Annotated in this window: 435 protein-coding genes, 3 tRNA genes, 2 pseudogenes and 1 other annotated feature (1 of these 441 only partly in view); of the genes and pseudogenes, 219 read left to right on the top strand and 221 right to left on the bottom strand. The window is 54.4% G+C overall.

What is annotated here, in order from left to right; genetic code table 11:
- A protein-coding gene (locus NR302_RS09385) for an ABC transporter ATP-binding protein (RefSeq protein WP_258145090.1) crosses the window boundary here: on the top strand, positions 1 to 841 show its 3' portion. Its footprint begins 767 nt before the window's first position; 841 of the gene's 1608 nt are visible here — the last part of the coding sequence; the start codon falls outside the window, past its left edge; the stop codon is at positions 839 to 841.
- Here NR302_RS09385 and NR302_RS09390 read toward each other — a convergent pair.
- The 7 genes from NR302_RS09390 to NR302_RS09420 are packed head-to-tail and all read right to left on the bottom strand — an operon-like array spanning position 827 to position 8279.
- Positions 827 to 1645, bottom strand: coding sequence for a sulfurtransferase (locus NR302_RS09390; protein ID WP_258145091.1), 819 nt, complete (start codon positions 1643 to 1645; stop codon positions 827 to 829). The two genes, NR302_RS09385 and NR302_RS09390, sit on opposite strands and share 15 nt — an antisense overlap.
- Entirely contained in the window at positions 1635 to 2618 is a 984-nt protein-coding gene (locus NR302_RS09395; protein ID WP_258145092.1) for an ornithine cyclodeaminase, read from the bottom strand. The genes NR302_RS09390 and NR302_RS09395 overlap by 11 nt, the downstream gene beginning before the upstream one ends.
- Positions 2618 to 3616 carry a 1-aminocyclopropane-1-carboxylate deaminase/D-cysteine desulfhydrase gene (locus tag NR302_RS09400; RefSeq protein ID WP_258145093.1) on the bottom strand — a complete coding sequence of 333 codons (999 nt, stop codon included), beginning with the start codon at positions 3614 to 3616 and terminating at the stop codon, positions 2618 to 2620. Before NR302_RS09400 ends, NR302_RS09395 begins: the two co-directional genes overlap by 1 nt.
- Positions 3616 to 5019, bottom strand: a complete 1404-nt coding sequence (locus NR302_RS09405) for a M20 family metallopeptidase (RefSeq protein WP_258145094.1) — start codon at positions 5017 to 5019, stop codon at positions 3616 to 3618. The genes NR302_RS09400 and NR302_RS09405 overlap by 1 nt, the downstream gene beginning before the upstream one ends.
- Positions 5016 to 5930, bottom strand: a complete 915-nt coding sequence (locus NR302_RS09410) for an ABC transporter permease (RefSeq protein ID WP_008104058.1) — start codon at positions 5928 to 5930, stop codon at positions 5016 to 5018. Before NR302_RS09410 ends, NR302_RS09405 begins: the two co-directional genes overlap by 4 nt.
- A gap of 1 nt (position 5931) precedes the next feature.
- Positions 5932 to 6792 carry an ABC transporter permease gene (locus NR302_RS09415; protein ID WP_258145095.1) on the bottom strand — a complete coding sequence of 287 codons (861 nt, stop codon included), beginning with the start codon at positions 6790 to 6792 and terminating at the stop codon, positions 5932 to 5934.
- The gene (locus tag NR302_RS09420) at positions 6789 to 8279 is read right to left on the bottom strand and encodes an ABC transporter substrate-binding protein (protein WP_258145096.1); all 1491 of its coding nucleotides are present in this window, start codon (positions 8277 to 8279) and stop codon (positions 6789 to 6791) included. The genes NR302_RS09415 and NR302_RS09420 overlap by 4 nt, the downstream gene beginning before the upstream one ends.
- A gap of 168 nt (positions 8280 to 8447) precedes the next feature.
- Between NR302_RS09420 and NR302_RS09425 the strand changes: the two genes are divergently transcribed.
- From NR302_RS09425 to NR302_RS09450, 6 genes are all read left to right on the top strand, one after another.
- Positions 8448 to 9110 carry an FCD domain-containing protein gene (locus NR302_RS09425; RefSeq protein WP_258145097.1) on the top strand — a complete coding sequence of 221 codons (663 nt, stop codon included), beginning with the start codon at positions 8448 to 8450 and terminating at the stop codon, positions 9108 to 9110.
- A gap of 178 nt (positions 9111 to 9288) precedes the next feature.
- Positions 9289 to 10389: an ABC transporter ATP-binding protein gene (locus NR302_RS09430; protein WP_258145098.1), complete on the top strand. Its 1101-nt coding sequence runs from the start codon at positions 9289 to 9291 to the stop codon at positions 10387 to 10389.
- 27 nt (positions 10390 to 10416) lie between these two features.
- A complete protein-coding gene (locus NR302_RS09435) occupies positions 10417 to 11691 on the top strand; it encodes an ABC transporter substrate-binding protein (RefSeq protein WP_258145099.1) in 1275 nt (424 codons plus the stop codon).
- A gap of 2 nt (positions 11692 to 11693) precedes the next feature.
- On the top strand, positions 11694 to 12605 hold the full coding sequence (locus NR302_RS09440; protein ID WP_258145100.1) for a carbohydrate ABC transporter permease: 912 nt from the start codon (positions 11694 to 11696) through the stop codon (positions 12603 to 12605).
- Positions 12602 to 13420, top strand: coding sequence for a carbohydrate ABC transporter permease (locus NR302_RS09445; RefSeq protein ID WP_008104071.1), 819 nt, complete (start codon positions 12602 to 12604; stop codon positions 13418 to 13420). The genes NR302_RS09440 and NR302_RS09445 overlap by 4 nt, the downstream gene beginning before the upstream one ends.
- 12 nt (positions 13421 to 13432) lie before the next feature.
- Positions 13433 to 14374, top strand: coding sequence for a metallophosphoesterase (locus tag NR302_RS09450; RefSeq protein ID WP_258145101.1), 942 nt, complete (start codon positions 13433 to 13435; stop codon positions 14372 to 14374).
- On the opposite strand, the gene NR302_RS09455 is transcribed toward NR302_RS09450, so the two are convergent.
- On the bottom strand, positions 14344 to 15081 hold the full coding sequence (locus NR302_RS09455; protein WP_258145102.1) for an HPP family protein: 738 nt from the start codon (positions 15079 to 15081) through the stop codon (positions 14344 to 14346). The two genes, NR302_RS09450 and NR302_RS09455, sit on opposite strands and share 31 nt — an antisense overlap.
- Before the next feature lie 179 nt (positions 15082 to 15260).
- Here NR302_RS09455 and rluF point away from each other — a divergent pair, with 179 nt between their 5' ends.
- A complete protein-coding gene (rluF, locus tag NR302_RS09460; RefSeq protein ID WP_154156096.1) occupies positions 15261 to 16139 on the top strand; it encodes a 23S rRNA pseudouridine(2604) synthase RluF in 879 nt (292 codons plus the stop codon).
- A gap of 38 nt (positions 16140 to 16177) precedes the next feature.
- Here rluF and NR302_RS09465 read toward each other — a convergent pair whose 3' ends face one another.
- The 3 genes from NR302_RS09465 to NR302_RS09475 form a co-directional block, all read right to left on the bottom strand.
- Positions 16178 to 16918: a nitroreductase family protein gene (locus NR302_RS09465; RefSeq protein WP_154156098.1), complete on the bottom strand. Its 741-nt coding sequence runs from the start codon at positions 16916 to 16918 to the stop codon at positions 16178 to 16180.
- A gap of 141 nt (positions 16919 to 17059) precedes the next feature.
- Positions 17060 to 17824: a hypothetical protein gene (locus NR302_RS09470; protein WP_258145103.1), complete on the bottom strand. Its 765-nt coding sequence runs from the start codon at positions 17822 to 17824 to the stop codon at positions 17060 to 17062.
- Positions 17825 to 17966: 142 nt separating this feature from the next.
- Positions 17967 to 18992 carry an NADP-dependent oxidoreductase gene (locus tag NR302_RS09475; RefSeq protein WP_154156102.1) on the bottom strand — a complete coding sequence of 342 codons (1026 nt, stop codon included), beginning with the start codon at positions 18990 to 18992 and terminating at the stop codon, positions 17967 to 17969.
- 308 nt (positions 18993 to 19300) lie between these two features.
- Between NR302_RS09475 and NR302_RS09480 the strand changes: the two genes are divergently transcribed.
- The 3 genes from NR302_RS09480 to NR302_RS09490 are packed head-to-tail and all read left to right on the top strand — an operon-like array spanning position 19301 to position 23102.
- On the top strand, positions 19301 to 20653 hold the full coding sequence (locus tag NR302_RS09480) for an MFS transporter (protein WP_258145104.1): 1353 nt from the start codon (positions 19301 to 19303) through the stop codon (positions 20651 to 20653).
- Entirely contained in the window at positions 20631 to 21974 is a 1344-nt protein-coding gene (locus NR302_RS09485) for an enolase C-terminal domain-like protein (RefSeq protein WP_258145105.1), read from the top strand. The genes NR302_RS09480 and NR302_RS09485 overlap by 23 nt, the downstream gene beginning before the upstream one ends.
- Before the next feature lie 9 nt (positions 21975 to 21983).
- Complete coding sequence (locus tag NR302_RS09490) at positions 21984 to 23102, top strand: lactonase family protein (RefSeq protein WP_258145106.1); 1119 nt, start codon at positions 21984 to 21986, stop codon at positions 23100 to 23102.
- Positions 23103 to 23148: 46 nt separating this feature from the next.
- On the opposite strand, the gene NR302_RS09495 is transcribed toward NR302_RS09490, so the two are convergent.
- The 4 genes from NR302_RS09495 to NR302_RS09510 form a co-directional block, all read right to left on the bottom strand.
- The gene (locus tag NR302_RS09495) at positions 23149 to 23553 is read right to left on the bottom strand and encodes a cupin domain-containing protein (RefSeq protein WP_154156110.1); all 405 of its coding nucleotides are present in this window, start codon (positions 23551 to 23553) and stop codon (positions 23149 to 23151) included.
- Positions 23554 to 23676: 123 nt separating this feature from the next.
- A complete protein-coding gene (locus NR302_RS09500; RefSeq protein WP_258145107.1) occupies positions 23677 to 25104 on the bottom strand; it encodes a cytosine permease in 1428 nt (475 codons plus the stop codon).
- 217 nt (positions 25105 to 25321) lie between these two features.
- Positions 25322 to 25789, bottom strand: coding sequence for a DoxX family protein (locus tag NR302_RS09505; protein ID WP_258145108.1), 468 nt, complete (start codon positions 25787 to 25789; stop codon positions 25322 to 25324).
- A gap of 163 nt (positions 25790 to 25952) precedes the next feature.
- Complete coding sequence (locus NR302_RS09510; RefSeq protein WP_154193413.1) at positions 25953 to 26234, bottom strand: VF530 family DNA-binding protein; 282 nt, start codon at positions 26232 to 26234, stop codon at positions 25953 to 25955.
- Between the two features lie 125 nt (positions 26235 to 26359).
- Here NR302_RS09510 and NR302_RS09515 point away from each other — a divergent pair, with 125 nt between their 5' ends.
- Positions 26360 to 26668, top strand: a complete 309-nt coding sequence (locus NR302_RS09515; RefSeq protein ID WP_154193416.1) for a hypothetical protein — start codon at positions 26360 to 26362, stop codon at positions 26666 to 26668.
- 198 nt (positions 26669 to 26866) lie between these two features.
- On the opposite strand, the gene NR302_RS09520 is transcribed toward NR302_RS09515, so the two are convergent.
- Both NR302_RS09520 and NR302_RS09525 read right to left on the bottom strand, forming a co-directional pair.
- A complete protein-coding gene (locus tag NR302_RS09520) occupies positions 26867 to 28120 on the bottom strand; it encodes an enolase C-terminal domain-like protein (protein WP_008104104.1) in 1254 nt (417 codons plus the stop codon).
- Positions 28121 to 28208: 88 nt separating this feature from the next.
- The gene (locus NR302_RS09525) at positions 28209 to 28910 is read right to left on the bottom strand and encodes a FadR/GntR family transcriptional regulator (RefSeq protein ID WP_008104106.1); all 702 of its coding nucleotides are present in this window, start codon (positions 28908 to 28910) and stop codon (positions 28209 to 28211) included.
- Between the two features lie 286 nt (positions 28911 to 29196).
- Between NR302_RS09525 and NR302_RS09530 the strand changes: the two genes are divergently transcribed.
- The 4 genes from NR302_RS09530 to idnD all read left to right on the top strand — a co-directional run bounded on the left by NR302_RS09530 (position 29197) and on the right by idnD (position 33745).
- A complete protein-coding gene (locus NR302_RS09530; protein ID WP_258145109.1) occupies positions 29197 to 29964 on the top strand; it encodes an SDR family oxidoreductase in 768 nt (255 codons plus the stop codon).
- Positions 29965 to 30027: 63 nt separating this feature from the next.
- On the top strand, positions 30028 to 31317 hold the full coding sequence (locus tag NR302_RS09535) for an MFS transporter (RefSeq protein WP_008104110.1): 1290 nt from the start codon (positions 30028 to 30030) through the stop codon (positions 31315 to 31317).
- Positions 31318 to 31337: 20 nt separating this feature from the next.
- Positions 31338 to 32693 (top strand): MFS transporter, encoded by a 1356-nt coding sequence (locus tag NR302_RS09540; RefSeq protein ID WP_258145181.1) that lies wholly within the window; start codon positions 31338 to 31340, stop codon positions 32691 to 32693.
- An 11-nt stretch (positions 32694 to 32704) separates the two neighbouring features.
- A complete protein-coding gene (idnD, locus tag NR302_RS09545; RefSeq protein ID WP_258145110.1) occupies positions 32705 to 33745 on the top strand; it encodes an L-idonate 5-dehydrogenase in 1041 nt (346 codons plus the stop codon).
- Positions 33746 to 34050: 305 nt separating this feature from the next.
- Here the strand turns inward: idnD and NR302_RS09550 are convergent, their stop codons facing one another.
- From NR302_RS09550 to NR302_RS09580, 7 genes are all read right to left on the bottom strand, one after another.
- Positions 34051 to 34260 carry a glycine zipper 2TM domain-containing protein gene (locus NR302_RS09550; protein WP_061718879.1) on the bottom strand — a complete coding sequence of 70 codons (210 nt, stop codon included), beginning with the start codon at positions 34258 to 34260 and terminating at the stop codon, positions 34051 to 34053.
- Between the two features lie 191 nt (positions 34261 to 34451).
- Entirely contained in the window at positions 34452 to 35183 is a 732-nt protein-coding gene (locus NR302_RS09555) for a YoaK family protein (RefSeq protein ID WP_061718878.1), read from the bottom strand.
- A gap of 200 nt (positions 35184 to 35383) precedes the next feature.
- Entirely contained in the window at positions 35384 to 36244 is an 861-nt protein-coding gene (locus NR302_RS09560) for a DeoR/GlpR family DNA-binding transcription regulator (RefSeq protein ID WP_258145111.1), read from the bottom strand.
- Between the two features lie 152 nt (positions 36245 to 36396).
- Complete coding sequence (locus tag NR302_RS09565; protein WP_007888383.1) at positions 36397 to 37344, bottom strand: D-ribose ABC transporter substrate-binding protein; 948 nt, start codon at positions 37342 to 37344, stop codon at positions 36397 to 36399.
- 73 nt (positions 37345 to 37417) lie between these two features.
- Entirely contained in the window at positions 37418 to 38473 is a 1056-nt protein-coding gene (locus NR302_RS09570; protein WP_008104141.1) for an ABC transporter permease, read from the bottom strand.
- A 22-nt stretch (positions 38474 to 38495) separates the two neighbouring features.
- A complete protein-coding gene (locus NR302_RS09575; RefSeq protein ID WP_258145112.1) occupies positions 38496 to 40034 on the bottom strand; it encodes a sugar ABC transporter ATP-binding protein in 1539 nt (512 codons plus the stop codon).
- A complete protein-coding gene (locus NR302_RS09580) occupies positions 40031 to 40684 on the bottom strand; it encodes a DUF2291 domain-containing protein (RefSeq protein WP_258145113.1) in 654 nt (217 codons plus the stop codon). Before NR302_RS09580 ends, NR302_RS09575 begins: the two co-directional genes overlap by 4 nt.
- 424 nt (positions 40685 to 41108) lie before the next feature.
- On the opposite strand from NR302_RS09580, the gene NR302_RS09585 reads away from it, so the two are divergent.
- The 6 genes from NR302_RS09585 (at position 41109) to NR302_RS09610 (ending at position 47861) form a co-directional block, all read left to right on the top strand.
- Positions 41109 to 42656 (top strand): FGGY-family carbohydrate kinase, encoded by a 1548-nt coding sequence (locus NR302_RS09585; protein ID WP_258145114.1) that lies wholly within the window; start codon positions 41109 to 41111, stop codon positions 42654 to 42656.
- A 10-nt stretch (positions 42657 to 42666) separates the two neighbouring features.
- Positions 42667 to 44193, top strand: a complete 1527-nt coding sequence (locus NR302_RS09590; protein WP_258145115.1) for a glycerol-3-phosphate dehydrogenase — start codon at positions 42667 to 42669, stop codon at positions 44191 to 44193.
- Between the two features lie 10 nt (positions 44194 to 44203).
- On the top strand, positions 44204 to 45142 hold the full coding sequence (locus tag NR302_RS09595; protein WP_258145116.1) for a sugar phosphate isomerase/epimerase: 939 nt from the start codon (positions 44204 to 44206) through the stop codon (positions 45140 to 45142).
- A 15-nt stretch (positions 45143 to 45157) separates the two neighbouring features.
- On the top strand, positions 45158 to 46111 hold the full coding sequence (locus tag NR302_RS09600; RefSeq protein ID WP_258145117.1) for a sugar-binding transcriptional regulator: 954 nt from the start codon (positions 45158 to 45160) through the stop codon (positions 46109 to 46111).
- 153 nt (positions 46112 to 46264) lie between these two features.
- Positions 46265 to 46624 carry a helix-turn-helix domain-containing protein gene (locus NR302_RS09605; RefSeq protein ID WP_154193467.1) on the top strand — a complete coding sequence of 120 codons (360 nt, stop codon included), beginning with the start codon at positions 46265 to 46267 and terminating at the stop codon, positions 46622 to 46624.
- Positions 46614 to 47861, top strand: coding sequence for a type II toxin-antitoxin system HipA family toxin (locus NR302_RS09610; protein ID WP_258145118.1), 1248 nt, complete (start codon positions 46614 to 46616; stop codon positions 47859 to 47861). The genes NR302_RS09605 and NR302_RS09610 overlap by 11 nt, the downstream gene beginning before the upstream one ends.
- A 13-nt stretch (positions 47862 to 47874) precedes the next feature.
- Here NR302_RS09610 and NR302_RS09615 read toward each other — a convergent pair whose 3' ends face one another.
- From NR302_RS09615 to NR302_RS09630, 4 genes are all read right to left on the bottom strand, one after another.
- The gene (locus tag NR302_RS09615; protein ID WP_258145119.1) at positions 47875 to 48615 is read right to left on the bottom strand and encodes a DNA-binding transcriptional regulator YciT; all 741 of its coding nucleotides are present in this window, start codon (positions 48613 to 48615) and stop codon (positions 47875 to 47877) included.
- Positions 48616 to 48657: 42 nt separating this feature from the next.
- Positions 48658 to 49920 (bottom strand): DUF1479 domain-containing protein, encoded by a 1263-nt coding sequence (locus NR302_RS09620; RefSeq protein WP_258145120.1) that lies wholly within the window; start codon positions 49918 to 49920, stop codon positions 48658 to 48660.
- Positions 49921 to 50097: 177 nt separating this feature from the next.
- Positions 50098 to 50610, bottom strand: coding sequence for an AAA family ATPase (locus tag NR302_RS09625; RefSeq protein ID WP_258145121.1), 513 nt, complete (start codon positions 50608 to 50610; stop codon positions 50098 to 50100).
- Between the two features lie 32 nt (positions 50611 to 50642).
- Positions 50643 to 51038 carry a VOC family protein gene (locus tag NR302_RS09630; RefSeq protein ID WP_179450816.1) on the bottom strand — a complete coding sequence of 132 codons (396 nt, stop codon included), beginning with the start codon at positions 51036 to 51038 and terminating at the stop codon, positions 50643 to 50645.
- A gap of 217 nt (positions 51039 to 51255) precedes the next feature.
- Here NR302_RS09630 and NR302_RS09635 point away from each other — a divergent pair, with 217 nt between their 5' ends.
- The 6 genes from NR302_RS09635 to NR302_RS09660 all read left to right on the top strand — a co-directional run bounded on the left by NR302_RS09635 (position 51256) and on the right by NR302_RS09660 (position 56859).
- Positions 51256 to 53010, top strand: a complete 1755-nt coding sequence (locus NR302_RS09635; RefSeq protein WP_258145122.1) for a glycerol-3-phosphate dehydrogenase/oxidase — start codon at positions 51256 to 51258, stop codon at positions 53008 to 53010.
- Positions 52994 to 53833 (top strand): class I fructose-bisphosphate aldolase, encoded by an 840-nt coding sequence (locus NR302_RS09640; protein ID WP_258145123.1) that lies wholly within the window; start codon positions 52994 to 52996, stop codon positions 53831 to 53833. The genes NR302_RS09635 and NR302_RS09640 overlap by 17 nt, the downstream gene beginning before the upstream one ends.
- 60 nt (positions 53834 to 53893) lie before the next feature.
- Positions 53894 to 55378 (top strand): FGGY-family carbohydrate kinase, encoded by a 1485-nt coding sequence (locus tag NR302_RS09645; protein ID WP_258145124.1) that lies wholly within the window; start codon positions 53894 to 53896, stop codon positions 55376 to 55378.
- A gap of 65 nt (positions 55379 to 55443) precedes the next feature.
- On the top strand, positions 55444 to 55773 hold the full coding sequence (locus tag NR302_RS09650) for a DHCW motif cupin fold protein (RefSeq protein WP_008104172.1): 330 nt from the start codon (positions 55444 to 55446) through the stop codon (positions 55771 to 55773).
- 103 nt (positions 55774 to 55876) lie between these two features.
- Positions 55877 to 56359 carry an antitoxin Xre/MbcA/ParS toxin-binding domain-containing protein gene (locus tag NR302_RS09655; protein ID WP_008104173.1) on the top strand — a complete coding sequence of 161 codons (483 nt, stop codon included), beginning with the start codon at positions 55877 to 55879 and terminating at the stop codon, positions 56357 to 56359.
- Complete coding sequence (locus NR302_RS09660) at positions 56359 to 56859, top strand: RES family NAD+ phosphorylase (protein ID WP_154156171.1); 501 nt, start codon at positions 56359 to 56361, stop codon at positions 56857 to 56859. Before NR302_RS09655 ends, NR302_RS09660 begins: the two co-directional genes overlap by 1 nt.
- Positions 56860 to 56915: 56 nt before the next feature.
- Here the strand turns inward: NR302_RS09660 and NR302_RS09665 are convergent, their stop codons facing one another.
- Both NR302_RS09665 and NR302_RS09670 read right to left on the bottom strand, forming a co-directional pair.
- Entirely contained in the window at positions 56916 to 58178 is a 1263-nt protein-coding gene (locus NR302_RS09665; protein ID WP_258145125.1) for a phosphatase PAP2 family protein, read from the bottom strand.
- Between the two features lie 75 nt (positions 58179 to 58253).
- Entirely contained in the window at positions 58254 to 58493 is a 240-nt protein-coding gene (locus NR302_RS09670) for a hypothetical protein (protein ID WP_154156175.1), read from the bottom strand.
- A 250-nt stretch (positions 58494 to 58743) separates the two neighbouring features.
- On the opposite strand from NR302_RS09670, the gene hpxO reads away from it, so the two are divergent.
- Entirely contained in the window at positions 58744 to 59901 is a 1158-nt protein-coding gene (gene hpxO / locus NR302_RS09675) for an FAD-dependent urate hydroxylase HpxO (RefSeq protein ID WP_258145126.1), read from the top strand.
- Between the two features lie 24 nt (positions 59902 to 59925).
- On the opposite strand, the gene dcp is transcribed toward hpxO, so the two are convergent.
- From dcp to guaD, 5 genes are all read right to left on the bottom strand, one after another.
- The gene (dcp, locus tag NR302_RS09680; protein WP_258145127.1) at positions 59926 to 61974 is read right to left on the bottom strand and encodes a peptidyl-dipeptidase Dcp; all 2049 of its coding nucleotides are present in this window, start codon (positions 61972 to 61974) and stop codon (positions 59926 to 59928) included.
- Positions 61975 to 62046: 72 nt separating this feature from the next.
- Positions 62047 to 62829, bottom strand: coding sequence for a xanthine dehydrogenase accessory protein XdhC (gene xdhC, locus NR302_RS09685; protein WP_258145128.1), 783 nt, complete (start codon positions 62827 to 62829; stop codon positions 62047 to 62049).
- A complete protein-coding gene (gene xdhB / locus NR302_RS09690; RefSeq protein ID WP_258145129.1) occupies positions 62816 to 65182 on the bottom strand; it encodes a xanthine dehydrogenase molybdopterin binding subunit in 2367 nt (788 codons plus the stop codon). The genes xdhC and xdhB overlap by 14 nt, the downstream gene beginning before the upstream one ends.
- Positions 65172 to 66614 carry a xanthine dehydrogenase small subunit gene (gene xdhA, locus NR302_RS09695; protein WP_258145130.1) on the bottom strand — a complete coding sequence of 481 codons (1443 nt, stop codon included), beginning with the start codon at positions 66612 to 66614 and terminating at the stop codon, positions 65172 to 65174. The genes xdhB and xdhA overlap by 11 nt, the downstream gene beginning before the upstream one ends.
- On the bottom strand, positions 66611 to 67939 hold the full coding sequence (gene guaD / locus NR302_RS09700; RefSeq protein WP_154156187.1) for a guanine deaminase: 1329 nt from the start codon (positions 67937 to 67939) through the stop codon (positions 66611 to 66613). The genes xdhA and guaD overlap by 4 nt, the downstream gene beginning before the upstream one ends.
- Positions 67940 to 68324: 385 nt before the next feature.
- On the opposite strand from guaD, the gene ydfG reads away from it, so the two are divergent.
- A complete protein-coding gene (gene ydfG / locus NR302_RS09705) occupies positions 68325 to 69071 on the top strand; it encodes a bifunctional NADP-dependent 3-hydroxy acid dehydrogenase/3-hydroxypropionate dehydrogenase YdfG (RefSeq protein ID WP_008104194.1) in 747 nt (248 codons plus the stop codon).
- Between the two features lie 82 nt (positions 69072 to 69153).
- On the opposite strand, the gene NR302_RS09710 is transcribed toward ydfG, so the two are convergent.
- On the bottom strand, positions 69154 to 69480 hold the full coding sequence (locus tag NR302_RS09710; protein ID WP_036649651.1) for a YnfA family protein: 327 nt from the start codon (positions 69478 to 69480) through the stop codon (positions 69154 to 69156).
- 133 nt (positions 69481 to 69613) lie between these two features.
- Between NR302_RS09710 and NR302_RS09715 the strand changes: the two genes are divergently transcribed.
- Complete coding sequence (locus tag NR302_RS09715) at positions 69614 to 69949, top strand: DUF1283 family protein (protein WP_008108914.1); 336 nt, start codon at positions 69614 to 69616, stop codon at positions 69947 to 69949.
- Between the two features lie 52 nt (positions 69950 to 70001).
- A complete protein-coding gene (locus NR302_RS09720) occupies positions 70002 to 70298 on the top strand; it encodes a DUF1161 domain-containing protein (protein ID WP_258145182.1) in 297 nt (98 codons plus the stop codon).
- Positions 70299 to 70329: 31 nt separating this feature from the next.
- On the opposite strand, the gene NR302_RS09725 is transcribed toward NR302_RS09720, so the two are convergent.
- A complete protein-coding gene (locus NR302_RS09725) occupies positions 70330 to 71790 on the bottom strand; it encodes an MDR family MFS transporter (RefSeq protein ID WP_179450797.1) in 1461 nt (486 codons plus the stop codon).
- Positions 71791 to 72176: 386 nt separating this feature from the next.
- On the opposite strand from NR302_RS09725, the gene NR302_RS09730 reads away from it, so the two are divergent.
- From NR302_RS09730 to osmV, 4 genes are read left to right on the top strand one after another with little or no spacing between them, the layout of a single operon-like run.
- A complete protein-coding gene (locus NR302_RS09730; RefSeq protein WP_258145131.1) occupies positions 72177 to 72893 on the top strand; it encodes an ABC transporter permease in 717 nt (238 codons plus the stop codon).
- Positions 72894 to 72909: 16 nt separating this feature from the next.
- Positions 72910 to 73836 (top strand): glycine betaine ABC transporter substrate-binding protein, encoded by a 927-nt coding sequence (locus tag NR302_RS09735; protein ID WP_258145132.1) that lies wholly within the window; start codon positions 72910 to 72912, stop codon positions 73834 to 73836.
- 9 nt (positions 73837 to 73845) lie between these two features.
- Positions 73846 to 74493 carry an osmoprotectant ABC transporter permease OsmW gene (gene osmW / locus NR302_RS09740; protein ID WP_008108902.1) on the top strand — a complete coding sequence of 216 codons (648 nt, stop codon included), beginning with the start codon at positions 73846 to 73848 and terminating at the stop codon, positions 74491 to 74493.
- On the top strand, positions 74493 to 75629 hold the full coding sequence (gene osmV / locus NR302_RS09745; protein ID WP_061718847.1) for an osmoprotectant ABC transporter ATP-binding protein OsmV: 1137 nt from the start codon (positions 74493 to 74495) through the stop codon (positions 75627 to 75629). The genes osmW and osmV overlap by 1 nt, the downstream gene beginning before the upstream one ends.
- A 141-nt stretch (positions 75630 to 75770) precedes the next feature.
- Here osmV and NR302_RS09750 read toward each other — a convergent pair whose 3' ends face one another.
- The 4 genes from NR302_RS09750 to NR302_RS09765 all read right to left on the bottom strand — a co-directional run bounded on the left by NR302_RS09750 (position 75771) and on the right by NR302_RS09765 (position 80379).
- A complete protein-coding gene (locus NR302_RS09750) occupies positions 75771 to 77144 on the bottom strand; it encodes a nucleobase:cation symporter-2 family protein (RefSeq protein WP_258145133.1) in 1374 nt (457 codons plus the stop codon).
- A gap of 179 nt (positions 77145 to 77323) precedes the next feature.
- Positions 77324 to 78028: a dethiobiotin synthase gene (gene bioD, locus NR302_RS09755; RefSeq protein WP_258145134.1), complete on the bottom strand. Its 705-nt coding sequence runs from the start codon at positions 78026 to 78028 to the stop codon at positions 77324 to 77326.
- A 102-nt stretch (positions 78029 to 78130) separates the two neighbouring features.
- The gene (locus NR302_RS09760; protein ID WP_258145135.1) at positions 78131 to 79348 is read right to left on the bottom strand and encodes an ROK family protein; all 1218 of its coding nucleotides are present in this window, start codon (positions 79346 to 79348) and stop codon (positions 78131 to 78133) included.
- 134 nt (positions 79349 to 79482) lie between these two features.
- Positions 79483 to 80379, bottom strand: a complete 897-nt coding sequence (locus NR302_RS09765) for a LysR family transcriptional regulator (protein ID WP_154193500.1) — start codon at positions 80377 to 80379, stop codon at positions 79483 to 79485.
- A gap of 94 nt (positions 80380 to 80473) precedes the next feature.
- Between NR302_RS09765 and NR302_RS09770 the strand changes: the two genes are divergently transcribed.
- The 3 genes from NR302_RS09770 to NR302_RS09780 all read left to right on the top strand — a co-directional run bounded on the left by NR302_RS09770 (position 80474) and on the right by NR302_RS09780 (position 83706).
- A complete protein-coding gene (locus tag NR302_RS09770; RefSeq protein ID WP_258145136.1) occupies positions 80474 to 81730 on the top strand; it encodes an MFS transporter in 1257 nt (418 codons plus the stop codon).
- Between the two features lie 168 nt (positions 81731 to 81898).
- Entirely contained in the window at positions 81899 to 82156 is a 258-nt protein-coding gene (locus NR302_RS09775; protein ID WP_154156201.1) for a hypothetical protein, read from the top strand.
- Between the two features lie 365 nt (positions 82157 to 82521).
- Complete coding sequence (locus NR302_RS09780) at positions 82522 to 83706, top strand: sugar transporter (RefSeq protein WP_258145137.1); 1185 nt, start codon at positions 82522 to 82524, stop codon at positions 83704 to 83706.
- An 83-nt stretch (positions 83707 to 83789) separates the two neighbouring features.
- Here NR302_RS09780 and NR302_RS09785 read toward each other — a convergent pair whose 3' ends face one another.
- Positions 83790 to 84047 carry a YdgH/BhsA/McbA-like domain containing protein gene (locus NR302_RS09785; protein WP_179450790.1) on the bottom strand — a complete coding sequence of 86 codons (258 nt, stop codon included), beginning with the start codon at positions 84045 to 84047 and terminating at the stop codon, positions 83790 to 83792.
- Between the two features lie 295 nt (positions 84048 to 84342).
- Between NR302_RS09785 and NR302_RS09790 the strand changes: the two genes are divergently transcribed.
- Entirely contained in the window at positions 84343 to 84996 is a 654-nt protein-coding gene (locus NR302_RS09790; protein ID WP_258145138.1) for a TetR/AcrR family transcriptional regulator, read from the top strand.
- A gap of 67 nt (positions 84997 to 85063) precedes the next feature.
- Here NR302_RS09790 and rhaM read toward each other — a convergent pair whose 3' ends face one another.
- The 4 genes from rhaM to rhaB are packed head-to-tail and all read right to left on the bottom strand — an operon-like array spanning position 85064 to position 88942.
- Positions 85064 to 85378 (bottom strand): L-rhamnose mutarotase, encoded by a 315-nt coding sequence (rhaM, locus tag NR302_RS09795; RefSeq protein ID WP_258145139.1) that lies wholly within the window; start codon positions 85376 to 85378, stop codon positions 85064 to 85066.
- The gene (rhaD, locus tag NR302_RS09800) at positions 85368 to 86210 is read right to left on the bottom strand and encodes a rhamnulose-1-phosphate aldolase (protein ID WP_154193504.1); all 843 of its coding nucleotides are present in this window, start codon (positions 86208 to 86210) and stop codon (positions 85368 to 85370) included. The genes rhaM and rhaD overlap by 11 nt, the downstream gene beginning before the upstream one ends.
- A 10-nt stretch (positions 86211 to 86220) precedes the next feature.
- A complete protein-coding gene (locus NR302_RS09805; RefSeq protein ID WP_008108874.1) occupies positions 86221 to 87477 on the bottom strand; it encodes an L-rhamnose isomerase in 1257 nt (418 codons plus the stop codon).
- Positions 87470 to 88942 (bottom strand): rhamnulokinase, encoded by a 1473-nt coding sequence (rhaB, locus tag NR302_RS09810; RefSeq protein ID WP_258145140.1) that lies wholly within the window; start codon positions 88940 to 88942, stop codon positions 87470 to 87472. The genes NR302_RS09805 and rhaB overlap by 8 nt, the downstream gene beginning before the upstream one ends.
- Positions 88943 to 89232: 290 nt before the next feature.
- Here rhaB and rhaS point away from each other — a divergent pair, with 290 nt between their 5' ends.
- Positions 89233 to 90054, top strand: a complete 822-nt coding sequence (rhaS, locus tag NR302_RS09815; RefSeq protein ID WP_008108870.1) for an HTH-type transcriptional activator RhaS — start codon at positions 89233 to 89235, stop codon at positions 90052 to 90054.
- 15 nt (positions 90055 to 90069) lie between these two features.
- Positions 90070 to 90936: an HTH-type transcriptional activator RhaR gene (gene rhaR / locus NR302_RS09820; RefSeq protein WP_258145141.1), complete on the top strand. Its 867-nt coding sequence runs from the start codon at positions 90070 to 90072 to the stop codon at positions 90934 to 90936.
- 25 nt (positions 90937 to 90961) lie between these two features.
- On the opposite strand, the gene rhaT is transcribed toward rhaR, so the two are convergent.
- Entirely contained in the window at positions 90962 to 91996 is a 1035-nt protein-coding gene (rhaT, locus tag NR302_RS09825; RefSeq protein ID WP_008108866.1) for an L-rhamnose/proton symporter RhaT, read from the bottom strand.
- 366 nt (positions 91997 to 92362) lie between these two features.
- Between rhaT and NR302_RS09830 the strand changes: the two genes are divergently transcribed.
- From NR302_RS09830 to aldA, 3 genes are all read left to right on the top strand, one after another.
- A complete protein-coding gene (locus NR302_RS09830) occupies positions 92363 to 92686 on the top strand; it encodes a hypothetical protein (RefSeq protein WP_008108864.1) in 324 nt (107 codons plus the stop codon).
- Between the two features lie 14 nt (positions 92687 to 92700).
- The gene (locus NR302_RS09835) at positions 92701 to 92799 is read left to right on the top strand and encodes a YoaK family small membrane protein (RefSeq protein ID WP_008108862.1); all 99 of its coding nucleotides are present in this window, start codon (positions 92701 to 92703) and stop codon (positions 92797 to 92799) included.
- Between the two features lie 202 nt (positions 92800 to 93001).
- Positions 93002 to 94438, top strand: a complete 1437-nt coding sequence (gene aldA, locus NR302_RS09840) for an aldehyde dehydrogenase (RefSeq protein WP_258145142.1) — start codon at positions 93002 to 93004, stop codon at positions 94436 to 94438.
- A 154-nt stretch (positions 94439 to 94592) separates the two neighbouring features.
- On the opposite strand, the gene NR302_RS09845 is transcribed toward aldA, so the two are convergent.
- Together NR302_RS09845 and NR302_RS09850 are read right to left on the bottom strand one after the other, a co-directional pair.
- Positions 94593 to 95867, bottom strand: coding sequence for an MFS transporter (locus NR302_RS09845; protein ID WP_179450777.1), 1275 nt, complete (start codon positions 95865 to 95867; stop codon positions 94593 to 94595).
- Positions 95864 to 97285 (bottom strand): M20 family metallopeptidase, encoded by a 1422-nt coding sequence (locus NR302_RS09850; RefSeq protein ID WP_258145143.1) that lies wholly within the window; start codon positions 97283 to 97285, stop codon positions 95864 to 95866. Before NR302_RS09850 ends, NR302_RS09845 begins: the two co-directional genes overlap by 4 nt.
- A 148-nt stretch (positions 97286 to 97433) precedes the next feature.
- On the opposite strand from NR302_RS09850, the gene NR302_RS09855 reads away from it, so the two are divergent.
- A complete protein-coding gene (locus NR302_RS09855; RefSeq protein ID WP_008108854.1) occupies positions 97434 to 98360 on the top strand; it encodes a LysR family transcriptional regulator in 927 nt (308 codons plus the stop codon).
- A 1-nt stretch (position 98361) separates the two neighbouring features.
- Here the strand turns inward: NR302_RS09855 and NR302_RS09860 are convergent, their stop codons facing one another.
- Positions 98362 to 99957, bottom strand: coding sequence for an ABC transporter substrate-binding protein (locus NR302_RS09860; protein ID WP_258145183.1), 1596 nt, complete (start codon positions 99955 to 99957; stop codon positions 98362 to 98364).
- Between the two features lie 126 nt (positions 99958 to 100083).
- Between NR302_RS09860 and pepT the strand changes: the two genes are divergently transcribed.
- Positions 100084 to 101310 carry a peptidase T gene (pepT, locus tag NR302_RS09865; protein WP_154156221.1) on the top strand — a complete coding sequence of 409 codons (1227 nt, stop codon included), beginning with the start codon at positions 100084 to 100086 and terminating at the stop codon, positions 101308 to 101310.
- A 73-nt stretch (positions 101311 to 101383) separates the two neighbouring features.
- Here the strand turns inward: pepT and NR302_RS09870 are convergent, their stop codons facing one another.
- Together NR302_RS09870 and NR302_RS09875 are read right to left on the bottom strand one after the other, a co-directional pair.
- Positions 101384 to 102163 carry a transporter substrate-binding domain-containing protein gene (locus NR302_RS09870; protein ID WP_258145144.1) on the bottom strand — a complete coding sequence of 260 codons (780 nt, stop codon included), beginning with the start codon at positions 102161 to 102163 and terminating at the stop codon, positions 101384 to 101386.
- Positions 102164 to 102179: 16 nt separating this feature from the next.
- Positions 102180 to 103346, bottom strand: a complete 1167-nt coding sequence (locus NR302_RS09875) for a methionine aminotransferase (RefSeq protein WP_258145145.1) — start codon at positions 103344 to 103346, stop codon at positions 102180 to 102182.
- A gap of 126 nt (positions 103347 to 103472) precedes the next feature.
- Here NR302_RS09875 and NR302_RS09880 point away from each other — a divergent pair, with 126 nt between their 5' ends.
- Positions 103473 to 104315, top strand: a complete 843-nt coding sequence (locus NR302_RS09880) for a LysR substrate-binding domain-containing protein (RefSeq protein ID WP_258143371.1) — start codon at positions 103473 to 103475, stop codon at positions 104313 to 104315.
- Here the strand turns inward: NR302_RS09880 and NR302_RS09885 are convergent.
- Positions 104312 to 105979, bottom strand: coding sequence for a methyl-accepting chemotaxis protein (locus NR302_RS09885; RefSeq protein WP_258143372.1), 1668 nt, complete (start codon positions 105977 to 105979; stop codon positions 104312 to 104314). The two genes, NR302_RS09880 and NR302_RS09885, sit on opposite strands and share 4 nt — an antisense overlap.
- 213 nt (positions 105980 to 106192) lie before the next feature.
- Positions 106193 to 107710 (bottom strand): carboxylesterase/lipase family protein, encoded by a 1518-nt coding sequence (locus NR302_RS09890; protein ID WP_258143373.1) that lies wholly within the window; start codon positions 107708 to 107710, stop codon positions 106193 to 106195.
- Positions 107711 to 107902: 192 nt separating this feature from the next.
- Here NR302_RS09890 and NR302_RS09895 point away from each other — a divergent pair, with 192 nt between their 5' ends.
- Positions 107903 to 108337, top strand: coding sequence for a DoxX family protein (locus NR302_RS09895; RefSeq protein WP_258143374.1), 435 nt, complete (start codon positions 107903 to 107905; stop codon positions 108335 to 108337).
- 51 nt (positions 108338 to 108388) lie between these two features.
- On the opposite strand, the gene NR302_RS09900 is transcribed toward NR302_RS09895, so the two are convergent.
- A complete protein-coding gene (locus NR302_RS09900) occupies positions 108389 to 109726 on the bottom strand; it encodes a VOC family protein (RefSeq protein ID WP_258143375.1) in 1338 nt (445 codons plus the stop codon).
- A gap of 88 nt (positions 109727 to 109814) precedes the next feature.
- Complete coding sequence (locus NR302_RS09905) at positions 109815 to 111149, bottom strand: aromatic acid/H+ symport family MFS transporter (protein WP_008106385.1); 1335 nt, start codon at positions 111147 to 111149, stop codon at positions 109815 to 109817.
- Between the two features lie 321 nt (positions 111150 to 111470).
- Here NR302_RS09905 and NR302_RS09910 point away from each other — a divergent pair, with 321 nt between their 5' ends.
- On the top strand, positions 111471 to 112391 hold the full coding sequence (locus NR302_RS09910) for a LysR substrate-binding domain-containing protein (protein WP_008106387.1): 921 nt from the start codon (positions 111471 to 111473) through the stop codon (positions 112389 to 112391).
- Here the strand turns inward: NR302_RS09910 and smrA are convergent.
- Complete coding sequence (smrA, locus tag NR302_RS09915) at positions 112388 to 112954, bottom strand: DNA endonuclease SmrA (protein WP_154193520.1); 567 nt, start codon at positions 112952 to 112954, stop codon at positions 112388 to 112390. The genes NR302_RS09910 and smrA overlap by 4 nt on opposite strands.
- A gap of 296 nt (positions 112955 to 113250) precedes the next feature.
- Here smrA and NR302_RS09920 point away from each other — a divergent pair, with 296 nt between their 5' ends.
- Complete coding sequence (locus NR302_RS09920) at positions 113251 to 114003, top strand: FNR family transcription factor (protein WP_008106391.1); 753 nt, start codon at positions 113251 to 113253, stop codon at positions 114001 to 114003.
- A gap of 118 nt (positions 114004 to 114121) precedes the next feature.
- A complete protein-coding gene (gene uspE, locus NR302_RS09925; protein ID WP_008106394.1) occupies positions 114122 to 115078 on the top strand; it encodes a universal stress protein UspE in 957 nt (318 codons plus the stop codon).
- A 78-nt stretch (positions 115079 to 115156) separates the two neighbouring features.
- Here the strand turns inward: uspE and pntB are convergent, their stop codons facing one another.
- Positions 115157 to 116545 (bottom strand): Re/Si-specific NAD(P)(+) transhydrogenase subunit beta, encoded by a 1389-nt coding sequence (pntB, locus tag NR302_RS09930; protein ID WP_258143376.1) that lies wholly within the window; start codon positions 116543 to 116545, stop codon positions 115157 to 115159.
- An 11-nt stretch (positions 116546 to 116556) separates the two neighbouring features.
- Positions 116557 to 118086, bottom strand: coding sequence for a Re/Si-specific NAD(P)(+) transhydrogenase subunit alpha (pntA, locus tag NR302_RS09935; protein ID WP_008106397.1), 1530 nt, complete (start codon positions 118084 to 118086; stop codon positions 116557 to 116559).
- A gap of 539 nt (positions 118087 to 118625) precedes the next feature.
- On the opposite strand from pntA, the gene ydgH reads away from it, so the two are divergent.
- Positions 118626 to 119582 (top strand): DUF1471 family protein YdgH, encoded by a 957-nt coding sequence (gene ydgH / locus NR302_RS09940; RefSeq protein WP_008106399.1) that lies wholly within the window; start codon positions 118626 to 118628, stop codon positions 119580 to 119582.
- 224 nt (positions 119583 to 119806) lie between these two features.
- Positions 119807 to 121198, top strand: a complete 1392-nt coding sequence (locus NR302_RS09945) for an amino acid permease (RefSeq protein WP_258143377.1) — start codon at positions 119807 to 119809, stop codon at positions 121196 to 121198.
- On the opposite strand, the gene NR302_RS09950 is transcribed toward NR302_RS09945, so the two are convergent.
- The gene (locus NR302_RS09950; protein WP_008106403.1) at positions 121195 to 121608 is read right to left on the bottom strand and encodes a hypothetical protein; all 414 of its coding nucleotides are present in this window, start codon (positions 121606 to 121608) and stop codon (positions 121195 to 121197) included. The two genes, NR302_RS09945 and NR302_RS09950, sit on opposite strands and share 4 nt — an antisense overlap.
- 176 nt (positions 121609 to 121784) lie before the next feature.
- Here NR302_RS09950 and rstA point away from each other — a divergent pair, with 176 nt between their 5' ends.
- From rstA to NR302_RS09975, 5 genes are all read left to right on the top strand, one after another.
- On the top strand, positions 121785 to 122510 hold the full coding sequence (gene rstA / locus NR302_RS09955) for a two-component system response regulator RstA (protein ID WP_008106404.1): 726 nt from the start codon (positions 121785 to 121787) through the stop codon (positions 122508 to 122510).
- The gene (gene rstB / locus NR302_RS09960; protein ID WP_008106406.1) at positions 122507 to 123817 is read left to right on the top strand and encodes a two-component system sensor histidine kinase RstB; all 1311 of its coding nucleotides are present in this window, start codon (positions 122507 to 122509) and stop codon (positions 123815 to 123817) included. The genes rstA and rstB overlap by 4 nt, the downstream gene beginning before the upstream one ends.
- 12 nt (positions 123818 to 123829) lie before the next feature.
- The gene (locus tag NR302_RS09965; protein ID WP_258143378.1) at positions 123830 to 125317 is read left to right on the top strand and encodes a carboxypeptidase M32; all 1488 of its coding nucleotides are present in this window, start codon (positions 123830 to 123832) and stop codon (positions 125315 to 125317) included.
- 170 nt (positions 125318 to 125487) lie between these two features.
- On the top strand, positions 125488 to 125964 hold the full coding sequence (gene asr / locus NR302_RS09970; protein WP_008106410.1) for an acid resistance repetitive basic protein Asr: 477 nt from the start codon (positions 125488 to 125490) through the stop codon (positions 125962 to 125964).
- 277 nt (positions 125965 to 126241) lie between these two features.
- Positions 126242 to 127048: a serine protease gene (locus NR302_RS09975; protein WP_258143379.1), complete on the top strand. Its 807-nt coding sequence runs from the start codon at positions 126242 to 126244 to the stop codon at positions 127046 to 127048.
- A gap of 192 nt (positions 127049 to 127240) precedes the next feature.
- On the opposite strand, the gene hrpA is transcribed toward NR302_RS09975, so the two are convergent.
- A complete protein-coding gene (gene hrpA / locus NR302_RS09980) occupies positions 127241 to 131137 on the bottom strand; it encodes an ATP-dependent RNA helicase HrpA (RefSeq protein WP_258143380.1) in 3897 nt (1298 codons plus the stop codon).
- A gap of 230 nt (positions 131138 to 131367) precedes the next feature.
- On the opposite strand from hrpA, the gene azoR reads away from it, so the two are divergent.
- The 3 genes from azoR (at position 131368) to NR302_RS09995 (ending at position 133523) form a co-directional block, all read left to right on the top strand.
- Entirely contained in the window at positions 131368 to 131967 is a 600-nt protein-coding gene (gene azoR / locus NR302_RS09985; RefSeq protein WP_008106416.1) for an FMN-dependent NADH-azoreductase, read from the top strand.
- Positions 131968 to 132110: 143 nt separating this feature from the next.
- Positions 132111 to 132815, top strand: a complete 705-nt coding sequence (locus tag NR302_RS09990; protein ID WP_258143381.1) for a GNAT family N-acetyltransferase — start codon at positions 132111 to 132113, stop codon at positions 132813 to 132815.
- A 48-nt stretch (positions 132816 to 132863) separates the two neighbouring features.
- The gene (locus NR302_RS09995; RefSeq protein WP_258143382.1) at positions 132864 to 133523 is read left to right on the top strand and encodes an NAD(P)H-binding protein; all 660 of its coding nucleotides are present in this window, start codon (positions 132864 to 132866) and stop codon (positions 133521 to 133523) included.
- 5 nt (positions 133524 to 133528) lie between these two features.
- Here NR302_RS09995 and NR302_RS10000 read toward each other — a convergent pair whose 3' ends face one another.
- Both NR302_RS10000 and NR302_RS10005 read right to left on the bottom strand, forming a co-directional pair.
- Positions 133529 to 134839, bottom strand: a complete 1311-nt coding sequence (locus NR302_RS10000) for an MFS transporter (RefSeq protein WP_258143383.1) — start codon at positions 134837 to 134839, stop codon at positions 133529 to 133531.
- 82 nt (positions 134840 to 134921) lie between these two features.
- A complete protein-coding gene (locus tag NR302_RS10005) occupies positions 134922 to 136286 on the bottom strand; it encodes an MFS transporter (RefSeq protein ID WP_258143384.1) in 1365 nt (454 codons plus the stop codon).
- Positions 136287 to 136393: 107 nt separating this feature from the next.
- Between NR302_RS10005 and NR302_RS10010 the strand changes: the two genes are divergently transcribed.
- Positions 136394 to 137302 carry a LysR family transcriptional regulator gene (locus tag NR302_RS10010; protein WP_258143385.1) on the top strand — a complete coding sequence of 303 codons (909 nt, stop codon included), beginning with the start codon at positions 136394 to 136396 and terminating at the stop codon, positions 137300 to 137302.
- A 13-nt stretch (positions 137303 to 137315) separates the two neighbouring features.
- Here the strand turns inward: NR302_RS10010 and NR302_RS10015 are convergent, their stop codons facing one another.
- Genes NR302_RS10015 through NR302_RS10025 form a run of 3 tightly spaced genes read right to left on the bottom strand, consistent with a single transcriptional unit; the run spans position 137316 to position 140451 of the window.
- Positions 137316 to 137636, bottom strand: a complete 321-nt coding sequence (locus NR302_RS10015) for a YdbL family protein (RefSeq protein WP_258145184.1) — start codon at positions 137634 to 137636, stop codon at positions 137316 to 137318.
- A gap of 11 nt (positions 137637 to 137647) precedes the next feature.
- A complete protein-coding gene (locus NR302_RS10020; RefSeq protein ID WP_008106429.1) occupies positions 137648 to 137836 on the bottom strand; it encodes a YnbE family lipoprotein in 189 nt (62 codons plus the stop codon).
- Complete coding sequence (locus NR302_RS10025) at positions 137833 to 140451, bottom strand: YdbH family protein (protein WP_258143386.1); 2619 nt, start codon at positions 140449 to 140451, stop codon at positions 137833 to 137835. The genes NR302_RS10020 and NR302_RS10025 overlap by 4 nt, the downstream gene beginning before the upstream one ends.
- 171 nt (positions 140452 to 140622) lie before the next feature.
- Between NR302_RS10025 and NR302_RS10030 the strand changes: the two genes are divergently transcribed.
- The gene (locus NR302_RS10030) at positions 140623 to 141615 is read left to right on the top strand and encodes a 2-hydroxyacid dehydrogenase (RefSeq protein WP_258143387.1); all 993 of its coding nucleotides are present in this window, start codon (positions 140623 to 140625) and stop codon (positions 141613 to 141615) included.
- 16 nt (positions 141616 to 141631) lie between these two features.
- Here NR302_RS10030 and NR302_RS10035 read toward each other — a convergent pair whose 3' ends face one another.
- On the bottom strand, positions 141632 to 141904 hold the full coding sequence (locus NR302_RS10035) for a DUF333 domain-containing protein (protein ID WP_061718809.1): 273 nt from the start codon (positions 141902 to 141904) through the stop codon (positions 141632 to 141634).
- Between the two features lie 189 nt (positions 141905 to 142093).
- Here NR302_RS10035 and NR302_RS10040 point away from each other — a divergent pair, with 189 nt between their 5' ends.
- The 3 genes from NR302_RS10040 (at position 142094) to ttcA (ending at position 147615) form a co-directional block, all read left to right on the top strand.
- Positions 142094 to 142750: an MgtC/SapB family protein gene (locus tag NR302_RS10040; RefSeq protein WP_008106437.1), complete on the top strand. Its 657-nt coding sequence runs from the start codon at positions 142094 to 142096 to the stop codon at positions 142748 to 142750.
- A 138-nt stretch (positions 142751 to 142888) separates the two neighbouring features.
- A complete protein-coding gene (gene nifJ / locus NR302_RS10045) occupies positions 142889 to 146416 on the top strand; it encodes a pyruvate:ferredoxin (flavodoxin) oxidoreductase (RefSeq protein WP_258143388.1) in 3528 nt (1175 codons plus the stop codon).
- A 263-nt stretch (positions 146417 to 146679) separates the two neighbouring features.
- The gene (ttcA, locus tag NR302_RS10050) at positions 146680 to 147615 is read left to right on the top strand and encodes a tRNA 2-thiocytidine(32) synthetase TtcA (protein WP_008106443.1); all 936 of its coding nucleotides are present in this window, start codon (positions 146680 to 146682) and stop codon (positions 147613 to 147615) included.
- 452 nt (positions 147616 to 148067) lie between these two features.
- On the opposite strand, the gene zntB is transcribed toward ttcA, so the two are convergent.
- Both zntB and NR302_RS10060 read right to left on the bottom strand, forming a co-directional pair.
- Positions 148068 to 149051 carry a zinc transporter ZntB gene (gene zntB / locus NR302_RS10055; protein ID WP_256696524.1) on the bottom strand — a complete coding sequence of 328 codons (984 nt, stop codon included), beginning with the start codon at positions 149049 to 149051 and terminating at the stop codon, positions 148068 to 148070.
- A gap of 136 nt (positions 149052 to 149187) precedes the next feature.
- Positions 149188 to 150807 (bottom strand): ABC transporter substrate-binding protein, encoded by a 1620-nt coding sequence (locus tag NR302_RS10060; RefSeq protein WP_258143389.1) that lies wholly within the window; start codon positions 150805 to 150807, stop codon positions 149188 to 149190.
- Between the two features lie 210 nt (positions 150808 to 151017).
- On the opposite strand from NR302_RS10060, the gene mpaA reads away from it, so the two are divergent.
- On the top strand, positions 151018 to 151731 hold the full coding sequence (gene mpaA, locus NR302_RS10065; RefSeq protein ID WP_154193546.1) for a murein tripeptide amidase MpaA: 714 nt from the start codon (positions 151018 to 151020) through the stop codon (positions 151729 to 151731).
- On the opposite strand, the gene ycjG is transcribed toward mpaA, so the two are convergent.
- Entirely contained in the window at positions 151700 to 152686 is a 987-nt protein-coding gene (gene ycjG / locus NR302_RS10070) for an L-Ala-D/L-Glu epimerase (protein ID WP_258143390.1), read from the bottom strand. The genes mpaA and ycjG overlap by 32 nt on opposite strands.
- Before the next feature lie 143 nt (positions 152687 to 152829).
- Here ycjG and tpx point away from each other — a divergent pair, with 143 nt between their 5' ends.
- The 3 genes from tpx to NR302_RS10085 all read left to right on the top strand — a co-directional run bounded on the left by tpx (position 152830) and on the right by NR302_RS10085 (position 157033).
- A complete protein-coding gene (gene tpx / locus NR302_RS10075) occupies positions 152830 to 153333 on the top strand; it encodes a thiol peroxidase (RefSeq protein ID WP_008106454.1) in 504 nt (167 codons plus the stop codon).
- Between the two features lie 287 nt (positions 153334 to 153620).
- A complete protein-coding gene (locus tag NR302_RS10080; protein ID WP_258143391.1) occupies positions 153621 to 155000 on the top strand; it encodes a glycoside-pentoside-hexuronide (GPH):cation symporter in 1380 nt (459 codons plus the stop codon).
- Entirely contained in the window at positions 154997 to 157033 is a 2037-nt protein-coding gene (locus NR302_RS10085; protein WP_258143392.1) for a glycoside hydrolase family 31 protein, read from the top strand. The genes NR302_RS10080 and NR302_RS10085 overlap by 4 nt, the downstream gene beginning before the upstream one ends.
- Positions 157034 to 157180: 147 nt before the next feature.
- On the opposite strand, the gene tyrR is transcribed toward NR302_RS10085, so the two are convergent.
- The 7 genes from tyrR to pspA all read right to left on the bottom strand — a co-directional run bounded on the left by tyrR (position 157181) and on the right by pspA (position 163001).
- Entirely contained in the window at positions 157181 to 158746 is a 1566-nt protein-coding gene (tyrR, locus tag NR302_RS10090) for a transcriptional regulator TyrR (RefSeq protein ID WP_008106462.1), read from the bottom strand.
- Between the two features lie 213 nt (positions 158747 to 158959).
- Complete coding sequence (locus NR302_RS10095) at positions 158960 to 160033, bottom strand: YcjF family protein (protein ID WP_258143393.1); 1074 nt, start codon at positions 160031 to 160033, stop codon at positions 158960 to 158962.
- Positions 160030 to 161427 carry a YcjX family protein gene (locus tag NR302_RS10100; RefSeq protein ID WP_258143394.1) on the bottom strand — a complete coding sequence of 466 codons (1398 nt, stop codon included), beginning with the start codon at positions 161425 to 161427 and terminating at the stop codon, positions 160030 to 160032. The genes NR302_RS10095 and NR302_RS10100 overlap by 4 nt, the downstream gene beginning before the upstream one ends.
- Positions 161408 to 161656, bottom strand: coding sequence for a phage shock protein PspD (gene pspD / locus NR302_RS10105; RefSeq protein ID WP_007888070.1), 249 nt, complete (start codon positions 161654 to 161656; stop codon positions 161408 to 161410). The genes NR302_RS10100 and pspD overlap by 20 nt, the downstream gene beginning before the upstream one ends.
- A 47-nt stretch (positions 161657 to 161703) precedes the next feature.
- The gene (gene pspC / locus NR302_RS10110; RefSeq protein WP_008106469.1) at positions 161704 to 162051 is read right to left on the bottom strand and encodes an envelope stress response membrane protein PspC; all 348 of its coding nucleotides are present in this window, start codon (positions 162049 to 162051) and stop codon (positions 161704 to 161706) included.
- A complete protein-coding gene (pspB, locus tag NR302_RS10115) occupies positions 162048 to 162275 on the bottom strand; it encodes an envelope stress response membrane protein PspB (RefSeq protein ID WP_007888081.1) in 228 nt (75 codons plus the stop codon). Before pspB ends, pspC begins: the two co-directional genes overlap by 4 nt.
- A gap of 60 nt (positions 162276 to 162335) precedes the next feature.
- Positions 162336 to 163001, bottom strand: coding sequence for a phage shock protein PspA (pspA, locus tag NR302_RS10120; protein ID WP_258143395.1), 666 nt, complete (start codon positions 162999 to 163001; stop codon positions 162336 to 162338).
- A gap of 164 nt (positions 163002 to 163165) precedes the next feature.
- Here pspA and pspF point away from each other — a divergent pair, with 164 nt between their 5' ends.
- From pspF to NR302_RS10165, 9 genes are all read left to right on the top strand, one after another.
- The gene (pspF, locus tag NR302_RS10125; RefSeq protein ID WP_258143396.1) at positions 163166 to 164164 is read left to right on the top strand and encodes a phage shock protein operon transcriptional activator; all 999 of its coding nucleotides are present in this window, start codon (positions 163166 to 163168) and stop codon (positions 164162 to 164164) included.
- A gap of 136 nt (positions 164165 to 164300) precedes the next feature.
- Complete coding sequence (locus NR302_RS10130) at positions 164301 to 164477, top strand: hypothetical protein (protein ID WP_154156280.1); 177 nt, start codon at positions 164301 to 164303, stop codon at positions 164475 to 164477.
- Positions 164478 to 164629: 152 nt separating this feature from the next.
- Positions 164630 to 166252: an ABC transporter substrate-binding protein SapA gene (gene sapA, locus NR302_RS10135; protein ID WP_258143397.1), complete on the top strand. Its 1623-nt coding sequence runs from the start codon at positions 164630 to 164632 to the stop codon at positions 166250 to 166252.
- Between the two features lie 2 nt (positions 166253 to 166254).
- Positions 166255 to 167220 carry a putrescine export ABC transporter permease SapB gene (sapB, locus tag NR302_RS10140; RefSeq protein WP_008106480.1) on the top strand — a complete coding sequence of 322 codons (966 nt, stop codon included), beginning with the start codon at positions 166255 to 166257 and terminating at the stop codon, positions 167218 to 167220.
- Positions 167207 to 168097 (top strand): putrescine export ABC transporter permease SapC, encoded by an 891-nt coding sequence (gene sapC, locus NR302_RS10145; RefSeq protein WP_008106482.1) that lies wholly within the window; start codon positions 167207 to 167209, stop codon positions 168095 to 168097. Before sapB ends, sapC begins: the two co-directional genes overlap by 14 nt.
- Entirely contained in the window at positions 168097 to 169092 is a 996-nt protein-coding gene (sapD, locus tag NR302_RS10150; protein WP_258143398.1) for a putrescine export ABC transporter ATP-binding protein SapD, read from the top strand. The genes sapC and sapD overlap by 1 nt, the downstream gene beginning before the upstream one ends.
- Positions 169093 to 169094: 2 nt before the next feature.
- Positions 169095 to 169898: a putrescine export ABC transporter ATP-binding protein SapF gene (sapF, locus tag NR302_RS10155; protein WP_008106485.1), complete on the top strand. Its 804-nt coding sequence runs from the start codon at positions 169095 to 169097 to the stop codon at positions 169896 to 169898.
- A 128-nt stretch (positions 169899 to 170026) separates the two neighbouring features.
- A complete protein-coding gene (gene fabI, locus NR302_RS10160; protein WP_007892455.1) occupies positions 170027 to 170815 on the top strand; it encodes an enoyl-ACP reductase FabI in 789 nt (262 codons plus the stop codon).
- Between the two features lie 198 nt (positions 170816 to 171013).
- Positions 171014 to 172135 carry an oxidoreductase gene (locus NR302_RS10165; protein ID WP_258143399.1) on the top strand — a complete coding sequence of 374 codons (1122 nt, stop codon included), beginning with the start codon at positions 171014 to 171016 and terminating at the stop codon, positions 172133 to 172135.
- Here the strand turns inward: NR302_RS10165 and NR302_RS10170 are convergent.
- Both NR302_RS10170 and NR302_RS10175 read right to left on the bottom strand, forming a co-directional pair.
- Complete coding sequence (locus NR302_RS10170) at positions 172132 to 173028, bottom strand: LysR family transcriptional regulator (protein ID WP_258143400.1); 897 nt, start codon at positions 173026 to 173028, stop codon at positions 172132 to 172134. The two genes, NR302_RS10165 and NR302_RS10170, sit on opposite strands and share 4 nt — an antisense overlap.
- 80 nt (positions 173029 to 173108) lie before the next feature.
- The gene (locus NR302_RS10175) at positions 173109 to 174698 is read right to left on the bottom strand and encodes a PTS transporter subunit EIIC (RefSeq protein WP_258143401.1); all 1590 of its coding nucleotides are present in this window, start codon (positions 174696 to 174698) and stop codon (positions 173109 to 173111) included.
- Between the two features lie 243 nt (positions 174699 to 174941).
- Here NR302_RS10175 and NR302_RS10180 point away from each other — a divergent pair, with 243 nt between their 5' ends.
- From NR302_RS10180 to pdeR, 5 genes are all read left to right on the top strand, one after another.
- Positions 174942 to 177248, top strand: a complete 2307-nt coding sequence (locus tag NR302_RS10180) for an FdhF/YdeP family oxidoreductase (RefSeq protein WP_258143402.1) — start codon at positions 174942 to 174944, stop codon at positions 177246 to 177248.
- A 124-nt stretch (positions 177249 to 177372) separates the two neighbouring features.
- Positions 177373 to 179307 carry an exoribonuclease II gene (locus tag NR302_RS10185; protein ID WP_258143403.1) on the top strand — a complete coding sequence of 645 codons (1935 nt, stop codon included), beginning with the start codon at positions 177373 to 177375 and terminating at the stop codon, positions 179305 to 179307.
- Between the two features lie 184 nt (positions 179308 to 179491).
- Positions 179492 to 181558: a carbon starvation CstA family protein gene (locus tag NR302_RS10190; RefSeq protein WP_154156292.1), complete on the top strand. Its 2067-nt coding sequence runs from the start codon at positions 179492 to 179494 to the stop codon at positions 181556 to 181558.
- Positions 181551 to 181847 carry a YbdD/YjiX family protein gene (locus NR302_RS10195; RefSeq protein WP_154156294.1) on the top strand — a complete coding sequence of 99 codons (297 nt, stop codon included), beginning with the start codon at positions 181551 to 181553 and terminating at the stop codon, positions 181845 to 181847. The genes NR302_RS10190 and NR302_RS10195 overlap by 8 nt, the downstream gene beginning before the upstream one ends.
- A 156-nt stretch (positions 181848 to 182003) precedes the next feature.
- Positions 182004 to 183989: a cyclic di-GMP phosphodiesterase gene (pdeR, locus tag NR302_RS10200; protein ID WP_258143404.1), complete on the top strand. Its 1986-nt coding sequence runs from the start codon at positions 182004 to 182006 to the stop codon at positions 183987 to 183989.
- Between the two features lie 15 nt (positions 183990 to 184004).
- On the opposite strand, the gene NR302_RS10205 is transcribed toward pdeR, so the two are convergent.
- The 3 genes from NR302_RS10205 to araD all read right to left on the bottom strand — a co-directional run bounded on the left by NR302_RS10205 (position 184005) and on the right by araD (position 187226).
- On the bottom strand, positions 184005 to 184871 hold the full coding sequence (locus NR302_RS10205) for a crotonase/enoyl-CoA hydratase family protein (RefSeq protein ID WP_007892438.1): 867 nt from the start codon (positions 184869 to 184871) through the stop codon (positions 184005 to 184007).
- Between the two features lie 145 nt (positions 184872 to 185016).
- Positions 185017 to 186000 (bottom strand): 2-keto-3-deoxygluconate transporter, encoded by a 984-nt coding sequence (gene kdgT, locus NR302_RS10210; protein ID WP_007892437.1) that lies wholly within the window; start codon positions 185998 to 186000, stop codon positions 185017 to 185019.
- A 527-nt stretch (positions 186001 to 186527) separates the two neighbouring features.
- On the bottom strand, positions 186528 to 187226 hold the full coding sequence (araD, locus tag NR302_RS10215; RefSeq protein WP_258143405.1) for an L-ribulose-5-phosphate 4-epimerase: 699 nt from the start codon (positions 187224 to 187226) through the stop codon (positions 186528 to 186530).
- 247 nt (positions 187227 to 187473) lie between these two features.
- Between araD and osmB the strand changes: the two genes are divergently transcribed.
- Positions 187474 to 187692, top strand: coding sequence for an osmotically-inducible lipoprotein OsmB (gene osmB, locus NR302_RS10220; protein ID WP_008106509.1), 219 nt, complete (start codon positions 187474 to 187476; stop codon positions 187690 to 187692).
- A gap of 69 nt (positions 187693 to 187761) precedes the next feature.
- Here osmB and yciH read toward each other — a convergent pair whose 3' ends face one another.
- From yciH to pgpB, 5 genes are all read right to left on the bottom strand, one after another.
- Positions 187762 to 188085 carry a stress response translation initiation inhibitor YciH gene (yciH, locus tag NR302_RS10225; RefSeq protein ID WP_008106511.1) on the bottom strand — a complete coding sequence of 108 codons (324 nt, stop codon included), beginning with the start codon at positions 188083 to 188085 and terminating at the stop codon, positions 187762 to 187764.
- The gene (pyrF, locus tag NR302_RS10230; protein ID WP_008106514.1) at positions 188085 to 188792 is read right to left on the bottom strand and encodes an orotidine-5'-phosphate decarboxylase; all 708 of its coding nucleotides are present in this window, start codon (positions 188790 to 188792) and stop codon (positions 188085 to 188087) included. Before pyrF ends, yciH begins: the two co-directional genes overlap by 1 nt.
- Positions 188793 to 188994: 202 nt before the next feature.
- The gene (gene lapB / locus NR302_RS10235) at positions 188995 to 190164 is read right to left on the bottom strand and encodes a lipopolysaccharide assembly protein LapB (RefSeq protein WP_008106516.1); all 1170 of its coding nucleotides are present in this window, start codon (positions 190162 to 190164) and stop codon (positions 188995 to 188997) included.
- 6 nt (positions 190165 to 190170) lie between these two features.
- Entirely contained in the window at positions 190171 to 190476 is a 306-nt protein-coding gene (locus NR302_RS10240) for a LapA family protein (RefSeq protein ID WP_258143406.1), read from the bottom strand.
- A 128-nt stretch (positions 190477 to 190604) separates the two neighbouring features.
- Positions 190605 to 191369 (bottom strand): phosphatidylglycerophosphatase B, encoded by a 765-nt coding sequence (gene pgpB, locus NR302_RS10245; RefSeq protein ID WP_008106519.1) that lies wholly within the window; start codon positions 191367 to 191369, stop codon positions 190605 to 190607.
- 228 nt (positions 191370 to 191597) lie between these two features.
- Between pgpB and ribA the strand changes: the two genes are divergently transcribed.
- Positions 191598 to 192191, top strand: coding sequence for a GTP cyclohydrolase II (gene ribA / locus NR302_RS10250; RefSeq protein ID WP_008106521.1), 594 nt, complete (start codon positions 191598 to 191600; stop codon positions 192189 to 192191).
- Between the two features lie 49 nt (positions 192192 to 192240).
- Here ribA and acnA read toward each other — a convergent pair whose 3' ends face one another.
- From acnA to topA, 5 genes are all read right to left on the bottom strand, one after another.
- Positions 192241 to 194922, bottom strand: a complete 2682-nt coding sequence (acnA, locus tag NR302_RS10255) for an aconitate hydratase AcnA (RefSeq protein ID WP_091003307.1) — start codon at positions 194920 to 194922, stop codon at positions 192241 to 192243.
- A gap of 444 nt (positions 194923 to 195366) precedes the next feature.
- The gene (locus NR302_RS10260; RefSeq protein WP_036648922.1) at positions 195367 to 195546 is read right to left on the bottom strand and encodes a hypothetical protein; all 180 of its coding nucleotides are present in this window, start codon (positions 195544 to 195546) and stop codon (positions 195367 to 195369) included.
- A gap of 3 nt (positions 195547 to 195549) precedes the next feature.
- A complete protein-coding gene (locus NR302_RS10265) occupies positions 195550 to 195708 on the bottom strand; it encodes a YmiA family putative membrane protein (protein WP_071531660.1) in 159 nt (52 codons plus the stop codon).
- Between the two features lie 493 nt (positions 195709 to 196201).
- Positions 196202 to 197176 (bottom strand): HTH-type transcriptional regulator CysB, encoded by a 975-nt coding sequence (gene cysB / locus NR302_RS10270; protein WP_007892425.1) that lies wholly within the window; start codon positions 197174 to 197176, stop codon positions 196202 to 196204.
- Positions 197177 to 197369: 193 nt separating this feature from the next.
- The gene (gene topA, locus NR302_RS10275) at positions 197370 to 199967 is read right to left on the bottom strand and encodes a type I DNA topoisomerase (protein ID WP_008106525.1); all 2598 of its coding nucleotides are present in this window, start codon (positions 199965 to 199967) and stop codon (positions 197370 to 197372) included.
- 370 nt (positions 199968 to 200337) lie between these two features.
- Between topA and NR302_RS10280 the strand changes: the two genes are divergently transcribed.
- The gene (locus NR302_RS10280; protein WP_258143407.1) at positions 200338 to 200586 is read left to right on the top strand and encodes a DUF2498 family protein; all 249 of its coding nucleotides are present in this window, start codon (positions 200338 to 200340) and stop codon (positions 200584 to 200586) included.
- 26 nt (positions 200587 to 200612) lie between these two features.
- Here NR302_RS10280 and sohB read toward each other — a convergent pair whose 3' ends face one another.
- Positions 200613 to 201659, bottom strand: a complete 1047-nt coding sequence (gene sohB, locus NR302_RS10285; protein ID WP_008106528.1) for a protease SohB — start codon at positions 201657 to 201659, stop codon at positions 200613 to 200615.
- A 173-nt stretch (positions 201660 to 201832) separates the two neighbouring features.
- Between sohB and NR302_RS10290 the strand changes: the two genes are divergently transcribed.
- Both NR302_RS10290 and cobO read left to right on the top strand, forming a co-directional pair.
- Complete coding sequence (locus NR302_RS10290; RefSeq protein WP_258143408.1) at positions 201833 to 202597, top strand: YciK family oxidoreductase; 765 nt, start codon at positions 201833 to 201835, stop codon at positions 202595 to 202597.
- Positions 202594 to 203181, top strand: coding sequence for a cob(I)yrinic acid a,c-diamide adenosyltransferase (cobO, locus tag NR302_RS10295; RefSeq protein WP_154156305.1), 588 nt, complete (start codon positions 202594 to 202596; stop codon positions 203179 to 203181). Before NR302_RS10290 ends, cobO begins: the two co-directional genes overlap by 4 nt.
- A 37-nt stretch (positions 203182 to 203218) precedes the next feature.
- Here the strand turns inward: cobO and rluB are convergent, their stop codons facing one another.
- Positions 203219 to 204094: a 23S rRNA pseudouridine(2605) synthase RluB gene (rluB, locus tag NR302_RS10300; protein ID WP_008106535.1), complete on the bottom strand. Its 876-nt coding sequence runs from the start codon at positions 204092 to 204094 to the stop codon at positions 203219 to 203221.
- An 817-nt stretch (positions 204095 to 204911) separates the two neighbouring features.
- Between rluB and NR302_RS10305 the strand changes: the two genes are divergently transcribed.
- Positions 204912 to 205568 carry a serine protease gene (locus NR302_RS10305; protein ID WP_175501684.1) on the top strand — a complete coding sequence of 219 codons (657 nt, stop codon included), beginning with the start codon at positions 204912 to 204914 and terminating at the stop codon, positions 205566 to 205568.
- Here the strand turns inward: NR302_RS10305 and NR302_RS10310 are convergent, their stop codons facing one another.
- Complete coding sequence (locus NR302_RS10310; RefSeq protein WP_008106539.1) at positions 205569 to 206189, bottom strand: L-threonylcarbamoyladenylate synthase; 621 nt, start codon at positions 206187 to 206189, stop codon at positions 205569 to 205571.
- A 12-nt stretch (positions 206190 to 206201) separates the two neighbouring features.
- A complete protein-coding gene (locus NR302_RS10315; RefSeq protein WP_258143409.1) occupies positions 206202 to 207086 on the bottom strand; it encodes a PHP domain-containing protein in 885 nt (294 codons plus the stop codon).
- Positions 207087 to 207240: 154 nt separating this feature from the next.
- Positions 207241 to 207349, top strand: a sequence feature (Trp leader region).
- A 23-nt stretch (positions 207350 to 207372) separates the two neighbouring features.
- Between NR302_RS10315 and NR302_RS10320 the strand changes: the two genes are divergently transcribed.
- The 6 genes and pseudogenes from NR302_RS10320 (at position 207373) to NR302_RS10345 (ending at position 214504) form a co-directional block, all read left to right on the top strand.
- Positions 207373 to 208935 carry an anthranilate synthase component 1 gene (locus tag NR302_RS10320; protein WP_008106546.1) on the top strand — a complete coding sequence of 521 codons (1563 nt, stop codon included), beginning with the start codon at positions 207373 to 207375 and terminating at the stop codon, positions 208933 to 208935.
- Positions 208935 to 210528, top strand: a pseudogene (gene trpD, locus NR302_RS10325) (bifunctional anthranilate synthase glutamate amidotransferase component TrpG/anthranilate phosphoribosyltransferase TrpD). Before NR302_RS10320 ends, trpD begins: the two are co-directional and overlap by 1 nt.
- A 7-nt stretch (positions 210529 to 210535) precedes the next feature.
- On the top strand, positions 210536 to 211897 hold the full coding sequence (trpCF, locus tag NR302_RS10330) for a bifunctional indole-3-glycerol-phosphate synthase TrpC/phosphoribosylanthranilate isomerase TrpF (RefSeq protein WP_258145185.1): 1362 nt from the start codon (positions 210536 to 210538) through the stop codon (positions 211895 to 211897).
- Between the two features lie 46 nt (positions 211898 to 211943).
- Complete coding sequence (gene trpB, locus NR302_RS10335) at positions 211944 to 213137, top strand: tryptophan synthase subunit beta (protein ID WP_007892408.1); 1194 nt, start codon at positions 211944 to 211946, stop codon at positions 213135 to 213137.
- Positions 213137 to 213940 carry a tryptophan synthase subunit alpha gene (trpA, locus tag NR302_RS10340; protein ID WP_258143410.1) on the top strand — a complete coding sequence of 268 codons (804 nt, stop codon included), beginning with the start codon at positions 213137 to 213139 and terminating at the stop codon, positions 213938 to 213940. Before trpB ends, trpA begins: the two co-directional genes overlap by 1 nt.
- Positions 213941 to 214189: 249 nt before the next feature.
- Positions 214190 to 214504: a BON domain-containing protein gene (locus tag NR302_RS10345; protein ID WP_008106555.1), complete on the top strand. Its 315-nt coding sequence runs from the start codon at positions 214190 to 214192 to the stop codon at positions 214502 to 214504.
- Between the two features lie 46 nt (positions 214505 to 214550).
- Here the strand turns inward: NR302_RS10345 and ompW are convergent, their stop codons facing one another.
- A complete protein-coding gene (gene ompW, locus NR302_RS10350; RefSeq protein ID WP_008106557.1) occupies positions 214551 to 215183 on the bottom strand; it encodes an outer membrane protein OmpW in 633 nt (210 codons plus the stop codon).
- Between the two features lie 245 nt (positions 215184 to 215428).
- Here ompW and NR302_RS10355 point away from each other — a divergent pair, with 245 nt between their 5' ends.
- Genes NR302_RS10355 through yciA form a run of 4 tightly spaced genes read left to right on the top strand, consistent with a single transcriptional unit; the run spans position 215429 to position 217680 of the window.
- Positions 215429 to 215845, top strand: a complete 417-nt coding sequence (locus NR302_RS10355; RefSeq protein ID WP_008106559.1) for a YkgJ family cysteine cluster protein — start codon at positions 215429 to 215431, stop codon at positions 215843 to 215845.
- Positions 215846 to 215872: 27 nt separating this feature from the next.
- Positions 215873 to 216607 carry a YciC family protein gene (locus tag NR302_RS10360; RefSeq protein ID WP_008106561.1) on the top strand — a complete coding sequence of 245 codons (735 nt, stop codon included), beginning with the start codon at positions 215873 to 215875 and terminating at the stop codon, positions 216605 to 216607.
- Between the two features lie 59 nt (positions 216608 to 216666).
- Entirely contained in the window at positions 216667 to 217206 is a 540-nt protein-coding gene (locus tag NR302_RS10365; RefSeq protein WP_008106564.1) for a septation protein A, read from the top strand.
- Between the two features lie 54 nt (positions 217207 to 217260).
- Positions 217261 to 217680, top strand: coding sequence for an acyl-CoA thioester hydrolase YciA (gene yciA / locus NR302_RS10370; RefSeq protein WP_007892397.1), 420 nt, complete (start codon positions 217261 to 217263; stop codon positions 217678 to 217680).
- A gap of 54 nt (positions 217681 to 217734) precedes the next feature.
- Here yciA and tonB read toward each other — a convergent pair whose 3' ends face one another.
- Positions 217735 to 218463: a TonB system transport protein TonB gene (tonB, locus tag NR302_RS10375; RefSeq protein WP_258143411.1), complete on the bottom strand. Its 729-nt coding sequence runs from the start codon at positions 218461 to 218463 to the stop codon at positions 217735 to 217737.
- 204 nt (positions 218464 to 218667) lie between these two features.
- Here tonB and NR302_RS10380 point away from each other — a divergent pair, with 204 nt between their 5' ends.
- Positions 218668 to 218964, top strand: coding sequence for a YciI family protein (locus NR302_RS10380; protein ID WP_008106569.1), 297 nt, complete (start codon positions 218668 to 218670; stop codon positions 218962 to 218964).
- A gap of 190 nt (positions 218965 to 219154) precedes the next feature.
- On the opposite strand, the gene NR302_RS10385 is transcribed toward NR302_RS10380, so the two are convergent.
- Positions 219155 to 219328 carry a YciY family protein gene (locus NR302_RS10385; RefSeq protein ID WP_258143412.1) on the bottom strand — a complete coding sequence of 58 codons (174 nt, stop codon included), beginning with the start codon at positions 219326 to 219328 and terminating at the stop codon, positions 219155 to 219157.
- A gap of 162 nt (positions 219329 to 219490) precedes the next feature.
- On the opposite strand from NR302_RS10385, the gene cls reads away from it, so the two are divergent.
- Together cls and NR302_RS10395 are read left to right on the top strand one after the other, a co-directional pair.
- Positions 219491 to 220951 carry a cardiolipin synthase gene (cls, locus tag NR302_RS10390; RefSeq protein WP_154156317.1) on the top strand — a complete coding sequence of 487 codons (1461 nt, stop codon included), beginning with the start codon at positions 219491 to 219493 and terminating at the stop codon, positions 220949 to 220951.
- Between the two features lie 37 nt (positions 220952 to 220988).
- Positions 220989 to 221318 carry an HI1450 family dsDNA-mimic protein gene (locus tag NR302_RS10395; RefSeq protein WP_196761379.1) on the top strand — a complete coding sequence of 110 codons (330 nt, stop codon included), beginning with the start codon at positions 220989 to 220991 and terminating at the stop codon, positions 221316 to 221318.
- Positions 221319 to 221361: 43 nt separating this feature from the next.
- On the opposite strand, the gene oppF is transcribed toward NR302_RS10395, so the two are convergent.
- From oppF to NR302_RS10430, 7 genes are all read right to left on the bottom strand, one after another.
- On the bottom strand, positions 221362 to 222366 hold the full coding sequence (gene oppF, locus NR302_RS10400; protein ID WP_258143413.1) for a murein tripeptide/oligopeptide ABC transporter ATP binding protein OppF: 1005 nt from the start codon (positions 222364 to 222366) through the stop codon (positions 221362 to 221364).
- The gene (locus NR302_RS10405) at positions 222363 to 223382 is read right to left on the bottom strand and encodes an ABC transporter ATP-binding protein (RefSeq protein WP_061718771.1); all 1020 of its coding nucleotides are present in this window, start codon (positions 223380 to 223382) and stop codon (positions 222363 to 222365) included. Before NR302_RS10405 ends, oppF begins: the two co-directional genes overlap by 4 nt.
- A gap of 11 nt (positions 223383 to 223393) precedes the next feature.
- Complete coding sequence (gene oppC, locus NR302_RS10410; RefSeq protein WP_008106577.1) at positions 223394 to 224302, bottom strand: oligopeptide ABC transporter permease OppC; 909 nt, start codon at positions 224300 to 224302, stop codon at positions 223394 to 223396.
- A gap of 15 nt (positions 224303 to 224317) precedes the next feature.
- Complete coding sequence (gene oppB / locus NR302_RS10415; protein WP_007892378.1) at positions 224318 to 225238, bottom strand: oligopeptide ABC transporter permease OppB; 921 nt, start codon at positions 225236 to 225238, stop codon at positions 224318 to 224320.
- Positions 225239 to 225318: 80 nt separating this feature from the next.
- Positions 225319 to 226959: an oligopeptide ABC transporter substrate-binding protein OppA gene (gene oppA / locus NR302_RS10420; protein ID WP_008106580.1), complete on the bottom strand. Its 1641-nt coding sequence runs from the start codon at positions 226957 to 226959 to the stop codon at positions 225319 to 225321.
- 159 nt (positions 226960 to 227118) lie between these two features.
- The gene (locus NR302_RS10425; protein WP_258143414.1) at positions 227119 to 228753 is read right to left on the bottom strand and encodes an ABC transporter substrate-binding protein; all 1635 of its coding nucleotides are present in this window, start codon (positions 228751 to 228753) and stop codon (positions 227119 to 227121) included.
- A gap of 573 nt (positions 228754 to 229326) precedes the next feature.
- The gene (locus NR302_RS10430) at positions 229327 to 229974 is read right to left on the bottom strand and encodes a YchE family NAAT transporter (protein ID WP_008106584.1); all 648 of its coding nucleotides are present in this window, start codon (positions 229972 to 229974) and stop codon (positions 229327 to 229329) included.
- A 446-nt stretch (positions 229975 to 230420) separates the two neighbouring features.
- Here NR302_RS10430 and adhE point away from each other — a divergent pair, with 446 nt between their 5' ends.
- Positions 230421 to 233096 carry a bifunctional acetaldehyde-CoA/alcohol dehydrogenase gene (adhE, locus tag NR302_RS10435; protein WP_179450679.1) on the top strand — a complete coding sequence of 892 codons (2676 nt, stop codon included), beginning with the start codon at positions 230421 to 230423 and terminating at the stop codon, positions 233094 to 233096.
- A gap of 55 nt (positions 233097 to 233151) precedes the next feature.
- On the opposite strand, the gene tdk is transcribed toward adhE, so the two are convergent.
- Positions 233152 to 233772, bottom strand: coding sequence for a thymidine kinase (gene tdk / locus NR302_RS10440; RefSeq protein WP_258143415.1), 621 nt, complete (start codon positions 233770 to 233772; stop codon positions 233152 to 233154).
- A gap of 412 nt (positions 233773 to 234184) precedes the next feature.
- On the opposite strand from tdk, the gene hns reads away from it, so the two are divergent.
- Positions 234185 to 234592 (top strand): histone-like nucleoid-structuring protein H-NS, encoded by a 408-nt coding sequence (gene hns / locus NR302_RS10445; RefSeq protein ID WP_008106589.1) that lies wholly within the window; start codon positions 234185 to 234187, stop codon positions 234590 to 234592.
- 95 nt (positions 234593 to 234687) lie between these two features.
- On the opposite strand, the gene NR302_RS10450 is transcribed toward hns, so the two are convergent.
- The 5 genes from NR302_RS10450 to rssA all read right to left on the bottom strand — a co-directional run bounded on the left by NR302_RS10450 (position 234688) and on the right by rssA (position 240199).
- On the bottom strand, positions 234688 to 235695 hold the full coding sequence (locus NR302_RS10450) for an NAD-dependent epimerase (RefSeq protein ID WP_154156331.1): 1008 nt from the start codon (positions 235693 to 235695) through the stop codon (positions 234688 to 234690).
- A 10-nt stretch (positions 235696 to 235705) separates the two neighbouring features.
- Positions 235706 to 237049: a UDP-glucose/GDP-mannose dehydrogenase family protein gene (locus NR302_RS10455; protein ID WP_008106593.1), complete on the bottom strand. Its 1344-nt coding sequence runs from the start codon at positions 237047 to 237049 to the stop codon at positions 235706 to 235708.
- Between the two features lie 23 nt (positions 237050 to 237072).
- Positions 237073 to 237981, bottom strand: coding sequence for a UTP--glucose-1-phosphate uridylyltransferase GalU (galU, locus tag NR302_RS10460; protein ID WP_008106595.1), 909 nt, complete (start codon positions 237979 to 237981; stop codon positions 237073 to 237075).
- Positions 237982 to 238174: 193 nt separating this feature from the next.
- The gene (gene rssB / locus NR302_RS10465) at positions 238175 to 239191 is read right to left on the bottom strand and encodes a two-component system response regulator RssB (RefSeq protein ID WP_061718765.1); all 1017 of its coding nucleotides are present in this window, start codon (positions 239189 to 239191) and stop codon (positions 238175 to 238177) included.
- A gap of 102 nt (positions 239192 to 239293) precedes the next feature.
- Positions 239294 to 240199, bottom strand: a complete 906-nt coding sequence (gene rssA / locus NR302_RS10470; protein ID WP_008106599.1) for a patatin-like phospholipase RssA — start codon at positions 240197 to 240199, stop codon at positions 239294 to 239296.
- A 96-nt stretch (positions 240200 to 240295) separates the two neighbouring features.
- On the opposite strand from rssA, the gene NR302_RS10475 reads away from it, so the two are divergent.
- The 5 genes from NR302_RS10475 to xthA all read left to right on the top strand — a co-directional run bounded on the left by NR302_RS10475 (position 240296) and on the right by xthA (position 243060).
- Positions 240296 to 240751 carry a YchJ family metal-binding protein gene (locus tag NR302_RS10475; RefSeq protein ID WP_036648929.1) on the top strand — a complete coding sequence of 152 codons (456 nt, stop codon included), beginning with the start codon at positions 240296 to 240298 and terminating at the stop codon, positions 240749 to 240751.
- A gap of 182 nt (positions 240752 to 240933) precedes the next feature.
- Positions 240934 to 241782 (top strand): formyltetrahydrofolate deformylase, encoded by an 849-nt coding sequence (gene purU / locus NR302_RS10480; RefSeq protein ID WP_036648946.1) that lies wholly within the window; start codon positions 240934 to 240936, stop codon positions 241780 to 241782.
- 144 nt (positions 241783 to 241926) lie between these two features.
- A tRNA-Tyr gene (locus tag NR302_RS10485) sits at positions 241927 to 242011 on the top strand.
- A 42-nt stretch (positions 242012 to 242053) separates the two neighbouring features.
- Positions 242054 to 242138: transfer RNA gene (locus NR302_RS10490), tRNA-Tyr, on the top strand.
- Between the two features lie 115 nt (positions 242139 to 242253).
- The gene (gene xthA / locus NR302_RS10495) at positions 242254 to 243060 is read left to right on the top strand and encodes an exodeoxyribonuclease III (protein ID WP_008110344.1); all 807 of its coding nucleotides are present in this window, start codon (positions 242254 to 242256) and stop codon (positions 243058 to 243060) included.
- Positions 243061 to 243092: 32 nt separating this feature from the next.
- Here the strand turns inward: xthA and NR302_RS10500 are convergent, their stop codons facing one another.
- The 4 genes from NR302_RS10500 to NR302_RS10515 all read right to left on the bottom strand — a co-directional run bounded on the left by NR302_RS10500 (position 243093) and on the right by NR302_RS10515 (position 247081).
- Positions 243093 to 243389 carry a YnjH family protein gene (locus NR302_RS10500; RefSeq protein ID WP_008110345.1) on the bottom strand — a complete coding sequence of 99 codons (297 nt, stop codon included), beginning with the start codon at positions 243387 to 243389 and terminating at the stop codon, positions 243093 to 243095.
- The gene (locus NR302_RS10505) at positions 243389 to 245311 is read right to left on the bottom strand and encodes a DNA topoisomerase III (protein ID WP_258143416.1); all 1923 of its coding nucleotides are present in this window, start codon (positions 245309 to 245311) and stop codon (positions 243389 to 243391) included. Before NR302_RS10505 ends, NR302_RS10500 begins: the two co-directional genes overlap by 1 nt.
- Positions 245312 to 245332: 21 nt before the next feature.
- The gene (gene selD / locus NR302_RS10510; RefSeq protein WP_008110347.1) at positions 245333 to 246376 is read right to left on the bottom strand and encodes a selenide, water dikinase SelD; all 1044 of its coding nucleotides are present in this window, start codon (positions 246374 to 246376) and stop codon (positions 245333 to 245335) included.
- Positions 246377 to 246529: 153 nt separating this feature from the next.
- Positions 246530 to 247081 (bottom strand): NAD(P)H nitroreductase, encoded by a 552-nt coding sequence (locus NR302_RS10515; protein ID WP_008110349.1) that lies wholly within the window; start codon positions 247079 to 247081, stop codon positions 246530 to 246532.
- A 169-nt stretch (positions 247082 to 247250) separates the two neighbouring features.
- On the opposite strand from NR302_RS10515, the gene sppA reads away from it, so the two are divergent.
- The 3 genes from sppA (at position 247251) to pncA (ending at position 250833) form a co-directional block, all read left to right on the top strand.
- Positions 247251 to 249110 (top strand): signal peptide peptidase SppA, encoded by a 1860-nt coding sequence (gene sppA, locus NR302_RS10520; RefSeq protein WP_258143417.1) that lies wholly within the window; start codon positions 247251 to 247253, stop codon positions 249108 to 249110.
- Between the two features lie 85 nt (positions 249111 to 249195).
- The gene (gene ansA / locus NR302_RS10525; protein ID WP_008110353.1) at positions 249196 to 250209 is read left to right on the top strand and encodes an asparaginase; all 1014 of its coding nucleotides are present in this window, start codon (positions 249196 to 249198) and stop codon (positions 250207 to 250209) included.
- A 15-nt stretch (positions 250210 to 250224) separates the two neighbouring features.
- Positions 250225 to 250833: a bifunctional nicotinamidase/pyrazinamidase gene (gene pncA, locus NR302_RS10530; protein WP_154156339.1), complete on the top strand. Its 609-nt coding sequence runs from the start codon at positions 250225 to 250227 to the stop codon at positions 250831 to 250833.
- A gap of 36 nt (positions 250834 to 250869) precedes the next feature.
- Here the strand turns inward: pncA and NR302_RS10535 are convergent, their stop codons facing one another.
- A complete protein-coding gene (locus tag NR302_RS10535) occupies positions 250870 to 251151 on the bottom strand; it encodes a YeaC family protein (RefSeq protein ID WP_101764217.1) in 282 nt (93 codons plus the stop codon).
- Between the two features lie 2 nt (positions 251152 to 251153).
- Positions 251154 to 251564, bottom strand: a complete 411-nt coding sequence (gene msrB / locus NR302_RS10540) for a peptide-methionine (R)-S-oxide reductase MsrB (protein ID WP_008110360.1) — start codon at positions 251562 to 251564, stop codon at positions 251154 to 251156.
- Positions 251565 to 251902: 338 nt separating this feature from the next.
- Here msrB and gapA point away from each other — a divergent pair, with 338 nt between their 5' ends.
- Both gapA and NR302_RS10550 read left to right on the top strand, forming a co-directional pair.
- On the top strand, positions 251903 to 252901 hold the full coding sequence (gapA, locus tag NR302_RS10545) for a glyceraldehyde-3-phosphate dehydrogenase (RefSeq protein WP_007889697.1): 999 nt from the start codon (positions 251903 to 251905) through the stop codon (positions 252899 to 252901).
- A 74-nt stretch (positions 252902 to 252975) separates the two neighbouring features.
- The gene (locus NR302_RS10550) at positions 252976 to 253848 is read left to right on the top strand and encodes a D-hexose-6-phosphate mutarotase (RefSeq protein WP_258143418.1); all 873 of its coding nucleotides are present in this window, start codon (positions 252976 to 252978) and stop codon (positions 253846 to 253848) included.
- Positions 253849 to 253871: 23 nt separating this feature from the next.
- On the opposite strand, the gene NR302_RS10555 is transcribed toward NR302_RS10550, so the two are convergent.
- Together NR302_RS10555 and NR302_RS10560 are read right to left on the bottom strand one after the other, a co-directional pair.
- Positions 253872 to 254720: an aldo/keto reductase gene (locus NR302_RS10555; RefSeq protein ID WP_258143419.1), complete on the bottom strand. Its 849-nt coding sequence runs from the start codon at positions 254718 to 254720 to the stop codon at positions 253872 to 253874.
- 83 nt (positions 254721 to 254803) lie between these two features.
- On the bottom strand, positions 254804 to 255553 hold the full coding sequence (locus NR302_RS10560) for a MipA/OmpV family protein (protein WP_179450663.1): 750 nt from the start codon (positions 255551 to 255553) through the stop codon (positions 254804 to 254806).
- 408 nt (positions 255554 to 255961) lie between these two features.
- On the opposite strand from NR302_RS10560, the gene yeaG reads away from it, so the two are divergent.
- The 6 genes from yeaG to NR302_RS10590 all read left to right on the top strand — a co-directional run bounded on the left by yeaG (position 255962) and on the right by NR302_RS10590 (position 264686).
- On the top strand, positions 255962 to 257896 hold the full coding sequence (yeaG, locus tag NR302_RS10565) for a protein kinase YeaG (protein ID WP_008110364.1): 1935 nt from the start codon (positions 255962 to 255964) through the stop codon (positions 257894 to 257896).
- A gap of 91 nt (positions 257897 to 257987) precedes the next feature.
- The gene (locus NR302_RS10570; protein ID WP_258143421.1) at positions 257988 to 259265 is read left to right on the top strand and encodes a YeaH/YhbH family protein; all 1278 of its coding nucleotides are present in this window, start codon (positions 257988 to 257990) and stop codon (positions 259263 to 259265) included.
- Positions 259266 to 259495: 230 nt separating this feature from the next.
- Positions 259496 to 261223, top strand: coding sequence for a potassium/proton antiporter (locus NR302_RS10575; RefSeq protein WP_008110366.1), 1728 nt, complete (start codon positions 259496 to 259498; stop codon positions 261221 to 261223).
- Positions 261224 to 261301: 78 nt separating this feature from the next.
- Positions 261302 to 261535, top strand: a complete 234-nt coding sequence (locus NR302_RS10580; RefSeq protein WP_008110367.1) for a DUF1480 family protein — start codon at positions 261302 to 261304, stop codon at positions 261533 to 261535.
- A 377-nt stretch (positions 261536 to 261912) separates the two neighbouring features.
- Positions 261913 to 263379: an undecaprenyl-phosphate galactose phosphotransferase WbaP gene (wbaP, locus tag NR302_RS10585; RefSeq protein ID WP_008110368.1), complete on the top strand. Its 1467-nt coding sequence runs from the start codon at positions 261913 to 261915 to the stop codon at positions 263377 to 263379.
- 113 nt (positions 263380 to 263492) lie between these two features.
- Positions 263493 to 264686: a multidrug effflux MFS transporter gene (locus NR302_RS10590; RefSeq protein WP_258143422.1), complete on the top strand. Its 1194-nt coding sequence runs from the start codon at positions 263493 to 263495 to the stop codon at positions 264684 to 264686.
- On the opposite strand, the gene dadX is transcribed toward NR302_RS10590, so the two are convergent.
- Positions 264679 to 265749, bottom strand: coding sequence for a catabolic alanine racemase DadX (dadX, locus tag NR302_RS10595; protein WP_154156347.1), 1071 nt, complete (start codon positions 265747 to 265749; stop codon positions 264679 to 264681). The genes NR302_RS10590 and dadX overlap by 8 nt on opposite strands.
- 21 nt (positions 265750 to 265770) lie before the next feature.
- A complete protein-coding gene (locus NR302_RS10600) occupies positions 265771 to 267072 on the bottom strand; it encodes a D-amino acid dehydrogenase (protein ID WP_008110371.1) in 1302 nt (433 codons plus the stop codon).
- A 494-nt stretch (positions 267073 to 267566) separates the two neighbouring features.
- On the opposite strand from NR302_RS10600, the gene NR302_RS10605 reads away from it, so the two are divergent.
- A complete protein-coding gene (locus NR302_RS10605) occupies positions 267567 to 269102 on the top strand; it encodes a SpoVR family protein (protein ID WP_008110374.1) in 1536 nt (511 codons plus the stop codon).
- 36 nt (positions 269103 to 269138) lie between these two features.
- Here NR302_RS10605 and fadR read toward each other — a convergent pair whose 3' ends face one another.
- A complete protein-coding gene (gene fadR, locus NR302_RS10610; protein WP_008110376.1) occupies positions 269139 to 269858 on the bottom strand; it encodes a fatty acid metabolism transcriptional regulator FadR in 720 nt (239 codons plus the stop codon).
- A gap of 320 nt (positions 269859 to 270178) precedes the next feature.
- Between fadR and dsbB the strand changes: the two genes are divergently transcribed.
- Positions 270179 to 270709 (top strand): disulfide bond formation protein DsbB, encoded by a 531-nt coding sequence (gene dsbB, locus NR302_RS10615; protein WP_154156351.1) that lies wholly within the window; start codon positions 270179 to 270181, stop codon positions 270707 to 270709.
- 40 nt (positions 270710 to 270749) lie between these two features.
- Here dsbB and NR302_RS10620 read toward each other — a convergent pair whose 3' ends face one another.
- From NR302_RS10620 to NR302_RS10630, 3 genes are all read right to left on the bottom strand, one after another.
- Positions 270750 to 271196 carry a YcgN family cysteine cluster protein gene (locus NR302_RS10620; protein ID WP_008110381.1) on the bottom strand — a complete coding sequence of 149 codons (447 nt, stop codon included), beginning with the start codon at positions 271194 to 271196 and terminating at the stop codon, positions 270750 to 270752.
- Positions 271197 to 271260: 64 nt separating this feature from the next.
- Positions 271261 to 271920, bottom strand: a complete 660-nt coding sequence (locus NR302_RS10625) for a fumarylacetoacetate hydrolase family protein (protein ID WP_258143423.1) — start codon at positions 271918 to 271920, stop codon at positions 271261 to 271263.
- A gap of 267 nt (positions 271921 to 272187) precedes the next feature.
- Positions 272188 to 272463 (bottom strand): YcgL domain-containing protein, encoded by a 276-nt coding sequence (locus NR302_RS10630; RefSeq protein ID WP_007889664.1) that lies wholly within the window; start codon positions 272461 to 272463, stop codon positions 272188 to 272190.
- A 153-nt stretch (positions 272464 to 272616) separates the two neighbouring features.
- Between NR302_RS10630 and minC the strand changes: the two genes are divergently transcribed.
- The 3 genes from minC to minE are packed head-to-tail and all read left to right on the top strand — an operon-like array spanning position 272617 to position 274446.
- Positions 272617 to 273327 carry a septum site-determining protein MinC gene (gene minC, locus NR302_RS10635; protein WP_258143424.1) on the top strand — a complete coding sequence of 237 codons (711 nt, stop codon included), beginning with the start codon at positions 272617 to 272619 and terminating at the stop codon, positions 273325 to 273327.
- Between the two features lie 33 nt (positions 273328 to 273360).
- Positions 273361 to 274173, top strand: a complete 813-nt coding sequence (gene minD / locus NR302_RS10640) for a septum site-determining protein MinD (RefSeq protein WP_007889662.1) — start codon at positions 273361 to 273363, stop codon at positions 274171 to 274173.
- A 3-nt stretch (positions 274174 to 274176) separates the two neighbouring features.
- Entirely contained in the window at positions 274177 to 274446 is a 270-nt protein-coding gene (minE, locus tag NR302_RS10645; protein ID WP_007889661.1) for a cell division topological specificity factor MinE, read from the top strand.
- A gap of 55 nt (positions 274447 to 274501) precedes the next feature.
- Here minE and rnd read toward each other — a convergent pair whose 3' ends face one another.
- From rnd to NR302_RS10670, 5 genes are all read right to left on the bottom strand, one after another.
- Positions 274502 to 275623: a ribonuclease D gene (gene rnd / locus NR302_RS10650; RefSeq protein WP_179450652.1), complete on the bottom strand. Its 1122-nt coding sequence runs from the start codon at positions 275621 to 275623 to the stop codon at positions 274502 to 274504.
- A gap of 98 nt (positions 275624 to 275721) precedes the next feature.
- Positions 275722 to 277398, bottom strand: a complete 1677-nt coding sequence (gene fadD, locus NR302_RS10655) for a long-chain-fatty-acid--CoA ligase FadD (protein ID WP_179450650.1) — start codon at positions 277396 to 277398, stop codon at positions 275722 to 275724.
- A 209-nt stretch (positions 277399 to 277607) separates the two neighbouring features.
- The gene (locus tag NR302_RS10660; RefSeq protein ID WP_154156357.1) at positions 277608 to 278201 is read right to left on the bottom strand and encodes a Slp family lipoprotein; all 594 of its coding nucleotides are present in this window, start codon (positions 278199 to 278201) and stop codon (positions 277608 to 277610) included.
- A gap of 60 nt (positions 278202 to 278261) precedes the next feature.
- Entirely contained in the window at positions 278262 to 278960 is a 699-nt protein-coding gene (gene tsaB / locus NR302_RS10665) for a tRNA (adenosine(37)-N6)-threonylcarbamoyltransferase complex dimerization subunit type 1 TsaB (protein WP_258143425.1), read from the bottom strand.
- A gap of 52 nt (positions 278961 to 279012) precedes the next feature.
- Positions 279013 to 280923 (bottom strand): ATP-dependent DNA helicase, encoded by a 1911-nt coding sequence (locus tag NR302_RS10670; protein ID WP_008110394.1) that lies wholly within the window; start codon positions 280921 to 280923, stop codon positions 279013 to 279015.
- Positions 280924 to 281047: 124 nt separating this feature from the next.
- Between NR302_RS10670 and NR302_RS10675 the strand changes: the two genes are divergently transcribed.
- On the top strand, positions 281048 to 281392 hold the full coding sequence (locus NR302_RS10675; protein ID WP_061718729.1) for a RidA family protein: 345 nt from the start codon (positions 281048 to 281050) through the stop codon (positions 281390 to 281392).
- 14 nt (positions 281393 to 281406) lie between these two features.
- Here the strand turns inward: NR302_RS10675 and NR302_RS10680 are convergent, their stop codons facing one another.
- Positions 281407 to 281604 (bottom strand): YoaH family protein, encoded by a 198-nt coding sequence (locus NR302_RS10680; RefSeq protein WP_008110398.1) that lies wholly within the window; start codon positions 281602 to 281604, stop codon positions 281407 to 281409.
- A gap of 110 nt (positions 281605 to 281714) precedes the next feature.
- Here NR302_RS10680 and pabB point away from each other — a divergent pair, with 110 nt between their 5' ends.
- The 4 genes from pabB to NR302_RS10700 all read left to right on the top strand — a co-directional run bounded on the left by pabB (position 281715) and on the right by NR302_RS10700 (position 287131).
- On the top strand, positions 281715 to 283073 hold the full coding sequence (pabB, locus tag NR302_RS10685) for an aminodeoxychorismate synthase component 1 (protein WP_258143426.1): 1359 nt from the start codon (positions 281715 to 281717) through the stop codon (positions 283071 to 283073).
- 1 nt (position 283074) lies between these two features.
- A complete protein-coding gene (locus NR302_RS10690) occupies positions 283075 to 283644 on the top strand; it encodes a CoA pyrophosphatase (protein ID WP_258143427.1) in 570 nt (189 codons plus the stop codon).
- A gap of 340 nt (positions 283645 to 283984) precedes the next feature.
- The gene (locus NR302_RS10695; protein WP_061718726.1) at positions 283985 to 285349 is read left to right on the top strand and encodes an L-serine ammonia-lyase; all 1365 of its coding nucleotides are present in this window, start codon (positions 283985 to 283987) and stop codon (positions 285347 to 285349) included.
- 219 nt (positions 285350 to 285568) lie between these two features.
- On the top strand, positions 285569 to 287131 hold the full coding sequence (locus NR302_RS10700) for an EAL domain-containing protein (protein WP_154156365.1): 1563 nt from the start codon (positions 285569 to 285571) through the stop codon (positions 287129 to 287131).
- 48 nt (positions 287132 to 287179) lie between these two features.
- On the opposite strand, the gene NR302_RS10705 is transcribed toward NR302_RS10700, so the two are convergent.
- Positions 287180 to 288745 carry a TerC family protein gene (locus tag NR302_RS10705; RefSeq protein WP_258143428.1) on the bottom strand — a complete coding sequence of 522 codons (1566 nt, stop codon included), beginning with the start codon at positions 288743 to 288745 and terminating at the stop codon, positions 287180 to 287182.
- A 511-nt stretch (positions 288746 to 289256) separates the two neighbouring features.
- Between NR302_RS10705 and manX the strand changes: the two genes are divergently transcribed.
- From manX to NR302_RS10725, 4 genes are all read left to right on the top strand, one after another.
- Positions 289257 to 290228, top strand: coding sequence for a PTS mannose transporter subunit IIAB (gene manX / locus NR302_RS10710; RefSeq protein ID WP_008110409.1), 972 nt, complete (start codon positions 289257 to 289259; stop codon positions 290226 to 290228).
- Between the two features lie 58 nt (positions 290229 to 290286).
- Positions 290287 to 291087, top strand: a complete 801-nt coding sequence (locus NR302_RS10715; RefSeq protein WP_258143429.1) for a PTS mannose/fructose/sorbose transporter subunit IIC — start codon at positions 290287 to 290289, stop codon at positions 291085 to 291087.
- Positions 291088 to 291101: 14 nt separating this feature from the next.
- On the top strand, positions 291102 to 291947 hold the full coding sequence (locus NR302_RS10720; RefSeq protein WP_008110411.1) for a PTS mannose transporter subunit IID: 846 nt from the start codon (positions 291102 to 291104) through the stop codon (positions 291945 to 291947).
- Positions 291948 to 292039: 92 nt separating this feature from the next.
- Positions 292040 to 292498, top strand: a complete 459-nt coding sequence (locus NR302_RS10725) for a DUF986 family protein (protein ID WP_061718723.1) — start codon at positions 292040 to 292042, stop codon at positions 292496 to 292498.
- Here NR302_RS10725 and rlmA read toward each other — a convergent pair.
- The 4 genes from rlmA to NR302_RS10745 form a co-directional block, all read right to left on the bottom strand.
- Positions 292495 to 293301: a 23S rRNA (guanine(745)-N(1))-methyltransferase gene (rlmA, locus tag NR302_RS10730; protein ID WP_258143430.1), complete on the bottom strand. Its 807-nt coding sequence runs from the start codon at positions 293299 to 293301 to the stop codon at positions 292495 to 292497. The two genes, NR302_RS10725 and rlmA, sit on opposite strands and share 4 nt — an antisense overlap.
- A 141-nt stretch (positions 293302 to 293442) precedes the next feature.
- Positions 293443 to 293652 carry a transcription antiterminator/RNA stability regulator CspE gene (cspE, locus tag NR302_RS10735; protein WP_008110414.1) on the bottom strand — a complete coding sequence of 70 codons (210 nt, stop codon included), beginning with the start codon at positions 293650 to 293652 and terminating at the stop codon, positions 293443 to 293445.
- A gap of 83 nt (positions 293653 to 293735) precedes the next feature.
- Positions 293736 to 293810: a DUF2627 domain-containing protein gene (locus NR302_RS10740; RefSeq protein WP_110866451.1), complete on the bottom strand. Its 75-nt coding sequence runs from the start codon at positions 293808 to 293810 to the stop codon at positions 293736 to 293738.
- Between the two features lie 686 nt (positions 293811 to 294496).
- On the bottom strand, positions 294497 to 294772 hold the full coding sequence (locus NR302_RS10745) for a YebO family protein (RefSeq protein ID WP_008110415.1): 276 nt from the start codon (positions 294770 to 294772) through the stop codon (positions 294497 to 294499).
- A gap of 215 nt (positions 294773 to 294987) precedes the next feature.
- On the opposite strand from NR302_RS10745, the gene NR302_RS10750 reads away from it, so the two are divergent.
- Positions 294988 to 295224, top strand: a complete 237-nt coding sequence (locus tag NR302_RS10750) for a YobH family protein (RefSeq protein WP_008110416.1) — start codon at positions 294988 to 294990, stop codon at positions 295222 to 295224.
- 36 nt (positions 295225 to 295260) lie between these two features.
- Here the strand turns inward: NR302_RS10750 and kdgR are convergent, their stop codons facing one another.
- On the bottom strand, positions 295261 to 296052 hold the full coding sequence (gene kdgR, locus NR302_RS10755) for a DNA-binding transcriptional regulator KdgR (protein ID WP_176972779.1): 792 nt from the start codon (positions 296050 to 296052) through the stop codon (positions 295261 to 295263).
- 193 nt (positions 296053 to 296245) lie between these two features.
- Here kdgR and NR302_RS10760 point away from each other — a divergent pair, with 193 nt between their 5' ends.
- Positions 296246 to 297628 (top strand): MFS transporter, encoded by a 1383-nt coding sequence (locus NR302_RS10760; RefSeq protein ID WP_258143431.1) that lies wholly within the window; start codon positions 296246 to 296248, stop codon positions 297626 to 297628.
- Between the two features lie 51 nt (positions 297629 to 297679).
- Here the strand turns inward: NR302_RS10760 and htpX are convergent, their stop codons facing one another.
- The 4 genes from htpX to NR302_RS10780 all read right to left on the bottom strand — a co-directional run bounded on the left by htpX (position 297680) and on the right by NR302_RS10780 (position 302118).
- The gene (htpX, locus tag NR302_RS10765; protein WP_008110421.1) at positions 297680 to 298561 is read right to left on the bottom strand and encodes a protease HtpX; all 882 of its coding nucleotides are present in this window, start codon (positions 298559 to 298561) and stop codon (positions 297680 to 297682) included.
- A 220-nt stretch (positions 298562 to 298781) separates the two neighbouring features.
- Positions 298782 to 300821: a carboxy terminal-processing peptidase gene (prc, locus tag NR302_RS10770; protein ID WP_061718719.1), complete on the bottom strand. Its 2040-nt coding sequence runs from the start codon at positions 300819 to 300821 to the stop codon at positions 298782 to 298784.
- Positions 300822 to 300840: 19 nt separating this feature from the next.
- Complete coding sequence (gene proQ, locus NR302_RS10775; RefSeq protein ID WP_008110425.1) at positions 300841 to 301521, bottom strand: RNA chaperone ProQ; 681 nt, start codon at positions 301519 to 301521, stop codon at positions 300841 to 300843.
- Between the two features lie 96 nt (positions 301522 to 301617).
- On the bottom strand, positions 301618 to 302118 hold the full coding sequence (locus NR302_RS10780) for a GAF domain-containing protein (RefSeq protein ID WP_008110428.1): 501 nt from the start codon (positions 302116 to 302118) through the stop codon (positions 301618 to 301620).
- A 217-nt stretch (positions 302119 to 302335) separates the two neighbouring features.
- On the opposite strand from NR302_RS10780, the gene yebS reads away from it, so the two are divergent.
- From yebS to rsmF, 3 genes are all read left to right on the top strand, one after another.
- Entirely contained in the window at positions 302336 to 303580 is a 1245-nt protein-coding gene (yebS, locus tag NR302_RS10785) for a membrane integrity lipid transport subunit YebS (RefSeq protein WP_008110430.1), read from the top strand.
- Complete coding sequence (locus NR302_RS10790; RefSeq protein ID WP_258143432.1) at positions 303549 to 306188, top strand: PqiB family protein; 2640 nt, start codon at positions 303549 to 303551, stop codon at positions 306186 to 306188. The genes yebS and NR302_RS10790 overlap by 32 nt, the downstream gene beginning before the upstream one ends.
- A gap of 72 nt (positions 306189 to 306260) precedes the next feature.
- Positions 306261 to 307685, top strand: coding sequence for a 16S rRNA (cytosine(1407)-C(5))-methyltransferase RsmF (gene rsmF / locus NR302_RS10795; protein WP_258143433.1), 1425 nt, complete (start codon positions 306261 to 306263; stop codon positions 307683 to 307685).
- Positions 307686 to 307688: 3 nt separating this feature from the next.
- On the opposite strand, the gene NR302_RS10800 is transcribed toward rsmF, so the two are convergent.
- On the bottom strand, positions 307689 to 308336 hold the full coding sequence (locus tag NR302_RS10800) for a metallophosphoesterase (RefSeq protein ID WP_258143434.1): 648 nt from the start codon (positions 308334 to 308336) through the stop codon (positions 307689 to 307691).
- A 256-nt stretch (positions 308337 to 308592) separates the two neighbouring features.
- On the opposite strand from NR302_RS10800, the gene NR302_RS10805 reads away from it, so the two are divergent.
- Positions 308593 to 309324, top strand: coding sequence for a bifunctional 2-polyprenyl-6-hydroxyphenol methylase/3-demethylubiquinol 3-O-methyltransferase UbiG (locus NR302_RS10805; protein ID WP_258143435.1), 732 nt, complete (start codon positions 308593 to 308595; stop codon positions 309322 to 309324).
- A gap of 78 nt (positions 309325 to 309402) precedes the next feature.
- Here the strand turns inward: NR302_RS10805 and NR302_RS10810 are convergent, their stop codons facing one another.
- From NR302_RS10810 to copC, 7 genes are all read right to left on the bottom strand, one after another.
- On the bottom strand, positions 309403 to 309570 hold the full coding sequence (locus NR302_RS10810; protein WP_258143436.1) for a hypothetical protein: 168 nt from the start codon (positions 309568 to 309570) through the stop codon (positions 309403 to 309405).
- 117 nt (positions 309571 to 309687) lie between these two features.
- Complete coding sequence (locus tag NR302_RS10815; protein ID WP_258143437.1) at positions 309688 to 310008, bottom strand: hypothetical protein; 321 nt, start codon at positions 310006 to 310008, stop codon at positions 309688 to 309690.
- 195 nt (positions 310009 to 310203) lie between these two features.
- Entirely contained in the window at positions 310204 to 310347 is a 144-nt protein-coding gene (locus tag NR302_RS10820; protein WP_085982370.1) for a cold-shock protein, read from the bottom strand.
- A gap of 2 nt (positions 310348 to 310349) precedes the next feature.
- The gene (locus NR302_RS10825; protein ID WP_007889586.1) at positions 310350 to 310562 is read right to left on the bottom strand and encodes a cold-shock protein; all 213 of its coding nucleotides are present in this window, start codon (positions 310560 to 310562) and stop codon (positions 310350 to 310352) included.
- 506 nt (positions 310563 to 311068) lie between these two features.
- Positions 311069 to 311416 carry a YebY family protein gene (locus tag NR302_RS10830; protein ID WP_036650191.1) on the bottom strand — a complete coding sequence of 116 codons (348 nt, stop codon included), beginning with the start codon at positions 311414 to 311416 and terminating at the stop codon, positions 311069 to 311071.
- Between the two features lie 33 nt (positions 311417 to 311449).
- Positions 311450 to 312331 carry a copper homeostasis membrane protein CopD gene (gene copD, locus NR302_RS10835; protein WP_258143438.1) on the bottom strand — a complete coding sequence of 294 codons (882 nt, stop codon included), beginning with the start codon at positions 312329 to 312331 and terminating at the stop codon, positions 311450 to 311452.
- Between the two features lie 3 nt (positions 312332 to 312334).
- Positions 312335 to 312712, bottom strand: a complete 378-nt coding sequence (gene copC, locus NR302_RS10840; protein WP_258143439.1) for a copper homeostasis periplasmic binding protein CopC — start codon at positions 312710 to 312712, stop codon at positions 312335 to 312337.
- Positions 312713 to 312865: 153 nt separating this feature from the next.
- On the opposite strand from copC, the gene NR302_RS10845 reads away from it, so the two are divergent.
- Both NR302_RS10845 and exoX read left to right on the top strand, forming a co-directional pair.
- A complete protein-coding gene (locus NR302_RS10845; RefSeq protein ID WP_008110458.1) occupies positions 312866 to 313096 on the top strand; it encodes a DNA polymerase III subunit theta in 231 nt (76 codons plus the stop codon).
- A gap of 3 nt (positions 313097 to 313099) precedes the next feature.
- Entirely contained in the window at positions 313100 to 313768 is a 669-nt protein-coding gene (exoX, locus tag NR302_RS10850; RefSeq protein ID WP_008110459.1) for an exodeoxyribonuclease X, read from the top strand.
- Here the strand turns inward: exoX and NR302_RS10855 are convergent.
- Together NR302_RS10855 and NR302_RS10860 are read right to left on the bottom strand one after the other, a co-directional pair.
- Positions 313762 to 315825, bottom strand: a complete 2064-nt coding sequence (locus NR302_RS10855; protein WP_258143440.1) for a prolyl oligopeptidase family serine peptidase — start codon at positions 315823 to 315825, stop codon at positions 313762 to 313764. The two genes, exoX and NR302_RS10855, sit on opposite strands and share 7 nt — an antisense overlap.
- 139 nt (positions 315826 to 315964) lie before the next feature.
- Complete coding sequence (locus NR302_RS10860; protein WP_258143441.1) at positions 315965 to 316606, bottom strand: tellurite resistance TerB family protein; 642 nt, start codon at positions 316604 to 316606, stop codon at positions 315965 to 315967.
- A gap of 161 nt (positions 316607 to 316767) precedes the next feature.
- Here NR302_RS10860 and purT point away from each other — a divergent pair, with 161 nt between their 5' ends.
- The gene (gene purT / locus NR302_RS10865; protein ID WP_258143442.1) at positions 316768 to 317946 is read left to right on the top strand and encodes a formate-dependent phosphoribosylglycinamide formyltransferase; all 1179 of its coding nucleotides are present in this window, start codon (positions 316768 to 316770) and stop codon (positions 317944 to 317946) included.
- 136 nt (positions 317947 to 318082) lie between these two features.
- Here the strand turns inward: purT and NR302_RS10870 are convergent, their stop codons facing one another.
- Complete coding sequence (locus NR302_RS10870; RefSeq protein ID WP_008110463.1) at positions 318083 to 318724, bottom strand: bifunctional 4-hydroxy-2-oxoglutarate aldolase/2-dehydro-3-deoxy-phosphogluconate aldolase; 642 nt, start codon at positions 318722 to 318724, stop codon at positions 318083 to 318085.
- Positions 318725 to 318910: 186 nt separating this feature from the next.
- Positions 318911 to 320386, bottom strand: coding sequence for a glucose-6-phosphate dehydrogenase (gene zwf, locus NR302_RS10875; protein ID WP_061718590.1), 1476 nt, complete (start codon positions 320384 to 320386; stop codon positions 318911 to 318913).
- A gap of 372 nt (positions 320387 to 320758) precedes the next feature.
- Here zwf and NR302_RS10880 point away from each other — a divergent pair, with 372 nt between their 5' ends.
- The 3 genes from NR302_RS10880 to NR302_RS10890 all read left to right on the top strand — a co-directional run bounded on the left by NR302_RS10880 (position 320759) and on the right by NR302_RS10890 (position 324482).
- Positions 320759 to 321613: a MurR/RpiR family transcriptional regulator gene (locus NR302_RS10880; RefSeq protein WP_008110468.1), complete on the top strand. Its 855-nt coding sequence runs from the start codon at positions 320759 to 320761 to the stop codon at positions 321611 to 321613.
- Positions 321614 to 321720: 107 nt separating this feature from the next.
- A complete protein-coding gene (gene pyk / locus NR302_RS10885; RefSeq protein WP_008110470.1) occupies positions 321721 to 323163 on the top strand; it encodes a pyruvate kinase in 1443 nt (480 codons plus the stop codon).
- Positions 323164 to 323249: 86 nt separating this feature from the next.
- The gene (locus NR302_RS10890; protein WP_154156406.1) at positions 323250 to 324482 is read left to right on the top strand and encodes an MFS transporter; all 1233 of its coding nucleotides are present in this window, start codon (positions 323250 to 323252) and stop codon (positions 324480 to 324482) included.
- A gap of 52 nt (positions 324483 to 324534) precedes the next feature.
- Here NR302_RS10890 and lpxM read toward each other — a convergent pair whose 3' ends face one another.
- The 3 genes from lpxM to znuA all read right to left on the bottom strand — a co-directional run bounded on the left by lpxM (position 324535) and on the right by znuA (position 327949).
- Positions 324535 to 325509 carry a lauroyl-Kdo(2)-lipid IV(A) myristoyltransferase gene (gene lpxM / locus NR302_RS10895; protein WP_258143444.1) on the bottom strand — a complete coding sequence of 325 codons (975 nt, stop codon included), beginning with the start codon at positions 325507 to 325509 and terminating at the stop codon, positions 324535 to 324537.
- Positions 325510 to 325635: 126 nt separating this feature from the next.
- On the bottom strand, positions 325636 to 326964 hold the full coding sequence (gene mepM / locus NR302_RS10900) for a murein DD-endopeptidase MepM (protein ID WP_008110476.1): 1329 nt from the start codon (positions 326962 to 326964) through the stop codon (positions 325636 to 325638).
- A 13-nt stretch (positions 326965 to 326977) separates the two neighbouring features.
- Positions 326978 to 327949 (bottom strand): zinc ABC transporter substrate-binding protein ZnuA, encoded by a 972-nt coding sequence (znuA, locus tag NR302_RS10905; protein ID WP_258143445.1) that lies wholly within the window; start codon positions 327947 to 327949, stop codon positions 326978 to 326980.
- 77 nt (positions 327950 to 328026) lie between these two features.
- On the opposite strand from znuA, the gene znuC reads away from it, so the two are divergent.
- Both znuC and znuB read left to right on the top strand, forming a co-directional pair.
- Positions 328027 to 328782 carry a zinc ABC transporter ATP-binding protein ZnuC gene (gene znuC / locus NR302_RS10910; protein ID WP_036650204.1) on the top strand — a complete coding sequence of 252 codons (756 nt, stop codon included), beginning with the start codon at positions 328027 to 328029 and terminating at the stop codon, positions 328780 to 328782.
- Positions 328779 to 329564 carry a zinc ABC transporter permease subunit ZnuB gene (gene znuB / locus NR302_RS10915; protein WP_258143446.1) on the top strand — a complete coding sequence of 262 codons (786 nt, stop codon included), beginning with the start codon at positions 328779 to 328781 and terminating at the stop codon, positions 329562 to 329564. The genes znuC and znuB overlap by 4 nt, the downstream gene beginning before the upstream one ends.
- Before the next feature lie 6 nt (positions 329565 to 329570).
- Here the strand turns inward: znuB and ruvB are convergent, their stop codons facing one another.
- From ruvB to aspS, 6 genes are all read right to left on the bottom strand, one after another.
- Complete coding sequence (ruvB, locus tag NR302_RS10920) at positions 329571 to 330575, bottom strand: Holliday junction branch migration DNA helicase RuvB (RefSeq protein ID WP_007889560.1); 1005 nt, start codon at positions 330573 to 330575, stop codon at positions 329571 to 329573.
- A gap of 8 nt (positions 330576 to 330583) precedes the next feature.
- Positions 330584 to 331198 (bottom strand): Holliday junction branch migration protein RuvA, encoded by a 615-nt coding sequence (gene ruvA, locus NR302_RS10925; protein WP_007889559.1) that lies wholly within the window; start codon positions 331196 to 331198, stop codon positions 330584 to 330586.
- Positions 331199 to 331278: 80 nt separating this feature from the next.
- On the bottom strand, positions 331279 to 331806 hold the full coding sequence (gene ruvC / locus NR302_RS10930; protein WP_258143447.1) for a crossover junction endodeoxyribonuclease RuvC: 528 nt from the start codon (positions 331804 to 331806) through the stop codon (positions 331279 to 331281).
- A 37-nt stretch (positions 331807 to 331843) separates the two neighbouring features.
- Positions 331844 to 332587: a YebC/PmpR family DNA-binding transcriptional regulator gene (locus NR302_RS10935; protein WP_258143448.1), complete on the bottom strand. Its 744-nt coding sequence runs from the start codon at positions 332585 to 332587 to the stop codon at positions 331844 to 331846.
- A gap of 271 nt (positions 332588 to 332858) precedes the next feature.
- Complete coding sequence (gene nudB / locus NR302_RS10940; RefSeq protein ID WP_008110490.1) at positions 332859 to 333290, bottom strand: dihydroneopterin triphosphate diphosphatase; 432 nt, start codon at positions 333288 to 333290, stop codon at positions 332859 to 332861.
- On the bottom strand, positions 333290 to 335071 hold the full coding sequence (aspS, locus tag NR302_RS10945) for an aspartate--tRNA ligase (protein ID WP_258143449.1): 1782 nt from the start codon (positions 335069 to 335071) through the stop codon (positions 333290 to 333292). The genes nudB and aspS overlap by 1 nt, the downstream gene beginning before the upstream one ends.
- Positions 335072 to 335303: 232 nt before the next feature.
- On the opposite strand from aspS, the gene NR302_RS10950 reads away from it, so the two are divergent.
- Positions 335304 to 336125, top strand: a complete 822-nt coding sequence (locus NR302_RS10950; RefSeq protein WP_258143450.1) for a DUF72 domain-containing protein — start codon at positions 335304 to 335306, stop codon at positions 336123 to 336125.
- Positions 336126 to 336370: 245 nt separating this feature from the next.
- Here NR302_RS10950 and NR302_RS10955 read toward each other — a convergent pair whose 3' ends face one another.
- The 3 genes from NR302_RS10955 to NR302_RS10965 form a co-directional block, all read right to left on the bottom strand.
- Entirely contained in the window at positions 336371 to 337081 is a 711-nt protein-coding gene (locus tag NR302_RS10955; RefSeq protein WP_258143451.1) for an HNH endonuclease, read from the bottom strand.
- 4 nt (positions 337082 to 337085) lie between these two features.
- The gene (locus tag NR302_RS10960) at positions 337086 to 337496 is read right to left on the bottom strand and encodes a hypothetical protein (RefSeq protein ID WP_258143452.1); all 411 of its coding nucleotides are present in this window, start codon (positions 337494 to 337496) and stop codon (positions 337086 to 337088) included.
- 117 nt (positions 337497 to 337613) lie between these two features.
- Positions 337614 to 337826, bottom strand: a complete 213-nt coding sequence (locus NR302_RS10965) for a hypothetical protein (RefSeq protein ID WP_258143453.1) — start codon at positions 337824 to 337826, stop codon at positions 337614 to 337616.
- 144 nt (positions 337827 to 337970) lie between these two features.
- Between NR302_RS10965 and NR302_RS10970 the strand changes: the two are divergent.
- From NR302_RS10970 to cmoB, 3 genes and pseudogenes are all read left to right on the top strand, one after another.
- Positions 337971 to 338315, top strand: a pseudogene (locus NR302_RS10970) (hypothetical protein); the annotation flags it as partial.
- Positions 338316 to 338393: 78 nt separating this feature from the next.
- Positions 338394 to 339122, top strand: coding sequence for a carboxy-S-adenosyl-L-methionine synthase CmoA (gene cmoA / locus NR302_RS10975; RefSeq protein ID WP_097097065.1), 729 nt, complete (start codon positions 338394 to 338396; stop codon positions 339120 to 339122).
- Positions 339119 to 340087, top strand: a complete 969-nt coding sequence (gene cmoB, locus NR302_RS10980) for a tRNA 5-methoxyuridine(34)/uridine 5-oxyacetic acid(34) synthase CmoB (RefSeq protein ID WP_258143454.1) — start codon at positions 339119 to 339121, stop codon at positions 340085 to 340087. Before cmoA ends, cmoB begins: the two co-directional genes overlap by 4 nt.
- A 3-nt stretch (positions 340088 to 340090) precedes the next feature.
- Here cmoB and NR302_RS10985 read toward each other — a convergent pair whose 3' ends face one another.
- The 3 genes from NR302_RS10985 to cutC form a co-directional block, all read right to left on the bottom strand.
- Positions 340091 to 340711, bottom strand: coding sequence for a LysE family translocator (locus NR302_RS10985; protein WP_008110500.1), 621 nt, complete (start codon positions 340709 to 340711; stop codon positions 340091 to 340093).
- A 162-nt stretch (positions 340712 to 340873) separates the two neighbouring features.
- A complete protein-coding gene (locus tag NR302_RS10990; RefSeq protein ID WP_258143455.1) occupies positions 340874 to 341731 on the bottom strand; it encodes a hypothetical protein in 858 nt (285 codons plus the stop codon).
- Positions 341732 to 341900: 169 nt separating this feature from the next.
- Positions 341901 to 342653: a copper homeostasis protein CutC gene (gene cutC / locus NR302_RS10995; RefSeq protein ID WP_008110505.1), complete on the bottom strand. Its 753-nt coding sequence runs from the start codon at positions 342651 to 342653 to the stop codon at positions 341901 to 341903.
- 85 nt (positions 342654 to 342738) lie between these two features.
- Between cutC and NR302_RS11000 the strand changes: the two genes are divergently transcribed.
- A complete protein-coding gene (locus NR302_RS11000) occupies positions 342739 to 343878 on the top strand; it encodes a MalY/PatB family protein (protein WP_154156424.1) in 1140 nt (379 codons plus the stop codon).
- Here NR302_RS11000 and NR302_RS11005 read toward each other — a convergent pair.
- A complete protein-coding gene (locus NR302_RS11005) occupies positions 343875 to 344435 on the bottom strand; it encodes a VOC family protein (RefSeq protein WP_258143456.1) in 561 nt (186 codons plus the stop codon). The two genes, NR302_RS11000 and NR302_RS11005, sit on opposite strands and share 4 nt — an antisense overlap.
- 311 nt (positions 344436 to 344746) lie before the next feature.
- Here NR302_RS11005 and NR302_RS11010 point away from each other — a divergent pair, with 311 nt between their 5' ends.
- The 6 genes from NR302_RS11010 to aroQ all read left to right on the top strand — a co-directional run bounded on the left by NR302_RS11010 (position 344747) and on the right by aroQ (position 351090).
- Complete coding sequence (locus NR302_RS11010; protein ID WP_007889544.1) at positions 344747 to 344869, top strand: hypothetical protein; 123 nt, start codon at positions 344747 to 344749, stop codon at positions 344867 to 344869.
- A 170-nt stretch (positions 344870 to 345039) separates the two neighbouring features.
- On the top strand, positions 345040 to 346770 hold the full coding sequence (gene argS, locus NR302_RS11015; protein WP_256696633.1) for an arginine--tRNA ligase: 1731 nt from the start codon (positions 345040 to 345042) through the stop codon (positions 346768 to 346770).
- Positions 346771 to 347165: 395 nt separating this feature from the next.
- Positions 347166 to 348545, top strand: a complete 1380-nt coding sequence (locus NR302_RS11020; RefSeq protein WP_008110512.1) for an aromatic acid/H+ symport family MFS transporter — start codon at positions 347166 to 347168, stop codon at positions 348543 to 348545.
- A gap of 18 nt (positions 348546 to 348563) precedes the next feature.
- Positions 348564 to 349823, top strand: coding sequence for a gallate dioxygenase (locus NR302_RS11025; RefSeq protein WP_008110513.1), 1260 nt, complete (start codon positions 348564 to 348566; stop codon positions 349821 to 349823).
- Positions 349823 to 350662, top strand: a complete 840-nt coding sequence (locus tag NR302_RS11030; protein ID WP_258143457.1) for an amidohydrolase — start codon at positions 349823 to 349825, stop codon at positions 350660 to 350662. The genes NR302_RS11025 and NR302_RS11030 overlap by 1 nt, the downstream gene beginning before the upstream one ends.
- Positions 350659 to 351090: a type II 3-dehydroquinate dehydratase gene (gene aroQ / locus NR302_RS11035; RefSeq protein WP_258143458.1), complete on the top strand. Its 432-nt coding sequence runs from the start codon at positions 350659 to 350661 to the stop codon at positions 351088 to 351090. The genes NR302_RS11030 and aroQ overlap by 4 nt, the downstream gene beginning before the upstream one ends.
- On the opposite strand, the gene NR302_RS11040 is transcribed toward aroQ, so the two are convergent.
- Positions 351091 to 352317 (bottom strand): LysR family transcriptional regulator, encoded by a 1227-nt coding sequence (locus tag NR302_RS11040; RefSeq protein WP_061723518.1) that lies wholly within the window; start codon positions 352315 to 352317, stop codon positions 351091 to 351093.
- 130 nt (positions 352318 to 352447) lie between these two features.
- Between NR302_RS11040 and galB the strand changes: the two genes are divergently transcribed.
- The 8 genes from galB (at position 352448) to NR302_RS11080 (ending at position 359911) form a co-directional block, all read left to right on the top strand.
- The gene (galB, locus tag NR302_RS11045; protein ID WP_061718569.1) at positions 352448 to 353188 is read left to right on the top strand and encodes a 4-oxalmesaconate hydratase; all 741 of its coding nucleotides are present in this window, start codon (positions 352448 to 352450) and stop codon (positions 353186 to 353188) included.
- Positions 353185 to 353898, top strand: coding sequence for a 4-carboxy-4-hydroxy-2-oxoadipate aldolase/oxaloacetate decarboxylase (locus tag NR302_RS11050; RefSeq protein ID WP_258143459.1), 714 nt, complete (start codon positions 353185 to 353187; stop codon positions 353896 to 353898). Before galB ends, NR302_RS11050 begins: the two co-directional genes overlap by 4 nt.
- Before the next feature lie 3 nt (positions 353899 to 353901).
- A complete protein-coding gene (locus tag NR302_RS11055; protein ID WP_258143460.1) occupies positions 353902 to 354990 on the top strand; it encodes a 4-oxalomesaconate tautomerase in 1089 nt (362 codons plus the stop codon).
- A 3-nt stretch (positions 354991 to 354993) separates the two neighbouring features.
- On the top strand, positions 354994 to 355878 hold the full coding sequence (locus tag NR302_RS11060; RefSeq protein ID WP_258143461.1) for an NAD(P)-dependent oxidoreductase: 885 nt from the start codon (positions 354994 to 354996) through the stop codon (positions 355876 to 355878).
- Positions 355879 to 355994: 116 nt separating this feature from the next.
- Positions 355995 to 356450, top strand: a complete 456-nt coding sequence (locus NR302_RS11065; RefSeq protein WP_008110530.1) for a heme-binding protein — start codon at positions 355995 to 355997, stop codon at positions 356448 to 356450.
- A 15-nt stretch (positions 356451 to 356465) separates the two neighbouring features.
- Entirely contained in the window at positions 356466 to 356993 is a 528-nt protein-coding gene (locus tag NR302_RS11070; RefSeq protein ID WP_258143462.1) for a sorbitol dehydrogenase family protein, read from the top strand.
- A complete protein-coding gene (locus tag NR302_RS11075) occupies positions 356986 to 358587 on the top strand; it encodes a GMC family oxidoreductase (protein ID WP_258143463.1) in 1602 nt (533 codons plus the stop codon). The genes NR302_RS11070 and NR302_RS11075 overlap by 8 nt, the downstream gene beginning before the upstream one ends.
- Positions 358588 to 358597: 10 nt before the next feature.
- The gene (locus tag NR302_RS11080) at positions 358598 to 359911 is read left to right on the top strand and encodes a cytochrome c (RefSeq protein WP_258143464.1); all 1314 of its coding nucleotides are present in this window, start codon (positions 358598 to 358600) and stop codon (positions 359909 to 359911) included.
- Between the two features lie 45 nt (positions 359912 to 359956).
- On the opposite strand, the gene NR302_RS11085 is transcribed toward NR302_RS11080, so the two are convergent.
- From NR302_RS11085 to flhB, 3 genes are read right to left on the bottom strand one after another with little or no spacing between them, the layout of a single operon-like run.
- The gene (locus tag NR302_RS11085) at positions 359957 to 360364 is read right to left on the bottom strand and encodes a flagellar protein FlhE (protein WP_258143465.1); all 408 of its coding nucleotides are present in this window, start codon (positions 360362 to 360364) and stop codon (positions 359957 to 359959) included.
- Positions 360364 to 362451 carry a flagellar biosynthesis protein FlhA gene (gene flhA, locus NR302_RS11090; protein ID WP_154156454.1) on the bottom strand — a complete coding sequence of 696 codons (2088 nt, stop codon included), beginning with the start codon at positions 362449 to 362451 and terminating at the stop codon, positions 360364 to 360366. The genes NR302_RS11085 and flhA overlap by 1 nt, the downstream gene beginning before the upstream one ends.
- Positions 362444 to 363595 carry a flagellar biosynthesis protein FlhB gene (flhB, locus tag NR302_RS11095; protein ID WP_008110543.1) on the bottom strand — a complete coding sequence of 384 codons (1152 nt, stop codon included), beginning with the start codon at positions 363593 to 363595 and terminating at the stop codon, positions 362444 to 362446. Before flhB ends, flhA begins: the two co-directional genes overlap by 8 nt.
- Positions 363596 to 364429: 834 nt before the next feature.
- Between flhB and NR302_RS11100 the strand changes: the two genes are divergently transcribed.
- The 8 genes from NR302_RS11100 to NR302_RS11135 all read left to right on the top strand — a co-directional run bounded on the left by NR302_RS11100 (position 364430) and on the right by NR302_RS11135 (position 373414).
- A complete protein-coding gene (locus tag NR302_RS11100; RefSeq protein WP_154156458.1) occupies positions 364430 to 364924 on the top strand; it encodes an SH3 domain-containing protein in 495 nt (164 codons plus the stop codon).
- 84 nt (positions 364925 to 365008) lie between these two features.
- Positions 365009 to 366223, top strand: a complete 1215-nt coding sequence (gene icmH / locus NR302_RS11105) for a type IVB secretion system protein IcmH/DotU (RefSeq protein ID WP_036649251.1) — start codon at positions 365009 to 365011, stop codon at positions 366221 to 366223.
- Positions 366223 to 368337 carry a type VI secretion system membrane subunit TssM gene (tssM, locus tag NR302_RS11110; RefSeq protein ID WP_258145186.1) on the top strand — a complete coding sequence of 705 codons (2115 nt, stop codon included), beginning with the start codon at positions 366223 to 366225 and terminating at the stop codon, positions 368335 to 368337. The genes icmH and tssM overlap by 1 nt, the downstream gene beginning before the upstream one ends.
- A gap of 13 nt (positions 368338 to 368350) precedes the next feature.
- Entirely contained in the window at positions 368351 to 369049 is a 699-nt protein-coding gene (gene tagF, locus NR302_RS11115; RefSeq protein ID WP_008107694.1) for a type VI secretion system-associated protein TagF, read from the top strand.
- Between the two features lie 33 nt (positions 369050 to 369082).
- The gene (gene tagH, locus NR302_RS11120) at positions 369083 to 370195 is read left to right on the top strand and encodes a type VI secretion system-associated FHA domain protein TagH (protein ID WP_258143466.1); all 1113 of its coding nucleotides are present in this window, start codon (positions 369083 to 369085) and stop codon (positions 370193 to 370195) included.
- Positions 370192 to 370968, top strand: coding sequence for a PP2C family serine/threonine-protein phosphatase (locus NR302_RS11125; protein WP_258143467.1), 777 nt, complete (start codon positions 370192 to 370194; stop codon positions 370966 to 370968). Before tagH ends, NR302_RS11125 begins: the two co-directional genes overlap by 4 nt.
- 13 nt (positions 370969 to 370981) lie before the next feature.
- Positions 370982 to 371932 carry a hypothetical protein gene (locus NR302_RS11130; protein ID WP_008107691.1) on the top strand — a complete coding sequence of 317 codons (951 nt, stop codon included), beginning with the start codon at positions 370982 to 370984 and terminating at the stop codon, positions 371930 to 371932.
- Between the two features lie 66 nt (positions 371933 to 371998).
- Positions 371999 to 373414: a serine/threonine-protein kinase gene (locus NR302_RS11135; protein ID WP_258143468.1), complete on the top strand. Its 1416-nt coding sequence runs from the start codon at positions 371999 to 372001 to the stop codon at positions 373412 to 373414.
- A 6-nt stretch (positions 373415 to 373420) separates the two neighbouring features.
- Here the strand turns inward: NR302_RS11135 and NR302_RS11140 are convergent, their stop codons facing one another.
- Positions 373421 to 374092 (bottom strand): gamma-glutamylcyclotransferase, encoded by a 672-nt coding sequence (locus NR302_RS11140; RefSeq protein WP_008107689.1) that lies wholly within the window; start codon positions 374090 to 374092, stop codon positions 373421 to 373423.
- 543 nt (positions 374093 to 374635) lie between these two features.
- Between NR302_RS11140 and chaA the strand changes: the two genes are divergently transcribed.
- Positions 374636 to 375721 carry a sodium-potassium/proton antiporter ChaA gene (chaA, locus tag NR302_RS11145; protein ID WP_154156473.1) on the top strand — a complete coding sequence of 362 codons (1086 nt, stop codon included), beginning with the start codon at positions 374636 to 374638 and terminating at the stop codon, positions 375719 to 375721.
- A gap of 118 nt (positions 375722 to 375839) precedes the next feature.
- Here the strand turns inward: chaA and kdsA are convergent, their stop codons facing one another.
- From kdsA to hemA, 6 genes are read right to left on the bottom strand one after another with little or no spacing between them, the layout of a single operon-like run.
- Complete coding sequence (gene kdsA / locus NR302_RS11150) at positions 375840 to 376694, bottom strand: 3-deoxy-8-phosphooctulonate synthase (RefSeq protein ID WP_008107666.1); 855 nt, start codon at positions 376692 to 376694, stop codon at positions 375840 to 375842.
- Between the two features lie 30 nt (positions 376695 to 376724).
- Positions 376725 to 377534: an invasion regulator SirB1 gene (gene sirB1 / locus NR302_RS11155; protein ID WP_008107665.1), complete on the bottom strand. Its 810-nt coding sequence runs from the start codon at positions 377532 to 377534 to the stop codon at positions 376725 to 376727.
- Entirely contained in the window at positions 377531 to 377929 is a 399-nt protein-coding gene (locus NR302_RS11160) for a SirB2 family protein (RefSeq protein ID WP_008107663.1), read from the bottom strand. The genes sirB1 and NR302_RS11160 overlap by 4 nt, the downstream gene beginning before the upstream one ends.
- 2 nt (positions 377930 to 377931) lie before the next feature.
- On the bottom strand, positions 377932 to 378771 hold the full coding sequence (prmC, locus tag NR302_RS11165; protein ID WP_258143469.1) for a peptide chain release factor N(5)-glutamine methyltransferase: 840 nt from the start codon (positions 378769 to 378771) through the stop codon (positions 377932 to 377934).
- Entirely contained in the window at positions 378771 to 379853 is a 1083-nt protein-coding gene (prfA, locus tag NR302_RS11170) for a peptide chain release factor 1 (protein ID WP_008107659.1), read from the bottom strand. Before prfA ends, prmC begins: the two co-directional genes overlap by 1 nt.
- Before the next feature lie 41 nt (positions 379854 to 379894).
- Positions 379895 to 381151, bottom strand: coding sequence for a glutamyl-tRNA reductase (hemA, locus tag NR302_RS11175; protein ID WP_061718543.1), 1257 nt, complete (start codon positions 381149 to 381151; stop codon positions 379895 to 379897).
- 216 nt (positions 381152 to 381367) lie between these two features.
- On the opposite strand from hemA, the gene lolB reads away from it, so the two are divergent.
- The 4 genes from lolB to NR302_RS11195 all read left to right on the top strand — a co-directional run bounded on the left by lolB (position 381368) and on the right by NR302_RS11195 (position 385332).
- A complete protein-coding gene (lolB, locus tag NR302_RS11180; RefSeq protein ID WP_101764109.1) occupies positions 381368 to 381991 on the top strand; it encodes a lipoprotein insertase outer membrane protein LolB in 624 nt (207 codons plus the stop codon).
- On the top strand, positions 381988 to 382857 hold the full coding sequence (gene ispE / locus NR302_RS11185; protein WP_258143470.1) for a 4-(cytidine 5'-diphospho)-2-C-methyl-D-erythritol kinase: 870 nt from the start codon (positions 381988 to 381990) through the stop codon (positions 382855 to 382857). The genes lolB and ispE overlap by 4 nt, the downstream gene beginning before the upstream one ends.
- 124 nt (positions 382858 to 382981) lie before the next feature.
- Positions 382982 to 383929 (top strand): ribose-phosphate diphosphokinase, encoded by a 948-nt coding sequence (gene prs, locus NR302_RS11190; protein WP_006118899.1) that lies wholly within the window; start codon positions 382982 to 382984, stop codon positions 383927 to 383929.
- 227 nt (positions 383930 to 384156) lie between these two features.
- Positions 384157 to 385332 (top strand): GGDEF domain-containing protein, encoded by a 1176-nt coding sequence (locus NR302_RS11195; RefSeq protein ID WP_258143471.1) that lies wholly within the window; start codon positions 384157 to 384159, stop codon positions 385330 to 385332.
- Here the strand turns inward: NR302_RS11195 and ychH are convergent.
- Complete coding sequence (gene ychH, locus NR302_RS11200; RefSeq protein ID WP_061723496.1) at positions 385329 to 385604, bottom strand: stress-induced protein YchH; 276 nt, start codon at positions 385602 to 385604, stop codon at positions 385329 to 385331. The genes NR302_RS11195 and ychH overlap by 4 nt on opposite strands.
- 257 nt (positions 385605 to 385861) lie before the next feature.
- Here ychH and pth point away from each other — a divergent pair, with 257 nt between their 5' ends.
- Positions 385862 to 386449, top strand: a complete 588-nt coding sequence (gene pth, locus NR302_RS11205; RefSeq protein WP_008107639.1) for an aminoacyl-tRNA hydrolase — start codon at positions 385862 to 385864, stop codon at positions 386447 to 386449.
- Positions 386450 to 386560: 111 nt separating this feature from the next.
- Complete coding sequence (ychF, locus tag NR302_RS11210) at positions 386561 to 387652, top strand: redox-regulated ATPase YchF (RefSeq protein ID WP_008107633.1); 1092 nt, start codon at positions 386561 to 386563, stop codon at positions 387650 to 387652.
- Positions 387653 to 387719: 67 nt separating this feature from the next.
- Here the strand turns inward: ychF and NR302_RS11215 are convergent, their stop codons facing one another.
- Together NR302_RS11215 and NR302_RS11220 are read right to left on the bottom strand one after the other, a co-directional pair.
- Positions 387720 to 388955, bottom strand: a complete 1236-nt coding sequence (locus NR302_RS11215) for an MFS transporter (RefSeq protein WP_008107625.1) — start codon at positions 388953 to 388955, stop codon at positions 387720 to 387722.
- 63 nt (positions 388956 to 389018) lie between these two features.
- Positions 389019 to 389972: a sugar phosphate isomerase/epimerase gene (locus NR302_RS11220; RefSeq protein WP_258143472.1), complete on the bottom strand. Its 954-nt coding sequence runs from the start codon at positions 389970 to 389972 to the stop codon at positions 389019 to 389021.
- 322 nt (positions 389973 to 390294) lie between these two features.
- Here NR302_RS11220 and NR302_RS11225 point away from each other — a divergent pair, with 322 nt between their 5' ends.
- Both NR302_RS11225 and NR302_RS11230 read left to right on the top strand, forming a co-directional pair.
- Complete coding sequence (locus tag NR302_RS11225) at positions 390295 to 391176, top strand: SIS domain-containing protein (protein ID WP_008107616.1); 882 nt, start codon at positions 390295 to 390297, stop codon at positions 391174 to 391176.
- An 11-nt stretch (positions 391177 to 391187) separates the two neighbouring features.
- Positions 391188 to 392120, top strand: coding sequence for a ribokinase (locus tag NR302_RS11230; protein ID WP_258145187.1), 933 nt, complete (start codon positions 391188 to 391190; stop codon positions 392118 to 392120).
- Between the two features lie 85 nt (positions 392121 to 392205).
- Here NR302_RS11230 and NR302_RS11235 read toward each other — a convergent pair whose 3' ends face one another.
- Genes NR302_RS11235 through NR302_RS11245 form a run of 3 tightly spaced genes read right to left on the bottom strand, consistent with a single transcriptional unit; the run spans position 392206 to position 395571 of the window.
- Positions 392206 to 393186: a LacI family DNA-binding transcriptional regulator gene (locus NR302_RS11235; protein WP_258143473.1), complete on the bottom strand. Its 981-nt coding sequence runs from the start codon at positions 393184 to 393186 to the stop codon at positions 392206 to 392208.
- A 56-nt stretch (positions 393187 to 393242) separates the two neighbouring features.
- Entirely contained in the window at positions 393243 to 394316 is a 1074-nt protein-coding gene (locus tag NR302_RS11240) for a sugar phosphate isomerase/epimerase (RefSeq protein WP_258143474.1), read from the bottom strand.
- Positions 394317 to 394332: 16 nt separating this feature from the next.
- The gene (locus NR302_RS11245; RefSeq protein ID WP_154156490.1) at positions 394333 to 395571 is read right to left on the bottom strand and encodes an MFS transporter; all 1239 of its coding nucleotides are present in this window, start codon (positions 395569 to 395571) and stop codon (positions 394333 to 394335) included.
- A 211-nt stretch (positions 395572 to 395782) separates the two neighbouring features.
- On the opposite strand from NR302_RS11245, the gene NR302_RS11250 reads away from it, so the two are divergent.
- Positions 395783 to 396172 carry a cupin domain-containing protein gene (locus NR302_RS11250; protein ID WP_258143476.1) on the top strand — a complete coding sequence of 130 codons (390 nt, stop codon included), beginning with the start codon at positions 395783 to 395785 and terminating at the stop codon, positions 396170 to 396172.
- Here the strand turns inward: NR302_RS11250 and NR302_RS11255 are convergent.
- Entirely contained in the window at positions 396169 to 396843 is a 675-nt protein-coding gene (locus NR302_RS11255) for a GntR family transcriptional regulator (RefSeq protein ID WP_258143477.1), read from the bottom strand. The genes NR302_RS11250 and NR302_RS11255 overlap by 4 nt on opposite strands.
- 115 nt (positions 396844 to 396958) lie before the next feature.
- Here NR302_RS11255 and NR302_RS11260 point away from each other — a divergent pair, with 115 nt between their 5' ends.
- The 4 genes from NR302_RS11260 to NR302_RS11275 are packed head-to-tail and all read left to right on the top strand — an operon-like array spanning position 396959 to position 400934.
- Positions 396959 to 397639: a DUF2848 domain-containing protein gene (locus tag NR302_RS11260; RefSeq protein ID WP_258143478.1), complete on the top strand. Its 681-nt coding sequence runs from the start codon at positions 396959 to 396961 to the stop codon at positions 397637 to 397639.
- Between the two features lie 7 nt (positions 397640 to 397646).
- On the top strand, positions 397647 to 398990 hold the full coding sequence (locus tag NR302_RS11265; RefSeq protein WP_258143479.1) for an amidase: 1344 nt from the start codon (positions 397647 to 397649) through the stop codon (positions 398988 to 398990).
- Between the two features lie 2 nt (positions 398991 to 398992).
- A complete protein-coding gene (locus tag NR302_RS11270) occupies positions 398993 to 399628 on the top strand; it encodes a DUF4286 family protein (protein ID WP_258143480.1) in 636 nt (211 codons plus the stop codon).
- Entirely contained in the window at positions 399621 to 400934 is a 1314-nt protein-coding gene (locus NR302_RS11275) for an MFS transporter (protein WP_258143481.1), read from the top strand. Before NR302_RS11270 ends, NR302_RS11275 begins: the two co-directional genes overlap by 8 nt.
- 74 nt (positions 400935 to 401008) lie before the next feature.
- Here NR302_RS11275 and NR302_RS11280 read toward each other — a convergent pair whose 3' ends face one another.
- A complete protein-coding gene (locus NR302_RS11280) occupies positions 401009 to 401212 on the bottom strand; it encodes a hypothetical protein (protein WP_008107586.1) in 204 nt (67 codons plus the stop codon).
- A gap of 61 nt (positions 401213 to 401273) precedes the next feature.
- Positions 401274 to 401903, bottom strand: a complete 630-nt coding sequence (locus tag NR302_RS11285) for a TetR/AcrR family transcriptional regulator (RefSeq protein ID WP_258143482.1) — start codon at positions 401901 to 401903, stop codon at positions 401274 to 401276.
- Positions 401904 to 402188: 285 nt separating this feature from the next.
- Between NR302_RS11285 and NR302_RS11290 the strand changes: the two genes are divergently transcribed.
- Positions 402189 to 402398, top strand: coding sequence for a CsbD family protein (locus tag NR302_RS11290; RefSeq protein ID WP_008107582.1), 210 nt, complete (start codon positions 402189 to 402191; stop codon positions 402396 to 402398).
- 43 nt (positions 402399 to 402441) lie between these two features.
- On the opposite strand, the gene NR302_RS11295 is transcribed toward NR302_RS11290, so the two are convergent.
- The 5 genes from NR302_RS11295 to NR302_RS11315 form a co-directional block, all read right to left on the bottom strand.
- Positions 402442 to 402720 carry a hypothetical protein gene (locus NR302_RS11295; protein ID WP_258143483.1) on the bottom strand — a complete coding sequence of 93 codons (279 nt, stop codon included), beginning with the start codon at positions 402718 to 402720 and terminating at the stop codon, positions 402442 to 402444.
- Between the two features lie 135 nt (positions 402721 to 402855).
- A complete protein-coding gene (locus NR302_RS11300) occupies positions 402856 to 403707 on the bottom strand; it encodes an aldo/keto reductase (protein WP_258143484.1) in 852 nt (283 codons plus the stop codon).
- Positions 403708 to 403825: 118 nt separating this feature from the next.
- Entirely contained in the window at positions 403826 to 404869 is a 1044-nt protein-coding gene (locus NR302_RS11305) for an alpha/beta fold hydrolase (RefSeq protein ID WP_258145188.1), read from the bottom strand.
- A 37-nt stretch (positions 404870 to 404906) separates the two neighbouring features.
- Positions 404907 to 405551: a carboxymuconolactone decarboxylase family protein gene (locus tag NR302_RS11310; RefSeq protein ID WP_258143485.1), complete on the bottom strand. Its 645-nt coding sequence runs from the start codon at positions 405549 to 405551 to the stop codon at positions 404907 to 404909.
- 18 nt (positions 405552 to 405569) lie between these two features.
- Positions 405570 to 406781 carry a multidrug effflux MFS transporter gene (locus NR302_RS11315; RefSeq protein WP_258143486.1) on the bottom strand — a complete coding sequence of 404 codons (1212 nt, stop codon included), beginning with the start codon at positions 406779 to 406781 and terminating at the stop codon, positions 405570 to 405572.
- Positions 406782 to 407077: 296 nt separating this feature from the next.
- On the opposite strand from NR302_RS11315, the gene NR302_RS11320 reads away from it, so the two are divergent.
- Positions 407078 to 408058: a GlxA family transcriptional regulator gene (locus NR302_RS11320; protein ID WP_258143487.1), complete on the top strand. Its 981-nt coding sequence runs from the start codon at positions 407078 to 407080 to the stop codon at positions 408056 to 408058.
- Between the two features lie 78 nt (positions 408059 to 408136).
- Positions 408137 to 409147: a type I glyceraldehyde-3-phosphate dehydrogenase gene (gene gap / locus NR302_RS11325; protein ID WP_258143488.1), complete on the top strand. Its 1011-nt coding sequence runs from the start codon at positions 408137 to 408139 to the stop codon at positions 409145 to 409147.
- A 43-nt stretch (positions 409148 to 409190) separates the two neighbouring features.
- Here gap and phoA read toward each other — a convergent pair whose 3' ends face one another.
- On the bottom strand, positions 409191 to 410597 hold the full coding sequence (gene phoA, locus NR302_RS11330) for an alkaline phosphatase (protein ID WP_258143489.1): 1407 nt from the start codon (positions 410595 to 410597) through the stop codon (positions 409191 to 409193).
- Positions 410598 to 410841: 244 nt separating this feature from the next.
- Between phoA and NR302_RS11335 the strand changes: the two genes are divergently transcribed.
- Positions 410842 to 410929, top strand: a tRNA-Ser gene (locus NR302_RS11335).
- A 129-nt stretch (positions 410930 to 411058) separates the two neighbouring features.
- Here the strand turns inward: NR302_RS11335 and phoH are convergent.
- From phoH to putP, 6 genes are all read right to left on the bottom strand, one after another.
- Positions 411059 to 411847 carry a phosphate starvation-inducible protein PhoH gene (gene phoH / locus NR302_RS11340; RefSeq protein WP_008105319.1) on the bottom strand — a complete coding sequence of 263 codons (789 nt, stop codon included), beginning with the start codon at positions 411845 to 411847 and terminating at the stop codon, positions 411059 to 411061.
- A gap of 72 nt (positions 411848 to 411919) precedes the next feature.
- Complete coding sequence (locus NR302_RS11345) at positions 411920 to 412123, bottom strand: hypothetical protein (RefSeq protein WP_008105320.1); 204 nt, start codon at positions 412121 to 412123, stop codon at positions 411920 to 411922.
- A 297-nt stretch (positions 412124 to 412420) separates the two neighbouring features.
- A complete protein-coding gene (gene efeB, locus NR302_RS11350; RefSeq protein ID WP_258143490.1) occupies positions 412421 to 413698 on the bottom strand; it encodes an iron uptake transporter deferrochelatase/peroxidase subunit in 1278 nt (425 codons plus the stop codon).
- Between the two features lie 2 nt (positions 413699 to 413700).
- The gene (efeO, locus tag NR302_RS11355) at positions 413701 to 414819 is read right to left on the bottom strand and encodes an iron uptake system protein EfeO (RefSeq protein ID WP_258143491.1); all 1119 of its coding nucleotides are present in this window, start codon (positions 414817 to 414819) and stop codon (positions 413701 to 413703) included.
- Between the two features lie 54 nt (positions 414820 to 414873).
- Complete coding sequence (gene efeU / locus NR302_RS11360; protein WP_258143492.1) at positions 414874 to 415707, bottom strand: iron uptake transporter permease EfeU; 834 nt, start codon at positions 415705 to 415707, stop codon at positions 414874 to 414876.
- Between the two features lie 217 nt (positions 415708 to 415924).
- Positions 415925 to 417409, bottom strand: coding sequence for a sodium/proline symporter PutP (gene putP, locus NR302_RS11365; RefSeq protein WP_061718473.1), 1485 nt, complete (start codon positions 417407 to 417409; stop codon positions 415925 to 415927).
- A 391-nt stretch (positions 417410 to 417800) separates the two neighbouring features.
- Here putP and putA point away from each other — a divergent pair, with 391 nt between their 5' ends.
- On the top strand, positions 417801 to 421745 hold the full coding sequence (gene putA / locus NR302_RS11370; RefSeq protein ID WP_258143493.1) for a trifunctional transcriptional regulator/proline dehydrogenase/L-glutamate gamma-semialdehyde dehydrogenase: 3945 nt from the start codon (positions 417801 to 417803) through the stop codon (positions 421743 to 421745).
- A 407-nt stretch (positions 421746 to 422152) separates the two neighbouring features.
- On the opposite strand, the gene NR302_RS11375 is transcribed toward putA, so the two are convergent.
- From NR302_RS11375 to NR302_RS11425, 11 genes are all read right to left on the bottom strand, one after another.
- Positions 422153 to 423235: an acyltransferase family protein gene (locus NR302_RS11375; protein ID WP_258143494.1), complete on the bottom strand. Its 1083-nt coding sequence runs from the start codon at positions 423233 to 423235 to the stop codon at positions 422153 to 422155.
- Positions 423236 to 423689: 454 nt separating this feature from the next.
- Positions 423690 to 424778, bottom strand: a complete 1089-nt coding sequence (locus NR302_RS11380) for an acyltransferase family protein (protein WP_258143495.1) — start codon at positions 424776 to 424778, stop codon at positions 423690 to 423692.
- A 357-nt stretch (positions 424779 to 425135) separates the two neighbouring features.
- On the bottom strand, positions 425136 to 425888 hold the full coding sequence (gene tcyN, locus NR302_RS11385) for an L-cystine ABC transporter ATP-binding protein TcyN (RefSeq protein WP_258143496.1): 753 nt from the start codon (positions 425886 to 425888) through the stop codon (positions 425136 to 425138).
- Entirely contained in the window at positions 425885 to 426553 is a 669-nt protein-coding gene (gene tcyL / locus NR302_RS11390; protein ID WP_008105335.1) for a cystine ABC transporter permease, read from the bottom strand. The genes tcyN and tcyL overlap by 4 nt, the downstream gene beginning before the upstream one ends.
- Positions 426553 to 427353 (bottom strand): cystine ABC transporter substrate-binding protein, encoded by an 801-nt coding sequence (gene tcyJ / locus NR302_RS11395; protein ID WP_258143497.1) that lies wholly within the window; start codon positions 427351 to 427353, stop codon positions 426553 to 426555. Before tcyJ ends, tcyL begins: the two co-directional genes overlap by 1 nt.
- Positions 427354 to 427460: 107 nt before the next feature.
- Positions 427461 to 428447 (bottom strand): D-cysteine desulfhydrase, encoded by a 987-nt coding sequence (locus NR302_RS11400; RefSeq protein ID WP_258143498.1) that lies wholly within the window; start codon positions 428445 to 428447, stop codon positions 427461 to 427463.
- Between the two features lie 131 nt (positions 428448 to 428578).
- Positions 428579 to 429082: a flagella biosynthesis regulatory protein FliZ gene (fliZ, locus tag NR302_RS11405; protein WP_007891377.1), complete on the bottom strand. Its 504-nt coding sequence runs from the start codon at positions 429080 to 429082 to the stop codon at positions 428579 to 428581.
- A 51-nt stretch (positions 429083 to 429133) separates the two neighbouring features.
- The gene (locus NR302_RS11410; RefSeq protein WP_007891379.1) at positions 429134 to 429856 is read right to left on the bottom strand and encodes an RNA polymerase sigma factor FliA; all 723 of its coding nucleotides are present in this window, start codon (positions 429854 to 429856) and stop codon (positions 429134 to 429136) included.
- A 143-nt stretch (positions 429857 to 429999) separates the two neighbouring features.
- On the bottom strand, positions 430000 to 430968 hold the full coding sequence (locus tag NR302_RS11415) for an HNH endonuclease signature motif containing protein (protein ID WP_258143499.1): 969 nt from the start codon (positions 430966 to 430968) through the stop codon (positions 430000 to 430002).
- Positions 430969 to 431186: 218 nt separating this feature from the next.
- Entirely contained in the window at positions 431187 to 434711 is a 3525-nt protein-coding gene (locus NR302_RS11420; RefSeq protein ID WP_258143500.1) for a glycosyltransferase, read from the bottom strand.
- 216 nt (positions 434712 to 434927) lie between these two features.
- A complete protein-coding gene (locus NR302_RS11425) occupies positions 434928 to 436211 on the bottom strand; it encodes a FliC/FljB family flagellin (protein ID WP_258143501.1) in 1284 nt (427 codons plus the stop codon).
- A gap of 336 nt (positions 436212 to 436547) precedes the next feature.
- On the opposite strand from NR302_RS11425, the gene fliD reads away from it, so the two are divergent.
- Genes fliD through fliT form a run of 3 tightly spaced genes read left to right on the top strand, consistent with a single transcriptional unit; the run spans position 436548 to position 438748 of the window.
- Complete coding sequence (fliD, locus tag NR302_RS11430) at positions 436548 to 437975, top strand: flagellar filament capping protein FliD (protein WP_258143502.1); 1428 nt, start codon at positions 436548 to 436550, stop codon at positions 437973 to 437975.
- Positions 437976 to 437987: 12 nt separating this feature from the next.
- Complete coding sequence (gene fliS, locus NR302_RS11435) at positions 437988 to 438395, top strand: flagellar export chaperone FliS (protein WP_258143503.1); 408 nt, start codon at positions 437988 to 437990, stop codon at positions 438393 to 438395.
- The gene (gene fliT / locus NR302_RS11440) at positions 438395 to 438748 is read left to right on the top strand and encodes a flagella biosynthesis regulatory protein FliT (RefSeq protein WP_008105357.1); all 354 of its coding nucleotides are present in this window, start codon (positions 438395 to 438397) and stop codon (positions 438746 to 438748) included. Before fliS ends, fliT begins: the two co-directional genes overlap by 1 nt.
- A gap of 135 nt (positions 438749 to 438883) precedes the next feature.
- Here the strand turns inward: fliT and yedD are convergent, their stop codons facing one another.
- Positions 438884 to 439357 carry a lipoprotein YedD gene (gene yedD, locus NR302_RS11445; RefSeq protein WP_258143504.1) on the bottom strand — a complete coding sequence of 158 codons (474 nt, stop codon included), beginning with the start codon at positions 439355 to 439357 and terminating at the stop codon, positions 438884 to 438886.
- Between the two features lie 195 nt (positions 439358 to 439552).
- On the opposite strand from yedD, the gene NR302_RS11450 reads away from it, so the two are divergent.
- The 3 genes from NR302_RS11450 to NR302_RS11460 all read left to right on the top strand — a co-directional run bounded on the left by NR302_RS11450 (position 439553) and on the right by NR302_RS11460 (position 442966).
- Positions 439553 to 441097 carry a methyl-accepting chemotaxis protein gene (locus NR302_RS11450; protein WP_154157390.1) on the top strand — a complete coding sequence of 515 codons (1545 nt, stop codon included), beginning with the start codon at positions 439553 to 439555 and terminating at the stop codon, positions 441095 to 441097.
- Between the two features lie 8 nt (positions 441098 to 441105).
- Complete coding sequence (locus NR302_RS11455; protein ID WP_258143505.1) at positions 441106 to 442398, top strand: sugar ABC transporter substrate-binding protein; 1293 nt, start codon at positions 441106 to 441108, stop codon at positions 442396 to 442398.
- 244 nt (positions 442399 to 442642) lie between these two features.
- A complete protein-coding gene (locus NR302_RS11460; protein ID WP_008105368.1) occupies positions 442643 to 442966 on the top strand; it encodes a DUF6388 family protein in 324 nt (107 codons plus the stop codon).
- A gap of 195 nt (positions 442967 to 443161) precedes the next feature.
- Here the strand turns inward: NR302_RS11460 and iraP are convergent, their stop codons facing one another.
- Positions 443162 to 443455: an anti-adapter protein IraP gene (iraP, locus tag NR302_RS11465; protein WP_008105371.1), complete on the bottom strand. Its 294-nt coding sequence runs from the start codon at positions 443453 to 443455 to the stop codon at positions 443162 to 443164.
- A 62-nt stretch (positions 443456 to 443517) separates the two neighbouring features.
- Between iraP and NR302_RS11470 the strand changes: the two genes are divergently transcribed.
- Entirely contained in the window at positions 443518 to 443757 is a 240-nt protein-coding gene (locus tag NR302_RS11470; protein ID WP_008105373.1) for a DinI-like family protein, read from the top strand.
- Between the two features lie 20 nt (positions 443758 to 443777).
- On the opposite strand, the gene NR302_RS11475 is transcribed toward NR302_RS11470, so the two are convergent.
- The 4 genes from NR302_RS11475 to NR302_RS11490 form a co-directional block, all read right to left on the bottom strand.
- Complete coding sequence (locus NR302_RS11475) at positions 443778 to 444044, bottom strand: hypothetical protein (RefSeq protein ID WP_008105375.1); 267 nt, start codon at positions 444042 to 444044, stop codon at positions 443778 to 443780.
- A gap of 156 nt (positions 444045 to 444200) precedes the next feature.
- A complete protein-coding gene (locus NR302_RS11480; RefSeq protein ID WP_258143506.1) occupies positions 444201 to 444611 on the bottom strand; it encodes a hypothetical protein in 411 nt (136 codons plus the stop codon).
- Positions 444612 to 444693: 82 nt separating this feature from the next.
- A complete protein-coding gene (locus tag NR302_RS11485) occupies positions 444694 to 445023 on the bottom strand; it encodes a hypothetical protein (protein ID WP_036648578.1) in 330 nt (109 codons plus the stop codon).
- Positions 445004 to 445393 carry a hypothetical protein gene (locus NR302_RS11490; RefSeq protein WP_008105381.1) on the bottom strand — a complete coding sequence of 130 codons (390 nt, stop codon included), beginning with the start codon at positions 445391 to 445393 and terminating at the stop codon, positions 445004 to 445006. The genes NR302_RS11485 and NR302_RS11490 overlap by 20 nt, the downstream gene beginning before the upstream one ends.
- Positions 445394 to 445537: 144 nt before the next feature.
- Here NR302_RS11490 and NR302_RS11495 point away from each other — a divergent pair, with 144 nt between their 5' ends.
- Both NR302_RS11495 and NR302_RS11500 read left to right on the top strand, forming a co-directional pair.
- A complete protein-coding gene (locus NR302_RS11495) occupies positions 445538 to 446185 on the top strand; it encodes a S24 family peptidase (protein ID WP_258143507.1) in 648 nt (215 codons plus the stop codon).
- Positions 446186 to 446304: 119 nt separating this feature from the next.
- Positions 446305 to 447516, top strand: a complete 1212-nt coding sequence (locus tag NR302_RS11500) for a diguanylate phosphodiesterase (RefSeq protein WP_008105386.1) — start codon at positions 446305 to 446307, stop codon at positions 447514 to 447516.
- A 32-nt stretch (positions 447517 to 447548) separates the two neighbouring features.
- Here the strand turns inward: NR302_RS11500 and NR302_RS11505 are convergent, their stop codons facing one another.
- Positions 447549 to 448256, bottom strand: coding sequence for a YnfC family lipoprotein (locus NR302_RS11505; protein ID WP_258143508.1), 708 nt, complete (start codon positions 448254 to 448256; stop codon positions 447549 to 447551).
- Positions 448257 to 448561: 305 nt separating this feature from the next.
- Here NR302_RS11505 and NR302_RS11510 point away from each other — a divergent pair, with 305 nt between their 5' ends.
- Positions 448562 to 449695, top strand: a complete 1134-nt coding sequence (locus NR302_RS11510; protein ID WP_258143509.1) for an acyltransferase — start codon at positions 448562 to 448564, stop codon at positions 449693 to 449695.
- 345 nt (positions 449696 to 450040) lie between these two features.
- Here NR302_RS11510 and fliE read toward each other — a convergent pair whose 3' ends face one another.
- Positions 450041 to 450352, bottom strand: coding sequence for a flagellar hook-basal body complex protein FliE (gene fliE / locus NR302_RS11515; RefSeq protein ID WP_008105389.1), 312 nt, complete (start codon positions 450350 to 450352; stop codon positions 450041 to 450043).
- A 240-nt stretch (positions 450353 to 450592) separates the two neighbouring features.
- Between fliE and fliF the strand changes: the two genes are divergently transcribed.
- The 13 genes from fliF (at position 450593) to fliR (ending at position 461328) form a co-directional block, all read left to right on the top strand.
- Positions 450593 to 452314, top strand: coding sequence for a flagellar basal-body MS-ring/collar protein FliF (gene fliF, locus NR302_RS11520; RefSeq protein WP_258143510.1), 1722 nt, complete (start codon positions 450593 to 450595; stop codon positions 452312 to 452314).
- A complete protein-coding gene (gene fliG / locus NR302_RS11525; RefSeq protein WP_176970362.1) occupies positions 452311 to 453303 on the top strand; it encodes a flagellar motor switch protein FliG in 993 nt (330 codons plus the stop codon). Before fliF ends, fliG begins: the two co-directional genes overlap by 4 nt.
- A complete protein-coding gene (fliH, locus tag NR302_RS11530) occupies positions 453296 to 453997 on the top strand; it encodes a flagellar assembly protein FliH (RefSeq protein ID WP_258143511.1) in 702 nt (233 codons plus the stop codon). Before fliG ends, fliH begins: the two co-directional genes overlap by 8 nt.
- Positions 453997 to 455361: a flagellar protein export ATPase FliI gene (fliI, locus tag NR302_RS11535; protein ID WP_176970360.1), complete on the top strand. Its 1365-nt coding sequence runs from the start codon at positions 453997 to 453999 to the stop codon at positions 455359 to 455361. The genes fliH and fliI overlap by 1 nt, the downstream gene beginning before the upstream one ends.
- Before the next feature lie 19 nt (positions 455362 to 455380).
- Complete coding sequence (gene fliJ, locus NR302_RS11540) at positions 455381 to 455824, top strand: flagellar export protein FliJ (protein ID WP_008105396.1); 444 nt, start codon at positions 455381 to 455383, stop codon at positions 455822 to 455824.
- A complete protein-coding gene (locus NR302_RS11545; RefSeq protein WP_258143512.1) occupies positions 455821 to 457086 on the top strand; it encodes a flagellar hook-length control protein FliK in 1266 nt (421 codons plus the stop codon). The genes fliJ and NR302_RS11545 overlap by 4 nt, the downstream gene beginning before the upstream one ends.
- Before the next feature lie 129 nt (positions 457087 to 457215).
- Positions 457216 to 457701, top strand: coding sequence for a flagellar basal body-associated protein FliL (gene fliL, locus NR302_RS11550; protein ID WP_008105400.1), 486 nt, complete (start codon positions 457216 to 457218; stop codon positions 457699 to 457701).
- A 4-nt stretch (positions 457702 to 457705) separates the two neighbouring features.
- A complete protein-coding gene (gene fliM, locus NR302_RS11555) occupies positions 457706 to 458713 on the top strand; it encodes a flagellar motor switch protein FliM (RefSeq protein WP_008105401.1) in 1008 nt (335 codons plus the stop codon).
- Entirely contained in the window at positions 458706 to 459116 is a 411-nt protein-coding gene (fliN, locus tag NR302_RS11560; protein WP_008105402.1) for a flagellar motor switch protein FliN, read from the top strand. Before fliM ends, fliN begins: the two co-directional genes overlap by 8 nt.
- A gap of 2 nt (positions 459117 to 459118) precedes the next feature.
- The gene (gene fliO / locus NR302_RS11565) at positions 459119 to 459514 is read left to right on the top strand and encodes a flagellar biosynthetic protein FliO (RefSeq protein ID WP_258143513.1); all 396 of its coding nucleotides are present in this window, start codon (positions 459119 to 459121) and stop codon (positions 459512 to 459514) included.
- Complete coding sequence (gene fliP, locus NR302_RS11570) at positions 459514 to 460245, top strand: flagellar type III secretion system pore protein FliP (RefSeq protein ID WP_036648594.1); 732 nt, start codon at positions 459514 to 459516, stop codon at positions 460243 to 460245. Before fliO ends, fliP begins: the two co-directional genes overlap by 1 nt.
- A 25-nt stretch (positions 460246 to 460270) precedes the next feature.
- On the top strand, positions 460271 to 460540 hold the full coding sequence (fliQ, locus tag NR302_RS11575; protein WP_008105408.1) for a flagellar biosynthesis protein FliQ: 270 nt from the start codon (positions 460271 to 460273) through the stop codon (positions 460538 to 460540).
- Positions 460540 to 461328 carry a flagellar biosynthetic protein FliR gene (gene fliR, locus NR302_RS11580; protein WP_008105410.1) on the top strand — a complete coding sequence of 263 codons (789 nt, stop codon included), beginning with the start codon at positions 460540 to 460542 and terminating at the stop codon, positions 461326 to 461328. Before fliQ ends, fliR begins: the two co-directional genes overlap by 1 nt.
- The last annotated feature ends 45 nt before the right edge of the window (positions 461329 to 461373 follow it).

A 461373-nucleotide genomic window follows, 5' to 3' on the forward strand; every position in this document is an offset into this window, starting at 1 on the left:
GCAAATCTCTGAGGCAATTGCGCCGGTTGAACAGCCGCCGCTGCTGGTGCTGCGTGACATCAGTAAAAGCTATCCGCTGCCGCGCCGCATGCCGCTGTGGCCCGCCAAACGGCAAACCGTTTTGCATCCGGCCAATCTGTCGATTGCGCAGGGCGAAATCGTCGGGCTGATTGGCGAATCTGGCTCTGGCAAAACCACCTTGGGCAGCGCGGCGATTGGTCTGATTACGGCGGATGGCGGCGAGGTGCATTTTCAGGGGCAGCATCTGCAAGGCCGCCAACTGAATACGTTACGCCGTCACGCTCAGATCATCTTTCAAGACCCTTACGCCAGTTTGAATCCCAAAATTCCGGTCGGTGAGCAGATCGCCGAACCGCTGCGCGTCTGGCAACTGCGCAAAGGCGCGGCGGTGGATGAGCGGGTTAAAGAGCTGCTGGCGTTGGTGGGATTGAAGGCCGAACATGCCGGACGTCTGCCGGGCGCGTTTTCCGGCGGTCAGCGTCAGCGTATCGCCATTGCGCGCGCGCTGGCGATGGAGCCGAAGTTGCTGGTGGCGGATGAAGCGGTGGCGGCACTGGATTTATCAGTGCGCGGGCAGATTCTGGCGCTGTTTAATGAGTTACGCCACAAGCTGGGATTATCGGTGCTGTTTATCAGCCACGATCTCAGCGCGGTGCGTCAGTTGTGCGATCGCGTGGTGGTGATGTATCACGGCAGGATTGTGGAGTCCGGCGCGACCGCCAGCGTGATTAATCATCCGCAGGACAATTACACTCGCCAACTGCTCGCCGCCGCGCCGGACGTGCAGCAGGCGCTGGCGCTGCGATCAGCTGCCGTGTAACAGCGGCAGTTCGTGATGTTCAGCCCATTCGTGCCAGGAACCGACATACACCGAAACATGGGAATAGCCCGCCAGCTTTAACGCCGCTAACACCGTGGCGGCGCGGGCACCGCGATGGCAATAAACCTGCAGCTTCGCGTCTTTACTCAATCCTGCCGCCTCGGCGCGTGCGGCAATCTGCTGCGCTGCTAAGAAATGGCCGTTGGCAATGACATCCTCCCAAAACAGCAGCTGAGAATGCGGAATGCGTCCGGCGCGCTGGCAGCAGGCATGCGCAAAGCTGCCGTCAAATTCGCTGGGGCGACGTGCATCCACGTTGACCACATTCACTCCATCTGCTGCTAATACCTGTTCACGGCTGCACACCAGCTCGCGATTCCACGCGGGTGCGTTTGCTGCGGGTGGATGCGCCACCGTGCGACTTAACCCCAATCCCGGACTGAGTTCATAGCCTGCTGCAATCCACGCATCCACGCCGCCATCCAGAATCAGCGAATCATTTCGCTTAAGCAGCCAGGCAAACCAGGCCCCACGCGGCGAACGCATGCCAACCTGCTGTTCGAAAAACACCGGCGTAGCGTTGGGATAAGCGGTAAACATCGGTTGCAGCGCGGTGGCGGCTTCTGCAGCCATCACCGCTAAACCTGCCTCGCTGCAATCCTCAATAAAATAGTCGTAGACGTTACAGTGCTGCGCGCCGGGCAAGGTGGCGCGTTGCCAGTCGGCGAACTCGCGCACGTCGATCAGCAGAAACGCTTCGCCTTTTGCCTGGCGCTGATGCAGGGATAGCACATCAATGATCATGCAGAACTCCTGAAAACAGCGACTGCAACGAACCGAGTTCGTCGTGCTCAGCGGCCTGCAACACGCGGGCGGCGAGGGCGATATCAAACACGTTGAGGCCAAACGAGGAGAAATAGACGCTGTCATCGGGATGTGGACGCCAGTTATCCAGCAGCAGCGCGGCGAGATCGGCCGCCACATCCTGCTCACGAAACTCACCGGCGCGGAACATCTGGAACAGGCTTTTGGCGCTGCGCTGGGCAAAATCGCCCCACGCATCGACCACCACCTTGCTGCTGGCTTTGATGGCGGCGAAACTGACTTCGTGATAGCCGACCTGCACAATGATCCTGCCGGGCTGGACCGCTGCGGCATCAATAATCGGCTGGTCGGCGCTGGTGCAGGTCAGCACCGCGTCATAAGGCTGCGCCAGAGCGAGCTGCAAATCAGTTTCGATCTGCACTTCGCGCAACGCATTGAGTTTAAAAGGCGAGCGATTCCACACGCCAATCTGTTCCAGCTGCGGAAACAGCTGCTGCAACATGCGCAGATGCGCCTGAGCATGCAAACCGGCGCCAAGCAGCAGCACGCGTTTCACCGGACGCGGCGCGGCCAACTGTAACGCCAGAGCGCTCACCGCCGCGGTGCGCGCAGCGGTTAATGCACCGCTGGCCAGCAAACCACGCGGAATACCGCTTTGCGCATCGTTAATCAGGGTTAAGGCTAAGGCGGCGGGCAGCGCATCCGGTCGCTGTGGACGATGCGCTGTCCACTTTACGCCCGCAGCGTTGTAGCTGCCGCCAACGCGCGCCGGTAAGGCATAAGCTTTACCGAGCGGCGTACCGAGGTCTATGTGATTTTCAGCGGGCATCTGCGCCTCGCCGAGACGCATCAGGCGAATCACCGCTTTGACGTCTTCCAGCGCCAGAGCGACATCGCCGCCGCCTAATTGCGCGACGGTGGCTTCATCCAGTACACGCAATAACGCTTCCATTACTGCTCCAGCAGGCGATCGGCGAAGGGATAGAGCGCCGGAGAACCGCCACAATGCACGAAGGTGACGCGCGATCCTTGCGGAATGCGCCCTTGCTCGACCAGCGAGAACAGGCCGTGCATCGCTTTGCCGGTGTAGACCGGATCCAGCAGCACGCCTTCCAACTGGGCGAGTTGATAGATGGCGGCAATGCCGCCGTCCGATGGCACGCCGTACGCCTGACCGACATAACCATCTTCAATCCAGATATCCTCCGGCTGCCACTGCTGCGGCCATTGCAGCAGATCGGCACAATCCTGCGCCATGCCGGCAATGCGTGGCTGGAACCAGTCGGCTTTGGCGCTAACGCTCACGCCAATTACCCTGGTATCGGGCCAATAGCGGCGCGTACCCACATGTAATCCCGCCAACGTGCCGCCGGAACCGGTGGGCGCGACGATGAAATCGGGCGCGGGCGTCTGGCTGGGTGCCAGCTGCGCCGCCATCTCTTCCACGGCCCGCACATAACCCAATGCGCCGAGCGGCGTTGCGCCACCCAGCGGAATAATCATTGGGGTTTCGCCTTGCGCGACAGCCGCATCAGCATGCGCCTGCATCGCACCTTCAATCTGCGTGAAATAGCCGTCGGGATCGAGGAACTGCACCTCGGCTCCGAACAGCTTGTCCAGCAACAGATTACCCTGCCAGCTTGCGGGCGGATTGCCCCGCAGCACCAGCACCGGACGCATACCAAACTTGCGTGCCGCGGCGGCCACCATGCGGGCGTGGTTCGACTGATGCCCGCCGGTGGTGATCACCACATTCACGCCTGTTTTGCAGGCCTCCGCCATCAGATACTCCAGCTTGCGGACTTTGTTGCCGCCGCCGCCGAAGCCACTGTAGTCATCACGTTTGATCGTCAGCGTAATCCCAAGTGCCTCACTGAGCCGCGGCAGCGGCTCGTGAGGCGTGGGGAAGAAGCCGAGCGGAACGCGTTCAAACTCTTCAACTGATTTCATTATGTGTTACCTATATTTTTATGTACTGCGGTGTTTCCCTGGTGTGGCGCGACCCGGCCAATGGCCGAATCATTGAATGCGTTGAGCCATAAGCTCATGGATTGCTGGAAGCGTTCGAGTCCTGCCAGCGTGACAAACTCATTGACGGCGTGGGCGTTGCCGCCGTGGCCTAATCCACCAATCAAAAAGGCGGGTGCGACGGCCGCGAAAGCGTAAGCGGGCGCACAGCCCGGTGCCCACGGCCAGATTTGCGGTGCCGCGCCCAGCGTTCGATAGCTGGCGATCAAGGCATCGACGCCGCTGGCGCTGCGGCTAAAGCGCACGCCGGGATAACGATCAAACAGTTGCAGTTCGCTGCCAGCTAAATCGGGTTGCGCCAGGCGCTGCTGCGCGGCTTCAATCATCGCGTCCTGATCGAAACCCGGCGGAATGCGAAACGCCAGTTCGGCGCTGGCACGGAACGGGATGACGCCACGTCCGCCCGGCGGATCGCTGTGCAGTTCAGCCAGCGTCAAGACCGCGCTGCCGAGCAGCGTTTGCAGGCAGCTCAGCGTGTCGCCCTCAATCATCAGGCGCTGGCTGCGACGGAACTGCAGTTCGTCATCGATGCTGAATTCGGCGGCTAAGGTCGCCAATAACTGGTTCGCCTCATCGTCCGTGGCGTTACAGGCCAGCACGCCGCTGTGTGCGGCCGGTGCGATGGCATTCAGAGCCTGCACTAAGCGCCATGCCGGATTGGCGATCCAACCGGCATTGCTGGCATGAATCGCGGAGGAAGGTCCGCCCCATGCGCCGCCGCTGACGCTCAGGCGTCCGCTGGCCAGTCCGGTAAAGCCGAGGTAAACGCGCGGTGCGCCGCCGCCGTATTCGCACAGTGACGGAAACAGCACCGCTTCAGCGGGCGCAATCGGGCAAGGCTGCTGCGCCAGATAACGTCGCAGTGTGCCGCTGCCGATTTCCTCTTCACCTTCGAGCAGGATTTCAATATTGAAATCGAGCTGCTGGCTCTGCTGCAGTTCGCGCAGCAGGATCAGCAGGGCGGCGACCGGGCCTTTGTTGTTCTCTGCGCCGCGTCCGACAAAGACCGCGCCGAGATCGTCCCAGTGACACACGCCACCGACAAACGGCGGCACATCCCAACCGGCATCATCCGCAGGCATCACGTCATACATGTTGTACAGCACCACGGTTTTGGCGCTGCCGCTGTCAATGCGCACATGCACCAGCGGCGGAGAATTGTCGGTTTGCGCCGCCACCGGATAAATCACGCTGGCGCCAAGTTGCTCCACCATCCACTGTTCCAGCCAGGCGGCCAATCCGCGCTGCGAGGATAACTGACCGGCCACGCTCGGCCAGCGCGTCAGTTCACTCAGCAGTTCAAGCGTGGCATCAAGGCGACTCATAAACGAATCCTCGGGTTCAGCACCAGATAGAGCAGGTCGATCAGCAAATTGATCGCCACAAACACCACCGCAGCGAGCAACACAATCGCTTGCACCAGCGGGAAGTCGCGGTTTTGAATCGCCTGAATCGCCAGACGACCAATGCCTGGCCAGGCAAAAATAATCTCTGTTACCAGTGCGCCGCCGAGCAGCGAGGCGAAATACATGCCTTGTACGGTGATCACCGGAATCAGCGCGTTACGTAAACCATGGCGTACCACGATGCGCCAGGCGCTCAGCCCTTTGGCGCGCGCGGTACGGATATAATCCTGTTGCAGCACATCCAGCAGGCTGGCGCGCGTCAAACGTGCTACGGCGCTCATGTAAAACGCACCAAGGCTGAGTGCGGGCATCACCAGCGCGGCGAAAGTGCCGTAACCGCTGGAGGGCAGCCACTGTAACTTCAGGCTAAACAGCAAAATCAGCAGCAGACCCAGCCAGAACACCGGAATCGCCTGGCCGGAGAAGGCCAGCAGGCGGCACAGCAAATCCCAAATGCTGTGCGGTCGCAGGGCGCTGATAATGCCCAGCAGCAGACCGAGCAGCGAACTCCACGCCAGCGCACTCACCGCCAGCAGCGCCGTTGCGGGCAAGCGCTCGGCAATCAGCGCCAGCACCGGCTGGCTGTAGCGCAGCGATTCACCAAAATCGCCGTGTAGCACGCCGCCAAGATAGTGGCTGTACTGCCACAGCAGCGGGCGATCAAAGCCCATGCTGTGACGGAACGTATCAATCTCCTGCTGGCTGGAGCCGGGCGGCATCATCAGCGCCGCCGGATCGCCCGTCATGTGCAGGCTGAAGAAAATCAGCAGCGACACGCCAAGCAGCACTAATACCGATTGGCCAAGGCGATTGAGCAGAATGTTCAGCATCTTAATCCAGCCTTGTGTGCGTGCGACGTAGCAGCGCATCGCCGAGCAGGTTGCAGCCAATCACCAGTGCCGCAATCACTAATCCGGGATAGAGCACCAGCCATTGCGACAGCAGCATGTAAGAGCGGCCTTCGCCAATTAAGTTGCCCAGCGTCGGCGTGGGCGGCTGAATACCCATGCCGAGAAATCCGACTGAGGCTTCGAGCACGATTAAGCGTGGGATATCCAGCGTCAGCAGCACCACCAGCGGCGTCAGCAGATTGGGCAGGATATGCCGCAGCAGCACGCGCAGCGGCGAAAAGCCCATGGCGCGCACCGCCTGAATGTATTCCAGTTCACGAATTTCTAAGGTTTTGGCGCGCGCCACGCGGGCATAAATCGCCCAACTGGTGCAGCCCATAATCACAATGATGTTGGTGAGTGATGCGCCCATCAGCGCAATCACCAGCAAAATCAACAGAATAAACGGCACTGCCAGCTGGATATCGATCAGGCGCATGATCAGCGCATCAACCCAACCGCCGGCGTAACCGGCAATCATGCCGAGCGCGACGCCAATCACCGCGCCAATCGCCGCCGCTACTAATACCACCAGCAGCGACAAGCGCGTACCGGAGAGAATGCGCGCCAGCAGATCGCGGCCCAGTTGATCGGTACCGAGCCAATGCGTGGCTTGCGCGCCGGGCGAACCCGGCGGCAGGAACATCTCATTAAGGTTGTTACTTAAGGCATCGGGCAACGGCAGCCACGGAGAGAGCAGCGCCGCGGCAATCACCACGATCAGCAAAAGGCTGCCGATCATCGCATCGCCGTAAATCAGGCGGCGCGGACGGCGCTGCAGCACGTTGCCCGGTGAAATCATTTCAGCCTCAGATCAAACAGCGGGATGCGGGCATCGACGCGGCCTTTGAAGTTGAGCGAGGTGCTGTGCGCATACAAGGTGTCTTCACGATACAGCGGCAGCAGCGGCTGTTGTTCAGCGACGCGTTGCTGAATCTGCTCTAACACTTTTTTGCGCGCAACCGGATCAACAATCTGACGGCTTTGGTCGAGCAGCTTATCCAACTCCGCATCATGCACGGTGGAATAGGGCTCGCCGCTGCGCAGAATCGGGAACAGCGCGGCATCGGCATCCAGCGTTTGGGTTGAGCCCCACGCCAGCATATACATCGGAGCCTGTTTCTGTGATGCAACCTGCTGGGTGTAAACCGACCATTCAGGTACTTCCAGCTCGGCTTTTACGCCAATTGCGGCTAAATCCTGCACGATGGCTTGTGCCACATCGGCGCTGGCAATGTAGCGGCGCGGCGCCTGGAAGCGCAGGGTAAAGCCGTTAGCGTAACCGGCTTCAGCCAGCAGCGATTTGGCTTTCGCCACATCCTGCGCGGTCGCCGGAACCGCCAGATAACCGAAATCATTAGCGCCGGCCATGGTGCCGGTTGGTGTGCCGAAACCGTGCAGCAGCTGTTGGGTATACGCCTGGCGATTCAACGCCAGCGAAAGCGCCTGACGTACACGCACATCACTCAGCGGTTTCTCATCATCTTTAAGGCCGAGGTAAATCGTCAGCCCACCACCTTTCACCTGTTCCAGCTCGACGTTGGGGCGATTTTTCAGCGCGGGGACTAAATCGGCGGGCACGCTTTCAATCAGCTGCACTTCGCCGGTCAGCAGCGCGGTAAGGCGCGCGGTGGCTTCGGGAATTGGACGCCAGGTAACGCGATCAATCGCCGGTTTGCCGCGCCAGTAAGTTTCATTTGCGACCATCACCACTTTTTCGTCCGGGATAAAGCTGTCCAGCTTGTAAGCGCCGCTGCCCACTGGCTTGCGTGCAAACTCGCTGGCACCGACTTTCTTCACGTACGCTGGTGGCACAATGTAAGCCGGGTAGCGGCTCATGCGCGTCGGCAGCAGAGGGTCCGGGCCGTTGGTGTGGATCTGCACCTGATAATCGTTGATTACCTCCACCGATTTGATGGTGCGGATATAGGAAATCGTCGGCGCGTGATTGGCGGGGTCTAAAATACGATCGATGGAGAATTTCACCGCTTCGGCGTTAACCGGCTCGCCATCGGTAAATTTCACGCCCTGGCGCAGGGTAAATTGCCAGGTAGTTTCGTTAATCGCTTTCCACTCAGTGGCTAAGCCCGGCTGCAATGACATGTCATCGGCGCGGCGCACTAAGGTATCGAAGATGTTATCTACCAGCGTGGCAGATTCTTTAAGAAAGCCGGGATCCATCGCCGTCGCAGACGTGGGTTGGCCAATGGTCAGTTCTGCCGCCTGTACAGCAGGCATCAGAGCAAATAGCAACGCGGTAGTGACAAACTTCACTGCAGGTAGTCTCATAACGTTTTCCAAAAATTGCCAGGGCAAGGTAGTGAAAAGAGTGGCTGCGGCCAGAATCAAGACTGTGCTTATTTGTAATACATGATATATCCTATAATCTGGCTGGTTGGCAATAAAACATTAAAAATAACTTACCATTTGCGGATTTCGGTAAAGGGCTCACAAAAAATGATCGAAATGGATAAAGCGCAGCGCATGAGTTTGACCGCGCAGGTGGAATCGTCACTGCGCAGCGCGCTGATTGTCGGCAAGCTAAAACCTGGCGCACGGCTGGTGACGCGCGATCTGGCGGCTCAGTTGGGTACCAGCATCACGCCGGTGCGTGAAGCCTTATTGCGTCTGGTTTCTGCCGGCGCGCTGGATGCCACGCCAGCTGCGGCCTTTTTGGTGCCGGAAATGTCACTGCAACGCTTCGAGGAAATCACGCTAATCCGTAAGCAACTTGAAGGTTTAGCGGTGAGGACGGCGACGCCCTTTGTGGGGAAAAAACAACTTTCTGAACTGAAAAAACTCTGCGTCAGCTTTATGCAGGCCAAGTTAAGCGGCGATGCAGCATTGGCGCTCGAAGCCAATCGCGCGTTTCGTTTTACGCTGTATGGCTATGCGCAAATGCCTACGCTTGAAGCGCTGATTGAACAGCTTTGGGTGCAGATTGGTCCGTGCTTTAACTATCTCTATCCGCAGCCGGCCGAGGTGGTGAATGGGCATCATAATTATGATCATCTGCTGGAAGCGTTGCAGGCGGGTGATGGCGTCATCAGTGAGAAGATTTTGATGAAAGCGATTGATGATGGGGCGGCGATTCTGAAGCAGCATTATTTTGATCAGTGATTCATTTTAGAAGGTCGTCATAAATGACGGCCCTACGAAATACGGGCGGGTTCCTGTGGGGTCGCCATTTATGATGACCGCCGATGTCTCCCTTTAACCGCCCGGTCACCGCAGTGACATAAAACCTTCATTTCCTTCCGCTAGCTTACCGCCATTCTGATTTCTGGATTGCGGATGCATGAGCCACCTTTCGCTTCATCACATCACTAAAGCCTGGGGCGAGAAAATCGCCCTGGACGACATCAGCTTCGACGCGGCAGAAGGCTCGTTTGTCGCGCTGCTCGGTCCTTCGGGCTGCGGTAAATCGACGCTGTTGCGCACCATTGCCGGCCTGGAAACGGCCGATCGCGGTGCGATCCACTTTAAACACGCCGATATCACCCATTTGCCGCCGTCGCAACGCAAGCTTTCGATGGTGTTTCAGTCCTACGCGCTGTTTCCCCACCTTAACGTGCGAGAAAACCTGCTGTTTGGTTTGAAAGCGCGCGGCGAGGAGAAGCAGTCGTTTGCTGCACGCCTCGATAACGTCAGTAAGTTGATGGAGCTGGATAAGTTGCTGGATCGTCTGCCGTCGCAACTCTCCGGCGGACAGCAGCAGCGTGTGGCGCTGGGCCGTGCGGTGATCGCCAATAATACGCTTTGCCTGATGGATGAACCGCTGTCGAACCTTGATGCCAAGCTGCGTCAGAGCATGCGCCGTGAAATCCGCGCGCTACAGAAAAAACTTGGTCTGACCATGCTGTACGTGACGCACGATCAGACTGAAGCAATGAGCATGGCCGACACCATTATTCTGCTCAGCGAGGGCCACATCGAACAGCACGGCACGCCAGACGATCTCTATAACAATCCCGCCAGCGTGTTTGCCGCGCAGTTCATTGGCGCACCGCCGATGAATATCCTGCCGCTGCAGCGCAACGGCGCACATCACACCTTGATGCACCTCACCGCGCCTGTTGTTGAGTATCACGAAGCAGCGCTGAGTCTTGGATTGCGTGCCGAAGATATCCAACTGATCGCCGCAGATCAGGCAGCGCTGACCGCGCGGGTGATCAGTTCTGAATACATGGGGGCTGATACCTTGCTGGTGTGCCAGCTTGCCGGCATCAGCGAGCCGCTGACGGTCAAAGTCCCGGGCATGCAGCGCTTTACCGATGGCAGTGAAGTGGGATTGCAGTGGTCCGCCGCGCGGCAATATCTGTTTCATAGCGAGAGCGGTAAGCGCTGTACGCCAGCCGAACAACACATATTTGCCTCACAGAAAAAATACGCCGTTTAACCGTTGTCATTTGCCCAAGGGAAAATCATGTCTGCGATTCGTTATTCACGTCTTTCTGCCTTAGTCCTCGCCATCACCACCTCAGCTTTTGCGGCTGAACCGGTCAAGCTGCAAATGTATTACCCGATCGCGGTGGGCGGTAAAGTGAGCCACACCGTGGATACGCTGGTGGCGGATTTCCAGAAAGTGCATCCGGACGTGAGCATTCAGCCGGTGTATACCGGTGACTACGCTACCACCGTGACCAAAGCGCTGACTGCATTTCGTGGTGGCAACGCGCCGCAGCTGGCGGTGATCGGCGATATCGAAGCCTATTCTCTGATTGATGCCGGTGCGATTGTGGCGGCCAGCGATTTAGTGCAGGGCGATGAAGGCAAAAAATGGATCGACGGTTTCTATCCGGCGTTTCTGCGTCACATTGACGGCAAAGTGTGGGGCGTACCGTTCCAGCGTTCAACCGTGGTGATGTACTGGAACAAACAGGCGTTTGAGAAAGCCGGTTTGAACGCCGATACGCCACCGGCCAACTGGCAGCAAGTGGTCGAATTCAGTAAGAAACTCACCATCAAAGATGCCAACGGCGTCAGCCAATGGGGCATCGAGATTCCGTCCACGCCAAACGGCTACTGGAACTTCCAGGGCTTGTCCGCTACCAACGGCGGTCGTCTGGATAACGGCAAAGGCACAGCGGTGCACTTCAACACGCCGGGCAACGTGGAAACGCTGCAGTGGCTGACCGATCTCGGCCAGAAAGAGGAAGTGTCGCCAAAGGGCGCGATTGCATGGGGCACCACGCCGCAGGATTTCATCAGCGGCAAAACCGCCATGATGGTGACCACCACCGGCAACCTGACCAACGTGCGTGATAACGCGAAGTTCCCGTTCGGCGTAGCAATGCTGCCGGAGAAAACCCAGCGCGGCAGCCCAACCGGCGGCGGCAACCTGTATGTGTTCAAAAACGCTTCGCCAGAACAGCAGAAAGCGGCGATGGAATTTATCCGTTGGGTCACGTCACCTGAGCAGGCAGCGCGCTGGAGTATTGCCACCGGTTACGTTGCGACGTCTCCGGCAGCGTGGGATACCACGGTGATGAAGGATTACGTCAAAGACGTTCCGCAGGCATTGGTGGCGCGTGAACAGCTGAAGTATGCGCAGCCGGAACTCTCTACTTATAACAGCGTGCAGATTCAGGATGCGCTCAATCACGCGGTAGAAGCGGCGGTGACGCAGGCGAAAACCCCAGCCGAAGCACTTGAAGGCGCACAGAAGCAAGCCGATCGTCTGCTGAAGTCATACCAATAATTATGAGCATGATTCTCACCGTCGCGCCGGTTCGTCGTCCCCGGTTATGGTCGATGCAGCTGTATGGCTATCTGCTGATTTTGCCAGCACTGAGCTTTTTACTGCTGTTCACCCACTATCCGGCGGTTGCGACCGTGTGGGAAAGCCTGTTCAGCGCAGCGCGTAACGGTCGTCCAGCCCATTTTGTTGGGCTGGATAACTATCTCGCGCTGCTGGATGACGACATCTTCATCCAGTCGCTGTTGAATAACCTGCTGTATGCGCTGATCACCATTCCGCTGGCGGTCACGCTGGCGCTGCTGATGGCGCTGGCGGTCAATCGCCATATGCGGGCTAATGCGCTGGTGCGCACCGCGTTCTTTATTCCTTCGCTGCTGCCGATGATCGCCATCGCCAATCTGTGGCTGTTCTTCTACACGCCGCAGCTGGGCTTGCTGAATAAGCTGCTGGCGCTGTTTTCCCTGCCGGCGATTAACTGGCTCGGCGAACCGGGTAGCGCGTTGTACTGCTTAATGGCGGTTTCGGTGTGGCGCGAAGCGGGCTTCTTTATGATCTTTTATCTCGCCGCTTTGCAGCAGATCGATCCGCGCCTCAGTGAAGCCGCGCAAATAGAAGGGGCCTCACGCCGCTATTTCTTCCGTCGCGTGCAGTGGCCGCTGCTGATGCCCACCACGCTGTTTGTACTGATCAATGCGTCGATGAATGCCTTCCGCATCGTCGATCAGGTGATCGCCATGACCAACGGCGGACCGAATAACAGCAGTAGCTTGCTGCTGTTCTATATCTATCGCACCGCTTTCAGCTTCTGGGATATGCCCGCAGCGGCGGCAATGACGGTGGTGCTGCTGGTGATTCTCGCCGCGATTGCGCTGCTTAAATTCAACCTGCTGGACAAGCGAGCCCATTACCAATGAAGCCGACAATCACGTTTGGTCGCCTGTGTCTGAATACGGCGATTGGGCTTGCCGCGTTGCTGTGGTTTTTACCGATTCTTGTGGCATTTTGGGTGGCGATTCATCCAGCATCCGATCAGGCGAGCTTTTCGCTTTTTTCGCCGCTGACGGTACAAAACTTCGTGAATGCCTGGCATGCCGCGCCCTTTGGTCGCTACTTCCTCAATACCAGTTTGCTGGTGCTGATGATTGTGGTGGTGCAGCTGATTCTGGCGACCATGGCCGCTTACGCATTAGTGCGTTTCCGTCTGAAATTCTCGGGCGCGATCTTTGCGCTGATTCTGCTGCAACTGATGATCAGCCCCGACGTGTTGATTCTGAATAACTACAAAACCATTGGCGCGCTGGGTTTCCGCGATACGCTGACCGGCATCGCGCTGCCGTATTTCTCCTCGGCCTTCGCCATCTTTCTGCTGCGCCAGACATTTAAAAGTATTCCGCTGGTATTGGAAGAGGCGGCGATTGTCGAAGGTGCCAGCCGCTTTTACATTCTGCGCAAGATTTACATCCCGCTGGCGAAGCCGATTTATGTGGCGTTTGCGCTGGTGTCGATTAGCTTCCACTGGAATGATTTCCTCTGGCCGCTGGTCATTACTGATTCCGTCAACGTGCGGCCGCTTACCGTTGGCCTGCAACTGTTCTCGGCGCCAGAGCAGGGCGTGCAATGGGCGTTGATTGGCGCTGCTACGTTGATGACCACCTTGCCGCTGCTGGTGCTGTTCCTGATTTTCCAGCGTCAGTTTATTCAATCGTTTATGCGTGCCGGTATTCGCTAAGGAGTGCTTTTCGTGTCTTATCCGCATCCGCTGACTGAATTACAGCGTGAACTGCTGGGCGATGTCGCCGAGCTCTATGCCTTACCCGATGTGCGTTCCGCACCGCTAAGCGGCACGCTGCGTTTCGGTTTGATTGCCGATCCACAATATGCCGACATCGACGCCGATATCGCGAAAAATCTCTACTATCGTCATGCGCTGCGCAAGTTACCGCAGGCGATTGAAGCGTTGAATCAGCAGCCGCTGGATTTTGTCGTCACGCTGGGGGATTTAGTCGATCGTGACTGGAGCAGCTACGCGGCGATATTGCCGATTTACGATCGCCTCGAGCATCCACATGCGGTGGTGCTGGGCAATCACGATGCACAGACCATCGCGCAGCATCTCAACGAGGCCGCCGCGCTGCCAAAAAGCTATTACGCCTTTGGATTGCAGGGCTGGCGTTTTATTGTTTATGACGGCAACGATATTAGCCTCTATTGCAACACGCAGAACGGAGACGATCGCGCGCTGGCGGAGGCGATGCTGGTGGATCTGACCGAGCGTCAGCAGCCGCAGGCGAAACCGTGGAACGGCGCGGTAGGAACGCAGCAGTTAGCGTGGATTGAGCAGCAGCTGCAACAGGCCCAACAGCAAGGCGAGAAAGTGGTGGTGTTTGGCCATTATCCGCTGGCGCCGCACAATAGCCACAACTTGCTGAATGGCAGCATGCTGGCAGATCTGCTTTCTAGTTACAACATACAATGCTGTTTCTCTGGACACGATCATCGAGGCGGCTTTGCGCACATCGGTCAAACAGGCTTTTATACGCTGAAAGGCATGCTGGATGGAGCAGACGAGGTGCCGTTTGCGGTGGTAGAAATTGAGGGCGATGAAGTACGCGTGAAAGGATACGGCGTAGGGTCGCCATTTATGGCGACCGCTCATGATGATAATGGCATTTGCCCGCGCTGACGAAGAATCGCAATCTCTTCGGCGCGCTGCAGCAACTGTTGCAAATCATCCTCATCAATATCCAGCACTTCACCGCTTTCCAGCGCCTGATGCAGGTCTTCACGCGTAATCGGTACGTCGATCACCACAGGCGGTGCTTTGATTTCAGTTGCCGCCAGCGGATGTGGGTAACGACGTCCGGCGAGATTATTAAACACCAACGCCAGCAGCGCCAAACAAACCGAGTTCAACAATACCGGCGTTAAAATAAAGTGGTAACCCAGTTGCTGGACGCCGTTACCGCCTAAAATTGCGGTCAGCGCTACCGCGCCGCTCGGTGGATGCAGGCAGCGCAGTTGAAACATTAGCGCAATGGTCAAACAGGCCGCGATGCCGCACGCCAATGCAGCATGGGGAACCCACAATGCGGTGGTAACACCGACAACGCCCGCCACCAGATTGCCACCGACAATTGACCATGGCTGCGCCAGCGGACTATTCGGCAGACCAAACAGCAACACCGCCGAAGCGCCCATTGGCGCGACAAACCACAGATTCACTTCGCCCAGCAGCCAGTGACTGGTCAGGCTGGTTATCATTAAACCCAATCCCGCGCCAACACTGGCGATGACCATCTGCTTTTTGCCTCCCGGTAACGGATGAGGCCAAAGGCCGGCCAGAAAGGTGCGCACGGATGCAATCCACGTCACCGATGGCTGAATTGTCATGAGGGAATCACTCTGTCATAAGAAAAAACGATGGGTGCGAATTGTCGCTGATCGATCTGCTGACAACAACCACATTGTTAGTGTGCTGTTATATCGTGGTGAGAGAAATGCTGATGATTGTCGCGATGCTTAACCAACACCTAAGGTTGCTGTATAGTCCGTTTTTTTTCGGAGGAACCATGCTGCCTAACTCATCCACACGCCTGAACAAATACATCAGCGAGAGCGGTATCTGCTCACGCCGCGATGCCGATCGTTACATCGAGCAAGGCAACGTTTTCATTAACGGTAAACGCGCTGCCGTCGGTGCGCAGGTGTTTGCGGGGGATGAAGTCAAAGTGAACGGGCAGCTGATTGAGCCGCGAGACGAAGAAGATTTAGTGCTGATTGCGCTGAACAAACCGGTCGGCATCATCACCACTATGGAAGAGGGGGAACGCGACAACATCGGTGATTTCGTCAATCACAGCAAACGCGTGTTCCCGATTGGTCGTCTGGATAAAGATTCGCAGGGGCTGATTTTCCTCACCAACCACGGTGATCTGGTGAATAAAATCCTGCGTGCCGGCAATAACCACGAAAAAGAGTATGTGGTCACCGTTGATAAGCCGATCACCGATGAATTTATTGCCGGAATGGGCGCGGGCGTACCGATGCTCGGTACCGTCACCAAAAAGTGCAAAGTTAAAAAAGAGTCGACCTTTGTCTTCCGCATCATTCTGGTTCAGGGGCTGAATCGTCAGATTCGTCGCATGACCAAGCACTTTGGTTTTGAAGTCACCAAGCTTGAACGTACGCGCATCATGAACGTCAGTCTGAAAGGGATTCCGCTCGGCGAATGGCGTGATTTAACCGATGACGAGCTGATCGACCTGTTCAAACTGATTGAAGACTCTTCATCGGAAGATCAAAAAACGCAGAAGACGCAGGCGAAGAAGAAACCGGCCAGCGCAGCCAAAAAGCCCGCTGCCGGCGCTAAGCCGGGTGAGAAAGCGGGTGCAAAACCAGCGAATCGCCAGCGTTTCGCGCAGCCGGGTCGTAAGAAGAAAGGGCGTTAATTTTTCATTCCCCGCTCAGAGCGCGCGGGGAAAAGCCGTTACTTGTCGTTGCCAAATCCTTGCTTCTTCAGCGCGTCCAGCACGTGCGGGAAGTAAATCTTGTGATAATAACCGCTGACGCTTTCGCTCCAGCTCTCGCCATCATCACGTCCAGTATTTTTCCAGTGCTGCACCATTTCCTGATTGTAGGCGGCGATGTGCTGCTCCAGTCCATCACGCTGATAGCGCTCTTCATGACGGAAGGTTGTCAGCGGCAGACGCGGCTTCTGATGCGCAGGCTGATCGACATGGCCAATCACCACGCCCGCCACCGGGAAAGTGTATTCCGGCAAATCCAGCAAGCTAATTAACGCCTGTGGATCGCGACGAATACCGCCAATCGGCACAATGCCCAAACCTTCTGCGCGCGCCGCTGCCATGATCGAACCGAGCGCAATACCGACATCGGTTGAGCCCGACACAATGCTTTCGATGCTCTGCTGGGCGATTTGCTCGCGGTCGATCGCATTCATCGCCAGGCGCGATTTATGCATATCCAGCACCAGGGTAATAAACACCGGCGCTTTGGCTATCCACGGCTGGCCGCCGGCAATCTGTGAGATTTGTGCGCGTTTCTCAGCATCGCGCGTCACCACCAAAGAGACCTGCTGCGAGTTCACCGAGGTTGGCGCGCGATACGCGGCCGAAATGATGCGATCCAGCACCGCATCCTCAACGGGAAGGTCGGTAAAACTGCGATCGCTTTTATGACTGGTGAAAATATCGATTAATGAACTCATGGATCCTCCTGATTGGGAGGCGAGAGCGTAACAGAAGAGGGATAGAACGGACTTAACCGTTGTTGCCGTGGCTAACTACTTCTTTTGAATAAGCAAAGTGCGGAATGCGATAAGCGGTGAAACCGGTGCAAAATGCACCGGCTAAGCGACTTTGGCTGCAGCGACAGCCGGATGCACGCTGCGATCTGGCCCGCTGAGCATCACCGGTTTACCGGAACGTAATCCACGCTGGAATTGGGTCATGCGTTCAAGGCTGATCCCGGCACCGCACCACAGCAGGTGATGATCGTGACGGCTTTCTGAACCGTACAGCATCGGTTGTGAGGTTTGATCGACATCGACGCAGAATCCTTGTCCGCTAAGGCGAATGGCTTCCAACCACACTTCCGTCTCATCGCCGGTGCTGACCACTTCCAGCAACAACGGCATCTGCTGCTGACGGGCTGACGCGCGTTTTACGCAGTCGCTATGATGCACGATCGCCTCATGGAAGCGCGTTAACCGACGCGATGCGCCGCGACGTGTATCATCACGCAGCCAGCGATTAAGCGGTTTCATCAGCACGTTGACGAAATCATCGCTGCTATAATCGCCAGCCAGATTGCGCACGGTACGCGCCAGTTCGCGATCAGAACCCAGCTCCAGTTGACGTAACAGATCGCCACGGCGTGCCACCCAACCAGACGACGAATAATCGAGCCCGCAGTGTCGGCCTTGATAGATTTGCCACAGCGTGGCGCCACCGGCGGTTAATGCCATCATGGCGAGCACTTCATCAACCTGATGTCGGCTCCAATCTTTATTGACGTGATTCTCAGAAATTAATCCACCGCGCAACCAGCGACGTAAATTGGCACGGTTGGCACCAGTAATGGCGCAAACGGTTTCAGTTGAATAAAAGTTCATTACGAGCCCTCAGATTGAGGGTGAATGGCCGTGGGTGCTAATCCAGGATGAGCGACCATCCTGAACCTTATCTGTATGGATTACCAGTATCTTTACTTAACTCGGCATAAACAGGCGAAGATCCCTTTCGCCCTGAAAAGCGTTAACTGACTTTAACCACGGTTTTACCGAAGTTTTTACCTTTTAGCATATCGAAAAACGCCTGCGGCGCGTTTTCCAGCCCGTCGATCATGTGCTCGCGATAGTGGATTTTTTGCTGCTCCACCAGCGGCGTCATCGCTTTGAGAAATTCAGGGTAACGATCGCCATAATCCTGGAAGATGATAAAGCCCTGCATGCGAATACGACGTTTGAGAATACCGCCCATGATTTGCGGGGTGCGATCCGGGCCCGGCGGTAATTCGCGGCTGCTGTAGCCAGAAACAAGGCCACATACCGGCACGCGCGCCGCAGTGTTCAGCAGCGGGAATACTGCATCAAACACTTTGCCGCCGACGTTCTCAAAGTAAATATCGATGCCGTCCGGGCAGGCCGCCGCCAGCTGTTCTGCAAAGTCGTCACGATGGTGATCGATACAGGCGGAGAAACCGAGTTTCTCAATCGCATAGCGGCACTTCTCTTCGCCACCGGCGACACCCACAACATGGCAGCCTTTGAGTTTGCCAAGCTGACCCACGGTGGCACCGACCGGGCCGGTAGCCGCTGCAACCACTAAGGTTTCACCCTGTTTTGGCTGGCCGATATCCATCAAGCCCATATAAGCGGTAAAGCCCGGCATCCCGAGAATGCCCAGCGCCCAGGAAGGATGGGGCAGATCGCCCAGTTTCGCCACGCCATTTCCGTCCGAAACCGCATAGCTTTGCCAGCCGCTCTGCGCGAGGACCACATCGCCTTGTTTGAAATTCGCATGTTTAGATTCCACTACTTCGCTCACCGTGCCGCCAACCATCGGTTGGTCGAGTTCTGCTGGCGCAGCATAGGATTTGCTGTCATCCATGCGCCCGCGCATATACGGGTCGAGCGACAAATAGAGCGTGCGCAGCAGGATTTGGCCATCCTTCACCTCAGGAATTGGCTGCTCCACCAGGCGGAAGTTCTCTTTTACCGGTTCGCCATGCGGGCGTGAGGCTAATAGCCAAGCTTGATTACGTTGATTTGATTGCGACATTTTTACCTCTATTAGCGTTTTCACGTGAGGGAAGTGTAGACGAGGAAAAGGCAAGTTTGAGGATAAGGTCGCCATTAATGGCGACCCTACAGATGTTTCGTAGGGTGCGCATTTATGCGCACCTGGTAAAAACGCCAGTGAGCCAGCGCACAAACCAAGCGTAAACTTTTCGACGCGAATTAACATAACACCATGAATTTTAACAATCATAGGTCATTTGCCTAAGCGGTCTCGGGCAATGCCACATACACCAGAGCCAACTCTGCTGCGTATACCTATAGCGATGCTTTTCTCCCTACAGGTGACGCATGACACAACAACAATACGCACTATCGCCCGATCATGACGCGCATATCGCCTCAGCCATCGGCAAGTTTTTCCGCCGCATCATTCCGATGCTGGCGCTGATGTTAATTGTGAACCAGATTGACCGGGCAAACATTGGCTTCGTTAAAGCCGAACTGCAAACGGATGCGGGCATCAGCGCCGCCGCCTTCGGTTTAGGCGCAGGACTGTTCTTTATCGGCTATGCGCTGTTTGAAGTGCCGAGCAACATGATGCTGAAGAAACTTGGCGCACGCGTGTGGCTGACGCGCATCATGATTACGTGGGGCATGGTGGTAGTGCTTACCGGTTTTGTCAGTACGCCGCTGCATTTCTATCTGCTGCGTTTCCTGCTCGGCGTGGCGGAAGCCGGCTTCTTTCCTGGCGTGCTGTTCTATTTCCGTCAATGGGTACCGAATGCGTGGCGAGGGCGCGCCACCGCGATGGTGCTGAGCGCCACGGCCAGCGCCTTTCTGTTCTCCGGTCCGCTCACCGGCGCGATTTTGATGATGCACGATGTTGGCGGCATCGCGGGCTGGAAATGGGTGATGTTTATGGAAGGCGGCGGATCGATTGTGATCGGCTTGCTGGCCGCCTTTGTGCTGGTATCCAAACCTGAAGGTGCGAAGTGGCTCAGCGACGCGGAGAAACAGGCGCTGGCGGAGCAACTATCACTTGAAGATGCCGCTCGCGAAGAGCACGCGGTGACACACGGCCGCTGGGGCTTGATCACCGATCGTAGCCTTTTATCTTACTGCCTGATCTTCTTCACCATGACCATGACCGGCTACACGTTAGTGTTCTGGCTTCCGCAGATCATTCAACGCATTCAGGGCTTCAACAGCTTCGAAACCGGATTGCTGACCGCCGTCCCGTGGCTATTCGCTATCGTCGCGCTGTTTCTGCTGGGCAAAGCCACCGACCGCTATCGCGATAAGCTGGATAGAGGGCTCGGCATCGCCATGCTGATCGCCGCGTGCGGCACCTTCATGGCCACGCTGGGTACGCCGTGGTTCGGTTTTGTAGCGATGATTGTGGCCTGTATCGGCTCCAAAGTGAGCGCGGCGTTCTTCTGGCCGATGCCACAAAGTGAATTACCGGCCTCGATTGCCGCACCCGGCATTGCACTGATCAACTCGATTGGCAACCTGGGCGGCTTCTTTGCGCCCACGGTATTCGGCTACCTCGAAATGCACACCGGCAGCACCACTGGCGGACTTTACGCCCTGACCAGCGTGTCCGTGGTTACCGGACTCTATTTGCTGCTGCGTCGCAAGCCTGTTCCACCCGCATTCGGTCACACGGAGAGAAACCATGTCAGACAGTCCAGTCATTAAATCGATGCGCATCGTTCCGGTTGCCGGTTACGACAGCATGTTATTGAACATTGGCGGCGCCCATAACTGCTATTTCACGCGCATCATCGTGATATTGACCGATTCCGCTGGACATACCGGCGTCGGTGAAACGCCGTGTCATGCATCCACCTTGCAGCTGCTGGAACAGTTTCGTCCGCTGATCGAAGGCAGTTCGCTGCTGCGCCTCAACGCGACGCTAGGCCAGTTGTTCAGCAGCGAGGCACGTCAGCAACAAACTTCGCACACCAATGACATTCATATCCCGCAGATGAATCCGGAGAAGTTTTATAACGCTGCCGCCGCGATTGAAGCGGCGCTGCTGGATCTGCAAGGCAAGCTTTTCAATCTGCCGGTAGCGGATCTGCTGGCCAGCGGCAAACAGCGCGACCGCATTCCGGTGCTCGGCTATTTGTTCTACATCGCCGATCGCCAGCGCACCAATATGAACTATCGATCGGGAGAGCATGAGCAAGATGGTTGGTTCCGTCTGCGTCATGAAGCGGCGATGGACAGCGATGCTGTGGTGCGGCTCGCCGAAGCGGCGGTTGAGCAATACGGCTTCCGCGATTTCAAGCTAAAAGGCGGCGTGCAGCCAGGCGAAGTGGAAGTGGCAACGGTTGAATCGCTGCTGGCACGATTCCCTGACGCGCGCGTCACCGTCGATCCTAATGCCAGCTGGTCGCTGGATGAGGCGATTCGCTTTGGCAAGCAGCTGGCCGGGAGAGTACCGTATCTGGAAGATCCTTGCGGCGCGGAACAGGGTTATTCCGGCCGGGAAACGCTGGCCGAGTTTCGCCGCGCCACCGGCGTGCCGGTCGCGACTAACATGATCGCCAATGACTGGCGCCAGCTGCATCATGCGCTGCAGCTGAATGCTATCGATATCCCGCTCGCCGATCCGCACTTCTGGACGATGCGTAACGCCAACGTGGTGGCGCAGCTGTGCAACGAATGGGGGCTGACAACCGGCTGCCACTCCAATAATCATTTTGATATTTCGCTGGCGATGGTCGCGCACCTTGGCGCCGCGGCACCGGGCGATCGTCAAACCGCCTTTGATACGCACTGGATTTGGCAGGATGGTCAGCAGCTTACACGTCAACCGCCGCAGATCCGTGACGGCTATCTGGAGTTGCCGCACGGGCCGGGATTGGGCATCGAGCTGGATATGGATCGCATCGAGCAAGCGCATGCGCTCTACAACGCGCTGCCGGATAAAAATCGCAACGATGCGCTGGGTATGCAGTTTTTGATCGATAACTGGCGCTATGACGCCAATCGTCCGTCATTGGTACGCTAAGGAAGCAGCATGAAGAAGATATTACGCGCGGCGACGCTGTTAGCGTCGTTAGCTGCCAGCGCGCCGTTACTGGCACAAACTTTTGTCTACGTTTCAGAAGCCGATGATGGCACCATCGCGCGCTACGCGCTGAACGAGCAAACCGGTGCGCTACAACTGTTGGGACGCACGCAAGCCGGTGGCAAAGTGATGCCGATGGCGTTAAGCGCCGATCATAAACATCTGTACGCCGCGATTCGCAGCAAACCGCTGCAACTTGTCAGCTGGAACATCGACAGCAAATCGGGCGATCTCAGCCCTTTGAACGCCGTATCCGCTGCGGCCAGTTATCCCTACATCAGCACGGACCCGCAAGGGCGTTTTCTGCTGGGCGCGTCCTATGATGGCGATGTGGTGCACGTTTACAAACTCACTAACTATGGCAAGCTGATTGCGCCTCCAGTCGGCAGCTACAAAACCGGACATGCCGCACACTCGGTGATTGTTGATACGAGCGGAAAACACGCTTATGTCGGCAATCTCGGCACCGATCGTATGCTGCAGTTGAAGCTGAGCGCCGATGGCGAACTGTCGGGTTTGGGCAACGGTTATGTTAAAACGGCGACAGATAACGGACCGCGTCATTCGATGTTGTCGCCAGATAATCGCTATCTCTACAACATCGGTGAAATGGGCGGCATCATTACGCAGTTTCGTCGTGAAGCCAGCGGTGAACTGGTGAAAGTGGCGGAGACGCCGAATGCCGTCGCTGAAAAATATAAGCTGCAACACGGTAAAGAGCGACCTCCGGGCTACAGCGACTCTACGCCGCGCATCTGGGCGGCCGATATTCGTCTGACGCCGGATGGCCGTTTTCTGTATGTTAGCGAGCGGACCAGCAGCACCATCAGCGGATATCGGATCAATAGAGATGACGGCAAACTGACGCTGATTGATAGCTGGCAAATCGAGAAGCAGCCGCGCGGTATCGCGATTACCGCTGACGGACGTTGGCTGATTGCCAGCGGCGAGAAGAGTGCGGTTACTGGCAGCTATGCCATTGATCAGGAAAGCGGGGCGCTGAAACGCGTTGGCGAGGCACCTGCCGGCGGAGATGCCAATTGGGTGACGGTGGTGAGTTACAAATAATCCCGTAGGGTCGCCATTCATGGCGACCGCTATCAAAATGCGCACCTTACAGTTGCTGATATTCCTCGTCAGAAACCGGCTCAAGCCACTCATTGGAAGCGCCTTCAGCCGGTACTGCGATAGCAATGTGTGCGAACCAGCTATCGGCCGATGCGCCATGCCAATGCTTCAATCCCGCCGGAATGTTTACCACATCGCCAGCCACTAACTGACGCGCCGGCTGATTCCACTCCTGATACCAACCGGTTCCGCCAGTCACCAGCAAAATCTGGCCGCCGCCATGATGGATATGCCAGTTATTGCGGCAGCCCGGTTCAAACACCACGTTGCCGATGTTGACGCCTTCTGTCGTCAGCATGCTCAGATAGCTGGTACCGGTAAAGTATTGTGCAAAAGCGTCGTTTTTAGGCCCTTTCGGGAAGATACCATTGCCATCAAATTGGTCGTTCATCTTTATCTCCATGTAAGTGCAGCATGGTTAAAGTGTAGCGGCGGGATGGCTGAATGATAATGCGCTCAAAGCTGCAAGCACTTGTGAGCGCAATTCATTAATGCAAGGTGCGTGACATTGTCACTAATTGGGGTAAACAGATTGTGCTAACATTCCGCGACGATCGAACTTTCTTGCGGCTAACCACAGCAGCGCGGTGACAAACCAACCAATAATCCACGACACATCGTTACCGGCAAAAATCCAGGTTAACGAACCGTGATGCAGCGGATTATCAATGAACGGCAACTGAACCAGCACGCCGCAAAAGTAGACAACAATCCCCGCCCAATTCCAGCGCCCGTAACGTCCGTTGGGTTGGGAAAGCGCCGGCACATCGACTTTACCTTTGGTGATCAGGTAGAAATCCGTCAGGCTGATAGCGCTCCACGGCACAAAAAAGGCCAGTAAAAACAGCAGGAAATGAGTGAAAGATTTCAGGAACGCAGGTTCGCTGATCAGTGCAATCACACATGAGATCGTCACCATCAGCACCACAAACAGAATGCGGCCGCCACGACTTAACGCCGTTTTCTGACGGAAGCCAGAAACGATGGTGGTAAGCGACATAAAACTGCCGTAAGCATTCAGCGTGGTGAAGGTGATTTTGCCGAAGCAGATCGCGAAGTAAATCACCATCGCCATCGTGGCGCTGCTGCCTAAACTGACGATATAGCCAACCTCGTTGCCAGAAAAAGCCTTACCGGCAATCGCTGCGACAATCACACCCAAGGTCATTGAAGCTTGTGTGCCTAAAACGGTACCGAAGAAAACGCAGTTAAAGAGTTTTTTCGCTGAGACGTTGTCCGGTAAATAGCGCGAGTAGTCAGAGACATACGGACAGAATGCAATCTGCCATGATGACGACAACGAAACGGCCAGCAGGAAATTAGCGACGGTGAAATGCTGGTTTTGCCACACCGCAGAAAGGTCATGGGTTGAGAGCAGCGTGATAAACAGGTAAACAAAGGCGAGCACGCCAATCACGCTGGCCACTTTTCCGAGCTTGTGAATCACGCGATATCCCAGCACCGCGATGACGACGATAATCGCGCTGAACAGGATCATGCCTGAAGCATTGCTGGTATTGATCAGTTTGGCCAGCGCCTGTCCGGCCAACACCGTGCCGCTGGCAGAAAATCCGACATACATGATGCACACCAATACTAACGGAATCACCGCACCATAAACGCCAAACTGCATGCGGCTGGTGATCATTTGCGGCAATCCGAGGCGCGGTCCCTGAATCGCGTGCAGCGACATGATCGCCGCACCGACAACTTGCCCAACCAGCAATCCGATGATCGACCACACCACATCGCCACCCAACACCACCGCCAGCGCGCCGGTCACGATAGCGGTGATCTGCAAATTGCCGCCAAACCATAAGGTGAACTGGCTAAAAGGGTGTCCGTGGCGTTCGCTCGGAGGAATGTAATCAATGGATCGCGTTTCTGACAGGCGCTGTTTCTCTGCGCCGGCGTAATCTGCTGCAGGTGATTCGGCTGACATAGTTTCCTCGCTGAAGCGTCTAAAGAGGGCGAATTATTGTTAGTATGATGTGGCTTCTGTTGGTGATACATGTATATACATGTAGCGATATTGTCACGCAGAATAGAAACTTACAATACGATCGGTCATTGGAAAATGTGATGACGCGGGCAAGGTTGGCAGGAAGTGAAAACTTAAAGAATAACGCTGGCTTTAGAAAAGCCAGCGGACAAAATGCTTACTGATGTGAACAGCGTTGAGCAATTAGACGATCAATTCCCCACGGGCCACAGCCCTGAACCATTAACATCACGCACATCAAAATGTAACTGGATTCAGGCAGATACAGCAGCCAGCTATACCAGGTTAATAAATTCAGGTCGGCGGGAATGTGATGCAGTCCAACGGTAAAAAGTGCCACAAGGCTGATCACCAGCAACACTAAAGCGCCCAAACGCGTAAATAAACCCAGCGCCATAAGTAATCCAAACAGCGTTTCACAACTGGCGACAAACACTGACATGAACTCTGGAAAGGGAATGCCGGCTTCAGTGATGGTTTCCAGCATCAGCGCCTGATTAGCCGCAACAAACACTTTGTTAAAACCGGATGCGAAGAAGAACAAACCGAAAGCGACGCGCATGAGCGTCAACGGCAGGAAGTTAACGCTTCCAGGGGATTGAAATAGAGTGAGGCATCGTGCCATCTGAAATCTCCTTAATAATTTAGGAGCGGTAGTATATCAGGATAGTCCGTTTTGATGCCGTCTTAAGGCAAATTTCGCTGACGTCGCTACGCGAATTCTGCTAAAAGAGCAGGGTAGTAACCGCTGAGAATTCACGTAGAGTTGCCGGTTTTATCGCCAGAAATTACTTATCTTTGCCCATTGTCCAGGGATTTGGCGCTGCATCATCCGGCTTTGACGCAGAAAAATCATCCAGTGAATCCAGATAAAGCGCTTCAACTTCAGCGCGCGCCCATGGTGTACGGCGCAAAAACTTCAGGCTCGATTTGACGCTCGGATCGCTTTTGAAGCAGTTGATATTGATGAGCTTGCCCAGTTCGGCCCAGCCATAATGGGCGACCAGCGCATTAATTTGCATCTCAAGCGTCACGCCGTGCAAGGGATCTTTGGAGCGATGATCGTTCATAGGAAATCCTTAAAATGTTGACGGCAAAGGTTACAAGAAAGCCTCGCCAGCGGCAATGGTGCGATCTTCATTGCCGGTAAATGCGGTACACTTGTTGCAAGAAAATCACTATTGGACGGTACGCTATGAACGACAAGAAAATGATTTCCATCGATCAATTCAATCTCAGTGAACGCGTTGCAGTAGAAGAAGCGTTTAAAGGATTGATGGAGAAGTATCGCCAACGCACCGGCAAAGAGCCGGATGCAAAGAAAGAGAAAGAGTTCACGGCGGAAGCCCGACAGCAGGTCATGACGACGAAATTGGCCAAAGAGAAAGCGCTAGCTGAAAAAGCAAAGAAAACGCCAACGCGCAGGAAGAAACCGGAGTCGCTGAAAGAGAGCGAGGTTAGCGATTTCAACTGGAAGGCGTCAGTGATTAAAGGGCGCAGATAACGGCAGCGTGAGTTCAACAGTCCGTCGCCAGGATTATCGCTGGTTACGGATTGTTGGTGAATGAGGTAATTGAAGGCAGGTGATGGGATGATGGTGATTTGAGTGCGCGTTCACATACTTCATTTAACATAATATACATTATGCGCCCTTTGATGGAAAAGGAACCGTTCATCGGTTCCTCTCAAGTCACAAATACGCTTACGGACGTGCAGCCGTGCCATCTGGCAGGCGCGCATTGGTCCAGTCCGGAATCCCACCCGATACAGGATATTTCGCCGCCTCTTTCAGATCGATATCCACGCCCAACCCCGGACGATCGCTAAGGTACGCATAACCACGATCAATCTCTGGACAACCTGGGAACACCTCCTGCAGCGCCTCGTTGACCGGCGTGTACTCCTGAATACCAAGATTGGTGATGCTCAGATCGATATGCAGGTTTGCCGCCACGCCAATCGGTGAGATATCGCCAGGACCATGCCACGCGGTGCGCACGCCAAACAGTTCGGCAAAGGTCGCCAGTTTCTTCGCGGGTGTGATGCCGCCAATGGTGCTGACGTGGCAGCGAATATAATCGATCAGCTGGTTTTGAATTAACGGCTTCCACTCGTTGATTTGCGTAAACAGCTCGCCCATGGCAATCGGCGTGCTGCTTTGGCTGCGTAACTTGCTTAGCCAATCGATATTCTCCGGCGCAACCGGATCCTCAAGGAAAAACAGCTGATACGGTTCGAGTGATTTCGCGAGCTGAATCGAAGCGATTGGCGTGATGCGCTCGTGCACATCATGAATAAACTCCACGCCAAAGCCGAGTTTATTGCGCAGATGATCAAACAGGCGCGGTACGGCGCGTGCATAAGCATCCGGATCGAAATAGATGCCGTGCGTAGGATTACGCGGTGATACTTTCGGCTGAATATTGCGGGCCTTGGCCAGCTTGCCGGCAATCAGACGTAAATCATCGGTACCCGCGCCGCCATACATGCCCATCTGACAGCGCACATATTGATAGCCCTCCTCCATGCGCGCGCGAATGTTATCTTCAACTTCAATCTCATCTGCGCCGTCGCAGTGACGATAAAGCGGCACGCCATCACGACATTTGCCGCCAAGCAGTTCATATACCGGCAAGTCGGCGACTTTGCCCTTCAGATCCCACAGCGCCATATCAACGCCGGAGAGCGCATTATTCATCACCGGACCGTTACGCCAGTAACCGCTCACCGCTGCCGATTGCCAGATATCTTCGATACGCGCCGGGTCTTTACCGATCAGAAACGGCTTCATGTAGTTTTCGATGGCTGCGGCGACCGCATAGATGCGCTGAGTAAAGGTGGCACAGCCCAAACCGTATAAACCGGGTTCGCTGGTTTCGATTTTTACCACCACCAAATCGATGCCGCCTGGCGCGGTAAGGATGGTTTTTACATCGGTAATTTTCAGGTTACTCATCATGATCCTCACGGTAGCTGGATAACATGCTGTATGATGTCCTACATGTTATGTGTATTAAAAAGCCCTGTTCAGGGCTTTTGGTTATTCAGTTATGGCGTACATCTTCAATGGCGTGCACGTTATGGGTCATCGCACTATTAAGCGTCTCGGCCGCCAGCGCCGCATCGCGGTTTTTCAACGCCATAAAGACTTTGATATGGGCTTCTACGCTTTCCAGCGTGATGCCTAACACCCGATTTAACTCTTCCAGGTAATGCACATAAATCCCTTTCAGGGATTCCATTACGTGGATGAACACCTTGTTGTGCGAGGCTTTCACAATCGCCAGATGGAAATCGTAATCCGCCAGCGAGTACTTTTTGTAGTCATCTTTACTCACCAGCATGCGATTCAAGGCGCTTTCCAGCACTTTGACATCTTCATCAGTGGCGTTCTGAACTGCCAGCTCCATACATTTGAACTCGACGGTCTGACGGAAAACCCGCATATCATCAAACTCTTCCTGCGACAGATGCAGAATGGGCTGGTTATCACTGAACGATCCGTAGCGCGCCACTTCGCGGGTAACATATGTGCCCTTCCCCTGATGCGTCACCACTACGCCAAGGTCGCGCAGCTTCTGCACGGCACTCCGCACGCTGACGCGGCTCACCTGAAAGGTTGCGGTCAATTCCGCTTCAGAGGGCAACTTACAGCCCGGCTCCCACAGACCATCCTGAATGTTCTGCTTCATCTGTTCGTAGATGACATCAACCACATTATGTTTTTGGATACTTTCCAGCGCCACGGCGTTACTCACTTGTCCTACATGTCTACCGCTTTTTAACGCGTCACTGCTCGCAACACAAGCAGCAATTTTTTGTGTGGCAAAAGCGATAATACGAAATTCCGTAATTTAATGATTATTTTCATTGGTTTAACCATCAAAGGTAGATGATTGCCTTTTGGCGATGACATTAAATATTTGTGAGATATCTTACAAATCTCTCGCCTGCCAATTGCTGCCTTTCTGCGCATCACGTAAAAGTAATTCATCCAACTTGTTAGTCATGTTACATGAAGGACGTTTTGTTATGCAGACCTTATTTAACCTCTCCGGGAAAACCGCCCTGATCACCGGTTCAACGCGCGGCTTAGGATTCGCTTATGCACAAGGCCTGGCGCAAGCCGGCGCAAAAGTGCTGCTGAATGGCACGCGTCAGGAGCATATGGATACGGCGCTGGAACAATTACAGAAGCAGGGATTTGACGCCCGAGGCTTTCTGTTCAATGTGGCAGATGAAGCCGCGATTGAAGCGGTATTCCAGCAGCTCGACGAAGAGAGTATTCACGTCGACATTGTGATCAACAACGCAGGTATTCAGTTCCGCAAACCGATGCTGGAACTGGCATTGAGCGACTGGCAGCGCGTGCTGGATGTCAATCTCACCAGCGCGTTCCTCGTTTCGCGTGCGGCAGCCAAACGCATGGTGCAACGTCAGCGCGGCGGGAAAATTATCAATATCGGATCGCTAACCAGCGAAGCCGCGCGCCCTACCGTCGCGCCTTACACTGCGGCGAAAGGCGGTATCAAACTGCTGACTAAATCGATGGCGGCTGAATGGGCGCCGTTCAATATCCAGACCAACGGCATCGGGCCGGGCTACATCCTCACCGATATGAACGAAGCGTTGGTTGAAAACGAAGAGTTCAATAAATGGGTCTGCAGCAGCAACCCTTCTGGCCGCTGGGGAAAACCCGACGAACTGGTGGGTACCGCCATTTATCTGGCGTCCTCTGCTTCCGATTACGTCAATGGCCAGATGATTTACGTGGATGGCGGCTGGCTCGCCACCTTGTAACAGCGACCTAAGCTGGGCATCAAGACTCAGCTGTATCCTACTCAAGCGACCTGAGGTCATACCATGAACCAGAATATTGCAGGGATTTTACCGGCCAGTCGGTGGGGAAAACTCATCCCGATTGCCTTTATTACCTATAGCCTCGCCTACCTCGATCGTGCCAACTACGGTTTCGGTGCCGCCGCAGGTCTGGCTGAAGATCTCAATATCACGCCCGCCATTTCAGCTCTACTCGGCGCACTATTTTTCCTTGGTTACTTCTGTTTTCAGGTGCCGGGCGGCATATACGCTGAAAAGCACTCGGCGAAGAAGCTGATTTTCTGGAGCCTGATCCTGTGGGGCGCATTGGCTACCGCCACCGGCATGGTGCACAGCGTGGCGCTGCTGGCGGTGATTCGCTTCCTGCTTGGCGTGGCGGAAAGTGTGGTGATGCCGGCGATGCTGATCTTCCTCAGCCACTGGTTCACGCGCGCGGAGCGATCCAAAGCCAATACTTTTCTGTTCCTCGGCAATCCGATTACCGTGTTATGGATGTCGATCCTCTCCGGCTATCTGGTGAATTCCTTTGGCTGGCGCGGCATGTTCATTATTGAAGGTGTGCCCGCCATTTTGTGGGCATTTATCTGGTGGAAAATTTATGCCGACCGACCGCGCGATGCCAAATGGCTGAGCGAAGCGGAAAAGCGTGCAGTAGAAAACGCGCTGGCGGCAGAGCAGCAATCGATCAAACCGGTTAAGAATTACCGTGAAGCCTTCCGCTCGCCTAAGGTGCTGGCGCTGGCCTTTATCCACTTCTTTTGGAATATCGGCATGTACGGTTTCATCATGTGGCTACCTTCAATGCTGAAGAGCGCGTCCGGCATGGGCATCGTCGCGACCGGTTGGCTCTCTGCCGCGCCCTATCTGCTCGCCGTGCCGCTGATGCTGACCGCATCTTGGTTCTCCGATAAATATCAGCAGCGTAAAAACATCGTGCTGCTTTTCCTTGGGCTGGGCGCGGTGTGCTTCATTGCTTCCTTTACGCTCGGTGCGACCCACTTCTGGCTCTCATGGGTGCTGTTGGTGATTGCTGGCGGTGCGATGTACACGCCGTATGGCCCGTTCTTCGCGGCGATTCCTGAGATGCTGCCACGCAACGTGGTGGCGGGCGCGATGTCCTTCGTGGTCTGTTTCGGTGCGCTGGGGTCGTTCGTCGGCGCGTGGATTGTGGGCTATCTCAATGGCCTGACCGGCAGCCCGGCGGCATCTTACGTATTTATGGGTGGATCGCTGGTTGTCGCGGTATTACTCACCGCGCTCACCACCTTTAGCAGCCTGAGCACGCCAACGGCACAAACCCGCTCTGCATACTAATAGAGAATGAAGTCATGACCATGAAACCCACGCGCACGCGTTTAAGCGTTTTATTCATGCTGTTTATTGTCACCGCGATTAATTACATGGATCGCGCTAACCTGGCGGTGGCCGGTTCCCATATTCAGGGCGAGTTTTTCTTATCCGCCACCCAACTCGGTTTGCTGTTCTCTATGTTTACCTGGTTTTATGCGCTGAGCCAAATTCCGGTCGGCTATCTGCTTGACCGGATTGGTTCGCGCTGGCTATACGGCAGCGCGATTGTGCTGTGGAGCCTGTTTACCCTGCTGATGGGATTGGCATCGCATCACTTTTTCACCACCGCCACTGCGTCATTTATGATGCTGTTGGTGTGCCGCGCGCTGATTGGCGTGGCGGAAGCGCCCTCTTTTCCCTCCAACACCAAAATCATCGCCACCTGGTTTCCCGACCATGAACGTGCACGTGCCACGGCAACCTACTCCAGCGCGCAATATATTGGCCTGGCGCTGCTGACGCCGGTGCTGTCGTTTATCGTCAGCCAATGGGGCTGGGAGATGTCGTTTTATCTCTCTGGCCTGGTTGGGATTGTGTTCGGTATTTACTGGCTGATTGTCTATCGCGATCCGCAGCACAGCAGCAAAGTGAATGACGCTGAACTTGATATTATTCGCAAAGGCGGCGGACATGGTTCGGTGAATCAGCAAACCGGCAACGGCAAAGTTAACTGGCAATCAGTGAAATATATTCTGCGTCAGCGCACCACATGGGGTTTGTTTATTGCGCAATTTGCGGCTTCATCGACGCTCTACTTTTTCCTGACCTGGTTTATTGTCTATCTGGAAAAAGGGCTGCATCTGTCGATCGATAAAGCGGGGATTGGCGCGATGTTCCCTTATCTGATGGCGATGGCGGGCGTGCTGTGTGGCGGAACGCTGAGTGATTTCCTGTTGAAGCGTGGCCGCAGCCGCACTTTTGCGCGCAAGCTGCCGGTGATGCTGGGCATGTTGCTTACTTGCTCGATTGCGCTGGTGAATTTCTTCCAGGATAGCCCGGTAATTGCCATTGCCATTCTCTCTATCGCTTTCTTCGCCAACGCCTTCTCTAATCTCGGCTGGGTGGTATGCAGCGATGTGATTCCGCGCCACTTAATCGGCACCATCGGCGGCTTTCTGAACATTTTTGGCAATCTTTCCGGCATTGTCAGCCCGATCATCATTGGCGTTATTTTGCAGCGCACCCACAACTTCCAGTATGCCATGTGGTACATCGCCGCCGTCGCGCTGATGGGCTTTTTGGCCTACCTGCTGCTGGTTGGCAAAATTGAAGTGATGACACCGCCCGGCGAAGAACGCGCTGAAAATAAGAAGAAATTCGAAACCCCTTCAAACGCATAGAGAGAAGCAAGATGCAGCAGAAAACAGTGAACGCGGTGATCGTCAATGCCGCACATGATGTGCGCTGTGAGTCGCGGGAAATTGAGTGGAACGCACAGCAAGTGTTGGTCAAAGTTGAGCGTGGCGGGATTTGTGGCTCGGATATTCACTATTTCCAGCATGGCCGCGCGGGCATGTCGGTGCTGAAAGCGCCGATGATTTTAGGCCATGAGTTTGTTGGCATCATCGAGCAAGTGCCAGAAAACAGCGACCTGAAAGTTGGCCAGCGCGTGGCGATCAACCCTTCCCAACCCTGCCAGTTGTGTGCGCTGTGTCAGGAAGGAAAACAGAACCTTTGCCGCTCAATGCGCTTTATGGGCAGCGCGCAGTTTTTCCCACATGTTAACGGCGGATTTGCCCAATATGTGGCGGTGAATCCCGTGCAGTGCGTGCCGTACAGCGATAGCGCGGATGCTAAAGTGATGGCCTTCGCCGAACCGCTGGCAGTGTGCATTCATGCGGTACGTCAGGCGGGTGATTTAACCGGCAAGCGCGTACTGGTCACCGGTGCCGGTCCGATCGGTTGTCTGGTGATCGCGGCGGCACTGGCTTCGGGAGCTACCGAAGTGGTAGCTACCGATATCAGCGAACGTTGCCGTCAGTTGGCGAACGAGATGGGCGCCAGCGCGGCGATCGATCCGCGTGACGAACAGCAAACTGTACTCTTTGCGGAAAATGGCGGCAGTTTTGATATCTGCTTTGAAGCTTCTGGCGCAGGCGCGGCGGTGGCTTCGCTGGTTGCCTTTACCCGTCCGGGCGGCATTATCGTGCAACTCGGCATGGGCGCGGCTGAAGTGAATTATCCTATCGGACCGCTATTGGTCAAAGAGGTGCAGTTGCGCGGCTCCTTCCGTTTCACCAGCGAATTCACTACGGCGGTACGCTGGCTCGAGCAAGGCAAAATCAATCCGCTGCCGCTGCTATCAGCCGAAATGCCCATGCAGGATGCGGCACTCGCGCTGGAACTGGCAGCGGATAAAGAGCGTGCAGCTAAGGTGCAGCTGGTTTTTTGATGAAGTGAATATTCCCGGTTATATGCCGGGAATTTTGTAGGGTCGCCATTTATGGCGTAATGCTCGTCAGTTAAGCGTCTTTCGGTCACCATAAATGGCGACCCTACAAAGGATTGGCGCGTTTTTCGTGGGGTGCGCATTCATGCGCACCTGCATACATATGCAAATTAATGCTGAACTGAGCGGCATAAGCCCAATGGACGGCCTTTTTTGCATTTGAAGTACAGCGGAGTAATTTAAGCAGGAAATAAAACAGGCTAATTAATATATTTGCTGCCAACGTGAATAACGCGGCAGCAATTAACTTAACGGCTTACTTCATGTCCAATCAAACCACCGATTGCCGCGCCGCCCAGCGTACCGAAGGTGCTGCCACCCGTAAGCACCGCGCCGCCCACCGCGCCGACACCGGCACCAATCGCGGTATTTCTGCCACGATGCGACATGCCACAAGCGGTAACAGAAAACATAACCAGCACGACAATAGCGATATTACAGCTGCGTTTTAAAAGCATACAAAGCCTCACTGCCATGAATAGATGGCATGCAAAAATGTTTATTTGATTGTTGTTAAAATACCCAATCTGTTGTGACTGGCACTGCTCGTCGGCGTGAATTTAAGGTGTTTTACGCTAAGGCGGAAGGTAAAAATTCCTATTTGGTGATGGTACTAGCGAGGCGGCGAGAAAGTCACCGCCTCATTAGATTAGGAGGCAGTCCGCTTTACGCGGACCACCGTTCTCACCATCGCCAGCGTAGCAACAATCAGCAGTATGCCGCCCACCATCGCCATGGCTTTAAAACCAAGATGCTTAAACATCATCAGGCCGACAATCCCGCCAATCAGGAAAGAGAAAATGGTGGTCAGATGCGTCCACAGCTGGCGTTTCTGGCCCGAGATCTGCTTTGACGGATCGCGGCGGAACAGCGCCGCTAATACCGATGCCAGTGAAATCCCGGCATCGGTCAAGGTGCCGGTAATATGGGTAGAGCGCACGCGGCCATTGGATAACTGCGTTGAGGTTGAATTATGTACGCCCATCAGGAAGCCGAGAATAACAATAACTTCCCGGTTATTGGCCGATGAATAAAAGAACATTTCAAACAACGATAACGCGATTAAGGCCAGCCCTTCAACCCACAGTATTTGGCAGAATATAATACGATTGCCGTTGGCTAATCCGCTGATCACCACCATTCTCGCCGTCACCGCACCACAAACAAAGGCAAACAGAATGGTGGCTAAAAAGGTGATATCGCGGAAATTAACGTTCGAAACTTCACTGGATAATTGTGAGGTATTACCTGACATGTGTGAGGGGAAAAAGCCAAACGCCCCCAAGGCGATCGCATTGAGCACGCCGGCTGCGGTGGCGAGCCACATTGCCAGATTCCTGTCCTCATCATGCGTTCGTGTGCGTTTAAGTTTAATCAGCATCAGATACCTCATTATTCTGAACCAGGGCCGAATAATAACCATAGAGCACTACGCTGCGTGCATGACCAGGAAATTGCCGAATAAGACGCTGAAAGAATTAAAGAAAGTAAAAAAATCAACGAGGCGGGAATATATTTAAATTAATGTAAAGATTGGCATGCCATATAATCGTAGGGTCGCCATTTATGGTGACCCTCTTTTCACGAATTAACCGAATGATTTATTTTCATTGGCGCGACCACCACATTTACCCCTAAATCCTGCATACGACGCAAAATAGGTACCGGCGTACCCTGATTGACAATCACCACATCGAATTCACTTAGATGCGCAAAGCGGTGCAGCGCCCGGCGTTCAAACTTGGTGTTATCCATCATCAGAATGCGCTGCTGCGCGGCGTCAAACATCGCGCGTTTGGTCTCCACCGTTTCAGCAGATTGATGGAACACCGCATCGTCGATAATCGCTGACATGCTGACGAAAAACACGTCGGCGCGCAGGCTGGCAATCTCATCCCGCGTCATACGGCCCATAAATGCATTGCACCAGTGATAGAACTGTCCGCCGAGGCCCATCAAGGTGATATCGCGGCCGTTGCGCAGCTCGTTCATTAAGGTCAGTGAATTGGTGATCACCGTCAGCGGCGCGCGTGCGGAGAGCAGTCGCGCCATTTGCAGCACGGTGGTGGAGTCATCGAGGAAAATCGCCTGCCCCGGTTCGAGATAGGTGGCGGCGACATCGGCAATCGCCTGCTTCTCTTCCAGTTGACGCGTGGCGCGGTAGATATCGCTGGATTCAACCAGGCTGGTTGGCGTCGCAGAGACCACGCCGCGCGATTTATGCAGCAGGCCGCGTTCTACCATCTCGTCAATATCGCGATGCGCGGTCATCAAACTGATGCCAAAGCGATCGGTGATATCTTCGATGCGGATCGCCCCTTCAGCCATTACCGCTTCGGCGATTAGCTGACGACGGGCGAGCTGGCGCGCCTGACGGCTATCGCTGGGTAAGGTTTCGGCCATAAATACGCTAAGGGAAGAGTCCTGCGGGTTGTGCGCCATATTTCATCCGAGAAAGTGAAGCGGAAAGCGGGTTCGGCACTCATTACAGCGTCTAATTGTGGTTTTGGCAAATGCTTGAGGTCGCCATAAATGACGACCCTACAGAAGATATCGCGTTATGTAGGGTCGCCATTTATGGCGACCTGGTTTATTTACTGCTTCAGAACAAACGGTGAAGCAAAGTTACCGGCGTTCTCTTTGGTGATCAGAATGCAGTCAAACAGCTGCTTCTCCGATGCCGCTCCGGTTTTGCCGGTTTTCAGGAAGCTATCCGCCTGCTCTACTGCTTTCTGCGCGAACTGGGCCACAGGCTGCATCACGGTGTAAGCCAGCGTACCGGCTTTCACCGCATCGACCGCATCCGGTGAACCGTCAAAACCGCCGACTTTGATCTGATTCAGTTTGCCAGCTTCTTTCAGCGCAGCGATCGCGCCCAGCGCCATTTCGTCATTGCCGCTGATCACACCTTTGATGTTGGGATTGGCCTGCAGCAGCGACTGCATTTTATTGAAGCCCTGGGTGCGGTCCCAGTTAGCCACTTCCTGGCCGACTTTCTTCAGCGTGGGATATTGCGTCAGCACAGTGTCAAAACCGTTGGCGCGGGTGGCGGCGTTATTATCTGACGGCGGGCCAACCAGCTCGACATAGTTCGCGGTATCGCCCACCTGCTTCACCCACTCCATCGCGCCAACCGCCGCGCCCTGCGCGTTGTTAGAAACCAGCTGCGCTTTGGCGAGGCCGCTCTGATTCAGTTCGGCGTTGATGATAAACACCGGAATATTAGCGGCGATGGCTTTTTTCACCGAGCCGACCGAACCATCGGCGTTAGCCGGATCGAGAATAATCGCTTTCGATTTATTGGTGATCGCCGTATCAATCAGTTGGCTTTCGGTATTGGTATCGCCCTTGTGCGCGCTGACTTTGGCGCTGTAGCCCAGCTTTTCAGCGGCTTTCTGCGCCACCTGACCTTCCGTCAGCCAGTAAGGGTTGGAAGGATCGTTAACGATGATAGTCATTAACCCGTTATCTGCCCAGGTGGGTGCAGCAAAAGTGGTGATGGCCATAGCTGCGGCCGCGATGAAGAGACGTTTAGTGAACATAGTTGGTGCTCCGTTATTATATGGGGTACAGGTTTTACGGATATCCGCGCGCTGCTGAAACAGCGCGCGTGAGTTAGCGAGCGCGCCGTCCGTATTGCAGGGTGTTGAGCAATACCGCCAGCACGATCACGGCACCAGTGAACACCGTCTGCCAGTAAGCAGAGACGCCGATAATCACCAGGCCATCAGAGAGAAAACCAATCACGAACGCGCCAAGCAGCGTACCGCGCACGTTGCCGCGTCCACCGGTCAGCGCCGCGCCACCAATCACCACCGCCGCAATGGCGGTCAGTTCATAGGTGGTACCGGCGGTTGGGCCCGCCGAGGTGAGCTGTGAGGAGAGCACCAGCCCGGCGAGTGCGGCGCAGACGCCAGACAACACATAGACGCTGATTTTGATGCGTTTCACCGGCACACCCGACAGATCGGCGGCGCGCTCATTACCACCCGAAGCGTACAGCCAGCGACCAAACGCCGAGCGGCTGAGCAGGAAACCACACGCCAGCGCCACCACGCCCAGCACCAGCACGCCAACCGGGATATTGAAGATGCGATTAAAGCCGAGCCAGTCAAAGCCGGTATTCCCCAGCGCTTCGCTGCCTGAGAGTTTGTTGTAAGTCAAACCGTTGGTGATCAGCAGCGCAATGCCGCGCGCCACATACATGGTGCCGAGCGTAGCGACGAATGCCGGAACGCGGAACCAGGCAATCAGTACGCCGTTGACTAATCCCACCAGCGCGCCGACCACCAGCGTCAAAATCGCCACCGCCCACACCGGCAGATAGAGCACCACGCCGAGCGCTTCCAGGTTGATGCCCTGCATCATAAATCCGGCCATCACCCCGGCGAGACCGAGCGTGGAGCCCACCGATAAATCAATGCCGCCGTTAAGGATCACCAGCAGCATGCCGATCGCTGGCAGACCAAAAATCGCCACGTGCGATGCCATGGTGAGGAAGTTGGCGCCGGTAAAGTAGTTGGGCGATAACATTGAGAAGGTTGCAATAATCACCAGCAGCGCGATGAACGCACGCCCTTCCAGCAGCAGCCGCGCCACATTCAGCTGCTTGTCGCTTTTTTTCTTGTTAACCACCGGCGGCGTATCCAGCGTTTGGGTTCTGTCAGTCATACCTTTTGCTCCACTTTTCATGTCATGCCACCAGAGACTCGCCTGAAGCGGCCATAATGCGTTCTTTACTGACGCTTGCGTCGAAGATGGCGGAGATGCGCCCTTTGCTCATCACCACAATGCGATGGGCAATACTCAGACATTCGCCCACTTCCGAGGTGGTATACACCACCGCCAGCCCCTTTTTGGCGTTCTCCGCCAGCAAGCGAAACACTTCCGCTTTGGCACCGATATCGATGCCACGGCTCGGCTCATCCAGCAGAATCACTTTGGGACGGGTGGCGAGCATTTTGCCTATCACCACTTTTTGCTGATTGCCGCCGGAGAGCGATCCAATCGCCGCATCGCCACCGGCGGTCTTCACCGTCACGTTGCGAATGCTGTCGTTGACCAGCTGTTTTTCCCGGCTTCTGGAGAGCACCAGCCCGCGCACAAAGTCGCCGATGCTGGCGAGCGACAGGTTTTCACCCACCGACATGGTTTGTACCAGGCCATCGCGCTGCCGATCTTCTGGTACCAGCGCCAGCCCAATTTGAATGCGTTGCGAGATGTTCAGCGCGGAGATATCGGTGTCCTGCAGCAGAATATGGCCGCTGCTTTGCTGCAGACGTCCGGCGATGCACTCCAGCAGCTCGGTGCGCCCCGCGCCCATCAGTCCATAAATGCAGACGATCTCGCCGGCTTGCACCGCCAGCGAGAGGTTGTCCACCAGTCGAATGCCGGTTTTGCTTTTCAGCGTCAGATCTTTCACCGTCAGCGCCGGCAGCCCGAAGTCGTAACCCTGCGGCGGCGATCCCAGATCAAAGTGATCGCCGACCATGTTGCGTACGATCCATTCGAGATCGATCTCATCGCGTTTGGCGTAGGCGGTCATCACGCCATCGCGCAGCACCACCGCGCGATCGGTAATCTCCAGCGCCTCTTCGAGATGATGTGAGATATAGACAATCGCCACGCCCTGGCTGGTTAAATCACGGATCACCTGGAACAGCACCGCCACTTCTGCTGCGCTCAGGGCTGAGGTGGGTTCATCCATGATCAGAATCTGCGAATTGACCGACAGCGCGCGCGCAATCTCCACAATCTGCTGTTGGCCCAGACGCAGGTTTTCCACTGGCGTTAGCGGATCAATCTCCTCCTCCAGCGCCGCCATCAGGTGCGCCGTCACGCGCGCCTCTTCGGCATAATCGACGCCGCCCGGCTTTATGATTTCGCGGCCCATAAAGATGTTGTCGCGCACGTTCATATTTGGCGCGAGATTCAACTCCTGATGGATAATCGAGATGCCGCAGTCACGCGCTTCGGTGGCGGATCGAAAGGTCTTCTCCTCGCCATTTAATAAGATTTCCCCGGTTGTTGGCGTAATCACGCCTGACAAAATTTTCATCAGCGTCGATTTACCCGCGCCGTTTTCACCAAACAGCGTGGTCACTTCGCCACGACGAATTTCGAAATTGACGCCCTTCAGCGCGTGCGTGGAGCCGTACACTTTGCTGACGTTTCGCGCCTGCAGAATCACTTCGCCTTTCAGCAAGGCGGGATTGAGGTTGAACGGTTTCATTTCACCTCCATGCTGACCGGCGTCACCATCCAGTTCTTCGCGTTGAGCAAACGGAACACGCCAACCACCTGCACGGTTTTACCCGGTAACGCATCACGATCCAGCTTGTCGAGCACCGCGCTTTTCATTGCGCGATTGATCGCCGAACCGGCATTTTGATACTCGATTTGGTTAGTGAAATCGCCGAACTGAATCTTGCCGTTGGCGTCACGCAGATCGGTGCCAGTAATCGCCGGACCGGTTTGCAGCCGCACCTGCATATCTCCCGGTAATCCGTCGATTTTCAGCGGAAAGATACCCATCTGCCCCGCTTGCACCACGCCTGAGAACTTAACAGCGAACACCGGCAGCGGCGCGCCAACGCCATACTTCTGCACCGCTTCCTGCTGATTCGCTTGCAGCGCATCGGCTAACGTTTTGGCCTCTACCGCGCGTGATTCAACATCCTGCTGAATGGTTGGGAAGGTTTTCTGGCCGTAACTGTCCGGCGAGAATCCCTGCTCCTGCGCATCATCGGCGGAACCAATTTTTACCACCTTGGTGTCGAGCGCCATCGCCGCGATCACCGCGATCACCACCACACCGAGAGTGGCGTAGCGCCGGACGCGCTTACGGGAGATTTGCTGGGCCTGAATTGAGACATCGGACATAACGTGACCTCTCACTGACATCAGCTGCGATAATCGCGCCGATAATGTTATAAATGTGGTAACTTGTGTGATGAGAATTGTGCTGGTGTGACTAAATTGTCAACAGGTGGCGCGCAATTTTTTCAGGAGAGCGATCTGGATCGCTTATTTGATGTCGGTCTCGTCACAAAGCGTATTAAACCCCGTCATATAAGCCTTTTTGCCGTGATATCTCATTTCTCCTTGTGAGGTTTTACCACCTAATCCGTGATCTGCTTCGCTATCCGAAGTGAAATTTATTGGTTTTATCGAAAAATAATACAGATGATATGTTATCTCAGTGAGAAGTGGTGTAAGACATTATTTAGCAAATTCATCACAGCCCATTAACACCTTTCCGGTGATCACGGCGATGAACAGAACTCTTCTTCTTTCGGAGGTGTACGTGGATAGTGGCGATATCATTCTGGGTCTGGATTCCGGCACCTCGGTGGTTAAAGCGGTGGCGTTTGATCTGGAAGGCACGCAACTGGCATGCGCATCGGTGCGTAACAGTTATTACCGCAGCGAAGGCGGTGCAGCGCAGCAGTCAATGAGCCAAACCTGGCAGGATGCGGTCACCGCGATACGTAAACTGGACGAGCGCGTCGACAATCTCGCCGCGCGGGTTGTTGCAGTGGCCGTCACCGCACAAGGCGACGGCAGCTGGCTGGTGGGTGCCAATAATCAACCGGTCGGCGATGCGTGGATTTGGTTAGATGCGCGCGCGGCACCGACGGTTGAACAACTCAATCAACATCCGTTAGCCGCCGCACGCTTTAGCGCCACCGGCACCGGACTCAACACCTGCCAGCAGGGATCGCAGCTGGCGCACATGGATCACTTCTTTCCCGAGCTGTTAGCCAACAGCGAAGTGGCGCTGCACTGCAAGGATTGGCTCTACCTCAATCTCACCGGCATTCGTGCTACAGATCCTTCCGAGGCCAGCTTCACCTTTGGCAACTTCCGCCACCAGCGTTATGACGATCAGGTGATTGCCGCGCTGGGGCTGGAACAGCGTCGCCATCTGCTACCGGAAATTATCGAAGGCACGGAAACCACGCATCCATTAACCGCTGAAGCCGCGCAGGCCACCGGTTTACGGGCCGGCACGCCAATCTGCCTCGGCTATGTCGATATGGCGATGACCGCGCTTGGCGCTGGCGTGCATACCGGGGAAGCCAATACCGCATGCTCGATTGTCGGATCGACCGGCGTGCATCTGCGCAGCGTCACCATCGATGAGGTGTGGCTTAATCCGGCGCAAACCGGCTACGTGATTCCGCTGCCGTGGCCGGGCTATGTCACCCAGGTGCAAACCAATATGGCATCAACACTCAACCTCGACTGGCTACTGAATCTGGCCAGCGATCTGCTCAACAGCTTTGGTTGTGAAATCGATCATGCCCGCTTGGTGGGACATATCGATCGCTGGCTCAACGCGGCCAAGCCCGGCAGCCTGCTCTATCACCCTTATATCTCGATTGCCGGTGAACGCGGGCCGTTCGTCAATGCCGAGGCGCGCGCCAGCTTTACCGGCCTGAGTTACACCCACAATTTTGGCGATCTGGTGCGGGCGGTGATCGAAGGCATCGGTTTTGCCGCGCGCGATTGCTATCAGGCGATGGGCAGTTTGCCGGGCGAAATTCGTTTAACCGGCGGCGCGGTGCGTTCGCAGCCGTTACGCCAGATTTTGTCGGCCTGCATTGGTGCGCCGGTGCGCATCAGCCAGCGCGACGAAGCCGGAGCGGCCGGTGCCGCGATGATGGCGGCGGTGGCGATTGGCGCCTATCCGTCGATGGAGAGTTGCGTCAAAACCTGGGTGATGCCGCTGCTGGATGCGCCCGAAGCGCCAGCTAGTGAACTGATGCAGCGCTACAACCAGCTGTTCCCCACCTATCAGCAGATGCGTAACGATCTTCCTGCCGCCTGGCACGCGCTAAAACAGTTTTAAGGAGTAAATCATGAGTGAACACATGCTGGATCTGTTTGTGATTGGCGGCGGTATCAACGGTGCGGGTATCGCGCGTGACGCCGCCGGTCGCGGCTTGTCGGTGATGATGTGTGAGAAAGATGACCTCGCGCAGGGCACCTCATCGCGCTCCGGCAAGCTGGTGCACGGCGGGTTACGTTATCTGGAGTATTACGAGTTTCGTCTGGTGCGTGAGGCTCTGATCGAGCGCGAAGTGCTGCTCAACGCCGCGCCGCATATCATCTGGCCGATGCGCTTTGTGTTGCCGCACAGCCCAACCGATCGCCCGGCGTGGCTGGTGCGTTTGGGCCTGTTTCTTTATGACCATCTTGGCGGCCGTCAAAAGCTGCCGGGCACGCGTTCGCTGGATTTATCGCGCGATCCTGAAGGTGCGCCACTGCTGGATAACTACAGCAAAGGATTCGAGTACTCCGATTGCTGGGTGGATGATGCGCGGCTGGTGACGCTGAATGCGCTGGATGCCGCCGAGCGTGGCGCCACCATTCTGCCGCGCACCCGCTGCGTGGCGGCAACACGTCATAACAGCAAATGGGAAATCACCCTGCAGGATGCCAGCGGCACCTCGCGCACCGTGTTTGCCAAAGTGCTGGTTAACGCTGCCGGGCCGTGGGTGCTGGATATCGTTAATCAGGTGACGCACACCAAAAGCAGTCGCAACGTGCGGCTGGTCAAAGGCTCGCACATCATCGTGCCGAAATTCTGGGAAGGTCAGCAGGCTTATCTGGTGCAGAACACCGACAAGCGGGTGATTTTTATTAATCCGTATGAAGGCGATAAAGCGCTGATCGGCACCACCGATATTCCGTGGCAAGGTAAAGCGGAAGCGGTCACCGCCGACGACAGCGAACAGCAATATCTGATCGACGTGGTAAATCGCTACTTCAAGGTGAAACTGCGCGCCAGCGATGTGATCACGCGCTTCTCCGGCGTGCGTCCGCTGTTTGATGATGGCAAGGGCAATCCATCGGCGGTGACGCGTGATTACGTGTTTGACCTCGACGATCAGCAAAACGCCCCGCTGCTGCATGTGTTTGGCGGCAAGATCACCACCTTCCGCAAGCTGGCTGAACACGCCATTCAGAAGCTGGCACCGTTCTTCCCCAACATGGGAGCGGACTGGACGCGAGGAGCCACCTTACCGGGCGGCGATATGCCACACGCCGATTTCGACAGTTTCTTAGAGCAGGTAAAAGCACGCTGGCCGTGGCTACCGCAGCCGCTGCGTAAACACTATGCGCGGCTGTATGGCACGCGTATCGATAAGTTGATCGGTCATGCCAATGCGCTGGGCGATCTTGGCCGTCATTTTGGTGGGCAACTGTATGAAGCCGAAGTGCGTTATCTGGTGGAAAACGAGTGGGCGCAGCAGGCTGAAGATGTGTTGTGGCGTCGCACCAAGCATAAATTGCACCTCGATGACGCGCAGCAACAGGCTTTTACCCAGTGGTTCAACGCCACCTTTGTTGCTCCCGCGCCGCTGCGTGCGCATGCCGGATAAGAGGTGAAACATGCCGTTAACGCTGTCACTGAATACCAATCCGCTGGTGAATCGCTTTGCCGATCCGCAGGATTTGATTAACACCGTGGCGCAGCAGATCCGCATCCGTGATGTGCAGCTCACCCATGAATTCATCAATCCCGGCTGGCCCGCTGCGACCATCACGCGCATGACGCGTTTGATGCAGCAGGCGCTGCGCGCCACCGGCGTGCGCGTCACCTCCGGCATGACCGGGCCGTATGGTCGACTCAACCACTTTGGCCATCCTGATGTTGAAGTGCGCCGCTATTACGTCGACTGGTTCAAAACCTTCGCTGATATCACTGCCGAACTGGGCGGCGACTCGGTGGGATCGCAGTTCGCCATCTTTACTCAACAGGATTTCAACGATGTTGCGCGCCGCGAAGCACTGATCGATATCGCCATTGATTGCTGGGCCGACGTTGCCGAACACGCCAAAGCCGCCGGACTGAAATACCTGTTTTGGGAGCCGATGAGCGTCGGCCGCGAGTTTGGTGAAACCATTCCTGCCTGTTTAGCACTGCAGCAGCGTTTGAGCGAAGCCTCGATGGCGCTGCCGATGTGGATGATGGCGGATATCGATCACGGTGATGTTACCTCCGCCGATCCGCGCGATTACGATCCCTATGCGTGGGCGGAAGCGGTGCCGCGTTATTCTCCGATTATCCATATTAAACAGAGCATGCTGGATAAAGGCGGACACAGACCTTTTACATTGCAGTACAATGCCAGCGGCCGCATTCAGCCCCAGCCGCTGCTGGATGCGCTGGCGCGCGGCGGCGCGCAGGATAATGAGATCTGCCTTGAACTGAGCTTCAAAGAGCGCGAGCCAACCGACAGCAATGTGGTGGCCGAGATCGCCGAAAGCGTCGCCTTCTGGGCCGGACATATTGATACCGGCGTGCAGGATCTGCATTTGTCTAATTAACAGGACGTATAAATAATGAAACCGGCACCAACCTCGACTGAACGCGACGAATCTCTGGCGCTGCGCGCCGCCTGGCTGCACTACGTCGGCGGTTTAACGCAGGCGGAAGTGGCGAAACGACTTGGGCTGCCGTCGGTGAAAACGCACCGCATGATTGCGCGCATGGTGGCGGAAGGCGCGGTGAAGGTGTCGATTGATGGCGATATTGTCGCCTGCGTCGCGTTAGAAGATCGGCTGCGGGCGAAATTCGCGCTTAACTTCTGTCATGTCGCGCCCGATCTCGGTGAAGAAGGCTTGCCGGTGCGTGCGCTGGGTATGGCGGGCGCGGATTACCTGCGTAACCTGCTCACCGCGTCGCCTTCTACCACGCTAGGTCTGGGACACGGCCGCACCCTTTCCGCCGCCATCCACCAATTGCCGCGTATTGATGCGCCACATATGCGCTTTGTCTCGCTGCTCGGCTGTTTAACCCGCAACTACGCGCTCAATCCCCACGACGTCATGCATCGTATCGCCGAGAAAACCGGTGCGCAGGCTTACATGATGCCTGTGCCTTTCTTTGCGAATACTCAGGAAGATCGTGAAGTGTTGCTGGCGCAGCGCGGTGTGAGCGAGGTGTTTGCCATGGCGGCGCAGAGTGAAGTCAAACTGGTGGGCATTGGCACCGTGGAACCCGCCGCTCAGCTGGTTGAAGCCGGTATGATTGATGAAGCAGAGATCAATGATATCTCCTCATCCGGAGCGGTCGGCGAACTGCTGGGCCACTTCTTCGATGCCAACGGGCAGATGATTCACACCAACCTGACGGCACGCACCTTGTCGGTGGATCTCGATCTTTCGCATCGCGCAGAGATTGTCGCCCTGGCAGGCGGCGCTAGTAAAGTTGCTGCGATTCGCGCCGTGCTGGCCAGCGGTCTGGTGACCGGTTTGATTACGGATGAAGTGACGGCGCAGGCGTTGGTGGGTTAAAGCAGAATGGTTAGATGTTCTCTGTATAGCACCAATAATGTTTATTGGTACTATACAGAGAACATCACTGGCACTTTGCGACATTGATAAAACCATTCGCATCAGGTTATGATGTTCCATATATAGTACATATAACACTTATTGGTACCATGTATGGAACAGATCATAACCTCTTTCACTTCACCCACCTCACGCTACGCGCAGGAAGCGATTGCCCTATTAGCTTCCTTGATTCGTGCTGAACGGATCGAGAAGCAAATTCCGGTATCCGAGTTGGCTGAAAGAGCCGGCATTTCGCGCGGGACTTTGCATCGTATTGAGCAAGGCGATGTGAAATGTCAGATTGGCAGTTATTTCGAGATTGCGGCCATCCTGGGCATTCCCCTGTTTGATACAGAGGTGAGTTTGCCCTCATTGGTCAGCCATCGAAACCGTGTTGAGGAAAAGCTAAAGCTGTTACCTAAACACACCAGCAAAAAAAAGAGCAGCAGGAAGGTGAAGGATGACTTCTGAAGCGCGTTTAAGAGACGCTTACGTATGGATATGGCTACCAGGTGAAACATCGCCAGTGGTGGCGGGCAGGCTAGAGGCTGAAGGCGATACGCTGTTTTTCAACTATGGTCGTAGTTATCTGCAGCGAGAAAACTGCATTCCGCTCAATCCCAATGAACTTCCTCTGAAGACTGGCGTTATTTCGCCGCTGAATGGGTTAACGATTGCGGGCTGTATTCGTGATAGCGCGCCTGATGCCTGGGGACGCCGTGTCATTATCAACCGTCGAATGGGACGTAAAGGCGCTAATGTCGATACCGGAATACTCGATGAGCTGACATATCTCATCGAGTCCGGTTCAGATCGTATTGGTGCGCTTGATTTCCAGCACTCGGCAACGGAGTACGTTCCGCGATCGGCTGCGAATGTCACCCTTCCTGAATTAATGGAGTCTGCTGATCGGGTCGAAAAAGGCGTGCCGTTAACACCTGAATTGGATCAGGCGCTTTTTCATGGGACGTCGATCGGTGGCGCGCGGCCCAAAGCGCTGATCGAGGCCGAGGGAAAAAAATACATTGCTAAGTTTTCTGCCAGTACGGATATCTGGAATGTGGTGAAAGGCGAATTCCTGGCGATGCGATTGGCGCAGTTGGCAGGTTTGCATGTCGCTCCGGTCAAGTTAGTCAAAGCAGCCGGGCGCGATGTGATCATGATTGAGCGTTTCGACCGCGAACAAAAAGCCGATGGATGGACACGAAAAGTGATGCTTTCGGCGCTGACCTTGTTTGAACTCGACGATATGCTGGCGCGCTATGCCAGTTACGAAACACTCGCTGAAATTATTCGTCAGCGCTTTGCCTCGCCCAAAGAGACTTTGCTGGAACTGTATAAACGGCTTTGCTTCAATATTCTCTGCGGCAATACCGATGACCACGCTCGCAATCATGCTGCCTTCTGGGACGGTAACAGCTTCAGTCTTACGCCTGCTTATGATATTTGCCCGCAGGGCCCCGCTGGCCACGAAGCCTCGCAGGCGATGCTGATTAGCGGCAACAATAATTTGAGTCGCATGAGCAGTTGTCTGGATGCCGCTCATCACTTTGCTTTGAGTCGCGCTGACGCTCATGCGCATTTCATGATGTTAAAAACGGCTATCGAAACCTATTGGCATCATGTTTGTGATGAAGCCGAACTGAGCCAGGTGGATCGGGAAAGTCTGTGGAACAGGCAATTCATCAATCCTTTTTCACTTGAATAACTGATCGCTTAAGTTAAACCACACTCACTTCCACGCCCTTCTCGCGCAGCGTTTTTAGATAGCTTGCCTCCAGTTCGGCATCGGTGATCAGCTGTTTAAACGGCTGAAGCGGTGCCAGCGCAAAAGGATGAATCTGGCCAAACTTAGAGGAATCCGTCAACGCGATGGTGTGCGTGGGTTTTTCCATGATGGCGTTGACCACGTCACAGCGCAGCATATCGCGGCCGGTAAAGCCGGTGACCGCATCCCAGCCATCAATGCCGATAAACGCCTTGTGGAAATTGAGGTGCTGAATACACAAACGCGTCAGCGGCCCCACCACCGATTCACTGCTTTTCTGAAACAGGCCGCCGAGGATGATCACATCGCCGCCCTTTTCGCGCAGCAATCCGGCGATGTAATGGCTCACGGTAATGATGGTGATGTCGTTGCGTTCACTCAGTTCACGCGCCAGTAAGGCGTTGGTGCTGCCGCCTTCGATAAACACCGTTTCACCGCTGTTCACCAGCGACGCTGCGTATTCGGCCAATCGCTTTTTCACCGCGAAGCGGGTTTGCATACGCGCGCCCACGTCATCACTTTCTGGCGCCACGGCGGAACCGTGCACGCGGCGCAGAAAGCCGCCTTTCTCGAGGAGATTGAGATCCTGACGAACGGTTACTTCCGAGACACCGGTGGTGTGCGCCAGCTCATTAACGCTGACGCTGCCGCGCTCGCTAACCAATTGGATAATCCGCTGATGACGTGCGTTCATAACACCCGCTGCTGTGAAATTTTTGCCAAGCTTACCAGAAATTTAGCCCAATCCCAGACTGCGGCGACCGTTGACATTGAGCGCATCAAGGGTGAAGCGATCGCGCCACTGCGTTTCGTAATCCTCCTGCGGGAAATCGCCTGGCGATGCACCTGTGGCCAGCGCTTGCGCCACTTTGGTCGCGTAGGCGGCATTTTTCTCGCACAGCGGCGCGGCGGGAATGTACATCACATTGCCCCAGCCTTGCTGATCGTCTACGGGCGCTACTGAATGGATCACATCACAGTGCCACCATACCGAATCGCCAGCCTGCAGCGCGGGAATCGAACATAAGCCGTCAATCAGTTCCGGATGCCACTGCGCTGATACCGGCAACACTTTACCCGGCGCGACGCCGCACAGCTCATCTTCCGGCACATCTTTCAACAACGGACGTAGCAACAAATAGGCCATCGCTTCCGGCACCGGCACCACATGCAGCAAGCCCTGACCAATCTGCATATCCGACAACGCAGTCCAACCCTGAAAGGTACGGAATACCGAACACTTGGTGGTAGTGCCCGATTGATACTCATCCACTTCAGTGCGATGCGCCGCATCCCAGGGATCATATTGATCAAACTGGTTAGTGAAAATTTTGCTGAACACCTGCTGATACGCCGGCAATAACCAACGCTCCAGCGCGCCCGAATCGGTGTGCGCACCAAGGCCTTTGGAGGTAGTGCCAGGCAAGCGGCGGCGAATACGATCGGGATAAATGATGCTGACATCAGGTTCAAACCAACGTGTGCCGCGTGACTCAAAGGTCCACAAGCGATTGAGGAAAGATTGCGTCTGGGCCATGGCATCGCTTTGGCGCGCTGACATCTGCGCATCGCTCCAGTAAATCGGATAGATTTCCGGGCGTGACGCATCCAGATTGCCGAAGAAGTTATCGCCCGGCCCTTTATAGACATTGTCAAAATCGTTGTCATCGAGGTACTTGAGCATCGACTCATCCCAGGCCAGCGCCTGTTCGCGCGGGAAAGTCTGCTTCACCACCACACAGCCGCGTCGACGGATATGATCCTTCACTTCATCGCTAATACGTCCCGCCGCAATATCCTGCTGGCTGACCTGCGGCCACGCGCTGCCGTTTTGCGCCTCTTCCGCACGAGCGGCGGCAATTTCGCTGACGATTTTGCTTCTGACTTGTTCAAACAGACCTTCGACATCACCGATCTGCTCTCTCAGCACGCTTTTCATCAGACGAACGTTTTTTTTGAAATCATCAGGTTGTTGCAATGAAGTGAAAGTATTATTCATGACATGCTCCGATTCGTTAACTTGTAAGTTTCATTCGAAACTAAATTACACTTCATTCATAACAAATGCGCAGCAATAAACAATGCCACAAGCGCCGAATCCGGAGGTTGATCACATTAAGGTTGAAAATAGCTTTCAGATGAAAGTGGCGGCGAGTTGAACGCCACCACTCAAAGATCAGGATTTTGACGTTTTAGGTAGCGCTTGCAGAATGGCATCCACGCACTGCTGCGCCGACAGCATTGCGCTATCAAGCTGCAAATGATCACGTTCCCAGGCTTGATATTCGCGCTGTTCAACTGCCTGCCAATCCGGCAGCTTCAAACCTTTAATATCGGACGCGCGATTTTCGACACGAAAGCGATGTTTGTTACGATCGGAACAGATCACTTCGACTTCCAGCAGCGGCGAGTCGCTTAATAAGGCGATATCGCGATAAGCATTGCGGATCAGTTGCAGGTCGTTAACCGAGTCGGTGATGACGGTGGAACCGAGCAGCAGATTATCGCGCGCCAATCCGTAGATGACGAAATACCCTTCCGGCCCGATGGCTTTCTCGCTCTCTTCACCCGATCGCAGCGCCTGTTCGATGGTATCGACGCGTAAATACACCGCGCCGATCTGCTGCGCTAATAACCGCGCAATGGTGCTTTTGCCGGTGCCGGGTAATCCGCTAAAAGTGATGAGCATTCATTAATTCCTTGTCACACCGGTCGTTATGATTATTTATTCTGATAAAGATCCCAGCGGTTACCGTATATATCTTCGAACACGACCACTGTGCCGTATTCTTCTTCGCGCGGCTCTTCACTGAAAGTAACGCCATTAGCTTTCATCTGGTTATAGTCACGCCAGAAGTCATCGGTTTGTAAAAACAGAAATACGCGGCCACCGCATTGATTTCCGATAGATTCTTTCTGTCGATCATTGGAAGCCTGAGCGAGTAATAGATTGCAATCACTTTGCGGATTAGGGTTCACGACAACCCATCGCTTACCGGGTTGAGGTGTATCTTCAATTAAATGGAATCCCAGCTTCTGAGTGTAATATTCAATGGCGCGGTCATAATCATCCACGACAATTGCCACATATCCCATACAGCGCTTTTGCGTTCTCATGCTATTACTCCTTAGTAAAATACGGCCATGCTCTGATAAGTATTTTTTTGCATTTAAACCTTTCACACACTTCAAATCCCGCCGTCTATTAAACACCATTTAAGTGAACGAAATCACAACTACGACTCATCGAATTAACAATTCCTTCACCTTTCATCCTTCAGCACTTCTCCAGCGACTACGATCTCATCCTGGCGTACTGGATCTGGAGCATCTCATGGATAACATCAAAACCCGCGAACAACGCCTGAGCGCCCTGCGCTTGCGTTCGTCGACACCGGTGTTGATTGTCGGCGGCGGCATCAACGGCATCAGTACATTTCGCGAGCTGGCGTTGCAGGGCATTCCGGCAATTCTGGTGGAAAAAGGCGACTGGTGCCAGGCCGCCAGCGGTGCGCTGTCGCGCATGATTCATGGCGGTTTACGTTACCTGGAAACCGGTGAGTTCACGCTGGTCAAAGAGTCGGTCACCGAGCGCGACCGGCTGCTGAAAAATGCCTCGCATTATGTGTTTCCCTTACGTACCACGGTGCCAATCGATAATCTCGCTGGCGGCTTAGTCAATGCCACGCGCCGTTTTCTACGCCTGAGCGATAAACCGACACGACGTGGTACGTTGCTGATTAAAACCGGGCTCAGCCTGTATGACATCTACACCCGTCAATACGGATCGATGCCGAAGCATCAGGTGCGCAATGAGGCCGCCACACGCGATCGCTGGCCGGGATTCGCGCCCTGGGTGAAATACAGCGCCAGCTATTACGATGCCTGGATCAGCGCACCGGAACGACTGGGATTCGAGTTGATTGATGATGCCGAAAAAGCCTGTCCAGAGGCGCTGGCGCTCAATTATTTACAGCTGGTCAGCGCCGAGGGCGAAACGGTTATTTTGCAGGATGCGTTGAGCGGCGAGCGCTTTAGCCTGCAACCGCATGTGCTGGTGAATGCCGGTGGCGCCTGGATCGACCAGCTTAACCAACGCATCACCTCCAGCCGCGATCTGCCAAAGCTGATTGGCGGCACCAAAGGATCGCATCTGATTCTCGATCATCCTGAACTGCTGCATATGCTGGATGGCGAAATGGTCTATTTCGAGAATCAGGAAGGCCGCGTCTGCATCATGTTCCCGTGGTTCGGCAAGGTGCTGGTGGGTTCAACCGATATCCGCGTGGACGATCCCGACGCAGTGGTGTGCGAAGAGGAGGAAAAGGATTACATCCTTGAGTCACTGCGTTTCGTCTTTCCGCATATCGAGGTGGCGGATTCCGCCATCGTGTATACCTTCTGCGGCGTACGTCCGCTGCCCGCTAGCGAGGCCAAACTTAACGGCCAAATCTCACGTAATCACTCGTTAGTGGTGCTGCCAGCTGACGCCAATCGCGCCTGGAGCACGCTCTGTTTAGTCGGCGGCAAATGGACCACTTTCCGTCAGTTCGGTGAAGAGGCGGCGGATCGTGTACTGCGCCTGCTCGGTGAAAAACGTCATGTCTCGAGCGGCGATGTGCCGATTGGCGGCGGACGTGACTTCCCCAAACCTTCAGGACAAACCGCGTGGCTGGCGCAACTGGCGCAGCGTTATAGCGTGCCGCTGCCGCGCGTGATGCAGCTCGCCAAACGTTACGGCAGCCGCGCCCTGCCGCTGCTGGCGCTGATCCAGCGGCACGGCGAGCAAATGTTGCAGCATCACGCCGCCTACAGCGATGTCGAATTGCGGTATCTGATTGAGCATGAACAGGTTTGTCAGCTGGAGGATTTGCTGGTACGCCGCACCTCGCTGGCGATTTGCGGTGAACTTAGCGCGCCGCTGGTGCAGGAGATCGCCGAAATCATGGCTGCGACGCTCGGCTGGAGCGATAGCGAACGCGCGCAGCAGCTGCAGCGCGGCTGCGCCAATCTGGCGCGTTTGCACGGACTTACCGGCCTTTACCCCACGGTTTTTCAGGAGGAAACACGACATGTTAGTAACCAATAAAGTGCGCATGCAGCGCCTGTTTCAGCACGGCAAATGTCTGGATGTCGCCATCGATCACGGCATCGCGAACGAGCCCGATTTTCTCATCGGTCTGGAGAATATTGCAGGCGTGATGGATAACCTGATCGCCGCGCAGCCGGATGCGATTCAGGTCAACTACGGTCAGGCCGATCTGCTGCAACGTGTGGCGGGACGCAAACCGGCGCTGGTGATGCGCACCGATGTGGGCAATGCCTACAACGCGGCGCGTCACCGGGAAATGTGGGCGGTACTGCACAATCCTGATGAGCCGATTCTTGCTGCGTTGCAGATGGACGCTGCCGCGGTGGTGGTTAATCTCTATCTGATCCCTGATGAACCGGGCATTTTCCGCATGTGTGTTGAAAACATTGGCCGCCTGCGTCAGGCCTGCGATCGCTACGCCATGCCGCTGATGATTGAACCGCTGGTGATGGCTCCCGCCGGGCAAGGCGCAGCTTACGGCTCGCTGGGCGATGTGGAGAAGATTGTGCCGCTGGTACGGCTGGCGCGTGAGTTGGGTGCCGATATTATCAAAGCTGATCCCACTGAGAACGTGGAGGATTTTCATCGTGTGGTGGAAGCGGCGCGCTGTCCCACGCTGGTGCGCGGCGGTGGCAAAGGTGAACTGGCGGGCGTACTGACCAAAAGTGCCGCTCTGATGGCGCAAGGTGCCAGCGGTATGGTGTATGGCCGCAATGTTTATCAGCACGATAATCCGTCGCGCGTGGTGAAAGCGCTGATGGCGATTATTCATCAGGGCGCCAGCGGTCCGGACGCATTGAAAATCTATCAGCAGGGTTGAGCCTTACCTGCACCGGCGCTTATGCGGTGCGCCGTCTTCGCCAGTTGCACGGAGTCGGATATGAAGATAGTCGGTATTGATGCCGGAAACACCATGATCAAAGCGGTGCTGTTTGATCTCAACGGTCGCGTATTATCGGTGGCCGAGTGCGCGGGAGAAACCCATCGTCCGCAGGAAGGTTACGCCGAACGGCCGGTGGCGGATATCTGGCATGGCGTCTGCGATGCGGTGAGCCGTTGCCTGCAACAGGCGGGAACGCCAGCCAGCGAGGTGATTGCGGTTGGCGCGGCCGGTCACGGCAACGGTTTGTACGCGCTGGATAAGCATCAGCAGCCGCTGTTTGGTATTCAGTCTATCGATCATCGCGCTTGTGATACGGTGCACGCGCTGGAAATCAGCGGCGCGGATAAGCGCATCTACCAGATTTCGCTGCAAAAACCCTGGCCAGCTGCAACGCCAGTGTTGATCAGTTGGATCAAACAACATCAGCCCGAACGTTGGGCGCAAATCGGCCATTTACTGTTAGCGAAAGACGTTATCGCCCATTTTCTCAGTGGTGCAATCAGCGCTGATTTTTCGGATGCCGCCGGGGCTGGATTGATTGATTATCGCGCGCGCGGCTACAGCCGTGAATTGATGGCGCTTTACGGCATCGAAGAGGCACTCGCCCTGCTGCCCGCACTGCGTGAATCCTGCGAGGTGGTTGGCCATGTCACAGAACATGCTGCACAGCTCACCGGATTACCGGCGCGCATTCCGGTGGTGGCGGGCATCTTTGATGTGGTGGCCAGCGCCGTCGGTTCTGGCGTGGTGAACACCGGTGAAGCCTCGATTGTCGCCGGGACGTGGAGCATCAATCAGGTGGTAGTGGATAAACCCGATTATCTGCGTCCGGTATTTATGAACTCCATTATTGAGTCAGATCGTTACATGGCGATTGAGGCCAGCGCGACGTCGGCGGCGAATCTCGACTGGTTCCTGCGTGAATTTGACGACGGTCGCGGCGGTCAAGGCGCGGCGCGCAGCAGCGATAGCGTGGCGCATGTGCAACCCAATGCGCAGTTGCCGCTTTATCACCCTTACCTCTATTCCGGACGCAAATCAGAACCGGCCAAAGCCGGGTTTTATGGCTTAGGCGGCTGGCATACGCGCGCCGATATGCTGTTCGCGCTGTTTGAAGGCGTGACCTTTGCCCATCGGGCGCATATCGATCGCCTGCGTGCGGCGGGCATCCCTTTTACGCAGGCCATTTTGTCGGGCGGCGCGGCGCGCAGTTGCGTCTGGCCGCAAATGTTTGCTGACGTGTTAGACATACCGATTCGCGTTGCGGAGTGCAAAGAAACCGGTGCGCTCGGCGCGGCATTGTGTGCCGGTGTGGGCGTCGGCGCGTGGCGGAATCTCGCCGAGGCTGCGCAGCAGGCGGTGCAGATCAATCCCGGCGCGCTGTTGCCGCGAGCGGATCGCGTTGCGTTTCACGATACGCGTTATCGCGTGTTTAAGAAGCTGGAGTTGGCGATGCGCGAGATGTGGCAGGAAGCCGGTTGATTTTACTGGCTTAATTGCCCTCTCGCTGCTAATCATGGCTGTCTTATCTACTTAAGGACATCCGTATGCAGATCAATCAGCTTCCCTTCGGCATCACCATCTGGAACGACATCGCGCCTGAAAAACATCCCGGCGATGCAGGTTTTGCTTTGTGGCGCACCCAACGCTTTGGCGATATTCGGGTCAGGATGGTGGAGTATTCACCCGGTTATCTGGCGGATCACTGGTGCAGCAAAGGCCATATTTTGCTTTGCCTCGAAGGTGAAATGGTGACGGAACTGGAAGATGGTCGCACCTTCACGTTAACGCCGGGCGTGAGTTATCAGGTCGCAGACAATGCAGAAGCGCACCGCTCCTCAACCGTCGGCGGTGCAAAGCTGTTTATTGTTGATTAACAATGCATTAGTTTTATGATCGTACAAAAAATGACAACCTCTGCGCAGTGGTGTACACTTGAGCTATCAAAATGTTCAAATGAACATTGTACAGGAGGTTGTTATGACAACTGCATCCCCATTCAATCACGGCAATGCCGCACGCGTCTTCGACCCGACGCTGATTCAGCACGCTCAGCAATCTTTTATGGATCAAATGGGCTTGCCGCGTAATCCGCTGAAAGCACATCAGTTGATCACCGAAGGTCTGGACGTTGGCATCGTTGAGCGCGCTGCCACGGTGCTGAAAGCAACGCCGCTGGATGTGGCCCAGATGGTCTCGATCGATCGCAATACCTATCGCCGCCGTGAGAAGGCCGGATCGCAACTCTCCGTGGAGCAAGGCGCACGTGTGTATCAGGTGTTCGAAATTCTGGATGCCGTTTTGCAATTATTTGCCGGTGACGTTGACGCTGCCATGTACTGGATGTATCAACCTGCGTTGGCACTGGATGATGCCTTGCCAATGGAGATGCTGAGCACGCCTGCGGGCTGTGATGCGGTGTTAACGCTGATTGGTCGCCTGGAACACGGAGTGATTGTGTAATGACGCAACGGAAGGAACCGGATGCTCCCCATCGATTGTTTTATCGTTTAGTGAAAGAAGAGTATGCCAGCGAGGCATTTAGCGGCGCTGGCGCTGAAAAATGGGGCGGACGCTGGAATCCGCCCGGCATTAAAACGGTTTACCTCAGCAGCTCAAAGGCACTCGCAACGCTAGAACTGGTGGTGCATGCCGGTAAAGCGATGCTGGAGAAGAGCCGCTTTGTGATTTTTACCCTGCCGATCCCTGAGAGCGAAATCATGGCGCTGGACAGCAGTAAGCTGCCCAGCGATTGGCAAAAGTATCAGCAGCAGGAAGAGACGCAAGCGATTGGCGCCGCGTTCCTTGATTTGCAAGGCGGCTTACCTTTGCTGTTGACGGTACCTAGCATTTTGACCGGTGAAGACAACGCCATTCTCAATCCCGACCATCCCGCCGCCGCCGCCCTCTTTGCAAAAGCCACTTCAGCGCCCTTCGCGCTTGATCGTCGGATTAAAGCGTGACGAGAGTTGTCGTAGGGTGCGCATTCATGCGCATCTGGTCACCATAAATGGCGACCCTACAAAGTCGGTTTCGCTAAAGCAAATGCCGCCGTTAAATCGACACGTTGCCAGAATGACTGATCCGCACTGTTGCCGGACAGCGGATAACCGTTTGGCAGCGCGCTTTTCACCATCAGGCTACGAATCTGCGCATCAGACAGCTGCGGCAACGCGGTCTTCAGCAGGATCTCCGCGCCCTGCGGAACTTTAACTGGCGTGTTCTGCACATTGGCTTTCGGCAGGTTGTAGCTCATGGTGAAACGATAGAACTGCTTCATTGCCGGTGAGCGATACGGATCATCCTTGCCATTGCTTCGCGCACACTCGGCCAGCGACATGCCGCACTCTTTCTCCAGCGCGGCACGCAATTGATCGCGCGCTTCACTAAACAGCGCCTGATAGCGCGCATCGTTGAGATAATTTGCCACGTTGCGTTGCGCCACCATGCGCGAACCCATCACATCCAGCGGGTAATGCACACCCAATACTAAACGCGAATAACCGTAGCGCGCGCCGCGTGTTACCAATGCTTCAAAACGTTCCGGCACCATTTCGGCCAGCAACAAAGCATCGGTATAACCGGTATTGGTGTGGCCGCTCGGGAAAGAGCCGCCGTCGGCGGTGTAACGCACGTTGTCTTTTACCACCACATCGTCCGGTACCAGATGAATGCTGTTGCCTTCACGCAGGAACGGTCGCGGATAGTTAAAGTGTTTCTTGGCTGCGCTGGTGCTGACTTCACTGGCTTTGATCAACGCCGCCGCTTTGCCGATCTCACCTTTGTCGTAAGCTGCGAGGAAGGCTTTGCCGAGACGTGGGCCGAGCGCATCAGAGAGGAAATAGAGATAGCTGATCGCTTCCGCATCGGCCAGTGCCTGATGACGCACATTTTGCGTGGCGTTCAGATTGATATTGGTAACGGTGGCCTGGCTGGCATCAAGCACGCTGGCGGGCAACGCGCTAAAGCCTGACAGCAGCGCAATGCCGGCCTGCTGGTTCTCTTTAGTTTTGAAATCGTAGCCGCTGTTTTTCAGCCACTGCTTATCGGCTTGTTTCGCGGTCTGTTTAGCTTTTTCCAGTTGCTCACGCGTCAGCTTGCTGCTGTCGCCTTGCAGCGCCTGACGTTCAGCTTGCAGTGATTGCTGCTCGAGATCGCTATAAGCGGAGGTGGAACCGGTGGAGGTTAAGCCTGCCAGCGCGGCCGCATTGGGCAGTGAAACCGCATGTGCCTGCTGTGCCAGCAGAAGAACCATTGCAATCAGTGTGAAGCGGGTTTTCATTATTTTCCCCTGTTATCAAAATATTACCTTGCCGGGGAAACACGCTAGCACTCGGTTATGACAGATTTATTTCACTTAACGACACTGACTGGCACAGTTTTGTACGCAAATTTGTGCCAACGAGCCGCAGCCGCCGTTATTGTCGTTTTTGCACTGTGATTGCTGCACATAACAGTTCTGCTGACAGGCTGAAACATCGCACTTGGCGGCAATCGGCGTCAGTTGGACCACCGGCGCTTTTCGTTCCGGCTGCCATTGCGGTTGTGCCAGCACGCTGACGCTGAACAGCAAGGCTAAAGCCATTATCCATTTCATGATTGAGTCCTCGCAGGAAGGGTGTAAAGAGTATGGCTGCTGCGGCGCCAATTACCATGCTGAAACAATCGATTCAATCTTTATCTCAAATCGCCCTTCTTTAGTGCATGAATGTGCGCCACTGTAGTGCAGGACAACAAAGCCAGATGCTGCTGCGCCAATTTAAAATCAAAGAGATAGCCGCCATTCGGTTTGCCCGCGAATCTGGTACAAAAGTTGCAGTCTCTTATGCATAGCAAAGGAGACGGATATGAAAGCGATTGTGATTGGCGCGGGCATTGGCGGTATGAGTGCTGCGATTGCGCTGGAGAAAGCGGGTTTTGACACCGCGGTATTTGAAGCAGTGAAAGAGATGAAGCCGGTGGGTGCGGCGATCTCCATCTGGCCCAACGGCGTGAAATGTCTCAACGCGTTGGGCATGAAAGAGCCGCTGCGCGCGCTGGGTGGCAACATGGCGTATATGGCCTACAACGATGCGCACAGCGGCTGCACGCTCACCCGCTTCAGCATGGAACCACTGGTGCAACAGGTGGGTGAATATCCCTATCCGGTGGCGCGCGCGGAATTGCAGGCGATGCTAATCGATACCTACGGACGTTCGCGCATTAGCTTTGGCAAACGCGTCACCCAGGTTGAGCAAACTGAACATGGCGTCACCGCCTGGTTTGATGACGGTAGCCAGGCCGAAGGTGATTTCCTGATTGCCGCCGATGGCACGCACTCGGTGATCCGCCACTATGTACTGGGCGAAAGCGTCGAACGTCGTTACGCCGGTTACGTCAACTGGAACGGCCTGGTGACGATTGATGAAGCGATTGCGCCCGCCGATCAGTGGACCACTTTTGTCGGCGAAGGCAAACGCGTGTCGCTGATGCCGGTCAGCGACAACCGCTTCTACTTCTTCTTTGATGTCCCGCTGCCAAAAGGCTTGTCGGAAGATCGCGCAACGCTGAAAAGTGACCTTAAAGGCTACTTCAGCGGCTGGGCCGAACCTGTGCAGCGCCTGATAGAACGCCTTAATCCGGAAACCACCAATCGCGTGGAAATCCACGATATCGAACCGTTTAACCGTTTCGTTAAAGGTCGTGTGGCGTTGCTGGGCGATGCAGCACACAGCACCACGCCGGATATCGGGCAAGGCGGTTGTGCGGCGATGGAAGATGCAGTGGTGCTGGCGCAGACGCTGGCGTCACACTCTTTGGGGATTGAGGATGCGCTGTTGCGCTATGAAAGTCGTCGCGTGGAGCGCACCAAAGATTTGGTGTTGAAGGCCCGTAAGCGCTGTGATGTTACCCATGCGAAAGATGCGGAAGTGACGGCGGCGTGGTATGCGGATTTGAAAAACGAAACCGGCGAGCGGGTGCTGGCCGGTATGTGCGATACGATTGAAGGTGGGCCGTTCGGTTAAATCAGGTCGCCATGAATGGCGACCCTACGACTCTAATCCACGGTTTTTCAGCATTGGGCCGATCTCCGGCTCTTTGCCGCGCCACGCCAGCCACAGATGCTGCAAATCGGTGCTGTTACCGCGTGACAAAATATGATCGCGGAACTGCTGACCGTTTTCACGCGTTAATCCCCCGCGTTCGACAAAGGCTTGATAGCCGTCATCGGCTAACATCTGCGTCCAGATATAGGCGTAATAACCGGCTGCATAACCGCCGCCCCAAATATGACGGAAATAGCTGGAGCGATAGCGTGGAGGAACGGCCGCCAGCGCAATGTTTTCGGCAGCCAATGCCTGTAATTCAAAGTGGCTGACGTCCTGCGGATTGTCGTGCGTGGTCAGTGAATGCCACTGCAAATCCAGCAGCGCGGCAGCCAGCAGCTCGGTCATGTCGTAGCCTTTGTTGAACTTCGCGGCGCGCACCATTTTGTCGCGCAGCTCGGCCGGCATCGCCTCACCGGTTTTGTAGTGGCGCGCATAGTTGGCAAACACCGCTTCGTTGCTGGCCCAATGCTCATTAATCTGCGACGGGAACTCGACAAAGTCGCGCGGCGTGGCGGTGCCCGACAAGCTCGGATAGCGTTGCGTGGCGAACAAGCCGTGCAGCGCATGACCAAACTCGTGGAACAGCGTAATCACTTCATCCCAGCTCAGCAGCGCTGGCTGACCTGCCTGCGGCTTGGTGTAGTTGCACACGTTGTAGATTACCGGCTTAGTGCCGAGCAGCGTGGTTTGGTCAACGAAATTACTCATCCACGCGCCGCCGCTTTTGTTATCACGCTTGAAGAAGTCGGTGTAGAACAGCGCCAGCGGCGTGTCGTCGGCATCGAAAATCTCGTAAACGTTAACGTCCGGATGGTAAACCGGCAGATCGTGGCGTTGGCTAAAACGAATACCAAACAGCTGGCTGGCCGACCAGAATACGCCCTTTTCCAGCACATTATTCAGCTCAAAGTACGGACGGATTTGACTCTCATCCAGCGCGTATTGGGCTTTGCGCACCTTCTCTGCGTAGAAATTCCAGTCCCAGACGCGCAGCGGGAAACTGTGATGTGAGGCTTCAATCGCCTGCTGAATATCGGCGGCTTCGCGTTCCGCGCGGGCCCGCGCGGCAGGAACGATATTGCGCATAAAGGCAAAAGCCGCTTCCGGCGTTTTCGCCATCTGATCCTGCATGCTCCACTCGGCATAGGTTTTGAAGCCGAGCAGACTCGCCTGCTGCGCACGCAGTTGCGCCATGCGTAACACGATGTCGCGTGTGTCGTTATCATCGCCCTGCTCGCTGCGCGTTAGCGCCTGCTGGAACAGCGCTTCACGCGTGGCGCGCACTTCCAGCGCCTGCAGCGCCGGTTGCTGCGTGGTGTTTTGCAGCGCAATCAGCCATTCGCCGTGCAAACCACGCGCTTCGGCCGCCGCTTTGGCGTGCGCCAGCTCTTCCTCGCTTAATCCGGCCAACGCCGCCACATTGCTCACCACATAAGCGCCGGCTTTGGTGGCAGCCAGCAACTTGTTACCGAAACGGGTGCTGAGGCTTGCCAGCTCCTGATTGCAGGCGCGCAGCTGGGTTTTATCCGCGTCGTTCAGGCTGGCACCTGCCAGCTGGAAGTGCTGCCAGGTGACTTCCGCCAGACGCATCGCTTCAGCATCCGGACACTGCGATCCGCGATGCTGGTAAACCGCATCGAGGCGAGCGAACAGCTGGCTGTTCAGGCAGATTTCATCATTGAGCGCGGTCAGCTGCGGGGTAATCAATTCATCGATTTCCTGCAAACGATCGCTGGTGTTGGCGGAAGTCATGGCGCCAAACACCAGATTTACGCGCTTCAGTAACTGGCCGCTGCGCTCCAGCGCTTCATAGGTGTTGGCAAAGGTTGGCGCGTCAGGATTGCTGGCGATCGCCGCCACTTCGCGCCGCTTCTCTTCGATACCCGCTTCCAGCGCCGGCAGAAAATCCTCTTCCTGAATCTGGTCAAATGGCGGGGTTTGATACGGCAAGGTGCTGGCGGTGAAAAACGGATTGGCTCGTGAATTCATTATCGCTCCTGATAATCAGCAACGCCGCACAGTGGCGGCGGGATGGTTCTATCCTGGCAGTTTCCTCGTCACTCAACAACTTATCGCCTGCTGCTGATAAACGCTGATGATTTCCCCTGCCACCGCGACGGCAATTTCCGCCGGTAACTTGCCCTTCACATCCGCTAAACCAATCGGGCAGCGCAGACGTGCGAGAGAATCTGCCGCAATGCCTTTGCCCTCTAAGCGATAACGAAAACGCTGGGCTTTGGTAGCTGAACCAATCACACCGGCATAGCGAAAATCGCCGCGCCGCAAAATCGCTTCGCTGAGCGCCAGATCGAGCGGATGATCGTGCGTCATCACCACAAAGTAGCTGTCAGGCGCGGCTTCCCGCACGCAGTCAATTGGATCCTCAACCTGGCGCACCATTACGCCGGGCGGCACGGCGCGAAACTGCGCGGCGCGGCTATCAATCCACGTAATATGGCACGGCAAGGTCGCGAGCAGATTCACCAGCGCCTGGCCAACGTGACCTGCGCCGTACACCTGGATTTCCGGCTGCTGCTGCATCAGCGGTTCAAACAGCAAAGTGGCGTGACCGCCGCAGCATTGGCCGAGACGCGCAGCCAGCGCAAACTCTTCACTGCGCGGTTGAGTGCAGCGCTGCTGCAGCATCTCACGCGCCTGCGCAATGCATTGATACTCAAGATGGCCGCCGCCAATGGTCAGAAAGGTGTCAGTGGCGCTGACCACCATTTTGCTGCCGCGATCGCGCGGCACGGAGCCCCGCTCGCTCAGCACGGTGATTAACACGCAGCTTTCACGTTTTTCCCGCAGGCTGTGTAACACGCTGATCCAGTCATGATAAATCATGGTCCGCTCCTGATAAGCGCTGAATCCCCCAGAACACCCGCTCCGGCGTGGCAGGCGCGTCCAGCTGCGGATGGCGACGATAGTTATCGACGCTGGCAACCGCATCCTGCAACGCACACCACACGGCGATGCCCAACATAAACGGCGGCTCGCCGACGGCTTTGGAGTGGAACACCGTGTCCTGCGGGTTTTTGCGGTTCTCTACCAGCGTGACGCGCAAATCGCTCGGTACATCGCTGATCGCCGGGATTTTGTAGCTGGCCGGGCCATCGGTGAGCAATTTTCCCTTGTCGTTCCACACCAGCTCTTCGCAGGTGAGCCAGCCCATGCCCTGCACAAAACCGCCCTCAACCTGGCCGATATCAATCGCGGGATTCAGCGATGCGCCCACATCATGCAAAATGTCGGCGCGCAGCAAACGATATTCACCGGTCAGCGTATCCACCAGCACTTCACAGCAAGCCGCGCCGTAAGAGAAGTAATAGAACGGCTTGCCGCGTCCGGCGGCGCGATCGTAATGAATGCCCGGCACTTTGTAGAAACCGGTGGCGGAAAGCGGCACCTGATTAAGCCACGCTTGCTGCGCCACCTGGGCGAAGGTGAAGTGTTTCTCGCCAACGCGCACGATGCCGTTGCTGAAATGCACCGCTTCGGCAGCGCATTGATGTTGCTGACACAGCATCTCGGTTAAGCGATCGCGCAGGATTTGCGCGGCATTCTGCGCCGCTTTACCGTTGAGATCGGCTCCGCTGGACGCTGCAGTTGGCGAGGTGTTGGGCACTTTACCGGTATCGGTGGCAGTGACCTGAATCTGGCTGATATCAATCTGCAGCACTTCCGCCACAATCTGCGCCACTTTGGTGTTTAGGCCCTGACCCATTTCGGTGCCGCCGTGATTGAGCTGCACCGTGCCATCGGTATAAATCAAAATCAGCGCGCCGGCCTGGTTAAGGAAACTGGAGGTAAATGAGATGCCGAATTTCACCGGCGTCAGCGCCAATCCGCGTTTCATAAAACGGTTGCTGGCGTTAAACGCACTGATTTCGGCACGGCGCGCGGCGTATTCGCTGCTGGTTTCTAACTGCGCGGTCATCTCATCCAGCAAATTGTCTTCCACCTGCTGGTGGTAATGGGTGATGTTGCGATCGGTTTTGCCGTAATAGTTACGTTTGCGCAGTTCGAGAGGATCTAATCCGAGTTCGCGTGCGACGTGATCCATGATTTGCTCAATCGCCACCATGCCTTGCGGTCCGCCGAAGCCACGATAGGCGGTGTTCGAAGCGGTATGCGTGCGGCAGCGATAGCCGGTAATCAGCGCATCGCCGAGGTAATAGGCGTTATCGGCGTGGAACATCGCGCGATCGACTATCGATCCGCTGAGATCGAGCGAATAACCGCAGTTGCCAGCCAGATCGATCTTCACGCCACAGAAGCGACCGTCGTCATCGACGCCGACATCGTAGCGGACAAAAAACGGATGCCGTTTGCCGGTGATCTGCATGTCGTCGCGACGCGCAAGGCGCATTTTCACCGGTTTACGCAGCTGACGCGCGGCAATGGCACACAAACACGCTACGCCCGCCGCCTGGGTCTCTTTGCCGCCAAAGCCGCCGCCCATGCGCCGCATATCAATGGTGACTTTGTTCATGGTGATGCCCATCACTTCCGCCACCAGCTTCTGCACTTCGGTGGGGTTTTGCGTTGAGGAGAACACCTGCAAGCTGTCATCTTCGCCGGGGATCACCAGCGCCGTCTGGGTTTCCAGATAGAAATGTTCCTGACCGCCGATGTGAAATTCGCCCTGAATACGCCGCGACGCCCGCGCCAGCGCGGCTTCGGCATCACCGCGTTGGTGAATATGCGGCTGCTGAACAAAGAAACGCTGTTCCAGCGCATGACGCACGTCGAGCACTGCGGGCAGCGCTTCATACTCAACAATTGCCGCTGCGGCACCGGCTCGCGCTGCTTCCGGAGAATCAGCCGCGACGGCAATCACGATCTGACCGAAATATTCGATTTTGTCCTGCGCCAGCAGCGGATCGCCGGGTTCCAGCGGACCGACATCATTAAGTCCTGGCACATCACGCCAGGTCAGCACGCTGACCACGCCCGGCACCGCGTAACACGGCTGCACATCCAGTTTGGTGATGCGCGCATGCGCGTGCTCGCTTAGTCGTGGACAGAGATGCAGCAATCCCGGCAGATCGGGCTTGTCGTCGATATACAGCGCCTCACCGGAGACATGTTTGTCGGCACTTTCATGTTTGTTGCTGCGTCCCACGCCGGTTTGCATGCCGGTGGCGAACTGGGTTTTCAGCAGCGTTTCGTTCAGTTCCGGACGGTTATGAGACATAGCGCGATACCTCGGTAATGGTCAGCTCGCCAGACGCTTGTGCGTAGTAGCGGCGCAACAGATTGCGCGCCACCTGCAGGCGATAATCGGCGCTGGCGCGGAAGTCGCTCAGCGGCTGAAAATCAACGCTTAATGCGGCGCAGGCTTTTTCGATGGCGCTGAGATTCAGCGGCTGGCCCAGCAATTGTGCCTCAGCCGCCAGCGCACGCTTCGGCGTGGCGGCCATGCCACCAAAAGCCAGTCGCGCTTCCACAATCACTCGATCCTCGATTTGCAGATTGATGGCGGCAAATACAGCGGAAATATCATCATCCAGCCGTTTCGCCACCTTCCACGCAGTAAAGTTTGGTGACACCGTCACTTTAGGAATGGTGATGCTGCGAATGAATTCCCCCGGCAGCAAGACCGTTTGGCGATACGCGGTAAAGAATTGATCGAGCGGGACTTCTCGCTGCTTATCGCCCTGCTGCAAAACCAGACGCGCATTCAGTGCCAGCAGCATCGGTGCGCAATCACCAATCGGCGATGCGTTGCCAATGTTGCCGCCGAGCGTGCCCTGATTACGAATTTGCAACGAGGCAAAACGCTCCAGCATGCTGCTAAACGCCGGAATGTGCTGCGCTAAAAACTGGTAGCAATGATGCAATGAGGCGGCAGCGCCGAGATAGAGATGTGTTTCATCTTCATGGCAGACCTTCAACTCATCGACCTGCTCCAACGCAATCAATAGCGGCAAGCGCTTATATTGCTGGGTAATTTGCAGCGTCAGATCGGTGCCGCCGGCCACCAGGCGGGCTTCGGGATATTGCTGATAGAGATCGGCGAGTTGCGCTAGCGTTTTTGGCATATAGCAGCGGCTGCCCGCGGCTTCGATAATCTGTACTTCATCGTTGCTGAGCGCCTGTAAGCGCTGCACTAACGCGGGTGCATTGGCGCTGAAGGCATCCGCATCAGGTTGTTCACACGCCTGCTTCGCCGCATCCATGATCGGACGATAGCCGGTACAGCGACACAAATTGCCCGCCAGCGCCTGTTCCGCCTGATGACGGCTCCAGCCCGCGCTGTTTTTTTGTAAGGTGAATAGCGACATCACAAAACCCGGCGTGCAGTAACCGCATTGTGAGCCGTGGCAATCGACCATCGCTTGCTGCACGCTGTGCAGTTCGCCCCCCTGCTTGAGATCTTCCACCGTGATCAGTTGCTTGCCTTGCAGGCTGCTTACCAGCGTCAAACAGCTGTTGACTGCCTGATACTGCATCTCTCCATCCACCACTTTACCGAGCGTGACGGTGCAGGCACCACAGTCGCCAGAGGCGCAGCCCTCTTTGGTGCCGCGACGTTGCTGCTGGCCGCGCAGGTAGTTAAGCACGGTGAGATTGGGATCGATCTCGCGTTCGGTGACTAAACGATCGTTGAGTAAGAACTGGATCATGCGATTTGCTCCTCACTTTCGCGCTGCCAAACCGGCTTGCCGCTCACCCAGGTTTGCGCAATGTTGCGGTCGTCGCCGAGCGTCATCATCACAAACAGCCGCTCCCAGATATCTTTGCTATTGGCGTTGCGCAGCTTCTGCAGCGGCGACACGGCCGGATCGAGCACCACAAAATCGGCCTCTTTGCCGGGATTAAAGTTGCCGATGACGTCATCGAGGTCGAGCGCGTGTGCACCGCCCAAAGTGGCATGATAGAACGCTTCGCAGGCGCTGAGTTTGTACTGCTGTAGCTGGCCGACTTTGTACGCTTCGCCCAACGTTTGCAGCAGATTAAAGGTGGTGCCTGCGCCCACGTCGGTGCCAATGCCCATGCGTACGCCCTGCTGCCAGCAGCGTTTGATGTTGAATAAGCCGCTGCCGAGGAACAGGTTTGACGTCGGGCAGAAGGCGATTGATGAATCGGTTTCACGCAGGCACTGCCACTCTTGATCTTCCAGATGCAAACAGTGCGCAAATACGCTGCGTTTGCCGGTGAGTTGGTGGTGATGATAGACATCAAGATAGCCTTCGTGCTCCGGGAATAACGCTTTTACCCAGGCGATCTCCTGCTGGTTTTCACTTAAGTGCGTGTGCATCCAGACGTCAGGGAACTCCTCGCGCAACTGACGCACTTTATCCAGCAGTTCGGGCGACGAGGTCGGCGCAAAGCGCGGCGTAAGCGCATAGCTCAGGCGGCCGCGCTGATGCCAGCGCTCAATCAGTTCGCGCGTGTGCTGATAGCTCTCTTCCGGCGTTTCGGTCAGGTATTCCGGTGCGTTGCGATCCATCATCACTTTGCCAGCGATGAGCCGCATATCCAGCTGCTGTGCGGCGCTGAACAGGGAATCAACCGACTGCTTATGCACCGTGCCGAACACCAGCGCTGTTGTCGTGCCGTTCGACAATAGCTGATGCAGGAAGAACGCTGACATTTTTGCTGCGTGATCGGGACAGTGATATTGGCTTTCTACCGGGAAAGTGTATTGGTTGAGCCATTCCAGCAGCTGTTCGCCAAAGGCGCCGATCATCTCGGTTTGCGGATAATGAATATGGGTATCGATAAAGCCGGGCACGATCAGTTTGCCGCGCAGATCGGTGACGCGCGTGTGATCCACGCGCCCTTCCGCGATTTGCCAGCTTTCAAGGCTGACCACTTTGCCGTCACGTAGCGTTAATAAGCCATCTTCGAGATAGCGCGCGTTGGCAGCGATGTCGTCTGGCTGCGCGGCCAGAGCGGTGAAATCAAAGAAGCTGGCGCGCAGCAGCGTTTCGGGTGCGTAAGGCATAATGGTTCCTTGGTGCTTTTTTTATTAATGCAGGTGATTGCCTTAAAGATAGTTTGCAAAGCGCATGCCAATGCAAAGAATAAAAAATACTGTTTACTTTCAATATTATAGGTTGTTTAGACGTGTTTTTATGTCAAGCTTGCCTGGCAAACGTGTGCGCAACCGGTTGCCTGTATTCGCAAACGGTTGCGATTTAACATTGCGTTAAGTTTTACCTGATATGGCGAGTTCATCGCCCGCAAACGTGCGTCTTTGTGGTGCGCTGATGCACTCACAATGTGCAGGAAAAATCCTGCAACAAGCTGCCTTTGGTTTTCATGAGCATGGGTTCGAGGTTAATGCTAAGGTGTGGCTGATAACCTGAAATCGTTTAAGGAACAGTGAGATGATTATTTTTGTTACTGGCGCAACTGCTGGTTTTGGTCAAAGTATCACCCGCCGCTTCATTGCTACAGGTCATAAAGTGATCGCCAGCGGACGTCGCGCTGAGCGCTTAAAAGAGTTGAAAGATGAGTTGGGCGATAATCTGTATACCGTTCAGCTGGACGTGCGTAATCGCGCCGCCATCGATGAAGTGATTGCCTCCCTGCCCGCTGAATGGCGCAATATTGATGTGCTGGTGAACAATGCTGGCCTGGCGTTGGGTGTGGAACCGGCGCACAAAGCCAATATCGAAGACTGGGAAAATATGATCGACACCAACAACAAAGGGTTGGTGTACATGACGCGTGCGGTGCTGCCTGCCATGGTTGAGCGCAACGTCGGTCATATCGTGAATATCGGTTCAATTGCAGGCAGCTGGCCCTATCTGGGTGGCAACGTGTATGGCGCGACCAAAGCGTTCGTGCGCCAGTTCAGCCTGAATCTACGTACCGACCTGCACGGCACCGCGCTGCGCGTGACCGATATCGAGCCAGGTTTGGTGGGCGGCACCGAGTTCTCCAACGTGCGCTTCAAAGGCGATGACGATAAAGCGGGCCAGGTTTACGAAGGCACCACCGCGTTAACGGCGGAAGATGTGACTGAAGCGGTCTATTGGGTGACGACGCTGCCGAAGCACGTCAACATCAATACGCTGGAGATTATGCCGGTGACGCAAACCACCGCAGGACTGAAAGTGCATAAAGGTTGATGTGATTTTGTAGGGTGCGCATTCATGCGCACCTGGTCAACCTCAATGCGAGTGAGGTCGCCATTAATGGCGACCCTACGATTTAGGTGCGGTCCCAGCCGGTCACAATAATCAACATGCCGCTAAAGGCGACCAGCGCGCCAACCCAATCCCATGTACTGAGTTTTACGCCATCCACCACGCGCAGCCAGATTAATGCAGTCAACACGTACACGCCGCCGTAGGCCGCATAGACGCGCCCGCTCGCGGCGGGATGCAGCGTCAACAACCATACAAACAGCGCCAGACTCGCTGCGGCGGGCACCAGCAGCCAGGCCGTCATGCCCTTCTTCAACCATAGCCACGGCAGGAAACAGCCAACAATTTCCGCTATCGCAGTGATAAAAAACAGCAAGGCGGTTTTTACCAGCATAGAAAATCTCTCACTAAGCTAAACAAAGCGCTCACCGCTGGTGAGCAAAGAAGCAGCGATGATATACTAGCGCCTATGGTTGTTACAGCCGCGATCCCGGCTGTGCTGGTGTTAACTGAAGGAAATGACGATGAAAAAACTGTTTTCCGCCCTGTTGGCGACCGTGGTGACGTCGAGCCTGTTAATGGCTGCGCCCATCGCTTCGGCAAAAACCGATCGCCTGATTATTGAAGATGGCAGCAGCGCCTCCAGCAATGAAGCTGCGCGCCAGAGCAAAGAGCAGTGGAACGACACTAAAAATCTGCGTAACAAGGTCAATACGCGCGTCGAGAAAGAGTTCGATAAAACAGATAAAGCTTTTGATACCCGCGACTCCTGTGAAAAGAGCTACAACGTGAACGCTTATTGGGAACCGAATACGCTGCGTTGCCTTGACCGCCGCACCGGACGTCCACTTGCACCCTAATCGTTTATCGCTGCTATAGTTTTGACAGGATTTCTGACCAAAGGAGTGAATGATGAAAAAACGTAATGCAGTGCTGCTGATGGCGATGTTGTCGCTGCCGGTTTTGGCGCAGGCTTCTTGTGAAAGTGTCAAAGCGGACATCAGCAAAAAAATTATCAACAACGGCGTCGCCGAGTCGGACTTCACGCTGGATATCGTGGCCAATGATCAAGCTGATCAGGTCGGCGGCCAGGTTGTGGGTCATTGCGAGAACGACACACAGAAAATCGTCTACAAGAAAAATGGCCGTGATGGCGACAGCAGCGTGCCAGACGGTGCAGGCAGTTCTCAGGATGCGCCCGCACAGTAACCTTTCGGGCGGCTCTCTGGCCGCCCTGCTTTTACTCCACTTCCGGCCTTTGCCGCGGCATCATCCACGCCACCCACAGCGTTAACAGCGCAATCAGCAACGACACCACAAACACCCAATGTAATGAGCTGGCGATTTGTCCGGTCCAGTCATGCAATGTCGCTTCCGGCAGCGCCTGGCGACTTTCGTGCGACATGATTTTCTGCATCGGATCGTCGGCCTGCGGCAGACGCAGCGACAAGTTCAGGTTCAGTACCGCGCCCAATAACGCGGTACCAATCGCCGAACCAATCATGCGGCTGAACATGATTGATGCGGTGCAAATGCCGCGAATGTCGTAATGCGCATGGTTCTGTACCGATACCAGAAACGTGGTGCTGGTCATGCCCATGCCGGTGCCAATCACAAAGGCGGTGAAGCCCGCCTGCATGATTGAGCTGTCGCTGCGCAGTAACAGCAGCAACGCGCTGCCAGCAATCAGCAGCAGCGCGCCCAACTGCGCGGTGAAGCGATAGGAAGTGATAAGCATTAACCTGCCGCTTAAGGTGCTCGCCAGCGGCCAGCCAATCGACATCATCGCCAGCGCGCTGCCAGCCTGCAGCGGCGTGCCGCCGGTGATGCCCTGAATCCACGTTGGCAGAAACGCGCTGATGCCCATCATGCTGGCACCGATAATTAGGTTGCCGATGTTGCCAGCAACGATGAGCCGACTGCGCCAGATTTCTAGCGGAAACAGTGGCGCATCAGCACGCTGTTCATGATGTTTTAAACGCCAGGCGGCGATGACTGCCAGCAGCAGGAACGGTAGCAGCCAGAAGCCGAGTACTTCAGCCTGCAACAACGCGACTAATAATGCCGTCACGCAGATCATCAGCCAGCAGCTGCCGGTGAGATTGAGCGTGGTGGCCTGATTTTGCTCACGCGATGGAAGGAAGCGCGCCAGCAGCAGCATGGCAATCACGCCAATCGGTACGTTAACCCAGAAAATCACCGACCAGCTAAAGTGCTGCACCAGCCACGCGCCGCTCAGCGGGCCAATAATTGCCGCCACGCCCCAGACGCTGGAGAGCCAGCCTTGTACGTTGGCGCGTTCACGCGGCGAATAGACGTCAGCCACAATGGTGGAGGTCAGCGGCATAATCGCGCCAGCACCTAAACCCTGAAAGGCGCGAAACAGAATCAGCCATGTCATGCTGTGGGCGAATCCGCACAGAATTGATCCCAGCAGGAACAGCGAAACGCCAATAAACAGCAGCCGTTTGCGGCCCCACATGTCCGCCAGCCGGCCATACAAGGGCACGCTGACCGCTTGTGTCAGTAAATAGATGGAAAATACCCAGCCAAACTGCGAAAAGCCGCCAAGATCGGCAATGATGGTCGGCATCGCGGTGGCCACGATGGTGACTTCAATCGCCGCCATAAACATAGCGAGCATGCAGCCGATGAGAATCCAGTGGCGATGTTCCGTGTTCAATTCTGCAGTTTCAGTCATACGTCTCCCTAATTTCTAACAAGGCTAGCTGAAAATTCACCAGACCAGTTTCCTCTGCGTGCGCCCCATCTGTGACGACGTCACTTATTTCGATGAAAATTTTTTATTGTCGGATGATGCCTTATTCCATGCGGGTTAGATGCGGTTTTTGATTATTTCTATCTGTCTGATTTTGCCGCAGAAACTGGCGCTTATCGACAAGCATTGCTATAGGTCTAAGCGGTGCTTTCCAGTTATTCACTGAAAAAGCATCTGCTAATAGTCATTTTAACTGCAATTTAACGGGGTGAAGGATTTTCGTGTGTGTGCGTTTTTGACACTGCGCCGCCATCCTGGGAATGACATCACCACATCGAACGATTTTTTGAATCAGGGAGACACTGGCTATGCAAAATGCATCGCTCGCCCGCCGCGCTGGGCTGGCTCTGCTCGCGATTGTTGCGGTGATTGCCCTGCTTGTTTGGGGGCTGGGGCTGAATACGCTGCGCGACCGCCGGGAAGATTTGATTTATCTCGGGCAGCAGCATCTGTTTTTGGTGTTTTGGTCAATGTTCTTTGCGCTGCTGGTGGGGATTCCCAGCGGGATCTTGCTGAGTCGTCCGTTTGCCCGTCGCTGGGCAGAGTACGTGATGCAAATCTTCAACGTGGGTAACACGCTGCCACCGCTGGCGGTATTGGCGCTGGCGATGGTGATTGTCGGTATCGGCGATCGTCCCGCGCTGATTGCTCTGTTTCTCGCCTCGCTGCTGCCGATTGTGCGTAATACTTTTGCCGGTTTAAGCGCGGTACCGCCGTCGCTAATCGAAGCCGCCAACGGTATAGGTATGACGAAGTTTCAGCGTTTGCGTCAGGTGGAAATTCCCAGTGCGCTGCCGGTGATTCTGGCAGGCGTGCGCATCGCCACGGCGATTAACGTCGGCACAGCGCCATTGGCGTTTCTGATCGGCGCCAGCAGCTTTGGCGAGCTGATCTTCCCCGGCATCTACCTCAACGACTTCCCTACGCTGATCCTCGGCGCCGTGGCAACTGCGCTGGTTGCGCTGTTGCTCGACATGCTGCTTGCAGCATTGGGACGTTATCTCAGCCCGCACTCTGCGGCTTAACACAAGGAGTTTTGTGATGGCCACTGCCAATAAGCTGGCGCGCTGGGTAAAACGTACTGCGCTGGCACTCGCCGCGACGCTGGCAATCAGCCAAAGCGCCGCTGCTGCAACACCAATCACCATGGCAACCAAGAGCTTTACCGAGCAGCACATCCTCTCCGCGATGACGGTGATCTGGTTGCAGAAGAAAGGTTTTCAGGTGATCCCCAAAACCAACATCGCTACTACCATCGGTCGTAACGCGATGATCAATAAACAGATTGATATGACGTGGGAATACACCGGCACCTCGCTGATCATCTTTAATCACATCAATAAACCGATGTCGACGGAAGACGCTTATAAAACAGTAAAACAACTGGATGCGAAGTTGGGACTGGTTTGGCTTAATCCGGCACCGATGAACAATACCTACGCGTTTGCTATGCAACGCGATCGTGCGGAGAAAGAAGGCATCAACACCATGTCGCAACTGGTGGCGAAGCTGGAAGAGGTGCGCAAGAACGATCCGGATCATAACTGGAAACTCGGTTTGGACCTGGAGTTCTCAGGCCGCTCCGATGGCCTGAAGCCGTTGCAGAAAGCCTACAACATGCCGCTCGATCGTCCGCAGATTCGCCAGATGGATCCCGGCTTAGTCTACAACGCGATTCGCGATGGCTTCGTTGACGCGGGTTTGATCTACACCACCGATGGCCGGGTGAAAGGGTTTGAACTCAAAGTGTTAGAAGATGATAAGCACTTCTTCCCGAGTTACAACGTCACGCCGGTGGTGCGTCAGGATGTGCTGGAGAGCCATCCAGGCTTGGATACGGCGCTTAATCAGCTTTCCGCATTGATTAATGACGAAGCGATCACCGAGATGAACAAACGTGTCGATATTGATCATCAGTCGCCGCAACAGGTGGCGCGTGATTTCCTTCAATCTAAGAACATGCTGTAAGGAGGCGCTGTGGATACCTTGCATTACATCATGAATAACTGGCACACCTTGATGTCGCTCACCTGGCAACATACCTGGCTGGTGCTGGTCGCGGTGGGTTTCGCCATTATCGTTGGCGTGCCGCTGGGCATTTTGATTGTGCGCTTTAAGTGGCTGGCCACGCCGGTGCTCGGCATCGCCACCATTGTGTTAACCATTCCGACCATTGCGTTATTTGGTTTAATGATTCCGCTGTTTTCCATGATCGGTCAGGGCATTGGCGCCCTTCCTGCGATTACTGCGGTGTTTCTCTACTCGCTGCTGCCGATTGTACGTAACACCCACACAGCGCTGGAGAATTTGTCACCCGGACTGCGTGAAGCCGGTCGCGGAATTGGCATGACCTTCTGGCAGCGTCTGCGCTGGGTGGAAATTCCGATGGCGCTGCCGGTGATTTTTGGCGGTATTCGTACGGCGGTGGTGATGAACGTTGGTGTGATGGCGATTGCCGCCGTGATTGGTGCGGGCGGTTTGGGCCTGCAACTGCTCGACGGTATCAGCGGCAGCGATGTGCGCATGCTGATTGCCGGTGCCTTGATGATTTGTTTGCTCGCGATTGTGCTTGATTGGCTGCTACACCGTTTGCAGTCGGCGCTGACTCCTAAGGGGATTCGATAATGATAAAACTGGAAAACCTGACGAAAACCTTTACGCAAAAGAATGGCACGTCACTCAATGCCGTGGATAACGTCAGCCTGGAAGTGCCTGCCGGGGAAATGTGCGTGCTGCTCGGCCCATCGGGTTGTGGCAAAACCACCACGCTGAAGATGATTAACCGCCTGATCCCCTCTTCAAGCGGCAGGATTTTGATCAATGGTGAAGACACCAGCGGGCAAGATACCGTTACCCTGCGCCGCAATATTGGTTACGTAATCCAGCAGATTGGTCTGTTCCCGAACATGACCATCGAGGAGAACATTACCGTGGTGCCGCGCATGCTGGGCTGGGATAAGAAGCGTTGCCGCGAACGCGCTACGGAATTGATGAGCATGGTGGCGCTCGATCCGACCAAGTTCCTACACCGCTATCCGCGCGAAATGTCCGGCGGTCAGCAGCAGCGTATTGGCGTGATTCGCGCACTGGCCGCTGATCCACCGGTATTACTGATGGATGAACCTTTCGGCGCGGTCGACCCGATTAACCGTGAAGTGATTCAGAACGAGTTCCTGGAAATGCAGCGTCAGTTGAAGAAGACCGTGATGCTGGTTAGCCATGATATTGATGAAGCGCTGAAGCTCGGCGACCGCATTGCAGTGTTTGGTCAGGGCAAAATTGTGCAGTGCGCCAGCCCGGATGAGCTGTTAGCCAAACCGGCGAACGACTTTGTTGGCTCCTTTGTCGGTCAGGACCGTACGTTGAAACGTTTGTTGCTGGTGCAGGCTGGCGATGTCACCGATCAGCAGCCCACCATCACCGTGCAACGTAATACGCCGTTGCAGGACGCTTTCGCTACCATGGATGATAACGATATGCGTTCGGTGACGGTGGTTGATGAAGATGGCAAGCCACTGGGATTTGTGAAGCGGCGTGAAGCGCGCGGTTCCACGGGCCGCTGCGAAGAGATGCTGCATACCTTTAAAGTAACCGGCAAAGCGGAAGAGAATTTGCGCGTGGTGCTGTCGAAATTGTATGAGCACAACACGGTGTGGATGCCGATTGTCGATGAAGAAGGTCGTTACAGCGGCGAGATTTCGCAGGATTACATTGCCGATTATCTCAGTTCTGGACGTACGCGCCGTCGTTTGAATCCATAAAACCGCACGATACTTGAAACGCAGGAAGAGGCGGCAGAGGAGTAAAGTGTCCCGCGCCATGGATGGCGCGGGCCAAGCCCCAGGGATGGTTTATGGCGTCTTTACGATCTGCCGCCTCTTCTTGCGTATGCACTCTGCACGTTAATGCGACTCCTCAGCCGTTTTTGCTGCTACCGCTTCGTTACGCTCTGAAGGCAGCACGACATTCAAAATAATCGCCAGCATCCCGCCGGTGGTGACTGCGTGACCAAACAGGTTGCTAATCAGCGTGGGGAATTGTTTCAGCACATCAGGCACTGCTTCTACACCTAAGCCGATACCAAACGACACGGCGACAATCAGCATCTCGCGACGGCCAAGCGGCGTTTGCGTCATCACGCGGATACCGGCCGCCACCACGCTACCAAACATCACGATGGTCGCGCCGCCCAGCACTGGCGGTGGAATCTGCTGCAGCATGGTGCCAATCGCCGGGAACATACCGAGCAGCACCAACATCACGCCGATCACCATGCCAACGTAACGGCTGGCAACGCCAGTCATCTGGATAACGCCGTTATTTTGCGCAAAGGTGGTGTTGGGAAAGGCTGAGAATACGGCGGCGAGCAAACAGCTGATGCCATCGGCAAAAATACCGCCCTGCATGCGGCGCTCAAACGCTTCGCCTTCAATCGGCTGCTGCGACAACATGCAGTTCGCCGTAAGATCGCCCACCGCTTCAATCACGGCAATCACCGATACCAGCGCGATGGGAATGAAGATGGTCCAGTCAAAGGCAAAACCAAAGCGGAACAGTTCTGGCAACACCAGCCACGGCGTATCGCCCATTGGTTTGAGCGTGAGATGACCGGTTAACGCTGCGGCGGTACAGCCCGCTGCAATGCCGGCAACCACGGCAACCAACCGCGTCCAGCGATTTTGCGAACGGTTAAGTACGATAATCACCAGCAGCGTCAAGGCGCCGAGCGCCAGATTGCCGGGTGCGCCAAAATCGCTGGCGTTATGGCCACCAGCCCAATCGGTGATGCTGACTTTAATCAGGCTGATGCCAATCAATGTGATCACGGTGCCGGTGACCACCGGCGTCAACACTTTGCGCAATGGCGCGATGCAGCGGCTGATTAACATCGGAATCATCGCCGCCACCAGGTTGCAGCCAAAGATCATCGCCATGATCTCTTCAGGCGATCCGCCGCGCGCTTTGACCATTAATCCGCCCGACAGAATCACACCCAGAAAGGCAAAACTGGTGCCCTGCAGGCAGATCATGCCGGCACCAATGCCCATAAAGCGACGCGCTTGCAGGAACGTACCCAAGCCGGAAACTAACAGCGACATGCTGATCAGATAAGGGATCCACGCTTGTAATCCCAAAACGGAACCAATAATCAGCGGCGGTGTAATAATGCCGACGACGCTGGCCAGCACATGTTGCAGTGCGGCACAAAATGCAGGCAATGGACCGATGCGGTCATTCAGCCCATACAACAAACCTTTCTCATCTGATTGCGACATACAGGTGCTCCGGCAAGATATTCATCAGAGCAGCTGATGCATGAATCACGCCAGAGAAGAGTGTTCAATAAAATGCAGGGAGTAAAGGATTGAATAATAGAGGAATTAATTCTTTAAAAAGGATGGCTGAATCTGAATCATTAGATTCAGCCATTGATCATTTGCGGCACTTTGTTTCATCAGGCCGCAGGCTTTGCACTGTTGTCGTGCGTAAAATTCTCATTGAGCAGCGAAATATCCAGATAACCGCTCAATTCCCGCTGCTCTGCTCGCGGCAGGTAAGGTAACTCGCCTAATAAAGGTGCACCTAACTTGTTACTCAAAACATCAATGATTTCAGCGTAATGTGCCAGGCCGGGATTAATACGATTTGCCACCCAACCCGCTAGTTGCAATCCATCCTGCGCAACGGCTTCGGCGGTTAGTAAAGCGTGGCTGATGCAACCTTCCTTGATGCCCACAACCAGCACAACCGGCAAATGCTCCTGCCGCACCCAATTGGATAAAGGCTGCAAGTCGTTCATTAAACTGCGCCAGCCGCCGGTGCCTTCCACCACCACGCGCGCGGCGCGCTGCTGCAAATCGTTCAAGCTGCGACTGAGCAATGGATAATCAATGCACTGCGACGCGCTGGTGCTGATTTCATCCTCTTCCAAAGCGATAGGATTGACGGCGGAATAAGTGAGAGTGAGGCCCGAAGCCTGCTGTAACAGCAGTGCATCTTTATTACGTAAGCCTTCGGGTGTGCGCTGCGCGCTTTTGGCAACAGGTTTGAAACCTGCGGCGCAGAGATTCGCCTTGGCAAAGCACTGTAATAACGCGCGAGATACCACGGTTTTACCCACCGCGGTGTCGGTACCGGTGACAAAAAGCGTTTTCACCATTCTCCTCCTTCATTGAAGCGATGTGTAACGTGCGAAGGAGGCAGTTTAAGGAAATGTTTTCTCGGGCAGATTGCGTTAGGACAAACTTAAGGCGAGCTGTAATTATCCCTGCAACAGTTTTACCAATAAGTGGCCGCTATAGAGCGCGTCTTTTATCAGGGCTGCACCGCCAAAAGTACCGGGATCGCTGAAAGCCGTTGGTGTGAGCTGGATTTCACTGCTGTAAGCGGGCAACGCCTGCTGACGAATGGTACTGCTCACCGCAGGGAACAGCACATCGGCGGCTTGATTTAGCGGCGAACCGATAAGAATTTGTTGAGGATTAAAGATGTTAACCATCATCGCCAGCATCCGGCCAATATGATGTCCGACGCCAGCAATCACATCACGCGCCAGACGATCGCCCTGCTGCGCGGCAGCGCATAAGCTCTCAATCGTCAGCGGTGCCTGATGCAATAAACTGTCTGGCTGCGACGGCAAACGTTGGGCAGTGAGGGTAAGCAAGCTTCCGATGCTGGCGACGGTTTCCAGACAACCATTATTGCCGCAATAACATTGCTGGCCGTAAGGATCGATTTGCGTATGACCAATCTCCACCAGCGTACGACCATTTTTATGCAGCAGTTGTCCGCCGCTGATCACGCCCGCGCCGACGGTTTGGTCGATCACAATCTGAATCACATGTTGTGCGCCGCTGGAAGCACCAAACAGTGCTTCGGCTAACGTCCAGGCAGAAATATCATGCTGCACGAACACCGGCAAACCGGTGCGTTGCGCCAGCGTTTCTCCCAGCGGCATATCCTGCACGTCGTAACCCGGCATACGATGTACCACGCCAGAAGCCGCGTTAATCAATCCCGGCAAAGTAATGGCTATGGCGGTCAAACGCTCCAGCTTGCTTTGATGACGAATAAAGAAGTCATTCACCAGATCCAGCAAGGTTTGCAGCAGCGGTTTTTCGGCGCTGGCGTGCAGCGGCAAGCGATCTTCCTGCAGCGCGCGGCTGCTGAGATCGCGCAGCGTCAGCGTAATGTATCCGGGCTGAATGCGTACGGCGAGATAGTGCCAGGCGAGTGTATCGAGGATCAAACCAATCGCTGGACGACCACGACTGCCCGGTTCCTGAAATTCGGTTTCCTGTACCAGATGGGCATCGAGCATTTCACGCACGATTTTGGTAATGCTGGCGGGTGCTAACTGGGCACGTTTAGAAAGCTCAATACGCGAAATCGGGCCGTAAAGGTCAATCAGTCGGTAAACCACACCTGCGTTGGTCTGTTTTATCTGATCAATATGACCAGGTTGACTGTACAGATTCACGCCCTGCTCCCATTATTTTCGCGCTTCTAAATAAACAGCAGCTATGGTGATGCAGATTGACCAGCAGCGTCAAATATTTGATTAGAAATGTGATTTATCGCACATAAAGTTTATGCCCTGCTTCACCCGCTGGTTCAATTCTCCGCATTTTGCAGCATCAGCGACATCATATTGGTCATTTGTGCCGTCGGTTCTCGCGTCGCCGACCAGACCAGCCAAACTTCAGAAATCGCGTCGTTCTCCTGCAACGGGATCCACACCACATCGGCCAAACGCGCACGGCGGAACGACGCCGGCAGAATTGACACGCCAAGCCCGGTTGCCACCAACCCCAGAATGGTCATCGCCTCGCCCACTTCCTGAGTAATAAACGGTTTGATTTGATAACGATGCAGCAGCGCCAGAATTTCGCCGTACAACGCGGTGCCGCCTTGCGGATCGAAAAATACAAACGGCTCGTTGGCTAATGCCTGAATTGAGATCGACTCCGCATCGGCCAGCGGATGCGCCCAATGCACTACCGCGCACAGCGGCTCACGCAGTAATACGCGATGCTGCAGATCGCTGGGCAGCGGCGTATTGCGCATCACACCGAGATCGAGTCGATCGTCATGAAGTGGCGCAAGCTGCTGGCGCGTGTTGTTCTCCTGCATCTGAATATGCACTTGCGGCCAACGCTGACGGAACTGATACAACGCATCTGAAACCAGACCAGTAAACGGCGCTGACGAGGTAAAACCAATGCGCAACTCGCCTTCCTGACCGGTGTGCACGCGTGCGGCGCGGCGCGCTGCCTGTTCAACCTGCAGCAAAATGCCACGCGCATCCTGCAAAAACAGCGCGCCAGCGGGCGTGATCTGCACGCTGCGGTTGGTGCGGGTAAACAGCTGCGCGCCAATTTCCTGTTCCAGCTGCTGAATCTGCTGACTCAACGGCGGTTGCGAAATATTCAGGCGCTGCGCGGCACGACCAAAATGCAGCTCTTCGGCGACGGCAATGAAATAGCGTAAATGGCGCAACTCGACATTCATATTTTAAAAGTCTCATTTGAGATTATTAATATATTGTACAACCTATTAACCCTTTTCTACAGTAACGCCACAATGGTTCAAACGAGGATGTTCCGTGAGTCGCTCTTCCCAGGCGGTGATACTTGATGAAGACGAGTTGTCCGTAAAGCCTGCTCCAGCTGCAACCCCTTCAGAATGGATTGAACGCGGATCGCCGCAGTTTATGCGCGTGACGCTAGCGCTGTTCTCCGCCGGTCTTGCCACTTTCGCCTTGCTGTATTGCGTACAGCCCATTCTGCCGGTGCTATCGCAGCAGTTTGGCGTTTCCCCGGCGCAAAGCAGTATTTCTCTCTCGCTCTCCACCGGCTTAATGGCGTTAGGATTGCTGTTTACTGGGCCGCTGTCGGATGCAATTGGCCGTAAATCGGTGATGGTTACCGCGCTGTTGCTCGCCGCCATCTGCACCTTGATTTCCGCCACCATGAGCAGCTGGCAAGGCATTTTGCTGATGCGCGCGCTGATAGGTTTATCTCTGAGCGGCGTTGCGGCCGTTGGCATGACCTATCTGAGTGAAGAGATTCATCCACGTGTTATCGCCTTTTCCATGGGGCTGTATATCAGCGGTAACTCGATTGGTGGTATGAGCGGACGCCTGTTAACTGGCGTATTAACCGATTTCTTCTCGTGGCGCGTTGCGGTGGGTGTTATTGGTTGCTTCGCGTTGGCGGGCGCGCTGATGTTCTGGAAAATTCTCCCTGCATCTCGTCATTTCCGCCCGGCGTCGCTGCGCCCGCGCAGTTTATTAATCAACTTCCGTCTGCACTGGCGCGATAAAGGTCTGCCGCTGCTGTTCGCAGAAGGCTTCCTGCTGATGGGCGCGTTCGTCACGCTGTTCAACTACATCGGGTATCGCCTGCTGAGTGCGCCGTGGTCACTGAGTCAGGCGGTGGTTGGGTTGCTGTCGGTGGTGTATCTGACCGGCTCATGGAGTTCACCGAAAGCGGGTGCGATGACCAGCCGCTTTGGGCGCGGTCCGGTGATGATCGGTGCAACAGCAATTATGCTGGCAGGATTGCTGCTGACGGCGTTTAACTCACTTTGGCTGATTTTGCCCGGCATGATGCTGTTCACCGCCGGATTCTTTGCGGCACACTCGGTTGCCAGCGGCTGGATTGGCCCGCGCGCGCGCCGTGCTAAAGGCCAGGCATCGTCACTTTATCTCTTCAGTTATTACGTCGGTTCCAGCGTGGCCGGTACCTTGGGCGGCGTGTTCTGGCACAGCTACGGCTGGATGGGCGTAACGCTATTCATTAGCCTGCTATTATTAATGGCTTTGCTGGTCGGCTGGCGTTTGCAGTGCCGGAAACTGTAATACCTTTCATCTGTTTAACGGGGCTAATGCGCCCCGTCCTCATCTCAAGTACACGCCACACGGCGATCTCACAGTCCCAGATAAAACAAAACGGCTATTCGTCGCTATAATTCATTCCATTCCAACAATAGTTAGACTTTTTTTATTTCACAGCAATGAGGTCGTTAGATGGGACTCTATTATTACGTCGATAAGCACGCCGGCTATAACGACAACCATGTAGTACATGCAACGGGATGCCCGTTCTTACCCGCCGATGAGGCACGCCGTTTTCTTGGTACTTTCTACACGCCAAATGCCGCCATCCAGCAAGCGCGTAAATTTTATGCCAGTGCGCTAGGGTGCGAGCACTGTTGTCCGGTTGGGGTAAAAAAAAACATGACGACTCAAAATAGCGTGGCACTAAAACACATGGTGAGACTCTGATAATCATGATTTGAGAGTGGTAAGGTGCCCCCGCTGTTTTGTTAAGCAATACTGAGGCGTTTTATAATAACTATAAATTTAAGTGTAATAATAACTGGACCTTAAGACGTTCATTGCGGCGTCAGGTCCAGTCGCCTCTTCTCTCATTTCATCACCCCTGATTACTCTCGACCCCATGCCAGAAAGCGCAATAACCTCAGGCTATTAACAACGCCTTCCACGATAAAAAATAATCAGTAATAAAAGCCCGACAAACGGTTTCCCTCCGCTCATTAATGCTCCACAATAGCGGCAATTTGTGACTTCGGTCACCTTCTGGGGTGCCTTTTCGCCCTTTCACTCGCCGTCTGACAGATTTGAACTCCATGCAATCTACTAATGTTTCCCGTAAAACGGCCTGGCTACGCGTTGTATTGCTGGCTATTGCTGCTTTTGTCTTTAACACCACAGAATTCGTGCCTGTTGGTTTGCTGTCAGATATCGCCGCCAGCTATGACATGAAGACTGCCGATGTTGGCATCATGTTAACCATCTATGCGTGGGTCGTCGCACTATTGTCGCTGCCGTTGATGCTACTGACGCGCAATATTGAGCGTCGCCTGCTGTTGGCCGTGTTGTTCATCGTGTTTGTCGCCAGCCATGTGCTCTCGTCTGTGGCATGGGATTTCACCTCGCTGGTGATCTCGCGTATCGGTATTGCCTTAGCGCACGCGGTGTTCTGGTCAATTACTGCTTCGCTGGCCATTCGCGTGGCGCCTGCGGGTAAGAAAACTCAGGCGTTAAGTATGCTGGCAACCGGTACCGCGCTGGCGATGGTGCTGGGCGTGCCGATTGGCCGTATCGTCGGTCAATATCTTGGCTGGCGTACCACCTTCGGCATGATCGGTTTGTCTGCATTGGTGTTGCTGATTTTGCTGATGCGCATCCTGCCGCGTCTGCCGAGTGAACATACCGGTTCACTGAGCAGCGTGCCGATGCTCTTCCGTCGTCCGGCGCTGGTAGCAATGTACGTTCTGGTTACCGTGGTGGTGACGGCGCATTACACCGCTTATAGCTACATCGAACCGTTTATGCAGGTGGTTGCCAATGCGGATGATAATTTCACCACCCTGCTTTTACTGCTGTTCGGGTCGGCGGGCATTATTGGCAGCGTGCTGTTTAGTACGCTGGGCAATAAATTCCCGTCGGCGATGCTGATCGCCGCTATTGCGATGATCACGCTAAGTATGGGCTTGCTGGTGTTTGCCGCAGTACGTCCCGCTGCAATCACCGTGCTGTGCATCGTGTGGGGCATGGCAATGATGATGATTGGTCTGGCGATGCAAGTCCGCGTTTTGGCGCTGGCGCCGGATGCTACCGACGTCGCGATGTCGCTGTTCTCAGGTATCTACAACATCGGTATCGGCGCAGGTGCGCTGCTGGGTAACCAGGTCAGTTTACATATGCAAATGTCGGACGTTGGTAACATCGGCGGCATTATTGGCCTTGTTGCACTGTTCTGGTGTATCGCTATCTTCCGCCGCTATCCTCAACTGCGTTCTAACGGATAAGAAAAAAGGCTTCAGAAGGATTATCTTCTGAAGCCTTTTATTCACTTCTTACGGAATGCTTAATCGCACTCCGCTCAATTCTCTTAGTTATAAATTACTGCTGTGCCATTTAGCTTGTTGTTGCCAGAGGTCGAAGTGATGCGGAATGACTTTGCTCCGGCAGCATTGGCCTTTTCCGATAGCTGATTCTCCAGCGATGTCAGGTTTGTGCTACCTGAAGCGCTAACCACACCAATTTGTTGTTGATTCATTGGCGCTTCGTTTACTAAGTCTGCAGCCATGCTACCGAACGCGATTGAGGATAATGCTACAGCGGCCAGGGTCAGTTTGATGCTTTTCATAATTTTGCTCTCTTAAACAGATGAATTGGGGTCGGTCGCGATTAAGTTAACAACCGTTAATTAAATGCTAATGCCGAAAGGGTGTGCGCGTCAATTATTTTATTAACGGTCATTATTTTAATCGGAAGTGGCGTGATTATGGGCTTCCCAGCCCTTTTCGACTTATCCATTTGGGTGCTTTCACCAGCCAAAAGCACAAACGGGCAAAGACGAACAGGCTCATTCCGGGCTGCGCTTGCATATTTATTTAATGATCGGTAATTTAATTGGGTGTTTATAAGTTTTGAGGTGCCCAATGACAGAAGTTATCGATGTGGTGAACAGGAAAACGCGCGGTCGCCCGAAAGTGTTTGATCGCAATGATGCCCTGGACAAGGCATTGATGTTGTTCTGGGCGCATGGTTATGAAGGCACGTCGTTGTCCGATTTGGTTAACGCAACCGGCGCGAAAGCCCCAACCCTTTATGCTGAGTTTGAGAATAAAGAGGGTTTATTCCGTGCGGCGATGCAGCGATACATTGAAACCTTCAGCGCACAACGCAACGCAGTGCTGAACGATGATGCATCAGACGTGAAAACGGCAATTGAAGCCTATTTTCGGGCAACCGCCGCGTGCTTCACAGAATGTGATAAGCCAGCAGGCTGTTTTTTCATTTGTACTTCGAGCGCGCTCTCTTCCGGCTCGGAAGAAGTGGCGCAAATGCTGGCGCAGCAGCATCATGCGCAGGAATCAGCGTTAAAAGCATTCCTTGATAACCGGCAGCAGCGTGGCGAGTTACCGCAATGTGCCAATAGTGCAACCTTAGCTAGCTATCTGGCGTGCTTACTTCAGGGAATGTCGGTACGTGCTCGTGAAGGAGCTAATCGTGAGGATCTTGACCAGATTGTGGATACGCAGATGGCAATCTGGCCCGCTCTGGCGGGATATTGTGAGTTGAGCACCAAATAAAATTCAGGCCGACTTCGCTGTCGGCCTGAAATTATTGCCTCTATTTGAATGGTGAGGCGAGCGAGCGTTAAGGCAGGAAAAACATCGGTTTTAACACCGCACTCACCGGACTGTTATCCGGATTCGATGGCATTAAATCCTTCATGGATGCCCACCAACGCTGACACACTTCCGTTTTTGCCACGGCTTCCCAGCGCGCTTCAGACTCAATTTCCACGCTGGCAAACAGCAGATTGCGTTCAGCATCAAGCCAGATAGCGTAATTGTGCGCGCCATGCGCTTTTAACGTCTCGGCCAGCTCCGGCCAAATTGGCGTGTGACGGCGCAGATACTCATCGTGGCAGTGTGCATGCACCTGCATCACAAAGGCTTTACGCAACATCGCTGCGCTCCGCCTGCAAAGCGGCTTGCCACGGCTTAACGTTGAAGCGTTCACCCAGCGCGATCAGTTGCTCAGTGGTGATGCTTTGACGAATGCCACCCATCGACAGCGCTTTCACCACCACTTCGGAGGATTTCTCCGCAGTGTCGATCAGGCCAAAAGTCTCATCGAGGTTTGGACCGGCGCCAAAAATGCCATGGAACGGCCACATAACAATGCTGTGGTTTGCCATCGCGTCGGCTGTTGCCTGGCCGATTCCGTCAGTCCCTGGCACCATCCACGGCAGAATACCGACGCCATCCGGGAACACCACCAGACATTCGGTACTGCCTTCCCACAGCAGGCGTGTAAAGCGTGCGGAATCCAGATCGACCACATAGCTCAGCGCCATAAAGTTGGTGGCGTGACAGTGCATGATCACGCGATCAACGCCGTTTGAGACCTGTTTGCGCACGCTGTGTGACTGGAAGTGAGCTGCCAGTTCAGAGGTTGGCAGGCCGCCGTTACTCAAACCCCAGTGGATTTTGTATGACAAGCCTTTGTCATCAACCTGCAACAGCGCCAGACAATCAGCCGGGTCGATCTGTACATTACGGAAAAACTTACCTGATCCGGTGACCAGGAACCAATCATTGGCTAGCGCTGGAGCAGGCTTGGTCAGCTCAATACAGCGCGGCTCTGCATAGAAATCACCGGCGAAATCTTTAACTTCTTCCGGCAGTAAACGTAAGCTGACGTTGCCGCCATTACGTTCATCCCAGCCCTTCAACCACATGTCGCTGGTCGCTTTAACCATTCCCTGAACAAAAGCGGAAGAGAGAATATTTTGCATGGTGTGTCCCTTAACGTTGACGCAGTGTTTGTTGTTCATAATGACGGACTTCGCTCAGCCAGCTGGCATCAGCAGGGACATCGTGGCGCAGACACCAGGCTTCCCACACCGCTTGCCACGGCAACGATTTTTGTTCTTCCAGCATCGCCAGGCGACCGGTGTAATCCCCTTCGTTCTCTAGCTTGCGTAACTGATCGGTAGGTTCCAGCAGTGCGCGTAGCAGTGCTTTTTTGGCATTGCGTGTACCAATTACCCACGCCGCGATGCGGTTGATAGACGCATCAAAGAAGTCGAGACCTATATGCACCTTGTCGAACAGCTTGTGGCGCGCGATCTCGGTGGCGATAGCCTGGGTTTCATCGTCGAGAATCACCACGTGATCACTGTCCCAGCGCACCGGACGGCTTACGTGCAGCAGCAGACGCGGCACATAAAGCATCGCCGTGGAGATCTTGTCAGAAATTACTTCGGTTGGATGGAAGTGGCCGGCATCGAGAGTTAGTGCGGTCTGGCGGCTGCTGGCATAACCCAGGCAGAATTCATTGGAGCCCACGGTGTAGCTTTCTGCACCGATACCAAACAGTTTGCTCTCTACCGCATCGATGTGATGTGCAGGGTTGAGCTTTTCACTGATTACTTCATCAAGCGCACTTGCCAGGCGTTGACGTGGTGCGAGGCGATCGACGGTGAGATCTTTCATGCCGTCCGGCACCCAGATGTTCATAACGGATGCAGTACCCAGTTGCTCACCAAAGTGTGCCGAGATGCGACGGCTAGCCTTGCAGTGGTCGATCCAGAACTGACGAATCCCTTTGTCGGCATGTGACAAGGTAAAGCCATCGGCGCTCAGTGGATGGGAGAAGCAGCTTGGATTAAAGTCGAGGCCCAACTTGTGCGTCTTAGCCCATTCCACCCAGTTGCTGAAATGTTTAGGTTCAATCGCATCACGATCAACCGGCTTATCGCTCTCCAGATAGATCGCATGCAGGTTGAGGCGCTTGGCACCTGGAATGAGTGACATCGCTTTTTCAACATCTGAGCGCAGCTCATCAGCATTACGCGCGCGGCCCGGATAGTTGCCGGTAGCCTGAATACCGCCGGTCAGTTCACCGTTCGGATTTTCGAAGCCGCGCACGTCATCGCCTTGCCAGCAGTGCATCGAGACCGGAATGCCATCCAGCTGTGCCATTACCTGTTCCACATCCACACCGATGGCGGCGTAGCGTTGTTTGGCCAGTTCGAAGGCCTGTTCAATCAGCTTAGTCATATGCAAGTTCCTTAGCAGGTTGGCTGAGCGCGGCAAAGCGTGCCTGATGGGCAGCGAAGGCGCTGTTGTTCAACGGTTCAAATTTTTCTAACGGGAAGTTTTGGCTAATGCAGCGGCGTAAATCGCTGACGTCTCGCAGTTCGCCTAAAGCAATGAGTTGGCAGCCGACGTTACCGAGCGTTGAGGCTTCAATTGGCCCGGCTAATACCGGCAGTTGGCAGGCATCGGCACACAATTGGTTTAACAGTGGGTTCTGACTGCCGCCGCCCACCACATGCAGTTGACGCAGCGGTGCAGCGCGCAATGTGCCAAGTTCGCCAATCACCTGGCGATAGAGCAAGGCCAGACTGTCAAAGATGGTGCGGGCCAGCGCGGCAGGCGTCTGCGGAACGGGCATGTTCTGTTCGGCGCAGGCGTTCTGAATCTCCTGAACCATGCTGTCTGGATTGATAAAACGGCTGTGATTGGGGTTAACCAGCGCACGACAGGCAGGTTCTTTTTCAGCGTCTTTGATCAGCGAGCAGAGATCGGTAATGTGCAACTCGGTGCAGACACGTTGCAGCAGCCACAAACCCATAATGTTTTTCAGAACACGGTAGCCTTCAGCACCACCTTCATTGGTTATGTTGGCATTGAGCGCCGCCGTGCTGACACAAGGCTGCAAGCTCTCAATCCCCATCAGCGACCAGGTTCCCGAGCTGAGATAAGCGGCATCATCCTGCATTAACGGCGTGGCCAAAACCGCACTCGCTGTATCGTGTGTCGCAACTGCGATCACCGGAATGTTGTTGCCGCTGGCGCTGGTCCAATAACCAACGGTATTGCCTGGTGAGGTTGGTTTACCGAACCATTTAGCCGGTACGCCAGCCCAGCCGAGTAAATCGCTGTCCCATTCACCGCTGTGAATATTGAGCAGTTGTGTGGTGGTGGCGTTGGTGTATTCCCAGTTCATCTGGCCCGTAAGGCGATAGTGCAGATAGTCTGGAATCATCAGCGCATGCTGCACTTTTTCCTGCCAATCTGGCTGCTGTTGATGCAGCGCGTGCAGTTGATAGAGCGTGTTGAAAGGCAAGAACTGAATACCGGTGCGCTGATAGATCGCACCTTTGCCGAGATCATTAATGGCCTGAGCCATATGCCCTTCCGTGCGCTTGTCGCGATAGCTTACCGCCTCGCCGACGCGCTCACCGTTGGCATCGAGTAACACCAAATCAACGCCCCAGGTATCGATGCCGATGCTGTCCGGCACAATACCTTCATCATCTAGCTGGGCCAGCCCTAAACGAATCTCCTGCTCCAGTCGATCCAAATCCCAACAATCATAATCTGCACGGCGCACACGCTGATTGGTGAAGCGACGGACTTCGCGCAGGCTGATCTGCTGATTCGCTGAACTCCATTGTGCGAGCATCACGCGCCCGCTGGATGCGCCTAAATCAATGGCAACAATGTTACGCATACTCATGGCGTGTTCTTCCTGTGATGAGATGACTACAGATTAGAAATCTCTGCTTTTTGCCACCTTCCCCTTACTGCCAGTGCGTAATAGTCGCTGGCACGCTAACAAAGAAGTTCGTGAGAAAGCTCACAGAACCACACAAGAAGAGAGATGTGAGCCTTGCCGCATTTCCGTCAATCACTGGTGAGATCTTGAAAAATTAGCCATTTTCCTGCGCCACTAAGTTGAAAATTCAAGGTAAGGTGCGGGGCGCCTGCGTAGACTCGGCAACAGTTGAGTTAATAAAGAGGCGAATCATGACCGTTCTACATAGCGCAGATTTCTTCCCGGAAGGGAATTACGCCATCGCCATTGAGCCGCGCGTGCCGCAGCAGGCATTTCCGGAGCACCATCATGATTTCCATGAGATTGTGTTAGTGGAACAAGGTTCTGGCATTCATGTGTTTAATGGTCAACCACAGGCTTTATCCGCAGGATGCGTGTGCTTCGTGCGCGATCACGATCGCCATCTTTATGAGCAAACGGAGAATTTATGTCTGACCAACGTGCTGTATCGCAGTCCGGCGGCATTCCGTTTTCTCTCGGGTTTGCAGGAACTCCTGCCGCGCGAAGAAGAGGACCACTACGCGTCGCACTGGCGCATTAATCACAAGGTAATGGCGCAGGCGCTGCAAATCGTTACACAGATGAAGCAGCAAGATGCATGGTCGTTGGAACGGCACGCACGTCAGGAGCAACTTTTTCTGCAACTGTTGGTGTTGTTGCGCGAAGCGGCTCACAACGATCAATCACAGGATCAGGAAGCCCGCTTGCATCGGTTGCTCGACTGGCTCAATGAGCACTACAGTGAAGAGATTGTGTGGGATGCCTTAGCCGATCGTTTTTCATTGTCGCTGCGTACCCTGCACCGCCAGATGAAGCAGCAAACCGGCAATACACCGCAGCGTTACCTGAATCGGCTTCGCCTGTTACAGGCGCGGCATTTACTGCGTCATAGCGATATGCGCATAACAGACATTGCCTACCAGTGCGGATTTGGTGACAGCAACCATTTCTCCACGCTGTTCCGGCGAGAATTTGGCTGCGCGCCCAGAGCGGAGCGCCAGCAGATGCTATAACGGGAGCGTTTCCTCATGTCGCTGATCTTAACGCGCGAAGACTATTTTCCGGCCACCAATCTGCCGATTGCTGTGGCCGAGCGCATGCCGCAGCCCTCCTTCCCTCCGCACCGTCATGAATTCAGTGAAATCGTTATCGTCTGGCGCGGTAACGGCCTGCATGTGTTGAACGATCGTCCATGGTTGATAACCTGCGGCGACGTTTTTTACATTCACGATAACGACTGCCACAGCTACGACAGCGTCAACGACCTGGCGCTGGATAACATTCTTTACTGCCGCGATCGCTTTCGTCTTGGCCTTGACTGGAGCCAGTTGCTGCCGCCGCAAGAAGAAGATTCGCCGGGCTGCTGGCGTTTGACCACACGCGGGATGGCGTTAGCGCGTGGCGTGATTAGCCAACTTGAGCGCGAGAGCCGCAAAAGTGATTCGCTATCGATTCAACTCTCCGAAGCGCTGTTTTTGCAACTCGCGCTGATTTTGCGTCGTCACGGTTATGCTGCCGATCGGCCCTGGGCATTGCCTGAAGGTGAGCAACTGGATCTGCTGATGTCGGCGCTGCAAGGTGCCGTCAGTCGTCCATTCGATTTGGCGGTGTTTTGCCAGCAGAATCAGTTAAGCGAGCGCGCGTTAAAACAGCTGTTTCGCCAGCAAACCGGTATGACCGTGGGACACTATTTACGGCAGCTGCAGCTGTGCCAGGCGAAGTATCTGTTGCGTACACAGGATTGCTTAATCAGTGAAGTGGCCGCGCGTTGCGGTTTCGATGACAGTAACTACTTTTCGGTGGTGTTTACGCGGGAAACCGGTTTAACGCCGAGTGCGTGGCGGCAGCGCTTCCTGCCGCATCGCGAACTCTCAACTGAGAAAGTTAAAGCCTGACGCGAGGTGTGCGTCAGGCCTTTTATTAGTTTGCTAATCCTAATCCTACAATGTTGGCGGCAATGATAATCACCACACAACCCAGTGACAGCACGCGCACAGGGCGTTGACCCGCTGACTTCCACTCTTTCAGCACCAGACCAACCAAGCCACCGCACAGCACGTAGAGACTCATATGCAGCATCCAGCTGACAAAGTCATACTGTGCTGGGATTTTGGCGTGGCCCCAGGCGTAGAAGAAGAACTGCAGATACCACATGGTGCCGCCCAGCACGGCAAACGCGATATTGGCCAGCAGCATCGGTTTGGCGACGGAGAAATCACGGCGAACAGAAAGATCGGTTTTTACTGCCAGACGGATAAAGCAATAAGCCAGATTGACTAATGCACCGCCGCCCATGATCACCACATAGCTTGGCAACGCCACATACAACGGATTGATACCCAGATTGGCTGCGGCTTCATGCATCGGCTTGGCGGCATCCATCGCAAATGACATGCCAGCGGAGAAGATGCCGCACATCACCGCCAGAATCAGCCCTTTCTTCAGATTGAACTCTTCGGCGTTGATGCCAAGCGCCCGCTCTTTTAACAGACCGGCACGTGAAACAATAGCCACACCAATCAACGCAACAAACACGCCGAGCAGAGTCATACGTCCACCGGTAGAGTTAAATAGCTCAACAAAGCGTCCCTGCAGCAGCGGCGTCATTAAGGTACCCACCACTAAGGTGATACCGATGGCAATCCCGATGCCCATCGACATACCGAGGTAGCGCATGGTCAACCCGTAGTTGATGTTTCCAATGCCCCACATGGCACCAAACAGAAACACCGGCATCAGTTGAGAGAAACTAAAGCTGCCGTAATACGCCCAGAAGTTCGGCAGTAATACCGCACTCACTGCCCAGGGAAGAATCAGCCACGACATTATGCCGCCTACCGACCACATCGTTTCCCAGGACCACTTTTTCACCTGCTTAAATGGAGCATAAAAACAGGCGGCACTGGCGGCACCCACCAGATGCCAGAAAATACCTGCAATGATGGCACTGTTCATTGTTATTCCTTCGTAAGGTTGAGGCCAACAGGAAACCGGCGGTCTCCCGATTACCGGCAGTCTACGGTGGGCAGCTTTTCGTCAGCCTTTGGATGGCTGCCGGAAAGCGGAGGTTGCTGGCAAAATTCGGTGGGTCGTCAACATAAGGATCACAAAATTGCATTTGCATGTAGAACACGAGGTGTTTTTTATAAGTCGCTTATTATTCAGCATATTTTTCTATTGTGCTGTGTCGATCAGCACAGTTTTTGATTCACTGCCACTGCAACAGTTAACATGGCAGTCACACAAAGCCGCGCACCAGACTTTCCCCGCAGGCGTTTAATCCGTATAACGTTGGGAAAATCATCAGGACGAAGGATTGAGATGAATACCAAGAGATTGCGGCTACTGCTGTCACAATCAGTGAGCCGCGTGATGCTGGATGACATCCGCGCCATCGTGCCAGCGCAGGCGCTTAACGTCTTTATTAATGGATTAGATGAGACGCACTACGCCACGCTGGATTGCGTGCAGAGCGAAGAGAATTGCGCCCTGCTGGCGTCGGTGATTGTGGTGTGGCGCCAGCTGGGTCACATTCATGCGATTCATTATCAGAAAGGTGAGCATCTTCGTCAGGTCGATGACGCCACGCAATTCCAGCTGTTCAGTATGATGAAAACCCATCGCGCGATCGTGCAGATCGCTTAACTCTCGGGATGACTATGAAAATCGGACTGCTTTTCCCTATTGCCATCATCATTGCTGGCGTCAGTTTTTTGGCGTGGTTTATTGCCAGCGGCGCGGCGATGCCGGGTTCCTGACATTTATTTAACATACGTTGAATCGCCTCTAACCCGCTGAAAGCGCGGCATTTCGCCAGGAATGCTGCGTCTGTCGTGCTGTTCTTCCCTTCTTTGCCATCCCTCAAGTCGCATTGGCAATAGCAAAAAGGTGCAATACCGCGATCTGTTTCACTCTGCACTTCACAAATCTTTAACGAAACCGATCGCGGAGAACCTGCACATGACAACACACCATCAACATTACATTAATGGCGCGTTTGTTGCCGATCAGAACGACAAGTGGATAGAAGTGATTAACCCAGCAACCGAGGCGTTACTGTCGCGCGTGCCGGAAGGCAGCAAACACGATGCCGCGCAGGCCATCGACGCTGCTGAAGTGGCGCAGCCGGATTGGGAAGCACTTCCTGCCGTGGAACGCGGCAACTGGTTGCGTAAAATTGCCGTCGCTATTCGTCAGCGTGAGCCGGAACTCACCGCCACTATCGTCGCCGAAGGCGGAAAAACCCAGGGGCTGGCGCAAACTGAAGTGCTGTTTACCGCCGATTATCTTGAGTACATGGCCGAGTGGGCACGCCGTTATGATGGCGAGATCGTTAACAGCGATCGTCCTAACGAAAACATCTTCGTGTTCAAGAAAGCGATTGGCGTCACCACCGGCATTCTGCCGTGGAACTTCCCCTTCTTCCTGATTGCGCGCAAAGCCGCGCCCGCGCTGGTAACCGGCAATACCATTGTTATCAAGCCCAGTGAGCTGACGCCTAACAATGCGGCAATTTTTGCGCAAATCATCCATGAAATTGGTCTGCCAAAAGGTGTGATCAACTTTGTTTATGGCTATGGCCCGGAGATTGGTCAGGAGTTGGCGGGCAACCCGAAAGTCGGGCTGGTCAGTTTGACCGGCAGCGTCAACGCCGGTATCGCCACTATGGAAGCTGCGGCGAAAAACGTCACCAAAGTCTCGCTGGAGCTGGGCGGAAAAGCGCCGGCTATCGTGATGGATGATGCTGACCTCGAACTTGCAGTAAAAGCAATCGTCAGCTCCCGTGTGATCAACACCGGACAGGTTTGTAACTGTGCTGAGCGCGTTTACGTGCAGGAAGGCATTTACGACCGCTTTATCAGCGCCCTGACCACCGCCATGCAGCAGGTGAAGTTCGGTAATCCGGCCGAGCAGAATGATATTGATATGGGTCCGCTGATCACGGCGGCCGCGCTGGAGCGCGTTGAGCAGAAAGTGGCGAACGCGGTCGCGGATGGCGGCAAAGTAGTGCTGGGCGGCAAGCGTGCAGGCAGCAAAGGATTCTATTTTGAGCCAACTATCATCACGGGCGTGCGTCAGGATATGGAGATCATGCAGCAAGAGATTTTTGGTCCGGTGCTGCCAGTGATGACCTTTAAAACTCTTGATGAAGCCGTAGCGCTGGCGAATGACTGCGAATACGGTCTGACTTCATCGATTTACACCCAAAGCCTCAACACCGCGATGGTTTCCCTGCGTAAGCTGAAGTTTGGCGAAACCTACATCAACCGCGAGAATTTCGAGGCGATGCAAGGTTTCCATGCGGGCTGGCGTAAATCGGGCATTGGCGGTGCCGATGGCCGTCACGGTTTGGAAGAGTTTTTGCAGACACACGTGGCGTATTTGCAGTTCTCGTAATGTCGCCATTTATGGCGTAATGCCGCTCAATTAAGCATTAATTTGCATGTGTATGCAGGTGCGCATGAATGCGCACCCTACGAAAAATGCGCCAACCCTTTGTAGGGGCGCCATTTATGGCGACCAGGTGCGCATCCCTGCGCACCTGAAACCGTTAAGAAACCCGCTTCTGGCTGCGCAGCAGCGCCAGGCCGCTTAACACCGACATCGCCATCAGATAATAGCCGGGCGCCAGGCTGGTACCAGTCGCGCTAATCAGCAGTGTACAAATCAGCGGTGCAAAGCCACCAAACACCGTCACCGCCACGTTATAGCTGATCGCCATGCCGCTGGCGCGCGTACCAATCGGGAACAGATCCGCCATCACTGATGGCACCGTCGAGAAATAGATCGATTTCAGCAGCGCCATCCAGCACACCAGCAAAATCAGGGTAGTCGGCGTGGTGTGATCAACCACCAGCTTAAATGCCGGATAGATGGTAACGATCAGCAGAATCAACGATCCCCACATTAGCGGCACGCGTCCTACGCGCTCTGCCCATAACCCCATGATTGGCGTGACCACCGTCAGAATCACGCCCGCCAACAAGGTGGCGGTAAACGCTACGCTGCCTGACAAGTGCAGATTTTTAGTGGCGTAAGTCGGCACATAGTTGAGCATGTAGTTCACCGCAGTCGAGATCACCATCAGGCCGATTGCCAACAGCATCAACTCCTTCTGGCGGCCAAACAGACTCTTTAGCGGCGCGGCTTCCGGTTTATGCTCAGCAAAGCTCGCTGGTTCATGCACGTGACGTCGGATATAGATCCCCAGCGGACCAATCAGCAGGCCGAAGGCGAACGGAATGCGCCATCCCCAATCCTGAATCTGGCTTTCGGTGAGAATCTGCGTCAATCCAAGGCCAAACGCTGATGCCATCAATGTACTGGCGCCCTGCGTGGCGAACTGCCAGCTGGCGATAAAGGCTTTACGCTCCGGGAAATGCTCAACCAGGAACGCCGTCGAGCTGCCAAATTCACCGCCGGCAGAGAAACCCTGCACCAGACGCGCCAGCAAAATCAGCAGTGGCGCCATCAGGCCAATGCTGCTGTAGCTCGGCATAAAGGTGATGACTGCACCGCCGAGCATCATCAGGTTAATCGATAACAGCAGCGCTTTTTTACGTCCGTGGCGATCGGCATAGTTGCCCAGCACAATCGCGCCGAGCGGACGAATCAGGAATGACACGCCAAAACTACCAAAGGTCAGCAACATCGAGACCGACGGATCGCTGGTGGGAAAGAAGGCATGCGCAATGTAGCTGGCAAAAAAGCCGTACACAGCGATATCAAACCACTCCAGCGCATTACCGATACAGGTGGCGAACAGCGTTTTGTGCAGATTGGGTTTTGCCGCGCTCAACGGCATCGCCGTATTCAATGTACTCATTGGCCACCTCCTACGTGCGCACGATGCTGCGCCACCAGTTCCGTTCCCTGCTCGCCGAGATCCCACAGCAGACGCGTCATGATCTGCAAACCTTCGCGGGCAATCGATTTCAACATATGCTCGTTAACGCCATGCTGGCCGCAGGCCGGATACGAATGCGGAACCCACAAGGTGGGCAAGCCGAGAATGTCAGAGAACACTTCATTGGGCAGCGAACCGCCGAGGTTAGGCAGCAGCGCCGGTTTCTTGCCGCTGGTTTCCGCCATGCTGCTAAGAACCCAATTGACCAGCGGATCGGTGGGATCAAGGCGTGTCGCGGGCGATCCGCGCATAAACTCCACGTCCACATAGTCAAAACCGTGCTCTTGCAGATGGGCGCGCACATGCTGGGCGAGGTTTTCCCAATCGGTGCCCACCACAAAACGCAGCTGACAAACCGCCGTAGCACTGCCCGGAATGGCATTCATTGGACGTGCCGGATTGCCGGTGAGGAATGACAACACTTCCAGCGTGTTCCAGCCATACAGGCGTTCGGTCGGCGTCAGTCCCGGCTCGCCCCAGTTCACGTCAATGTCGGGATCGCCCGGCATGCCGCCGACTTCGATATCGCTCAGAATATCGCGCACCTGCGGCGTCAGAGAGTTAGGTTTCAGCGCCTCAACCTGTAACACGCCCTGTGCGTTGACTAGCGAGGCGATGGCGTTGGCCAACTGCGTACCCGGATTGCTCAGCAATCCGCCCCAGTTGCCGGAGTGATAGGCGTTGTCTCGCGCGTTAACGCTCAAACGGAAGTTAACCGCACCACGTGAGCCCAGAAACAGCGTGGGACGAATCGCGTTGAGGCGCGGACCGTCTGAGGCGATAAACAGATCGGCTTGCAGCAATTCGCCATGCTGCTGGCACAACTGCGCCAGTCCCGGCGAGCTGATCTCTTCGCCCATCTCAAACAGCATTTTGCAGTTGAAGCCCAGGCTGCCACCGCGCAACTGATACACCTGCTCCAGCGCCGCCAGATTGACAGAGTGCTGGCCCTTGTTATCGGCGCTGCCGCGCGCATACCAGCGATCGCCCTCTTCAACCATCTGCCACGGCGATAAGCCGTCGCGCCAGTTTTCATCGTCACCAAACACCACATCGCCGTGACCATAGCTGAGCAAGGTTGGCAGCTGCAGATTTTCAATGCGTACCGCCACGAGGAACGGTCGATTAGCGGCTTCCGGGTTGTCGATGAAGTGCAAAGTAAAGCCCAGTGCAATCAGCTGCGGGCCGATCTCATCCTGCAAATAACGCTGTAGCTCGCTGTCACGATCCTCGCGCTGGCTTTCGGTGCGTTGCGCCACACGACGCGCCAAAATACGTTGAAATTCCCCGCTGTCAAAATAAGCGGTGGCCTGTTGAACCGCCTGTTGTGCTGTCATGTTTGCCCTGTCTTTTATTGTTTTGTCGTTAATTCATCTTTGCGGAAACGCTGCTTTGCCACAATTATCAATTTATCGAGTAAGATTTGCTTTTATGGCAAAGCTAGCCTGCCCGATTTCGAGGCATGCACCACCATGAGGCACCCGCATGTTAAGCAGTGAAATCCGCTATTTTCTCGCCGTCGCCAATACCGGCTCGCTCAGCGCCGCCAGCGAACAGCTGTTTGTGGCGGTGTCGGCGATCAGTCGACAAATTCAGCGACTGGAGAATCAGGTTGGCGTGCCGCTGTTTGCACGTCATGCGCGCGGCATGGTGTTGAATGAAGCGGGCGAGATTTTCGCGCATCACGTACGTAAGAACCTGCTTGATATGGAGTACGCGCTGGCGGAGATTAAGGGGCTAAAAGCGGTGCGCCGCACGCTGATCCGCGTGGCCTGCACCGATGGGCTGGCGTTTACGCTGCTACCCCGTTTGATCGCGGATTTCCGCAATGACAATCCGGGCGTGCTGTTTGATGTGAAAGTCGCCAGCACCCAAGGCGTGGCGGAAGCACTGCGCAACGGCGAGTGTGACGTAGCGCTGCAGTTTAGTCTGCACGCTGAACGCGGCGTCGAAGTGATGGGTTCGTGGCCGGCACCGGTATTAATCGTTATGCATCAAACGCATCCGCTGGCGACTGCGCCGCAGGTCACGCTCGCCGATCTCAGCCACTATCCGCTGGCCTTGCCGCAGCAAAACACCACCGTGCGGCAACTGTTCGAACTCGCCAGCCACATGAATGGCAGCCTGGTCGAGCCAGTGATGACCTGCGATACCTTTTCGATGCTGTTTCAATTTTTGCTGCGTACGCCGCAGGCAGTGACGATTTGCAGCGCCTTCACCGTGCTGCAGGAGGCTGAAACGCACGGTTTGATTTTGCGCTCGGTAGGCATCGATCAGCTGAGCCAGCGCACTTTGCAGCTGCAGACGCAATCAGGGCGACCTCGCAGTGCCGCCCTGAATGTGTTTCTCTCTTTTTTACTGCAACAGCTGGACGCGTTAGAGGAACCGCTGCGCCAGCGCTGGAAGCCGTAACTTAGTTCTTGATATCCACCGGATAGAAGATGTGTTTACCGAACGGATCAACCTGATAACCGCTCACCGACTTGCGTACCGGCTCAAAGATGGTTGAGTGAGCAATCATCACTGCGGGCATTTGGTCATGCATGATCTGCTGCGCTTGCTGATACAGCGCCACGCGTTTGTCGTGATTCTGCTCGGCACGCGCTTCGGTGATGATCTTCTCGAACGGCTGATAACACCATTTCGATGAGTTGGAGCCGCCATTCGCTGAGGTGCAGCTGTAGAGCGGACCGAAGAAGTTATCCGGATCGCCGGTCGCCGTGGTCCAGCCCATCAGCGCCGCCTGATGCTCGCCGCCCTTCACGCGCTTAAGGTATTCGCCCCACTCATAGCTGACGATATTGGCTTTGATGCCCACTTTGGCCCAGTCCGCCTGAATCATCTCCGCCATACGTCGCGCGTTCGGATTATACGGTCGCTGAACTGGCATCGCCCACAAGGCGATTTCGGTGCCTGGCTTAATTCCTGCTTCCTGCAGCAGCTCTTTGGCTTTCTGCGGATCGTAGTCGTAATCCTTCAGATCTTTATCCGCACTCCACACATCCGGCGGCAGGATGTTTTTCGCCACCGTGCCGGTGCCCTTAAAAATGGCATCGATGATTGCCTGCTTGTTGATTGCCATCGCCAGCGCCTGACGCACCTTCACGTTATCCAGCGGCGCTTTGGTGGTGTTGAACGACAGGAAACCGGTATTCAGGCCCGATTTCTGTTGCAGCGTTAAATCGGGATTGGTGCGCATCTTCTCCAGATCGGCCGGATTGGGGAACGGCATAATCTGGCACTCGTTTTTTTCCAGCTTGGCGTAACGCACCGAGGCGTCCGGCGTGATGGAGAAGACAATGCGATCGAGTTTCGCCTTGCCTTGCCAGTATTCCGGGAAGGCTTTGTAGAGGATGCGTGAATCTTTTTGATACTGCACCAGCTCAAACGGTCCAGTGCCAATCGGTTCCATATCGACTTTTTCTGGCGTGCCGGCTTTCAACATCTGGTCGGCGTATTCTGCCGAATGGATCGAGGCAAAATACCAGGCTAAGTCTGCAAGAAACGGCGCTTCAGCGTGAGCTAAGGTGATGCGCACGGTATTGTCATCGACCTTCTCAATGCTGGTGATCAGCTTGGCCAGCTCAAGGCTTTCGAAGTTGGCGTAGTTACCGCCGGAGACATTGTGGTACGGGTTTTTGGGGTCCATCTGGCGCATAAACGAGAAGATTACGTCGTCGGCGTTGAAATCGCGCGACGGCTTAAACAGCTTGCTGCTCTGGAATTTCACCCCTTTGCGCAGATGGAAGGTGTAGACCTTGCCATCCGGGCTAATATCCCAGCCCTCCGCGAGGCTGGGCACCAGTTCGGTGGTGCCTGGCGTAAAGTCTACCAGGCGGTTAAAAATCGGTACTGCGCTGGCATCGACGCTGGTCCCCGAGGTGTACAACTGCGGGTTGAAGTTCTCTGGCGATCCTTCAGAACAGTAAACCAGCGTTTTTGCCGAAACCCCGCCCGCGACCGCCAAGCCGATTGCCGTGAGAGTGAGATTTGCCATCATTTTTTTCATCATGATCCTCGCTTTTTATTGACTTCCATGAGTCTGCTTCGTTATTTAATGTTCATCTGATTAATAAATAACATGATTTAACCAGCACGCGTACTACAGACGCCGCAATGCTAATAAGGAATTGTGATGACAGACCAACTTGCCAGCCAATTGACCCAGCGTTTCTACCGTTATCTGGCGGTTTCCAGCCAGAGCGATGCCAAATCAACCACGCTGCCGAGTACGCCGTCCCAACATGCGATGGCAGAGTTACTGGCAAAGGAGCTGGGCGAACTGGGATTACAGGATATTGTGATTGACCAGCACGCCACGGTCACGGCGGTGAAACCCGGCAATCGCCCTGATGCGCCGCGCATCGGTTTTATCACCCACATCGATACCGTGGATGTCGGACTCTCGCCGGACATCCATCCGCAAACCCTCACGTTCACCGGCGAGGATCTGTGCCTCAACAGCACGCAGGACATCTGGCTGCGCGTGGCGGAACATCCAGAGATCAAACCCTATCTTGGTCAGGAAATTATCTTCAGCGACGGTACCAGCGTGCTGGGCGCCGACAACAAAGCCGCAGTAACGGTGGTGATGACGCTGCTGGAGAACCTGCGTGGCGATCACGGTGATATCGTGGTGGCGTTTGTGCCCGATGAAGAGATTGGCCTGCGCGGCGCCAAAGCGCTCGATCTGGAGCAGCGCTTTAACGTCGATTTCGCCTGGACTATCGACTGCTGCGAATTGGGTGAAGTGGTGTATGAAAACTTCAATGCCGCCGCCGCTGAGCTTGTGTTTACCGGCGTGCCGGCGCATCCGATGTCGGGCAAAGGCGTGTTAGTCAATCCGCTGCTGATGGCACATGACTTCATCTCGCGCTTTGATCGCTTAAAAACCCCCGAACATACCGAAGGCCGCGAAGGCTATATCTGGTTCAATGATATGAATGCCAACGCCAGCCGCGCGGTGTTGAAAGCCTCAATTCGTGATTTTGATTTGCAGGGTTTTGACGCGAAGAAACAGCAACTGGTGGAAGTGGCCGATGAAATCGCCGCGCGATATCCCACCGGCCATGTGGCGCTGACGATTAACGACACTTACAGCAATATCAGTAATGCGATTGGTGAGGATCGTCGCGCGATTGATTTGATTTTTGCCGCGCTGCAGCAGGTGGGCGTGGAGCCGAAAGTGATCCCGATGCGCGGCGGCACCGACGGCGCAGCGCTGTCAGCAAAAGGATTACTGACGCCGAACTTCTTCACCGGCGCGCACAATTTCCATTCGCGCTTTGAGTTTTTGCCGGTTCCCTCGTTTGTGAAGTCGTATCAGGTTGCTGAAGCGCTGTGTTATTTAGCGGCGAAATAAAACCAAAAAGGTCGTCATAAATGACGACCCTACGGTTGGATTGGGGTCGCCAAACATGGCGACCTTTTTAACGTTATTTGCTGGCTGAAACATCAATCCCAGGGAAGAATTTTTCCGCCAGTTTAGTGACGGTGCCATCGGTCTGCACCTTAGTGATTGCCGCATCCAGCTCTTGTTTCAGTTTGGCATCGCCTTTACGCAGGCCAAAACCAATACCGGTACCGAGAATGGTGTCATCTTCTACCGGCTTGCCGACAAAGGTGAAACCTTTACCCTGCGGCTTTTCGAGGAAGCCTGATTGACCCGCAGCAGACATCACCAGCGTACCGTCAAGACGACCCGCAACCATGTCGTTGTAAACCTGGTTCTGATCCTGATAAGAAGTCACCGTAACGCCCTGCGCTTCCCAGTGTTTCTTGGCATAGGTTTCCTGAATCGAACCCTGCAGCACACCGATGTTTTTGCCTTTCAGTGATTCGGCGGTTGGCAGCAGCTTCTCGCCCTCTTTCACGATCAGCATGGTCGGAATGCGGTAGATCGGTTTGGTGAAGTCGATGCTTTTTGCACGCGCTTCGGTGATGTTCATCGCGGAGTTGATGGCATCAAATTTTTTCGCCTGCAGAGCTGGAATCAGCGCATCGAAGCTGCTTTCCACCCATTTACAGTCGAAGTTACCTACCTGGCAAATCGCTTTACCCAGTTCGATATCGAAACCTTCCAGTTCGCCCTGCGCGTTGCGGCTCTCAAATGGCGGATACTGAGATTCCAAACCATAGCGTAAGGTTTCCTGCGCCAGCGCGTGCGCCGAGGTCAGCATGCCCAGAGCGACAAACAGTGCGTTCAATTTTTTCATTATATTTACCCCTAAGTTACCCTTTGACCTGGCAGAGCGCTTCTGCACCGGCCTGAAGTGTTGCGTCGTCTTTTGCGAATGACAGGCGAATTAATTTATTGTCAGTGCCGTCCATATAAAACGCCGACAACGGAATGGTGGCCACACCGTGATCGACGATGAGACGTTTTACCATTTCGCTATCACTTTCGTCACTGAAATGTCCGTAGCTGGCCAACATAAAGAAGGAACCGGCGCTCGGTAGCAGCTTAAATGGCGAATCCTGCATCAACGTCAGCAGGCGATCGCGTTTCTCCTGATAGAACGGTGACAGCTGCAGATAGTTTTGCGGGTTTTGCAGATAGTGAGCAAATCCGACCTGCATCGGCGTATCGGCGGCGTACATCATGAACTGATGGACTTTGACGATCTCTTCCATCAGCGCGGCCGGTGCCAGTGCATAACCCACACGCCAGCCGGTTACGTGGAAGGTTTTGCCAAAGGATGAAACCACCACGCTGCGCTGCGCCAGTTCCGGATGCGTTGCCATGCCGCAGTGCTTGCGGCCATCAAACAGAATATGTTCGTAGACTTCGTCAGACAGCACCACGATATCGGTGTTGCGCGTCAACGCGGCTAACTGATCCAGATCCGCCGCTGACAGCACCTGCGCGCTAGGGTTGTGCGGCGTATTGATAATGATCATGCGGGTGCGTGGCGTAATTGTGGCACGCAGTTCGTCCCAGTTGATAGCGAAATCAGGCACCTGCAACTTCAGGCCAATTGGCGTAGCGCCTTGCAGACGCACCACCGGCGCGTAGCTGTCAAAAGCCGGTTCGAAGAAGATTACTTCATCGCCCGCATGTACCAGCGCGGAAATCGCCATGTAAATACCCTGGCTGGCGCTGCCGGTGATCAGCACTTCGCTGCCGGCATCATATTGCTGGCCATACAGCGTGTGCACTTTCTCCGCCAGCGCTTCACGCAGTGACGGCAGTCCGGTCATCGAGGCGTATTGGTTATGACCGTCGCGCATCGCCTTACTCACCAGCTCAACCAGGTGCGGATCGCATGGGAAGTTGGGTGCGCCCTGCGACAGATTGATGGCTTTGTGTTGCGCCGACAGCTGGCCGATGACGCTAAAAATCGTCGTGCCGACATCGGGCTGTTTGGAAGAGATGTTAACACTGCTATTCAGGGTCATCGGTGCCTCGTGAGGTTGCATAACCACGTATCGAAAGTAGATTTCTATTCAACGGCGTGCGGCTTGAGTCGACAAGCGAATTGTTGTCATAATAGCCATGATTAAAAATCATAGCTTGAGGTTGTTATGTCCCGCTCTGCTCTGCCGCTCAATGCCATTTACGCGTTTCTGGTGACCGCACGCCATCTCAACCTGACGCGAGCCGCCAGCGAACTGTGCATCACCCAAGGCGCAGTGAGCCGTAAAATCGCCACGTTAGAAAGCTGGCTGGGATTCGCGCTGTTTACCCGTCACGCTCGCGGCCTGCATCTCACCGAACAGGGCGCAGCGCTGCTGCCGGAATTGCAGCAAGGTTTTGCCATGCTGGTGAATGCCACAGAAAAAGCCAGCCGCAGCAATGCCGCCATTCGCCTGAAAGCGCCCACCTGCGCCATGCGCTGGCTGGTGCCGCGTCTGGTGGCGCTGGAACAACAGCGTCCGGATATTCACGTGGCGTTAACCACCACGCTCGATCATGGATCGCAACTGGATAATTTTGACGCGGCGATTGTGTTTGGCCCAACGCCCGCCGGATCGATTTGCCTGTTTGAGGAGCGTTTAACGCCGGTGATGGCCAGCAGCGTCACGCCGCCCAACCAGATTGATGAACTGGCGAAGTTTACTTTTTTGCATCCGACACCGGATTCACGTGACTGGCAGCTGTGGCTGGCCGGGCTTGATGCCGCATTGCCGATGGCGCGCAATCAGCATTTCGCCACCATGGATCTGGCGATCAGCGCCGCGATTCAGGGATTTGGCGTCACGGTGGCGGATGTCACCTTGGTGCAGAACGATGTGTTGAATGGCCGATTAATTGCGCCGTTTGCTGCGAGTGTGGCGACCGGCGCAAGCTACAGCCTGTTACAACGGGCGGAAAAAGATGCGCCACCGTTCCTGCCGGAACTGGTGGCGTGGTTATCTGAGGTTTAGAAAGAGACCCATTCGTCAGAGGCTGGTTTCGGCTGCGCGAGACCTGCGCCTGACAACACCGGACGACGTAGCGCGGTTGGCGATACCACGGCCTTGTTCACTGGCGCGCTGTCCGACAAGCGGAATTTCGCCACCGAAGCTTGCAGCTCCTGCGTTTGACGCTCCAGCGCGCTGGCCGCGGCAGAAACCTCTTCAACCAGCGAGGCGTTCTGCTGGGTGACGCTGTCCATTTCGGTGACGGCGGTGCCGACCTGCGAAATGCCTTTGCTCTGCTCTTCCGACGCTGCGGCGATGTGCTTCATGATCTCATTCACATCCTGCACCGACTTAAGAATGTCGTGCATGGTGCTGCCCGCGCTGCTCACCAGCTCCGAACCTTTTTCCACGCGCTGCACGGAATCTTCAATCAGTGTGGCGATCTCTTTCGCCGCACCGGCGCTGCGCTGTGCCAGATTGCGTACCTCGCTGGCTACCACGGCAAAACCTCGACCCTGTTCACCAGCGCGTGCGGCTTCCACCGCGGCATTCAACGCCAGAATGTTGGTCTGGAAGGCGATGCTATTAATCACGCTGGTGATTTCCGCGATCTTCTTCGAGCTGCCGGAGATGCCTTGCATGGTGGTAACCACTTCGCCCACCAACTTGCCGCCCTGCTGCGCGGTGCCGGTGGCGGTTTCTGCCAGCGAACTGGCCTGACGCGCGTTGTCGGCGTTGAACTTCACGGTAGCGGTTAACTGCTCCATGCTGGCCGCCGTTTGCTCCAGCGCGGCCGCCTGCTCTTCGGTGCGCGAAGAGAGATCGTTGTTGCCGGAGGAGATCTCCGCCGCACCACGATAGATGTTTTCGGTTCCACTGCGAATCGCGCTTACCGCTTCGCGCAGGCTGTCCTGCATGGCACGCAGCAGCGGCACCAGTTTACCGACGCAGTTACGGCCAAAATCTTCTACCGGCTGGCTGAGATCGCCCTGCGCAATAATGGAGAAATGATGGCGGATGCGTTCCAGCGGTTTCACCAGCATCGCCACCAAATAGCGATCGGTAAACAGCAGAATGAACAAGCCAATCACTACCGCCACCAGAATGATCACTTTGGTGATGCTGGTGAGCTTATCGACGGTGACGCGCGTCTCATCCAGCTTGCTGCCTGCGGCTTTATTGAAGGCTTCAGCGCTGGCACCAAATGCACGACTGAGCGGCGGCGTGACATTATTGGCTTGCGCGCGATAGGCTTCAATCGTGCCTTGCTGCGCCAGCGAAACCTGTGGGGCGATACCTTCATCCAGCAGTTTTTGCCAGTTGGCGATGACGCTATTGGCGGTCTCCGCGTCCATTGGACCCGGCGCCATGGTTTTAAACTGCGCCAGCAGATCTTTCATATTGTCGAGCGCTTGCTGTACCGGCGCGAACGCATCAGCACTGACTGCACTGCCTGAAGCACGGCCTTCCATCACACGCGACAAACGCGTAACCACACGAAAATATTGATCGTTTCCTTTGCTCAAAACTGTCATTTGATTGACCAGCTGGCGGTCAATCTCGTTGCCCTCGCCGAGGGCATTCAGTGAGTGGACGCTAAACAGCCCAACGGCACACCACAGCAGGCAAAACAGCCCAAGAATGGTGAGCAATACGGCGCGGATGGTGAAATTTTTTAAGATACCCATACATAATCCCGTGGTGTGAAACGCGAAGGAGGCCCGATAAAATCGGGCATATTGCGTTTATCGGCATCGGATGGGGAAAATGTAACGGTTTTGAAAGCTAATTAATTGCTTACTGACGCAGGTGAGGAAAACGCGCTTTGATGATTAATCAGTAAGATAGGCGTGAATTTGCCTTATAAATTCATTTGCCTGCTTAAACCATTAGCAGGCTCATCATAGCTTAACGTGGCTGCGCATCATCAAACGGAACAAACGCAGTCGTCCACGCATAAACCGCGCCTTTACCACCGCCTGGGCTTTGCCCTGATCGCCCAATGCCAGCGTCAGATCTTCGCCCGGTCGCCAGGCGGGCCAATCAACCTCTCCGGGTAAGTGCGCACTGAACTCGCTGACTTCCCGTGCGAAGGTGACCCAATAGGCGCTGACTGCGGCGGCGAACGCTTTATCCTGCTCGCTGTAGCTGCGTTCCGCAGGCGGCGTTAGCGTATCCAGCGTGTTAAAGACATAAGGAATTTCATTGCCGTGCCAGGTGCCGTGCGGATAGAGATCGCGCGCGTTTTCGGAGACGTAATCGAACCAGTAACGCCATGCGGGCATGCCGATATTGTGCTGCGCCTGAGCGACCATCAACGGTAACACCGTGAACGCCATATCGCGCGCCACCGCACGTCCCAGCAGCGCATCATCATGAATATCGTACAGCCATTTCATCAGACGATAACTGACGCGGTTCTTGCTACGCATCTGCCGCAACACCGCCGTGGCATCCACGCCAAAATAGTCCAGCACGCTGGCTTCATCGCTGTTACTGCCAATCATTAATGGGATGCGATGCTGCTTACCACTCATAAAGGTGGTTAACATCGGTTTTGGCAGCACCGCATCGCCGCTGATTGGCACTGGGCCGAGCGCCAGCGGGCGTTCTAACGGCCAGAATTGTTCAGCTGGCAGCTCACGCAACTGCTCGGCGCTGGCATCTTCGGGTAACGAAAAATGCGCCGCGACCTGCAAACCAATCTGTTGTGCCTGCTTTTGCGGGATGTCGGGCAAGCTGTAGGCGCTTTGTACGATGCCTTTGTGAAACAGGGCTTCAGAGAGCGGCGAGCAGCACAGCGATAACACGCTGCGCGCGCCGGAGGATTCACCAAACAGCGTCACGTTATGACGATCGCCGCCAAAGGCAGGAATGTTGCGCTGAATCCACTGCAAGGCGGCAATTTGATCGAGTAAGGCAAAGTTGTTGATCACGCGCCCGGCGGGATATTGCGCATCCAGCGCGGGATGAGAGAAGAAGCCGAAGTGGCCAAGGCGATAGTTGAGCGTTACGACCACCACGCCTTGCGCCGCCAGCGCTTTGCCGCGATAGGGATCGAGATTGCCCGCGCCGATGGCAAAACCGCCGCCGTGCAACCAGACCATCACCGGCAACGGCCGCGATGGCTCGACATCCGGTGTCCAGATATTGAGGTAGAGACAATCTTCACTGAAGTGGCCGGGATCGCCACCGCCAGCGGCCACGCAATAGTCACGGTTCTGCCAGCTTGCCGCACCCCATTCGGTCGCGTCACGCACATCTTGCCACGGCTGAACCGGCTGCGGCGGTCGCCAGCGTAAAGAGCCAGTGGGTGCGGCTGCGTACGGTATTCCTTTGAAGACAAAAAGATCTTCGTCCATCAGGCCTCTGAGTTCACCTTCTGCGGTCATGATCCTCAGACGTCGTTCATTTTTCATCTCGGGTTCCCTGATAATGCATCGTTCCATTATTTGCAGGCCTTGGACGAATGTCCATGTTCTGAAAGCATTTGCAGATTATGCCGAACCGTGGCGCGATTCTTTGAACAACTTCATCAAATATTTTGGCTAACCCCATTGAGACCATTTGTTTTAAGGTTGCAAGTTAACCTGGCGCGACGGAGAAACACCATGTTTGGTGGCATTAACCAGATGTTCAACCGGATGTGCGATCACCCGGACTTCGGCAAACTGCTGTTACGCCTGACTTTTGGCGGATTGCTGCTGTTTCATGGGGCGTTCAAGGTAGTGCATGGCGTGGGCTGGATTGCGCATATGCTCGCCGTCAAAGGGATGCCAGGTTTCATCGCTTACGGTGCTTACATCGGGGAAATAGCGGCACCGTTAATGGTGATCATCGGATTACTGACGCGCCCTGCGGCGTTCATTATTGCGGTGAACATGATTGTTGCGACACTGCTGGTAAAAATGGGCGCTGTCTGGCATCGCACAGATGTCGGTGCCTGGGCGCTGGAGACAGAAGCTCTTTACCTGCTGGGTGCGCTCGCCATTATGTTTTTGGGTGCCGGGAAGTACACGCTGGTGCGTGACTCGCGCTTGCAATAACTAAAATAAAAGCAGCCGGTCTGCTGAATTTTAGACCGGCTGTAACATTTCTTACGCTACGCCACTGCGCTCAAGACTGCGCTGCTGCATCTGCTGATACAACGCCATCTCATCCTGCACAGCTGTACCTAGCGCGCTTTCAAAATCCGCCCGGCTGGCGTTACCCGCGCTGCGCGTTTGCGCCACATCGCCCAGATTTGACTGGAAAATCCCCGCTGCGCTCACCGGCAGGAAATCTTCGTAAACGATCGGTTCGGCGCTCAATCTCCCTTCTGCCAGCAACTGCGTCACGCTTTCGCCCGCGCGTGGCGGCGCTTGCTCACCTTTGTCGGTCAGGCGATAGCGGAACCACGCCAGCTGCTGTTCGCGCAAGGTCTCTTCGTCATCGGGGAAGTCACTAAACACCGCGCTGAGATGTTGCTGGTGATGTTGGTTATCGCTGCCGGTACCGGCTTCGGCTAGCAGACGATCGTAGAGTTCGCGCCCTTTCGGCGTGAGCGCTGCGCCGCGCTGTTCAATCTCACCAAAGCGCGCGGTATGCGTGCCCGGCGTGCCATCATTAAAGTGCACCGCTTCTTCCAGGGCTTTGAAGCTGGTCTGGCGCAGCAGAATCGGCACCTTGCGCTGCGGCGGGCCTTCAATCAAGGTTTTGGGATCGATACCGCGCGAAGGCATCAGCGATTGCACGCGGTCAATATCCAACGTGCGCGGTGTCAAATGATTGATGTGGCAACCGCGGAAACACACCACATCGGCAATCAGACGATGCTGTTGACTCAGCGCGCGATAAGTGGCGCTGTCCACGGTGGTGTGCGCATGCCAGCGGAAAGTTTCCAGCGCTTCCTGCACGAAAGTCGCCGCATCCGCTGCGTTTAAGCCGCCCTGCTGTTGATGCTTAGCGATTAAGGCGCGGCAACCCGGCGTGAATATATCGCGCGCGGCGAGAATCGCAGCGGCCTTCTCGCGCAGCGCCGCATCATCAATCAGTTCGAGACGCAGCAGCGAGGTGAACACGCGGAACGGATTATGCCGCAACGCGCGGTCGCTAACCGGTCGAAACGCCGTGGAGTGCACCGGCACACCGGCTTGCGACAGATCGTAATATCCCACCGCTTCCATGCCCATCACGGCAAACATCTGGCGCAACGTGCTGAGTTCTTCAGCTTTGCCGACGCGAATCGCACCGTGACGCTCGACGCTGAGCCGGCTCAGTTCATCGGCGGCTGACAGACGGTTTTTTAACTCGGGATTGGCTTCCAGCGTACGTTCATTAACGGCGGTGACCAACTGCGTCAGCGTGCCGTATTGCGGCACTTCCTGCTGATACATGGCCGACATTGCCTGCGAGAACAGCGTGCGGATGGCATCGCTGCTGAGAAAGTTTGGCATCATCATCACCTTGGGCTTACGGGTTGTTGCTACTGTAGATCAACCCTTTAGCGGCGGGTAACAATTTCATGGAACTGTGATCGCCTTGTCACTCAGTGAGGTTTGACTGGTCACCAAAGCGACATTTCAGCACCAGCATGATGGTGGTTAATACCGCAGGAATCGCCAGCAGCAGGAAGATTTGACTGAACGTCCAGCCGAGCGTTAACAACTCGGCACCCACAAAGGCGCTGATGATGGCACCGATGCGGCCAACGCCATGCATCCAGCTGGAGCCGGTGGCTCGAGCGTGTGTTGGATAATAACTGGCGGAGAGCGCATTCATGCCGGTGTTGGCACCGTTAAAACAGAAGCCGCTGCAGAAAGCGATGGCGCTCATTAAGCCAACCTGCGCAGGAGAAAAACCCAGCGCCACAATGGCAATGCCGCCGCAGAAATAGATCACCGCCAGTGCCAGATTGGCGTTGATGCGATCCATCAACCAACCAGCAAACAGCGAACCAATGGTTCCACCGGCCTGATACATCGCCGTGACAATCGCCGCTTCCGTCACCGACATGCCAAGCGTGCTGATCAGCGAAGGCATCCAGCTGCCAATCAGGTAAACGAGGAACAGCCCCATAAAGTAGCCACCCCACAACATCAAACTGCCAAACAGATAGCGGCGCGACACCACGGTTGCAACCGAACCTTTGCGTGCGGTTGGCAGTTCAGTGCTTTGGTAATGGCTGCCAGGCTGCACTGTGCCGGGCAACATACGTTCGAGGATGGCGTGAATATGTGCGGCAGGCGCACGACGGCTAATCAGAAAGCGTACCGATTCCGGTAAGCCGCGCACTAAAAAGGGCAGCACCAACAGCGGCAGCACGCCACCCATCAGCATAACGGAGTGCCAGTCATAACGCGGCAACAACCACGAAGCGGCAAAGCCACCGGTTGCGGCACCAAAGGTAAAGCCGCAGAACACCACGGTAATAATGAAGGAGCGGCGGCGTTCGGGCGCGTATTCGGCCACCAGAGTGCCAACGTTAGGCATGGCGGCGCCGAGCCCTAAGCCGGTGAGAAAGCGGAACAGCATCATCTGTTCGATGTTCTGCGCCATCGCCGTGGCCAGCGTCCACAGGCCGAAGAACAATACGCTGATCAGGATCATCACGCGGCGACCATAGCGATCGGCCAGCGGTCCAGCGACCATCGCACCTAATGCCAGACCAATCAACGCCGCGCTGATCACCAGGCCGAGTTGATGATTAGTCACGCCCCAACTGGCTTTTAGCGTGGGCGCAATAAATCCCATTAGCGCAATGTCCATGCCGTCCAGCGCCACTACCACGAAGCACAGCGCGATTAAGCGCTTCTGCCAGCTGCTAAGCGCACTCTTATTGATAAGCTGGCGAACGTCTACTGCTTCAACGCTGGTCACGTAACGACTCCTGCACTTTTACCGTTTAGGGCATCAGTTTTAGTAAAAAAAACGGCGCTTATCATAGCTCATCGTTAACAATATCGGGCACTGTTTTTGGATGTAATTGAGAATTATTCAACATTTACCGAATTATGTTGTTGATTTTACGTGACCTAAATATTCGGCAAAAAGTGTCATTTGCAGCATTACGCTTAAATTCAGCAGGTTAGGTATAAAGGTTGTGTCGCGGCATTTTTGTTAATATAAATTTGCAGGCAAGTTAACATAATTAACGTTTCCTCATTGCTGCTTCTCGTCATAACTCATTATGTTGGGCGTATGGACAAAAATATCCTTTTCAATCAGCGCATTCGCTTGCGTCATTTACATACCTTTGTGGCGGTGGCGCAGCAAGGCACGCTCGGTCGTGCCGCTGAAACGCTCAATCTGAGCCAGCCTGCTTTGTCGAAAACACTGAATGAGCTGGAAGAGCTGGCCGGCGCGCGGCTGTTTGAGCGCGGACGGCTCGGCGCTCAGCTCACCACGCTTGGCGAACAGTTTCTGATTCATGCGGTGAAAGTGCTGGATGCACTCAATCATGCGGGTCAGAGCTTTAACGCACAGCAGCCTGGCCGGCCGGTGGTGATTCGACTCGGTGCGCTGACTACCGCTGCGATGGGCATGCTGCCGCAAATTCTCGATCGCTTCCATGAACAGCAACCCAATACCACGGTGCAGGTCGCAACGTTGCACAATAACGTGCTGTTGGCCGGTTTACGTGCCGGTGAGTTTGATGTTGGCATTGGTCGGATGGCGGATAGCGACATGATGGCCGGACTGACCTATGAATTGCTGTTTCTGGAATCACTCAAACTGGTGGTGCGCCCGGATCATCCACTGTTAAGCGAAAACGTTATGCTGTCGCGCGCGATGCAATGGCCAGTGGTGATTTCGCCGGAAGGCACCGCACCGCGCCGTATCGCTCAGCATATGCTGAATGAGCAAGGTTGTACCTTGCCAGCAAACTGCGTCGAAACCTCATCGACATCGCTGGCGCGCCAGCTGGCGCTGCGTTACGACTATGTGTGGTTTGTGCCTTCCGGCGCCATTAAAGAAGATTTAAATCACGATGCGTTATGCGCGCTACCGATTGCCTCGCCGGGGCCAGGCGAACCGGTTGGCATTATTACGCGCAGCGGCAGCCCGCTAAGCTTAAGCGCCGAAGTGTTGATGGCGACCATACGTAAATTCCACAGTTAACGACTGTGTTTGGCATGACGTTCACGGTTCTCAAGGCGCGCCTGTTCGGTTTTACGTAAACCGACATAGAGCGCGCCCGCCCCGCCATCTTTCGGCTGCGCCGTGCAAAAGGTCTGCACCTCTGCAAACTCCTGCAACCATCGCGCCACATAGCTGCGCACAATGTTGGCGTGCGACTCATCGTCACGCCCTTTGCCATGAATGATCAGCAGATTGCGCAATCCATGCTTGTTGGCTTGTTGCAAAAAGCTGAACAGCGCCTGACGGCAGGTTTCAACCGGTTGACGCAGCAGATTAAGGCTGGCTTCGGGCGGATATTTGCCCAGCCGCAGCTTATCCAGCACGCCTTGCTGTACGCCCTCAACCTTAAACTCCAGTGGTGTTGTCAGCGGAACGATGTCGAGAAAGCCACGTGTGAGGAAATTTTCCTGCTCGTCACTTTCCTGCGGCGCGCGCGGCGCTTTAGGCGAAGGGGCGCGTAGCCATTGGGTGTTAGCGCAGTTTTTTAATGGTGTCACATCACCCATGGCATCGCGGAAAAGGTCTTCATCATCAAGGTTCATGGTGTTTCCTCTCGCCTGGTATTTACCTGAGCGTCCAATTCGACGCCAAAGCAAAAGAGTAGCAAAGGATTATTGGCAAAACATCTGTCACTTTTTGCGCTGTATTAAGCTGTGTCTAACTGTAAACCTGGCAACAAAACGTTCCAGATCAATAAATGCCCTTGAGCCAGAGCAGCGCAAACCGTGTAATACCTGACATTTGTGGGGTTTTAAGGACATTTACTGCTCGGATGAGTTCCCTTCGCTTAGAAAAATGTTAAAATTGACCGCAGTCAATAATCATCGAGCGTAACTATATGATCCAGGAAAAACGCAGCATTCGACGTATTCAGTCTGGCGGTTGTGCCATCCATTGTCAGGATTGCAGTATCAGCCAATTGTGTATTCCCTTCACGCTGAACGAGCACGAACTGGATCAGCTGGATAACATCATTGAGCGCAAAAAGCCGATTCAGAAAGGCCAGACGCTGTTCAAAGCCGGTGATGAACTGAAATCGCTTTACGCAATCCGCTCCGGCACTATCAAAAGCTACACCATCACTGAACAAGGCGACGAGCAAATTACTGGCTTCCATCTGGCAGGCGATTTGGTCGGTTTTGACGCCATTGTCGGTGCAAAACATCCAAGCTTTGCGCAAGCGCTGGAAACCGCGATGGTGTGCGAAATCCCGTTTGAAACCCTCGACGATCTCTCCGGTAAAATGCCGGCGCTGCGTCAACAGATGATGCGTTTGATGAGCGGTGAAATCAAAGGCGATCAGGATATGATTCTGCTGCTGTCGAAGAAAAACGCGGAAGAGCGTCTGGCGGCGTTTGTCTGGAATCTGTCGCGCCGTTTCGGACAGCGCGGTTTCTCACAGCGTGAATTCCGTCTGACCATGACGCGTGGCGACATTGGTAACTATTTGGGACTAACCGTAGAAACCATTAGCCGTCTGCTGGGTCGCTTCCAGAAAAGTGGCATGCTGGCCGTTAAAGGCAAATATATCACCATCGAGAACCACGCTTTGCTGGCAGAATTAGCTGGCCAGACCGAACAAGCCGCGTGATTCTGTGCCGGGTTAATAAAAGTTATTTTATTGATCCGGCAACAACTTTTCCGCTTCTGCCCTGTCCAAACTTAGGCTATCTTTAATCCAACTTGCTTTGGTTTTAGGAGATCGGCCTATGTCTCGGTACCAAAATATTCTGGTGGCTATTGATGCCCAGCAGGACGATCAGCCCGCGCTGCGTCGTGCGGTTTATCTCAATCAACGTATCGGCGGAAAAATCAAAGCTTTCCTGCCTATTTACGACTTCTCATATGAAATGACCACGCTGCTGTCGCCCGACGAGCGCTCCAATATGCGCAAAGGGGTGATCAGCCAACGTACCGAATGGATCCGCCAACAGGCCCAGGCATATATTGAGGCTGGCGTTGAAATTGAAATCAAAGTGGTTTGGCACAACCGTCCGTATGAAGCCATCATTCAGGAAATTATGGCGCATCAGCATGATTTAGTGCTGAAAATGGCGCACCAGCACGATCGTCTGGAAGCGGTGATATTTACTCCGACGGATTGGCATCTGCTGCGTAAATGCCCTTGCCCGGTGTGGATGGTGAAAGATCAGGCATGGCCTGAAGGCGGCAAAGCGGTGGTGGCGGTCAATCTCGCCAGCGAAGAGCCGCATCATGATGAGCTCAATCAGAAGCTGATTCGTGAAACCACGCTGCTTGCCGAGATGGTGAATCACACCGAAGTGCATTTGGTCGGTGCTTATCCCATCACGCCAATCAACATTGCTATCGAACTGCCGGACTTTGATCCGAGCGTTTATAACGACGCAATTCGCGGCCAGCATTTAGTGGCGATGAAAGCGCTGCGACAAAAATTCTCAATCGGTGAAGAGTTCACTCATGTGGCAAAAGGTTTGCCCGAGGAAGTGATTCCTGATATCGCTTCGCATCTGGATGCTGGCATTGTGGTGCTCGGCACCATCGGCCGTACTGGTTTGTCAGCTGCGTTCCTGGGTAACACCGCGGAACAAGTGATCGATCATCTGCGCTGTGATTTGCTGGCGATCAAGCCAGACGATTTCAAATCGCCGATTGATTACGATGACGAAGAAGATGAAGACGATTGATTAAAAAAAGAGCGGCTCACAATGGCCGCCCTTTCTATATTTACTCAGGGCGGTGAGTCACATCACCGCCCTTCTTTTTTACAGCGCGCGCAGAATACCTTCCACGCTCGCTTTCGCATCACCAAACAGCATCTGCGTATTGTCTTTAAAGAACAGCGGATTCTGTACGCCCGCGTATCCAGTGCTCATCGAGCGTTTAAACACAATCACGTTCTGCGCTTTCCACACTTCCAACACTGGCATGCCAGCGATTGGACTGCGCGGATCTTCCAGTGCGGCTGGGTTAACGGTGTCATTCGCGCCGATTACCAACACGGTATCGGTATCGCTGAAGTCATCGTTAATCTCGTCCATTTCCAGCACCACATCGTAAGGTACTTTCGCTTCCGCCAGCAGTACGTTCATGTGACCAGGCAGACGACCAGCAACCGGGTGAATACCAAAGCGAACTTTGATACCGCGTGCACGCAGCTTTTCGGTAATCTCAGCCACCGGATACTGCGCCTGCGCCACCGCCATGCCATAACCCGGCGTGATCACTACAGAAGAAGAAGCTTTCAGCATCTCTGCCGTCTCTTCTGCGGTAATTTCGCGGTGCTCGCCGACTTCATCGCTTTCGCCGCCCACGCTTACGTCGGTACCAAAACCACCGGCGATTACGCTGATAAAGGAGCGGTTCATCGCTTTACACATGATGTAAGAGAGGATGGCACCGGAAGAACCGACCAGCGCACCGGTAACGATCAGCAAGTCATTGCTCAGCATGAAGCCCGCCGCCGCCGCTGCCCAACCGGAGTAAGAGTTCAGCATCGAAACCACAACCGGCATATCCGCACCGCCGATCGATGCCACCAGATGCCAGCCAAACACCAGCGCAATGATGGTCATTAGCAGCAGCGCAAACACCTGCGTGCCAGTGCTATCGGTTTGCACGAACCACAGCATCAGCAGGAAGGAAACCACCAGCGCCGCGAGGTTCATTTTATGACGATGCGGCAGCATCAGCGCTGAAGAGGAGATCTTGCCGCGCAGTTTGCCAAACGCCACCAGTGAACCGGTAAAGGTCACCGCACCGATGAAGATGCCGAGGAACACTTCGGTCAGATGGATATTTTCCATCACCGGCGCGAGGCCCGGCGCGTGATCGATGTAGCTGTTGAAGCCCACTAACACCGCCGCTAAACCTACAAAGCTGTGCAGAATGGCAACCAGCTCCGGCATTTCGGTCATTTCGACTTTCTTCGCCAGACGCAAGCCAATCGCACCACCAATCACCATCGCCACCAGAATCCAGGCAACGTTACCTGTATTCGGGCCAAAAATGGTGGCCAGCAGCGCAATTGCCATGCCGCTCATGCCAAAAATATTACCCTGCTTCGAGGTCTCGTGTTTCGAGAGACCGGCAAGGCTGCAAATAAACAGAATCGCGGCAACAATATATGCTGCAGTAACTAATCCGCCAGACATGTTGCTACCCCTTAATTCTTACGAAACATTTTCAGCATGCGCTGGGTGACGGTGAAACCACCGAAGATATTGATGCTGGCGATCAGCACGGCAATAAACGACAGAATCGTTACCCAACCGCCGTGGCCCATCTGCAGCACCGCACCCACCACAATAATGCCGGAAATGGCGTTGGTGACAGCCATTAAAGGCGTGTGCAAGGCGTGACTCACGTTCCACACCACGTAATAGCCGACCACGCAGGAAAGCGCGAAGACGGTAAAGTGCGACAGGAAGTCCGCTGGCGCCACGTTGGCCAGGCAGGCAAACAGCACCACCGCCAGCGCCAGCAGCAAATACTTGCGCCACGGTGAAACCGGCTTGGCTTCAGCTTTCGGCAGCGGCTGGGCTGCGGGTTGCGCTTTCGGCGCGGCGGAAACCTGAATCGGCGGCGCAGGCCATGTCACTTCGCCATCACGAATCACCGTCACGCCACGCACTACGACGTCTTCGAAATCAACGGTGATTTCGCCGTTTTTCTCTTTGCACAGCAGTTTCAGCAGGTTGACAAGATTGGTGCCGTAAAGCTGTGAGGATTGCGTAGGCAAGCGGCTTGGCAAATCGGTGTAACCGATAATTTTCACGCCGTTGGGGGTTAAGGTCACCTGATCGGCAACCGTCAATTCGCAGTTACCACCGGTTTGCGCCGCCAGATCGACGATCACGCTGCCCGGCTTCATGCTGGCAACCATCTCAGCAGTAATTAACTTCGGTGCCGGACGGCCAGGAATCAGCGCGGTGGTGACAATAATGTCGACTTCTTTCGCCTGCGCGGCAAACAGTTCCATCTCCGCCTTGATAAAGGCTTCAGACATTACTTTGGCATAACCATCGCCGCTGCCCGCTTCTTCTTCGAAGTCCAGCTCAAGGAACTCGGCGCCCATACTCTGCACCTGCTCTTTCACTTCCGGACGCGTATCGAACGCACGCACGATGGCACCCAAACTGCCTGCCGCACCGATTGCCGCTAATCCCGCGACGCCCGCACCAATTACCATCACTTTTGCTGGCGGTACTTTACCGGCAGCGGTGATTTGACCGGTGAAGAAGCGACCAAATTCGTGAGCGGCTTCAACGATGGCACGATAGCCCGCGATGTTCGCCATTGAGCTCAACGCATCCAGTGCTTGGGCACGTGAAATACGCGGCACCGAATCCATCGCCATCACGGTGACGTTGCGTGCTGCCAGTTTCTCCAGCAACGCTGGATTCTGCGCAGGCCAGATAAAGCTCACCAGCGTGCTACCGGCGCGCGTCAGCTCGATCTCCTGATCGTCAGGCGCATTCACTTTTAACACGATGTCTGACTGCCAGACGTCGTGAGTGTTGGTGATTGTGGCGCCGACGGCGATAAAGCTTTCATCATCAAAGCTGGCGCGAAGCCCTGCGCTCTGTTCAACGGTGACGCTAAATCCCAGCTTGATCAGTTGCTCAACGGTCTTTGGCGTGGCGGCCACGCGCGACTCATTGGCTAACCGTTCTTTGGGTATCCCAATTAACATACTGTTTCCTTTCAACAATTAAAGGATGAGGTTCTGTAAGTGGCAAAAAGCTCAAAAGCCGAAACAGTGTTTCAGCTTTTTATGAGCAAAATGCACAATGTAACAAAGTCTTTATAACCTACTGAAAATATGAAGAGTGATCCACAGCGATAACGCCTACTTATGACATTCACACAAATATTCAGACGCAAAGATTGAATGCCACGTTTTGCCACTGCATTTGGTGTTTATTAAAAAATATTCTTCTGCGCAAAATCGTGTCATGTCGAATTAAGTATTATTAAAAACCTTTATTTAACAATGCGATAACTATTATGGCACTAAGTGTTACCAGAATAAGTGGTTATCTGTGCAAAAAAGAGCCGTAACAGAAGTCAATGACAGGTCGATGAATAAATGGCAGAGATTGTCAATGTTATGCGCTTAAATTGGCTGAGACAGGCCGATTATTACATGCAATAATCAGCGGCTAATCTGTTATACATCAAGAGTCCAGCACGTTTTCGTACTCATTTTGCGTAAGGCGAAGGATCATTTTTATGAAGCTGAAGAACACCATTCTGGCGTCAACCTTGTTATCACTGCTGGCTGCAAATGCGTTTGCGGCTAAAGAGTTAACGCCAGAGCAAGCGGCCGCGTTGAAACCATTCGAACGTATTAATATCAGCGGCCGTTTCAATGCCATTGGCGATGCAACTGATGCCATCTCCAAACAAGCCGATGCCAAAGGCGCTGACTCTTTCTATGTTCAGGGTATTAATGATAGCAACGGCAACGGCGGTAACTGGCGCGTAACGGCTGATTTGTATAAAGCCAACGCACCAAAAGCGGATGACTCCACTAAATACCGCACCTTCTCCGGCGTGAAAGAACTGCCGAAAGCAGAAGCGTATCGCCTTGAGCCTTACGATACCGTATCGGTTAATGGTTTCTTCTCAAGCCAGCCAGATGTTAATGAAGCGATTGCCAAGGCAGCCAAAAATAAAGGTGCGGCATCCTTCTTTATCGTGCGTCAGGTTGATGCCAACAACGGCGGCAATCAGTACGTAACCGCGTATGTTTACAAGGCAGATGCGCCAGAACGTAAAGTACAGAACACCTCTGATTCAATCCCTGCGGATTCTGAAGCCGGTAAAGCCGCTCTGGCTGCTGGCGGTGCGGCGGCAGCGAAAGTGGCGATCCCAGGCGTGGCCTCTTCTGAGACCCCAAGCCGTAACGTAGGTCGTTTCTTCGAAACGCAAAGCTCAACCGGTCAACGTTACACGGTAAAAACCGCCGATGGCCGCAGCGTGCAGGAAGTGAATGCGATTACTGCTGCGCAGATGCAGCCGTTTGACACCATCACCTTCTCCGATCACTTCGGTACCCCAACCGAAATCTCTGAAGCGGTTGGTAAACGTGCCGTAGAAAAAGGCGCTAAGTACTATCACATCACGCGTCAATGGCAGAACCAGAGCGGCGGTAACCTGACCGTCACTGCGGATCTGTTCAAGTAATTCCGATTAAGGGCGACTTCCGTCGCCCTTTTCAAAATCTCCCTCATACTGACTGCATAATCCGTGCGCAGATTTGCATAGTCTTGCATTGCCTTCCCCCTTTGCACTCCGTAAAATCTGCCGCCTGTTTTTAGGGGATTCCGTTTCAAAGTTGGCTAACTACCACGCGAGACTCCAGCGGAATCGCCACCACCCAGCATACTCTGCTGCTTAGGATGGGCGTTTTGGATAAAAAATTAGGTCTTAGTGCGCTCACCGCGTTGGTACTCAGCTCAATGCTGGGTGCTGGCGTGTTCAGCCTGCCGCAAAATATGGCGGCAGTTGCCGGCCCGGCGGCGCTGCTGATCGGCTGGCTGATCACCGGCGTTGGCATCATCTTCCTGTCACTTGCCATGCTATTACTGACGCGGCTGAAACCCGAGTTGGATGGCGGCATCTTTACCTATGCGCGCGCCGGCTTTGGTGAGCTGATGGGCTTCTGCTCGGCGTGGGGATATTGGCTGTGTGCGGTAATCGCCAACGTCTCTTATCTGGTGATTGTCTTCTCGGCGCTGAGCTTCTTTACCGACACACCGGATCGCGTGGTATTTGGCGATGGCAATACGTGGCAGGCAATGCTTGGCGCGTCGGTGCTGCTGTGGCTGGTGCATTGCCTGGTGCTGCGCGGCGTGCAAACCGCGGCCAGCATTAATTTGCTGGCAACGCTGGGCAAGCTGGTGCCGCTGCTGCTGTTTGTGGTCCTGGCGCTGCTGGCATTCAACTACGATCGCTTCCGCTTTGATTTCAGCGGTGTCGAGCTCGGTCAGCCGCTGTGGCAGCAGGTGAAGCAAACCATGCTGATCACCTTATGGGTGTTTATTGGCGTGGAAGGCGCGGTGGTAGTTTCTGCGCGTGCGCGAAATAAGCAGGATGTCGGACGCGCTACGCTGATGGCGGTGCTGGCCGCGCTGCTGGTCTATTTGCTGGTTACGCTGCTGTCGTTAGGCGTGATTCCGCGAGCCGAACTGGCACAGATGCGCAATCCTTCCATGGCCGGTTTGATGAAGCATCTGCTGGGTCATTGGGGCGATGCGGTGATTGCGGTTGGGTTGATTATTTCGGTGTGCGGCGCCTATCTGAGCTGGACAATTATGGCCGCTGAAGTGCCGTTCCTCGCCGCACAACAAGGTGCCTTCCCGCGCAGTATCGCGCGTCAGAATCGCCACAACTCCCCTTCAGCCTCGTTATGGTTGACCAACGGCAGCGTGCAGGTTTGCCTGATCTTGATTGCCTTAACTGGCGCGGATTACAACACGCTTCTGACCATCGCCTCAGAAATGATTCTGGTGCCTTATCTGCTGGTCGGACTGTATCTGATTAAGGTGGTGCGCGGGCAGAACAAACCCTGGGCGATGTTTACCGGCATCGGCGCCAGCGCGTATGGCATTTGGTTGCTGTATGCGTCCGGTCCCTTGCATCTGCTGCTCTCTGTGGTGCTTTATGCGCCTGGACTGCTGCTGTTCCTGTACGCACGACGCGGCGGCCGTGGCGACAACGTGTTGTCACAGCTGGAGCGCATCGCGATTGTGTTGTTGATGGCGGCGTCACTGCCCGCGTTGTGGCAGCTAACGAATTAGTGCGGCTGGACCGGAATGGAAACGCACAGCAGGTCATCCTGCTGTGTCAGATTGAGCGGCTTACGGTATTCCTGATGAATAGCGTCAAGCTGCTCGGCTGACAGCGGATATGGCAGCTGAATATCAAAGCGGCTGATGTGCTGTTGCTCGGCCAACGTGATAAGGCGCGCGATATTAATCTCGTCGCTCACCTGCGTTGAAATGATTTGTAATGCTAATTCTTTCAGATGATCGTCGCTGGCCTGAAGGTTGTGCGCCGATTTACGCGTCACCATGCCAAATATAGGCATCACGCCATAAATGGCATCGACAAAACTCCAACGTTTTTTGCAGGAAGCGGAGAGAAAATCACTGTAATTGAAGCAGATGCGATCACTGTATCCGGCTGAAGCCAGCTCTTTATCAGACACTCTCGCACTCCTCCTGTTTTTCGTTACGGTTCCGAACCTTGCGCTACAACGCGCCGCTAATGATGGCACATTTCACGGTATACATACCAGTAACGCAGGGATATTTCGTGCGGTAACGTAGAGCTCAGGACCAGGAAAAGCTATGCTGCTGGCATTCTCATCCGTCACAGTGAATTATGAACAAAATCGTCTATGTGGAAGATGAGCCAGAAGTGGGCGAATTGATCGCCGCTTACCTTGGCCGCCACGATATTGAAGTTATTGTTGAAACGCGCGGTGACCGCGCCGAAGCCACCATCGCCCTGCACGATCCCGATTTAGTGATGCTGGATATCATGTTACCCGGCAAGGATGGCATGACATTGTGCCGCGATCTGCGTGCCAGCTGGCAAGGTCCGATTGTCTTGCTCACCTCACTCGACAGCGACATGAACCATATTCTGTCACTGGAAATGGGCGCTAACGATTACATCCTCAAAACCACGCCGCCAGCGGTGTTGCTGGCGCGCCTGCGTTTGCATCTGCGTCAGGCGCATGTCGGTCAGCCGGAAGTGACGCCCGCCATTCAAAGTTCGCAGCGCGTGCTGCGATTCGGTTCACTGACCATCGATTCGCTCAATCGTCAGGTGACGCTGTTCGAGGAAAATATTGTACTGTCCACCGCCGATTTCGATCTGCTGTGGGAACTGGCGAATCATGCCGGGCAAATCCTCAATCGCGATGCGCTGCTGAAAACCCTGCGCGGCGTAACCTACGATGGCATGGATCGCAGCATTGATGTGGCGATTTCTCGCCTGCGCAAAAAACTGTACGACAGCGCCACCGAGCCGTTCCGCATTAAAACCATCCGTAACAAAGGCTATCTGTTCGCGCCTCAGGCCTGGGATACCCGTTCCGCATGAGAAAGCTCTTTATTCAGTTCTATTTGCTGCTGTTCGTCTGTTTTCTGGTGATGACGCTGCTGGTTGGGCTGGTGTACAAGTTCACCGCCGAACGCGCCGGACGCCAGTCAATGAACGATTTGATGGCCAGTTCGCTGTTTTTGATGCGCAGCGAACTGCGCGAGATCCCGCCGCGCGACTGGAGCAAAACCATTCGCAGCCTCGATCTCGATCTGTCGTTTGATCTGAATATTGAGCCGATGAGCAAATATCAGCTGGGTGACGCGGACATGAAGCGCCTGCGCGCTGGCGAGATCGTGGCGATTGACGATCAGTACACCTTCTTACAGCACATTCCGCGCAGCCATTACGTGCTTTCCGTCGGCCCAATCCCTTACCTTTTCTACCTGCACCAGATGCGCATTCTGGATATCGCGCTGCTGGCGTTTATCGGTATGTCGCTGGCGCTGCCGGTGTTTATCTGGCTACGTCCACACTGGCAAGAGATGCAGCGGCTGGAGAAAGCCGCCGAACGTTTTGGTCGCGGCGAACTCGACGTGCGCACCCATTTTGAAAGCACCTCCAGCCTGCACAGTCTTGGCGTGGCGTTTAATCAGATGGCGGAGAACATCAACACGCTGGTTGCCAGTAAGAAACAGCTGATTGACGGCATCGCGCACGAGTTGCGTACGCCGCTGGTGCGGCTGCGTTACCGGCTGGAGATGAGCGATAACCTCACCGATGCGGAATCCGCCGCGCTGAACCGCGATGTGGGTCAGCTGGAGAGTTTGATTGAGGAGTTGCTGACGTATGCACGCCTCGATCGTCCGCGCGTTGATCTCCATCTGCAATCTTTCGATCTGGCGCAATGGCTGCGTGTGCATATCGAAGATGTGCAAACCATGAATCCGCAGACGCAGATTGCGCTGGATATCCCGCAGCTGGAGAACGTCGGCAGCGCCGATACGCGCCTGATGGAGCGCGTGCTGGATAATCTGGTGAACAATGCCCTGCGCTATGCGCAACAGCGTTTACGCGTCAGCTTATGGTTTGATGGCGCGCTGGGCTGTTTGCAGGTGGAAGACGACGGTCCGGGCATTCCGCAGGAAGAGCGCGCCCGCGTGTTTGAACCTTTTGTCCGCCTCGATCCGAGCCGCGATCGCGCCACTGGCGGCTGTGGTTTGGGTCTGGCGATCGTCCACTCTATTGCGCTGGCGATGCAGGGAAATGTCTCGATTGAGAGCAGCCCGCTCGGCGGCGCCAGCGTTCGCTTTTGCTGGCCGGTTGATCTACCCTTGCGGGACATTGCGCCACGCTTACCGTCATAAGGAGCTTTATACGTGACTTCAGCTTATCAAGAACTTAGCCGCACTTTTCAGCGTCTCTCCCGCTTTGGCCATTTAGGCGCCATTGCCGGTGTCGATATGCAAACCACCATGCCTCCGGGCGGCAGCCAAGCACGCGGTGAAGCGATGGCCGAACTGAGCGTGTTCATGCACGAAGTGCTGACCGATAAACGCCTCCGCGGGCTGTTTGATGCCGCGCAGCAGGAATCACTGAATGATGTCGAGCAGGTTAACCTGAGCGAGATGCAGCGCGCCTGGCAGCAAGCGACGCTGCTGCCTGCGTCACTGGTGGAAGCCAAGTCGCTGGCCGGTTCACGCTGTGAGCACGCCTGGCGTCAGCAGCGTCCAGCGAACGACTGGCAAGGTTTCTCCGCCAATCTGAAAGAAGTGGTGAAGCTGAGCCGTGAAGAGGCGCAGCTGCGTGCCGATGCGCTTGGCGTATCGCGCTACGATGCGCTGCTGGATGTGTTTGAGCCGGGCATGACCAGCGCGCAGCTGGATCAAACCTTTGGCGATTTGAAAAGCTGGTTGCCCGACCTATTGCAAAAAGCAGTGGCGAAGCAGCAGCAAACGCCGATCGCGCAGCCGGTGGGTCCGTTTGCCATCGAATCACAGAAACAGCTGGGCCTGAGCGTGATGAAAACGCTGGGCTTCGATTTCAATCACGGCCGGTTGGATGTGAGTGCGCACCCGTTCTGCGGCGGCGTGCCGGAAGATGTGCGCATCACCACGCGTTACAACGAGAACGACTTCCTCAGCGCCATGATGGGCGTGATCCATGAAACCGGCCATGCGCGTTACGAGCAGAATTTGCCAAAACAGTGGCGCGGTCAGCCGGTGGCGCAGGCGCGTTCTACCGCGATTCATGAATCTCAAAGCCTGTTTATGGAGATGCAGCTGGGGCGAAGTAAAGCCTTCCTGCAGCATATACATCCGCAGGTGGTGGCGCTGATGGGCGATCAGCCTGCGCTGGAGTTAAACAACTTTATTCGTCAGACGCAGCGCGTGAAGCCGGGCTTTATTCGCGTTGATGCCGATGAGTTGAGCTATCCGGCGCACGTAATTTTACGTTACGAGATCGAGCGCGCGCTGATTGAGGGCGAGATTGAGGTTGATGATATCCCGGCGTTGTGGGACGAGAAGATGCAGCAGTCATTAGGCATTGATACACGCGGTAATTACCGCGACGGCTGCATGCAGGATATTCACTGGACCGACGGCGCGTTTGGCTATTTCCCAACCTACACCTTAGGCGCGATGTACGCGGCCCAGCTGTTCCAGGCGGTGAAGCGTGCAATTCCGCAGGTCGAGACGCTGATCCAACAAGGTGATTTGCAGCCGGTGTTTGACTGGCTCCAGCAGAACATCTGGCAGCACGGTAGCCGTTTCCCGACGCAGCAGCTGCTGATCAATGCCACCGGCGAAGCGCTGAATCCGCACTATTTCCGCCAGCACCTTGAACAACGTTATCTGTCTGAGTAAACTGCGCGGCGGCCCATGCGGCCGCCCTTTTCACTTCCTTTACGCCGCTTTGTACAATCCGTTACACGCCGATACCAATGCCTCACGGAAAGCCTGAATTGTTTTTCATATAGTGTTTTCACCGGCCCCGCAGTGGGCTACACATGAAAAAATAGTTCGAGGATTTTGCAATGAAAAAATTATTTGCACTGGTGATCGCCGCTGCTATGGGTATGTCTTCTGTTGCTTTCGCTGCTGAAACAACTGCTGCTCCAGCCGCTGCTGCAACCACAACTGCTGCGCCAGTTAAACACAAAATGGCTCATCACAAAAAACCAGCTGCTCAGAAAGCGCAGGCTGCTAAGAAACACAAGAAAGTAGAGAAGAAAGCGCCAGCTGCACAGAAAGCTCAGGCCGCTAAAAAGCATCACAAAAAAGCAACCAAGCCAGCTGCACAGAAAGCCCAGGCTGCTAAAAAGCACCACAAAAAAGCAACCAAGCCAGCTGCACAGAAAGCCCAGGCTGCTAAAAAGCACCACAAAGCAACCAAGCCAGCTGCACAGAAAGCTCAGGCAGCTAAAAAGCACCACAAAAAAGTAACCAAACCCGCTGCGCAGAAAGCTCAGGCAGCTAAAAAGCATCACAAAGTGAAAAAAGCAGCTAAATAAGATTCGCTTAGCGCCAACACCGTATTGATGATTGAAAACACCCGGTTATGCCGGGTGTTTATTTACTGGAGTAGCGAAAAATGGTGCGTCGCTATCGCTTCGAAATTATTCTGATTGTGATGATCCTCTGTGGCATAGTTGCAGCCAGCTTTTTTATCTAGTCGTTGTAGCGTGCTGATTACTCCAATATTTCTCCCTTTTTCACCGCTCACCGACTATAGTTATCGCTCAAGCGTGATGACAACAACTTCTACTTATTCTCGCCATTGAGAGAACTATGCGCCTGGCTATCCTGTTATTTGTTGGTCTTTTCAGTTTTAACCACACAGCACATGCCGATGATGAAGATGGGCCAAGCCCGGAAGACATCAAAACGTTGTTCTTTGGCAAAGATCATCGCCAGGCGATTAGCGACGTGAGCGCCGCGCCCTGGGATGCCATCGGTCAGTTAGAGACCGAAAGCGGTAACCTCTGCACCGCCACCCTGATTTCTGCCCATCTGGCGTTGACCGCCGGACACTGTTTATTGGCTCCGCCCGGCAAGTTTGATAAGCCGGTGGCGCTGCGTTTTATGGCCAGCGCCAAAGGCTGGCGTTACGAGATTCATGATATTGATGCGCGCGTTGAACCCTCTTTAGCGCGCCGGTTGCAGGCAGACGGTGAAGGCTGGATCGTGCCGCCGGGCGCCGCGCCCTACGATTATGGGCTGGTTATCTTGCATAATCCGCCGTCCGGTATTGTGCCGATTCCGCTGTTTGAGGGTTCGCGTGGCGATTTAACCGCCGCCTTGAAAACCACCCAACGTAAAGTGACGCAAGCCGGCTATCCGGCCGATCATCTTGATACGCTCTATTCGCACAGCGATTGTCTGGTGACCGGTTGGGCACAACGCGCAGTGCTGTCGCACCAGTGCGATACCTTGCCGGGCGACAGCGGTTCGCCGCTACTGTTGAAGAACGGTGATGAGTGGCAGTTGATTGCGGTACAGAGTTCGGCACCCGCGCCGGCCGATCGTTATCGTGCCGATAACCGCGCGATTGCGGTGCCATCGTTTAAAGATAAGCTAGAAGAGTTAGCTCAGTAATTCGGCGCTCTCAGGCAAAAATGCGGGGCCGCTACGTAAAGTCGTCGTGGACCCATCCCTGGGGCCTCTGCCGCCGCATCCATGCGGCGGAAGCTTTACTCCGCGGCCCCGCCTTTCCGCCTTCTTCGATAGTTGTGCGATGTTAAAACCGCACTGTTTCGTAGCGGCGCGATTTATCGCGCAATCCCACAATTAACTCAACTGCTCCATCGCCTGCAGAATACGCTTATCCGAGATCGGATAAGGCGTGCCCAGTTGCTGCGCGAAATAGCTAATCCGCAACTCCTCCAGCATCCAGCGAATCGCCTGCACTTCTGCATCATCCTGACGCTGCGGCGGCAATTTATTGCGCCACGTCTGCCAGGCCTGCTCAACCGCCTGCACTTTCAGCATGCGCGCACGATCGCTGTGTGGATCCACCGGCAGTTTCTCGAGGCGGCGTTCAATACCTTGCAGATAGCGCAGCGTATCACCGAGACGCGACCAGCCATTGCCGGTCACGAAACCGCGATACACCAGGCCATTCAGCTGCGCTTTGATATCGCCTAACGCCAACGCCAGCGACATATCTACACGACCCTTAAGGAACTTGTTGATATTGAACACGCAGGTCAGAATCTGTTCGACCTGCTTGGCGATGGTGACCACGGTTTCATTCAAATCGGCACGCACTTTATCGCGCAGCTGTTCGAAGTTTTCCTGTTGCCACGCTGGGCCACCCGCATCCGCCATCAGCTTATCCACACCGCAGGCGATGCAGTCATCGATCAGTTCCAGCACTTTGCCGTACGGATTGAAGTACAAACCGAGTTTGGCTTTGTTTGGCAGCTTCTCGTGCAGATACTTGGTCGGCGACGAAATGTTGAGCAGCAGCAGGCGACGCTGGCCGCGCCACATCATTTTCTGCTGTTCCACTTCGTTATCGAACAGGCGAATCGCTACGCTGTCCTTTTCATCCACCAGCGCCGGCCAGGCTTTGACCTGATAGCTGCCGCGCTTCTGCTCGTAGCTTTGCGGCAAATCGCCAAAGCTCCAGATGTGCAAACCGCTCTGCTCGAGGCCATCGTCTGCCACTTTCGACAGCGTTTCCTGCACTTTGCCTTTCAGCAGCAGCCGCAGCTGATGCAAATTCTTGCCTTCCTGCAGCTTACGGTTGTGCTCGTCTACCACGCGGAAAGTCATTTTCAGGTGATCGGGCACCTGATCCCACTGCCAGGCTTCACGGTCAATGGTGACGCCGGTCATACGGCGGAATTCGCGTTCCAGCGCATCCAACAACGACAGCTCAAGCGCGGTGACGCGACCAAGAAACGCTTCGGCGTAGTTCGGCGCCGGCACCAGATTGCGGCGCACCGGCTTGGGCAGTGATTTGATCAGCGCGATAACCAGTTCGCGGCGCACGCCAGGAATCTGCCACTCGAAACCGGTCTCTTCGATTTGATTCAGCAGCGGCAGCGGAATATGCACCGTTACGCCATCGGCATCCGCGCCCGGTTCAAACTGATAGCTCAGCTTGAGTTTCAGGTTGCCCTGATGCCAGAAGTTTGGGTAATCGAGCTGACTGACTTTGTCCGCGCCATCTTTGATCAGCATCTGCTTATCAAAACTCAGCAGGTCCGGATTCTCTTTGCTGGCTTGCTTCCACCATGCATCGAAATGGCGCGCAGACACCACATCGCTGCCGATGCGGCGATCGTAGAAAGCGAACAGCGTTTCGTCATCGACCAGAATGTCGCGACGACGCGATTTGTGTTCCAGATCTTCAATTTCGTTGCGCAGTTTCAGGTTATTGCGGAAGAACTCGTGACGCGTCTGCCAATCGCCCTCCACCAGCGCATGACGGATAAACAGCTCGCGGCTCAGTTGAGGATCGATGCGGCTGTAATTGACCTTACGCGCCTGCACAATCGCCAGGCCGTAAAGCGTCACTTTTTCCGTCGCCATCACCGCGCCCTGCGCTTTTTCCCAGTGCGGTTCGCTATAGCTGCGTTTAATCAGATGCTGCGCCAGCGGTTCGATCCATTCCGGATCGATACGTGCGGCAACGCGACCCCACAAACGGCTGGTTTCCACCAGCTCCGCCACCATGGTCCACTTTGGCGGCTTCTTAAACAGGCCGGAACCTGGGAAGATGGAGAAGCGCGCGTTGCGAGCGCCGGTAAACTCCTGTTTCTCGTTATCTTTCTGCCCAATGTGCGACAGCAAGCCGGTCAGCAAAGCGCAATGCACTTCACGATAAGGCGCAGGTTCGCTGTTGACCGGCATACCTTGTTCCCGCACCACCTGACGCAGCTGGGTGTAAATATCCTGCCATTCACGCACGCGCAGATAGTTAAGGAATTCCGTTTTACACAAGCGGCGGAAGTGATTGCTGGAGAGCACTTTTTGCTGATCCTGCAGGTAATTCCACAGATTCACGAAGGCGAGGAAATCGGACTCTTTATCCTCAAAGCGACGATGTTTTTCGTCAGATGCCTGCTTTTTATCAGCGGGACGCTCGCGCGGGTCCTGAATCGATAGCGCAGCAGTGATGATCATCGCTTCGCGCACGCAGCCAAATTTTTGCGCTTCCAGCACCATACGCGCCATACGCGGATCGACCGGCAACTGGGCGAGCTGGCGACCCGAAGGTGTCAGCTTGTAGGTTTCGTCTTCACTCAGCGTGATGGCACCAAGCTCTTCCAGCAGGCGCACGCCATCCTGAATATTGCGCTTGTCCGGCGCTTCGACAAACGGGAAGGCAGCAATATCGCCCAGCCCCAGCGCGGTCATCTGTAAAATGACCGAGGCGAGATTGGTGCGCAGAATTTCGGGATCGGTAAATTCCGGGCGGCTGAGGAAATCGTCCTCGGAATAAAGGCGAATACAGATACCTTCCGAAACGCGTCCGCAGCGCCCTTTGCGCTGATTGGCGGACGCTTGCGAAATTGGCTCAATTGGCAGGCGCTGCACTTTGGTGCGGAAACTGTAACGGCTGATACGCGCGGTGCCGGGATCGATAACGTATTTGATGCCAGGCACGGTCAGCGAGGTTTCTGCTACGTTGGTTGCCAGCACGATGCGGCGTCCGCTGTGCGACTGGAACACGCGGTTTTGCTCGGCGTTCGACAGGCGCGCATACAGCGGCAGAATCTCGGTGTGTGCAATATCGCGCTTCATCAACGCATCGGCGGTATCGCGGATTTCGCGCTCGCCGCTCATAAAGATCAGAATGTCGCCGCGGCTCTCTTGTCCCAGCTCATCGACCGCATCAAAAATCGCCTGCAGCTGATCGCGGTCGGTATCGTCAGCGTCCTCGACCATCGGACGATATCGCACTTCTACCGGATAAGTACGTCCGGAAACTTCAATCACCGGCGCATTGTGGAAATGGCGTGAGAAGCGCTGCGGATCGATGGTGGCTGACGTAATGATGACTTTTAAGTCGGGACGACGTGGCAACAGTTCGCGCAGATAACCAAGCAGGAAATCGATATTCAGGCTGCGTTCGTGCGCTTCATCGATAATGATGGTGTCGTACTGCAGCAACAGGCGATCCTGCTGGATTTCCGCCAGCAGGATACCGTCGGTCATCAGCTTAACCTGGGTGGTTTCGCTCACCTGATCGTTGAAGCGCACCTTGTAACCGATGGTGCCGCCGAGCGAGGTTTCCAGCTCATCGGCAATGCGGTTCGCCACGGTGCGCGCCGCCAGACGACGCGGCTGCGTGTGACCAATCAGCCCTTTCACTCCGCGCCCCAGCGCCAGACAGATTTTTGGCAACTGCGTGGTTTTACCCGATCCGGTTTCACCCGCAACGATCACCACCTGATGCTTACTGATCGCATCGGCAATGTCCTGCTGCTTCTGACTGACCGGCAGGTTGTCCGGGAAAGTGATGCGTGGTGTCGCCGCCGTGCGCTGCGCAAGGCGCTGCTCCGCCGCGACAAATTCCGGCTCCAGTTCAGCCATAATGCCCTGCAGCGCCGCAGGATTTTTCACCTTCGCAGCGCCCAGCAATCGACGTCGCAGACGTTGACTGTCGCGCAGCGTCAGATTATCGAGCCGCGGCCAAAGGGAGGCTAAAGATGAAGAGTCGGATGATGACATAGCGATGCGTACCTGTTGTTGCAGCGGGCAGATGATTTCCCGGCGGATTCAAGCAATTAATGGTCGGCATCATAGCACAATTTGGAACACCTGCCTGAACGGGACGTGCGAGGTTATTCAATTATTTCGAACATAGATCTCGAAATATTGCGCTTTTACCTCGCGGGCTAACTCCGTACAGTGTAAAGCATTGAGCGGTAAGCCAACCGCGTAACGCACAGGAAAATACCATGAGCAAAGTTTTAGTTCTGAAATCAAGCATCCTCGCTGGTTACTCTCAGTCAAATCAACTGGCTGACTTCTACGCTGACGAAGCACGCGCTAAAGGTGATTCGGTAACCGTGCGTGATTTAGCTGCGCAGCCGATTCCGGTGCTGGATGGTGAGCTGGTTGGCGCGCTGCGTCCATCCGACGCACCGTTGTCTCCACGTCAGCAGGAAGCGCTGTCTCTCTCCGATGAGCTGATTGCTGAACTGCAAGCCCATGACACCGTGGTTATCGCCGCGCCAATGTACAACTTCAACATTCCAACTCAGTTGAAAAACTACTTCGACCTGATTGCCCGCGCTGGCGTGACTTTCCGTTACACCGAAGCAGGCCCGGAAGGTCTGGTAACCGGCAAACGTGCAGTGATCCTCTCCAGCCGTGGCGGCATCCATAAAGATACGGCCAGCGACCTGCTGACGCCATACGTGAAACTGTTCCTCGGCTTCATCGGTATCACTGATGTGAACTTCGTGTTCGCAGAAGGCATCGCTTATGGTCCAGAAGTGGCGACCAAAGCGGCTAACGATGCAAAAGACGCCATCAAGCAAATTGTTGCTGCGTAATCATTTTTCACTATGATGCATGCCCGTCAGGCTTATCTGACGGGCATTTTTTTTGCTGTTGTTTTCTAAGCGCTTAAAGCTCCATACTGCACTTCTTTGCCAGCCCCTGAATGGTCGATTTCAGCACAGCGAAAGGAGATGAAGTGACACAACACAATCAATATGGTCAGCCGATCGGTTTTGCATTACCCGACTGGCAGCCCGCCACCTTCCCGCCCGCCGTTATTCTCACTGGCCGTTTTTGCCATCTGACACCGCTTCAACTCAGTCACGCGCCCGCCCTGTTTGCCGCCTTTTCACTGGCAGCCGACGATCGCGATTGGACCTGGCTCGGCGCATCGCAGCCGCAAGCGTTAGCTGAAATGACCGACTGGGTCGCCAACAAAATCGGCGACAGTGGATTAGTCAGTTATGCGGTGATCGATCAGGTTAAGCAGCAAGCGGTTGGCGCGGTCTGTTTCGCCAATATCGAGATGCAGAATGGCGCGATTGAGATTGGTCATGTAACCTGGTCGCCGCTGATGCAGCGCAACGTGTTGGGCAGTGAAGCAATATATCTGCTGTTGCAGCAGGCTTTCGCACTCGGTTATCGCCGCGTGGCGTGGCGTTGTGATTCCCTGAATCTGGCTTCACGACGCGCAGCAGAGCGCATCGGCTTTACCTTTGAAGGCTGTTTTCGTCAGGCGATGACGCGCAAACAGCGCAATCGTGATACCGATTGGTTATCGATTATTGATAGCGAATGGCCAGCGATTCAGCAGGCCTTACGCCAATGGCTGGCAACGGAAAATATGGATCAGCACGGGCGCGAAACGCAAAAACTGCGCAGCTTTTTCCCGGCGGATTGACGTTGTCTATACTGACTAGCTTTTATCTACGCAATTGCAGAGGTACTCATGTCCAACGTATTTATTATTGGCGGCGCAGGCAACATTGGCCGTCGTCTGGCATCACTGCTGGCCGCTAACGGGCACGTTGCGCGCCCGCTGTTTCGCAAAGCGGAACAGGAGCAGCCTTTGCGTGAAATGGGTGCTGAGCCGGTTAACGGCGATTTAACCGCGCTGGACGCAAAATCCCTTGCCGCGCTAATGGCGGGCAGCGATGCGGTGGTGTTTACCGCTGGTGCCGGCGGCAAAGGCGGTGAAGAGATGACGAACGCCATTGATGGCAAAGGATTAACCACCGCCGTTGCTGCCGCGCAGCAGGCTGGCATCTCGCGCTTTTTGCTGGTTTCGGCGTTTCCCGAAGCTGGCAGAAACAAAAACCTCTCCGCCACCTTCGAGAACTACATGCGCGTGAAGAAAGCAGCCGATGTCGAGCTGGCGCAAAGCGATCTGGATTGGGTAATTTTACGCCCCGGCACGCTGACGGATGAGAAAGGTCAAGGCATGGTGCGTGCCGGTTTGGCCATCCCGTATGGCGACATTCCTCGCGATGACGTAGCGGCGACGCTGGCTGAACTCATCGCACAACCGGCTATCAGCCGCGTGATCATTGAGTTGACCGGCGGAGAAATGCAGGTGCGCGAAGCGATTAAACCACTGGCATCACGCTAGCGCCTTCAACTCTCGGTTTCATCCAATGAGCGCAAATGATCCTGTTTATTCAGCGTCATCAGCGCCGGAATACTGATCGCAGCCGTAACTATGATGTACCAGGCGGGGATATCCAGATTCCCCGTTTGCTTAATCAGGGAGGTAATGATCAGTCCGGCGCAACCCGAGAAAACCGCGTTAGAGAGAGAATAAGCCAGGCCCAGCCCGGTATAGCGAACGCGCGTGGGGAACATTTCAGCTAACATTGCCGGGCCTGGTCCTGCCAGCAACCCAACAATTCCACCCGCAACAAACACCACCAGCGCCTTGACCAGCAGCGTCGAAGAGTCGGCCTGCAACACTTTCAGTAACGGTAATGCCAGCACCAGCAACAAGCATGCCGCGAGAACCATCACGCTGCGGCGTCCAATTTTATCGCTAAGAATGCCTGCTGGGATAATGGTCGCAGCAAACCCTAGGTTAGAAATCACCGCAATCAACAGCGCCTGGTTGAAACCGGTGTGCAGCGAAGATTGCAGATAGGTTGGCATGATCACCAGATAGGTATAACCCGCCGCTGACCACACCATCACGCGGCTGATTGCCAGCAAGATAATCCTGATCGTTGCGGCAAAACTGGCGCTGACCACCGGCTGCTGTGCGTTTTGCATTTGCTGCTGACGCACAAAACTGGGCGTTTCTTCCATGCTGTAGCGCAGCCACAGCGCCACAATCCCCATCGGCAATGCGAGGAAGAAAGGAATGCGCCAGCCCCAACTGTGCATCTCATCTGCACTCAGTACCGCCGACAGCAGTGCGACAATGCCAGCACCCGCCAGCAGGCCCAACGCCACAGTGAATGACTGCCATGCACCGTAACGCCCACGCTGCCCTTTGGGGGCAAATTCCGTCATCAGTGACACCGCGCCGCCGTATTCACCCCCGGCAAATAAGCCCTGCAGAATACGCAGCCCGGTAATGATCAGCGGTGCCGCCACGCCAATGCTGGCATAGGTGGGAATAACGCCGATCGCAGTCGTCACCAGCGTCATCATGATCAAGACAAAAATTAGCGTAGGCTTGCGCCCAATACGATCGCCCATGCGGCCAAAAAATATCGCGCCCAAAGGACGGAAGAAAAAGGCGATGGCGAAGGAGGCGTAGGTCAGAATAATGCCGGTCAGCTCGGCTTCACCTTGCAGTCGAAAGAAGTTCTGCGCGATCACCGTCGCGAGGAAGCCATACACCGCAAACTCGTACCATTCAATGAAATTGCCCACTGAACCGGCGATTAAGGCGCGTTTCTGTGCATCCGTTGTAGTTTGAGGCTTCTGCATTCGGCTATCTCTTTTCCATTCGTGAATGAACAGAATGCGTCATGTTGCTGTGTGGTCAAGGACATCATGTTATTTATCCTGATCAACCGGCGTCAGCCACTGCTACGCTGTTGCTGCTTCCAGCTTTTAACGCCACCCATATCCCCAGCAGCCCCGCGCCCGCTAATCCCCACATCACCCATTGAAAACCTGCCGTTTCGCCGCCGGTTTGATAAATCTGCGTGGCAATCGCCAGGCCCAGCGCACCGCCGAGATTATGCAGCGTCCATGAAATGCCAATGCCCTGCGCGTGCCGGGACGCAGGTAACGCGCCGAGCGCAGCCGCAACGGAAGGCCCGAGGATAGCGCCCCAGCCTGCGCCCATCAGCACAAATGCGGTGATGATCGGTACTAACGATGCGCTGTTGATGGTCAGCAGCAGTGCGGAAGCCGTGAGCAAGGCAAATCCCGCCGCCATCACCGGCCAACTGCTGTAACGGTCGGCAAGACGGCCTGCAAAGGGAGATATCAGCGCCATCACCAGCGTCACCGGCAGCAGCATCAGACCGAGCTGGGCGGCGTTGAAATGAAAGAGCGTCAGTAGCCTAAACGGCAGCAACATAAAGGCGGAGCAATAGAAAATCGCCAGCAGCACCGACAGTAAACAGGCGGCTGCAAAGCCGCTGTTTCGCAGCATGCGGAAGTCGATCACCGGGTGTGGCTTACGCCTTTCAATCATGACAAATGCCAGCAAAAACAGCAGCGATAACCCCAGCGCCAAAACGGCATGCCAGCTCAGCAGGCCCCAATGTGTGACGTGACTTGTCCAGATCAGCAGTGGGATCAGTGCGGCGGTCATCAGCAGCCAACCAGGCAAATCCAGCCGCGTTTCGCGATGTCTGATGGATGCCGCGATGCTGCCGCGGCAAAAAACAAAGCTCAGCAGGATGAGCGGCACATTAAGCAGAAAAACCGCGCGCCAGCCGAGCCAACTTACCAGCACGCCGCCAGCAACCGGCCCCAACGCCAGCCCCAATCCGTTAGCGGCAAACAGCAATCCTAGCGCGCCACCGCGTTTTACTTCTGGCATCGCCTCAACCAGAATGCTGGCGCTGACGGTATACAACACCGCGCATCCCACGCCCTGTAGCAAGCGGCAGAGATTGAGCACCATCAAATCCGATGCCAATCCCGCCCCCAACGACGTTGCGCCGAAGAGCAGCATTCCGGCATATAAAATTCGCCGTGCGCCGAAGCGTTCCGCCAACCTGGCCGACATCACCATGCAGCAGCACAGCGCCATAACGAAGAGCGTCATCGCCCACTGCACGCTGGCGAGATCGCTGTGAAAGTGGTGCTGAATCGCCGGCAATGCGGTATTGACGATAGTGAAATCAATACAGCCGAGAAAACTGGCCAGACAGATACCGATTTGTAGGCGGATTAAGGTTGCCGGAGAAGTTGTCATGCGAGGCTCCTGATGCGTAAATCGCTAGCCTGACACGAATTAAATTCTCCAGTTACGCTAATTATTCGCCATACTGACGAATTAAAATCGCCAGAGAAGATCGTATCATGATTAACACCGACAGGCTGAACAGCATCCGGGCCTTTGTGCAGGCCGCGCAGGCGGGAGGATTTAGTCTGGCTGCTGAGCAACTGGGCTTGTCGCGCTCCACGGTAGGGAAAGCCGTTGCCCGACTAGAATCGCGCCTGCAGGTGAAATTGTTCCAGCGCACCACTCGTTCACTGTCGCTCACCAGCGAAGGCGAACGCTTTTATCACGACTGTCTGCAGATCCTTGCCAGCCTCGACGCGGCGGAAAATCGCCTGATGGCACACGCCAGTGAAGCCACAGGCCAGCTGCGCGTTGCGGCTCCGCCTTTGCTGGGCGAAAAATGGGTGATGCCGGTGTTGCTTCCTCTGACTCAGAGATGGCAAGGACTGGCGCTAGATGTGCGGCTTTCAACCCAGCGCATTGACCTTGCTGCAGAAGGCGTCGATCTCGCCATCCGCATCGGCGCGCCCGGAAACCACGCCGATCTCACCGCGCGACTGATCGGCCAGCAGCCGCTGCTGTTGTGCGCTGCGCCTGCACTATTAAAAGCCGCTACACCGCCGATTCGGCTGGAGGAGTTAGCCCATTTTCCGCATCTGACATTACTGGAACAGGGACGTTCTCAACCGTGGCTGCTTAAAAACTCGCAGGATGAGAACGTTTACTGGCAGCCAGACGAGCGGTTGCGCTTCAGCAGTATGAGTGCGGTTTACGCCGCAACGCTGGAGGGTTATGGCATCGCGCAACTGCCACGCTGGCTGGTCAGTCGGGATATTGAGGACAAAAAACTGATTGAGGTATTGCCGGAGACGCGTAGCAACAGCCTGCCGATTTATGCTGTGTGGTTGAAAACCGCCGCGATGCCGCAGCGGTTAAGATGTGCGATTGATGCGCTAAAAGAAGCCTTTGCCCGGCAGCCACTGTAAAAAACAAGTCGATTTACTTACGCAGCCACTGCCCATTGATGCCGCGCACATACTCGCCGCTACCCGCGCGATTCACCAGCTTCTCGCCGGCAATGCGCGCCACTTCGCTGGCGCTCAGGTTATTTTGCTGTGCCACACGCTGATACTGCTGCAGGCGGCCATCGTTGATGCGTTTGACCAGCGCCAGCGTCTCTTCGTCCTGCTGACGCGGCGCCACATAGCCGCTGAGCGTTTCGCCCACGCGCCCTTGTTGACGCGCCTCATCCAGCGTGAGCGCCCAGGCAGAAGGCATCAGCAGAAGCGCCGCCAGCAGCGCGATTCCCTTGCGTTTCATCATGCTTCTCCTCAAAACAGTCCGCTCTGATTCTTCAGCAGCGCTTCCACATCTTTATCCACCTTGATGTGAATCTCATGCTCAATTTTGACGTTCATATTGATGGTGATCGGCTCTTTTGGCGCCGCAACTTCAATGCGCGGCACGCAGCCAATCAGTGGCAGCCAGGCTGCCAGCACCAGTAATGCCCTGAGGCTCATGGTTGGGGATCCTTCTTCGAGGGTAAGGTGGCATTTTGCTCCACCCAGGATTGCAAATTATCGCCGAAGCGCAGGCTGCGCCACAGCTGGAACAGATTTTCCTGATGCCGGTAGTTCAGATTAACGGTCTGACGGCGGTTGCTGAACTGGCTCACGCCTTTCACTTCTGACTGCATGATCAGATTGCCGAAGTTATCCAGATCGATAGTGGCCCACGAGCGCGAGATTTCCATGTAGCGCAGCCAATCCAGCGCCGCGCCAGCCGCAAAGTTATTGCTGACAATGGCATCCGCCATATCTTTATCCAGCCGGAAGGTCAGCGGACCGCTGTTGGCGATCCAGCCCTTTTCAATCAGCCATTGTGGATTGTTTATCCACAGCGGCAACTCGCCATTGACCTTGCCGGACATGGCAAATTGCTTGGGTTTAATCGCGCTGACCAGCTTGCTGAGATTGATCTCTTTCAGCGAGACGCGCGCCGCTTCATGCTGCGGCATACGCAGCTCGGGCATGCTGACGTGTCCGCCTAACAGATCAAGATTGACGTTGCTAAGCGTTAACGGCTGGCGCTCCTGCCACGGATAGTGACCTTGCAAATCAGCGGTGATGTTTTGCAGCGAGAACTGATTTTTCACTTCGGCGATACGCAGTGAAACCGGTCCGCGCCGTCCAAGCTGCCATTGATGATCCTTCAGGTGGAACGGCAGCGAGAAATCGATACCGTTGATTTCACTGTCCGGCATCCACAGGCTGCCGTTTTTCACCGTCCAGTGACCGCCCGCTTCGAAGCCCTGCTCGCTGGCCGCCGAGAATGCCACCTGCGCGCGCAATTCACCCGACTGAATACGCATCTTCAAATCGCTGCTGAGCAGCGGCTGGAACACCGTCAATGACTGCGCTGGCCACCAGGCTTCGCCACGCAGACGTTCGCCGTCCCAGCGGCCATGCACGCGTACCGGACCAATATTCTGCGCCGTTAGCTGACCGCGCCAGATAAACTGGCTGGGATCGCTGCCTTTGGCTTCAAAATTGAGTTCTGATGGCGGCAGCCAGCCGCCGTAGCTGAATTGGGTTTGACCCGACTTTAGCGTGAAGCCGCCGTTAAACGCCGGATGATCCGGATCACGCTGCCAGCGCACCGGCGCGTTGAGCGTCAGGCGCGGTTTAGCGACTTGCACCATGCCATACGCCAGCTGATCGAAACCGGTATTCAGCGTGTCGAGGCTGATCAAGGTGTCCTGCCAACTGCCCGTGCCCTTCACGTCCCATTTGGCAGAGAGCGGCTCGATCTGACCGTCCCCCCAATAACGCCAGTTCCACACGCCGCTGTCCGGCCAGAAATCGCTGGCGCGCCCATCGAGATGCAACCTGAAGCGACCAAAGCTGGGATCGTGTGCCTTGAGGATCGCCTGCAGGCGACCATTAATGCCGCGCGACGCCACCGTCACGCCCGCCAACGGCCAGCGCGCTTCATCCACTTCCAGCGTTGAGAGCAAGCGCCCGCGCAAACGCAGCAGCGCGCCCTGCTTCAGGCTCAACTGCGGATCGGTGAGCACGCCGTGCAGCAAGCCGGGCATGCTGCCAAACAGCTGCAGATCGGCGAATTTGCTCTCACCGGTCAACTGGAACGGCAAAGCGCTGTCGACCATGCTCAGTTTGCCGGGGCCGACGCTCAATACCAGATTGCCTTTGCCGCCGCGCCCTTGCGTCAGCAGATTGAATCGCCCGCTGACCAGCGTGTTTTCCAGCCCTTGCTGCCAGTTTTCCAGCGTCACTGCCATGCCGCCCGACAGTGGCTGATCGGCCTGCGGCCAGCGCCATTGGCCTTGCGTAATACGAATCAGCCGCTCGTCGACCTGCCACGGCACCTGCAGCAGCGGCCGATCGTCATCCTGCTGCTTCACCGTCAAGGTGCCTTGCTGTTGCTGCCAGTTAAGCGTTAGCGCCAGCGGCTGCGGCCACTGCACAACATTGAGATCGGCACTGAGTTCGCCCGCCACCGGCAAGCCATCGGCAAAAGTTGGCAAAGTGACATCGCCATGCAGATTGAGCGGTTTGGGGAGTAGAGGATGACTGAGCTGGAGCTGGGCAATCTGCAGCAACTGACCTTGCAAACGCGCATCCACATTGAGGTTGTCGCCCTGATAATGCAGCTGCTGCACATCTTTATCTAAGGTGAGATCGAAACGACCGGCATATTGCTGCCACGGCAGAATGGTGATTTTTTGCAGATGCACATCGGCGCCAGGCAACATCTTCTGCCAGTCGGCCAGGCTGCGCGGCGCACCGCTGGCTTCGCTGTGCGGCAGCGATTGCAGGCAGTCGCTGTTAAGTTGCACTTCACCGGCGCTGAGCTGCCAGCGCTTTTGCTGCCAGCCAAGCGCCGCATCGCTGACGTTTGCCAGTTCACAATCGCCCGCCAGATAACGCACCGCCGGGAAATGCAGTGCACCTTGCTGCCAGCGCGGCGTGCCGTTGAGTTCCACGCGGGTATTTGCGGGCAGCCAGATACCGGCCAGACGCGGCAACCATTGCGTCAGCGTCAGCAGCAATCCCAATAGCAGCAGTATCAGCGCCAGCAGCGCAGCAAGTGTTCGGCGAAGGCCACGCGTCATGGCAGTTAACGTTCCTGTTCTTTACACAATCCTGACGAGGAGCCAAATGATGGCATGTTACGTCCGGCAAATGAAGGTGTTAGCGACATAGTCTGGCTGAAGAACAGCAAAATGACGCGGAAAACGTTATCCTGTTGTGATACCGACGTTGCATTTTTCAGGAGCGAAACAATGAAAGTTGCGGTTTACAGCACCAAGCATTACGACCAGAAATACCTTGAACACGTCAACAGCAGCTACGGATTTGAGCTGCAGTTTTTTGACTTCCTGCTGACACCGGCGACGGCGAAAAACGCCGCGGGCTGTGATGCGGTGTGTATTTTCGTCAACGATGATGCCAGCAAAGAGGTGCTGGAAGAGTTGGCGGCGCTGGGCGTGAAGCACATTGCGCTGCGCTGTGCCGGTTTCAATAACGTCGATCTCGCGGCGGCGAAAGCGCTGGGCTTAAACGTGGTGCGCGTTCCGGCGTATTCACCGGAAGCGGTGGCCGAACATGCGGTTGGCCTGATGATGACGCTGAACCGTCGCATTCACCGCGCCTATCAACGCACGCGCGACGCCAACTTCTCGCTGGATGGTTTAACCGGCTTCAACATGCACAACAAAACTGCGGGCGTGGTCGGGACCGGCAAGATTGGTATCGCAGCGATGCGAATCCTCAAAGGATTTGGCATGCGCCTGTTGGCATTCGATCCCTATCCAAGCCAGGCGGCGCTGGAGCTGGGCGCGGAGTATGTCGATCTCAAAACGCTGTTCGCTGAAGCCGATGTGATTACATTGCACTGTCCGCTCACGCCGGAAAACCACCATCTGCTTAACGCCCAAGCGTTCAGCCAAATGAAAGATGGCGTGATGATCATCAACACCAGCCGTGGCGGTTTGATTGATTCACAGGCAGCGATCGATGCGCTTAAACAGCAGAAGATTGGTTCGTTGGGGATGGATGTATACGAAAACGAGCGCGATCTGTTCTTTGAAGACAAATCGAATGACGTGATTCAGGATGATGTGTTCCGTCGTCTGTCGGCCTGTCACAACGTGCTGTTCACCGGCCATCAGGCTTTCCTGACCGCCGAAGCATTGACAGCGATTTCAGAAACCACGCTCAGCAACTTGCAGCAGTTGGAACGCGGCGAAACCAGCCCGAATCAGGTTACTGCTTAATCCTTCTGCGCCTGCCTTAGCGGGCGCAGCTTCCACCCATCAGCGCCTGTTCGTCACAGCGACGACCATTAGCCAACTGGCACATACCGATGCGTGAGCCGTCTAACTGACGCGAAAACGCCAGCGATCCCCCGGCATTACTACAATTCACTTCAGCCATTGATGACATCACAACGCGCGGTTGTACGTGGGCGGCAGTAGCTTGTTGTGGCGGTTCGTTATCACTGTTGCTGCTGCAGGCAGAAAGTAACAAGGTGGCGCCAGCCAGCAGGAAGAGAGCGGCTTTCATCGATGAGGCTCCGGGGAATGAGCGAAAAAGTCGCACCAGAATATGTCAGGTGCGGTGAGGGATCGATAGGCGACACAGCTTTTTACAAAATTTAATTTCATTGTTTACAAGCAGAATTATCCTGTTTGAGATATTTCCGCCCTTTTCACCCGGCGGATTGTTTGTTTATCAACCACTAAGGAGAGAATGATGTTGACGGATATGCTGATCCGCATCGCGTTAGCCGGGATTCTCGGCGGACTGATTGGCCTGGAACGGCAGCTGCGCGCCAAAGAGGCCGGTTTGCGCACCCATATTCTGGTCGGTATCGGCAGCGCGATGTTTATGCTGGTATCGAAATATGGCTTTGCCGATATGTTAGTCAGCGATCATGTAGCGCTCGATCCCAGCCGTATTGCGGCGCAGGTGGTGAGCGGCATGGGCTTTCTTGGTGCCGGTACCATCATTATTCAGAAGCAAGTGGTGAAAGGTCTTACCACCGCCGCCGGTTTATGGGTTACTGCGGCGATTGGTCTGGTGATCGGTAGCGGCATGTATGAAATCGGCATTTATGGCACCGTGCTGGCGCTGGTGGTGCTGGAGACGTTTCGTCGCATCAGTCACTGGCTGATTGGCCGTCATCATACGCTGCTGGTGCATCTCAAACCGAAAAGCGTGCCGCTGGTGTTGCTGGTGCTGCAGCGTGAGAATGTGCGCTACGGCCATATCGCCGTGGTGAACCGTGATGAAGAGATTGGCCTATGCGAATTAAGCGTAGAGGTGACATTGTCACGACGCACACCAATGCACAACATCTATGACAAAGTGATGGAAATCAAAGGCGTTCAGTCGCTAGAGATGATGTAAAAATCAGCAATGTTAGATTCCGGTGCGCTGCCATCTCGCAAGCACACAGATGAAAAAGTCGCTTCAGAGCCCTTTGCTAAACTGAACTGATAACCCCCGTAAATTTTGCGGGTTTCTCAGCGTAGCAAAGGACGATTTATGATTACCGTCGACGGTAACGGTGCAGTGGCTTCGGTCGCCTTCCGCACCAGCGAAGTGATTGCCATCTATCCAATCACGCCCAGCTCGACCATGGCCGAGCTGGCGGATAGCTGGTCAGGCGAAGGCCGCCGTAATATCTGGGGCGACGTACCGCGCGTGGTTGAGATGCAATCGGAAGGCGGCGCGATCGCCACCGTGCACGGCGCGCTGCAAACCGGCGCACTCTCAACCACCTTCACCTCGTCGCAGGGATTGCTGTTGATGATCCCGACGCTCTACAAACTGGCGGGCCAGCTGACGCCGTTTGTTTTGCACGTCGCGGCGCGTACCGTGGCGACGCACGCGCTGTCGATATTTGGCGATCACTCCGATGTTATGGCGGTGCGGCAAACCGGCTGCGCCCAGCTCTGCGCCTCCAGCGTGCAGGAAGCGCAGGATTTTGCCCTGATTTCACAAATCGCCTCACTAAATAGCCGCATCCCTTTTATCCACTTCTTCGATGGCTTCCGCACCTCGCATGAGATCAACAAAATCGTGCCGATCAGCGATGAAACCTTGCAGGCGCTGATGCCCGCCGAAGCGATTAACGCCCATCGTGCCCGCGCATTAACGCCAGATCGTCCGACAATTCGCGGCACATCCGCCAATCCCGATACCTATTTCCAGTCACGCGAAGCTACCAACCGCTGGTACGACGCTTGTACCCAGCACGTTGAGGCTGCAATGAGCGCGTTTGGCGAAAATACCGGCCGCCACTATCAGCCGTTTGAGTTTTACGGCCATCCGCAGGCCGAGCGCGTAATTGTGATGATGGGCTCCGGCTGCGGCACCGCCGAAGAAGCGATTGATGAGATGCTGCAGCGCGGCGAGAAAGTCGGGCTGGTGAAAGTACGCCTCTATCGCCCATTTTCGGCAGCGCATTTGCTGCAAAAAATCCCCGCTTGCGCCCAGCGTATTGCGGTGCTTGATCGCACCAAGGAGCCCGGCGCGCTCGGTGAACCGCTGTTCCTCGATGTGATGACCGCGCTGGCTGAAGCCTACAGCCGTGGCGAGCGTGCATCGCTGCCGAAGGTGATCGGCGGTCGCTATGGTCTGTCGTCGAAAGAGTTCGCACCCGATGCGGTGCTGGCAGTGTTCCGCGCTTTGCAGCGCGATCAGCCGCCGGCGCGTTTTACCGTCGGCATTTACGACGACGTCACCCATCTTTCGTTGCCGACCGAAGCCAATATCGTGCCAAATCGCGCGCGACTCGAAGCGCTGTTTTATGGTTTAGGCAGCGACGGCAGCGTCAGCGCCAGCAAAAACAACCTGAAGATAATCGGCAACGCCACGCCGTGGCACGTGCAGGGTTATTTCGTCTATGACTCGAAGAAAGCTGGCGGCCTGACGGTTTCCCATCTGCGCGTCAGTGAATATCCGATTCAATCCGCCTATCTGATTCAGCAAGCCGACTTCATTGGCTGCCATCAGCTGCAGTTTATCGATAAGTATTCCATGCTCGATCAGCTTAAGCCGGGCGGGATTTTTCTGCTCAATACGCCTTACAGCGCTGAGGAAGTGTGGTCGCGCCTGCCGCAGGAAGTGCAGAGCCAACTCAACGATAAACAGGCGCGATTCTATGTGATCAACGCGGCGCGTATCGCCCGCGAATGCCAGCTGGGCGCGCGCATCAACACCGTGATGCAGATGGCCTTTTTCCAACTGACCCAGATTTTGCCTGGCGATAGCGCGTTAAATGAACTGCAAAACGCCATTGTCCGCAGCTACAGCAGCAAAGGCGAAGAGCTGGTGCAGCGCAACTGGCAAGCGCTAGCGATGGCACAACAAGCGCTGCAGGCGGTGCCGCTGCAGCCGGTAGACGATCGCAGTCCGCATCGCCCGCCGGTGGTCTCGGATAGCGCACCCGATTTTGTCAAAACCGTCACTGCAGCGATGCTGGCCGGCCTTGGCGATAAACTTCCAGTCTCAGCGCTACCGCCGGATGGCACCTGGCCGGTTGGCACCACACAATGGGAAAAACGTAATATCGCCGAAGCCGTGCCGATCTGGCAGCCCGATCTCTGTACCCAGTGTAACCATTGCGTTGCCGCCTGCCCGCACTCGGCGATTCGCGCCAAAGTGGTTGATCCTGCAGCGCTAGCAGATGTGCCAGCTTCGCTCGCTTCACTGGATGTAAAATCGCGCGATATGCGCGGACAGAAATACGTGTTGCAGGTGGCGCCGGAAGATTGCACCGGCTGTAATCTGTGTGTCGAAGTGTGCCCGGCCAGCGATCGCCAGCATCCGGAAATCAAAGCCATCAACATGAAATCACGCCTCGAGCATGTTGAGACGGAAAAGGCCAATTATGATGCCTTCCTCGCACTGCCTGAGATCACCGCCGAGCAGCTGGAACGCATTGATATCCGCACCTCGCAGCTGATCACGCCGCTGTTTGAATATTCCGGTGCTTGCTCGGGCTGCGGGGAAACACCCTATATCAAACTGCTGACGCAGTTGTATGGCGATCGCCTGCTGATTGCCAATGCCACCGGCTGCTCCTCCATTTATGGCGGTAATCTGCCTTCTACGCCTTACACCACCAATGCCGAAGGTCGCGGTCCAGCATGGGCGAATTCGCTGTTTGAAGATAATGCCGAATTTGGCCTGGGTTTCCGCTTGAGTGTTGATCAGCAGAAACAGCGCGCGCTCAGATTACTGGATCAATGCGCGGCGCAGTTACCGGCGAAATTGGTTGACGCACTAAAAGGTGACAATGTCACGATATCGCAACGACGCGAGCAAATTGAACAGCTGCGCGCCCTGCTTGCTGCGTCATCTCAACCGGAAGCTAAAGCGTTAAACGAAGCAGCCGATGCGCTGGTAGAGAAATCGGTCTGGCTGATTGGTGGCGATGGCTGGGCGTACGACATTGGTTACGGCGGCCTCGATCACGTGATGAGCCTTAGTGAAAACGTCAACGTGCTGGTGCTGGATACACAGTGCTACTCGAATACCGGCGGCCAGGCATCAAAGGCAACGCCGCTCGGCGCGGTGACCAAGTTCGGCGAACAAGGTAAACGCAAGGCGCGGAAGGATCTCGGTATGTCGACGCTGCTGTACGGGCATGTGTATGTGGCGCAGATTTCACTGGGCGCACAACTCAATCAAACGGTGAAAGCGATTCAGGAAGCGGAAGCCTGGCCGGGGCCGTCGCTGGTCATCGCTTACAGCCCGTGTGAAGAGCATGGCTATGATCTTGCCTACAGCCACGAGCAGATGCGCCTGCTAACCACCAGCGGATTCTGGCCGCTGTATCGCTTTGATCCACGACGCGCCGAGCAAGGCAAAGCCGCTCTGGCGCTGGATTCGCGTCCGCCAACCTCCGAACTGGAACAGGCATTGATGAACGAGCAGCGTTTCCGCCAGCTGCAAACCCAGCTGCCTGAAGAAGCGTCGCAGTTGTGGCGCGATGCAACGGAGGCCGCCAGTCAGCGTTATCAGCGGCTGGCGGAGTTAGCAGGGAAAACCGAGAAAAACGAGTAGAGGAAAAAGCCCGGCGCTTACGAAAACCTCGCCAAACCACTGTAGGGTCGCCATTCATGGCGACCGATTAACGCTTAACTGATGAGCATTACCGTCGTTATGGCAAGGCGTGCTACTGCGTTATCATCAGAAAAGAGATCACTTCAGGCTAGCATTCGCGCCCGCAATCCGTACCATACGCAGTCATGTTTATAGGGTTTATTGCCGTTGAAGATTGCTTCAGCCGCTAACGGCCCTCGCCTTCACTCTCAAGCGTGAAAATAATGTCAGAAAATCAAGAAGTAACAAAAAAAGAGCAGTACAACCTCAACAAACTGCAGAAGCGTTTGCGTCGCAACGTGGGCGAAGCCATTGCTGACTTCAACATGATAGAAGAAGGCGATCGCATCATGGTTTGTCTGTCTGGTGGTAAAGACAGCTACACCATGCTGGAAATCCTGCGTAATTTGCAGCAAAGCGCGCCGGTGAACTTCTCGCTGGTGGCGGTAAATCTCGACCAGAAACAGCCTGGTTTCCCAGAGCATATTTTGCCTGCCTATCTGGAACAACAGGGCGTTGAATACCATATCGTTAACGAAGACACTTATTCCATCGTTAAAGATAAAATTCCTGAAGGCAAAACCACCTGCTCGCTCTGTTCGCGTCTGCGCCGCGGTATTCTGTATCGCACCGCCACCGAGTTGGGTTGTACCAAGATCGCCTTAGGCCACCATCGCGACGATATCCTGCAGACCATGTTCCTCAACATGTTCTACGGCGGCAAGATGAAAGGTATGCCACCCAAACTGATGAGCGATGATGGTAAACATATCGTGATTCGTCCGTTGGCTTACTGCCGCGAGAAAGACATCATTCGTTTTGCCGAAGCGCGCCAGTTCCCAATCATTCCTTGCAACCTATGCGGTTCGCAGCCGAATCTGCAACGTCAGGTGGTTGCCGACATGCTACGCGACTGGGATAAACGTTATCCGGGCCGTATCGAAACCATGTTCACCGCGATGCAGAATGTGGTGCCATCACATATGGCCGACATTAATCTGTTCGATTTCAAAGGTATTAAACACGGTGATGCCGTGGTAGATGGCGGTGATTTGGCGTTTGATCGCGAAAGCTTGCCGGTGCAGCCTGCGGGCTGGCAGCCAGAAGAGGACGACGCGCCCAATCTCAGCGTGCGTCTTGATGTGCTGGAAATTAAATAATCGATTTGCTGTGAAATAAGGCGCGTCGCTTCGGCTACGCGCCTTTTTTATTAGCGGTGCGGTGGTGGATCCTGGATCGGTGGAAATTCGGGATCGTACGGAGGTTGTGCGGGTGGTATCGGCTGCGGTTGTGGAATCGGTTCGGGAATCGGTGGTGGATCGGTAGGAATTGGTTCGCTGGCAATAATATCTTGCATGCCCTTCTCCTTGTCGCTGAATGTCCTTTAAGCATAGGAAAGGATGAGTATTCAAGCCAAGCGGGCAAAAAAAAGCCGGCGGATAGGCCGGCGTCGTACGAATCAAATGTGCTATGCAGTAATTCAAAAAAGGAAGTAAGACAATATGGAGCGCAACGCCCATCGCTTGACGTTGCATTCACCTGCGGGAAAGAGTTTGCCCCGATTGCCCTGGCGGGATATTGATATCGATCAGGTTTATTCCGCTTTTCTGCCTTACAACCATTTCCGCCGTTTCAGCCATATCGCCACGCCGCCCACCATCACCAGCAGCAGCACGCAGAAGGCGGTGAAACCTAGAGCCCAATTGCCGCCGGGAATGCCGCCGAGGTTGACGCCGAATAAACCGGTAAGAAACGTGGCCGGCAGGAAGATCATCGCCATCAACGACATAGTATAAGTGCGGCGGTTCATCGATTCCGCAAGGATTGACGCCACTTCATCCGCCAGAATTGAGGTTCGCGCCACGCCCGCATTGAGATCGTCCAATCCACGTCCCAGACGATCGGCAACCTCTTGCATGCGGCGGCGATCGTCATCGTTCATCCACGCCATCTTTTCGATAGCCAGCCGCGCATAGACATCGCGCTGGGGTGCCATATAACGACGCATCACAATCAATTGCTTACGCAGCAGCGCCAAATCGCCGCGTGCAGGCACTTCCTGATTCATCAACGCATCTTCCAGTTCGATAATTTTATCGTGCATCTCTTCGATAAATTCACTGGCGTGATCGGTTAACGCATCGCACACATCCACCAGCCAGCTGCCGCCATCAACCGGACCATTGCCGTTTTGCAGATCGGTCAGCACGGCATCAATGGCGTACACCTTGCGACGGCGCGTCGAGACAATCAGCTTGTCGTTGATAAACACGCGCATTGCCACCAGCTGATCCGGACGCGAATCGGCATTATGGTTCACGCTACGCAGCACAATCATGAAGCCGTCGCCAAGGCGTGTCACGCGCGGACGCATGCTGTCGCCCGCCAGCGCGTCACGCACAGAATCGGGGATCAGCGGCGTGTTTTGCAGCCATTCCGCACTTTGCCGTTGGGTGTAATTGAGGTGCAACCAGCAGGGACGTTCGCAGTTGATGACATCTTTATCTTCGATGGGGATCATGCCGCCTGCGCCATCCAGCTGACAGGACACAATGGCATCGGATACTTGTAACGCTTTTCCTTCAATGACGTTCACGAACTCGCCTCACTATCAAAATCAATACGATACAGTCTAGCGTGGCGCAGACCAGTTGCAATCATCAGGCTGTGAGCAAAGATGACAGGCGGTCACATTCATTTGTAGGGTCGCCATTTATGGCGACCGATTAGACTCAGTGCTTCTCGATCCACAGCTCGCGGCTGTAAGCCACGTCTTCAGGATTGGTGATCGGATATCCTTTCACCCACGGCTTGATCAAGCGGCCGTTGGTATATTGATAGATCGGTGCGATCGGTGCCTGATCGGCGATGATCTGCTCGGCTTTGTTGTAATCGGTGTTACGCGCCGCCACGCTGGTTTCGGTGCTGGCTTTGGTAATCACCGCATCATAATCGGCACTGCGGAAGCGCGCGATATTGCCGCTATGCGTCGAGGTCAGCAGGCTGAGGAAGGTTGAAGGCTCGTTATAATCGCCGATCCACGAGGCGCGGATCACATCGAAATTGCCGCTGTTACGGCTGTCGATATAGGTTTTCCACTCCTGATTCTGCAACGTGACATCCACGCCTAGATTCTTCTTCCACATTGAAGCCACCGCGATAGCAATTTTCTGATGGCTTTCCGAGGTGTTGTAGAGCAGCGTCAAATGCAGCGGTTTGCCGGGTCCATAACCTGCCGCCGTCAGCAACGCTTTGGCCTGCGCATTCAGCTCCTGTTGGCTATGTTGCTGCAGATAGCTTTTCATTGGAGTGAAACCGGCGGTAACGTCCGGTGTAAAGTGCCAGGCCGGTTTCTCGCCGGTGCCCAATACTTTCTCCGCGATAATGCGACGATCGATGCTCCATGACAGCGCCTTACGCACCCGTACATCGGCGGTTGGCCCTTTCTCGGTATTGAAGGCGTAGTAATAGGTGCCAAGCTGATCCGGCGTATACACCTGGCCCGGCAACTCTTTCTTCAGCAGCGCGTACATGTTTTTCGGGAAGGATTCGGTGATATCTATGTCATTGGCGCGGTAACGCTTAGTGGCGCTGGACTCTTCATTAATCGGGATAAAGGTGACTTTGGTCAGCACCGATTTTTTGTCATCCCAATAGTTGGCGTTGCGCACCAGCACGATTTTTTCGTTTACTACGCGATCCTGCAGCTGATAAGCGCCATTGCCGACCAGCTTGCCCGGTGACGTCCAGCTATCACCCTCTTTTTCAATCACTTTCTGCGATACCGGATACATCGCGGCATTGGCAACCATGCTCGGGAACCACGGTACAGGACGTGACAATGTCACCTTAAGGTGTGTCGCATCAGTCGCCGCCACCCCCAGTTTATCGGCGCCCATCTGCCCTTTGGTGATCGCTTCCGCGTTTTCAATGCCGCTCAGCGCGGCAAACCAGGCAAACGGCGAACTGTTCTTTGGTTCAACTAAACGTTGCCAGCTGTAGACAAAATCCTGCGCGGTAACCGGCTCGCCATTCGACCAGCGCGCATCTTTGCGCAGGGTAAAGATCCAGGTTTTGTTGTCGTTGCTGCTCCAGCTTTGCGCCACGCCCGGCACAATTTTTCCGTGGGCATCCTGATTGGTCAGCCCTTCAAACAGATCGCGCATCACCTGAATTTCCGGCAGGCCAACCGCCTTCATCGGATCGAGTGAAGCGGGCTCATCTTTGATATGGCGAACGATTTCCTGGGTGCTGGCCAGCTGTGCGCCCGACGGCACGTTGGCGGCGAATGCGGGTGAGACTGCACTGGCTACAATTAACGCAGTCAGCGTCTTGCGGAACGTTAGTTTCATCACCACTCCTTTACGCGAAAAAAATGGCGACCGCGAAGAGATTGTGTCGCCAGCAACGTTTGGCACTTTATCGCAAATTGCTGATTGATATATAGCTATTTCCCCGCAGGCTATTTACCGTTATGTTGAGGCTGGATTCCCGGTCACATTTTTTACCTTAAGCGCCAGAAGGTTTTTGGCGGTGTTGGAAGCATTTCAGAGAGGAACGTCATGTCGTCATACCATCCACGTCCGCTGCGCGGCAAGCTCGACGCTGTCTGGCAACAATACGGGCAATCGGTGCTGGGCGCGCCGCTGCTGTGGTTTCCGGCACCCGCCGCCGATGCCGAAAGCGGGCTGATTATTGCTGGCACGCACGGCGATGAGAATGCCGCGATTGCCACTTTATCCGGTGCGATGCGCACCTTGCCGGAGGCGCTGCGGCGTCATCACGTTGTTCTGGCCGTCAATCCCGATGGTTGTCAGTTGGGGCTGCGCGCCAACGCCAACGGCGTCGATCTCAACCGTAATTTCCCCGCCGCTAACTGGCAGAATGGCGACACGGTGTATCGCTGGAACAGCGAAGCGGATGAACGTGATGTGGTGCTTTCAACCGGATCAGGTCCCTCTTCCGAACCGGAAACCCGCGCGCTGTGCCAGCTGATTCATCAGATCAAACCGCGCTGGGTGGTTTCGTGGCATGAACCGCTGGCCTGTATTGACGATCCGCACCACAGCGATTTAGCGCAGTGGCTGGCGCAGCAAACCGCGCTGCCGGTGGTGAGCAGCGTGGGTTATGCCACGCCGGGTTCGTTTGGCAGCTGGTGCGACGATCTCGGCCTGTTATGTATTACCGCCGAGATGCCGCCGATTTCAGTCGACGAAGCCACCGAAGTCTATCTGGAAGCGATGATCAATCTGCTGCGCTGGCAGCCCGCGGCTTGAGTACACCGTGAGAGAAATGCAGCGACGGTTCAACATCGGCCGCAAGCCAGGTTGGACCGTCGAGATCCGCGAACGTCGCCTGCGCCGTCAGCGGTAATGCCGCACGAATCGCCCGCGAGGTGCAGAGCATGCAGCCGAGCATAATGGCGAATCCCTGTTGCTGCGCCGCCTCTGCGAGCGCCAGCGCTTCGGTTAGTCCCCCGGTTTTATCCAGCTTGATATTCACCATCTCATAACGCCCTTTCAGCTGCGGCAGGCTTTCACGCGTGTGACAGCTTTCATCGGCGCAGATCGGCAGCGGATGAATAAAATTGCCCAGCGCGCTGTCTTCTGCGGCAGGCAGCGGCTGTTCAAGCATGGCGACATTGAGATCGGCCAGTAGCTGACAGCGCGCCGCCAGGCCTTCGGCATGCCAGGATTCGTTGGCATCAACAATCAAGGTGGCATCCGGTACCGCGCTGCGTATCGCCACCAAACGTTCGCTGATCAGGTGATCGTCCATTTTGATCTTCAATAAACGCGCGCCATGCTGCCACAACGCCTGCGCGCTACTGGCCATCGCATCTGGCGTATCGATGCTGATGGTGTGCGCGGTGACAATCTCGTCGGCCAGTGGCACAGCGCACAATTGCACCAGACTTTTGCCCTGCTGCTGTCGCGCCAGATCCCACAGTGCGCAGTCGATGGCGTTACGTGCCGCGCCCGCCGGTAACGCCTGTTGCAGCGCTTCACGCGTCATCCCGCTTTGCAACGCACTCAGCTGAGAAGCGATCTGCTTGAGCACCGATTCCTCGCTTTCACCGTAGCGCGCGTACGGCGTGGCTTCCCCGACGCCTTTAACGCCATCCTGCTCGATCTCTACCACCACAACATGCGCCTCAGTGCGGCTGCCGCGTGAAATAACAAACGGCGAATGTAACGGCCAGGCTTCCGGATAACTCTTCACTGTTCTCATTATTTCTCCTTAAATCCGTCGCTTAAATGCGAGCCGGCTCGATTATCGCCAGGAAATGCGCTCGTAAACCCTTAAAAATTATGTCATAAACACACGCTATATCTTAAAAGTCAGATATTTCATCGTTAAAAAAAGGAAATCACATGTCTCAGACTGTTCACTTTCAGGGCAATCCGGTGCCGGTTGCAGGCCAGTTCCCACAAGTTGGCGAGCAAGCTAAACCTTTCAGCCTGGTCGCCAAAGATCTTGCTGACGTATCCCTGGCTAATTATGCAGGCAAACGCAAAGTTCTGAACATTTTCCCAAGTATTGATACTGGCGTGTGTGCGGCATCGGTGCGTAAGTTTAATGAGCGCTCAGGTGAAGCGGACAACACGGTCGTGCTGTGCATCTCTTCCGACCTGCCTTTCGCTCAATCACGCTTCTGTGGCGCAGAGAACGTCAGCAACGTGATCACGCTCTCCTCACTGCGTGGCGCTGAGTTCAAAGAAAACTATGGCGTGGCGATTGCGGATGGCCCGCTGAAAGGCCTGACCGCGCGTGCCGTGGTGGTGCTGGATGAAAACGATAAAGTGATTTACAGCGAGCTGGTGAATGAAATCACCGAAGAGCCAAACTACGATGCGGCGCTAGCTGCGCTGAAGTAATTTTTGCTCGCTTTTTAGGCGAAACAGAAAGCACCGAATGGTTAATTCTTCGGTGCTTTTTTTATGCCCGCCTTCAACTCAGTTCCCTTTTTAACCCGTTGATTTATCGTGATACGTAGCACTTCTTCCTGCCTTGTTGCATTTTTGCTGTGATTCTTGTTACCCGTATCACATTAATCAAAAAACATAAAACCCGTAACAGATCCCGCAATTGTTCCCATCCGCTTCGCTACCTATAACTAACCGTCAATTGCCCTTAAGCGATTCAAAGACAGGCGGGAATCTCTATGCAAGCAAGCTTATCCATTAAAGAAAAAATCAGTTACGGCCTTGGTGATATGGCCAGCCATATCGCCATCGATAACGTCATTATTTTTCTCACCTTTTATTACACCGATGTGGTGGGCCTGCCCGCGATCTTTGTCGGCACGCTGTTTTTACTGGCGCGCGTTGCCGATGCGGTGATCGATCCAGCAATGGGGATGGTGGCTGACCGAACCCGTTCACGTTGGGGCAAATTTCGTCCCTGGTTATTGATGCTGGCAGTACCGTTCGGCGTCAGTTGTATGCTGATTTATGCGGTGCCGGAAAGCCTGTCGCTCACCGGAAAAATGATTTACGCCGCCGTGACCTACAGCCTGATGATGCTGATGTACACCGCTATCAATATTCCTTACTGCTCGATGGGGGCGATTATCACCGCCGATGATAATCAGCGCATCTCCCTGCAATCATGGCGTTTCTTCCTGGCTACGCTAGGTGGCGCGATGTCCACTTTCCTGATGATCCCGCTCGCCACCTGGCTGGGCGGCGGTAACAAACTGGACGGTTACTTCGCGGCGATGTCGATTATGGCGACGCTGGCAACATTGCTGTTCTTTATCTGCTTCCTCAACACCCGCGAACGTATCAATGCGCCCGCTAACCACGGCAACTTTCTCGCCGATTTACGCGATTTGCTGCGTAACGATCAGTGGCGCGTGGTTGCATTACTGGTGTTCTGCAATATCTCGTTCGGCGTGGTTAGACTCGGCGCGATGATGTACTACGTCACCTATTTTCTCGGTAACGCCAGTCTCTTCATGTGGCTGCTGGCCGCGCATATCGTCGGCAAAAGCGTCGGTAGCGTGCTGGCAAAGCTGCTGACGCGCCGCCTAAACAAAATCACCGCTTTTACCCTCAGCGCCATCACAGCTGGCGTGTTGAGTATCAGCATCGTGTTCCTGCCGGGATCGCTGGCGCTGTTAGTCGGCATGACGTTCATCGTTTCCAGCTTCTATCAGGTCACCACCACGCTGATGTGGGTGATGATGGCCGATGTGGTGGATTACGGTGAATATCGTCAGGGCAAGCGCCTCGATGGCACCGTCTTCTCCACGCTGCTCGCCGTATTGAAAATGGGCATGGCGATCAGCGGCGCGATTGTTGGCTGGACGCTGGGTCTGAGCGGTTACGTTGCTCAGGCACCGCATCAGCAACCCGCCGCGATGATGGCCATCGTCGCGCTGTTTTCAGTGGTTCCGGGTCTGCTGTCGCTGTTGAGCGCGCTGGCGATGCGCGGCTACAAACTTAACGATGCCACCATGCGCACCATCAATCAGAACAAAGTGTCAGCCCAACCGACTGCAACGGCTTCCACCCTTCTACAACCACAGGAGTTGTCATGAGTGAATTACGCGCCGAATCCCAGCGTATTATCTGGACATTTGACCGTCAGACGCTGGTTATCGAGCCTTGGGGCGCGCATAGCCTGCGAGTACGAGCCACCTGTCAGCCTGAACTGATCGATCATGACTGGGCGTTGTTATCGCCTGCAGCTTGCGAGGTGGAGATCCAGCGCGAGCATGAATCTCTTAGCCTGCGTAACGGCAATATCACCGCTACATTGAACATCCGCGGCCAGCTGGCTTTTTACAATCAACATGGAGAACTGCTGCTGGAGGAGTTCTGGCGTCAGCGCAGCACCGTGGGCATCGGCGCCAGCGAAAAGAGTCAGGACAAATACATCAGCGCCCTTAAGCTGGATGCGCGCGCCTTTCGACCGATTCCGGGAGGGAAATATCAGCTCAGCGTGCGCTTTGAAGCGCGTGCGGAGGAGAAAATTTATGGCATGGGCCAGTATCAGCAGGATTGCCTCGATCTAAAAGGCTGCACGCTGGAATTGGCACAGCGCAACTCGCAGGCCAGCGTGCCGTTTATGGTATCCAACCTCGGCTACGGCTTGCTGTGGCATAACCCGGCCATCGGCGAAGTGACTTTTGGTAAAAACGGCACGCGCTGGCAAGCCGAAGTAACCGATCAGATGGATTACTGGATAACCGCAGGTGATACACCAGCTGAGATCGTGCGTCAGTATGGCCGCGCCACCGGCACAGCACCGATGATGCCCAGCTTTGCAACCGGCTTCTGGCAATGCAAACTGCGCTATCGCACTCAGCAGGAAGTGCTGGAGGTGGCGCGCGAATATCGCCGTCTGCAGCTGCCGCTCTCGGTGATTGTCATCGACTTTTTCCACTGGCCAAATCAGGGAACCTGGTGTTTCGATGCGCGCGACTGGCCGGATCCGCGAGCCATGGTGCAGGAGCTGAAAGAGATGGGCATCGAAACTATGGTTTCAGTGTGGCCCACGGTGGATAGCCGCAGTGATAACTATCGTCTGATGAAATCCAAAGGCTTGCTGGTCAACAGCGAACGCGGCGTATCCGTGAACCTCGATTTCATGGGCAACACCACCTTTTTTGACGCCACGCATCCCGCCGCACGCGAGTTCGTCTGGCAGGAAGTTAAGCGCAACTATTATGACCACGGCATCCGCACCTTCTGGCTCGATGAAGCGGAACCGGAATATCGCGCGTACGATTTTGATAACTACCGCTATCATCTCGGTCCGGTTCAGGAAGTAGGCAATATCTATCCGCAGCTGTTTGCCCGCGGATTTTATGAAGGTCTGCAACAACAAGGCGAGAGCGAGATCGTCAATCTGGTGCGCTGTGCCTGGGCGGGCAGCCAGCGTTATGGCGTGCTTGCCTGGTCGGGCGACGTTCACTCCTCGTTCCATGCCTTACGTAATCAGTTCACAGCCGGGCTGAATATGGCAATGGCGGGAATTCCGTGGTGGACCACCGACATCGGCGGCTTTCAGGGTGGGAACATTCACGACCTGGCGTTTCATGAACTGTTGATCCGTTGGTTCCAGTGGGCGGTGTTCTGTCCGGTGATGCGTTTGCATGGTTACCGCGAGCCACAGATTGCACCTGAAGAATCCTGGCGTGATGGTATTGCGCAGTGTAACAGCGGCTCACCAAACGAGGTTTGGAGCTACGGTGAGGGGAATTACGCGCTGATGAAAAGTTGCCTGCTGCAACGTGAGCAGATTCGCCCCTATATTGATGGCCTGATGCGCGAAGCGCATGAGCTCGGCGATCCAGTGATGCGCCCGCTGTTCTATCACTACCCGCAGCAGCCAGAGAGCTGGCAAGTGGAAGATCAGTATCTGCTGGGCCGTGACCTGCTGGTAGCGCCGGTGCTGCACGCCGGGCAGCGTGAACGTGAAGTGTGGTTACCTGCTGGTGAGCAATGGATTGCGCGTAACGGCGAGTGCTATCAAGGCGGACAACGCATTAGCGTCGCCGCGCCATTGAGTGAGATTCCGGTGTTTATGAGGGAAGGAAGTCAGGTAGATATTCGCGCACCCGACTAAAACCCAGCTAAATAAACGTAGGGTCGCCATTCATGGCGACCAATGACAAAGATATCCGCTTGCCAAGGTTGATGCACGTTTGCGGGCCAGGTCGCCATAAATGGCGACCCTACGGGCGGAACGACGTTACGGGATGTACGCGCCTTATTACTCGCTCTCGTTACGCTTCTGCCCTAACCCATATTCACGCAGCTTATTGGCAATGGCGGTATGCGAGACGCCGAGGCGTTTCGCCAGTTTACGCGTGCTGGGATAAGAGAGATAAAGACGCGTCAGCACTGAACGTTCGAAGCGGCTAGTAATATCATCCAGCGAACCTTCCATCGCCTCTTCGCCCAATGACACATCCAGCGCCTGCTCTGGCAACACAATATCTTGTGGTCCCAGCTCATAACCTTCCAGCTGCGTCAGCGCACGGTACAGCGCATTCTTCAGCTGGCGCACGTTGCCCGGCCAGTTGTAGCGCGTCAGAAACGGCGTCAGCTGCGATGAAAGACGCGGACGCGGCAAGCCTTGTTCGTCGGCGAAACGGGCGACAAACATTTCGGTCAGCGGCAGAATATCCAGCGGACGTTCACGCAGCGGCGGCAGATTGAGCGTTAGCACATTCAGGCGATAAAACAGGTCTTCACGGAACTCACCACGCTGCACCAGCTCAATTAAATTCTTCTGCGTGGCGCAAATCACGCGTACATCAACGTGCACTTCATGCTCTTCGCCCACGCGGCGGAACGTGCCGTCGTTGAGAAAACGCAGCAGTTTGGTCTGCATGCGTGGCGACATTTCGCCAATCTCATCCAGCAATACCGAGCCGCCGTTAGCCTGCTCGAAGAAGCCTTTTTTGCCTTCCAGCGCATTGGGATAAGCACCGGCGGCGTGCCCAAATAGCTCGCTCTCGGCCACATCATCCGGCAATGAGGCACAGTTCAGCGCCAGGAACGGTTTTTTACCGCGTGCGCTGCGTAAATGACAGGCGCGCGCCAGCATATCTTTGCCGGTGCCGGTATCGCCCACAATCAACAGCGGCGCATCGTGCATCGCCAGCTTGCGCGCCTGATCGATCACCTGACGCATTTTTGGCGTAACCGCCACGATGTGATCGAACTCTGATTCATCGGTGACGGTGAGATTCTGCAGCTGTCGGCCCATACGCGCCGTCGATTTCAGAGTGATCATTGCGCCAACAGGCAGATCGCTCTGGCCCTCTTCTTCAGCCAGATAAATCGGTCGCGCTTCCATCAGGAAATCGCGCCCCTGAATCACCACATGCTGCGCCTGCGCGTCAACACGTTCATTCTCCAGCCAACGCTGGAAATTAAAGCCGGTGATTAAGGTGCCAACGTTTTGGTTGCGCAGCTTCTGTTCATCAAGGGTAAACAGATTTTGTGCTGCCGGATTGGCCAACTCGACCTTGCATTTCAGATCGATGGATAATACCGGTTCCGGCATCGCCACCAGCAGCGCACTCAATGCGCGATGCTCGCGTTCGGAGGGCATAAACGAAACGGTACGCACATCTGTCACGCCAGGTGTACGGCGAATTTCCGCCATCAGATTGCTGAAGGGTTCAAACTCCAGCGCGGTAAAATTGAGATAAATGCGACCGAGTGGCGCAATTTCGATGCCGCGCAGGTCGATATTGCGGGCAACCAGCAGGTCGAGCAACTCGCGCGCCAGACCGATTCGGTCCTGGCAGAAAACTTCCAAACGCATTGCGATGAGCCTTAGTCAGGTTTTGATTTTAGTGATAATACGCTAACTTGCAGCGCCTCAGAAGAGGCCTGTCAGGAAAAGTTGACAGCCAGAGGCAGGTGATAGAGGGAAGTGTAGCGGAGCGACCAACAAAAATCCCGCCGAATGTGCGTGGTAACACAGATAATTTTACCTTTCACGCCAGTTGCAGCGTGAAAGGTAAGCAAGTGCTGATTATTTAGCAGCCTGCCCTGCTTTATCCCCACTTTTTACCAGGGATTCTTTCAGCTGACCAATTAACTCGCGACGGAAATCACCGAGACGCGGTTTGTCATCTTCCAGCCACGGCAATGGACGACACAATTCCATCGCTTTAATGCCGAGACGCGCGGTGAGCAAACCAGCACCGATCCCTTGCGCGGCGCGAGTTGACAGGCGCGCGGCGAGATCCTGCGACATCCAATCCATCCCGACTTCACGCACCAGTTCGGAAGCGCCGGCAAACGCCATGTTAAGGAGCACTAAACGGAACAAGCGGATGCGGCTAAAGTAGCCCAGCTCAATGCCATAAATCGCTGCGATGCGATTCACCAGCCGCAGATTGCGCCAGGCGATAAACGCCATGTCCACCAAAGCCAGCGGACTGACGGCGATCATCAGCGTTGATTCGGCGGCGTGACGGCTGATTTCACGGCGTGCCTGACGATCCAGCACCGGCTGCACCAGTTGGGCATACAAGGTGACGATTTCACGATCGTTGTGAGTTTCATGCAGCGCCGCATGCCAGCGCTGCAGTGCAGGATGCGCCTGATCGAGCTGAGCCTGCTGCGCCAGCTTTTCACAGAACGCGCGACCTTTGCCCACGCCGTGACTGTGCAGCAGTTCGCGGCCAGTATCGCGCTCTTCAGCTCGCTGACGCAGACGATATAAACGCCGCCATTCGCCAATCAGCGCGCCTGCACCCGCAGCGACAATCAATGTGCCGGCCACGCCAGTGCCGAGGGTAAACCAATCGCGCACCATCCACGCATCGTGCAGTGTCTGCGCGCCCTGCGCCACCACGCTGACGCCGAAAATAGCCAGGCCAACGCCCACCATTTTGCGCCACAGGCTGCGTTTTGGCCGCAGCGCAGCTTCCACCACTTTTTCGCCTTCGCCCTCTTCCAGCGGCTCGGCTTCTGCCGTGGCGAGAAAGGCCTTCTCGCTATCCGCGCTAAAGGTTTGGGCGGCGCGCAGTGGTTTTTCCGCTTCAACTGTCAGCGGACGGGCGAAATCAATGCGTCCTTTTAAAGGTGTTTCATCGCTCATCGCAATTTATCTCCCAGTAAAAATTCCAGTGCGGCATCCATCCGAATATGCGGCAGTGGACGATCGACATCCAACTGCTGCGGCCGGAACTGTTCAAACTGAAATCCCTGCTGTTGCCAGAAATTGTGGCCTGGCAAGCGCGGCGGCACTTCGCCGGGATAGAACGTCAGCGCTTCATTATCGGCTAAACGATGACCACGCAACGCCGGTAACTTCTCGCCGCGATGATCAACCAGCCCACTTTCCGTTGCCTGCACCGAGGCCAAACCGAGGCAATCCATGTTGATGCCTTCGAACGCCGCGTTCTGCCACGCGTCCTGTACCAACTGCTGCAACAGCGACACCATATTGGCATGCTGATCTGAAGTCACATGATCGGCCTTAGTGGCGGCAAACAGCAGTTTATCGATGACCGGAGAAAACAGGCGGCGGAACAGCGTGCGCTGACCGTAATGGAAACTCTGCATCAGTTGCGTCAACGCGAGGCGCATATCGTTGAACGCTTGCGGCCCGCTGTTCAGTGGTTGCAGACAATCGACCAACACGATTTGGCGATCGAAGCGCAGGAAATGATTTTTGTAGAATCCTTTCACCACGTGCTGGCAGTAATAGTTGAAACGCTGCTGCAGCATGGCGAAGTTACTGCCCGCTGGCGCTTGAGCCAGCTTGCTAACCTGCATCTCATCGACCTGCGGCCACGGGAAGAACTGCAGCGCCGGCGCGCCGGCCATATCGCCAGGCAACACAAAGCGGCCCGGCTGGATGAAGTGCAAACCTTCGCTTTTGCATTGGTGCAGGTAATCGGTCCAGGCTGCGGCAATCGCTGCCAGACGATTTTCATCTGCGAGCGCAAAAGGATCGAGATCGGCGCACAAGCTGCGCCAATGTGCTGACCATTCGGCGCGATCGCCCTGCAACAAGCCCACCATCTGGCGTGACCAGCTAAGATAATCCTGCGCCAGCATCGGCAGATCCAACAGCCATTCGCCGGGATAATCGACGATTTCGAGGTAAAGCGTGGCGGTATCTTTGAAATGGCGCAGCAACGATTCATCCGGACGATAGCGCAGCGCCAGGCGCATTTCGCTTACGCCACGCGTGGGCGTCGGCCACATCGGCGGCGTGCCGTACAGCTGCGCCAGACCTTCATCGTAGGTGAAACGCGGCGTGCCGAGTTCGCGCTGCGGTACGCGCTTGACGCCCAGCAGGCGATCTTCGCGCACCACGGAAAACAGCGGCAAACGTGCGCCGCTGTGGACATTAAGAAGCTGGTTAACCAGCGAAGTGATAAACGCGGTTTTGCCGCTGCGGCTCAAACCGGTTACAGCCAAGCGTAGATGGCGGTCAACACCGCGGTTCATCAACGCCACAAATTCATTTTGCAGTCTTTTCATCGTTCTCCCTGATGAATCGTGCCGATAAGCGTTTAAACGCTTTGCTCAGCAACGGTTCCAGGGCGGCCGCCAGCAACAGGCGCAGCGGACGGCGCGCCACCGATTTCACTGCCCAGCCAGCGATCCCGCCGGGCCCGTAAGTTACTGCGCTAATAATGATAAATTTCCCCGCCGACATCAACGCAGGTGTCGCGCGACGGCGCAGAGCAGTAAAACGTTGAGTTTGCATAGAGCCTCTTATCACAATAGAAGAAGTGGGCCCGAAAGCCCGGGAATTTAGATCTGGCGGAAGCGGCTGCGTACGCTGAACGTTTCAGAGGTCACGTAACGTTCCACCTCGCGCACCTTGCGCTCATCGCTTTGCAGCGTTGTTTCCAGCTCGTCGAGCAGTTCACGTGCGCTGGGTGCCCGTTCAGATGAAGCATCAACGGGTTTCTCGTCCAGCACAAAGCCCAGAATAAAATAGGCGACGATGGTGAACATAAACAGCCCAAGGAACAGCGACAGCACCACAATCACACGCAGTAAGCGCACCGGGATATCGAGATATTCCGCAATACCCGCGCAGACGCCGCGCACTTTGCCTTGCTGCGGAATGCGCCACAGTTTACGGCCATTCATCATGGTTGCCTCCAGTTTGGATGTTCGGCATCCAAAATGGCTTCCAGCGCTTCCACACGTTCACGCATGCGGCGCGCATCCTGAGTAATTTGTTGCAAACGCTGCAGGTCACTCGACGATAAATCGGCGCCGCCGTTGCGTTTGTTGCTGTAATGCAGCCATAACCAGATTGGTGCGACAAACAGCACGAAAATCGTTAAGGGTATGGCTAAAAAAAGTGCGCTCATTGACTCTCCTTAATCACTAACACCATTTTTAACTCGGGCCCACAATCAGGCCCGTGGCGATCACTCAGGGCGATTCATTTTGGCTTTCAGCGCGGCCAGCTGCTGGCTGATTTCATCATCGGCTTTCAGCTCGGCGAACTCCTGATCCAGACCTTTTGGCTTACCAAAACGCTGGCTTTCTGCTTCTGCTTCCATGTGATCAATGCGACGTTCAAAGGATTCGAAACGTGCCATCGCATCATCAATCTTGCCGCTATCGAGCTGACGACGCACATCACGTGATGACGATGCCGCCTGATGACGCAGCGTTAACGCTTGCTGACGTGCACGGGTTTCAGTGAGTTTTTTCTCCAGCTCACCAATCTCACCTTTCATGCGGTCCAGCGTCTCTTCAACCTGGGTAGATTCCTGATGCAGTGCTGCAATCAAATCGGTCAGCTTCTGCTTCTCAATTAAAGCAGCACGCGCCAGATCTTCTTTACCTTTGTTGATCGCCAGCTCCGCTTTCTCCTGCCATTCGGCCTGCTGAATTTCAGCCTGCTCGCTGCGGCGCAGCAGCTGTTTCTTTTCTGCCAGCGCACGGGCTGAGGTTGAACGGACTTCTACCAGCGTGTCTTCCATTTCCTGAATCATCAGGCGTACCAGTTTCTGCGGATCTTCGGCGCGCTCCAGCAGAGAGTTGATGTTAGCGTTCACGATGTCGGCGAAACGAGAAAAAATACCCATAATGATGTTCCTCAAATTTTGTGTGTAGGTGCGCGAGGCGCTCATCACTAATACAATTTGCGTGCCAACTTTTAATTCATTGATTTTATGCCATTTGTTTATTTTACATCCGCCGGAACATCCCTTAAGGTAGTGAAATTGATTAATCAGTGGCGAATTTCATCATGTCGAATAGTTCTGACAACCTTTTAGGTGAATCGAATAACTTTCTGGAAGTACTGGAACAGGTTTCGCGCCTGGCACCGCTGGAAAAACCGGTGCTGGTGATTGGCGAACGCGGGACAGGGAAAGAGCTGATCGCCAGCCGCCTGCATTATCTGTCGAACCGTTGGGAAGGTCCGTTTGTTTCGCTGAACTGCGCCGCGCTGAATGAAAACCTGCTCGATTCCGAACTGTTCGGCCATGAAGCCGGCGCTTTTACCGGGGCGCAAAAACGCCATCTGGGACGCTTCGAACGCGCCGATGGCGGCACGCTGTTTCTCGATGAACTCGCCACCGCACCGATGCTGGTGCAGGAGAAATTGCTGCGCGTGATTGAATATGGCCAGCTGGAGCGCGTGGGCGGCAATCAATCTTTGCAGGTCAATGTGCGGCTGGTTTGCGCCACCAACGAAGATCTGCCCGCGCTTGCCGCCGCCGGAAAATTCCGCGCCGACCTGCTCGATCGCCTCGCCTTTGATGTGGTGCAGCTGCCGCCGTTGCGTGAACGCCGCAGTGACATCCTGGTGATGGCCAACCATTTCGCGATTCAGATGTGCCGTGAGCTGGGCTTGCCGCTGTTCCCAGGCTTCAGCGATCGCGCCCAACTGACGCTACTGAATCACAGCTGGCCCGGCAACGTGCGCGAGCTAAAGAACGTTGTCGAGCGTTCGGTCTATCGCCACCACAGCGCCGACGACGAGCTGGATAACATCATCATTAACCCGTTTGCACCACGCACGCCGCCAGCCAACGTCACAGCCGAACCGGCCTCATCTGCTTTGCCTTCCCTGCCGCTGGATTTACGTCAGTGGCAAAATCAGCAGGAGCGCGAGTTGGTAGAAGCGAGTTTGCAGCAGGCCAAATACAACCAGCGCCGCGCCGCCGAGTTGTTGCGTGTGACGTATCATCAGTTGCGGGCCATGATGAAGAAGCACGGGATTCAGGCCCGCGACGAGGATTAGCCAGGTCGCCATAAATGGCGCCCCTACGTTTTATCGCACAGGTGTGTGGCGCTTTTCCCAAAAGCTTTTGCGCGGATGCAAGGCGGCAAGTGCGATAATCCCCGGGAGCATACATCAGTATGTGACCGGGGTTAGCGTGCGCAGCCAACGCAGCAGCGGCGTAAAAGATGACGGGAAAAACGTCACACAAAAAAAAGCCCGCGAGACGCGGGCAACTAATACTGGAAGCAATGTGAGCAATGTCGTGCTCTTCTTCGGTAGAGCCACCGTCGAAGCGCAGAAGAATAATAATCATTCTTATTATCATCTGTAAACCCCTAATTGAGAATATTTCTCATTTCCACACAGAGATTGTGATTACCCCATCGCCACTTTGGCGAAAAACACAGCAGAAGTGTCGCGAATTTGGGGAGTACGTGACGTTTAAGATACACTCACGCTATTGCCTCAGAATCGTTGAGTTCTATGCCAAAATTATTCCCCTCTCTGCTGCTTGGTCTCAGCATGATGAGCGCGTCAGCGTGGGCCGCGCCAACGGACAACATCCGCAACAGCGGCTTTGTCTATTGCGTTAACGGCACGGTTAATACCTTCAACCCACAAATGGTCAGCAGCGGCTTAGTCGTCGATACGCTGGCGGCGCAGCTGTATGACCGGCTGCTGGACGTGGATCCTTATACTTATCGACTGATTCCCGACCTCGCCCAGAGCTGGGAAGTGCGGGATAACGGCGCAACCTACCGTTTCCACCTGCGCAAAGATGTCGCCTTCCAGCGCACCAACTGGTTTAAACCGACGCGTAAAATGAACGCCGATGATGTGGTGTTCAGCTTTGCGCGTATGTTTGATCGCAAGCATCCGTGGCATAACGTTAACGGCGGCAGCTATCCCTATTTTGATAGCCTGCAGTTTGCCGATTCAGTGCAGAGCGTGAAAAAGCTCGATAGCGATACGGTTGAAATCCGCCTCAACAGCCCGGACGCCTCATTCCTGTGGCACATCGCGACGCATTACGCGCCGATTTTGTCGCAGGAGTACGCCAATAATCTCAGCGCCAAAGGCCAGCAGGAACAGCTGGATCGCGAACCGGTCGGCACCGGCCCGTTCCAACTGAGCGAATACCGCACCGGACAATATCTGCGCCTGGCGCGTAATCCACAGTACTGGAAAGGCGTGCCGCGTCTGCAGCAGGTGGTGATTGATTTGGGCGTCGGCGGCACCGGACGTCTGTCCAAACTGCTGACCGGCGAATGCGATGTACTGGCCTATCCCGCCGCCAGCCAGCTGAGCATTTTGCGCGACGATCCGCGTCTGCGCATGACGCTGCGTCCTGGTATGAACATCGCGTATCTGGCGTTCAATACCCGCAAGCCGCCGCTCGATCGCCCGGAAGTGCGCCACGCGCTGGCGCTAGCGATCAATAACGAACGCCTGATGGAATCGATCTATTACGGCACCGCCGAAACTGCCGCCTCGATTTTGCCGCGTGCGTCCTGGGCTTATGACAACGATGCGCGCGTCACCGAATACAATCCGGCCAAAGCGCGTGAAGAGTTGAAAGCGCTGGGGCTGGAAGATCTGCATTTACGTCTGGTTGTGCCCTCTTCCTCGCAGTCGTGGAATCCCAGCCCGCTGAAAACCGCCGAACTGCTGCAAGCGGATTTGGCGCAGATTGGCGTGCGCGTCACCATCGCGCCGGTGGAAGGTCGTTTCCAGGAAGCGCAGTTGATGGAGATGAATCACGATCTCACGCTTACCGGCTGGGCAACCGACAGTAACGATCCCGACAGTTTCTTTCGCCCACTATTAAGCTGCGCGGCGATCCGTTCGCAGACCAACTACGCACACTGGTGCTCGCCCGCCTTTGATGAGGCATTGCAGCACGCGCTGTTGTCCCAGCAGCTGTCGGCACGCATTGATAGCTACGACAAGGCGCAGCAGATTTTGGCGCAAGAGCTGCCGGTGCTGCCTCTGGCCTCGTCGCTGCGTTTGCAAGCCTATCGGCATGACATCAAAGGTTTGGTGTTAAGCCCGTTTGGTAACGCCTCTTTCGCCGGCGTTTACCGCGATGAGAGCAGCGAGGAGTAAGCATGATTATCTATATTCTGCGTCGCGTGGTGCTGCTGCTGATCACCCTGTTTTTGCTGTCGCTGGTGAGCTTTAGCCTGAGCTACTTCACGCCAAACGCCCCGCTCGAAGGCGCGTCGCTGTTTGATGCGTGGTGGTTCTGGTTTAAGGGCTTACTGCAGTTTGATTTCGGCGTCTCCAGCACTAACGGACAGCCGATTGATCTTCAGCTGCGCGAAGTGTTTCCTGCCACGCTGGAGCTGTGCGTGATGGCGTTTATTCTGGCGCTGCTGGTGGGCATTCCACTGGGAATTTGCGCCGGCGTGATGCGCAAAAAATGGCAGGATAAAGCCATCAGCGCGCTGGCGCTGCTCGGCTTCTCAATGCCGGTGTTTTGGCTGGCGCTGCTGTTTACGCTGTTCTTCTCATTAACGCTCGGCTGGTTGCCGGTTTCCGGGCGTTTCGACCTGCTCTATCCGGTGCAAAACGTTACCGGCTTTGCGCTGATTGATGCCTGGCTGAGCCCGTCGCCGTGGCGGCATGAAATGCTGATCAGCGCATTGACGCACATGATTTTGCCGGTGGTGGTGTTGGCGGTTGCGCCCGCTACCGAGATGATTCGCTTACTGCGCAGCAGCACCAGCGATGTGATGGACAAGAACTACGTTAAAGCTGCCGCCACACGCGGGCTGTCACGCTTCACGGTGATCCGCCGCCACGTGCTGCACAACGCGCTGCCGCCAGTGATTCCGCGCCTTGGCCTGCAATTTTCCACCATGCTGACGCTGGCGATGATTACCGAGGTGGTGTTCAACTGGCCGGGAATTGGCCGCTGGTTGATTAACGCCATTCGCCAGCAGGATTACGCGGCGATTTCCGCTGGCGTGATGGTGGTAGGAGGTCTGGTGATTCTGGTCAGCGTGTTGTCCGATATTCTGGGTGCGGCACTTAACCCGCTGAAACATAAGGAATGGTATGCCCTTAGATAATGTCTACGACGAAAAGCGGCTGCCCAGCACGCTGCGTCGCAGCTGGCAGCGTTTATATCGCGATACCAGCGGCATGGTCGGCTTGTACGGCTTTGGCCTGCTGCTGTTCCTGTGCCTGTTTGGCGGACTGCTGGCGCCGTATGGCATCGATCAGCAATTCCTCGGTTATCAGCTGCTGCCGCCGTCGTGGTCGCGTTATGGCGATGTCTCCTTCTTCCTCGGCACCGACGATTTAGGTCGCGATGTGCTGAGCCGCCTGCTGAGCGGCGTGGCGCCGACAGTGGGCTCGGCGATTCTGGTGACGGTACTGGCGGCAATTTGCGCGCTGGTGCTTGGCGTGTTTGCCGGTATCACGCACGGCGTGCGCTCGGCGGTGATGAATCACGTGCTGGATACCTTGCTGTCGATTCCCTCGCTGCTGCTGGCAATTATCGTGGTGGCGTTTCTCGGCCCGCGTCTGGAACACGCGATGCTGGCGGTGTTTCTCGCGCTGATCCCACGTCTGGTGCGCGAGATCTATACTGCTGTGCATGATGAGATGGAAAAAGAGTATGTGGTGGCGCTGCGTCTCGATGGCGCGCGCAACCTGAATATCTTGTGGAATGCGGTGCTGCCTAACGTGCTGCCGCTGCTGGTGAGCGAATTTACCCGCTCGCTGTCGATGGCAATTCTCGACATCGCCGCACTCGGTTTCCTCGATCTTGGCGCGCAGCTGCCGTCACCCGAATGGGGTGCGATGCTCGGTGACGCGCTGGAGCTGATCTACGTTGCGCCCTGGACGGTGATGCTACCGGGCGTAGCGCTGATGGTCAGCGTGTTGATCGTTAACCTGCTGGGCGACGGCATTCGTCGTGCAGTAGAAGCGGGAGTTGAATAATGCCGCTACTGGATATCCGTAACCTGACCATCGAATTTATGACCGCTGACGGTCCGGTCAAAGCGGTGGATCGCATCAACCTGACGCTGACCGAAGGTGAAATCCGTGGTTTAGTAGGTGAATCAGGTTCAGGCAAAAGTCTGATTGCCAAAGCGATTTGCGGCGTCACCAAAGATAACTGGCGCGTCACCGCCGATCGCATGGTGTTTGATGATATCGATCTGCTGCGCCTGTCACCGCGCGAACGCCGTCGGATTGTCGGTCATAACGTGTCGATGATTTTCCAGGAGCCGCAATCCTGTCTTGATCCGTCGGAAAGTATTGGTCGCCAGTTGATGCAGGCGATTCCTCGCTGGACGCATAAAGGTCGCTGGTTTAAACGGCTGTGGTTCTGGCGCAAAGTGCGCGCGATTGAGCTGCTGCACCGCGTCGGTATCAAAGATCATAAAGACATCATGCGCAGTTTCCCGTACGAACTCACCGACGGCGAATGCCAGAAAGTGATGATCGCCATCGCGCTGGCTAATCAGCCGCGTTTGCTGATTGCCGATGAACCGACCAATGCGATGGAGCCGACCACGCAGGCGCAGATTTTCCGCCTGCTAAGCCGCCTCAACCAGAATAACAACACCACCATTTTGCTGATCAGCCACGATCTGCGCACCATGAGCCATTGGGCTGACCGCATCAATGTAATGTATTGCGGTCAGACGGTGGAAAGCGCGCAGAGCGAAGAGTTAATGGAGTCGCCGCATCATCCTTACACTCAGGCGCTGATCCGTGCGATGCCCGATTTCGGTAGCGCGCTGCCGCACAAAAGCCGTCTCAATACGCTGTCTGGTGCGATTCCGTCGCTGGAACATCTGCCGATTGGCTGTCGTTTGGGTCCGCGCTGTCCGTATGCGCAACGTAAGTGCATCGAAACGCCCCGCCTGACCGGCAATAAAGCGCATCTGTTTGCCTGTCACTTCCCGCTGAATATGGAGAGCCAGTAAACATGGAAACGCTGCTGGAAGTGCGCAACCTGAGTAAAACCTACCGCTATCGCACCGGTCTGTTCCGTCGCCAGCACGTTGAGGCGGTGAAAGGCGTCAGTTTTACCCTGCGTGAGAAACAGACGCTGGCGGTGATTGGTGAAAACGGTTCGGGGAAATCGACGCTGGCGAAAATGCTCAGCGGTATGGTCGAGCCGAGCGAAGGCGAAATGCTGATTGACGACCATCCGCTGGAGTACGGCGATTACGGCTACCGCAGCCAGCGCATTCGCATGATTTTTCAGGATCCTTCCACCTCGCTCAATCCGCGTCAGCGCATCAGCCAGATTCTCGATTTCCCGCTGCGCCTGAATACCGAGTTGGATGATGAAGCGCGCGAAAAACGCATTATTGCCACGCTGCGTCAGGTCGGCTTATTGCGCGATCACGCCGGTTACTATCCGCATATGCTGGCGCCCGGCCAGAAGCAGCGTCTGGCGCTGGCGCGTGCGCTGATTTTGCAACCGAAAGTCATCGTCGCCGATGAAGCCCTCGCCTCGCTGGATATGACCATGCGTTCGCAGCTGGTAAACCTGATGCTGGAACTGCAGGAGAAGCACGGCATCGCCTATATTTATGTGACCCAGCATCTCGGCATGATGAAGCACATCAGCGATCAGGTGCTGGTGATGCATCAGGGCGAAGTGGTTGAGCGCGGCGGCACCGCCGATGTCCTGGCCTCGCCGCTGCACGATCTCACCAAACGCCTGATCACCAGCCACTTTGGTGAAGCCTTAACCGCCGAAGCCTGGCGCCGCGAGCGTTAAGGCGCGGAAAACGCGGTGCGATTTACCGCATTTATACAGACGTGCTAGACTTCGCACGAGATTAACGTCGGTCGCCTAATTTTCAACCATCGCGACCGCCAACAACAATGACCAAAAGGATTACAGCTATGGGTTTTCTTTCCGGTAAGCGCATTCTGATTACTGGCGTTGCCAGTAAACTCTCAATCGCCTACGGTATTGCGCAGGCGATGCACAAACAGGGCGCAGAACTGGCTTTCACCTACCAGAACGACAAACTGAAAAGTCGTGTGGAAGAGTTTGCTAAAGATCTGGGTTCAGACATTGTTCTGCCATGCGATGTGGCTGAAGACGAGAGCATCACTGCGCTGTTCACCGAACTGGCAAAAACCTGGCCGAAATTTGACGGTTTCGTTCACTCCATCGGTTTCGCACCTGGCGATCAGCTGGATGGCGACTACGTGAATGCCGTTACCCGTGAAGGCTTCAAAATCGCTCACGACATTAGCGCGTACAGCTTTGTCGCGATGGCGAAAGAGTGCCGTGCGATGCTGAACCCGAATTCTGCCCTGCTGACCTTGTCTTACCTGGGTGCAGAGCGCGCCATCCCGAACTACAACGTGATGGGTCTGGCGAAAGCGTCTCTGGAAGCCAACGTGCGCTACATGGCGAACGCAATGGGCCCAGAAGGCACGCGTGTTAACGCCGTATCTGCCGGTCCAATCCGTACGCTGGCTGCATCAGGCATCAAAGATTTCCGTAAGATGCTGGCGCACTGCGAAGCGGTTACCCCGATTCGTCGTACCGTTACCATCGAAGACGTGGGTAACTCAGCGGCATTCCTGTGCTCTGATCTGGCGGGTGGTATCACCGGTGAAGTGGTACACGTTGATGGCGGCTTCAGCATTGCCGCAATGAACGAGCTGGAACTGAAATAAGATTTATCTTTGGTCGCCATTCATGGCGACCTCTTCTCCAAAAAAATCCCCCCTTATACTCGTAAGCTATTAATTATTCCCCATCATTCTTTTGCCGTGGACAGCCGTTCAGCGACGATAAGCTAGCCCTTTGTTGCATGCCTGCTTTTCAGATTCGCACGCTGTGCAGCAAGTCCGTTTTTAGCGCAAGGAATGACCATGGAACAACGCCGTTCTCCCGGCCATGACCACTGGTTTTATGAAAGCCAGACTCGCCCGAATAGCACCGCCACCGCGCCGCTGGTGCCCGAAGCCGCCTATATCGACGATCGTTTCTTACTCGGTTTGCAACAGGAAGCGACTGCGTTACAGCCGCTGCTCTCGCGTTTTCAGCCTGCGTTATTGGCCGCGCGCGATCTCAGCCAGATTCTGTTTCCCGATACGCTTGCCACCAGTTTGACCCACACCTTAACGCTGTACGATCGCCTTAGCACCGCGCTGACGGTGGCGCAGGTCGCCGGCGTGCAGCGCCTGTGTAATCACTACTCCGCCCGGCTCAATCCGTTGCCTGGCCCGGACTCGTCACGCGAAAGTAATAATCGCCTGACGCAAATCACCCAGTATGCGCGTCAGCTGGCGATGCAGCCGGAACTGATCAACGCCAACAGCATCAGCGCGCTGGACGCGGTGGGCTTAACCGAGCCGGATATTGTCACCCTGAATCAGCTGGTGGGATATGTCAGCTATCAGTCGCGCGTGGTGGCCGCGCTGCAGGCGATGATGGGCTTGCCAGTGCGCTGGATTCCGGGCGTTTCACCGCCACCGGATGCCAGCGCAGAGCTGTTTGCCCGCAACGACAGCTGGCAGCACGCGCTGAAACCGGTTGAACTGCGCTACGCCAGCGCCGATCAGCTGGCGGCGGTGACTTTCTGTCAAGGCATTGACGGATTGGATGATGCCGTTTGGTTGCTGGTGCATGATGCGCAAGCGCTGTATGGCTTCGCCACCCTAAAACAACGGCTGAGTGAACATTTTGCCGAGGATGAAGCGCTGGCGCAGGCAGTCAGCGCGCGGGTGCTGGGTTGTCGACGTCAGTTTGATCGTGTTTCTGATGAATGGCGAGCCGCGCTGTTGCAGGATGTCGAAGGCGCTGCCGCAGCTTCGCCGGTGATTTCACTCAGCGCCCAGCTCACTCGCCTGCCCGACCGCTTCAGCGCTGCACATCTGCAGCCGCTGCTGAACGCGGGCTGGGGCAGCGAACGCATCTTCACCTTGTTACAAGCGGTGGCTTTCGCCAGCTGGCAGGACCGCGTGCTGATGGCGCTCGGCGAAACCCGTTAATCGGGCAGATGCCGCCGCGCTTCATCAAAGAAATGCTGAGCCAGCGGCGATGCTCTGCCCGGCTCGGCAATCACTAACGCCGCCTGTCTGCCCATCGGCGACATCTCAATCGGCCGCCGCGCCAGATTCTGCATCAGCTCCGGCAACAGATGCCCGCATGGCGACACCATCACGCCGAGGCCAACCTGCGCACTTTGCAGCAGCTGCATGATCGACGCGCTCTCAACAATCACGCGCGGTATCAAGCCGGTTTCGCGCAATTGCCCATCTAGATAGCGACGAAAATAGCGCGTCGGCTCCGCCAGACACAGCGGCTGGCTGGCAAGCGTGGTGAGTGAGATGCTCTCTTGCTCCAGCAGCGCCGGGAAATGCGCCGGATTAAACAGCGCCTCAACGCCCGGATCTTTTAACAGCGCGGTTTGGAAATGCAGCTCGCGCAGCGAGGTCAGTTCAAAGAAACCAATCCCGCCATCCACAGTGTGGCTGTTGAGCGCTTCCAGCAGCTGATCGGCGCTCATCGCGGCAACGCGATAATCAAGCTGCGGGTAACGCGCTTCCACCGCTTTCAACAACGCAGGTAACGCCACGCTGCATTGCGGCATGACGCCAAGCCGCAAGGTGCCGTTTACGCCATGCTTGAGCGACTCCACTTCCAGCTTTAATCCCTGATACACCGAGACAATTTCCCGCGCCCAGGTCAGCACGCGCTCGCCCTCCGGCGTAAAGCCATCGAAATTGTTACTGCGGTTGATCAGCGACAGCCCTAATTCGCGCTCAAGGTTTTTCAGACGCATCGATAGCGTCGGCTGGCTAACAAAGCTGGCTTCTGCCGCACGGCCAAAGTGGCGCTCGCGTTCCAGATTACACAGATAGATGAGTTGTTTGATGTCCATGGAAAGCAGAATTGGCTGGAAAACGGCAGTGTATCATGGCGGTTACCGCTGCGCTGATGCTACGCGCAGCGACCATTGAGTTACGCCACGCCCAAGGCACTTTTTACGTCGTTGGCGATCTTTTCGACCTGCGGGCCGTAAATTACCTGCACGTCGTGTTCGCTGACGCGATTGATGCCGTTCGCGCCGGTGGTGAGTAACGTTTGATCAACCACTTCATTCATCTGTTTAACCCGCACGCGCAGCCGGGTGAAACAGCAATCGAGGTCCTCTATATTGGCTTCACCGCCCAGCCCGCTGATGATCACTTTGGTGCGCTCATCCGCCGCAACTTGTTCCGGTTTGTGCTCCTCATCAGATTCGCGCCCCGGCGTTTCTACTCGCATCCGCGTAATCACAAAGCGGAAGCCGTAGTAGTAAATCGGCACATAAATCACGCCGAGGACAATCGTCCACCACCAATGCGTTTTACTGCCGCCGAGAATGCCAAACACCACCAGATCGATCGCGCCGCCCTGCACGTTACCAATCATCAAATGCAGCATCGACATCAACATAAATGACAGGCCGGTTAACAGCGCATGCAGGATATACAGCACCGGCGAAACGAAGATGAAACAGAACTCCAGCGGCTCGGTGATGCCGGTGGTAAAGGAGGTCAGCGCACCGGCCAGCACCAGCGCTTTGACGCGCTGCTTATGTTCGGGGCGCGCGGTGTGGTAAATCGCCAGTGCGGCGGCCGGCAAGCCAAACATCATTACCGGTATTTTGCCCTGCGCGAGGAACTGCGTGGCGCCGCGCACCGTATCGTCCGGGATAGCGCCGGGATGCGTCAGCGAGGTGTTAAAGATGTTGAGCGCGCCGACGATGCTTTGTCCATCTACCGTTGCCATGCCGCCAATCGGTGTGAATCGCACGGTTTCGTTGAGAATGTGATGCAAACCGGTCGGAATCAGCAGACGTTCGCTGGTGCCTAGCAGGAAGGCGCCGTATTGCCCGCTTTTACCAATCATCAAACCCACCCACGCGATGCCTGCGCCGATGGTCGGCCAAATCAACCCCAGCAGCACGCCCACCAGCGGCAGCACCACCACGGTAACGATCGGCACAAAGCGGCGTCCGCCAAAGAAGCTGATCGCCGTCGGCAGTTGCTGGGTGTAAAAGCGGTTATGCAGCACCACGGTAATTAATCCGGCAATCACGCCGCCCAGCACGCTCATGTTGTAGGTAAAGATGCCGAGCATGTCGATGTATTCGGCGGACGTCATCATCGCAGCGGTTTGGTCCATTCCCGCTTTCTGTAGCGCTTCTGCCGTGGTGGTAATGGCCGTCAAACCTTTCGACGCCAGCGTGGAGCTGATGCCGACGTTCATGGCGATATAGCCAATCACAGCGGCAAAGGCGGCGGTCGGTTTCTCCGCTTTCGCCAGCCCGATGGCGCTGGCCACCGCAAAGAACAGCGGCAGATTGGCGAACAGTGCACCTGCCACTTTGCGAATAAACCCGATGATCAGCTGTGGTACCTGCAGATTGGCGAAGGCATCGCCGGTAATCGCCGGGTTTTGCATTGCGGCGGCCAGGCCAAGAAAGATCCCTGCGGCAGCGATCACCGAGATGGGCATCATTAAGGCCTTACCGAAGGCGTGAATTTGGCTTGCCAGATTCTTCATGCGCGTGCCCTTTTCAGAATGGAAAGAGCAATTATTAGCCAGTTATCTCAGCAGCACGTAACCGCCGCCCCTGAACAGCCGGGAAAGTTTGACTTAGGTCACGCTTTAAGCCCGATCCGCGATAAACGCCGCCTATCGCACCATTAAACCAATCAATTAGACAACTTTTAAGGAGAGTCGCACACTTCCCGCTAACAGAAGACATATTCTGATAACAACTCATAAACAAATAAGCCTGCAACTATGAAATTTAAACGTAAGATTCAACCCTATCGCGCTGCTGCGGGCGGCTGGGGTTCCCTGGAAGCCACCACCCGTTTCGTCCTTGATAGTAAAGCTGCCCTAAAAAACATGCGTAACCTGATGCGCATGAACAAAGCACGCGGTTTCGACTGCCCAGGTTGCGCCTGGGGCGATGACAACAAAAGCACCTTTAGCTTTTGTGAAAACGGGGCAAAAGCGGTGACGTGGGAAGCCACGCGTCGTGTGGTAGAGCCGGAATTTTTTGCTCAGCACAGCGTCAGCACTCTTTATCAGCAAATCGATTACTTCCTTGAGTATCAGGGACGCTTGACCCATCCAATGCGCTACAACAGCGCCACCGACCACTACGAACCGATCAGCTGGGACGATGCGTTAGCCTTGATTGCTCGCCATCTGCAGGCGATGGACCATCCGAATCAGATGGAGCTTTACACCTCCGGCCGCGCCAGCAACGAAGCCTCGTGGCTTTATCAGCTGTTTGGCCGCGTGATGGGGACTAACAACTTCCCTGACTGCTCCAACATGTGCCATGAAGCCAGCGGCACCGGCCTGAAGCGCAGCATCGGCGTCGGTAAAGGCACTATTCGTCTGGACGATTTTGATCACGCCGACGCGATTTTCGTGCTGGGTCAGAATCCGGGCACCAACCATCCGCGCATGCTGCACAGTCTGCGTCATGCCGCCGATCACGGTGCGAAGATCGTCACCTTTAACACGCTGCGCGAACGCGGCCTTGAGCGTTTTGCCGATCCGCAAAAGCCGCTGGAAATTGTCACGTCGATGGCGGGTACCATTAGTTCTGCCTATTACCAGCCTAATCTGGGCGGCGATATGGCGGCGGTGCGCGGCATGGTGAAAGCCCTGCTCGAGCTACAGCGTGCACGTTTGGCAGCCGGTGAGAAAGGCATTTTCGATCAGGCGTTTATTGATGCAAATACGCATGGTGTAGAAGACTATCTCGCTGCGGTGGATAACACCCGCTGGGACGATATTGTGCGCCAATCCGGTCTGAGCGAAGTTCAGATCCGTGAAGCAGCGGCGATTTACCAAAGCTCTGAGCGGGTAATCATCACCTGGGCGATGGGCATCACGCAGCATAAACATTCAGTGGATACCGTCCGCGAGATCACTAACCTGCAGCTGCTGTTTGGTCAGTTGGGCAAGAAAGGCGCAGGCCTGTGTCCGGTGCGCGGCCACAGTAACGTGCAGGGCAACCGCACCATGGGCATTGATGAGAAACCGGGCAAGCCGTTCCTCGATGCCCTCGGTGCGCACTTTGATTTTGAGCCACCGCGCGAGCACGGTCACAATACCGTTGAAGCGCTGAACGCGATGCTGCGTGACGAAGTGAAAGTGCTGATTGCGCTGGGCGGCAACCTCGCGGCGGCCGCACCGGATTCACCGGTCACCGAAGAAGCGTTGCAGCATTGCGGTTTAACCGTGCACATCAGCACCAAACTCAATCGCAGCCATTTGGTGCCGGGCCATGAAGGGCTGATTCTGCCAACGTTGGGCCGTACCGAACGCGATCGCCAGGCCAGCGGTAATCAGTACATCACCGTTGAAGACTCGTTCAGCATGGTGCACGCCTCAGAAGGTGTTGGCATTCCATTGGCGGAAACGCAGCGATCTGAAACCGCGATTGTGGCCGGCATCGCCCATGCGACCTTGGGCAGCGATAAAATCGACTGGCTGGCGATGGCAGGCAATTACGATCTGATTCGCGATCATATCGCCGCGACTATTCCTGGCTTTGCTGATTTCAATAATAAGTGCGACATTCCTGGCGGCTTCTATCTTGGTAGCGCTGCCGCCGAGCTGCGCTTCAATACGCCGAGCAAACGTGCCGAGTTCAGCGCCGCCGCCCTGCCGACTTCGCTGTTCCCGCAGTTAGGTGATGTCGCGGTGCCGTTTACGCTGCAAACCCTGCGTTCACACGATCAGTACAACACCACCATTTACGGCCTCGATGACCGTTATCGCGGCGTCTATGGTCAGCGCGAAGTGGTGTTTATCCATCCGGACGATATGGCGTCGCTGGGCTTCGCTGAAGGCCAGTTGGTGGATATCGAGACGCTGTGGAATGATGGCTTAACCCGTCGCGTCAGCGGTTTCAAACTGGTGCCGTATAACATTCCGCGCGGTAACCTTGCGGCTTATTATCCGGAAACTAACCCGCTGGTACCGCTCTCAAGCTTTGGCGACGGCAGCGGCACGCCGACCTCAAAATCGGTGCCGGTGAAGCTGGCATTAACCGCTGCCGTAGCGTCACAACGCATCGCCTGACCAAAGCGTTATCAGAAGGTAAAAAGCCGCGTAAAGCGGCTTTTTAGCCTGTTTTGGCCTTGCCGCGCGGACCCGATTCGCGTAAAACTGTCAGCCGCTCTTAGGCCACGAAACTATATAAATTATGTTCCAGGATAATCCGCTGCTCGCGCAGCTTAAAGAGAAGCTTCACGCGCAGACTCCGCGCGTCGAAGGTGTTGTTAAAGGTACGGAAAAAGGCTTTGGCTTCCTCGAAGTTGATGCCCAGAAAAGCTACTTCATTCCGCCACCGCAGATGAAGAAAGTGATGCACGGCGACCGTATTTCTGCCGTGATCCACACCGATAAAGACCGCGAGAGTGCCGAGCCGGAAACCCTGGTTGAGCCGTTCCTGACCCGCTTTGTCGGCCGCGTGCAGAAGAAAGACGATCGCCTGTCAATTGTGCCGGATCATCCGCTGCTGAAAGATGCGATTCAGTGCCGCGCCGAACGTGGCGTGACCCACGATTTCCAGACCGGCGATTGGGCGGTGGCAGAGATGCGTCGTCACCCGCTGAAAGGCGATCGCGGTTTCTATGCCGAACTGACCGAATTCATTGTCACCGCTGACGATCACCTCGCGCCGTGGTGGGTAACCTTGTCGCGCCATAACCTTGAACGTCAGGCTCCGGACGTCGGTTTTGGTGAGATACTCGACGAAAATCTGCAGCGTGAAGACTTAACCGCGCTTAACTTCGTCACCATCGACAGCGCCAGCACCCAGGATATGGATGATGCGCTGTACGTGGAAGAAGCCGCCGACGGCAATCTGATCCTGACCATCGCCATTGCCGATCCGACCGCTTACGTGGCGGAAGGCAGCGAGCTGGATAAGCTGGCGTCGAAACGCGCGTTCACCAACTATCTGCCGGGCTTTAACATCCCGATGCTGCCGCGCGAACTCTCTGACGACGTCTGTTCTCTGCGTCCGAACGAACGTCGTCCGGCGCTGGCGTGCCGCGTCACCGTGTTGAAAGATGGCAGCCTGGCTGATGACGTGCATTTCTTTGCCGCGTGGATCGAGTCGAAAGCCAAACTGGTTTATGACCAGGTTTCTGATTGGCTGGAAAACAGCGGCAGCTGGCAACCAGAGAACGACGCCATTGCCCAGCAGATTCGCCTGCTGCACCAGGTTTGCCTGGCGCGCAGCGAGTGGCGTCAAACCCACGCGCTGGTGTTTAAAGATCGTCCGGACTATCGCTTTGTGTTGGGCGAGAAAGGCGAAGTGCTGGATATCATCTCCGAGCCACGCCGCATCGCTAACCGCATCGTTGAAGAGTCGATGATTCTGGCAAACGTCTGTGCCGCGAAAGTGCTGCAGGAGAAGCTGGGCTTCGGTATCTACAACCTGCACACCGGTTTCGATCTGGCCAACGCTGAGCAGGCCGCAGGCGTGCTGGCGGGTCATGGCATCACCGTGGATCCGCAGGCGATTACTACGCTTGAAGGCTTCCGCCAGCTGCGTCGTGAACTCGATGCGCAGCCAACCCAATATCTCGACAGCCGCATTCGTCGCTTCCAGTCGTTTGCCGAAGTCGGCACCGAGCCGGGCCCGCACTTTGGTCTGGGCCTCGACGCGTACGCGACCTGGACTTCGCCGATTCGTAAGTTTGGCGACATGATCAACCATCGCTTGCTGAAAGCGATTGTGCGCGGCGAAAGCACCGCTCGTCCGCAGGATGAGCTGACGACCATCATGAGCGAACGTCGTCGCCTGAACCGCATGGCCGAGCGCGATGTCGGAGACTGGTTGTACGCACGCTTCCTCGCGCCGTTTGCCGGCACCGATCGCAAGTTCAGCGCCGAGATCATCGATGTCTCTCGCGGCGGCATGCGCGTGCGTCTGCAGGAGAATGGCGCGGTGGCCTTCATCCCTGCGCCGTTCATCCACGCGGTGCGTGATGAGCTGGTGTGCTCGCAAGAAAGCGGCACCGTGCAGGTGAAAGGTGAAGTCGCTTACCGTGTAACGGACATCATCGACGTGACCATCGCCGAAGTGCGTATGGAAACCCGCAGCGTGGTCGCACGTCCGGCCGCCTGAGCATGAAAACTGGCGGGATAACAGCCGTTATCCCGCATTTCTCTCCGCCCGCTTTAGCAAATGTTAAATTTGCATTCCGCTTCACATTTCTAACGCCTGTGCCTGTCGTTAACAATTCATTACATTACTTTTAACTTGTTGTATTCGATCGCTTCTTTTCCCGGTCCCTACAAGGAGTTAACTCATGAACAACGTCAAAACCAGTCTCATCTGGTTAGCGGTGGCGTTAATTGGCGCGGGCGCATTTGCCATGCTGGCCCTCAGCCGTGGCGAGCACGTCAACGCGGTCTGGCTGGTGATTGCCTCCGTCGCCTGCTACAGCATTGCCTATCGCTTTTACAGCCTGTTTATCGCTAAGCGCATCTTCGAACTGGACGATCGTCGTCGCACGCCGGCGGAGCGCTTAAGTGATGGCCTTGATTATGTGCCCACCAATAAATGGGTGCTGTTTGGTCACCATTTTGCGGCGATTGCCGGTGCGGGCCCGCTGGTAGGCCCGATCCTCGCGGCGCAAATGGGCTTCCTGCCTGGCACCATCTGGATTTTGGTTGGCGTGATGTTTGCCGGTGCGGTGCAGGATTTCCTGATTCTGTTTATCTCTACGCGCCGTGATGGCCGCTCACTCGGTGAGATGGCGCGCCAGGAACTCGGTTCATTCGCAGGCGTGGTGACCATGCTCGGCGCGCTGGGCGTGATGATCATCATCCTCTCCGCGCTGGCCTTGGTGGTAGTGAAGGCGCTGGCTAACAGTCCGTGGGGCTTGTTCACTATCGCCGCGACCATTCCGATTGCGCTGTTTATGGGCGTGTATATGCGTTTCCTGCGTCCCGGCAAAATTGCGGAAGTGTCGATCATTGGCTTCGTGCTGATGATGGCGGCGATTATCTACGGCGGTAACGTGGCGGCCGATCCCTATTGGGGCCCGCTGTTCACGCTGAAAGGCACGGAGCTGACATGGGTGCTGGTGATTTACGGTTTTGTCGCCTCTTCGCTGCCGGTGTGGCTGCTGCTGGCGCCGCGCGATTATCTCTCTACCTTCCTGAAAATCGGCGTAATCATTGGTTTGGCCATCGGCATCGTGTTTGCCATGCCAGAGATGAAAATGCCTGCGGTGACCAAATTTATTGATGGCACCGGACCGGTATTCTCCGGCGCGCTGTTCCCGTTCCTGTTTATCACTATCGCCTGTGGCGCCATTTCCGGTTTCCATGCGCTGGTCTCGAGCGGCACCACGCCAAAACTGGTGGAGCGCGAAAGCCATATCCGCTTTATCGGCTACGGCGCGATGCTGATGGAATCCTTTGTGGCGATCATGGCGCTGATTTGCGCCTCGGTGCTTGATCCAGGCGTCTACTTTGCCATGAACTCACCCGCCGCGCTGATTGGCACCACGGTGGAAAGTGCGTCACAGGTGATTAACGGCTGGGGCTTCGTGGTGACGCCAGAGATGCTGAGCGGCATTGCGCGTGACGTCGGCGAAAGCACCATTCTTTCCCGCGCCGGTGGCGCACCCACCTTTGCGGTCGGCATGGCGCACATCATCACCGAAGTGTTTAACAGCCGCGCCATGATGGCGTTCTGGTATCACTTTGCCATCTTGTTTGAAGCGCTGTTTATCCTCACCGCTGTGGATGCCGGTACCCGCGCCTGCCGCTTTATGGTGCAGGATTTGGTGGGCACCGTGGTGCCATCGATGGCGAATAACCGTTCATGGTTGGGCAACATGGCGGGAACCACCGTTGCGGTAGCGGGCTGGGGCTTCTTCGTGTATCAGGGCGTGGTCGATCCGCTCGGCGGCATCAATACGCTGTGGCCGCTGTTTGGTATCGGCAACCAGATGCTGGCGTCGATGGCGCTGATTCTCGGCACCGTGGTGCTGTTCAAAATGAAGAAGCAGCGATATGCGTGGGTGACGATTGTGCCGACCGCCTGGCTGTTTATTACCTCGATGACCGCGGGCTGGCAGAAGATTTTCCACGAGAAACCTTCGATTGGTTTCCTCGCGCAGGCCAACAAGTTCCGTAAAGGCATTGATGACGGCATCGTCATCGCCCCGGCGAAAACCGTCGCCGACATGCAAACCATCGTCTTCAGCAATCAAATTAACGCGGCCCTGTGCGCCTTCTTCATGCTGGTGGCGGTGACCATGCTGGTTTCAGCCTTCTTTGTGATTCGTCGGGCGCTCAACAGCAGCGTGCCGACTACCCATGAATCCGAGATCTCACTGCGTAAAGAGGTGCGAAATGTCTGAGTCCATTTATCACTGGAGAAAACCCACCGGTGCGTGGCAGATTCAGCAGTGCTTACCAATCGCACCCGCTGCGGCTGGGCAAAATCTTACGCGCTGGCAGCGCATCTGGCAGGGATTACAGCAAAGTTTTCGTTTAATGGTCGGCGTTCATGACTATCAAACTTATCTGAAGCATATGCGCGAACATCATCCAACTATCGCCCCAATGGATGAGCGCGCTTTTCACCGTCACTGCCTCGATGCCCGCTTTCCCAGCCAGGCTGGAAAACTGGGTAAGTGCCCTTGCTAACCAGGATCAGCCCCGCTTGTCGGGGCTTTTTCGTGCCATTCTTTAATAAAAACAAAAATATATTTGGATTGCATCTTGTGCTGGCGCAGGAGGTTGAATACTGTTGCTAAAATAATGAGATACCGCCCGCTGAGCATTCCCCCGGAGGAAGTTTCCATGACCGATGAACAAGGGCAAACATTGCTATACACCTTGTTTGGCACCACCAGCCCTCATTGGCGTTTAACTTCAGATAGTGATGCTCTGCATTTTGCCGAAGATGAGAACGCGAACACCAATATGGCGGTTCCGCTGACTCCCGCACAAGCCAGTTTATTACGTGCGATGACGGTCATTACCTCAAGTATTAACCTCACGCTGTCGCTGCACGGCGAACCCGTTCCGATGCATTTTGTCGGTCGTAAAGTCAATCAATCGACCTGGGCAGGCACCTCTTCAGCCTGGGGCGATACCTCGGCTGTCGCGCGTGATTTGACGCTGGGATTATCGTTCGCCGAGCAAGTGGTTTCTGAGGCGAACTCAGTGATCGTGATTCTCGATCAACGCGGCAATATCCAGCGTTTCAATCGTTTGAGTGAAGAGTATACCGGGCTGAAAGAGCAGGAAGTGATTGGCCGCAACGTTTTTCAGCTGTTTATGACCAAGCAGGAAGCGCAGGCATCACGCCGCAATATCGCCGGTTTCTTCAGTGAAGGCAGTTCTTACGAAGTTGAACGCTGGATTAAAACCCGTAAAGGTCAGCGACTGTTTCTGTTTCGTAATAAGTTCGTTCACAGCGGTAGCGGAAAAAATGAAATTTTCCTCATCTGTTCCGGAACCGACATAACTGAAGAGCGCCGCGCTCAGGAACGCCTGCGCGTGCTGGCCAATACCGATACCGTGACCGGGTTGCCCAATCGCAACGCGATCCATCAGCAGATTAGTCTGGCACTGGAGCTGGCGAATGGCAGTCAAACCGGTGTGGTTTACCTCGATTTAGACAATTTTAAGAAGGTGAACGACGCTTACGGCCATATGTTTGGCGATCAGTTGCTGCAAGCGGTGTCGTTGGCCATCCTCAGCTGCCTTGGCAAAGACCAGACGCTGGCGCGCCTCGGCGGCGATGAGTTTGTGGTGCTGGCGGAACATACCAGCCAGGCGGCGCTGGAAGCGATGGCATCGCGCATCCTTGAGCGGCTGCGTCAGCCGTTCCGCATTGGATTGATTGAAGTTTACAGCGGCTGCTCAATTGGTATCGCCCTCGCCCCGCTGCATGGCGAAGATCGTGAAAGCCTGATTCGGAACGCCGATACCGCGATGTATCACGCCAAAGAGAACGGCCGCGGCAAGTTCTGCGTGTTCGCCAACGAGATGAATCAGCGCGTGTTTGAGTATCTGTGGCTCGATACCAACCTGCGTAAAGCACTCGAACTTGATCATTTAGTGGTGCATTACCAACCGAAACTTAATGCCGAAGGCGATGTGCTGAGCGCCGAAGCGCTGGTGCGCTGGAATTCCCCGGAGCGCGGTTTGGTGCCGCCGGGCGACTTTATCTCGTATGCCGAAGAGTCCGGTTTGATTGTGCCTTTGGGCCGCTGGGTGATGCTGAATGTGTTACAGCAGATCATTAAGTGGCGTAGCGAAGGCATCTATCTGCGCGTCGCCGTTAACGTCTCGGCTAAACAGCTGATTGACCAGAGTATTTATACCGACCTGAAACATGCGCTGAACGAAGCCGGTTTGACCGACTGTCCGATTGATATCGAGCTGACGGAAAGCTGTTTGATTGAGAATGAAGCTGGCGCGCTAATGCTGATGAAGCAGTTTCAGGAACTGGGCGCGCAAGTGCATCTTGATGATTTTGGTACCGGTTACTCCTCACTTTCCCAGTTGGCGCGCGTCCCTATTGACGCCATTAAACTGGATCAGAGTTTTGTGCGTAATATCAATAAGCAACCTGTTGCGCAGTCGCTGGTCCGTGCGATTGTCGCCGTTGCCAAAGCCTTGAAGCTGCAGGTGATTGCCGAAGGCATTGAAACTAAAGCCGAAGAAAAGTTTGTTATGGCCAATGGTGTCGATGGGCGTCAGGGTTATTATTATGCAAAACCAATGCCCGCAGAAGAGCTCGGGCATTGGCTGGCTAAGCATCCTGCCCGCGTCTAACGCTGGTTTGCGAGATTAGCCGGCTTTGCGCAAGGATGCGCTATGACGGTTCTGCAGTTGTACCAGTCGTTCCATGTAAGCAATGTCTTTCGGTTCCAGTGTGAAGGCATAATCAACCCAGTCCTCGGTGATATCCATCAGCTCGGCGCGTGATAATTGCAATACGCGCTGACGCGCTTTCAGCATCGCACGCACGCCGTTGAGCTTTGGACGTAACGTATCGATAAAGGTCCGTGTGGTGCGATAACCATCGCCCGGCTGGAACACTTTGTCGACCAGACCACGTGTTTCATACCACTCCGCGCTGTGTGACTCGCCTTCCATAATCAGCTCTTCAGCCAGCTTCATGCCAGAGCGACGCGCCACTAGCGAGTAGCCGCCCATGCCAGGGAACAAGTTGAACGCGATCTCCGGGAAGCCCATGCGCGCGCTGTTCTGCGCCAGAATGAAGTGATGCGCCAGCGCCGCTTCAAAGCCGCCACCGAGCGCACTGCCCTCAATCATCGCCAGCGTGACCGCACCGGTATCGAAACCCCGCGCTGCGGAGTGGATGCAGTCAACACAGGCACGTGCATAAGCGCGCAGTGCTTCACGACGGTTATTGCGAATGCACTCCACGAAGAAACGCAGATCGCCTCCGGCGTTAAACATCTGTGGCACTAACGATCCCGTCACCCAGAAATCAATCGGCAGACCGGAACGCTGAGCGGAATAGCTCAGGTTCATGATCTCCTCAATTAATTCGTGGTTGAAACTCGGACGGGGTTGCGCACGCAGCATCATCCACATGGTACGTCGGCCCTCTTCATAGTAGGCGGCGAGCTGTGTGGTTTGTCCAACTTCGGTGAACAGTCTGCATGTCGGTTGGTTAATTACTGTCATTGTCTCATCCTCTGTTTATGTTTATGTAGTGCGTTAAACGCCACATCAGCGTAATCCAGAGTGAGGCCAGACCAAATGAGAGATTGATTTATAAAGCAAAATCCAGAGATATCCCCGACCAGCGGCCGGGGAAGCATTAGCGGGCTTACTTGATGGCTGCGCGTTGCCCCACGGCAACATGAGAACGCTTAACGCGTCGTGAATAAACAGCCGTAATGATTGGCACAATGACGGAAGTGACAATGACAGAAGTGGCGACTAGCGCTGTGGCAGCCGGTGCGACCGGTTTAAACTGTGGCAGCATCTCGGCAATCAATACCGGCGTTGCCACCGCAGCGCCAGCGGTGCTGGATGCCGCAATCCCCGCCGTACCATCGCCACCGCCAATCAGGCGATCGGCAATAATAAGCGGAATGCCGGTAACAATGATCACTGCGACGCCGAGCATGATTCCCAGCAGGCCGGTTTGCGCGATGACGGTCAAATCAATGGTGTTGCCCAATGCGAAAGCAAAGAACGGAATCAGCGTGTGTACTGCTTTGCCGAAGAACTCGCGCAGTTCGGGATCGAGATTACCGAGCGCGAATCCAACGATAAACGGCAGCACAGCGCCAACGAAGACATGTGGCTCGAATGAGGCGATGCCTGCGGTGCCGAGGATCACCATCGTCATCAGCGGCCCCGACTCCAGCGACATCAAGACAAACGCACCGGCTTCTTCTTTCGAACCGTATTGCTGCATGATGGATGCGTATAAGCCGCCGTTGGTCATATCCATCGCCGCCACTAACGCCAGCGTGGAGAGTCCGGCAAACATGCCCACTTCCACACCGTTTTCTGGCATCACACGTGAAGCAATCGCCGCGACAACCCACGCCACTGCAATTTTGGTGAGCACCAGCGTGCCTGATTTACGCAGCACCGTGCCGGTGGCGCTGAGTTTGATGGATGCGCCCATGCAGAAGAACCATACTGCAAGGATCGGTACGGTGCCGGTCATCAACCCATTAGTGAACGAACCAAAGTATTTACCTGCGCCCGGAGAGAACGTATGGCATAACGCGCCCAAAAACAGCGGTATCAGCATCATGCCGCCAGGAATCTTATCGATTGCACGTTTGATATGCATAAGGGTGTCACCTTAACTGAGCCAGAGGGAGGTGGTTTTATGAATTGCCAGATGGCATGGCGAGCAAGATAACGATTGGCTGAAAGGAAAAAAGTGATCGCAAATGCATTTATGAAACGCTGTTTTATTTTTATTGATTGATGATTTTGTATTTATGATGCATATCGCCATACCAGATGATTTGAAACTAAATGAGAGGTGCTGGCAGGATTAATGCTGAGGGGGTTTGCTCTAGTTCTGGTGCGGGCGCTGACACATCTGCTGCGTCACGGGCCGTCCTCGCGCCGCTAGCGCGGTGCCTTCGGCTTCCACGTCGTGCCAACGGACCGTTCGCGGATCGGCCGTCCTGGCCGGCCCCCGAACTGCCTCGCGCATCCATGCGCGAGGCTCCTGGCCCAACGTAAAAGCCTCAGCGCTGCGAATGGCCCTTTTGCCGCAGCAGACGTGCCAGCGCCTTTCGCAAATGTGTCGTTTTCAGCAACATGTACTGAAGGTACGGAGAAGGCATCGATGTTTCTGAATCAACTTCAATTCTGCCCATACCACGCATTTTTACCGTGCTTACGCAGATAGTGCAGATCAAGCAAAGTTTGCGATATCGGCGGTAACTCAGTGCGCAGTTGCTCGGTATGCAGCGCCATATAGGCGACTTCTTCTAATACCACCGCACTGTGTACCGCAGCATGCGCGTCTTTGCCCCAGGCAAAGGGGCCGTGGGAATTGACCAGCACGGCGGGAATCGCTTTTGGCTCAATTGCGCGCTGCGCAAAAGTTTCAATGATCACCTGCCCGGTATTCCACTCGTATTCCTGCTCAATCTCTTCACGCTTCATCTGTCGCGTGCAGGGAATGGTGCCGTAGAAATCATCGGCGTGCGTGGTGCCCAACGCGATGATTTCGCGTCCAGCCTGCGCCCAAATGGTGGCGTGCCGCGAGTGCGTATGCACGATGCCGCCAATCTCTGGCCAGGCGAGATAGAGCGCACGGTGCGTAGCGGTATCCGATGACGGGCGCATTTTACCTTCAATCACCTCACCGCTGGCAAGATCGACAACCACCATATCGTCGCGCTGCATCTGTTCGTACTTCACGCCCGACGGCTTAATCACCAATAAACCGCGATCGCGGTCCACCGCACTGACATTGCCCCAGGTGAAAGTGACCAGGTTGTAACGGGGTAAATCGAGATTGGCTTCCAGCACCTGCTGCTTTAACGCTTCCAGCATCTTTTTTCTCCTGCAAACTGTGATAGCTGAATTGTGCGGAGCAGTGAGGAAAAGCGTTATGGAAGGAATGGCTGTAAAAGCTGCGGAAAGTGGCTATGACGAGAAATCTGTGGCCTGGAAGGGGTGTCGAGCTATAAACAAGATGTGGATTGCAGACTTGTAGTTTAGGACCGTTTTACCCTGCCGAGTGCGCCGTAACATCTATACTTAGAAAGTTACCTCGGTGATAACAATCAAGGAGAAGTTAATGACTACAACAATGAAACGTCTTACTGCTGCCGTATTGGCAACAACTTTAGTTGTCGCGCTGAGCGGCTGTTCAAACTGGTCCAAACGCGACCGAAATACCGCAATCGGTGCGGGTGCCGGTGCCATTGGTGGTTCAGTACTGACCAACGGTAGCGGACTTGGTACTGTTGGCGGCGCAGCTGTCGGCGGCATCATCGGCCACCAGATCAGCAAATAAAATATAATTATCAGGCTACGCAGCGCATCTACTTAACAACGGGCCACCTAATAAGTGGCCCGAACTGTTTCAACCGCCAGCCAGTTTGACTTTCATGCCTTTGGCTTCCAGCAGCGTTTTAATCAGATCGCGTTTGTCGCCCTGAATCTCAATCACGCCCTCTTTAACTGCCCCGCCACAACCACACTTTTTCTTAAGTTCAGCGGCCAGTTTTTCGAGTGCGCCATCATCCAGATCGATGCCGGTGACCAGACACACGCCCTTCCCTTTGCGTCCGCTGGTTTGGCGCTGGATACGCACGATACCATCGCCTTTCGGCCGCGGCGCTTTCTCTTCTTCATGGGTGATTCGGCCACTGTCGGTCGAATACACCAATCGATTGTCCTGAGCCATTAAGCCTCCTGTAAACTTTGCAGGATTTGCTGCAGTGTGGCGGCCGGATCGGCGGATTGGGTGATCGGACGCCCGATGACCATATAATCCACACCAGCGAGTTTAGCCTGCTGCGGCGTCATGATACGGCGCTGATCGCCCGCATCACTGCCAGCCGGACGAATGCCTGGGGTCACCAGCGCGAAATCCTGACCAATTACCTGCTTAAAGTGCACGGCTTCCTGCGCCGAACAAACCACGCCGTGCAGGCCGCAATCGCGGGTCAAACGCGCCAGTCGTTCAGCCTGCTCAGCTGGAGATAAGGTAATGCCCAAACCTTTCAGATCGTCTTCATCCATGCTGGTCAACACGGTGACTGCAATCAGCAGCGGTGCATCTTTACCAAATGGCACCAGCGCTTCACGTGCCGCGTTCATCATGCGAGCGCCACCGCTGGCGTGCACGTTCACCATCCATACGCCGAGATCGGCCGCTGCCGCGACTGCATGTGCGGTGGTGTTTGGGATGTCATGAAACTTGAGATCGAGGAACACTTCAAAACCACGTTCCTGCAGCGTTTTCACCAGCGATGGACCAAACAGCGTGAACATCTCTTTGCCCACTTTCAGGCGACACTGGCTTGGATCGATGCGGTCTACAAACTGCAGCGCGCTGTTGAGATCATGATAGTCGAGTGCCACCAGAATAGGTGAAGTGGTTACAGGCATAACGTTTCCTCAGTAACAGGCACCCGCAGGCGCGATGGACAAACGGCAAGCATTCTACCTGCGCAGGCCGGTGCCGACAATCACGCTGCCGCCAGAACTTGCCTGTTTGACCGCTTGCTGCACGATGCTGGAGGAGTATGAGTATTAAATACAATAGTATGTTGTAACTAATAAGCTTTAGATAGAATACAAATACGGCCATTTATTGGCCGTCGAGTCCACGAATAGGTTTTACGGAAGACCAGGCGCGGCAAGATGGGCAATGCCAGTAAAGTGCATGTGCAGTGAAGCCGCATTTCTGGCAACGATATCGCGGCTTAGTGCGGATTTGCTCGCCGACCATATCGCGCAGCACCATCAAGCTCTCTTTCGCGCGTCCGTCTTCCGCTTCGTGTAAGTGGAAGTCCATTAAACGATGGAACACGCGCATGGTGGGATGGCGTTGTAGCTGGCGATTGATATACAGCTGCGCCGCTTCGGGGCCCTGCTGCTGCTCGAGAATATCGGAGAGATAAAGCTCTGCTGCGGCGCCGGTATTTTCATCGACACAGCGTTGTAAGAATTGCGCCCAGTTTTCAGGTTGGTTCAGCCGCTGATAGCAGGTTTCCAGCATCGGTAAGGTTTCACTCACCAGCTCTTTATCCTGCTCGAGTACGCGCTGCAGTCGGCTGGCGGCTTTCGCATACTCGCCCTGCTCCATCAAAATGCGGCCCATCATGATAGAGACGCGCGCACTTTGATGATCGGCTGACTCGCCTTTTTTCAACAAGCTCATCGCTCGATCAAGGTCGTCGCTGCTTAATGCCTGCAACGCCAGCTCACAGTAGAAATGGGCAATTTCGCCTTTCTGTTTGTCTTTGCCGAGCTTAACCAGCTTTTCCGCCACTTCGATGGCTTTTTGCCAGTCGCTGGTTGCCTGATGAATCAACAGCAATTGCTGGAGCGCACCAATGCGGAAATCGGTCTCTTCCACCAGTTGCCCAAACATATCTTCGGCACGATCGTACAATCCCGCCGCCATGTAATCACGGCCGAGTTGTTGGATCGCCAGTAAACGCTGCTCGTAGCTGAGCGACGCACTTTCCATCAGGGATTGGTGAATGCGAATGGCGCGATCAACTTCACCGCGCGAACGGAACAGGTTGCCGAGCGTCAGATGTGCTTCAACCGTGCCGCTGTCCTCTTTCAACATGTCGAGAAAGAGATCAACCGCTTTGTCCTGTTGATTGGAGAGCAGGAAGTTTACCCCAGTCACATAATCACGCGATAGGCGGTTTGCTTCCTGTTGCTTATCCTGATGTGCACTGCGGCGGCCCATATACCAGCCATACGCCGCAGCAACAGGAAGAAGCAGAAACAGCAATTCAAGCATCGAAAATTAATCCCGACGGCTGGCAGTTGGTGATGTGGTCACTGCGGTTGATTGTTCATTATGTGCCTGCATACGTTTAAGTTTACGCTGTGCATTGGCCAGTGAAACCCGTAAGCGTAACCAGAACAGGCCACAAATTGCCCATCCCAGCAGGAATCCAGCGCCAAACAAGCTGGCGAGCAGTGTTGAAATGCGGAATTCGCCCTGCGCTAGCAGATAGTTAAAGGTGATGACTTGGTCGTTATGCGCTCCGAGCGTGACGGAGATGATGAAAATGACCAATACCACGAGAAAAATAAGCAAATATTTCACAATGCGTCCTGTCGAGAGGTTATCCAATAGAAGTATGCCAAAAAACCGCCGTCGATGCTGCTTATCCCCACATCTGATAGCGCTTTTTTCTGCAAGCACAATCAATCATATGGGGACGAATAGCGTAATTACAATCCATCATCACGTTGCGCGATCTCACGATGCTCTTCTGGCGGGATGGTGAGCGGGCCGCAGAAACGCTGCGCAAGTAAAGTGGCAACAGTGACCAACAACCAGGATATCAGCGTTGCCATCACTAAATCACGCGGCCAGTGCATGCCTAACACTAAACGGCTGCCCATCACCGCGGTCGCCCAAACAAATAATACGGCAACCGTGGCGAAATGGCGGCGCGGCCACAATAAGCCGATCGCCAATAACGCCCAGCTGGCGGCAAACATGGTGTGCCCGGAAGGAAACGCATAACCGGTTTCAAACGCCCAATGATTCTTCAACCATTGCGGCAGCTGAGTATCGTTAGCCAGCAAGGTTGCGACCATTTCGCCACGCTGCTGACGATGCAGCTGATAAAACTCATCACCGTTAATGCCATGACTTTTTTCCAGCCAGATGACATACGGGCGCGGCTCCTGCACCTGCTCTTTGATGGTGGATTTGGTGTACTGACCGGCAAGAATGGCGCCGTTCATAATAAGGATGAGCAGAATCGCGGGTTTAAGCCGAAAGCGTAAACACCACAACACCCAGGCGCTGAGGATGATACTGGTGAGAATGCCCCACGGATTGGTGACGGTTTCTGTCATCCAAAACAGCACGCGAAGTAGATTGCCACTTTCCCCTGGTTGCCATTGCCAGTTGGATATCCATACGCCCAACGGCATGAGCAACAATAAAAACGCCCCTAAAGTGGTGCGCTGAATGATTTTTAACATTCGCTTCCTTTTAGATCCGCATTACTACGTGCGTTGTGCATAACTTTAGCTGAAAAAAGAATAACATACCTATTGCGGCTTGGATAATTGTGCTTTATCACTACAATCACTCTGACCGATTAACGGCAGCCGTTCGGGTTGTGGCACAATAGTGTAAGTTTCATCGGGCCATATGGCCCTTGCGTTATCATGATGATAGCGCATCCTCTGAAGGTTCTGGAGAGTCACATGCAGCTTAAACGGGTAGCAGAAGCCAAACTGCCCACGCCATGGGGAGATTTCCTGATGGTTGGTTTTGAAGAACTGGCAACCGGACATGACCATGTCGCGCTGGTTTATGGTGATATTAGCGATCACAATCCGGTGCTGGCGCGCGTCCATTCTGAGTGTTTAACCGGCGATGCCCTGTTCAGCTTGCGCTGCGACTGCGGTTTCCAGCTGGAAGCCGCGTTGACGGCGATTGCGGAAGAAGGTCGTGGCATCTTGATGTATCACCGTCAGGAAGGACGGAACATCGGTTTGCTGAATAAAATTCGTGCTTATGCGTTGCAAGATAAAGGTTACGACACTGTCGAAGCCAACCATCAGCTCGGTTTCGCCGCTGATGAGCGTGACTTCACGTTGTGTGCGGATATGTTCAAACTGCTGGGCGTCAATGAAGTGCGCTTGCTAACGAACAATCCGCGCAAAGTTGAGATCCTGACCGAAGCCGGAATTAATATCGTTGAACGCGTGCCATTGGTTGTCGGGCGTAACCCGAAAAACGCGCACTATCTTGATACGAAAGCCGAGAAAATGGGTCATTTGCTACCGAAGTCTTAAGCAGATTTTAAAGCAGATAAAAAAAGCCGGGAATTCCCGGCTTTTTCTTTTAGTTCAGCATATTGCGTATCACATAATGCAAAATACCGTCGTTCTGGTAGTAGGTTAGTTCGTTACCCGTATCGATACGGCAGCGCGTTTCCAGCGTCTCTTTGCTGCCATCCGCGCGCGTCAGCGTCACGTTTACAGTGCCACCCGGTTTCAGCTGCGACAGGTTCGCCACATCAATAAACTCTTCACCGGTGAGCTGCAGCGTTTTACGCGTCACGCCAGCCGGAAACTCAAGCGGCAGAATCCCCATACCAATCAAGTTTGAGCGGTGAATACGCTCGAAGGATTCGGAAATAACTACGCGCACACCTTGTAAGCGCGGCCCTTTTGCTGCCCAGTCACGACTGGAGCCGGAACCGTACTCTTTACCGGCAATCACCGCTAACGGTACGCCTTCCTGCTGATATTTCATCGCCGCATCGTAAATCGCCAGTTGCTCGTTAGTCGGGAAGTGTTTGGTATAACCGCCCTCCACACCCGGCACCATTTCGTTACGAATACGGATATTAGCGAAAGTGCCGCGCATCATCACTTCGTGGTTACCACGACGCGAACCGTAAGAGTTGAAATCGGTGCGCTCGACGCCATGCGACAGCAAATAGCGTCCGGCTGGACTTTCCGCTTTGATGCTACCCGCCGGTGAAATGTGGTCGGTGGTGACGGAATCACCCAGCATCGCCAGAATGCGCGCGCCTTTGATGTCCTGCACCGGCTTCGGCGTTTTCTCCATGTCATCAAAGAATGGCGACAGGCGAATGTAAGTAGAATCGCCATCCCAATCATAGGTTGCCGCTTCACTAACTTTAATCTGCTGCCACTCCGGCGTGCCGTCAAATACCTCGGCATACTCTTTGTGGAACATATCGCTGGTCACTTTCTGCACCGCTTCCGCAATCTCTTCCGGCGACGGCCAGATATCCTTGAGGAAGACATCATTGCCCTGTCGATCCTGACCGATCGGATCAGATTGCAGATTGATCTTCATGTTACCCGCTAAAGCATAAGCCACCACCAACGGCGGCGAAGCCAGCCAGTTGGTTTTAATCAGCGGATGAATGCGGCCCTCAAAGTTACGGTTACCCGAAAGCACGGCAGCAACCGTGAGATCGCCCTCTTTAATCGCGCTTTCTATCGCATCGGGTAACGGACCGGAGTTGCCGATACAAGTGGTACAACCGTAACCGACCAAATTGAACCCTAATTCGTCCAGATAAGGCGTGAGTTGGGCCACAGCGAGATAGTCAGAAACCACTTTAGAACCTGGCGCCAGCGAGGCTTTAACCCACGGCTTGCGCATCAGACCGCGCTCAACGGCTTTCTTCGCCAGCAAACCGGCAGCCATCAGCACGCTAGGATTCGAGGTGTTAGTACAAGAGGTAATCGCCGAGATAACTACCGCACCGTCATCCAGCTGATAGCTTTCTCCGGTTTCGCTATCGCGATAGCTGACCGTTTTATGCGGTTTTTGCGCCTGATTGACTTCCAGTTCATTACTGGCATCAAAGGCTGTAGGAACATCGCCCAGCGATACGCGATCCTGTGGGCGTTTTGGTCCGGCAAGGCTGGATTCAACATCACCCATGTCCAGCGCTAAAGAGCTGGTGAACACCGGTTCATCGCCCGCATTGCGCCACATACCTTGTTGCTTAGCATAAGCCTCAACCAATTCAACTTGCTCAGCATCGCGGCCGGTGAGCGTCATGTAGCTTAAGGTAACATCATCAACCGGGAAGAAGCCGCAGGTCGCACCATATTCCGGTGCCATGTTGGCGATGGTGGCGCGGTCGGCCAGCGGCAAGTCCGCTAATCCATCACCGTAAAACTCAACGAATTTACCTACCACGCCGTGTTTACGCAGCATTTGGGTGACGGTTAACACTAAATCCGTTGCGGTAATACCGGGACGCAGTTTACCGGTGAGTTTGAAACCGACTACGTCAGGAATCAGCATCGAAACCGGCTGGCCAAGCATCGCCGCTTCAGCCTCAATTCCGCCGACACCCCAACCCAATACGCCGAGCGCATTGATCATAGTGGTGTGCGAATCGGTGCCCACCAGCGTATCGGGATAAGCAATCTCTTGCCCATTCAGCGTCTCATGCCAGACAGATTTACCGAGATATTCCAGATTGACCTGATGACAAATCCCGGTGCCCGGCGGCACGACGCGGAATCGATTGAAGGCTTTTTGCCCCCAGCGCAGGAAGACGTAGCGCTCATGGTTGCGCTCCATTTCCAGATGCACATTTTCACCAAAGGCTTTGTCATCACCGAAATGGTCTACGGTGACAGAGTGATCGATGACCAGATCAACCGGGGATAAGGGATTGACTTTGGCGACATCGCCGCCGAGGCGTTTCACCGCTTCGCGCATGGCGGCTAAATCCACCACCGCCGGCACGCCGGTAAAATCTTGCATTAATACACGCGCTGGACGATAAGCAATCTCACGATCGGCGTGAGCATCTTTTTGCCAGGCGACCAACGCTTCAATATCTTCCAGCGTGACAGAATCACCATCCTGCCAGCGCAATAGATTTTCCAGCAGGACTTTCATCGACTTGGGCAAACGATCAATATTGCCCAATTGCTGAGCTGCTTTGGGCAAGCTGTAGTAATGATATTTTTTTGCCCGAACATCCAGCGTGTCCTGACTCTGCTCGCGTAACGTTAACGACATAGCGCCTCCATGTAAGTGAATCTCTTTTTAAACCTCAGTGACTGCAAGGTTTAACTTAAAGATAGACCACATTACCGTTAACGTTTTGATAACAACACGAATTGACACATAAAAGCACAATGAAAAATGCCCCGACGTTTGTCAGGGCATTTATATAATTCAGTTTAATTTGAGTTAGAGCTTAAATCATCGCCCAAAAGGCGGCAGCCCAAAAAGCCAGGGAAAAGGTATATACGCTCACCCAGGATAATGTCGTTGTATTGATGTTCATAATTCACTCCCTCCCGGATTCCGGGCAAAAAAAGTCCACCGTCTTCAGCGTTGTACTGATGACACCGTTTTTTTAATGCTGAGTGTTAAAGGACGGGCTTTTAACTTGCCCACCGGATAATCCGGCAAATAGAGGGACTAAATGTCTAAATATGGAACAGAACGCATACCGCGTTATTTGGACTTCATATCCATGAAGGATTCAATAAAGTTGCGCTGATTCTCACTGAGTTCCCACGAAACAGGAATGGTCACTTGTGGTTCAGTGGATACAACGTCTTTCACTTTGCACGCAGGCGTTTGCGGCTGACGCGCAGAAACCGGATGCTTACGACTGAGTGTATTTGCCCACATGGCTTAACCCCACATACGCCAAATCATTAACGCCACCACTACCCAGAACAGTGCTGAAGCAGCGAAGACAGTCATCCAAGCTTTGCGACGGGTGTTGCCAGTACGCTCAACTTTGGTGCTTTTAGTCCGGAAGCCCGGCTGTACAGTTATTCTCGTATTCATAGTTTTTGATAATCACTCTCAATAAAACGATTGATGACAACGATTAAGATTTAGGACGAATCCTAAACTTGTTAAGACCGAAAATCCAGTTATTTTTATTGAGCACAACGATTAACGCTATTTATCAAAACACAAAAGATTGATGAGATAAATTTAATTGCCAACATAACTATTAATTAAATCGTTACATTGTAAATTTGGGTTAACAGCAAATTAGATCCAATCTAAATTTGAGTGTAATTTACCAACCCAGTAAAAAAGCCCTTCTCCATCAACTCTTAACTAGAGTATGGGAATATTCCTGGCGAGCTGCAAAGTAGCATCGTAAAAATTGTGTACTGATTCGCATTTAATAGATAACAATGAAAAAACATGTGACCCATGTTTCATTTACATAAAAATAATGATTTTTTTTGAAGTACTCGTGGCGCTAAGCGCTAAGGGATTCCGAAGGTGCCCACTGGACACCTTGGCAAAAGAATGAGTTAGGAATTTACTTGAAGGGTAATTTGATGTCGCGAAACATCGCTTCAATGTCTTCATTGGAGCGCAGTGCGACCGCCGCATCCACCACATCACGCGTGAGGTGCGGAGCGAAACGTTGAATAAAATCATACATATAGCTGCGCAGGAAGGTACTACGTCTAAAGCCAATCTTGGTCGTACTATTCGTAAAGATTTCTGATGCTTCAATACGCACCAAATCGGGGTCTGCAATCGGGTCCACCGCCATGCTGGCAATCACGCCAACGCCCAAGCCTAAACGCACATAGGTCTTAATTACGTCAGCATCTGTCGCAGTAAAGACGATGCGTGGTGTTAATCCTGCGCGATTGAACGCGGTATCCAGCTCTGAACGGCCGGTAAAGCCGAAGGTGTAGGTCACTAACGGGAAATCCGCCAGCTCTTCGATTGTCACATTCGATTTACCTGCCAGCGGATGGTCGGGCGTCACGACGATGGCGCGATTCCAGTGATAGCACGGCAGCATGATCAAATCGTCATACAGATGCAGCGCTTCGGTGGCAATGGCAAAGTCGGCATTACCCTTTGAAACCGCCTCAGCTATTTGTGTGGGCGATCCCTGATGCATATGTAATGAGACGCGTGGATAACGTTCGATAAAGCCTTTAATCACGCCGGGAAGCGCATAACGCGCTTGCGTGTGCGTGGTCGCTACATATAACGAACCTTTATCCGGCCAGGTATGTTCACCGGCAACCGATTTAATCGCGTCAACTTTGGAGAGCACTTCGCGCGCAATACGAATAATCTCTTCGCCTGCAGGCGTTACTTGCGTCAGATGCTTACCACTGCGCGCAAATATCTGCACGCCCAGCTCATCTTCTAACATACGGACTTGCTTACTGATGCCAGGCTGCGAGGTATATAAGCCTTCGGCGGTCGATGAGACATTAAGATTGTGATTAACCACTTCGACGATGTAACGCAACTGCTGCAATTTCATAGTTATATCTTCCTGGTAGCGACAGAGGTGCATTCCCGACAGGCGTGTTTCCACCTTGATTGCGGTGAGGGAGGGAAAACGAGTCAGCGAAACGATAATAGTTCTATAACAACTATATCAGTTAAAGGAAGAATGTAGAACGATTAGCTATAAGGATAAGAGAAAGGCCAGCGGATGCTGGCCTTGTGGGGAATTACTTCTTCGCTTCCTGCCATTTGCCGTCAATATAGAACATTGACCAGCCAGTGGCTTTGCCATCCTTTTCGGAGGAGACATATTGCTGTTTCGTCTTGCGACTGAAACGCACCATCGTCTTATTCCCTTCCGGATCGGCGGCTGGCGCTTCTGACAGATATTTCAGCTTCTCTGGCAGACGGTCGGCAAAGCGTTGCAGCTCTTCCACCAGCGGCGCGCGCGTTTCACGTGATTTCGGGAAGGTATTCGCGGCAAGGAACACGCCTGCGGCACCATCACGCAACACAAAGTAAGCATCCGATTTTTCACACTGCAGTTCTGGCAGCGGCACCGGATCTTCTTTCGGCGGCGCGACATCACCATTACGCAGAATCTTACGGGTGTTTTTGCACTCGTCGTTGGTACAGGCCATGTACTTACCGAAACGCCCCATTTTCAGGTGCATCTCAGAACCACATTTCTCGCACTCAACAATCGGACCATCGTAGCCCTTGATGCGGAATTCGCCCTGCTCGATCTCGTAGCCGTCGCACTCTGGGTTATTTCCGCAGACGTGCAGCTTGCGCTGGTTATCGATCAGATAGCTGTCCATCGCAGTGCCACACTTCTGGCAACGACGACGGGCGCGCAGCGCGTTGGTTTCAGCATCATCGCCTTCCAGCACGTTGAGCACTTCATTTTCCGGAATCAGGTTGATGGTCTGCTTGCAGCGCTCTTTCGGCGGCAACGCATAACCCGAGCAACCAAGGAACACGCCGGTACTGGCGGTGCGAATTCCCATCGGACGGCTACAGGTTGGACAGTCAATCGACGTCAACACCATCTGGTTCGGCTGCATGCCGCCCTCTTCCGGATCTTTCTCAGCATCATCTAACTGCTGGCTGAAATCACTGAAGAAGGAGTCGAGCACCGCTTTCCATTCGGCTTCATTATTTGCCACCTGATCGAGGCTATTTTCCATGCGCGCGGTGAAGTCATAGTTCATCAGCTCGCGGAAGTTAGACTCCAGACGATCGGTAACAATTTCACCCATTTTTTCAGCGTAGAAACGACGGTTCTCAACACGCACGTAACCACGATCCTGAATGGTGGAGATAATCGAGGCATAAGTAGATGGACGACCAATGCCGCGTTTTTCCAGCTCACGGACCAGTGACGCCTCGCTGAAGCGCGCTGGCGGTTTAGTGAAGTGCTGGCTTGGCATCAGCTCTTTAAGATCCAGCATGTCGCCAACATCAACTGGCGGCAGCGTCAGATCTTCATCATTTTTACGCAGCGCAGGCATCACGCGCGTCCAGCCATCGAAACGCAGCGTACGACCTTTGGCTTTCAATTTGAATTCAGCCGCGCCCACGGTCAACGTGGTGGAGTCGTACTGAGCCGGTACCATCTGGCAGGCAACGAACTGGCGCCAAATCAGCTGATAAAGTTTCTGCGCGTCAGCTTCCATATCTTTCAACTGCTCAGCGACGATATTCACATCAGAAGGACGAATCGCTTCGTGCGCTTCCTGAGAATTCTCTTTGCTGGCATAGGTATTCGGCGCTTCTGGCAGATACTTTTTACCGAAGCTGCTCTCAACATAGCCACGCGCCATCGCCACGGCATCCTGGCTCAGGTTGGTGGAGTCGGTACGCATATAGGTGATGTGGCCCGCTTCATACAAGCGCTGCGCCATCATCATGGTCTTCTTCACGCCGAAGCCCAAACGCGTACTCGCCGCCTGTTGCAGCGTTGAGGTAATAAAAGGTGCAGAAGGCTTGCTGCTGGTCGGCTTGTCTTCACGATCCAGCACTTCGTAACGCGCTTTCTGCAAAATCGCCACCGCCGCGTGAGTTTGCTCACGATTAACCGGGCGGAACGCTTTGTCATTCTGATGCGTAACCTGCATAGCCAGATCGGCGCCTTTCGGCGTAGCGAAATCAGCATCGATTTCCCAATACTCTTCTGGCACAAAGGCTTTGATTTCGTGCTCGCGCTCAACCACCAAACGCACAGCAACCGACTGAACGCGACCGGCTGACAGGCCACGAGCAATTTTCTTCCACAGCAGCGGCGACACCATGTAACCCACCACGCGATCCATAAAGCGGCGCGCTTGCTGTGCGTTAACACGTTCAATATTGAGCTCGCCCGGCTTGTCAAACGCCTGACGAATCGCATTCTTGGTGATTTCGTTAAACACCACGCGGCTAAAGCGCTTATCGTCCCCACCGATCACTTCCCGCAGGTGCCAGGCAATGGCTTCCCCTTCGCGGTCAAGGTCGGTTGCGAGATAGATGTGGTCTGCATCGGCAGCCAGGTTTTTCAACTCAGCGACAACTTTCTCTTTGCCCGGCAGAATTTGATAATCCGCTTCCCAACCATGCCATGGATCAACGCCCATGCGGTTTACGAGTGCGGCTTTCTCATCCTTTTTTACCTTTTTTCCAGGTTTCGCTTTTTCCCCGTCGGCACTTTTACGGGCAGTTGAACCGCTGGTCGGCAAATCACGGATATGACCGACACTGGATTTCACCACGTAGTCATTACCGAGGTATTTATTGATTGTTTTGGCCTTTGCCGGGGACTCAACGATTACGAGTGATTTACCCATATGTACCTTTACCTAAATGAAACGTCCTGATAAACGGGAGAGAATTGGAGGTCCCAAAACCCAATGGGTTCAATATTGCTGCCAGCATTTCGCATTTCAAGGCAGCAGGGATAATCTCAGGTCAGATTGCGTCGACTTCTGCAACTTTATGATTAGGAGCGAGTTTTCCATCTGACAGAACCACACATCCGGGTGTGATCTCCCTGAAAGCTGAATCGCCCACACTCTACCTGATAAAATCCGTTACGCAACTTAATTAGCATTCTGCCTAATTTTGCGCCAGTTTTATGACGCAATGCTGATTTGCTGAACGCGATAGCTCGCAAGTAATATAGAAGGAGAAAAATGGCTGTCAAAAAAGAGGTGAAAAATGTCAGTGCCAACGGAATCTATTTCACGCCACACGTTACTGGAAATAGCCAATCAGATAATCACGCAGCACGACAATTATTTTGTCGGATTAGAAGCTAATGATGTGATTCAGCAAGGTGATGTTTTGGTGTTTCGCGGTCCCTATTTTCTTGATGATCAAGGCTTGCCTACGGCCAAAACCACCACGGTATTTAATGTGTTTAAACACCTCGCAGTCGAACTCTCCTCTCAATATCATCTGGCATAAAAAAGCCCGGCAATTGCCGGGCTCGGTTACAACAGCGGCTTCTCGCCGCGCTGCCATATTTTCAGAATCAACCGCTCTGCCGCCAGACTAGCGCTGTTAGTGAAGCGATCCATCATTTTACGCTTACGTGCGTAGTGCACGCCTAACACGGTGAAGCGATCCATATGCTTAATAATCAACGCATCGCTGGTGCCGATTTCATCGACCAGACCTAAATCCAGCGCCTGGCGGCCATACCAATGCTCGCCAGTCGCCACTTTATTCAGATCAAGCGACGGACGCATCTGCTGTACGAAATCCTTAAACAGCTGATGCGTTTCATTGAGATCTTCCTGGAATTTCTCGCGCCCTTCGTCGGTGTTTTCACCAAACAGCGTTAAGGTACGTTTGTATTGACCGGCGGTATGCAGTTCGACGTCAATATCGTTACGCTTTAACAGGCGGTTGAAGTTAGGGATCTGCGCGACCACGCCAATCGAACCAATAATAGAAAACGGAGCGGCGACGATGCGATCCGCCACGCAAGCCATCATGTACCCGCCGCTGGCAGCGACTTTATCCACTACAGCTGTCAATTGCAGGCCGGCATCACGCAGACGTTGCAGCTGCGAAGCCGCCAAACCGTAGCCGTGTACCACGCCGCCTGGGCTTTCCAGACGCAGCAGCACTTCATCGCCCGGCAGCGCAACTGCCAGCACTGCGGAGATCTCTTCACGCAATGAGGTGACTTCACTCGCGTCCATGCTGCCTTTGAACTCCAGCACATACAGCGTGGGCTTCAGCGTCTCGCTCACGCCCGCTTTGGCATTGCGTTTATCGGCTTTCGCCTTTTGTTTCTCTTCTTTCTTATGCTGCTTGAGCCACACTTTTTGCGCCTGTGGCTTCATTTTGGCGAGCTGCAGATCTTCCTTCATCTCACGATAATCATCATCAAGATGCGTCAAACGCAGCTGGCCGCTGCTGTGACGTTTACGCAGCGCGGCATTAAGCACAATCAGAACAATAGCTGCGATCGCCACCACCACGGTGACGGCCTTAGCCAGAAATAATCCGTAACTGGAGAAAAAATCCATTCTGCCGCCTTATTAAACAGTAAATTACAACAGCTTCAAGTTTACCCGCTTTACGCGCTGTCGTCGCCTGAAATGCCCGCAGGCGGCACAGAATGCGAGGCTAAGCGATTGCACCGCGCGGCAAATTCAGGCATAAAGCCAAAAACCTCCTGACCCGAGCAAAGGACATCGCTGTGCATTATCAACCGAAAAGCGATCTGCTGGAAAATCGCATCATTCTCGTCACCGGCGCTTCCGACGGCATTGGCCGTGAAGCAGCGTTGACCTATGCGCGCTACGGCGCGCGCGTCATCCTGCTGGGACGCAACGCCGACTCGCTGCAGAAAACTGAGCAAGCCATCAACCAGTTAAACAAGCAGCCTGCGTCTTCTTTATTACTGGATCTGGCTGAAGCCACGCCAGAAAGCTGCCAGCAGCTGGCCGATCAGGTCGCTGCTCTGGTGCCGCGTCTGGATGGCGTGCTGCACAACGCCGGCATTCTGGGCGAGATTGTGCCGCTGGAAGAACTCGATCCGCAGATCTGGCGTGACGTGATGCAAATTAACCTTGATGCCACCTTCTATTTAACCCAGGCATTACTGCCGCTGCTGCTGCAATCGGATGCCGGATCGCTGGTATTTACCACCTCCAGCGTGGGCCGCACCGGACGTGCCGGCTGGGGCGCGTATGCGGTTTCGAAGTTTGCCACTGAAGGCATGATGCAGGTACTGGCAGACGAGTATAGAAACCGTCATCTGCGAGTGAACTGCATCAATCCTGGCGGCACGCGCACCAAAATGCGCGCCAGCGCCTTCCCGGAAGAGGATGCCAATTTACTCAAAACCCCGGCTGATTTGATGCCGCTCTACCTCTATTTAATGGGCGATGACAGTCGTCGTAAAACCGGCACCAGTTTCGATGCGCAGCCGGGACGTAAAGCGGGGCCAGCAACCGCATGAGCGATCGCCATCAGCAACGTCAGCAGCGACTGAAAGAGCAAGTCGATGCCCGTATCGCCGCCGCCACCGAAACGCGCGGCATTTTGATGGTGTTCACCGGTAACGGCAAAGGCAAAACCACCGCCGCTTTCGGCACCGCGTTGCGCGCCTGTGGGCATGGTAAAAAAGTGGCGGCGGTTCAGTTTATTAAAGGCGAATGGCCAAACGGTGAACGCAACTTGCTGGAGCAGCACGGCGTCGAATTTCAGGTGATGTCTACCGGTTTTACCTGGGATACGCAGAACCGCGAGACCGATACCGCCGCCTGTCAGTTGGTGTGGCAGCAGGCGCGTCGCATGTTGGCCGATGACAGCGTCGATCTGGTGATTCTGGATGAAATCACTTACATGGTGAGCATGGATTATCTGGATTTAAATGAGTTGGTGGATGTGCTGAACCAGCGCCCTGCACAGCAAAGCGTGATTATTACTGGTCGCGGCTGCCATCGTACGTTACTGGATTTGGCGGATACCGTGACGGAAATGCGTCCGGTGAAGCATGCGTTCGATGCGGGAATTCAGGCACAGCAAGGAATAGACTGGTAAAACGCTGACGCCGCAAATTACGGCGTCAGGTTTCGCATCAGGAACCGCGTTTGGTGTTATTACGACGCGGATTGTTGCTCACCACACCGTGACGTTTTACCGCACGACGGATTTGGTTAGCCTTGGTGCGACGACGATCCTTTTCGACGGCAACTTTAGTCACCGTCTCTTCCGGCATACTGACTAACGTACGCAGATAGTTGACCGCCGGTAATTCCATCTCGATCCAGCCACCGCGTGGCAGGCCTTTCGGCAACTGGATATCACCGTAACGCACACGCATCAGTCGGCTAACCTGCACGCCGACCGCTTCCCATAGACGACGCACTTCGCGGTTACGTCCTTCGGTCAGGGTCACGTTGTACCATTGGTTAATGCCTTCGCCACCAGCAAACTTAATGGTTTTGAACGATGCCGGGCCATCTTCCAACTGCACGCCTTTGCTCAGCTGACGGATTTTATCGTCATCGACTTCACCAAACACGCGAACCGCATATTCACGCTCAACTTCACGGCTTGGGTGCATCAGACGGTTAGCCAGTTCGCCATCGGTGGTGAACAGCATCAAACCGCAGGTATTCACATCCAGACGACCAACGGCAATCCAGCGTGAACCACGCAGACGCGGCAGACGATCAAACACGGTTGGACGCCCTTCCGGATCGTTACGCGTGCAGAGTTCACCTTCCGGTTTGTAATATGCCAGTACGCGGCACACTTCGGTCGCCGACTCAGCGATAGACACCAGATGGCCATCAATACGAATTTTCAGGGATTTATCACTTTCAACACGATCGCCAAGCGTCGCCAGTTTGCCGTCAACGCTGACGCGTCCGGCTGAAATCATGGTTTCGATTTCGCGACGCGAACCGTGACCGGCGCGCGCTAATACTTTCTGTAATTTTTCGCTCATGGAGCCTCGTTGTCGCCTTCCCAGGCGTCGTGGTAAGAAGAGGTACGATACAGGGATTACCAATTCCCATATCAGAATCTGTTACCGCTCTGCATCGCTGTTGCAATCTCAGACGGCCCGCGATTTTACACTAACGCAAGTTTTGTTAACACCTTTTCCTTTGCTGCCGATAACAGAGGGTCCGTTAAAAACGGCTTAATTAGCACCACGGCAATAAACATTCAGCTGACTGATACATCGATCTCCTTTTCGTCATCAGCATTCACACCAAGTCACTGAAATATTGTCATTTGCCCCTCACCTCTCTCACCTGAATCAGCCCCCAACTTAAGCCCCCTGATACATTAGCGCTTCGCAAGACTGCGAGGGCAGTGTTGCGCGCCACGCTTAAGGATAATCACAAACTTTAAATCTAGTTAAAAATCACAAAACAGCATAAAACACTATTTAATGGCGTTAAATAAGCCCTTTCCCGGCAATAAATATAAATTGATAGTTTATTGGCACTACAGGTTGGATTAAGTCTGTATTTTTGTATTTTTTGATTAATATTAAATTTGATGAATTGTTCTGAAGAAAAAACTGTGTAAAATTTAAGCCTGAAATCCAGTGAGTCGTCATAATAACATAGCTTTTATTTACTATTTATATTCGTTCAACTAACAAACCATTAACGAACACTGTGTAATTTCACTGATATTATAAACCGGCGCGCGCGGGATTTGACGCGTTTATTCATTTACGGAATGAATTTAATTTGCATGTCGAAAGTCTTCACCAGGGATTTTACGGGCATGCTTTAATGAAGATCACTGCCATGAAAACCTCTCTGCTTTGGCCTGCGCTTGCTGCGCTGGCACTGAGCGGTTGTTCCGTGGGCCACACTGAGTACAGTCGTACTGCGATGCAACACGTTGATATGAGCGTGACTGGCATCCCGACTGTACTGGGTTTAGGCATCCTCGGCACAACCATTCCTTTGACGCCAGAATACAGCCTGACGGCGGCGCACGTGGCAAAAACCGCCGTGCAGCGCGTGAAGGCTTATCATCCCTATTGCGACGTCGCGATTATTTATCATAAGAATAGCCCAGAAACGCTGGCTAAATTCCGCAGCGGTGCGATTGGTGAACCGATTAAAATGTACGGTTACAGCTTTATTTCCGCTATGCCGGTGGAATCGAGCGGCGTTAATTTAGCGCGTACCGCAATTACCAATAAATGGAATAAAAAGCCCTGCATGGCGATGGCATCAAATGCTGGTGTTGTGCAAGGAATGTCAGGTGGCGCGGTATATAATGCTGACCAAACTATTGGCGGCGTGATTGTCGGTTACAGCCACGAAATATCTAACGTGCGCAGCAAGAAAGTCATTTTAAAAGATGTCTCGCTGTATATTCCGTACGGGGATTTCAAAAATTGGCTGGAATCCAATATTGGTCAGACGCAGAACGCCACGCCTGACCATGCATAATTACTCGAACGGGCGCGTGTCACCGACGCCTTCGCGTACCACTACTGGCGCATCGCTGGTGAGATCGATCACCGTGGTCGGCTGCTGTCCCAGCGTGCCGCCATCGATGATCAGATCCACCAGCTTGCCAATGCTGTACTGAATTTCTTCCGGATCGGATTCGGTAAAATCGTTGCCCGGCAACATCAGCGAAGTCGACATCATTGGTTCGTTGAGGCGCTCCAATATTGCCAGCGCTACCGGATTGGACGGCACGCGCAGACCGATGGTTTTACGTTTGTCATTCATCAAACGACGCGGCACTTCTTTCGTCGCCTTCAAAATGAAGGTGTAATTGCCCGGCGTATTATTTTTCAGGATGCGAAACGCGGAGTTATCCACCTGCGCGTAAGTCGATAGCTCCGACAAATCGCGACACATCAGCGTGAAGTTATGATTGCCATCCAATTGGCGAATGCGACAAATGCGCTCCATGGCATTTTTCTCTTCCAGACGACAACCCAGCGCATAGCCAGAATCGGTTGGATAAACAATCACGCTGCCTTTGTTCAGATAATCAACGGCCTGATTCACCAGGCGCGGCTGCGGATTGTCGGGATGAATGTGAAAATATTGACTCATAAAAACCTCATATCACCTGTCTGCAACAGCAATGCTGGGCGCCAACTCGGGGAAGCGTTCCCAAACCGGCTCCACGCCGCCCGGTAACCATAACTTGCGTCCCAGTTCTATCCACGGACAAGGTTGGTGAAAATCTGATCCCTGCGACCCGGCTAACTGATGGTCACGCGCATAGGTTGCCAGCTGCGTGCGCTCGTTTGGCGCTTGCTGACACTGCGCGACTTCCATGGCATCGCCGCCCACGTCGGCAAAATGCGCAATCAGCCGCTTTAACCATTTAGCCGACAAACCATAACGACCGGGATGCGCCAAAACGGCATAGCCGCCAGAATGATGAATAGCATCAATGGCTTGTTTAATTGTACACCATTGCGGAGGCACGTAGCCGGTTTTCCCGCGCGCCAGATAATTCTTGAACACCTGCGCCATATTATCGGCTTTGCCAATCTCCACCAGATAACGCGCAAAATGGCCACGTGTAATCAGCCCACCTTGCGCCAGACGTTGGGCTCCGGCCAGCGCATCAGGAATACGCGCGCGCTCAAGGCGTTCGGCAATTTGCTGTGCACGACCCACACGTGTCTGATGCTGTTGCGCGAGGAATTCAGTCAGCGCGGGATGCTGGCAATCGACATTCAGCCCCACAATGTGGATTTCGTGGTTTTCCCATAAGGTTGACGCTTCTAAACCGGCTAGCACGCGGATCGGCAGATCCTGTTGCACCACTGCCGCCTGCGCTTCTGCCACGCCCGCCACCGTGTCGTGATCGGTGATCGCCAGCACGCCGACTTTCATCTCAACCGCACGCTGCACCAGCGCGGTCGGCGTTAATAAGCCGTCAGAAGCCAGCGTATGGCTGTGTAAATCATAAAGGGGAAAACGAGCGATGTCCGACAAGATAACTCCAGCAACTGCATAAACCGGCAGGCATGATAACGATTTTGTCCCTGGCTGAAAAAGGGTATTGACATTTTTCGCCCGAACCAGTTAACTAGTACACAAGTTCACACGTAACGGGTATTTAATCATGACTATTTTCGGTACGCTTTTAAATGGTTGGTGGCGCGAAGATCCCTTTATCGGGCGACATCGTCGTGCACAACTCGCGTAACCGCAGTGCAGATTGATACCTAAGCCCGCCACCGAGCGGGCTTTTTTTTGAGCGAAATTCAGAGAATCCATTATGGCTATTGCGAAACCTACATTGAAGTTGATAACCGGTACCGCGCCCTACCGCGAAGATCCGGCCGCAGTGTTTCATCAGTTATGCGGCGCACGTCCAGCAACTCTGCTGCTTGAATCCGCTGATATCGACAGCAAACAAAACCTGAAAAGCCTGTTAATCGTCGATAGCGCACTGCGCGTCAGCGCGTTGGGCAACATCGTCACCATCAAAGCGCTGTCGGAAAATGGTCGCGCCATCTTGCCGCTGCTAGACGAAGCGCTGCCACCTGAAGTGCGCATCGATGTGCGCCCCGATGGCCGCGAGCTGCATTTCACTCAGCCGCAAGGTATGCAGGACGAAGATTCGCGCCTGAAGGCCCTTTCCGTCTTTGATGCGCTGCGCCTGATCCCGCAACTGGTGAACAGCCCGGAAGAAGAACGCGAAGCGATGCTGCTCGGTGGCTTGTTTGCCTACGACCTGGTGGCGGGTTTCGAAGATCTGCCGGAGCTGCGTAACGAACAGCGTTGCCCTGATTACTGCTTCTATTTGGCCGAAACTTTACTGGTGATCGACCACCAGCAACGCACTGCGCGTCTGCAGGCCAGCTTGTTCAGCCCATCGACCAGCGAGTTCCAGCGTCTGCAAGGCCGCATTGAACAACTGCGCGGCCAAATGACGCAAGCTGCGCCAGCATTGCCGGTCCAGCGCGTCGAGCAAATGACGCTGAGCACCAGTCAAAGCGACGAAGAGTATTGCAACGTGGTGCGTGAGATGCAGGAAGCGATTCGCATCGGCGAAATCTTCCAGGTTGTCCCTTCGCGTCGCTTCTCGCTGCCGTGTCCTTCTCCACTGGCCGCTTACGACACGCTGAAAAACAGCAACCCAAGCCCTTATATGTTCTTTATGCAGGATCAGGACTTCGCATTGTTTGGCGCCTCGCCAGAAAGCTCACTGAAATATGACGCGACCTCGCGCCAGATTGAGATCTACCCGATTGCCGGAACCCGTCCACGCGGCCGCCATGCTGATGGCTCGCTGGATCGCGATCTCGACAGCCGCATCGAACTGGAAATGCGCACCGACCATAAAGAGATGGCCGAGCACTTGATGCTGGTGGATTTGGCGCGTAACGATTTGGCGCGCATCTGCGTGCCGGGCAGCCGCTACGTGGCTGACCTGACCAAAGTGGACCGCTACTCGTTCGTGATGCATCTGGTGTCACGCGTGGTCGGCACGCTGCGCGCAGATCTCGACGTGCTGCACGCGTACCGCGCCTGCATGAACATGGGCACGTTGAGTGGCGCACCGAAAGTGCGTGCGATGCAGCTGATTGCCGGGAAAGAAGGTACGCGTCGCGGCAGTTACGGCGGTGCAGTCGGCTATTTCACCGCTAACGGCGATCTGGATACCTGCATCGTTATCCGCTCTGCGTGGGTCGAAGACGGCGTCGCCACCGTGCAAGCCGGCGCTGGTGTGGTGCTGGATTCACAGCCACAGGCAGAAGCGGACGAGAGCCGCAACAAAGCGCGCGCGGTACTGCGTGCCATCGCAACAGCCCATCACTGCAAGGAGATTTTCTGATGGCCGATATCCTGCTGCTCGATAACATCGACTCCTTTACTTACAACCTCGTTGATCAGCTGCGTACTTTCGGCCACAACGTGGTGATTTACCGCAACAACGTGCCCGCTGAAGTGCTGATTGAACGCCTGCAGCAGATGGAAAATCCGATTCTGATGCTGTCGCCGGGTCCGGGCGCGCCGAAAGATGCCGGTTGCATGCCAGATTTACTGCAAGCGCTGCGCGGCCGCCTGCCGATTATCGGGATCTGTCTCGGTCATCAGGCGATTGTTGAAACTTACGGCGGACATGTCGGCCAGGCCGGCGAGATCCTGCACGGCAAAGCGTCTTCTATTACCCACGATGGCGAAGGCATGTTCGCGGGCCTGAGCAATCCACTGCCGGTGGCACGTTATCACTCGCTGGTCGGCAGCAATACGCCAGCCGAATTGACCGTTAACGCCAGCTACAACGGCATGGTGATGGCCGTGCGCCACGATGCCGACCGTGTGTGTGGCTTCCAGTTCCACCCCGAATCCATTCTCACCACTCAGGGCGCGCGCTTGTTAGAACAGACGTTGGCCTGGGCGCTGGCGAAGTAATAGGGAGATTATGATGCAAACTATTCTGGAAAAACTTTATCAGTCCGAGACGCTGAGCCAGGGCGAAAGCCACCAGCTATTTAGCGCCATTATCACCGGTCAGCTGGAGCCGACGCAGTTAGCCGCCGCGCTGATCGCCATGAAAGTCCGAGGCGAACGTCCGGAAGAGATCGCTGGTGCCGCTTCCGCGTTGCTGGCCGATGCGAAACCGTTCCCGCGTCCGGATTACACCTTTGCCGATATCGTGGGTACCGGCGGTGACGGCAGCAACAGCATCAATATTTCTACCGCCAGCGCCTTTGTCGCGGCAACTTGTGGCCTGAAAGTGGCGAAGCACGGCAATCGCAGCGTCTCCAGCAAATCGGGATCGTCCGATCTGCTGGCAGCATTTGGCATCAATCTGGATATGCCTGCTGAGCAGGCACGCCAGGCGCTGGACGATCTCAACGTCTGCTTCCTGTTTGCCCCGCAGTACCACAGCGGTTTTCGTCACGCGATGCCAGTACGTCAGCAGTTGAAAACCCGTACGATCTTTAACGTGCTGGGGCCACTGATCAATCCCGCGCGTCCACCGCTGGCGGTGATTGGCGTGTATAGCCCGGAGCTGGTGCTGCCGATCGCTCAAACGCTGAAAGTGCTCGGCTATCAACGTGCCGCCGTGGTACACGGCGGCGGCATGGATGAAGTGGCGCTGCATAGTCCAACGCAGGTCGCTGAGCTGCGTGATGGCGAAATCACCGGCTATCAGCTGACGCCAGAAGACTTCGGTTTTGGCTTCCATGATAAAGACGCGTTGGCAGGCGGCACGCCGGAAGAAAACCGTGACATTCTGACCCGTTTACTCCAGGGTAAAGGCCAGCCCGCCCATGAGCAGGCGGTTGCGGTGAACGTCGCAATGTTACTGAAAGTGTTCGGAAATGAAGATTTGCGCGACAACGCACAACGCGCCATCGCTGCCATTCGCAGCGGACAGGCCTACGAGCGCGTTGTCGCTCTGGCAGCGAGAGGATGAGATGAGTATTAAGGGCACTGTTTTAGAGAAAATCGTACAAGATAAAGCCGTCTGGGTTGAAGCGCGCAAAGCACAGCAGCCGCTGGCCACTTTCCAGAACGATTTGCAGCCTGCGGAACGTCATTTTTACGATGCACTGCGTGGCTCACGCACCGTATTCATCCTGGAATGCAAAAAAGCCTCGCCTTCCAAAGGGCTGATTCGCGAGGATTTCGATCCCGCGACTATTGCTGGCGTTTACCGTCACCACGCTTCAGCGGTATCGGTGTTAACCGATGAAAAATACTTCCAGGGCGATTTTGCGTTCCTGCCGATTGTCAGCGCCGCCATCACGCAACCGGTATTGTGCAAAGACTTCATCATCGAACCGTACCAGATCTATCTGGCGCGCCATTATCAAGCTGATGCCATCCTGCTGATGTTGTCGGTGCTGGATGATGATCAATATCGTCAGCTCGCCGCTGTGGCGCACAGCCTGAAAATGGGCGTGCTGACCGAAGTGAGTAATGAAGAAGAGATGGAACGTGCCATCGCGCTGGAAGCCAAAGTCGTCGGCATTAATAACCGCGACCTGCGCGACCTGTCGATCGACCTGAACCGCACACGTCAGTTAGCGCCGCGTCTCGGACATGGCGTAACCGTCATCAGCGAATCCGGCATCCACAATTACGCGCAGGTGCGTGAATTGAGCCACTTCGCTAACGGCTTCCTGATTGGCTCCGCGCTGATGGAAGAAGCGGATCTCACCGCTGGCGTTCGTCGCGTGTTGCTTGGCGATAACAAAGTCTGTGGCCTGACCCGCGCTGAAGATGCGCGTGCAGCGCAGGAAGCTGGCGCCATTTACGGTGGCTTGATCTTCGCTGAAGGCTCGCCGCGTAAAATCAGCATTGAGCAGGCGCAGTTGGTTCAGGCTGCTGCCCCGCTGAAGTATGTTGGCGTGTTCCGCAACAATGCTTTAAGTGACATTGTCACGCTTGCGGAGACGTTAAAACTGGCCGCAGTACAATTGCACGGCGATGAAGATCAGGCGTTTGTAGCACAACTGCGTCAGGCGCTGCCAGCAGACACTAAAATCTGGAAAGCGCTGAGCATCAAAGATCACTTACCTGCGCGCGACTGGCCGCACGTCGATCGCTACGTGTTCGATAACGGCCAGGGCGGCACCGGCCAGCGTTTCGATTGGTCACTGCTGCAAGGCCAGGATCTCAGCAACGTATTGCTGGCCGGTGGCTTAAGCGCTGACAACTGCGTTGAAGCCGCGCAGTTGGGCTGTGCCGGCCTCGATTTCAACTCCGGCGTAGAATCTGCGCCAGGCATTAAAGATGCCAGCAAAGTCGCGGCGGTATTCCGCACGCTGCGCGCCTATTAATTTCGCTTGCCCGCCATCGCGCGGGCCGAATAAGGAAGATGAGAAAATGACCACGTTATTGAATCCCTATTTTGGCGAGTTTGGCGGCCAATATGTGCCGCAAATCCTGATGCCAGCTTTGCGCCAGCTGGAAAATGCGTTTGTTGAAGCGCAGCGCGATCCCGAGTTTCAGGCCGAGTTTACTGACCTGCTGAAAAACTACGCTGGACGCCCAACGGCTTTGACGCTGTGTAGCAACCTGACCAAAGGCACCAAAACCCGCCTCTATCTGAAGCGTGAAGATTTGCTGCACGGTGGCGCGCACAAAACCAACCAGGTGCTGGGTCAGGCGCTGTTGGCTAAGCGTATGGGTAAAAACGAGATCATCGCGGAAACCGGCGCCGGTCAGCACGGCGTGGCGTCAGCGTTAGCCTGTGCCCTGCTGGGTATGAAGTGCCGCATCTATATGGGCGCGAAAGATGTTGAACGTCAGTCACCAAACGTATTCCGTATGCGTTTGATGGGCGCGGAAGTGATTCCAGTGCATAGCGGCTCAGCCACGCTGAAAGATGCCTGTAACGAGGCGCTGCGCGACTGGTCTGGCAGCTACGAGACCGCGCACTACATGCTCGGCACCGCCGCAGGTCCGCACCCGTTCCCAACTATCGTACGTGAATTCCAGCGCATGATTGGTGAAGAGACCAAAGCTCAGATTCTGGAGCGCGAAGGTCGTCTGCCCGATGCGGTGTTAGCCTGCGTGGGCGGTGGTTCGAACGCTATCGGCATGTTCGCTGACTTCATCGAAGAAGAAAGCGTTGGCCTGATCGGTGTTGAGCCGGCGGGTCACGGAATCGAAACCGGTGAACACGGTGCGCCGCTTAAGCACGGTCGCGTTGGGATCTACTTCGGCATGAAAGCGCCGATGATGCAGACCGAAGAGGGTCAGATTGAAGAATCCTACTCCATCTCGGCGGGTCTGGACTTCCCATCGGTGGGACCTCAACATGCGCATCTGAACAGTATCGGCCGCGCAGAATATGTGTCGATCACCGATGATGAAGCGCTCAGCGCCTTCAAAGAGCTGTGCCGTGCTGAAGGGATTATTCCTGCACTCGAATCCTCACACGCGCTGGCACATGCGCTGAAAATGATCCGCGAGAATCCGGAAAAAGAGCAGCTGCTGGTAGTTAACCTTTCCGGACGCGGCGATAAAGACATCTTCACCGTTCACGATATTTTGAAAGCCAAGGGAGAGATCTGATGGAACGTTATAATCAGCTGTTTCAACGTCTGTCGGCGCAGAAGGAAGGCGCGTTTGTCCCCTTCGTTACCCTCGGCGATCCTTCACCTGAACTGTCGCTGAAAATTATCGATACTTTGGTGGAAGGCGGTGCGGACGCGTTAGAACTCGGTATTCCGTTCTCTGATCCGCTGGCCGATGGCCCAACTATTCAGGGCGCGACGCTGCGTGCCTTTGCTTCCGGCACCACCGTGGCGCAGTGTTTTGAAATTCTGGCGACCGTGCGTCAGAAATATCCCGACCTACCGATTGGCTTGCTGATGTACGCTAATCTGGTGTTCAGCAAAGGTATCGATAACTTTTATGCGCAGTGTGAAGCGGTGGGCGTCGATTCCGTGCTGGTGGCTGATGTGCCGCTGGAAGAGTCTGCGCCGTTCCGTCAGGCTGCCATGCGCCACAATGTGGCACCGATCTTTATCTGTCCGCCAAATGCCGACGATGAACTGCTGCGCGAGATTGCTGCGCACGGTCGCGGATATACCTATCTGCTGTCACGCGCAGGCGTCACCGGTTCAGAAAATCGTGCCAGCCTGCCGCTGCATCACCTGATCGAAAAACTGCATGAGTTTAACGCTGCGCCACCGCTGCAGGGCTTTGGTATCTCTGAGCCTGGCCAGGTGAAAGAAGCGATCGCTGCGGGTGCGGCGGGCGCCATTTCCGGTTCGGCGATTGTGAAAATCATTGAGCGTAACCAGAATGATCCGGCAACGCTGCTCAGCGAGCTGAAAGCTTTTGTGAGTAGCCTGAAAGCGGCCACTCGCTAAAATCCTTCAGGGCCTTATTCCCGCGCGGATAAGGCCTTTTTATTGTCATAAACCTCCCCCCTGCTCATTTTCTCGGCCACTCTCAGCTTTTCATACCCGGCTAAAACTGGGATTGGATCAATAAGTGGCAAAAGTTCCCTATTTCTCACTTTTTCGCACGTGCCGATTTGCCGATTTCGCATCGCCAGACCACAATTAACTGCGCCGCCCCATTGCGGCGAAACATCATCTAAGACAGGGAGATAACCAATGAATTTTTTTAAAGTCGTTGCAGGATTTATGATGGCTGCGGTAATGGCGCTGGCTCTTAGCGCGTGTGCCCCCACAGCAACCAAAGAAGGCACTGGCGGTTACATCGACGATACCGTGGTAACCACCAAAGTTAAGGCTCAGCTGTTGAATGACGAGTCGCTGAAATCGACCGAAATCAATGTTGAAACCTTTAAGGGTAAAGTTCAGCTGAGCGGTTTTGTCAGCTCACCGCAGATGGCTAATCGCGCTGTTGCCGTAACGCGTAGCGTGGCAGGCGTGAAGTCTGTGGTTAACAATATGCAGATCAAATAACACAACGGGCGACCTTCTGGTCGCCCGCTTCATTTCTGCTTGCCGATTAGAAACGATATCCCGCACCAAAGAAGAACACCCACGGATCGATACGCGTGTTGATGTTTTGCTGCTCACCACCGGCTTTGAATTTCACTTCGGTATCAATATCCATGTACCAGAGCGATGCGTTCAGCATCCAGTCGCGGTTGATTTGATAATCCAGACCAACTTGTCCGGCCATGCCCCACGAGTCTTTCACGCTCAGGTCGCTTAAGCCGGCATCCTGTCCAGTTTGGTTGAATTTGGCATCATAGAAGGTGGTGTAGTTAATACCGACGCCAACATACGGGCGGACTTTGCTTTTGCTATCAAAGAAATAGTACTGCGCCATTAAGGTTGGCGGCAGCTGGCGCACGGTGGCCAGATTTCCGGTGGCGCCCAGTCCAACCTTATGACGAAACGGTGTGGCGGCCAGTAGCTCAACGCCGATGTTATCCGTCGCCATATAGGTAAAGGTTAAACCCAGTTGCGTATCGTTGCTGACGTTAAAGCCGCCCATACCCAGCACATTGTCAGAGCCTTCGGTCGGACGGACGGTGGCGCTACCTGCGCGCATAAAGAAATCACCGGCTTCATGAGCCAGAGCCAGTTGCGGAATTGCCAGCGCCATCAGCAGTGCGCATTTTGCCAGTTTCATAATCACTCCTTTGCCAAAAAAGATGGGTCTCGATGTTGAATGCGGCACAACATTTACCCCTTTTTTGGTAAAAGATCATCTGCATCAATCTAAATTAATCACTTAAAAAACAATGGATTGATTCAGATCAATTTTGGCCTTACACCGCGTAATAAAAGTCCGCTTGCGAAAATTTTCCGCCGTGATTATTTTACCTTTCCCCTGTGTGATTTTGGTTCGATGCCTTAGAGGTGGCGGGCGATCAGATGAGCGATTTACTAAACCCTTGTGTAACCTGTGGCGCATGCTGCGCGCATTTCCGTGTTTCTTTTTACTGGGCCGAAGCCGATGATGGCGCCGGTGCCGTTCCCGTTGAATTAACCGAGCCGTTAGGCCTGTTTATGCGCAATATGCGCGGCACCAACCAACACCAACCGCGCTGTGTTGCGCTAGAGGGAGAGGTCGGCGGCTGCGTCTCCTGCGGCATTTATCAGCAGCGTCCGTCACCTTGTCGGGAGTTTTCAATGTCCGGCGAGAACGGTGAACTGAACGAAGCCTGCGATCGCGCCCGTGCTCGCTATGGTCTTCCTGCGCTTTTTCACCCTTCTTTACCTGTTATGACAGAAAGTTATCCCAATGCGGGTGCCAGCACGCCAGTAGAACATGTACAATCGCCGGGTTAATTAATCCGGTTCTTTCAAGGAGTTTACATGTCTATCACGGCAAGCTCGTTATACCGTGACACAGGAAATTTTTTGCGCCATCAGTTGGTTACTATTTTATTGCTGGCGCTGCTGACCTCGTTCATTACTGTGATCGTCGGCCACGCGTTAACGCCAGGTGAAGACCAGCTCTCATTGTTGAGCCAGTCAGATGACAGCGCATCCTCGCTGTTTGAGCTGGTACAAAATATGTCTCCGGATCAGCAGCGTATTTTGCTGCGCGCTTCCGCTGCAGGCACGTTTGCTGCATTGATTGGTAATACGCTGCTGCTGGGTGGCATGCTATTCCTGATCCCAATGGTGTCGGGCGGACAACGCGTGAGCGCTCTGCGTGCTATTGGTGCGTCTGCGCCAATCCTGCCAAAGCTGCTGCTGCAAACCTTCCTGATCACCTTGCTGGTACAGCTGGGCTTTATGGTGCTGATGGTGCCGGGCGTGATTCTGGCCATCCTGTTTTCACTGGCGCCAGTGATTCTCGCCAATGAGAAGCTCGGCGTGATCGGCGCGATGCGCGCCAGCATGCGTCTCGCATGGAAGAATATTAAGGTTATCGCACCGGCCATTGTGCTGTGGCTGCTGGCCAAAATTGTGCTGATGTTCTTCTTTTCATCGCTGACCGTGCTGCCCGCCAACATCGCCTCCGTGGTGTTGAACGCGCTGGGTAATCTGGTCTCCGCTGTACTGATCATCTATCTGTACCGGCTGTATATGCTGTTACGTTAATCGTTATGGCGCTCACCCGGGCGCCATAATTGAACGCTCCTGCCCTAATTGGAAACGCTATGAAGCAGTTACTCGATTTTCTTCCCCTGGTGGTTTTCTTCATCTTCTACAAGCTGTACGACATCTTTGTCGCCTCCGGTGCACTGATTGTTGCCACCGGTCTGGCGCTGGTCGTCAGTTGGGTGCTTTACCGCAAGCTGGAAAAGATGACCATTTTTACTTTTGTGCTGGTTGCGGTATTCGGCACGCTGACGCTGGTGTTCCACAACGATGAATTTATCAAATGGAAAGTCACGGTAATTTATTCGCTGTTTGCCGTCGCGCTGCTCTACAGCCAGTGGTTTATGAAGCAACCGCTGATCCAAACCATGCTAGGTAAAGAGTTGCAATTGCCGTCAGGCGTGTGGCGCAATCTCAACATCGCTTGGGCAATTTTCTTCCTCGCCTGCGGCTTAGCGAATATTTATGTTGCGTTTTGGTTATCGCAGGAATTTTGGGTTAACTTTAAAGTGTTCGGTCTGACCGGCCTGACCCTACTCTTTACCCTGTTAAGCGGCGTGTATATCTGGCGACAGATGCCGCAACAAGAACAAAAATAATGCCACTCCGCCCGACAACGTCGGGCTTCTCTTCACCTGCAGAAGAACTGAGCAATGGACGAAAAACATAAGTCGCCGCAAGGCGAGATGGTGTTGCGTACCCTGGCAATGCCAGCGGACACCAATGCCAACGGTGATATCTTTGGTGGTTGGTTGATGTCGCAGATGGATATGGGCGGCGCAATCAAGGCAAAAGAGATTGCTGAAGGACGTGTTGTTACCGTGCGCGTGGATGGAATGACGTTCCTTAAACCCGTAGCGGTTGGCGATGTGGTGAGCTGCTACGCACGCTGCATCCGCACCGGCAACAGCTCCATGACCATTAACGTCGAAGTGTGGATCAAGAAAGTGTCGTCCGAACCCATTGGACAGACTTACTGCGCAACTGAAGCGGTGTTTGTCTACGTCGCCGTCGACAATACCGGGCAATCTCGCCCACTACCGCCCGGTAGAAGTAATTTAAGCGATCTATAACACTAAAAAAGCGGTCATCTGACCGCTTTCTTTTTGCTTCTCAAATATCATTGCTTATTCGATATTGGCGCCGCCGTTGATGCGGAACACGATATTCATGGTCAGATTCTTACCCGGACGACCCGGCTGATAACGCCATTTCTTCATCGCCTGTTTCACTTCGCGCTCAAACATGTTGCGCGGTTCAGCCGACAAGATCTCAACGTTATCGACACGTCCCTCACTATCAACATCAAACTGCACGCGTACACGTCCCTCAACGCGCAGCGCGAACGCACGCGCCGGATAGGCTGGTTTGCTGACGTTCATCGCTTTCGGGCCATCAGAGATGCTTGGCGTTGCGGTTGGATTGGCTTTCGGCGCGGTGGTTGGACGCGTCTGCGTGGTTGGCGCGTCCTGCTTCACCGGATTTTCCTGCGGCTTCACTTCCTGACGCGGTTTCGGCTCAACCTTTTTTTCCACCTTTGGCTTCGGTTTAGGTTTTGGCTTCGGCTTAGGTTCCGGTTTAGGAATTGGCACCGGCTCAACCTTCGGCGGCTCTGGCGCTACTTCAGGTTCCGGCTCAGGCTCGGGAGGTGGTGGCGTAACCTGGGCAGGTGCAGGTTCGGGTTGTACTTCAGGCGCCACCAGCGAAACGCTGATAGGCTGCGACGCTTTTGGAACTTCAATGACCTGATGAAACGATGCATAGAGAATGCCAGCGATCAACGAACCGTGAAGTACCACGGATAAAATTACAGCAATGGGGGTACGTGTAGGTAAAGGCGTAGTCAACGTGGTCATATCATTCATGTTCATTGAGTGAAGCGCAGATTTTAAATGCAAATAGCAATCAGTTTCAATAAGCGATGTAAATGTGGCTGCAGAAAGGCCTTTTTTAACCCTGATTGCGCTGAATGACAGCGTATTTATCTTTCGTTTGCACTCTGATTAACGATCACTTAACGTGTCACGCAATTTCGGCAAGTCTAACGGGAGTATCCCATCGTGCTTTACGTCATTTATGCGGAAGATACCGCTGATTCACTGGAAAAACGCAACTCGGTACGTCCCGCGCATCTTGCTCGTTTACAGCTGTTGCAAGATGAAGGTCGTCTGATTGCTGCGGGTCCGCTGCCAGCGGTTGACAGCAACGATCCAGGCCCGGCCGGTTTCAGCGGTTCCGTGATCATCGCCGAATTCTCTTCACTGGAAGTCGCGGAATCATGGGCCAAAGACGATCCCTACATTGCCGCAGGCGTGTATGAGAAAGTCGCGGTCAAACCGTTCAAACGCGTTTTCTAATCTATGTGGCAGTCAGTTTTACTGCTGGTGATAGCTTTCGCTCTCATCGGCAGAGCACTTTGGCTATGGCATCAGCAAGGCTGGCGCAACGCTCGGCAGCACATTGTGATGTTAATTGTGCTGGCAGCGGCAGTAGAGATGGTCAATGTTATTCGGGTACTACGCGGCGCATAGTGGCCGCGTAAGCCCATCAGACCATTTGTGAGATAAACAGAATGGAACGGCGATGCTGCTGCGCCACCTGATGACGAATGGTGTGGATGCGTTTATAACGACGCGACTGCCCTTCCAGCCAGCGAGAACGACGACGGTGTACCTGACGTAACATTCTCCAGCGCGCCACTTCATTTTTGCTACGTGTCATCACATCCTCTCAGACAGGCTAAACTCGGCAGGCATTATAAAGATCTGTTGGGAAATACCAAATCGAAAGCTTCATCGAAACGTCATTCACGATTAAAGGTTTCACTACCTGTGATCAGCACGTAAACTTTGCACAACAAAGCGCGAACAGGATGTCCACTTAATGACCACATTTTATACCCTCATCAGTTGGTTACTGCTGTTTGGTTACTGGCTGCTGATTGCGGGTGTCACGCTACGTATTCTGATGAAACGCCGCGCAGTCACCTCTGCAATGGCCTGGCTGCTGATCATCTACATTCTGCCGCTGGTGGGTATAATCGCCTATCTCTCCTTTGGTGAGTTGCATTTAGGTAAACGGCGTGCCGAACGCGCACGCACCATGTGGCCCTCTACCGCCAAATGGCTCAACGATCTCAAACAGTGTCGGCATATCTTTGCCACCGAACACAGCGACGTGGCGCGTTCCCTGTTTGATTTGTGCCGCCATCGTCAGGGCATTGCTGGCGTGAAAGGTAATCAGCTGCAGTTGCTGACCAGCTCCGACGACGTGATGCACGCGCTGATTCGTGATATCCAGCTGGCGCGTCACAACATCGAGATGGTGTTCTATATCTGGCATCCCGGCGGGCTGGCTGATGAAGTAGCGGAATCGTTGATGGCCGCGTCGCGTCGCGGTGTGCATTGCCGCTTGATGCTGGATTCAGCGGGCAGCGTGACCTTCTTCCGCAGTCCGTGGGCCAATATGATGCGCAACGCTGGCATCGATGTGGTTGAAGCATTGCAGGTAAGCCTGCTGCGTGTGTTCCTGCGCCGCATGGACTTACGTCAGCATCGCAAAGTGGTGCTGATCGATAACTACATCGCGTATACCGGCAGCATGAACCTGGTCGATCCACGCTTCTTTAAGCAGGAAGCGGGCGTGGGCCAATGGATTGATCTGATGGCGCGCATGGAAGGTCCAGTGGCAACCACCATGGGCATTGTGTATGCCTGCGACTGGGAGATTGAAACCGGTAAACGCATTCTGCCGCCCGCGCCAGATGCCAACGTGATGCCCTTCGAACAGGAGAGCGGTCATACCATTCAGGTAATCGCTTCTGGCCCTGGTTTCCCGGAAGATATGATCCATCAGGCTTTGCTCACGGCGGTTTACTCCGCGCGTGAGCAGCTGATTATGACCACGCCCTACTTTGTGCCGAGCGATGACCTGCTGCACGCCATCTGTACCGCGGCGTTACGCGGTGTGGAAGTGAGCATCATTGTGCCGCGCCACAATGATTCGTTGCTGGTAGGCTGGGCAAGCCGCGCCTTCTTTACCGAGTTGCTGGAAGCAGGCGTAAAGATTTACCAGTTTGAAGATGGCCTGTTGCATACGAAAAGTGTGCTGGTGGATGGGCAGTTGAGTTTGGTCGGCACTGTTAATCTGGATATGCGCAGCCTGTGGCTTAATTTTGAGATCACATTGGTGGTTGATGATGATGGCTTTGGCAGCGATCTCGCTACCGTGCAGGACGATTACATCGCCCGCTCACGCTTACTGGATGGCGCTCGCTGGGCTAAACGTGCCTGGTGGCAACGCATCGTTGAACGACTGTTTTACTTCTTTAGTCCTTTACTGTAAAACGAGCGAAAATATTACCGCCTCAGGGCAAGCAGGAATGACCATGGATTTAAATAATCGCCTTACTGAAGATGAAACGCTGGAACAGGCTTACGATATTTTTCTTGAGCTGGCTGGCGACAATCTCGATCCCGCTGACATTATTCTGTTCAATCTGCAGTTTGAAGAGCGCGGTGGCGCGGAACTGTTCGATCCTGCGGAAGACTGGCAGGAACATGTTGATTTTGATCTCAACCCGGACTTCTTCGCAGAAGTGGTGATTGGCCTGGGTGAAGCCGACGGCGAGCCGATCACTGATGTGTTCGCACGCGTCCTGCTGTGCCGCGAGAAAGATCACAAACTCTGCCACATCTTGTGGCGCGAGTAAGCGACAGATAAAAAAACGCCGGGCAATCGCCCGGCGTTTTCATTTACAGCGGATCAACTTTTAAACAAGACACCGCATGTCGGAAGCTGCCTTCCAGCAGCGGCCGGGTTTTAGCACACTCTGGTCCGGCAATCGGGCAACGCGTACGGAATACGCAACCTGATGGCGGATTGATCGGTGATGGCAGCTCCCCTTCCAGCAGCTGGATTTGCTTGTTTTTCTCCAGATCCGGATCGGGAATTGGTACCGCTGACATCAGCGCGCGGGTATACGGATGCTGCGGATTGTTGTACACCGCATCGTAAGTACCCAGCTCAACCGCATGCCCGAGATACATCACCAGCACGCGATCGGAGATGTGTTTAACCACCGCCAAATCGTGCGCGATAAAGATCAGTGACAGCCCCATTTCTCGCTGCAACTTTTGCAACAGATTGACGACCTGCGCCTGAATCGACACGTCGAGCGCCGATACCGGTTCATCACAGATAATCAGCTTCGGCTCCAGAATCAGCGCACGCGCAATGCCAATACGCTGACACTGGCCGCCAGAGAACTCATGCGGATAGCGGTTGATGAGGTTAGGTAGCAACCCAACCTTCATCATCATGCTTTTGACCTTATCCTTCACTTCCTGGCGTGGCATCTTCGGATAATAGGTGCGCAGCGGTTCGGCAATGATATCGCCAATGGTCATACGCGGGTTAAGCGATGCCAGCGGATCCTGGAAGATCATCTGGATATCGCTGCGCGCCTGACGCCACTGCTCCTGACTTTGCCCCAGCAAATCGCGTCCTAACCAGGCGACGCGTCCTTCCGTAGCTTTCACCAGGCCAATGATAGCGCGGGCCAGCGTCGATTTACCGCAACCCGACTCACCGACAACACCCAACGTTTCACCTTCGTACAAACGCAGGCTGACGCCATCGACCGCTTTCAGCGTGTGCGGTGGCTGCCAGAACCACTGTTTGCCATCCTTAATCTCGAAGTGCACCTTAAGGTCGGCGATCTCCAGCAGGACTTTTTTCTCTTCGACTACGGTGCTCATACTAATTCCTCCACCGGCTTGAAGCAGGCACGCAAGCGCCCTTCAGCAAAAGGCTCCAGCGGCGGTGCCTTGGCGCAAATGTCCATGGCGTAAGCGCAGCGAGGCTGGAACGGACAGCCTTGCGGCAGGCGCAGCAAGTTTGGCGGGTTGCCTGGAATGGTGGTCAGCGACTCGCCCTCTTCAGCGTCCAGACGTGGCACCGCACTCAGCAAGCCAATCGAGTACGGATGTGCTGGATGATAAAACACATCGCGGGCACGTCCATACTCCATGGTACGACCGGCGTACATCACCAGCACTTTGTCACAGATACCCGCTACCACGCCGAGATCGTGGGTAATCATCACAATCGCGGTATTAAACTCGCGCTTCAGCTCATTCAGCAGTGTCATGATCTGCGCCTGCACGGTGACGTCGAGTGCTGTGGTCGGCTCATCGGCAATCAGCAGCTTAGGTCGACACAGCAGCGCCATCGCAATCATCACACGCTGGCGCATACCGCCCGAGAACTCATGTGGGAACATCTTCATGCGTTTACGCGCTTCCGGCATTTTCACGGCGTCCAGCATGCGTACCGACTCTTCAAACGCCTGGGCGCTGTTCATGCCTTTATGCAGCTTCAGCACTTCCATTAACTGCTCGCCGACGCGCATATACGGATTCAGCGACGTCATCGGGTCCTGGAAGATCATCGCGATCTGCTCAGCACGCAGTTTGTTCAGCTTGTTTTCTGGCAGATTGAGAATCTCTGCGCCGTTAAATTTTGCTGAACCGCCAATGCGCCCATTTTTTGCCAGCAGCCCCATCAAGGCAAACGCGGTTTGCGATTTCCCCGAGCCGGATTCGCCAACAATGCCCAGCGTTTCACCTGCGTGCAGTGAAAAGTTGAGGTCGTTCACAGCGGTGACATCGCCATCGTGGGTGCTGAAGGTGACGCGCAGATCTTTTACATCCAGCAGCAGGTTATTGTTTCCCGCACGTGCAGCCATGGCTGGCTGAAATTCATGAATGGTCATCGGGAAACTCCTTAACGATCTTTCGGGTCGAGGGCATCACGCAAGCCATCGCCGATAAAGTTAAAACAGAACAGCGTGACCACGAGGAAACCGGCCGGGAACATCAGCAACCACGGCGACACTTCCATCGAGTTGGCGCCATCGCTCAGCAACGCGCCCCAACTGCTCAGCGGTTCCTGCGTGCCGAGGCCAAGGAAGCTGAGGAAGGATTCGAACAGGATCATGCTCGGCACAAGCAGCGAGGCATACACCACCACCACGCCCAACACGTTCGGCACAATGTGGCGCAATACGATTTTGAAGGTGCTGACACCGCCGACCTGCGCCGCTTCGATGAACTCTTTGCGCTTCAGGCCCAGGGTCTGCCCGCGCACGATACGCGCCATGTCCAGCCACGACACCATGCCGATCGCCACAAAGATCAGCAGGATATTGCGACCAAAGAAGGTCACCAGCAGGATGACGAAGAACATGAACGGGAAGGAGTTGAGGATCTCCAGAATACGCATCATCACCGAGTCGATTTTACCGCCCAGATAACCCGCCAGTGAGCCATACAGCGTGCCCACCAGCACCGCGATCAGCGCGGAAGCGATGCCCACCATCAGCGAGATACGGCCACCAATCGCAACGCGCACCAGCAGGTCACGGCCAGAGGAATCAGTACCGAACCAGTGACCGGAAACGGTATCCGGCGCGGCAGACATCATCGCCCAGTCGGTATCGTCATATTTAAATTGCGACAACATCGGGGCGAACACCACAAACAGCGTGATCACCAGCAGCACCAGCAGGCTGATAAACGCCGCGCGGTTATGTATAAAGCGACGACGCGCATCCTGCCAGAGGCTGCGCCCTTCGACTTCCAGTTTTTCACTGAAGGCATCCAGAGCTTCGCTGTTTTTCTTACTTAACATCATGGGCGAGCTCCACAATCAGTAACGGATTTTCGGATCGATCACGGCGTATAGCACATCAACGATCGCGTTAAACAGAATGGTCAGCACGCCAACCAGAATGGTCAGGCTCATCACCAGCGAGTAGTCACGGTTCAATGCCCCGTTGACGAACAACTGGCCGATGCCCGGCAAACCATAGATGGATTCAATCACCATGGAACCGGTGATGATGCCGACAAACGCCGGTCCCATATAGGAAAGCACCGGTAACATAGCGGGCTTCAGCGCGTGACGCAGCACGATACGGCGCAACGGCAGGCCTTTGGCGCGCGCGGTGCGGATGAAGTTTGAGTGCATCACTTCAATCATCGAACCACGGGTAATACGCGCGATGCTGGCGATATAGGCCAGCGACAGCGCCACCATCGGCAGCAACATGTAATTCCATTGGCCGCCGTTCCAGCCGCCGCCTGGCAGCCAGCGTAAGGTAATCGCAAATACCAGCACCAGTAACGGTGCTACGACAAAGCTGGGGATCACCACGCCGGTCATCGCGACCCCCATCACGGCATAATCCCACAAGCTGTTCTGCTTCAGGGCGGCGATCACGCCAGCCGTTACGCCCAGCACCACGGCGAGGAAGAATGCCGCCAGACCGAGTTTGGCTGATACCGGGAAGGCGTGGCCGACCAGATAATTGACCGAGTAATCTTTGTATTTAAACGAGGGACCAAAGTCGCCATGTGCCAACTGCACCAGATAGCTCAGGTACTGTTTGCCAATCGGATCGTTGAGATGGTACTTCGCTTCGATATTCGCCATCACTTCTGGCGACAGAACGCGTTCGCCGGTAAATGGACTGCCGGGTGCCAGTCGCATCATAAAGAATGAGATGGTGATGAGGATAAACAGCGTCGGGATGGCTTCAAGGAGCCGACGCAGGATGAATTTTAACATTGCCGTACCTACCAGGCTGTTGCTTCACAAAGTAAAAAGGCGGTGCCGCAGCACCGCCACTATCGATAGCCTGAGTGCTATTAATGTTTAATGATATACAGGTTTTTATCGACGGTTTTATCCAGCGGATCGTTGCCGGTGTAACCGCCCACGTAAGGTTTCACCAGACGCGCATTGACGTAGTAGTAAACCGGCACGATGGTGCTGTCTTTATCCAGAATCTGCTCAGCTTTCTGATAATCCGCTACGCGCGCTTTATCGTCTGTGGCTTTAACCGCATCGTGGATAACTTTATCGAAGTCAGCGCTCTTATAGTGCGAGGTGTTACTGCTGCTGTCAGACAGCATGATGTTCAGGAATGAAGTCGGTTCGTTGTAATCCGCACACCATGCCGCACGAGAGACATCAAAGTTGCCCTGATGACGCGTATCCAGGAAGGTTTTCCACTCCTGGTTCTCCAGCTTGATGTTGACGCCGATGTTTTTCTTCCAGATAGAAGAGGCAGCGATCGCCAGTTTCTTGTGCAGATCGGAGGTGTTGTACAGCAGGTTGAAGGTCAGCGGTTTATCCGCAGTGTAACCCGCTTCAGCCAGCAGCTTTTTCGCTTCTTCGTTACGCTTGTTCTGATCCCATTTGAACCAATCCGGCGGCAGCAGTTCCATGCCATCGGTGGCTGGCGGGGTGAAGCTGTAAGCCGGTTGCTGACCTTGTGCCAGAACCTTGTTCACCATGATGTCGCGATCCAGACCGAGTTTCAGCGCGGTACGGACGCGTGGATCGGTGAATGGTGCTTTCTGGTTATTGATTTCGTAGTAATAGGTGCACAGATATGGCTTCACCATCAACTCTTTGCCGTTATCACGCTGCAGTTTTTTGAACAGCTCGATTGGCATGTTGTTGTAAGTGATATCACTGCCGTTCTCAGAGAAGTAACGGTTAACGTCGCTGACTTCGGAGTTAATTGGCAGGAAGGTGACTTTGTTCAGAACGGTATGCTCGTTATCCCAATACTGCGTATTACGCACGAGAGTTACGCGTTCGTTGATCACGTGTGATTCAAGTTTGAATGCGCCGTTGCCGACCCAGTTCTGCGGTTGGGTCCACTGATCGCCGAATTTGTCGATAGCAGGTTTATAAACCGGAGACATTACTGAGTTGATCAGCAGCTTATAGAAGTACGGTACGGGCTCGCTCAGCGTCACTTCCAGCGTGTGATCGTCGATGGCTTTTACACCCAGCTCGGATGTCGGCTTTTTACCGGCGATGATGTCGTCAACATTGACGATGTGACCGTATTGCGGATAGCTGGCATAAGGCGATGCAGTTTTCGGATCGACCAGGCGCTGCCAGCTGTAAACGAAATCTTGTGCGGTGACTGGTTCACCGTTGGACCATTTAGCGTTCTTGCGCAGGTGGAAAGTCCAGACTTTGAAATCTTTGTTTTCCCAGCTTTCCGCCACGCCCGGAACTGGTTTGCCATCGCTGTCGCTGGTGATCAAACCTTCATACAGGTCACGCGCGATGTTGTCTTCGGGAACACCTTCAATCTTGTGGGGATCAAGCGACTGTACTTCATCGCCGTTACCGCGAACCAGTTCCTGTTTTGCTGCCAATTCAACGCCTGCTGGCACTGTTGCTGCCAGCGCGGCATTCCCTGCCAGCGCGCCGATTGCTGCTAATACGCCCGCTGCAATCAGGCTTTTTTTTGTGATGTTGTTCATTATTACGCTCCAGTTTTATTATCTTTACCGGGTCGATTTAACGCCCGGCGTACCCCGTTTCCAGGTGATCTTCGCGTGTCTGAACGAAGACCCTAATCACCCTTCAGGGTTTACCACGGTAAAGTGCCGCCCGACTGTAGCGCCGGATCGGCCCATTACTCAATGTTTCTTTATGTAATAGTATTTCAACGCCAGCATGTCCTGCGGATCTTTACCGGTAAAACCGCCCACCCAAGGTTTTACCAACCGCACGCTAACGCGGTAGTAGACAGGTACGATTGGCGAATCTTTATCGAGTTGCGCTTCAGCTTGCTGATAAAGAGCGGCGCGCTTTGCTTCATCTGAAGTGGTTAATGTTTGCTTCATTAACTGGTCGAACGCCGGACTTTGATAAAACGCGGTGTTAATTGATGAACCGCTCAACAGCATATTCAGGAAGGTCGAAGGCTCGTTGTAATCCGCGCACCATGTCGCGCGTACCACGTCGTACTGCGCCTGGTGACGCGTCTCCAGCAGCGTTTTCCACTCCTGATTCTGTAATGTCACCACCGCACCTAGATTTTTTTGCCACATCGAGGCCGCAGCAATCGCCTGTCGCTTGTTTTGTTCCGAGGTGTTGTACAGCAGCGTAAAACGCAGCGGGTTTTGCTGATTAAAGCCGGCCTCAGCTAATAACTGTTTGGCGCTGGCATTACGCTCGGACTGCGTTTGTTGCGCCCAGGTCGGTGGGGAAAGCGTGATACCGTGGGTAAACGGCGGCGTCAAACCGTAGGCAGGAATCTGACCTTGACCCATGATCTTCTGCGCAATGATGTCGCGATCAAGGGTTAACTTCAGCGCTGCACGTACTCGTGCGTCATCGAACGGCGCTTTTTTGTTGTTGATTTCGTAGTAGAAGGTGCACAGCAGCGGACTGATTTTGACCTCATCGCCGAGATCCTGCTGTAACTTTTTAAACAGTTCCGGCGGCACTGCACTGTTGGTCATATCGGTGCCACCGCTGCGATAGCGGTTGATATCACTGTTCTCTGAAGAGAGCGGCAAGAACACGCCCTCTTCAATCACCGTGTGTGCATTATCCCAATACTGCGGATTGCGCTTCACCACGATTTTTTCATTCACCACCCAGTCCGACAGCGTAAAAGCGCCATTGCCAACATAGTGTTGCGGCTGCGTCCACTGCTCGCCCCACTGCTCTATCGCCGGACGATAGACGGGTTTCATCGCACTGTGGGCCAGCATGGCAACAAAATAGGGAACGGGTTCAGAAAGGGTAACTTGTAGATGACGATCGTCGAGAGCTTTAACGCCGAGTTCAGCTGGCGCGGCTTTGCCAGACAAGATGGCATCAACGTTGGCGACATGGGCCGCCTGTAAATAGCTGGCGTAAGGCGAGGCCGTTTTGGGATCGGCCAGGCGCTGCCAACTGTAGACGAAATCCTGGGCGGTAACGGGCTGGCCGTTACTCCAGCGCGCATCGTCACGCAGCGTGAAAGTCCAGATGCGCCCTTCTTCGCTTTGCCATTGCTTAGCGACACCGGGGACGAGTTGACCGTTATTATCGGTTTCAACCAGACCTTCCAGCAAATTACGCATGACATTGGATTCCGGCACGCCTTCCGCTTTCTGCGGATCGAGCGTTGCCACTTCGCTGCCATTATTAATCACGATCCGCTGTAATTCGGATAATTCAGTGCCTGCGGGAATTTGTGCTGCCTGGCTTGAGGCCATTGCGCCTGTGAGACATAAGGCAAGCACTGAACGTACGGCCGTTTTCGCTACCATGCATTTCATCAACAAATATCAACCTTAATCATAAGCCTGATAGCCTGTAAGCAAGAAGCGTACACATTTGTCGCTATCAGATAAAAAATTTGTGATGTGCCGAAAATTATCAGAACCGATGCCCGCACGCCAAAGCTAAACTGCAAAAATGTTAGCAGATTCTCTTTTATCACGTTCAGTCAAGTAGGAAAAGTGTTAATTATTGGGATGAAATATCAGTTAACCTACTGATTTAAATCAATATAATATCGTTATCGCATAAAGTTTATTCATTATTGTTATTAAGTTATAGTTTTTACGAATACAACTGAAAAATCATCATTTCACAACATAATGATTTCATCACTCAGCCAATGACTTTCCCGTAATGCTAACAAGAAAGAATTATACAGAGTATTTATCTGTGATAATTATCACAGTTTAATGTGAACTGCTGGATACTTTTATCAAGATTAGTAGTAAAAGTGATGCGGAGGTTAATGTGTTAAGAAGGATGAATGAAATTACCAAAATGGTGCAATTAAGTTTAACGTTGCACCATTGTGGATCGCGTTGCTGGTTAAGATTAAAAATTAAGGGCTATTAATTGAGTAATCCGGGGAAGATTGATTTCATGCCGGTGACAATAAATTCTATGCCCAATGCCATTAACAACAATCCCATGATACGAGTGATAACGTTGATCCCGGTTTGGCCAAGTACTCGCACCATCAATGGTGCTGCGCGAAACAGTAGCCAACAGCAAAACGCGAAAATTGCAATCGCGATACTAAAGCCAATTAGGTTCTGCCAGCTGTGATAACGCGTACTCCAGACGATGGTTGAACTGATTGCGCCGGGACCGGCCATCAACGGTAAAGCCAGCGGTACCACGCCAATACTTTCACGAATGGCGCTCTCTGACTTCTCCTGCTTGTTCTGCTTATCCTCACCCAGTTTTCCGCTGATCATCGACATCGCGATGGTGACGACCAGAATCCCGCCGGCAATACGGAACGAATCTATCGAAATACCAAACAGATGCAGGATGCCATCACCAAGGAAAAGTGACGTCCACAGGATAATGGCGACGGCCAGGTTCGCGGTGAGGTTGGTTTTGTTGCGCTCAACCACAGCCTGATAGCTGGTCATGCTGATAAAGACCGGGATGATACCTACCGGATTTACCAGGGCAAACAAACCGACAAAAAACTTAATGTAGCCGGATAGATCAAGTAGCACGGGGTTCAAAGTGGGCTCCGGTAAAGTCTGAGTAGAAAAACGCGCTTAATGTAGTGCATAAGCCGGGCGGAAAACCAGAGGCGCCAACAGAAATTTATGCTGCCGGCAAAGCTTTAAGTCAGTTCTTTCAACTACTGTTAACGTTGGGTTATGTCAATGAAGCCAGCAGGTACCGCAGATGTGGCACATCACGCTAACTTTACTTGCAAAAGTTAGTGCTGAAAGGTGTCAGCTTGGATCAGGATTGATCTGCATCAAAATTTACCTACCCCATCAGGGGTAATCTTACCCCGTCGAAACAACTTCCTGACGCTTAAAAATCTTGACAAGGAAACCCTTTTAGTAAGCAAAGGCAAAACAGTCGCCAACCTGACCAAAATATAAGCATAGCGTGACTATACTTCTGGATTCAGGCTTGTTTACTAAAAGAGTTTAACTTCCTTCAGGAGAGCACTATGGCCGTTACTAATGTTGCCGAACTTAATGCACTGGTTGAGCGTGTAAAAAAGGCACAGCGTGAGTATGCTAATTTCAGTCAGGAACAAGTTGATGCCATCTTCCGCGCTGCCGCACTTGCTGCTGCAGACGCACGAATTCCTCTGGCCAAGCTGGCCGTTGCCGAATCAGGCATGGGTATTGTTGAAGATAAAGTGATCAAGAACCACTTTGCTTCTGAATACATCTACAACGCTTACAAAGATGAAAAAACCTGCGGTATCCTCGCCACTGATGACACCTTCGGCACCATTACCATTGCTGAACCGATTGGCCTGATCTGCGGTATCGTTCCAACCACCAACCCAACTTCTACGGCTATTTTCAAAGCGCTGATTAGCCTGAAAACCCGTAATGGCATTATCTTCTCGCCACATCCACGTGCGAAAGATGCAACCAATAAAGCCGCAGACATTGTGCTGCAAGCGGCGATTGCGGCGGGTGCACCAAAAGATATTATCGGCTGGATCGATACCCCTTCTGTCGAGCTTTCTAATCAGTTAATGCATCACCCCGATATAAACCTGATCCTTGCAACCGGCGGTCCGGGCATGGTGAAGGCTGCATACAGTTCCGGTAAACCGGCAATTGGTGTAGGTGCAGGTAACACGCCAGTCGTGATTGATGAAACAGCGGATATCAAACGCGCCGTCGCGTCTATCCTGATGTCGAAAACCTTCGATAACGGTGTGATTTGTGCTTCTGAGCAATCCGTGATTGTAGTTGATTCGGCTTATGACGCGGTTCGAGAGCGTTTTGCCAGCCACGGTGGCTACCTGCTGCAAGGTAAAGAGCTGAAAGCCATTCAGGATATCATTCTGAAGAATGGCGCGTTGAATGCGGCGATTGTAGGCCAGCCAGCGACGAAGATTGCCGAATTGGCCGGAATTAGCGTGCCTGCAACTACCAAGATTCTGATCGGTGAAGTGAAACTGGTTGATGAGTCTGAGCCTTTCGCACATGAAAAACTCTCTCCAACCTTAGCGATGTACCGTGCGAAGGATTACCACGACGCGGTAGATAAAGCTGAAAAACTGGTAACAATGGGCGGTATCGGCCACACCTCATGCCTGTATACCGACCAGGATAACCAAATCGAACGCGTGCACTACTTCGGCGACAAAATGAAGACCGCGCGTATTCTGATTAATACACCGGCGTCACAAGGCGGTATCGGTGATCTGTACAACTTCAAACTGGCTCCGTCACTGACGCTGGGCTGTGGTTCATGGGGCGGTAACTCCATTTCTGAAAACGTGGGACCAAAACATCTCATAAACAAGAAAACCGTGGCCAAGCGAGCTGAGAATATGTTGTGGCATAAACTTCCGAAGTCTATTTACTTCCGTCGTGGCTCACTGCCGATTGCTCTGGAAGAAGTGGCAACTGACGGTGCCAAACGCGCCTTTATCGTTACCGACCGCTTCCTGTTCAATAACGGCTATGCCGACCAGGTGACTCGCGTACTGAAATCACACGGTATCGAAACCGAAGTCTTCTTCGAAGTTGAAGCTGACCCAACGCTGAGCATCGTTCGTAAAGGTGCAGAGCAGATGAACAGCTTTAAACCTGATGTGATTATCGCACTCGGCGGTGGTTCACCGATGGATGCAGCAAAAATTATGTGGGTGATGTACGAACATCCTGAAACGCATTTCGAAGAGTTGGCACTGCGCTTTATGGACATCCGTAAACGCATCTATAAGTTCCCGAAAATGGGCGTCAAAGCGCGCATGGTTGCCATCACGACCACTTCCGGTACCGGTTCTGAAGTCACACCATTTGCCGTGGTGACTGATGATGCGACCGGCCAGAAATACCCATTAGCGGATTATGCTCTGACACCAGACATGGCGATTGTTGACGCCAACCTGGTGATGGATATGCCGCGTTCACTCTGCGCCTTCGGTGGTCTCGATGCGGTGACGCACTCACTTGAAGCCTACGTTTCCGTATTAGCGAACGAGTATTCTGACGGCCAGGCTTTGCAAGCACTGAAACTGCTGAAAGAGAACCTGCCTGCCAGCTATCGCGATGGCGCGAAAAATCCTGTGGCTCGCGAACGTGTTCACAATGCAGCGACTATCGCGGGGATTGCGTTCGCTAACGCCTTCCTGGGTGTGTGTCACTCAATGGCGCATAAACTGGGGTCTGAGTTCCATATCCCACATGGTCTGGCAAACGCCCTGCTGATTTCAAACGTCATTCGCTACAACGCCAATGACAACCCGACCAAGCAGACGGCTTTCAGCCAGTACGATCGTCCACAAGCACGTCGTCGTTATGCCGAGATTGCCGACCATCTGGGACTCTCCGCCGCTGGCGACCGTACCGCGCAGAAAATTGAAAAACTGCTCGCCTGGCTTGAAGAGATGAAAACGCAGTTGGGCATCCCAACCTCTATCCGCGAAGCGGGTGTGCAAGAGGCGGACTTCCTTGCGAAAGTTGACAAGCTGGCTGAGGATGCATTCGATGACCAATGTACCGGTGCGAACCCACGCTATCCGCTGATTGCTGAGTTAAAACAAATCATGCTGGATACCTTCTACGGCCGTGAATTCTCTGAGTCACTGAATGAGAAAGCTGAAGAAGTTAAAGCCGAAGTAAAAGTTGATAAGAAAATGAAGAAAGCGTAAAGCGCTTTAAACAAAAAACCCGCTTCGGCGGGTTTTTTTATGGCTTGCTGAGCAGTTAACCCTGCGGGGATTGTGAGCCGTAAATCGCCTGAAGGGAACCTTCATCAATCGCCTGCTTATAATGTTTACGGCAGACCGATATATAGCGCTCATTGCCACCAATCACCACCTGCTCGCCTTCGCTAAAGGGTTTACCCTTTGCATCGAGACGAAGGACCATGCTGGCTTTTCTGCCACAATGGCAGATGGTTTTAAGCTCAACCAGCTTATCCGCCCATGCCAGCAAATATTGGCTGCCTACAAACAGCTCTCCACGGAAATCCGTGCGCAAGCCATAGCAAAGCACCGGAATATCCAGATTGTCGACAACATCAGATAACGCTTTCACCTGTTCGCGCGTGAGGAACTGGCTTTCATCGACTAACACACAATGCACGGGTTGCTTCGCATGTTCTGCCGCTATTTCCTCATCGAGCCTTGTCTCATCGTTATATAAAAATGCAGGAGACGAAAGACCGATGCGTGAACTGACTTTGCCTGCACCAAAGCGGTTATCGATCTCGGCGGTATAAACCAGCGATCGCATCCCGCGCTCGTGGTAATTATAAGAAGATTGCAGCAAAGCCGTTGATTTACCCGCATTCATCGCAGAGTAATAAAAATAAAGTTGAGCCATTAGAAAATCTCATCGTAGCCTATATCTGTTGCGCCGCAGTTTACCATAAAGCTGTATACCTGTAGCGATGCATTATTTTTATCATTTGCTCAAATTAACATCACCATCAAGATGGATATCACTGCGCCCAAAAAAGAGAGCACGTTTTGACAAAGTAGCGATTAAGCCGATATTTCATTCGTTTTAATTAAAGCCGAAGCGTCAGGATTAGCGTGGGCTAAGCGTTCAGCCTACTAAGCCAGTTAAAAAAGATTGCCAGATAAGTAAATATATTCTGAATAGCGTTATAAAATCGCACTCCTTTTTTATTTTTACGTTTTGCTTTTAAATCCGGCTATTGCAGTTATTTTTTTGCACCACTATTATGAGTCGGCAGAACAACCTCCATTTATTATATTTTGAGATTAGGACAATGAGCGAAGCACTTAAAATTCTTAATAATATCCGTACATTGCGCGCACAGGCTCGGGAATGCTCTCTGGAAACATTGGAAGAGATGCTGGAAAAACTCGAAGTTGTGGTCAATGAGCGTCGTGAAGATGATACTCATGCACAAGCGGAAAATGCAGAGCGCACACGCAAGCTTGAACAATATCGCGAGATGCTGATTGCCGATGGCATCGACCCAAATGAGCTATTGCAGGCATTATCTGAAACAAAAGTTCCGGGTAAAGCCAAGCGTGCTGCGCGCCCCGCTAAATATTCTTACGTTGATGAAAACGGTGAAAACCGCACCTGGACTGGCCAGGGCCGCACGCCTGCTGTGATTAAAAAAGCAATTGAAGAACAAGGTAAACAACTGGACGATTTCCTACTGTAATCATTCCAGCGCTCAGAATTGTAATTAGTTCACCACTAATTCACTTTGACCAGGTAAGAAAAAGGAAGCCAATGGCTTCCTTTTTTAATGCTTAATTATTGTTGATAGAAGCGGCGATACCAATCAACAAAATGCTGCACACCCTGCTCAACGCTAGTTTGAGGACGGAAATTGATCGCCTGATACAGAGGTTGTGTATCAGCGCTGGTACCCAGCACGTCGCCGGGTTGCATTGGCAGCATATTTTTCTTCGCTTCAATGCCCAATGCTTTTTCCAGCGACTCAATATAGGTCATTAAGCTGGTCGGCTGGCTATTGCCGATGTTGTAAACGCGATAAGGTGCCGAACTGCTTGCAGGCGAACCAGCTTCAACTGTCCAGCTATCATCCGGTTGAGGAATTACATCCTGCAAACGTACGATCGCTTCTGCAATGTCATCAATATAAGTGAAGTCACGCGTCATTTGTCCGTTGTTATAAACGTCAATTTGTTCACCCGCTAACATCGCGCGGGTAAATTTGAACAGCGCCATATCCGGACGGCCCCACGGACCATAAACGGTGAAAAAGCGTAATCCTGTAGTGGGCAATTGATAAAGATGTGAATAGGTATGCGACATCAATTCGTTAGCTTTTTTAGTGGCCGCATAGAGTGAAACCGGATGGTCAACGGAATCGTCTGTTGAAAAAGGCATTTTGCGATTCAGGCCATAAACTGAACTTGATGAGGCATAAAGAAGGTGGCCGATTTTATGATGGCGGCAGCCTTCAAGAATATTGAGATGACCGATTAAATTTGCTTCGGCATAAGCATGGGGATTTTCGATCGAATAACGTACGCCAGCCTGAGCGCCCAAATGAATAACGCGTTCAAACGCATGCTCAGCGAATAAAGAAGAAATGGCCTGGCGATCCGCCAGGTCCATTTTTACGAAAATAAAATCAGAATGTTGTGTGTTCTGGTCTAAACGGGCCTGCTTAAGGCTAACATCATAATAGTCATTCAGGTTATCGATACCGACAACCTGGTGACCAGCGGCCAGCAAGCGCTGACTGACGTGAAATCCAATAAAACCTGCCGCGCCGGTGACCAGAAACTTCATACATCCCTCATTATTCTACGATTTTAATTGATGCTCCGCGGCCGATTGCATAGTACGTGAAACCGCGCTTGCTGATACGCTCTGGATCATACAGGTTACGACCATCAAAAATCACGGGTTCTTTTAACGCACTTTTGATGACGTCAAAATCTGGTGCACGGAAGTTTTGCCATTCAGTACAGATAACTAAGCCATCCGCACCCTGCAGCGCTGCTTCTTTGGTGCCCATCAACTTCAGATCGTTACGATGACCATAAACGCGTTGCGCTTCGTCCATCGCTTCTGGGTCAAACGCCTGAACCGTTGCACCGGCTTCCCACAGTGTTTCCATCAGCACGCGGCTGGAGGCTTCACGCATGTCGTCAGTGTTCGGTTTGAACGCCAATCCCCACAAAGCAAAGGTTTTGCCGCGCAGATCGTCGCCAAAATGACGCTTAATAAAGGTTGGCAGCTTGTTCTTCTGCGAATCGTTAACGTCTTCAACCGCCTGCAACAGACGCGGAGTGTAACCAATTGACTCAGCAGTACGAATCAGTGCCTGCACGTCTTTCGGGAAACAAGAACCACCATAGCCGCAGCCAGGATAGATGAAGTGATAACCGATACGTGAATCTGAACCGATACCCTGGCGAACCTTCTCAACGTCGGCTCCCAGACGTTCTGCCAGGTTAGAGATCTCGTTCATGAAGCTGATTTTGGTTGCCAGCATGCAGTTAGCCGCATATTTGGTCAGCTCTGCACTGCGGATATCCATCAAAATCATACGATCATGATTACGGTTGAACGGCTCATACAGCTCGCGTAGCAGCTCAACCACTTCATCATTATCGGTACCGACAACGATACGCTCAGGACGCATACAGTCATTAACTGCTGCACCTTCCTTGAGGAATTCCGGGTTTGAAACCACGTCAAAGGCGATGTTCACATCACGCTTTTGCAAAGTTTCAGTCATCACCGCACGAACGCGATCCGCTGTACCTACGGGTACAGTTGATTTGTCGATAACAACTTTGTGATCGTTCATGTGCTGCGCGATTGTGCGCGCAACAGCTGTCACATATTTCAGATCGGCAGAACCGTCTTCATCCGGTGGCGTACCCACGGCGATAAACTGCATCACGCCATGATTAACGCCCTCTTCCGCATTCGTGCTGAACTTCAGGCGACCCGACTCATAATTGGACATAACGAGTGGCGTCAGGCCCGGTTCAAAGATCGGAATATTGCCTTTCTTTAAGTTCTCGACTTTCTTTTCGTCGACATCAATACAGAGAACGTCATGTCCGACTTCGGCCAACACCGCAGCCTGAACCAGACCGACATAGCCGATACCAAATACAGTGACTTTCATTGAATTATCCTGTGTTTATTGAGTTACTTTTTGTTGCCTACCGCGCCTTCGAGCCACTGAGTGAAATCTTTACCCAGGACTGGATGGCGAACGCCGTACTCAACAAACGCTTGCATGTAACCCAGTTTGTTACCGCAGTCATGGCTAACACCGTTCAGGTGATAAGCTTCAACGGTCTCTTTTTCCATCAGCATCGCAATGGAGTCAGTCAGCTGAACTTCGCCACCTGCACCTGGAGGTGTTTTCGCCAGCAGTGGCCAGATTTCAGCAGACAGCACGTAACGACCAACAACGGCCAGGTTTGATGGGGCTTCAGAAGCTTTAGGCTTCTCAACCACGCCAACCATTGGCGCGCTCTGACCTGCAGAGAGATCAGCACCCTGGCAGTCAACCACACCGTAAGCGGTTACATCCGCAACTGGCTCAACCATGATCTGGCTGCGGCCGCTCTCTTCGTAGCGCGCCAGCATCTCTGCCAGGTTGTCTTTGGTTGGGTCAGATTCGTATTCATCGATGATTACGTCTGGCAGGATTACGGCGAATGGCTCATCACCAATCAGCGGATGTGCACACATTACTGCGTGGCCCAGACCTTTCGCGATACCCTGACGAACCTGCATGATGGTGACGTGTGGAGGGCAGATTGACTGGATTTCATCCAGCAGCTGACGCTTAACACGTTTTTCCAGCATAGATTCCAGCTCAAAACTGGTATCAAAGTGGTTTTCGATGGCGTTTTTAGAAGAGTGTGTAACCAGCACAATCTCGTTAATGCCTGCTGCAATGCACTCATTTACGACATACTGGATCAACGGCTTATCGACCAGCGGTAACATCTCTTTTGGAATAGCTTTGGTCGCAGGCAGCATACGCGTGCCGAGGCCTGCAACTGGGATTACCGCTTTTTTAACTTTAGTCTTATAGGCAGACATCAAAATACCTCTCTTAATAGGCCGTTCAAGTTAATACTTGATATGTCAGTTTAAAAACGAAATGAGTATATCAGTTACTATCAGGTGGATTTATCCTGGAAGAAGTTAATCCACGGAATTTAGGACTATTACCCAAGTGTAAAGCTTGCCCCTGGTCCTGTCTTCAACCCGTGGAAAATTTAAATCCGACTGGTCATTCTTCAGCTGATAGCATCAAACGTAGCCTGCCCCCAGCGCCCCAAATATGGCACTGCCAGGCGTCGGCACGTTGACTGATTTGATTGAGATGGGTGCTGCCCATAGTACCAAGTGGCACACCATTACTGAGTTGGATTTGATGAGTATTGATATGCAATGTAGCGTTGAGTCCTGCTGAAACCAGGATCAGATTTTTCAACTGGCGGTGGTAATAGCCCACCAGCAACGGGAACTGACCGCTGAGATTGGCTTGCCGCAACAGCATGTTGACCTGCCGTAGCAACCCATTTAATTCAGGCAATCGCTGCTTCTGGCCGGAGAGTTGCTCCTGCAGCAAGCCATTAAACAGCGCGCGCAGTAACAGCGCGGCTAACACGCCATTATCACCAGCGCGTGTCACATCAAGGCAATAGAATGCCAAATCGTTATCAGACAGCGCCGCGATATCCAGCACTAAGCCCGGCTGTTCCGCCATGGTGAGCTGGCGGTAATTGATTCGGCAATTGGCGATGGTTTGCTGTACCGGCGGCTGAAGCTGTTTAAGTAATTTAGAGGCCGCCAGCGGATCGCTGACCAGCGCATCCCAATCCTGAAATAGCTGCTCATCCTCCTCCACTTTGGAGGTAAACATTGAGGGATAGAGACACTCAAACACCGCTTCACGGAAACGTTCAAGATTTTTGAGCGGTTTGAGCAGCACATCCTGCACGCCCAAACGCAACACATGGGCGATATCCGCCATATTTTGTGTGGCGGAGATAATCAGAATGGGCACATTGTTGCCGCGAGTGCGAAGACGCTCAACGAACGGGATACCGCCCATACGCGGCATTTCAAGATCGCAAATAACCAGATCCACTGACTGCGCCGACAACAATGTTAAGCCATCAACGCCATCTCCCGCCTCAAGCGTACTGGCGCCCAAGCTGGTTAATAAATTGTCTATCAATGAACGGAAAACGACCTCATCTTCGACAATGAGTATCTTTTTGCCGATTAGCGGTTTTTCCATTCTCTCCCCCTGCGTACCAGATAATTCAATAGTGGTTCATAAAATGCAGTTGCGCCTTTCAGAATTGGCTGAAGTAGCAACACCTGTGAATGAACAACCTGACTATCTGCCACGGACCAGCGGTAATAGTTCATCCATTTTTTTCTCAACGGCGGCCTTGCCAGCCGCGATGGCTTCTTCTGCACGATGGAAGTCCAGTGTGGAAATTTGTGGACAAAACGGCTGAATCAGCACATCCGGCGGATCGCCCGCCATGCGGTTACGTTTCAGGCGATTTTCCAGAACCTGGATGGATGTCGACATAATCTCCATCGCACCCGGCGTTTGATTAGCACGGCGTTGCGTCAGGCCAATCAGGCGTTGACGCAGTTTTTTTCCCCAGCTCAGCGCTTCAACTGCCGCCGCCTCTTCACCGCTTTGCGGCGTGACTGACAATAGATCTTGCTGCATCAGGTGTGCGTCATGCTGTAAATCCACGGCGATAACGATGTCAGCACCTAATGCGCGGGTTAATGAGATCGGTACAGGATTCACCACCGCACCGTCCACCAACCAATATCCATTGTAAGCGATGGGTGGTAATAAGCCTGGCATACTACAGGACGCACGCACAGCTTGATGCAAATCGCCCTCGGTTAACCACACTTCACGTCCGGTACTCAGGTTGGTTGCCACCACGCCAAACGGCTTGTCGCACTCATCGATCAGATCGTTAGGAATCAGCTGGCGAATATGACTAAACACCCTATCGCCGCGCAGTAGACCGCCGCGCTGCCACGAAAGATCCATCAGTCGGATGACGTCCCAGTAACGGAATGCGCTTACCCATTTTTCCATCACGCCCAGCCGTCCATTCACGTAAGCCGAGCCGACCAACGCGCCAACAGAACATCCCGCCACCACATCGATTTCAATCCCCGCGCGTTCCAGCGCATTGATCACGCCGATATGCGACCAACCTTTGGCAGCACCTGAACCTAGTGCCAGCCCGATTCTGACTTTTCTCATCTCACCTCATGATTGGCATGGTACGTAGCATCACGCCTGACAGTCGGCTACCATAGCGCACGCTTTAATTTACTTTAATCACTTCCAGGAGATGACGTGTCTGAAAAGTGCCCTTGCTGCAGCGGAAAGGAGTATAGCCTATGTTGCCAACCCTTTCTGAATGGCCAAACGAACCCGTCCAGCGCGGAGCAATTGATGCGCTCACGCTATACCGCCTACGTCGTGAAAGATGCCGCGTGGCTGGCAAAAACCTGGCACTCCAGTAAACGCGTGGCTGACCTTGAGACGTTATTATCCGAAAGTTTTAGCGGTACTGAATGGCTGGGCTTGAATGTAACTCGTTGTAATCATGGAAGCCACGAGAATGAAGCCTTCGTGACGTTTTTTGCGCGTTACCTCGAAAAAGGCCGCACTTCAGCCATCTATGAATGTTCGCGCTTTCTTCGCGAGGATCAACGCTGGTACTATGTCGACGGAACAACGCCTGAGTTGGGACGTAACGATCGCTGTCCTTGTGGCGCCGATAAAAAATACAAAAAATGTTGTGGTTAATCTGGACAGATAGACCCTAAATAATTTGAGTTGCAGCAAGGCGGCAAGTATGTGAATTCCCAGGAGCTTACAAAAGTAAGTGACTGGGGTGAGCATGCGCAGCCAACGCAGCTGCAGCGCAAAGTATGACGGGTATTCACAACGGCTTTACCATTCATCGCTTTGACAGGACTCTGATCGAGATGCAAGCGCAAACCATCCAACGAAAAGTTTTACGAACCATTTGCCCTGATGCGAAAGGTTTGATCGCCAAGATCACCAACATTTGCTACAAGCACGAACTCAACATTGTGCAGAACAATGAGTTTGTTGATCACCGTACCGGGCGCTTTTTCATGCGCACCGAGCTGGAAGGCATTTTCAACGACAACACCTTGCTGGCCGATCTCGATAGCGCGCTGCCAGTCGGTTCTGTGCGTGAACTGCAAAGTGCCGGTCGTCGTCGTGTGGTGATTCTGGTGACCAAAGAGGCGCATTGCCTTGGCGATCTGCTGATGAAAAGCGCATTTGGCGGTCTGGATATGGAGATTGCTGCAGTCATCGGTAACCACGAAACGCTGCGTTCATTGGTGGAACGTTTCGATATTCCGTTTGTGTTGGTGAGCCACGAAGGCCACACGCGTGAAGAGCACGATAACCGCATGGCGGACGAAATTGACCGTTATCAGCCTGATTACGTGGTGCTGGCGAAATATATGCGCGTGTTGACGCCCGCCTTCGTGCAACGTTATCCAAATCAAATCATCAATATTCACCACTCCTTCTTGCCGGCGTTCATTGGCGCGCGTCCTTATCATCAGGCTTATGAGCGTGGCGTAAAAATCATTGGCGCTACCGCGCACTACGTGAACGATAACCTCGATGAAGGCCCAATCATCATGCAGGACGTGATCAACGTCGACCACAGCTACACCGCAGAAGAGATGATGCGTGCAGGACGCGACGTTGAGAAGAATGTGTTGAGCCGCGCGCTGTATAAAGTGTTAGGCCAGCGCGTATTCGTTTACGGTAACCGCACGATCATTCTTTAACCACTTCGGCGCTGAACTGCACAACCTTTCAGCGCCACGCGTAAAAAGTGGGCAAACAGTTTTTATTTTCAGTGACGGCGCTTTACAGGCTGAGCGCATTTGTTATGATGCGCCCCGCTTTAAGACGCAATGATTCAGGCCAGTGGTGGGATTCCCGAGCGGCCAAAGGGAGCAGACTGTAAATCTGCCGTCACAGACTTCGAAGGTTCGAATCCTTCTCCCACCACCATCTGAATCGTCTCTGCTTAAAGCCACAATACGTAATATCCCCGGTGGGATTCCCGAGCGGCCAAAGGGAGCAGACTGTAAATCTGCCGTCACAGACTTCGAAGGTTCGAATCCTTCTCCCACCACCATCACATGTTTTCCCCTTCTGCTTTAATCGCTGTTTTCTCCCGCTTATCACCATGACTTTTGCCCAAAAACTCGTTACCATCGCGCCATACTTTTGCGGATAAAAATGGCAGCGAAATGAAATTTGTCTCTTTCAACATCAACGGCTTGCGTGCGCGTCCTCATCAATTAGCCGCGCTGGTTGAACAGCATCAACCTGATGTCATCGGCTTGCAGGAAACCAAAGTGCATGACGATATGTTCCCGCTCGAAGACGTCAGCAAACTCGGTTATCACGTGTTTTATCACGGGCAGAAAGGTCATTACGGCGTAGCGCTGCTAACCAAAGCTGAGCCAGTCAACGTCTCACGCGGTTTTCCCGGCGATGATGAAGATGCTCAGCGCCGTATAATCATGGCGGAAATCCCGAGTCCAATTGGCGATATCACCGTTATCAACGGTTATTTCCCGCAGGGTGAAAGCCGCGACCATCCCACCAAGTTCCCGGCGAAAGAGAAGTTTTATCGCGATCTGCAAAGCTATCTTGAGCAGCAGTTGGCCGTGGATAAACCGGTGTTGATCATGGGTGACATGAACATCAGCAGCACTGATTTTGACATCGGCATTGGTGAAGATAATCGTAAACGCTGGCTGCGCACCGGCAAGTGCTCGTTCCTGCCTGAAGAGCGTGAGTGGATGGATCGCTTGCTGCAGTGGGGTTTGGTTGACACCTGGCGCGATAAGTTCCCGGAAACCAACGATCGTTTCTCATGGTTTGATTACCGCTCGAAAGGCTTTGACGACAATCGCGGTCTGCGCATCGATCTGCTGCTGGCGAGCCAGCCGCTCGCCTCGCGCTGTATTGAGAGTGGCATTGATTACGATATCCGCAGCATGGAAAAACCGTCGGATCACGCCCCAGTCTGGTCAACGTTTAAGTTATGATGAAGCAGCGTGGCGTCATACGCCACGCGCTTTTATTTGATGATTTTCCAGATAAGCGGATTAGTGCCTAATACCTTCTCATCCCTGCCGCACTGCAATAACACGCCTTCTGCTTTAACCACCGCACCTTCAGAATAACTACGATTCTCATAGGTACAGCACTGCATGCAGTTGCTCTGACGATTATTTTGCCCTTGCGTCCAGACTTCGGGTGGCAGATCCACCACCACATCGGTATTACCCGTACGATTATTTTCCGGCTGGCGGTTGGCCAGCGCCGAGGTGCTGCATAACAATAATCCGCCCAGCAACATCATTGCATAACGCATCACTCTGTCTCCTTGGTTTTGCGACGAGCCGTTTTTGCTTTGGCTCTTTTTTTGGCCCCAGGCGCAGTCAATCCGCGAAAGGCCTGTAACGACGGTCGCTGGCGTGCTTCACCAATCAGCCCAATCAAGGTGCTGACCAGCGGCTGCATAAACTCATCATAGCGACAAGATTTCTCACTGATGCGGGTCAGCGTTGATTCCCATTGCGCCGTCATATCCGGCCGGGCGGCCATTTCTGGCAGCGCATGGATCAACGCCCTGCCCGCATCCGTCGAATGAATATAGCGGCCTTTTTTCACCAGAAAAGTGCGGCGGAACAGCAATTCGATAATGCCTGCACGCGTCGCTTCCGTACCTAAACCATCGGTTGCACGCAGCACTTTCTTTAATTCTTTATCCTGCACAAAGCGGGCGATGCCCGTCATCGCAGACAGCAGTGTCGCATCGGTAAACGGACGTGGCGGCTGCGTCTGCTTCGCCAGCACTTCGCCGCGCTCGCACAGCAGCTCATCGCCTTTGGCGACCACCGGCAGCGGCGTGCCATCGTTCTCCTCGTCACGCTCTTTGCTGCCAAGCAGCGCACGCCAGCCGGCTTCGGCCAGAAAGCGCGCTTTGGCGATAAATTTACCGCCGCCGATATCGAGGTCAATCACGCATTTGCGGAACACCGCATCCGGGCAAAACTGCATCAGATATTGGCGCGCAATAAGGCCGTAAATATTGGCTTCATTTTCGGTCAGATTGACCTTACTGGCACGCGCGGTGGGGATGATGGCGTGGTGCGCATCGACCTTTTTATCATCCCAACAGCGGTTCTTCTGATCGGGATTGAAGTCTGCTGGCGGCGTCAGATTGGGCTGATGCGCCTGAATGGCATTCAATACCGCATGGCGTCCGGCAAAGTGTTCATCGGGCAGATAGCGACTATCGGAACGCGGATAGGTGATCAGCTTGTGGGTTTCGTACAACCGCTGACAGCAATCGAGTACGTTCTGCGCGCTGAGGCCAAAGCGTTTGCCGGCTTCTATCTGCAGGCCAGAAAGCGAGAATGGCAGCGGCGCGGTATCCGACTCGCGTTTGTCGTTATAGCCGGTGACCAGCGCGGGCTTACCGTTAATGCGCTCAAGCACGTGATCCGCCAACGGACGATGCAGCAATCGCCCCTCTTCATCCTGCCATGGCTCGCAAGCGTCGCTTGGCACCCATGTCGCGACAAAACGCTCCTCTTTTGGCGTGACGATGTGTGCTTTAACCTCGAAATAGTCCTTCGGGATAAAGTTTTCGATCTCTTCATCGCGACGCACCACCAGACCCAGCACCGGCGTCTGTACGCGGCCAACCGACAGCACGCCATCGTAACCCGCATTACGCCCCAGCAAGGTAAAAGCGCGCGTCATATTGATGCCATACAGCCAGTCAGCGCGCGCACGCGCTAATGCGGACACGCACAGCGGAATAAATTCGCGGTTCTCACGCAAACGGCCGACCGCGCGTTCAACCGCCGAGGGATTGAGATCGTTAATCAAACAGCGCTGCACTGTTTTGCGTTTCTCTGGCGCGAGTTGCAGGTAATCCAGCACCTCATCCACCAGCAGTTGACCTTCACGATCGGGGTCACCCGCATGCACCACCGCGCTGGCTTGTTGCAGCAAGCCTTCAATCACTTTTAACTGCTTCGCCACCGAAGGACGCGGCTGCAAGCGCCATTTTTCCGGAATAATCGGTAAATCAGCCAGATTCCAGCGCGCATAGCGGCTGTCGTAACTGTCGGGTTGCGCCTGTTCAAGCAGGTGCCCAACACACCAGGTCACAACCTGGTCATTACCGCAGGCAATATAGCCGTCTCCGCGTCGATGCGGTTTCGGCAACACGTCGGCAATCGCACGCGCTAAGCTGGGTTTTTCGGCAATAAACAAACGCATGGATGGCGTCGTTCCTTAACGTCAGGTAACTACGGTAATCAGTGGACGATCGGCTTCGGCGGCAAACAGTTCGCCAATCGACGTTGCTTGTACGCCAGCAGCAGAGGCACAGCGCTGGAATGCATCAATAGTGCTGGGTTGAACCGCCACCAGCAAGCCGCCGGAGGTTTGTGGATCGCACAGCAGCGCGCGGGTGGCGTCATCAAGTGGGGAAACCTGCTCACCATAACTGGCAAAGTTGCGGCTGGTACCGCCAGGCACCGCTCCCGCAGCGATATAGTCATCGACGCCCGCCAGGCGCGGCACCTGCGACGCAATCACTTCAGCACGTAATCCGGAACCGTGACAGATTTCACTCAAATGACCAAGTAAGCCAAAACCGGTGACATCGGTCATCGCGCTTACGCCCGCCAGTTTGGCGAATTCCGCACCGGCTTTATTCAGCTGGCACATCACATCGGCGGCCAGTGACTGATGTTCAGGTCGCAGCAGGCCTTTTTTCTCGGCGGTGGTGAGAATGCCAATGCCTAACGGTTTGGTGAGGAAGAGCTGACAGCCGGCCTGCGCCGCGCTGTTCTTTTTCACACGCGCCACTTCGACAATACCGGTCACGGCCAGACCGAAGATCGGCTCTGGTGCATCAATCGAGTGCCCGCCCGCCAGCGCGATTCCTGCCGCCTGACAAGCAGCACGCCCGCCTTCGACCACCTGCTGGGCTACTTCAGGACTCAATACATTCACCGGCCAGCCTAAAATAGCGATCGCCATGATCGGTTTCCCGCCCATGGCATAAATATCGCTGATGGCGTTAGTGGCGGCGATACGACCAAAAGTGAAAGGATCGTCAACGATCGGCATAAAGAAATCGGTAGTGCTTACCACCGCAGTACCGTTCCCGAGATCGTATACAGCGGCGTCATCACGCGTTTCATTGCCCACCAGCAGTTGCGGATCGTGAAACGGGCTGAGCTCACTGCGCAGAATGGTTTCCAAAACCTGCGGCGAAATTTTGCACCCGCAACCCGCACCGTGGCTGTATTGCGTTAAACGAAGAGGTTCACTCATGGCGACTTCCTTATGCGATGAACAGAAAGCGCTATGTTAGCCTGGCTGTCAGTTGGGAGTAAGTGTTGCACGACCTAACCTCGATCTTTCGCACAGGCTTTGTGCAATCTCTGCAACGGCGCCTAACCTGCCGTAAATCGCCGCCTTTGTCTGTCAGAAATAACTGACAAAATGCGCGGTGTCCGGTGCCACCACAGTGGTGTTAGCTTTCAACTGCGGCGTGCCGAGATAGAGGAAACCGACAATCGCATCCTGTTCGCGGCAGCCGAAGGCTTCTCGCACGGACGGATGATCGGTCCAGGGTCCGCTACGCCAGATGCCGTTGAAGCCTTGCGCCACGGCGGCCATCTGCATCGCCATCACGGCACAGCTTGCAGACGCCAGCTGTTCCCAATGCGGCACTTTGGCGTGCTCTTCACAATGCGCCACCACAGTGATGATCATCGGCGCGCGAAAAGGCGCGGAAGCTGCTTTGTCGATCGCCTTCTGCTCAAGGTTGCTGTCTCGCGCGGCTTGTTCCAGCAAGTTAGCAAAACGCTCGCGCCCTTCATTTTCGACAATAATGAAACGCCAGGGCTGCAGCGTGCCGTGATCGGGTGCGCGCATCGCGGCGTGCAGAATATTTTGCAACGCTTCCCCCGCCGGAGCCGGTTCTGCCAGACGTGACGCCGAGCGGCGATTAACTAATAAATCCAATGCATCCATTATTCTTCTCCCGTGAATAAAAAGCGTGGGCTAATCCTGGCACAGCGCGATCTTTTGTAACAGTCTGGCGCGATTTCCTGCTGACTTTTCGCACGCCGCTCTTTAGGATGAACCCGACATCGGGGCAGACCGCGTGCTGGCTGCCCTGCTACGTGAATATGGAGAGTTTATGCGCACTTTGTGGCGAATTATTTCCGGCTTGTTCCGCTGGACCTGGCGGGTACTGAATTTTATTCGGGAATTTATTCTTAATTTATTTCTTATTGTGTTGATCCTGGCGGGCGTCGGGATTTGGCTGCAGGTTTCCAGTTCCAATAGCAGTGAACCTGTGCAGCAAGGCGCGCTGAAAATCGATCTGAGCGGTGTGCTGGTCGACAAGCCTTCCGTTAGCAATCGTCTGAGCCGTATCAGCCGTCAACTGTTAGGCGCCAACAGCGATCGCCTGCAGGAGAATTCCCTGTTTGACGTCGTTGATGCGATCCGCCAGGCCAAAACCGATAAAAACATCACTGGCATCGTGCTGGAGCTGCGTGACTTTGCTGGTGGCGATCAACCTTCGCTGCAATATGTGGGTAAAGCGCTGCGCGAATTCCGTGATGCCGGCAAACCTATTTACGCGGTCGGCGACAGCTACAGCCAGGCGCAATACTACATCGCCAGCTATGCCAACAAGGTCTATCTCTCACCGCAGGGCACGGTCGATTTGCACGGCTTCGCCACTAACGGTTTGTACTACAAGTCTCTGCTGGATAAGTTGAAAGTGAACTCGCATGTGTTCCGCGTAGGCACTTACAAATCTGCGGTTGAGCCGTTCCTGCGTGACGATATGTCACCAGAAGCGCGCGACGCCGATGGTCGCTGGATTGGTCAGCTGTGGCAGAATTACCTGAATACCGTGGCGGCTAATCGTCAGATCACCCCAGAACAGCTGTTCCCTGGCGCAGCCGGCATCATTAGCGGCCTGCAAGCGGTACAAGGCGATACGGCGAAATATGCACTGAACAATAAATTGGTGGATGCGCTGGATACGCGTGCAGCCGCCGATCAGGAACTGGTGAAAACCTTCGGCTGGGACAAGGCGAATAACGATTACCGTAGCGTCAGCATCTACGATTACACCGTTAAACAGCCGCCGCAGAGTCAGGATGGCAATATTGCAGTGATCCTCGCCAGCGGTGCGATTATGGATGGTGAAGAGAGCGCCGGAAACGTCGGCGGTGATACCACGGCGTCGCAAATCCGCGATGCGCGTCTGGATCCGAAAATCAAAGCCATTGTGTTGCGTGTCAACAGCCCAGGCGGCAGCGTCACCGCGTCGGAAGCGATTCGTGAAGAGCTGGCGGCAGCTCACGATGCGGGTAAACCGGTTGTGGTTTCGATGGGTGGCATGGCAGCATCCGGCGGCTACTGGATTTCAACGCCTGCCGATTACATCGTGGCGGCACCAAGCACGCTGACCGGTTCCATCGGTATCTTTGGCGTGATCAACACCGTTGAAAACAGCCTGAGTTCGGTAGGTGTGCATACCGACGGCGTGGCGACATCGCCGCTGGCGGACGTCGCTACCACTAAAGCGCTGCCAACCGAAGTGCAGCAGCTGATGCAGCTGACCATTGAGAACGGCTATCGTAACTTCGTGGGCCTGGTGGCGACCTCGCGTCACAAAACGCCAGACGAAATCAATGCGATTGCGCAGGGTCACGTCTGGACCGGTAGCGATGCAAAAGCCAATGGTTTGGTCGATGCGTTGGGTGACTTTGATGATGCCGTGGCGAAAGCAGCTGAGCTGGCGAAAGTCGTCAAGCCGGAGTTGAGCTGGTATCAGGATGATCCGGGTATGATTGATCTGCTGCTGAACCAGATGAATGCGTCGGTTCAGGCGGTATTGCCAGCGGCGCTGAAGGTCTGGCTGCCTGCACCGATGCTGGACGTCATGAGTGCAATGAAACAGCAGCCTGGCTTACTGAATAACCTTAACGATCCACAAAATCGCTACGCTTTCTGCCTGAACTGCGGCAACGTACGTTAATCTTTACAGCCCGGCCGCTGGTCGGGCTGCTTTTCGTTCGCAATCCCCTTATACTGCGCGTTTTACGGCAAGTCTGAGTTCCTTCATGCAAAAGAAAAATATCTACGTAGCCTACACCGGCGGCACCATCGGGATGCAGCGCTCTGCACAGGGCTACATTCCGGTATCGGGTCATCTGCAACAGCAGCTGGCAAACATGCCCGAATTCCACCGGCCTGAAATGCCGGCTTTCACTATCCATGAATATCAGCCGCTGATGGATTCCTCGGACATGACGCCGCAGGATTGGCAATCGATTGCGAACGATATAAAGCAAAACTACGATCGCTACGATGGCTTTGTGATTTTGCATGGTACCGACACCATGGCCTTCACCGCTTCGGCGCTCTCCTTTATGCTGGAGAACCTCGCCAAGCCGGTGATTGTCACCGGCTCGCAAATTCCCTTGGCAGAATTGCGTTCTGATGGTCAGCAAAACTTGCTGAACTCGCTGTACGTGGCGGCCAATTATCCAATTAATGAAGTTGCCCTGTTTTTCAACAACACGCTGTTCCGCGGCAACCGCACCACTAAAGCACATGCTGACGGCTTTAATGCTTTCGCGTCGCCAAACCTGGCGCCATTGCTGGAAGCAGGCATTCATATCCGCCGGTTGAATACGCCGCCCGCACCGCAAGGTCACGGCGAGCTGATTGTGCATCCGATTACGCCGCAGCCGATTGGCGTGGTGACGATTTATCCGGGGATATCTGCCGACGTGGTGGGTAACTTCCTGCGCCAACCGGTGAAAGCGTTGATCCTGCGTTCCTACGGTGTGGGCAACGCACCGCAAAACGCCGAGTTCCTGTCTGAACTGCAACAGGCCAGCGATCGCGGCATTGTGGTGGTGAATCTGACGCAATGTATGTCCGGTAAAGTGAATATGGGCGGCTATGCCACCGGCAATGCGCTGGAGCATGCGGGCGTAATCAGCGGTTTTGATCTCACCGTTGAAGCGACATTAACCAAACTGCATTTTTTATTGAGTCAGAACCTTACCAGCGCGGAAATTCGTGCCAAAATGCAGCAGAATTTACGCGGCGAACTGACCGAAGATTGATACGGAGCGAAACCAATGAAGCGGGCATTGATAATTATCGATATTCAGAACGATTTTTGCCCCGGCGGCCCAATGGCGGTGCGTGATGGTGACCAAACGGTTGCTGTTGCCAATCGATTTGCGCGTGAGTTTCACGATCGGGGCGAATGTGTGGTGGCATTGCAAGACTGGCATCCAGCCAATCACGGCAGCTTCGCCTCAATCTCCGGCGAGCCGGTGTACACGCTGGGCGAATTAAACGGTTTAGCGCAAATCTGGTGGCCGGATCACGGTATTGAGAACTCTGTTGGGGCGGATTTCCATCCCGATCTCGATCGCTCTCTGATTGATGCCGTGTTCCATAAAGGGGGCGATGTTGAGGTGGATAGCTACAGCGCCTTCTTCGATAACGGCCATCGCCGCAAGACAGAGCTCGATAGCTGGTTGCGCGAGCGCGGCATCAGCGATTTAGTGATGTTGGGTATTGCCACCGATTACTGCGTCAAATACAGCGTGCTGGATGCGCTGGAGTTAGGTTACAACGTCGAGGTTGTCAAAGAAGGCTGCCGTGGCGTGAACCTGAATCCGGATGACAGTGAAATTGCTTTCGAGCAGATGGCAGCACAAGGTGCAGTATTAATCTGAAAATAAGGGGCTGGTGAGAACCAGCCCTTTGGCTTTTTAGTGCAGGTTGATGCGTGTGACATCGGGCTCAATGCCGAACTCTTCTTTCAACTGTTTCTTCGATTTCATCACCATATCGCCACCTTTGCTGATGGTCATATGTTGCGGATCGTCATTGTGGCGAGCCTGCCACAACATCACCAACTGCAGGCAATTCTCTTTCTGCTCCGGCGTTAGCGCAACGCCATCCGGCCATTTGCCGATTTCAACCGCCGTGGAGAGTCGCTCGTACACTTCCGGCGTCATCGCCTCCAGCATCGCTTCCAGTTCCTGTTTCATGCTTAGCCCTCTTGCTGATTGCCCTGCTCATCAGTGAAGTTTAGCGAAGCGGAGTTCACGCAATAGCGCTCGCCGCTTGGCTGTGGGCCATCCGGGAACACATGCCCCAAATGCGCGTCACAGTTGCCACAACGAATCTCAACCCGATGCATGCCGTGTGAATCATCTTCCAGATAGCGGATAGCTTCGTCACTGAAAGGCTGATAGAAACTTGGCCAGCCACAGCCTGAATCATATTTGGTTTCGGAGAGAAACAGCGGCGAGTTACAAACTAAGCAGTGGTAAATCCCTTCCTGCTTATTGTGCAGCAAGGCGCCCGAGAAAGGGGGCTCCGTTCCACGATGCTGAGTGACATAGCGCTGCATTTCGGAAAGCTGCGCAATTTTTGCGTCGGGTGCGGTGTCTTTAGCCATTTTGAGTTCCGGAGTGTCATTCTGAAAAAATCGACTAGTATTCTAACAAACGTACAACATCTATCGGGTCTTTTTTCGTGCTAACGCATCCGACATCTCTTCCACAGCACGATTTTGTGATGGCGATCACCCTTTGCAAAAGTCATCCCTTTTCAGCCCGCATTCGGCGTAACATAGGCGCGCAATAAGGGTGCTGCGTAAGCGATTGCGCAACGAATTATTCCTGGTGTTGGAATTGACCTGTCGCAACAATTGACACGATTCCGCTTGACGCCTGGCAAGGTTTTTGTAATTTTACAGCCAACCTTTTATTCACTAACAAATAGCTGGTGGAATATATGACTATCAAAGTAGGTATTAACGGTTTTGGCCGTATCGGTCGCATCGTTTTCCGTGCTGCGCAGCAGCGTTCTGACATCGAAATCGTCGCGATCAACGATCTGCTCGACGCCGATTACATGGCATACATGCTGAAGTATGACTCTACTCACGGTCGTTTTGACGGCACTGTAGAAGTGAAAGACGGTGCACTGATTGTTAACGGTAAGAAAATCCGTGTTACCGCTGAGAAAGACCCGGCTAACCTGAAGTGGGACGAAGTGGGTGTTGACGTTGTTGCTGAAGCGACCGGTATCTTCCTGACCGACGAAACTGCACGTAAACACATCACTGCAGGCGCGAAGAAAGTGGTTCTGACTGGTCCTTCTAAAGACAGCACCCCAATGTTCGTACGTGGCGCTAACTTTGACAAATATGCTGGCCAGGACATCGTTTCTAACGCGTCTTGCACCACTAACTGCCTGGCTCCACTGGCTAAAGTTATCAACGACAACTTCGGTATCGTTGAAGGTCTGATGACCACCGTGCACGCAACTACCGCAACCCAGAAAACCGTTGATGGCCCGTCTCACAAAGACTGGCGTGGCGGTCGTGGCGCAGCGCAGAACATCATCCCATCTTCTACCGGTGCAGCTAAAGCAGTTGGCGTTGTTCTGCCAGAGCTGAACGGCAAACTGACCGGTATGGCGTTCCGTGTTCCTACTCCAAACGTGTCTGTTGTTGACCTGACTGTTCGTCTGGAAAAACCAGCGACCTACAAAGAAATTTGTGCAGTGATCAAAGCTGAGTCAGAAGGCAAAATGAAAGGCGTTCTGGGCTACATCGAAGACGACGTGGTTTCTACCGACTTCAACGGCGAAACCCTGACTTCAGTGTTCGATGCTAAAGCAGGTATCGCTCTGAACGACAACTTCGTGAAACTGGTTTCCTGGTACGATAACGAAACTGGTTACTCACACAAAGTTCTGGATCTGATTGCTCTGGTTGCTTCTAAGTAAGCTAACCGGCTAAACAGACAAGGGGTGACTTCGGTCGCCCCTTTTTTTCGACTGGATAAAGAGAAGGTCTGACCATGCAAGATACGCTTTATACCCTTCCGGTAGTGAATCAAATCACCCCTTATCTGTCACAGCGTCAGCAGGGTGATTTACCGATTGTGGTGATCAGCCATCCCAAAGTACGTGCGGCGATTGCCCTGCAAGGCGCACATCTGCTCTCGTGGCAGCCGAGCGGCCAGCAACCGGTGATTTGGCTCAGTGAAAAAACCCCGTTTACCACGGGCAAAGCAATTCGCGGCGGCGTGCCTATCTGCTGGCCGTGGTTTGGTCCGGCAGGTGAACCTGCACACGGTTTTGCACGTAACATGCCGTGGACATTGACCGCCCATGACGAAAACGAAGATGCGGTATTGCTGACTTTTACGCTGGAAAGCAATGCGCAAACTAAAAAGCTGTGGCCACACGATTTCACCCTGCTCGCTCGTTTCCGTATTGCTGAACATTGTGAAATTGAGCTGGAAGCCTACGGCGATTATGAAGCCACGGCAGCGTTGCACAGCTACTTCCAGATTGCAGATATCGCGCAGGTCGAAGTGAGCGGATTGGGTAACAGCTTTATCGACAAGGTTAACGATAATGCGGTTGGCGCATCAGACGGCAAACAGACCTATCCTAACCGCGTGGATCGTATTCACACCGCGGCGGATGACTGCAGCGTGATTCACGATAAAGCTGGTAAACGTCAGATTGAAGTGTATCACCACTATCAGAGTGACGTTGTCACGTGGAACCCAGGTCCTGAATTGTCGTGCAGCATGGGTGATATGCCAAATGAAGGCTACAAAACCATGGTGTGCGTGGAAACGGCACGCATTAGCAAGCCGTTAAAAAGCGCGGGCGAATCCCCTGCGCGTTTGGGCACCACGATTCGTATTGTTAAAAAGTAATAAGATGCGGCGCTGTTGCGCCGCTAAACCACATCCAATGAGGTTTTCGTTAGTGGCGCTGAAAACGCCCGATCGATGATGCTCAGCTCTTCATGGGTAAGATTGATGCTAAGCGCCGCAGCGTTTTGCTGCACATGTGCAACGCTGCTGGCTTTAGGAATGGCTAAAACGCCCGGCTGACGTATCACCCAGGCCAGCATCACTTGCGCCACGCTAATGCCCTTCTGTTGTGCAATCTGTTGAAGTTGCGGATCGTCAAACAACGCCTGGCGCAATCGTCCGGCCTGAGCCAATGGACAATAGGCCATAATCGGCATCTCACGCTGCTGACAATGTGGCAATAAATCGTACTCGATACCGCGCGACGCTAAGTGGTACAGCACCTGATTAGTTAAACAGGCTTTGCCGCCGGGCTCATGCCACAGTTCCAGCATATCGTCGTGGTCAAAGTTAGAGACGCCCCAATGGCGAATTTTGCCCTGCTGCTGCAAAGATTCCATCGCGCGGATGGTTTCTTCTAAGGGCACATTGCCCCGCCAGTGCAACAGATAAAGATCGAGGTAATCGGTTTGCAGACGCTTAAGACTGCGCTCGCAAGCCTCGATTGCGTCAACTTCACCGGCATTCCATGGATAGACCTTCGATACCAGCCAGGCTTGATCGCGTCGTCCGTGTAGCGCTTCACCGACCACCTGTTCAGCGCCGCCCTCTGCATACATCTCAGCGGTGTCGATTACCTTGAGGCCGAGATCTAAGCCCGCCTGCAATGCCGCCACTTCCTGACTGCGCAATGATGGATTCTCGCCCATATACCAGGTTCCCTGGCCGATGGCGGGTAAAGCTAATTCACCGTGAAATTGAATGGTCTTCATTACTCCTCCTGTTGCGCTAAATTGGGGCTCGAGATTGGTGCAATGTAAGAAAAACGCCTCATTACGAGGCGCTTATTTCATCATCAGAAGCTGTAACTGATGCCGGTCCAGAGTGTGTACTGTCCACTCTTATTGACCATCGGGCTATCTTTGATTTCGCTGTCGAAGCGCGTATAGCGACCTGACAAGCTGGCGTTCCAGTTTTCTGTAATTTGGTAACTGGCGTTCATCTCAACATACGGTGACCAGCTGTCGTCAGGATGGTACTCAGCGATGCCAGTACGCGCACTTTCATGCGAGGAAACACCGTAGTAATAACGGTTCTGATTGGCGCTGTTCCATAGCGCACCAATGCCCGGCGTCAGGCTGAAAGCACCGAAATTAAAGCGATATAAATAGGTGAGGTCCCACATCATGCCGTTGCTGTTATTGAGCACATCACCCAGCAATGTGGTGCGCACGATGCCCCAATCCGCCACATGACGATAGTTGGCGCCGGCCATCAGCGTCATACGACGCTTATCCAGCGCTTTCATATCACCCAAATCGTTGTCTTTAGGATCGTACTCCTGCGGCGATCCCAGCACGGTCAGCGACAGCTGATTCTGTGGGTCTTTCCACAGGTAATAGCCGCCTTGCAGGCTGCGGAACCAGAAGTTTTCACCTTCATAATTAATCACCGGAATCGGCAGATAGCGGTCTTGTCCGCCCCGATAAGGTGACTGCGCGTAAATGACCGAAGCGCCGAGAGATAAGGGTTCTGCATGAGTGCCGAACGCCGCAAAATAACAAGGAACAGCCAGAGCAAGCGCTTTAAGTTTGAATTGGTTCACAATTTAATCAGTCCATTAATATAACAATCACACGCAGAGTCTAACCAAATTTTTGCTATCGGTTAACGTTTAATGATGCTCTCTAACCAGCATCGGGAAATAATCTGAGTGGCTGCAACGCTCTAGCTGCTTAGGTTGATTGCCTCGGTGCTTATGAGACTTTGTTATTGATATATCGCTGAATAAGGAGAAAAGTGGCTGCAGGTTTTCTGAATGCCTTCTACAGTTAAATGTAAGACGAGACTTTTTTGTACGAGCAGAGTAACCATAAGAATTGTGTACCCCGATTAAAAAACGTCAGGTTGGCATAAGGGTTGCTGTACTCAATAAAGAATATCTTCCGGGAGCTGCTACAAACTTTTATTACGCTCCTTTACCTGTGCTAAAAACGAAAGGACGGGCATCGCTATGAATATATTCGATCACTATCGTCAGCGTTATGAAGCTGCCAAGGATGAAGAGTTCTCATTGCAGGAATTCCTCGCCATCTGTAAACAGGATCGCAGTGCATACGCCAACGCTGCAGAGCGACTATTAATGGCCATCGGTGAGCCGGTGATGGTTGACACTGCGCAAGAGCCACGCCTTTCCCGCATCTTCTCCAACCGCGTCATGGGACGCTACCCTGCCTTCGAAGAGTTTTACGGTATGGAGGAAGCGATTGAGCAAATCGTCTCCTATCTGAAACACGCCGCGCAGGGTTTGGAAGAGAAGAAACAGATCCTTTACTTACTGGGCCCGGTGGGCGGCGGTAAATCCTCGCTGGCGGAGCGCCTGAAAGCGCTAATGCAGCGTGTACCGATTTATGTGCTGAGTGCCGACGGCGAACGTAGCCCGGTAAACGATCATCCACTTTGCCTGTTTAACCCGCAGGAAGATGCCAATATTCTGGAAAAAGAGTATGGCGTGCCGCGGCGTTATCTCGGCACCATCATGTCGCCTTGGGCGGCAAAACGTCTGCATGAGTTTGGCGGCGATATTACCCGTTTCAAAGTAGTGAAAGTGTGGCCGTCGATTCTGGAACAGGTGGCGATTGCCAAAACTGAACCGGGTGATGAGAACAACCAGGACATCTCTGCGTTGGTTGGTAAAGTCGATATCCGCAAACTGGAAAATCACGCGCAAAACGATCCTGATGCTTATGGCTATTCTGGTGCACTGTGTCGCGCGAACCAGGGCGTGATGGAATTCGTCGAGATGTTTAAAGCACCGATTAAAGTGCTGCATCCGCTGTTGACCGCTACGCAGGAAGGTAACTACAACGGTACTGAAGGGATCTCTGCCCTGCCGTTCAACGGCATCATTCTGGCGCACTCCAACGAATCAGAATGGGTCACCTTCCGTAATAACAAAAACAATGAGGCGTTCCTTGACCGTGTTTACATCGTCAAAGTGCCTTACTGCTTACGCGTCTCCGAAGAGATCAAGATCTACAACAAACTGTTGGATCACAGTGAGTTGACCACTGCGCCATGCGCGCCGGGTACGCTGGAAACGCTGGCCCGCTTCTCCATTTTGTCGCGTTTGAAAGAGCCGGAAAACTCCAGCATCTACTCAAAAATGCGCGTTTATGATGGCGAAAGCCTGAAAGATACCGATCCAAAAGCCAAATCCTGGCAGGAGTATCACGATTACGCAGGCGTAGATGAGGGCATGAACGGCCTTTCTACCCGCTTCGCGTTTAAAATCCTGTCGCGCGTGTTCAACTTCGACCATGCCGAAGTGGCGGCCAACCCGGTGCACCTGTTCTACGTACTGGAGCAGCAAATTGAGCGCGAGCAGTTCCCACAGGATCAAGCCGAGAAGTATCTGGAGCACCTGAAAGGCTACCTGATTCCGAAATACGCCGAGTTCATTGGTAAAGAGATTCAGACCGCGTATCTGGAGTCCTACTCTGAATACGGTCAGAACATCTTTGATCGTTACGTCACCTACGCTGATTTCTGGATCCAGGATCAAGAGTACCGCGATCCTGACACCGGACAGCTGTTTGACCGCGAATCGCTGAACGCTGAGCTGGAAAAGATCGAGAAACCTGCCGGGATCAGTAACCCGAAAGATTTCCGTAACGAGATTGTCAATTTTGTGCTGCGTGCCCGCGCGCAGAATAGTGGGCGCAATCCGAACTGGACCAGCTACGAAAAACTGCGCACGGTTATCGAGAAGAAAATGTTCTCGAACACCGAAGAGTTGCTGCCGGTGATTTCGTTCAATACCAAAACCTCAACGGACGAGCAGAAAAAACACGATGATTTTGTCGATCGCATGATGGAAAAAGGCTATACCCGCAAGCAAGTTCGCCTGCTGTGCGAGTGGTATCTGCGCGTGCGTAAATCTTCATAATCGTTATCTGTAAGCGTCGCGGTGCTTCGGTGCTGTAACAGGAGGCCGGGTTTTCCCGGCCTAAGCTTGCAATGCAGTTTGGGGGATTTTTATGGCCTATTTTATCGATCGGCGTCTCAACGGTAAGAATAAAAGCGCCGTCAATCGGCAGCGCTTTCTGCGCCGTTATAAGTCGCAAATCAAGCAATCGATCTCCGAGGCCATCAATAAGCGTTCGGTGACCGATGTCGAGAGCGGCGAATCGGTCTCGATTCCAATTGACGATATCAATGAGCCGAGTTTTCACCAGGGCCGTGGCGGCAGTCGCCATCGCGTTCATCCTGGGAACGACCATTTCGTGCAAAACGATCGCATTGAACGCCCGCAAGGTGGCGGCGGCAGCGGTGGTAGCGGCCAGGGCAACGCCAGTCAGGATGGTGAAGGCCAGGATGAATTCGTCTTCCAAATCTCTAAAGATGAATATCTCGATTTGCTGTTCGAAGATTTGGCGTTGCCGAACCTGCGTAAGAATCAGCATCGTCAGTTAAACGAGTACAAAACCCATCGCGCGGGCTACACCTCAAATGGTACGCCGGCCAACATCAGCGTGGTGCGTTCGTTACAAAACTCATTGGCGCGTCGTACCGCAATGACGGCGGGTAAACGCCGCATGTTAAACGAGCTGGAAGCCACGCTAACCGAAGTGGAAAACAGCGAACCGGCGCAGTTACTGGAAGAGGAGCGTTTACGGAAAGAGATCGCCGAGCTGCGCGCGCGCATCGATCGCGTGCCGTTTATCGATACCTTTGATCTGCGCTACAAAAACTTCGAGAAGCGGCCAGAACCCTCCAGTCAGGCCGTGATGTTCTGCCTGATGGACGTATCAGGTTCGATGGATCAAGCCACCAAAGATATGGCGAAGCGTTTCTATATTCTGCTGTATCTGTTCCTGAGCCGTACTTATAAGAACGTCGACGTGGTTTACATTCGTCATCACACTCAGGCGAAAGAGGTTGACGAACAGGAGTTCTTCTACTCGCAGGAAACCGGCGGCACCATTGTATCCAGTGCATTGAAGTTGATGGATGAAGTGGTTAAAGAGCGTTATGACCCGTCACAGTGGAACATCTATGCGGCGCAAGCATCGGATGGTGACAACTGGGCCGATGATTCACCGCTCTGCCACGAGATCTTAGCCAAGCATATTCTGCCGGTTGTGCGTTATTACAGCTACATCGAAATCACGCGCCGCGCGCACCAGACCTTGTGGCGCGAGTATGAGCATCTGCAGGCGATGTTTGATAACTTCGCAATCCAACATATTCGCGAGCCAGAAGACATCTATCCAGTATTTAGAGAACTTTTCCACAAGCAGGCTGCAGAAGCCTAAGTCTATAAGCCGGTCACTGACCGGCTTTTTCTTTGCAGCAGCCCCGCTCACTTCCCGCCATTCCTTGTTGTTTTTTCATACAAATTTAGCTGTATATGGGATATGGCCCCACAGAATGAAAAAATGTGCAATTAAGCGCTGACAAGCTATTGATAAGGCATTATCTTTTCACCTTGTCTGTGTGAATCCCCCGCAGTTTGTCTTTTTTGCCCCGCCGCAGGAGAACGCCGTTGAATACCAGCATGATTTACAGTGTGTTTATTATTGGGTCCGTGCTGGTAGCAGCAAGTATTTTACTCAGTTCCTTTTCCTCGCGCCTTGGCATTCCGATTCTGGTGATCTTCCTCGCGCTCGGCATGTTGGCCGGCATTGATGGCATTGGTGGCATCGCGTTTGATAACTATCCGGTTGCCTATCTGGTCTCAAACCTGGCGTTAGCCATCATCTTGCTCGATGGCGGTATGCGCACCAAAGCGACCTCGCTAAAAGTGGCGCTCGGCCCGGCGCTATCGCTGGCGACCGTCGGCGTGATGATCACCGCAGGTTTAACCGGCGTAGCCGCTGCCTGGTTGTTTAAGCTCGACCTGATGCAGGGCTTCCTGATTGGCGCGATTATCGGTTCCACCGATGCCGCCGCAGTATTCTCGCTGCTGGGTGATAAAGGCCTCAACGAACGTGTCAGCTCCACGCTGGAGATTGAATCTGGCAGCAACGACCCGATGGCGGTGTTTCTCACCATCACGCTGATTGACATGATCCAGCAAGGCCAGTCCGGCCTGAGCTGGATGTTCGTGGTGCATCTGGTGCAGCAGTTTGGTCTTGGCATCGTATTAGGCCTTGGCGGCGGCTGGGCGCTGCAGCAGTTGATAAACCGCATCAATCTCGCGCAGGGTTTATATCCGCTGCTGGCGGTGAGTGGCGGCATCATCGTGTTTGCGCTGACCACGGTTATGGAAGGCAGCGGCATTCTGGCGGTGTATCTCTGCGGCTTCCTGCTGGGCAACAGCCCGATTCGCAACCGCCACGGTATTTTGCAAACCTTTGACGGCATGGCATGGCTGAGCCAAATCGGCATGTTTATTGTGCTGGGTTTGCTGGTGACGCCGTCCGATTTATGGCACATCGCGGTGCCGGCGATGATTCTGTCACTGTGGTTGATTCTGGTAGCGCGCCCGCTGTCCATTCTTGTTGGCCTATTGCCTTTCAAAGGCTTTACAGGACGCGAACGTATCTTCATAAGTTGGGTGGGCTTGCGTGGCGCGGTGCCAATCATTCTCGCCGTATTCCCGATGATGGCCGGACTGGAAAACGCCAAGCTCTATTTCAACATCGCCTTCTTTGTGGTGCTGGTATCGCTGATGCTGCAAGGTACGTCGCTGGGCTATGCCGCCAAACGCGCCAAAGTAGTGGTGCCGCCAACCGCCTCGCCGATTAGCCGGGTGGGACTGGATATCCATCCGGAAAATCCGTGGGAGCAATTCATTTACCAGTTGGGCGCAGACAAGTGGTGCGTTGGCGCGGCGCTGCGTGATTTGCAGATGCCCCGCGAAACCCGCATCGCCGCTCTATTCCGTGACAATGTGTTGATGCACCCCAATGGCAACACGCGTCTGAAAGAAGGCGATGTGCTGTGTGTGATTGGCCGGGAACGCGATCTCCCCGCATTGGGTAAAATGTTCAGCCAATCGCCGCCCGTCTCGCTCGATCAACGTTTCTTCGGCGACTTTATCCTCGATGCCGAGGCACGTTTGAAAGATGTGGCGCAAATTTACGGGCTGGAGTTGGATGAACAAACCAACGATCAGCAGTCGTTAGGACAGTTAGTGATGAGTTTGCTGGGCAGTACGCCGGTGGTTGGCGATCAGGTGGAATGGAACCAGTTAACCTGGACGGTGGCAGAAAAAGAGGACAATCAAATCGTGAAAATCGGCGTACGCGTAATGGAAGACAAGGAATAATCCGAGGCCATTATCGCTCGTAAACTGCGTGTGAACGACTATGCTCACTATTCAACCCAGTTAATACGGGAGAATGTAATGGGACACGTGGTGAAGATTGGTCGTTATGAAATTGTTGATGCAGAGTTCAATACTGACAATGGCGATACTGTGAGTATTCCGTGCCATACCAATCCCGGCCTGAGTGACCAACTCGACGGCTGGGATGTGGATACCAGTGTACCGGCATGGATTGATGAAGAGGCTGTCGATCTGCAAATCGGACACTACGACAAGCAGCAGGATCTTTGGGTACTGAAAAAACCTGCCTGACTGGCTGGCGCCGCCATTGATGGAAATGGCGGTCATTCCGAAAAGTTGTCTTAAAATGAAGCGTTATATCCGCGATTAATTAACTTTTAACGATACTTTTCAATTAGATAGCCAATTATTTCTTTACTCATTTTTTTCCTTTTCAGACTATTTCCATATTAACTCTGTCAAATAACTCCTGCATACTCTTAAACGTTGCTGCAGCTTTTCGTGACGTGCATCACGTCTCAAACGGTCCTTTCCTTGCAGCGCTTATGGCAGCACAGACTTATAAATCGCTGAAAGAATTATTCTTTCTGCTTTTCAGCGGATCACTCCTGAGCGCGTACTTGATTCTGGTCAGGCCATCTTTTACTTAAGAAAAGAGAGCAGGTTTTATGGCAAGTACTTTGATAATGAATGATGCAACCCGCTCGTGGAGCGGACTGCGCAAAAACCTCATCGCAAAAGTCGCACTTAGTTTCTCGGATTTAATTGCGTTAAATCTGGCATTGTTTTTATCTGCCGCCACCGTTCAAGGTATTTGGGGCGAACTGGATACGTTTATTCCGCCTCAGCAGATTGAATACCGATTTATTGCCCAATTTAGCCTTTCTATTCTTTGCACCGCCTGGTTCTGGGTGCGTATGCGTCACTACACCTATCGCAAACCATTTTGGTTTGAATTGAAAGAAGTGATTAAAACCCTGTTCGTCTTCTCTCTGCTTGATCTGGCGCTGATTGCCTTTTCAAAATGGGACTTCTCGCGCATGGTTTGGGTGTTCAGCTGGACTTACGCCCTGCTGCTGCTGCCGCTGATGCGTGCCGTGGTAAAACGTGCGATCAATCGTGCAGGTCAGTGGCAGAAGGAAACCATCATTATTGGTTCCGGTAAAAACGCAATGGAAGCCTATGCGGCGCTGCAGAGCGAAGAGATCCTGGGTTACAACGTGCAGGCGTTCATTTCACTGGATGATGACCAACAGCACGAAAAAGTGAATGGCGTTCCGGTTATCACCTGGAAAGATATCAACTGGCAAACCATGGACCGTGACAACACGCAATTTATCGTCGCCACAGAATTTGAGCAGCAAGTGGTGCGCGATAAATGGCTGAAGTTCTTGTCCAAAATGAAGTGCCGTTCGATTTCCGTGATCCCAACGCTGCGCGGCGTGCCGCTGTATGGCACCGACATGTCATTCATCTTCAGCCATGAAGTGATGATCTTACGCGTCAGCAACAACCTGGCAAAACGCTCTTCACGCTTCCTGAAACGCACCTTCGATATTGTGGTGGCATCCATGCTGCTGCTGTTCCTCGGTCCGGTATTCGGTCTGCTGTGTGCGATGGTGAAACGTGACGGTGGCAATGCGATTTATGGCCATGAACGCGTTGGACAAGATGGCGTGAAGTTTAAGTGCCTCAAGTTCCGCTCGATGGTGACCAACTCGCAGGAAGTGCTGCAAAATCTGCTGGCGACCAGCGAGGAAGCGCGTGCTGAATGGGATCGTGACTTCAAACTGAAAAACGATCCGCGCGTGACTAAAATTGGTAACTTCCTGCGCAAAACCAGCCTTGATGAGCTGCCACAGTTGTGGAACGTGATTCGCGGCGAAATGAGTCTGGTCGGTCCGCGTCCGGTGATTGAAGCGGAACTGGAGCGTTATGCCGGTGATGTGGATTACTACCTGATGGCAAAACCGGGCATGACCGGCTTGTGGCAGGTCAGCGGCCGTAACGACATCGACTACGATACGCGCGTTTACTTCGATTCCTGGTACGTGAAAAACTGGGCATTGTGGACTGACATTGCGATTCTGTTCAAAACCGCTGGCGTAGTGGTCCGTCGCGACGGCGCTTACTAATACCCTCGAGGCGATGCCTGTGCACTTCGGCAGGCATCGCTTTTTTTATCCCTTTCTTTTTCCCCAAAGAGTCATTACCCTTCCGGATTGTTTAACAGGTCGTCCGGTTCGTAATGCAAAAATTCACCTTAATACTTCTTAGCCTGGTGCTGCTGGCGCCGCTGGGCATTGATCTTTACCTCCCTACATTGCCGCAAATCGCCGAAGGTCTTAATAGCCCGGTGAGCCTTATCCAAATCACAATTCCCCTGTTTTTATTGGTGATGGGCATCGGCCAACTGATTACCGGTCCGCTGGTGGATAATTTTGGTCGCAAGCCGATCGCCTTGATTGGTCTGGCGCTTTACATCGTTGGCAGCGCGATAGCCGCTACCAGCACGCTGTGGCCGGTGTTCTTCCTTGCGCGCATCATTCAGGGCTGCGCCGTGTGCTGCACTGCGGTGGTGGCATTTAGTGGCGTGCGCGATCGTCTCAGCGGCGAAGATGCCGCACGCGCTTACGGCTTTCTCAATGGTGCGCTGAATATCGTACCTGCGCTGGCACCGCTGCTTGGCGGGATTCTGGCTGAAGCCTACGGCTGGCGTATGCCGTTCTGGTTCCTGTGCGGCTATGCGGTGGTGATCGGCTTGATCGTGATGCTGTGGCTGCCGGAAACGCGTTCAGCTGACACGTTGCGCGTTAAAGGTTTACCGCTGGCGCAGTACGCTGCCATCGCCCGTGAACCGCGCTTCCTTGCCTTTGCTTTTGCCAATGCCGGCGCGCTAGGCATGGTGCTGACCTATGTGTCGCTGGCACCACACGTGCTGATGACCGAAGGCGGCCTGACGCCGCTACAATTCTCATTTGCCTTTGGCGCCAATGGTTTTTGGATCATGCTGGTTAGCGCTTTCGTGAACAAAACCATTCGCAAAGCGGGACGCCCGTTCTGTCTGGCGATGGGTTTCGCCACCATGTTGATCGGCGCGATTCTGTTAATGATGGGTACCACGCTATTACCGGCAGCGTGGCAAAACCATTGGTCGCTGTACATGATTCCGGTGGCGGTTTCCGTTGCTGGCCTGGCGTTCACGGTCGGTCCCGCAACCAGCTACGCGCTGGAGCCTTATCAGCAGCAAGCGGGCGTTGCTTCTGCACTGCAAGGATTTATTCAGATGGCGTGTGGTGCAGGCGGCAGCATGGCAATCGTGGCATTGCCGGTTGCGGAAAAATCGTCACTGGCATTGATGATGCTGCTGGGTGCAGCGCTGGCCATGACCGCCTGGCGCTGCAGCAAGAAGATGCACGGTCGCGTGACCGCGCTTAAATAACCTCAACCGGAACGCGTGGCGCGAGCGCGCACATCAGCTCGTAGCCCACCGTTCCGGCGGCTTTTGCCACCTCATCGATCTTCACCTGATTGCCCCACAGCTCAACCTTCGAACCGATGCCGGCCTGCGGGCAAGGTTCCAAATCGATCATCATCATGTCCATAGAAATGGCGCCGAGCGTTTGCGTGCGGATGCCATCCACGCTGACTGGCGTGCCGGTTGGCGCATGTCGCGGATAACCATCGGCGTAACCGCAGGCGACAATACCGATACGCTGCGCGCCGCTGGCGTGATAGCGATAACCGTAACCTACGCCTTCACCGGCATTCAGCTGCTGCACACCAATAATTTCGCTGCTGAGCGTCATTACCGGTTGCAATCCGGTGCTGGCGATATCCTGCCAGTCACCGCTCGGTGACGCACCGTAGAGAATAATGCCGGGACGCACCCAATCAAAATGCGCTTCAGGATGCCATAGCGTAGCCGCTGAGTTAGACAAGGAACGCGGGCATCCGAGCCCTTCCGCCGCCCGTTCAACGCACTTCATCGGCTCAACTAATCCTTGCGGATTCTCTGCATCGGCAAAGTGCGCCATTAACGTCATTTCACCGACGTTCGGCATAGCACGCAGTTTCTGCCACGCCGCATGCGCCTGCTCTGGACGGAAACCAAGTCGATTCATGCCGCTGTTGATTTTGAGGTAAACATCGACCGGTGCCGACAGTTGTGCTTTGGCTAGCGCCTGAATTTGCCAGTTGCTGTGTACGCTGGTAGTGAGGCGATAGCGATCGATCAGCGCTAAATCATCGGCATGGAAGAAGCCTTCCAACAGCAGGATAGGCTTTTTCCAGCCCTGCTCCCGCAGTAAGATCGCCTCTTCCATATTCAGCAGCGCAAAACCGTCGGTTTCGGCCAGACTTTGCCACACGCGGGCCACACCGTGACCATACGCATTGGCTTTCACCACCGACCAGACGCGTGATTGCGGTGCCGCCTGGCGTACGACAGCCAGATTATGACGCAGTGCCTGTTGATTGATGGTGGCACCGGTTGGACGTGACATGCTTTTACTCTCCCTGAGGTCTCAGCGCGCCGCGCTGGCGTTACGCAGCGGCGAAGAATGTGGCTCAAAACCTGGCAGGTAGCGCAGCACTGACAAATCATCTGCGGCAATCGCCGGTTTCTGACCGGAAATTAAATCAGCCAAAAGCTGACCGGAACCACAGGCCATCGTCCATCCCAGCGTACCGTGGCCGGTATTGAGATAGAGATTGGAGAGCGGCGTGCGCCCGACAATCGGCGTACCGTCTGGCGTCATTGGACGCAATCCGGTCCAGAACGTGGCCTGTTCGACAAATCCGCCTTCAGGATAGAGATCGCGGACCACCATCTCCAGCGTTTCGCGTCGTGCCGGCAACAGTTTGGTGTTAAAACCAACAATTTCTGCCATGCCGCCCACGCGGATGCGATCGTCAAAGCGCGTGACAGCCACTTTGTAGGTTTCGTCGAGGATGGTGGAAACCGGTGCAGCGTCAGCGTTCTTGATCGGGATGGTCAACGAATAACCCTTCAGCGGATAAACCGGGATGGCGAGGATGTCTTTCAGCAGCGCGGTGGAATAGGAACCGAACGCCACCACGTAAGCATCGGCTTTAATCACCTCATCGCCACACTTCACGCCATAAATGCGATTGCCCTCGCGCAGCAACTGATCAACCGACGTGTTGTAGCGGAAGGTCACGCCCGCCGCCGCAGCCATTTCGGCCAGGCGCTGAGTAAACAGCTGGCAGTCGCCGGTTTCGTCGTTAGGGAGACGTAAACCGCCGGTGAGTTTATGCGCCGTCGCCGCTAGCGCGGGTTCGACATTTTTCAGCTGATGCGCTTCCAGTAATTCATAGGGAACGCCCGCATCGCGCAGCACGGCGATATCTTTGCTGGCGCTTTCGAACTGTTGCTGCGTACGGAACAGCTGCAGCGTGCCGCCCTGACGACCTTCATAGGCGATGCCGGTGCTGGCGCGCAGTGTTTTCAGGCAGTCGCGGCTGTACTCCGCGATACGTACCATGCGGCTTTTATTCTCTTGATAATGCTGCATGTCGCAGTTACGCAGCATATTCCACATCCATTCCAGTTGGAACTTACTGCCATCGAGACGAACCGCCAGCGGCGCGTGACGCTGGAACATCCATTTGACCGCTTTCAGCGGAACGCCCGGCGCCGCCCAAGGCGCGGCATAGCCCGGTGAGATCTGCCCCGCATTACCGGCGCTGGTTTCCAGCGCGGCGGCAGGCTGACGATCGATAACCGTGACCTCATGTCCGGCCTGCGCCAGGTACCAGGCGCTCGCCACGCCTACAACACCACTACCAAGAATCACTACGCGCATAAGCCCCTCGTCGCAGCAAAAGAATAATTAACTATTAACCAAGCCCAAGACAGCATAACCCGACCGCCACTTAAATCTTACATTCGACCGACTTATTTCACATGTTTTTTACCTGGCTGCACACTGAAATCATGCAATAGAGCCAAAATCAGGATTTTTTATGCCTTAAATCCCTTAATCAGCAATTTATTATGCGGATGGCAGCGGTTTTGACTTTTTTCAGGAGAAAGCGCCGCAGTCATACAATCCACTTATAAACAGAATATTGTTCTGACAAATAAAATAAAACCAATATTTGTCATCAGTATCGACTTAACTAACGCTTTTTGAATGATTTTCTGCCAAAAGAATTCGATTGAGATTCAGTTTCGGATAGGCGACAGTGGACTATCATTGAAGTGTTCGCTCAGTTTTATTGGGCCATCTTTACTCAGGATGAGGCCTTAAACGATCGTGACAGGTAATTCCTGCCGCTTGCAAAACAGAGGTGCGCTATGACGACAATCTTTGACGAGCCAACCCGCAACAGTAAACGACTCAGTGATGGTCCCGACTGGACTTTCGAACTGCTGGATGATTATCTGGCGGAAATTGACCGCGTAGCCAAAAGTTACGGACTGGAAACCTATCCGCACCAAATTGAAGTGATCACCTCCGAACAGATGATGGATGCCTACTCCAGCGTGGGTATGCCGATTAACTATGCACACTGGTCGTTCGGCAAGAAATTCATCGAAACGGAACAGCGCTATAAGCACGGTCAGCAAGGCCTGGCGTATGAGATCGTCATCAACTCCAATCCGTGTATCGCCTATTTGATGGAAGAGAACACCATGACCATGCAGGCGCTGGTGATGGCGCACGCCTGTTACGGTCACAACTCGTTCTTCAAAAATAACTATCTGTTCCGCAGCTGGACCGATGCCAGTTCCATCGTGGATTACCTGCTCTTCGCCAGAAATTACATTACCGACTGCGAAGAGCGCTACGGCGTGGAGGAAGTTGAACGGCTGCTCGATTCCTGCCATGCGCTGATGAACTACGGCGTGGATCGCTACAAACGTCCGCAGAAAATTTCGCTGCAGGAAGAGAAAGCTCGCCAGCAGAGCCGTGAAGAGTATTTGCAGAGTCAGGTTAATACGCTGTGGCGTACCTTGCCGCGTAAAGAGAAGGAGTCGGTGCATATTGAGGCATCGCGCTACCCTTCTGAACCGCAGGAAAACCTGCTCTATTTCATGGAAAAAAATGCGCCGCTGCTGGAATCCTGGCAACGTGAAGTGCTGCGCATTGTGCGTAAAGTTAGCCAGTATTTTTATCCGCAGAAACAGACGCAGGTAATGAATGAAGGCTGGGCCACGTTCTGGCACTACACCATCCTTAATCATCTGTATGACGAAGGCAAAGTGTCGGAACGCTTTATGATGGAGTTCCTGCACAGCCACACCAACGTGGTGTATCAGCCGCCGTATAACAGTCAGTGGTATAACGGCATCAACCCGTATGCGCTGGGCTTTGCGATGTTCCAGGACATCAAGCGTATTTGTCAGACGCCAACCGAAGAAGACCGCTACTGGTTCCCGGACATTGCTGGTTCGGACTGGCTGAAAACCATGCATTTCGCCATGCGCGAGTTTAAGGATGAGAGCTTTATCAGCCAGTTCCTGTCACCGAAAGTGATGCGTGATTTCCGTCTGTTCACGGTAATGGATGATGACCGCAACAATTTCCTCGAAATTGCAGCGATCCATGATGAAGCGGGTTATCGCGCCATTCGTCAGCAGTTGTCGGCGCAATACAATCTGAGCAATCTGGAACCGAACATTCAGGTCTACAACGTGGATTTACGTGGCGACCGCTCACTGACATTGCGTTATGTGCCGCAACAGCGTGCGCCGCTCGATAAGAGCCGCAAAGAAGTGTTGAAGCATGTGCATCGTTTGTGGGGCTTTGATGTGATTCTGGAGCAACAGAATGAAGACGGCAGCGTCGAGTTGCTGGATCGTTCACCCGCGCGCGGCCCAACGCTATAAAGCAAAAAACCGGACTGTTGAGGTCCGGTTTTTCTTTTATCGCTTGCTGGCTAAATCGTCCGGCATGCTTTTCTGCATCTTATGCCAAATCTCACCGCTGCGGCGTCCGTATTCACGCACGCTATCGACAATCTGCTCCTGCGATGGGTTGGCCACGCACAGGTCAGCCAATTGGCGATAGAAGTTACGCGCCAGTTCACGCGCTTCCAGGCTGGAGAAGTAGTGACGACCAACGCGGGTATACAAGCCTTTCAGGCCGTTCAAAATCAGACCATAAATCGGGTTGCCCGAGGCAAACGCCAGGCCGCGGAACACGCGATAATCCAGCTCGGTATAGGCTTCGGCTTTATCTTCCTCAATCAGCGCATTCTCCAGCACTTCACGCGCTTTTTCTGGATGATGACGCAGCGCACGGCTGATAAAAATCGACGAAATGTTGGTGCGCACCGACAGCAAATTATCAATCAACTGCGGGACGCTATCGTGATCGAGTCGGGCCAGGGTTTCGAGGATGTTTAAACCGGAGGTTTCCCAGAAATCGTTAACGCGCGTCGGTTTGCCATGTTGAATGGTCAACCAGCCATCACGCGCCAGACGCTGCAACACTTCACGCAACGTGGTGCGTGTTACGCCAATCAGTTCAGAAAGCTCACGTTCGGCAGGTAGAATGGATCCCGGCGGAAAACGACTGTTCCAGATGCTTTCAATAATATACTCTTCAGCAAATCCCGCGGGGCTCTGCGCCTTAATCACCATAGCATTTATTTCTCGTTGCTTTCTTTATCGTAATGCGACTCATCATACCAGAGCGGCTATAGCGGAAATAGCCTGCCAACCGATTAAAAGCGCGCGCTGGCGCAAAATTCAGCCGTGAATTCAGAGGAAATTCCCCGGTCAGGCACACGTTTGCGCTGCGTCTGCAGCTTGCGCTCTTCGGGTCATGCGCTCAACAGACACTTTTTTGGCCTCAACGCGACTTAAGTCATTTTTGTACATGATTTTTTCCCGTTACCTGGCTGGCACGGTTGCGCTTTTGGTTTACACTGCGAAACATTAACGGTTACAGGAAAAGCAATATGTTGCGATATTTGAATCAATGCTCGCGTGGACGCGGTGCCTGGCTTCTGCTGGCCCTGACGGCGTTGGCGTTTGAATTGACGGCGTTGTATTTTCAGCACGTGATGGGGCTGCAGCCCTGCGTAATGTGTATTTATGAGCGTTGCGCGCTGTTTGGCGTGATGGGCGCGGGCATTGTGGGCGCTATTGCGCCGAAAACACCGCTACGCTGGGCGGCCATTCTCATCTGGATCTACAGCGCGATTGAAGGCACGCGCCTCTCTTACGATCACACCATGATTCAACTGCATCCCAACCCGTTTGTCACCTGCGACTTTGCCGCGCGTTTCCCAACCTGGTTGCCGCTGGATAAATGGTTGCCTTCTGTATTCGTAGCGAGCGGTGATTGCGCCGAGCGCGGCTGGACCTTCCTGACCTGGAGCATGCCGCAGTGGATGATCGTGATTTTTGCCGCTTATCTGCTGGTGGCGCTGCTGGTGCTGATTGCACAACCGTTCAAACCGAAACGCCGCGATCTGTTCGGGCGCTAAGCACAAACAAAACAGGCAGCCTTGGCTGCCTGTTTTATGCTTAACCGTTACGATCCGGTCGATCGATTATATGCTCTTCCCAATCCCGCACTTCACTCTCTCGCACCGCAATAAAACGCACGGAAATGCGCTGCGCATGCATCGCCTTTTTAGAACCGGCGATCAGCGGATGCCACGCCGGCAAGGTTTTGCCTTCTCCCAAAACACGATAGGCGCAGGTGCGCGGCAGCCATTCAAAACTGGTGAGGTTTTCACGCGTCAGTTTGATGCAATTCTCTTCCAACTCAAAACGATGCTCGTAGTTACGACACTGGCAGGTTTTGATATTCAGCTGATTGCAGGCCACGTTGGTGAAGTAGATTTCGTCGGTGTCCGCATCCTGCAACTTATTCAGGCAACATTGGCCGCAGCCGTCGCACAGGGATTCCCACTCTGCGTCGTTCATTTGGTCAAGGCGTTTAGTCTGCCAGAAAGGTTGTTCAGTCATGATGGCGGTCCGGGTTAGCAAAGAGACCGCACCTTATAAAGGTTCAGGTGCGGTGATGCAAGTTTTACAGAACGCGCGTCGAAATACCGTGACCGGCCAGCGTGATTTCCAGCTTATCGCCAGAACGCATCGGGCCAACGCCTTCTGGCGTCCCGGTCAGCACCACATCGCCCGCGCGCAGAGTGAAATACTGGCTCATATAGGCAATCAGCGGCAAAATTTTGTGGATCATATCGGCGGTCGTGCCGTGCTGGCGCACTTCGCCGTTAACAATCAGCTTCAGTTCGGTGTCCTGAGGATCGCCGCTAAACTCAGAAACGGGAATAAAACCCGACAGCGGACACGAGTTATCGAAACCTTTGGATTTTTCCCACGGTTGGCCCGCTTTCTTCAAACCGGCCTGCACGTCGCGTAAGGTCAAATCCAGCGCGACGCCATAGCCAGCAATCGCCTTCGCCACGTGCTCTTCGCTCGCCTGTTTCAGCGTTGAGCCAATCAGCACTACCAGCTCCACTTCATGATGCACTTCACCAAAATTTGCCGGAATCGACAGCGGCTGGCGCAAATCGCACACCGCAGTTTCCGGTTTGATAAACACCACCGGTTCGGTTGGCGTGGCACTTCCCATCTCCTTTATGTGCTTCGCATAGTTGCTGCCGACGCAAACCACTTTGCTGACCGGATAATCCAACAGAGCGCCCTGCCAGTTACGATGCTGATACATGCTATTCCCCTGCTTTGGTTGTGTTTGCCGCCAGTGCATCTGGCGATGAAGTCTGGCTCAGTGCCGGAACGCGGCAGGCTGAGGTGGAATATATTAGCGGGTTTATGGCGGCAGGCGTGGCGGAAATTGTCAAAAGTCGTTAATCGTATACAACAAAATCAGCTAAACGCTTTGATAATTGCCCGCAATAAAGGGTTAAAGCGGGCAGTTAATTAACGCAAATAGCACTGATTATTTCTACAGGATATATTTACAGATGAATCTGAATTAATCTTTTTTACCCTGATCGAGATGAATGTTGAGCAGACTTTCAACCGGTGGTGGAATTTGCAAATAATAGCCGTGTTCGCTTAAACCTTGCTTAACTTTATTGATATCCGCGTTAGCCAGCTTGTCGCGCTTATCCAGCGATAACACCATTGCCAGCTGGGGTTTGCCGAAGCCACGCAGCAGTTCTTCTGGTACCCGTGAAAAATCGTCTTTTTTTTCAACATACAGATAAGTCTGTTCACGTTGCGGGCTTCTGTAGATCACACAAAACATATTTTTTACTCGAATTAACCGATGGCGTCACTTGCCTGAATATAGCAGTAACTATAACATGCTTGCAGAACTTCGAATATTGACCGTTTGATGTTATTGCCGATTTTATCGGCGTACATTTAAGGGTCGTAAAACAGGACTGAGTCAGCACAGATGTCGCAAACGCCAATCGAATTCAAGGGAAGCAGTTTTACCCTGTCAGTCGTTCATCTGCATCATTCGCAACCCGAGGTGATTCGTCAGGCGCTACAGGACAAAATCGATCAGGCACCTGCCTTTTTGCTGAATGCGCCGGTGGTGCTGAATGTTTCTGCGCTAACCGGCGACATTAACTGGAAACAGATGCAACAAGCGGTGATGGCGACCGGTCTGCGTATCGTCGGTGTCAGCGGTTGCAAAGATGAAGCCCTGAAAAAAATGATTGCCCGCGCGGGTTTGCCGGTACTTTCGGAAGGTAAAGAGAGCCGCAAACAGGCTGCGGCTCCCATGGTTGAAGCCGCGCCGGTTGTTCCGGCAGTGATCGCTGAAGCCGCCAGTAAAACCCGCATCATTAATACGCCGGTGCGTTCGGGCCAACAGATTTATGCGCGCAATGCCGACCTCATCGTCACCAGCAGCGTCAGCGCCGGTGCCGAATTGGTTGCCGACGGCAACATCCATATTTACGGCATGATGCGCGGTCGCGCGTTGGCCGGTGTCGGCGGACAACGCGACAGCCAGATTTTTTGCACCAACCTCGCCGCAGAGTTGGTCTCTATTGCCGGGGAATATTGGATGATGGATCACATTCCGGCGGAATTCTTTGGTAAAGCGGCGCGTCTGAGTCTCCAAGATGGCGCGCTGACCATTCAGACACTTAATTAAGCCCCTTTTCTTTCGTTAAGGAAATCAACATTTATGGCACGCATTATTGTAGTTACATCGGGTAAAGGGGGCGTTGGCAAGACCACGTCAAGCGCGGCCATCGCCACCGGCTTAGCGCAGAAAGGCAAAAAAACCGTCGTCATCGATTTCGATATCGGCCTGCGTAACCTCGATTTGATCATGGGCTGTGAACGCCGCGTGGTGTATGACTTTGTTAACGTCATTCAGGGTGACGCGACGCTGAACCAGGCACTGATTCGCGACAAGCGTACAGAGCAGCTTTATATTTTGCCAGCTTCACAGACGCGTGATAAAGATGCGCTGACGCGTGAAGGCGTTGAGAAAGTGCTGAACGATCTGGCGGCGATGGAGTTTGACTTTATCGTCTGCGACTCACCAGCAGGTATCGAAACTGGCGCTCTGATGGCGTTGTACTTCGCTGATGAAGCCATCATCACCACCAACCCGGAAGTCTCTTCAGTACGTGACTCCGACCGTATTCTCGGCATCATCTCTTCGAAATCCCGTCGTGCAGAGAACAGTCAGGATCCGGTGAAAGAGCATCTGCTGCTGACTCGTTACAATCCTGGCCGCGTTACCCGTGGCGATATGCTGAGCATGGAAGATGTGCTGGAAATTTTGCGCATTCCACTGGTTGGCGTCATCCCGGAAGATCAATCTGTCCTGCGCGCCTCTAACCAGGGTGAGCCGGTGATCCTCGACGCAAACGCTGACGCCGGTAAAGCCTATGCTGATACCGTAGATCGCCTGCTTGGCGAAGAACGCCCCTTCCGCTTTATTGAAGAAGAGAAGAAGGGTTTCCTTAAACGCCTGTTCGGGGGATAACCAATGGCATTACTTGATTTCTTTTTATCCCGTAAGAAGAACACAGCCAATATAGCCAAGGAAAGGCTGCAGATTATCGTAGCCGAACGCAGAAGGGGCGACAGTGAGCCCCACTATCTGCCGCAGCTGAAGCGCGATATTTTGGAAGTGATCTGTAAATACGTAAAAATTGACCCGGATATGGTGACCGTTCAGCTGGATCAGAAAGGGGATGATATCTCCATCCTCGAGCTCAACGTAACGCTGCCGGAGCCGGAAGACGTTCCTAAATGATTAAAGCGGTTTCCTGATTTTCCCCTGCGGTATTGCGCAGGGGAAAATACTACCGTTACAGTGCCTGCAGAATCTCGTCGATACCCGCTTTCAGCAAATCGCCCCGCCAGCCTGTCTGTAATTCAGGTGTGCGCGACGCGGTTTTCAATCCCCAATGCACACTCAGCACCTGATTGATCTGGCGACGTGATGCCAGCAGTTCCTGACTGAAACCACTCTCTTCACTTACCTGTTGCACCAGCGCTTTAATGGCTTTAAACGCCTGCTTGTAATGCGGATGATCGATCAGATTAGGCAGCGGTGGCGGCAAGGTTGATTCATCCTGCGCCTGTGCTTCAGCCACCAGCGCCACCATCGCTTTACCGTGGAAGCGGATTTCATGGCCGTTCAGACCTAAATGATCCAGCTCACCAAGGCTGCCTGGCATAAAGCGCGCCACTTTCCACAGATTCTCTTCGCGTACCACGAAGTTCACCGCCATATCTTTTTGTCGGGCGATGTTTAAACGCCATGCCGCCAGACGCTGCAACGCCGCCAGCTGACGCGGACGCAGTTGCCACGCATTAGTGATATCGCGCCAGGCTTCTTCCGGCTGCAGCACATCGAGGCGGCGCTGGCACAGCAAATTGCATTCGCTTAACGCCGCCGCCATATTGCCGGCTTCCTCGGTTTGCGCCACCAGCTGATGGGCAATCGGCAGCAGATAGGCGACATCGGCGGCGGCATATTCGCATTGACGCTCGGTCAGCGGACGCGCCAGCCAATCGGTACGAGACTCACTTTTATCCAGCTCAATCTGGTTGAAATGCATCACCATCGAGGCAAAACCCCACGACAGCGCCTGGCCGCTAAAGGCCGCCAGAATTTGCGTATCAATCATCGGATCGGGCAGGCATTTAAAACGATGCAGGAACACTTCCAGATCTTCGCCACCCGCGTGCAGGAATTTGGTGACCTGCTTATCCTGCAGCAACGCCACAAACGGCGTCCAGTCACTGATATTAAGCGGATCGATCAGGATCAATTGGTCGCCATCAAACAGCTGAATCAGGCCGAGCTGCGGATAGTAAGTGCGTGTACGCACGAATTCGGTGTCCAGCGCCACGGCAGCGTGCTGGCGTGCCTTCTCGCACACGGCGGCCAGTTGGTCATTTTGGTCGATCAGGGTGTAATTCACGTTGTCTTTCTCGCTGCGGCAAACTACGCGCAGCGCTCCATGTTAAAAGCAATAAAAACGCCGGACTGTGCCGGCGTTAACCTGAGGAGAATGGCGCATTACTGCCCTTCTCGCTTCGCCTCATCACGCAATTCGCGACGCAGAATTTTGCCTACATTGGTCTTTGGCAACTCGTCACGAAACTCGATAATCTTCGGTACTTTGTAGCCGGTGAGCTGGCGACGGCAGTGATCCAGCACCTCTTCTTTGGTCAGTGAGGGATCTTTCTTCACGATGCACACTTTAACCGCTTCGCCCGACAGATCGCTGGGAACACCAATCGCCGCAGCTTCACGCACTTTCTCGTGCTGCATCAGCACATCTTCGATCTCGTTAGGATACACGTTAAAGCCTGACACCAGAATCATGTCTTTCTTACGATCGACGATGCGAATAAAGCCTTCACTATCAACGGTAACAATATCACCGGTATGCAGCCAGCCATTTTTCAGCACTTCATCGGTCGCATCAGCGCGCTGCCAGTAGCCAGTCATCACCTGCGGGCCGCGAATACACAGCTCGCCCGGTTCGCCTGGCGCGACATCTTTGTCTTCATCATCGACGATGCGCACATCGGTGGACGGCACCGGCAAACCAATGCTGCCAGTGTGACAGGTGATGTCATACGGATTCACTGACACCAGCGGCGAACACTCGGTCAGGCCGTAACCTTCCAGCAGATAGTGTCCGGTAAGTTTTTCCCAGCGCTCGGCGACCGCTTTTTGCACAGCCATGCCGCCTCCTGCAGACAGGCGCAGCGTGGAGAAATCGAGCTTATTAAAATTGGCATCATTCAGCAGTGCATTGAACAAGGTGTTCACGCCGGTGATGGCGGTAAACGGGAACTTGCTGAGCTCTTTGACAAAGCCGGGAATATCGCGTGGATTGGTAATCAGCAGGTTTGTGCCGCCAAGATCGAGGAACAGCAGCCCGTTCACCGTCAGCGCAAAAATGTGGTAGAGCGGCAGCGCGGTCACCACTTGCTCTTTGCCGGGACGCAGCAGTTTGCCGTAAGTAGCTTTGGTCTGTTCCAGATTGGCCTGCATATTGCGGTGCGTTAGCATCGCGCCTTTGGCCACGCCGGTGGTGCCGCCGGTGTATTGCAGGAAGGCGAGATCGTCATTGGTCACGGTTGGGCGTTGATAGGTCATCTGTTCGCCCTGCGACAAGGCGCTGCGGAACGGCACCGCGCCCGGCAGGTGGTATTTCGGCACCAGCTTTTTCACGTATTTAACGACGAAGTTCACCAGCGTGGCTTTCACCGGCGCCAGCTGATCGCCCATACGCGTTAGCATCACATGTTTGATCGGCGTTTCGGCCACCACTTTTTCCAGCGTGTGGGCAAAGTTCGAGACGATGACAATGGCGCTGGCACCGCTATCAACTAGCTGATGCTTGAGTTCCCGTGGCGTGTAAAGCGGATTGACGTTCACCACCACCATGCCAGCGCGCAATACGCCAAACAGCGCGACGGGATATTGCAGCAGGTTTGGCATCATCAGCGCCACGCGATCGCCCTGCTTCAAACCTAAACCTTGCTGCAGCCAGGCGGCAAAGGCGCGGCTCTGCTTTTCCAGCTGCCGATAGGTCATTGGCTGGCCCATATTAATGAAAGCCACCTGATCGGCGTATTGCTCTGCTGCGTGCTCGAAAAGATCGACCAATGAAGCGTAACGATCCGCATTAATTTCCGCAGGGACATCTGCCGGATAGCGTTTGAGCCAAACCTTATTCAAAGAATCACCCCGATAATCTTGTTGCGTAGCCATCGCCGCCTCGACAATCAATGTTGTTAACAATATTTTAACTGATTGTACCAGTTTGCCTGTTTCGGCATTTTCAGGTTGCGAAGCGCATCACTAAATTTCGCGCATCGGTTGCGCGCCCAATAAAAAGGCCCGTTCGCAAGCACCGCGACCGGGCCGTAAATAACATAATAAAAAACTTACTCGGTAAGGATTGTTTGCACCTGCGCCGGTTGGCCGAGGTTCATGCCCCAATAGGGATTCGGTCCCCAATATCCCGCACGATGGCGCGTTGGGCCATACCAGATATACGGATCAATCGGCTGCGGCGGCGTCATCACCTGTTGCGTCAGATGCCAGCGCTGATAACCGCGCACATCGATCACCACAAAGTTGTAGCTGGCCTTACCAATATCGCCTTTCTCAATGCCTTTGATGTTGCCCAGCACCGTGATGTATTGGTTATTCAAATCGACCGGATCGACAAAGCCACGGATGTCGGCAAAGATGCGGCCAACCGAGGCTGCACCCAAACGCGGACGCGCGCTCTCATCCAGCGGTTGGGTCGCAATCTCTACGCGAGTTAAGTCGTTAAGATTGGTGACTTTCACCACTTTCCCGCCGAAGCGTGCTTCCTGGCCGACAAACAGTTGCGGCGCGTTCATCACGCGCAGTAAATCTTGCTGTGGAAGCTCAGAACTTCCTTTAATTGAATCTGGCACCGAAACACAGCCGCTGAGCAGCATTGCGCAGGCTAACAGAGCGCCAGACATCCCTTTACGACTTATTGGCATAGCACTTCTCCTGTTATTTCTCTGATTAGACTGAGCCCGCGGAGATAAGTTGCGCGCGACTTAGCGGCCCGGCAACTTTTTCCATGCCACTTCATTGCGCAGATAAACCGGCTCGGCATTCTCCACCGCGACCGCTTCGTCACGCTGCCAGGTGCTGAGCGCCAGCGGCAGCATATCTTCGGCGGCAGGTAATAACACGTCTGAAGCAATAAGCTGTGCGCCTGGCGAGGTCAACAGATGCGGATAGGCTTGCCAGCCGGTGCCAACGGCAGTCCATTCGCCGCTTAATGCCGCAATACGTTCCTGTGCTACTTCGGGTTTGATCACCGCTTCGGTTTCCGCACCCAGCCATTCGCCGTTTTCGTCGCGCTGATATTCAGCCCAATAGAGTTCGCCCATACGCGCGTCAATCGCCGCCAGCACGCGGGTTGCGCCGGTTAAACGCCACGCGCCCTGCGCCATAGTCGCTAATGAGGAGACGCCGATCATCGGCAGATTCGCGCCAAGTGCCAGCCCTTGAGCAATACCAATGCCGATACGCACGCCGGTAAAACTGCCCGGACCCCGGCCAAACGCCAGCACGTCAAGCGCGGTCAGATCCAGCTGCTGCGCCTGCAACAGCTCCTGCACCAGCGGCAAAATACGTTGGGTGTGATCGCGCGGGGCGATTTCAAAGCGGGCATCAATCTGCTGCAGATTTTGCAGCGCGGCAGAACAGGCTTCTGTCGCCGTGTCCAGGGCTAAAATTCGGGCGGACATAACAACCTCAGAGAGTCAAAATGGCGCGCATCTTATCACAGCCTGGCACAAATTAGTGATCCGCAGGCTGACGGACAAATTCGATGGCGCGCGCAATATCGCGGGTGCGCGGCGTGGGCGGCAAACTGTTGAGGAACAGGCCGCCGTAAGGGCGTGAAACCAGGCGCTGATCGCAAATCACCAGCACACCGCGATCTTCCGTATCACGAATCAAACGCCCCACACCCTGTTTCAGGGTGATCACCGCATCGGGCAGTTGCACATCATTAAAGGGATCGCCGCCGCGCAGGCGACAATCTTCCATGCGTGCTTTGAGCAGCGGATCTTCCGGCGAGGTAAAAGGCAGCTTGTCGATGATTACCAGCGACAACGCATCGCCGCGCACGTCGACACCTTCCCAGAAGCTGCTGGTCGCGACCAATAGCGCGTTACCGGCTTCGAGGAACTGCTTCAGCAACTGTCCTTTACTGGTTTCGCCCTGCAGCAGCACCGGCAACGTCATCGAAGCGCGAAACTCGATGGCTAACTCGCGCATCATCTTGTGCGAAGTGCAGAGGAAGAAGCAGCGGCCTTTGTTGGCATCAATCAGCGGCTTCATCATGCGCGCCAGCTGGCGAGCGCCGCCGGGATGATTGGGTTCCGGCATATTACGCGGCACGCACAGCAGCGCTTGCTGGGTGTAATCGAACGGGCTGTCGAGAATCATGGTGGTGGCGTTATCCACGCCAAGGCGACTGGAGAAATGGCTCATCTGCTCATTTACCGCCAGCGTGGCAGACGTGAAAATCCACGCCGCTTTACGGTTATCCATCACTTCCCGGAAACGTTCCGCCACCGACAACGGCGTCAGCGCCAGCGTGAAATGGCGGCTGTTACATTCATACCAATAGCTGAAGCCCGGCTCATCAATGGCGCGCAGACGTTTCAGGCGCGTGCGATACAGCGCCGCGCGCTCAAAGGCGGCGTCCAGCAGCGCGGAGCGCCCGAGCGACAGTTTGATCACGTCGTAACAGAGTTCGAGCGCATCATCCAGCAAGGTAAACATGCGCATGATGTTGTTGTCGCTCAGCAAATCGCGCAGATTGCCGCGAAAGCCCGGTTCGCCGAGCGTCAAACGGAAATCCTGTGCGCACTGCGCCAGGCGATCGGCAGATTTTTGAAGCTGCTGCACATCCCGCACTTCGGTGCGATAGGCGATGATGATGTCTTTGGCGAGGTCTTGCAATTGGCGGCTCGACAGCTGCTGACCGAAATACTGGCTGGCGATATCGGGCAACTGATGCGCTTCATCGAAGATCATCACATCAGCCTCTGGGATCAGTTCGCCAAAGCCGCCCTCTTTCACCACCAAATCGGCGAGAAACAGATGATGGTTCACCACCACCACATCGGCATCCATGGCTTTTTTACGCGCTTTGACCACGAAGCAATCTTTATACAGCGGGCAATCGCTGCCGAGGCAGTTATCGTTGGTGCTGGTGACAAACGGCCAGATCGGGCTGTCTTCGGCCACGCCGTTGCAGTTGCTGACGTCGCCATCGGTGGTTTCTGACGACCAGCCGCGCACGCTGATCAAATCGCCCAGCGCCTGTACGCTGAGATCACCGCCGGTTTGATTCTGCTGCTCAAGACGTTCGAGGCATAAATAGTTGGAGCGCCCTTTCAACAGCGCGGTTTTGCCGCTGAACTTCAAGGCACGCGCGATGGTGGGCAGATCGCGGTTATAGAGCTGATCCTGCAATGCTTTGGAGCCAGTGGAGACAATGACTTTTTTCTTCGCCCGCAATGCCGGCGCCAGATAGGCATAGGTTTTACCGGTTCCGGTGCCCGCTTCGACCACCAGCTCGCCGCCTTTTTTGACCGCCTCGGTGACCGCTTTGGCCATTTGGCGCTGTGCTTCACGCGGTTTAAAGCCCGGAATTGCCTGCGCCAGGGCGCCGTCAGCTGCAAAATCGTCTGCCACACTTCCTCACATCAAAAATAAAAACCACTGTAATTATGTCAGGATTCCCGGCAGGCAACCACAACAGATGACATACGCCCCTGGGATATGGCAGGCTAGCGCAGCAAAATTAAAGGAGAACAGCATGACCATTACGCGTATTGATCCTGAGCACCGCATGTCGGAAGCCGTGGTGCATAACCAAACCGTCTATTACACCAGCGTACCGGAAAATCTGGATGAAGATGCGGAAGCGCAAACTGCCAATGCGCTGGCAGTGATTGACGCCATTCTGACGCGCGTGGGATCGGATAAGAGCAAGATCCTCGACGCCACCATTTTTCTGGTGGAGAAAAGCGATTTCCCGGCGATGAATCGCGCCTGGGATGCGTGGGTTTCACCGGGCAATGCGCCGGTGCGTTGCACCGTGCAGGCCGGTTTGATGAACCCGAAGTATAAAGTCGAAATTAAAATCATCGCCGCGCTGTAAAATCCGTTTGGGCGTTATTCGTTGTCGTCTTCTTCATCCTCGTCGTCTTCGAACATCGCCCGAATCGCTTCACCTTTGTAGGTTTGACGAATTTCCTGCGCCACTTGCGCAATCGCCTGTCCGCTCGACATACCGCCCGCCATTAATTCCTGGATGCGTTCAACCGCTTGCTGCTGTTGCTCGTGGGATAACGCTGGAAGACCTGTAAACATAATTCACTCCTGGTGCATGGGGGACGCATTATTACCACGTGGAACAAACGGGTGCCAGCAACAAAAAAATATGTCAGGCTAGCCACCTGCTTGCTGAAGTGATTTGTCCCATGATGGTAAAAAGCCTCGTTCTGAAGTATACGCCCGAAACGCTGTTACACCTTTTTGCTCCGCTCGCCCACCAATGCTGGGCGATGTTGCTGACCTCCGGCCAGGCCGATCACGCGGATAACCGCTTTGATATCCTCACCGCCGACCCGCTCGCCACACTGACCACGCGCGGCGCCAGCACCGAAATTACCTGTGGTGATGAAGTGATTCACTCCGCCGCCGATCCACTGCTGCTGGTGCAACAGCAATGTGACGCGCTGGGTGTTAAGCCCGCTTTTGATGCCGATTTACCCTTTCAGGGCGGCGCATTGGGTCTGTTCGGTTACGATTTGGGACGGCGCTTTGAAACTCTGCCGCAGCGTGCGCAGCAGGATCTCACCACGCCGGATATGGCGGTGGGCATTTATGACTGGGCGCTGATCGCCGATCACCATCTGCAAAAACTGACGCTGATTTCGCTCAACGATGCCGAACAGCGCTGGCAATGGCTGCAAGCACAGGTCGCACCGCCAGCCGAGCCCTTCTCCTTGACCAGCGAATGGCAATCGAATCTCAGTTTTGACGCCTATGCGCAGCGGTTCCACGCGGTGCAGGCTTATATTCAGGCCGGTGATTGCTATCAGGTGAATCTGGCGCAGCGCTTTCAGGCGGGCTATCGCGGCGATGAGTGGCAGGCATTTTTGCGTCTCACGCAGGCGAATCGCGCGCCATTCAGCGCCTTCCTGCGTTTGCCAAACAGCGCGCTGCTGAGTTTATCGCCTGAGCGTTTTCTCTCTTTACAGCAGCAGGAGATTGAAACGCGTCCGATTAAAGGCACCTTGCCGCGTCTTGCTGATGCCGAAGCCGATCGTTTGCAGGCAGAGAAACTCGCCAACTCAGAGAAAGATCGCGCTGAGAATCTGATGATTGTCGATCTGCTGCGCAATGATATTGGCCGCGTGGCCGTGCCCGGCAGCGTCAGCGTGCCGGAACTGTTCGTGGTCGAGCCTTTCCCGGCAGTGCATCATCTGGTTAGCACCGTGCGTGCACGTTTGCCTGAGACGCTGAAAGCTACCGATCTGCTGCGCGCCTGTTTCCCTGGCGGTTCAATTACCGGCGCACCCAAAATCCGCGCGATGGAGATTATCGAAGAGTTAGAGCCGCATCGCCGCAATGCGTGGTGTGGCAGCATCGGTTACATCAGCCTGTGCGGCAGCATGGATACCAGCATTACCATTCGCACGCTGATTGCGGAAAACCATCAGCTCTACTGCGCCGCCGGCGGTGGATTGGTGGCGGATAGCGACCTGAACGCCGAATATCAGGAAACCTTTCATAAGGTGAATCGTATTCTGCCCAGCCTGCGCGATGAGACCTGAAATGAGTTTAACCCTTGAGCAATTCCTCAGCCGCTTTGTCCTGCAACCGCCTTTGCACGTGCCAAAAAGCGCTATCAGCGGACGACGTGCGGCGGTGCTGGTGCCGGTTATTAGCGGCGCGGAACCCGGCTTGCTGCTCACGCGCCGCTCATCACACCTGCGGAAACACGCGGGGCAAGTGGCGTTTCCCGGCGGCATGCAGGATGCCACTGACGCGTCGCTGATCCACACCGCGCTGCGTGAAGCGCAGGAGGAAGTGGGTATCCAGCCGGATCAAGTGCAGATCATCGGCGTTCTGCCGCCGGTAACCAGCAGCACCGGTTTCGCCGTGACGCCGGTGGTGGGCATTATTCCAGCCAATTTTGCTTTGCTGCTTAATCCGGACGAAGTGGAAAGCGCCTTTGCCATGCCGCTGGCGGAAGCACTACGTTTGAGCCGTTACAGCGATCTCACCTTACGGCGCGGTCATCGCCAACATCAGGTTTGGTTGTCATGGTATGAGGATTACTTTATCTGGGGCATGACCGCCGGGATTATTCGTGCGCTCGGTCAACAAATCGCCCTACCTTAAATCCTCTAATGCTCCTCAGTTAAGCGCCTTTCGGTCACCATAAATGGCGACCCTACAGTGGATTGACGCGTTTATCGTAGGGTGCGCATTAATGCGCACCTGCATACAGATGCATATTAATGCTTAACTAACCAGCAATTTGCCCTAAATCCGCCACTTCGTGAGCCTTTCACCAGAAAAACCGATCCGCTTCACAACTGCAGAAACGGATAACTATTTCTGTGGTTTATAATTAGTTTATTTCATGCGAAAAGCTGCTCGTTATCCGACATGGGCGATTACTATTAGCCGCATAAACGGCTTCTGCCGTGCAGAATAAGATTTGTGAGGAGTGTCACCGGTGATTAGTGTTTTTGACATGTTTAAAGTGGGCATCGGCCCATCCAGTTCACATACCGTCGGCCCGATGAAAGCGGGCAAGCAGTTTGTTGATCTGCTGGCCGAACAAGGCAAATTGCAGGACGTGACGCGCGTGGCGGTCGACGTCTACGGTTCACTTTCGCTCACTGGCAAAGGTCACCACACCGATATCGCGATTATCATGGGCCTGGCGGGTTTCGAACCGGCCACCGTGGATATCGATGGCATTCCCGCGTTCATCAAAGACGTGGAGCAACGCGAACGTCTGCTGTTAGCCAAGGGCGCGCGCGAAGTGGATTTCCCCCGTGAAGGCGGCATGGTGTTCCGCAGCGAAAACCTGTCGCTGCATGAGAATGGCATGACGGTGTTCGCTTTCGCTGGCGATGTGATGATCTTGAGTAAAACCTACTATTCCATCGGCGGCGGTTTCATCATTGATGAAGAGCATTTCGGCCAGCCGGTGCTGGACGAAGTTTCTGTGCCGTGGCCGTTCCACTCTGCTAAAGAGCTGCTCAGCCATTGTCGCGAAAGCGGCCTGTCGCTGTCTGGTTTGGTGATGAAAAACGAACTGGCGCTGCATACTCGCGACGAGATTCACGCCTATTTTGGTCATGTGTGGCAAACCATGCAGGCCTGTATCGATCGCGGTCTCAATACCGAAGGCGTGCTACCGGGCCCACTGCGCGTACCACGTCGCGCAGCTTCCTTACGCCGTCTGCTGGTTTCATCTTCTAAGCATTCGAAAGATCCGATGGATGTCATCGACTGGGTGAACATGTTCGCGCTGGCGGTCAATGAAGAGAATGCGGCCGGTGGTCGTGTGGTGACAGCACCCACCAACGGTGCCTGCGGCATCGTGCCGGCGGTGCTGGCCTATTACGATCACTTTATCGAACCCGTTACGCCCGATATCTTTATCCGCTACTTCCTCGCCTCTGGCGCCATTGGCGTGCTGTATAAAATGAACGCCTCAATTTCAGGTGCCGAAGTGGGTTGTCAGGGCGAAGTTGGCGTGGCGTGTTCCATGGCGGCCGCCGGTCTGGCGGAACTGCTCGGCGGCAGCCCGGAGCAAGTTTGCGTCGCGGCGGAAATCGGTATGGAACACAATCTGGGATTAACCTGCGATCCAGTCGCCGGCCAGGTTCAGGTGCCGTGCATTGAGCGTAACGCCATCGCTTCCGTGAAAGCCATCAACTCCGCACGCATGGCACTGCGTCGCACCAGTGAACCGCGCGTGTCGCTGGATAAAGTGATTGAGACCATGTACGAAACCGGTAAGGACATGAACGCCAAATACCGTGAAACCTCACGCGGCGGATTGGCGATTAAGGTCCAGTGCGACTAATACTCCGCTGATGATTAAAGCAACAGTTGAATATTTTTCTGCATCTGTTGCTACCTCCAACTGAGTAAACCAGATACATTGATTTTGAGCGCGGCCCTTTGTGGCCGCGCTTTTTTTGGTGCCTTTTTTTTTATTCAGCCGCGCTAAACCTGGCCGCCTCAATGCCGATAACCTACACGTTAATTTGGCTTCAATCTTTGTTTTGCAAGGTGGTTACTGATGCTCATTCCCCAGCAATTTGTGGGTCAATTTCGCCGTAAGCGACTGCTTATCGCGTTAGTGATCGCCTCGCTGGTTCTGGTCCTGACGCTGACTTTTCGCTATATCGAAGAGAAATCGCGCATTGAGCAGCAGTCGCTGAATTTCGCCACCCGCGCGATTGAACGCTTTGATCGTATGTTCTCGCCGCTGGATGTTTCCGCCAACAACACGCTCGGCCTGGTTGGCGTACCTTGCTCGCAGGTGCGTTATCCGCTGATTGAGAAAATTGCCGCGCTGCAAACCGTGCGCACAGTTTTGCTGGTGCAGGACGACACGCTCTACTGCTCAAGCATTTTCGGCCCGCAAAACCTCTCTTTCAGCCAAACCTATCCTGAATTAGCTATCAATAATCAGCGCATGATGTTAGCCACCGATAATGATCTGCTGAAAGGATCACCGGTGCTGCTGCTGTGGACGCCCAAATCGCTGGATAACCGCGAAGGTCTGCTGCAAGTCATTAATATTGAATTGATGACTAACTATCTGCTGGAACCGCAGTTGCCGTGGGTGGAGCGTGCGATCTTCAACGTCGGTGGTCAGAGCCTTGAATACGGTAATCCGCTGATTGAGCAAACCGAACCGTCTGAAGATGAAGTGGCTTACGATCAGGCGTCGCTGCGTTATCCGTTCAGCATCACCTTGTATGGCCCTTCTCCCGCCCGGCTGGCGCTCAACACGCTGCCTTCACAGCTGCCGCTGGCGCTAATGCTGAGCCTGCTGATGGGTTATATCGTCTGGCTGGCGACCGCTAACCGCATGAGCCTTAGCTGGCAGATAAGTTACGGCATCACCGCTAACGAATTTATGGTGTATTGCCAGCCGCTGATTAACGCCAAAAGCGGCGAGTGTGACGGCATGGAGCTGCTGCTGCGTTGGCATAACCAACGTCAGGGCTGGATTGCGCCGGACGTGTTTATTCCGCTGGCCGAGCGCCAGAACCTGATCGCGCCGTTAACCCGCTTCGTACTGGCGAAAGTGGTGGATGAGCTGCCCAACCTGCCGCAATGTCCGTCGTTCCATATTGCCATTAACGTTGCCGCCAGCCATTTCCGCGATCGCGCCATTGTGGAAGACCTGCAGAATATCTGGTGGCCCGCCAATCCGATTCCAAAACTGGTGGTCGAGCTGACGGAGCGTGATGCCTTGCCGATTATCGATCAATCGGTGGTGTCGCAGCTGCATGAGATTGGTGTACGTCTGGCAATTGATGATTTCGGTACCGGCCACAGTTCGCTGGCTTACCTGAAAGACCTCAAACCGGACGTGCTTAAAATCGACAAGATTTTCACTGCCGCGATTGGCACTGACGCCATTAACGCAACCGTCACCGATATGGTGATTTCGCTGGCGCAGCGTCTGAATATTTCGCTGGTGGCGGAAGGTGTGGAAACCGCCGAACAGGCGCATTATCTGCGTGAGCGCGGCGTCGACCATCTGCAAGGCTATTTCTACGCGCGTCCCATGCCGATTGAAGATTTCCCGCAGTGGCTGGAGCAGCATCAGGCGCAGTTAAGCGCATAAAAAAACGGCCACTTATGTGGCCGTTTTTATTCGCATCAATCAGATTACTTACTCGACGTGTTCTTCATGATCGAAAGGCTTATCTTTGGTCACGCGCACCAGGTCAATACGGTAATCGGTCGCCTCAATCACCTGGAAGTGCAGCGGCGGTAAATCAATCACTTCGCCCGGCAGCGGCAACTGGCCTTTCTGCGCAATCAACAAACCAGCTAACGAGGCGTGATCTTCATCAGCCTTCACTAACTCGTGATGATCCAGAAGCTGTTGCAGCGAGTGCAGATCGGTACCGCCCTTCACTAACCACCCGTCGCCATCGGCAATGATATCTGGCGTTTCATCTTCATCCGGGAACTCACCGGCAATCGCTTCTAAAACATCCAGCGGCGTGATCAGGCCCTGTACCACACCAAATTCGTTGGTAACAATTACGAAGCTACCTTTGGCACGACGCAACACGCCCAGCAGATTGATTGGGTCCAGCGTTTCCGGTACCACAATCGCCGGGGTATTAGCGGCAAAGGTTGCCACATCCATACCGTGTTCCAGCGCCACCAGCAGCTCTTTGGCACGTACCACGCCGATGATTTCATCCAGCTCACCGCGACACACCGGAAACAAGCTGTGTGGCGTGTCCAGCAGCTGAATACGGATTTCATCCAGCGGGCGCGAAACATCCACCCACGAAATGTTACCGCGCGGCGTCATGATGCTGCGGATTGAGCGCTGCGATAACGTCAGTACGCCGTTAATCATGTAGCGCTCTTCGTCTTTAAACGCTTCCTGCGGCATCGCTTCGGTCAACGAGGTTTCTTCGGTGGTCGTCGCTTGCTTACGCTGGCGTCCGCCCATCAGACGGAGAATCGCTTCGGCGGTGCGTTCACGCATCGGCCGATGTTCCTGATGCTTAATAAAGTTACGGCGCGCAATCTGGTTGAACAGCTCGATGATGATCGAGAAGCCAATCGCCGCGTACAGGTAACCTTTAGGAATGTGGAAACCAAAGCCCTCGGCCACCAGCGACAGACCAATCATCAGCAGGAAGCTCAGACACAGCACCACCACCGTTGGATGTGCGTTAACAAAATTCGTCAGCGGTTTCGAGGCCAGCAGCATCACGCCCATGGCGATTACCACCGCAGTCATCATCACCGGCAGATGGTTCACCATACCGACCGCAGTAATTACCGCATCAAGTGAGAACACCGCATCCAGCACTACAATCTGAATCACCACCGCCCAGAAACTGGCGTAGCTCTTATTGCCCTGATGTTCGAGTCCGCGGTTCTCGAGTCGCTCATGCAGTTCCATGGTTCCCTTGAATAACAGGAACAAACCACCGAACAACAGAATTAAATCTCGTCCGGAAAAGCTGAAATCGCCTACGCTGAATAGGGGTCGCGTCAGCGTCACGATCCAGGAGATCAGTGACAGCAAGCCAAGACGCATAATCAAGGCGAGCGACAAACCAATCAGTCGGGCTTTATCGCGCTGCTTCGGCGGCAATTTATCCGCGAGGATGGCGATAAACACCAGGTTATCAATACCGAGAACGATTTCCAGCACGATCAGCGTAAGCAAACCCGCCCAGATTGAGGGGTCGAAGAGAAATTCCATCAATGACTCCTTACCGAACGTGAAGGCGCACGAAATTGCATCTGCACCAGAGGGCGAGACGAGAGATCGTTACAGGTGGTGATAACGCTGAAGAGCGTGGAAGCAGGCGCGGAAAAGCGCTGAGAACATGTTGAGCGACGTCGGTGACGGTCCATAAAGGTGAGCTGAAGCCCGGTACTCCTGAATAAAAAACAGAACGCTAATGTATCAGTTACATCAACGACGTCAAAAAAATTTATTACATTTACAAATATCTACGTGAACGCATGAATAACGAACAAAAGTGCACATTAGCGCCGTTACGCTCGAAATAGCTGACAAACATCACATAATTTATTTTTTCGATCACTAAAATAAATCGCGACCTTATCGCTGTGCAGCGGATTGTTTCGTTTTATTTATTGATGCTCTTTCTCTATCACATCACTAACGATCCACCTGAAACACTAACGGTAATTTTCAATGATTCCCGGCAATGCCAGAGAATCTCTCACGCGAACGGAGGTAGCAAGTGACCATTGCTATTGTAATTGGTACACATGGCTGGGCGGCAGAACAGTTGCTTAAAACAGCAGAAATGCTGTTGGGTGAGCAGGAAAATGTCGGATGGATTGATTTCGTTCCCGGCGAAAATGCAGAAACGCTAATCGAAAAGTATCAGGCACGGCTGGCAGATCTCGACACGTCAAAGGGCGTGTTGTTCCTGGTCGATACCTGGGGTGGCAGTCCATTTAATGCGGCCAGCCGCATTGTGGTAGATAAGGATGGCTATGATGTCATCGCCGGCGTCAACATTCCGATGCTAGTCGAAACCCTGATGGGACGTGATGACAACCCATCGCTGGAAGAACTGATTCACATCGCGGTAGAAGCCGGTCGTGAAGGCGTTAAAGCCCTCAAGACTGAAACGCCTGCGCAAGCCGCAGCTGCACCGGCTCCGGTTGCAGCGAAAGCGCCTGCTCAGCCGCAGAAACCGATGGCACCGGGCGATCACATGAAAATCGGCCTGGCGCGTATTGATGACCGCTTGATTCACGGGCAAGTGGCCACGCGCTGGACCAAAGAGACCAACGTTAGTCGCATCATCGTAGTGTCTGATGAAGTGGCCAACGATCATGTGCGCAAAACCCTGCTGACACAGGTTGCTCCGCCGGGCGTCACCGCGCATGTGGTGGATGTCGACAAGATGGTTCGCGTGTGGAACAACCCGAAATATGGCCAGGATAAAGTGATGCTGCTGTTCACCAATCCCACGGATGTAGTGAGGATTGTTGAGCAAGGCGTGGACATTAAGTCGGTCAATATTGGTGGCATGGCGTTCCGTCAGGGCAAAACGCAGGTGAACAACGCGGTATCGGTGGATGAAAAAGATATCACGGCGTTCCGCAAACTTAATGAACGCGGTATCGAACTGGAAGTACGTAAAGTGTCCAGCGATCAGCGACTGAAAATGATGGACCTGATCGCCAAGGTCAATCCGTAGTTCGCCCTTTGCCTGCATATGTGGGCGAATTTTAGAGACCTTGCAGAGGAGAAATGCAATGGAGATAACCACGCTACAAATCATTTTGATATTTATTGTGGCCTGTATTGCCGGGATGGGATCGATTCTTGATGAGTTCCAGTTCCACCGTCCGCTGGTGGCTTGTACCTTAATTGGTGCGGTCCTCGGTGATATGAAAACCGGTATCATCATCGGCGGTACGCTGGAGATGATTGCACTGGGCTGGATGAACATCGGTGCGGCCGTTGCACCGGATGCGGCGCTGGCTTCTATTATCTCAACCATTTTGGTTATCGCCGGTGGCCAAAGCGTCGGTGCCGGTATCGCGCTGGCGATTCCACTGGCAGCAGCCGGTCAGGTTCTGACCATCATCGTGCGTACCATTACTGTCGCCTTCCAGCACGCCGCCGATAAGGCAGCCGAGAAAGGTAATCTTAATGCAATCAGCTGGATCCACGTGTCCGCGCTGGTATTGCAGGCGATGCGAATCGCGATTCCAGCCCTGATCGTGGCAATTTCCGTCGGTACCAGCGTGGTTCAGGAACTGCTAGGTTCCATCCCGGAAGTGGTCACCAACGGCCTGAACATCGCCGGCGGCATGATCGTAGTAGTCGGTTACGCGATGGTCATCAACATGATGCGTGCGGGCTACCTGATGCCGTTCTTCTACCTTGGCTTCGTTACTGCAGCCTTCACCAACTTCAACCTGGTTGCGCTTGGCGTGATTGGCGTGGTGATGGCGGTGCTGTATATCCAGCTGGCACCGAAATATAACCGCGTTGCAGGTGCTGCAAATGCCGGTCCTGCAAACAATGACCTCGATAACGAACTCGACTAGGAACAGGTGAAATCATGGTTGATACAACTAACACTCCAAAGAAACTCACCCCCGGCGATGTCCGTGGTGTGTTCCTGCGCTCTAACCTGTTTCAGGGTTCGTGGAACTTTGAACGTATGCAGGCGCTGGGTTTTTGCTACTCAATGGTGCCGGTGATTCGTCGCCTCTATCCAGAAAACAACGACGAACGTAAACAGGCGATTAAACGCCACCTTGAGTTCTTCAACACCCATCCTTACGTAGCGGCGCCGGTACTTGGCGTTACCATGGCGATGGAAGAGCAGCGCGCCAACGGTGCGCCAATTGATGATGCGGCGATTAACGGTATCAAAGTGGGTCTGATGGGGCCGCTGGCAGGCGTCGGTGACCCGATTTTCTGGGGTACCGTGCGTCCGGTGTTTGCTGCGCTGGGTGCCGGTATCGCCATGAGCGGCAGCTTGCTGGGTCCGTTACTGTTCTTCATCCTGTTTAATGCGGTTCGTCTACTGACGCGTTACTACGGTGTGGCGTACGGCTACCGTAAAGGTGTGGATATCGTCAGTGATATGGGCGGCGGTTTCCTGCAGAAACTGACGGAGGGCGCGTCGATTCTCGGCCTCTTTGTCATGGGCGCCTTGGTTAACAAGTGGACGCATGTAAATGTGCCGCTGGTGGTGTCGCGCATCACTGACCAGACCGGTAAAACCACGGTTACCACGGTGCAGTCGATCCTCGATCAGCTCATGCCTGGCCTGATCCCGCTACTGCTGACCTTTGGCTGTATGTGGCTGCTGCGTCGTAAGGTGAATGCGTTGTGGATTATCGTCGGCTTCTTCGCCCTCGGTATCTTTGGTTACTGGATCGGCCTGCTCGGTCTGTAATCAGCCAGCCGGGGGCCCTGCTCCCGGCTATTTTTGAGCGGCATTACCTGAGCGCCCACGTTGAGGTAATTTCGATTGAGGAAGAGTATTTTATGTCACTGACTGACGCGCTGATCGCCCTGCTGATTGCAGGCTTCATTCTGTTCGCCATCTATGATGAAGCGATCCTGCCGCGCCGCAACGGCCCGACCAAACTGCGCGTTGCTCTGCGCCGTCGCCACAAGATTGATAGCGCCATTTTCGTGGTGCTGCTGCTGATTCTGCTGTGGAACAACATTGATAAACATGGCACGCAACTCACCACTAATTTGCTGATGGTGCTGTGCTTTATGGCAATTTGGTTGTTCTGGGTGCGTAGCCCGAAGCTGCTAATGAAGGAGAATGGACTGTTTTTTGGCAGCGTGTGGATCGATTACGCTCGCATTCAGAGTATGAACCTGTCGGAAGACGGCATTCTGGTGATGCAACTGGAGCAGCGTCGCCTGCTGATTGCCGTCAAACAGCTTGATGATCTGGAACGCATCTACAATACGCTGGTGGAGGCGCGTTAATCGCGCTGCCACAACGTCAGCATGAAGTCGGCATCACAGGTAAACTCGCTGGATGCCGCAAGCTTCTGCCACACCTCTTCGCGCGCACGCCAGGCAAATGGCGTCATCTGTAATAAGCTCACCGCCTCACTTCCGCTCAACGTCATGCTGTAATACAGGTTTTGCTGATCGATCTGCTTAAAACCGGCATACATCTTCTCTTCCGGCGCATGCAGCTGCACTTCGCGATAAATCAGCGCCTTGAATTGCTGCAAATGATGCGGCCCCGGCGTCACCGTTAGCAGGTAGCCACCCGCTTTAATCACGCGGCTGAGCTCCTCTTCATTACAGGGCGCATAAATGCGCACCACGCCATCCAGAGAAGCATCGGCAAAAGGCAAACGCTGGCTGGAGGCCACACAGAATCTCACCGTGCGATAGCGTTTAGCGGCCATGCGAATCGCTGCTTTTGCGACATCCAGACCAAAGAGTTGCGCCTGCGGTATCGCGTCGGCCATCGCTGCAGTGTAATAGCCTTCTCCGCATCCGATATCTAACAGCTGCGAATTTTGCTCACTCAGGTGCTGCGCGAGGATTTCGGCAACACCCGCGCGCAACGGCTGATAATGTCCAGCATCGAGGAAGGCGCGCCGTGCCTGCAGCATCTCGGCGCTATCGCCCGGTTCGCGTGAACCTTTGTGCTGCACCGGCAGCAAATTGACGTACCCTTCTTTGGCCTGATCAAATTGATGCCCAGCATCACAGCGGAAGCTATTCGCCTGCTGCAATAAAGGCTGATGACAAAGTGGGCAAATCAAAGACATAGATAACTCCGGGTTAGCAATTCGCGGCGCAGTTTACCCTGATCATCTGGCTACAGAAAGGATAAAAGAAAAAGCCCCGTTCAGTGAACGGGGCTTTAAGATTCGTTTCAGTGGTGCATGGCACCGAGCCTGAGGGCGAAATCAGATTGGGGTAACGTTGACCGCAGCAGGACCTTTCTGGCCGTCCTGGATTTCGAACTCAACGCTTTGGCCTTCGGCCAGAGTTTTAAAACCATTGCCCTGGATTGCAGAGAAGTGTACGAACACATCTTTGCTACCATCAGCAGGAGTAATAAAACCAAAACCTTTAGACTCGTTGAACCACTTAACCTGACCTTTAATCTTTGCCATTTCGCAAATTTCCTTTCAATGATTATATTGCCCGCAGGCAGACTTACAGATAAACCAGAGACATTACTGAATGAGGCACTAATTTAAGGTTCGGCAAGGAAGCGGTATTCAACGTCAACGTCTTTACTCGTAACTTCTTTACTGAAGATGCCATACATAAACAGAACTGTACCTCGTTTGACCCACGATTTGTTATCACATATCCGTAAATTAATGGCAAGCCATTTTTAAACGGTGATCGACGTGACGCACATAATTAGTTAATTGGCGCTGCACTTCATCAATCAACATATTGACACCCAACCCGTAAGATGCGCAAAAAAGGGTTATCTGTCAGTATAGTTAGCGCTTAATCCTCACTTAGTCAAGCGCAGCGGTAATGTCTAAACAGGTACATTTTAAAAGGGTTAACAGTACGACAAAAATATTGCACTAATATGGCATCAATAAAATATTCCACTAAAAAGTTCGCCAGCCACACAACAACTGCGCGCCGTTCAAATCTTGTACAAATAGTTTTCTCAGGTATAAGTTATTAATTGCTTTGCACCAAAATCAGGAGAAACCAATAATATGCGCCCCATATAAACGCATTAACATTAGGTGGCATTTATCTCAATTTTAACTATCTACCCAACAATTAAATGTTAAAAAAAACATTGATGAGCTTGATTTAACAAAAACTCCTTAGGATTAATCTTAGTTGATATTCTTTCTCGCAGAGATCATCGCTATTCATACTTGATTTAGGAAGCGAATTCGCTAAAAGGCATTATCCCGCCACGCACCATTTCAGTGCGCAGCCGGTTGCCCAATCGGCGATTATTTGCCCCCTTCCAACGGCTTAGCGTTCCGGGATCATCCGAATAAAATCGCGTTTTTCATCCGCGTCTTCATCCGCTGGTGGTTTTGCTGTGGATGGCTGTGCGTCAACCAGACGACGCAGTAGCGCATTCTGTTTCTTTTGCTCTTCGATAACGGCTTCCAGCAAACGGATCTGTTCACTGGCGCGCACGCTAGCCCGGTTAACAAAGAACCAGACAATAAAGGCCACAAGAATGATGATGGCCAGAACGCCGTAGTTAAACAGCGGGCTGGTGTTTGCGGCTAATTCGTTCATAACTGCCTCTGTAGTCAAAAATCAAACATCTATTCCGCCGCTGATTCTACTCGTTGCCGGGGCAAAAGATAATGGGTAGCGACGGAAAGCAGATTATCCCGTAAGACCCTCTTTCAGTTATCTCTGATCGATTCGATGGCGAAAGCGAGGCATGCTGCTACAGTAGATTCGCAGCCATGTTGGACGCGCTGCGTTGTGTATCACAAGGAGAAAAGATGAAACTACTTATTCGGACGATTATGCTGGTGGCATTAATTTGGTTGGCGATGCTGCTAACCGGCTATGGCGTACTCACCGGCAGCAATAAGAATGCGGCGGGATTGGGACTGCAATGCAGCTATCTGACCGCACGCGGCATGATTACAGCACAGTATCTGCACACAGACAGCGGTATCGTCGGCGTAACCGATTGTCCACTGCTGAAGAAAAGTGGCGAAGTGGTCGACAATTAAACGTTGAAACGGGCTGGCAACAGCCCGTTTTTCATTTCAGAACGGATAGTCGTGGTAGCCCATTTGTTCAGACAGATTGCGCGCCGCACGGTGCAGCATCGCCACATACTCATTTTTGGCTTCTTCTGAAAAACGAATGGTGGGGAACGAAATGCTCAATCCCGCAATCACCACGCCAAAGCGGTCAAACACCGGCACCGCGATACAGCGTAAGCCCTCTTCCTGCTCTTCATTATCTTCGCCAAATCCCTGCACTTTCACCTGATCCAGCACCGCCAGCAGCGCTTCTGCAGTAACAATGGTTTTGGCGGTACTGCGGCGGAATTCCACTTCGCTGAGGATCTCCTGCACTTCAGCGCGATCGCGCCATGCCAGCAGCACTTTACCAATCGCGGTGGTGTGCAGTGGATTGCGGCGGCCGATGCGCGAATACATACGCAGGTTATACAGTGAATCGATTTTATGGATATAGACGATGCTGTCTTCTTCCAGCGCACCGAGGTGAATGGTTTCTTTAGTCAGACGCGACAGCTCACGCATCTCAATATCGGCGCTACGAATCAGATCAACGTTTTGCAACGCTTTGGCACCGAGTTCAAACAGCTTGAGCGTCAGCGAGTACTTCTCACTTTCCCCTTCCTGCGCCACATAACCAAGCGATTTCATGGTCTGGAGAAAGCGATAGACGGTGCTTTTCGACATCATCACGCGTTGGGACAATTCGGTGATACCGTGATCGCGCTCTTCGCCCAGCGCCTGCAGAATGCCAAACACTTTCATCACCGATGAAACCGAGTCCGGCTGTTTATCGTTATCGCTGCTCGCCATGGCGCGTATCCTTTTTTGACAGTGTTTCAAAAAAAACGGAACAGAAGCGCCAGTATATGCGTTTCAACCTGATGGCGGCAACGACTGACGCTAAGTGACACATCCACACGTAATTTTATATCAATGAATGCGGTGCTTTTCGGCAGTGAATTGATTAGCATGATGATATTCACTTCCTTTACTTACCTAACTTATGTCCTCTACTGTTGCTCAGGATGGATTGCCCGTTCCACAGCGCTATGGCGCTATCATCACCATTGCACTCGGTATCATGATGGCGGTGCTGGATGGGGCTATCGCCAACGTGGCTTTGCCGACCATTGCGCGTGAATTGAATGCCAGTCCAGCCGAATCGATCTGGATTGTTAACGCCTATCAAATCGCTATCGTTATCTCGCTGCTATCGCTGTCGTTTCTTGGCGATATGCTTGGTTACCGCCGCGTCTATCAAGTTGGACTTGCGCTGTTTATCGCCACCTCGCTGTTTTGCGCCCTCTCCTCATCGCTGAATACGCTGACAGTGGCGCGCGTGCTGCAGGGTTTTGGTGGGGCAGCTCTGATGAGCGTCAACACTGCGCTGATCCGCATCATCTATCCGCAGCGCTTTCTCGGGCGCGGTATGGCGATTAACTCGCTGATTGTCGCGGTGTCGAGTGCAGCCGGGCCAACCGTGGCGGCAGCGATTCTTTCGGTCGCCAGCTGGAAATGGCTGTTCCTGATCAACATTCCACTCGGTATTGTTGCGCTCTGGCTGGCGTTGCGTTTCCTGCCAGATAACCCACAGAAAGCCAAACAACAGAAATTCGACGTACCCAGCGCCATAATGAATGCGTTGTTCTTTGGGCTGCTGATTACAGCACTGAGCGGTTTCTCACAAGGGCAAAACGGCTGGCTGATTGTGGCCGAGTTGGTGGCATTGGTGTTGGTAGGCATAGTGTTTGTCCGTCGTCAGTTGGCAATGCCGGTGCCATTGTTGCCGGTGGATTTGCTGCGTATTCCGATCTTCTCGCTGTCGATTGGCACTTCAATTTGCTCGTTCTGCGCGCAGATGCTGGCGATGGTGGCACTGCCGTTTTTCCTGCAAAACGTGCTCGGTCGTGATGAAGTAGCAACCGGTTTGCTGCTCACGCCGTGGCCGCTGGCAACTATGGTGATGGCACCCATTGCGGGTCGATTGATCGAGAAGTTCCATGCCGGATTATTGGGCGGATTGGGATTAGCGATGTTCGCTGCCGGTCTGTTCCTACTGGCACTGTTGCCGACTCAGCCAACTGATGTGGATATCATCTGGCGCATGATGCTATGCGGTGCCGGTTTCGGTCTGTTCCAGTCACCCAACAATCACACCATCATCACCGCAGCACCGCGTAATCGCAGCGGTGGTGCCAGCGGAATGCTCGGCACTGCGCGTCTGGTGGGACAAAGCAGCGGCGCGGCGCTGGTAGCTCTGATGTTTAATCTGTTCAGTGACCACGGTACACACGCCTCACTGCTGCTGGCAGGTGGCTTTGCCAGCGTTGCCGCCGTGGTGAGCCTCGCGCGTATGACGCAGACACGGCAGACTGCCGAATCCTGAAAACAGCAAGGGCGCCATCTGGCGCCCTTGTTTTTGGTATGCAAACACTGGCTACTTCAGGTATTCACCGCTGCGCAACGCTTCGATACGTTTATCGAGCGGCGGATGCGACATGAACAGCTCACTAAACGATTTGCTTTTACCGTTGATACAGAACGCCATCATGCTGCCTGGCTCCTGCGGCTCGTAGCTGGTTTTCAAACGTTGCAGTGCGGCAATCATCTTCTCGCGACCCACCAGTTTGGCGGAACCCGCATCGGCATGGAATTCACGGTGACGTGAGAACCACATAGTGATGATGCTGGCAAGGAAACCGAACAGCAGTTCCAACACCATGGAGACCGCGAAATAAACCATCGGATTACCGTTACTGCTCTCTTCACCGTCGCGGTTGCCCGACAGGAAGCCAGCAGCTATCTGCGCCAGAATACGCGAGATGAAGATAACAAAGGTGTTCACCACACCCTGAATCAGCGTCATGGTGATCATGTCGCCGTTAGCGATGTGGGCGATTTCGTGTGCCAGCACCGCTTCCGCTTCATCGCGGCTCATGTTTTGCAACAAGCCGGTGGAAACAGCGACCAGCGACGCGTCACGGCGCGCACCTGTCGCAAAGGCGTTAATGTCGGGCGCGTGATAAATCGCCACCTGCGGCATCGCAATGCCAGCCTGTTGTGCCTGGCGGCCGACGGTTTCCATCAGCCAGCGTTCCGTCTCATTACGCGGTTGTTCAATAACCTCACCGCCAACGGATCGTAACGCCATCCATTTGGACATCAGCAGTGAAACAAACGCACCGCCAAAGCCAAACAGACCTGCCATAATCATCAGACCCTGAACACTGCTTGACTGGATTCCTGTCAGACTCAAAATCAGTCCGAATACCAACATCACCGCCAGGTTGGTGAGCAGGAAAAGAGCAATACGCATCATAAACGTTAATCTTCCTCAGTTGTGCACGCGCATATGCGCGGATATCTATCCTATGGTCATCGCCGCGCATTTCAAGCAACCTTAATCTTTAAGTGCCTAAAAAGACATAACTTTACATTAGGCACTGAAGTGCGCAATTCAGTATATCAGCATCGCTTAATAACGATTTTAGCCTAAAAAAAAGCACCGCCGAAGCGGTGCTGTTTCACAGGCCAAACGGTTATTTCGCGCTTTCGGCTGCAGGCTGAGATTTCTCCAGCTGCGCCATGTCGTTAGCGATTTTCACCGTTTCATCCAGATACGGATCCGGCTCTTTATAGTCCTTCGGCAGATCTTCGATGCTCTTCAGCGGCGCTTTGCCTTCCGCCTGATAGCGTGCGTTGATACGCTCCAGACGCAGTGCATCATCTTCGCGGTTCTCTTTCTCACGCTGAGCAAGATTGAGCGACACGATATTACGCTTGTCTTTCATCGCATCGAAACGCGCAATATCTTTCATGATGTACTGGAACTCGCGATCTTTAGCGATGCGATCGGCGTGCTCTTTGGTCAGCTGCGGTACCAGCGGCGCGATATCGCCGGTTTTGGTGTAGCTTGCCGCATTCACGCTGTCCCAAGGCAACGCGTTGTCCTCGAACTTCTCACCAGTTTCTGCCGCTTCGACACCGGTTGGCATCAGCAGATCCGGCGTTACGCCTTTACGCTGAGTACTGCCACCGTTGATACGGTAGAACTTCTGAATGGTGTACTGTACGGAACCCAACGCTGGCCATTCAGGACGCAGCATCTGATCGTAGATGCGGTTCAGCGAACGATACTGCTGCACGGTGCCTTTACCGAAGGTCGGTTCACCGACAATCAGCGCACGACCGTAATCCTGCATCGCCGCAGCGAAGATTTCTGACGCTGAAGCACTGAAGCGATCGACCAGCACCACCAGCGGACCTTTGTAATAGACAATGCCGTCGTTATCGCTGTCTTCGCGCACGCGGCCATTGTTATCACGCACCTGCACCACCGGACCGCTTGGAATAAACAGGCCAGAGAGTGAAACGGCTTCAGTCAAGGCGCCACCGCCGTTGGTACGCAGGTCGATCACCACGCTGTCGACGTTCTGCTTCTGCAGTTTCTGCAGCTGCACCTTCACATCGTCAGTCAGGCCAACGTAGAAGCCGGGAATGTCGAGCACGCCGACTTTCTCTTTGCCAACGTTATGCACGGTGCCTTTCACGGCGCGATCTTCCAGACGGATTTTTTCACGCGTCAGCGTGACGGTGCGGGTTTTCGTGCCCTTACCGGCTGGCAGGATTTCCAGGCGTACTTTGCTGCCTTTCGGTCCTTTGATTTTTGAAACCACATCATCCAGACGCCAGCCAATCACATCTTCCATTGGCTTGCCCGGCTGAGCAACACCGACAATGCGGTCGCCGACGCTGATCGCTTTACTCTTCGCCGCCGGACCACCCGCGACCATCGAGTTAATCACCGTGTAATCGTCATCCATCTGCAGCACTGCGCCGATACCTTCCAGCGACAGGCTCATTTCGGTGTTGAACTGCTCGGTGTTGCGCGGTGAAAGATAGTTAGTGTGCGGATCGATTTCATGCGCGAACGCGGTCATCGCCAGCTGGAACACATCTTCACTGTTGCTTTGCGCCAGACGACGGATGGCAAAGTTGTAACGCTTGGTCAGCGTTTCGCGGATCTCTTTCTCATCTTTACCGGCCAGTTTCAGGCTCAGTTCGTCATATTTAACTTTGGCATCCCACAGCGCGTTGAGCTCATCAACGCTCTTCGGCCATGGCGATTTTGCCCGGTCAATGTCAATGGTGTCATTGCCGGTGAAATTCATTGGGCGGTTCAGCACGCTCAGCGCATATTGATAGCGCTCAAAGCGGCGTTTCTGCGCCAGATTGTAGAGATCGTAAAACACATCCAGCTTACCGCTGCGGAACTCATCACCGACGGTGGTTTTCTTGTCGGCGAATTGCGCGACATCCGATGCCAGCAGCACGTTGTGGCTGTAGTCGAGCAAATTCAGGTAGCGATCAAAAATTTTCGCAGAAAAGTCCTGATTCAAATCGAACTGGCGATAGTGAGAGCGGGTAAAACGCGAGGTAACGCGTTCGCTGACGGTGGGATGCTGTGGATCTTCGTGTAGCTGGGGAATCTGGTCGGCGCGGGTAATATTATCTGCACCAAAGGTGGGGCCTGCTAAAAGCAGGCCCGCGATCATACCGATCTTTAAAATATTGTTCATGCCAGGGTCAGCCTCCGTTTCAGAACTGCAAATGTTCTGCGCGCACAATCATAGCCATGCCGGAAGCGAGCTGAACCCGAACGCCATCTTTGGTAATTTCCAGAATGGTAGCGTCCATTGCACCTTTGCCTGCGGTCACTTTGATGTTCTGGCCGGGCTGCAACGTTGAGGTATCAGTGACAGGTTTAGCACGCGGTGGCTGCGGCGCTGCGGCACGTTCAGTAGCGGCCGCACGCGGCGCCTGAGGACGTGGCTTACGCGGTGCATCACCTTCGGCAGCTTTACGCGGAGCAGGCTTGCGCGGACGACGTTCAGCGGTCTCTTCACCGGCTTCACGCTTCTTCGCTTTCTGCTGATCGCGCTGCGCCTGAACGCGGGCTTTAGCTTCTTCCAGTTGTTTGCGCGCATGTTCTACGTGTTGCTCATCCAGCACGCCACAGGCGTTGCCATCGAGATCGACACGGATGGCACCTGCTTTGATGCCATAAAGATAACGCCAGCTAGAGGTATAAAGACGTAAGGCAGAACGCAGTTGCGTCTTGCTCAGGCTCAGTTCGCCTTGAACACGCTCGACCAGATCTTGAAAAATGCCGATTTTGAGCGGACGCGCCTCGCCTTCGGCGCTAAAGCATTGCGGAAAACGTTCCGCCAAAAAGGCGATGACTTCTTTACTGCTATTCAACTTAGGTTGATTTTCCATGAAATTTCCTGATTACAACGGATTTGCCGACCAGAGCAGGCATGAACAGGCGACATTATAATGACAACATCGCCAAATGCTATGTGATCCAGTCGATTAGCTGTGCGTCAGCTGAATAAATTTTACGATGTCGCTGCCCGCCAGCACTTCACAAAGCCCGTCGGTAAGGGCCACCAGCCCCGCTTCATCCTCGCTATCGAAGCGAGAATAAACCGTACTATCAATGTCTAAAACACCCACGAGGGTGCCATTTACTTTCAGAGGAATCACGATTTCGGCGTTGCTGGCCGCGTCACAGGCGATGTGACCTGGGAACGCGTGCACGTCTTCCACCAGCTGCACTTTGTCCTCGGCTACCGCTGTACCACACACGCCTTTGCCAACCGGAATACGTACGCAAGCGATTTTGCCCTGGAACGGGCCCAGCACCAGCGTGTTCGGTTCCGTCAGTAAATAGAATCCAGCCCAGTTCACGCCTTCCAGACGTTCAAAAAGCAGCGCGCTGCAATTACCGAGCGCGGCCAGGAACGAGGTTTCGCCCGCCAACAGAGCGCGGATATCGCGATTCAAATCCTCGTAAAAAGCTTTTTTGTTCATTGTTCAACCATAACTCGTCACTGTGGTGACCTTGTTGTCACTCAGTTGTTAAAATAAGCACTAATAATCCAGGCGCATAAGGTGAATCATTCTGTTAGTTACTATACCCTTAGCAGTCGGTGGATAAGAGTATTCTGGTACCACCGAATATTGCAGGCAAATTTGCGCTACTCAGCATGCCGGTAAACGTAACGAACGATGGGCACTTGCGTCACCTATGAAAATTCACGCTATCAGCCAGACGTTGCCCCACGCACGTTATCAGCGTTGTCCGCAATGCGATACCCTTTTTTCCTTACCGGATGTGAAATCGCATCAGACAGCCTATTGCCCTCGCTGCCATGCACAAATTCAGAGCGGCCGTGACTGGTCGATGACGCGACTCACCGCCATGGCGGTGGTGATGATCGTGCTGATGCCGTTCGCCTTTAGCTTGCCGCTGGTCGATATTCGCCTGCTTGGCATGCGCATTAACGCCAGCCTGGTGGAGGGCGTGATTCAGATGGCGCAGCAGGGCGACACGTTAACCGCGTCGATGGTGGCGTTTTGCACCATTGGCGCGCCGGTCACGCTGGTCGTCGGCATCCTCTATCTTTGGCTGGGCAACGCGCTGGGTATGAACCTGCGCCCTGTCCTGCTGATGATGGATAAGCTCAAAGAGTGGGTGATGCTGGATATCTATCTGGTCGGCGTGGCGGTGGCCTCAATCAAGGTGCAAGATTACGCCTCGCTGGAGGTGGGCTACGGTTTAGTGGCTTATATCGCGTTGACGGTGCTCAGCTTGCTGACGCTGATTCATCTAAACGTTGAGCAACTGTGGGAACAGTACTATCCGCAAGCGATGCCCACTTCCCCGCCCGAAGAGTGGCAAGTGTGCCTTAACTGCCATCAAACCGGTGTAGCCGATGAGCGTGGGCGCTGCACACGTTGCCACACGCCGCTCGACTATCGCCGCCGCCACAGTTTGCAGAAATCCTGGTCAGCGCTCATCGCCTCAATTGTGCTGCTGATCCCCGCCAATTTGCTGCCGATTTCGGTGGTGTACGTGAATGGCGCACGCCGTGAAGACACCATATTCTCCGGCATTCTGGGATTGGCATCGGGCAATATACCGGTCGCCGCCGTGGTGTTTATCGCCAGTATTCTGGTGCCCTTTACCAAAGTGTTAGTGATGCTGACCTTGCTGATCAGCATTCATTTCAAATGCGAACAAGGTTTAAAAACCCGCATTCGCCTGCTGCGCGCCGTCACATGGGTGGGCCGCTGGTCGATGCTGGATCTGTTCGTGATTGCTGTAACCATGTCGCTGGTCAATCGTGACCAGCTTCTGGCTTTTACCATGGGACCGGCCGCCTTCTATTTTGGTGCCGCCGTTGTTCTGACCATTATGGCTGTAGAGTGGCTTGATAGCCGCCTGATCTGGGATGCACATGCAACAGGAAACGCCGACTACACCGACTAGCGCCAATCTACGCAACAAGCGCAAGATTTCGCCGTTCTGGTTATTGCCCATCATCGCCCTGCTGATTGCTGGCTGGCTGTTGTGGACCAATTATCAGGAGCGCGGTACGACGATCACCATTAACTTCCAGACCGCCGACGGGATTGTGCCAGGCCGCACACCCATTCGCTATCAGGGCGTTGAAGTGGGCACGGTGCAAGGCATTGTGCTGAGTGATGACTATCGCAGCATCCAGATTAAGGCCAGCATCAAAAGCGACATGCGCGATGCACTGCGTGAAGACACCCAATTCTGGCTGGTGACGCCGAAAGCGTCGCTGGCGGGCGTCTCCGGGCTTGATGCGCTGGTCGGCGGTAACTACATCGGCATGATGCCGGGCAAAGGTAAAGAGAGCGATCACTTCACCGCGCTCGATACCCAACCGAAATATCGCGTCAATACCGGTGAGCTATTGATCCACCTGCGTGCGCCGGATCTCGGCTCGCTTAACACCGGTTCGCTGGTCTACTACCGCAAAATTCCGGTGGGTCGCGTCTATGACTACAGCCTGAACAACAGCACCGATGGCGTCACCATTGATGTGCTGATTGAGCGCCGCTTTATCAATCTGGTGAAAAAGCAGAGCCGCTTCTGGAATGTCTCCGGCGTCGATGCGGATGTCAGCCTGAGCGGTGCCAAAGTGAAGCTGGAAAGCCTGGCCGCGTTGGTGAACGGTGCGATTGCCTTCGATTCGCCCAATGACGGTGAGCAAGCTCAGGTAGATGCCAATTACCAGCTCTATCCGGATTTGGCGCGCAGTCAGCGCGGCGTGCAAGTGAAACTGGATTTGCCGAGCGGCGATAATCTGAAAGCCGATAGCACGCCGCTGATGTATCAGGGACTTGAAGTCGGTACCTTAACCAAACTCAACCTGCTGGATGGCGGCAAAGTCACCGGCGAGTTAACGGTCGATCCTTCAGTAACCGGTTTGATGCGCAGCGGAACGCGCATTGAGATGCGCACGCCGAAGATCAGCCTGACCGATACCAATCTTAGCAGCCTGTTAACCGGCAATACCTTCGAACTGGTGCCAGGCGAAGGCGAACCGCAGGATCACTTCACTGTGTTACCGTCCAGCGAAACCTTGCTGCAAAAACCTGACGTGCTGACGGTAAAACTCAGCGCGCCGGAAACCTACGGCATCGATGCCGGCCAGCCGGTGATGCTGTATGGCATGAAAATCGGCCAGGTGATTTCACGCACGCTGGATGAGAATGGCATCAGCTTTGTCGCAGCTATCAACCCGGAACACCGTAATCTGGTGCACGCCGATAGCAAATTTGTGGTGAATAGCCGCCTCGATGTGAAGTTTGGCCTCGACGGTATGCAGGTGCTGGGCGCCAGCGCGCGCGAATGGGTCGATGGCGGCATTCGTCTGATTCCAGGCGCGAAAGGTAATCCATCCAGTCGTTATCCTTTATATGCCGATGCGGAGCGGGCCCAGGAAGGCATCGTGGGCGAACAGCCGCCGACCACGCTGAAACTTACCGCCAACAGCTTGCCAGATGTGCAGGCCGGTTCGGTGCTGCTGTACCGCAAATTCCAGGTCGGTGAAGTGGTGGATGTGGTGCCGCGCGCGGATGCGTTTGAAATCTCGATTCACATCCAGCCGCAGTATCGCAAGCTGCTCACTAGCGAAAGTGTGTTCTGGGCCGAAGGCGGCGCCAAAGTGCAGCTCAACGGCAGCGGCTTGACGGTACAAGCATCTCCGCTCAACCGTGCGCTGAAAGGTGCTATCAGCTTCGATAATCTGACCGGCGCGCAGGCCGCGAAAGGCGTTAAGCGCGTGCTGTACGCCTCAGAAACTGCCGCGCGTGCAGTTGGCAGCCAGATTACCTTGCACACCTTTGATGCCAGCAAACTGGCGGCGGGCATGCCGATTCGCTATCTCGGCATCAACATTGGCCAGGTTGAATCACTGGCGTTGAGTTCGGATAACAATCAGGTTGTCGCCAAAGCGGTGCTTTATCCGGAATACGTGCAGGACTTCGCACGCATCGGCAGCCGCTTCTCGGTGGTATCACCGGAGATTTCTGCGGCGGGCGTGAATCATATCGAAACGCTGTTGCAGCCTTATCTCAACGTCGATCCGGGCAAAGGTGCTCCGGCGCGCACTTTTGAACTGCAGGAAAGCACCATCACCGATTCACGCTACCTGAACGGCTTGACGATTTATGTCGATGCCGCTGACTCCGGATCGCTGTCGGTGGGCACGCCAGTACTGTTCCGAGGCGTTGAAGTGGGCACCGTCACCGGAACGTCGCTGGGCAATATGGCGGATCGCGTGCAGATTGCGCTGCGTATCAGTAAGAAGTATCAACATCTGGTGCGCAACAACTCGGTGTTCTGGCTGGCTTCCGGCTATAACTTCGATTTCGGTCTGATTGGCGGCGTGTTGAAAACCGGCACCTTCCAGCAGTTCATTCGCGGCGGCGTACAATTTGCCACACCGCCGACGGTGCCATTAGCACCGCAGGCCGGCGCCAACAAACACTTCCTGCTACAGGATGAAGCGCCGAAAGCGTGGCGCGACTGGGGCACCGCGATTCCGGACCCTAATCAACCTTAAGCAAATCGGGCAGCCTGGCTGCCCGATTCTTTTTCGCGTGTTACACTTCGCGCTCATTTCGTTTCCCGGTAGATGCCCGTGTCCGATCGCTTTCCCGAAGATTTCCTCGCGCTGATGCGCGCCAGCCTTGCTGACGACGCCGAACTGCAACGCTTTCTCGCCATTAGCCAGCAACCGTTGCGTCGCAGCTTACGCGTCAACACCTTAAAAATTAGCGTGGAAGATTTCCTCGCCCGCACCGCCGACTATGGCTGGCGCTTATCGCCCATTCCGTGGTGTGCCGAAGGATTCTGGATTGAGCGTGATGACGAATCGCTGCCGCTTGGTAGCGTGGCGGAGCACCTGAGCGGGCTGTTCTACATCCAGGAAGCCAGCTCGATGCTGCCGGTCACCGCGCTGTTTGATGCCGCACCTGATGCGCGTCAGGTGATGGATGTAGCTGCTGCACCGGGCTCCAAAACCACGCAGATGGCCGCGCTGATGCGCAATGAAGGCGCTATTCTGGCGAACGAATACTCGGCCAGCCGCGTTAAAGTGCTGCACGCTAATATCAGCCGCTGCGGTGTCAGCAATGTGGCGCTGACTCATTTTGATGGTCGCGTGTTTGGTGCCGCGCTGCCGGAGCGTTTCGATGCCATTCTGCTTGATGCACCCTGCTCTGGCGAAGGCGTAGTGCGTAAAGATGCCGACGCGCTGCGTAACTGGACGCTGGCCAGCACCGAAGCGATTGCGGAAACCCAACGCGATTTGCTCGACAGCGCTTTCCATGCCTTGCAGCCCGGCGGCACGCTGATTTACTCCACCTGCACACTGAATCAGATCGAGAATCAGCAGGTGATTCAATGGTTGCAACAGCGTTATCCCGATGCGGTTGAAATCGTACCGCTGAACGGCCTGTTCGCCGGAGCCGATCAGGCGTTAACCGCCGAAGGTTACCTGCACGTGTTCCCGCAGATTTTCGATAGTGAAGGTTTCTTCGTCGCGCGTCTGCGTAAAACAGCCAGCATTCCCGCGTTGCCCACGCCAACCTATAAAGTTGGCAAACTGCCCTTCTCTCCGGCCAGCCGCAAGCTGAGCGCCGAAGTGCAGCAGGCGGCGGCAAAAGTCGGCTTGCAGTGGGATGAGAACCACACGCTGTGGCAGCGCGATAAGGAGCTGTGGCTGTTCCCGGCGGCGCTGGAGAGTTGGCTGGGCAAAGTGCGTTTCTCGCGCATCGGCCTTAAGCTGGCAGAAACCTTCCCGAAAGGCTATCGCTGGCAACATGAAGCTGTGGTGGCGCTGTCGCAGCCAGGCAGCGCGCTGGATTTCGAACTCACCGATGCAGAAGCGGAAACCTGGTATCGCGGTCAGGATATTCATCCGGAAAGCTTGCCCAATCGGGATGAAGTGATCGTCACCTATCAGCAGCAGCCGCTGGGATTGGCAAAGAAAGTGGGTAATCGCATTAAAAACAGTTATCCGCGTGAACTGGTGCGCGACGGGCGTCTGTTCCGTTAAACGTTACTGCAATTGCACCAGAGTAAGATGATTGCCGAATACCGCGCCAGTATCGATGTAATGCTGATTCGCCACATTGAGCGGTTGTTCTAACGGCGTGTGGCCGAAGTAGAAATCACTGGCGCCATCGATGTGGGCTGAACTGCCGCGTTGATGGCGTCCCAGCCGATCGCGACTCCACACCACTTGTTGCCAGTCAACATCCTGCCCCAACGCATAATGGCTGGCTGGATAATCGGCGTGGGCAATGACCACCACGCGATCGCCGAAATCCAGATGCAGGATCAACGGTAACTCAGCGCAGCGTTTCAACGCATGGCGCGCAGCAATTAATTTTGCGCCCTTCAACTGCCAAAACCACTCGCCGCCGTTCATCATCCATAAGGTTTGATCTCGCCCATCCAGCGCAGCGAGCGCCATCTGCTCATGATTGCCGCGCACGCAGCGAAACCAGGGTTCCTGCATCAGCGCTAAACAGCCAGGACTGTCCGGCCCGCGATCGATTAAATCGCCCACCGACAGCAATAAATCCTGCTGCTTATCGAAATCCCGCTTCTGCAGTTGCGCATCGAGTTGGGCGCGGCAACCGTGCAGATCGCCCACCACCCAAATCTTTCGCCACATTTGCGTGTTTACCTTTTGGTAAAGCATGTAATCTTCCCCGGTTGACTGGAAGTTTAGTGAGCCCGGCATAAAGTATAGTCCGGTCAGGTTTAGCCAGCGGAGGGAACAGCATGAGCGGACGGAAGCAATTCATTGGTGTGTTAATCGTTATTTTCATTGGTAGCTTGCTGCTACTGGAATCACTCGCTCGTCTGGTACATCTGTTATTTGTGGGATAATTACGCGACTTTACATTCCGCGCTAAACGCCTAAACTCCTGTGCGCATCATATAAAGGAGCCTGTATGAGTCAGAATATTTACGACAATCCTACCTTTTTTGCCGGTTACGCCACCTTGCCACGTTCCGTTAAGGGATTAGACGGCGCGCCAGAATGGCCCGCACTGCGTGCATTACTGCCTGACCTGCAGGATAAACGTGTTCTCGATTTAGGCTGCGGCTACGGCTGGTTTTGCCGATACGCGCAGCAGCAAGGCGCGCGCGACGTGCTGGGACTCGACGTTTCCGAGAAGATGCTGGCGCAGGCCGCAACCATGACGCAGGGAACGGAGATTCGCTACCAGCGCGCCGATTTAGAAACGCTGCATCTGAGTGAATCTTATGATCTCGCCTACAGCTCACTGGCGCTGCACTACCTCACCAATATTGACGCGCTCTTCGCAACCCTGTTTGAGGCAATCACGCCGGGTGGCGCGCTGGTGTTTTCCTGTGAACATCCTATTTACACCGCGCCTGCACAACAGCAATGGATTGTAGATGAGCACCAGCAGCGCAATTGGCCGGTAAATCATTATCAGCAGGAAGGCGAGCGCATCAGCAACTGGTTTGCCGATGGCGTGAAGAAGCAGCATCGCAAGCTGTCAACCTGGATCAATGCAGTGATCGGCGCAGGATTTGAGATCGTGCATCTCGATGAATGGGGACCGAGCGAAGAGATGGTTGCGCTGAATCCCGCCCTGGCGGAAGAACGCGATCGTCCGATGATGTTTTTGCTGGCGGCGCGTAAACCGTTGTGACGTTGTCTTGAGGCTGCACACTGCAGCCTTTTACATATCCCTGCGACGCTATTTGTGACATTCAGGGGGCATTGCGTACTAGCGCGTGATTAAAAAGATCGCTAGCAAGAAGAAGGCTATTAAACCGGCAAATGTCAGCGTCCCAATACGCGGCGTTTTGGCGCGGCCAACTACTACACCAATAAAGATACAAAGCAGCGTTAGGGTGCCAATCATTACCCAGAGAAGATATTGTGTATTTGCCATGAAGGATCCTTATCCGGCCATTAATCAGATGCGCCAACGTTATACCATTTTTCGCACAGACTGACTGCAGCTATATGACCGCACCTTTTCTGCTGATTATTTCCCGTCCAGTCATCATCAAGTCGCGTTATGCTCGCAACGCACAGCCTTGAGATTTTCCAACTGCTGTAAACGCGCTGCAGCCTTATTGTTCGCACTGGCTTTCGCAATGCCGTTACCGATACCAAAATCCCCAACGAAGCCGAGGACTGTCAGCGCATCAAACTCGCCAGTTTTATCGATCTGCTGCTTAACACTTTGACTTTTAGCAATCTCCAGATTTAGTGCTGCACAGTCGTAGGTTTGTGCTTCGGCATCGCTCACATTGGCAGACTGCGGATATTGTTTCAGCGCGCAGCCACTCAGCAGCATGGCGATCAGAATAACAGGCTTGTACATCTTGCAAGATTCTCACTAAAGCGGCGATTTATTACGAGAAACTGTAGCATCTGGGAGAGATGACGATCGGGGGAATAAGTAACGTTAAGATGGGTATTTAAAAATAAAAAAGCACTGCCTAAGCAGTGCTAATAATTCTGATATCAGGCAATTACCTGATAAGCCCTAATAATTATCAGGGCAGAATATCCGTTATTATGCAGTTTTCAACATAATCATTGATGATTTGCAGAAAATGCATTTAGCGCCATGTGGGTTCATTTTAGTAATATCGAACGCGGAGGTGCGATATTGTGAACTCTGGCAATGCGGACATCTTAAACGATGATAAATACGAATAATTACAGACCTAATACATTTGTTGCAGACGGACCTTTAGGACCATCTTCAACTGAAAACTCAACACGCTGACCTTCATCAAGTGAGCGATAATCAGTGCCCTGAATGGCTGAGAAGTGGACGAAAACGTCCTTGCTGCCATTTTCAGGAGAAATAAAGCCGAAGCCTTTTTCAGAGTTGAACCATTTTACCGTTCCAAGAATTTTATTAGACATAATTTTTACCTTTTAAATGAGCCTATTGGCGTAAGGGCCGAGTTGCAGATACGAATCAGAACTTAGGATAAGACTCAAAGAGAAAGGGCTTGAAGCGGCACTAACTGGGATGAGAAATACAATGGGAACTAACCTTCTAACTGTCTGCTATTCAGACCGACGAAGCATTAACGCATTTATTTTCGATACTAGCAAGCGAAAAGAATATTTAATTCTCGGTTAGTGATAATGGTTTTTTGAATTTAGAACGTAAAAAAGAGACAAAAAAAGACCGAATACGATTCCTATATTCGGTCCAGGGAAATGGCTCTTTGAGAGCCGTGCGCTAAAAGTTGGCATTTTTGCAGGCGAGGACGCCTTGCCATTTAAAGGTAGACCAGGATTGGTGGTTTTCCAGCCAATATGGAGGTTTGATACGGAAAGGTGACAACTCTGTGATCGTGCTGACAGAACAAGGAAGCAAGCGTAGCGGCAAAAATGTGCGCTACGCCTGAAAAATTAGGGGATTACTTATCGCACAGTTGCTGGGCGCGATCGATGATCGGCTGCAGACTCATTTTCTGACCGGGATGAGCTTTATCAACGGCGACGATGGTGTCGATCGATTGCAGCGTGCCCTGCCCGGCAGTTTTGCGCGCCAGGGCTTTATCGTTAAGCGGATACTGCAGCAGCGTGCCCGGATTAATCGCGAACAACGCGCCGTCTTTCTCGCAGGTCAACATCACCTCTTCGCGGGTGAAGGGCCATTTATCTTTTCCAATCTCAAAACGGCTGACGGTAATAATCTGTGCCGCCATCGCCTGGCTGCACAGCGCCATCAATACGCAAGCTGGAATCAGTTTCTTCAGCAAAATATCGACCTCATTTCATCTTCTTTAATGACACATTCAGGCCGGTGACAGTGTGGCAAACACACTCACCAACCCAATAACAAGAACGGCCAGCAGCAGCTCAAGCTGCGTCAGGCGAATAAACAGATGCGCTGTATTGCTGGCCGCCAGGCGAAAGCGCGGCACCAGCAGATAACGATTGGTTAACGCGATAGCGATCATCAGCATGACCAGCAGCACTTTCACCACCAGCAGCTCGCTCCACAGCGTGGCTTGCCAATTTAGCGGTGAACCGGCAATCAGCAGGCTATTAATCGTGCCCGTCAGCAGCGCGAGCGCCACCGCCAGGTGGCCGTAACGCGAGAAGCGCATCATGCAGCGGATCGCATCAGTGCGAAAGGCAATCTGCCGTGCTTCACGCATCAGCACTAACAGCGGCAGTAAACCGCCCGTCCAGAATGCAGCTGCAATTAAATGCAGTGCGTGATTGCCTTGCTGCAGCAATCCAGGCCAGCCATCGCGCATCGCGGCATGCCCCACGCCGGCTAAAGCCATCAGCTGCAAGAGGCCGCTACACAGCAGCAGATTTTGCCGCAGTGTGCCACGCAGCAGCAGCGCCAACGTGCTCAGCAGTGCGAAAGCAATTTCCCAGCGCCAAACCTGACCGAAGCGCGTGCTAAGCACCGCTTGCCAGGTTGCGCTGTCACTTACATTTCGCCAGTCGCCGCTCATCAAGCCGGTTTGTGTTGCCAGCATCAACAGCGCGCTGAACAAACTCAGCAGTGCGCTGGTACGTAAAATTAAACCTAAACGTTGTGATAGCAGCGGACGATAGCGGCGCGGCGCCAGCAGCGCGGTATAGAAGGCGCTACCGGCGAGCAGCAGCACCGACAAAAAATGCAGCGCTCGCAAGCCAATCCACAGCGTGCTCAAACTCATCAATCACTTCACGCTGAAGCTGTAGCTGCCTTTGGTTTTATGCCCATCAACGGACAGCACATGCCAGTTAACCTGATAATTGCCCGATGGCAGCGGCTGGCTGATCGGCACAATCAACTGATCGTGTTGTTTATCGTTGAGTTCGGCTTTTCCGATCGCCACCGGCTGATGTTGAGCATTGAGCACATCCACGCCACTGAACGCCGCTTCAACATCTTCGGTAAAGGTCAGCGTTAAATTCTGCGGGGACGTTTTCACCACCGCTTTATCGGCTGGAACCGGTGTTTTCAGGTGAGCATGCGCCATGGCAAACTGGCTGAAGGCCAGCGTTGATGACGCCAGAAGTAGCGCGACGACCGAGTTGAACGCAGTTTTCTTCATGACTTCTTCCCTTTTAAATACGGCAAACCACCGTAAACGTGGCAGCAGGATACGCCGCCGATCCGCAGGTGTCGAGACTTGCGGTGCGATCCAATCCCCTTGATCCCAGGGTCCGAAACCATTACTTTTGCCCCTGTTTATCAGGAGAAAAGCATGAGCCAAAACCTTGCCCTGCTCTCGCAGGAAGAGAAAGACAAAGTGAATGTCGATCTGGCCGCCGCGGGCGTTGCATTTAAAGAGCGCTACAATATGCCGGTGATTGCCGAAATGGTGGAACGCGAGCAACCCGAAGCGCTGCGTGACTGGTTTCGTCAGCGCTTAATGAATTATCGCCAGGCTTCGCTTAGCCTGTCGCGCCTGCCCTACGAACCTAAGCAGAAGTAATTTATGTTACGTGTTATTGATACCGAAACCTGCGGCCTGCAGGGCGGCGTAGTGGAAGTGGCGTCGGTGGATGTCATTGATGGTCAGATCGTTAATCCGATGAGTGATTTGATCTGCCCGGATCGCCCCATCAGCCGTCAGGCGATGGCGGTACATCGCATTACGGAAGCGATGGTGGTGGGCAAACCCACCATTGAAGAAGCGATTGGCCGCTATCATGGCAGCCCGCATTATGTGGCACACAACGCCAGCTTTGATCGTCGCATGTTGCCTACGATGCCAGGCGAATGGATCTGCACCATGACGCTGGCGCGTCAACTGTGGCCAGGCATTAAGTACGGCAATCAGGCGCTGCGCCACAGCCTGAAGCTGGATGTCACACCACCGGCCGAACTGCATGCGCACCGCGCATTGTATGACTGCTACGTCACCGCTGCGCTGCTGATCCGCATTATGGAAACCTCAGGCTGGAACGCCGAGCAGATGGCGAATTTATGCCAGCCCGCGCCGGTGAGCGGCGATGTGTTCCCGTTCGGCAAATATCGCGGTCAGAGCATTGGCAGCATCGCGCGTAAAGATCCCGGCTATCTGCGTTGGGTGCTGGAAAATGTGCGCGATTTGCGCCCACCGTTACGGCAGGCGCTGCGCAAGTACGTGAAGAGCGATCAGTAATCGACGCGGTCTGGCAAGCTGCCCTGCGCCAGACCGATTAGGAAAGTGAACTCCTGCGCCACACCTTCATACGCTTTGAAACGCCCCGATTTGCCGCCGTGACCAGAATCCATCTCAGTGCAGAGTAACAGCAGCGAATCGTTGGTTTTAAGCTCGCGCAATTTTGCTACCCATTTGGCCGGTTCCCAATACTGCACCTGTGAATCGTGCAGGCCGGTGGTAACCAGTAAATGCGGATAGGCTTTGGCCTCGATGTTGTCATACGGGCTGTATTGGCGGATGAGGTGATAAAACTCCGCCTGTTCAGGATTGCCCCACTCATCGTATTCGCCGGTGGTCAGCGGAATCGTCGGATCGAGCATCGTAGTGACCACATCCACAAACGGCACCTGCGCCACCACGCCGTGGAAAAGATCCGGCGCCATGTTCACCACGCCGCCCATCAGTAATCCTCCGGCGCTGCCGCCCATCGCGTAGAGCTGCTGGCGATTACCATACCCTTTCTCCACCAGCGCTTCGGTGACATCAATAAAATCAGTGAAGCTGTTGATTTTATTCTTCAGCCGGCCACCGTCATACCATTGCTGGCCGAGTTCGCCGCCGCCACGCACGTGAATAATGGCGTAGACGAATCCGCGTTCCAGCAAGCTGATGCGGCTGGTGCCAAAGCTGGCATCCATGCTGCTGCCGTAAGCGCCGTAACCGTATACCAGCAACGGATTGTTGCCGCGCTGGAAATGCTTGCGGTGATAGACCAGCGAAACCGGTACTTCCGTTCCATCGCGCACCGTAATCCACAGATGCTCGCTTTTATAATCCTCAGATTTAAAGCCCGGCACCGGCGTACGCTTAAGCACGCGGCGATCGCCGGTTTCCATGTTTAGTTCAAACAAGGTGGTTGGCGTGGTCATGGAAGAGTAGCCGTAGCGCAAGGTGTCGCTTTCCGGCGAAGGGTTGTAAGCCAGCCAGGTGACATAGGCCGGATCGTCAAAGGCGATGCCAAAGCTTTCGCCGCTCTCCCAGTTAATCTGCCGTAAGGTGTTTACACCGTGCTGACGCTCTTCCACCACCAGCCAATGGCGGAACAGCTGGAAATCCTCCAGCACCACGTTGTCTCGCGCCGGGATCAGCGATTGCCAGCGCGCTTCCGCCAGCCACGCGCTGCGATAGAGGCCGAAGTTTTTGCCGTCGCGATTCGAGCGAATGTAGAACTGATGATTGTAGTGATCGATGCTGTATTCATGGTCGCGGCGACGCGGACAAAACGTTTGCGGCTGCGCATCCGGATACTCGGCGTCGATCAGCAGAATCTCGCTGGTGTTGGTGCTGTATAACGCAATCAGAATGAAGTGCTCGGAGGTGGTTTTGTGCACACTTAGGTGGAAGGCGTCATCCTTCTCTTCATACACCAGCTGATCGTCAGATTGCGGATGTCCCAGCTCATGACGCCACACCTGATACGCCAGCAGCGTTTTCGGATGCTTACGCACGTAGTAGAGCGTGCGCGAATCATTGGCCCAGGCAACGCTGGATGATGCATTGGTCAGCACTTCCGGATACCAGCTGCCGCTCTGCAGATTACGGAAGCGAATGCCGTATTGACGGCGCGACAGGAAATCTTCCGCTAACGCCATCACCTGATTGTCCGGCGTAATCGCCAGCGCGCCCATGGTGTAGAAATCACTGTGCGCGGCGCGTTGGTTACCATCGAGCAGCAGCTGCCAAGGCTCATCAGCCGGCGCGTCCACTGGCTGACGGAAATAAGCCGGATACTCATTGCCCACTTCATAGCGGCTTTGATAGCGATAACCATTTTTCACATAGGGCACCGAGTGATCCTGCGGCGGAATACGGTCGACGATCTCTTTCAACACCCGTTCCTGCAGCGGATTCTGCGACGCCATCATGGCGCGGCCATAATCATTTTCGGCGTGCAGATGGGCCAGCACTTCTGGATTCTCGCGGTCGTCATCACGTAACCAGTGATAATTATCGATGCGCGTTTCACCGTGCAGATTCATGGCATGGGGAATTTTTTTCGCGTGTGGCTGATTCATTAGGCTCTTCTCCCTGAAGGACAACATTCAGCAAGCGTGGCACTAATCGCGTGCGATGCCAAGCTGCACGCAGCATCACTTTGCGCAGGGCAAGCCAGACAGGGAAAACGAAGGCTGCGGATGCAACCTTCGTAATGGATTACGCGGCTTTTTCCGCATCGATATCACGTTGAATATCGTCGCGCACATCCTGGGGAATTTTCAGCGCATCGCCGAGCGCGGAGAGATAACTGCGCTCCATAAAGTGGTCGACATCAATGGCGGCACAGCTGAGGAAATAGAGCTCCAGCGCCTCTTCTTCGTTTTTGACATCGGCGGCCAGCCAGTTGGGATCGAGCGGGCGATTCATCGCCTGCTGAATCAGCGCTTCGGCTTGCGCGCCGTAGCCCGCCTGCTGGATGTTTTGCTCAATCGCGATGCGTTCTTGATCATCAATGTGACCGTCACTTTTCGCCGCGAACACCAGCGCCGTGACTAATCGCTCTGCGCGTTGGTCCATCGGCGTTTGCAGCTGGCCGAAGCCCGCATCGTCCTGATGGGTTTCACGTATGCGCTGTTTGTATTTGTTCCACAGCAGCGCGCCCGCCGCCGCGCCGCCGCCCAACAACAAGGCTTTGCCGCCATATTTGGTCAGCAACTTACGCGTGGATTTACTGCCCACTAGCAATCCCGCCAGCCCGCCTAATGCGCCGGGTGCCAGCATGTCACTTAAACCGCCCGACTTTCCGCCACCGCCCTTCTTCGCCAGCACCGATTGAATTTGCTGTAGCCAATTACTCATCGTTTAACTCCCGTTTAATTTTCCGTTCTCCATGCTGCCGTAGGCTGTGTCAGTTAACGTCAGAGCGGGAAAAGTATGGCAAACCTGATCGTGGCGAAAGCGTGAGTACGCAAACGTTTTCGTTTATACTGCGCGCGCATTTTGACTGCTAAGGTGAAATTATGACGACTCTCGGAACCGCGCTGCGCCCTGCCGCTACGCGTGTCATGCTGTTAGGTTCAGGCGAATTAGGCAAAGAAGTGGCACTCGAGTGCCAGCGTCTGGGTGTGGAAGTGATCGCGGTGGATCGTTACGCCGATGCCCCAGCGATGCACGTGGCGCATCGCAGCTATGTAATCAACATGCTGGACGGCGACGCGCTGGCCGCATTGATTGCCCAGGAAAAGCCGCACTTCGTGGTGCCAGAAATTGAAGCCATCGCCACCGAAAAACTGCTGGAGCTGGAAGCCCAAGGTCAGAAAGTGGTGCCGACCGCACGCGCTGCACGTCTGACCATGAACCGCGAAGGCATTCGTCGTCTGGCAGCGGAAGAGTTGTCGTTACCGACCTCGACTTACCAGTTTGCTGACAGCAAAGAGAATTTTGTCGCCGCCGCTGAAGCGATTGGGTTCCCGTGCATCGTTAAGCCGGTGATGAGCTCATCCGGTAAAGGCCAGAGCTTTATTCGTGAAGCCAGCCAGCTGGACAAAGCCTGGGATTATGCGCAGCAAGGCGGACGTGCCGGTGCGGGCCGCGTGATCGTTGAAGGCGTGGTGAAGTTTGATTTCGAAATCACCCTGCTGACCATCAGCGCGGTGGATGGCATCCACTTCTGCGCGCCGATTGGTCATCGTCAGGAAGATGGCGATTATCGTGAATCATGGCAGCCGCAGCAAATGAGTGAACTGGCGCTGCAACGCGCGCAAGATATCGCCGCTAACGTGGTGAAAGCGCTTGGCGGATACGGCCTGTTTGGTGTGGAGCTGTTCGTCTGCGGTGATGAAGTGGTGTTCAGCGAAGTATCGCCGCGTCCGCACGATACCGGCATGGTAACGCTGATTTCGCAGGATCTGTCCGAATTTGCGCTGCATGTGCGCGCCTTCCTCGGTCTGCCAATTGGCGGTATCCGTCAATACGGTCCTGCAGCGTCGGCTGTGATTTTGCCTGAGCTGAACAGCCAGAACGTGCAATTCGGGAATATCGAAGCCGCGCTGGGTGCCGGATTGCAGCTGCGCCTGTTTGGTAAGCCGGAAATTGCCGGTCAGCGCCGTTTGGGTGTGGCTTTGGCAACCGGTGAAAACACCGATGACGCTATCGCGCGCGCCGTTGCCAGTGCGGCAGCGGTGAAAGTGGAAGGTTAAATGTAAGTTGAGAGGTCGCCATGAATGGCGACCCTACCAAAAACCCGCCACATTACCGTAGGGTCGCCATTCATGGCGACCGATTCACACTTAACTGGCAAGCTTTACGCCATCAATGGCAATCCAATAAACGCCGTTATGCGCGTGCCCCTTCAACCGCTTCACGCGCCAGACGCGTAATACGATCCCAGTCACCGCTTTCCAGCGCATCATTCGGTACCAGCCACGAACCGCCAATACACAGCACGCTTTTCAGCGCCAGATAATCACGGTAGTTGGCTGGCGAGATGCCGCCGGTTGGGCAGAAACGCACCTGCGGGAACGGACCACCAATCGCAGATAATGCTTTCACGCCACCATTGGCTTCTGCCGGGAAGAATTTGAATTCACGCAGGCCATAATCCATGCCGGTCATCAGTTCTGAAACCGTGCTGATACCTGGAATCAATGGCACCGGACCTTCAACCGCAGCCTTAAGCAGCGATTCCGTCAATCCTGGACTGATAACAAACTGCGCACCGGCGTCAGTGACTTCTTTCAGTTGCTGGGTGTTGATCACCGTGCCCGCACCAACAATCGCTTCCGGTACTTCTTTAATCATGGCGCGCAGTGCGTCCATCGCCACCGGAGTACGCAGCGTGACTTCCAGCACACGCACACCGCCCGCCACCAGCGCTTTTGCCATCGGCACCGCGTGTTCCAGTTTGTTCACCACGATGACCGGCACGACCGGGCCAGTTTTCAGGATCTGTTCAGCACTTGTTTTCCAGTTCTTCATCACGTTTCCTTGGTTGCATCAGCCCGGCGTTAAACCACGCTGTCAATAATTGGGCTCTACCATACAAGATCGGCTTGAGCGGCGTCCATCGGATATCAAAATTTTTTGAAACTCAGGTTCACTTTTAAGAAAAATGAATTTTGGCCGAAAAAAAGCCCGCGCATTGGCGGGCTCAGCATTAGGTCTTTATTCAAACTCGTTCCAGGAACGGCCATCGCGGGTAATCATCGCGACAGAGGCAACCGGTCCCCACGTTCCCGCCTGATACGGCTTCGGTGCTTCGGCATCGGCATTCCAGGCATCGATAATGGAATCCACCCAGCCCCATGCCGCTTCCACTTCATCACGGCGCACAAACAGCGCCTGAATACCACGCATGGTTTCCAGCAGCAGACGCTCATAAGCATCGGCCAGATGCGACTGGTTGAAGGTTTCGGAGTAGCTCAGATCCAGCTTGGTGGTCTGCAGTTTATGCTTGTGGTCGAGTCCCGGCACTTTGTTGAGGATTTCGATATCCACGCCTTCGTCTGGCTGCAGACGAATGGTCAACTTATTCTGCGGCAGTTCAGCGTAAGAATCTTTGAACAGGTTCATCTCAGGATTCTTGAAGTACACCACCACTTCAGAGCATTTGGTTGGCAAGCGCTTGCCGGTACGCAGATAGAACGGCACGCCAGCCCAGCGCCAGTTGTCGATATCCACGCGGATAGCCACGAAGCTTTCGGTGGCGCTCTGCTTGTTCGCGCCCTCTTCTTCCAGATAGCCCGGCACTTTCTTGCCCTGCACAAAACCGGCGGTGTACTGACCGCGTACGGTTTTATCGCGTACGTTGGTTTGATCAATACGGCGCAGTGAGCGCAGCACTTTCACTTTCTCATCACGAATCGCATCCGCACTCAGATCGGATGGCGGCGACATGGCAATCATGGTGAGGATCTGCAACAAGTGGTTCTGGATCATGTCACGCATCTGGCCAGCTTTGTCGAAGTAACCCCAACGGCCTTCGATACCGACCTCTTCCGCCACGGTGATCTGCACGTGATCGATGGTGCGGTTGTCCCAGTTGTTGACGAAGATGGAGTTGGCAAAACGCAGCGCCAGCAGGTTAAGCACTGTCTCTTTACCAAGATAGTGGTCAATACGGAAAACCTGACCTTCTTCGAAATATTTGCCAACGCTGTCATTGATCTCTTGCGAGGTTTCCAATGAGGTGCCGAGCGGTTTTTCCATCACCACGCGTGCCGGTTTGGCATTCAGTTTGGCGGCGCCCAAACCGTCACAGATCGCGCCAAAGGTGCTTGGCGGCATGGCGAAGTAGTTGATGGTGACGCGGTTTTTCTGGTCAAGCATTTTGCCCAGTTTGGTGAAATGCGAGGTGTCATTTACGTCGAGGTTACAGAAGTCGAGGCGGCTGCTGAGCGTGTCCCACAGCGCTTCATCGATCTTCTCTTTCATGAAGGTTTCCAGCGCTTCACGTACCACTTTGGTGTACGCGGCTTTGTCCCAATCCGCGCGACCCACGCCAATAATGCGAGTGGTTTCATGAATCTGACCGGCTTTTTCCAGCTGATACAGTGATGGCAACAGTTTACGGCGCGCTAAATCGCCTTTGGCACCGAAAATCACCAGATCGCATGCCTGGGCTGTTTGTGTAACCGCCATTTTCCTCTCCTCGTTGCAGGATATACCCGGCTTGAGCGTTCTCATCACGCCAGGTCCTTATTGTAATTTTCTTACAGCACAATGTACGTTTTTCGCCGGTCCAGGACAACCCGAACACCGCGTTTTGCTGGCGTTAACTGTGAACGTAATAAAGGTGTTAAGTGTGTTGTAGCGTGCCATTTGAGCACATTTTCTGTTTCGATATTTGTCGTGGCAAAACACGTCAGCGATCAAAGTATCGCAAAAAATTCGCGTTTACATTTGTCCTCCGCTGCGTGCGAGGTGCTATTACACGGTATATTCTTGGGAATTGGCAGCGATTTCATTGATTGATGAACGCGGAAAAGTGATTGACGCTCATTAGGTTAAACCATGCTGGAACAAATTCAGGCGCAACTCGATGCGTTAAGTAAATCAGAACGTAAAGTCGCAGAACAAATTCTCGCTGCGCCGCAGCAGGCGATGCACTCCAGCATCGCCACGCTGGCACGCGCCGCTGACGTCAGCGAACCGACGGTGAATCGCTTCTGCCATCGTATGGGCACGCGCGGCTTTCCTGACTTCAAATTGCAGCTCGCACAGAGCCTGGTGAAAAGCCCGAACTGGGTGAGCCGCGATGTGGAAGAAAATGACAGTGTGGAAAGTTATAGCCACAAAATTTTTGATTCCGCGTTAGCCGGCCTTAGCCGCGTCCGCCAGCAACTCGATTCTCAGATTATTCGCCAGGCCGTTCAGGCATTATCAAACGCCCATAAAATTGCCTTCTTTGGCCTTGGTGCCTCTGCCGTGGTCGCCCACGACGCCACCAATAAATTTTTGCGTTTTAATCTGCCGGTCATCTGGTCAGAGGATATTGTGATCCAGCGCATGAGTTGCATAAATAGTGGTCCAAATGATGTGTTTGTTCTCATCTCACATACTGGTCGCACCAAAAATATGGTAGAACTGGCTCGCCTGGCGCGTGTAAACGCTTCCACTGTGCTGGCTATCACTTCTCCGGGTTCCCCGCTGGCGGCCGAAGCCACGCTGGCTTTGACGCTCGACGTGCCCGAAGATACCGATATCTACCTGCCAATGGTTTCCCGCCTCGCGCAATTAACCGTGATTGATGTTCTGGCGACAGGGTTTACCCTTGAGCGCGGCGCCGCTTTCCGTGAAAATTTGAAACGGGTGAAAGAAGCGCTGAAAGATTCACGCCTGGAGAAACAGGCGCAGGAAAATAATTAACATCACATTCACAATGTGAGTCGAATCACAGCCCATCGATCATATAGAATAGATGAACACTACGTGTCACTTGAGAGCGACACGATACTTTGCTAACGGAGTCCTTCATGTCCAGACGTCTCAGAAGAACCAAGATCGTTACAACCCTCGGTCCAGCCACCGATCGCGACAACAACCTCGAAAAAATCATCGCGGCGGGTGCTAACGTTGTACGACTCAACTTCTCCCACGGCACACCGGAAGATCATCAGCAGCGCGCCAACAAAGTCCGTGAAATCGCGGCGAAACTGGGACGTCATGTGGCGATCCTTGGCGACCTACAAGGTCCAAAAATTCGCGTCTCAACCTTCAAAGAAGGCAAAGTGTTCCTTAACGTCGGCGATCGTTTCCTGCTGGATGCCGACTTAAGTAAAGGCGAAGGCGACAAAGAAAAGGTCGGTATCGACTATAAAGGCCTGCCAGAAGATGTGGTGCCAGGCGACATCCTGCTGCTGGACGACGGTCGCGTACAGTTGAAAGTGTTGGAAGTTCAGGGCGTAAAAGTGTTCACCGAAGTTACCGTCGGTGGCCCGCTCTCCAACAATAAAGGCATCAACAAACTTGGTGGCGGCCTCTCTGCCGACGCGCTGACCGAAAAAGACAAGGTTGATATCGTTACCGCCGCGAAAATCGGCGTGGATTATCTGGCCGTCTCCTTCCCACGTAACGGCGAAGATATGAATTACGCACGCCGTCTGGCGCGCGACGCCGGCTGCGATGCCAAACTGGTGGCGAAAGTGGAACGTGCTGAAGCCGTTGCCTCACAGGAAGCGATGGATGACATCATCCTCGCCTCTGACGTGGTGATGGTTGCGCGTGGCGATTTGGGGGTAGAAATTGGCGATCCTGAGCTGGTGGGTATTCAGAAAGCGTTGATCCGTCGCGCGCGCCAGCTGAACCGCACCATCATCACCGCAACGCAGATGATGGAATCGATGATCACCAATCCAATGCCAACGCGTGCCGAAGTCATGGACGTGGCGAACGCCGTGCTGGATGGTACCGATGCGGTGATGCTGTCGGCGGAAACGGCTGCAGGCCAGTATCCGGCTGAAACCGTATCCGCGATGGCGAAAGTGTGCCTCGGCGCAGAGAAAATCCCGAGCGTTAACGTTTCTAAGCATCGCCTGGAAGTGCAGTTCGATAACGTGGAAGAAGCGATTGCCATGTCGGCGATGTATGCTGCCAACCATCTGCAAGGGGTTTCGGCCATCATCACCATGACTGAATCGGGCCGTACCGCGCTGATGACTTCACGTATCACTTCCGGTTTGCCGATCTTCGCCATGTCACGTCATGAACGTACCCTGAACCTGACCGCACTGTACCGTGGTGTTACACCGGTGTTCTTCGACAGCAATAATGATGGTGTTGCCGCCGCGCATGATGCAGTTAACCTGCTGCGCGAGAAAGGTTTCCTGGTTTCAGGCGATCTGGTGATTGTTACCCAGGGTGACGTGATGTCGACCACTGGCACCACCAATACCAGCCGTGTACTGCGCGTAGATTAATACGCACCACCGACAGCGGCTGTAACAACATGGACAAACGCGACTGCCTGGCAGTCGCGTTTTTATTTTTTTGACAAGGAGGCCAGATGGCCCGCTATCAACCTATTACTCAACTCACCGGGCGCGTGCTGCTGTTTCCGCTCGCGCTGGTGCTATTTGAGTTCGCCACCTATATCGCGCATGACATGATTCAGCCCGGCATGCTGCTGGTGACGTCTGAATTCAGCGTCGGCCCGGAATGGGTCTCTACCTCGTTAACCGCGTATCTGATGGGCGGCGTGGTGCTGCAATGGCTGCTCGGTCCGCTCTCAGACAAATATGGCCGCAGGCCGGTACTGCTGTTTGGCATTCTGTTCTTCGCAGCGGCCTGTATTCTGACGACTTGGGTCAGCAGTATCGAAGAGTTTGTCGCGCTGCGTTTTGTGCAGGGCATTAGCCTGTGCTTTATTGGCGCAGTCAGTTATGCGGCGGTGCAGGAAGCCTTTGACGAAGCGCTGGCGGTGCGCATGATGGCGTTGATGGCCAACGTTGCGCTGCTGGCACCGTTAGCGGGCCCGCTGGCCGGTGCGGCATGGCTTACCGTTGGCGAATGGCGCAGCATGTTCTGGCTGTTTGCGATTTGCAGCGTGATTGCGTTTGCCCTGCTGTGGCGCGTGATGCCGGAAACGGCTGGCGACCGCAGTCACTCTATCGCTCTGCCAACGCTGGCGCGCGGCTATGCGCGTTTGGCGCGCGATCGTCAGGTGATGTACGGATCCTTTGCCATTGGTTTGGTGTTTATCCCGATCCTGACGTGGGTGGCGCTGTCGCCAGTGATTCTGATGCACGATGAAGGATTGTCGCGCATGCAGTATGCGCTGCTGCAGTTGCCGGTGTTCCTGGCGATGATTGCCGGCAATATCACGCTGGGCAAACTGGCAGGACGCGTGCCGATTGAGCAGCCAGTGAAATTTGCTGCGTGGCCAATCCTGATTGGTCTGAGCATTTCGCTGCTGGCTAACTTGCTGGATAGCCACACCTATCTGCTACTGACCGCCGGTTTAAGTCTGTACGCTTTTGGCGCGGGCATGGTGAATGCCGGTCTGTACCGACTGACGCTTTACTCAAGTAATGAAGGCAAAGGTAGCGTGGCGGCGATGCTCGGCATGATCAGTATTCTGACCTTAGCAGTCGGGATTGAGCTGGCGAAAAGCGGCTACTTCAGCGGCGGAACACCGTGGTTTAGCGGGATTAACTTCGTGGCTGGCGTATTGTGGTTTGGGCTGGTGACGCTGTTCCTGCGCGAGCGTAAGCGTCGCAGTCATGTGGCAGCAGTGTAATGTAAGGTGCGCAGTGATGCGCACCTGGTCGCCATGAATGGCGACCCTACGTTTACTTCTTAGGATAAAGATCTTTGCGCGCGTAAGGTTCGATGTCACCTTCCTTACGCGTTTTCAGCAGCTTTAAAATCCATGTGTACTGTTCTGGATGTGGGCGCACAAACACTTCTACTTCTTCATTCATGCGGCGTGCCAACGTGTTGTCATCGGCATCCAGCAAGTCATCCATAGGCGGACGCACATAGATTTCCAGACGATGGGTTTCGCTGTTATACACCGGGAAAAGCGGCACCACGCGTGCACGGCACACTTTCATCAGGCGACCGACTGCCGGCAACGTTGCTTTATAAGTGGCAAAGAAATCCACAAACTCGCTGTGTTCCGGGCCGTGATCCTGGTCCGGCAGATAATAGCCGTAATAACCCTGACGCACCGAAGCGATAAACGGCTTAATGCCGTCATTACGCGCATGCATGCGGCCACCAAAACGGCGTCGCACGGTATTCCACAAATAATCCATTAACGGATCGCTTTGATTGTGGAACATCGCCGCCATCATCTGACCTTCAGACGCCAGCAGCATCGCCGGAATATCCACACCCCAACCATGCGGCACAAGGAAAATAACGTTCTCTTTGTTCGCCTGCAGTTGCTCGATGATTTCCCGGCCGTGCCAGTCAATGCGCTTACGCACATGTTCGGGATTGCGTAATCCGAGTTCAACCATCATCGCCATCGCCTGCGGTGCGGTGGCAAACATACGATCAGCAATCTCTTCGCGCTGCGCTTCGCTCAATTCCGGCAGGCAATAATAGAGATTGATCAGCGCACGGCGGCGCGCACTTTTCGCCAGTTTACCGGCGAACTTGCCCAATCCGCCCAGAATCGGATCGCGCACTTTAGCGGGAAGTAATGCCATGCCGGCCAGCGCACCAATCGCCAACCAACTTCCCCAGTATTTCGGCTTTAAAAAAGAACGTTGAAAAACGGGAATAAACTCACTGTTATTTTTCTTTCGGGTTTCCATGCACTCGCCTCTGACAATGACCGGTCAATAATAGTGACGATGGTTAATTTTGCAATCTTCATGCGCCAGATAGCAAAAAACCGACGAAGAATCCGTCGGTTTTTTAGTGTTACGCGCAATAATGCGTTATTTCAACGTCAACTGCGGCAACCAGGTTTTGACTTGCGCCATGTAAGTGCTGCGATCTTTACCGGTCAGCCCTTCCATGCGCGGCAGTTTTGCCGTCAATGGATTCACTGCCTGATTGTTGATCCATACTTCATAGTGCAGATGTGGGCCGGTTGAACGTCCGGTGTTACCCGACAGCGCAATACGATCGCCGCGTTTCACTTTTTGGCCCGGTTTCACCAGCGCTTTACTCAAGTGCATATAACGCGTCATGTACTGACGACCGTGACGAATTGCCACGTAATTTCCGGCAGCACCGCCATTTTTCGCCATCACCACTTCACCATCACCCACGGCTAACACTGGCGTACCAATCGGCAGCGCGAAGTCGACACCTTTATGCGGTGCGATGCGGCCGGTTACCGGGTTAAGGCGGCGCGGATTGAAGTTGGAGGAGACACGATATTGCTTAACCGTTGGGAAACGCATAAAGCCACGTGCTAACCCAGATGCATTGCGATCGTAGAACTTGCCGTCTTCCGCACGGAAGGCGTAATAATCTTTGCCGCCGGTGCGTAAACGCACGCCCAGCAGTTGGCTTTGAGCACTTTTGCCATCGAGCATTTCACGTGACATCAACACACTGAAATCATCACCGGCACGCAGTTTGCGGAAGTCCATTTGCCACTGCATCGCTTTAATGACGTTGCTGGTTTCTGCGCTGCTTAAGCCCGCACGTTGGGCGCTGGCGGCAAAACTACCGCGTACTTCACCTTTCAATACGCTGTTACGCCATTCACCCTTTTGCAGCTCCTGCTGCATCTTGAAGCTGCCGTTGTCAGCGCGCTGATAAGTACGGGTTTCACGGCGATCGATTTCCCAGCTGAAGGTTTGCAGTTGACCATCCGCATCCAGCGTCCAGCTCAGTTGCTGGCCGACGCGCATGTTGCGCAAATCTTTATCGCTGCTGACCAGTGCATTGATGTCGCCCATCTCAATACCGTACTGATTTAACGCGCTGCTCAGCGTATCGCCTGAAGAGACGGTGTAATCATGTACGTTGGGATTGTCCGGAACGTCTTTATCGATGTCGTCAGCAGGAATATCGTCGGCCGGTTCTTCAGTTGTCTGATCAATCGGCTCGCTGGCTTCTGGCAACAGCGTACGTAATTCGTCTTTGTCCAACGCGATGGTTTTCACGATGGGCGCAACATCACGTGGATGGTAAACGTAAGGCCGCCATACTGCGACGGCCAACGTGACAACGGTTAATGAACCCAGCATAACGCGGTGGGGGCGCGGCAAATTATTAAATGCGAGGGCGACAGAGCGGGCTATCTGCTGCACTTTTACCTATTCCTCATGCTCCATTCAGGCAGCTCGCATACTGGCTCGACAACTGTGAAAGGAATTTCACGTAGCTGTCTTTGGATAAGCTGATGTCCATTCCCAATGGATCTAACGTGCCTTTACGGACGGAAGTTCCACGGGATACGGCATCGATGACGGCCGGTCTGAATTGTGGTTCAGCGAAAACGCAAACGGCTTTCTGCTCAACCAACTGTGTTCGTATTTGATGTAAACGCTGGGCGCCCGGCTGGATCTCAGGATTGACGGTAAAATGCCCTAAAGGCGACAAACCGTAATGTTTTTCAAAGTAGCTGTAAGCGTCGTGAAAAACGAAATAACCCTTGTTCCGCACAGGCGCGAGTTGCGCGCCGATGTGTTTGTCTGCATCGGCTAATTCTGCCTTAAATTCCTGCAGATTAGCGTCAAGTTTGGCTTTGCTTTGCGGCATAAGTTCCAATAATTTTCCATGGATTGCAACCGCAGTTTGTAAGGCCATGTCAGGGGACATCCACAGGTGCATATTAAACTGGCCGTGGTGGTGATGTGCATGAGAAGGGTCTTGGTCTTCGGAATTTTCTGAGTCATGATCATGATCGTGACCGTGCTCATGTTCCTCATCGCCATCATCGCCGCTAATCAAAAGCGGTTTTATACCTGGCAAAGCGGCAATTTCCAGGTTTTTATTGGCGGGTAATTCGGCCGCTGACTTGGTGAGAAAAGCTTCCATTTCAGGCCCCGCCCACACCACTAAGTCTGCGTTTTTAATACGTTTTACATCGGAAGGACGTAAGGCATAATCATGTTCTGATGCGCCATCAGGCAGCAATACTTCAACTGGCGTAATGCCATCTGCGATAGCCGCTGCGATAAATCCTATAGGTTTGATTGAAGCGACAACTGCGGAGTGCGCAGGTAACGCGCTTGAAGCGGCAATTGCCGCAGCAGTAAGGGTGAAAATAAGGCGCTTTTTATTGTGTAACATAATACGTCATTCCATCGTGACCCGTTGATGGAATGTGATATTATAACATTCGAAATTCAATGCAACCCGTAAATAACATGCCGCCACTTGTTACCCTTGAAAACATTTCTGTGAAATTCTCCCAGCGCCCAGTGCTTGCAGGCATTAGCCTCACACTTGAGCCGGGAAAAATTCTCACCCTGCTCGGCCCGAATGGCGCTGGCAAATCCACGCTGGTTCGCGCGGTGCTGGGGCTGCTTAAACCCACCAGCGGCAGCGTCAAACGCGCCACTGATTTACGTATCGGTTATGTGCCGCAAAAACTACACATCGACCCGACTTTGCCGATCACCGTTGAGCGCTTTATGCGCCTGTCTCGTGGCACCAAACGCGATGCCATTTTGCCGGCGCTGAAGCGCGTTCAGGCTGGACATCTGCTGCACGCGACGCTGCAAAAACTCTCCGGCGGTGAAACGCAGCGTGTGCTGCTGGCGCGCGCATTACTCAATGAGCCGCAGTTGCTGGTGCTCGATGAACCAACTCAAGGCGTTGACGTCAACGGCCAGGTTGCACTGTACGATTTGATCGATCAACTGCGCCGCGAACTGAACTGCGGTGTGCTGATGGTTTCACACGACCTGCATCTGGTGATGGCGAAAACCGACGAAGTGCTGTGCCTCAACCATCACATCTGCTGCTCGGGCACGCCGGAAGCGGTATCACAACATCCTGAGTTTATTGCGATGTTCGGCCCACGCGGCGCGCAGCAGTTGGCGATTTATCGTCATCATCATAATCACCGTCACGATTTACAGGGACGCATTGTTCTGCGCAAAGGAAATGGCCCGTCATGATTGAACTGTTATTACCTGGCTGGCTGGGCGGCGTTTTGCTGGCGCTGGCGGCCGGTCCACTTGGCTCGTTTGTGGTTTGGCGCCGCATGTCCTACTTCGGCGATACGCTCGCGCATGCATCCTTGCTGGGCGTGGCGTTTGGTTTGCTGCTTAACGTGAATCCCTACTATGCGGTGATTTTGGTGACCGTGTGTCTGGCGTTGGGATTAGTGTGGCTGGAGCGTCGCCCGCATCTGGCGATCGATACTCTGCTCGGTATTATGGCGCACAGCGCGCTGTCGCTGGGTTTAGTGGTCGTCAGTCTGATGCAAGGCGTGCGTGTTGATCTGATGGCTTACTTGTTTGGCGATCTGCTGGCGGTGACGCCCGATGATTTATGGATGATGGGTGGCGGCGTGGCAATTGTACTGGCGGTGATGGCGTGGCAGTGGAATTCGCTATTGTCGATGACCATCAGCCCGGAGCTGGCACAGGTCGACGGCGTTAACATTCAGCGCACGCGTTTGATGTTGATGCTGGTCACGGCATTGACCATCGGCGTGGCGATGAAGTTTGTTGGTGCCTTGATCATTACGTCACTGCTGATTATCCCGGCGGCGACGGCGCGTCGCTTCTCGCGCTCACCGGAACAGATGGCCGGTTTTGCGGTGATTACCGGTATTATCGCGGTGACCGGCGGACTCGCCTTCTCCGCCACCTACGATACGCCAGCTGGGCCTTCGGTGGTGTTATGCGCCGCAGTCTTGTTCATCATCAGCATGGCAAAAAAACCGGCGGCATAACGCCGGTTACTCTTCGCGACTGATACCAAAGTGTTTATAAGCATGCTGCGTTGCCATTCGGCCGCGTGGCGTGCGTTGAATGAATCCTTGCTGGATCAGGAAGGGTTCAATCACATCTTCGATAGTTTCCCGCTCTTCGCCGATCGCCGCTGCCAGATTATCTAAGCCAACCGGGCCACCCGAGAACTTGTCGATAATCGCCAGCAGCAGTTTGCGGTCCATATAATCAAAACCCTGGCTGTCGACGTTAAGCATATCGAGCGCGCTGGCTGACACTTCACCGCTCAGGTTTCCGTTGGCACGCACTTCAGCAAAGTCACGTACGCGGCGCAGCAAACGGTTAGCGATACGCGGCGTTCCGCGCGCACGACGCGCTATCTCCAGCGCGCCCTCTTCACTCAGCGCCAGGCCAAGACAAGCCGCGCTACGGCCAACGATGTGCTGAAGATCGGGAACGTTATAGAACTCAAGACGCTGCACAATGCCGAAGCGGTCACGCAGTGGCGAGGTTAAAGAACCGGCGCGCGTGGTGGCACCAATCAGGGTAAACGGCGGCAGATCGAGCTTAATCGAACGCGCTGCTGGACCTTCACCGATCATGATATCCAGCTGATAATCCTCCATCGCCGGATACAGCACTTCTTCAACCACCGGCGACAGGCGATGGATCTCATCGATAAACAGCACATCATGCGGTTCAAGATTGGTGAGCATCGCCGCCAGATCGCCGGCTTTTTCCAGCACCGGCCCGGAGGTGGTGCGCAGATTGACGCCCATTTCGTTGGCGACGATGTTAGCCAGCGTGGTTTTACCCAATCCTGGCGGACCGAAAATCAGCAGATGATCGAGTGCATCGCCACGCAGTTTCGCCGCCTGGATGAAAATCTCCATCTGCTCGCGCACCTGCGGCTGACCGACATATTCCGTCAGCAGCTTGGGGCGAATGGCACGGTCGAGCGTTTCTTCTTCATTAAAGGAACTGCCCGAGACCAGGCGATCGGCTTCAATCATGCTTTACCTCAAATAGCTGCGCGCAGGGCTTCACGAATCAGGGTTTCGCAATCCGCATCCGGTTTACCGACTTTGCTGATCATACGGCTGGCTTCCTGCGGTTTATAACCGAGAGCGACCAGCGCTGAAACCGCTTCAGCTTCGGCATCGTTATTGTCCTGTGCGGCGGAAGGCGTGGTCAACGTAAAGGTTGAATCACCACCAAACAGATCGCCGTGCATACCGATAAAGCGATCTTTCATCTCCACAATCAAACGTTCGGCGGTTTTTTTACCCACGCCCGGCAGTTTGATCAGGGAGGCAATTTCTTGTCGCTCAACGGCGGTCACAAACTGCTGTGCCGACATGCCCGACAAAATCGCCAGCGCCAGTTTAGGCCCAACGCCATTCACTTTCACCAGCTCGCGGAACAGCGTGCGTTCCTGCTTGTTATTGAAACCGAACAGCAGCTGCGCATCTTCACGCACCACGAACTGGGTGAAAATGATCGCTTCCTGATTGATCTCAGGCAGCTCGTAAAAGCAGGTCATTGGCATGTGCACTTCATAACCGACACCGTGCGCCTCAATCAACACCAGCGGCGGCTGTTTTTCCAGAATGTTGCCTCGTAAACGACCAATCACCTGAGCAGTTCCTTAATCTGTTAGTAAGCCTGAGTTTATAGCATAAAAAAGGCTGGATGAATATCCAGCCTTGGCGTTTGCTAACCCGATCGCATACGACCGCGCGTCATCACCAATTTGGTGTCACTCATACGCGCCGCATTTTGGCTCATATGGCAATGCGTGATGGCGATGGCCAGCGCATCGGCGGCATCCGCTTGCGGATTGGCTGGCAGTTTCAGCAAGGTCCGCACCATATGCTGTACCTGACTTTTCTCTGCGCCGCCAGTGCCAGTGACGGTTTGCTTCACCTGACGCGCTGCATATTCAAACACCGGCAAGTCGTGATTCACCGCCGCGACAATCGCCGCTCCGCGCGCCTGGCCCAGCTTGAGCGCTGAGTCCGCGTTCTTCGCCATAAAGACCTGCTCGATGGCGAAATAGTCGGGTGAGAACTGCGTGATGATTTCGCTGACGCCCGCGTAGATCAGTTTGAGGCGCGTCGGCAGATCGGTGACGCTGGTGCGGATACAGCCGCTGCCCAGATAGGTAAGCTGGCGGCCGGTTTGGCGGATAACACCGTAACCGGTGACGCGCGAGCCGGGATCGATCCCGAGAATTATCGCCACAGCGCGTCTCCGGTGAGTGGGGTTTTAAGCAACGCCATTACAGCGTTTCTGCGATCTCATCAGAGATTTCACCGTTATGGTAAACTTCCTGCACGTCGTCACAGTCTTCCAGCATGTCGATCAAGCGCAGCAGTTTCGGCGCGGTTTCGGCATCCATTTCGGCTTTGGTTGAAGGGATCATTGAGACTTCAGCCGAGTCGGCTTTCAGACCGCCCGCTTCCAGCGCGTCACGCACTGCACCCATCTCTTCCCACGCGGTGAAGACATCAATCGCGCCGTCGTCATAAGCCACAACGTCTTCTGCACCGGCTTCCAGCGCCGCTTCCATCACCGCATCTTCGTGCTGACCTGGCGCGAAGGAGATAACACCCTTTTTGCTGAACAGGTAAGAAACAGAGCCGTCGGTACCGAGGTTGCCACCGGTTTTGGTGAAGGCATGACGCACTTCGCCCACGGTGCGGTTGCGGTTGTCGCTCAGGCACTCAATCATCACCGCTGAGCCGCCCGGACCGTAACCTTCATAAATGATGGTTTCCATGTTGGAATCATCTTCACCGCCCACGCCGCGTGCGATGGCACGGTTCATGGTGTCGCGCGTCATGTTGTTAGACAGCGCTTTGTCCATCGCTGCGCGCAGACGTGGGTTGGAACCCGCATCACCACCGCCCAGTTTCGCGGCGGTGACCAGCTCGCGAATGATTTTGGTGAAGATTTTACCGCGCTTAGCGTCCTGAGCAGCCTTGCGGTGCTTGGTGTTCGCCCATTTACTGTGTCCAGCCATTTTGCATATTCTCCGATCTTATCAATCGCACGGGCTATCTTACTGGCGATCTCGGCTCCCGGCAGTGCTCGCAATCCTCACGTACATAAGTACGCTCCGGTTGCTGTGCGCTGGCGGTAACCGACCTCGCTGCGACGATTACGCCCGACTGTTCAATTTTAGTGGTGCAGGTTTCACATCCTGCACCGGGTTTAAGGGACGAAGGAATAACTTCGTCGAATTCACGGAATTTAACTGAACTGCCACGGGAAAAACGCGCGGCGGTGAGCATTCAGATAAATTCTTCAATTGCCTGGCGGTTACTCCAGGACTTGGTGAGGGCTGCGGCAGCGGCGGGTTCGAGCCAGCGCGCGGCGAGATGCTCGGTGAGCAGCAGGTCGCGTTCTGCGGGTATGGCCAACCTGAACCAGTGTTCGCGATTGTGCGTGGTGCCCGGTGCGTAACGATGGCGATAGTGCGGGAAGATCTCAAACTCGATTTGCTTGTGGCAATCGTCCAGCACTAACTTTTCGTGCGCAATATCGATGGCGAGCTCTTCTAACACTTCGCGCTGTGCCGCCTGGCGCGGGGTTTCGCCCGCTTCCAGGCTGCCAGTGACCGATTGCCAGAAGCTGTCGTCATCACGTCGCTGCAGCATTAACACCCGGCCGGTATCGCGGGCAAAAATCACCACCAGCACCGAAACCGGATGTTTAAAGCCCATTACTTGTTCTCTGACTTTTCTTTCTTCGGCGCCACCAGAATGCCGAGGTCCAGCAATGCTGCTGGATTGGCTTCGCTTGGGGCTTCGGTCATCATGCACGCTGCGGCGGTGGTTTTCGGGAACGCGATCACATCACGGATGTTATCGGTGCCGGTCAACAGCATGGTCAGACGATCCAGACCGAACGCCAGGCCCGCGTGCGGCGGCGTACCGTATTTCAGCGCGTCGAGCAGGAAGCCAAACTTCTCACGTTGCTCTTCTTCGGTGATGCCGAGGATGCTGAATACCGTCTGCTGCATTTTTCCGCTGTGGATACGTACGGAACCGCCGCCCACTTCGTAGCCGTTAATCACCATATCGTAGGCATTGGCCACCGCTTGTACCGGATCGGTTGCCAGCTCATCTGCGCTCATGTCTTTCGGCGACGTGAACGGATGGTGCATCGCTGCCAGGCCGCCCTCTTCATCTTCCTCAAACATTGGGAAGTCGATCACCCACAATGGCGCCCAGGCTTTGTCATCGGTGATCTGCAGATCGCGGCCCACTTTCAGACGCAGCGCGCCCAGCGCATCCGCCACCACTTTGGCGCGGTCCGCGCCGAAGAAGATCAGGTCGCCATCTTGTGCGCCAGTACGGTTGAGAATGTCTTCAACGATTTCTGCACTGAGGAACTTGGCAACCGGGCTCTGTACGCCTTCGAAGCCTTTAGCGCGTTCGTTGATCTTCATCCACGCCAACCCTTTAGCGCCGTAGATTTTGACAAATTCGCCGTACTCATCGATTTGCTTACGCGTCAGCGCAGCGCCGCCCGGTACGCGCAGGGCCGCCACGCGGCCTTTGGCATCGTTGGCTGGACCGGCAAACACCTGGAACTCCACGTTTTTCAGCAGATCGGCAACGTCCACCAGCTCCATTGGGTTACGCAGATCTGGCTTATCGGAACCGTAACGGTTCATCGCTTCCGCAAAGGTCATCTGCGGGAAGTCACCGAGATCCACGCCTTTGATGTTGATCCACAGTTCACGAATCAGACGTTCCATCTTTTCACGCACCTGCTCGGCGGTCATGAAAGAGGTTTCCACGTCGATCTGGGTGAATTCTGGCTGACGATCGGCACGCAGATCTTCGTCACGGAAACACTTAACGATCTGATAGTAGCGGTCAAAACCCGACATCATCAGCAGCTGTTTGAACAGCTGTGGCGACTGCGGCAGCGCGTAGAATTTACCTTTATGCACACGGCTTGGCACCAGATAGTCACGCGCGCCTTCTGGCGTGGCTTTGGTCAGCATTGGCGTTTCGATATCGAGGAAACCCTGGTCGTCCATAAAGCGACGCACGAAGCTGGTAATTTTAGCGCGGGTTTTCAAACGCTGCGCCATTTCCGGACGACGCAGGTCCAGATAGCGATAAGTCAGGCGCGCTTCTTCGCTGTTGACCTGGTTAGAGTCCAGCGGCAGCGGTTCAGCACGGTTAATGATGTTGAGCTCATGAGCGAACACTTCGACTTCGCCGGTTGCCATGTCGCTGTTTTTGTTCTTTTCGTCACGTGCGCGCACGGTGCCGGTGATCTGGATACAGAATTCGTTACGCAGCTCAGATGCCAGCTGGAAAGCGTCCTGACGATCGGCATCGAAGAACACCTGTGCGATACCTTCACGGTCACGCATATCGATAAAAATCAGGCTACCCAGATCGCGACGGCGATTTACCCAGCCGCAGAGAGTGACTTGCTGACCCACGTGAGACAGATTGAGCTGTCCGCAATATTCTGTACGCATAACGTATCCTTTTAACTTCGCCGCTGCTGCCAGACAACATCAGGCCGCGTAACCTTCTGAGATGCTGTCGCAAAAAAGGCGGCTATTATAATGGAAAAACCCAGGCAGGATAAGTGGAGCCCGATCAAAGCGGACAAAACATTATGCTTTATCGCGCTGTTTTTCCTGCCGACATCAAAACAGGGTACATTAAGCCGCCCTTTCCCGCCCCTAAAGGATTCAGGAGTTCGCGTTGACACTTCGCATAGGATTACCGCAATGGCAGCACGCGCAATGGAAACAGTTCGGCATTGAGACCTTAGCCGACTACGCACAGCTGTTTGGTTGTGTGGAAGGCAATACCACGCTGTATGCGCTGCCAAAGCCGGAAGTGGTGATGCGCTGGCGCGATATGACGCACGACGATTTTCGTTTCTGCTTTAAGTTTCCCGATAGCATTAGTCATAAAGCGGCGCTGCGCGACTGCGATGAGTTGCTGACGGAGTTTTTCCGCCTGCTCGATCCGCTGAGCCAGCGCATTGGTCAATATTGGCTGCAGCTACCCGCCGCGTTTTCACCGGCACAGCTGGTTGATTTATGGTCCTTTCTCGACAGTTTGCCGCGTAATTTCCGTTATGGCGTTGAGGTGCGGCATCAGGCGTTTTTTGCCAAAGGTGACGCTGAACGCGCGCTGAATCGCGGTTTACTGGATCGCGGCGTTAATCGGGTGATTCTCGATAGCCGTCCGGTGCATGCTTCAACCTCGCAAACTGCCGCCGCCGTGGATGCGCGAACGAAAAAGCCGCGCGTGCCGCCGCATGCGGTACGCACCGGTTCGCAACCGATGGTGCGTTTCATTGGCAGCGATAGCGTGGCGGAAAGCGTGCCGCTGTTTCAGCCGTGGCATAGCAAGCTGCAAGCGTGGCAGTTAGATAGCGATCCAATGCTGTTTATTCACACGCCGGATATGGGCGAGGTGTTTCCGCTGATTCAGGCGTTGTGGCCACAGTTGCAGCAACTGGAGCCATCGTTACGCGATCTGCCCGACTGGCCGCAGCAATCGAGCCTGTTTTAGACGCAACGCAAAGGGTGCAGCCTGGCCTGACTTGCACCCATTTCCAATCAGCAGCAATACGAAATTAATGTCAAATAGTGTTTGTCAACACAGCAGTTGTGATCTGCTCCTCTTTGATTAATACAAGGGTGTTAGTAATTAACATCAGAGGTCAATTTTGGTGTGCCCATAGACATCTACTTTGCGTAAATATATGGCAGATTTGTTTATGGGCTTGCATCACTTATTGATGTGCTCAACTTCGTTTAGTTAACTGGCTTAAGTTCAAGCTTCCCAAAATGGGCTTCACGGTGACAGTTGGGACAGAGTGCTATCGCGTTTTCTACAGAATCCTCTCCACCGTTTGCAAGCCACTCAACGTGATGTACTTCTAAATATGGTCTACCGTCTTCACGCCTGAAAGGTGCATTTTTCAGGCAGTATTGGCATTTACCTTTAGCTAAGGCTAACACCTCTGCTACAACGAGCGGGTTACGTTTAAATTCATATGTACTAACGATAATTCTTTCAGGAGTGGCGCTTGCTGTAGAGAGCTTCTCTCTACGCTTTTCAGAGGTCAACTCAATTGCTGCTTCGATTTGAAGTTCAAATTCACTCTTGACAGGGCGAGTCAGCCACTTCCCATCAAATGATTCATAGATCTCGAAGACACCGTGTAAAACAGGATCGTAAACTTCAAAAACCTTACCGTTTTTGTAGAGGCGGTCATACTCATGGTGACGATGGTTAACATCATCTGTGCGTCTGGCTGTTCTGTTGAAACTCCAATGACCGCGATTGCAGTTAACTGAGTTAACAACCAAGTTAAGATGAGTATCATCTTTGTAATGTGCAAATAAATGCCTCAATACAGCGTCAACTTGTGCGGCTGTAGCTTTACCACCGAATTCTTTTTCTACTATTTCAACTGTCGTTGTGCGAATGGGCTTATCACCATAGACGTATTTACGAGCCATTCCTTTATCCCTCGAACAATTCAGAAAAATGTTGTTTAAGCATTGGCGTGGTGAACATCTCGACAAAAGCCATATCAGAGACATCTACTGTGAAACATTGCATCTCTTTGACCAAACCGAGACAAACAAGTTTTAATGTGCCATAGCAATTTTCATTGTTAACTATGATCTGCCCTTCCCTGATGTAGGAAGTCATGAATGTTAATATGCAATGCAGTGCAGCTATGCGGGGATCTATGCGTTTACTATCAACCACTTTGAAAACAAATGAATTACTACGATATTGACTGATGACAATGGCATGTGCTAACCCAGCTATACCTACCCTCAATAAAGCAGGTAAAGACATCAGGCGAGTGTCTATCACGGTCTCAACTTTGCTTATAAACCAGGATTCTCGGAGGTTGTTGAACATAATTTTACCTCAACGATCTTATTACAGGGATCCTTATGACTCACTGCGAGGTTATGACATTCTCACCGATGTTGACCTTATAAATAATTCTATTTTCATCTACTACTACTTATCGCGTCAAATAGAATAACGATCCCATTCATTTACCCAACCTGTTACAGCTTGATGCATACCTTCTTGCCCGAATTGCATATATGAGAAGCTATTCTGCTGGCGTAAATAAGCTTGGAATAACATGCTTTTTCCTGCGGTATTTTGATTGCGCCCAGGCCAGTTAAGATATAAAGAATGAACTTCTCGTTTTGTCTCAGCTACGCGACTTCTCATCATAATTCCTTCTATGTTAACTTTCTGGTCATATTATAAACCATTTTGTACTTGAGCAAGAAAAGCCAGCCGTTTTATCAAATAAGATTCTTAGGGCAAAAAGTTGTTAAAGTGATTAATTTACGCTGTGTATCATTGAATGGTTGATTGCTTGATAGCAGTCCGGTGCATGCCTCAACCTCGCAAACCGCCGCCGCCGTGGATGCGCGATCGAAAAAGCCGCGCGTGCCGCCGCATGCGGTGCGCACCGGTTCGCAACCGATGGTGCGTTTCATTGGCAGCGATAGCGTGGCGGAGAGCGTGCCGCTGTTTCAGCCGTGGCACAGCAAGCTACAAGCGTGGCAGCTGGATAGCGATCCCATGCTGTTTATTCATACGCCGGATATGGGCGAGGTGTTTCCACTGATTCAGGCGTTGTGGCCACAGTTGCAGCAGCTGGAGCCATCGTTACGCGATCTGCCCGACTGGCCGCAGCAATCAAGCCTGTTCTAGACGCAACGCAAAGGGTGCAGCCCGCCCGCGTTTCTGCCAAAATAGCGCCCTTTCCGTTTTCTCTCCGGACCTTTCATTATGTCTGATCGCGATACGCTATTTTCCGCGCCCATCGATAAGCTGGGCGACTGGACCTTTGACGAGCGCGTAGCTGAAGTTTTTCCCGATATGATTCAGCGCTCGGTGCCGGGTTATTCCAACATCATTTCGATGATTGGCATGCTGGCAGAACGCTTCGTTCAGCCCAATAGCCAGGTTTACGATCTTGGCTGTTCGCTGGGTGCCGCCACATTGTCGGTGCGCCGCAATATTCATGTGCCTGGCTGCCAGATTATTGCTGTAGATAATTCGCCGGCGATGGTTGAGCGTTGCCGTCGCCACATCGATGCTTTCCGTGCGGATACGCCGGTGCAGGTGATCGAGGCGGATATTCAGGATATCCACATTGAGAACGCCTCGTTGGTGGTCCTGAACTTTACCCTGCAATTCCTTGAGCCGCCGGCTCGTCTCGAGCTGCTGAAGAAGATCGTTAATGGATTGAATCCGGGCGGCGCGCTGGTGCTGTCGGAGAAGTTCAGTTTTGAAGATGCCGATGTCGGCGAGTTGCTGTTTAACATGCATCACGATTTCAAACGCGCTAACGGTTACAGCGAGCTGGAGATCAGCCAGAAACGCAGCATGCTGGAGAACGTGATGTTGACCGATAGCGTCGAAGCGCATAAGGCACGCTTGAAAACCGCCGGTTTCAAACATGCGGAGTTGTGGTTCCAGTGCTTTAATTTTGGTTCGTTGGTGGCGTTGAAATGATTGAGTTTGGCCGTTTTTATCAGCAGATTGCCACCGGCCCGCTGGCCAGTTGGCTGGAAGTGTTACCGGCGCAAGTTGCCGCATGGCAGCGTGAGAATTTGCACGGTAAGTTCCGCGACTGGGAGAAGTCAGTTGATTACTTGCCGCTGCTGACGCCGCAGAAGCTGGATTTGTTGCACAGCGTGAGCGCGGATGTAGAGGATCTGACCGATCGTCAGCGTCTTGGCATTGAGAATCTGCTGCGCAATTTGATGCCGTGGCGCAAAGGTCCTTATTCGCTGTACGGTACCGAGATTGATACCGAATGGCGTTCCGACTGGAAATGGGATCGCGTGTTGCCGCACATTTCGCCGTTGCAGCATCGCACGGTGCTGGATGTTGGTTGCGGCAGCGGTTATCACATGTGGCGCATGATTGGCGCAGGCGCGAAGCTGGTGGTCGGCATCGATCCGATGCAGCTGTTTTTGTGCCAGTTTGAAGCGGTGCGTAAGCTGTTGGGTGACGATCGTCGGGCGCATTTGCTGCCGCTGGGCATTGAGCAACTGCCGGCCTTACAAGCGTTCGATACCGTGTTTTCAATGGGCGTGCTTTATCACCGCCGTTCACCGCTTGATCATCTGATGCAGCTGAAAAATCAGTTAGTCAGCGACGGTGAGTTGGTGCTGGAGACGCTGGTGATTGAAGGCGATGAGAACGCGGTGTTGGTGCCGGGTGAGCGTTATGCGCAGATGCGTAATGTGTACTTTATCCCTTCTGCGGCCGCGCTGAAGAGCTGGCTGGAGAAGTGCGGATTTGTCGATGTGCGCATCGCGGATTACGCGGTGACGTCCGTGGAAGAGCAGCGTCGTACCAACTGGATGACCAGCGAGTCGCTGGCCGAGTTCCTTGATCCGAACGACAGCAGTAAGACCGTTGAAGGTTATCCCGCCCCACTGCGTGCTGTGTTAGTTGCCCGCAAGCCGTAATGCTTAACGCCGCGATAGCGCCAGCTTCGCGGCAAAGCCTATAAAAACGCAGCCCGTCAGGCGATCCATCACTTTCAGTACCGCTGGACGACGCAGATGCGTCGCAAAGTATTGGCTGCTGCCGATTAGCACCGCATTCCACACCAAACCAATCACCATATGCGTGAGCGCCATCAGCGTGCACCACAGCGGCACCGATGCGCCCGCCGGAATGAACTGCGGCAGGAAGGTGACGTAGAACACGCCGACTTTAGGGTTTAATAGATTACCAAATAGTCCGCGTGTGAAGCAGGCAACATAGCTTTGCTCTTTATTCTGCGCATGCTGACCTGCTTCCGCTTGAGTACGTGGGTTGATGAGTAATTTGACGCCGAGATAGAGCAGATAGGCCGCACCGATCCATTTCAGCAGGTTATACGCCATTTCCGAAGCCAGCAGCAGCGCGCCCAGGCCAAGGCCCACCGCAACGCCCCACACCAGGCAACCCAGCGTGACGCCAAACGCCGTGGCCGATGCACGTTTCCAACCTTGCGCGGCGGCGGAACGCAACACTAATGCAGTATCAAAACCGGGCGTGAGCGTGAGGATGGTGATGGCGAAGAGGAATGAAAGGATGAGTGTCATGTGCGGGCTCCCTGTTTAGTTCCGTGCGTTTCAGGCAAAGAATCAGGGCCGCTCCGTAAAGGCGTCGTGAACACATCCTTGTGGACTCTGCCGCCGCATCCATGCGGCGGAAGCTTTACTCCGCGGCCCTGATTCTTTGCCTTTATGTGGGTTTTGTGCGGTTTAATCTTGTGCGGCTGTTTCGGCAGGTGCGTTCCAGTATTGGTATTTATAAGCGGAGCTGAGATGGCGTTCAATGGTGCCTTTGGCAAATACTTCGGTTTCATGCAGATAACTGAGCGTACAGTTGCCCACTTCATCCCACAGTTGGCACTCATCCACCGAGCGTAGCGTGCTGACTGGCGTGGTCGAGGTGCCGTTCAGGCGCAGTTCCCGCCACTGGTTATCGTAGCTGTAAGTATCTTTGCTGCGCGCGCTACTGGATGAGGTCACCAATCCTTGTGGATTCCAGCGCCAGCTGCTTTCGCCGTTGGTCATGCTATCGCTGCCGCGCGCCACGCTTTTTTCTACTCTGAACTGTTTGTCATAGCGGTAAGTGGTATCGGTAAAACCATCTTTGCCCATGCTAGTGAATTTATCGGATGAGCTGACGATGTTGCCATGCTGGCCGATTTGCCAGCTGATGGTGCCCTGACGGTTATCGACCACTTCTTCCTGCCCCGCTTTAATTACTTTGACCATGTAGGCATATTCCGCCACCCAGCCGCGTTGAACACGGGCGATATGCTGTTCCATCGTCAGCAGGACGTTGCCTTCGTTTTTGTCGTAGGAGATATCGGCCACCATTAAATCGCCGCACTGATCAAATTGGCCGAGTACGCGCTTTTGCGAGTCCACATCTTTGCCAAATTCGCCCGCCACCACCTGACGCACCGCGCCTTTGGCATCGCCACCCAGCATGATCCAATTGTTGCTGCTGGTGATGTTTTTGCTCATCGGTGGACACGCCGTGCTGACCGCCAGCGCGACGCCGCAGTAGGGGAGAAGCAGCAGTAAAACGGTACAAGGGATGGATTTCATGAAGGTTATCCGTACGAGGCCATAGAGTAATCAAAGCATCATTTACACGATCACGCTATCTCTACGGGAATGGCGGATAAAAAGAACCCCAGTTAGAAGAACTGGGGTTGGTACTTGCAAACATCACGTCGTTTGGACTGGCGTGCTGCGCGGCAAAATCGGGGTGAATTCAGGCTACCCGGACGGCGCTCATCTGCGTCATGCTTTTCATGGCTTCAACCACATCACCATCAACGCAATAGCGACTGAATTCATCGGTTTCCGCTTCGGAGCACATTGAAACACCGGCTTTACGGTAGCGCATCGGCGAAGCGACTAAACGGCTGGCGGAGCTGTGAACTTCCTGCAATCCACTGTCGATGAACTTCTGGATGTTGCTCAAACGCACGCCCGCACCGGCCATAATAATCGGACCTGTGCTGTGTTCATTTAGTTCCCGTAATAATGCAATTCCTGCTTCGGCGCTCTGTTGCTGGCCAGACGTCAGGATACGCGCGATGCCTAAATCAGCCAGCACCTCAAGTGAGCGTTTTGGACTGTGGCATAAATCAAAGGCGCGATGGAAGGTGACGTCCATGCCGTCACAAAGCGTCATAATCTGCTGCATACGAGCAATATCGACATGCGCATCTTCATCCAGCATGCCAATTACTAAGCCGGGAAAACCGAGTTCACGCATTAGCGCAACGTCCGATTTCATCGACTCAAACTCATAGTTGGTGTAGCAAAAATCGCCGCCACGTGGACGGACGATAGGATGTACCGGGATCGAAATTTCACGTCGTGCCGCTTCCAGCACGCCGGCTGAAGGCGTCAACCCACCTTCGCGCGGTGCGCTGCACAGCTCCACGCGATCGGCACCGGACAGCTGCGCAGTCATTGCGCAGTCGATGCCGTAGCAACAAATTTCCAGTTTCGTCATACCATGCTCCTTCTCATGACTTCTGGCTCGGGATGAATGCTTCAGTTAGTCTACTTAATTGGACAGTTTACGTGGAACTCGCACTATGGCATTCGATTTTAATCAATGGATAGACCGTCGTCACAGCGATAGTTTGAAATGGCACAAATATGGTGATCGCGATGTGCTGCCGCTCTGGGTAGCAGACAGCGATTTCCGTTCGCCGCCGAGTGTGATTGAGGCCATTAAACAGCGCGCTGAGCACGGCGTTTTTGGCTATGGCGCAACGCCGAGCGGATTGATTGATATCACCCTTTCCCGTTTAGCGCAGCGCTACAACTGGCAGATTGAGCCGGACTGGATTGTGTTATTGCCCGGCGTGGTGTGCGGTTTGAATCTTTCGGTCCGCGCATTCACGGAATCTGGCGAATCCACGGTTTCCCCAACGCCGATTTATCCGCCGTTTCGCGGTGCAGCAAAATTGGCCGATCGCGCACAGGTGCATTTACCGCTGCGTTTACAGGACGATCGCTGGGTAATGGATCTCGACGCCAGCGCCATGCAGGGCAATGAGCGCCTGCTGATGCTGTGTAACCCGCAGAATCCGGGCGGCACGGTATATCGTCGTGACGAGCTGGAAGCCCAGCTGGCATTTGCGCAGCAGCATGATTTGATCGTCTGCTCCGATGAAATCCATTGTGATCTGTTGCTATCACCTGGCGCGCAACACATTCCGTTTGCGTCATTAAGTGAAGATGCCGCACAGCGCAGCATCACGCTGATTTCGCCGTCGAAAACCTTCAATATTGCCGGATTAGGCGCGTCGATGGCGATCATTCCCAATCCAGAGTTGCGAGCACGCTTTAAACGTGTGCGGGAAGGCATCGTGCCTGGCGTGGATATTTTGGCGCTGGTGGCGGCCGAAGCGGCGTGGCGCGATGGCGATGAATGGCTGGCGGCGCAGCTGGATTATCTGCGCGCTAATCGCGACTGGCTGGTGGCGCAGGTCAATGCGCTGCCAGAACTGCAGATGGCCGCGCCGGAAGCGACTTACCTCGGTTGGATCGACGCCAGCAAACTGGATGTCGCCAGCCCAATGGACTACTTCGAGCAGCACGGCCTCGGTTTTTCACCGGGTCACGATTTTGGCGACGATAATTTCGTGCGCTTCAACTTTGGTTGTACGCGCGCCACGCTGGAACAGGCGGTGACGCGTTTGCAGCTGGCGGTAGCAGCGCGCCGTTAAGCCTGCTCGCTGGCGACGATCTCTTCCAGTCGCCATGGATGAAATTTGATAGTGGTTTGCCCATCCGTCACCGCCAGTGTCGGATTGGGCAAACGCTCATTATCGCCTTTGGGCGCGCTGGTTTTAAACGAGATGCCCGGCTGCGTCAGCGCATCATCCGAGAGCAACGCCATCGCGCGCACACCCAGCGTTTCCGGTTCACCGCGCAGCACAATCTCCACGTGTTCCCAGCCTTCATGGCGATACAGCTTCTCGCCCGGCCACGGCAGTTCAATCACATCGATTTCCCAACCCGCGAGGTTCAATGGCTGATGCAGTTTGAACAGGCATATCGGGCGACCATTGATCATTGCTTCGGAAAACTGCGTGCCGATTTGCAGCAATCCGTTTTTCCAGCGTTCTGCCGTCGCAAACTGGTGGCAGCGCACCGCAACGTGATCGGCTTCATGTTCAGCCAGGTTAATGCCTAAACGTTCAGCAAATAGCGCCAAAGAGTGCTCAAAACGAGCCAGGTCTTGTTTTAAATCATCCAATTCCATAGGAAAGTTGGTCCGCATCACGTTTTACCTCTAATTCAGTTCAGGTTTACTAATCAATATGAAATTTGCTAGCCGTTGATTCCGCTTGACAAAATTGTCGGATTCATCCGATTTAGGCGTCAAAAAGGCTGAAAACCGCATAAATAGACCATTCATTTCGGATTTATCGCCAAAACAGGTCCAGCAGTTACTTTATGAAAGTGGCTTAACCTTCTGTTATTATTCAGGATAGTTAATACAATGAGATAACTCTTATTTAAGTTGCAAACAATTGCAGCCTGATACCCTTTCTTATAAATTTGTGTTTCACAACTACAAGGAACGGCCTTATGTCTATGCTCATTGTTGTCGCGGTCCTGATTGCATTAATGGGATTTGCAATTTCCCGCCATTGGAAGGTGCGTGAAGACAAAAGCGTTAAAAATCCTCGTCGTCACCCACGGCGCCGTTAATCGGCGCTGAGGGCCCGATGTTACGTCTCACTGAATACCGAATAGCTGACTCACTTTAACATTTCACGTATACTTCCCCTCTTATTTTTCCGTCCCGCCGCGCAGTTGCGGGATGACGACATCGGCTCGCCGCCTACAGGCGGGCCTTTTCAGCATATGAAGGTAACGCGGTGAATATTCAGGCTCTTCTTTCCGACAAAGTCAGTCAGGCAATGATTGCGGCGGGTGCGCCTGCCGATTGCGAACCTCAGGTTCGTCAGTCTGCGAAGGTACAGTTCGGTGATTACCAGGCAAACGGTATGATGGCCGTGGCGAAAAAGCTCGGTCAGGCACCGCGACAACTGGCTGAGCAGGTGATTCAGCATCTGGATCTTAACGGCATCGCCAGCAAAGTCGAAATCGCCGGTCCCGGCTTTATCAATATCTTCCTCGATCGTGCATGGCTGGCGGCGCAAACCGCGCAGGCGCTGCAGCTGCCGCGCCTCGGTGTGAGCAGTGTCGCGCCGCAAACTATCGTGGTGGATTACTCCGCGCCCAACGTGGCGAAGCAGATGCATGTCGGTCACGTCCGCTCCACCATCATTGGTGATGCCGCAGTGCGTACGCTGGAGTTCCTCGGCCATAAAGTGATCCGCGCCAACCACGTCGGTGACTGGGGCACGCAGTTCGGCATGCTGATTGCCTATCTGGAAAAGCAGCAGAACGAACACCACGAAGAGATTGCGCTGGCTGATCTGGAAGCCTTCTACCGCGAAGCCAAAGTGACCTACGATGCCGACGAAGCCTTTGCCGAGCGTGCACGTAATTACGTGGTGAAGCTGCAAGGTGGCGATGAATATTGCCGCAGCATGTGGAAGAAGCTGGTCGATATCACCATGAGCCAGAACCAGCTGGTGTATGACCGCCTGAACGTGACGCTGACGCGCAACGATGTAATGGGTGAAAGCCTGTACAACGACATGCTGCCGGGCATCGTCGCCGATCTGCGCGAAAAAGGCCTGGCGGTGACCAGCGAAGGCGCCACGGTAGTTTTCCTTGATGAGTTCAAAAACAAGGAAGGCGAACCGATGGGCGTGATCATTCAGAAGAAAGATGGCGGCTATCTCTACACCACCACTGACATCGCCTGTGCCAAATACCGTTTCGAAACCCTGCATGCCGATCGCGTGCTCTATTACATCGATTCCCGTCAGCATCAGCATCTGCAGCAGGCGTGGACCATCGTGCGTAAAGCCGGTTATGTGCCGGAATCGGTACCGCTTGAGCATCACGCATTCGGCATGATGCTGGGCAAAGATGGTCGTCCATTCAAAACCCGCAGCGGCGGCACGATTCGCCTCGCCGATTTGCTGGATGAAGCGGTCGAACGCGCGCATGCGTTGGTCAGCGAGAAGAATCCAGAGATGTCAGCGCAAGAGCTGAAAGATCTGTCGGAAGTGGTGGGTATCGGCGCAGTGAAATACGCTGACCTGTCGAAAAGCCGCACCACCGATTACATCTTTGACTGGGACAACATGCTGGCATTCGAAGGCAACACCGCGCCTTACATGCAATACGCCTACACGCGCGTGCTGTCGGTGTTCCGCAAAGCCGGCATTGATGCCGATAGCCTGAGCGGCGACATCGTGCTGACCGAAGAGCGTGAAGCGCAGCTGGCTACGCGTCTGCTGCAGTTCGAAGAAGTGATTACGCAGGTCGCGCGTGACGGTACGCCACACGTGATGTGCGCTTACCTGTACGATCTGGCCGGACAGTTCTCTGGCTTCTACGAACACTGCCCTATTCTCTCCGCCGAGGACGAGAACATCCGTCAAAGCCGTCTGCAGCTGGCCGCGTTAACCGCGAAAACGCTGAAGCAAGGTCTGGACACGCTGGGCATCAAAACCGTCGAGCGCATGTAATACCATCAGCGGAGAGCGCCGCAAACGGCTCTCCGCTGCTTTCCCTCTTCCTTCCTGTTAAAAATCCCCCCTTAACCTGCTCTGAATTTGGCTTTTATCCTGCTCAATACCTGCAATTTCTCTTGCTGCACACGCTTTCTCAATTTTCCGACACAGCTCACCAAATAAACAAAACTCATACCTTCATAACCATTTTATGGCAGACAAAGTCGCACGCCATCCCTAATTTGGTAATGGAAGCAAGAAAGCAGAAACATGCAACAAGCTGTTTTAAAAGCTAAAAACTATAAAACTTACCCTTGCAATCGGGTTAAAGTGATGCCCCCGGCCCATGTCAGGGCGGAAAAAAATCTCAACCCGATAACGTCATTAATAAAAAAATCAGAGCGTATCCTATGAGCAATCACGACATTATCGATGTAAAAGGCTGGATCGACGCCCGGCCGATCACCGGATACCAGTGGCTGACCCTCAGCCTGTGTTTCATCATCATCATGTTTGATGGTTACGACGCGGCAGCGATGGGGTTCATTGCGCCCGCGCTGATTGAAGACTGGGGCATCAGCCACGCGGAAATGGGGCCAATTCTCGGCGCTGCGATGTTTGGCGTGGCGATTGGTGCGCTGATCGCCGGTCCGTGGTCCGACAAATTCGGCCGGAAGCGCGTACTGCTGTTGTCGATTGCCGTCTTCGCCTGCTTCAGCCTGATGAGCGCCTTCGCCCGTACGCCGCTGGAAATGGGCGCGTTACGTTTTCTCACCGGCCTCGGTCTCGGCGCGGTGATGCCCAATTGCGTCACGCTGGTGTCGGAATATATGCCGGAGCGCCGCCGCAGCCTGATGATCACCGTGATGTACAGCGGGTTTAATATCGGTTCCGGACTGGGCGGATTCATCGCCGCCGGCATGCTGCCGCACTTTGGCTGGCAAGCGGTGCTGGGTTTTGGTGGCCTGCTACCGTTGCTAATGTTGCCACTGCTGCTGTGGCTGCTGCCGGAATCGGCGATGTACATGGTGGTGCGCAAAGTCAGTCGCGACAAGATTGCTGCGGTGCTCAAACGTCTGGGCGGTGAGTTCTCCGCTGGCACCGCCTTTGTGCTCAATGCGCCAATCATCCCGAAAAAAGCCCAGGTGCTGCAGCTGTTCAGCCGCGGCTATGCGGGCGGCACTGTGGTGTTATGGCTCACCTACTTCATGGGGCTGTTCGTCATCTACCTGCTTAACGGTTGGCTGCCGACCATTCTCCGTTCTGGCGGCGTAACGCTTGAGCGTGCCGCGATTGTCGCCGGCTTGTTCCAATTGGGCGGCACCTTTGGCGGCCTGATGGTCGGCGGATTGATGGACCGTTTCAAAGCGAAATATGTTATCGCCCTGTTCTATCTGCTGGGCAGCTTCTGCCTGGTTTCGCAGGGCATCTGGAGCTTTGGCCCGAATGTACTGGCGCTGCTGGTGTTCCTCGCTGGCGTCTGTATCAACGGGGCGCAAACCGGATTGCAGGCGTTTTCTCCGGCCTTTTACCCCACTGAAATGCGTGCCACCGGCGTGTGCTGGATGCACGGCATTGGACGCAGCGGCGCCATTATCAGCTCGTCGCTGGGCGGCGTGCTGCTTGGCGTGTTCCCTGGGCAAACAGCCATTTTTATCGTTTTGTCGCTCCCGGCAGTTTTGGCGGCACTTTCCATCACCCGACATCACCCTGCACAGGTGGCCCGTCAGGTTAAAGGCATCGACCTTAATGACCTGCCGTCCCTGTCGCGTACCCTCAATAATCGATGAAGTAGAGGTCAAAAAATTATGGCTAAAATCATAGGCGGTTTAGCGGTTTCTCATACTCCCACCATTGGCTTTGCGGTTGATCATAACAAGCAGCAGGAAGGCGCATGGGCACCGATTTTCGATGGCTTTGCACCGATGCAGCGCTGGCTGGAAGAGAAGAAACCGGACGTGCTGCTGTATGTGTTTAACGATCACGTCACCTCCTTCTTTTTTGATCACTATTCGGCGTTTGTGCTGGGCATTGATGACGAATATGCCGTGGCGGACGAAGGCGGCGGCCCGCGCGATTTGCCACCGGTAAAAGGTCATGCGGCGCTGTCACAGCATATTGGTGCCAGCCTGATGGCGGATGAATTCGATATGTCATTCTTCCAGGACAAAGCGCTGGATCACGGTCTGTTTTCGCCGCTGTCGGCGCTGGCACCGTGGCAAGGCGGCTGGCCGATGCAGGTGGTTCCGCTGGCGGTCGGCGTTTTGCAGTTCCCGATTCCTACGGCGCGTCGCTGCTATAAACTCGGCCAGGCACTGAAGCGCGCGGTAGAGAGTTTCCCGGAAGATTTGAAAGTTGCGGTGGTAGCGACCGGCGGCGTTTCACATCAGGTTCACGGCGAGCGCTGCGGCTTCAACAACCCGGAATGGGATGCGCAGTTTATCGATCTGCTGATCAACGATCCCGAGCGCCTGACCGAAATCACCCTGGCGGAATACGCCACGCTCGGCGGCCTGGAAGGTGCGGAAGTGATTATGTGGTTGATCATGCGCGGCGCGCTGTCGGCCAACGTCGAGAAACTGCATCAGGATTACTATCTGCCTTCGATGACCGGTATCGCCACGCTGATCCTCGAAAACCAGTCACGTGAAGCGCCGGTTGATGTGCACCAGCGTCAGCGCGACAAGATCAACCTGCAAATGAGCGGCGTGGAAAAACTGCCCGGCACCTATCCGTTCACCCAGGCGCGCAGCCTCAAAGCGCTGCGCATCAACCGCTTCCTGCACCGCATGATTCAGCCAGAGTGGCGTAAGCGTTTCCGCGAAGCCCCACAGGCGCTGTATCAGGAAGCCGGGCTGACCGCTGAAGAGCAAACGCTGATTACCGAGCTCGACTGGCGCGGCATGATCCATTACGGCGTCAGCTTCTTCCTGCTGGAAAAACTGGGCGCGGTGGTGGGCGTGTCTAACCTGCATATCTACTCGGCGATGCGTGGCGAAACGCTGGAACAGTTCCAGCAGACGCGCAATCAGCAGGTGCTCTACTCGGTAGCGGGGAAAAAAGAGTGATGTTTACGCAACCGGTTATCGACTGCCATCACCACGTTTTTGATCCAAAAAACTTTCCCTGGGCGCCCGAGAGCGCCTACAACCCGGACGGACACGAGCTGGCGACGCCGGATTACTATCGCGCCGTGATGCAGGCCTACAACATTCGCCACTCGCTGATTGTCGGCCCAACGTCGGGCTATAACACCGACAATCGCTGCCTGCTGGATACCATCAAGCGCGGTGAAGGACGTTTTAAAGGTATTGCTGTCACGCCGCGTGACGTGGATAGCGACACGCTCGCCAGCCTGAAAGATCAGGGCATCGTCGGCATTGCGCTGAACGTGGCGATGCTTGGCACCGAGCCATTTCTCCAGCTTGATGCCCTGATGGGCAGGCTGGCGGAGCTGGACCTCTTTGCCCAGATTCAGGTGCAGAACGATCAGCTGCTGGCGCTGATGCCGCTGCTGTCACGCACCCGCACGCGTTTGCTGATCGATCACTCCGGCCGACCAGACGTCGGCGCAGGCGTAGCACAACCGGCCTTTCAGGCGCTGCTGTCGCTGGCCGGTCAGCAGCGCACCAGCGTGAAACTTTCCGGGCTGGCGAAATTTTCCCGGCAGCCGTATCCCTTCAGCGATGGACATCCTTATCTGCTCGCCTTGCTGGACGCTTTCGGCGCGGAAAATTGCATGTGGGGATCAGACTGGCCTTTCCTGCGCGCCACTGAACGCATGGATATGGGCACGCAACTGCTGCTGATCGAACAGCTGATCCCCGATGAAAAGAGTCGCCGTCAGGTGCTTTGGCACACGCCACAGCGGCTGTTTGGTTTTACTGATTTACAGGAGTCACGATGAGAACCATCTATGTATTGAACGGCCCGAACCTCAATCTGCTGGGCACGCGCGAACCAGCAACCTACGGCTCCGACACGCTACAAAGCGTGGAAGCGCTGTGCCGCGCAACGGCGGAAGAGCTGGGCGTGGCGATTGAGTTTCGCCAGACCAACCACGAAGGTGAAATGATTGAGTGGATTCAGCAGGCGCGTCTCGAAGCGCAGGCGCTGGTGATCAACCCAGCGGCGTGGACGCACACCTCGGTGGCGATCCGCGATGCAGTGACTGGCGTGGCGTTGCCGCTGTGGGAAGTGCACATCACCAACGTGCACAAGCGTGAGCCCTTCCGTCACCACTCCTATCTTTCCGACGTCGCGCAGGGCGTGATCTGCGGCTACGGCATTCGCGGTTACCGCTATGCGTTGATGGAAGCGGCGCGCGCAGGCTGATTATTCATCCTGCCCGCACACTTCTCGCAGGCAGCGGATCAGCGCATCCGCTGCCGGTGAGTGCAGACAGCCCGCCCGCACCGTCAGTCCGATGGCGCGATCGGTATCCGGTAATGGCACCGGCAGCGCCACCAACGCACCGGACGCCAGTTCCACTTCCAGCTGGTGCGCGGAGACCGCCGCCAGCATATCCGACTGCATCAGCAAGCCGCGCACCAACGCCAAATCGCCGGTTTCCACCACCGGATCGGGCGCCGGAATCCCCATCGCCTGGAAACTGTTATTCAGCAGATATCGCGCTGGCGTGGCCGAACGCGGCAGCACCCAACGCGCAGCGCGCAGATCTTCGGTAGAAAGCTCACGTCCTAATAGCGGATGATCGTGACGCGCCAGCAGCACCATGCGTTCCGAGAACAGCGTCTCGCGCGTGACGTCCAGCGCATCTTCATCGCGGCGCAGCGCGCCAAAGATAAAATCGATATCGCCAGAGCGCATTTCCGAAGCCAGCACGCCAAAGGCGCTTTCACTGGTTACCACGCGCACGCCCGGATAACGCGCCGTCAGCATCACGATCGCCTGTGGCAGGATACGCGTGCGTCCCAGCGGCAATGCGCCCACGCGCACCGTTCCCTCAAGTATCCCGCTGCGGGCAGCAATATCAGCTGGAATGTGGCGCAGTTCATTCAGCGCACGTCGCACGTTGGCTTCAATTTCACGCCCGGCCAGCGAAGGCATCATGCCGTGCGGCGTGCGCTCCAGCAGCGCGATGCCCGCGCCATTTTCCAGTACGCGCAGCGCGGCGCTCACCGCTGGCTGGCTCAGCCCGAGCCGTGCCGCCACCGTCTGCATATGCCGCGTCTGACACAGGGTGATAAAAATTTGCAGCCGACGTACGTTAAATAGCCACAGCGGTTCAGCATCGCTACGCTGTGCGCCGCGTCCCTGCAATTTTGCCAGACGCTGCGGCACCTGATGCAACTCCTCAATCGCCCGCAACGCGCGCGGCAGCACGCATTTACCGAAGTCAGTCAGCATCATGCCACCGGCATGACGTTCAAACAGCGTCACGCCTAAGGTGAGCTCCAGGTCGCGAATGGCACGGGTAATGGCCGACTGGGTGCGAAATAATTCATCTGCCGCCCGCGAGACACTGCCTTGTGCCACCACCTGACTAAATGCCCTGATTTGCATAAGGTTTGTCAGCTCTTGCATGTCCTTTTCCGCCATCTTTCCCTGCCCCTTTTCGCTACCGATCGATGTCGCAATATAAATAAAACGCATACCCGCTGCAATTAAATGAATTATCGCCGCCAGGTTGGCAGTGACAGCATGGAAAAAAACAGCGGAGGAGTATGCCATGACTAACAACACCCCAAAAAAAACCGCGCTGGTGGTCAGCGCTCACTCAGCGGATTTCGTCTGGCGCGCCGGCGGTGCCATCGCGCTGCACCATGCGCAGGGCTATGACGTCCACGTTGTCTGCCTTTCGTTTGGCGAGCGCGGTGAATCAGCCAAGCTGTGGCGCAAAGGGGAGATGAGCGAGGCGAAAGTCAAAGCCGCCCGCCGCAGCGAGGCGCAAGCCGCCGCCGAGATTCTCGGTGCCAGCATTGAATTTTTTGATCTCGGCGATTATCCGCTGCGTGCCGATAAAGAAACCCTGTTCCGCCTTGCCGACGTCTATCGCCGGGTGCTGCCGCACTTTGTTCTGACCCACTCATTGCAGGATCCCTACAACTACGATCACCCAATGGCCACGCATCTGGCGCAGGAAGCGCGCATTATCGCCCAGGCCGAAGGCTACCGTCCGGGCGAAAAAATCGTCGGTGCACCGCCGGTTTACTGCTTCGAACCGCATCAGCCCGAGCAGTGCAACTGGAAGCCGGATGTGCTGCTGGATATCACCTCGGTGTGGGACAAAAAATATCAGGCGATTCAGTGTATGGCCGGGCAGGAACATCTGTGGGAATACTACACGCGCGTGGCACAGCAGCGCGGGGTGCAGGCCAAGCGCAACGTCGGAATTACCACCAGCCGCGACATCATTTATGGCGAAGGTTATCAGAGCATCTTCCCACGCGTAACCGAGGATCTGGCATGAGCATCATCGCTAAAAAAGGCGTCGCGGTGCGCCACATTCCGCGTGCGGCGGCTGCAGATATCGACGCGCTGGCGCGCTTTGGCGTCGCCACCGTGCATGAAGCGCAGGGGCGCAAAGGCTTGCTCGATCCCGCCATTCGCCCAATTCAGCAGGATTGCGCCATCGCGGGCAGCGCGGTCACCGTGCTGGTGGCACCGGGCGATAACTGGATGTTCCACGTCGCGGTAGAACTCTGTCAGCCGGGCGATGTGCTGGTGGTTGCGCCGACCTCGCCGTGCAGCGACGGCTTCTTCGGCGATCTGCTGGCGACCTCGCTGCAAGCGCGCGGTGTGCGCGGATTGGTGGCGGATGTCGGTGTGCGTGATAGCCGCACGCTGCGCGAGATGGGCTTTGCCGTCTGGTCGCGCGCGGTATATGCGCAAGGCACAGTTAAAGAGACGCTCGGTTCGGTGAACGTGCCGCTGGTGTGTGCCGGGCAGCTGATCTGGCCGGGTGATGTGATCGTCGCCGATGACGACGGCGTGGTGGTGGTGGCACGCGACGAGGCCGCCAGCGTGGCAGCCAAAGCGCGTCAGCGTGAAGAGCTGGAAGAGAGCAAACGCCTGCGTTTAGCGGCCGGTGAGCTGGGTCTTGATATCTATCAGATGCGCCCGCGCCTGGCGGAAAAAGGACTGCGCTATCTCGACACGCTCGATCAACTGGAGGAGTAAACCATGCGCCAGCGTCGCATTCCCTGCTTACTGATGCGCGGCGGCACCTCCAAAGCCGCCTGTTTTCTGGCGCAGGATCTGCCCGCAGATCCTGCGGCCCGCGATCGGGTGCTGCTGGCGGTGATGGGATCGCCCGATATCCGCCAGATTGACGGTCTCGGCGGGGCCGATCCGCTCACCAGCAAAGTGGCGATCGTATGCGTCTCACACCGGGACGATGCCGATGTCGATTACCTGTTTGCCCAAGTCAACGTCGATCAACCCAGCGTCGATTACGGGCAAAACTGCGGCAATATCCTCGCCGCCGTCGGGCCTTTCGCCGTCGAACGCGGGCTAGTAAAGGCAGGCAATCAACGCACCCGCGTGCGCATTTTCATGCAGAACACCGGGCAGATTGCCGAAGCAGCGTTCGCCACGCCTGATGGTGAAGTCGACTATGACGGTGATCTGCGCATTGATGGCGTACCCGGCAGCGCAGGCGAGATCGCCCTCACCTTCAAAGACATTGCCGGATCGAGCTGTGGCGCGCTGCTGCCGACCGGTCAGCCGCGCGACTGTTTTGATGGCATCGATGTCACCTGCATCGACAACGGCATGCCGGTGATTCTAATCCGTGCGGCGGATGTCAATCGCAGCGGTTATGAAAGCCGCGACGCGTTAGACAGCGACAGCGAGCTCAAGCAGCGGCTGGAGTCGATTCGCCTGCAGGCCGGGCCGCGAATGAATCTAGGGGATGTCAGCCAGCGTACGGTGCCCAAAGTCACGCTGCTGGCTGAAGCGCGTCACGGCGGCGCGATTAGCTCACGCACCTTTATTCCGCACCGCTGCCATGCCTCGATTGGCGTGCTTGGCGCGGTGAGCGTTGCCAGCGCCTGCCTGATCCCCGGCAGCGTCGCCGACGGACTGGCGCGCACCAGCCAACAACCTCAACAGCGCCTGAGCGTGGAGCATCCCAGCGGCGAATTCAGCGTATTGCTGCAGCGCGAAGGCGATAACCCGCTGGCGGGCTGCGGTCTGCTGCGCACCGCACGCGCCATTTTTGCCGGAGAAGTCATGATTCCGGCGGCGGTCTGGCCCTTCAGCAAGGAGTAATTAATGAACATCACCTTTATCGGTTTTGGTGAAGCGGGCGGCATTCTCGCCCAAGACTTACAGGCGCAAGGCAACGCGGTGACGGTGTGGGACCGCAAAGCCCTCGTGGCAGAAACCCTGCCCGCGCTGCAGCAAAAAGCGCAACAAGGCCGCGTGCGATTGGCCGCTTCGCTGGCGGACGCGCTGCAGGATGCCACGCTGGTGTTCTCCACCGTTACCGCGTCGCAGGCCCTCAACGTGGTGCAGCAGGCGGCAGCGCTGTTACAGAACGGGCAGCATTTTCTCGATCTCAACTCGGTAGCACCGCACACCAAACGCGCCGCGGCTGAAGTGATTCACGCTGCGGGTGCCAGCTATATCGACGTGGCGGTGATGGCGCCGGTGCCACCCAAGCGGCTGGCGACGCCGCTGCTGATTGGCGGTGCGCAGGCTGAACGGGTGAAGCCGCTGCTGCACCAGCTGGGCCTCAACAGCCGCCTGCTGGGTAGCGAAGTGGGTGAAGCCTCGGCGATTAAGATGTGCCGCAGCGTGATGATCAAAGGCCTTGAGGCGCTGACCACCGAATGCCTGAGCGCGGCGCGCCAGTACGGCGTAGAGCAAGCGGTGCTGGATTCACTGCACGCCAGTTTCCCGTCGCTGGGCTGGAACGATCAGCTGCCGCACTACCTGATCAGCCGCGTGGCGGAGCACGGTCAGCGACGCGCTGAAGAGATGCAGGAAGTGGTGAAAACGCTGCAGGACGTCAAGGTACCGGCCGACATGAGCGCAGCGATTGTTGCCACCCAGCAAGGACTGGTAGATGCGTTAAACGCCCGTGCCCTGCGCTATCAACAACTGACGCCGTTCATTTGGCAAGAGACGCTGGATAAGATCTATCCACCTCAATGAGTTATACGCCTTAAGGTATGCGTTTTGTTTATCGGCAATTGTTTACATTTTTGCAACGGCGTAGCGTAAGCGAGACGAGAAGCAGGTTATAAAACAATAAATATCGGAAGCAAAACATGAAGATTAGAGCATCTGTCACCCTTTCCCTGCTGCTGGCAGCGGGTATTGGCCAGGCCAGCGCAGCCGCGCTGGACGCCAGCCACACCAACCAGGTTATCACCAGTGTGAAAAACAGCATCAGCGCCCAGCACAGCACCGGCTGCGTGGCGGTAGTTGATGCCAGCGGTACGCTGCTGGCCTTCCAGCGCCTGGATGGCGCATCGCCGGGCTGTGTCGATGCCGCGATCGGTAAAGCACGCACCTCGGCGTTGTATCACGCCCCTTCCCTGAAATTTATGCAGCGTCTGCAGAGCGGCGAAACCACGGTGCTCGCCATCCCGCACGCTGTGGCGCTCGGCGGCGGTTTCCCGCTCACGCTGCAAAATGAAGTGGTCGGCGCGGTCGGCGTCAGCACTCCTAAACAGGATCTGGATAACCAGGCTTCAGAGGCTGCCGCTCAGGCGCTGAAATAACTTTCGGGAATTTCCATGATGACTCTTTCACGCCGCCGGTTGCTGACCGGCACGGCGGGCCTGCTGGTGGCTGGCGTCCTGACGCAGGCGCTTCCCGGCAGCCTGGCACTCGCCTCGCCGCCGCTGGCCGCCGCAGTCGCGCCTTCTGCCAGTTTCACTGCGATTTCAGCCCGATTAACCGGAATGGACCAGCCGGATGCTCTGCTGGCGCAGCGCCTCTACAGCTGGCTACACCACCACTTCCCGCAGCTGGATAGCCAGCTCGATACGCTCAACGCGCTGCTGCAACAGCAACCCGCCGCCAACGGCAGCAGCCTGCTGGCGTTGCTCAGTACGCAGCCCAAAGCCATCAACGATCTTTATCAGGCGCTGGTTTCCGGCTGGTATCTCGGCGTTGTTGGCCCGCTGCCGCGCCCGCAATGCATCGCTTTTGAGAACATCGTCAGTTATCAGCTGCTACGCGATTCCCTGTTACCGCCGAGCTACGCGCCGGGGCAACCTAACTTCTGGACGCAGCCGCCTGCAAGGAGAGCACATGTCTGATTCATTAAGCGCCGATGTGGTAGTGATTGGCGCCGGGATTGCCGGTTCACTGGCGGCGCTGAAGATGGCCAAAGCCGGCGCATCGGTGTTGATGCTGGAGTCTGGCCCGGAGATTAAACGCGATCAGGCGGTGGAGTATTTCCGCAACTCGCCGTTTAAGGGCGATTTCACCGAACCGTATCCGCCGCAGCCGTGGGCGCCGCAGCCGAAATTTATCCCCAGCGATAACAATTACCTGATTCAGAAAGGCCCGGATCCCTATCGCGCCCAATATCTGCGCGGTACCGGCGGCACCACATGGCACTGGGCTGGACAAGCGTTCCGCCTGTTGCCGAACGATATGCGCATTCAGTCACTGTACGGCATTGGCCGCGACTGGCCGATCAGCTATGACGAGCTGGAACCTTATTACTGCGATGCCGAATATCAGATGGGCGTTTCTGGCGATAGCGATCTGGCCTCGCCGCGTTCGCGCCCTTACCCGCTGCCGGGCATTCCGCTGCCGTACGGTTTTGATCGCCTGAAGCAGCGTCTCGGTCCGCTGGGTTATGAGGTGGGCATTGGTCCGCAGGCGCGTAACAGCATCGCCTACGACGGTCGCCCGGCCTGCTGCGGCAACAACAATTGCATGCCGGTTTGCCCGATTGACGCACAGTATCACGGCGGCATCGCCGCGCGTAAGGCGCTGGATGCCGGTGTGAAAATCGTCACCAATGCGGTGGTGTTTCGCATTGAGGCCGACGACAAAGGCGCCATTCAGGCGGTGCACTATCTCGATCAGAACAAAGCGCGCCATCGCGTGACCGGCAAACAGTTTGTCCTGACCGCCAACGGCATCGAAAGCCCGAAAATCCTGCTGCTCTCCACCAGCGATCGCTACCCGAACGGCATTGCCAACAGTTCCGGCATGGTGGGTCGCAACCTGATGGATCATCCGGGATCATCAGTGGAGTTTTACGCCGATGAGCCGGTGTGGTTTGGCCGTGGACCGATGCGTCCCGGCAGCATCAATAATATGCGCGACGGCGATTTTCGTGGCGAGCGTTCGGCATTGCGTATCGATCTCGCCAACACCTCGCCGGTGCGCTATCTCACCGAACGACTGGTGCGTCAGGGCTATTACGGCAAGGTGCTTAACGACAAGCTGGCCTTCCAGGCCGAGCGCTTTGTCCAGCTGAAGTGCCTGCTGGAGATGCTGCCGGAGCCGCAAAACCGCGTCACGCTGAGCAAAACGGAGAAGGATGCCTGGGGCATTCCCCGCCTCGAGGTTTACTACAGCTTCCCGGAATATGTGCATCGCGGCTATGACCAGTCGATGATCGACTTCCAGCGCATGGTGAAAGAGATGGGCGGAACGGAAGCGGTTTACAGCAAGCGCGGCGTTTACGACAACAACCAGCACATTACTGGCACCATGATCATGGGCAGCAATCCGCAGGATTCGGTGGTGGATGGTCACTGCCGCACCCACGATCACCCGAACCTGTTTATCGCCGGCACCGGCATTATGCCGTCGGCCTCGACGGTTAACTCAACGCTGACCGGCACCGCGCTGGCGCTGCGTATGGCCGATAGCGTTCTGGCAAGCTTGTAAGGAGCACCCGATGAAACCTGTATTTATTCAGGCCGCTATCGCGGTGGCTCTGATGCATTGCGCTGTGGCGCAGGCGGCAGACAATGCCGCTCAGATTAAGCGCGGCGAATATCTGGCTCGCGCCGGAGACTGCACTGCCTGTCACACCGCCACCAACGGCCCGCTGTTTGGCGGCGGCTTTGCGGTCAGTACGCCTTTCGGCCAGATTTGGGGCAGCAATATCTCCTCCGATAAGCAGTACGGTATCGGCAGCTGGAGCGACGATCAGTTCGTTGCCGCAGTGCGCGACGGCATTGGCAAAAACGGCGAGCAGCTCTATCCGGCAATGCCGTATGACTCCTTCACCAAAATGAAGCGCGACGATGTGCTGGCGATCAAGGCCTATCTGCTGTCGATGCCGCCGGTGCATCAGGCTTCACCGCAAACCGACCTGCCGTTCCCGTTCAACCAGCGCTGGGGCATGCGCTTCTGGAAATGGTTTAACTTCGATAAAGGCGAATTGCAGAACGATACGCAGCAGAGCGCGCAGTGGAATAATGGTCGTTATCTGGTTGAAGCGCTGGCGCACTGTGGCACCTGTCATACGCCGCGTAATCTGACCATGGGCATGGATAACGATAAAGCGCTGGCGGGCGGCGATCTCGGCGGTTGGATGGCGTACAACATTACGCCGGATAAGCAGGCAGGCATCGGTGACTGGAGCCAGCAACAGCTGGTGACCTACCTGAAAACCGGGTTTGTTGCCAACAAAGCCAGCGCCTCCGGTCCTATGGCCGAAGCGATTGAGCACAGCCTGCAATATCTGCCGGAGAGTGATCTGCAGGACATCGCCACCTATCTGCGCAGCGTCAAGCCACAGCCGGACGCGCAGCAAACCCGTGCGCGCGACAGCTGGGGACAACCTTCCACCGCGCTGATTGCACTGCGCGGTGCCGATGACGCAACCCGCAATGCTCAGCCCGGCGCGGTGCTGTTTGCCGGTAACTGTGCCAGCTGTCATGGCGCGGAAGGTGCGGGATCGGGCAGCGGATTCCATGCCTATCCATCACTGTTCCATCACACCAGCACCGGCGCGGCAGATGCGCTGAACGTGGTATCGGTGATCCTCAACGGCGTACATCGCAATATGACCGAGGGCGAAGTTTTTATGCCGCCTTTTGCCCCTGAACTGAGTGACCAGCAGGTGGCGGATGTCAGTAACTTTGTGACCCAGCAGTTTGGTAATCCGGCGGCGGCCAAAGTGGATGCGAAGCAGGTTAAAGAATTAAGAGAGGATGCAAAACTGGCTTCACCTCCGATTTACGGTCAGGGAGATAAGCCTTAATTAACGCACTCGGCGGCGCAGGATGCGCCGCCGATGTAACACGCGTTACTGATAATTCACGGTCACTTCACTGCTCACCACGCGCAAGCCCGGCGGCAATGCGCCTTTCCCCTGAAAGCCAAACGCCAGATGCAGCGTCTCTTCTGCCGCCACGTTGGCTAAGCCACGCGTGCTGCCGCTGGCGCCTTCAATCTCGACACAACGATCGCTCGCGCACAGGCGTACCAGCAAACCCGAAGGCGCAGGACGGCTGAGCTGATAACGCCAGTTCACCAGCGAGATGTTACCCGGCGCGCTGGAGGGCGCACGCAGCGCAGGCGTCATCAGCCAGTTACCGCGCACGCCAATGCTTGGGCCGCTGGCGCTGGCGCTCCAGGCACCGCTGGCCGCATCGGCAGCCAGCGGCAGCGCCATCATCGGCAACATCATCAATGCCCAGCACCAGCGACGCATTACTTGCCTCCAATGGTGGCGGTCATGCGGATCTGACGGTTGTCGGTCAGCTCCATATTCGACAGCACAATCAGCTGCGGCAGGTTGCGGCGCAGGAAGCGCGCCAGCAGCGCACGCAGTGGATGATTCACCAGCAGCACCGGTGGCGCGCCCGCCATCTCTTGCTGCTGCAGTGCACCTTGCGCCTGCACCAGTAAGCGATCCGCCAGACCCGGCTCAAGGCCGCCGCCGCCCTGCAGCGCCTGCAGCAGCAGACGTTCCAGCGTGGCATCGAGGCCAATTACCTGTACTTCGCCGTTGCCAGGGAACCATTGCTGGGTAATCGCACGTCCCAGCGCCACACGCACTACGCTGGTCAGCTCTTGCGGATCGTTCTGCACCGGCGCATGTTCCGCCAGCGTCTCAATGATGGTGCGCATATCGCGAATCGAGACGCGCTCGGTCAGCAGGTTTTGCAGCACTTTATGCAGCGTGGTCAGGGTGATGACGCCCGGCACCAGATCTTCGGTCAGCTTCGGCATCTCCTGCGTAACGCGATCCAACAGCTGCTGCGCTTCCTGACGGCCAAACAGCTCGCTGGCGTATTGTCCGATCAGGTGATTGAGGTGCGTCGCCACCACGGTGCTGGCTTCAACCACGGTAAAGCCCTGAATCTGCGCCTGCTCTTTCAGGGCGCTATCGATCCAGATCGCCGCCAGACCAAAGGCCGGATCGACAGTCGGCTCGCCCGGCAGCGAACCGGCGGCGGTGCCTGGGTTGATCGCCATCCAGCGCCCCGGATAAGCATCACCGCTGCCAATTTCCACGCCTTTCATCAGGATGCGGTAACGCGCGGGCGGCAGCTCCATGTTGTCACGGATATGCACCACCGGCGGCAGGAAGCCGACCTCCTGCGCCACCTTCTTACGAATACTGCGGATACGCCCCAGCAGTTCGCCGTTTTGCAGGTGATCGACCATCGGAATCAGGCGATATCCCACTTCCATACCCAGCGAATCTTCCAGTTGCACATCGGTCCACGACGCTTCCACGGTGGCCGGCGTTTCCTGAGTTTTCACCAGACTTGAGGCTTCGGTTGGTTTCTTCGGCTGCATTTCGCGGCCGCGCAACCACCAGGCGAGTCCCAGCAGTGAAGCGGTAAACAGCAGGAACACGAAGTTTGGCATGCCCGGCACCAGTCCGAGTAAACCAATCACGCCGCCACTCAGCATCAGCACCCGCGGGTTTCTGAACAGTTGGGTCACCATCTGCTCGCCGACATCCTGATCGGTACCCACGCGGGTAACGATGACACCTGCGGCAGTGGAGATCACCAGCGCGGGGATCTGCGCCACCAGGCCGTCGCCGATGGTTAACAGCGTGTAGGTTTCGCCCGCATGGCCGAGATCCATACCATGCTGCACTACACCAACCAACAGGCCGCCGATGACGTTAATCACCATGATCAGGATACCGGCGATGGCATCACCGCGAACGAACTTACTCGCACCGTCCATCGAGCCGTAGAAGTCGGCTTCCTGCGTCACTTCGCTACGACGTTGCTTGGCTTCCTGTTCGCCAATTAAACCGGCGTTGAGGTCGGCATCGATCGCCATCTGCTTACCCGGCATACCATCCAGCACAAAACGCGCGCCGACTTCAGCGATACGTCCCGCACCCTTGGTGATGACCATGAAGTTGATGATGACGAGGATGATGAACACCACGATACCGATGGCGAAGTTACCGCCAACGAGGAAGTGACCAAAGGCTTCCACCACGCGTCCGGCGGCATCGGCACCGGTATGGCCTTCCAGCAAAATGATACGGGTTGAGGCGACGTTCAGCGCCAGACGCAGCAGCGTCGAGAACAGCAGAATGGTCGGGAATGCGGCGAACTCCAGCGTGCGTTGGGTGAACATCGCCACCAGCAGCACCATGATCGACAGCGCAATGTTAAAGGTGAACAGCAGGTCAAGAATGAATGCGGGTAACGGCAGCACCATCATCGACAGGATCAACATGATCAGTACCGGCCCAGCCAGCACCTGCCATTGCGTGTCTTTAAAGTTGCCCGGTAAACGCAGCTTCTCGGCTAAATTAGCCATCGTTAGTGTTCTCTCCTGCAAAGTCCATGTCTGCCGGAACCGGCAGGTTTTTTGGTTTGTTTGGAATCAGGCCGCCTTCGCGCTTCCAGCGTCGCAGCTGCCAAACCCAGGCCAGCACTTCTGCCACTGCGCCATACAGCGCGCCGGGGATGAACTGACCAATTTCTGTGTGTCGATACAACGCACGCGCCAGCGGCGGTGCTTCGAGAATCGGGATACGGTGCTCTTTGGCGAGCTCACGAATTTTCAGCGCGATATCGCCGGCGCCTTTGGCAATCACTTTCGGCGCGCTCATCTTGCCTTCCTGATACTTCAGCGCCACCGAGTAGTGCGTTGGGTTGGTGACGATGACATCGGCTTTCGGCACATCGGCCATCATGCGACGACGAGCGGCGGCGCGCATCGCCTGACGAATACGCCCTTTAACGTGCGGATCGCCTTCGTTCTGTTTGTGTTCGTCGCGAATTTCCTGGCGCGTCATCTTCAGCTTTTTGAAGTAGCTGTAGAGCTGCCAGAACACGTCAAAACCGACCATCGGGAACAGGCCGAGCATGATCAGCCCGCAGCAGGCGGCGATCATCGATAAACCATGATGCAGCGCGTTGATGGGTGATTCGCTCATCAAACGCAGCATCTCTTGCCAGTGGCTCCAGATGTACCAACCGGCGACGATGCCCACCAGCACCGCTTTCATAATCGACTTCACCAGCTCAGCGGCGGTTTGACCGGAGAACATGCGGCCGATTCCGGTGAGCGGGTTAAGCTTTTTGAGATCGAACTTGATGGATTTACCGCTGAAGTTAAGGCCGCCCAGCGCCATCGGTCCGGCAATCGCCACCACCACTAAGCCACCCATCAGCGGCAGCAGCGCGATCACCGCCTGCTTAATCAGGCTGCCAATGTGGCCGATGATCACTTTGTCATCGCTGACCATGCCGTGGTCAAAACGAAAACCGGTGGCGACCATGCTCGCCAGACGCTCCGCCATACTGTTGCCGCCGACCCACAGGATCAGCAATCCAATCAACAGCATCATCACTGAAGTCAGCTCGCGCGAACGCGGAATCTGCCCCTCCTCACGCGCTTTTTCAAGTCGGTGGGGTGTGGGCGATTCTGTTTTGTCCTCGTTACTCTCTTCAGCCACGACGTACCTCAGCTGGCAGGAATTCTGAGCATAGAATGCCAAAACCCCGTCAGGCTAAAGCGCGGATTAAAGGGGGGAAATGTGAGCTTATTTAGCCATAAGTGAAATTGCGTTGAGTTACTGGTCACAGCAGTTATAAAAAAAGGCGTCCTGCAGCATGTGATTACCATGTGGAGGACGCCTTTATCCAAAGCACTCGTTTCGGCTAAGACACGAAGCAAATGCGCAATGTCAGAGAGGTATTGCAAACGGTGTGCCAGATGATTTTTGTCGCAGTACTGGCGCAATATAAAGGCTGCCATCACCTTCCTGGCTGAAAAATGCACTATCAAGTCGCAAAGGGTGCACAGCCTTTGTGCACCTTGCCTGTGACGCAGAAAGGGCAGTTAAGCAAAAGCCATGCCGTGCTGCTTTTAAAAGTGGCAAAAAAGTGCCCGGAAATTCCGAATTTAAGAAAATTGTTTCGCTGAGCAATCTTTTTTAATCTGAAAAAATAGATTAATCTTATTTACCATTTTCGATTGGCACTAGCAGCGACCAAATGCCGCTGCGCACCCTCGCATCGCTAACTGCAGCGAATAAATTAATGAAGCTTATCTATCACCGTGACTATGTGTTTTATATCATTGTCCTGCGCTGCTTTTTCGCCCGGTAGCATGGGATTTCTCATGGTGCAATGGTTTGAATTCTAAAAAGTCTTAGGTAGACTTAGTTCAGCACTATCTTTCTGTAATCTGTCTGTTTTTTTGATGGCTTTCTCGCTGCCTAATCTGCCTGCCTTAAAGGCTCGTGCCGCAGATTACTCTGCAGCTAATCTGATGAAATTTGAGGATCATGGTGAATAAGAGTCTCGTGCTTGTGTTGCTGGCGGTGTTAAGTCTGGCTGCGTGTAAAGCGCCACCGCCACCCGTTACTGATGACACGCTGGTAACCAGTGAAGTGAATGGCGTCCAACTGGTTCATCGTCATGCGGTGGCAGCACCTGGCGAATTCACGCCGGTCAATGAGAGTTATCGCGCGCTCTATGCGGCATCCGTGATGACCACGCCTGATTTCGGTGGCAAGGTAGTGCGCTATCTTGATAACGCCAAACCGTTTGAAGTGCTGGGACGTGTTGAACACAGCTGGCTGGCGGTGGCCGATGAGCCTAACGGCCAGTTAATTGGCTATATTCCGCCGAAAGCGGGCGTAGAGAGCAGCCGTTATGACGCGACCATTCGTAGCGATCGCCCGCGCCCTCGCCGCAACAGCAAACAGGTCTGTGTGGCCGTTGGGGGCGCCAGTAAGGCTTGTCGCACTAACGATACCGCGACCTGGATTTTAGACTGATAATGCAATCCGGCGCACAATGCCCGCAGCAGCTTTCGCTATGCGGGCTGTGATTTTCGCCCTTGCCTGGATAACCAAGATTTAATGACTCAGGATTCCCTTGCTCGCGATGGCATTGTCGCGGGCAATGATAACCTTTTGCTTAATGCCGCAGCACCTATCCTGAATGCCGTGGTACGTATACGGCAGGCCGCTACGCATGACGATCCTGCCGGCTTGCGCCAGTTACTGATCGAAGAGATCCGCCAATTCGAACAACGCTGCAAACAAGCGGGTTTACCTTTTGAAATGATCATCGGCGCGCGCTACTGCCTGTGCAGCGTGCTGGACGAAGCCGCGGCGCAAACGCCGTGGGGCACGCGCGGCGTGTGGTCCGGTAACGGCATGCTGGTGACTTTTCATAATGAAAGCTGGGGCGGCGAGAAAGTGTTCCAGCTGTTATCGCGCGTTTCGCAGAGCCCGCAGCAGCATTTGTGGCTGTTGGAACTGATCCACTATTGCCTGTTGCTCGGCTATGAAGGTCGCTATCGCGGCAGTGACAGCGGTCGCGCACAGTGTGAAGCGATCCGCAAACGCCTGGCGCAATTGATAGCCGAGCATCGTCCGTCGAGCGCCAATCCGGCGGTGCCGCTGGTGGAAGTGCATCCTCTGGTCAGCACCCTGACGCGTCCAATGGTGCCGCTTTGGGCCTGCGTCACCCTGGCCACGCTGGTGGCGAGCCTGATCTACAGCGGGCTGAACTGGCGTCTCGGCAACGCCGCCGAACCATTGTTGCGCACCATCTATCAAACCCCGCTGCCACAAATCACGCCAGGACGTCGCCCTACTTCCCCTCAAGCGCTGCTCGATCTGCATCAACGTCTGAATGATGTGATTGCGGCCGGACAGCTGGAAGTGAGCGACGGCGCGTTCGGCAGCAAAGTGATTATCCCGGCGGACAAACTGTTCTCCAGCGATGGCACGGTGGTGAATCAGGTCGGTCGGGCGCTGCTGGCGCATGTGGCCAGCGCGATGAAAACCGTGAAAGGCACGGTTTTGGTGTCGGTGTATACCGACAACAGCCCGGTCGATGGCCGTTTCGCCTCCAGCTACGAATTCTCCTTTGCCCGCGCACGCGCCATCACCCAACTGCTTAATCCGCAGCTCGCTGAAGGTCACAGCGTGAAAGCGGAAGGTCGCGGCGACAGCAATCCGCTGCTGCCGAACGACAGCAATGAAAACCGCGCCCGCAATCGTCGGGTGGAAATCACCCTGTTTGTGACACCGGAAACCCTCGGCAATCATCAGGGAGGCCAATGATGCGCGCATCACTGCAACATCTGTTAACCCATCGCCTGCTGTGGAGCCTGATTGGCGTCACGGCATTGAGCTGCGTGCTGTGGATGCTCGGACCGCTGTGGAGCTGGGGCGATACGCGCCCGCTCGAGCCGGTATTGCCGCGCCAGTTAGCGGTCGGTCTGCTCTATCTGCTTTGGCTGCTGTTCCAGTTTATCCCGGCATTGTGGCGCGGCTGGTTTAACAGCAAGCTGCTTAACCGTCTGCAGCAGATGAGCCAGGAAGAGTTATCCGATCGTCAGGCCACCGAAACTCTGCTGGCGCAGCGCTTCAGTGAAGCGGCGCTGCGTTTAAAGCGCACTCAGTTTGGTCGTCGCCATCAGCAGAGCTGGCTAGCACGTTTTCAAAGTCATTACCTTTATCAGCTGCCGTGGTACGTGATGATTGGCGCGCCGGGCGCCGGTAAAACCACCGCGTTGCTTAATGCCGGTCTTGAATTCCCGCTCACCGACAGCCTCGGCAAAGCGGCGATTCGCGGCGTGGGCGGCACGCGCCATTGCGACTGGTGGTTTACCGACAGCGCAGTACTGATCGATACCGCTGGGCGTTACGCCCTGCAGGAGAGCCAGCGCGCGCGCGACGGCGCGGAGTGGCAGAGTTTTATTAACCTGCTGAAGCGCTATCGCACCCGCCAGCCGATTAACGGCGTGATCATGACCATCAGCGTCTCCGATCTGCTGACCGATTCAGCCGAAGCGCGTCATGCGCAGGCCAGCGCGCTGCGTGAGCGCATGGCGGAGCTGCATCAGCACACCGGCATTCACTTCCCGGTTTACGTGATGGTGACCAAAACCGACCTGCTCAAAGGGTTTATGAGTTTCTACGGCAGCCAAAGCAAGCCGCAGCGTGATGCAATTTGGGGCTTTACCTTTCCGTGGGAACCGGGCAAACCGCACAAAGATGACTGGCATCGTAGCTTCAGCCAGCAATATCAGCACTTAGAGCAGCGTTTACAGCAGCAATTGGCTGAGGTGATGGCGAGTGAACGCGATCTCACCCAGCGCGCCGACAGCTTCCTGTTCCCGCAAGAGTTCAGTTCGCTGCGTCCGCTGCTGAATGAGTATCTTGATGTGGTGTTCTCCAGTCATCAGGAGCCGATTGCCTGGTCGGCGCGCGGTCTGTTCTTCACCAGCGGCACGCAGGAAGGTTTACCGTTTGACCGCATCATGGGCGAGCTCAATCGTAAACTGCAGCTACCGCACACCGGTGAAAGCAGCCTCGCGGCCTGGGATAGCGTTAATCGCAGCAGCCCCATTCCGGGCAACAAAGGGCAGAGTTTCTTTATCCGCGATTTGCTGAGCGATTTGGTGTTCCGCGAAAGTGGCCTGGCGGGTAGCAATCGCCATTGGGAATACCGCAACCGCCTGTTCCACTGGATCGGTTATGGCGTGCTGACCGGCGCGCTGTTGCTGCTCTCCTGCTTGTGGCTCACCAGCTATATTCAGAATCAGCGTTATCTCGACCAGGTTGCAGAGCGCATTGGTCCGATCACCACGCAAAGTCAGCAGGTAATCCATCAGCCCGCCGATAATATTTTTGATCTGCTACCCTTCTTAAATAACCTGGTGAAACTGCCGCTCTCCGAGCGTTTTTCCCTCGACAATCCACCGCTTACCATGCGCGTTGGGCTGTATCGCGGCAACCAGGTAAGCGATGCGGCGTGGGCGCTTTATCAAAATGCGCTTAAGTCTTTACTGTTGCCGCGCGTGGCACAGCAGATCACTAATTTGCTGCGTGACGATCCGGGTACCGATAACGAATACAGTCGCAATGCGCTGCGCGCTTATCAAATGCTGTATCAGCCGCGCAATTATGACGGCGAGTTTCTGCGTGGCTGGCTGATGCAAAACCTGCAGCGTACGCTACCGGATGATGTTAGCGCGCGTGATTTGCAGCAGCTCGACTGGCATCTGAGCCAGCTGCTGGATCAACAAATTCAGTCTTCGCCCTATGCGCGTGACAACGCGTTGATGATGCGCAAGCTTGCGGAGAATCTGAAAAATGCCGGTGACAGCAGCAACACGCTGGCGATTGCGCCGCACGTCGTTTCGCAGCGATTGACCAGACACAGTGAGTAATGGTGAGGTAATCATGCCGACACACACTGCGCCGGGCTGGTACGGCAAGTTACCGGCCACCGGCGACTTTTTGCGCCAGCGTCTGAGCGAAAATACGGTGACGCCGTGGAGCCACTGGTTTCAACAGGGATTGACGCACTGGCATCAGCAACCGGATGCCAGTCCGGCACAGTTTTTACGTGCGCCGGTGTGGAATTTTGTGTTGCCGCTTTCGCCGCTGCGTCAGCAGGTGCAGATGGGCTGCCTGCTGCCCTCGTGTGATCGCGTGGGCCGCAGCTGGCCGCTGCTGGCGCTGCGTAGCTTCCCGTTGAGCCGCTGGCACAGCGCGCAGTTGGCAATGTCCGGCGACTGGTTTCAGGAATTGGGCGCGCTGCTGCTGCACGCGGTGCGCGATCGGCTCAATCCCGATGCGCTGGAACAGCAAATGCAGCGCTTGTCGCCGCTGCTGGTGCCGGATACGCAGCGCAGCGACATCATGGATGTGATTGGTTTTGATGATTTGCCCTGCACGCTGAGCTGGCGTGAAGTGGCTGACAGGTTCGATCCGCAGCAGCACATGAGCTACTGGTGGAGTAATCGCAGTGACGGTTTTAGCCATGCCACGCATAAACACAGTGGCCCGCTGACTGCGCAACTTTTTTCATTATTGTTTAACCCGGCGTCTGGTGCACAGCCGGGCCGCAACGGCCTCTATCCACCGATGTTTGAATAGGCCGTCGCGTTTGCCTTGTTAACGGGATGACTCATGCAATTTACCATTGTGCAGTGCAATACGGATGTGCCCGCCAAGACGGTAGCCTTCAAACCGCCCGGCGGCACTATCGGCCGCAGTCAGGATAACGATCTGGTGCTGCCTGACGAATCGCGCGCCATATCGCGCTTGCAGGCGCTGGTGCACCTATCGCCGGAGGGCGAATGCCGCCTGACCAATCAGGGCAGCGTCACGTCGGTGGTATTGAACGGCGTCGCGTTGCAACGCGGCTCGCAGGTAGCGTTGCAGGATGGTGACACGCTGCAAATTGGTGAGTACGGGCTCGAAGTGCGCGATCCCAACAATCTCAAAACCCACCGGGACGATCCGCTGGCGTTCTTTGCCGACAGCAGTGATGACCCGCTCGGCATGATGCAGGAGCCCGACGTGATTCCCGAGCCGGTAGCGCGTCAGGAACGTCGCAACGATCCGCGTCTCGCCATCGATCCGCAAAGCGATGCGCCGACGCTGCCAGCCACCTTGCTGGGCGTCTCTCAGGACAAACTGATTGCTGCGTTGCTGGAAGGCATGGGGCTGAACAACGGCCACCAAACCACCATCACCGAAGAGCAGATGCGTGTCACTGGCCGCATGCTGAGCCTGTTTTCGCAAGGCACCGTCGCCCTGCTCTCCTCGCGCTCGATTCTCAAGCGCGGCGTGAAAGCCGACATGACGATGATCCTCAACGAGGCCAATAACCCGTTCAAAATTTTGCCGTCCGGTAAAACCGTGTTGATGCAGATGTATCAGAGCCAGATGCCGGGCTTTATGCCGCCGGAACCGGCGGTGCGTGATGCGCTGGTGGATTTGCAGGCGCATCAGCTTGGGATGATTGCCGGCATCCGCGCAATTATCGCCGCCATGTTGCAATCCTTTAACCCGCAGCGCTTAGAAGAAGAAGCGCGCAAAGATGGCGTACTGCCCAAAATGGCGTTTAGCACCGGACGAAAAGCGGCGCTGTGGGATTATTTCTCACGCCACTATCAGCGTACCGCCGGTGAAATTGAAGATGACTTCCACACGCTGTTCGGCGAAGCCTTCCTGCATGCCTATGATATGGAAGTGAATCAATATAAGGATTCTCAGACGCGGACCGAAGACGCATGAAGATGATGTTTGCCAGCCGCTGCCAGCAAGGCATGCGCGACGAAAATCAGGATCGTACTGGCGCCGAGTTGGACGATCATAAAGCCTGTTTTCTGGTGTGCGACGGCGTGGCCGGTTTGCCCGGCGGAGATATCGCTGCGCAGCTGGTGCGCGACACGCTGCTGACGCAGTTGCAGCATAGCGCGACCTTCACGCCGGAAAGCACGCGTGCCGCCATCGAACATTGCCAGCAGGTGCTGATTGAGGCACAGGGAAACAATCCGAATTTTTCCCGGATGAGCACCACGCTTGCCGCGCTGTTTATCGACCGTGAAAAACAGCTCGCATGGTGGGCGCACGCTGGCGACAGCCGGGTTTATCACTTCCGTCATGGAGTACTGAATCAGGTGACGCGTGATCACAGTTTGGCCCAGCAGTTACGCGAGGCGGGCTATGAAAATACCGGCATTAACAGTAATTTACTCTATAATGCGCTCGGTGTTGAGCCTGCCCGTCCGGCCACCTATAGCGAGGTGATTACGCTGGCCGATGGCGATGCGTTTTTGGTTTGCAGCGATGGATTCTGGCTCAATCTCACCACCCACGAAATGGAACTGGCCCTGCGCATGGTGAATGCCTGCGAAGAGTGGCTGACTTTGATGGAACAAGCCGTTAACCGCAGTGTTAAAAGCGACAATCTCAGCGCTCTTGCCGTCTGGATTGGCGAACCGCAGGAAGCGACGCTGCTTTATTCCCAGGCTGATGCGGCACGTTTTCTGCCGTCACGTTATTGATCCAAGGATTCTTATGAAAGTGTGGTTGACGGGCTTCGCAACCCTGTTGCTGGCCGGAAATGCGCAGGCAGAAGATTATCGTGTGGTCTATTCACCGAGCCTGTCATTGGAAGTCTACATTGATGACGTGGCGAGCAAAGCACCTAACGACTGGTGCAAAGAGACGCTGCCGCTGCGCATTGTTTCGGGCAAAAGCACCGACTCCAGCGTCCTGACCAGCTTCCTGCCGCGCGTCGGTACGCTGCTGGCTAATCAGTGCGGCTTGCTGGATGAACTGCCGTGGCAGATGACTAATAAAGAGGGCAGCGTGCTGGCAAACGGTAGCGCAGCCAAATTACAGAACTGGCGTCCCATCGTCATCAACGATGCCACGGCCAGCGCAACCGCCAATAATGCCGCGCCGCTCGATCTCTCGCGCCCGGCGGATAGCACGCCGTTGCAGCATTTTGCCTTGCCGGGCGGTTGTCATTTCCGTACCTGGTGGGATGACAAAGGCGAATCGCTGTTTATCCCGGATAACCCGAATCAGCACTGCTCTACCGAAGGCTGGCTGGAAGGCCCGAGCGAAATGACGCTGATGAGCAACGGTAAAACGCGCAATGTGGCGCTGAATTTCTATCAGGGCTACCCGATTGCAGATTTGAAACTAAGCGGTCCGCCGCTGGAAGTGGTCTCGGTGAATAACCAGCGCATGATCGTTACGCGTCCGGATGCCGATGATAGCTGGTTAGTGCTGCCGTTTGATGCACAACAGCATGTGTGGCGCTTCAGCGGCACACTTCTGGTGAAGATGGACAAAACCGCCGATCAGGACAGCGATGTGCTGAAAAAGCGGGTTGAGACGTTACGCGGCGTTTGGTCGCCGCAATTTATGCCACAGCAAAAAGTGACTGTGTTACTGATTGACACCCTGCATGCGGATCTCGCCGATCCGGCGATTGGTGCCTGGCGTAACATTAATTAATTAGCGGTCGTTGCCCGCCGTCATCGTGATGACGGGGCGCTACAGGACGTGTTCAGAGAGTTCACTATGTCGGCAAACGAAAACCATACACCTAACGCCCTGCCTGCGGGCTACCGGTTTAATGAATTTGAAATCAAGGAAGTGATTGGCGGCGGCGGCTTCGGCATTGTTTATCGTGCCTGGGATCATCAGCTGGAACGCACTATCGCTATCAAAGAGTACATGCCCGTCTCGCTGGCGGTGCGTGCGGCGGATATGTCGCTGGAACTGCGCGGTGAGCGTTTCCATAAGCTGTTTACCGCCGGTCGCAATAGTTTTATTCAGGAGGCGCGCCTGCTGGCACGCTTCAATCATCCCGGCTTGCTGCACGTGTTGCGCTTCTGGGAAGAGAACGGCACCGCGTACATGGGCACGCTTTATTACAGCGGTATGACGCTGAAAGAGTGGCAGATCACCAGTCCGGACAGCATTGATGAGAGCTGGATCCGCCGTCTGCTGCCGCCGCTGTTTGGCGCCATCGATACCATTCACGCTGCCGGTTATCTGCATCGCGACATCTCGCTGGATAACATCCAGATTCAGGAAAATCAGCTGCCGGTGCTGCTCGATTTTGGCTCGGCGCGCAAAGAGATCGGTAACCTCTCTGATGAAACCGAGATCATGCTTAAACCCGGCTTTGCGCCGATTGAGCAATACAGCGAAGAAGGCGAAATTGAGCAAGGTCCGTGGACCGATATCTATGCGCTGGGCGCGGTGCTGCATAACCTGATCACCGGCCATGCGCCACCGGTGAGCGTGGTGCGCTGCATTGAGGATAACTATCAGCCGCTGGTGGAGCGCAAGCCGGAAGGCTATTCGCTGCCGCTGTTGCACGCCATTGACTGCGCGTTAGCGATGAAGCCGGAAGATCGTCCGCAGAGCATTGATGCCTTTGCTAACTTGATCGATCTGCCGGTAAGCGATGTCGAAGCGCTCTCTACCACCATTCCGGTGGTGGCCGAACCGGTTGTACCGGCGGAGCCGATGGTGGCAACGCCGGAACCGCAGGTGTTGGCGGTCAATCATGCCGCAGCCGCCGTTGAACCTTTGACGCCACGCAACGTACGTCGTTTGTCGCCCGGTTTAGTGGTGGCCGCTGCGATTGCGGTGTTGGCGGTTGTTGTGGTGGTGTGGAAAGCGAATCGTCACAGCGAAGTGCCGCCGGTGGCCGCGAGCACCACGCCAGCCGCGCCTGCTGCACCCGCCAATAATGTGGCGAGCACTGCGCCAACGGTAGCGACGGTTTATCTGCGTTTGCAGGCGGGTGAGAATGTGATGCTGAATGGCGAAGCCCGGGATGTGAAGCCCTCGAGCAGCGGGTTTGCTTCATTGAATCTGGCGGCGGGGAACTATCGCATTGAAGTGCGTAACGGCAACCAGGTGCACAGCCAATCGTTGACCATCGATAAGCCGGGAACCTGGCTGATTAATCCAGCGCAGTAATGCGCGTTAGCGCGCTGCTGAATGATTCTGCAGCGCTCTGACTTCTGCCGCCAGGCGCGTCAACGCCGCTTCCTGCATCCCACGTTTACCCAGCTCCTGCTCCAGCGCATAGAGATACTGTGCGTTGGTGCCGAGCGGCCCACTGGCCTGGGCAATTAATGGCGCGATGGTGCTGCGACATGAGTCGGTTTCATACAATGGATGACGCGGATCCATAATGAACACCAGCGCGGTGACGTTGCGTCCATCCTCCAGCTCCAGCTCACACCAGGTTGGCAGATAGCAGCCGGTGATCATTTCACGCTTCCACAGCAGCTCCAGCTCATCATGCAGTCGCGATTCCGGTAAACGGAACGCCAGTCCACTGGTGGATCCGCCCTCTTTCAGCGCCAGCATGCGACCAGGCGCGGTGACGGTGCCGCGACCGGCAATCAGACGCAGACAAAATGCACGGTGCCAGCCCTCTAATCGGCCAGGCGCCACTTCTGCCGCTTCAAAAATCGGGTTCCACATCAGCGAGCCGTAGCCAAAAATCCACACCGGGCTTTGGTCAGGACGACAGGCAAGCGTCGCTGAAAGCGATGCCGCACGCTTTTCACAACTCCAGAACAGCGCTTCATCAATATCGCCGAACGATGTTTTACAATCTGCTTTTAATAAAAATTCCCGCGTTAACACTGTGGTCTCCTCTACTGCGCTGACATCTTGCCGGTGTGGTTCCTTAAAACTGATGTCTACAGGCGACGCTGAACACATCGCCTTAAGAGAAGACATTAATTCATTTTTAACAAAACATTCAAGATTGACCCCGATCACAAAAGGGAAATTCTGTGTAAATAGCATCGGCTGCCTGGCGAGGAACTTCAATATTGGAAGGAAAAGTGCGAAGCGAAGCAAAAAAACCCGCATAAAGTCCCACTTTTACGGGAATATTGGATTTAAGAGAGTTAAACCCCCATAAGCCATATCAAACAAGTCAATTAAACAGACCAATCTCATCTTTAATTTAGAGAATGACTGATGCAACATAATGAATACAGGCGTTAATCCAGCGATAACATGCTCTTTTGCCGTGTTATACATAATAAACGCTTTTGGTAAAATCGCGTAAAGTCACAGCAGCACAGTTGTTGAAAAGTTACACTGCGTTGCGTCAGAAAACTCATTATATTTATCAGGCAATGATTGCCTGCTTTGTACTTTTTCCGGAGAGGATGGTAAATGCCTGGACATGAGAAAACCCGCCATACCGAGTACTCACTGATTTTCCCCGTTGCTGCGCTGGCGGTGCTGAGCTTCTTCGGCAACCAGACAGCGCTTCTGCCGGTTATCGGCATCAATCTGCTGGCATTAGTTGCCATTCTGTTTAGCGCGTTCAGCGTGGTGCGTCACGCCGACGTTCTGGCACACCGTTTAGGCGAACCTTATGGCTCGCTGATTTTAAGTCTTTCTGTTGTCATTCTCGAAGTGAGCCTGATCTCGGCGCTGATGGCCACTGGCGATGCCGCGCCCGCGCTGATGCGCGACACGCTTTACTCGATCATCATGATTGTGACTGCCGGTTTGGTCGGCTGTGCCCTGCTGCTGGGCGGACGCAAGTTTGCCACGCAGTACGTCAATCTGGCGGGCGTGAAACAGTACATGATCGCCATTTTCCCGCTGGCGATTCTGGTGCTGGTGTTTCCCAATGCGTTACCCGGCGGCAACTTCACTACCACCCAGGCGCTAATTATTGCGGCGATTTCCGCCGCCATGTACGGCGTATTCCTGCTGATTCAAACCAAAACGCACCAAAGCCTGTTCGTTTATGAGCATGAAGATGATGGCGACGATCCGCATCACGGCAAGCCTTCTGCGCACAGTTCACTGTGGCACACCGTATGGCTGATCGTGCATCTGATTGCGGTTATCGCCGTAACCAAGATGAACGCCAATCCGCTGGAGAGCCTGCTGACAGAGCTGAATGCCCCAGCACAGTTCACCGGGTTCCTGGTGGCGCTGTTGATCCTGTCTCCAGAAGGATTGGGTGCGATTAAAGCGGTGCTGATGAATCAGGTGCAGCGCGCAATGAATCTGTTCTTCGGTTCGGTGCTGGCGACTATTTCACTGACCGTGCCTGCGGTTACTATTATCGCTACCCTGACCGACCAGCAATTGGTGTTTGGCCTTGAGCCGCCGCAGATGGTAATGATGAGCGCCGTGTTGATTCTGTGCCACATTTCGTTCTCAACGGGCCGCACCAATGTGTTGAACGGTGCCGCGCATCTGGCGCTGTTTGCAGGGTATTTGTTGACGATTATGCTGTGAATGACAGGTCGCCATAAATGGCGACCCTACGGAAATTGTACATGTTGTAGGGTCGCCATTTATGGCGACCAGCCAATAAAAAAGGCGCCATCGGCGCCTTTTTCACATCTGAAAACAATCAGTTGCTGGTATCCAGCTCTGGGAAGCTCTTCACCAGATCGTCGATCGCTTTCATCTGCACCAGGAATGGCTCCAGCTTATCCAGCGGCAGTGCGGATGGACCGTCGCATTTAGCGCTGTTTGGTTCTGGGTGTGCTTCGATGAACAAGCCAGCAATGCCAACCGCCATACCGGCACGCGCCAGCTCAGCCACCTGCGCACGACGGCCGCCAGAGGCAGCGCCGAACGGATCGCGCGTTTGCAGCGCGTGGGTAACGTCGAAGATCACTGGGCTATTTTGCGTGACGTTCTTCATCACGTTGAAGCCGAGCATATCGACAACCAGGTTGTCATAGCCGAAGTTGCTGCCGCGATCGCACAGGATAACCTGATCGTTACCGCCTTCAACGAACTTGTCATAGATGTTGCCCATCTGACCTGGGCTTACAAACTGTGGCTTCTTCACGTTAATGACCGCGCCGGTTTTCGCCATCGCTTCCACTAAATCGGTCTGACGCGCGAGGAAGGCAGGCAGCTGAATCACATCAACCACGTCAGCCACCGGCTGCGCCTGCGATGCTTCATGCACGTCGGTGATGATTTTCACGCCGAAAGCCTGCTTCAGCTCCTGGAAAATCTTCATGCCCTCTTCCAGGCCTGGACCACGATAGGATTTGATTGAAGAACGGTTGGCTTTATCAAAAGAGGCTTTGAATACGTAAGGGATGCCGAGTTTGTCGGTAACCTTAACGTAGTGTTCGCAGATGCGCATGGCGAGATCGCGCGATTCCAGCACGTTCATGCCGCCGAAGAGAACGAATGGCAGATCGTTTGCGACCTTGATATCGCCGATTTTCACTACTTTCTGTGTCATGCCCTTTCCTTTCCTTTTATCGGGTAACGCTTAGTGCAGCGTTACCTGTTTCTGTTCAATTGCGTGAATCTGCACTTTAATCATTTCGCTGACCGGATCTTCAGGACACTGTTCAACGAAATAGGTCAAATCAGTCAGCGCGATGTGTTCACACTCTAATTGCGCGTAAATCAAACCACGGTCGCGGATCTCATAAGGATCATCAGGATCGATCTGCAGCAGCACTTTGCTGACGTTCAGCGCCAGCTCCATCTGCTTCTCTTCCATCAGCGCGGATTTCAAGGTGTCGAGCATCTTGCGCATCACGTTGATGGTCTTGGCTTCGTCGAGATCATCGTTATACAGCTTGGCGGTTGGGCTGATGTTGCCTTTGAGCCACACTTCCAGCGTATGCGTATCCAGCGTTTCGCCGTTGAACGGGTTGATCAGCCACATTTCGCCATCTAACCAGTCGGCGCGCAGAATCAGCTGCGTCGGGAAAATCACCGGCATCAGCGGCAATTCCAGCTCATCGGCGATGTGCAGCAGAATCACACCCAGCGACACTGCAGTGCCCTGACGGCTCTTCAATACTTTGTCGATCCACAGCGCGTCAGAGAGATTGTAGACGCCGCTGGCGCCACCAAATCCCCACTGACGATAGAACAGCTCCAGCAACTTACCCAGCTGCAAATCGGCGTCCTGCTCGCTGCTGATGAACTCACGGGCTTCATCGACCATTGCCGCCAGCTGTTGTTGCACAGAAGGCGCAGAAAAATCATTGCGTATGGCGCATGTGGCGCCAATCACCGCTTCACTCAACGGTGTTTCACTGTAATCGAGTTGCTCTGGCGAGGTCATACAATCCCCAATAACGGCATTTTGGTCATCGCCAGCTTAATCACAAACAGCAAAGCTACGATTGCAATCAGGAAGGCGATCCAACGTGTCCCCATTTTACGTGGGCGACGGCTCAATGCCACGGAACCTAAGGCGATGTAGATAATAACCGCTAACAGCTTCTCCGTCAGCCAGCTTCCTTGCGGTGTGAACGGATAAAAGTGCGTAATCATCACTAGCAGTGCACCGCTTAACAGCAAAAAGGTGTCGTTGATGTGCGGCGCAATGCGCACCCAGCGGCGCTGCAGCATCGCTGAGCCGGTGGTTTGCCAGTAGAAGCGCAGCAAAAACAGACAAATCGTCAGCGCGACGGTCAGCAAGTGAAAATGTTTAATGAGGGGATACCAGCTCGCCATCGTTATTCCTTGTTAAAAAATTGTCCTAGTGTGACGCGCGGATTACCGCCGTAATCGTCAACGGTGCTTACCGCCTGATAACCGTGCTGCGTCATGATGGCGCGTACGGCTGCGCCTTGCTGCCAGCCATGTTCCAGCAGCAGCCAGCCACCCGCGTGCAGCCAGTTCGGTGCGGTGTGAATGATGAAACGTAAATCAGCCAAACCCTGATCGTCCGCCACCAGCGCGCTGAGCGGCTCAAAGCGCACGTCGCCCTGCTGCAGATGTTCATCGGCGGCATCAATGTAGGGCGGATTGCTGACAATCAGATCAAAACGTTGGGCGGGAAGTTCACTGAACCAGTTGCTGAGGATGAAGCGGGCATTATCGATGTGCAGACGTAGCGCGTTGTCCTGCGCCAGTTCCACCGCTGCGGCAATACGATCGCAGCCGATAACCTGGCAAGTTGGCCGTTCGCTGGCCAGCGCCAGCGCAATCGCGCCGGTGCCGGTGCCCAGATCAAGCAGTGAGGTTGCTGTGGGCGGCAGATGCGCCAGCGCCTGTTCCACCAGCACTTCGGTGTCCGGGCGCGGAATCAGCGTGGCATCGCTGACGCGCAACGGCAGCGACCAGAATTCACGCTCGCCGACCAGATGCGCAATCGGCTCACCGTTGACGCGGCGCGCCAGCAGCGCATTCAGCTGTTCCTGCTGCTGCGCGTCCAGTTCTGCATCGTCAAAGGCGATCAGCCAACTGCGCGGTTTGCCCGTCACGAAACTCAGCAATATTTCCGCATCGCGCTTCGGGCTGTCGCCGCCACAGAGCGCTACCACAGCCTGCTGTAGCCAGCGACGGATGATCATTAGTCTTGTCCAGCCAGCGCGGCCAGCTGATCGGCTTGATACTCCTGCACAATCGGCTCAATCAGGGAATCCAGCTTGCCTTCCATCACCTCGTCGAGACGATAAACCGTCAGGTTGATGCGGTGATCGGTAACGCGGCCCTGCGGGAAGTTATAGGTGCGGTTACGGTCCGAACGGTCGCCGCTGCCGAGCAGGTTACGACGCGTTGAGGCTTCTGCGGCATTACGCTTCGCCGTTTCCGCCGCGTGAATACGTGCGCCCAACACCGCCAACGCTTTGGCTTTGTTTTTGTGCTGTGAACGTTCGTCCTGACACTCCACCACAATGCCGGTTGGCAAGTGGGTGATACGAATCGCGGAATCGGTGGTGTTAACGTGCTGACCACCGGCACCAGAGGAACGGAAGGTGTCGATTTTCAAATCGCCGGCGTTGATTTCCGGCATTTCCGCTTCTGGCAGCTCCGGCATCACCGCAACGGTACAAGCTGAAGTGTGAATACGGCCCTGTGATTCGGTTTCTGGCACGCGCTGGACGCGATGACCGCCCGATTCAAACTTAAAGCGGCCATACGCGCCATCGCCGATGATGCGCGCGATCACTTCTTTATAGCCGCCGTGCTCACCTTCGTTGGCGCTGATGATCTCCACCTGCCAGCGACGTGCTTCAGCATAACGGCTGTACATACGGAACAAATCGCCGGCAAAAATCGCCGCTTCATCACCGCCGGTACCGGCGCGCACTTCGACAAAGCACGGACGTTCATCGTCGGGATCTTTCGGCAACAGCAGCACTTGCAGCTGTTGTTCCAGCTCTTCACGCTTCTCGCGTGACAGCTTCAATTCTTCCTGCGCCATCTCGCGCATTTCCGGGTCTTCCAGCATCATTTCGGCAGTTTCAACATCTTCCTGCACCTGCTGCCATTCGCGGAAACAACGGGTGACGTCGCTAAGCTGGGCATATTCGCGTGATAACGCACGGAAACGATCCTGATCGGCAATCACGCCGGCATCGCCCAGCAACGCTTCCACTTCCTCGTGGCGTTCCTGGAGCGCTTCCAGCTTGGCAACAATAGAGCTCTTCATGTAATAGCGGGTATCCCAGTGATAGGTCGTGACTGACCAGATTACTCTAAACCGAGGCTGTCACGTAAGATCTGCAGGCGTTCGCTGTCGCCGTCGCGCGCGGCCTGCTGCAGTGATTTGGTTGGTGCATGAATTAAACGGTTGGTCAGCTTGTGCGCCAACTCTTGCAATACTTTTTCGGCGTCAGCGCCCTGCTGCAGCGCGGCCAGCGCACGTTCCTGTAACTCGGCGCGCACCTGATCGGCCTGCGAGCGGTATTCACGGATGGTCTCAACCGCGCTTTGCGCGCGCAGCCAGGCCATAAATTCGCCGCTCTCCTGCACCACAATGCTTTCGGCCTGCACGGCGGCGGCTTTACGCTGCGCCATGTTCTGCTCGATGATCGCTTGCAGATCATCAACGCTGTAAAGATAGGCGTTCGCCAGCTTGCCCACTTCCGGCTCGACATCGCGCGGTACGGCGATATCCACCAGCAGCATCGGCTGATTGCGACGCGCTTTCAGCGCGCGCTCCACCATGCCTTTACCGATAATCGGCAGCGGGCTGGCGGTAGACGAGATAATGATGTCGGCATCGGCCAGACGCGTTTCGATATCGCCGAGGCCAATCACTTCTGCCCCAACTTCATCAGCCAGCAGCTGCGCACGCTCGCGGGTGCGGTTGGCAATCATCAGCTTCTTGACGGAGTGTTCGCGCAGATGACGCGCCACTAACTCAATGGTTTCACCGGCACCGACCAGCAGCACGTTAACGGTGCTGAGTGATTCAAAGATTTGACGCGCCAGGGAACAGGCGGCGAAGGCGACCGAAACGGCGCTGGCACCAATCTCGGTTTCGGTGCGTACACGCTTGGCCACCGAAAAGGTTTTCTGGAACATGCGCTCCAGTTCACTGCTCAGCGCATGATCGCGTGACGAATCAACAAAGGCTTTTTTTACCTGACCTAGAATCTGTGGTTCACCCAACACCAATGAATCCAATCCGCTTGCTACACGCATCAGATGGCTGACCGCCGCGTTATCCTGATGCCAGTAGAGGCTGTTGCGCACATCCTCTTCACGCAGATCGTGATAGTCACACAGCCAACGCACCAGCTTCTCCTGCAGGTCGGCTTGCTGCTCTACACTGAGGTAGAGTTCCGTACGGTTGCAGGTCGAGAGGACCACGCCGCTCTGCACCATCGGCTGGGACAACAGGCTATTCAGCGCCAGTTCCAGCGTGTCTGGTGTAAACGCAACGCGTTCGCGTAGCGCAACAGGTGCAGTTTTGTGGTTGATTCCGAGTGCAAGCAGCGTCATGTGATTCGGGTTGGGATATCCCAATAGTTGTCAGGGTTTTGTGCAGCGCATTCTACAAGATGCCACAGGTCAAGAAAAGCCATACAAAGCCTATGACTGTAATAAGATTAAACTGATCGTGCGCAATTATTGCCATAACAGCATTGACGGCTCACATGCGGATGGTTAGCGTTACCGGTTACGAAGTAAAAACGTGTCTGAGGAGATGACCACGTGATGCATTTGCCCCCGCGCAAGTTACTGCGCCTTTTACCCCTTGCCAGCGTGTTACTGGCTGCATGTACCATTAACAAACCACAAGGTCCGGGCCCAAGCACCACGTCACCGCAATGGCAGCAGCATCAACAAGCCGTGGCGAAAATCAGCCAGTATCAGACGCGCGGCGCGTTCGCGTACCTGTCGGATAAGCAAAAAGTCTATGCGCGCTTTAACTGGCAGCAAACCGCTGCCGATCGCTATCGTCTGCTGTTAACCAATCCGCTCGGCAGCACCGAATTGCAGCTGGATGCGCAAGGTTCCGTGGTGCAGATCGTTGATAACAAAGGCAAGCGCTACGTCAGCAATGATGCCGAGAAGATGATTTCACAGCTCACCGGCATGGATATCCCGCTCGCCAATCTGCGTCAGTGGATGATGGGCCTGCCGGGCGATGCCAGCGATTATCAGCTGAATAACAATTACCAGCTGCAAAGCCTGAACTACAGCCGTAACGGTCAGCAGTGGAAAGTAAACATTTCTGATTACGACAGCAAAGTGAATCCACCGCTGCCGGCGAATCTGGAGCTGTCTGAAGGCGGTCAGCGCATCAAATTACGCATGGATAGCTGGACCACCCAATGATCACCACGTGGCCCGCGCCAGCAAAACTGAATCTGTTTTTGTATATCACTGGCCGTCGTCCTGACGGCTACCACAACCTGCAAACGCTGTTTCAATTTCTCGATTACGGTGACACGCTGGAAATCACGCCAGACAGCAGCGGCAAGATTACCCTGCTGACGCCGCTGGATGGCGTGCCGGATGAAGAGAACCTGATTGTGCGCGCCGCGCAGGCGTTAAAAACCTTCGCCGCATCGCGTGGCACTTTGCCTGCGCAAGCCGGTGCCAGCATCGCGCTGGAAAAACTTTTGCCGATGGGCGGCGGTCTCGGCGGCGGTTCTTCGGATGCGGCAACGGTGTTAGTGGCGCTAAATCATCTGTGGCAAACCGGCTTAAGCGTTGCTGAACTGGCAGCGATTGGCATCAAACTGGGCGCAGATGTGCCAGTGTTCATTGGTGGCCACGCGGCCTTTGCTGAAGGCGTGGGCGAACTGTTGCAGCCGGCTGAACCGGCAGAAAAATGGTATCTGGTGGCGCATCCGGGCGTGAGTATCGCAACGCCGGATCTGTTCCGCGATCCCGATCTGACGCGCGATTCACCAATCCGCACATTAGATGAACTGTTACAGCGTCCTTTTCACAATGATTGTGAGTCTGTGGCAAGAAAACGTTTTCGTAAGGTTGATGAGCTGCTTTCCTGGCTGCTAGAATACGCGCCGTCGCGCCTGACTGGGACCGGAGCTTGTGTGTTTGCTGAATTTGACACCGAATCCGACGCACGTCAGGTGCTGGAGCTTGCCCCGAAATGGATTTGCGGATTTGTGGCGCGCGGGCTTAACTTCTCGCCGTTGCAGCGCACACTTTCTGGGCTAAAAGCGTCTACGTGACAGTGTCACCCGTTCCAGACACTGCATGTTGCGCATTAACACACCCGTATGAACATGCTCTTTGGTATTCGCCGGTTACTCTAGAGCCGTTCATTCTCTGGACGCCAAGCCTGAGGTTCTTCTCGTGCCTGATATGAAGCTATTTGCTGGTAACGCCACCCCGGAACTAGCACAACGTATTGCCAACCGCCTTTACACTAGCCTCGGAGACGCCGCTGTTGGCCGTTTCAGTGATGGTGAAGTAAGTGTACAGATCAACGAAAATGTACGCGGTGGTGATATTTTCATCATCCAGTCCACCTGTGCCCCCACCAACGATAATCTGATGGAGCTGGTTGTGATGGTCGACGCTTTGCGTCGGGCTTCTGCTGGTCGTATTACTGCTGTTATTCCTTACTTTGGCTATGCACGTCAGGATCGCCGTGTGCGTTCTGCTCGTGTACCGATCACCGCCAAAGTGGTTGCCGATTTCCTTTCCAGCGTGGGCGTTGACCGTGTCCTCACCGTTGACCTGCATGCTGAACAGATTCAGGGCTTCTTTGATGTCCCGGTGGATAACGTCTTCGGCAGCCCAATCCTGCTGGAAGATATGCTGCAAATTGGCCTGGAAAATCCAATTGTAGTTTCCCCAGACATCGGTGGCGTAGTGCGTGCCCGCGCCATCGCTAAACTGCTTAACGATACCGATATGGCTATCATCGACAAACGCCGCCCGCGCGCGAACGTTTCTCAGGTGATGCACATTATTGGTGACGTTGCGGGTCGTGACTGTGTACTGGTCGACGATATGATCGACACCGGCGGTACGCTGTGCAAAGCGGCTGAAGCGTTGAAAGAGCGCGGCGCGAAACGTGTCTTCGCTTACGCCACTCACCCAATCTTCTCTGGCAACGCGGTGGAAAATCTGCGTAAGTCGGTGATTGACCAGGTGATTGTCTGCGATACCATTCCGCTGTCTGAAGAAATGAAATCTCTGCCAAACGTGCGTACTTTGACGCTGTCTGGCATGTTGGCCGAAGCGATTCGTCGTATCAGCAACGAAGAATCAATCTCCGCGATGTTTGAGCATTAATTCATCGCGTGAAACCGGGCCTTGTGCCCGGTTTTTCTTTGTTCACTGTCCTAAACCTGACTCACCGATTAAGCCACTTTCGCCGCTGATATTTGCGCGATAAATTTCGTTAAATCTCGCTATTCTCGCTGCCATCCACTCTTTTCCAGCAACTCGCATTGCCGCCCTTTAGCGCTCCAATAATTAATGGTATTTTCTTCCCCACTTTTTCAAGAGCTCCGACCACTATGACTCTCGACATCTACACACTGTTTGTTTGCGAGCTCTATGTGCTGGGGTTTTTGAGTATCATTTTAGTTTTTGCCTGGGTTGGCGCGCAGTACGATCGCGTATTGGGCTGCACCACGCTGGCGTTGGTTTTAACGTTGACCGCGGTGTTCCTCAGCAGCTTACGCAGCGCGGGATTCCAGTTTTTACCGGTAGCGGTCGGCAACATCATGCTGCTGCTGGCTTACGGCAATCTGCTCAACGCCTTCCGCATCTTCTGCGGTAAAACCATTGGACTCAGCTGGTTAGGCGGCGGTTTATTGTGGGCGATTCTGTGCCTGTTCCCCGAGTTTTATCACAGCCAGCCGAAGCGCGTGTTGGTGGTTTGCCTGCTGTGCATCATCTATACCGGCGCGCTGATCCGCTTGCTGTGGCGCGTGCATGCCTCGTTAACCGTCACCTTCTGGCCAGCGCAAATCCTGCTGTGGATCCATCTGCTGTTTCACGTGGCGCGCATCTTTCTCGATGATGCGGTGGCAACGCCGGTACGCGGTGCGATCGGCGGCTCCAGCTTCTCGGTTTATGTGATTCTCGAATCGATTCTGTTTGTCATTGGCCTAAGCTTCACCATTTTGGCGATGGTGAATGAGCGCACGCAAATCGCCCACAAACTGGCATCAATGCTTGATCCGCTCACCAGCGTGTGGAATCGTCGCGCACTGTTCGAGCAGGCAGATAAAATGGTGCTGCGCAGCGCGCGACAATCACAGCAATTTGTTTACAGCGCGGTGCTGTTCGATCTGGACCATTTTAAAAGCATCAACGACCGTTTTGGCCATCAGCAAGGCGATCAGGTATTAATCGATTTTTGTCAGGTGGTGCAGGCGTTGTTGCCGGAGAGTGGACATTTTGCCCGCCTGGGCGGCGAAGAGTTTGCGGCGATTATTCCCGGCGATGCCGAGCAGGCGCAGCGCGTGTGTGAACGTATCCGTTTAGCGACACAGCTGTCGCAACCCAACGACGTGCGCTATACCGTCAGTATCGGCTTTGCCACCGCGCTGCAGCCCGGCGAACCTTTCCCGCCATTGCTGGCGCTGGCCGATGAAGCTTTGTATCGCGCAAAAGCCAGCGGCCGTAACCGCATCGAATGTTATCTCGCGCAGTTACAGCCGCTGCAGCAAACCGTACTCACTTAATGTGATGAGTGATTGCGACGGCAGCGCTTATCACCGTAATGACGCAACCAGTAATAGCGATCTTCAACGCGCTCACGTCCGCTGACGCGTGCACCGACCAGCCACAGCAAAGCGCCAACGAAGATGCTGAACATCGCACCGTGCGCGAGAAATTGTGGCAGGTTGAGTGAAGGAAGCTGATTGATAATAGAATAGCCGACGCCCAATACCATCGTCAGTAAACCCAAACACATCAAACCGTTACCTACAAAGCGGCAATTTTGACGTTTCATGATCCACCTCCATCCTTATAAAAGCAAAACAGCACGTATGGTTAACTAGCCATAAGCTTAGGCAATAGTTGCCGCTTAAGTTGCGTACAGGATCACATATCCTTCACAACCTTTGACAAATCTTTACCGCCAGAGCCTTGATTTCGATAGAAAATGATTAGTCACGTAGAGACATTATCTGCTGCTTGCGGCCTTTGTCATCCGTGCCGCCAGGCAGTAAACTATCGCCCTTTCCGCAGCAAGACAGGATAAACATCGTGAGCAGCATTAAACTGATTGTGGGGCTGGCCAATCCCGGCGCTGAATACGCCGCAACGCGCCATAACGCTGGCGCCTGGTATGTCGATTTACTGGCGAGCCGCAACAATCAGTCGTTAAAAGACGAGCCAAAATTTTACGGCTACACCGCGCGCCTGTCGCTGGCGGGAGAAGATGTGCGCCTGCTGGTGCCCACCACGTTTATGAATCTCAGCGGGAAAGCGGTGGCGGCGATGGCGACCTTCTATCGCATTGCGCCAGAAGAGATTTTGGTGGCGCACGATGAGCTGGATTTACCGCCCGGCGTAGCAAAATTTAAGCAAGGCGGCGGCCACGGAGGCCACAACGGCCTGAAAGACATCATCAGCAAGCTAGGCAACAACAATAATTTTCACCGTTTACGCGTTGGTATTGGCCATCCGGGCGACCGCAATAAAGTCACCGGTTTCGTGCTGGGCAAGCCGCCAGCCAGCGAACAAAAGCTTATTGACGATGCCGTAGACGAAGCGGTGCGCTGCACCGAGCTGTGGCTGAAAGAAGATAAGATCAAGGCGATGAACCGCCTGCACGCGTTCAAGGCGGGCTAAGGCCAATTCCCGCGCCGCAGAAGGCAATTCTGTGTATAATGCGCGAAATTTTTTGAATCTGTCGGCGCTGGTTAACAGCGCTGCGCACTCAGTGAGAAAGGTAATCAGACCATGGGATTTAAATGCGGTATTGTGGGCCTGCCGAACGTCGGTAAATCCACCCTGTTCAACGCGCTGACCAAAGCGGGTATCGAAGCAGCCAACTTTCCGTTCTGCACCATCGAGCCAAACACCGGTGTGGTGCCAATGCCCGATCTGCGCCTCGATCAGCTGAGCGAGATTGTTAAGCCACAGCGCGTAGTGCCAACTACCATGGAATTCGTTGATATCGCCGGTCTGGTGAAAGGCGCGTCCAAAGGTGAAGGCCTGGGCAACCAGTTCCTGACCAACATCCGTGAAACCGAAGCCATCGGCCACGTAGTGCGCTGCTTCGAAAACGACAACATCATCCACGTAGCGGGTAAAGTTAACCCAGCGGAAGATATTGACGTGATCAACACCGAGCTGGCTCTGTCGGATCTCGACACCTGCGAACGCGCGATTCAGCGTTGCCAGAAGAAAGCCAAAGGCGGCGACAAAGATGCTAAAGCCGAACTGGCTGCGCTGGAGAAGTGCCTGCCGCACCTGTCAGAAGCGGGCATGCTGCGCGCACTGAATCTGGATGCTGACGAGAAAGCGGCAATCCGCTACCTCAGTTTCCTGACGCTGAAGCCAACCATGTACATCGCTAACGTCAACGAAGACGGTTTCGAAAACAATCCGTACCTCGATCAGGTGCGTGCGATTGCCGAAGCTGAAGGTTCAGTAGTGGTGCCAGTGTGTGCTGCAGTTGAATCTGATATCGCAGAGCTGGAAGATGATGAGCGCGACGAGTTCATGGCTGAGCTGGGTCTGGAAGAGCCGGGCCTGAACCGCGTGATCCGCGCCGGTTATGCGCTGCTGAACCTGCAAACCTACTTCACCGCTGGCGTGAAAGAAGTGCGTGCATGGACCATTCCTGTTGGTGCCACTGCGCCACAGGCGGCCGGTAAAATCCACACCGACTTCGAGAAAGGCTTCATCCGTGCTCAGACCATCGCGTTTGAAGATTTCGTTGCGTTCAAAGGTGAACAAGGAGCGAAAGAAGCCGGCAAGATGCGCTCAGAAGGTAAAGAGTACATCGTTAAAGATGGCGACGTGATGAACTTCCTGTTCAACGTCTAAGCTATTGATTCCAACAAAAAGCCCGGTTATTAACTGGGCTTTTCTTATAACCAAAATCTCACGTCTGTCAGGCGGCTTTATCCGTCATCGCTACCCGCGCATCCAGCTCTTCAGGCGTTTTCAGGAATGGCGTCAGTACACCGCTCAACACATAAAGCCCGGCATAAATCCCCAGCACCCCGCCCGCGCCCAGCGATGAGTAGAACAGCGCAGTGATAGCGGGAGCGATAAATGCGCCCAGACCTGCGCCCAGATTCAACACCGACATCGCTGCGCCTTTGCTGTCCGGGGCCAGTAACGGGAACAGTGCTGACAGCGGCACATAGCCCGCCATGGTAATGCCGCACAGGCACAGCACGAACGCCATCACATAGAAGTTATGGCCCAGCACCTGCGGCACCGACCAAACCAGAATCAGCACCGCGGCATAGCCAAAGCCGCCGACCCACATAATGGTGGTACGCCAGCCAAACTTATCGCCGAAGAAGCCAAAGAACAGGTTGGCGAAAATCGCCACCAGGAATACCGCCGACCACATATGCAGCCATTCGGTTTTGCTGTAGCCGAAACTGATCAGGTACAGCGGCAGGAATGTGGCTAAACCATATTGGGCGATGCCGTTTACCGATTTCACCACCAATCCCATGGCGATCACCGGACGCTGCAAAATGGTGATGCCTTTAATTAACTCCGCCGCACTGAAAGGATGAATTTCAGATGCCGGTACCACGTCACGGTTAACCCAAATGCCTAACACTGAGCCCACCACCACAAACACCATGCCGATCCACAGCACATGAATTTCGCCCATCACCGGCAATGCCAGCGAGGAGAAGAACGGACCGATGACACTTAAACCCAGCGAGAAGGTAAACCAGAACCAACCCACTGCGGTAGAACGGCGCTCCACCGGCGTGCTGTAGTTAATCCAGATGAGAAACGAGTAGGCAAACAGCGGATAACCGATGCCGCGAATGGCATAAAATGGCAGCATCCAGGCCATGTGCATGGTCTTGAGGCCAATGCCGATAAACCCGATGCTGCCGATGACGAAGGTGATCAGCCCATATACCATCACTTTGCGCGGTCCGAGGGTTTGCACCAGCACGCCAGTTACCCAGGCCGCCAGCGTCACCGTGACACCGTATGCGGTGATCAGATAAGAGGCCTGCGCGACGGAGAGTCCTTTATCCACCAGCCAGATGGCAATCCACGCTTGTTCTACACCATCACCGATCATGAATATCGCGAGGCCGATATAGCCCCAAAGCAAGTTTTTAGGCAAACCTATTTTATCGAACATAGTTTCCCCCAGTGTCAGACACTGACTGGTTGTAGTTAATAGAGGTAAGTTTTGATTTTGTTTTTATTCAGCGATGATTTTCATCAGCATGCCCTGCACTTTCAGTGCATCCTGGCTTTTAATCAGCTGATCGATCTCATCAATGCTCAGGCGGTCGATAAAACTTGAAAGCGCTTTATACATGCGAATATTTTGCGCGCATTCGGCAACCGGATCTTCACGGCTTGGGAAGGTATCGAAATAGATCAGGCCGCTGAAGTTAACGCGTTTTGCGTAATAGATGTATTCCAGCGTCTGCATCAGATGCACTGAACCCAGCATCAACCCATCATCAAAATGGCCATAGCCATCGTTCAAGTGGAAACCCACCAGACGGTTTTTGCGTGCCGACTGGAACAGCGAGAAAGCGGGATTCTCTTTCTTCATGATCATGTGGCAAAAATCGAGGGTAATACCGAGATTGTCGGAGCCCACGTCATCAATCAGCATCAGCGTTGAAGAGACATCACCAATAAAGGAGAAGGTGCGCGGCTCATACGGCTTGTATTCAAAGCTGAATTGCATATCCGCGTGGGACTGCGTCACGGTCTGTAATGCGCTGACCAGCCACTCATAGGCGCGGAAATAATCCTGCTGGAACGGATAATCGTAGCCATCGTAGCCAAACCACAGCGTGACGGTATTACCGCCGAGGTATTTGCACATCTCTGCGGCTTCAAGGGTAATTTCAATCGCTTTTTTACGCAGTGCGGCATCCGGATTGGTGAATTCACCGTCAATGAACTCTTTGTTATAACGCAGTGCAATGCCACCGACCTGCAAATTGTTATCGGCGATGGTCTGCTTGATCAGTTCTTTATCCTGACCAATAAAATGTTCCGGATAATTCAGCTCAATATGCGTCAAGCCCGTAACGGTACCCATACGCGTAATAAGATCGCAAGTATCCATTTTGTTCTTCGCCGCAAACAGATCGGCTCTGGAGCGAAATGAATTTATACGTGATGAGAATTTCATTTTTAAATTACCTTTAATGGGATTTCCACTTTCTTATAAATGAGAATATTCATCAGGTAAATGCGGATAGATAAATACTACCGCTAATAAAATAAAAGGGTAATTTATAATAGTGAAAATTTTACTGCGAGTAAAACCATTAAAATACAACAAGTTAAATAATCATTTTCCTGCTAGTAAAATAACAGTCGCAATTATGATACTTTTATTTTACTACCAGTAAAATGCATAAGTAAAACGTTTTACAGCATGTGATCCAGTTAACACTTTTCCCCTAATCACCATGCTAGCTTAGCGACAACGTTTTTATTGAGCGCTCAACATGCATAACCGACTTAAAGGCAATGAGATATTCCTGCTGGCTCGCACGCTTGCACCTGAGCTGGGAAAAAAGGAACGGTCTATTGCACGTTTTATTGACGACAATCCACAGTCATTATCTAAAATGTGCATCACTGATATTGCGAATTATCTGAATGTCAGCGTATCGAGCATTACTAAAGTATCTAAAAAACTCGGCTTTACCGGTTTTCACGATCTGAAAATCAATATCGCCCGGCAAGTCAGTACGCAGGAAGATATTATTGATATTCCAGTGATTCCGGATTCAGAGAAATATGTTGAGCAGGTGATTGAAAGCACCTTTTTAAATTCAGTGCTGGCGCTACAGGATTCACTGAGTGTGATTAACAGTGCCGTGATCAAAGCGGTGGCGTATCTGTTTATTAATAAGCCAGAAAGCGCGCGCATTTTTATTGCTGGATGCGGTGGTTCAGGCTCAATCTGTGATGATTTCAATCATAAGCTGCTGAAAATCGGTATATTCTCGTCAGTGTTCAGTGACAGCCACAAACAGTTGATGACCGCCTCATTGATGCAACCCGGCGATATCCTGCTGGCAATTTCCCACTCCGGCCAAACCACAGACATTATCCAGATGGTAAAAGCGGCGAATGAGAACGGCGCAGAAACCATCTGCCTGACCAATTATCCCAACAGCCCGCTGAGTTTAATTGCCAGGCACTCGATTATCTCCTCGGTTAAAAACAATCCGATTACCGGAGAAAACGCCACCACGCGCATTGTGCATCTGAATATTCTCGATGCCATTTTTACCATTATCGCCAGCAAGACCAGCGAAAAAAGCCAGACCAGTTTACACAACACCAGAAATGCGGTTGCGTCCAAACGCACCGCCAATTAAGGGCCGAAATGATGAAACATAATATTGTTGTTATTGGCAGTCTTAACTACGACATTCTTGTCCAGCAGGATCGCCTGCCGGAAATTGGGGAGACGTTTACCGGCAACGAATTAATGCTAATGCCGGGCGGAAAAGGGGCAAACCAGGCGGTTCAGTGCGCAAAGCTTGGTTTGAACGTCAATATGGTGGGCTGCGTGGGCAATGATATTTATGGCAGCGAGCTCATAAAATCGCTGAATGAAAACGGCGTATCGGTAGATAACATTAGCCAACGCGGAAAAACCTCCGGCATTGGCATCGTGCAGATTCTGGAATCCGGTGATTACTGCAGCACCATTATTAAGGGCGCAAACTACCTGATTACCGAATCCGACATTCATGATGGATTATTCAGCGATAGACCACTGTTAATCCTGCAGTCAGAGATTCCCGACCATGTGGTTGAACGTGCCATCAGCGTAGCGCGCCGTCACGATTGCCAGATTTTGCTCAACAACGCGCCAGCACGCGAAATCTCTTCGCAGGCGCTGAGCCAGGTGGATTTTCTGGTGGTGAATGAGACCGAAGCCAGCTTTATGAGCAAAACTTCCGTCACTTCGGTCAAGGAAGCGATGGCCTGCGCAGCAGCGCTACAGCAAAAGGTGAATGGCCGGGTGATTATCACGCTGGGCGAGAAAGGCGCGGTATTATCCGGTGATGGAGGTGCCAGACATTATCCCGCTGTGTTCTGCCCGGATGTGGTTGATACCACCGGCGCAGGCGATTCATTTATTGGCGGCATCGCCTATTGCCTGGTGAACAACATTACTCTGGAAGACGCGATTCCTTTCGCTGCTGAAATCAGCTCCTGCTCAATCCAGAAATATGGCGGTCAAAGTTCTTTCCCGATGCTGCCTGATGTAGCCCATGCGCTGACGCAAAACCGCCAGCGGCTGTTTGGGTAACACTTCACGCCTGGCGATCCGCAGAGCATTATTACACCGTCTAGCACCCTCTTCGGCAACGTAGAATCTATCCGCAAGTGCCCCATCAAGTACTGGCACGCACCACAAAGTGCCAGTCCATCATAATGCGTTGAGCCGGCGAACCAGGCTGGTCGATCTTATTCAGCAGCAAATCGAACGCTTTGCGCCCCATATCGCGCGACGGCTGCGCCAGCGTGCTCAGTGGTGGCGTGACCATTTCGGCGAGGTCGGTGCCATCAAATCCGGTCACCGCAATATCCTGCGGTACGCGCAGTCCGGCGGCGTGAATGGCTGAAAGCGCGCCCGCCGCTAATGTATCCGACACCGCGAACACGGCATCTGGACGCTCGGGCGCTGCCAGCAAGCTTTCCATCGCCTGTTTACCGGCATTAAAACTCAGATCGGTGGCGTAAGTGATGGCCTGCCAGCTGCGCGCTTCCTGGCTAAGTTGCTGCTGATAACCCGCCTGTCGCAGCTGCGCATATTTATAGCTGAGATCGTGGTTGATTAACGCAATACGCTGTCGTCCCCTGCTCGCCAGATATGCCACCACGTGCTTTGATGCCTGCACATCATCAATGCCGACGCAGGAAACATCCCCGGCATCGGCGTATTCCGCGCACTGCACCCACGGCGTTTCGCCAATCAGCTGTGCCAGCTCTGGCAACTTACTGAATGCATCCATGGTGATAATGCCATCCACCATTTTACCGGCCAGCAATTGCAAACTGGAGCGGGAGCGTTCGATGTCTGATCCAGAATTACACAACAGAATGCGATAGCGGTTCTTCTCCGCCTGCTCCTCAATGCCTTTTACCAACTCGGCGCAGAAGGGATTGGAGATATCTGACACCATAACGAGAATCATTGAGCTACGTGCAGTGCGCAACTGACGTGCTAACAAATTTGGCTGGTAATTACTCACTTTAATGGCTTGCAGGACTTTCTCACGATTCTGCGCTTTTACCGTGTCGCTGTTATTCAGCACCCGTGAAACTGTCGCCACAGAAACGCCCGCTAAGCGGGCGATTTTTTGGATGGACATGCTTGAACTCTTGCTCAGTCAGATACAACGGAGGCTACCATAAATCCGCGCCCACCTTAATCGTGCGACTCTGCCGCGCTCAACCCGAGCTGCGCGCGGATGCTGGCCGCTTGCTGCGGTTGTGCGGCGAAGTCATCGAATGCCCGATCGGCCACCGGAATGATGTGGCGACGAATAAACTCAGCCCCCTCGCGCGCGCCGGTTTCCGCCTCTTTCAGACAACATTCCCACTCAAGCACCGCCCAGCCGTCATAATCGTACTGCGCCAATTTGCTGAAAATGGACGGGAAATCGATCTGCCCGTCACCGGGTGAGCGAAAGCGACCGGCACGATCTATCCAGCGCTGATAACCGCCATACACGCCGCTGCGTCCGTTCGGCAGATACTCGGCATCTTTAACGTGAAACGCTTTGATGCGCTGATGGTAGATATCGATGAACTGCAGATAGTCGATATGTTGCAAGTGCAAGTGGCTGGGATCGAACAAGATGTTGCAGCGCGGATGATGGTTCACCAACGCCAGGAAGCGTTCAAACGTCACGCCATCATGCAGATCCTCACCGGGATGAATCTCGTAACAGACATCAATGCCGTAGCGGTCAAACTCGTCGAGCACCGGCAACCAGCGCCGCGCCAGCTCTGAGAAAGCTTCACTCAATAGCTGAGGATTGTGCGGCGGCCACGGATAGAGATACGGCCAGGCCAACGAACCGGAGAAGGTCGCGTGGGCCTGCAATCCTAACCTGGCCGACGCGGCTGCCGCCAGCTTCACCGTCTGAATCGCCCATGCGGTGCGCTTTTCATTGTCGCCGCGCAAGGCGGCGGGTGCGAAGCCATCGAAGGCGACATCGTGCGCTGGGTGAACAGCAATCAGCTGGCCTTCCAGGTGCGTCGATAATTCACTGATCTGCACGCCGTAGTTCGCCAGTAAACCTGTCACTTCATCGCAATAGGTTTGACTGGTTGCAGCGCGCGGCAGATCAAAAATCTTCGGGTGATTACAAGGCACTTGTAACGCCTTATAACCGAGCGCAGAAGCCCATTGCGCCAGCCCTTCCAGCGAATTAAACGGTGGCTGCGCGCCAATAAACTGCGCGAGAAAAATTCCAGGTCCTTTTACCGTTTTCACGTACACCTCCAGTCAATCAAACCTCTTCATCCCGGTATTTAAAGGTGAAGAGGAAAAGAACGGCGATCACCGCCGCCGCAATCGCGGGGATCCACCAGAATGTTGCCCAGTTTTGCGCCGTGCCTTGTCCGGCAATCAGGCGGTTGTAGAGTGCGCCGGAGATCTGCGAGCCCAGCAGCATGCCGATTCCATAGGTGAACATCACCACCATGCTTTGCGCCTGCCCTTTCACTTTTTCCCCAGCGATGCGATCGGTGTAGATAAAGCCGACCACAAAGAAGAAGTCGTAACAGACACCGTGCAGCAGAATACCCATGTATATCAGTGCGCGGCTTTCATCGTTCATGCCCATGGCGAACAGCGCGTAACGCACAAACCACGCCACCATGCCGACCAGCAACATGTATTTGACGCCGAGGCGGCGGAACAGCAGCGGAATCACCAGCATGAAGAATATTTCTGACATCTGACCAAAAGACATCGCGGTACTGACGTTACTCACGCCCGCATCCGCCAGCCAGGATGCGGTGTAGGCGTAATAGGTGCCGAGCGGGATGGAGATCAAGGTGGCGCAGAGCGCAAACACGAAGAAGTGACGAATTTTCAGCAGCGCGAAGGCATCCGCGCAGAACAGATCGCGCACTTTTAACGGCATACCTTTCGCCGGTGCTGGCGTATGCGGTAGCGTTAGGCTGTAGATCGCTAGCGCCACGGAACAAATCGCGGCCAGAGTGAAAATCCCGGTGCTGGAGGCGATGCCGGTGACACCGATAAAGATGCCCGCCACAATCCAACCAATGGTGCCAAACACCCGTACTACCGGAAAACTTTTGTCACTGCTGGCCAGGCTATGAAAAGCGATGTTGTTGGAGAGCGCCAGCGTCGGCATAAAACAGAGCGTGTAGCCAAACAGCAATCCAATCAGCAGCGCACCGTTTTCGGCCACCAGCGCGGCCGGGACAAACCATAAGATCACCGCGCCCGCCAGGTTCATTACCGCCATCACCTTCTGCGAAGGAAAGAAGCGGTCGACCAACATGCCCAATACAAACGGCGACAGAATCGAGGCGATCGGCCCCGCCGAAAAGGCATCACCGATTAGCAATGACATGTTGTGTTGCGTCATCACCAGCCCGAGCGTAACGGACCAGCTTCCCCAAATGAAAAACTGCATGAACATCATTAATGACAAGCGGGGAATCAACAGACGCTGCTGTCTCACCGCGATTTCAGAACCTGTAGTTGTCGAAACCATGCTGACCTCACGCCAAAAGAAATCGATTACATTCCACAGAGAAGCTAAAAGTAATCGATTACTTTAAGCAGTTCTTGGTGACCGATCACAATTCTTTTACAAGCGTCTAGGCGTTGATCGATCGACTTGTATTTGAAGTGAGCGCGCGCAGCCTTGCAGATTTGCACTATCCTGTGCGGGAGAGATTTTAATGACTATTCAGGGGAATAAGATGAAAGGTGCCGATAACAAGCATGAAAACAGTGCGGAAACGTTGCTGCAAAGCGGGCATGCATGGAACGGCCAGCATATTGAACACTATCCCGTCGGTAAGCCTGAGATCACCGTAATGAAGATGACGATTCCTGCGCATTCCGAGCTGCCGTGGCATACGCATCCGATGCCCAACACAGCCTATGTTTTATCGGGCTCGCTCACCATCGAGGACAAAGCAGGCGGCGAGACTAAAACCTTCAACGCAGGCGAAGCTTTTAATGAATCCATCGACATTGCCCATCGCGGCTTCACCACCGACCAGCCTGCCGAGCTGATCATTTTCTATGCCGGGGCTGAAGGTATGGATCTCTCCATTCCGCTTCCGGGTGAAGAAGCGGAGTATTAATTATTCAGCAGCGCCTGCTTAAACGAATAGATATGCACCCGCGCCGCCTCTTCCGCCTGTTCGGCATTTCCCTGCTCCAGCGCGGCAATGATCGCTTCGTGTTCGGCGATCACTTCGTTCATGTGCGCAGCGCTGGAAAGCGTGGTGGCCCAGAAACGCTGCGCCTGCGCGTGGATAATGCTGAGAATATCGGCCAGACGACCATTGGCGGCGATATCCGCCAGCACCTGATGAAATTCGCGGTCCAGCAGCATCATCTGTTCGCGATCGCGTGAGGCGCTGGCATGGGCAATGCGCTGATTCATTTCCCGCAAATAGGCGATTTGCGCCGCATTGACCCGCTGCGAAGCCAGCCGCAAGCACAGCGCCTCATTCACCAGACGCACCTCAATTAACTCCAGCGCATCATCAATCGACAGCGGAGACACCATCACGCCCTTGCGCGGGATGATCTGCAACAGCCCTTCCGTCTCCAGCCGATGCACCGCCTGATTCACCGGCGTTCTGCCCATCTCAAGGTCATCCATCACCTGCGCGATATTGAGATAGTCGCCCGGTTTGTAGCGCAGCGTGATCAGCCGGTGCTTGAACGCCAGATAAGCGCGCTCATTTAGCGAAATGCTCTTCGGTGTCGTCGTCGAGCTCACATTTTCAGCCATCACATTACTCATCGCGCAAATCCTTATTAGGTAACTGAGACATATTACACAAAAACCTGGCATGAAAATGGCTAGATTGAAATCACAGTGAAATTTCACACGCATTTCTCAACCGGAGATTTATCCCATGCAATTACGATTTACGACAGATTACGCCGATGCGGCAGTACTGGATGTTGAGGTTAATCAATTTGTTATCGCGGGCTGGGTTGGACGCGATCAGGAAGCGGTGCTGCACCATATCAGGGAACTCGAAGCGCTCGGCGTGCCCGCTCCTGGTGCAGTGCCGCTGTTTTACCGCGTTGCGACCAATCAATTAAGTCAGCAAACGCAACTGGAAGTGGTCGGCGATCAGACGTCCGGTGAAGCCGAACCATTTGTGTTTTTCCATCGCGGCGAATATTGGGTTTCGCTGATTTCCGATCACACCGATCGCCATCTGGAAACTTTCAGCGTGGCGCTATCGAAACAGGCGTGCATCAAACCGGTGGCCGGTCACGCATGGCGCATGTCCGAAGTCAAAGCGCACTGGGATCAACTGGAGCTGCATGCCTGGATCAACGTCAACGGCGACTGGGTGACTTATCAGCAAGGCGCCCTCTCCTCGCTGCTGACGCCGCTCGATCTGCTAAGCCGCTATTTTGCCGCAGGCCAGGTCGAGGAAGGTTTCGCCATGTCGTGCGGCACGCTCAGCGCCATTGGCGGGATTCGTCCATCGAGTGAATTCCGCATGGCGCTGCACGATCCGGTGCTGAATCGCACGTTGGAACACACCTACATCACTGGCTCGCTGCCGGTTATTGCCTGAGGTTTCTATGACAACGTTATGGCAAGCGAGCCAGCAGCTGCTCGCCGGGCAAACCAGCCCTGAAATCCTGACCCAGGATGCGCTGCGTGCCATCGCGGCGGAAAGCGGAGAAGGCAAGCGCGTCTTCACCAAAGTTTATGCCACAGATGTGCAGCAGCAGGCCTCACAAGCCGGCGCGCGCTGGCAGCAGCAACAGCCACGCAGCGCGATTGATGGTCTGCCTATCAGCATCAAAGATCTGTTCGATGTCGCCGGAGAAGTGACCACTGCCGGTTCCCGCTTGCTGAGCAATGCCAGCCAAGCCACGGCGAATGCCAGCTTAGTTGATCGACTGCAGCAGGCCGGTGCCGCCATCGTTGGCAAAACCAATATGAGCGAGTTCGCCTTCACTGGCCTCGGCGTCAATCCGCATTACGGCACGCCCGCTAATCCTTGGCAGCGTGCGCAGCAGCGCATTCCTGGCGGTTCCTCTTCCGGTGCGGCGGTGGCGGTGAGCGATGGCATGTGCCTGGCAGCCATTGGCACCGATACCGGCGGTTCGGTGCGCATTCCAGCGGCGCTGTGCGGATTAACCGGTTTTAAACCCAGCGCCAGCCGCATCGATCAACGCGGTACGCTGCCGCTGGCGGCGTCGCTCGATAGCATCGGTGTAATCGCCCACGACGTGCGCAGCTGCTGGCTGCTCGATAGCGTTATCGCCGATCGGCCGCTGGAGATCGATGATCGGAATCTGTCGGAGGCGCATTTCGTCATCCCGCAGACGCGTGTGCTGGCTGGCCTTGACGAATACGTCAGCGCCGCCTGGCTGCGCGCACTTGATGTGCTGCGCGCGCAGGGCGTGAAAATCACCGAGCTGCCGCTGCAAGAGCTGGCGGAACTCGACACCATCAACGCGCGCGGCGGCATTACCGCGTGGGAAGCCTGGCAATGGCATCAGCATTACGCCCAATCTGAGCCGGAAGCTTACGATCCGCAGGTTCTGACGCGCATTCAACGCGGCAGTTTGCTGAATGAAGAGGATGCCGCCGAACTTTACCAGCTGCGCGCCGACTGGAAACAGCGCGTCGAGCAGGCGGTTGCGCCCTTCGACGGCATATTGATGCCGACGGTGCCGCTGATCGCCCCGACGCTGGCCGAACTCGAGGATCCCGCGCGTTATATGCAGGTCAATCTGCTGATGCTGCGCAACACCAGCGTGATCAACATGCTGGATGGCTGTTCAATTTCTCTGCCTTGTCATCAGCCCGGCGCTGCGCCGGTTGGCCTGATGCTCTCTTCCACCCATGGCAACGATGCTGCGTTACTCAGCTGGGCTGCCGCGATTGAAACCACCCTGAAACGGAGTAGCTGATCATGACTCAACCCCACGGCATGCTGTTTGTCGCCACCAATATCGATGCTGCAGATGAAGCGGATTTCAACCAATGGTACGACCACGAACACGTTGAAGAGCGCGTGGCGATCAGCGGCTTTCTCAGCGGTACGCGTTATCAGGCGGTGGATGCGGAACGCAAATATCTCGGCCTGTACGAAACCGCATCGCTGGAAGCCTTTACCAGCGCGGATTATCACGCCGCCTTCACGCGCCAGACCGAATGGTCGGTGAAGAATCTCAACAAGATGGTCAATCCGATGCGCCGCGTGTGCGCAATTTCACACCAGCATGGACAAGGCAGCGGCAGCCATCTGGCGGTGCTGACGTTGAAAGCCGGTACAGATGTTGCATCGCTGGGCAACTGGCAAAACAGCGTGCAGCAAACGCCGGGCTACATCGCCTCACGTTTGCTGACGCCTGACACCACGCTGAGCTCGCCGCTGCCACGGGAAACCAGCGCGACGCGATCTATGCATCCAATGCTGCTGCTGACCTGCCGAGACGCGCAGGTGTGTAAAACCCTTGCCGCAGATGCCGCGCAGGCGCTCAACGCGGATGTACAGCTCTACTCCCTCAGCTGGCAGTTAACCAAACAGGAGATGGCTCATGGCTAATACCGACTCAACGTTGCCGCACGCTTCCGGCGCGCGCGCCAGCCACAGCAAAACCGGTCGTCTCGCGGCGGCCAGCTCCATCGGTACCGCGCTGGAGTGGTATGACTTCACGGTCTACAACATCATGGCGGCGCTGGTGTTTAACCACGTGTTTTTCCCCAGCTTCGATCCGCTGGTCGGCACTATTCTGGCGTTTTCCACCTATGCGGTCGGCTACATCTCCCGTCCGGTGGGCGGCTTTATCTTTGGTCATCTCGGCGATGTCGCCGGGCGCAAAGCGGTATTGATCACCACATTAGTGATTATGGGCGTCACCACCGCGCTGATGGGCCTGCTGCCCGGCTATGCGGTGTGGGGCATCTGGAGTCCGGTGCTGTTGGTGGCCTTGCGCTTTATTCAGGGCATTGCATTAGGCGGCGAATGGGCTGGTGCGGTGTTGCTGTCGATGGAGCATGGCGATGCCAACAAGCGTGGTCGAAACGCCTCGTTTGCACAGGTGGGTCCATCGTGCGGTACCTTGATTGGTACCGGATTTATCACGCTGGTGACGGTGGCGTTGAGCGGTGAGCAATTCCAGGAATGGGGATGGCGCATTCCGTTCCTGCTCAGTCTGCTGCTGGTGATGTTTGGTTTATGGCTGCGTCGCGGCGTGGAAGAGACCCCAACCTTTGTCGCGATGCAGCAGGCGGAGAAAACCACGCATACGCCGCTCAAAGAGGTGTTTGTGCGCTATCCGCGCGAGCTACTGATCGCGGGCGGTTCACGCATTGGTTCCGACGTACTGTATGCGCTGGTGGTGGTGTTCACTCTCACTTACGTCACCACGGTGCTGCAGCTGCCGCGTCCGCTGGCGTTGATGGCCACCATGCTCGGTGCGATCGGCAATGCCATCACGGTGCCGATGTTCGGCGCGCTCTCCGACAAGCTCGGCCGTCGTCCGGTTTACATTGCCGGGGCGCTGCTGGCGATCGTCTGGTCGTTTGTGTTCTTTGTGCTGCTGGATAGCTCACAGCCGGTGCTAATCGTGCTGGCGGTGATTGGCGGCTTGCTGATTCACGCGGTGATGTACGGACCGCAGGCGGCATTTGTCACCGAGCAGTTCCCCAGCCACGTACGCTACGCCGGATCGTCACTGGCTTACACGCTGGCGGGCATCATCGGCGGCGGCTTTGCGCCCTTAATCATTACGACCTTGTATAAAGAGATGGGCAGCACGATGTGGGTATCGCTGTATGTCAGCCTGGCGTTGCTGATCACGCTATTTGCGCTGTGGAAGGCGAAAGAGACCGCGCATCGCCCGCTTTAATCAGACAGGTGTTTGGCGAGGGATTGCCAGACTTCAGCAGAGGAGAACAACAAGGCGCGGCACGCGCGACCCTATTAGTGCAGTTTTTTCGCCAGAATACGAATGGCTTTATCGCAGGCAACTTTGGTTTTGCTATCGGTGGAACGCAAACTCAGGCGATACAACGCGCCAATAAGTTCCTGAACGGTAAGCGCTTCATCAGGACGAAGGATACGAGTCACCACCCTTCCCACCAATGCGCGAATCTCTTCCGTAATATCTGAATCTTCGTCTTTCACTTGCCCTCCGGCTTTACGCTTCGCTTATTTAGGAAGTATCCGCCTCCTAATTAGACAAATTTTAGTCCAGCAGCTTCATTACTAACTTGATGGTCTCAGGTTCATCTTTTACATCCGTGATCTTGCCCACAACGCGCATGCCAAAGGCGATACAGAGGATCAATCCTGCGGCGGTATCAACATCCAGATTGGGCGTGACCGATCCATCTTCCTGGCCCTGTTTGAGTAACGAGGCGAGGAAGTTTTTATTGCGTATGACCGCTTCACTGACCAGTTGCGAGAGATCGTCATCCAGCACCTGTAGCTCCACCGCGCTGCCCACCACTAAACAGCCGGTGCGACCTTCCACCGCCCGCGCGGAATCGAGGTAAAACTGCAGCAGCTCGCTGAGCTTCTCGCGGCCGGTGGTGAACTGCGCCAGACGCTGACGCAGATCGGCATTGCGCACCGAAAGGTAGCGTTCAAACACCAGCAGAAACAGGCTGCGCTTATCTTTGAAAGCCTTGTAGATGCTGCCCGCCGTCAGCCCCATCGCCTCGCCCAAATCATTCAGAGAAGCGGCATGAAAACCCTTTTGACGAAAAACGATCATGGCTTTGTCCAGAGCCTGTTCGATATCGAACTCTCTTGGGCGGCCACGCTCTCTGCTTTTCGTGTCGGTGGTTTGCGTTTTGCTCATAGCGGATGGCATTGGGTAATGCGGGTTTCCAAAAGTTGACGGAAATGTCTTATCGGCGGTTACTATATCGCAACAAACCACTGCATGTATAGCCAGGTAAGCATAATGCTTTATAGAGCAATAAGTTAGCTTGTAAAGCCTGCCTTTATTACCGCTCCACCTCACGCAATTTCAAATCTTCGAGTCAGCTCACAGCCCTGCCAGGCAAAGCGCAAATCCTGTGCCAGAATTAATGCACCCGCTGGCATCAGGCCAGCAAAGGCGAGCACACAGTAACCACTAACCAGGGAGTTCGACATGAACGAAGATCGTATTAGCGGCAACTGGAAGCAGTTCAAAGGGAAAGTGAAGGAAAAATGGGGCGACCTGACTGATGATGATATGACCGTGGTCGAAGGAAAACGCGATCAGCTGGTCGGTAAAATCCAGGAACGCTACGGTTATGAAAAAGACCGTGCGGAGAAAGAAGTCAAAGAGTGGGAAGATTCGAATAAGTTCCACTGGTAAATCCTGACGTTATGCCGGACAACCGGTGTCCGGCATGCAACGATCAGTGCTTGGTGGAGTCATCCGCCGCAACGTTTTTCGCCATAAAGCTCATCACGTTTTCTTCAGATTTCTCGGCGTTGTCGGCTGTGCTGCTGCTCTTCACCAACTCTAAAGCCAGTCTGGCGACTCGCACATCTTCCACCGTATCACCGGCATGAATCATCTTCTCTAATTGCGCGAGCAGCGTGGTGCGCGAGACCGGTGCATCCTGATTAAATAATTCAAGCACCGCATCACCAATCGTGATGTCGCATAGCTGTTTATCATTACTGTTTTTCATGGGCTCTCTGTAACCGTCTCAACCAACCCTGGCTGGGGGATCCTGACGTGGCTGAGCATACCCACTGAGAAAAAAACGTCAAATATAAAAAAATGTCGATGCAATCGAAAATGCATCGACATGAAGCGTTAGGCATTAAACGTCGAGTTTGCGGCCGGTCAGCCACTCGACCATTGCGGGATCGCGGTGCGAGAAGAAAGCGCTGGTCGCGCTATCCAGCGCGGTAATTTGCTGCATCTCTGCGTCGTTCAGTTCAAAATCCAACACGTTGATATTTTCTGCCATGCGTTCTTTGCGCACCGATTTCGCTAGCGACACGATGCCGCGCTGGAAGATCCAGCGCAGAACCACCTGACCCACGCTCTTGCCATATTTTTCGCCAATCGCCGTCAGTAGCGGATGCTGGAATAAACCATTTCTGCCTTCCGCAAACGGCGCCCAGGCTTCGGGCTGAATGTTGCGACTCTTCATCCACGGCACAGCGTGCAGTTGTTGGTTGAACGGATTGACTTCCACCTGATTGACTGCCGGAACAATCTTGTTGAAAGCGATGAGATCCGCCAGGCGATCCGGCTGGAAGTTGCTGACGCCAATCGCTTTGATCTTGCCCGCCTGCTGCAACTCTTCCATCGCACGCCACGCGCCGTGCACATCGCCGTACGGCTGGTGAATCAGATAGAGATCGACATAATCCATCTGCAGGCGATTGAGTGAGCGCTCAAACTGCGCTTTGGCACCTTCATAATTAGTGTCCTGCAGCCACAATTTGGTAGTGACGAACAGCTCATCGCGCGCGATGCCGCTCTGCTTGAGGGCATTGCCGACCTGAGTTTCGTTTTGGTAGGAGGCGGCGGTATCGATCAGGCGATAACCGGTTTCAATGGCGTCGATTACCGCACGCTCGCACTCAGCGGCATCGGTCATCTGAAACACACCAAAGCCCAGCAGAGGCATATCGAGGCCGTTATTGAGTTTTATAGTTTGCATGGCGTTATCCTTTTGAGAGTTTCCAAAAGCATAACGCCACCGCATTGATTTGATTAGATCCGGTAATCAGCTAGGGTTTATTAGTTGTATTCATCAATCAACAAACCCTGCCGTTGAGCTATTGCAGATGCTTCTGCTGCAAAAACAGGCTGACCTGATCGGCGATCTGTACGTTATTCAGGTCGGAGAACGGGAAATGAGTGTTGCCTTTAATGCCGATTTCCGGCAGATGAATCACCTGCACATCGCCACCGTGTTTATTCACCACATCTCGCCACTGGCGCGCCATTGCCAGCCTTACGCGCCAGCTGTCCTGCGCCGGCATGGCGCTGGGTTTATCCGGGATGTTATCTCCATAGAAGATCAGAATAGGAATTTTGGTCAGCGCCATAAACTTATCCAGCGCCACCGGTTCACCCTTCAGCGTATCGAACGCGCTGGGCATTGCTGGCGGTAATTCATTTTCTGGAAACACAAAGCCGCTACCCGGTTCAAAGGCGACGATGGATTTGACCTTGCTGTTTTTCATCGCGGTGTACCAGCCTGGTCCGCCGCCCTGCGAATGGGTAAACAGAATAGCGGGACCGCTTTTATCGACCACGGCGGACAGCGCATCCGAAATCACATTGACGTCAAACGGCCCGGTATTCGGCGTCATCTGGCGGAAGTATTGGTTCAGCGCCTCTTTATCCTGTGAGAACTGCACGCCTTTGAAGAAGGTGGGCCACACGCCGAGGCGAAACTGATTGAACCACAGCTGCTCATCCGGTTTCGGCGTTAGCGTGCTTTCTACCGTGCTGCGACCGGCGCTACCGCGACGCGGCTGATCGACCAGATAAGTGGCAAATCCGCGCCGTAGAAAGAGGTTCTGGAAGCCTTCGCGGCCATCCGGCGTGCTTTCCCAGGTGCGGGAAAACTGTCCGGCACCGTGCAGCATCACGATGGGATATTTATGCGCATGTGGCGGAATTTGATAAAACACCGCCGCGTGATCGCCATGATAAGTCTGGCCTACGGCATCCAGCGGCTTTTTGGCATCGAATTGCCCTGGCGCGGTTATCACCGTGCCGCCCGCCGCAAAACTACCTTGTTCCTGAATCACTAAAGGCTCCGACTGCGCGGCGACGATAAAGCTGGTCGCCAGCAGACAGATGCTGCAGATTTTGAGTGAATTTTTCAAAAATCTTTCCTCTGCTAGCTTATATCGCCTGCAATGCACTTTCCGCGCGATCCGCCGCCTCAACTTCCCCATTGGCGCGCAACATGTCCGCCAGCTGCTGCAACTGGCCGCGCGTGATCCCTACGCGCAAGCTGGCGCGCGTATGTGACAGCAGCTGCGATTCTGCTCCCGGCGTGGCGGCCAATGCGCCCACCGTAGCCAGCTCGCGGCTTTGCCAGTCAAGGTTGTCACGGGCAAAAATATCGCCAAACAGATGGGTTTGCAGGAACTGATTGATCACCGGTGCGAAGTCGAAAAGTGGTCCTTGCACCGGTGCGCCAGAAATTTTGGTCTGGTTGTCGGTGCCCAGCTGACGCAGCGCATCGCCCACCGGAACCGGCTGCGTCGGCTCTTTGCCGATTTCATCCTTAATGCCGCGCTGCTTGCGCGCTTCCGTGACTTTCATCAGCGCGCTCAGCGCGTTGAGACTGCGCGGGAAACCGGTGTAGGCATACAGCTGCACCAGAATTTCTTTGGCTTCGTTTACCGTTAATCCGGCGTCAAGCCCCTGATTAAGCGCCGCATCCAGTTTTTCCATGTTGCTGGTTGCCATAAACGCCGCCATCAGCGGAATGGCTTGTTGACGTGCAGAGAGCGTTTCAGACTGCATTGTTGACGTCTTCATATGAAAGTTATCCTCGTTTTAGTGGTGCGACTTTGCCGTGGCGCCGCGGATCGCCATTACCGCGCTCGCCACGGTAAACAGCGCGATAATCCAGCCCATGGTCCACGGCGTGCCGTCACTTAACAGCGCCAGCAGCAACGACGAGATGATGCCGCTGCCGTATTGCAGCGAGCCAATCAGCGCCGAGGCGGAACCCGCCATATTCGGCACCGCATCCATCGCCGCCGCCGTTGAGGTGGCCGCGATGATGCCGTTCATCGAGAAGAACACGAACACCGAGAGAATGATCATCACGATGCCGCCGAGCTGCAGTTTGGTGCAGAGCGCAAGGATCAGCGCTGCCACGGTGGCGGTTAACACGGCAAACTTCAGTAGCGACTCAAGCGGATAGCGATGCACCAAACGTCGATTCACCATGCTCACCGCCATCAAACCCACCACGTTGACCGCAAATAGCCAGCCATAGTGCTGCGCATCGATGCCAAAGTAAGAGATGTAGACAAAAGGCGAGCCGGTAATAAAGGCGTAGGCCGCGACGTAATAGCACGCCACGCACAGGGTAAAACGCATGAAATGGCGATTTTTCAGCAGCGCGAAATAGTTGCGAAACGCGCCCGGCAGCGAGGCTTTTACCCTTTTCTCCGGCGGCAAGGTTTCCGGCAACCAGCAGATCAACATCAGCATCACGCCGCCGATAGCCGCTAAAAGCCAGAAGATGGCATGCCAGGATGTCACGCGGATCATCTGGCCGCCCATCAGCGGCCCGGCAATCGGCGCAATCGCCATAATTACCATCAGCGTCGAGAGCATCTGTGCAGCACGCGAGCGAGCAAACAGATCGCGAATCATGGCGCGCGCCAGCATCGGTCCGGTACAAGCGCCTAAAGCCTGGAACACACGCCAGAACACGATGTGGGTGATGTCAGTGGAGAGCGCACAACCTGCAGAGCCGATGACAAAAAGCGTCAGGCCAATAAACAGCGGCGTTTTACGGCCGAAGTGATCGCTCAACGGCCCCCAAATCAGCTGGGCAATACAGAAGCCGATAAGAAAGCCGGTGATGGTGAGTTCCGCATCGCCGTGCAGCTCGCGCGCCATGATCGGCATGGCGGGCAGATAGATATCCGTGGATAGCGAGGTGATCGCCATCAACGCACTCAGAATGAGAATAAACGGCAAACCGCTCGATTTGACGGTGAAGGATTGCGTACGCGTTGAGGCGTGATCCATGTTGAATTCCAGAGAGATCGAATTCGTCCATGTTAGCGGAAGGGATTGTGAAGATAATGGCCTGAAATAGTATTGGGTCTATGAGGTTGATTCATTAATCAGAGGTCGCCATAAATGGCGCCCCTACAAAACCCTACCCGTTTGTCGTAGGGTCGCCATTTATGGCGACCATTTAACCAGGTGCGCATGAATGCGCATCCTACAAAACCCTGGCCGTCTGTGGCGACCTGGCATGGAATTAATCCCGTCCACATGAGACACTCTGGCTTATTCCGTCAATAAATCCATTTCACGCCATGAAAACCTTTCTGATTATCGTGCCCGACGGCGGCATGCTGTTTGAAGCGGCGGGTATCGCCGACATCCTGATGCGCGCCAATCAGCATCTGCCGGTTGGCGTTGACCAGCAACGCTATCGCGTTAGCCTCGCCACCACTCAATCGCATCAGGTGATCCACGGCCAATCGGGCCTCAATCTATTAGCCGACCTCAAACTGGCCGATCTCGATCCGCGCACTGCCTGGGACACCATCATGATCACCGGACGCGGCGACAGCGCGGAAGAAGGCAACATGGTGGTCGATTTCATTAAGCTGGCAGCCCCGCAGGCGCGCCGCGTGGTTTCGGTGTGTGGCGGCGCAATGCTGCTGGCGGAATCCGGCTTGCTGGATGGCCGTCGTGCCACCACGCACTGGCGCTTACTCGATACTTTGCAGTCGCGTTATCCAGAGATTCAGGTGGAAGGCGGTCCGCTCTTTATTCAGGACGGACCGATCTGGACCTCCGGCGGCGTCAGCTCGGGCTTTGACCTGACATTGGCGCTGGTGGAAGAGGATTTCGGCTTTAGCGTGGCGCGCGATATCGCGCAGGATATGGTGATGTATCTGCGCCGTCCGGGCGGACAGATGCAGTTCAGCCGTTTTCATCTGCAAACGCCAAGCGGCATCGGCCCGATCGGTGAACTGCAACACTGGATCCGCGCCAACCTCGCCGACGATCTGTCGGTGGAGAAGTTGGCGGAGCGCGTTGCCATGAGCCCGCGCAACTTCACCCGCGTGTTCACCCGAGAAACCGGTGCGCCACCCGCACGTTATGTGGCCGAAGCGCGCCTCGCCGCCGCGCGTGAACAGCTGGAGCAAAGCAACGACACGCTGGATCGCATCGCGCAACATACCGGCTTCGGCAGCAGCATCAATTTACGCCGCAGCTTTGAGCGACAGCTGCATCTCACGCCGGGCGAATATCGTCAACGCTTCCACTGCAGGAAATTGGCGTAAAGTGATCCTTATTTGGCGTTTACGCCACCTTGGCATCGGCCTAGAGTGACTCCAGCATCTTCGGAAAAGGAGTCAACCATGATTAAGATCGGTATCAACGGCTTTGGCCGTATCGGACGTAACGTTTTTCGTGCAGCGCTGGGCAGCGATGATATTGAAATCGTCGCCATCAACGACCTCACCGACAGTAAAACTCTCGCGCATCTGTTGAAACACGATTCCCTGCTCGGCAGATTACCGGCGGAAGTGGAAGCCGGCGAAGGCGAATTGCGCATTGATGGCAAAGCGGTGCGCGTGTTCAGCGAGCGCGATCCGGCGAATATTCGCTGGCGCGATGTCGGCGTGGATATCGTGATTGAAGCCACCGGCTTCTTCACCGAACGCGACAAAGCCGCCGTGCACATCACTAGCGGCGGCGCGAAGCGCGTGATTATCTCCGCGCCCGGCAAAAACGATGATCTGACGATTGTGTTGGGCGTGAACGACCAGCGTTACGATCCGCAGCAGCACTTTGTGGTGAGTAACGGCAGCTGCACCACCAACGGCTTAGCGCCAGCGGCGGCGGTGCTGCATCAGGCGTTTGGCATCGAGCACGGATTAATGAACACCACGCATGCTTATACCAACAGCCAGGTGCTACACGACCAGCCAGAGAAAGATCTGCGCGGTGCGCGGGCGGCGGCGCTGTCGATTGTGCCTTATTCAAGCGGTGCGGCGAAGGCGCTCGGTCGGGTGATTCCGGAGCTGGATGGTCGATTGACCGGCTATTCCCTGCGCGTGCCGGTGCCGGTGGTTTCGATTGTGGATTTAACCGTGACGCTGAAACGCGATGTGACAGCAGAAGAGGTGAACGACGCCTTTAAAGCGGCGGCGGCAGAAGGTCCGCTGAAGGGGATTCTCGGATACAGCGACGAACCGCTGGTATCGAGCGATTATCAGGGCGATGCCCGTTCATCGATTATTGATGGGCTTTCTACGCTGGTGATTGGCGGCAATCTGGTGAAGATCCTTGCCTGGTATGATAACGAATGGGGCTTCTCGAACCGTTTGGTGGATTTAGCCCGCTTGATGGCAAAACGCGGCTTGTAAGGTAGGGTCGCCATTTATGGCGACCTTCTCACCAATAACGTCGTTACTTCAACCCCATCGCATCCTTCAGGGTAAAGAACAGATCGGTCTGATCGGTCAAGCCCACCACGTTGGCCGCATGCGGGCCATACGCCGCAATACGCACCTGCGTGCCGGTGTGCTCCTGCGAATCCTCTTCTGAATTGCCGTAACTGATGGTCATCACTGCACCATCTTTGGTGTTCACCGCCTGCGTCAGGCCCGGCGCCTTGGTGCCGTTTTCCACGATCTGGCTGCTGTGCGCGTGATCGGCGGTCACCACCACCAGCGTATCGCCATGCTCGCGCGCAAATGCCAGCGCCTGCTGCACCGCTTCATCAAGATCGACAGTTTCGCCAATCTGACCGCATGGATTAGCCGCATGGTCCTGCTTATCAATCGACGCGCCTTCCACCTGCAGGAAGAAGCCTTTTTCATTGGTGCTCAACAGATCGATGGCCTTTTTGGTCATCTGCGCCAGCGTCGGTACCGAAGCTGGGCGCTCTTTATTCACTTCACAGGTCACCACCGGCTTATCAATGTTGCCATGATAGCTGGCTTTCGGTCCCTGCCAGCGCACCGGCATATTGCCGTCGGCGAACAGGCCAAGCACCGGTTTGCTCTGATCGGCCTGCTGAATGGCGTTCATACCATCCAGATTATCAATCCACTGATAGCCCAGCGCCTGTGCCTGTTCGCGCAGGGTTTTGCCCTGATACTCGCCAGCTTTGGCGGTTTCGCCGAAGGATTTCGCGCCGCCGCCCAGCGTGACGTCCGCGCGGGTTTTCAGCATCTGCTCGGTAATCGATCCTTTACCACCCTGCTCCAGCGCATTGGTTGGGCACAGCTCAGTGGTTTTCTCCGGGCCGTAGCATTTACGCGAGGTGACGTGGGCGATCAACGCCGCTGGCGTGGCGTCCTGCAACTCAGCTGTGGAGACGTTGCCGGTGGCTTTACCGGCGGCTTTTGCCAGCTCAAGAATCGTTACCTGATCTTTGCCATTCACGTCGACGCCAATCGCGCCGTTGTAGGATTTGGTGCCAGTGGCCCACGCGGTGGCCGAGGCGGCGGAATCCGTCACGTAATTTGGCTTGTGGGTTTTCTTGTCTAATGAATAGTGCGTGTATTGACCGGTAAGCGGCAACGCATCAATACCGGGGAAGAAACCGCCTGCACCACGCGCCTGATTACGCGCGGCGGTGATTTCCGAATCTCCCATGCCGTCACCAATCAGCAGAATCACGTTTTTCGCCGTGCTATTGCTTAATGAAGCTTTCAGCGCTTCGGTCTGGTCGCCAGTGAGACGTCGTGCGCCACCGTGTTCGGTGACATCGCCGGTAGCGGCGCGGGAATATTGTGCATCTTCTGCCACTGCTGATGTCGCGATCAGTGATGCCAGCAGCGTAACCGTAAAGAGAGGTATCTGTTTCATTTATAAGCATCCTTATCCATAGATATAACCAAATGTTTCCGCGGACAAGTCTGCGACAGTGCGGTGACATTTTTGTGACAGAAAGGGAATGATTTGATGACAGAATCGCCATTGTGAGCAGGCTAACGGCAATACGCTCAGAGCTTAAGCGAATAGAACAAAAGGAGAAAATAGCACTTGACCCTTTTCAGCGATCTCCCTATAGTAGCGCCCCGTTGACCCAGCGCGGTTGACAAAAAAATGTGGTGAGGTGTCCGAGTGGCTGAAGGAGCACGCCTGGAAAGTGTGTATACGGCAACGTATCGGGGGTTCGAATCCCCCTCTCACCGCCACATTCTAAAGAAGAGCCTGAACGAAAGTTCAGGCTTTTTTTTGCTTATTTCTGAGGGGGATTCGAATCCCCGACATAAAAAACCCGGCTCACGCCGGGTTTTGCTTAGGCTACATTCTCAATCAAACGGTTAACTGTAAGCGTGCAGCGTGCGTTGGCACAGCGCTGAACGGACGCAATCCTCTTTGCCGAAACGCACCACGCCAATCATCTCATCCTCTTCGAAGCGCGCTAACGCATCGGCGAGGCCAGATTTAGCATGGGATGGCAGGTCGCACTGGGTGATATCGCCGTTGACGATAACCGTCACGTTTTCCCCAAGGCGAGTCAGGAACATCTTCATCTGTGCGGCGGTGACGTTTTGTGCCTCATCAAGGATCACCACAGCATTTTCAAAGGTACGTCCACGCATGTAGGCGAAGGGCGCGATCTCTACCTTGGCAATTTCGGGCCGCAGGCAGTATTGCATAAAGGAAGCGCCGAGACGTTTAACCAGAACGTCATATACCGGTCGGAAATAAGGCGCGAATTTCTCGGAAATGTCTCCGGGGAGGAAACCGAGATCTTCATCCGCCTGCAGAACCGGGCGCGTCACGATAATCCTTTCGATATCCTTATTGATCAGGGCCTCAGCCGCTTTGGCTGCGCTAATCCAGGTTTTTCCGCAGCCGGCTTCACCGGTGGCGAAAATAAGCTGTTTCGTTTCTATGGCATGGAGATAGTGTGCCTGAGCTTCATTTCTGGCTTCAATCGGCCCGCGGTCACGTGCATCACGCGCCATACCAATCGAATCCAACCCACCCATTTGCACCAGCGAAGTGACCGATTCTTCTTCACGCTGACGGTGACTGCGAGAGTCGCTACGAATAACGCGTCTTGCTTCACGACGTGCTTTGATCACTGCTTTCTGTCTTCCCATAGTGGCACCTTACAGTTGGTTTCATTTATCGCGGCGGATCACCCGCGGCGATGACTTGAACGCTTTAGAGGTTTAGTTGGCTTCCTTGTAAGCCGTGTCGAGCCAGTGAGAATGGTACGCATCAGCGCCGAGACGCAGGCGCGCACCGGTAAAGAAAATGAGATTGAACGAGAACGATGTTTGAAAAGTAGAGAGGTTGTTTAGCAGGGAAGAAATCCCCCGCAGTGTACTGCGTGTGTTGAAACTATTTAACTGTCCCACAGAGAGACGAATCATGCGCGAACTCCAGTGGCTTAGCCACACAACTGACAACGCTTATGAATAAAGTGCATCATATTTGCGGTGGTTTGCAACATTAATTTTACGTCCCGATAAAGAAAAAAAGATAAGCGAAGCCTGAGGCCTTTTACCTTAAATTAAATTTTGTATATTTATCAAATGGATGGTTTATTGGCGGGTGGTGGAACTTTTTAGGAACATTCGGAAGTGACTACGTCCAGCGTAAAGTTTAAGGAATGCTTAACAAACGCGCCTGCGTAACGCTAGCCAACGCAGGCGCTGCACATTTATTAATCAGGCCTGCAGTAAAGATTGCCCGAGATAATGGTTTTTATCCGCCACACCCGGCAGCGCGAAAAAGTATCCGCCACCAATCGGGCGAATATATTCTTCCAGCGCTTCACCATTAAGGCGCTGCTGCACGGTAATAAAGCCTTTGGCTAAATCATGCTGGTAACAAACAAACAATAAACCCATATCCAGCTGACCCGAACCGGTAATACCGCTGGAATAGCTGTAACCGCGCCGCAGCATCAAGCTGCTATCGGTTTCCGGCGTACGTGGGTTGGCGAGACGAATATGCGCATCCAGCGCAATTAAATCACCATCGGGATCTTTGCTGTAATCCGGTACGTCATGCTCGTTTTTCATGCCGAGCGGCGCACCCGATAACTTCTCACGACCGAAGATGGTTTGCTGCTCGCCGAGCGGCGTGCGGTCCCACATTTCGACATGAAAACGGATGATGCGCACCGCCTGATAGCTGCCGCCGCGCGTCCACTCCGGTTCCTGTTGCTCGTCGGTGACCCACAACAGCTGGTTCATCAACGCTGGATTGTGGGTATCAGGATTGGCGGTGCCATCTTTGAATCCCAGCAGGTTGATCGGCGTTTCTTTGCCGTTGCTGCGCGCCGCATGGTCGGCAATAAAGCCGTCACGACGCCAGCGCACCGCCAGCAGATCCGGCGTACGTTTGATGATGTCACGCAGCGCGTGAATCACCGTGTCCTGCGTGTTGGCGCAAATCTGTAGCAGCAGGTCGCCGTGGCACTGTTCAGCATCCAGCGAATCATTGGGAAAACGTGTCATGGTTTGCAGCTGCGCCGGCTTGTGTTTGCTCAAGCCGAAGCGCTCATCAAACAGCGACGTGCCCACCGACAAGGTCATGGTGAGATTATCGGGCGCGATATCGGCACCGAGTATCCCCGAATCCATTGGCGGCAGCTGCGGGTTAGTGACAGCAGGCGCCGGTCCACCTTGCGTGAGAAATGCGAAGCGCTCGGTCAGCAAGCGAAACAGACGTTCAAGCTCGGCTTTATCGCTGGCCAGCACATCGAACGCCACCAGCATTATCGAGGCCTGCTGCGGCGTAACGATACCGGCTTGATGATCGCCGTAAAAAGGTTGCGCCTGCTGGCGCGAGTTGGGTGCAACCGTGCCGGGAGAGAAGCTATCGGCGGCGGCCGTGTGGAACGGACAACCGCCGCCGAGGGCGGCCGCGCCGCCCAACATGCCTAATCCCTGCAATAATCGACGACGCGACGGCTGCGCCGCGTCATTTTTATCACTCATGATCAGTCGAGACCCAAGGTTCCACGCAGCAGGGAGAGATCTTCCGCCAGCGTGGTAATCGGGCCTTTCAGCGCATTACGGTCAGCGGTGGTCAGTTTTTCGTACGACTCAAAGCCGTCTTTAGTGCGATATTTGCTGAGAATGCCGTCCACTTTCTTGAAGTTGGCATCCACTTTCGCCAGCAGCTGCGGATTGTTTTTCTGCAGCAGCGGACGCAACAGATCAACGATTTTCTGCGCGCCATCAATGTTGGCCTGGAAGTCAGAGAGATCGGTACGGCTGTAACGGTCTTCTTCACCGGAAATTTTGCTGGAAGCCACTTCTTCAATCAGACCCGCCGCGCCGCCGACCACTTTCGCCGGTGGGAACGCCAGTTCGCTGATGCGGGTTTGCAGATCCAGCACATCCTGATTCAACTTAGTGGCAAACTCTTCGGCACCTTTGGTGGTGTTATCGGCGAACAGGATTTTTTCCAGACGGTGGAAACCGGTGAATTTCGGATCTTCGTTTTTCTTCTCGAAGTCATCTTCACGCGCATCAATGCTGCCATCGAGGTCGGAGAACAGCTCGGCGATCGGTTCGATACGCTCGTAATGCACGCGCGTTGGCGCATACAAGGCTTTGGCTTTCTCAACGTCACCGGCTTTCACCGCATCGGTAAACGCCTTGGTGCCTGCCACCAGCTCTTTCACTTCGTTCATCACGTAGACTTTATAGTCGGCGATAGGGCCAACCAGCTCCAGCACGTCCGGTTTGCCGGATGCCGCTTTCTTCGCATCACCACTCACTACCAGCTTGCCTTTCGGATTGCTCAGCAGGCCGCAGGTCATGTCATATTCGCCCGCTTCCAGATTGGCGGTCAGTTTTTGGCTGAAGCCTGGCGCGATGTTTTCCCGCTCTTCCACCACCATCACCCCTTTCAAAATCTCCCACTCCAGCGCTTTCTGGCTGTTGTTTTTGATGATGAACTGGGTTTTACCGGCCTGCACGTTGAGCGACATCGGCTCACATTGTTTGTCGGTCACGGTAACCGTGACTTGCGGGACGGCAGCAGCAGAAGCGGCACCGGAAAGCGCCAGCATAGCAACCAACAGCGCCTTACGGCGGAAGCGAATCGTCATAGTGATATCCCTGTTACATGGAAGAACAGGCGCGCAATCGCGCCTGATTTAATTTCAGCGAGTGGTGCGCGCCGCGTTGATCGAAGGTCGCGCCGGGAAGAAGAACAGCAGTAGCGCCGGAATAAGGTAGATGAGCCACATCGCCACTTCGCTGACGCTTGGCGCTTCCTGATAGCCCAAAATCCCTTCCAGCAGCGTGCCGAATACCGAGTGCGTTGACAGCGTGTTGCTCATATCGAACGCGACATCCTGGAAGTGATTCCACAATCCGGCTTCGTGGAAGGCGCGAATGGCACCGGCGGCCAATCCGGCGGCAACAAACAGAATGAACAAGCTGGTCCAGCGGAAAAAGTGCGCGAGGTTGAGGCGAATGCCGCCGTAATAGAGCAAAAAGCCCAGCGCCACGGCAGTAGCCAAGCCGAGCACCGCGCCGAGCGGCGGCGCATACCCGACATCCTGAGTGAAAGCGGCCAGCAGGAAGAACACCGATTCCAGCCCTTCACGCGCCACCGCCAGAAACACCATCAGCACCAGCGGAAAGCCGCTGCCGCCCTGCTTCTGCAGCGCCTGATCGACCGATTTTTCCAGCGTGGCTTTGATATTGCGCGAGACTTTGCGCATCCAGAACACCATCGACGTCAGGATCACCACGGCAATCACCGCGACGATGCCTTCGAACAGCTCCTGCTGTTTTTGCGGGAACTCACCGGTGGTTTCATTGATGAAGATACCCAACGCTAAGCAGAGTGCGGCAGCAATAAATACGCCAGCCCACATCGCGGGAAACCATTGGGTGCGATGGGTGCGTTTGAGATAGCTAGCAATCAGGCTGACGATGAGCGCTGCTTCCAGACCTTCGCGCAGCATGATGAGAAAGGGAACGAACATCACCAACCTCTTGAATTTTAAGAAGAGTAAAGCTTGGGTAAAAAAACGTAAAGTGCGAACGATATCGATTATCATTATCGCAAGAAGAAATACAAGTCACAGCGGGAAATTAATTTTGATTTTGCGGGTTGGAGAGCGGGAAGATGGGGGATGGTCGCCATAAATGGCGACCCTGCCGATGTGGGAATGAGGTCGCCATGAATGGCGACCCTACGGGTTATTTGCTCTGATATTCGGCTTCGGCTGCGGCAAAACGCTGCTGCGCGGCTTCAGATGGGCCACGACCCAACAGGCTGAACACCACAATTGCGATGCTGGCGAAGGCGAAGCCAGGAATGATTTCGTACAAATCGGTGTAGCCGTAAGATTTCCACAGCAACACGGTCAGCGCACCTACCACCATACCGGCCAGCGCACCGTTGCGCGTCATACGCTTCCAGCACACGCCGAACAACACTACCGGACCAAACGCGGCACCAAATCCTGCCCACGCATAGCTGACTAAACCAAGTACGCGGTTTTCCGGATTCGCCGCCAGCGCGATAGCGATCAACGCAATCAGCAGCACCATCAAGCGCCCTACCCACACCAGCTCTTTCTGGCTGGCATTTTTGCGCAGGAAGCCTTTATACAAGTCTTCGGTCAGGGCGCTGGAGCACACCAGCAACTGACAGCTCAGCGTAGACATCACCGCTGCCAGAATCGCAGAGAGTAAGATACCGGCAATCCACGGGTTGAACAGAATACGCGCCAGCTCAATAAACACGCGCTCGCCGTTCTGGCTGACGTTAGCCGCGTGTTCTGGATGGTTCTGGAAGTAAGCGATACCAAAGAAGCCGACGGCAACCGCACCCGCCAGGCACAGGATCATCCAAATCATGCCGATGCGACGGGCTGTGCGAATGGTGTGATGCGAATCCGCCGCCATAAAGCGCGCCAGAATATGCGGCTGGCCAAAGTAGCCGAGCCCCCAACCGAGCAGCGAAATCACCGCGACAAAGTTCAGTCCTTTCAGCATGTCAAGATTCTCAAGACTTTTCGCCTTAATCACCGCCATCGATTCATCCAGGCCGCCTACCGCGACGATCACAATCACCGGCGTCAGAATCAGCGCGAAAATCATCAGGCTGGCCTGCACGGTATCGGTCCAGCTCACCGCGAGGAAACCGCCCACCAGCGTATACAGAATAGTCGCTGCGGCACCGGCCCACAGCGCGGTCTGGTAATCCATACCAAAGGTGCTTTCAAACAGACGCGCACCCGCGACCACGCCAGAAGCACAATAGATAGTGAAAAAGATCAGAATCACCACCGCCGAGATAACGCGCAGCAGTTTGCTGTTGTCCTCGAAACGGCTGGAGAAGAAGTCTGGCAGGGTTAACGCATTATCATGATGCTCGGTCTGCACGCGCAGACGTCCCGCAACGATGCGCCAGTTCAGCCATGCGCCAATAATCAGGCCGATGGCGATCCAGCTTTCTGAAATACCGGAAAGGAATATGGCGCCCGGCAGGCCCATCAATAACCAGCCGCTCATATCGGAAGCACCGGCAGACAGCGCGGTGACCACGCTGCCTAAACTGCGTCCGCCGAGAATATAGTCGTCAAAACTTTTGGTTGAACGGTAAGCAATGAAACCTATTAACACCATCCCAAGGATATAAACGATAAAGGTCACCAACATCGGTGTACTTATACTCATCTGACTCTCCACTTATTATTTGATCCACTAAGAGAAATCTTCTAATCATCGCTGCCGGAACGGGGCAACGGCATGATTTGACCGCATCCAGAGAAAGCGATTTCTCTTAAGGCGCGGTATCCTGCCGCAAAGGTGCGGCGCGCACAATGCATTTAACACAGCTGTCACATTGGTGACACTAATGCTGCTTTTTTTCTGCCCAGAGGTTGCACTCGATCACATTAAGGTTGCACCTCGGTCGCCATGAATGGCGCCCCTACAGAAAACGCCTGGCTTCGTAGGGTCGCCATTCATGGCGACCGCCCAGCAACATCGGTTGCACAAAGTTGCAACATAGGTGATATTGCTGCCACGCAAGCGATGAATCACTATTTTCGAGGACGAGGACATCATGGGAACCACTACCATGGGGGTGAAGCTGGATGAAGCCACCCGCGATCGCATTAAACTGGCAGCACAGAAACTTGACCGCACATCTCACTGGCTGATCAAGCAGGCCATTTTTAACTATCTTGAGCAGCTGGAAGCCGGTGAATCCGTGCCGGAAATCCCGCAACAGTTAATCGATGCGCTGGCTGATGAAGGCGTGCCAGAAGAGTCACTGCAGCCTTTCCTCGACTTCGCAGAACACATTTTGCCGCAGTCGGTAACGCGTTCGGCGATCACTGCCGCGTGGCGTCGTCCTGAGACCGATGCCGTGCCGATGCTGCTGGAGCAAGCGCGTCTCCCTGCCCCGCTGGCAGATAAAACCCATCAGTTGGCCTACAGCCTCGCCGACAAGTTGCGGCACCAGAAAGGTGCAACCGGCCGCGCTGGCATGGTGCAAAGTTTGCTGCAAGAGTTCTCACTCTCTTCACAGGAAGGTGTGGCGCTGATGTGTCTGGCGGAGGCGCTGCTGCGTATTCCGGATAAACCGACGCGTGATGCGCTGATCCGCGATAAGATCAGCAACGGCAACTGGCAGTCGCATCTGGGCCGCAGCCCGTCGATGTTCGTTAACGCCGCCACCTGGGGCTTGCTGTTCACCGGCCGTCTGGTCTCTACCCACAACGAAGCTAACCTGTCGCGCTCGCTCAATCGCATTATCGGCAAGAGCGGCGAACCGCTGATCCGCAAAGGCGTGGATATGGCGATGCGCCTGATGGGCGAGCAGTTTGTTACCGGTGAAACCATCGCCGAAGCGCTGGCCAATGCGCGCAAGCTGGAAGAGAAAGGTTTCCGTTACTCTTACGACATGCTGGGCGAAGCGGCGCTGACCGCCAGCGATGCCAAAGCCTATCTGGTGTCCTATCAGCAAGCGATTCACGCCATCGGTAAAGCGTCGAATGGTCGTGGTATTTATGAAGGTCCGGGCATCTCGATTAAACTGTCGGCGCTGCATCCGCGCTACAGCCGCGCGCAGTATGAACGCGTGATGGACGAGCTTTATCCGATCCTCAAATCCCTGACGCTGCTGGCGCGCTCGTATGACATCGGTATCAACATTGATGCGGAAGAAGCCGATCGCCTTGAGTTGTCGCTCGACCTGCTGGAAAAACTCTGTTTCGAACCGGAGCTGGAAGGCTGGAACGGCATCGGCTTTGTGATTCAGGCGTATCAAAAGCGCTGTCCGTTTGTGATTGATTCGCTGATCGACCTGGCGCAGCGCAGCCGTCGTCGTCTGATGATCCGCCTGGTAAAAGGCGCGTATTGGGACAGTGAAATCAAGCGCGCGCAGATTGATGGCCTGGAAGGCTATCCGGTTTACACCCGCAAGGTGTACACCGACATCTCTTATCTGGCCTGCGCACGCAAACTGCTGGCGGTGCCGAACCTGATCTATCCGCAGTTTGCTACCCACAACGCGCACACGCTGGCAGCGATCTACCAGCTGGCAGGTAATAACTATTATCCGGGCCAGTACGAATTCCAGTGCCTGCACGGCATGGGTGAACCGCTGTACGAGCAGGTGGTAGGCAAAGTTGCTGATGGCAAACTGAATCGTCCCTGCCGTATTTATGCGCCGGTCGGCACCCACGAAACGCTGCTGGCGTATCTGGTGCGTCGTCTGCTGGAGAACGGTGCCAATACCTCCTTCGTGAACCGCATCGCCGATAACACCTTGCCGCTGGATGAGCTGGTCGCCGATCCGGTTGCCGCAGTGGAGAAGATGGGCGTCGCGGAAGGCGCGGTGGGTTTACCGCATCCGAAAATCCCGCTACCGCGCGATCTGTATGGCGCCAAGCGTGCCAACTCCGCTGGTCTGGATATGGCCAACGAACATCGTCTGGCGTCGCTTTCCAGCGCCCTGCTCAACAGCGCCAGCCAGCCGTGGATCGCCCAGCCGCTGGTGGAAGGTGAATTAGGCGAAGGCGTGAGCCGTCCGGTGCTGAATCCTGCCGCGCCAGCGGATGTCGTGGGCAGCGTGCGTGAAGCCACCGAAGCCGAAGTGTCGGATGCGCTGGATGCGGCGGTGAATGCCGGTCCAATCTGGTTCGCCACACCGCCGCAGGAGCGCGCCGCAATTCTGGAACGTGCTGCCGAAGCGATGGAAGGCCAGATGCAGCAACTGATCGGCTTGCTGGTGCGTGAAGCCGGTAAAACCTACAACAACGCCATCGCCGAAGTGCGTGAAGCGGTCGATTTCCTCTACTACTACGCGGGCATGGTGCGCGACGATTTCGATAACGAAACCCATCGTCCGCTGGGTCCGGTAGTGTGCATCAGTCCGTGGAACTTCCCGCTGGCAATTTTTGCCGGACAAGTTGCCGCAGCATTGGCATCCGGTAACAGCGTGCTGGCGAAACCGGCAGAGCAAACTCCGCTAATCGCCGCGCAGGCGGTGCAAATTCTGCTGGATGCCGGCGTACCGAAAGGTGTGCTGCAACTGTTGCCGGGCCAGGGCGAAACCGTGGGCGCGCAACTGACTGGCGACGAGCGCGTGCGCGGTGTGATGTTTACCGGTTCAACAGCTGTTGCGACGCTGCTGCAGCGCAATTTGGCCGGTCGTCTCGATCCTCAGGGTCGTCCAACGCCGCTGATCGCCGAAACCGGCGGCATGAACGCGATGATCGTGGATTCCTCAGCGCTCACCGAACAGGTGGTTGTCGATATCGTTGCCTCGGCGTTTGATAGCGCCGGTCAACGCTGCTCGGCGCTGCGTCTGCTGTGCGTGCAGGATGATGTGGCCGATCACACGCTGAAAATGCTGCGTGGTGCGATGGCGGAGTGCCGCATGGGCAACCCGGAACGTCTCTCGACTGACATTGGCCCAGTGATTGATGCCGAAGCCAAAGCCAATATCGAGCGTCATATTCAGGCGCTGCGCAACAAAGGCTTTAAGGTGTATCAGGCGGCGCAGGAGAATCCACAGGATACTAAAGAGTGGAACAGCGGCACCTTTATTAAGCCGACGCTGATTGAGCTGGATCAGGTCAGCGATCTGGATAAAGAGGTGTTTGGTCCGGTGCTGCACGTGGTGCGTTTCTCGCGCAATAACTTACCGCAGCTGGTTGAGCAGATTAACGCGTCGGGTTACGGCCTGACGCTCGGCGTGCACACGCGTATCGATGAAACTATCGCGCAGGTTACGGCGACCGCTAAAGTCGGCAACCTGTATGTGAACCGCAATATGGTCGGTGCGGTGGTTGGCGTGCAGCCGTTCGGCGGCGAAGGCTTGTCGGGTACCGGTCCGAAAGCCGGTGGCCCGCTCTATCTTTACCGCTTGCTGGCTAATCGTCCAGATGGCGCGCTGCGCATCACCTTTGATCGTCAGGATGCCGAGCGTCCGGTTGACAGCACGGTGCGTGCCGAGTTGATGCGTGCCCATCAGACGTTGCAGCAATGGGCGCAGGATAAGCCCGAGCTGCTGGCGCTGTGTCAGCGTTATGACGAGCTGGCGCAGGCCGGTACGGTGCGTCTGCTGCCGGGCCCAACCGGCGAGCGCAACACCTTTACCCTGCTGCCGCGCGAACATGTGCTGTGCATCGCCGATAACGCGGAAGATGCGCTGACGCAGTTGGCGGCAGTGACCAGCGTCGGCAGCCAAGCCATCTGGCAGGATGATGAGCTGCATAGTGCGCTGCGTAAGTCTTTACCAGCGGAGGTGCAAGCGCACATCAAGCTGGTGAAGGATGCGCTGGCGGCGGAGTTTGATGCGGTGATTTATCACGGTGATGCCGATCAGCTACGCAGTCTGTGTGAGCAGGTCGCGGCACGCGATGGCGCGATTGTCTCGGTACAGGGCTTTGCGCGCGGCGAAACCAATCTGCTGCTGGAACGTTTGCTGATTGAGCGCTCACTGAGCGTCAATACCGCCGCAGCGGGCGGTAATGCGAGTTTGATGACTATCGGTTAAGTTCGCGCTAAGCAGCATGCCGACATCGTAGGGTGCGCATTCATGCGCACCTGGTCGCCATAAATGGCAACCCTACGGGATTTACAGCGATTGTGAGCCAGGAAAAGGCATTGCTGCTAAAGCGCGGGTGTTGAGGCGACATCCCATCTCGCTGAGCGAATGAGGGATTCCAGGACGAGCCGCATGGATGCGGCGAGAGGTGGCGCTGAGCAGGAGCGAATCGCCACCGGTCCGTCAGGAACCGTGAATGAGTGAAGGTACCGCGCAGCGGCGAGTTGGGCTGGCGCAAGGCCCGGGAGTGCAGAGGGCGCGGCCAGGCGCCCTCTGCTCGGTCGCCGCACGGCACAACTGAAACTGCCTGATTACGTGGCGAACGAAAGTCGCTCAGTGCTTAACTGAAACTTGCTTCACGCCGCAGACTTATTCCGCTTCAACCCAATCAGCGTTGGAAACACAAACAGCGACTGCCCCAATCCACGATTGGTCACTTGCCATACCGCAACTGAACACAGCGAACAAATCCCGACGATCGCCAGCGGATAGAAGCAGGCCCACAGTATCGAAAACCACGCTTGCTCAAACAGGTGATGATGCTGGGCGAATAGAATCGCCGACATGCCGAAGAACTCAATGAAGATGCGGTGAATCACGTAGATTTGCAGCGTATTGCGCCCGACCCAATTCAAATAGCTCATCTTGAAATGCGCATTCAACCAGCGACATGCCGCCACACTGAACAGCACCGCAAGGATGCACATGAACAAACTCTTATCCAACCCAAAGATGACGTGCAGACCAGACAACGCGGCCAATATCGCCCAAGGCACAATGTTGTCGCGACGCCATTCACTGAGACGCAGCATCATCGGGCTCCAGAAAGCACCCAGCAGGAAGAACAGGAAATACTGCGCCACGCTTTGTGGTCCCCAATACGGAATGATCTTCTCCACCGCCAGATAGTTCAGCGCAATTGCCACCACCAGCAACGCCACTTTCTGCTGTTTAAAGATCTTGGCGCACAGGAAATAGAGCGCTAAGCCGTAGAGATACCACGAGGTACTCATGGCGAGGAACGTGAGCTTTAAGAACTCCAGCAGCGAACCGGCATACGCCGCGTTGAGGTTCTGCGAAATACGCTGCCCGGTGATCTCGGTAGAGATGCCAACAATCGACCACCACTGAATAAAGCCCCACAGAATATAGAGATAAAACAGGTTGGTGATGCGGCTGGTAAACACCTGTTTCCACGGCCGATTTAAAATACCGTTCGTGGCTAATAAACCCGATACAAAGAAAAACGCTGGCATACGCAGCGGCGACAATACGGTATTAAACTGCACCCATATTTCTGCTGGGATCCAACCCGCCGTCAATAATTTCACCGTGCCTTCGAATCCAGGTAATACGGTGTGATACAACACCACCAGTAATATGCAGGCTCCCTTGAGGGTATTTATCCATGCGATATCTTCTTTCCTGGCGTTATTCATATGATGACTCCCGCTGCTGTTGCTGTGTAGGTCTTAAGGAGAAGGTTGAGGAAATAAGCGTTGATGCATTTATGATTATTCAACGATTATTAAACAGCGGGCGAAGGCATGATGTAGCGAAAGTCCTAAATGTTTTTTTGTGGTCCTGATATAACAATACTTTACAGATCCAGACAAAAATAGAACCCTGAGCAGGCTAAGGAAATTTGCCTTAATTAGAGTCACTAAAAGGTTATTAAGTAAAATAAGTGTGAGCGGTGTCGCGCAGGGAAATTAAGAACAATCCACCCTTTCTTATGCCAGATTAAATTCAAATCCTAAATAAAGAATTATTTAATGTGGCAAATGGATAAGCGTGAATATTTGCATTGTGGTAGCGAGGAATTTGTAGGGTCGCCATTAATGGCGACCAACCAACAAACATAATCAGGGCCAGCAAACTGGCCCGATTAAATTATTGCTGCGGTGCGCTTTTGTTCTCGAGCGCAGATTTACGCAACAGGCGCGGATAGAGAAATAGCATGCGGCCCGGACCACGATTGAGCAGCGTCCACACCAGCAGCGAAATACTGGTACACAACGCAACGCCGGTAATTGGCATCAGCAGCGCCCATGCCCAGCTAAAAGCGGTATTGTCAAACCAGCCATAATGCACCGCCAGCACGATCGCACTCAGCCCCAGCAGCTCAATAAAGATGCGGTGCAGCACGTAAATTTGTAGCGTGTTGCGGCCAATCCAGTTGAGCCACGCCATATTGAATCGTTCATTGAGGAAGCGGCACAGCACAATGCCAAACACGATGGTTAGCAGGCTGTAGAACGGATTTTTGTAGATGCCGCCAACATGATGCAGCAGGCCAATCAACGCAATGCCGCCCAGCATCAACCAGTGCTGACGCTTCAGCTCGCTCAACTCAATCAACGCCTGGCTGAAGAACACGCCGAGCAGGAAGTAGAGATAGTTCTGCGCCACGCTGGCAGGTCCCCAGCCGGGAATCAGGCTGAACTGCGCCGCGTAGGTGGCGACAATCGCCAGCGCCATCAAGGCCAGCTTCTGTTTGTGGAACAGCTTGGTGAACAGGAAGAATCCGGCCAGCGCGTAGAGATACCACAGGCTGGTCATTGAGGTCATCAGCAGTTTTACGAACTCAAACGGCGTGTCGGCATAGGCGGCGTTTTTGGTGCTGGAAAGCCGTTCACCCAGATGTGTGGAGATGTAGTGAATGCTTAACCACTGAATCACGCCCCACAGCAGGTAGAGATAAACAATGTTACTGAACTTCTTGGTGAACACCTCTTTCCAGCTCTTTTTGATGATTGAGCTGGCGGCCAGCAAACCGGAAACAAAGAAGAAAGCCGGCATGCGCAGCGGCGACAGATAGGTGTTAAACGCCACCCACCAGTGCGCTGGCAGCAGTCCAGCGGTGAGATGATGCAGCGAAGGCGCGAACGTGGTGATGATGGAGTGATGTAACACCACCATCAAAATGCAGCCCCCTTTGAGCGTGTTGATCCAGAGGACCTCTTTCCTGGCAGTCGTCATTGCTATGTCCTAATTGCGCCATGAATTTGTAAAGAATTATTTATATTTACAAAGATGTCTCAATCAGGACTTTCCTAATAAGAAAAATCTCGGAAGCACTAAGGCGAGAGAAAGTTAATTTATCATTAGATTCATTGCGTTATATTTAATTATGAAATTAACTTTAGGATAAAACCGAGAGATAAAGACCAGCAGATAATGAGTTAAAACCGGTTATTTCTTTATTGAAAGTCTTGCAATTGAGTAGAAATATCGATGAGCGGTTAAGCGGTGCGCATGAATGCGCACCCTACGATGTAACGTGCAGGATGCGCATGGTCTTGTAGGGTCGCCAGTTAGGGTGACCTGCCGTTTAAATCACTGGTTCAAAAACTTGTCGAGAAATTGCCGGGTACGCGCCTGCTGCGGATTACTGAACAGCTTCTTTGCCGCGCCCTGCTCCACGATGCGTCCCTGATCCATAAAGATGGCGCGATCCGCGACGTCACGCGCAAAGCTCATCTCATGGGTGACGATCACCATGGTGCGTTTCTCCTGCGCCAGCGCGCGAATAGTGTTAAGCACCTCGCCCACCAGTTCAGGATCAAGCGCCGACGTCGGCTCATCGAACAGAATCACTTCCGGACGCATCGCCAGCGCGCGCGCAATCGCCACACGCTGCTGCTGTCCGCCGGAAAGACGACGCGGGAAACTCTCTTCCTTGCCGTGCAATCCCACTTTCTCCAGCAAACTGCGCGCCCGCGCGATGGCTTCCGCCTTCGGTTCGCCCTTAACGATCACCGGCCCTTCAATGATGTTCTCCAGCACCGAACGGTGCGGGAACAGATTGAAGTTCTGGAACACAAAGCCAACCTGCTGACGCAACTGGCGCACCAGCTGCTTCTGCTTATTGAGGCCGAGCGCCGCATCAATGGCGATATCACCGACTTTGATACGTCCGCTTTCCGGCACTTCCAGCAGATTAATACTGCGCAGCAGCGTGGTTTTACCGGAGCCGCTCGGCCCGATAATTGCCACCACTTCGCCTGGCGCCACGTCGAGATCGATGCCGTGCAGCACCGTCTGGCCGTGAAACTGTTTCACCAGCTGACGGACTTCAATTGCACTCATTTGCCCTCCCGATCCTGTCGATTCACATGCGCTTCAAGGCGGTTTTGCAACGCCGACAGCACGGTCGCCATCACCCAGTAAATCAGCGAGGCCGCCAGATACATGGTGAACACTTCCAGCGTCCGTGAGGTGATCAGCTGCGCCTGGCGGAACAGCTCCGGCACCTGAATGGTGGCGGCCAGCGAGGTATCTTTCACCAGGCTGATAAAGCTGTTGCCCAGCGGCGGCAGCGCGGTGCGCGCGGCCTGCGGCAGAATCACGCGACGCAGCGTTTGCCACGGCGTCATGCCGATGCTGGCAGCGGCTTCCCACTGCCCGCGTTCAATCGAGGCAATCGCGCCACGCAATGATTCAGAAGCGTAAGCGGCGGTATTCAGCGACAGACCAATCATCGCCGACGGAATCGGATCCAGCTCAATACCAAACTGCGGCAGACCGTAATAGATCATAAACAGTTGAGCGATGAGCGGCGTGCCACGGAAAATCGACACGTAGATGCGCGCCAGCCAGTTGATCGGCCAGAAGTGCGACAGACGCATCAGCGCCAGCACGAAGCCGAGTATCAGGCCGAAGAACATCCCGCCGATACTCAGCTGCAGCGTGAACAGCGCGCCTTTCAGTAAAAATGGTGCTGAATCCAGCACCAGTTGTAAGCTTTCCTGCATTATTTAGTGACGTCCGCGCCGAACCATTTCTCAGACAGTTTGCTCAGCGAGCCATCTTTCTGCATGTCCGCGATAACAGAGTCGATCGCTTTCAGCAGATCGTCGTTGCCTTTACGCAGCGCCACGCCCGATTCCAGACGCGAGAAGGCCGGGCCAGCCACCGCCATGGTGTCGCCGGTTTTCTTCACCAGATCCAGCGCCGCTAAGCGGTCCACCAGAATGGCGTCTAAACGGCCTGAACGCAGATCCTGATATTTGGTCGGGTCATCATCATAGGTACGCACATCGGCTTTCGGCACGTTATCTTTCAGCCACTGCTCGTAGTTGGAGCCGAGGCCGACGCCGACTTTCTTGCCTGCCAGATCGTCTGGCTTGGTGACGGTGGCCGCATTTTTCTTCAGCGTCAGCGCCTGCACGCCAGAGATGGTGTACGGCGTGGAGAAGTCATACTTCTTCTTACGCTCTGGCGAGATAGTGACCTGATTGATCACCACATCGATGCGTTTGGAATCCAGCGAGGCCAGCATGCCATCCCATTTGGTAGGACGCAGATCGGCTTTCACGCCGAGGTGTTTCGCCAGCTCCTGCGCGAATTCCACTTCAAAACCGGTCAGCTGGCCTTTTTCGTCCTGGAAGCTGAACGGCGGATAAGTGCCTTCCAGACCGACGCGCAGCTCGCCTTTACTCTTCACTTTTGCCAGCAAATCTTCGGCGGCGAAGGATTTAACGTTAACGCCCGCAACCAGCGCGACCGCCATCATGCCCATCACCATTTGGCGACGAATAGGAGAGAAAATCATGTTTACCCCATTTATTGTGATGTGTTGTTGTGTGCTTTGTAGGGTCGCCATTCATGGCGACCTCTTCTTAATAACCGCCGGATTATAAACCGTTTTTACGTTCTGTCTCAGATCGAAGGGTGATAAGCAAATAACGCCGGCGATCCACCGGTATGTACGAACAGCAGCGGACCTTCACGACGGAAGCGATTTTGCGCAATGCCATCGATTAATCCCGCCATCGCTTTGCCGGTGTAGACCGGATCGAGCATGATACCTTCCAGGCGCGCCAGCAGTTTTACCGCCGCCATGCCCTCTTCGTTCGGCTCGCCGTAACGCGGCGCGAAGTAATCATCCCACAAGGTGATCGGCGCTTTGGCCTGCACTTCCAGCTGCTCAGCCAACGCGCTACGAATGCGCTCCACCACCGGCAACTGCGCCTCGACTTTGCGCGACACGGTGACGCCCACCAGCTCGGTTTCTGGCAGCAGCTGCTCCAGACCAATCGCCAAACCAGCGTGCGTGCCGGCGCTGCCGGAAGCCACCACCACCGCAGCGAAATCCACCACGCCTTCACTTTGATGGGCAATCTCCTGCGCGCACTCAACGTAGCCGAGCGCACCGAGTGCATTGGAGCCGCCAACCGGCACAATGTACGGACGGAATCCCTGTGCTTCGAGGTGTTCGGCTTGGGCGGCCAGCTGTTCAGTGGGATTGTGCAGCGCATCGACCATGACGATTTCCACATCCATCAAATCGAGCAACAAACGGTTGCCGTTGCTGAGGTAGTTTTCTGCTGTGGTGCCAATCGGGTTTTCCAGCAGCGCCACGCACTTCAGGCCGAGCTTCGCGGCCACGGCTGCAGTTTGACGCACGTGGTTAGATTGAATCGCGCCCGCCGTCAGCAGCACATTCGCGCCTTCACGCAGCGCATCCGCAGCCAGAAATTCGAGTTTACGCAGTTTATTGCCGCCGAGAGCTACTGGCGTGAAGTCATCGCGCTTAATAAAGATATCGCGACCAAGATAGTCAGAAAGCCGTGGCAAATGCTCAAGCGGCGTAGGTGCACCGAGTAATTCAAGACGTGGGAACTGGTGCAGAAGATGTAAGGACAATGCAGCCTCCATTCGGGCAATGTGCAGTTATCCATACAGTGTTGCAGAAGATGAGAAAAGTCGCACCCGGAATTCACCGCATGCTGCCCTTGTTGCTGTCATGCTCGACAACAACAAGGGTGGATTCACCATCAGCCCTGCTGCCAGCCTAAAAACTGGTCATATTTGCGCAGTGCGATGCGGTAATTGTTATTACCCGCATCAGGCAGATCGTTCTCCAGACACTCATGCCAGCTATTGCCCCGTAAACGATCGGCCGGGAAATTTTTCGCCTTCAGCATGTCATCAAGCCGACGCAAACGTACCACATACTCACGTATGGTACTGTGGCTCATCTCCGTCTGCTCAAACAGGTATTGCTTAAACGCCATAATGTCGAAGTAATTCGGATGGGTATTACAGAAAATATCGCTGCAGAAACGACACAAGGCGGTCAATTCTGGCTGGAGTTTCATCCACACCTGATCGTCAATCATTTGGTCCATGCGTGCGATGGCCTCTTTATTGATGATCTGGCCGCGAAAGACTAACGCCATACGATCTAAAACTTTGCCACAGTGTGAACAATTGCTTTGGCTGTGCTTATAGTCTTTAAGATAGCGACTTAAAGGTCTGGCTTTAACTTTGGCTCCCATTGCTGAGTCCCCGGTTTTATTGTTTTTTTCGATCGCCAGGAACTGAGTCTGTTAGCGCGCCCCCGATAATCGGGCACGCAGGCGTTTGATCGCCTGACTGTGCAGTTGGCTGACGCGGGATTCCCCCACTTCCAGCACCGCGCCAATCTCCTTCAGGTTCAGTTCTTCCTGGTAGTACAGTGTGAGCACGAGTTTTTCACGTTCAGGCAACGCCTCAATCGCTTCAATTACGCGGTCACGTAGGTTTCCTTCCAACAACTGATGAAGCGGGTTGGCTTCCTCATGCCCCTCCGTCACCAGCTCCGCACTGTCGCCGTGTTCTTCCCGATACTCGTCGTAGGAGAAGAGTTGGCTGTTGTTGGTATCGAGCAGAATCTGCCGATACTCCTCCAGCGAAACATTCAGTCGCTCAGCCACTTCCTGCTCAGTAGCCGAGCGCCCCAACGCTTGTTCTACCTGATGCATGGCACCTGCTACTTCGCGCGCATTTCTGCGTACGCTGCGTGGTGCCCAGTCGCGACTGCGCAGTTCATCCAGCATTGCTCCCCGGATACGCTGCACGGCGTAGGTGGTAAAGGCGGTGCCCTGTAGCGCATCGTAGCGCTCCACGGCATTTAATAATCCAATGCCACCGGCCTGCAGCAGATCGTCAAGCTCAACGCTGGCTGGCAAACGTACCTGTAGGCGCAACGCTTCATGCCGCACCAGAGGAACGTAGCGCTGCCAGAGCGAATGTTTATCCATCACGCCATCGGCGGTATAGAGATCGTTCACGTTGACTACCCTGCGTTAGTAAAGTTATCGGCATGATTATCCAATTCTGTAGGGGTTTTGATTGGCAGAATAGGCGGGCAAAAGCGAGGTTATTTCAAATTTGTTATGGATGGCGGTGGATCGCACCGCCATCCGCGCGGGCGTTAGCGCATATTACGCAGTCTTTCCCGCGTGCCAGGCGGCACCGCGTCCCATAATGCGCAAACTTTGCCCTCAAGTGCCTGATAAAAAGGGGTAATCAACGCTTCAGTTTCCAGCGCAGGATTAAAAATCACCTGGCCGGTTTCCGCGTTGATGCTTATCATTTTGTTGATAAACAGCCGCTGCAGGTCGCTGCGCAGGAATAAGCCGTTATCTGCGCTGTTATCCGCCAGAAAACCCTCTTCATTCTCTTGCGTGTCGATATAGCAAGCTTCCACCCACGGCCAGCTGTGACGTTCGGTTAACTGCGTGCCGGTGATAATGCAGGCGCCGTAGCGCGCTTTCACTGCCAAGGTGAACTCCGCCTGGCTGGTGCGCTGCAGCACTTTGGCTTTCACGCGTCGTCCCACTTCGGTGCCGGGCATCACGCCGCTCGGCACTTTGTATTGCGGCGTGCTCAGCACCACCAGGAACTGGATTTTGCGCGACAGCGGGAAGCACGGATGTGCCTGCGCATCAAACAGCTGCCAATACTCCTCTTCCTCCGTCTGACGCATCAGCACCAGCTTAAAGCCGCGGCTGTTGAGCAGATTCTGCGCCGCCGCCGAGTTGGGATCGAGCATGGCAAACACCTGTGTTTCGCCCACCACTTTCCAGCGCCCCTCTTTGCGCGCTTCATCGTTACGACGAAAGTAGAGAAACGCCTGCTGGTTTTTCAGGTAGTGCTCGAAGCGGCGCAGATAGTTTTTGCGCTCGTTGTCGTCCGAGACAAACAGCAGATCTTCGATCGGGCTGTTAATCTCCTCCTGCGCGAATAGCGCGCGGATCACCAAATTGCGAAAGCTGGTCGACGGGCTCAGCAACCCGCGTGCGGTGAGCTCTTTCTCGTCGGGATGCTGCTGCGTGTAGCGCAGGGCAATCTCTTCGAAGGTCAGCAGCTCACCCGGTAACAAGTCATAATTGAAGCGCATAGACACCCCAGAAACGGAAAAATGTGGTTCAAAAATTGGAATGATTCTGAAGGGAGTTATCGGCAATTTGGGGGCGGACTGTAACAAGGCGGTTACTTTTCTGAGGATGTAGGGAGCAAGGGCAAATCGTCTGAAAGGAAATCAGACGATTTGTATTAATTCAGCAGGATTCACCTATGAGGATGTATCCCCTGCAGCACAGGGGGCCATTTCAGTGGTTAATTTGCGCTCCAGGCTTTTGCCCATTCGCGCACGTTATCACCGGTTAACATCCAGTCGCGGCGAACCGCTGCTTGCAATGCTTCGCCCATACGTGCGCTTGCGTCAGGATCGGCTAAATGCATACGAATGGCATCGCGCCAATCAATAAAGCGGTTACTGATACGAGTGACGGGCAAATCGTCACCGCGATAACACGCCACGTCACTACAAATCACCGGAATGCCGCATGCACCGTATTCCATAAGACGCAAGTTACTCTTACAGGCGTTGAAGATATTATCTTCTACCGGAGCTAAGGCAAGATCGAGATTTAATGCGGCGAGGGTTTCAGGATAAAGACTGATATCCACGCCATAATGTACTTCATGGACATAGGGGCGCAGTTTTTCCGGACACATGCCCATGAATACCCACTCAACCTCGTTGGTGAACTCCTTAACCACATCAGCAATCATTTCCAGATCACCGCGATGGCTGGAACCCCCCGCCCAGCCCACACGCGGTTTGCGACCCTGATTGCGCAGACTCTGCAACTGCCCCCAGATATCCACTGGCAAACGGTTTTTAACCACCACAATATTCGGGTGCATATCGTGCATGGCTTCCGCTAAAGGTTCGGTTGAAACAACAAAACGATCAAAATAGCTGAGACTCTTACGCATCAAGCCGGTGGTTTCTTGCTTAAAACTGGTGCGACGATAATGTTTCATCGGCACGTTAAGAATATAATCGTCAAGTTCGAAAACTTTAAATAGATCGTGCAGCTTACCGGTACGTTCAATCCAGTTATGGAATGCTGCTGAATAGCGGCGTTGAATAATCAGACTATCAGGCTTAAATTGTCCCAGCTCGCTAAGTGTTAATAGCGTCATACCATGATAGCCTTCTGCTACACCCTCATTCAACATCGCTTCTAATGGTTTCATGATGCGGTAATAACCACAGCCGGAAATATCCGCGTTGTGCGCAAGGAATACCGGTAGATTTTCGCGCTGTGCTGGACGCCAGGTTATTTCGCTTTCGCTCGACATATCGAAATGACGGCTTTTCAAAGACAAATTCGCGTTAAATGCGGGATCGTTAGCAATCAGCGGCATCCAGCGTTGATAAAGTTTGTCCTCTTCCAGCTGTTTAAGTTGGCTGGAACTGTGTACGGTTTCACCCGGGAATGGATTTTGACGTGCTGCGGGGCGATGTATTCTGGCATAAGGTGTCCATACCGTCATATAACCTTCATTGCGGGCACGCAGGCAGAAATCGACATCGCCATACAAGGGTTGATCGGCGTCAAATCCGTTAAGGACTTCAAACACCGATCTACGTACCAGCATAAAATCACCTGATACGGCGCTGTAGTTTTGATCCAGACTTAAGCGGCCTAAATAACTCGGTTGATTATCTTCCAGGCCACGGAATACTTCACCCGCCGCGCCATTCATGCCCAATATATAACCAGCATGCCGCACTTTATTATCCGATGAGAGCTGCTTACCACCCACCACTGCCACTTCAGGACGTAAAGCATGATTTAATAAATTATCCAGCCACTCACCATCAGTTATCGCTAACTCACAATGCATAAACGCCAGGTATTCCCCCTGAGCGTGCAATGCGGCCAGGTTACCCATCGCGCCATGATTAAACGTATCTGGATAATCCAGAATCCGAATGCGCTGTGGATCCACATTGGCCAGCGTCGCCAGCCAGTTATCACGCTCTGCTGAGCGCTGTCCGTCAGCCACTATTAACAACTCGTAGTTCAGGTAACTGGTTTTCTCGAGAATGGTTGTGACCGAGGTAATCAACGAAGGTAGATGCCAGTTAGCCAGAATAGCGATCGAGACTTTCGGCTTAGCCGCATGCTGATAACGTAATCGATAGTTATAAAAACTGTCTAAAGCAATTTGGGCTTCTGGATATCCACGATTATGAAGATGACGTTCAATAATTGCCGCATCTTCAACAATGGCGCGATTTTTCATACGCGAAGTTAATAGCGGTTCCGCCAGATGCCCGGCACAATTTAGTCCCTGGGATTCCAGCATTTTAACAATTAGATCAAATTCAGCTGAAGCAGAATATTGTTTATCAAACCCTTCGGCTGCTATTAGTAATTCCCGGCGAAACAGCCAATGCTGAGCCATTGTTTTTGGAGAACTCAGCAGCAAATCAAGATTTAAATCAGGGCGGAAAATAACCCCAGAGGGATCGTCTCCCATGTAGAAATATTCATCGGCATAGATAGCCAGCAAAGGTCCTGCCTGCGGTAATGTGGTTGAGAGAGCGATTAAACCCGACGGCATGAAATAGCTGCCTGCGTCAATAAAGATAAACCATTGATCATCCCGCTCAACAATCAATCGATTAATAATATCAATGCGACTTTCGGTTGCCGTCGAATACTTCTCAACTCCATCCGGAATATTCTCAACAGCACCGATGAGAATTGGCGTGAGCTGCATCGTAGTTACGCTTTGGTGAGCAAGCGAGGTCAGGGTTTGCTCAACCTGATTTGCACTCTCCTCAGCGACGTTAATGATGACCACGACACGCACGATCTCAGGGTTTTCAACAGCCTGTTGTTGTAGACGTTTCTCCTGGAACGGTGCCAGTTTGCGTACGCGATTCCACCACTCCAGTCGGTTCAGATTTAAATAGTGGTATTGATGGCTAATCAGATTCCTGGCAACAAATTTTTCCGGCTGATCAAATGGCGCCACGCGGACTTCGTTCGCATTATAGTCGCTGTACCAGGCTTCAGCGCGAATAGCATTGAGCACAATATCACGGGCTTTTTTGATGGCCTCATCGCTATCGCGTTGATGAGGTTGCTTATACACTTCTGAAGCACGCACTGAACACAAGGCTTCCGGGAACCAGACCACATCGGTATTGGCTAAGAGTTTGCTGTATAACAGCATCCCCTCAACGCCTGTTACAGGTTCATTATTTATCACGAACAGCGGCTTTTCGTCCGGCATCAAGGCGATGACATCATCACGATACAATAACGATGCGGTCATTTCGCCGAGCAAGCTATGACTGACCCGACTCTGCGTACGCAGTAAATCACGCCCTTTGATAATGCTTTTGCTATCAACCAATGCACATGTCGAAATCAGATCGGGCAGCATTTCACCTTTAGGATCAATACGTCGACGTTTCGATAAAGCAACACGGCACTGCTTTTTCGCTTCAAGACCTGAAACCAAAGTAGCAACGCATGAAGGCTCAAGAATTTCTGCGTCAGAGACAAACTTAATGTATTTTCCACGCGTCTCACGGATTGCAGATTCAAATATGCCCTTGTCGTTTTTATCGAAGGTCAAATGGCGAATTTGATGACCCGACTGATTGATATAAGGCGCTAACAGATCAGGAATAAATTTATCGCCACCGCTGTCAGCAATAACAATTTCACAATGTGGATAGGTTTGTGCCAGCGTACTTTCCAATGCGGTGATAAACCACGTCGGTATTTGTGCAGTCAGGATAATACTAACCAGGTCGGGCTGAGTCATGCGGGTCATTCTCCCAGTAGATCTGAGCTAAAAACCTCTGGCTCAGAACGCATAAAATTTTGCTTTAGCATAGCCATAACGGCGTTATTCAATCGCTTAAGCAGGGGGGGAAATGACGGCTAATCCGTTATATCAACTTGCAGATAAACCACGCAGAAAATGGCCATAAAAAAACCCCGCCGAAGCGGGGTTTGATAAGCGAAATGCTTAGAGCGATTAACCCTGCAGCAGAGACAGAACCTGCTGTGGAACCTGGTTAGCTTTAGCCAACACTGAGTTACCCGCCTGCTGGATGATCTGTGCTTTAGACATGTTTGAAACTTCAGTGGCGTAGTCAGCATCCTGAATACGAGACTGTGCTTCAGACAGGTTAGTAGTAGTGTTGTTCAGGTTGGTGATTGCAGAGTCCAGACGGTTCTGCACCGCACCCAGGCTTGAACGGAATTTATCAACAGACGCGATAGCTTTGTCCAACAGAGCCAGTGGGTCATTGGTTGAAGAACCGCTGAACACGTTGGCGTTAGCAGAGTCAGCGATGTCAGCGATATCAGTGGTGCCGGTAGTAGTGGAGTCACCGCCGTTAGCGATAGCGCCTGAGTCAGTTTTGTAATCTTTACCTTGAACGGTAACGAAACCAACTGCGCCGCCAGTTGAATCGCTGCCCACTTTAATGAACTTGCCTGACATTTCGCCAGAAGTTACACCGTTGTCGGTATCGGTGTAAGACACATCAGTGGTGTTCAGAGTAACAACGCCGCCTGAACCAACAGATACAGAGTAGTTATCGCTGCCAGAAGTAACAACATAGTCAGCTGTTGCTGCGCCGCCAGAAGTCAGTACGTTATGCAGTGACAGGCCGCTTGCATCAACACCCAAGCCACTTGCAACAGCGGCCAGATCAACGTCAGCCATTGCACCAGTAGAAGCATCGCCAACTTTGGTGATGGTATCGCTGAGTTTCAGTGAATTACCGTCAACAGAGAAGCCTTTCAGACCCAGAGTTGAAGAGTCAATTTTCTGCAGGTCGATAGTGATGGTTTCGCCATCGTTAGAACCAACCTGGATTTTCATTGCGCCGTCTTTTGCCAGCACGTTCACGCCGTTGAACTGAGTCTGACCTGATACGCGGTCAATTTCGTCCAGACGTGATTTGATTTCGTCCTGGATTGAAGACAGGTCAGAATCTGAGTTAGTACCGTTCTGAGACTGTACAGTCAGTTCACGGATACGCTGTAAGTTGTTGTTGATTTCTGACAGTGCGCCTTCAGTAGTCTGCGCTGCAGAGATACCGTCGTTAGCGTTACGCGCTGCCTGAGTCAGGCCGTTGATGTTAGAAGTGAAGCGGTTGGCAATTGCCTGGCCCGCTGCGTCATCTTTAGCGCTGTTAATACGAAGACCAGAAGACAGACGCTCGATAGAGGTAGACAGAGCAGACTGGTTCTTGTTGATGTTGTTCTGAGTGATCAGCGAGAGGCTGTTGGTATTAATGACTTGGGCCATGATAATTTTCCTGTTAATCAAGTCTTTCGGTTAAGGTGTGGGCTTCAACCCGCCGGCTTCAGCGCCGTCAATGTTGTTATCGTCTGCCCTTAAACAACCTTTAGATTTTTTTTAGGACCAGGTGAAAATTTTTCCCTTCAACCTGTCACGCTTATCTTTATCGCCCTCTCTGCACACTTCTTTAGCGTTTTAATCATTTTTTCTAGCGCCAGAAATACCCTTCTCTATATACGCTATTCACTTCATCACTCTCTGATAATTAATTTTAAACTTTGCCCATTCCACGCCGATAACCCGGGTATTCAAACTCCGTGTCGACCACTTAAAGGAAACAACATGGCAAGTATCTCTACGCTGGGTATCGGTTCTGGCCTCGACTTAAGTACCATCCTTGATAACCTGACCACTGCTGAGAAAGCGTCATTAACGCCCATCTCTAATCAGCAGACGGCCTACACCGCCAAATTGAGCGCCTACGCTACGCTGAAAAGCTCACTTTCGACTTTCCAGACCGCTAACACCGCCTTAAACAGTGCCGATCTGTTTAGCGCGACATCCGCAAGCAGCAGCTCAAGCGCGTTTAGTGCCACCACTTCAGGTACCGTGGTTGCCGGAAAATACACTATTAGCGTTTCACAGCTGGCGCAGGCGCAAACGCTGACTTCCGCTGTGCAGACCAGCAACACCACGGCACTGGGCGATTCATCCGCCAGCAGCCGCACCTTGTCAATCACCCTGAAAGATGGCACCAGCAAAGACATCTCCCTGACCAGTGATCAAACTTCACTGACCGGTATGCGTGATGCCATCAACGGCGCTGATGCAGGCGTGAGCGCCACCATTATTAAAGTAGGCGATGGCAGCTACCGTTTATCGCTGACTTCAAGCGAAACCGGCAGTGATAACGCGGTGAGCAAAATTGCCGTAACCGGTGATGACACGCTGCAAGGCATCGTCGGCTATGACGCGTCTGCAAGCAGCAATGCGATGACTGAAAGCGTTACTGCGCAGAATGCCAAGCTAACCGTGAATAACGTTGAAATTGAGAACAGCAGCAACACCATCAGCGATGCGCTGGAAGGTATTACGCTCAATCTTAACGACACCACCACCGGCAACCAGACGCTGACCATCACCAAAGATACGTCGAAAGCGGAAAGCGCGATTACGACCTGGGTTAACGCTTACAACACCTTGCTGGACCAGTTCAACACGCTGACCAAATACACTGCGGTAGATACCGGCGCCTCTGCGCAGGACTCCAGCAACGGCGCGCTGTTAGGTGACAGCACCCTGCGCACCATCCAGACACAGCTGAAAAGCATGCTGACCAATGCGCAGAGTTCTTCTACTTATAAATCGCTGGCGCAGATCGGTATCACCACCGACCCAACCACCGGTTCGCTGGAGCTGGATTCCGATAAGCTGGAAACCGCGCTGAGCAGCGACGCGGATGGTGTGAAAGAAATGATTGTGGGCGACGGTAAAACCACCGGCATCACCACCACCATCGCCACCAATCTCACCGGTTGGCTCTCCAGCACCGGTATCGTGCAGGCCGCCACTGACGGCGTAAGTAAAACGCTGAATGACCTGACCGATCAGTACAACACCATGAGCACGCGTATCGACAACATGGTAGCGCGCTATAAAACCCAATTCACTCAGCTTGATGTTCTGATGAGTTCGTTGAACCAGACCAGTAGCTATCTGACGCAGCAGTTCGAGTCATCAAGCAGCTCAAGCTCTAGCAGCTCATCCTAATAGGGAATGACCATGTACAGCGCTAACGGCACACAAGCCTACGCAAAAATCGGGGTGGAAAGCTCAGTAATGAGCGCCAATCAACAGCAGCTGATTACCTTGCTGTTTGACGGTGCGATCAGCGCACTGGTCCGCGCCCGCCTGTTTATGCAGGACAACAATATCCAGGGAAAAGGTAACTCGATTTCCAAGGCCATTAACATCATCGAGGGCGGACTCAAGCAGGGCCTCGATGAGCAATCAGGCGATGACCTGACCGACAACCTGATAGGGCTCTATTCCTATATGGTTCGTCGTCTGGTTCAGGCTAATCTGCGTAATGATGTCGAAGCCCTCGAAGAAGTTGAAGGTCTTCTGCGCAATATCGCTGATGCCTGGAAAGAAGTCGTACAACCTCAACACCTTCAGGACGCCGTTTAATGAATATTGCACCGTCACTTGTCACCGTTTACCAACAGTTACTCGACCTCAGCCACGGAATGCTGCGTTTGGCAGCAGACGGCGAATGGGATGATTTGATTACCAAGGAAGTGGACTATGTCAGTGCGGTGCAAAGACTGGCGCAATCAACCGAAGCCGCCGCACCGTCGCGCCAGCTGCAAGAGCAGTTGCGTCCGGTGTTACGCCATATTCTCGATAATGAGAGCGAAGTGAAACGTCTGCTCCAGTTACGTATGGATGAATTGACGCAGCTGGTGGGCCAGTCATCGATGCAGAAATCGGTGATGAGTGCGTATGGTAAGCAAGGTAGTGTGTATTTGCCGCAGGGTTGATTCGTTGCGATGAACTGAATGAAAAACGGGTGGGAAGATATCTTCTCACCCGTTTTTTTTCCGATTTCCAGGTCGCCATAAATGGCGACCCTACGGGCAGAATATGTAGGGTCGCCATTTATGGCGACCTGGGAATTACTGAGCGGATGCAGACGACACAGTAACCGGGCGCATCATCTCCGGCTCGATATCCTGAATCACCGCCTCGTTCGGACGCTTCGCCACTTCTACCAGCGCCTGCTGACACTCAACGGTTGGACGATCCACTTTACGCAGTCTTAACCCATCGTAACGCAGCTCACCGTTTTCCAGCACCAACGGCATCACGCGCACCTGGCGCGTCACGTTAACCCAGTCATCGCCCAGACGGGTTAATTTGCCTGGCTTGGCAATCACACGCTGCCACTGACGGCAATCCAGCGTATCGCCTTCGGCACCGATAATCAGGCTGCCCATCGCTTGCTTGCTGATCAGCTTGCTCTGCGGGCCCACGGTTTGCCAGTTGCCTTTGAGCTCCAGCGGCGCCGGGGTTTTTACGGCCTGGTCATAATTGCTGATCTGCGCACAGCCACTCAGCGCCAGCGCGGCCACTATCATCCACTTTTTCATTCTCGGTCCCTACACTCGCATCAATGGCGGCTACGTTATAATTTTTCCCATCCGTTGCGCAAGGTATCTGCTGCGCGCCGCATGATTTTCCTCAAGCTGTTCACTTCTGCGCCGATAACTCTTCTGGAGTTAAAAGTACCTGCAAAAACAATAATTACCGACTACACACTCACCTTCGTTACGGAGAACACCGTTATGCGATTGACTCTTCGCGCGCGTCTGACATCGATTGTTGGCCTGCTGTGCATTTTACTGATCGTTGCCGCCATCTGGGGAATCATCGGCCTGCGCGCCGCCGACCAACGGGCGCAAAACGCCTACCAAAATGAGCTGTTACCGCTGCAATATTCGTCCCGCCTGTACCGCATGGTGCAGGAACAATCCTCAACCCTGTTCGATGCCCTGCGCTACTGGACCGACAGCAGCGAAGTGGAGAAACGTCTGGCGCGCATCGCGCACTACGGCGAGCAGATTGCCAAAGACCGTCAAACCTGGCAGCAGCTGGCGTTTGATGCGCAAACCAAACCCCTCAGCCAGCAATTCATCACCCATCTTGACGGCTGGCAAAGCGCGCTGAAAGATGCCGGTGAACTGCTGAAGGGCGGCAACCCATCCGGCGCGCTGGTGGTGATTGAAACTCGCCTGCGCAGCGGCAGCCAGCTGCTGCAACAGGATATCGATCAGCTTGATGCGCTGATGCGTCAGCATGCCGAACTCACCTATCAGCAAAGCAACAGCGATTACCAGTTGGCGCGTAACAGCCTGATTATCATTTTGCTGGTTGGGCTGAGCGTAGCGCTGGTGTTTGGCTGGCTGCTGATCCGCTCTATCAACCGGTCGATTGGTCAGGCACGCGAACTGGCCGAATCGATTGCGGCCGGTGAATTGAATCATGATATCGGCAGCGTTTCGCGCGATGAGATGGGCGAATTGATGCAGTCGCTACTGCGCATGGATGTGCGTCTGGCGGAGATCGTGCGTGAAGTGGGCGAAAGCGCCAGCGCGCTGAGTGATGCGGCGCGTCAGATGGCCGACGGCAATGACGATCTCTCTGAACGTACCCATTCGCAGGCCAGCTCGCTGGAGCAAACCGCTGCCAGCATGGAGCAGATGACCGCCACGGTGAAACATAACGCCGATAACGCGGCGCAGGCCAATGAACTGGCCACCGACGTGCGTCACCAGGCCGAACGCGGCAGCAGCGTACTGCGTGACGCAGTCAGCGCGATGGAGGAGATCGAATCCTCCAGCAAACGCATCGCCGATATCAACCGGGTGATCGATGAGATCGCCTTCCAGACTAACCTGCTGGCGCTGAATGCGGCAGTCGAAGCGGCACGCGCAGGCGAACAGGGACGCGGCTTTGCTGTGGTGGCGTCCGAAGTGCGTCAGCTGGCACAGCGATCCGCCGGTGCCGCACACGAGATCAAAGCGTTGATCGATGCCAGCGTCGGCAAAGTAGAAGCCGGCAGCGCGCTGGTGCAGCGTTCTGGCGCGATGCTCAATGACATCAATCTGGGCGTGGCGCGTGTGGTGGATATTGTCGGTGAAATCGCCGTGGCCAGCCGCCAGCAATCCAGTGGCATTGAACAGGTCAACACCGCTGTGATCCAAATGGATGGTGCGACGCAGCAAAACGCCTCGCTGGTGCAGGAAGCCAGCGCCGCCAGCCAGACCGTCAGCGAACATGCCGGATTGCTGGTGGAGAAGATGGCCTTCTTCCGCTTGCAACAGCGCTAAGGAGCGACATGATGCGTAAACTTCTCGCGATGTTACTTGCCACGCCGCTGCTGAGCCACGCGGCGACAACGCTGAATATCGCCACCATCGCTAACGGCGATATGACCATCATGCAGCAGCTCGCCACACGCTACGAACAAGAGCATCCGGACGTCAAACTGCAATGGCATGTGATGGACGATGGCGCACTGCGTCAGGCGGTGCTGTCGGCGATGAACAGCGGCCAGGCGCAGTTCGATGTCATCACCGTCGGCACCTATGAAGCGCCGCTGTGGGGCGAAAAAGGCTGGCTGGCACCGCTGAATAAGCTGCCCGCCGATTACGACAGCGATGATCTGATCGCGCCGGTGCGCAAAGCGCTGTCGTTCCAGCAAACGCTCTACGCCCTGCCGTTCTACGGTGAAAGCAGCATGACCTACTACCGCAAAGATCTGTTTGCGCAGAAAGGGTTAACCATGCCGGATAATCCCGACTGGACAGATATCAAGAACTTCGCCGCCAAACTCACCGATGTGCAAAAAGGCATTTACGGCCTGTGCCTGCGCGGTCAGCCTGGCTGGGGCGATAACGTGGCGTTCATAACCACCATGGCGAATGCCTATGGCGCGCAGTGGTTCGATGATAACTGGCAGCCGACGCTCAATTCGCCGGAGTGGCGCGAGGCGCTGGGTGATTATTTGCAGGTGGTGAAGCAGGATGGCCCGCCGGACACGGTGAAAAACAGCTTCGGCCAGATTCTGCGCCTGACCGCGCAAGGCAAGTGCGCGATGTGGATCGACAGCACGGTAGCAGCCGGTTTGCTGGTTAATCCGCAGATCTCATTAGTCGCCGACAAGCTGGCCTTTGCGCCTGCGCCGGGCGGCATCACGCGTAATGGTTCGAACTGGTTATGGTCGTGGGCGCTGGCGGTACCGGCTAACACGCCGAACCGCGAGGCGGCAATAGCCTTTATTAGCTGGGCGACGTCAAAACAGTACATCCAGCAAGTGGCCGATACCGTCGGCTGGGGCGCGGTGCCGCCGGGCAGCCGCAATTCTACCTATCAGCAGTCGAGCTATCAGCGTCTGGCGCCGTACGCCGCGCAGGTACGTGCGGCAATTGATTCCGCTACCGTCGAGCAGCCCACGCTCAATCCGGTGCCTTATCAGGGCGTGCAGTACGTGAGCATCCCCGGATTTGATCAGATGGGTAACGCCGTTGGGCAGAATCTGGCGGATATGCTGAGCGGCAAACTGACGCTGGATGAGACGCTGGCGAAGAATCAGCAGGACGTAGCGCGGATTTATCAGCAGTTGCATTAATGTTGTGGTCGCCATAAATGGCGACCCTACGAGATTTGTAGCGAGTGTGGTTTCGTAGGGTGCGCATTAATGCGCACCAGGTCGCCATGAATGACGACCCTGCGGGATTTGTAGCGAGTGTGGTTTCGTAGGGTGCGCATTAATGCGCACCTGGTTGCCACGAATATCGATCCAACAGCGGAATCCTGACAACGCAGCTTGCGCGCGTTACACTAGCGCGCAAGTTGATATGCAGGAACACCGAATGAAAACCCCAGAAGAGTATTACGCTCAGGCGCGCACGATGTTTTTCGCCGCCCACCCCGATTTCCAATCCGCATTGGATGAACTGACCGAAAGCGATGCACGCCAGGCGAATTTGTCATTAGCGCAATTACGCGCCTGGCATGCTGAACGCATTTATGCCGCGTTTTTGCGGCAGAAGAAGCTGGACGGCATGCTGTTTTCCATTCAGCTGGCAGAACCCGACAAAGCCGTCGCTGCGGATGCCATTGAAAAGTATCTGAAATCTCACGCGGAAGCGTTAGGAATGACGTGGGAAGAGTTTTGCATCAAGAACGAGCTTTAAGTGCAACGCATTGAAAATGCATCAAAGATACATCTCCAACCACACAAATTGTTCAGGAAAAAGTTGTACAAGTCGATCGAACTTGTATAACTTACTCATCACGACGTAAGTCGTAGATTGTCCTTGAACGAATGGTGCTGTTGCACCGCCTCTGGAAGTGTTGCTGGATTTCCACTTCCAGAGGTCATATTTTTTCTACCCTTCCCGCTCGATCCCTTTCACTTCGATATAACTTGCCACCGCCAGTAGACGATTGACGTGGGTAAGCAGCAGATCCACATCCGACTGTAAAAAATCCTGCGACGCACGCGATGCGGTGACAATTGCATCCTGCACCGTATCGGAAATGGTCAGCGTATTATCCTCTTTCGCCTGAATCAGCAGTGCCGCAATCAGCAATGACTGCGCCTCAACCTGCGCCACCAGCTCTTTTGCTTCCACATCCATTTTTGCCATTTTCAATAAGATATCGATAACCAGTTGGCGCATGTTTACCCCTGTTTTTATTTACAGTACTATATCGCACCCGATCCAATGAATGGAACGCCCTGATGTTTGTGGAGTTGATTTACGATAAGCGCAACGTGGCCGGATTACCGGGCGCACGTGAGATGATTTTGCAGGAGTTGGAAAAGCGTGTACAGCGCGTCTTTCCCGATATTGAGGTACGCGTCAAACCAATGGAACGTAACGCGATAGATACCGATTTGAGTAAGAACGATAAAGCGACAGTTGCGCGGATTGTTGAAGAGATGTTCGATGAGGCAGAAATGTGGCTGGTGGCCGATTAGGCCACCAGTGCGTTAGAGGCTTAGCTTTCCTGCTCAGCATGGTTGATGGCGATTTCCAGATCCTGAATCGCCTCATCAATGTCATCCAGCAGCTTGCCTTGTTTGTTCAGCAAGGTATCGAAGCGTCCCGCATATTCTGTGTCTTTATACTCACCCGCATCAAAAGCCAGCCAGTGGGCAGACAGCGTCTCAGTGTTGGTCTGCGCGTAGTGGCGCATCTCTTTAAGCTGGGAGGTGACATCACGCAGGTAGTCAGTTTTGGTTTTTACAGTTTCTGTATCACTCATGCTATCTTCCTTTTCGCTTAATAAGACGATTTAAATAACGCTTGAATGATTAAAGGTAGTGCAAAATATCGAAGCTGCCTTAGGAATAATCGGAAGTGACTAAAACCTATGAGTAAACAGGGGACATCCCGGTCCCCGATGGTGCGTCTTCTGGCATTACAGATATTTCCTCGCCAGCTCAATCAGCTCATCCTTCGCGGCATCACCCAGTTTGATCACGCCCTGCTCGACAAAGTTAAACGCGCGTCCGAAATCCTTCACGCCTTCTGAGAACGCCTGACTGGCGTCATGGCTCTGCGCCGCTGCGGCGGCTGGCGGCGCTTCGGCTGCAATGGGAGCAGCGGCTTCCGGTACGCTGGGCGGCGAAACCTCGGCTGCAGCAACGGGCGCAGCCTCCACAGGCGCAGGTGTTATCGCCTCAGATATAACAGCCGGTGCCGCTTCAGGTACCGCTGCGACTGCGGCTGGCGCTGACGCCGCGACTGGCGTAGCCACTTCGTTGGCGAAATCTTCCGCAGGTGACGATGCGATGGTGGTGGTTGGATTGATAACAGTTTGATCGCTCATAATGCTCTCCTTCTTACTGAATAAAGATCGCAGTCGGGCAAGAGTGGCTGCAATCCACGTGGTAATTCGCATGCTGACCTCCTTAACGCTTGGGTTGAGGTGGCGATTTATCTCCTTCAGCCGGTTTCCCCTTTTCAGCCGGATTGCTGATTGGGTGCTTCGCTATGCCATCGAGTTTGTTCTGCAGCGCCACCAACTGGCTGGTGAGTTCCGCCACGCGCGCTTCACGTCGTTCTGAGATCGTTCGATATTGCTGTCGAATCTCTTCAACGCGCTGATTGGCGCTGTTACTCACAAACAAAAACAACACCGTCATCGCCACGCACATCAGCGACAGCATCAGCAGAAAGCCACCGAAGAACAGTTGGCGTCGATGGTTTTTCACTACGTACTCACTGTTTATCTGCATCATCACGACTCTCCTCCAGAGTGGTAATCAGTTGATTCACCTGGCTGCGAAACTTATCGCTATGTTCGGTTTCGGTGGTCGCCAGTAAAATACTCAGGGCGTTTTTGATCAGCCGCAGATCGGTTTCCAGCGAAGAGATTCGCCGCAGGTTTTTGTCATGTCGGACGCGCAACTCATCGTTTTCCTGACGCATCAAGGCATGGCCTTCTTTGAGCAGCATCACCTGTTCTTTGTAGCTGGTGATGATCTCCCCGCCGGCACGATTGCTGGTGACGATAGCGGCGATACCCGCCATTAACGGTTTCCAGAACACAGCTGCTGCGCCGCCGCCGAGAAGCAACGCACCTACGCTGGTGACTAAACTACTTTCCATGCTTTACCTCTCACCCCTGGCAAGGGTTGTGCCCCATAAGCACGCTGACCACCCTTGCCAGCTTCGCGGTCAACGCCTGAATTTAAGTTTACTTTAACTTATGAATTTAAGTATACTTAAGTCGTTCCTTCAGGAGATGTCAAGATGATGAAAAAAGAATCTTCCGGTGAGCGCATCCGGGCACGACGTAAAGCACTACAGTTAACGCAGCAGGCGCTGGCGAAGAGCGTTGGTGTATCGCATGTGGCTGTATCGCAATGGGAAAAAGAGGAAACCGTACCGCGCGGCGAGAACTTATTGCGGCTCGCGGAGTGGCTGCAATGCACAGCGGCATGGATTATTGATGGGGACGGCGAAGTGTTTGCCACCCACGCCAAAGCCGCGCCGGTTATGGCGGTGCCATTGATTAGCCTGGCGCAAGCGTCAGCGTGGTTAGGCGAGCAGCGGTTGTTGCTGAAACAGCAGGCAACGCGCTTTCTCTACAGTGAAAGTCAATTGGGCGATGGCGCGCTGGCGGTCACGGTGGAAGACCACGCGATGCAGCCCGATTACCGGCCCGGTGACAGCGTGATCTTTGATCCAGACGTTCAGCCACAGCCTGGCGATGTAGTTTTGGCGCTGGTCGATGGCGTGGCGCTAGTGCGAATTTATCGTCTGCAAACGCAGCAGCAGGATGAGAAAATCTTCACATTGCGCGCGCTCAATGATGATTTTCCTCAGCTGCATTCTGAGGAAATTTCGCTGCAAATCATCGGCACGTTAATGGAGTTGAGACGTTACCGAGGCGGCTAGCCGCTTCGCTTAAGCCATTATTTTAAAAAAAGTTTAGTCTGAGTGCGGGAAGCTATGGACAGACCCCGCTGTAAGCCTGTTAATGTAGCGCAAAATAATAATTTAGCCGGACAATCGCCATGCTCACCACCATCCTTTATCGCAGCCATCTGCACGACCACGTGCCGATTAAAACGCTCGAAGATATGGTTGCTAAAGCCAATCGCAAAAACAAAAACTCGGATGTCACCGGCATCCTGCTGTTCGACGGCCTGCACTTCTTCCAACTGCTGGAAGGCCCGCGCGACGCGGTGCAAGGCATCTATCAGCGTATTTGTCAGGACGCACGCCACCACAATCTGGTGGAGCTGATGCACGATTTCGCGCCAGAACGCCGTTTTGGCAAAGTCGGCATGGAGCTGTTCGATCTGCGCGAGCATGACAAAGACACTGTGCTGCAAGCGGTGCTGGATAAAGGCACCTCGCGTTATCAGCTCACCTACAAAGATCGCGCACTGCAGTTTTTGCGCACCTTCGTGGTGGCGCGCGACAAAGAGAACTACTTTGAGATCCCACCCGCCAGCACATGGGAATTTATTCCCGATGATGAATGGCTGAATGAGCTGGATGACCTTGATCAGAGCGTGCAAGATTGCCGCTTTGCCTTTCAGCCGATTATCGATCCCTTCGCACGCCGCGTGACCTCACTTGAAGCGCTGATTCGTACGCCGAACGGCGGCTCGCCGGAAGAGTATTTTTCTGCGTTTGGTGGTGAGGCGATTTATCACGCGGATATTCAGTCGAAACGCCTGGCGTTTAACGTGGCGAGCAAACTGGGCATTGGCGAGCATCGCTTATCGATCAATCTGCTACCGATGTCGCTGGTGACGGTGCCAAACGCGGTGGATTTCCTGCTGGCGGAGATCAAAGCCAGCGGACTGGTGCCGCAGCAGGTGATCGTCGAAGTGACCGAAAATGAGATCATTTCGCGCTCAGATGAATTTGCTGCCGAAGTGAGAAAGTTGAAAGCGGCGGGGATTAGCCTGGCGCTGGACGATTTTGGTGCCGGTTTTGCTGGCTTGTCGCTGTTATCGAAATTCCAGCCGGACAAAATCAAAATCGATCGCGAGATTATCCGCGATGTGCATAAAAGCGGCCCGAAGCAGGCGATCATGCACGCCATCATCAAGTGCTGCGCATCGCTGGAAATCGCGGTGATTGCCGAAGGTGTGGAACAAGCCGAAGAGTGGATGTGGCTGGAAGCGGCGGGCATTAGCCAGTTCCAGGGTTTCCTGTTTGCGCACCCGCTGTTGAATGGATTCCCGGCGGTGGCGTGGCCTGAGATTAAATAGTGTGGCGGTCGCCATAAATGGCGACCCTGCAACTAATAATACGTCACCTCGATATTGCCATACTGCTTATCAACCACCTCGCCCGCCGCGTCGGTGGTAATAATGTCGCAATAATAAGGAACATCGTTTTTATATTTGCAGACATTGCTGACGGTTTTAATCTGGTCATTACGCTTCACCGTGGTGACCACGTCAGAAATCTTTTTCTTATCTTCTGCCCGCACTGCAGTAGCACGCGACACTTCCGTTCCGGCCTGAGTAATACTCAATACCGCCATTTCACCCGCGCTGTTATAGGCGAGGTGAAACGCTGCATCGGAGGCGGGCGATGAGATCTGCTCCACCAAACCCTGTTTGTTGTAGGCAATATCTACCGTCATGCTCGGCGTGACTTTCTTCACCATGGTGCAGTTTTTATCCAGCGTCACCAACACGTCCTGACCGTTTTCGCTGCCTTTTAATGCGTCGCCGTCGCGCGCAACCTCAATCACTTCGCCCTCTTTGCCCACCGACTTAACATGCGTTGGACAGCCGTTGCGGTCGAAATCGACGTTCACTTCGAAGATTTGCTGACCGTCGGCGGTGAACAGCGTTTGATGGGTATTTTTGACTTTTCCAGGCAGCGCTTCGAATTGATACAGATAGGCAAAGTTTTTCATTTGCGGGTAATAGGTCGCGTCATCCTTGTCACACCCTGCAAGCAGAGCGATGGCGATTAAAAACAGCAGGGTTTTCTTCACGTGAGAATCCTCTTCTCAAAATAAGGCAGCGCGTTGGGCGGTGTATTCACTGTGATGCAGCAACCTTCCCGCCTGAGATAAACCATCACCGCGCTGAACTATAACTTAAACAAAGCATACAATGACATAGCGCAACTTGAAAACGTAGACCAAAAAAATGAGAAACTGTTAAGCAGAGATTAATAATCCACAATCTGCGAAGATTAAAGGTGCTGGCTATATTGAATCGTTGCCATACATCTTTTCGACATGTAAGATCCAAACCACTAATTTTAATTCTTCTTACTTACATAGAGTTTATTTCGATGATTCTTCATCTGGCATGGGTGTTTTTTTGCATAATTTCAGCCTCATTTATATTCCAAACTAAAAAAATACAAATTGAACAGAACCGAGATCTGAACATTGATGGACTAAGATATGTTTTAGCTGCTTTTGTTGTTTTCCACCACAATGATATTTCAACCGCTTACTTTGAAACTGGAAAATGGGCCTTACATGACCCAATCCTTGGTTACATGGGGCAATTCGGTGTTGCTGTTTTTTTCATGATAACAGGCTACCTTTTTGGCGATATTAAAAAGGAAACGAATTGGAAGTCATTTTTTATCAAGCGTTTTTTCAGAATTGTACCACTTACTTATGTTACTTCTTTAATATGTATAGCAATCGCTTCGTATATAGGAATTAAGATGGGTAACACTCCTGACTTCAGCAATGTTATTTACTGGCTTGATGGTGGGATATCGGGAGTAAAACCAGCAATTTATGGATTTAAAGACTCTCAGTTTATAGGTGCCGCTGTTATGTGGACTCTTTACTGGGAATGGTCATTCTATCTAGCCCTCCCACTACTATGCTTATTTTTCAATCGCACTTACACGATTGGTCTATGCATCGCTGTAATTTCCATATTTGCGCACACGACTGGATTCTTTAAAATACCCAACCAACATGCTACCTTGTTAATTTTCTTTGCAACCGGCGTGCTGATAAAAAACCTCAAAGGCATAACGTTTTCACCTTCCATTTTGAAGAGTTCCATTGCTCTTGTTGTATTAATATATTGCTTGTTTATCTCTAATGAACGAACTGCATACAGTTTTACTTCATGCATTTTCATTGGGATTTTCTTTTACATGGTCTCCACTGGAGGCAACTTTTTTGGTTTGCTGAAGCAAAGGGGCTTCGTCATCTTAGGTGATGCCAGTTACAGCATTTACCTGTTACACGGCATCGCATGGTTTGTAATGAATAAGGTTGTGTTTCATTTTAGTTTACAAAATCAAAAGCTCACCTATTACCTAATTCAGACTTTAGTATGGTATGGAATATGCTTCATATCATTAATTAGCTATAAATACTTTGAAAAACCATTTATAGCGCTAGGAAAAAAAATTTCTGCAAGACAAGAAGCAACCTTTAACAAGGCCAGGTAAAATAGCTCCACTTAAGCAGCTAACAGCGGCCTAATAGAATGCAGCCAATGAAAATCGTGAGTTTTTTTGCGTTGAAACAGTGTTGCGCGGTAAGAAGGAAATTATGTGGGATGAGCTGCTTTGCATGCTGCTCTTTAGCAAGTGGCGTAAACCTAAATTATGTTGCCATAAAGTTGGGGCACGCCAATTCGCAAATTGTCTACTTGGTTAAAGGAAAATGGATGTATGAAAACAGCGATGAGCAAGAGAGCCTGATTAGCGGAAAAGTTGCTAACATTGCCCAACATATATCCTTTCTCCAAGAATCAGGAGTAAAAATAAACATCTTTTCAGCAAGTTATATCACTAAACCTGCATGCTCATAATATCTGTATACGCCGATACCAGTTTGTTACGCACCTGCACGCCCATCTGCATGGAAATAGAGGATTTTTGCAGATCGACCATCACATCGTTTAACTGGATGCCCGGTTTACCCATTTCAAAATCCTGCGCTTGCGCGCGCGCCGTTGTCTGGGTTTCGCTGATCTTGTCGAGTGCTGCTTTCATGGTGGCACTAAAATCGACCTGGTTGGTGGATTCCGCCTGCTTACCGCTCGCCTGCAGAGACGTCATCTGCAGCTGCTGCAGCACACCCTCAATCGCCTGAATTGACATTGCCTGACCCCTAATGAAGAAGTGATTAAATTTTCACGATGAGAAAGTTAACACACTGTCAATAGGACAAAGGCGCTAAATGACCGCAAAAAACCCGGCTTATCCACCCATCGATGTGACCCGAATCATCAAATAATGCCTGCCAATAAGTGGAATTTAATTTTCCTCCCCCCTGAATTTGGGGGAAGTCTTCAGGGAGTTCGTTTTGTCACCACTAATAATTTCAGGCAGGAATCGGTCATGAATGCGAGTGCAGCCGCTACACCAGAGACAGCAAAGAAAGGCTTCAGTGACCTTTTCGCCCGCCTGCGCGCCAATCCGCGAATTCCTTTAATTATTGCTGCCGCTGCGGTTATCGCAGTGGTGTTTGCGTTGGTGCTGTGGGCAAAAGCGCCAGACTATCGCGTCCTTTATAACAACCTCTCCGACGAGGATGGCGGTGCGATTGTCACTCAGCTGACGCAAATGAACATCCCTTACCAGTTCGCCGATAACGGTGGAGCACTGATGGTGCCCGCCGATAAAGTGCATGAGCTGCGTTTGCGCCTGGCACAACAAGGTCTGCCGAAAGGCGGCAACGTTGGCTTCGAGCTGATGGACAAAGAGAAGTTCGGTATCAGCCAGTTCAGCGAGCAGATCAACTATCAGCGTGCGCTGGAAGGTGAACTGTCCCGCACCATCGAAACGCTCGGTCCGGTAAAGAGCGTACGTGTGCATCTGGCGATGCCGAAACCGACCTTGTTTGTGCGTGAGCAGAAAGCCCCTTCCGCTTCGGTAACGCTGAACCTGCAACCTGGCCGCGCTTTAGATGAAGGCCAGATTCAGGCCATTCAGCATATGGTCTCCAGCAGCGTGGCCGGTTTACCGCCGGGCAACGTTACCGTTGTCGATCAGGCCGGTCGTCTGTTGACACGATCCGATAGCGAAGGTCGCGACCTGAATGATGCGCAACTGAAATATGCCTCTGAAGTGGAAGCCCGCTTCCAGCAGCGCATTGAGGCGATCCTCAATCCAATTGTTGGTCAGGGCAATGTGCATGCGCAGGTGACGGCGCAGATCAACTTTGACCGCAGCGAGCAAACCGACGAGAAATACCAGCCGAACGCCAATCCAAACAATACCGCCGTGCGTTCACGCCAGACCAGCAACTCCGAACAGAATGGCAGCGCCTATCCGGGCGGCGTGCCGGGTGCATTGTCGAATCAGCCTGCGCCAGCCAACACTGCGCCGGTAACCAATCCGCCAGCTAATAATGCCAACGGCCAGAACGCTAACGCGCAAAACGCCAATGCGCAGAATAACGGCAGCACCACCAGCACCGCCCAATCTTCTGGCCCGAGCAGCTCAACACGCAACGACACGGTGAACTACGAGCTGGATCGTACCATTCGTCATACCAAGTTGAACGTCGGCGATGTGCAGCGCCTGTCGGTTGCCGTGGTGGTGAACTACCGCGACGACGGCAAAGGCAAAGCGGTGGCGCTGAACGAACAGCAGATCAAGCAGATTGAAGATTTAACCCGCGAAGCGATGGGCTATTCACAAACCCGTGGCGACAGCGTCAACGTGGTGAACTCGCAGTTCAACATGACCGAACCAGCCGGTGGCGACCTGCCATTCTGGCAGCAGCAATCGTTCTTCGATCAGTTGATGACTGCCGGTCGCTGGCTGCTGGTGGCGTTGGTTGCCTTCATCCTTTATCGCAAGCTGGTACGTCCACAGCTGATGCGTAAGAAAGCGCAGGAACAAGCAGCAGCGGAAGCGCTGGCAGCCCGCTCTGCGGCAAGGGAAGAAGAGGAAGCCTTTAACGTTCAGCTCAGCAAAGACGAGCTGGATCAGGAGCGTAAATCTACTAACCGCATGAGCGCCGAGGTGATGAGCCAGCGTATCCGCGACATGTCTGAAAACGATCCGCGCGTCGTCGCGCTGGTTATCCGCGAATGGATGAGTAAAGAACTATGAGTCTGACCGGTACAGAAAAAAGCGCCATTCTGATGATGACCATCGGCGAAGAGCGCGCGGCGGAGGTGTTCAAACACCTCAACCAGCGTGAAGTTCAGCACCTGAGTGGCGCCATGGCCAACATGCGCCAGGTTTCACATAAACAGCTGACCGAAGTGCTGCGCGAGTTCGAAATCGATGCCGAACAGTTTGCTGCGCTGAGCCTCAACTCCAACGATTACCTGCGCTCGGTGCTGATCAAAGCACTGGGCGAGGAGCGCGCCTCAAGCCTGCTGGAAGATATTCTCGAGAAAAACGAGACCACCAGCGGCATGGAAACGCTCAACTTTATGGAGCCACAGGCCGCAGCCGACCTTATTCGCGACGAGCATCCACAGATTATCGCCACCATCCTTGTCCACCTCAAACGTGGTCAGGCGGCGGATATTCTGGCGCTGTTCGACGAGCGTCTGCGTCACGATGTAATGCTGCGTATCGCCACCTTCGGCGGTGTCCAGCCGGCGGCGCTGGCGGAACTGACCGAAGTGCTGAACAACCTGCTCGACGGTACCAACCTCAAGCGCGCGAAGATGGGCGGCGTGAGAACTGCAGCAGAAATTATCAACCTGATGAAAACCCAGCAGGAAGAAGCGGTTATCGAAGCGGTACGCGACTTCGATGGCGAGCTGGCACAGAAGATCATCGACGAGATGTTCCTGTTCGAAAACCTGGTGGAAGTGGACGACCGCAGCATCCAGCGCCTGCTGCAGGAAGTGGAATCCGAGCAGTTGCTGGTGGCATTGAAAGGTGCCGAGCAGCCGCTGCGCGAGAAGTTCCTCAAGAACATGTCTGCCCGTGCGGCCGATATCCTGCGCGACGATCTGGCCAACCGTGGTCCGGTACGTATGTCGGCGGTGGAGAACGAACAGAAGGCCATTCTTCTGGTGGTGCGCCGCTTAGCAGAATCCGGCGAGATGGTAATTGGTGGTGGCGAGGAAACTTATGTCTGATGCCTTTTCCGCCCGCGCGTGGCAGCGCTGGCAGCCTGATGATTTAGGCAGCCCGTTCGGTGCCGAATCGGAGCCTCAGTTAGAGGAGCCGGAGATTGATGTCGAATTGAGCGCCGAAGCGGAACAGCAGCAACAGCTGGAACGTATGCAGCAGCAGATGCGCAAAGATGCGCAGACGCAGGGCTACAGCGAAGGCTATCAAAAGGGTTTTGCCGAAGCGCAACAGAACGGTTATGACGCCGGATTTCAGCAAGGCTTAGCCGATGCGCAGCAGCAGCAAGCGCCGCTGCAGGCGCGTATGCAGCAGCTGGTGACCGAGTTCCATCACACGCTGGAAGCGCTCGACAGCGTGATCGCTTCTCGTCTGATGCAGTTGGCGCTGGAAGCCGCGCGCACGGTGATTGGCCAAGCTACGCAGGTGGATGGCACCGCCCTGCTGCGTCAAATCCAGCAGCTGATTCAGCAGGAGCCGATGTTCAGCGGCAAGCCGCAGCTGCGCGTCCATCCGGACGATTTGCAGCGCATCGAGCAGACGCTCGGCCCAACGCTCGATCTGCACGGCTGGCGTTTGCTGGCCGACAGCACGCTGCATCCCGGCGGCTGTAAGCTTAGCGCCGAAGATGGCGACCTTGATGCGAGCGTGGCAACGCGCTGGCAGGAGCTGTGCCGCCTGGCAGCTCCGGGGACACTGTAATGACCTCATCACGCCTTTCACGCTGGCTCGGCGCGCTCGACGCCTTCGAAGATCGCATTTCGCAGGTGCAAACCGTGCGTCGTTACGGTCGCCTGACGCGCGCCACCGGTTTAGTGCTGGAAGCCACCGGTCTGCAACTGCCGCTCGGTGCTACCTGCATTATTGAACGTACCGATGGCAGCAAGATCACTGAAGTGGAAAGTGAAGTGGTCGGCTTCAACGGCCAAAAACTGTTAATGATGCCGCTGGAAGAAGTGGACGGCATTTTGCCGGGCGCACGGGTTTATGCACGCGTCAGTGGCGACAGCGGGCACAGCGGCAAACAGATGCTGCTGGGCCCGGAACTGCTGGGTCGCGTGCTGGACGGCAGCGGCAAACCGCTGGATGGTTTGCCCGCGCCGGAAACCGGCTATCGCGCCCCGTTGATCACCGCACCGTTTAACCCGCTGCAACGTACGCCGATTGAAGATGTGCTGGATACCGGCGTGCGCGCCATCAACGCCCTGCTCACCGTGGGTCGCGGTCAGCGTATGGGCCTGTTCGCCGGTTCCGGCGTGGGTAAAAGCGTGCTGCTCGGCATGATGGCGCGTTACACCAAGGCCGACGTGATTGTGGTGGGTTTGATCGGTGAACGTGGTCGTGAAGTTAAAGAGTTCATTGAAAACATTCTCGGTGCCGAAGGACGCGCGCGTTCGGTAGTGATCGCCGCACCCGCAGACGTCTCGCCGCTATTGCGTATGCAGGGCGCGGCGTATGCCACGCGTATCGCCGAAGATTTCCGCGATCGCGGCCAGCACGTGCTGCTGATTATGGATTCCCTCACCCGCTACGCCATGGCGCAACGTGAAATCGCGCTGGCCATCGGTGAGCCACCGGCCACCAAAGGTTATCCGCCTTCGGTGTTCGCCAAACTGCCCGCGCTGGTGGAACGCGCCGGTAACGGCACGCACGGCGGCGGTTCGATCACCGCGTTTTATACCGTGTTAACTGAAGGCGACGATCAGCAAGACCCGATTGCCGACTCGGCGCGTGCGATTCTTGACGGCCACATTGTGCTGTCGCGTCGTCTGGCGGAAGCCGGTCACTATCCGGCGATTGATATTGAAGCGTCGATCAGCCGCGCCATGACCTCATTAATTGATGAGACGCACTATGCGCGCGTGCGCCAGTTCAAACAGTTGCTCTCCAGCTTCCAGCGTAACCGCGATCTGGTGAGTGTGGGTGCGTATGCCGCAGGCAGCGATCCGATGCTGGACCGCGCCATCAAGCTCTATCCCGAGATGGAAGCTTTCCTGCATCAGGGCATTTTCGAACGCAGCGACTACGACGATGCCTGTTTGCATCTGCAGGCGATGTTCGGTTAACGCCAAACGAGGTTAAGTCATGAAAACGGCCAGTGCGATCAACAAGCTGCGCGATATGGCGGAGCAGGAACTGGAGAGTGCGGTGATTCACCTCGGCGATATGCGTCGTGGTGTGCAGCAGGCCGACGAACAGCTCAGCATGCTGCTGGATTATCAGGATGAGTATCGCAACAAGCTCAATCAGGATATGTCCGGCGGCATCGCCAGTACGCGCTGGACCAATTATCACCAGTTTATTCAGACGCTGGAAAAAGCCATCGAGCAGCATCGCCAACAGCTTTCCCAGTGGAATCAGCGCCTCGACACCGCGCTGAGCAACTGGCGTGAAAAGCATAAGCGACTCAATGCTTATCAAACGCTGATTACGCGCGCTGAGGAAAACGCATTACGACAAGAAAACCGTCTCGATCAGAAACGGATGGATGAATTTGCCCAACGGGCCGCATTGAGGAAAGGCGAATGATTACGCTGCCAACAGTTGCTACGCAAACCTCGGTTTTGGGAGACGCTGACAGTTCAGTTTCATCAGATCTTTTGCAGGGCGCAGATAGCCTGCCGCAGGGATTTATTACTGAACTCGGCAACCGCTTGCTGACGCTGGTAAAGCAACAAGCTGTTAACACGCAATCGACTGATCTGACAACAGAAGTTGATGAAAAAGACGTCAAAAAAGCCTCTTTAAGCGCGTTATTGCAGGCGCTGGATAAACCAGATGCGTTAAACGCACTTTTACAGCCGGAAAACACTAAAGCCACGCTGAAATCAGCCGATGATAAAGACAAGAGTGAGGCAAGTTCGTTAACTGCCAGCGACTTACAGAATGTGCAGGCGTTATTCGCCATGTTGCCGGTGGCGGTTGAGAACCGCACCAGCACAGCCACGGTAAGTAGCGGCACAGGCGAAGGCAAAGCTGACACCCGCGCTTCGCTTAATTCAGCATTGTTAAGCGGTTCGCTTGAAGGTGCAGTAAAAGAAGAAACAGCACAGCCGGATAGCACAGCGAAGAAATCCAGCGATGCTGGAACGCTCTTAACGCAAACGGCTGCCAGCACGCAGACCAGCAGCAGCGTCAACACCACCGCCAGTAACAACAGCGGCTTGACGCTGGATGAGAGTTTTAAGCAGGTGCTTAATGCGCTGAGTAAGCCGGAAGAGCGCACCGCCGCGCAGAGCAGTGATGACCCGGTGACGCCATTAACCAGCGCACCGCTCAGCGCCACCAGTTCGCTGGTGAGCAGCACCGCTTCGACCAGCACCACGCCGTCGACGCCAATGCTGAATGCGCAGCTCGGCAGCAGCGAGTGGCAGCAGGCGCTGAGTCAGCAGATTGTGATGTTTAGCCGCAACGGGCAGCAGAACGCCGAATTGCGTTTACATCCGCAGGATCTGGGCGCTATCCAGATCAGCCTGACGCTTGATAAGGATCAGGCACAGTTAAGTATGGTTTCCAGCCACAGCCAAGTGAGGGCCGCGCTGGAAGCGGCTCTCCCTCAGCTGCGTACAGCGCTGGCGGAGAGCGGAATAAACCTGGGACAGAGTAACGTCAGCAGCGACGCCTTCGCACAGGGCCAGAGTTATCAGGGCCAGCAGGAAGGACGTCGTGACGGACAGCACGGCAGCTTTACCCTCTCCCAGGACAGTGACAACGAGATAACGCCTATTGCCGTCCCGGCAGCCCTTCAAGCGCGCGCGGCCGGTAACGGCGCTGTCGATATCTTTGCCTGACAGCCGCTAAACGCTGAAGGTAAGCGTAAAACCCGCGTCTTTTCTTCCCATTGTTTGACTTAAGACGCGGGATAATCTGTCCAGGTAAGCCGAGAGGCTTGCCCATAATTCACAGGAAGTAACTGCAAGATGTCTGATAACGCGAAAGCTAAAGGCCGCAAACGTTCACTACTACTACCGGTGTTACTGATTGTAACGCTGGCCGCTTGCAGCGTGGCAGGCTATGCAGTCTGGCGAATGATGAATAAACACGAAGGCAGCCAACCGGATGCGGCGAAAGTCGAGCCACCGGCTGCTCCCGTATTTTTTGCAATGGATACGTTTACAGTAAACCTGGTCAATCCTGACAACGATCCCGACCGTGTGTTGTACGTAGGTTTCACCCTGCGTCTGCCCGATGAGGATACCCGTCGTCGGATGAACGATTACCTGCCGGAAGTGCGCAGCCGTCTGCTGTTACTGCTTTCGCGTCAAAGCGCGACGGCACTGGCAACAGAGCAAGGCAAACAGGCCCTGGTTGAGCAGATCAAACAGGCACTGGCGCCGCCGCTGGTAAAAGGTCAACCGGCTCAGGTTGTCAATGACGTGCTGTTTACCGCCTTCATTTTGAGGTGATTTAATGGGCGATAGCATTCTCTCCCAGGCTGAGATTGACGCGCTGCTTAATGGCGACAGTGACAGCGCGGAAGTAGAGAACAGTTCCAAAGGGACCGATGGCGACATCCGTCCCTATGATCCCAATACTCAACGCCGCGTGGTACGTGAGCGTCTGCAGGCGCTGGAGATCATCAACGAGCGCTTTGCCCGTCATTTCCGTATGGCGCTGTTTAACCTGCTGCGCCGTAGCCCCGATATTAGTGTGGGTGCGATCAAGATTCAGCCGTACCACGAGTTTGCCCGCAACCTGCCGGTGCCAACCAACCTGAACCTGATCCACCTGAAGCCGCTGCGCGGCACGGCGCTGGTGGTGTTTTCACCGAGCCTGGTATTTATTGCTGTCGATAACCTGTTTGGCGGCGACGGTCGTTTTCCGACCAAAGTTGAAGGCCGTGAATTTACCCATACCGAACAGCGCGTGATTCGCCGCATGTTGAAGCTGGCGCTGGATGGTTATAGCGACGCATGGAAAGCGATTTATCCGCTGGAAGTCGAGTATGTGCGTTCTGAGATGCAGGTGAAATTCACCAACATCACCACTTCACCGAACGACATCGTGGTTAACACGCCGTTCCAGGTGGAGATTGGTAACCTGGTCGGTGAATTCAATATCTGTATTCCGTTTTCGATGATTGAGCCGCTGCGCGAGCTGCTGGTCAATCCGCCACTGGAAAACTCACGCCGTGAAGATAATCACTGGCGCGACAATCTGGTGAAACAGGTGCAGCACTCGGAGCTGGAGCTGATTGCCCACTTCGCCGAAACATCGCTGCGCCTGTCACGTATTTTGCAGCTGAAACCTGGTGACGTCCTGCCCATTGAGAAACCGGACCGCATCATTGCTCACGTCGATGGCGTGCCGGTGCTGACCAGCCAATACGGCACCATCAATGGCCAGTATGCCCTGCGTGTAGAACATTTGATTAACCCGATTTTGAATTCGCTGAACGAGGAACAGCCCGATGAGTGACAGCAAGAAACCGTCCGACGACGACATCTCCGCGGACGATCTGTGGGCTGCAGCTATGAACGAACAAACCACCACCAGCGCGCCAGATCCGACTGAGAATGTCTTCAAATCGCTGGAGAATCCTGGCATCAGCGGTTCGCTGCAGGATATCGACCTGATCATGGATATTCCGGTCAAACTGACCGTGGAACTAGGTCGTACCAAGATGACCATCAAAGAGCTGCTGCGTCTGACGCAAGGTTCTGTGGTGGCGCTGGATGGCCTGGCCGGTGAACCGCTGGATATTCTGATCAACGGTTATCTGATCGCGCAGGGTGAAGTGGTGGTAGTGAACGACAAATATGGCGTGCGCATCACCGACATCATTACCCCGTCTGAACGTATGCGTCGTCTGAGCCGTTAAGCATGTTAAAGCACACGCAAGCGGAACAACCGGTAGCGAGCCAGCCGGTGGTCTCGACCGGTTCGGTGATTGGCCAAGTCAGCAGCGTGCTGGCGGTGATTGTTCTGCTGATTCTCGGCTGCGGCTGGCTGGCGAAACGTCTCGGCTTTGCCCCGAAAACGGTGACCGGCCAGGCGCTGAAAATCAGCGCCACCGTGCAGGTGGGTCAGCGCGAGCGTGTGGTGATTGTCGATACCGCCGATGCACGTCTGGTGTTGGGCGTTACCGCCCAGCAGATTACGCATCTGCACTCATTACCGCCGCTGCCGCCGGAAGAACTGGCGAATAACAGCGCTGCCCCGCAGGATTTTCGTCAGCTGTTCCAGAATCTGGTTAAACGTCCCGGAAAACCACAATGATGCGTCGATTACTTGCTCTCCTGCCGCTGCTGTTGCTGGCACCGGTTGCCCATGCGCAGCTGCCGGGTTTAATCAGCCAGCCGCTGGCCAATGGCGGCCAGAGCTGGTCGCTGCCGGTGCAGACGCTGGTTTTCATCACCTCGCTGACCTTTATTCCGGCCGTACTGCTGATGATGACCAGCTTCACCCGCATCATCATTGTGTTTGGCTTACTGCGTAATGCCTTGGGCACGCCATCTGCGCCGCCAAACCAGGTGCTGCTCGGCCTGGCGCTGTTTCTGACCTTCTTTATTATGGCGCCGACCTTCGACAAGATTTATTCCGACGCCTATCTGCCGTTCAGCCAGGACAAAATCAGCATGGCGGACGCGATTGATAAAGGTGCGCAGCCGCTGCGTGAATTTATGCTGCGTCAAACGCGCGAAGCCGATTTAGCGCTGTTTGCTCGTCTGGCCAACACCGCGCCAATTCAAGGCCCGGAAGCGGTACCGATGCGCATTCTGCTGCCGGCGTATGTCACCAGCGAACTGAAAACCGCCTTCCAGATTGGTTTCACCGTGTTTATCCCGTTCCTGATCATCGATCTGGTGGTCGCCAGCGTACTGATGGCGCTGGGGATGATGATGGTGCCGCCGGCCACTATTTCCCTGCCGTTCAAGCTGATGCTGTTCGTGCTGGTGGATGGCTGGCAACTGCTGGTGGGTTCACTGGCGCAAAGTTTCTACTCGTAACCCGACATTTCCCGAGGAGTGCAACATGACACCTGAATCAGTAATGGTTATGGGCCAGGAAGCAATGCGCGTCGCGCTGCTGATGGCCGCGCCGATGTTGCTGGTGGCGTTGATCAGCGGTTTGATCATCAGCGTGCTGCAAGCCGCGACCCAGATTAACGAACAAACGCTCTCCTTTATCCCGAAGATTCTGGCCGTTGCCGCTACCGCGGTGATCGCCGGTCCGTGGATGCTGAATCTGATGCTGGATTACATTCGCACGCTGTTTAGCAATCTGCCGTACATCATTGGCTAATGATTAACCTCGACAGCAGCCAGCTGATCCATTGGGTCGCACAATTCTTCTGGCCGATGGTGCGTTTGCTGGCGCTGTTTGCCAGCGCGCCGGTGCTGAGCGAAAAGTCGATTCCCAAACGCGTCAAGATTGGCCTCGCGGTATTAACCACCTGGATCATTCTGCCTGTGCTGCCGCCGGTTGAAGCTACATTATTTACGCCCGCCGGATTTTGGTTGCTGCTGCAACAGTTGCTGATTGGCATCAGCATCGGCCTGACCATGCAGTTCGCCTTTGCCGCGGTGCGCATGGCGGGTGAAGTGATTGGTTTGCAGATGGGTTTGTCCTTCGCCACCTTCTTCGATCCGGGCAGCCGCCTGAACATGCCGGTGCTGGCGCGTTTTCTCGATATGCTGGCGATGCTGCTGTTTCTCACCTTCAACGGACATCTGTGGCTGATCTCGCTATTGGTGGACAGTTTTCACACCTTACCGATCAGCGACCAGCCGCTCAACGCCAATGCCTTTATGGCGTTAGTCAAAGCCGCCGGATTAATTTTCCTTAATGGCATGATGTTAGCGCTGCCCTTAATAGTTCTACTCCTCACGCTAAACATGGCACTAGGTTTGTTAAACCGTGTTTCACCACAGCTATCAATTTTCGCGGTTGGCTTCCCGATTACCTTAACGGTGGGCATCCTCAGCGTTGGGTTGATGATGCCGCTGCTTGCTCCCTTCTGCGAACATCTGTTCAGCGAAGTCTTTGATTTACTCGCCCAGTTTATGTCAGAACTTTCCCGCGCGAGTTGATTAACTATTCTGTAGGCGTTCTTAAGTAATAGTTAAGCAACCAGA

The organism is Pantoea sp. SOD02 (assembly GCF_024707505.1).
Taxonomy (GTDB): Bacteria; Pseudomonadota; Gammaproteobacteria; order Enterobacterales; family Enterobacteriaceae; genus Pantoea; species Pantoea symbiotica.

Bases quoted from the DNA above. Each gene is read 5' to 3' on its own strand.
- fliP (WP_036648594.1), top strand. From the start codon at position 459,514: ATGCGTCGATTACTTGCTCTCCTGCCGCTGCTGTTGCTGGCACCGGTT.
- NR302_RS09400 (WP_258145093.1), bottom strand. From the start codon at position 3,616: ATGAAATCAGTTGAAGAGTTTGAACGCGTTCCGCTCGGCTTCTTCCCC.
- NR302_RS09550 (WP_061718879.1), bottom strand. From the start codon at position 34,260: ATGCTTTTAAAACGCAGCTGTAATATCGCTATTGTCGTGCTGGTTATG.
- NR302_RS09645 (WP_258145124.1), top strand. From the start codon at position 53,894: ATGAAGATAGTCGGTATTGATGCCGGAAACACCATGATCAAAGCGGTG.
- NR302_RS10815 (WP_258143437.1), bottom strand. From the start codon at position 310,008: ATGTACAAGCCTGTTATTCTGATCGCCATGCTGCTGAGTGGCTGCGCG.
- aspS (WP_258143449.1), bottom strand. From the start codon at position 335,071: ATGCGTACAGAATATTGCGGACAGCTCAATCTGTCTCACGTGGGTCAG.
- NR302_RS11470 (WP_008105373.1), top strand. From the start codon at position 443,518: ATGTTTGTGGAGTTGATTTACGATAAGCGCAACGTGGCCGGATTACCG.
- hrpA (WP_258143380.1), bottom strand. From the start codon at position 131,137: ATGTCATCATCCGACTCTTCATCTTTAGCCTCCCTTTGGCCGCGGCTC.
- NR302_RS10810 (WP_258143436.1), bottom strand. From the start codon at position 309,570: ATGGCAAATACACAATATCTTCTCTGGGTAATGATTGGCACCCTAACG.
- bioD (WP_258145134.1), bottom strand. From the start codon at position 78,028: ATGGTGAAAACGCTTTTTGTCACCGGTACCGACACCGCGGTGGGTAAA.
- NR302_RS11135 (WP_258143468.1), top strand. From the start codon at position 371,999: ATGTCGGCAAACGAAAACCATACACCTAACGCCCTGCCTGCGGGCTAC.
- sapA (WP_258143397.1), top strand. From the start codon at position 164,630: ATGCCAAAATTATTCCCCTCTCTGCTGCTTGGTCTCAGCATGATGAGC.
- NR302_RS09630 (WP_179450816.1), bottom strand. From the start codon at position 51,038: ATGAGAACGCAAAAGCGCTGTATGGGATATGTGGCAATTGTCGTGGAT.
- NR302_RS09650 (WP_008104172.1), top strand. From the start codon at position 55,444: ATGCAGATCAATCAGCTTCCCTTCGGCATCACCATCTGGAACGACATC.
- rhaD (WP_154193504.1), bottom strand. From the start codon at position 86,210: ATGCAAAATATTCTCTCTTCCGCTTTTGTTCAGGGAATGGTTAAAGCG.
- NR302_RS10080 (WP_258143391.1), top strand. From the start codon at position 153,621: ATGCAAGCAAGCTTATCCATTAAAGAAAAAATCAGTTACGGCCTTGGT.
- NR302_RS11295 (WP_258143483.1), bottom strand. From the start codon at position 402,720: ATGAAAAACAGTAATGATAAACAGCTATGCGACATCACGATTGGTGAT.
- NR302_RS09555 (WP_061718878.1), bottom strand. From the start codon at position 35,183: ATGCTGATTAAACTTAAACGCACACGAACGCATGATGAGGACAGGAAT.
- NR302_RS10365 (WP_008106564.1), top strand. From the start codon at position 216,667: ATGAAGCAGTTACTCGATTTTCTTCCCCTGGTGGTTTTCTTCATCTTC.
- NR302_RS09480 (WP_258145104.1), top strand. From the start codon at position 19,301: ATGACACAACAACAATACGCACTATCGCCCGATCATGACGCGCATATC.
- rhaB (WP_258145140.1), bottom strand. From the start codon at position 88,942: ATGAGTATGCGTAACATTGTTGCCATTGATTTAGGCGCATCCAGCGGG.
- NR302_RS09790 (WP_258145138.1), top strand. From the start codon at position 84,343: ATGACAGAAGTTATCGATGTGGTGAACAGGAAAACGCGCGGTCGCCCG.
- rssB (WP_061718765.1), bottom strand. From the start codon at position 239,191: ATGGAAAAACCGCTAATCGGCAAAAAGATACTCATTGTCGAAGATGAG.
- osmV (WP_061718847.1), top strand. From the start codon at position 74,493: ATGATAAAACTGGAAAACCTGACGAAAACCTTTACGCAAAAGAATGGC.
- NR302_RS10030 (WP_258143387.1), top strand. From the start codon at position 140,623: ATGAAAGTTGCGGTTTACAGCACCAAGCATTACGACCAGAAATACCTT.
- nudB (WP_008110490.1), bottom strand. From the start codon at position 333,290: ATGGGCTTTAAACATCCGGTTTCGGTGCTGGTGGTGATTTTTGCCCGC.
- fliH (WP_258143511.1), top strand. From the start codon at position 453,296: ATGTCTGATGCCTTTTCCGCCCGCGCGTGGCAGCGCTGGCAGCCTGAT.
- fliO (WP_258143513.1), top strand. From the start codon at position 459,119: ATGTTAAAGCACACGCAAGCGGAACAACCGGTAGCGAGCCAGCCGGTG.
- kdgT (WP_007892437.1), bottom strand. From the start codon at position 186,000: ATGCATATCAAACGTGCAATCGATAAGATTCCTGGCGGCATGATGCTG.
- nifJ (WP_258143388.1), top strand. From the start codon at position 142,889: ATGATTACCGTCGACGGTAACGGTGCAGTGGCTTCGGTCGCCTTCCGC.
- pncA (WP_154156339.1), top strand. From the start codon at position 250,225: ATGAAGCGGGCATTGATAATTATCGATATTCAGAACGATTTTTGCCCC.
- NR302_RS10960 (WP_258143452.1), bottom strand. From the start codon at position 337,496: ATGTTCAACAACCTCCGAGAATCCTGGTTTATAAGCAAAGTTGAGACC.
- gap (WP_258143488.1), top strand. From the start codon at position 408,137: ATGATTAAGATCGGTATCAACGGCTTTGGCCGTATCGGACGTAACGTT.
- NR302_RS10690 (WP_258143427.1), top strand. From the start codon at position 283,075: ATGAGTTTAACCCTTGAGCAATTCCTCAGCCGCTTTGTCCTGCAACCG.
- NR302_RS09580 (WP_258145113.1), bottom strand. From the start codon at position 40,684: ATGTCCGATGTCTCAATTCAGGCCCAGCAAATCTCCCGTAAGCGCGTC.
- NR302_RS09535 (WP_008104110.1), top strand. From the start codon at position 30,028: ATGAACCAGAATATTGCAGGGATTTTACCGGCCAGTCGGTGGGGAAAA.
- tpx (WP_008106454.1), top strand. From the start codon at position 152,830: ATGTCTCAGACTGTTCACTTTCAGGGCAATCCGGTGCCGGTTGCAGGC.
- oppA (WP_008106580.1), bottom strand. From the start codon at position 226,959: ATGAACAACATCACAAAAAAAAGCCTGATTGCAGCGGGCGTATTAGCA.
- NR302_RS09530 (WP_258145109.1), top strand. From the start codon at position 29,197: ATGCAGACCTTATTTAACCTCTCCGGGAAAACCGCCCTGATCACCGGT.
- efeB (WP_258143490.1), bottom strand. From the start codon at position 413,698: ATGAGTGATAAAAATGACGCGGCGCAGCCGTCGCGTCGTCGATTATTG.
- sapB (WP_008106480.1), top strand. From the start codon at position 166,255: ATGATTATCTATATTCTGCGTCGCGTGGTGCTGCTGCTGATCACCCTG.
- NR302_RS09505 (WP_258145108.1), bottom strand. From the start codon at position 25,789: ATGGCACGATGCCTCACTCTATTTCAATCCCCTGGAAGCGTTAACTTC.
- NR302_RS09835 (WP_008108862.1), top strand. From the start codon at position 92,701: ATGAAAATCGGACTGCTTTTCCCTATTGCCATCATCATTGCTGGCGTC.
- NR302_RS10180 (WP_258143402.1), top strand. From the start codon at position 174,942: ATGAAATTTAAACGTAAGATTCAACCCTATCGCGCTGCTGCGGGCGGC.
- fliZ (WP_007891377.1), bottom strand. From the start codon at position 429,082: ATGGGAGCCAAAGTTAAAGCCAGACCTTTAAGTCGCTATCTTAAAGAC.
- NR302_RS09895 (WP_258143374.1), top strand. From the start codon at position 107,903: ATGTTTGGTGGCATTAACCAGATGTTCAACCGGATGTGCGATCACCCG.
- oppF (WP_258143413.1), bottom strand. From the start codon at position 222,366: ATGAGCACCGTAGTCGAAGAGAAAAAAGTCCTGCTGGAGATCGCCGAC.
- NR302_RS10000 (WP_258143383.1), bottom strand. From the start codon at position 134,839: ATGCAGAAGCCTCAAACTACAACGGATGCACAGAAACGCGCCTTAATC.
- NR302_RS09625 (WP_258145121.1), bottom strand. From the start codon at position 50,610: ATGCTCATCACTTTTAGCGGATTACCCGGCACCGGCAAAAGCACCATT.
- NR302_RS09405 (WP_258145094.1), bottom strand. From the start codon at position 5,019: ATGAGTCGCCTTGATGCCACGCTTGAACTGCTGAGTGAACTGACGCGC.
- NR302_RS09595 (WP_258145116.1), top strand. From the start codon at position 44,204: ATGCCGTTAACGCTGTCACTGAATACCAATCCGCTGGTGAATCGCTTT.
- NR302_RS10260 (WP_036648922.1), bottom strand. From the start codon at position 195,546: ATGTGGGCAAATACACTCAGTCGTAAGCATCCGGTTTCTGCGCGTCAG.
- NR302_RS10990 (WP_258143455.1), bottom strand. From the start codon at position 341,731: ATGAAATCCATCCCTTGTACCGTTTTACTGCTGCTTCTCCCCTACTGC.
- proQ (WP_008110425.1), bottom strand. From the start codon at position 301,521: ATGGAAAATCAACCTAAGTTGAATAGCAGTAAAGAAGTCATCGCCTTT.
- idnD (WP_258145110.1), top strand. From the start codon at position 32,705: ATGCAGCAGAAAACAGTGAACGCGGTGATCGTCAATGCCGCACATGAT.
- NR302_RS11230 (WP_258145187.1), top strand. From the start codon at position 391,188: ATGAAACATAATATTGTTGTTATTGGCAGTCTTAACTACGACATTCTT.
- NR302_RS10705 (WP_258143428.1), bottom strand. From the start codon at position 288,745: ATGGAATTTCTCTTCGACCCCTCAATCTGGGCGGGTTTGCTTACGCTG.
- NR302_RS10165 (WP_258143399.1), top strand. From the start codon at position 171,014: ATGGAACAACGCCGTTCTCCCGGCCATGACCACTGGTTTTATGAAAGC.
- NR302_RS10385 (WP_258143412.1), bottom strand. From the start codon at position 219,328: ATGACACGTAGCAAAAATGAAGTGGCGCGCTGGAGAATGTTACGTCAG.
- NR302_RS10880 (WP_008110468.1), top strand. From the start codon at position 320,759: ATGCTGGAACAAATTCAGGCGCAACTCGATGCGTTAAGTAAATCAGAA.
- cmoB (WP_258143454.1), top strand. From the start codon at position 339,119: ATGATTGAGTTTGGCCGTTTTTATCAGCAGATTGCCACCGGCCCGCTG.
- NR302_RS10600 (WP_008110371.1), bottom strand. From the start codon at position 267,072: ATGCGCGTAGTGATTCTTGGTAGTGGTGTTGTAGGCGTGGCGAGCGCC.
- kdgR (WP_176972779.1), bottom strand. From the start codon at position 296,052: ATGGCGAGCAGCGATAACGATAAACAGCCGGACTCGGTTTCATCGGTG.
- NR302_RS11345 (WP_008105320.1), bottom strand. From the start codon at position 412,123: ATGATTCGTCTCTCTGTGGGACAGTTAAATAGTTTCAACACACGCAGT.
- cysB (WP_007892425.1), bottom strand. From the start codon at position 197,176: ATGAAATTGCAGCAGTTGCGTTACATCGTCGAAGTGGTTAATCACAAT.
- NR302_RS09615 (WP_258145119.1), bottom strand. From the start codon at position 48,615: ATGAACGCACGTCATCAGCGGATTATCCAATTGGTTAGCGAGCGCGGC.
- NR302_RS09805 (WP_008108874.1), bottom strand. From the start codon at position 87,477: ATGACTAAGCTGATTGAACAGGCCTTCGAACTGGCCAAACAACGCTAC.
- pyrF (WP_008106514.1), bottom strand. From the start codon at position 188,792: ATGCCTGTAACCACTTCACCTATTCTGGTGGCACTCGACTATCATGAT.
- NR302_RS10395 (WP_196761379.1), top strand. From the start codon at position 220,989: ATGACCATGGATTTAAATAATCGCCTTACTGAAGATGAAACGCTGGAA.
- sapC (WP_008106482.1), top strand. From the start codon at position 167,207: ATGCCCTTAGATAATGTCTACGACGAAAAGCGGCTGCCCAGCACGCTG.
- NR302_RS10985 (WP_008110500.1), bottom strand. From the start codon at position 340,711: ATGACACTCATCCTTTCATTCCTCTTCGCCATCACCATCCTCACGCTC.
- sapF (WP_008106485.1), top strand. From the start codon at position 169,095: ATGGAAACGCTGCTGGAAGTGCGCAACCTGAGTAAAACCTACCGCTAT.
- fliD (WP_258143502.1), top strand. From the start codon at position 436,548: ATGGCAAGTATCTCTACGCTGGGTATCGGTTCTGGCCTCGACTTAAGT.
- NR302_RS10280 (WP_258143407.1), top strand. From the start codon at position 200,338: ATGTCAGTGCCAACGGAATCTATTTCACGCCACACGTTACTGGAAATA.
- fliG (WP_176970362.1), top strand. From the start codon at position 452,311: ATGAGTCTGACCGGTACAGAAAAAAGCGCCATTCTGATGATGACCATC.
- yeaG (WP_008110364.1), top strand. From the start codon at position 255,962: ATGAATATATTCGATCACTATCGTCAGCGTTATGAAGCTGCCAAGGAT.
- prc (WP_061718719.1), bottom strand. From the start codon at position 300,821: ATGAACAATATTTTAAAGATCGGTATGATCGCGGGCCTGCTTTTAGCA.
- azoR (WP_008106416.1), top strand. From the start codon at position 131,368: ATGAGCAAAGTTTTAGTTCTGAAATCAAGCATCCTCGCTGGTTACTCT.
- NR302_RS11500 (WP_008105386.1), top strand. From the start codon at position 446,305: ATGCTCACCACCATCCTTTATCGCAGCCATCTGCACGACCACGTGCCG.
- NR302_RS09510 (WP_154193413.1), bottom strand. From the start codon at position 26,234: ATGAACGATCATCGCTCCAAAGATCCCTTGCACGGCGTGACGCTTGAG.
- NR302_RS09490 (WP_258145106.1), top strand. From the start codon at position 21,984: ATGAAGAAGATATTACGCGCGGCGACGCTGTTAGCGTCGTTAGCTGCC.
- ruvB (WP_007889560.1), bottom strand. From the start codon at position 330,575: ATGATTGAAGCCGATCGCCTGGTCTCGGGCAGTTCCTTTAATGAAGAA.
- adhE (WP_179450679.1), top strand. From the start codon at position 230,421: ATGGCCGTTACTAATGTTGCCGAACTTAATGCACTGGTTGAGCGTGTA.
- NR302_RS09715 (WP_008108914.1), top strand. From the start codon at position 69,614: ATGAAAAAACTGTTTTCCGCCCTGTTGGCGACCGTGGTGACGTCGAGC.
- NR302_RS11130 (WP_008107691.1), top strand. From the start codon at position 370,982: ATGAAAGTGTGGTTGACGGGCTTCGCAACCCTGTTGCTGGCCGGAAAT.
- NR302_RS10100 (WP_258143394.1), bottom strand. From the start codon at position 161,427: ATGAAAAGACTGCAAAATGAATTTGTGGCGTTGATGAACCGCGGTGTT.
- NR302_RS11060 (WP_258143461.1), top strand. From the start codon at position 354,994: ATGAACATCACCTTTATCGGTTTTGGTGAAGCGGGCGGCATTCTCGCC.
- NR302_RS09880 (WP_258143371.1), top strand. From the start codon at position 103,473: ATGTCCCGCTCTGCTCTGCCGCTCAATGCCATTTACGCGTTTCTGGTG.
- NR302_RS10265 (WP_071531660.1), bottom strand. From the start codon at position 195,708: ATGAATACGAGAATAACTGTACAGCCGGGCTTCCGGACTAAAAGCACC.
- NR302_RS11250 (WP_258143476.1), top strand. From the start codon at position 395,783: ATGAAAGGTGCCGATAACAAGCATGAAAACAGTGCGGAAACGTTGCTG.
- NR302_RS11070 (WP_258143462.1), top strand. From the start codon at position 356,466: ATGATGACTCTTTCACGCCGCCGGTTGCTGACCGGCACGGCGGGCCTG.
- NR302_RS09860 (WP_258145183.1), bottom strand. From the start codon at position 99,957: ATGAAAAAAATGATGGCAAATCTCACTCTCACGGCAATCGGCTTGGCG.
- NR302_RS10555 (WP_258143419.1), bottom strand. From the start codon at position 254,720: ATGAAGACCATTCAATTTCACGGTGAATTAGCTTTACCCGCCATCGGC.
- mpaA (WP_154193546.1), top strand. From the start codon at position 151,018: ATGTCGTCATACCATCCACGTCCGCTGCGCGGCAAGCTCGACGCTGTC.
- NR302_RS10605 (WP_008110374.1), top strand. From the start codon at position 267,567: ATGACGACAATCTTTGACGAGCCAACCCGCAACAGTAAACGACTCAGT.
- cutC (WP_008110505.1), bottom strand. From the start codon at position 342,653: ATGACGAAACTGGAAATTTGTTGCTACGGCATCGACTGCGCAATGACT.
- putP (WP_061718473.1), bottom strand. From the start codon at position 417,409: ATGAGTATAAGTACACCGATGTTGGTGACCTTTATCGTTTATATCCTT.
- NR302_RS11415 (WP_258143499.1), bottom strand. From the start codon at position 430,968: ATGCGCTTCAATTATGACTTGTTACCGGGTGAGCTGCTGACCTTCGAA.
- NR302_RS09890 (WP_258143373.1), bottom strand. From the start codon at position 107,710: ATGAAAAATGAACGACGTCTGAGGATCATGACCGCAGAAGGTGAACTC.
- NR302_RS10345 (WP_008106555.1), top strand. From the start codon at position 214,190: ATGAATTTTTTTAAAGTCGTTGCAGGATTTATGATGGCTGCGGTAATG.
- NR302_RS09670 (WP_154156175.1), bottom strand. From the start codon at position 58,493: ATGAAATGGATAATGGCTTTAGCCTTGCTGTTCAGCGTCAGCGTGCTG.
- NR302_RS11420 (WP_258143500.1), bottom strand. From the start codon at position 434,711: ATGACTCAGCCCGACCTGGTTAGTATTATCCTGACTGCACAAATACCG.
- NR302_RS11125 (WP_258143467.1), top strand. From the start codon at position 370,192: ATGAAGATGATGTTTGCCAGCCGCTGCCAGCAAGGCATGCGCGACGAA.
- NR302_RS09515 (WP_154193416.1), top strand. From the start codon at position 26,360: ATGAACGACAAGAAAATGATTTCCATCGATCAATTCAATCTCAGTGAA.
- cmoA (WP_097097065.1), top strand. From the start codon at position 338,394: ATGTCTGATCGCGATACGCTATTTTCCGCGCCCATCGATAAGCTGGGC.
- NR302_RS11255 (WP_258143477.1), bottom strand. From the start codon at position 396,843: ATGAGTAATGTGATGGCTGAAAATGTGAGCTCGACGACGACACCGAAG.
- selD (WP_008110347.1), bottom strand. From the start codon at position 246,376: ATGAGTGAACCTCTTCGTTTAACGCAATACAGCCACGGTGCGGGTTGC.
- pyk (WP_008110470.1), top strand. From the start codon at position 321,721: ATGTCCAGACGTCTCAGAAGAACCAAGATCGTTACAACCCTCGGTCCA.
- chaA (WP_154156473.1), top strand. From the start codon at position 374,636: ATGCCTGGACATGAGAAAACCCGCCATACCGAGTACTCACTGATTTTC.
- NR302_RS11490 (WP_008105381.1), bottom strand. From the start codon at position 445,393: ATGGAAAGTAGTTTAGTCACCAGCGTAGGTGCGTTGCTTCTCGGCGGC.
- NR302_RS10800 (WP_258143434.1), bottom strand. From the start codon at position 308,336: ATGCTTTACCAAAAGGTAAACACGCAAATGTGGCGAAAGATTTGGGTG.
- ydfG (WP_008104194.1), top strand. From the start codon at position 68,325: ATGATTATTTTTGTTACTGGCGCAACTGCTGGTTTTGGTCAAAGTATC.
- NR302_RS10425 (WP_258143414.1), bottom strand. From the start codon at position 228,753: ATGAAATGCATGGTAGCGAAAACGGCCGTACGTTCAGTGCTTGCCTTA.
- rstA (WP_008106404.1), top strand. From the start codon at position 121,785: ATGAACAAAATCGTCTATGTGGAAGATGAGCCAGAAGTGGGCGAATTG.
- ycjG (WP_258143390.1), bottom strand. From the start codon at position 152,686: ATGAGAACAGTGAAGAGTTATCCGGAAGCCTGGCCGTTACATTCGCCG.
- phoH (WP_008105319.1), bottom strand. From the start codon at position 411,847: ATGGGAAGACAGAAAGCAGTGATCAAAGCACGTCGTGAAGCAAGACGC.
- NR302_RS09425 (WP_258145097.1), top strand. From the start codon at position 8,448: ATGATCGAAATGGATAAAGCGCAGCGCATGAGTTTGACCGCGCAGGTG.
- zwf (WP_061718590.1), bottom strand. From the start codon at position 320,386: ATGGCGGTTACACAAACAGCCCAGGCATGCGATCTGGTGATTTTCGGT.
- NR302_RS09470 (WP_258145103.1), bottom strand. From the start codon at position 17,824: ATGAACTTTTATTCAACTGAAACCGTTTGCGCCATTACTGGTGCCAAC.
- NR302_RS10825 (WP_007889586.1), bottom strand. From the start codon at position 310,562: ATGTCTAATAAAATTCTTGGAACGGTAAAATGGTTCAACTCTGAAAAA.
- NR302_RS11475 (WP_008105375.1), bottom strand. From the start codon at position 444,044: ATGAGTGATACAGAAACTGTAAAAACCAAAACTGACTACCTGCGTGAT.
- lapB (WP_008106516.1), bottom strand. From the start codon at position 190,164: ATGCTTGAATTGCTGTTTCTGCTTCTTCCTGTTGCTGCGGCGTATGGC.
- NR302_RS09660 (WP_154156171.1), top strand. From the start codon at position 56,359: ATGACGCAACGGAAGGAACCGGATGCTCCCCATCGATTGTTTTATCGT.
- tsaB (WP_258143425.1), bottom strand. From the start codon at position 278,960: ATGTCCGCCCGAATTTTAGCCCTGGACACGGCGACAGAAGCCTGTTCT.
- putA (WP_258143493.1), top strand. From the start codon at position 417,801: ATGGGAACCACTACCATGGGGGTGAAGCTGGATGAAGCCACCCGCGAT.
- NR302_RS11510 (WP_258143509.1), top strand. From the start codon at position 448,562: ATGATTCTTCATCTGGCATGGGTGTTTTTTTGCATAATTTCAGCCTCA.
- NR302_RS11010 (WP_007889544.1), top strand. From the start codon at position 344,747: ATGTCTATGCTCATTGTTGTCGCGGTCCTGATTGCATTAATGGGATTT.
- NR302_RS10355 (WP_008106559.1), top strand. From the start codon at position 215,429: ATGAGCGATTTACTAAACCCTTGTGTAACCTGTGGCGCATGCTGCGCG.
- NR302_RS09410 (WP_008104058.1), bottom strand. From the start codon at position 5,930: ATGCTGAACATTCTGCTCAATCGCCTTGGCCAATCGGTATTAGTGCTG.
- sapD (WP_258143398.1), top strand. From the start codon at position 168,097: ATGCCGCTACTGGATATCCGTAACCTGACCATCGAATTTATGACCGCT.
- iraP (WP_008105371.1), bottom strand. From the start codon at position 443,455: ATGCGCCAACTGGTTATCGATATCTTATTGAAAATGGCAAAAATGGAT.
- NR302_RS09780 (WP_258145137.1), top strand. From the start codon at position 82,522: ATGCAATCTACTAATGTTTCCCGTAAAACGGCCTGGCTACGCGTTGTA.
- NR302_RS10515 (WP_008110349.1), bottom strand. From the start codon at position 247,081: ATGGATGCATTGGATTTATTAGTTAATCGCCGCTCGGCGTCACGTCTG.
- trpB (WP_007892408.1), top strand. From the start codon at position 211,944: ATGACCACGTTATTGAATCCCTATTTTGGCGAGTTTGGCGGCCAATAT.
- NR302_RS10750 (WP_008110416.1), top strand. From the start codon at position 294,988: ATGAAACTACTTATTCGGACGATTATGCTGGTGGCATTAATTTGGTTG.
- rlmA (WP_258143430.1), bottom strand. From the start codon at position 293,301: ATGTCTTTGATTTGCCCACTTTGTCATCAGCCTTTATTGCAGCAGGCG.
- fliL (WP_008105400.1), top strand. From the start codon at position 457,216: ATGTCTGATAACGCGAAAGCTAAAGGCCGCAAACGTTCACTACTACTA.
- purU (WP_036648946.1), top strand. From the start codon at position 240,934: ATGCAAGCGCAAACCATCCAACGAAAAGTTTTACGAACCATTTGCCCT.
- NR302_RS10095 (WP_258143393.1), bottom strand. From the start codon at position 160,033: ATGAGCGATGAAACACCTTTAAAAGGACGCATTGATTTCGCCCGTCCG.
- NR302_RS10185 (WP_258143403.1), top strand. From the start codon at position 177,373: ATGTTCCAGGATAATCCGCTGCTCGCGCAGCTTAAAGAGAAGCTTCAC.
- NR302_RS10955 (WP_258143451.1), bottom strand. From the start codon at position 337,081: ATGGCTCGTAAATACGTCTATGGTGATAAGCCCATTCGCACAACGACA.
- NR302_RS09395 (WP_258145092.1), bottom strand. From the start codon at position 2,618: ATGGAAGCGTTATTGCGTGTACTGGATGAAGCCACCGTCGCGCAATTA.
- NR302_RS10570 (WP_258143421.1), top strand. From the start codon at position 257,988: ATGGCCTATTTTATCGATCGGCGTCTCAACGGTAAGAATAAAAGCGCC.
- lolB (WP_101764109.1), top strand. From the start codon at position 381,368: ATGCATTTGCCCCCGCGCAAGTTACTGCGCCTTTTACCCCTTGCCAGC.
- lpxM (WP_258143444.1), bottom strand. From the start codon at position 325,509: ATGGAAACCCGAAAGAAAAATAACAGTGAGTTTATTCCCGTTTTTCAA.
- NR302_RS11270 (WP_258143480.1), top strand. From the start codon at position 398,993: ATGACTCAACCCCACGGCATGCTGTTTGTCGCCACCAATATCGATGCT.
- NR302_RS09750 (WP_258145133.1), bottom strand. From the start codon at position 77,144: ATGTCGCAATCAGATGAGAAAGGTTTGTTGTATGGGCTGAATGACCGC.
- NR302_RS09845 (WP_179450777.1), bottom strand. From the start codon at position 95,867: ATGAGTACATTGAATACGGCGATGCCGTTGAGCGCGGCAAAACCCAAT.
- fabI (WP_007892455.1), top strand. From the start codon at position 170,027: ATGGGTTTTCTTTCCGGTAAGCGCATTCTGATTACTGGCGTTGCCAGT.
- NR302_RS11055 (WP_258143460.1), top strand. From the start codon at position 353,902: ATGCGCCAGCGTCGCATTCCCTGCTTACTGATGCGCGGCGGCACCTCC.
- ychF (WP_008107633.1), top strand. From the start codon at position 386,561: ATGGGATTTAAATGCGGTATTGTGGGCCTGCCGAACGTCGGTAAATCC.
- oppB (WP_007892378.1), bottom strand. From the start codon at position 225,238: ATGTTAAAATTCATCCTGCGTCGGCTCCTTGAAGCCATCCCGACGCTG.
- NR302_RS11020 (WP_008110512.1), top strand. From the start codon at position 347,166: ATGAGCAATCACGACATTATCGATGTAAAAGGCTGGATCGACGCCCGG.
- rsmF (WP_258143433.1), top strand. From the start codon at position 306,261: ATGCCCGTGTCCGATCGCTTTCCCGAAGATTTCCTCGCGCTGATGCGC.
- NR302_RS10760 (WP_258143431.1), top strand. From the start codon at position 296,246: ATGTCCTCTACTGTTGCTCAGGATGGATTGCCCGTTCCACAGCGCTAT.
- tagF (WP_008107694.1), top strand. From the start codon at position 368,351: ATGCCGACACACACTGCGCCGGGCTGGTACGGCAAGTTACCGGCCACC.
- NR302_RS10550 (WP_258143418.1), top strand. From the start codon at position 252,976: ATGCAAGATACGCTTTATACCCTTCCGGTAGTGAATCAAATCACCCCT.
- rssA (WP_008106599.1), bottom strand. From the start codon at position 240,199: ATGAGAAAAGTCAGAATCGGGCTGGCACTAGGTTCAGGTGCTGCCAAA.
- NR302_RS09590 (WP_258145115.1), top strand. From the start codon at position 42,667: ATGAGTGAACACATGCTGGATCTGTTTGTGATTGGCGGCGGTATCAAC.
- rluF (WP_154156096.1), top strand. From the start codon at position 15,261: ATGCTGCCTAACTCATCCACACGCCTGAACAAATACATCAGCGAGAGC.
- pepT (WP_154156221.1), top strand. From the start codon at position 100,084: ATGACAGACCAACTTGCCAGCCAATTGACCCAGCGTTTCTACCGTTAT.
- tcyL (WP_008105335.1), bottom strand. From the start codon at position 426,553: ATGCAGGAAAGCTTACAACTGGTGCTGGATTCAGCACCATTTTTACTG.
- tyrR (WP_008106462.1), bottom strand. From the start codon at position 158,746: ATGCGTTTGGAAGTTTTCTGCCAGGACCGAATCGGTCTGGCGCGCGAG.
- cls (WP_154156317.1), top strand. From the start codon at position 219,491: ATGACCACATTTTATACCCTCATCAGTTGGTTACTGCTGTTTGGTTAC.
- yebS (WP_008110430.1), top strand. From the start codon at position 302,336: ATGAAAATTCACGCTATCAGCCAGACGTTGCCCCACGCACGTTATCAG.
- NR302_RS10455 (WP_008106593.1), bottom strand. From the start codon at position 237,049: ATGAAAGTCACTGTATTTGGTATCGGCTATGTCGGTCTGGTTCAGGCT.
- NR302_RS09885 (WP_258143372.1), bottom strand. From the start codon at position 105,979: ATGGGTATCTTAAAAAATTTCACCATCCGCGCCGTATTGCTCACCATT.
- NR302_RS10860 (WP_258143441.1), bottom strand. From the start codon at position 316,606: ATGAGTAATTGGCTACAGCAAATTCAATCGGTGCTGGCGAAGAAGGGC.
- copC (WP_258143439.1), bottom strand. From the start codon at position 312,712: ATGAAGAAAACTGCGTTCAACTCGGTCGTCGCGCTACTTCTGGCGTCA.
- yciA (WP_007892397.1), top strand. From the start codon at position 217,261: ATGGACGAAAAACATAAGTCGCCGCAAGGCGAGATGGTGTTGCGTACC.
- galU (WP_008106595.1), bottom strand. From the start codon at position 237,981: ATGTCTGCCTATAAGACTAAAGTTAAAAAAGCGGTAATCCCAGTTGCA.
- NR302_RS11310 (WP_258143485.1), bottom strand. From the start codon at position 405,551: ATGAAGACGTCAACAATGCAGTCTGAAACGCTCTCTGCACGTCAACAA.
- fliM (WP_008105401.1), top strand. From the start codon at position 457,706: ATGGGCGATAGCATTCTCTCCCAGGCTGAGATTGACGCGCTGCTTAAT.
- yciH (WP_008106511.1), bottom strand. From the start codon at position 188,085: ATGGCTCAGGACAATCGATTGGTGTATTCGACCGACAGTGGCCGAATC.
- NR302_RS09440 (WP_258145100.1), top strand. From the start codon at position 11,694: ATGAGCATGATTCTCACCGTCGCGCCGGTTCGTCGTCCCCGGTTATGG.
- acnA (WP_091003307.1), bottom strand. From the start codon at position 194,922: ATGTCGTTAACGTTACGCGAGCAGAGTCAGGACACGCTGGATGTTCGG.
- NR302_RS09420 (WP_258145096.1), bottom strand. From the start codon at position 8,279: ATGAGACTACCTGCAGTGAAGTTTGTCACTACCGCGTTGCTATTTGCT.
- aldA (WP_258145142.1), top strand. From the start codon at position 93,002: ATGACAACACACCATCAACATTACATTAATGGCGCGTTTGTTGCCGAT.
- rhaM (WP_258145139.1), bottom strand. From the start codon at position 85,378: ATGTTGCGTAAAGCCTTTGTGATGCAGGTGCATGCACACTGCCACGAT.
- NR302_RS11480 (WP_258143506.1), bottom strand. From the start codon at position 444,611: ATGAGCGATCAAACTGTTATCAATCCAACCACCACCATCGCATCGTCA.
- pdeR (WP_258143404.1), top strand. From the start codon at position 182,004: ATGACCGATGAACAAGGGCAAACATTGCTATACACCTTGTTTGGCACC.
- NR302_RS11275 (WP_258143481.1), top strand. From the start codon at position 399,621: ATGGCTAATACCGACTCAACGTTGCCGCACGCTTCCGGCGCGCGCGCC.
- pntA (WP_008106397.1), bottom strand. From the start codon at position 118,086: ATGTTAATTGGGATACCCAAAGAACGGTTAGCCAATGAGTCGCGCGTG.
- NR302_RS09520 (WP_008104104.1), bottom strand. From the start codon at position 28,120: ATGAGTAACCTGAAAATTACCGATGTAAAAACCATCCTTACCGCGCCA.
- NR302_RS09850 (WP_258145143.1), bottom strand. From the start codon at position 97,285: ATGACAGCACAACAGGCGGTTCAACAGGCCACCGCTTATTTTGACAGC.
- NR302_RS09415 (WP_258145095.1), bottom strand. From the start codon at position 6,792: ATGATTTCACCGGGCAACGTGCTGCAGCGCCGTCCGCGCCGCCTGATT.
- NR302_RS10580 (WP_008110367.1), top strand. From the start codon at position 261,302: ATGGGACACGTGGTGAAGATTGGTCGTTATGAAATTGTTGATGCAGAG.
- NR302_RS11375 (WP_258143494.1), bottom strand. From the start codon at position 423,235: ATGAATAACGCCAGGAAAGAAGATATCGCATGGATAAATACCCTCAAG.
- ompW (WP_008106557.1), bottom strand. From the start codon at position 215,183: ATGAAACTGGCAAAATGCGCACTGCTGATGGCGCTGGCAATTCCGCAA.
- NR302_RS11260 (WP_258143478.1), top strand. From the start codon at position 396,959: ATGCAATTACGATTTACGACAGATTACGCCGATGCGGCAGTACTGGAT.
- minD (WP_007889662.1), top strand. From the start codon at position 273,361: ATGGCACGCATTATTGTAGTTACATCGGGTAAAGGGGGCGTTGGCAAG.
- NR302_RS09855 (WP_008108854.1), top strand. From the start codon at position 97,434: ATGTTAAGCAGTGAAATCCGCTATTTTCTCGCCGTCGCCAATACCGGC.
- NR302_RS11300 (WP_258143484.1), bottom strand. From the start codon at position 403,707: ATGCAAACTATAAAACTCAATAACGGCCTCGATATGCCTCTGCTGGGC.
- topA (WP_008106525.1), bottom strand. From the start codon at position 199,967: ATGGGTAAATCACTCGTAATCGTTGAGTCCCCGGCAAAGGCCAAAACA.
- NR302_RS11065 (WP_008110530.1), top strand. From the start codon at position 355,995: ATGAAGATTAGAGCATCTGTCACCCTTTCCCTGCTGCTGGCAGCGGGT.
- NR302_RS09720 (WP_258145182.1), top strand. From the start codon at position 70,002: ATGAAAAAACGTAATGCAGTGCTGCTGATGGCGATGTTGTCGCTGCCG.
- NR302_RS09565 (WP_007888383.1), bottom strand. From the start codon at position 37,344: ATGTTCACTAAACGTCTCTTCATCGCGGCCGCAGCTATGGCCATCACC.
- fliT (WP_008105357.1), top strand. From the start codon at position 438,395: ATGAATATTGCACCGTCACTTGTCACCGTTTACCAACAGTTACTCGAC.
- fliJ (WP_008105396.1), top strand. From the start codon at position 455,381: ATGAAAACGGCCAGTGCGATCAACAAGCTGCGCGATATGGCGGAGCAG.
- NR302_RS10890 (WP_154156406.1), top strand. From the start codon at position 323,250: ATGGCCCGCTATCAACCTATTACTCAACTCACCGGGCGCGTGCTGCTG.
- NR302_RS09830 (WP_008108864.1), top strand. From the start codon at position 92,363: ATGAATACCAAGAGATTGCGGCTACTGCTGTCACAATCAGTGAGCCGC.
- guaD (WP_154156187.1), bottom strand. From the start codon at position 67,939: ATGCCTTACGCACCCGAAACGCTGCTGCGCGCCAGCTTCTTTGATTTC.
- purT (WP_258143442.1), top strand. From the start codon at position 316,768: ATGACGACTCTCGGAACCGCGCTGCGCCCTGCCGCTACGCGTGTCATG.
- NR302_RS09870 (WP_258145144.1), bottom strand. From the start codon at position 102,163: ATGAAAAAATTGAACGCACTGTTTGTCGCTCTGGGCATGCTGACCTCG.
- tdk (WP_258143415.1), bottom strand. From the start codon at position 233,772: ATGGCTCAACTTTATTTTTATTACTCTGCGATGAATGCGGGTAAATCA.
- rstB (WP_008106406.1), top strand. From the start codon at position 122,507: ATGAGAAAGCTCTTTATTCAGTTCTATTTGCTGCTGTTCGTCTGTTTT.
- oppC (WP_008106577.1), bottom strand. From the start codon at position 224,302: ATGATGTTAAGTAAGAAAAACAGCGAAGCTCTGGATGCCTTCAGTGAA.
- NR302_RS10680 (WP_008110398.1), bottom strand. From the start codon at position 281,604: ATGTTTACAGGTCTTCCAGCGTTATCCCACGAGCAACAGCAGCAAGCG.
- NR302_RS11040 (WP_061723518.1), bottom strand. From the start codon at position 352,317: ATGGCGGAAAAGGACATGCAAGAGCTGACAAACCTTATGCAAATCAGG.
- fliN (WP_008105402.1), top strand. From the start codon at position 458,706: ATGAGTGACAGCAAGAAACCGTCCGACGACGACATCTCCGCGGACGAT.
- NR302_RS09495 (WP_154156110.1), bottom strand. From the start codon at position 23,553: ATGAACGACCAATTTGATGGCAATGGTATCTTCCCGAAAGGGCCTAAA.
- tagH (WP_258143466.1), top strand. From the start codon at position 369,083: ATGCAATTTACCATTGTGCAGTGCAATACGGATGTGCCCGCCAAGACG.
- tcyN (WP_258143496.1), bottom strand. From the start codon at position 425,888: ATGAGTGCAATTGAAGTCCGTCAGCTGGTGAAACAGTTTCACGGCCAG.
- xdhB (WP_258145129.1), bottom strand. From the start codon at position 65,182: ATGTCTCATAACCGTCCGGAACTGAACGAAACGCTGCTGAAAACCCAG.
- NR302_RS09735 (WP_258145132.1), top strand. From the start codon at position 72,910: ATGGCCACTGCCAATAAGCTGGCGCGCTGGGTAAAACGTACTGCGCTG.
- gapA (WP_007889697.1), top strand. From the start codon at position 251,903: ATGACTATCAAAGTAGGTATTAACGGTTTTGGCCGTATCGGTCGCATC.
- pgpB (WP_008106519.1), bottom strand. From the start codon at position 191,369: ATGTTAAAAATCATTCAGCGCACCACTTTAGGGGCGTTTTTATTGTTG.
- NR302_RS09920 (WP_008106391.1), top strand. From the start codon at position 113,251: ATGATCCAGGAAAAACGCAGCATTCGACGTATTCAGTCTGGCGGTTGT.
- NR302_RS09875 (WP_258145145.1), bottom strand. From the start codon at position 103,346: ATGACCCTGAATAGCAGTGTTAACATCTCTTCCAAACAGCCCGATGTC.
- tssM (WP_258145186.1), top strand. From the start codon at position 366,223: ATGCGCGCATCACTGCAACATCTGTTAACCCATCGCCTGCTGTGGAGC.
- NR302_RS09560 (WP_258145111.1), bottom strand. From the start codon at position 36,244: ATGGCGCACAACCCGCAGGACTCTTCCCTTAGCGTATTTATGGCCGAA.
- galB (WP_061718569.1), top strand. From the start codon at position 352,448: ATGACTAACAACACCCCAAAAAAAACCGCGCTGGTGGTCAGCGCTCAC.
- efeU (WP_258143492.1), bottom strand. From the start codon at position 415,707: ATGTTCGTTCCCTTTCTCATCATGCTGCGCGAAGGTCTGGAAGCAGCG.
- NR302_RS11215 (WP_008107625.1), bottom strand. From the start codon at position 388,955: ATGTTCGATAAAATAGGTTTGCCTAAAAACTTGCTTTGGGGCTATATC.
- NR302_RS09900 (WP_258143375.1), bottom strand. From the start codon at position 109,726: ATGCCAAACTTTCTCAGCAGCGATGCCATCCGCACGCTGTTCTCGCAG.
- fliI (WP_176970360.1), top strand. From the start codon at position 453,997: ATGACCTCATCACGCCTTTCACGCTGGCTCGGCGCGCTCGACGCCTTC.
- NR302_RS09655 (WP_008104173.1), top strand. From the start codon at position 55,877: ATGACAACTGCATCCCCATTCAATCACGGCAATGCCGCACGCGTCTTC.
- ydgH (WP_008106399.1), top strand. From the start codon at position 118,626: ATGAAGCTGAAGAACACCATTCTGGCGTCAACCTTGTTATCACTGCTG.
- NR302_RS10620 (WP_008110381.1), bottom strand. From the start codon at position 271,196: ATGACTGAACAACCTTTCTGGCAGACTAAACGCCTTGACCAAATGAAC.
- osmB (WP_008106509.1), top strand. From the start codon at position 187,474: ATGACTACAACAATGAAACGTCTTACTGCTGCCGTATTGGCAACAACT.
- NR302_RS11495 (WP_258143507.1), top strand. From the start codon at position 445,538: ATGATGAAAAAAGAATCTTCCGGTGAGCGCATCCGGGCACGACGTAAA.
- NR302_RS09910 (WP_008106387.1), top strand. From the start codon at position 111,471: ATGGACAAAAATATCCTTTTCAATCAGCGCATTCGCTTGCGTCATTTA.
- dsbB (WP_154156351.1), top strand. From the start codon at position 270,179: ATGTTGCGATATTTGAATCAATGCTCGCGTGGACGCGGTGCCTGGCTT.
- fadR (WP_008110376.1), bottom strand. From the start codon at position 269,858: ATGGTGATTAAGGCGCAGAGCCCCGCGGGATTTGCTGAAGAGTATATT.
- NR302_RS09765 (WP_154193500.1), bottom strand. From the start codon at position 80,379: ATGAATGTCGAGTTGCGCCATTTACGCTATTTCATTGCCGTCGCCGAA.
- NR302_RS09730 (WP_258145131.1), top strand. From the start codon at position 72,177: ATGCAAAATGCATCGCTCGCCCGCCGCGCTGGGCTGGCTCTGCTCGCG.
- NR302_RS10855 (WP_258143440.1), bottom strand. From the start codon at position 315,825: ATGAATCAGCCACACGCGAAAAAAATTCCCCATGCCATGAATCTGCAC.
- NR302_RS09785 (WP_179450790.1), bottom strand. From the start codon at position 84,047: ATGAAAAGCATCAAACTGACCCTGGCCGCTGTAGCATTATCCTCAATC.
- NR302_RS10015 (WP_258145184.1), bottom strand. From the start codon at position 137,636: ATGAAACGCAAGGGAATCGCGCTGCTGGCGGCGCTTCTGCTGATGCCT.
- cspE (WP_008110414.1), bottom strand. From the start codon at position 293,652: ATGGCAAAGATTAAAGGTCAGGTTAAGTGGTTCAACGAGTCTAAAGGT.
- fliS (WP_258143503.1), top strand. From the start codon at position 437,988: ATGTACAGCGCTAACGGCACACAAGCCTACGCAAAAATCGGGGTGGAA.
- dadX (WP_154156347.1), bottom strand. From the start codon at position 265,749: ATGTCACGTCCAACCGGTGCCACCATCAATCAACAGGCACTGCGTCAT.
- NR302_RS10780 (WP_008110428.1), bottom strand. From the start codon at position 302,118: ATGAACAAAAAAGCTTTTTACGAGGATTTGAATCGCGATATCCGCGCT.
- NR302_RS10310 (WP_008106539.1), bottom strand. From the start codon at position 206,189: ATGAGTCAATATTTTCACATTCATCCCGACAATCCGCAGCCGCGCCTG.
- NR302_RS09435 (WP_258145099.1), top strand. From the start codon at position 10,417: ATGTCTGCGATTCGTTATTCACGTCTTTCTGCCTTAGTCCTCGCCATC.
- kdsA (WP_008107666.1), bottom strand. From the start codon at position 376,694: ATGACACAGAAAGTAGTGAAAATCGGCGATATCAAGGTCGCAAACGAT.
- znuA (WP_258143445.1), bottom strand. From the start codon at position 327,949: ATGTTACACAATAAAAAGCGCCTTATTTTCACCCTTACTGCTGCGGCA.
- NR302_RS11235 (WP_258143473.1), bottom strand. From the start codon at position 393,186: ATGTCCATCCAAAAAATCGCCCGCTTAGCGGGCGTTTCTGTGGCGACA.
- NR302_RS11025 (WP_008110513.1), top strand. From the start codon at position 348,564: ATGGCTAAAATCATAGGCGGTTTAGCGGTTTCTCATACTCCCACCATT.
- NR302_RS09995 (WP_258143382.1), top strand. From the start codon at position 132,864: ATGTCCAACGTATTTATTATTGGCGGCGCAGGCAACATTGGCCGTCGT.
- NR302_RS10790 (WP_258143432.1), top strand. From the start codon at position 303,549: ATGCAACAGGAAACGCCGACTACACCGACTAGCGCCAATCTACGCAAC.
- NR302_RS11005 (WP_258143456.1), bottom strand. From the start codon at position 344,435: ATGCGGACCAACTTTCCTATGGAATTGGATGATTTAAAACAAGACCTG.
- NR302_RS10745 (WP_008110415.1), bottom strand. From the start codon at position 294,772: ATGAACGAATTAGCCGCAAACACCAGCCCGCTGTTTAACTACGGCGTT.
- efeO (WP_258143491.1), bottom strand. From the start codon at position 414,819: ATGACGATTCGCTTCCGCCGTAAGGCGCTGTTGGTTGCTATGCTGGCG.
- pspA (WP_258143395.1), bottom strand. From the start codon at position 163,001: ATGGGTATTTTTTCTCGTTTCGCCGACATCGTGAACGCTAACATCAAC.
- NR302_RS10725 (WP_061718723.1), top strand. From the start codon at position 292,040: ATGTCACTGACTGACGCGCTGATCGCCCTGCTGATTGCAGGCTTCATT.
- NR302_RS11320 (WP_258143487.1), top strand. From the start codon at position 407,078: ATGAAAACCTTTCTGATTATCGTGCCCGACGGCGGCATGCTGTTTGAA.
- NR302_RS09500 (WP_258145107.1), bottom strand. From the start codon at position 25,104: ATGTCAGCCGAATCACCTGCAGCAGATTACGCCGGCGCAGAGAAACAG.
- aroQ (WP_258143458.1), top strand. From the start codon at position 350,659: ATGAGAACCATCTATGTATTGAACGGCCCGAACCTCAATCTGCTGGGC.
- sppA (WP_258143417.1), top strand. From the start codon at position 247,251: ATGCGCACTTTGTGGCGAATTATTTCCGGCTTGTTCCGCTGGACCTGG.
- NR302_RS09600 (WP_258145117.1), top strand. From the start codon at position 45,158: ATGAAACCGGCACCAACCTCGACTGAACGCGACGAATCTCTGGCGCTG.
- NR302_RS11450 (WP_154157390.1), top strand. From the start codon at position 439,553: ATGCGATTGACTCTTCGCGCGCGTCTGACATCGATTGTTGGCCTGCTG.
- znuB (WP_258143446.1), top strand. From the start codon at position 328,779: ATGATTGAACTGTTATTACCTGGCTGGCTGGGCGGCGTTTTGCTGGCG.
- rhaS (WP_008108870.1), top strand. From the start codon at position 89,233: ATGACCGTTCTACATAGCGCAGATTTCTTCCCGGAAGGGAATTACGCC.
- NR302_RS10630 (WP_007889664.1), bottom strand. From the start codon at position 272,463: ATGTTTTGTGTGATCTACAGAAGCCCGCAACGTGAACAGACTTATCTG.
- uspE (WP_008106394.1), top strand. From the start codon at position 114,122: ATGTCTCGGTACCAAAATATTCTGGTGGCTATTGATGCCCAGCAGGAC.
- znuC (WP_036650204.1), top strand. From the start codon at position 328,027: ATGCCGCCACTTGTTACCCTTGAAAACATTTCTGTGAAATTCTCCCAG.
- hpxO (WP_258145126.1), top strand. From the start codon at position 58,744: ATGAAAGCGATTGTGATTGGCGCGGGCATTGGCGGTATGAGTGCTGCG.
- NR302_RS10020 (WP_008106429.1), bottom strand. From the start codon at position 137,836: ATGAGCCTCAGGGCATTACTGGTGCTGGCAGCCTGGCTGCCACTGATT.
- NR302_RS11075 (WP_258143463.1), top strand. From the start codon at position 356,986: ATGTCTGATTCATTAAGCGCCGATGTGGTAGTGATTGGCGCCGGGATT.
- pspF (WP_258143396.1), top strand. From the start codon at position 163,166: ATGTCGAATAGTTCTGACAACCTTTTAGGTGAATCGAATAACTTTCTG.
- cobO (WP_154156305.1), top strand. From the start codon at position 202,594: ATGAGCGATCGCCATCAGCAACGTCAGCAGCGACTGAAAGAGCAAGTC.
- NR302_RS10010 (WP_258143385.1), top strand. From the start codon at position 136,394: ATGATTAACACCGACAGGCTGAACAGCATCCGGGCCTTTGTGCAGGCC.
- rhaR (WP_258145141.1), top strand. From the start codon at position 90,070: ATGTCGCTGATCTTAACGCGCGAAGACTATTTTCCGGCCACCAATCTG.
- NR302_RS10500 (WP_008110345.1), bottom strand. From the start codon at position 243,389: ATGCGTTATGCAATGATGTTGCTGGGCGGATTATTGTTATGCAGCACC.
- NR302_RS11195 (WP_258143471.1), top strand. From the start codon at position 384,157: ATGACTCTCGACATCTACACACTGTTTGTTTGCGAGCTCTATGTGCTG.
- sirB1 (WP_008107665.1), bottom strand. From the start codon at position 377,534: ATGACCTCGCCAGAGCAACTCGATTACAGTGAAACACCGTTGAGTGAA.
- ansA (WP_008110353.1), top strand. From the start codon at position 249,196: ATGCAAAAGAAAAATATCTACGTAGCCTACACCGGCGGCACCATCGGG.
- NR302_RS10870 (WP_008110463.1), bottom strand. From the start codon at position 318,724: ATGAAGAACTGGAAAACAAGTGCTGAACAGATCCTGAAAACTGGCCCG.
- smrA (WP_154193520.1), bottom strand. From the start codon at position 112,954: ATGAACCTTGATGATGAAGACCTTTTCCGCGATGCCATGGGTGATGTG.
- NR302_RS09570 (WP_008104141.1), bottom strand. From the start codon at position 38,473: ATGACTGACAGAACCCAAACGCTGGATACGCCGCCGGTGGTTAACAAG.
- xdhA (WP_258145130.1), bottom strand. From the start codon at position 66,614: ATGATCCAGTTCTTACTCAACGATCGTTTAGTCACCGAACGCGAGATC.
- NR302_RS10660 (WP_154156357.1), bottom strand. From the start codon at position 278,201: ATGCCAATAAGTCGTAAAGGGATGTCTGGCGCTCTGTTAGCCTGCGCA.
- asr (WP_008106410.1), top strand. From the start codon at position 125,488: ATGAAAAAATTATTTGCACTGGTGATCGCCGCTGCTATGGGTATGTCT.
- NR302_RS10190 (WP_154156292.1), top strand. From the start codon at position 179,492: ATGAACAACGTCAAAACCAGTCTCATCTGGTTAGCGGTGGCGTTAATT.
- pntB (WP_258143376.1), bottom strand. From the start codon at position 116,545: ATGTCTGGCGGATTAGTTACTGCAGCATATATTGTTGCCGCGATTCTG.
- copD (WP_258143438.1), bottom strand. From the start codon at position 312,331: ATGAGTTTGAGCACGCTGTGGATTGGCTTGCGAGCGCTGCATTTTTTG.
- NR302_RS10005 (WP_258143384.1), bottom strand. From the start codon at position 136,286: ATGACAACTTCTCCGGCAACCTTAATCCGCCTACAAATCGGTATCTGT.
- ttcA (WP_008106443.1), top strand. From the start codon at position 146,680: ATGTCAGAAAATCAAGAAGTAACAAAAAAAGAGCAGTACAACCTCAAC.
- ychH (WP_061723496.1), bottom strand. From the start codon at position 385,604: ATGAAACGTCAAAATTGCCGCTTTGTAGGTAACGGTTTGATGTGTTTG.
- NR302_RS11285 (WP_258143482.1), bottom strand. From the start codon at position 401,903: ATGCCATCCGCTATGAGCAAAACGCAAACCACCGACACGAAAAGCAGA.
- ribA (WP_008106521.1), top strand. From the start codon at position 191,598: ATGCAGCTTAAACGGGTAGCAGAAGCCAAACTGCCCACGCCATGGGGA.
- NR302_RS09465 (WP_154156098.1), bottom strand. From the start codon at position 16,918: ATGAGTTCATTAATCGATATTTTCACCAGTCATAAAAGCGATCGCAGT.
- NR302_RS11425 (WP_258143501.1), bottom strand. From the start codon at position 436,211: ATGGCCCAAGTCATTAATACCAACAGCCTCTCGCTGATCACTCAGAAC.
- NR302_RS11080 (WP_258143464.1), top strand. From the start codon at position 358,598: ATGAAACCTGTATTTATTCAGGCCGCTATCGCGGTGGCTCTGATGCAT.
- NR302_RS10625 (WP_258143423.1), bottom strand. From the start codon at position 271,920: ATGTATCAGCATCGTAACTGGCAGGGCGCTCTGTTGGATTATCCGGTC.
- NR302_RS10700 (WP_154156365.1), top strand. From the start codon at position 285,569: ATGCTCATTCCCCAGCAATTTGTGGGTCAATTTCGCCGTAAGCGACTG.
- hns (WP_008106589.1), top strand. From the start codon at position 234,185: ATGAGCGAAGCACTTAAAATTCTTAATAATATCCGTACATTGCGCGCA.
- NR302_RS11460 (WP_008105368.1), top strand. From the start codon at position 442,643: ATGAAAACCCCAGAAGAGTATTACGCTCAGGCGCGCACGATGTTTTTC.
- NR302_RS11100 (WP_154156458.1), top strand. From the start codon at position 364,430: ATGGTGAATAAGAGTCTCGTGCTTGTGTTGCTGGCGGTGTTAAGTCTG.
- NR302_RS10040 (WP_008106437.1), top strand. From the start codon at position 142,094: ATGTTGACGGATATGCTGATCCGCATCGCGTTAGCCGGGATTCTCGGC.
- pspD (WP_007888070.1), bottom strand. From the start codon at position 161,656: ATGCAAACTCAACGTTTTACTGCTCTGCGCCGTCGCGCGACACCTGCG.
- NR302_RS11220 (WP_258143472.1), bottom strand. From the start codon at position 389,972: ATGAAATTCTCATCACGTATAAATTCATTTCGCTCCAGAGCCGATCTG.
- NR302_RS11380 (WP_258143495.1), bottom strand. From the start codon at position 424,778: ATGACGACTGCCAGGAAAGAGGTCCTCTGGATCAACACGCTCAAAGGG.
- NR302_RS11455 (WP_258143505.1), top strand. From the start codon at position 441,106: ATGATGCGTAAACTTCTCGCGATGTTACTTGCCACGCCGCTGCTGAGC.
- NR302_RS09475 (WP_154156102.1), bottom strand. From the start codon at position 18,992: ATGTCGCAATCAAATCAACGTAATCAAGCTTGGCTATTAGCCTCACGC.
- NR302_RS11225 (WP_008107616.1), top strand. From the start codon at position 390,295: ATGCATAACCGACTTAAAGGCAATGAGATATTCCTGCTGGCTCGCACG.
- NR302_RS10450 (WP_154156331.1), bottom strand. From the start codon at position 235,695: ATGAAGTTTCTGGTCACCGGCGCGGCAGGTTTTATTGGATTTCACGTC.
- NR302_RS10175 (WP_258143401.1), bottom strand. From the start codon at position 174,698: ATGAAGAATCTGGCAAGCCAAATTCACGCCTTCGGTAAGGCCTTAATG.
- araD (WP_258143405.1), bottom strand. From the start codon at position 187,226: ATGCTGGAAGCGTTAAAGCAGCAGGTGCTGGAAGCCAATCTCGATTTA.
- NR302_RS11050 (WP_258143459.1), top strand. From the start codon at position 353,185: ATGAGCATCATCGCTAAAAAAGGCGTCGCGGTGCGCCACATTCCGCGT.
- NR302_RS10205 (WP_007892438.1), bottom strand. From the start codon at position 184,871: ATGACAGTAATTAACCAACCGACATGCAGACTGTTCACCGAAGTTGGA.
- prfA (WP_008107659.1), bottom strand. From the start codon at position 379,853: ATGAAGAGCTCTATTGTTGCCAAGCTGGAAGCGCTCCAGGAACGCCAC.
- NR302_RS10360 (WP_008106561.1), top strand. From the start codon at position 215,873: ATGTCTATCACGGCAAGCTCGTTATACCGTGACACAGGAAATTTTTTG.
- NR302_RS11085 (WP_258143465.1), bottom strand. From the start codon at position 360,364: ATGCGTCGCTGGTGCTGGGCATTGATGATGTTGCCGATGATGGCGCTG.
- fliF (WP_258143510.1), top strand. From the start codon at position 450,593: ATGAATGCGAGTGCAGCCGCTACACCAGAGACAGCAAAGAAAGGCTTC.
- xthA (WP_008110344.1), top strand. From the start codon at position 242,254: ATGAAATTTGTCTCTTTCAACATCAACGGCTTGCGTGCGCGTCCTCAT.
- NR302_RS10505 (WP_258143416.1), bottom strand. From the start codon at position 245,311: ATGCGTTTGTTTATTGCCGAAAAACCCAGCTTAGCGCGTGCGATTGCC.
- yedD (WP_258143504.1), bottom strand. From the start codon at position 439,357: ATGAAAAAGTGGATGATAGTGGCCGCGCTGGCGCTGAGTGGCTGTGCG.
- NR302_RS11315 (WP_258143486.1), bottom strand. From the start codon at position 406,781: ATGGATCACGCCTCAACGCGTACGCAATCCTTCACCGTCAAATCGAGC.
- prmC (WP_258143469.1), bottom strand. From the start codon at position 378,771: ATGATCATCCGTCGCTGGCTACAGCAGGCTGTGGTAGCGCTCTGTGGC.
- NR302_RS11160 (WP_008107663.1), bottom strand. From the start codon at position 377,929: ATGGCGAGCTGGTATCCCCTCATTAAACATTTTCACTTGCTGACCGTC.
- sohB (WP_008106528.1), bottom strand. From the start codon at position 201,659: ATGGATTTTTTCTCCAGTTACGGATTATTTCTGGCTAAGGCCGTCACC.
- fliQ (WP_008105408.1), top strand. From the start codon at position 460,271: ATGACACCTGAATCAGTAATGGTTATGGGCCAGGAAGCAATGCGCGTC.
- NR302_RS11265 (WP_258143479.1), top strand. From the start codon at position 397,647: ATGACAACGTTATGGCAAGCGAGCCAGCAGCTGCTCGCCGGGCAAACC.
- rhaT (WP_008108866.1), bottom strand. From the start codon at position 91,996: ATGAACAGTGCCATCATTGCAGGTATTTTCTGGCATCTGGTGGGTGCC.
- NR302_RS10675 (WP_061718729.1), top strand. From the start codon at position 281,048: ATGACCATTACGCGTATTGATCCTGAGCACCGCATGTCGGAAGCCGTG.
- dcp (WP_258145127.1), bottom strand. From the start codon at position 61,974: ATGAATTCACGAGCCAATCCGTTTTTCACCGCCAGCACCTTGCCGTAT.
- NR302_RS09725 (WP_179450797.1), bottom strand. From the start codon at position 71,790: ATGACTGAAACTGCAGAATTGAACACGGAACATCGCCACTGGATTCTC.
- NR302_RS10170 (WP_258143400.1), bottom strand. From the start codon at position 173,028: ATGGACATCAAACAACTCATCTATCTGTGTAATCTGGAACGCGAGCGC.
- NR302_RS10535 (WP_101764217.1), bottom strand. From the start codon at position 251,151: ATGAAACAGGAACTGGAAGCGATGCTGGAGGCGATGACGCCGGAAGTG.
- NR302_RS09975 (WP_258143379.1), top strand. From the start codon at position 126,242: ATGCGCCTGGCTATCCTGTTATTTGTTGGTCTTTTCAGTTTTAACCAC.
- NR302_RS11290 (WP_008107582.1), top strand. From the start codon at position 402,189: ATGAACGAAGATCGTATTAGCGGCAACTGGAAGCAGTTCAAAGGGAAA.
- trpA (WP_258143410.1), top strand. From the start codon at position 213,137: ATGGAACGTTATAATCAGCTGTTTCAACGTCTGTCGGCGCAGAAGGAA.
- msrB (WP_008110360.1), bottom strand. From the start codon at position 251,564: ATGGCTAAAGACACCGCACCCGACGCAAAAATTGCGCAGCTTTCCGAA.
- rluB (WP_008106535.1), bottom strand. From the start codon at position 204,094: ATGAGCGAAAAATTACAGAAAGTATTAGCGCGCGCCGGTCACGGTTCG.
- NR302_RS10305 (WP_175501684.1), top strand. From the start codon at position 204,912: ATGAAAACCTCTCTGCTTTGGCCTGCGCTTGCTGCGCTGGCACTGAGC.
- pabB (WP_258143426.1), top strand. From the start codon at position 281,715: ATGATGGTAAAAAGCCTCGTTCTGAAGTATACGCCCGAAACGCTGTTA.
- exoX (WP_008110459.1), top strand. From the start codon at position 313,100: ATGTTACGTGTTATTGATACCGAAACCTGCGGCCTGCAGGGCGGCGTA.
- NR302_RS10845 (WP_008110458.1), top strand. From the start codon at position 312,866: ATGAGCCAAAACCTTGCCCTGCTCTCGCAGGAAGAGAAAGACAAAGTG.
- NR302_RS09605 (WP_154193467.1), top strand. From the start codon at position 46,265: ATGGAACAGATCATAACCTCTTTCACTTCACCCACCTCACGCTACGCG.
- NR302_RS10965 (WP_258143453.1), bottom strand. From the start codon at position 337,826: ATGATGAGAAGTCGCGTAGCTGAGACAAAACGAGAAGTTCATTCTTTA.
- NR302_RS09575 (WP_258145112.1), bottom strand. From the start codon at position 40,034: ATGAAACCGTTCAACCTCAATCCCGCCTTGCTGAAAGGCGAAGTGATT.
- NR302_RS10935 (WP_258143448.1), bottom strand. From the start codon at position 332,587: ATGGCTGGACACAGTAAATGGGCGAACACCAAGCACCGCAAGGCTGCT.
- pspC (WP_008106469.1), bottom strand. From the start codon at position 162,051: ATGATGAATGGCCGTAAACTGTGGCGCATTCCGCAGCAAGGCAAAGTG.
- minE (WP_007889661.1), top strand. From the start codon at position 274,177: ATGGCATTACTTGATTTCTTTTTATCCCGTAAGAAGAACACAGCCAAT.
- icmH (WP_036649251.1), top strand. From the start codon at position 365,009: ATGACTCAGGATTCCCTTGCTCGCGATGGCATTGTCGCGGGCAATGAT.
- NR302_RS10720 (WP_008110411.1), top strand. From the start codon at position 291,102: ATGGTTGATACAACTAACACTCCAAAGAAACTCACCCCCGGCGATGTC.
- NR302_RS10195 (WP_154156294.1), top strand. From the start codon at position 181,551: ATGTCTGAGTCCATTTATCACTGGAGAAAACCCACCGGTGCGTGGCAG.
- NR302_RS09455 (WP_258145102.1), bottom strand. From the start codon at position 15,081: ATGACAATTCAGCCATCGGTGACGTGGATTGCATCCGTGCGCACCTTT.
- NR302_RS10320 (WP_008106546.1), top strand. From the start codon at position 207,373: ATGGCTATTGCGAAACCTACATTGAAGTTGATAACCGGTACCGCGCCC.
- NR302_RS11485 (WP_036648578.1), bottom strand. From the start codon at position 445,023: ATGATGCAGATAAACAGTGAGTACGTAGTGAAAAACCATCGACGCCAA.
- NR302_RS10085 (WP_258143392.1), top strand. From the start codon at position 154,997: ATGAGTGAATTACGCGCCGAATCCCAGCGTATTATCTGGACATTTGAC.
- NR302_RS09610 (WP_258145118.1), top strand. From the start codon at position 46,614: ATGACTTCTGAAGCGCGTTTAAGAGACGCTTACGTATGGATATGGCTA.
- NR302_RS09775 (WP_154156201.1), top strand. From the start codon at position 81,899: ATGGGACTCTATTATTACGTCGATAAGCACGCCGGCTATAACGACAAC.
- NR302_RS10715 (WP_258143429.1), top strand. From the start codon at position 290,287: ATGGAGATAACCACGCTACAAATCATTTTGATATTTATTGTGGCCTGT.
- xdhC (WP_258145128.1), bottom strand. From the start codon at position 62,829: ATGATTTATCATGACTGGATCAGCGTGTTACACAGCCTGCGGGAAAAA.
- fliR (WP_008105410.1), top strand. From the start codon at position 460,540: ATGATTAACCTCGACAGCAGCCAGCTGATCCATTGGGTCGCACAATTC.
- hemA (WP_061718543.1), bottom strand. From the start codon at position 381,151: ATGACGCTGCTTGCACTCGGAATCAACCACAAAACTGCACCTGTTGCG.
- NR302_RS10805 (WP_258143435.1), top strand. From the start codon at position 308,593: ATGAGTCAGAATATTTACGACAATCCTACCTTTTTTGCCGGTTACGCC.
- phoA (WP_258143489.1), bottom strand. From the start codon at position 410,597: ATGAAACAGATACCTCTCTTTACGGTTACGCTGCTGGCATCACTGATC.
- minC (WP_258143424.1), top strand. From the start codon at position 272,617: ATGTCGCAAACGCCAATCGAATTCAAGGGAAGCAGTTTTACCCTGTCA.
- NR302_RS09485 (WP_258145105.1), top strand. From the start codon at position 20,631: ATGTCAGACAGTCCAGTCATTAAATCGATGCGCATCGTTCCGGTTGCC.
- NR302_RS11245 (WP_154156490.1), bottom strand. From the start codon at position 395,571: ATGGTTTCGACAACTACAGGTTCTGAAATCGCGGTGAGACAGCAGCGT.
- tonB (WP_258143411.1), bottom strand. From the start codon at position 218,463: ATGACCACGTTGACTACGCCTTTACCTACACGTACCCCCATTGCTGTA.
- NR302_RS09390 (WP_258145091.1), bottom strand. From the start codon at position 1,645: ATGATCATTGATGTGCTATCCCTGCATCAGCGCCAGGCAAAAGGCGAA.
- NR302_RS10035 (WP_061718809.1), bottom strand. From the start codon at position 141,904: ATGAAAGCCGCTCTCTTCCTGCTGGCTGGCGCCACCTTGTTACTTTCT.
- NR302_RS09445 (WP_008104071.1), top strand. From the start codon at position 12,602: ATGAAGCCGACAATCACGTTTGGTCGCCTGTGTCTGAATACGGCGATT.
- flhA (WP_154156454.1), bottom strand. From the start codon at position 362,451: ATGGCTAATTTAGCCGAGAAGCTGCGTTTACCGGGCAACTTTAAAGAC.
- NR302_RS09430 (WP_258145098.1), top strand. From the start codon at position 9,289: ATGAGCCACCTTTCGCTTCATCACATCACTAAAGCCTGGGGCGAGAAA.
- NR302_RS11000 (WP_154156424.1), top strand. From the start codon at position 342,739: ATGGCATTCGATTTTAATCAATGGATAGACCGTCGTCACAGCGATAGT.
- NR302_RS10025 (WP_258143386.1), bottom strand. From the start codon at position 140,451: ATGACGCGTGGCCTTCGCCGAACACTTGCTGCGCTGCTGGCGCTGATA.
- ispE (WP_258143470.1), top strand. From the start codon at position 381,988: ATGATCACCACGTGGCCCGCGCCAGCAAAACTGAATCTGTTTTTGTAT.
- pspB (WP_007888081.1), bottom strand. From the start codon at position 162,275: ATGAGCGCACTTTTTTTAGCCATACCCTTAACGATTTTCGTGCTGTTT.
- NR302_RS09635 (WP_258145122.1), top strand. From the start codon at position 51,256: ATGGATAACATCAAAACCCGCGAACAACGCCTGAGCGCCCTGCGCTTG.
- NR302_RS09620 (WP_258145120.1), bottom strand. From the start codon at position 49,920: ATGAATAATACTTTCACTTCATTGCAACAACCTGATGATTTCAAAAAA.
- NR302_RS10590 (WP_258143422.1), top strand. From the start codon at position 263,493: ATGCAAAAATTCACCTTAATACTTCTTAGCCTGGTGCTGCTGGCGCCG.
- NR302_RS09640 (WP_258145123.1), top strand. From the start codon at position 52,994: ATGTTAGTAACCAATAAAGTGCGCATGCAGCGCCTGTTTCAGCACGGC.
- NR302_RS09665 (WP_258145125.1), bottom strand. From the start codon at position 58,178: ATGAAAACCCGCTTCACACTGATTGCAATGGTTCTTCTGCTGGCACAG.
- NR302_RS11545 (WP_258143512.1), top strand. From the start codon at position 455,821: ATGATTACGCTGCCAACAGTTGCTACGCAAACCTCGGTTTTGGGAGAC.
- NR302_RS11030 (WP_258143457.1), top strand. From the start codon at position 349,823: ATGTTTACGCAACCGGTTATCGACTGCCATCACCACGTTTTTGATCCA.
- NR302_RS10060 (WP_258143389.1), bottom strand. From the start codon at position 150,807: ATGAAACTAACGTTCCGCAAGACGCTGACTGCGTTAATTGTAGCCAGT.
- NR302_RS10405 (WP_061718771.1), bottom strand. From the start codon at position 223,382: ATGACCATTCATGAATTTCAGCCAGCCATGGCTGCACGTGCGGGAAAC.
- NR302_RS09540 (WP_258145181.1), top strand. From the start codon at position 31,338: ATGAAACCCACGCGCACGCGTTTAAGCGTTTTATTCATGCTGTTTATT.
- wbaP (WP_008110368.1), top strand. From the start codon at position 261,913: ATGGCAAGTACTTTGATAATGAATGATGCAACCCGCTCGTGGAGCGGA.
- htpX (WP_008110421.1), bottom strand. From the start codon at position 298,561: ATGATGCGTATTGCTCTTTTCCTGCTCACCAACCTGGCGGTGATGTTG.
- tcyJ (WP_258143497.1), bottom strand. From the start codon at position 427,353: ATGATTTTCTCTCCTATTCGTCGCCAAATGGTGATGGGCATGATGGCG.
- fliE (WP_008105389.1), bottom strand. From the start codon at position 450,352: ATGTCAATTCAGGCGATTGAGGGTGTGCTGCAGCAGCTGCAGATGACG.